The organism is Rahnella variigena (genome assembly GCF_003610915.1).
GTDB lineage: Bacteria > Pseudomonadota > Gammaproteobacteria > Enterobacterales > Enterobacteriaceae > Rahnella > Rahnella variigena.
Genome location: NZ_NSDJ01000001.1, coordinates 3,284,668 through 3,746,040, shown reverse-complemented (window position 1 = coordinate 3,746,040; position 461,373 = coordinate 3,284,668). Strand labels below are relative to the sequence as shown.

404 protein-coding genes, 4 tRNA genes, 1 pseudogene and 1 other annotated feature (2 of these 410 cut by a window edge) are annotated in these 461,373 nt (G+C 52.3%); of the genes and pseudogenes, 223 read left to right on the top strand and 186 right to left on the bottom strand.

What is annotated here, in order from left to right; all coding sequences use genetic code 11:
* Positions 1-310: the 5' portion of a VirK/YbjX family protein gene (locus CKQ54_RS17265; RefSeq protein WP_112287292.1), read on the bottom strand. Its footprint begins 680 nt before the window's first position; 310 of the gene's 990 nt are visible here — the first part of the coding sequence; it begins with the start codon at positions 308-310; its stop codon lies beyond the left edge, outside the window.
* A gap of 294 nt (positions 311-604) precedes the next feature.
* Positions 605-826 carry a cold shock-like protein CspD gene (gene cspD, locus CKQ54_RS17260; protein WP_015696601.1) on the bottom strand — a complete coding sequence of 74 codons (222 nt, stop codon included), beginning with the start codon at positions 824-826 and terminating at the stop codon, positions 605-607.
* A gap of 394 nt (positions 827-1,220) precedes the next feature.
* Here cspD and clpS point away from each other — a divergent pair, with 394 nt between their 5' ends.
* A complete protein-coding gene (gene clpS, locus CKQ54_RS17255; protein WP_013574769.1) occupies positions 1,221-1,541 on the top strand; it encodes an ATP-dependent Clp protease adapter ClpS in 321 nt (106 codons plus the stop codon).
* Positions 1,542-1,568: 27 nt separating this feature from the next.
* Entirely contained in the window at positions 1,569-3,851 is a 2,283-nt protein-coding gene (gene clpA / locus CKQ54_RS17250; RefSeq protein ID WP_112287293.1) for an ATP-dependent Clp protease ATP-binding subunit ClpA, read from the top strand.
* Positions 3,852-4,083: 232 nt separating this feature from the next.
* On the opposite strand, the gene infA is transcribed toward clpA, so the two are convergent.
* From infA to trxB, 5 genes are all read right to left on the bottom strand, one after another.
* Complete coding sequence (infA, locus tag CKQ54_RS17245) at positions 4,084-4,302, bottom strand: translation initiation factor IF-1 (RefSeq protein WP_002211347.1); 219 nt, start codon at positions 4,300-4,302, stop codon at positions 4,084-4,086.
* A gap of 93 nt (positions 4,303-4,395) precedes the next feature.
* Positions 4,396-5,130 (bottom strand): leucyl/phenylalanyl-tRNA--protein transferase, encoded by a 735-nt coding sequence (gene aat, locus CKQ54_RS17240; RefSeq protein ID WP_120161186.1) that lies wholly within the window; start codon positions 5,128-5,130, stop codon positions 4,396-4,398.
* A gap of 53 nt (positions 5,131-5,183) precedes the next feature.
* Positions 5,184-6,905: a heme ABC transporter ATP-binding protein/permease CydC gene (gene cydC / locus CKQ54_RS17235; protein WP_120161187.1), complete on the bottom strand. Its 1,722-nt coding sequence runs from the start codon at positions 6,903-6,905 to the stop codon at positions 5,184-5,186.
* Between the two features lie 2 nt (positions 6,906-6,907).
* Positions 6,908-8,674 carry a heme ABC transporter permease/ATP-binding protein CydD gene (cydD, locus tag CKQ54_RS17230; protein ID WP_120161189.1) on the bottom strand — a complete coding sequence of 589 codons (1,767 nt, stop codon included), beginning with the start codon at positions 8,672-8,674 and terminating at the stop codon, positions 6,908-6,910.
* A gap of 129 nt (positions 8,675-8,803) precedes the next feature.
* Positions 8,804-9,772: a thioredoxin-disulfide reductase gene (gene trxB, locus CKQ54_RS17225; RefSeq protein WP_120161190.1), complete on the bottom strand. Its 969-nt coding sequence runs from the start codon at positions 9,770-9,772 to the stop codon at positions 8,804-8,806.
* A 732-nt stretch (positions 9,773-10,504) separates the two neighbouring features.
* Here trxB and lrp point away from each other — a divergent pair.
* From lrp to CKQ54_RS17165, 12 genes are all read left to right on the top strand, one after another.
* Positions 10,505-10,999: a leucine-responsive transcriptional regulator Lrp gene (lrp, locus tag CKQ54_RS17220; RefSeq protein WP_013574775.1), complete on the top strand. Its 495-nt coding sequence runs from the start codon at positions 10,505-10,507 to the stop codon at positions 10,997-10,999.
* 120 nt (positions 11,000-11,119) lie between these two features.
* The gene (locus CKQ54_RS17215; RefSeq protein ID WP_120161192.1) at positions 11,120-14,644 is read left to right on the top strand and encodes a DNA translocase FtsK 4TM domain-containing protein; all 3,525 of its coding nucleotides are present in this window, start codon (positions 11,120-11,122) and stop codon (positions 14,642-14,644) included.
* Between the two features lie 282 nt (positions 14,645-14,926).
* Positions 14,927-15,538 (top strand): outer membrane lipoprotein periplasmic chaperone LolA, encoded by a 612-nt coding sequence (gene lolA, locus CKQ54_RS17210; protein WP_120161194.1) that lies wholly within the window; start codon positions 14,927-14,929, stop codon positions 15,536-15,538.
* 7 nt (positions 15,539-15,545) lie between these two features.
* Positions 15,546-16,889: a replication-associated recombination protein A gene (locus CKQ54_RS17205; protein ID WP_120161457.1), complete on the top strand. Its 1,344-nt coding sequence runs from the start codon at positions 15,546-15,548 to the stop codon at positions 16,887-16,889.
* Positions 16,890-16,996: 107 nt separating this feature from the next.
* A complete protein-coding gene (gene serS / locus CKQ54_RS17200; protein ID WP_112287299.1) occupies positions 16,997-18,289 on the top strand; it encodes a serine--tRNA ligase in 1,293 nt (430 codons plus the stop codon).
* Positions 18,290-18,490: 201 nt separating this feature from the next.
* Positions 18,491-20,947, top strand: coding sequence for a selenate/tellurate reductase subunit YnfE (ynfE, locus tag CKQ54_RS17195; protein WP_120161196.1), 2,457 nt, complete (start codon positions 18,491-18,493; stop codon positions 20,945-20,947).
* 82 nt (positions 20,948-21,029) lie between these two features.
* Positions 21,030-23,477: a dimethylsulfoxide reductase subunit A gene (dmsA, locus tag CKQ54_RS17190; protein ID WP_120161198.1), complete on the top strand. Its 2,448-nt coding sequence runs from the start codon at positions 21,030-21,032 to the stop codon at positions 23,475-23,477.
* 11 nt (positions 23,478-23,488) lie between these two features.
* On the top strand, positions 23,489-24,106 hold the full coding sequence (locus tag CKQ54_RS17185; protein ID WP_095922658.1) for a DMSO/selenate family reductase complex B subunit: 618 nt from the start codon (positions 23,489-23,491) through the stop codon (positions 24,104-24,106).
* A 1-nt stretch (position 24,107) separates the two neighbouring features.
* Entirely contained in the window at positions 24,108-24,965 is an 858-nt protein-coding gene (locus tag CKQ54_RS17180; protein WP_120161200.1) for a dimethyl sulfoxide reductase anchor subunit family protein, read from the top strand.
* 71 nt (positions 24,966-25,036) lie between these two features.
* The gene (gene dmsD, locus CKQ54_RS17175; protein WP_120161202.1) at positions 25,037-25,645 is read left to right on the top strand and encodes a Tat proofreading chaperone DmsD; all 609 of its coding nucleotides are present in this window, start codon (positions 25,037-25,039) and stop codon (positions 25,643-25,645) included.
* Positions 25,645-26,217 (top strand): 4Fe-4S binding protein, encoded by a 573-nt coding sequence (locus CKQ54_RS17170; protein WP_120161204.1) that lies wholly within the window; start codon positions 25,645-25,647, stop codon positions 26,215-26,217. The genes dmsD and CKQ54_RS17170 overlap by 1 nt, the downstream gene beginning before the upstream one ends.
* 133 nt (positions 26,218-26,350) lie before the next feature.
* On the top strand, positions 26,351-27,496 hold the full coding sequence (locus CKQ54_RS17165; RefSeq protein WP_120161206.1) for an MFS transporter: 1,146 nt from the start codon (positions 26,351-26,353) through the stop codon (positions 27,494-27,496).
* A gap of 169 nt (positions 27,497-27,665) precedes the next feature.
* On the opposite strand, the gene pflA is transcribed toward CKQ54_RS17165, so the two are convergent.
* The 4 genes from pflA to ycaO form a co-directional block, all read right to left on the bottom strand.
* Positions 27,666-28,406 (bottom strand): pyruvate formate lyase 1-activating protein, encoded by a 741-nt coding sequence (gene pflA, locus CKQ54_RS17160; protein ID WP_120161208.1) that lies wholly within the window; start codon positions 28,404-28,406, stop codon positions 27,666-27,668.
* A 270-nt stretch (positions 28,407-28,676) separates the two neighbouring features.
* On the bottom strand, positions 28,677-30,959 hold the full coding sequence (gene pflB / locus CKQ54_RS17155; RefSeq protein ID WP_112287342.1) for a formate C-acetyltransferase: 2,283 nt from the start codon (positions 30,957-30,959) through the stop codon (positions 28,677-28,679).
* A 75-nt stretch (positions 30,960-31,034) separates the two neighbouring features.
* Positions 31,035-31,892 (bottom strand): formate transporter FocA, encoded by an 858-nt coding sequence (gene focA / locus CKQ54_RS17150; protein ID WP_120161210.1) that lies wholly within the window; start codon positions 31,890-31,892, stop codon positions 31,035-31,037.
* 501 nt (positions 31,893-32,393) lie between these two features.
* Entirely contained in the window at positions 32,394-34,157 is a 1,764-nt protein-coding gene (ycaO, locus tag CKQ54_RS17145; RefSeq protein ID WP_120161212.1) for a 30S ribosomal protein S12 methylthiotransferase accessory factor YcaO, read from the bottom strand.
* Between the two features lie 160 nt (positions 34,158-34,317).
* Here ycaO and CKQ54_RS17140 point away from each other — a divergent pair, with 160 nt between their 5' ends.
* From CKQ54_RS17140 to CKQ54_RS17065, 15 genes are all read left to right on the top strand, one after another.
* Positions 34,318-35,007: a DUF421 domain-containing protein gene (locus tag CKQ54_RS17140; RefSeq protein WP_120161214.1), complete on the top strand. Its 690-nt coding sequence runs from the start codon at positions 34,318-34,320 to the stop codon at positions 35,005-35,007.
* Between the two features lie 172 nt (positions 35,008-35,179).
* Positions 35,180-36,265: a 3-phosphoserine/phosphohydroxythreonine transaminase gene (serC, locus tag CKQ54_RS17135; RefSeq protein ID WP_120161216.1), complete on the top strand. Its 1,086-nt coding sequence runs from the start codon at positions 35,180-35,182 to the stop codon at positions 36,263-36,265.
* Positions 36,266-36,369: 104 nt separating this feature from the next.
* On the top strand, positions 36,370-37,653 hold the full coding sequence (gene aroA / locus CKQ54_RS17130) for a 3-phosphoshikimate 1-carboxyvinyltransferase (RefSeq protein WP_120161217.1): 1,284 nt from the start codon (positions 36,370-36,372) through the stop codon (positions 37,651-37,653).
* Between the two features lie 202 nt (positions 37,654-37,855).
* Complete coding sequence (cmk, locus tag CKQ54_RS17125) at positions 37,856-38,554, top strand: (d)CMP kinase (protein ID WP_112287348.1); 699 nt, start codon at positions 37,856-37,858, stop codon at positions 38,552-38,554.
* Between the two features lie 156 nt (positions 38,555-38,710).
* Positions 38,711-40,384, top strand: coding sequence for a 30S ribosomal protein S1 (gene rpsA / locus CKQ54_RS17120; RefSeq protein ID WP_095925166.1), 1,674 nt, complete (start codon positions 38,711-38,713; stop codon positions 40,382-40,384).
* Positions 40,385-40,444: 60 nt separating this feature from the next.
* Entirely contained in the window at positions 40,445-40,729 is a 285-nt protein-coding gene (gene ihfB / locus CKQ54_RS17115; RefSeq protein ID WP_013574835.1) for an integration host factor subunit beta, read from the top strand.
* Positions 40,730-41,011: 282 nt separating this feature from the next.
* Entirely contained in the window at positions 41,012-43,258 is a 2,247-nt protein-coding gene (locus tag CKQ54_RS17105; RefSeq protein WP_120161221.1) for a DNA internalization-related competence protein ComEC/Rec2, read from the top strand.
* Positions 43,259-43,296: 38 nt separating this feature from the next.
* Positions 43,297-45,045, top strand: coding sequence for a lipid A ABC transporter ATP-binding protein/permease MsbA (gene msbA, locus CKQ54_RS17100; RefSeq protein ID WP_120161223.1), 1,749 nt, complete (start codon positions 43,297-43,299; stop codon positions 45,043-45,045).
* On the top strand, positions 45,042-46,031 hold the full coding sequence (gene lpxK, locus CKQ54_RS17095) for a tetraacyldisaccharide 4'-kinase (protein ID WP_120161225.1): 990 nt from the start codon (positions 45,042-45,044) through the stop codon (positions 46,029-46,031). Before msbA ends, lpxK begins: the two co-directional genes overlap by 4 nt.
* 349 nt (positions 46,032-46,380) lie before the next feature.
* Positions 46,381-46,590, top strand: coding sequence for a transcription antiterminator/RNA stability regulator CspE (gene cspE / locus CKQ54_RS17090; RefSeq protein ID WP_013574839.1), 210 nt, complete (start codon positions 46,381-46,383; stop codon positions 46,588-46,590).
* 261 nt (positions 46,591-46,851) lie between these two features.
* Entirely contained in the window at positions 46,852-47,064 is a 213-nt protein-coding gene (locus tag CKQ54_RS17085; RefSeq protein WP_112287352.1) for a cold-shock protein, read from the top strand.
* A 96-nt stretch (positions 47,065-47,160) separates the two neighbouring features.
* Positions 47,161-48,384: a winged helix-turn-helix domain-containing protein gene (locus tag CKQ54_RS17080; RefSeq protein ID WP_120161226.1), complete on the top strand. Its 1,224-nt coding sequence runs from the start codon at positions 47,161-47,163 to the stop codon at positions 48,382-48,384.
* A 396-nt stretch (positions 48,385-48,780) separates the two neighbouring features.
* Positions 48,781-48,963 (top strand): Trm112 family protein, encoded by a 183-nt coding sequence (locus tag CKQ54_RS17075; protein ID WP_056771818.1) that lies wholly within the window; start codon positions 48,781-48,783, stop codon positions 48,961-48,963.
* On the top strand, positions 48,960-49,712 hold the full coding sequence (gene kdsB, locus CKQ54_RS17070; protein WP_112287354.1) for a 3-deoxy-manno-octulosonate cytidylyltransferase: 753 nt from the start codon (positions 48,960-48,962) through the stop codon (positions 49,710-49,712). The genes CKQ54_RS17075 and kdsB overlap by 4 nt, the downstream gene beginning before the upstream one ends.
* Before the next feature lie 193 nt (positions 49,713-49,905).
* Positions 49,906-50,799, top strand: coding sequence for a YcbJ family phosphotransferase (locus CKQ54_RS17065; RefSeq protein WP_120161228.1), 894 nt, complete (start codon positions 49,906-49,908; stop codon positions 50,797-50,799).
* Positions 50,800-50,809: 10 nt separating this feature from the next.
* Here the strand turns inward: CKQ54_RS17065 and elyC are convergent, their stop codons facing one another.
* The gene (gene elyC, locus CKQ54_RS17060) at positions 50,810-51,589 is read right to left on the bottom strand and encodes an envelope biogenesis factor ElyC (protein WP_120161230.1); all 780 of its coding nucleotides are present in this window, start codon (positions 51,587-51,589) and stop codon (positions 50,810-50,812) included.
* Between the two features lie 147 nt (positions 51,590-51,736).
* On the opposite strand from elyC, the gene cmoM reads away from it, so the two are divergent.
* From cmoM to CKQ54_RS17025, 7 genes are all read left to right on the top strand, one after another.
* Positions 51,737-52,522: a tRNA uridine 5-oxyacetic acid(34) methyltransferase CmoM gene (gene cmoM / locus CKQ54_RS17055; RefSeq protein WP_120161232.1), complete on the top strand. Its 786-nt coding sequence runs from the start codon at positions 51,737-51,739 to the stop codon at positions 52,520-52,522.
* On the top strand, positions 52,519-53,841 hold the full coding sequence (mukF, locus tag CKQ54_RS17050) for a chromosome partition protein MukF (protein WP_112287358.1): 1,323 nt from the start codon (positions 52,519-52,521) through the stop codon (positions 53,839-53,841). Before cmoM ends, mukF begins: the two co-directional genes overlap by 4 nt.
* Positions 53,822-54,553, top strand: a complete 732-nt coding sequence (gene mukE / locus CKQ54_RS17045; protein ID WP_112287359.1) for a chromosome partition protein MukE — start codon at positions 53,822-53,824, stop codon at positions 54,551-54,553. The genes mukF and mukE overlap by 20 nt, the downstream gene beginning before the upstream one ends.
* Positions 54,550-58,998: a chromosome partition protein MukB gene (mukB, locus tag CKQ54_RS17040; protein ID WP_120161234.1), complete on the top strand. Its 4,449-nt coding sequence runs from the start codon at positions 54,550-54,552 to the stop codon at positions 58,996-58,998. Before mukE ends, mukB begins: the two co-directional genes overlap by 4 nt.
* 353 nt (positions 58,999-59,351) lie before the next feature.
* Positions 59,352-61,202: a L,D-transpeptidase gene (ldtD, locus tag CKQ54_RS17035; RefSeq protein WP_120161236.1), complete on the top strand. Its 1,851-nt coding sequence runs from the start codon at positions 59,352-59,354 to the stop codon at positions 61,200-61,202.
* A gap of 179 nt (positions 61,203-61,381) precedes the next feature.
* Entirely contained in the window at positions 61,382-61,933 is a 552-nt protein-coding gene (gene mepK, locus CKQ54_RS17030) for a peptidoglycan L,D-endopeptidase MepK (RefSeq protein ID WP_112287402.1), read from the top strand.
* Between the two features lie 49 nt (positions 61,934-61,982).
* A complete protein-coding gene (locus tag CKQ54_RS17025) occupies positions 61,983-62,630 on the top strand; it encodes an MBL fold metallo-hydrolase (protein WP_120161238.1) in 648 nt (215 codons plus the stop codon).
* 75 nt (positions 62,631-62,705) lie between these two features.
* Here CKQ54_RS17025 and CKQ54_RS17020 read toward each other — a convergent pair whose 3' ends face one another.
* The 5 genes from CKQ54_RS17020 to CKQ54_RS17000 form a co-directional block, all read right to left on the bottom strand.
* Complete coding sequence (locus tag CKQ54_RS17020; protein WP_120161240.1) at positions 62,706-63,896, bottom strand: amino acid aminotransferase; 1,191 nt, start codon at positions 63,894-63,896, stop codon at positions 62,706-62,708.
* A gap of 241 nt (positions 63,897-64,137) precedes the next feature.
* On the bottom strand, positions 64,138-65,250 hold the full coding sequence (gene ompC, locus CKQ54_RS17015; protein WP_279630514.1) for a porin OmpC: 1,113 nt from the start codon (positions 65,248-65,250) through the stop codon (positions 64,138-64,140).
* Between the two features lie 299 nt (positions 65,251-65,549).
* Positions 65,550-66,950 (bottom strand): asparagine--tRNA ligase, encoded by a 1,401-nt coding sequence (gene asnS / locus CKQ54_RS17010; RefSeq protein WP_120161242.1) that lies wholly within the window; start codon positions 66,948-66,950, stop codon positions 65,550-65,552.
* 270 nt (positions 66,951-67,220) lie between these two features.
* A complete protein-coding gene (gene pncB / locus CKQ54_RS17005) occupies positions 67,221-68,426 on the bottom strand; it encodes a nicotinate phosphoribosyltransferase (RefSeq protein ID WP_120161244.1) in 1,206 nt (401 codons plus the stop codon).
* A gap of 336 nt (positions 68,427-68,762) precedes the next feature.
* Positions 68,763-70,175 carry an MFS transporter gene (locus CKQ54_RS17000; RefSeq protein ID WP_208644592.1) on the bottom strand — a complete coding sequence of 471 codons (1,413 nt, stop codon included), beginning with the start codon at positions 70,173-70,175 and terminating at the stop codon, positions 68,763-68,765.
* 410 nt (positions 70,176-70,585) lie between these two features.
* Here CKQ54_RS17000 and pepN point away from each other — a divergent pair, with 410 nt between their 5' ends.
* Positions 70,586-73,201, top strand: coding sequence for an aminopeptidase N (gene pepN / locus CKQ54_RS16995; protein ID WP_120161248.1), 2,616 nt, complete (start codon positions 70,586-70,588; stop codon positions 73,199-73,201).
* A gap of 85 nt (positions 73,202-73,286) precedes the next feature.
* Here the strand turns inward: pepN and ssuB are convergent, their stop codons facing one another.
* The 5 genes from ssuB to ssuE are packed head-to-tail and all read right to left on the bottom strand — an operon-like array spanning position 73,287 to position 77,657.
* A complete protein-coding gene (gene ssuB, locus CKQ54_RS16990) occupies positions 73,287-74,069 on the bottom strand; it encodes an aliphatic sulfonates ABC transporter ATP-binding protein (RefSeq protein WP_120161250.1) in 783 nt (260 codons plus the stop codon).
* The gene (gene ssuC / locus CKQ54_RS16985; RefSeq protein ID WP_120161252.1) at positions 74,066-74,857 is read right to left on the bottom strand and encodes an aliphatic sulfonate ABC transporter permease SsuC; all 792 of its coding nucleotides are present in this window, start codon (positions 74,855-74,857) and stop codon (positions 74,066-74,068) included. Before ssuC ends, ssuB begins: the two co-directional genes overlap by 4 nt.
* A gap of 11 nt (positions 74,858-74,868) precedes the next feature.
* The gene (gene ssuD / locus CKQ54_RS16980) at positions 74,869-76,023 is read right to left on the bottom strand and encodes an FMNH2-dependent alkanesulfonate monooxygenase (protein ID WP_120161253.1); all 1,155 of its coding nucleotides are present in this window, start codon (positions 76,021-76,023) and stop codon (positions 74,869-74,871) included.
* 59 nt (positions 76,024-76,082) lie between these two features.
* Positions 76,083-77,057 (bottom strand): sulfonate ABC transporter substrate-binding protein, encoded by a 975-nt coding sequence (locus CKQ54_RS16975; protein WP_120161255.1) that lies wholly within the window; start codon positions 77,055-77,057, stop codon positions 76,083-76,085.
* 18 nt (positions 77,058-77,075) lie between these two features.
* On the bottom strand, positions 77,076-77,657 hold the full coding sequence (gene ssuE / locus CKQ54_RS16970; protein WP_112287372.1) for an NADPH-dependent FMN reductase: 582 nt from the start codon (positions 77,655-77,657) through the stop codon (positions 77,076-77,078).
* A 314-nt stretch (positions 77,658-77,971) separates the two neighbouring features.
* On the opposite strand from ssuE, the gene pyrD reads away from it, so the two are divergent.
* Entirely contained in the window at positions 77,972-78,982 is a 1,011-nt protein-coding gene (pyrD, locus tag CKQ54_RS16965; protein WP_120161257.1) for a quinone-dependent dihydroorotate dehydrogenase, read from the top strand.
* Between the two features lie 184 nt (positions 78,983-79,166).
* The gene (locus tag CKQ54_RS16960; RefSeq protein ID WP_112287374.1) at positions 79,167-79,712 is read left to right on the top strand and encodes a cell division protein ZapC; all 546 of its coding nucleotides are present in this window, start codon (positions 79,167-79,169) and stop codon (positions 79,710-79,712) included.
* 154 nt (positions 79,713-79,866) lie between these two features.
* Here CKQ54_RS16960 and CKQ54_RS16955 read toward each other — a convergent pair whose 3' ends face one another.
* Positions 79,867-80,970, bottom strand: coding sequence for a YcbX family protein (locus tag CKQ54_RS16955; RefSeq protein ID WP_120161259.1), 1,104 nt, complete (start codon positions 80,968-80,970; stop codon positions 79,867-79,869).
* A gap of 110 nt (positions 80,971-81,080) precedes the next feature.
* On the opposite strand from CKQ54_RS16955, the gene rlmKL reads away from it, so the two are divergent.
* From rlmKL to rmf, 6 genes are all read left to right on the top strand, one after another.
* Positions 81,081-83,201, top strand: a complete 2,121-nt coding sequence (gene rlmKL / locus CKQ54_RS16950) for a bifunctional 23S rRNA (guanine(2069)-N(7))-methyltransferase RlmK/23S rRNA (guanine(2445)-N(2))-methyltransferase RlmL (RefSeq protein ID WP_120161261.1) — start codon at positions 81,081-81,083, stop codon at positions 83,199-83,201.
* Between the two features lie 5 nt (positions 83,202-83,206).
* Positions 83,207-85,111 carry an ABC transporter ATP-binding protein gene (locus tag CKQ54_RS16945; protein ID WP_120161263.1) on the top strand — a complete coding sequence of 635 codons (1,905 nt, stop codon included), beginning with the start codon at positions 83,207-83,209 and terminating at the stop codon, positions 85,109-85,111.
* Between the two features lie 47 nt (positions 85,112-85,158).
* Complete coding sequence (gene pqiA / locus CKQ54_RS16940) at positions 85,159-86,460, top strand: membrane integrity-associated transporter subunit PqiA (RefSeq protein ID WP_181955481.1); 1,302 nt, start codon at positions 85,159-85,161, stop codon at positions 86,458-86,460.
* Complete coding sequence (gene pqiB / locus CKQ54_RS16935; RefSeq protein ID WP_120161265.1) at positions 86,447-88,099, top strand: intermembrane transport protein PqiB; 1,653 nt, start codon at positions 86,447-86,449, stop codon at positions 88,097-88,099. Before pqiA ends, pqiB begins: the two co-directional genes overlap by 14 nt.
* On the top strand, positions 88,099-88,668 hold the full coding sequence (gene pqiC / locus CKQ54_RS16930) for a membrane integrity-associated transporter subunit PqiC (protein WP_120161266.1): 570 nt from the start codon (positions 88,099-88,101) through the stop codon (positions 88,666-88,668). Before pqiB ends, pqiC begins: the two co-directional genes overlap by 1 nt.
* Positions 88,669-88,943: 275 nt before the next feature.
* Positions 88,944-89,111: a ribosome modulation factor gene (rmf, locus tag CKQ54_RS16920; protein WP_013574871.1), complete on the top strand. Its 168-nt coding sequence runs from the start codon at positions 88,944-88,946 to the stop codon at positions 89,109-89,111.
* Positions 89,112-89,265: 154 nt separating this feature from the next.
* On the opposite strand, the gene fabA is transcribed toward rmf, so the two are convergent.
* The gene (gene fabA, locus CKQ54_RS16915) at positions 89,266-89,784 is read right to left on the bottom strand and encodes a bifunctional 3-hydroxydecanoyl-ACP dehydratase/trans-2-decenoyl-ACP isomerase (protein ID WP_013574872.1); all 519 of its coding nucleotides are present in this window, start codon (positions 89,782-89,784) and stop codon (positions 89,266-89,268) included.
* A 68-nt stretch (positions 89,785-89,852) separates the two neighbouring features.
* Positions 89,853-91,619 carry an AAA family ATPase gene (locus tag CKQ54_RS16910; protein ID WP_120161268.1) on the bottom strand — a complete coding sequence of 589 codons (1,767 nt, stop codon included), beginning with the start codon at positions 91,617-91,619 and terminating at the stop codon, positions 89,853-89,855.
* A gap of 209 nt (positions 91,620-91,828) precedes the next feature.
* On the opposite strand from CKQ54_RS16910, the gene matP reads away from it, so the two are divergent.
* On the top strand, positions 91,829-92,287 hold the full coding sequence (gene matP / locus CKQ54_RS16905) for a macrodomain Ter protein MatP (protein WP_112287382.1): 459 nt from the start codon (positions 91,829-91,831) through the stop codon (positions 92,285-92,287).
* 137 nt (positions 92,288-92,424) lie between these two features.
* On the opposite strand, the gene ompA is transcribed toward matP, so the two are convergent.
* Both ompA and sulA read right to left on the bottom strand, forming a co-directional pair.
* Complete coding sequence (gene ompA / locus CKQ54_RS16900; RefSeq protein WP_112287383.1) at positions 92,425-93,498, bottom strand: porin OmpA; 1,074 nt, start codon at positions 93,496-93,498, stop codon at positions 92,425-92,427.
* Positions 93,499-93,855: 357 nt separating this feature from the next.
* Positions 93,856-94,362: an SOS-induced cell division inhibitor SulA gene (sulA, locus tag CKQ54_RS16895; RefSeq protein WP_120161270.1), complete on the bottom strand. Its 507-nt coding sequence runs from the start codon at positions 94,360-94,362 to the stop codon at positions 93,856-93,858.
* 216 nt (positions 94,363-94,578) lie between these two features.
* On the opposite strand from sulA, the gene CKQ54_RS16890 reads away from it, so the two are divergent.
* Positions 94,579-95,208, top strand: a complete 630-nt coding sequence (locus CKQ54_RS16890) for a TfoX/Sxy family DNA transformation protein (RefSeq protein ID WP_120161272.1) — start codon at positions 94,579-94,581, stop codon at positions 95,206-95,208.
* A gap of 27 nt (positions 95,209-95,235) precedes the next feature.
* Here CKQ54_RS16890 and yccS read toward each other — a convergent pair whose 3' ends face one another.
* Positions 95,236-97,380 (bottom strand): YccS family putative transporter, encoded by a 2,145-nt coding sequence (yccS, locus tag CKQ54_RS16885; protein ID WP_120161274.1) that lies wholly within the window; start codon positions 97,378-97,380, stop codon positions 95,236-95,238.
* A gap of 37 nt (positions 97,381-97,417) precedes the next feature.
* Complete coding sequence (locus CKQ54_RS16880; protein ID WP_112287387.1) at positions 97,418-97,879, bottom strand: YccF domain-containing protein; 462 nt, start codon at positions 97,877-97,879, stop codon at positions 97,418-97,420.
* Positions 97,880-98,073: 194 nt separating this feature from the next.
* Between CKQ54_RS16880 and helD the strand changes: the two genes are divergently transcribed.
* On the top strand, positions 98,074-100,128 hold the full coding sequence (gene helD / locus CKQ54_RS16875) for a DNA helicase IV (protein WP_120161276.1): 2,055 nt from the start codon (positions 98,074-98,076) through the stop codon (positions 100,126-100,128).
* Positions 100,129-100,198: 70 nt separating this feature from the next.
* Here helD and mgsA read toward each other — a convergent pair whose 3' ends face one another.
* On the bottom strand, positions 100,199-100,660 hold the full coding sequence (gene mgsA / locus CKQ54_RS16870) for a methylglyoxal synthase (protein ID WP_112287389.1): 462 nt from the start codon (positions 100,658-100,660) through the stop codon (positions 100,199-100,201).
* Between the two features lie 118 nt (positions 100,661-100,778).
* Complete coding sequence (locus CKQ54_RS16865) at positions 100,779-101,429, bottom strand: YccT family protein (RefSeq protein WP_120161278.1); 651 nt, start codon at positions 101,427-101,429, stop codon at positions 100,779-100,781.
* A gap of 188 nt (positions 101,430-101,617) precedes the next feature.
* Between CKQ54_RS16865 and CKQ54_RS16860 the strand changes: the two genes are divergently transcribed.
* Positions 101,618-102,031: a CoA-binding protein gene (locus CKQ54_RS16860; RefSeq protein WP_112287391.1), complete on the top strand. Its 414-nt coding sequence runs from the start codon at positions 101,618-101,620 to the stop codon at positions 102,029-102,031.
* A 92-nt stretch (positions 102,032-102,123) separates the two neighbouring features.
* Here CKQ54_RS16860 and hspQ read toward each other — a convergent pair whose 3' ends face one another.
* Both hspQ and rlmI read right to left on the bottom strand, forming a co-directional pair.
* A complete protein-coding gene (hspQ, locus tag CKQ54_RS16855) occupies positions 102,124-102,441 on the bottom strand; it encodes a heat shock protein HspQ (RefSeq protein WP_112287392.1) in 318 nt (105 codons plus the stop codon).
* Between the two features lie 139 nt (positions 102,442-102,580).
* Positions 102,581-103,774, bottom strand: a complete 1,194-nt coding sequence (gene rlmI / locus CKQ54_RS16850) for a 23S rRNA (cytosine(1962)-C(5))-methyltransferase RlmI (protein WP_120161280.1) — start codon at positions 103,772-103,774, stop codon at positions 102,581-102,583.
* A 98-nt stretch (positions 103,775-103,872) separates the two neighbouring features.
* Here rlmI and yccX point away from each other — a divergent pair, with 98 nt between their 5' ends.
* Positions 103,873-104,151, top strand: a complete 279-nt coding sequence (gene yccX, locus CKQ54_RS16845; protein ID WP_112287394.1) for an acylphosphatase — start codon at positions 103,873-103,875, stop codon at positions 104,149-104,151.
* A gap of 6 nt (positions 104,152-104,157) precedes the next feature.
* Here yccX and tusE read toward each other — a convergent pair whose 3' ends face one another.
* Positions 104,158-104,487, bottom strand: a complete 330-nt coding sequence (tusE, locus tag CKQ54_RS16840) for a sulfurtransferase TusE (RefSeq protein ID WP_120161282.1) — start codon at positions 104,485-104,487, stop codon at positions 104,158-104,160.
* Between the two features lie 107 nt (positions 104,488-104,594).
* Positions 104,595-105,260, bottom strand: coding sequence for an FtsH protease modulator YccA (yccA, locus tag CKQ54_RS16835; RefSeq protein ID WP_112287404.1), 666 nt, complete (start codon positions 105,258-105,260; stop codon positions 104,595-104,597).
* Positions 105,261-105,647: 387 nt separating this feature from the next.
* On the opposite strand from yccA, the gene CKQ54_RS16830 reads away from it, so the two are divergent.
* Positions 105,648-105,735, top strand: a tRNA-Ser gene (locus CKQ54_RS16830).
* A gap of 195 nt (positions 105,736-105,930) precedes the next feature.
* Positions 105,931-106,018: transfer RNA gene (locus CKQ54_RS16825), tRNA-Ser, on the top strand.
* Between the two features lie 59 nt (positions 106,019-106,077).
* Here CKQ54_RS16825 and CKQ54_RS16820 read toward each other — a convergent pair.
* Positions 106,078-107,022 carry an AraC family transcriptional regulator gene (locus CKQ54_RS16820; protein ID WP_120161284.1) on the bottom strand — a complete coding sequence of 315 codons (945 nt, stop codon included), beginning with the start codon at positions 107,020-107,022 and terminating at the stop codon, positions 106,078-106,080.
* A 118-nt stretch (positions 107,023-107,140) separates the two neighbouring features.
* Here CKQ54_RS16820 and CKQ54_RS16815 point away from each other — a divergent pair, with 118 nt between their 5' ends.
* The 6 genes from CKQ54_RS16815 (at position 107,141) to CKQ54_RS16790 (ending at position 114,614) form a co-directional block, all read left to right on the top strand.
* Positions 107,141-108,031, top strand: a complete 891-nt coding sequence (locus CKQ54_RS16815; protein ID WP_120161286.1) for an SDR family oxidoreductase — start codon at positions 107,141-107,143, stop codon at positions 108,029-108,031.
* 198 nt (positions 108,032-108,229) lie between these two features.
* A complete protein-coding gene (locus CKQ54_RS16810; protein WP_120161288.1) occupies positions 108,230-109,318 on the top strand; it encodes an ABC transporter substrate-binding protein in 1,089 nt (362 codons plus the stop codon).
* An 87-nt stretch (positions 109,319-109,405) separates the two neighbouring features.
* Positions 109,406-111,175: an ABC transporter permease gene (locus CKQ54_RS16805; protein ID WP_120161290.1), complete on the top strand. Its 1,770-nt coding sequence runs from the start codon at positions 109,406-109,408 to the stop codon at positions 111,173-111,175.
* Positions 111,168-112,235 (top strand): ABC transporter ATP-binding protein, encoded by a 1,068-nt coding sequence (locus CKQ54_RS16800; protein WP_120161291.1) that lies wholly within the window; start codon positions 111,168-111,170, stop codon positions 112,233-112,235. The genes CKQ54_RS16805 and CKQ54_RS16800 overlap by 8 nt, the downstream gene beginning before the upstream one ends.
* Positions 112,236-112,479: 244 nt before the next feature.
* Entirely contained in the window at positions 112,480-114,072 is a 1,593-nt protein-coding gene (locus CKQ54_RS16795; RefSeq protein ID WP_208644633.1) for a methyl-accepting chemotaxis protein, read from the top strand.
* Positions 114,073-114,137: 65 nt separating this feature from the next.
* Entirely contained in the window at positions 114,138-114,614 is a 477-nt protein-coding gene (locus CKQ54_RS16790) for a GNAT family N-acetyltransferase (RefSeq protein ID WP_120161295.1), read from the top strand.
* A 6-nt stretch (positions 114,615-114,620) separates the two neighbouring features.
* Here CKQ54_RS16790 and CKQ54_RS16785 read toward each other — a convergent pair whose 3' ends face one another.
* Positions 114,621-115,220, bottom strand: coding sequence for a cupin (locus CKQ54_RS16785; RefSeq protein ID WP_120161297.1), 600 nt, complete (start codon positions 115,218-115,220; stop codon positions 114,621-114,623).
* Between the two features lie 242 nt (positions 115,221-115,462).
* Between CKQ54_RS16785 and osmE the strand changes: the two genes are divergently transcribed.
* Complete coding sequence (gene osmE / locus CKQ54_RS16780) at positions 115,463-115,795, top strand: osmotically-inducible lipoprotein OsmE (protein ID WP_112291944.1); 333 nt, start codon at positions 115,463-115,465, stop codon at positions 115,793-115,795.
* Positions 115,796-115,840: 45 nt separating this feature from the next.
* Here osmE and CKQ54_RS16775 read toward each other — a convergent pair whose 3' ends face one another.
* On the bottom strand, positions 115,841-117,568 hold the full coding sequence (locus CKQ54_RS16775; protein WP_120161298.1) for a potassium/proton antiporter: 1,728 nt from the start codon (positions 117,566-117,568) through the stop codon (positions 115,841-115,843).
* Positions 117,569-117,762: 194 nt separating this feature from the next.
* Between CKQ54_RS16775 and CKQ54_RS16770 the strand changes: the two genes are divergently transcribed.
* Entirely contained in the window at positions 117,763-117,957 is a 195-nt protein-coding gene (locus CKQ54_RS16770; RefSeq protein WP_112291939.1) for a hypothetical protein, read from the top strand.
* A 40-nt stretch (positions 117,958-117,997) separates the two neighbouring features.
* Here the strand turns inward: CKQ54_RS16770 and CKQ54_RS16765 are convergent, their stop codons facing one another.
* From CKQ54_RS16765 to puuD, 3 genes are read right to left on the bottom strand one after another with little or no spacing between them, the layout of a single operon-like run.
* Positions 117,998-119,311, bottom strand: a complete 1,314-nt coding sequence (locus tag CKQ54_RS16765; protein WP_120161302.1) for an NAD(P)/FAD-dependent oxidoreductase — start codon at positions 119,309-119,311, stop codon at positions 117,998-118,000.
* Between the two features lie 50 nt (positions 119,312-119,361).
* Positions 119,362-119,919: an HTH-type transcriptional regulator PuuR gene (gene puuR / locus CKQ54_RS16760; RefSeq protein ID WP_120161304.1), complete on the bottom strand. Its 558-nt coding sequence runs from the start codon at positions 119,917-119,919 to the stop codon at positions 119,362-119,364.
* 4 nt (positions 119,920-119,923) lie between these two features.
* Complete coding sequence (gene puuD / locus CKQ54_RS16755; protein ID WP_120161306.1) at positions 119,924-120,727, bottom strand: gamma-glutamyl-gamma-aminobutyrate hydrolase; 804 nt, start codon at positions 120,725-120,727, stop codon at positions 119,924-119,926.
* Positions 120,728-121,065: 338 nt separating this feature from the next.
* Between puuD and CKQ54_RS16750 the strand changes: the two genes are divergently transcribed.
* Both CKQ54_RS16750 and CKQ54_RS16740 read left to right on the top strand, forming a co-directional pair.
* Positions 121,066-122,484 carry a glutamine synthetase family protein gene (locus tag CKQ54_RS16750; RefSeq protein ID WP_120161461.1) on the top strand — a complete coding sequence of 473 codons (1,419 nt, stop codon included), beginning with the start codon at positions 121,066-121,068 and terminating at the stop codon, positions 122,482-122,484.
* Between the two features lie 461 nt (positions 122,485-122,945).
* A complete protein-coding gene (locus CKQ54_RS16740; protein WP_120161309.1) occupies positions 122,946-124,322 on the top strand; it encodes an APC family permease in 1,377 nt (458 codons plus the stop codon).
* Between the two features lie 738 nt (positions 124,323-125,060).
* On the opposite strand, the gene sbcB is transcribed toward CKQ54_RS16740, so the two are convergent.
* Both sbcB and CKQ54_RS16730 read right to left on the bottom strand, forming a co-directional pair.
* Entirely contained in the window at positions 125,061-126,488 is a 1,428-nt protein-coding gene (gene sbcB, locus CKQ54_RS16735) for an exodeoxyribonuclease I (RefSeq protein WP_120161311.1), read from the bottom strand.
* 155 nt (positions 126,489-126,643) lie between these two features.
* On the bottom strand, positions 126,644-127,702 hold the full coding sequence (locus CKQ54_RS16730) for a glycosyltransferase family 9 protein (RefSeq protein ID WP_120161313.1): 1,059 nt from the start codon (positions 127,700-127,702) through the stop codon (positions 126,644-126,646).
* A gap of 255 nt (positions 127,703-127,957) precedes the next feature.
* Between CKQ54_RS16730 and CKQ54_RS16725 the strand changes: the two genes are divergently transcribed.
* Positions 127,958-129,055, top strand: coding sequence for an FUSC family protein (locus tag CKQ54_RS16725; RefSeq protein WP_112291615.1), 1,098 nt, complete (start codon positions 127,958-127,960; stop codon positions 129,053-129,055).
* A gap of 157 nt (positions 129,056-129,212) precedes the next feature.
* Entirely contained in the window at positions 129,213-129,545 is a 333-nt protein-coding gene (locus CKQ54_RS16720; protein ID WP_013574907.1) for a DUF496 family protein, read from the top strand.
* Between the two features lie 63 nt (positions 129,546-129,608).
* Here CKQ54_RS16720 and CKQ54_RS16715 read toward each other — a convergent pair whose 3' ends face one another.
* The 3 genes from CKQ54_RS16715 to CKQ54_RS16705 form a co-directional block, all read right to left on the bottom strand.
* Positions 129,609-130,568 carry a D-2-hydroxyacid dehydrogenase family protein gene (locus CKQ54_RS16715; protein ID WP_120161315.1) on the bottom strand — a complete coding sequence of 320 codons (960 nt, stop codon included), beginning with the start codon at positions 130,566-130,568 and terminating at the stop codon, positions 129,609-129,611.
* Between the two features lie 84 nt (positions 130,569-130,652).
* Positions 130,653-132,626, bottom strand: a complete 1,974-nt coding sequence (gene cirA / locus CKQ54_RS16710) for a catecholate siderophore receptor CirA (RefSeq protein WP_120161316.1) — start codon at positions 132,624-132,626, stop codon at positions 130,653-130,655.
* 51 nt (positions 132,627-132,677) lie between these two features.
* Complete coding sequence (locus tag CKQ54_RS16705) at positions 132,678-133,784, bottom strand: ABC transporter substrate-binding protein (RefSeq protein ID WP_120161463.1); 1,107 nt, start codon at positions 133,782-133,784, stop codon at positions 132,678-132,680.
* Positions 133,785-133,814: 30 nt separating this feature from the next.
* Here CKQ54_RS16705 and CKQ54_RS16700 point away from each other — a divergent pair, with 30 nt between their 5' ends.
* The gene (locus CKQ54_RS16700; protein ID WP_120349683.1) at positions 133,815-134,012 is read left to right on the top strand and encodes a hypothetical protein; all 198 of its coding nucleotides are present in this window, start codon (positions 133,815-133,817) and stop codon (positions 134,010-134,012) included.
* Here the strand turns inward: CKQ54_RS16700 and CKQ54_RS16695 are convergent.
* Complete coding sequence (locus CKQ54_RS16695) at positions 133,981-135,084, bottom strand: ABC transporter ATP-binding protein (RefSeq protein WP_120161318.1); 1,104 nt, start codon at positions 135,082-135,084, stop codon at positions 133,981-133,983. The two genes, CKQ54_RS16700 and CKQ54_RS16695, sit on opposite strands and share 32 nt — an antisense overlap.
* Before the next feature lie 276 nt (positions 135,085-135,360).
* Between CKQ54_RS16695 and CKQ54_RS16690 the strand changes: the two genes are divergently transcribed.
* The 6 genes from CKQ54_RS16690 (at position 135,361) to CKQ54_RS16665 (ending at position 142,598) form a co-directional block, all read left to right on the top strand.
* Complete coding sequence (locus CKQ54_RS16690; RefSeq protein WP_120161320.1) at positions 135,361-136,587, top strand: extracellular solute-binding protein; 1,227 nt, start codon at positions 135,361-135,363, stop codon at positions 136,585-136,587.
* A gap of 95 nt (positions 136,588-136,682) precedes the next feature.
* Positions 136,683-137,984, top strand: a complete 1,302-nt coding sequence (locus CKQ54_RS16685; protein WP_120161322.1) for a carbohydrate ABC transporter permease — start codon at positions 136,683-136,685, stop codon at positions 137,982-137,984.
* Positions 137,985-137,997: 13 nt separating this feature from the next.
* Complete coding sequence (locus CKQ54_RS16680) at positions 137,998-138,849, top strand: sugar ABC transporter permease (protein ID WP_013574912.1); 852 nt, start codon at positions 137,998-138,000, stop codon at positions 138,847-138,849.
* 64 nt (positions 138,850-138,913) lie between these two features.
* Positions 138,914-140,065, top strand: a complete 1,152-nt coding sequence (locus CKQ54_RS16675) for a glycoside hydrolase family 53 protein (RefSeq protein ID WP_244220268.1) — start codon at positions 138,914-138,916, stop codon at positions 140,063-140,065.
* Between the two features lie 65 nt (positions 140,066-140,130).
* Complete coding sequence (locus tag CKQ54_RS16670; protein WP_120161326.1) at positions 140,131-142,200, top strand: beta-galactosidase; 2,070 nt, start codon at positions 140,131-140,133, stop codon at positions 142,198-142,200.
* A gap of 80 nt (positions 142,201-142,280) precedes the next feature.
* Positions 142,281-142,598 carry a PTS sugar transporter subunit IIB gene (locus tag CKQ54_RS16665; protein WP_112289867.1) on the top strand — a complete coding sequence of 106 codons (318 nt, stop codon included), beginning with the start codon at positions 142,281-142,283 and terminating at the stop codon, positions 142,596-142,598.
* A 318-nt stretch (positions 142,599-142,916) separates the two neighbouring features.
* Here the strand turns inward: CKQ54_RS16665 and CKQ54_RS16660 are convergent, their stop codons facing one another.
* Positions 142,917-144,173, bottom strand: a complete 1,257-nt coding sequence (locus tag CKQ54_RS16660) for a maltoporin (RefSeq protein WP_120161327.1) — start codon at positions 144,171-144,173, stop codon at positions 142,917-142,919.
* A gap of 278 nt (positions 144,174-144,451) precedes the next feature.
* Between CKQ54_RS16660 and CKQ54_RS16655 the strand changes: the two genes are divergently transcribed.
* Both CKQ54_RS16655 and CKQ54_RS16650 read left to right on the top strand, forming a co-directional pair.
* Entirely contained in the window at positions 144,452-145,522 is a 1,071-nt protein-coding gene (locus tag CKQ54_RS16655; RefSeq protein ID WP_120161329.1) for a LacI family DNA-binding transcriptional regulator, read from the top strand.
* 63 nt (positions 145,523-145,585) lie between these two features.
* Complete coding sequence (locus tag CKQ54_RS16650) at positions 145,586-146,062, top strand: DUF805 domain-containing protein (RefSeq protein ID WP_120161331.1); 477 nt, start codon at positions 145,586-145,588, stop codon at positions 146,060-146,062.
* Between the two features lie 91 nt (positions 146,063-146,153).
* On the opposite strand, the gene citG is transcribed toward CKQ54_RS16650, so the two are convergent.
* Genes citG through CKQ54_RS16610 form a run of 8 tightly spaced genes read right to left on the bottom strand, consistent with a single transcriptional unit; the run spans position 146,154 to position 153,612 of the window.
* Positions 146,154-146,993, bottom strand: a complete 840-nt coding sequence (gene citG / locus CKQ54_RS16645; RefSeq protein ID WP_120161332.1) for a triphosphoribosyl-dephospho-CoA synthase CitG — start codon at positions 146,991-146,993, stop codon at positions 146,154-146,156.
* Entirely contained in the window at positions 146,971-147,510 is a 540-nt protein-coding gene (citX, locus tag CKQ54_RS16640; RefSeq protein ID WP_120161334.1) for a citrate lyase holo-[acyl-carrier protein] synthase, read from the bottom strand. Before citX ends, citG begins: the two co-directional genes overlap by 23 nt.
* Positions 147,510-149,036: a citrate lyase subunit alpha gene (gene citF, locus CKQ54_RS16635; protein ID WP_120161336.1), complete on the bottom strand. Its 1,527-nt coding sequence runs from the start codon at positions 149,034-149,036 to the stop codon at positions 147,510-147,512. The genes citX and citF overlap by 1 nt, the downstream gene beginning before the upstream one ends.
* A 30-nt stretch (positions 149,037-149,066) precedes the next feature.
* The gene (gene citE, locus CKQ54_RS16630; RefSeq protein ID WP_112289880.1) at positions 149,067-149,942 is read right to left on the bottom strand and encodes a citrate (pro-3S)-lyase subunit beta; all 876 of its coding nucleotides are present in this window, start codon (positions 149,940-149,942) and stop codon (positions 149,067-149,069) included.
* A complete protein-coding gene (gene citD / locus CKQ54_RS16625; protein ID WP_112289882.1) occupies positions 149,939-150,229 on the bottom strand; it encodes a citrate lyase acyl carrier protein in 291 nt (96 codons plus the stop codon). Before citD ends, citE begins: the two co-directional genes overlap by 4 nt.
* Positions 150,230-150,244: 15 nt before the next feature.
* Positions 150,245-151,339, bottom strand: a complete 1,095-nt coding sequence (gene citC, locus CKQ54_RS16620; protein ID WP_120161338.1) for a [citrate (pro-3S)-lyase] ligase — start codon at positions 151,337-151,339, stop codon at positions 150,245-150,247.
* Positions 151,326-152,213, bottom strand: coding sequence for a fumarylacetoacetate hydrolase family protein (locus tag CKQ54_RS16615; RefSeq protein WP_120161340.1), 888 nt, complete (start codon positions 152,211-152,213; stop codon positions 151,326-151,328). The genes citC and CKQ54_RS16615 overlap by 14 nt, the downstream gene beginning before the upstream one ends.
* Positions 152,214-152,247: 34 nt before the next feature.
* The gene (locus CKQ54_RS16610) at positions 152,248-153,612 is read right to left on the bottom strand and encodes a 2-hydroxycarboxylate transporter family protein (protein ID WP_120161342.1); all 1,365 of its coding nucleotides are present in this window, start codon (positions 153,610-153,612) and stop codon (positions 152,248-152,250) included.
* A 369-nt stretch (positions 153,613-153,981) separates the two neighbouring features.
* On the opposite strand from CKQ54_RS16610, the gene CKQ54_RS16605 reads away from it, so the two are divergent.
* Together CKQ54_RS16605 and CKQ54_RS16600 are read left to right on the top strand one after the other, a co-directional pair.
* Positions 153,982-155,634, top strand: a complete 1,653-nt coding sequence (locus CKQ54_RS16605; RefSeq protein WP_120161344.1) for an ATP-binding protein — start codon at positions 153,982-153,984, stop codon at positions 155,632-155,634.
* Positions 155,634-156,320 carry a response regulator gene (locus CKQ54_RS16600; RefSeq protein WP_112289895.1) on the top strand — a complete coding sequence of 229 codons (687 nt, stop codon included), beginning with the start codon at positions 155,634-155,636 and terminating at the stop codon, positions 156,318-156,320. Before CKQ54_RS16605 ends, CKQ54_RS16600 begins: the two co-directional genes overlap by 1 nt.
* Before the next feature lie 9 nt (positions 156,321-156,329).
* Here the strand turns inward: CKQ54_RS16600 and CKQ54_RS16595 are convergent, their stop codons facing one another.
* The 8 genes from CKQ54_RS16595 to CKQ54_RS16560 all read right to left on the bottom strand — a co-directional run bounded on the left by CKQ54_RS16595 (position 156,330) and on the right by CKQ54_RS16560 (position 172,549).
* A complete protein-coding gene (locus tag CKQ54_RS16595) occupies positions 156,330-157,760 on the bottom strand; it encodes an EmmdR/YeeO family multidrug/toxin efflux MATE transporter (RefSeq protein WP_120161346.1) in 1,431 nt (476 codons plus the stop codon).
* 233 nt (positions 157,761-157,993) lie between these two features.
* The gene (locus tag CKQ54_RS16590; RefSeq protein ID WP_120161347.1) at positions 157,994-159,442 is read right to left on the bottom strand and encodes an AMP nucleosidase; all 1,449 of its coding nucleotides are present in this window, start codon (positions 159,440-159,442) and stop codon (positions 157,994-157,996) included.
* A 119-nt stretch (positions 159,443-159,561) separates the two neighbouring features.
* A complete protein-coding gene (gene shiA, locus CKQ54_RS16585; RefSeq protein WP_120161349.1) occupies positions 159,562-160,881 on the bottom strand; it encodes a shikimate transporter in 1,320 nt (439 codons plus the stop codon).
* Between the two features lie 233 nt (positions 160,882-161,114).
* Positions 161,115-163,805: an AAA domain-containing protein gene (locus CKQ54_RS16580; RefSeq protein ID WP_120161351.1), complete on the bottom strand. Its 2,691-nt coding sequence runs from the start codon at positions 163,803-163,805 to the stop codon at positions 161,115-161,117.
* Between the two features lie 89 nt (positions 163,806-163,894).
* The gene (locus CKQ54_RS16575; protein WP_120161353.1) at positions 163,895-164,593 is read right to left on the bottom strand and encodes an RluA family pseudouridine synthase; all 699 of its coding nucleotides are present in this window, start codon (positions 164,591-164,593) and stop codon (positions 163,895-163,897) included.
* 175 nt (positions 164,594-164,768) lie between these two features.
* A complete protein-coding gene (locus CKQ54_RS16570; RefSeq protein WP_120161355.1) occupies positions 164,769-170,672 on the bottom strand; it encodes a DUF3320 domain-containing protein in 5,904 nt (1,967 codons plus the stop codon).
* Positions 170,673-171,104: 432 nt separating this feature from the next.
* Positions 171,105-171,180, bottom strand: a tRNA-Asn gene (locus CKQ54_RS16565).
* Positions 171,181-171,340: 160 nt separating this feature from the next.
* Entirely contained in the window at positions 171,341-172,549 is a 1,209-nt protein-coding gene (locus CKQ54_RS16560; RefSeq protein WP_120161356.1) for a pyridoxal phosphate-dependent aminotransferase, read from the bottom strand.
* Between the two features lie 204 nt (positions 172,550-172,753).
* On the opposite strand from CKQ54_RS16560, the gene CKQ54_RS16555 reads away from it, so the two are divergent.
* Positions 172,754-173,956 carry a glutamine amidotransferase-related protein gene (locus tag CKQ54_RS16555; RefSeq protein ID WP_120161358.1) on the top strand — a complete coding sequence of 401 codons (1,203 nt, stop codon included), beginning with the start codon at positions 172,754-172,756 and terminating at the stop codon, positions 173,954-173,956.
* On the opposite strand, the gene vapC is transcribed toward CKQ54_RS16555, so the two are convergent.
* The 9 genes from vapC to CKQ54_RS16510 all read right to left on the bottom strand — a co-directional run bounded on the left by vapC (position 173,942) and on the right by CKQ54_RS16510 (position 181,637).
* A complete protein-coding gene (gene vapC, locus CKQ54_RS16550) occupies positions 173,942-174,361 on the bottom strand; it encodes a type II toxin-antitoxin system tRNA(fMet)-specific endonuclease VapC (protein WP_120161360.1) in 420 nt (139 codons plus the stop codon). The two genes, CKQ54_RS16555 and vapC, sit on opposite strands and share 15 nt — an antisense overlap.
* Positions 174,361-174,594 carry a type II toxin-antitoxin system VapB family antitoxin gene (gene vapB / locus CKQ54_RS16545; RefSeq protein WP_112288802.1) on the bottom strand — a complete coding sequence of 78 codons (234 nt, stop codon included), beginning with the start codon at positions 174,592-174,594 and terminating at the stop codon, positions 174,361-174,363. Before vapB ends, vapC begins: the two co-directional genes overlap by 1 nt.
* Before the next feature lie 204 nt (positions 174,595-174,798).
* Positions 174,799-175,719, bottom strand: a complete 921-nt coding sequence (locus tag CKQ54_RS16540; protein ID WP_120161362.1) for a dihydrodipicolinate synthase family protein — start codon at positions 175,717-175,719, stop codon at positions 174,799-174,801.
* Positions 175,720-175,753: 34 nt separating this feature from the next.
* Positions 175,754-176,938, bottom strand: coding sequence for a M24 family metallopeptidase (locus CKQ54_RS16535; protein ID WP_120161364.1), 1,185 nt, complete (start codon positions 176,936-176,938; stop codon positions 175,754-175,756).
* Entirely contained in the window at positions 176,935-178,032 is a 1,098-nt protein-coding gene (locus CKQ54_RS16530; RefSeq protein WP_120161366.1) for a mandelate racemase/muconate lactonizing enzyme family protein, read from the bottom strand. The genes CKQ54_RS16535 and CKQ54_RS16530 overlap by 4 nt, the downstream gene beginning before the upstream one ends.
* A gap of 10 nt (positions 178,033-178,042) precedes the next feature.
* Positions 178,043-179,206 carry a M20 family metallopeptidase gene (locus CKQ54_RS16525; protein ID WP_120161368.1) on the bottom strand — a complete coding sequence of 388 codons (1,164 nt, stop codon included), beginning with the start codon at positions 179,204-179,206 and terminating at the stop codon, positions 178,043-178,045.
* A 98-nt stretch (positions 179,207-179,304) separates the two neighbouring features.
* Positions 179,305-180,048: an amino acid ABC transporter ATP-binding protein gene (locus tag CKQ54_RS16520; RefSeq protein ID WP_120161370.1), complete on the bottom strand. Its 744-nt coding sequence runs from the start codon at positions 180,046-180,048 to the stop codon at positions 179,305-179,307.
* 10 nt (positions 180,049-180,058) lie between these two features.
* Positions 180,059-180,772 (bottom strand): amino acid ABC transporter permease, encoded by a 714-nt coding sequence (locus CKQ54_RS16515; RefSeq protein WP_095922431.1) that lies wholly within the window; start codon positions 180,770-180,772, stop codon positions 180,059-180,061.
* A 46-nt stretch (positions 180,773-180,818) separates the two neighbouring features.
* Positions 180,819-181,637, bottom strand: coding sequence for an ABC transporter substrate-binding protein (locus tag CKQ54_RS16510; protein WP_120161372.1), 819 nt, complete (start codon positions 181,635-181,637; stop codon positions 180,819-180,821).
* 192 nt (positions 181,638-181,829) lie between these two features.
* On the opposite strand from CKQ54_RS16510, the gene CKQ54_RS16505 reads away from it, so the two are divergent.
* Together CKQ54_RS16505 and nac are read left to right on the top strand one after the other, a co-directional pair.
* Positions 181,830-182,729 (top strand): GntR family transcriptional regulator, encoded by a 900-nt coding sequence (locus tag CKQ54_RS16505; RefSeq protein ID WP_120161373.1) that lies wholly within the window; start codon positions 181,830-181,832, stop codon positions 182,727-182,729.
* A gap of 401 nt (positions 182,730-183,130) precedes the next feature.
* Entirely contained in the window at positions 183,131-184,057 is a 927-nt protein-coding gene (nac, locus tag CKQ54_RS16500; protein ID WP_120161375.1) for a nitrogen assimilation transcriptional regulator NAC, read from the top strand.
* A gap of 40 nt (positions 184,058-184,097) precedes the next feature.
* Here nac and CKQ54_RS16495 read toward each other — a convergent pair whose 3' ends face one another.
* Genes CKQ54_RS16495 through CKQ54_RS16480 form a run of 4 tightly spaced genes read right to left on the bottom strand, consistent with a single transcriptional unit; the run spans position 184,098 to position 188,379 of the window.
* Positions 184,098-185,027 carry an ROK family protein gene (locus CKQ54_RS16495; protein WP_120161376.1) on the bottom strand — a complete coding sequence of 310 codons (930 nt, stop codon included), beginning with the start codon at positions 185,025-185,027 and terminating at the stop codon, positions 184,098-184,100.
* Positions 185,024-185,890 carry an ABC transporter permease gene (locus tag CKQ54_RS16490; protein ID WP_120161378.1) on the bottom strand — a complete coding sequence of 289 codons (867 nt, stop codon included), beginning with the start codon at positions 185,888-185,890 and terminating at the stop codon, positions 185,024-185,026. Before CKQ54_RS16490 ends, CKQ54_RS16495 begins: the two co-directional genes overlap by 4 nt.
* On the bottom strand, positions 185,890-186,810 hold the full coding sequence (locus tag CKQ54_RS16485) for an ABC transporter permease (protein ID WP_120130905.1): 921 nt from the start codon (positions 186,808-186,810) through the stop codon (positions 185,890-185,892). The genes CKQ54_RS16490 and CKQ54_RS16485 overlap by 1 nt, the downstream gene beginning before the upstream one ends.
* Before the next feature lie 24 nt (positions 186,811-186,834).
* Positions 186,835-188,379, bottom strand: a complete 1,545-nt coding sequence (locus CKQ54_RS16480; protein ID WP_120161379.1) for an ABC transporter substrate-binding protein — start codon at positions 188,377-188,379, stop codon at positions 186,835-186,837.
* Between the two features lie 235 nt (positions 188,380-188,614).
* Here CKQ54_RS16480 and CKQ54_RS16475 point away from each other — a divergent pair, with 235 nt between their 5' ends.
* The 3 genes from CKQ54_RS16475 to CKQ54_RS16465 are packed head-to-tail and all read left to right on the top strand — an operon-like array spanning position 188,615 to position 193,049.
* Entirely contained in the window at positions 188,615-189,754 is a 1,140-nt protein-coding gene (locus CKQ54_RS16475) for an ROK family transcriptional regulator (protein WP_120161380.1), read from the top strand.
* Between the two features lie 12 nt (positions 189,755-189,766).
* The gene (locus CKQ54_RS16470; protein ID WP_120161381.1) at positions 189,767-191,200 is read left to right on the top strand and encodes a M81 family metallopeptidase; all 1,434 of its coding nucleotides are present in this window, start codon (positions 189,767-189,769) and stop codon (positions 191,198-191,200) included.
* 16 nt (positions 191,201-191,216) lie between these two features.
* The gene (locus CKQ54_RS16465) at positions 191,217-193,049 is read left to right on the top strand and encodes an ABC transporter ATP-binding protein (protein ID WP_120161382.1); all 1,833 of its coding nucleotides are present in this window, start codon (positions 191,217-191,219) and stop codon (positions 193,047-193,049) included.
* A 53-nt stretch (positions 193,050-193,102) separates the two neighbouring features.
* Here CKQ54_RS16465 and CKQ54_RS16460 read toward each other — a convergent pair.
* From CKQ54_RS16460 to CKQ54_RS16450, 3 genes are all read right to left on the bottom strand, one after another.
* Positions 193,103-193,187: transfer RNA gene (locus CKQ54_RS16460), tRNA-Tyr, on the bottom strand.
* A 211-nt stretch (positions 193,188-193,398) separates the two neighbouring features.
* Positions 193,399-194,247, bottom strand: a complete 849-nt coding sequence (gene purU / locus CKQ54_RS16455) for a formyltetrahydrofolate deformylase (protein ID WP_013575956.1) — start codon at positions 194,245-194,247, stop codon at positions 193,399-193,401.
* A 44-nt stretch (positions 194,248-194,291) separates the two neighbouring features.
* Positions 194,292-194,756 carry a YchJ family protein gene (locus CKQ54_RS16450; protein ID WP_120161383.1) on the bottom strand — a complete coding sequence of 155 codons (465 nt, stop codon included), beginning with the start codon at positions 194,754-194,756 and terminating at the stop codon, positions 194,292-194,294.
* Between the two features lie 149 nt (positions 194,757-194,905).
* Here CKQ54_RS16450 and rssA point away from each other — a divergent pair, with 149 nt between their 5' ends.
* From rssA to CKQ54_RS16430, 4 genes are all read left to right on the top strand, one after another.
* Entirely contained in the window at positions 194,906-195,817 is a 912-nt protein-coding gene (gene rssA / locus CKQ54_RS16445; RefSeq protein WP_112288818.1) for a patatin-like phospholipase RssA, read from the top strand.
* Between the two features lie 96 nt (positions 195,818-195,913).
* On the top strand, positions 195,914-196,927 hold the full coding sequence (rssB, locus tag CKQ54_RS16440) for a two-component system response regulator RssB (RefSeq protein ID WP_120161385.1): 1,014 nt from the start codon (positions 195,914-195,916) through the stop codon (positions 196,925-196,927).
* A 216-nt stretch (positions 196,928-197,143) separates the two neighbouring features.
* On the top strand, positions 197,144-198,487 hold the full coding sequence (locus CKQ54_RS16435; protein WP_120161387.1) for a UDP-glucose dehydrogenase family protein: 1,344 nt from the start codon (positions 197,144-197,146) through the stop codon (positions 198,485-198,487).
* Positions 198,488-198,496: 9 nt separating this feature from the next.
* Positions 198,497-199,504: an NAD-dependent epimerase gene (locus CKQ54_RS16430; protein WP_120161389.1), complete on the top strand. Its 1,008-nt coding sequence runs from the start codon at positions 198,497-198,499 to the stop codon at positions 199,502-199,504.
* 219 nt (positions 199,505-199,723) lie between these two features.
* Here CKQ54_RS16430 and hns read toward each other — a convergent pair whose 3' ends face one another.
* Complete coding sequence (hns, locus tag CKQ54_RS16425; protein WP_013575950.1) at positions 199,724-200,131, bottom strand: histone-like nucleoid-structuring protein H-NS; 408 nt, start codon at positions 200,129-200,131, stop codon at positions 199,724-199,726.
* A gap of 627 nt (positions 200,132-200,758) precedes the next feature.
* On the opposite strand from hns, the gene CKQ54_RS16420 reads away from it, so the two are divergent.
* Entirely contained in the window at positions 200,759-201,367 is a 609-nt protein-coding gene (locus CKQ54_RS16420; RefSeq protein WP_120161390.1) for a thymidine kinase, read from the top strand.
* 145 nt (positions 201,368-201,512) lie between these two features.
* On the opposite strand, the gene adhE is transcribed toward CKQ54_RS16420, so the two are convergent.
* Entirely contained in the window at positions 201,513-204,182 is a 2,670-nt protein-coding gene (adhE, locus tag CKQ54_RS16415; protein ID WP_120161392.1) for a bifunctional acetaldehyde-CoA/alcohol dehydrogenase, read from the bottom strand.
* Positions 204,183-204,715: 533 nt separating this feature from the next.
* On the opposite strand from adhE, the gene CKQ54_RS16410 reads away from it, so the two are divergent.
* From CKQ54_RS16410 to oppF, 6 genes are all read left to right on the top strand, one after another.
* Positions 204,716-205,360 (top strand): YchE family NAAT transporter, encoded by a 645-nt coding sequence (locus CKQ54_RS16410; protein ID WP_112288824.1) that lies wholly within the window; start codon positions 204,716-204,718, stop codon positions 205,358-205,360.
* Positions 205,361-206,538: 1,178 nt separating this feature from the next.
* Entirely contained in the window at positions 206,539-208,179 is a 1,641-nt protein-coding gene (gene oppA, locus CKQ54_RS16405; RefSeq protein ID WP_112288825.1) for an oligopeptide ABC transporter substrate-binding protein OppA, read from the top strand.
* A 187-nt stretch (positions 208,180-208,366) separates the two neighbouring features.
* Complete coding sequence (gene oppB / locus CKQ54_RS16400; protein WP_112288826.1) at positions 208,367-209,287, top strand: oligopeptide ABC transporter permease OppB; 921 nt, start codon at positions 208,367-208,369, stop codon at positions 209,285-209,287.
* A gap of 15 nt (positions 209,288-209,302) precedes the next feature.
* A complete protein-coding gene (gene oppC, locus CKQ54_RS16395; protein ID WP_112288827.1) occupies positions 209,303-210,211 on the top strand; it encodes an oligopeptide ABC transporter permease OppC in 909 nt (302 codons plus the stop codon).
* Positions 210,212-210,222: 11 nt separating this feature from the next.
* The gene (gene oppD / locus CKQ54_RS16390; RefSeq protein WP_232829873.1) at positions 210,223-211,248 is read left to right on the top strand and encodes an ABC transporter ATP-binding protein; all 1,026 of its coding nucleotides are present in this window, start codon (positions 210,223-210,225) and stop codon (positions 211,246-211,248) included.
* 29 nt (positions 211,249-211,277) lie between these two features.
* Positions 211,278-212,282, top strand: a complete 1,005-nt coding sequence (gene oppF, locus CKQ54_RS16385; RefSeq protein ID WP_112288864.1) for a murein tripeptide/oligopeptide ABC transporter ATP binding protein OppF — start codon at positions 211,278-211,280, stop codon at positions 212,280-212,282.
* 77 nt (positions 212,283-212,359) lie between these two features.
* Here the strand turns inward: oppF and CKQ54_RS16380 are convergent, their stop codons facing one another.
* Both CKQ54_RS16380 and cls read right to left on the bottom strand, forming a co-directional pair.
* Positions 212,360-212,683 (bottom strand): HI1450 family dsDNA-mimic protein, encoded by a 324-nt coding sequence (locus tag CKQ54_RS16380; RefSeq protein WP_112288828.1) that lies wholly within the window; start codon positions 212,681-212,683, stop codon positions 212,360-212,362.
* 80 nt (positions 212,684-212,763) lie between these two features.
* Entirely contained in the window at positions 212,764-214,224 is a 1,461-nt protein-coding gene (gene cls / locus CKQ54_RS16375) for a cardiolipin synthase (protein ID WP_120161394.1), read from the bottom strand.
* A 299-nt stretch (positions 214,225-214,523) separates the two neighbouring features.
* On the opposite strand from cls, the gene CKQ54_RS16370 reads away from it, so the two are divergent.
* Positions 214,524-214,706: a YciY family protein gene (locus CKQ54_RS16370; RefSeq protein WP_101076905.1), complete on the top strand. Its 183-nt coding sequence runs from the start codon at positions 214,524-214,526 to the stop codon at positions 214,704-214,706.
* Here CKQ54_RS16370 and CKQ54_RS25805 read toward each other — a convergent pair whose 3' ends face one another.
* From CKQ54_RS25805 to CKQ54_RS16360, 3 genes are all read right to left on the bottom strand, one after another.
* The gene (locus CKQ54_RS25805; protein WP_217150653.1) at positions 214,707-214,868 is read right to left on the bottom strand and encodes a YnfU family zinc-binding protein; all 162 of its coding nucleotides are present in this window, start codon (positions 214,866-214,868) and stop codon (positions 214,707-214,709) included.
* A 125-nt stretch (positions 214,869-214,993) separates the two neighbouring features.
* A complete protein-coding gene (locus tag CKQ54_RS16365; protein ID WP_120161396.1) occupies positions 214,994-215,308 on the bottom strand; it encodes a TFIIB-type zinc ribbon-containing protein in 315 nt (104 codons plus the stop codon).
* A gap of 163 nt (positions 215,309-215,471) precedes the next feature.
* Positions 215,472-215,768, bottom strand: coding sequence for a YciI family protein (locus tag CKQ54_RS16360; protein ID WP_120161397.1), 297 nt, complete (start codon positions 215,766-215,768; stop codon positions 215,472-215,474).
* Between the two features lie 213 nt (positions 215,769-215,981).
* On the opposite strand from CKQ54_RS16360, the gene CKQ54_RS16355 reads away from it, so the two are divergent.
* Complete coding sequence (locus CKQ54_RS16355) at positions 215,982-216,713, top strand: energy transducer TonB (RefSeq protein ID WP_112288832.1); 732 nt, start codon at positions 215,982-215,984, stop codon at positions 216,711-216,713.
* Between the two features lie 88 nt (positions 216,714-216,801).
* Here the strand turns inward: CKQ54_RS16355 and yciA are convergent, their stop codons facing one another.
* The 3 genes from yciA to CKQ54_RS16340 form a co-directional block, all read right to left on the bottom strand.
* Positions 216,802-217,242 (bottom strand): acyl-CoA thioester hydrolase YciA, encoded by a 441-nt coding sequence (yciA, locus tag CKQ54_RS16350; protein WP_013575935.1) that lies wholly within the window; start codon positions 217,240-217,242, stop codon positions 216,802-216,804.
* 64 nt (positions 217,243-217,306) lie between these two features.
* Positions 217,307-217,846 carry a septation protein A gene (locus CKQ54_RS16345; RefSeq protein WP_120161399.1) on the bottom strand — a complete coding sequence of 180 codons (540 nt, stop codon included), beginning with the start codon at positions 217,844-217,846 and terminating at the stop codon, positions 217,307-217,309.
* 99 nt (positions 217,847-217,945) lie between these two features.
* The gene (locus tag CKQ54_RS16340) at positions 217,946-218,701 is read right to left on the bottom strand and encodes a YciC family protein (protein ID WP_120161401.1); all 756 of its coding nucleotides are present in this window, start codon (positions 218,699-218,701) and stop codon (positions 217,946-217,948) included.
* Between the two features lie 435 nt (positions 218,702-219,136).
* Between CKQ54_RS16340 and ompW the strand changes: the two genes are divergently transcribed.
* Positions 219,137-219,769 carry an outer membrane protein OmpW gene (ompW, locus tag CKQ54_RS16335; protein WP_112288835.1) on the top strand — a complete coding sequence of 211 codons (633 nt, stop codon included), beginning with the start codon at positions 219,137-219,139 and terminating at the stop codon, positions 219,767-219,769.
* 89 nt (positions 219,770-219,858) lie between these two features.
* Here the strand turns inward: ompW and CKQ54_RS16330 are convergent, their stop codons facing one another.
* The 6 genes and pseudogenes from CKQ54_RS16330 to CKQ54_RS16300 form a co-directional block, all read right to left on the bottom strand.
* The gene (locus tag CKQ54_RS16330) at positions 219,859-220,173 is read right to left on the bottom strand and encodes a BON domain-containing protein (RefSeq protein ID WP_095921655.1); all 315 of its coding nucleotides are present in this window, start codon (positions 220,171-220,173) and stop codon (positions 219,859-219,861) included.
* 217 nt (positions 220,174-220,390) lie between these two features.
* A complete protein-coding gene (gene trpA, locus CKQ54_RS16325) occupies positions 220,391-221,197 on the bottom strand; it encodes a tryptophan synthase subunit alpha (RefSeq protein ID WP_112288836.1) in 807 nt (268 codons plus the stop codon).
* Positions 221,197-222,387 (bottom strand): tryptophan synthase subunit beta, encoded by a 1,191-nt coding sequence (gene trpB, locus CKQ54_RS16320; protein WP_112288837.1) that lies wholly within the window; start codon positions 222,385-222,387, stop codon positions 221,197-221,199. Before trpB ends, trpA begins: the two co-directional genes overlap by 1 nt.
* Positions 222,388-222,431: 44 nt before the next feature.
* Complete coding sequence (gene trpCF, locus CKQ54_RS16315; protein WP_120161403.1) at positions 222,432-223,796, bottom strand: bifunctional indole-3-glycerol-phosphate synthase TrpC/phosphoribosylanthranilate isomerase TrpF; 1,365 nt, start codon at positions 223,794-223,796, stop codon at positions 222,432-222,434.
* 3 nt (positions 223,797-223,799) lie between these two features.
* Positions 223,800-225,403: pseudogene (gene trpD, locus CKQ54_RS25800) on the bottom strand (bifunctional anthranilate synthase glutamate amidotransferase component TrpG/anthranilate phosphoribosyltransferase TrpD).
* A gap of 1 nt (position 225,404) precedes the next feature.
* Complete coding sequence (locus tag CKQ54_RS16300; RefSeq protein ID WP_120161406.1) at positions 225,405-226,967, bottom strand: anthranilate synthase component 1; 1,563 nt, start codon at positions 226,965-226,967, stop codon at positions 225,405-225,407.
* A 55-nt stretch (positions 226,968-227,022) separates the two neighbouring features.
* Positions 227,023-227,125, bottom strand: a sequence feature (Trp leader region).
* 334 nt (positions 227,126-227,459) lie between these two features.
* Between CKQ54_RS16300 and rnm the strand changes: the two genes are divergently transcribed.
* From rnm to cobT, 7 genes are all read left to right on the top strand, one after another.
* Complete coding sequence (gene rnm, locus CKQ54_RS16295; RefSeq protein ID WP_425272789.1) at positions 227,460-228,389, top strand: RNase RNM; 930 nt, start codon at positions 227,460-227,462, stop codon at positions 228,387-228,389.
* A gap of 34 nt (positions 228,390-228,423) precedes the next feature.
* Positions 228,424-229,044, top strand: a complete 621-nt coding sequence (locus CKQ54_RS16290) for an L-threonylcarbamoyladenylate synthase (protein ID WP_112288841.1) — start codon at positions 228,424-228,426, stop codon at positions 229,042-229,044.
* A gap of 611 nt (positions 229,045-229,655) precedes the next feature.
* The gene (gene rluB / locus CKQ54_RS16285; protein WP_240783389.1) at positions 229,656-230,576 is read left to right on the top strand and encodes a 23S rRNA pseudouridine(2605) synthase RluB; all 921 of its coding nucleotides are present in this window, start codon (positions 229,656-229,658) and stop codon (positions 230,574-230,576) included.
* A 136-nt stretch (positions 230,577-230,712) separates the two neighbouring features.
* Entirely contained in the window at positions 230,713-231,267 is a 555-nt protein-coding gene (gene cobU / locus CKQ54_RS16280; protein ID WP_120161466.1) for a bifunctional adenosylcobinamide kinase/adenosylcobinamide-phosphate guanylyltransferase, read from the top strand.
* Between the two features lie 25 nt (positions 231,268-231,292).
* A complete protein-coding gene (gene cobS, locus CKQ54_RS16275; protein ID WP_120161410.1) occupies positions 231,293-232,045 on the top strand; it encodes an adenosylcobinamide-GDP ribazoletransferase in 753 nt (250 codons plus the stop codon).
* A gap of 16 nt (positions 232,046-232,061) precedes the next feature.
* Positions 232,062-232,658, top strand: coding sequence for an alpha-ribazole phosphatase (gene cobC, locus CKQ54_RS16270; RefSeq protein ID WP_120161412.1), 597 nt, complete (start codon positions 232,062-232,064; stop codon positions 232,656-232,658).
* A 26-nt stretch (positions 232,659-232,684) separates the two neighbouring features.
* Complete coding sequence (gene cobT / locus CKQ54_RS16265) at positions 232,685-233,728, top strand: nicotinate-nucleotide--dimethylbenzimidazole phosphoribosyltransferase (protein WP_120161413.1); 1,044 nt, start codon at positions 232,685-232,687, stop codon at positions 233,726-233,728.
* A gap of 16 nt (positions 233,729-233,744) precedes the next feature.
* Here cobT and cobO read toward each other — a convergent pair whose 3' ends face one another.
* Positions 233,745-234,335, bottom strand: coding sequence for a cob(I)yrinic acid a,c-diamide adenosyltransferase (cobO, locus tag CKQ54_RS16260; protein ID WP_120161415.1), 591 nt, complete (start codon positions 234,333-234,335; stop codon positions 233,745-233,747).
* 14 nt (positions 234,336-234,349) lie between these two features.
* Complete coding sequence (locus CKQ54_RS16255) at positions 234,350-235,111, bottom strand: YciK family oxidoreductase (RefSeq protein WP_120161417.1); 762 nt, start codon at positions 235,109-235,111, stop codon at positions 234,350-234,352.
* A 358-nt stretch (positions 235,112-235,469) separates the two neighbouring features.
* Between CKQ54_RS16255 and sohB the strand changes: the two genes are divergently transcribed.
* Positions 235,470-236,513, top strand: coding sequence for a protease SohB (gene sohB, locus CKQ54_RS16250; protein WP_120161419.1), 1,044 nt, complete (start codon positions 235,470-235,472; stop codon positions 236,511-236,513).
* A gap of 137 nt (positions 236,514-236,650) precedes the next feature.
* On the opposite strand, the gene CKQ54_RS16245 is transcribed toward sohB, so the two are convergent.
* Complete coding sequence (locus tag CKQ54_RS16245) at positions 236,651-236,902, bottom strand: YciN family protein (RefSeq protein ID WP_112288850.1); 252 nt, start codon at positions 236,900-236,902, stop codon at positions 236,651-236,653.
* Positions 236,903-237,364: 462 nt separating this feature from the next.
* Here CKQ54_RS16245 and topA point away from each other — a divergent pair, with 462 nt between their 5' ends.
* The 3 genes from topA (at position 237,365) to acnA (ending at position 244,271) form a co-directional block, all read left to right on the top strand.
* On the top strand, positions 237,365-239,962 hold the full coding sequence (topA, locus tag CKQ54_RS16240) for a type I DNA topoisomerase (protein WP_120161421.1): 2,598 nt from the start codon (positions 237,365-237,367) through the stop codon (positions 239,960-239,962).
* Between the two features lie 474 nt (positions 239,963-240,436).
* Complete coding sequence (gene cysB, locus CKQ54_RS16235) at positions 240,437-241,411, top strand: HTH-type transcriptional regulator CysB (RefSeq protein ID WP_112288851.1); 975 nt, start codon at positions 240,437-240,439, stop codon at positions 241,409-241,411.
* Between the two features lie 187 nt (positions 241,412-241,598).
* A complete protein-coding gene (acnA, locus tag CKQ54_RS16230) occupies positions 241,599-244,271 on the top strand; it encodes an aconitate hydratase AcnA (RefSeq protein WP_120161423.1) in 2,673 nt (890 codons plus the stop codon).
* 73 nt (positions 244,272-244,344) lie between these two features.
* On the opposite strand, the gene ribA is transcribed toward acnA, so the two are convergent.
* Positions 244,345-244,935 carry a GTP cyclohydrolase II gene (ribA, locus tag CKQ54_RS16225; protein ID WP_095921676.1) on the bottom strand — a complete coding sequence of 197 codons (591 nt, stop codon included), beginning with the start codon at positions 244,933-244,935 and terminating at the stop codon, positions 244,345-244,347.
* A gap of 291 nt (positions 244,936-245,226) precedes the next feature.
* On the opposite strand from ribA, the gene pgpB reads away from it, so the two are divergent.
* The 3 genes from pgpB (at position 245,227) to lapB (ending at position 247,742) form a co-directional block, all read left to right on the top strand.
* A complete protein-coding gene (gene pgpB, locus CKQ54_RS16220; RefSeq protein ID WP_120161425.1) occupies positions 245,227-245,982 on the top strand; it encodes a phosphatidylglycerophosphatase B in 756 nt (251 codons plus the stop codon).
* A 272-nt stretch (positions 245,983-246,254) separates the two neighbouring features.
* Positions 246,255-246,566: a LapA family protein gene (locus CKQ54_RS16215; RefSeq protein WP_095925116.1), complete on the top strand. Its 312-nt coding sequence runs from the start codon at positions 246,255-246,257 to the stop codon at positions 246,564-246,566.
* 6 nt (positions 246,567-246,572) lie between these two features.
* Complete coding sequence (lapB, locus tag CKQ54_RS16210; protein ID WP_112288853.1) at positions 246,573-247,742, top strand: lipopolysaccharide assembly protein LapB; 1,170 nt, start codon at positions 246,573-246,575, stop codon at positions 247,740-247,742.
* Between the two features lie 47 nt (positions 247,743-247,789).
* On the opposite strand, the gene CKQ54_RS16205 is transcribed toward lapB, so the two are convergent.
* Entirely contained in the window at positions 247,790-248,077 is a 288-nt protein-coding gene (locus CKQ54_RS16205) for an Arc family DNA-binding protein (protein WP_112288854.1), read from the bottom strand.
* 191 nt (positions 248,078-248,268) lie between these two features.
* On the opposite strand from CKQ54_RS16205, the gene pyrF reads away from it, so the two are divergent.
* Complete coding sequence (pyrF, locus tag CKQ54_RS16200) at positions 248,269-248,997, top strand: orotidine-5'-phosphate decarboxylase (protein ID WP_120161427.1); 729 nt, start codon at positions 248,269-248,271, stop codon at positions 248,995-248,997.
* Positions 248,998-249,008: 11 nt separating this feature from the next.
* Positions 249,009-249,338, top strand: coding sequence for a stress response translation initiation inhibitor YciH (yciH, locus tag CKQ54_RS16195; RefSeq protein ID WP_112288856.1), 330 nt, complete (start codon positions 249,009-249,011; stop codon positions 249,336-249,338).
* Positions 249,339-249,441: 103 nt separating this feature from the next.
* On the opposite strand, the gene osmB is transcribed toward yciH, so the two are convergent.
* Entirely contained in the window at positions 249,442-249,660 is a 219-nt protein-coding gene (gene osmB / locus CKQ54_RS16190) for an osmotically-inducible lipoprotein OsmB (protein WP_056780657.1), read from the bottom strand.
* A gap of 401 nt (positions 249,661-250,061) precedes the next feature.
* Here osmB and araD point away from each other — a divergent pair, with 401 nt between their 5' ends.
* Positions 250,062-250,757, top strand: coding sequence for an L-ribulose-5-phosphate 4-epimerase (gene araD, locus CKQ54_RS16185; protein ID WP_112288857.1), 696 nt, complete (start codon positions 250,062-250,064; stop codon positions 250,755-250,757).
* 32 nt (positions 250,758-250,789) lie between these two features.
* On the opposite strand, the gene CKQ54_RS16180 is transcribed toward araD, so the two are convergent.
* From CKQ54_RS16180 to CKQ54_RS16170, 3 genes are all read right to left on the bottom strand, one after another.
* Positions 250,790-251,533: a DeoR/GlpR family DNA-binding transcription regulator gene (locus tag CKQ54_RS16180; RefSeq protein WP_112288867.1), complete on the bottom strand. Its 744-nt coding sequence runs from the start codon at positions 251,531-251,533 to the stop codon at positions 250,790-250,792.
* Between the two features lie 61 nt (positions 251,534-251,594).
* Positions 251,595-254,027 (bottom strand): formate C-acetyltransferase/glycerol dehydratase family glycyl radical enzyme, encoded by a 2,433-nt coding sequence (locus tag CKQ54_RS16175; RefSeq protein WP_120161428.1) that lies wholly within the window; start codon positions 254,025-254,027, stop codon positions 251,595-251,597.
* A gap of 5 nt (positions 254,028-254,032) precedes the next feature.
* Positions 254,033-254,932 (bottom strand): glycyl-radical enzyme activating protein, encoded by a 900-nt coding sequence (locus CKQ54_RS16170; RefSeq protein ID WP_120161430.1) that lies wholly within the window; start codon positions 254,930-254,932, stop codon positions 254,033-254,035.
* A 145-nt stretch (positions 254,933-255,077) separates the two neighbouring features.
* On the opposite strand from CKQ54_RS16170, the gene fsa reads away from it, so the two are divergent.
* Positions 255,078-255,743 carry a fructose-6-phosphate aldolase gene (fsa, locus tag CKQ54_RS16165; protein WP_120161432.1) on the top strand — a complete coding sequence of 222 codons (666 nt, stop codon included), beginning with the start codon at positions 255,078-255,080 and terminating at the stop codon, positions 255,741-255,743.
* A gap of 260 nt (positions 255,744-256,003) precedes the next feature.
* The gene (gene kdgT / locus CKQ54_RS16160) at positions 256,004-257,002 is read left to right on the top strand and encodes a 2-keto-3-deoxygluconate transporter (RefSeq protein ID WP_120161434.1); all 999 of its coding nucleotides are present in this window, start codon (positions 256,004-256,006) and stop codon (positions 257,000-257,002) included.
* Positions 257,003-257,616: 614 nt separating this feature from the next.
* Here kdgT and lsrK read toward each other — a convergent pair.
* Both lsrK and lsrR read right to left on the bottom strand, forming a co-directional pair.
* A complete protein-coding gene (gene lsrK / locus CKQ54_RS16155) occupies positions 257,617-259,209 on the bottom strand; it encodes an autoinducer-2 kinase (RefSeq protein ID WP_167459644.1) in 1,593 nt (530 codons plus the stop codon).
* A 70-nt stretch (positions 259,210-259,279) separates the two neighbouring features.
* Positions 259,280-260,254, bottom strand: a complete 975-nt coding sequence (gene lsrR, locus CKQ54_RS16150) for a transcriptional regulator LsrR (RefSeq protein WP_112288400.1) — start codon at positions 260,252-260,254, stop codon at positions 259,280-259,282.
* A 231-nt stretch (positions 260,255-260,485) separates the two neighbouring features.
* Between lsrR and lsrA the strand changes: the two genes are divergently transcribed.
* From lsrA to lsrG, 6 genes are read left to right on the top strand one after another with little or no spacing between them, the layout of a single operon-like run.
* Positions 260,486-262,048 (top strand): autoinducer 2 ABC transporter ATP-binding protein LsrA, encoded by a 1,563-nt coding sequence (gene lsrA, locus CKQ54_RS16145; protein WP_120161436.1) that lies wholly within the window; start codon positions 260,486-260,488, stop codon positions 262,046-262,048.
* Positions 262,042-263,118 (top strand): autoinducer 2 ABC transporter permease LsrC, encoded by a 1,077-nt coding sequence (gene lsrC, locus CKQ54_RS16140; RefSeq protein ID WP_120161438.1) that lies wholly within the window; start codon positions 262,042-262,044, stop codon positions 263,116-263,118. Before lsrA ends, lsrC begins: the two co-directional genes overlap by 7 nt.
* A complete protein-coding gene (lsrD, locus tag CKQ54_RS16135) occupies positions 263,118-264,143 on the top strand; it encodes an autoinducer 2 ABC transporter permease LsrD (RefSeq protein WP_120161439.1) in 1,026 nt (341 codons plus the stop codon). The genes lsrC and lsrD overlap by 1 nt, the downstream gene beginning before the upstream one ends.
* Before the next feature lie 28 nt (positions 264,144-264,171).
* Complete coding sequence (lsrB, locus tag CKQ54_RS16130) at positions 264,172-265,173, top strand: autoinducer 2 ABC transporter substrate-binding protein LsrB (protein WP_369964279.1); 1,002 nt, start codon at positions 264,172-264,174, stop codon at positions 265,171-265,173.
* 19 nt (positions 265,174-265,192) lie between these two features.
* Positions 265,193-266,068, top strand: a complete 876-nt coding sequence (gene lsrF, locus CKQ54_RS16125; protein ID WP_120161441.1) for a 3-hydroxy-5-phosphonooxypentane-2,4-dione thiolase — start codon at positions 265,193-265,195, stop codon at positions 266,066-266,068.
* A gap of 3 nt (positions 266,069-266,071) precedes the next feature.
* Positions 266,072-266,362, top strand: a complete 291-nt coding sequence (gene lsrG, locus CKQ54_RS16120) for a (4S)-4-hydroxy-5-phosphonooxypentane-2,3-dione isomerase (RefSeq protein ID WP_112288394.1) — start codon at positions 266,072-266,074, stop codon at positions 266,360-266,362.
* Between the two features lie 686 nt (positions 266,363-267,048).
* On the opposite strand, the gene xylB is transcribed toward lsrG, so the two are convergent.
* Both xylB and xylA read right to left on the bottom strand, forming a co-directional pair.
* Positions 267,049-268,500: a xylulokinase gene (xylB, locus tag CKQ54_RS16115; protein ID WP_120161443.1), complete on the bottom strand. Its 1,452-nt coding sequence runs from the start codon at positions 268,498-268,500 to the stop codon at positions 267,049-267,051.
* 91 nt (positions 268,501-268,591) lie between these two features.
* On the bottom strand, positions 268,592-269,911 hold the full coding sequence (xylA, locus tag CKQ54_RS16110) for a xylose isomerase (protein ID WP_120161445.1): 1,320 nt from the start codon (positions 269,909-269,911) through the stop codon (positions 268,592-268,594).
* A gap of 382 nt (positions 269,912-270,293) precedes the next feature.
* Between xylA and xylF the strand changes: the two genes are divergently transcribed.
* From xylF to xylR, 4 genes are all read left to right on the top strand, one after another.
* On the top strand, positions 270,294-271,286 hold the full coding sequence (gene xylF / locus CKQ54_RS16105) for a D-xylose ABC transporter substrate-binding protein (protein WP_120161446.1): 993 nt from the start codon (positions 270,294-270,296) through the stop codon (positions 271,284-271,286).
* Positions 271,287-271,351: 65 nt separating this feature from the next.
* A complete protein-coding gene (locus tag CKQ54_RS16100; RefSeq protein ID WP_120161448.1) occupies positions 271,352-272,893 on the top strand; it encodes a xylose ABC transporter ATP-binding protein in 1,542 nt (513 codons plus the stop codon).
* On the top strand, positions 272,886-274,085 hold the full coding sequence (gene xylH, locus CKQ54_RS16095) for a xylose ABC transporter permease XylH (RefSeq protein ID WP_120161450.1): 1,200 nt from the start codon (positions 272,886-272,888) through the stop codon (positions 274,083-274,085). The genes CKQ54_RS16100 and xylH overlap by 8 nt, the downstream gene beginning before the upstream one ends.
* 178 nt (positions 274,086-274,263) lie before the next feature.
* On the top strand, positions 274,264-275,451 hold the full coding sequence (gene xylR / locus CKQ54_RS16090) for a D-xylose utilization transcriptional activator XylR (RefSeq protein WP_112289398.1): 1,188 nt from the start codon (positions 274,264-274,266) through the stop codon (positions 275,449-275,451).
* A gap of 59 nt (positions 275,452-275,510) precedes the next feature.
* Here xylR and CKQ54_RS16085 read toward each other — a convergent pair whose 3' ends face one another.
* A complete protein-coding gene (locus CKQ54_RS16085; RefSeq protein ID WP_167459643.1) occupies positions 275,511-276,935 on the bottom strand; it encodes a CBM96 family carbohydrate-binding protein in 1,425 nt (474 codons plus the stop codon).
* Positions 276,936-277,200: 265 nt separating this feature from the next.
* Here CKQ54_RS16085 and CKQ54_RS16080 point away from each other — a divergent pair.
* Positions 277,201-278,564 (top strand): IS3 family transposase gene (locus tag CKQ54_RS16080; RefSeq protein WP_120349682.1). Its coding sequence is split into 2 segments (ribosomal slippage): positions 277,201-277,690 and positions 277,690-278,564, totalling 1,365 coding nucleotides; the frame shifts between segments, so codons are not numbered across the junction.
* Positions 278,565-278,634: 70 nt separating this feature from the next.
* Here the strand turns inward: CKQ54_RS16080 and yicI are convergent.
* From yicI to CKQ54_RS16065, 3 genes are all read right to left on the bottom strand, one after another.
* Complete coding sequence (gene yicI, locus CKQ54_RS16075) at positions 278,635-280,959, bottom strand: alpha-xylosidase (protein WP_120163062.1); 2,325 nt, start codon at positions 280,957-280,959, stop codon at positions 278,635-278,637.
* Between the two features lie 177 nt (positions 280,960-281,136).
* The gene (locus CKQ54_RS16070) at positions 281,137-282,504 is read right to left on the bottom strand and encodes a glycoside-pentoside-hexuronide family transporter (RefSeq protein ID WP_120163061.1); all 1,368 of its coding nucleotides are present in this window, start codon (positions 282,502-282,504) and stop codon (positions 281,137-281,139) included.
* A gap of 201 nt (positions 282,505-282,705) precedes the next feature.
* Positions 282,706-283,779: a sugar ABC transporter substrate-binding protein gene (locus CKQ54_RS16065; RefSeq protein ID WP_120163060.1), complete on the bottom strand. Its 1,074-nt coding sequence runs from the start codon at positions 283,777-283,779 to the stop codon at positions 282,706-282,708.
* Positions 283,780-284,076: 297 nt separating this feature from the next.
* Here CKQ54_RS16065 and CKQ54_RS16060 point away from each other — a divergent pair, with 297 nt between their 5' ends.
* Positions 284,077-285,228 (top strand): PQQ-dependent sugar dehydrogenase, encoded by a 1,152-nt coding sequence (locus tag CKQ54_RS16060; protein ID WP_120163059.1) that lies wholly within the window; start codon positions 284,077-284,079, stop codon positions 285,226-285,228.
* 84 nt (positions 285,229-285,312) lie between these two features.
* On the opposite strand, the gene CKQ54_RS16055 is transcribed toward CKQ54_RS16060, so the two are convergent.
* The 3 genes from CKQ54_RS16055 to CKQ54_RS16045 form a co-directional block, all read right to left on the bottom strand.
* Positions 285,313-285,933: a glutathione S-transferase family protein gene (locus tag CKQ54_RS16055; protein WP_120163058.1), complete on the bottom strand. Its 621-nt coding sequence runs from the start codon at positions 285,931-285,933 to the stop codon at positions 285,313-285,315.
* A gap of 146 nt (positions 285,934-286,079) precedes the next feature.
* Positions 286,080-287,363, bottom strand: coding sequence for an MFS transporter (locus tag CKQ54_RS16050; RefSeq protein WP_120163057.1), 1,284 nt, complete (start codon positions 287,361-287,363; stop codon positions 286,080-286,082).
* The gene (locus tag CKQ54_RS16045; RefSeq protein ID WP_120163056.1) at positions 287,360-288,781 is read right to left on the bottom strand and encodes a M20 family metallopeptidase; all 1,422 of its coding nucleotides are present in this window, start codon (positions 288,779-288,781) and stop codon (positions 287,360-287,362) included. Before CKQ54_RS16045 ends, CKQ54_RS16050 begins: the two co-directional genes overlap by 4 nt.
* Before the next feature lie 156 nt (positions 288,782-288,937).
* Here CKQ54_RS16045 and CKQ54_RS16040 point away from each other — a divergent pair, with 156 nt between their 5' ends.
* On the top strand, positions 288,938-289,861 hold the full coding sequence (locus CKQ54_RS16040) for a LysR family transcriptional regulator (protein WP_120163055.1): 924 nt from the start codon (positions 288,938-288,940) through the stop codon (positions 289,859-289,861).
* Between the two features lie 15 nt (positions 289,862-289,876).
* Here CKQ54_RS16040 and CKQ54_RS16035 read toward each other — a convergent pair whose 3' ends face one another.
* Complete coding sequence (locus CKQ54_RS16035; RefSeq protein ID WP_120163054.1) at positions 289,877-290,590, bottom strand: HAD family hydrolase; 714 nt, start codon at positions 290,588-290,590, stop codon at positions 289,877-289,879.
* A gap of 101 nt (positions 290,591-290,691) precedes the next feature.
* The gene (locus CKQ54_RS16030) at positions 290,692-291,036 is read right to left on the bottom strand and encodes a GlpM family protein (RefSeq protein WP_112289388.1); all 345 of its coding nucleotides are present in this window, start codon (positions 291,034-291,036) and stop codon (positions 290,692-290,694) included.
* Between the two features lie 310 nt (positions 291,037-291,346).
* Between CKQ54_RS16030 and CKQ54_RS16025 the strand changes: the two genes are divergently transcribed.
* A complete protein-coding gene (locus CKQ54_RS16025) occupies positions 291,347-292,558 on the top strand; it encodes a serine hydrolase (RefSeq protein WP_120163053.1) in 1,212 nt (403 codons plus the stop codon).
* Between the two features lie 135 nt (positions 292,559-292,693).
* On the opposite strand, the gene ybjG is transcribed toward CKQ54_RS16025, so the two are convergent.
* Together ybjG and CKQ54_RS16015 are read right to left on the bottom strand one after the other, a co-directional pair.
* Positions 292,694-293,299 carry an undecaprenyl-diphosphate phosphatase gene (gene ybjG / locus CKQ54_RS16020; protein WP_120163052.1) on the bottom strand — a complete coding sequence of 202 codons (606 nt, stop codon included), beginning with the start codon at positions 293,297-293,299 and terminating at the stop codon, positions 292,694-292,696.
* A gap of 294 nt (positions 293,300-293,593) precedes the next feature.
* On the bottom strand, positions 293,594-294,328 hold the full coding sequence (locus CKQ54_RS16015) for a class I SAM-dependent methyltransferase (RefSeq protein ID WP_120163051.1): 735 nt from the start codon (positions 294,326-294,328) through the stop codon (positions 293,594-293,596).
* Positions 294,329-294,599: 271 nt separating this feature from the next.
* On the opposite strand from CKQ54_RS16015, the gene CKQ54_RS16005 reads away from it, so the two are divergent.
* The 4 genes from CKQ54_RS16005 (at position 294,600) to CKQ54_RS15990 (ending at position 298,023) form a co-directional block, all read left to right on the top strand.
* Positions 294,600-294,887, top strand: coding sequence for a hypothetical protein (locus tag CKQ54_RS16005; protein ID WP_112289384.1), 288 nt, complete (start codon positions 294,600-294,602; stop codon positions 294,885-294,887).
* A gap of 448 nt (positions 294,888-295,335) precedes the next feature.
* Entirely contained in the window at positions 295,336-296,445 is a 1,110-nt protein-coding gene (ompC, locus tag CKQ54_RS16000) for a porin OmpC (RefSeq protein WP_120163050.1), read from the top strand.
* 164 nt (positions 296,446-296,609) lie between these two features.
* Positions 296,610-296,987: a bleomycin resistance protein gene (locus tag CKQ54_RS15995; RefSeq protein ID WP_120163049.1), complete on the top strand. Its 378-nt coding sequence runs from the start codon at positions 296,610-296,612 to the stop codon at positions 296,985-296,987.
* A 127-nt stretch (positions 296,988-297,114) separates the two neighbouring features.
* Positions 297,115-298,023, top strand: coding sequence for a glycosyltransferase family 17 protein (locus CKQ54_RS15990; RefSeq protein ID WP_120163048.1), 909 nt, complete (start codon positions 297,115-297,117; stop codon positions 298,021-298,023).
* Between the two features lie 215 nt (positions 298,024-298,238).
* Here CKQ54_RS15990 and CKQ54_RS15985 read toward each other — a convergent pair whose 3' ends face one another.
* On the bottom strand, positions 298,239-299,921 hold the full coding sequence (locus CKQ54_RS15985; RefSeq protein WP_112289380.1) for an aspartate:alanine antiporter: 1,683 nt from the start codon (positions 299,919-299,921) through the stop codon (positions 298,239-298,241).
* A gap of 321 nt (positions 299,922-300,242) precedes the next feature.
* Here CKQ54_RS15985 and ybjM point away from each other — a divergent pair, with 321 nt between their 5' ends.
* Positions 300,243-300,614 (top strand): inner membrane protein YbjM, encoded by a 372-nt coding sequence (gene ybjM / locus CKQ54_RS15980; protein WP_120163047.1) that lies wholly within the window; start codon positions 300,243-300,245, stop codon positions 300,612-300,614.
* Between the two features lie 90 nt (positions 300,615-300,704).
* On the opposite strand, the gene CKQ54_RS15975 is transcribed toward ybjM, so the two are convergent.
* On the bottom strand, positions 300,705-300,971 hold the full coding sequence (locus tag CKQ54_RS15975; RefSeq protein WP_013575818.1) for a GrxA family glutaredoxin: 267 nt from the start codon (positions 300,969-300,971) through the stop codon (positions 300,705-300,707).
* Positions 300,972-301,255: 284 nt separating this feature from the next.
* On the opposite strand from CKQ54_RS15975, the gene nfsA reads away from it, so the two are divergent.
* The 9 genes from nfsA to rlmC all read left to right on the top strand — a co-directional run bounded on the left by nfsA (position 301,256) and on the right by rlmC (position 310,063).
* A complete protein-coding gene (gene nfsA / locus CKQ54_RS15970) occupies positions 301,256-301,978 on the top strand; it encodes an oxygen-insensitive NADPH nitroreductase (protein ID WP_120163046.1) in 723 nt (240 codons plus the stop codon).
* Positions 301,979-301,997: 19 nt separating this feature from the next.
* The gene (gene rimK, locus CKQ54_RS15965; RefSeq protein ID WP_120163045.1) at positions 301,998-302,900 is read left to right on the top strand and encodes a 30S ribosomal protein S6--L-glutamate ligase; all 903 of its coding nucleotides are present in this window, start codon (positions 301,998-302,000) and stop codon (positions 302,898-302,900) included.
* Between the two features lie 147 nt (positions 302,901-303,047).
* Positions 303,048-303,530 carry a type III secretion system chaperone family protein gene (locus CKQ54_RS15960; RefSeq protein WP_112289376.1) on the top strand — a complete coding sequence of 161 codons (483 nt, stop codon included), beginning with the start codon at positions 303,048-303,050 and terminating at the stop codon, positions 303,528-303,530.
* A 460-nt stretch (positions 303,531-303,990) separates the two neighbouring features.
* On the top strand, positions 303,991-305,100 hold the full coding sequence (gene potF / locus CKQ54_RS15955; protein ID WP_112289375.1) for a spermidine/putrescine ABC transporter substrate-binding protein PotF: 1,110 nt from the start codon (positions 303,991-303,993) through the stop codon (positions 305,098-305,100).
* Positions 305,101-305,367: 267 nt separating this feature from the next.
* Positions 305,368-306,501: a putrescine ABC transporter ATP-binding subunit PotG gene (gene potG, locus CKQ54_RS15950; protein WP_120163044.1), complete on the top strand. Its 1,134-nt coding sequence runs from the start codon at positions 305,368-305,370 to the stop codon at positions 306,499-306,501.
* An 11-nt stretch (positions 306,502-306,512) separates the two neighbouring features.
* Positions 306,513-307,466: a putrescine ABC transporter permease PotH gene (gene potH, locus CKQ54_RS15945; RefSeq protein ID WP_112289373.1), complete on the top strand. Its 954-nt coding sequence runs from the start codon at positions 306,513-306,515 to the stop codon at positions 307,464-307,466.
* Positions 307,463-308,308: a putrescine ABC transporter permease PotI gene (gene potI, locus CKQ54_RS15940; RefSeq protein WP_120163043.1), complete on the top strand. Its 846-nt coding sequence runs from the start codon at positions 307,463-307,465 to the stop codon at positions 308,306-308,308. The genes potH and potI overlap by 4 nt, the downstream gene beginning before the upstream one ends.
* A gap of 46 nt (positions 308,309-308,354) precedes the next feature.
* Complete coding sequence (locus CKQ54_RS15935; protein ID WP_232829912.1) at positions 308,355-308,861, top strand: YbjO family protein; 507 nt, start codon at positions 308,355-308,357, stop codon at positions 308,859-308,861.
* 71 nt (positions 308,862-308,932) lie between these two features.
* Positions 308,933-310,063 carry a 23S rRNA (uracil(747)-C(5))-methyltransferase RlmC gene (gene rlmC, locus CKQ54_RS15930; protein ID WP_120163042.1) on the top strand — a complete coding sequence of 377 codons (1,131 nt, stop codon included), beginning with the start codon at positions 308,933-308,935 and terminating at the stop codon, positions 310,061-310,063.
* Positions 310,064-310,068: 5 nt separating this feature from the next.
* On the opposite strand, the gene fliR is transcribed toward rlmC, so the two are convergent.
* The 13 genes from fliR to fliF form a co-directional block, all read right to left on the bottom strand.
* Positions 310,069-310,854 (bottom strand): flagellar biosynthetic protein FliR, encoded by a 786-nt coding sequence (fliR, locus tag CKQ54_RS15925; RefSeq protein ID WP_120163041.1) that lies wholly within the window; start codon positions 310,852-310,854, stop codon positions 310,069-310,071.
* A 3-nt stretch (positions 310,855-310,857) separates the two neighbouring features.
* Positions 310,858-311,127: a flagellar biosynthesis protein FliQ gene (gene fliQ, locus CKQ54_RS15920; RefSeq protein ID WP_104922231.1), complete on the bottom strand. Its 270-nt coding sequence runs from the start codon at positions 311,125-311,127 to the stop codon at positions 310,858-310,860.
* 170 nt (positions 311,128-311,297) lie between these two features.
* On the bottom strand, positions 311,298-312,035 hold the full coding sequence (gene fliP / locus CKQ54_RS15915) for a flagellar type III secretion system pore protein FliP (protein ID WP_120163065.1): 738 nt from the start codon (positions 312,033-312,035) through the stop codon (positions 311,298-311,300).
* Positions 312,036-312,058: 23 nt separating this feature from the next.
* Entirely contained in the window at positions 312,059-312,415 is a 357-nt protein-coding gene (gene fliO, locus CKQ54_RS15910) for a flagellar biosynthetic protein FliO (RefSeq protein ID WP_244220266.1), read from the bottom strand.
* Positions 312,416-312,495: 80 nt separating this feature from the next.
* Positions 312,496-312,912, bottom strand: coding sequence for a flagellar motor switch protein FliN (fliN, locus tag CKQ54_RS15905; RefSeq protein ID WP_112291796.1), 417 nt, complete (start codon positions 312,910-312,912; stop codon positions 312,496-312,498).
* On the bottom strand, positions 312,905-313,921 hold the full coding sequence (gene fliM / locus CKQ54_RS15900; protein WP_120163039.1) for a flagellar motor switch protein FliM: 1,017 nt from the start codon (positions 313,919-313,921) through the stop codon (positions 312,905-312,907). The genes fliN and fliM overlap by 8 nt, the downstream gene beginning before the upstream one ends.
* A gap of 7 nt (positions 313,922-313,928) precedes the next feature.
* Positions 313,929-314,426: a flagellar basal body-associated protein FliL gene (fliL, locus tag CKQ54_RS15895; protein WP_120163038.1), complete on the bottom strand. Its 498-nt coding sequence runs from the start codon at positions 314,424-314,426 to the stop codon at positions 313,929-313,931.
* 185 nt (positions 314,427-314,611) lie between these two features.
* On the bottom strand, positions 314,612-315,994 hold the full coding sequence (locus CKQ54_RS15890; RefSeq protein ID WP_120163037.1) for a flagellar hook-length control protein FliK: 1,383 nt from the start codon (positions 315,992-315,994) through the stop codon (positions 314,612-314,614).
* Positions 315,991-316,437, bottom strand: coding sequence for a flagellar export protein FliJ (gene fliJ, locus CKQ54_RS15885; RefSeq protein ID WP_120163036.1), 447 nt, complete (start codon positions 316,435-316,437; stop codon positions 315,991-315,993). The genes CKQ54_RS15890 and fliJ overlap by 4 nt, the downstream gene beginning before the upstream one ends.
* Before the next feature lie 26 nt (positions 316,438-316,463).
* Complete coding sequence (gene fliI / locus CKQ54_RS15880) at positions 316,464-317,828, bottom strand: flagellar protein export ATPase FliI (protein WP_112291788.1); 1,365 nt, start codon at positions 317,826-317,828, stop codon at positions 316,464-316,466.
* The gene (gene fliH / locus CKQ54_RS15875; protein WP_167459669.1) at positions 317,828-318,583 is read right to left on the bottom strand and encodes a flagellar assembly protein FliH; all 756 of its coding nucleotides are present in this window, start codon (positions 318,581-318,583) and stop codon (positions 317,828-317,830) included. Before fliH ends, fliI begins: the two co-directional genes overlap by 1 nt.
* 7 nt (positions 318,584-318,590) lie before the next feature.
* Positions 318,591-319,583: a flagellar motor switch protein FliG gene (gene fliG / locus CKQ54_RS15870; protein WP_120163034.1), complete on the bottom strand. Its 993-nt coding sequence runs from the start codon at positions 319,581-319,583 to the stop codon at positions 318,591-318,593.
* Positions 319,580-321,289: a flagellar basal-body MS-ring/collar protein FliF gene (fliF, locus tag CKQ54_RS15865; RefSeq protein WP_120163033.1), complete on the bottom strand. Its 1,710-nt coding sequence runs from the start codon at positions 321,287-321,289 to the stop codon at positions 319,580-319,582. Before fliF ends, fliG begins: the two co-directional genes overlap by 4 nt.
* A gap of 283 nt (positions 321,290-321,572) precedes the next feature.
* Between fliF and fliE the strand changes: the two genes are divergently transcribed.
* Positions 321,573-321,887, top strand: coding sequence for a flagellar hook-basal body complex protein FliE (gene fliE / locus CKQ54_RS15860; protein ID WP_120163032.1), 315 nt, complete (start codon positions 321,573-321,575; stop codon positions 321,885-321,887).
* A 402-nt stretch (positions 321,888-322,289) separates the two neighbouring features.
* Here fliE and CKQ54_RS15855 read toward each other — a convergent pair whose 3' ends face one another.
* A complete protein-coding gene (locus tag CKQ54_RS15855) occupies positions 322,290-322,577 on the bottom strand; it encodes a hypothetical protein (RefSeq protein WP_147412495.1) in 288 nt (95 codons plus the stop codon).
* On the opposite strand from CKQ54_RS15855, the gene CKQ54_RS15850 reads away from it, so the two are divergent.
* Positions 322,527-323,432, top strand: coding sequence for a bestrophin family protein (locus CKQ54_RS15850; protein WP_112291802.1), 906 nt, complete (start codon positions 322,527-322,529; stop codon positions 323,430-323,432). The genes CKQ54_RS15855 and CKQ54_RS15850 overlap by 51 nt on opposite strands.
* 145 nt (positions 323,433-323,577) lie before the next feature.
* Positions 323,578-323,817 (top strand): hypothetical protein, encoded by a 240-nt coding sequence (locus tag CKQ54_RS15845; RefSeq protein ID WP_112291778.1) that lies wholly within the window; start codon positions 323,578-323,580, stop codon positions 323,815-323,817.
* A 73-nt stretch (positions 323,818-323,890) separates the two neighbouring features.
* Here the strand turns inward: CKQ54_RS15845 and CKQ54_RS15840 are convergent, their stop codons facing one another.
* Positions 323,891-324,355, bottom strand: coding sequence for a GNAT family N-acetyltransferase (locus tag CKQ54_RS15840; protein WP_112291776.1), 465 nt, complete (start codon positions 324,353-324,355; stop codon positions 323,891-323,893).
* Positions 324,356-324,685: 330 nt separating this feature from the next.
* Between CKQ54_RS15840 and CKQ54_RS25540 the strand changes: the two genes are divergently transcribed.
* Complete coding sequence (locus CKQ54_RS25540) at positions 324,686-324,859, top strand: hypothetical protein (protein WP_165353196.1); 174 nt, start codon at positions 324,686-324,688, stop codon at positions 324,857-324,859.
* A 139-nt stretch (positions 324,860-324,998) separates the two neighbouring features.
* Here CKQ54_RS25540 and CKQ54_RS15835 read toward each other — a convergent pair whose 3' ends face one another.
* Positions 324,999-325,199: a DUF7736 domain-containing protein gene (locus tag CKQ54_RS15835; protein WP_120163030.1), complete on the bottom strand. Its 201-nt coding sequence runs from the start codon at positions 325,197-325,199 to the stop codon at positions 324,999-325,001.
* Positions 325,200-325,328: 129 nt separating this feature from the next.
* On the opposite strand from CKQ54_RS15835, the gene CKQ54_RS15830 reads away from it, so the two are divergent.
* A complete protein-coding gene (locus tag CKQ54_RS15830) occupies positions 325,329-325,598 on the top strand; it encodes a hypothetical protein (RefSeq protein WP_112291772.1) in 270 nt (89 codons plus the stop codon).
* A 118-nt stretch (positions 325,599-325,716) separates the two neighbouring features.
* Here CKQ54_RS15830 and CKQ54_RS15825 read toward each other — a convergent pair whose 3' ends face one another.
* Positions 325,717-325,992 (bottom strand): hypothetical protein, encoded by a 276-nt coding sequence (locus CKQ54_RS15825; RefSeq protein ID WP_112291770.1) that lies wholly within the window; start codon positions 325,990-325,992, stop codon positions 325,717-325,719.
* A gap of 239 nt (positions 325,993-326,231) precedes the next feature.
* Positions 326,232-326,669 carry a DUF4186 domain-containing protein gene (locus CKQ54_RS15820; RefSeq protein ID WP_208644591.1) on the bottom strand — a complete coding sequence of 146 codons (438 nt, stop codon included), beginning with the start codon at positions 326,667-326,669 and terminating at the stop codon, positions 326,232-326,234.
* Between the two features lie 127 nt (positions 326,670-326,796).
* Here CKQ54_RS15820 and CKQ54_RS15815 point away from each other — a divergent pair, with 127 nt between their 5' ends.
* Positions 326,797-327,051, top strand: coding sequence for a hypothetical protein (locus CKQ54_RS15815; protein WP_112291766.1), 255 nt, complete (start codon positions 326,797-326,799; stop codon positions 327,049-327,051).
* A 71-nt stretch (positions 327,052-327,122) separates the two neighbouring features.
* On the top strand, positions 327,123-327,281 hold the full coding sequence (locus CKQ54_RS15810) for a YqaE/Pmp3 family membrane protein (RefSeq protein ID WP_015690040.1): 159 nt from the start codon (positions 327,123-327,125) through the stop codon (positions 327,279-327,281).
* A 130-nt stretch (positions 327,282-327,411) separates the two neighbouring features.
* Here the strand turns inward: CKQ54_RS15810 and CKQ54_RS15805 are convergent, their stop codons facing one another.
* From CKQ54_RS15805 to fliD, 5 genes are all read right to left on the bottom strand, one after another.
* Complete coding sequence (locus CKQ54_RS15805; RefSeq protein ID WP_112291764.1) at positions 327,412-327,588, bottom strand: GhoT/OrtT family toxin; 177 nt, start codon at positions 327,586-327,588, stop codon at positions 327,412-327,414.
* A 119-nt stretch (positions 327,589-327,707) separates the two neighbouring features.
* On the bottom strand, positions 327,708-328,562 hold the full coding sequence (locus CKQ54_RS15800) for a helix-turn-helix transcriptional regulator (protein WP_120163028.1): 855 nt from the start codon (positions 328,560-328,562) through the stop codon (positions 327,708-327,710).
* A gap of 228 nt (positions 328,563-328,790) precedes the next feature.
* Complete coding sequence (gene fliT, locus CKQ54_RS15795; RefSeq protein WP_112291762.1) at positions 328,791-329,153, bottom strand: flagella biosynthesis regulatory protein FliT; 363 nt, start codon at positions 329,151-329,153, stop codon at positions 328,791-328,793.
* Positions 329,128-329,565 carry a flagellar export chaperone FliS gene (gene fliS, locus CKQ54_RS15790; protein ID WP_120163027.1) on the bottom strand — a complete coding sequence of 146 codons (438 nt, stop codon included), beginning with the start codon at positions 329,563-329,565 and terminating at the stop codon, positions 329,128-329,130. The genes fliT and fliS overlap by 26 nt, the downstream gene beginning before the upstream one ends.
* 11 nt (positions 329,566-329,576) lie before the next feature.
* The gene (fliD, locus tag CKQ54_RS15785) at positions 329,577-331,007 is read right to left on the bottom strand and encodes a flagellar filament capping protein FliD (RefSeq protein WP_120163026.1); all 1,431 of its coding nucleotides are present in this window, start codon (positions 331,005-331,007) and stop codon (positions 329,577-329,579) included.
* A 255-nt stretch (positions 331,008-331,262) separates the two neighbouring features.
* On the opposite strand from fliD, the gene CKQ54_RS15780 reads away from it, so the two are divergent.
* The 13 genes from CKQ54_RS15780 to CKQ54_RS15720 all read left to right on the top strand — a co-directional run bounded on the left by CKQ54_RS15780 (position 331,263) and on the right by CKQ54_RS15720 (position 347,454).
* Positions 331,263-332,987, top strand: coding sequence for a FliC/FljB family flagellin (locus CKQ54_RS15780; protein WP_120163025.1), 1,725 nt, complete (start codon positions 331,263-331,265; stop codon positions 332,985-332,987).
* A 306-nt stretch (positions 332,988-333,293) separates the two neighbouring features.
* A complete protein-coding gene (locus CKQ54_RS15775) occupies positions 333,294-334,016 on the top strand; it encodes an RNA polymerase sigma factor FliA (RefSeq protein ID WP_112291754.1) in 723 nt (240 codons plus the stop codon).
* A 54-nt stretch (positions 334,017-334,070) separates the two neighbouring features.
* On the top strand, positions 334,071-334,577 hold the full coding sequence (gene fliZ / locus CKQ54_RS15770; protein ID WP_095922218.1) for a flagella biosynthesis regulatory protein FliZ: 507 nt from the start codon (positions 334,071-334,073) through the stop codon (positions 334,575-334,577).
* 169 nt (positions 334,578-334,746) lie between these two features.
* Positions 334,747-335,757, top strand: a complete 1,011-nt coding sequence (locus CKQ54_RS15765; RefSeq protein WP_120163024.1) for a D-cysteine desulfhydrase — start codon at positions 334,747-334,749, stop codon at positions 335,755-335,757.
* A gap of 135 nt (positions 335,758-335,892) precedes the next feature.
* Positions 335,893-336,693, top strand: coding sequence for a cystine ABC transporter substrate-binding protein (gene tcyJ / locus CKQ54_RS15760; protein ID WP_120163023.1), 801 nt, complete (start codon positions 335,893-335,895; stop codon positions 336,691-336,693).
* Positions 336,694-336,763: 70 nt separating this feature from the next.
* On the top strand, positions 336,764-337,432 hold the full coding sequence (tcyL, locus tag CKQ54_RS15755; protein ID WP_112291747.1) for a cystine ABC transporter permease: 669 nt from the start codon (positions 336,764-336,766) through the stop codon (positions 337,430-337,432).
* The gene (gene tcyN / locus CKQ54_RS15750; protein ID WP_120163022.1) at positions 337,429-338,181 is read left to right on the top strand and encodes an L-cystine ABC transporter ATP-binding protein TcyN; all 753 of its coding nucleotides are present in this window, start codon (positions 337,429-337,431) and stop codon (positions 338,179-338,181) included. The genes tcyL and tcyN overlap by 4 nt, the downstream gene beginning before the upstream one ends.
* A 91-nt stretch (positions 338,182-338,272) precedes the next feature.
* On the top strand, positions 338,273-339,976 hold the full coding sequence (locus CKQ54_RS15745; RefSeq protein WP_120163021.1) for a chloride channel protein: 1,704 nt from the start codon (positions 338,273-338,275) through the stop codon (positions 339,974-339,976).
* A gap of 445 nt (positions 339,977-340,421) precedes the next feature.
* The gene (locus CKQ54_RS15740) at positions 340,422-344,186 is read left to right on the top strand and encodes a nitrate reductase subunit alpha (RefSeq protein ID WP_120163020.1); all 3,765 of its coding nucleotides are present in this window, start codon (positions 340,422-340,424) and stop codon (positions 344,184-344,186) included.
* Positions 344,183-345,718: a nitrate reductase subunit beta gene (gene narH, locus CKQ54_RS15735; protein WP_120163019.1), complete on the top strand. Its 1,536-nt coding sequence runs from the start codon at positions 344,183-344,185 to the stop codon at positions 345,716-345,718. The genes CKQ54_RS15740 and narH overlap by 4 nt, the downstream gene beginning before the upstream one ends.
* Positions 345,718-346,440 carry a nitrate reductase molybdenum cofactor assembly chaperone gene (gene narJ / locus CKQ54_RS15730; RefSeq protein WP_120163018.1) on the top strand — a complete coding sequence of 241 codons (723 nt, stop codon included), beginning with the start codon at positions 345,718-345,720 and terminating at the stop codon, positions 346,438-346,440. Before narH ends, narJ begins: the two co-directional genes overlap by 1 nt.
* On the top strand, positions 346,437-347,117 hold the full coding sequence (gene narI, locus CKQ54_RS15725; protein ID WP_095922190.1) for a respiratory nitrate reductase subunit gamma: 681 nt from the start codon (positions 346,437-346,439) through the stop codon (positions 347,115-347,117). The genes narJ and narI overlap by 4 nt, the downstream gene beginning before the upstream one ends.
* A gap of 97 nt (positions 347,118-347,214) precedes the next feature.
* Entirely contained in the window at positions 347,215-347,454 is a 240-nt protein-coding gene (locus CKQ54_RS15720; RefSeq protein ID WP_112291735.1) for a hypothetical protein, read from the top strand.
* Positions 347,455-348,024: 570 nt separating this feature from the next.
* On the opposite strand, the gene chaA is transcribed toward CKQ54_RS15720, so the two are convergent.
* Positions 348,025-349,125 (bottom strand): sodium-potassium/proton antiporter ChaA, encoded by a 1,101-nt coding sequence (gene chaA / locus CKQ54_RS15715; protein ID WP_120163017.1) that lies wholly within the window; start codon positions 349,123-349,125, stop codon positions 348,025-348,027.
* Between the two features lie 478 nt (positions 349,126-349,603).
* On the opposite strand from chaA, the gene chaB reads away from it, so the two are divergent.
* The 4 genes from chaB to CKQ54_RS15695 all read left to right on the top strand — a co-directional run bounded on the left by chaB (position 349,604) and on the right by CKQ54_RS15695 (position 351,807).
* Positions 349,604-349,837 (top strand): putative cation transport regulator ChaB, encoded by a 234-nt coding sequence (chaB, locus tag CKQ54_RS15710; RefSeq protein WP_112289791.1) that lies wholly within the window; start codon positions 349,604-349,606, stop codon positions 349,835-349,837.
* Between the two features lie 348 nt (positions 349,838-350,185).
* Positions 350,186-350,875, top strand: coding sequence for a gamma-glutamylcyclotransferase (locus CKQ54_RS15705; RefSeq protein WP_112289793.1), 690 nt, complete (start codon positions 350,186-350,188; stop codon positions 350,873-350,875).
* Between the two features lie 276 nt (positions 350,876-351,151).
* Positions 351,152-351,490, top strand: coding sequence for a toxin (locus CKQ54_RS15700; protein ID WP_120163016.1), 339 nt, complete (start codon positions 351,152-351,154; stop codon positions 351,488-351,490).
* Between the two features lie 2 nt (positions 351,491-351,492).
* Complete coding sequence (locus CKQ54_RS15695) at positions 351,493-351,807, top strand: helix-turn-helix domain-containing protein (protein ID WP_425272813.1); 315 nt, start codon at positions 351,493-351,495, stop codon at positions 351,805-351,807.
* Positions 351,808-351,873: 66 nt separating this feature from the next.
* On the opposite strand, the gene CKQ54_RS15690 is transcribed toward CKQ54_RS15695, so the two are convergent.
* The 3 genes from CKQ54_RS15690 to flgA form a co-directional block, all read right to left on the bottom strand.
* Entirely contained in the window at positions 351,874-352,326 is a 453-nt protein-coding gene (locus tag CKQ54_RS15690; protein WP_120163014.1) for a flagella synthesis protein FlgN, read from the bottom strand.
* Positions 352,327-352,375: 49 nt separating this feature from the next.
* Positions 352,376-352,678, bottom strand: coding sequence for a flagellar biosynthesis anti-sigma factor FlgM (gene flgM, locus CKQ54_RS15685; protein ID WP_112289796.1), 303 nt, complete (start codon positions 352,676-352,678; stop codon positions 352,376-352,378).
* A gap of 158 nt (positions 352,679-352,836) precedes the next feature.
* Positions 352,837-353,577, bottom strand: a complete 741-nt coding sequence (gene flgA / locus CKQ54_RS15680) for a flagellar basal body P-ring formation chaperone FlgA (RefSeq protein WP_120163013.1) — start codon at positions 353,575-353,577, stop codon at positions 352,837-352,839.
* Positions 353,578-353,741: 164 nt separating this feature from the next.
* On the opposite strand from flgA, the gene flgB reads away from it, so the two are divergent.
* The 11 genes from flgB (at position 353,742) to flgL (ending at position 363,996) form a co-directional block, all read left to right on the top strand.
* Positions 353,742-354,152 (top strand): flagellar basal body rod protein FlgB, encoded by a 411-nt coding sequence (gene flgB / locus CKQ54_RS15675; RefSeq protein ID WP_120163012.1) that lies wholly within the window; start codon positions 353,742-353,744, stop codon positions 354,150-354,152.
* A 6-nt stretch (positions 354,153-354,158) separates the two neighbouring features.
* Positions 354,159-354,563 carry a flagellar basal body rod protein FlgC gene (gene flgC, locus CKQ54_RS15670; RefSeq protein WP_112289801.1) on the top strand — a complete coding sequence of 135 codons (405 nt, stop codon included), beginning with the start codon at positions 354,159-354,161 and terminating at the stop codon, positions 354,561-354,563.
* Between the two features lie 11 nt (positions 354,564-354,574).
* Entirely contained in the window at positions 354,575-355,279 is a 705-nt protein-coding gene (gene flgD / locus CKQ54_RS15665; protein WP_112289802.1) for a flagellar hook assembly protein FlgD, read from the top strand.
* A gap of 84 nt (positions 355,280-355,363) precedes the next feature.
* The gene (flgE, locus tag CKQ54_RS15660) at positions 355,364-356,608 is read left to right on the top strand and encodes a flagellar hook protein FlgE (RefSeq protein ID WP_112289804.1); all 1,245 of its coding nucleotides are present in this window, start codon (positions 355,364-355,366) and stop codon (positions 356,606-356,608) included.
* Between the two features lie 35 nt (positions 356,609-356,643).
* Complete coding sequence (locus CKQ54_RS15655; RefSeq protein ID WP_112289805.1) at positions 356,644-357,399, top strand: flagellar basal body rod protein FlgF; 756 nt, start codon at positions 356,644-356,646, stop codon at positions 357,397-357,399.
* A 21-nt stretch (positions 357,400-357,420) separates the two neighbouring features.
* Entirely contained in the window at positions 357,421-358,203 is a 783-nt protein-coding gene (gene flgG / locus CKQ54_RS15650; RefSeq protein WP_120163011.1) for a flagellar basal-body rod protein FlgG, read from the top strand.
* A 218-nt stretch (positions 358,204-358,421) separates the two neighbouring features.
* The gene (locus CKQ54_RS15645; protein WP_120163010.1) at positions 358,422-359,126 is read left to right on the top strand and encodes a flagellar basal body L-ring protein FlgH; all 705 of its coding nucleotides are present in this window, start codon (positions 358,422-358,424) and stop codon (positions 359,124-359,126) included.
* Between the two features lie 10 nt (positions 359,127-359,136).
* Complete coding sequence (locus tag CKQ54_RS15640; protein WP_120163009.1) at positions 359,137-360,243, top strand: flagellar basal body P-ring protein FlgI; 1,107 nt, start codon at positions 359,137-359,139, stop codon at positions 360,241-360,243.
* Entirely contained in the window at positions 360,243-361,211 is a 969-nt protein-coding gene (gene flgJ, locus CKQ54_RS15635) for a flagellar assembly peptidoglycan hydrolase FlgJ (RefSeq protein WP_120163008.1), read from the top strand. The genes CKQ54_RS15640 and flgJ overlap by 1 nt, the downstream gene beginning before the upstream one ends.
* Positions 361,212-361,353: 142 nt before the next feature.
* On the top strand, positions 361,354-363,006 hold the full coding sequence (gene flgK, locus CKQ54_RS15630) for a flagellar hook-associated protein FlgK (RefSeq protein ID WP_120163007.1): 1,653 nt from the start codon (positions 361,354-361,356) through the stop codon (positions 363,004-363,006).
* 27 nt (positions 363,007-363,033) lie between these two features.
* A complete protein-coding gene (flgL, locus tag CKQ54_RS15625) occupies positions 363,034-363,996 on the top strand; it encodes a flagellar hook-associated protein FlgL (protein ID WP_120163006.1) in 963 nt (320 codons plus the stop codon).
* Between the two features lie 436 nt (positions 363,997-364,432).
* On the opposite strand, the gene CKQ54_RS15620 is transcribed toward flgL, so the two are convergent.
* Both CKQ54_RS15620 and CKQ54_RS15615 read right to left on the bottom strand, forming a co-directional pair.
* Positions 364,433-365,128 carry a CidB/LrgB family autolysis modulator gene (locus CKQ54_RS15620; RefSeq protein WP_112289818.1) on the bottom strand — a complete coding sequence of 232 codons (696 nt, stop codon included), beginning with the start codon at positions 365,126-365,128 and terminating at the stop codon, positions 364,433-364,435.
* Positions 365,121-365,525, bottom strand: a complete 405-nt coding sequence (locus tag CKQ54_RS15615) for a CidA/LrgA family protein (protein WP_112289820.1) — start codon at positions 365,523-365,525, stop codon at positions 365,121-365,123. The genes CKQ54_RS15620 and CKQ54_RS15615 overlap by 8 nt, the downstream gene beginning before the upstream one ends.
* 372 nt (positions 365,526-365,897) lie before the next feature.
* Here CKQ54_RS15615 and CKQ54_RS15610 point away from each other — a divergent pair, with 372 nt between their 5' ends.
* The 25 genes from CKQ54_RS15610 to CKQ54_RS15485 all read left to right on the top strand — a co-directional run bounded on the left by CKQ54_RS15610 (position 365,898) and on the right by CKQ54_RS15485 (position 395,673).
* The gene (locus CKQ54_RS15610; RefSeq protein WP_120163005.1) at positions 365,898-367,466 is read left to right on the top strand and encodes an ABC transporter substrate-binding protein; all 1,569 of its coding nucleotides are present in this window, start codon (positions 365,898-365,900) and stop codon (positions 367,464-367,466) included.
* Positions 367,466-368,518 carry an ABC transporter permease gene (locus CKQ54_RS15605; RefSeq protein ID WP_112289823.1) on the top strand — a complete coding sequence of 351 codons (1,053 nt, stop codon included), beginning with the start codon at positions 367,466-367,468 and terminating at the stop codon, positions 368,516-368,518. Before CKQ54_RS15610 ends, CKQ54_RS15605 begins: the two co-directional genes overlap by 1 nt.
* Before the next feature lie 21 nt (positions 368,519-368,539).
* Positions 368,540-369,403 (top strand): ABC transporter permease, encoded by an 864-nt coding sequence (locus tag CKQ54_RS15600; RefSeq protein WP_120163064.1) that lies wholly within the window; start codon positions 368,540-368,542, stop codon positions 369,401-369,403.
* Positions 369,393-370,262 (top strand): ABC transporter ATP-binding protein, encoded by an 870-nt coding sequence (locus CKQ54_RS15595; protein ID WP_120163004.1) that lies wholly within the window; start codon positions 369,393-369,395, stop codon positions 370,260-370,262. The genes CKQ54_RS15600 and CKQ54_RS15595 overlap by 11 nt, the downstream gene beginning before the upstream one ends.
* Positions 370,255-370,932 carry an ABC transporter ATP-binding protein gene (locus CKQ54_RS15590; RefSeq protein WP_120163003.1) on the top strand — a complete coding sequence of 226 codons (678 nt, stop codon included), beginning with the start codon at positions 370,255-370,257 and terminating at the stop codon, positions 370,930-370,932. Before CKQ54_RS15595 ends, CKQ54_RS15590 begins: the two co-directional genes overlap by 8 nt.
* Before the next feature lie 342 nt (positions 370,933-371,274).
* The gene (locus CKQ54_RS15585; RefSeq protein WP_120163002.1) at positions 371,275-371,928 is read left to right on the top strand and encodes a helix-turn-helix domain-containing protein; all 654 of its coding nucleotides are present in this window, start codon (positions 371,275-371,277) and stop codon (positions 371,926-371,928) included.
* A gap of 32 nt (positions 371,929-371,960) precedes the next feature.
* Positions 371,961-373,496: an EAL domain-containing protein gene (locus CKQ54_RS15580; RefSeq protein ID WP_120163001.1), complete on the top strand. Its 1,536-nt coding sequence runs from the start codon at positions 371,961-371,963 to the stop codon at positions 373,494-373,496.
* A 655-nt stretch (positions 373,497-374,151) separates the two neighbouring features.
* The gene (locus CKQ54_RS15575) at positions 374,152-374,640 is read left to right on the top strand and encodes a fimbrial protein (RefSeq protein WP_120163063.1); all 489 of its coding nucleotides are present in this window, start codon (positions 374,152-374,154) and stop codon (positions 374,638-374,640) included.
* A 101-nt stretch (positions 374,641-374,741) separates the two neighbouring features.
* Positions 374,742-375,497: a fimbria/pilus periplasmic chaperone gene (locus CKQ54_RS15570; protein WP_167459641.1), complete on the top strand. Its 756-nt coding sequence runs from the start codon at positions 374,742-374,744 to the stop codon at positions 375,495-375,497.
* Positions 375,475-378,036 (top strand): fimbrial outer membrane usher protein, encoded by a 2,562-nt coding sequence (locus CKQ54_RS15565; protein WP_244220220.1) that lies wholly within the window; start codon positions 375,475-375,477, stop codon positions 378,034-378,036. Before CKQ54_RS15570 ends, CKQ54_RS15565 begins: the two co-directional genes overlap by 23 nt.
* A gap of 95 nt (positions 378,037-378,131) precedes the next feature.
* Positions 378,132-379,457 carry a fimbrial usher protein StbD gene (stbD, locus tag CKQ54_RS15560; RefSeq protein ID WP_120162998.1) on the top strand — a complete coding sequence of 442 codons (1,326 nt, stop codon included), beginning with the start codon at positions 378,132-378,134 and terminating at the stop codon, positions 379,455-379,457.
* Positions 379,423-380,160 (top strand): fimbria/pilus periplasmic chaperone, encoded by a 738-nt coding sequence (locus CKQ54_RS15555; RefSeq protein ID WP_120162997.1) that lies wholly within the window; start codon positions 379,423-379,425, stop codon positions 380,158-380,160. The genes stbD and CKQ54_RS15555 overlap by 35 nt, the downstream gene beginning before the upstream one ends.
* A gap of 159 nt (positions 380,161-380,319) precedes the next feature.
* On the top strand, positions 380,320-380,844 hold the full coding sequence (locus CKQ54_RS15550) for a hypothetical protein (protein WP_120162996.1): 525 nt from the start codon (positions 380,320-380,322) through the stop codon (positions 380,842-380,844).
* Positions 380,845-380,858: 14 nt separating this feature from the next.
* Positions 380,859-381,164, top strand: coding sequence for a hypothetical protein (locus tag CKQ54_RS15545; protein WP_120162995.1), 306 nt, complete (start codon positions 380,859-380,861; stop codon positions 381,162-381,164).
* 106 nt (positions 381,165-381,270) lie between these two features.
* Entirely contained in the window at positions 381,271-382,983 is a 1,713-nt protein-coding gene (locus tag CKQ54_RS15540) for an ABC transporter ATP-binding protein (protein ID WP_120162994.1), read from the top strand.
* A gap of 773 nt (positions 382,984-383,756) precedes the next feature.
* Positions 383,757-384,827, top strand: coding sequence for a porin (locus tag CKQ54_RS15530; RefSeq protein WP_120162993.1), 1,071 nt, complete (start codon positions 383,757-383,759; stop codon positions 384,825-384,827).
* Positions 384,828-385,100: 273 nt separating this feature from the next.
* Positions 385,101-386,111, top strand: coding sequence for an N-acetyltransferase DgcN (dgcN, locus tag CKQ54_RS15525; RefSeq protein ID WP_120162992.1), 1,011 nt, complete (start codon positions 385,101-385,103; stop codon positions 386,109-386,111).
* Positions 386,111-387,076, top strand: coding sequence for an N-acetyl-D-Glu racemase DgcA (gene dgcA, locus CKQ54_RS15520; protein WP_120162991.1), 966 nt, complete (start codon positions 386,111-386,113; stop codon positions 387,074-387,076). Before dgcN ends, dgcA begins: the two co-directional genes overlap by 1 nt.
* A 30-nt stretch (positions 387,077-387,106) precedes the next feature.
* On the top strand, positions 387,107-388,975 hold the full coding sequence (locus CKQ54_RS15515; RefSeq protein ID WP_120162990.1) for an ABC transporter ATP-binding protein: 1,869 nt from the start codon (positions 387,107-387,109) through the stop codon (positions 388,973-388,975).
* A 36-nt stretch (positions 388,976-389,011) separates the two neighbouring features.
* Positions 389,012-390,556 (top strand): glutathione ABC transporter substrate-binding protein, encoded by a 1,545-nt coding sequence (locus CKQ54_RS15510; RefSeq protein ID WP_120162989.1) that lies wholly within the window; start codon positions 389,012-389,014, stop codon positions 390,554-390,556.
* 370 nt (positions 390,557-390,926) lie between these two features.
* On the top strand, positions 390,927-391,847 hold the full coding sequence (locus CKQ54_RS15505) for an ABC transporter permease subunit (protein WP_112292023.1): 921 nt from the start codon (positions 390,927-390,929) through the stop codon (positions 391,845-391,847).
* A 9-nt stretch (positions 391,848-391,856) separates the two neighbouring features.
* Entirely contained in the window at positions 391,857-392,768 is a 912-nt protein-coding gene (locus tag CKQ54_RS15500) for an ABC transporter permease subunit (RefSeq protein ID WP_112292021.1), read from the top strand.
* A 30-nt stretch (positions 392,769-392,798) separates the two neighbouring features.
* Positions 392,799-393,863 (top strand): DmpA family aminopeptidase, encoded by a 1,065-nt coding sequence (locus CKQ54_RS15495; RefSeq protein WP_120162988.1) that lies wholly within the window; start codon positions 392,799-392,801, stop codon positions 393,861-393,863.
* 90 nt (positions 393,864-393,953) lie between these two features.
* On the top strand, positions 393,954-394,775 hold the full coding sequence (locus CKQ54_RS15490; RefSeq protein ID WP_120162987.1) for a M55 family metallopeptidase: 822 nt from the start codon (positions 393,954-393,956) through the stop codon (positions 394,773-394,775).
* A 7-nt stretch (positions 394,776-394,782) separates the two neighbouring features.
* Entirely contained in the window at positions 394,783-395,673 is an 891-nt protein-coding gene (locus CKQ54_RS15485; protein WP_120162986.1) for a LysR family transcriptional regulator, read from the top strand.
* Positions 395,674-395,852: 179 nt separating this feature from the next.
* On the opposite strand, the gene CKQ54_RS15480 is transcribed toward CKQ54_RS15485, so the two are convergent.
* From CKQ54_RS15480 to CKQ54_RS15405, 16 genes are all read right to left on the bottom strand, one after another.
* Positions 395,853-396,941 (bottom strand): iron-containing alcohol dehydrogenase family protein, encoded by a 1,089-nt coding sequence (locus tag CKQ54_RS15480; RefSeq protein ID WP_120164048.1) that lies wholly within the window; start codon positions 396,939-396,941, stop codon positions 395,853-395,855.
* 64 nt (positions 396,942-397,005) lie between these two features.
* The gene (locus CKQ54_RS15475) at positions 397,006-397,860 is read right to left on the bottom strand and encodes a MurR/RpiR family transcriptional regulator (protein WP_120164049.1); all 855 of its coding nucleotides are present in this window, start codon (positions 397,858-397,860) and stop codon (positions 397,006-397,008) included.
* Positions 397,861-397,862: 2 nt separating this feature from the next.
* Positions 397,863-399,182, bottom strand: coding sequence for an MFS transporter (locus CKQ54_RS15470; protein WP_120164050.1), 1,320 nt, complete (start codon positions 399,180-399,182; stop codon positions 397,863-397,865).
* A gap of 192 nt (positions 399,183-399,374) precedes the next feature.
* The gene (locus tag CKQ54_RS15465) at positions 399,375-399,713 is read right to left on the bottom strand and encodes a hypothetical protein (RefSeq protein WP_013575718.1); all 339 of its coding nucleotides are present in this window, start codon (positions 399,711-399,713) and stop codon (positions 399,375-399,377) included.
* A 116-nt stretch (positions 399,714-399,829) separates the two neighbouring features.
* Positions 399,830-400,594 carry a siderophore-iron reductase FhuF gene (gene fhuF / locus CKQ54_RS15460; RefSeq protein WP_112291665.1) on the bottom strand — a complete coding sequence of 255 codons (765 nt, stop codon included), beginning with the start codon at positions 400,592-400,594 and terminating at the stop codon, positions 399,830-399,832.
* 130 nt (positions 400,595-400,724) lie between these two features.
* Complete coding sequence (locus CKQ54_RS15455) at positions 400,725-401,639, bottom strand: dihydrodipicolinate synthase family protein (RefSeq protein WP_120164051.1); 915 nt, start codon at positions 401,637-401,639, stop codon at positions 400,725-400,727.
* A 471-nt stretch (positions 401,640-402,110) separates the two neighbouring features.
* Positions 402,111-403,718: a gamma-glutamyltransferase family protein gene (locus tag CKQ54_RS15450; protein ID WP_120164052.1), complete on the bottom strand. Its 1,608-nt coding sequence runs from the start codon at positions 403,716-403,718 to the stop codon at positions 402,111-402,113.
* 29 nt (positions 403,719-403,747) lie between these two features.
* On the bottom strand, positions 403,748-404,623 hold the full coding sequence (locus tag CKQ54_RS15445) for an ABC transporter permease (protein WP_120164053.1): 876 nt from the start codon (positions 404,621-404,623) through the stop codon (positions 403,748-403,750).
* A gap of 1 nt (position 404,624) precedes the next feature.
* Complete coding sequence (locus tag CKQ54_RS15440; protein WP_120164054.1) at positions 404,625-405,569, bottom strand: ABC transporter permease; 945 nt, start codon at positions 405,567-405,569, stop codon at positions 404,625-404,627.
* A 17-nt stretch (positions 405,570-405,586) separates the two neighbouring features.
* Positions 405,587-407,104 carry an ABC transporter substrate-binding protein gene (locus tag CKQ54_RS15435; RefSeq protein ID WP_120164055.1) on the bottom strand — a complete coding sequence of 506 codons (1,518 nt, stop codon included), beginning with the start codon at positions 407,102-407,104 and terminating at the stop codon, positions 405,587-405,589.
* Complete coding sequence (locus tag CKQ54_RS15430) at positions 407,101-408,216, bottom strand: ABC transporter ATP-binding protein (protein ID WP_120164056.1); 1,116 nt, start codon at positions 408,214-408,216, stop codon at positions 407,101-407,103. Before CKQ54_RS15430 ends, CKQ54_RS15435 begins: the two co-directional genes overlap by 4 nt.
* The gene (locus CKQ54_RS15425) at positions 408,213-409,235 is read right to left on the bottom strand and encodes an ABC transporter ATP-binding protein (RefSeq protein ID WP_120164057.1); all 1,023 of its coding nucleotides are present in this window, start codon (positions 409,233-409,235) and stop codon (positions 408,213-408,215) included. The genes CKQ54_RS15430 and CKQ54_RS15425 overlap by 4 nt, the downstream gene beginning before the upstream one ends.
* A complete protein-coding gene (locus tag CKQ54_RS15420; protein WP_120164058.1) occupies positions 409,228-409,962 on the bottom strand; it encodes a FadR/GntR family transcriptional regulator in 735 nt (244 codons plus the stop codon). The genes CKQ54_RS15425 and CKQ54_RS15420 overlap by 8 nt, the downstream gene beginning before the upstream one ends.
* A 722-nt stretch (positions 409,963-410,684) precedes the next feature.
* The gene (locus CKQ54_RS15415) at positions 410,685-412,769 is read right to left on the bottom strand and encodes a putative bifunctional diguanylate cyclase/phosphodiesterase (protein ID WP_120163974.1); all 2,085 of its coding nucleotides are present in this window, start codon (positions 412,767-412,769) and stop codon (positions 410,685-410,687) included.
* A 347-nt stretch (positions 412,770-413,116) separates the two neighbouring features.
* Positions 413,117-413,344 carry a hypothetical protein gene (locus CKQ54_RS15410; protein ID WP_120163975.1) on the bottom strand — a complete coding sequence of 76 codons (228 nt, stop codon included), beginning with the start codon at positions 413,342-413,344 and terminating at the stop codon, positions 413,117-413,119.
* Positions 413,345-413,479: 135 nt separating this feature from the next.
* A complete protein-coding gene (locus CKQ54_RS15405) occupies positions 413,480-414,496 on the bottom strand; it encodes a LacI family DNA-binding transcriptional regulator (RefSeq protein WP_120163976.1) in 1,017 nt (338 codons plus the stop codon).
* Positions 414,497-414,788: 292 nt separating this feature from the next.
* Between CKQ54_RS15405 and ascF the strand changes: the two genes are divergently transcribed.
* From ascF to CKQ54_RS15390, 3 genes are all read left to right on the top strand, one after another.
* Positions 414,789-416,258, top strand: a complete 1,470-nt coding sequence (gene ascF / locus CKQ54_RS15400) for a PTS cellobiose/arbutin/salicin transporter subunit IIBC (protein WP_120163977.1) — start codon at positions 414,789-414,791, stop codon at positions 416,256-416,258.
* A 20-nt stretch (positions 416,259-416,278) separates the two neighbouring features.
* Complete coding sequence (locus CKQ54_RS15395; RefSeq protein ID WP_120163978.1) at positions 416,279-417,709, top strand: 6-phospho-beta-glucosidase; 1,431 nt, start codon at positions 416,279-416,281, stop codon at positions 417,707-417,709.
* 364 nt (positions 417,710-418,073) lie between these two features.
* Positions 418,074-419,153 (top strand): glycoside hydrolase 5 family protein, encoded by a 1,080-nt coding sequence (locus CKQ54_RS15390; protein WP_120163979.1) that lies wholly within the window; start codon positions 418,074-418,076, stop codon positions 419,151-419,153.
* A 319-nt stretch (positions 419,154-419,472) separates the two neighbouring features.
* On the opposite strand, the gene nifJ is transcribed toward CKQ54_RS15390, so the two are convergent.
* Positions 419,473-423,003 carry a pyruvate:ferredoxin (flavodoxin) oxidoreductase gene (gene nifJ, locus CKQ54_RS15385; protein ID WP_120163980.1) on the bottom strand — a complete coding sequence of 1,177 codons (3,531 nt, stop codon included), beginning with the start codon at positions 423,001-423,003 and terminating at the stop codon, positions 419,473-419,475.
* A 241-nt stretch (positions 423,004-423,244) separates the two neighbouring features.
* Positions 423,245-423,901: an MgtC/SapB family protein gene (locus CKQ54_RS15380; protein WP_112287264.1), complete on the bottom strand. Its 657-nt coding sequence runs from the start codon at positions 423,899-423,901 to the stop codon at positions 423,245-423,247.
* A 240-nt stretch (positions 423,902-424,141) separates the two neighbouring features.
* On the opposite strand from CKQ54_RS15380, the gene CKQ54_RS15375 reads away from it, so the two are divergent.
* Positions 424,142-424,423 carry a putative hemolysin gene (locus tag CKQ54_RS15375; RefSeq protein ID WP_112287263.1) on the top strand — a complete coding sequence of 94 codons (282 nt, stop codon included), beginning with the start codon at positions 424,142-424,144 and terminating at the stop codon, positions 424,421-424,423.
* 56 nt (positions 424,424-424,479) lie between these two features.
* On the opposite strand, the gene hslJ is transcribed toward CKQ54_RS15375, so the two are convergent.
* Positions 424,480-424,902: a heat shock protein HslJ gene (gene hslJ, locus CKQ54_RS15370; RefSeq protein ID WP_120163981.1), complete on the bottom strand. Its 423-nt coding sequence runs from the start codon at positions 424,900-424,902 to the stop codon at positions 424,480-424,482.
* Between the two features lie 324 nt (positions 424,903-425,226).
* Here hslJ and CKQ54_RS15365 point away from each other — a divergent pair, with 324 nt between their 5' ends.
* From CKQ54_RS15365 to CKQ54_RS15345, 5 genes are read left to right on the top strand one after another with little or no spacing between them, the layout of a single operon-like run.
* A complete protein-coding gene (locus tag CKQ54_RS15365; protein WP_120163982.1) occupies positions 425,227-426,330 on the top strand; it encodes an ABC transporter ATP-binding protein in 1,104 nt (367 codons plus the stop codon).
* Positions 426,331-426,386: 56 nt separating this feature from the next.
* Positions 426,387-427,667, top strand: coding sequence for an ABC transporter substrate-binding protein (locus CKQ54_RS15360; protein ID WP_120163983.1), 1,281 nt, complete (start codon positions 426,387-426,389; stop codon positions 427,665-427,667).
* An 8-nt stretch (positions 427,668-427,675) separates the two neighbouring features.
* A complete protein-coding gene (locus tag CKQ54_RS15355; protein ID WP_120163984.1) occupies positions 427,676-428,587 on the top strand; it encodes a carbohydrate ABC transporter permease in 912 nt (303 codons plus the stop codon).
* Positions 428,584-429,399 carry a carbohydrate ABC transporter permease gene (locus CKQ54_RS15350; protein ID WP_112287258.1) on the top strand — a complete coding sequence of 272 codons (816 nt, stop codon included), beginning with the start codon at positions 428,584-428,586 and terminating at the stop codon, positions 429,397-429,399. The genes CKQ54_RS15355 and CKQ54_RS15350 overlap by 4 nt, the downstream gene beginning before the upstream one ends.
* 20 nt (positions 429,400-429,419) lie before the next feature.
* Entirely contained in the window at positions 429,420-430,349 is a 930-nt protein-coding gene (locus tag CKQ54_RS15345; protein ID WP_120163985.1) for a metallophosphoesterase, read from the top strand.
* 88 nt (positions 430,350-430,437) lie between these two features.
* On the opposite strand, the gene CKQ54_RS15340 is transcribed toward CKQ54_RS15345, so the two are convergent.
* Positions 430,438-431,430 carry a 2-hydroxyacid dehydrogenase gene (locus CKQ54_RS15340; protein WP_120163986.1) on the bottom strand — a complete coding sequence of 331 codons (993 nt, stop codon included), beginning with the start codon at positions 431,428-431,430 and terminating at the stop codon, positions 430,438-430,440.
* Between the two features lie 254 nt (positions 431,431-431,684).
* Between CKQ54_RS15340 and CKQ54_RS15335 the strand changes: the two genes are divergently transcribed.
* From CKQ54_RS15335 to CKQ54_RS15325, 3 genes are read left to right on the top strand one after another with little or no spacing between them, the layout of a single operon-like run.
* Positions 431,685-434,399, top strand: a complete 2,715-nt coding sequence (locus tag CKQ54_RS15335; RefSeq protein ID WP_425272812.1) for a YdbH family protein — start codon at positions 431,685-431,687, stop codon at positions 434,397-434,399.
* Positions 434,396-434,590 carry a YnbE family lipoprotein gene (locus CKQ54_RS15330; RefSeq protein WP_120163988.1) on the top strand — a complete coding sequence of 65 codons (195 nt, stop codon included), beginning with the start codon at positions 434,396-434,398 and terminating at the stop codon, positions 434,588-434,590. The genes CKQ54_RS15335 and CKQ54_RS15330 overlap by 4 nt, the downstream gene beginning before the upstream one ends.
* A 56-nt stretch (positions 434,591-434,646) precedes the next feature.
* The gene (locus CKQ54_RS15325; protein ID WP_112287266.1) at positions 434,647-434,952 is read left to right on the top strand and encodes a YdbL family probable chaperone protein; all 306 of its coding nucleotides are present in this window, start codon (positions 434,647-434,649) and stop codon (positions 434,950-434,952) included.
* Positions 434,953-435,098: 146 nt separating this feature from the next.
* On the opposite strand, the gene CKQ54_RS15320 is transcribed toward CKQ54_RS15325, so the two are convergent.
* Positions 435,099-435,716, bottom strand: a complete 618-nt coding sequence (locus CKQ54_RS15320; RefSeq protein ID WP_112287253.1) for an FMN-dependent NADH-azoreductase — start codon at positions 435,714-435,716, stop codon at positions 435,099-435,101.
* A gap of 302 nt (positions 435,717-436,018) precedes the next feature.
* Here CKQ54_RS15320 and hrpA point away from each other — a divergent pair, with 302 nt between their 5' ends.
* Positions 436,019-439,894: an ATP-dependent RNA helicase HrpA gene (gene hrpA / locus CKQ54_RS15315; protein WP_120163989.1), complete on the top strand. Its 3,876-nt coding sequence runs from the start codon at positions 436,019-436,021 to the stop codon at positions 439,892-439,894.
* Between the two features lie 77 nt (positions 439,895-439,971).
* Here hrpA and CKQ54_RS15310 read toward each other — a convergent pair whose 3' ends face one another.
* From CKQ54_RS15310 to asr, 3 genes are all read right to left on the bottom strand, one after another.
* Positions 439,972-440,853, bottom strand: a complete 882-nt coding sequence (locus CKQ54_RS15310) for a trypsin-like serine peptidase (protein ID WP_120163990.1) — start codon at positions 440,851-440,853, stop codon at positions 439,972-439,974.
* 138 nt (positions 440,854-440,991) lie between these two features.
* Positions 440,992-441,072 carry a small membrane protein YdgU gene (ydgU, locus tag CKQ54_RS26175; protein ID WP_455567028.1) on the bottom strand — a complete coding sequence of 27 codons (81 nt, stop codon included), beginning with the start codon at positions 441,070-441,072 and terminating at the stop codon, positions 440,992-440,994.
* Positions 441,073-441,191: 119 nt separating this feature from the next.
* A complete protein-coding gene (asr, locus tag CKQ54_RS15305; RefSeq protein WP_120349681.1) occupies positions 441,192-441,665 on the bottom strand; it encodes an acid resistance repetitive basic protein Asr in 474 nt (157 codons plus the stop codon).
* Positions 441,666-442,183: 518 nt separating this feature from the next.
* On the opposite strand from asr, the gene CKQ54_RS15300 reads away from it, so the two are divergent.
* Genes CKQ54_RS15300 through CKQ54_RS15285 form a run of 4 tightly spaced genes read left to right on the top strand, consistent with a single transcriptional unit; the run spans position 442,184 to position 445,318 of the window.
* Positions 442,184-443,011, top strand: coding sequence for an ABC transporter substrate-binding protein (locus CKQ54_RS15300; RefSeq protein ID WP_120162451.1), 828 nt, complete (start codon positions 442,184-442,186; stop codon positions 443,009-443,011).
* A 24-nt stretch (positions 443,012-443,035) separates the two neighbouring features.
* Complete coding sequence (locus tag CKQ54_RS15295; RefSeq protein WP_120162452.1) at positions 443,036-443,866, top strand: amino acid ABC transporter ATP-binding protein; 831 nt, start codon at positions 443,036-443,038, stop codon at positions 443,864-443,866.
* Complete coding sequence (locus tag CKQ54_RS15290; protein WP_120162453.1) at positions 443,863-444,636, top strand: amino acid ABC transporter permease; 774 nt, start codon at positions 443,863-443,865, stop codon at positions 444,634-444,636. The genes CKQ54_RS15295 and CKQ54_RS15290 overlap by 4 nt, the downstream gene beginning before the upstream one ends.
* Positions 444,626-445,318: an amino acid ABC transporter permease gene (locus CKQ54_RS15285; protein ID WP_112288535.1), complete on the top strand. Its 693-nt coding sequence runs from the start codon at positions 444,626-444,628 to the stop codon at positions 445,316-445,318. The genes CKQ54_RS15290 and CKQ54_RS15285 overlap by 11 nt, the downstream gene beginning before the upstream one ends.
* Before the next feature lie 53 nt (positions 445,319-445,371).
* On the opposite strand, the gene CKQ54_RS15280 is transcribed toward CKQ54_RS15285, so the two are convergent.
* The 7 genes from CKQ54_RS15280 to CKQ54_RS15250 form a co-directional block, all read right to left on the bottom strand.
* Complete coding sequence (locus CKQ54_RS15280; RefSeq protein WP_120162454.1) at positions 445,372-446,172, bottom strand: amino acid ABC transporter substrate-binding protein; 801 nt, start codon at positions 446,170-446,172, stop codon at positions 445,372-445,374.
* Positions 446,173-446,187: 15 nt separating this feature from the next.
* Positions 446,188-446,856 (bottom strand): amino acid ABC transporter permease, encoded by a 669-nt coding sequence (locus CKQ54_RS15275; protein WP_112288533.1) that lies wholly within the window; start codon positions 446,854-446,856, stop codon positions 446,188-446,190.
* Positions 446,857-446,880: 24 nt separating this feature from the next.
* Positions 446,881-447,612 carry an amino acid ABC transporter ATP-binding protein gene (locus tag CKQ54_RS15270; protein ID WP_120162455.1) on the bottom strand — a complete coding sequence of 244 codons (732 nt, stop codon included), beginning with the start codon at positions 447,610-447,612 and terminating at the stop codon, positions 446,881-446,883.
* 113 nt (positions 447,613-447,725) lie between these two features.
* Entirely contained in the window at positions 447,726-449,372 is a 1,647-nt protein-coding gene (locus tag CKQ54_RS15265; RefSeq protein ID WP_120162456.1) for a dipeptide ABC transporter ATP-binding protein, read from the bottom strand.
* A complete protein-coding gene (locus tag CKQ54_RS15260; protein ID WP_120162457.1) occupies positions 449,369-450,208 on the bottom strand; it encodes an ABC transporter permease in 840 nt (279 codons plus the stop codon). Before CKQ54_RS15260 ends, CKQ54_RS15265 begins: the two co-directional genes overlap by 4 nt.
* On the bottom strand, positions 450,205-451,200 hold the full coding sequence (locus CKQ54_RS15255; protein ID WP_120162458.1) for an ABC transporter permease: 996 nt from the start codon (positions 451,198-451,200) through the stop codon (positions 450,205-450,207). The genes CKQ54_RS15260 and CKQ54_RS15255 overlap by 4 nt, the downstream gene beginning before the upstream one ends.
* A 21-nt stretch (positions 451,201-451,221) precedes the next feature.
* The gene (locus tag CKQ54_RS15250; protein WP_120162459.1) at positions 451,222-452,844 is read right to left on the bottom strand and encodes an ABC transporter substrate-binding protein; all 1,623 of its coding nucleotides are present in this window, start codon (positions 452,842-452,844) and stop codon (positions 451,222-451,224) included.
* 314 nt (positions 452,845-453,158) lie between these two features.
* On the opposite strand from CKQ54_RS15250, the gene CKQ54_RS15245 reads away from it, so the two are divergent.
* Positions 453,159-454,460: an NtaA/DmoA family FMN-dependent monooxygenase gene (locus CKQ54_RS15245; RefSeq protein WP_208644590.1), complete on the top strand. Its 1,302-nt coding sequence runs from the start codon at positions 453,159-453,161 to the stop codon at positions 454,458-454,460.
* 673 nt (positions 454,461-455,133) lie between these two features.
* Here the strand turns inward: CKQ54_RS15245 and CKQ54_RS15240 are convergent.
* The 4 genes from CKQ54_RS15240 to CKQ54_RS15225 all read right to left on the bottom strand — a co-directional run bounded on the left by CKQ54_RS15240 (position 455,134) and on the right by CKQ54_RS15225 (position 459,258).
* Positions 455,134-456,477 (bottom strand): LLM class flavin-dependent oxidoreductase, encoded by a 1,344-nt coding sequence (locus CKQ54_RS15240; protein ID WP_120162461.1) that lies wholly within the window; start codon positions 456,475-456,477, stop codon positions 455,134-455,136.
* Between the two features lie 35 nt (positions 456,478-456,512).
* Positions 456,513-457,073 carry a GNAT family N-acetyltransferase gene (locus tag CKQ54_RS15235; protein WP_120162462.1) on the bottom strand — a complete coding sequence of 187 codons (561 nt, stop codon included), beginning with the start codon at positions 457,071-457,073 and terminating at the stop codon, positions 456,513-456,515.
* A 9-nt stretch (positions 457,074-457,082) separates the two neighbouring features.
* Complete coding sequence (locus tag CKQ54_RS15230; RefSeq protein WP_120162463.1) at positions 457,083-458,081, bottom strand: LLM class flavin-dependent oxidoreductase; 999 nt, start codon at positions 458,079-458,081, stop codon at positions 457,083-457,085.
* Between the two features lie 235 nt (positions 458,082-458,316).
* Positions 458,317-459,258, bottom strand: coding sequence for a LysR family transcriptional regulator (locus CKQ54_RS15225; RefSeq protein ID WP_120162464.1), 942 nt, complete (start codon positions 459,256-459,258; stop codon positions 458,317-458,319).
* Between the two features lie 487 nt (positions 459,259-459,745).
* On the opposite strand from CKQ54_RS15225, the gene CKQ54_RS15220 reads away from it, so the two are divergent.
* The 3 genes from CKQ54_RS15220 to CKQ54_RS15210 form a co-directional block, all read left to right on the top strand.
* A complete protein-coding gene (locus CKQ54_RS15220) occupies positions 459,746-460,108 on the top strand; it encodes a fimbrial protein (RefSeq protein WP_167459640.1) in 363 nt (120 codons plus the stop codon).
* 100 nt (positions 460,109-460,208) lie between these two features.
* Positions 460,209-460,874, top strand: coding sequence for a fimbrial biogenesis chaperone (locus CKQ54_RS15215; protein WP_120162466.1), 666 nt, complete (start codon positions 460,209-460,211; stop codon positions 460,872-460,874).
* 38 nt (positions 460,875-460,912) lie between these two features.
* Positions 460,913-461,373 carry the start of a FimD/PapC N-terminal domain-containing protein gene (locus CKQ54_RS15210; protein WP_120349680.1) on the top strand. It continues 1,420 nt past the right edge of the window, so only the first 461 of its 1,881 coding nucleotides appear in the window; its start codon is at positions 460,913-460,915; its stop codon lies beyond the right edge, outside the window.

The following is a 461,373-nucleotide window of genomic DNA, read 5'->3' as shown; positions in this document are numbered from 1 at the left end:
CGTAATGATCGGTGATCCGCTTCAGGGCCTGAGCCTGATTGATATTGGCTGCCTGATAGGTGCGATGTAATTTCGCTGGCAGGCCGGGCATTGCCAACAGAATTTCATCACGTTGCGGATGCTGCGCCAGATAATCGAGCAGTGCAAATGTTCTGCGCGGCTGCTTCAGCGTACGGAAAAGGAATTTAAGGCGATAGCGCGGTAATTTCCAGGACGGCCCCGGCGTGATGCGGTTGGTGAGGAGTGCCTTCATCAACTGCAAGCCTGAAAGCGGGGCTTTTTCTACGCCAGGATAATGGAGAGTCGTCATGGTCTTTACCTGTTATTTGCAACCGGGTTTTTGTTACCGATATTTCAACAGGAGATGCATAAACGACTGTGCAACGGGGAAAAGTATGGAGAAATTGAACGTGATTTGTTGAGATTGTGTTTAGATTTGATTTTGTTTATGTCGTGTCTTAGCAATTGGTGTCTAAAAAATGTACTTTATTTTCGTAAAGAGGGCTTGAAGCCTGAGCCATTCTCCCCCATAAATAAAAATGCCAGTCAGTGAGTGACCGGCATTTGCAGTAGACGTGTTATTTGATACGTGATGCTGAACCGGTCAGGCGACCGCTTCACTTTCCACAGGAATAATGAGGCTGGCATGATTCCCCTTTGGGCCTTCATGAACGTCGAAATTGACCTGCTGGCCGGCTTTTAAAGTCCGGTAACCCTCCATCTGTATTGTGGAGTAGTGAGCGAAGATGTCTTCACCTCCATTTTGCGGGCAAATGAAGCCAAAGCCTTTAGCATTATTGAACCATTTAACCGTACCCGTCTGCATGCTTCTACATCCCTCTCATGACTAGTCTGGTAGTAAATAGATAAAGCCAGTTGAGTGAGCACGTAGGCCAGAACGTCGGCGATAAGCGCCTGTTCAGGCCGGTTTAAACCCCGTCCGGCTCACGAATTTACACTCTAGTGGAATAGATAAAGACGTCAAGGAAACGGCATTTGTCCCGGGGGAGCAGATGACCAAAGTTTGAAGCAGGTAACGCTATTGACATATTTTGTTAAATTTTCATCCGCGTTATCTGTTGCACGTAAAACATTTTGTGCAGCGGCAAGGTGAGGCCAGAGATGGTAAAATACGGTAATAACGGCGTGAGGCTCTGCAGAAAGCCTTCATGCTTGTGTATTTGGCTTCCGATACGATCTTCACAGGTGATGAACAGGCAATGGGCAATAATCAAGACTGGCTAAATTTTGAACATTTGGCGGCGGATAAGCAAAAGGATGAGGTAAAACCGCCATCTATGTATAAAGTTATATTAAACAACGACGATTACACTCCAATGGAATTTGTGATTGACGTTCTGCAAAAGTTCTTTTCTTATGATATTGAACGTGCAACGCAACTGATGCTCCAGGTGCACTACAGAGGCAAAGCGATATGCGGTGTTTATACAGCCGAAGTCGCGGAAACCAAGGTCGCACACGTAAATGAGTACGCCAAGGAGAATGAGCATCCGTTGCTGTGTACGCTGGAAAAAGCCTGATTAAGGCAATCTATTTGGGAGGTGCCTATGCTCAATCAAGAACTTGAACTCAGTCTCAACATGGCTTTCGCAAGAGCCCGTGAGCACCGGCATGAGTTTATGACCGTGGAGCACCTGTTGCTGGCGTTGCTCAGCAACCCTGCTGCCCGTGAAGCGCTTGAAGCTTGTACAGTCGATCTGGTGGCATTACGCCAGGAGCTGGAAGCCTTCATCGAGCAAACCACACCCACCTTACCCGCCAGTGAAGAGGAACGTGACACCCAGCCTACGCTGAGTTTCCAGCGCGTTCTGCAACGTGCGGTATTCCACGTGCAATCTTCTGGCCGCAGCGAAGTTTCTGGCGCTAACGTTCTGGTCGCGATTTTCAGCGAACAGGAATCTCAGGCAGCCTATCTCCTGCGCAAACATGACGTCAGCCGCCTTGATGTGGTGAACTTTATTTCGCATGGCACCCGTAAAGATGAATCGGGCAGCCAGGCGCAAAACAATGCGGAAAACCCAGTTAACGAAGAGCAGTCGGCGGGGGAAGATCGTATGGAGAACTTCACCACTAATCTCAACCAGTTAGCGCGTGTAGGTGGTATTGACCCGCTGATTGGCCGTGACAAAGAACTGGAGCGCGCCATTCAGGTGCTCTGCCGTCGCCGTAAGAATAACCCGCTGCTGGTGGGTGAATCCGGCGTGGGTAAAACCGCGATTGCCGAAGGTCTGGCATGGCGAATCGAGCAGGGCGATGTGCCGGAAGTGATGGCCGACTGCACCCTGTATTCTCTGGATATCGGTTCGTTGCTGGCGGGCACTAAATACCGCGGTGATTTCGAAAAACGTTTCAAATCTCTGCTGAAACAGCTGGAGCAGGATAAGAACAGCATCCTGTTTATTGATGAAATTCACACGATCATTGGTGCCGGTGCGGCATCAGGCGGTCAGGTGGATGCCGCAAACCTCATCAAGCCATTGCTTTCCAGCGGGAAAATCCGCGTGATCGGTTCCACCACGTATCAGGAATTCAGCAATATCTTTGAGAAAGACCGTGCTCTGGCACGTCGCTTCCAGAAAATTGATATTACTGAGCCAAGCGTGGAAGAAACGGTTCAGATCATTAACGGCCTGAAAACCAAATACGAAGCGCATCACGATGTGCGTTACACCGCGAAAGCGGTGCGTGCGGCGGTTGAGTTGTCGGTCAAATATATCAATGACCGTCATCTGCCGGACAAAGCCATCGACGTCATCGACGAAGCGGGCGCGCGCAGCCGGTTAATGCCGGTCAGCAAACGCAAGAAAACCGTTAACGTCAGCGATATTGAAAGCGTTGTGGCGCGTATTGCCCGCATTCCGGAAAAAACCGTGTCTGCGACAGACCGCGATGTGCTGAAAAATCTGGGCGACCGTCTGAAAATGCTGGTCTTCGGACAGGATCCTGCGATTGAAGCACTGACTGAGGCGATCAAGATGAGCCGCGCCGGTCTGGGTCAGGATCACAAGCCTGTCGGTTCGTTCCTGTTCGCCGGTCCTACCGGTGTGGGTAAAACAGAAGTCACGGTGCAACTGGCGAAAGCGCTGGATATCGAACTGCTGCGCTTTGATATGTCGGAATACATGGAGCGTCATACGGTCAGTCGTCTGATCGGTGCGCCTCCGGGTTATGTCGGCTTTGACCAGGGCGGTTTGCTGACGGATGCGGTGATTAAACATCCTCACGCCGTGGTGCTGCTCGATGAAATCGAGAAGGCGCATCCGGATGTCTTCAACCTGCTGTTGCAGGTGATGGACAACGGCACGCTGACCGATAACAACGGGCGCAAGGCCGATTTCCGTAACGTGATTTTGGTAATGACCACTAACGCCGGTGTGCGTGAAACGGAACGTAAATCGATTGGTCTGATTCATCAGGACAACAGTCCGGATGCGATGGAAGAGATCAAACGTACCTTTACGCCGGAATTCCGTAACCGTCTCGACAACGTTATCTGGTTCAACCATCTGTCTACGGAAGTTATCCAGCAGGTTGTCGATAAGTTTATCGTTGAACTGCAGGCGCAGCTGGATGCGAAAGGCGTTTCTCTGGAAGTCAGCGATGAAGCTCGCGACTGGCTGACCGTGAAAGGCTACGACCGTGCGATGGGTGCGCGTCCGATGACCCGTACCGTTCAGGAAAACCTGAAGAAACCACTCGCCAACGAACTGCTGTTTGGTTCACTGGTGGATGGTGGTTCCGTCTCTGTGGCTCTGGATAAAGCGGCTGACAAGCTGACTTATCACTTCATGAGTGCGCAGAAGAAAAAACCGGAAGGTGCGGTGCATTAATTTTCATCTGTGATGAGAAAAACAAAAGGCGATGTGAAAACATCGCCTTTTTTCTTTCCGAAATTCTTTATTTAATTGCAGTAATTAGTGAGGGATTTCAGAAAGGATAGTGGAATACATCATGGAACAAATGCCGGATTGCGGATACCACAAAACGCCCTTGCAACAGCAGGAAGGGCGAAAAGGGTATCCTCAGGTATCGCCGGAAAATCAGCGATGAGTGAGCCGCTTATTAACGGCTACGGAAGACAATGCGGCCTTTGCTCAGGTCGTACGGGGTCAGCTCTACAGTGACTTTGTCGCCCGTCAGGATGCGGATGTAGTTCTTACGCATTTTACCGGAGATGTGTGCGGTAACTACGTGTCCGTTTTCTAATTCTACGCGGAACATAGTGTTTGGCAGCGTATCAAGTACGGTGCCTTGCATTTCAATGTTGTCTTCTTTGGCCATCGAATCCTCTAGGTCTAACTACCATAGTTTTTAACCGGCAAGATAATGCCGAAAAACCCACATTATGTAAAGAAGTATGGTCCATGACCGCACCTATTCCCTATCCTTCGGGAACACCGGCAGGTCTTCATCATGTGGGGATAAGTCTTGTGGCAACCAGCAATCCGGCGCTAACGCGCGTTGCGAAAGTTCGGATAACTGCTGCAAAAATTGGCGGCGGGGGATCTCTCTCGCACCCAGCGACGCAGTGTGAGGGTTGAGCACCTGACAGTCAATCAGTTCTCCACCATTGCGGGAAAAATGTTGGCAAAAAACCATCAGCGCGGCTTTTGAAGCGTTTTCACGGCGACTGAACATCGACTCGCCGCAAAATAACCCGCCAACAGAAACACCGTATAATCCCCCAACCAGTTCATTTCCTTCCCAGACTTCAACTGAATGCGCACGTCCGGCTTCATGCAATTCCTGATAACCGCGCTGAACCAGCGGTCCGATCCAGGTACCGTCCTCACGCTGCATGGCACACGCGCGTATGACCTTTTCAAATTGCTGGTTAAGTGTGAAACGAAAAGGCATTTTGCGCATGAAACGTTTCAGACTCCGGCTGACGTGACGTTCATCCGGAACTAAAATTGCACGGGGATCGGGTGACCACCAGAGGATCATCTCTCCCGGTTCAAACCAGGGGAAAACGCCGTACTGATACGCGGAAAGCAGGCGAGGGGCGGTGAGATCACCCCCGATAGCCAGCAGGCCATTCGGCTCCTGCAAGGCAGTTTCAGGATCCGGAAAATTAACCGAATTGGCCTCAAGCTTTACTAACCGCATAGATCTCCTTATCCGGCGACTCACGGGCCGCCGCTAAACTGGCAACTACGACGTCAGGTACGTGACAAAAACCGCGCATACCGGCCCTGTGCAGCAATTAACGACGCATGATCACCTTGCTCCACAATCTGACCTTCTTCCATGACGCAAATCCTGTCGAAAGTTTCCAGACCGTGCAGCCGGTGCGTCACTAAGAGTAGCGTTTTATTCTGACAATGCTTGTGCAGCAGAGCCAAAATATGTTGTTCCGTTTCCGCATCAAGCCCTTCTGTCGGTTCATCAAGCAACCACAGCGGGGCGTCATGCAGCAAAGCACGCGCCAGCCCGATACGACGCTGTTCGCCACCGGAAAGCTGACGCCCGCCTTCACCAAGCCAGGCGTTCAGGCCTTCATTTTTCAGCAACACATCTAAATCAACCTGTCTCAGGGCTTCCGCGATCTGCTCATCGGTGCATTGCGGTGATGCCATACGCAGGTTTTCGCGCAGCGTAGTGTTAAAGACATGTGCGCGCTGACTGACAACGGTGATCATCTTACGCAGCGTTGCTTCATCGTAGCCACCGATAGCATGACCGTTGATTTCAAGCGTGCCGCTGGTGATATCCCAGCCGCGGGTCAGCAATTGCAGCAGGGTAGATTTGCCACACCCGGTCTGGCCGAGCAGGGCAATATGTTCACCGGCACGGACATCCAGCGTGACGTTTTTCAGCACCGGAAGCGGTTGTCCGGGATAGGTGAAGTTCAGATTTTGCAGCGACAGGCTGACGTGTTCAGCGGCAACAGGACCTTGTGTCGGGAAGGTTACGTCTGCGGGCTGGTCAATAATCTGGCTAACGCGCTGAGCCGAAGCGATAACTTGCCCCAGATGCTGGAATGCCGCAGCGACCGGTCCCAGCGCTTCGAAAGCGGCCAGCGGAGTAAATACGAACAAAGCAATCAGTGCGCCGGGTTGCGGGAACTGGCTGATGCCACCCGCGGCCAGCCACAGCATTAGCGTCACGGTCAGACCGGCTGCTGCAATCACCATCGCCTGCGACAAACCGGTCAGTTTTGCCTGCTGCTGCTGGCGCAACATCCAGCGGCGCTCGATATCGTTCAGTTGCTGGCGGAATCGTGGCTGAGCGCCAAAGACCACCAGCTCGGACTGACCCTGTAACCATGACGTCAGCTGCATGCGGTACTCACTGCGCAGCGCCGTCAGTTCGCGGCCAGCCGGTTTACCCGCCCGGTAGAAAATCACCGGAAGAAGCAGCATCAGCACCAGCATGATCGCACCGAGGGTCAGCGCCAGCTTAACATCGAGGAAACTCAGGCCAAACGTCACCAGCAGGATTACCACCAGTGCACTTACCAGCGGAGAAATCACCCGCAGATACAAATGGTCCAGCGTATCGACATCGGCCACCAGCCGGTTCAGTAAATCGGCCTGACGAAAACGGGCAATACCGCCCGGAGACAGCGGCATGATTTTGGTGAAAGTAAACACGCGCAGATGTGCGAGCACACGGAATGTCGCGTCGTGGCTGACCAGACGCTCGGCATAGCGGCCTGCAGTACGAAATATCGCCGCCCCGCGCACACCGGCGGCAGGAAGCATGTAGTTGAAACTGTATAAACCGGCGATACCCGCCACGGCGGAGGCCGCGAGGAACCATCCCGAAAGCGTCAGCAGCCCGATGCTCGCCAGTAAAGTGACGATAGCCAGAATGATGCCCAGAGACAGGCGGAACCAGTGACGTCGATACAGCGCGAGATAAGGCAGAAGAGTTTTCATGATTACAGCTCCTTATTCCGCTGAGAAAGCAGGCTGGCGAATAAACCATCCTGAGCCACCAGTTGCGCGAAGGTGCCGCGCTCGGCGATCAGGCCTTTATCCATCACCCAGATTTCGTCGTACTCCCGGGTGTCTTCCAGCTGATGCGTCACCAGCAGGGAGGTTTGTGCTTTAGACGCGTCGTTCAGCGCGCTCATTACCCGTTTTTCGCTGTGTGCGTCGAGGCTGGCGGTGGGTTCATCAAGCAGTAATAAACTGCACGGCGAGAGCAGGGCGCGGGCTACGGCCACGCGCTGCGCCTGACCGATGGATAAACGCGCCGCGCTGTCGCCCAGTTCGGTTTCCAGTCCCTGCGGTAACAGCGGCAGGAATTCACTCACATACGCACGGTCGATGGCAGACTGAAGCTGTTCATCGCTGACATCCGGCTGATTGAGCAGAATGTTGGCACGCAGGGTTTGTTCGGGCAGATGTGGGTTCTGGCCGACCCAGCTCAGCTGTTTACGCCATTCATCGTTGCGTAATGATTTCAGTTCCATACCGCTGACGGTAACGGAACCCTGATAAGGCAGGAAGCCGAGCAGGGCGTTTAGCAATGAACTTTTACCCGCACCGCTCAGGCCAACGATGGCGATACGTTGTCCTGCCGGAATACTGAAGGTCAGCGGACCGGCCAGCGTTTTACCCTGCGGCGACTGAATAATCAGATCGCGGGCTTCCAGATCAACCGTTTTACCGGCCGGGAAATTCTGATCACCGTCACCCATATCGGCACTTTCAGCGCTAAGGAACGTCACCAGACTTTCTGCTGCGCCGACGGCCTGCGCTTTGGCGTGATAAAACGCGCCCAGATCACGCAGAGGCTGGAAAAACTCCGGGGCAAGTATCAGCACCAGAAAACCGGCGAAAAGGGTCACAGGCGTGCCGTAGCTGCCAAAGTTCAGTTCGCCGAGATAAGAGAAACCGAAATACACCGCGACAACCGCAATGGAGATGGAAGCGAAGAATTCCAGGACTGCGGAAGATAAAAAGGCCAGACGCAGAACGTCCATTGTGCGTGCGCGAAAGTGTTCCGTTGAGCGTTTGATCTGGTCGATTTCTGCCGTCCCGCGGTGGAACAGGCGAAGCGTATCCAGACCGCGCAGACTGTCGAGGAAGTTTCCGCTTAGACGCGCCAGCGCGACAAAGTTGCGGCGGTTAGCATCTGCCGCACCCATTCCAACCAGCGCCATAAACAGCGGGATCAGCGGTGCGGTAACCAGCAGGATCAGCCCTGCGGCCCAGTTAATCGGGAAGACGCTGACTAAAATCAGCAGAGGAATAATACCGGCAAGTGCAATTTGTGGCAGATATCGGGAATAGTAATCCTGCATATCTTCGATTTGTTCAAGAATGATGCTGGCCCAGCTGCCCGCCGGTTTGCCCTGGATCCATGCAGGACCCAGTTTTTCCAGACGATCCAGCACCAGTTTACGCATTTCCTGTCGGATAACGCGTCCGCAGATAAAGCCCACCTGTTCACGTAGCCAGGTCACGACGGCACGCAACACAAAGGTGAGTGCCATTAACAGGAAACTTTGCAGCAGCGCATCACGCGGAGTGTGCTCGATAATCAGGCTGTGCAGTAATCCGGCCATCAGCCAGGCCTGTGCGAGGATCAGTAAACCAGAAAGCAGACCCAGCATCATAGACAGTCGGATCCAGCCTTTGGCGCGGGAGCTTTGTTGTTTTAACCAGCGGGTAAGTTCTTGTTGTCGTGTTTTATTCATCAGGCTTCAGTCTGTGCAGCAATCCGGATGGGAGGGCGCTTATGTTACATGCTCAGACCGCAAACTGAAAATATGAAAAAGGCGGCAATCACGCCGCCTCTTTTTAAGGGCAAACAGAAGGGGAGATGCTTACAAATCCGGTGCTTGCGATAAACCGTCCAGATAGCGTTCGGCATCCAGCGCGGCCATACAACCGGTACCGGCAGACGTAATCGCCTGACGGTAGATATGGTCCATGACATCGCCTGCGGCGAAAACACCCGGAATACTGGTTTGTGTCGCATTGCCGTGGGAACCGGACTGCACTTTGATGTAGCCGTCTTTCAGTTCCAGCTGGCCTTCGAAAATGCCGGTGTTCGGGCTGTGACCGATAGCGATGAATACACCAGCAACATCCACCTGAGATTTCTCGTCAGTGCGCACGTCGAGCAAGCTCGCGCCGGTAACACCCATCTGATCGCCGACCACTTCGTTCAGGGTTTTATGGGTGTGCAGAACAATATTACCGCTGGCCACTTTGTCATTCAGACGGTCAACCAGAATTTTTTCAGCACGGAAACTGTCGCGACGGTGTATCAGGTGTACTTCAGAGGCAATGTTCGCCAGATAAAGCGCTTCTTCAACTGCGGTATTCCCGCCGCCAACCACTGCGACTTTTTGATTACGGTAGAAGAAACCATCACAGGTGGCGCAGGCAGAAACGCCGCGACCTTTGAACGCTTCTTCAGAAGGCAGACCGATATAACGTGCGGATGCGCCGGTGGCGATGATCAGTGCGTCACAGGTGTATTCGCCGCTGTCGCCGGTGAGGCGGAACGGACGGTTCTGCAAATCGACTTTGTTAATGTGGTCGAAAATAATCTCAGTATTAAATTTGGTCGCATGTTCATGCATACGTTCCATCAGGCCCGGACCGGTCAGACCTTCCGGATCGCCCGGCCAGTTTTCGACTTCGGTGGTTGTGGTCAGCTGACCGCCTTTTTCAACACCGGTAATCAACACCGGATTAAGGTTGGCGCGTGCTGCATAAACTGCTGCGGTATAACCCGCCGGACCAGAACCTAAAATCAATAATTTACTGTGTTTAACCGTACTCATGCGTAATTCATCTCCGCGGTAGCGACAAGCGATAGACCGATTGTAGGGAAAACGGCGCAGTAAAAAAAGCAAACTCAGATGTTGTTAACGATTTGTCTGATAGTTTTTACAGAGAAACACGGGTAAAAAGGTTTCCTTTGCTGATTATCAGACACTTAACTGTTTGATGAACAGCGTGAAAAACAACGGCGGTGATGTCAGTCGCTGTGAATGTTGTTTAACAGAGTGCGGTCTTTTAGTCACAATTCACGGCAGGTTGTGGGGTTTTGGCTGAATTATTTCGCGCACTGAGTTGTTATTGTCCAAAGAGAAAAGACAGCTAAAAAGGGGGGATCAGCTTTTCAGGTTGGCACGTTCTTCTGATTTTGCTTCTTTTACTTTGACAATCCGCTGTGCATTTGCGAAAACATCAGGGGAAGAAGAAATTAACTGCCTGTCTGTGACTTGAATTTATGCAATTGGCTGCTACCGGACCCGTTCTGGTCTTGCTTTTTTGCGTTTTTGTTGCAGCAGGGTTTAGTGAATCAGGTTGGCTGTATGCAATCTATTAATTTCGCAGGGTTATTTCTTTTGAGTATCCGTTTTACGGTCGTGTTCCTTTTGACAGGGGATCAACGCGGCTTTGGGATGCGTAAACCTTAATAATCGGGTCTTCGCTTGGGACAACCCTTAGACATTGAAGTTGGCTGGGGTATGGCAGGTGCAGGGAAGGACAGCAGAGAGACAATAATAATGGTAGACAACAAAAAACGTCCGGGAAAAGATCTCGACCGTATTGACCGTAACATCCTCAACGAATTGCAAAAGGATGGCCGGATTTCAAACGTCGAGCTTTCCAAACGTGTGGGATTATCTCCAACTCCATGTCTGGAGCGCGTTCGTCGTCTGGAACGTCAGGGCTTCATCAATGGTTATACCGCATTGCTTAACCCGCATTATCTGGATGCCTCGTTGCTGGTGTTTGTTGAGATTACCCTCAACCGTGGCGCGCCGGATGTGTTTGAGCAATTTAACGCGGCAGTACAAAAACTCGAAGATATTCAGGAGTGTCACTTGGTTTCAGGGGACTTCGACTATTTGTTGAAAACCCGCGTACCTGACATGTCCGCCTACCGTAAGCTGTTAGGTGAGACATTACTTCGTCTTCCAGGTGTTAACGACACCCGAACCTATGTGGTCATGGAAGAAGTAAAACAGACAAATCGCCTGGTCATCAAAACCCGGTAATTGTTCAGGTGCAAAACCTTGTAATTTTAGCTACACTCCTGTGTATCTATACAGCTATGGCGCCGGGGACTCTCGGCGCTGTTGCTTTTTCTCAGTTCACAGGAACCTGGAGAGCCTTTCTTGAGCCAGGAATATACAGAAGATAAAGAAGTTACCCTTAAAAAGCTGAGCAATGGTCGCCGTCTTCTGGAGGCTTTGCTGGTGGTGGTAGCGATTTTTGCTGCTTATTTAATGGCGGCATTGGTGAGTTTTAACCCCTCTGATCCAAGCTGGTCTCAGACCGCATGGCATGGGCCAATTCATAACTGGGGCGGTGGTGTGGGAGCCTGGATGGCTGACACGCTGTTCTTCATCTTTGGCGTATTTGGTTACGCTATTCCCCCTATTATTCTGTGCCTCTGCTGGGCGGCGTTTCGTCAGCGGGATAAACAGGATTTCGTCGATTATTTTGCCCTTTCGCTGCGCCTTATCGGGACGCTGGCGCTCATTGTCACGTCTTGTGGTCTGGCATCAGTCAATATTGATGACCTTTACTACTTCGCTTCCGGTGGTGTCATCGGCAGTTTGTTGAGTACAGCGATGACGCCGTATTTCAACAATGTGGGTGCGACGCTGGTGTTGTTATGTGTGTGGGCAGCCGGACTGACACTGTTTACCGGCTGGTCATGGCTGACCATTGCCGAGAAAATTGGCGGTGCCGTGCTCGGCGTCACCAATATCGTGACCAACCGTTCCCGTCGTGACGATGATTATGACTACGACGAGCACGACGATCCGTTACTCGAAGACGACGAAGCCAAACCGGTAGCTAAAGTTGCTCCTGCCGTCGCAGGTGCAGCGGCAACAGCAGCGATCCCTGCGGCTGCCGCAGTGACTGCTGATACCGATGACGATGACGTCCTGTTCTCTGCGCCTTCAGTTAATGAGCATCCAGCAGCACCAGCACCTTCTGCTCCTGTTTCTTCTGCTGTTCCTGAAACAGCCGCAGCAGTCGCTGAAGCGGCTTCGGTCGTGACACCAGCGCCAGCAGCTGATCCTTATGCTGCAGAACCGCCGGTGGCTGAGATTTCACCTTATCCGTCTACGCCGGTTTCAACCGCGCCGCCGCTCTATAATTTCGAAATTACGGAAGAAACGCCGGTGCCGCGCCATCCGCAGCCGGTACAGCAATCACCTTCTCCTGCGCCGGTTGAGCGCAATCAGGAAGATGGCCCGAGTCTCGGGAACTGGCAAACAGCCGTTGAACCCAGTCGTTCACCGTTTGATTTCAGTTCGCCGGTACCCGATGCCGCGCAGGCCGCCAGCGTTGCCGCTACGGCTGCACTTGCTACGGGTCTGGCTCAGGCAGGGCAGTCTGCGGCATCTTCTGCAACCAATACCTTTATGCCTGCTTTCAGCGCTGTGAGTGATGAAAATCCGCAGGTGAAAAAAGGGTTTGGCCCAGAACTGCCGCGTCCAAATCCGGTGCGTATTCCAACGCGTCGCGAGCTGGCATCGTACGGTATTAAATTGCCGTCTCAGCGTATGGCCGAACAACAGGAAAACGCGCAAGCTGTGGCCCAGCAAAATACCGGGCAGGAAACCTGGCATAACGATCCCCTGGCTCAGGCCGACGAGGAAGCCCGGCAGGAAGCCGCATTGCAGCAGGCGTTTGCCGAACAGCAGCAAGAGCGTTACGGCGATGCGGTGACTGAAAGTGAACCGGACGCTGAAGCCGCCTTGCAGGAAGCTGAATTACGCAATGCTTTCGCTGCGCGAGAGCAGGCGCGTTATCAGCAAGAAGTCGAGCCGCAAAGCGGTCTGGTTCAGCATCATCATTCGCAAAATAATCAGGAAGAAATTTCCCATTCTCCTGCCGATGATTTTGCTGCTGCCGCGATGAAACTCAGTCAGCACGATGCTTTCAGCTTCTCGCCAATGGCTGATCTGGTGGACGATACGCCGTCTGAGCCATTGTTCACGTTGTCAGCGCAAGCGGAAGAAGAACCGCAACCTGCCGCGTTTGCTCAGCAACCTTATCAGCGCGCTGCGGCTTCGGAACCGGTTCAACATGCGCAGGAATATGAAGCGCCACGTCAGTCATCGCCATCGGCGCAGCCTGACATGGACAGCCTGATCCACCCGTTCCTTATGCGTAATGAACAGCCGCTGGTGAAACCGACTACGCCGCTGCCATCACTGGATTTGCTGACATCGCCTCCGGCGGAAGCAGAACCTGTGGACGAGTTCGCTCTGGAACAGATGGGTAACCTTATCGAAGCCCGCCTGAATGATTACCGCATCAAAGCAGACGTCGTCGGCAAATTACCGGGTCCGGTCATTACACGTTTCGAACTGGATCTGGCGCCGGGCGTTAAAGCCGCGCGTATTTCTAACCTTTCGCGTGACCTTGCACGTTCATTGTCTGCCGTTGCGGTGCGTGTCGTGGAAGTTATTCCCGGCAAGCCTTATGTCGGCCTGGAATTGCCAAACAAGAAACGTCAGACCGTTTATCTGCGGGAAGTGCTGGACTGTGCGAAATTTAAAGAAAGTACGTCTCCGCTGACGATTGTGCTGGGTAAAGATATTTCGGGTGAGCCGGTTATCGCCGATTTGGCGAAAATGCCTCACTTGCTGGTGGCCGGTACGACCGGTTCCGGTAAGTCTGTCGGCGTTAACGCCATGATCCTGAGTATGCTTTACAAATCCAAGCCGGAAGATGTGCGCTTCATTATGATCGACCCGAAAATGCTCGAGTTGTCGGTATATGAAGGCATTCCGCATTTGCTGACTGAAGTCGTCACCGATATGAAAGATGCAGCCAATGCGCTGCGCTGGTGTGTCGGCGAGATGGAACGTCGCTATAAACTGATGTCGGCGCTGGGTGTACGTAACCTTGCGGGCTATAACGAACGAATTCTGGAAGCGGAAGCGATGGGACGTCCAATTCCTGATCCATTCTGGAAGCCGGGTGATGGCATGGCTGCTGAGCCGCCATACCTGCAAAAAGAACCGTTTATCGTGGTGATGGTCGATGAGTTTGCCGATCTGATGATGACCGTCGGTAAAAAGGTAGAAGAACTTATCGCGCGTCTGGCCCAGAAAGCCCGTGCCGCAGGTATTCACCTGGTTCTGGCGACGCAGCGACCTTCTGTCGATGTGATCACCGGTCTGATTAAAGCGAACATCCCGACCCGTATTGCCTTTACGGTGTCGAGTAAAATCGACTCCCGTACCATTCTGGATCAGGGCGGTGCTGAATCCCTGTTAGGAATGGGGGACATGTTGTACATGGCGCCAAACTCCTCGATTCCGGTGCGTGTTCACGGTGCGTTCGTCCGTGACCAGGAAGTTCATGCGGTAGTTCAGGACTGGAAAGCCCGCGGTCGTCCGAAATACATCGAAAGCATTGTTTCCGGTGGTGACGATGGTGAAGGTGGCGGTTTAGGTCTGGACGGTGATGAAGAGCTTGATGCTCTGTTTGATCAGGCTGTGGCATTCGTCGTCGACAAACGTCGTGCATCAATTTCAGGCGTTCAGCGTCAGTTCCGTATTGGTTACAACCGCGCGGCACGTATCGTTGAACAAATGGAAGCGCAGGGCATTGTCAGTACGCCGGGTCATAACGGCAACCGTGAAGTACTGGCACCGCCATCGCATGAGTAAATCCTTCCAAAATTAATATCCAAAGTAATTCGGGCTGGTTCAAGGCGGCAACTGACCGAACCCCGGGAGCTTAGCTTACTAAGTGACCGGGGTGATAGAAGGCAGCCAACGCAGAGGCAGTTCGAATGATGAAGGATATTTGCAAAGATGCGTAAAACACATGTTTTTCAGATGATTGAGCTACCACCGGAGCGCTGCCTCGGATAGAGTTCGCACCATACGTCTTTTGCCTGTGTAAAAGGCATCGTCTGAAGTTTATGGATTTCTGAGGTAAGTATAAGAATGAAAAAATTGTTAATGGTAGGGTGTTTACTGACCGCATTTACCTCCGCTTCCGTATTAGCGGACGCCAGCAGTGATCTCAAATCCCGTCTGGGCAAACTCAATACTTTCCACGCCAGCTTCACTCAGACTGTCACAAGCGATGATGGTGCAGCCGTCCAGCAGGGCGAAGGTCAGCTTTGGGTCAAACGTCCGAACCTGTTTAACTGGCATATGACGACGCCAGATGAAAGCATTCTGGTTTCTGACGGCAAAACCTTGTGGTTCTACAACCCGTTCGTTGAGCAGGTCACGGCGACCTGGCTGAAAAACGCGACCGGCAATACGCCGTTCATGCTGATCACCCGTAACGACAGCAGCGACTGGGCTAAATACAACGTGAAGCAGAAAGGCGATGATTTTGAATTAACGCCAAAAGCTTCTACGGGCAATCTGAAGCAATTCGCAATCACAGTCACGCCGACCGGCACCATCAAAAGTTTTACTGCGGTTGAGCAGGACGGCCAAAAAAGTGCTTATACCCTGAAGGGTGAGCAAAATGCGGCTGTAGATGATGCTAAATTTAAATTTACTCCACCTAAGGGTGTGACGGTGGATGACCAGCGTCAGTGAGGTTAGTTTGAGTAATCTGTCACTCGATTTTTCCCAAAACGAATTCCAGCCACTGGCCGCCCGTATGCGGCCAGTAACCCTTGCAGAATATATCGGGCAGCAGCATCTGTTAGCGCCGGGCAAACCTCTGCCGCGGGCGATTGAAGCAGGGCAGCTGCATTCGATGATTTTATGGGGGCCACCGGGTACCGGGAAAACGACGCTGGCAGAACTGATTGGCCGCTATGCTAATGCCGATGTTGAGCGTATTTCGGCGGTCACATCAGGCGTAAAAGATATCCGTGAAGCGATTGAACGTGCCCGGCAGAATCGTGATGCCGGGCGGCGAACGATCTTGTTCGTTGATGAGGTCCATCGTTTCAACAAAAGTCAGCAGGATGCTTTCCTGCCGCACATAGAAGACGGCACCATAACGTTCATTGGTGCGACGACTGAAAACCCTTCGTTCGAACTCAATTCCGCATTGCTTTCCCGCGCACGTGTTTATCTGCTCAAATCACTGACAGCGGAAGATATTGAGAAAGTGATCGATCAGGCACTGACCAACGCTGAGCGCGGTTATGCCAATGAAAAAATCCGTGTCCCGCCAGAAACCCGCCGCATGCTTTCCGAACTGGTGAATGGTGACGCGCGCCGTGCTTTGAACAGTATTGAGATGATGGCCGATATGGCCGAAATTGACGCCAAAGGTTACCGGACGTTAACGCCAGAATTGCTCACGGAAATAGCCGGTGAGCGCAGCGCGCGTTTCGATAATAAAGGCGACCGTTTTTACGATTTAATCTCTGCGTTGCATAAATCAGTCCGTGGCTCCTCGCCTGATGCCGCACTTTACTGGTATGCCAGAATCATCACTGCCGGCGGCGATCCGCTGTATGTGGCGCGCCGTTTGCTGGCGATTGCCTCAGAAGATGTCGGTAATGCGGATCCGCGCGGTATGCAGGTGGCGCTTGCTGCCTGGGATTGCTTCACGCGCGTCGGTCCGGCGGAAGGTGAACGGGCGATTGCTCAGGCGATTGTGTATCTGGCGTGTGCGCCGAAAAGTAATGCGGTTTATACCGCGTTCAAATCGGCGATGCGCGATGCGCGCGAAATGGCAGATTACGATGTACCGGAACATCTGCGTAATGCGCCGACCAAGCTGATGAAAGAAATGGGGTTGGGTGCGGAGTATCGTTATGCACATGATGAACCCAACGCCTACGCAGCGGGCGAAGATTATTTCCCACCTGAAATGGCCCGTACGCAGTATTATTACCCGACGTCACGCGGGCTGGAAGGCAAGATCGGCGAAAAGCTGGCATGGCTTGCCGAGCAAGATCAAAATAGCCCGACAAAACGCTACCGCTAACTTTATCGTTGCGGTAAGGTTACCCGTGATAACTCTTTGACACGCTGCCGTTTCAGTCAGCGTGCATCGTCAAAATAACATTCAATAATGACACGTACAGGATTAGCATGCTCGATCCCAATATGCTGCGTAATGAGCTAGACGCAGTTGCAGAAAAACTCGCTCGCAGAGGTTTTAAACTCGATGTGGAAACGCTGCGTTCTCAGGAAGAACGCCGCAAAGTCTTGCAGGTAGAAACGGAAACTCTCCAGGCTGAACGTAACGCACGATCGAAAACTATCGGTCAGGCAAAAGCCCGTGGCGAAGACATCGAACCTTTGCGTCTGGAAGTGAATACGCTGGGTGAGAAGCTGGATGCCGCGAAGGCTGAACTGGAAGCATTGCAAAATGATATCCGTGATATCGCTTCTGCTATTCCGAACCTGCCTGATGATTCCGTACCTGCTGGTAAAGACGAAAACGACAATCAGGAAGTGAGCCGCTGGGGCACGCCGCGTCAGTACGATTTCACTGTCCGTGATCACGTGTCGCTGGGCGAAATGGCCGGTGGTCTTGATTTTGCCGCGGCTGTTAAGCTGACCGGTGCGCGTTTTGTGGTGATGAAAGGGCAAATCGCCCGTATGCATCGCGCACTGTCCCAGTTCATGCTGGACTTGCACACCGAACAGCACGGTTATCTGGAAACTTACGTTCCATATCTGGTCAACCAGGAAACGTTGTACGGTACTGGCCAGTTGCCGAAATTTGGCGAAGACCTGTTCCATACTAAACCGCTGGGTGAAGAAGCGGGCAGCAGCAACTATGCGCTGATACCGACGGCTGAAGTTCCACTGACCAACCTGACGCGTGATGAAATTCTTGAAGAAGAATCTCTGCCACTGAAAATGACGGCGCACACGCCTTGCTTCCGTTCAGAAGCCGGGTCTTACGGTCGTGATACACGTGGTCTGATCCGTATGCACCAGTTTGACAAGGTCGAGATGGTACAGATCGTTCGTCCGGAAGAATCGATGGATGCTCTGGAAGAACTGACTGGTCATGCAGAAAAAGTGCTTCAGTTGCTGAATCTGCCGTACCGCAAAGTTCTGCTGTGTACCGGCGACATGGGCTTTGGCTCATGCAAAACCTACGATCTGGAAGTCTGGCTGCCAGCGCAGGATACTTATCGCGAAATTTCTTCATGTTCAAACATGGGTGATTTCCAGGCCCGCCGTATGCAGGCGCGCTGCCGCAGCAAAACTGACAAAAAACCACGTCTGGTTCATACCCTGAATGGTTCTGGTCTGGCTGTGGGTCGTACGCTGGTGGCTGTGCTGGAAAACTACCAGCAAGCTGACGGCCGTATTGAAGTGCCGGAAGTATTACGTCCTTACATGGGCGGTTTAGAATATATCGGCTAATGCCGTTATATATGCAGTAATATAGCGAAAAAGCGCCTGAGGGCGCTTTTTTTATGCATAAAATCGTGCGCTGCGTTAAGAATTCCTCATTTCCGCCAACACAACCCTGCCTTTTTTGATAGCAGACAAAGTTTCCTACCTCCTTATTAGTAGTATCCCTGCATTCTGAGTGGGTAACTACTTTATGACCGGAGCAGGAAAATGTCGGTAATCGAACCTGAAGTCATCACGATAAAAAGTGGTATCAGCCGCCGGACGCTGATGAAAACATCAACGCTGGCAGGACTGGCCATTGCCGCGGGCGGCGTATCTCTGCCATTCAGCCGCAAAGCACTAGCACAGGCTGTGAGTGAGGCGAAAAATTCCGCACCTGAAGACAAAGTGGTCTGGGGTGCCTGCTCGGTTAACTGCGGCAGCCGCTGCGCCCTGCGATTACATGTACGTGATGATGAAGTGTACTGGGTTGAAACCGATAATACCGGACATGACATCTACGGTGACCATCAGGTTCGCGCCTGTCTGCGTGGCCGCTCAATCCGCCGGCGAATGAACCATCCGGAGCGTCTGAATTACCCGATGAAGCGCGTCGGTAAACGTGGTGAAGGTAAATTCAGGCGCATCAGCTGGGAAGAAGCCTTTGATGAAATCGCCAATAACCTGAAGCGTATTGTTGCTAAATATGGCAATGAGGCCGTGTACATCAACTACACCTCCGGCGTTGTCGGCGGCAATATCACCCGTTCTTCCCCTTACGCCTCGCTGGTTGCCCGCCTGATGAACTGTTACGGCGGCTTCCTCAGTCATTACGGGACTTACAGTACCGCGCAAATCGCCTGCGCCATGCCATACACTTATGGCAGTAATGATGGCAACAGCACATCAGATATTGAAAACAGTAAGCTGGTGGTGCTTTTCGGTAACAATCCTGCCGAAACACGCATGAGCGGTGGCGGTATCACCTATTACCTGGAGCAGGCGCGTCAGCGTTCCAGTGCCCGTATGATCGTGATCGACCCGCGCTACACCGACACTGCTGCAGGCCGTGAAGATGAGTGGATCCCGATCCGTCCGGGAACCGATGCTGCACTGGTCGCCGGTCTTGCACATGTGCTGATCACCGAAAACATGGTCGATCAGCCTTTCCTCGATGCCTGTTGCGTGGGCTACGACGAAAAAACCTTGCCCGCGGATGCACCCGTAAACAGCCACTACAAAGCGTACATTCTCGGTCAGGGCGAAGATGCGACGGCGAAGACGCCTGAATGGGCATCCCGTATTACCGGCATTCCTGTGGATCGCATCGTTAAACTGGCCCGGGAAATCGGACAAGCCAAACCTGCTTATATTTCTCAGGGCTGGGGCCCGCAGCGTCAGGCCAATGGTGAACTGACGTCCCGGGCTATCGCTATGCTGCCGATTCTGACCGGCAATGTCGGTATCAATGGTGGTAACAGCGGTGCGCGTGAATCAACCTATACCATTACTATCGAAAGAATGCCGGTGCTGGAAAATCCGGTGAAAACACAGATTTCCTGTTTTAGCTGGACCGATGCCATTGCGCGCGGACCTGAAATGACTGCCAAAGCAGATGGCGTGCGCGGTAAAGACAAGCTGGATGTGCCGATCAAATTCATCTGGAACTATGCCGGTAACACCATCACCAACCAGCATTCCGATATCAATAAAACACACGATATTCTGCAGGATGACTCGCAGTGCGAAATGATCGTGGTGCTGGAAAACTTCATGACATCATCGGCGAAGTACGCCGATATCCTGCTGCCGGATCTTATGACCGTCGAACAGGAAGACATTATTCCCAACGATTACGCCGGCAATATGGGATACCTGATTTTCATCCAGCCCGCGACCTCTGCCAAATTCGAGCGCAAAGGAATTTACGAGATGATGAGCGAAGTGGCGCGTCGTCTTGGTCCGGATGTTTACAACAAATTCACCGAAGGCCGCACCCAGCGGGAATGGTTGCAGTATCTGTACACCAAAATGCTGGCGAAAGACCCGGCGTTACCTGCGTATGAAGAATTGCGCGAAATGGGAATTTATAAACGTAAAGACCCAGCCGGGCATTTTGTGGCCTATAAAAAATTCCGTCAGGATCCTGTCGCTAATCCGCTGAAAACACCCTCAGGAAAGATCGAAATTTATTCCTCTGCACTGGCGAAAATTGCCAGCGAATGGGAGCTGCAAAAAGACGAAACAATCAGTCCGCTGCCGGTCTATGCCTCAACCTTTGAAGGCTGGGATGACCCGAAACGCAGCCAGTTCCCGCTACAAATGTTCGGCTTCCACTACAAAGCCCGCACCCATTCCACTTACGGCAATATCGACGTGCTGCAGGCGGCCTGCCGTCAGGAAGTATGGATCAATCCGCTGGATGCCAAAACCCGTGGTATTGAGAACGGTGACAAAGTGAAAGTGTTTAATGACCGTGGCGAAGTGCGTGTGGCAGCCAAAGTAACGCCGCGCATCATGCCCGGCGTTGTTGCTATGGGGCAGGGCGCATGGCATCAGGCCAATATGAATGGTGACCGTATTGACCATGGTGCCTGCATGAATACGCTGACGACTCAACGCCCGTCCCCGCTGGCGAAAGGAAATCCTCAGCATACGAATTTGATTCAAATAGAAAAAGTCTAAAGAAGCTACGGCCCAGGAGCCAGGCTCAATGACATGGTTGTTAAATTTTCGCCCTTCAGATGAGGGCGCAACGGAGTAAGTAATGTCGGATTCAAACAGTAAGAAAACGGGTTCAGGCGGAGGGATCAGTCGCCGTGACCTGGTTAAGGGAACTACGCTCGCCGGCATGGCAGCTGCCGTCGGGGGCATATCACTGCCGTTTAAATCAATACGTGCTGAAACACGTAAGGATTCGGTTAAAACCGCAGACGAGAAAATTGTCTGGAGTGCCTGCACCGTAAACTGCGGCAGCCGCTGTCCGCTAAGAATGCACGTCGTTGATAACGAGATCCGTTATGTCGAAACCGATAATACCGGTGATGATAATTATGAAGGATTGCATCAGGTTCGCGCCTGTCTGCGCGGGCGTTCCATGCGTCGCCGTGTTTATAACCCTGACCGCCTGAAGTATCCGATGAAGCGTGTAGGGAAACGTGGCGAGGGTAAATTCAAGCCAATCAGCTGGGACGAAGCGTTCGATACCCTGGCTGGCAGCCTGAAAGACATAATTAGCCGTTATGGCAATGAGGCCATTTATCTGAATTATGGCACCGGCACGCTGGGTGGCACCATGACCCGTTCATGGCCGCCAGGTAAAACGCTGATTGCCCGTCTGATGAACTGCTGCGGCGGTTATCTGAATCATTATGGTGACTACAGTTCGGCACAAATCGCTGCCGGTTTGAATTATACCTACGGTGGCTGGGCGGATGGCAACAGCCCGTCTGATATCGAAAACAGCAAACTGGTGGTGCTGTTTGGTAATAATCCGGGCGAAACGCGCATGAGCGGCGGCGGGGTGACGTATTACCTCGAACAGGCACGTCAGCGTTCCAACGCCCGCATGATCATTGTCGATCCGCGTTATACCGATACCGGTGCCGGCCGTGAAGACGAATGGGTGCCGATCCGACCGGGTACGGATGGCGCACTGGCTGCGGCGCTTGCGCATGTCATGATCACTGAAAATCTGGTCGATCAGCCTTTCCTCGACAAATATTGCGTCGGTTATGACGAAAAAACATTACCGGCAGGTGTCCCGCAGAATGCACATTATAAAGCGTATATTCTCGGAACCGGCCCCGATGGCGTGGCAAAAACGCCGGAATGGGCATCAAAAATCACCGGTATTTCTGTCGATAAAATCGTCAAGCTGGGGCGCGAAATCGGTCAGGCGAAACCGGCATTTATCACCCAGGGCTGGGGGCCGCAGCGTCATGCAAATGGTGAGATTGCCACCCGTGCGATAGCTATGCTGGCAATTCTGACCGGTAATGTCGGCGTTCATGGCGGCAATTCCGGTGCCCGCGAAGGCTCTTACGAAATTCCGTTTGTTCGTATGCCAACGCTCGAAAACCCGGTTCAGACCAGCATATCCATGTTTATGTGGACGGACGCGATTGTGCGTGGTCCGCAAATGACTGCCACTAAAGATGGCGTACGCGGAAAAGCGAAACTGGATGTGCCGATCAAATTTATCTGGAATTACGCTGGTAACTGCCTGATTAACCAGCATTCTGATATCAACCGCACCCACAATATTCTGCAGGATGACCAGCAATGCGAGATGATTGTGGTGATTGATAACCACATGACGTCTTCGGCGAAATACGCCGACATTATCCTGCCTGACTGTACCGCCTCTGAGCAGATGGATTTCTGCCTCGATGCGTCGTGCGGCAACATGGATTACATCATTTTTGCTGATCAGGCGATCACGCCTCGCTTCCAGTGCAAAAACATTTATGAGATGACCAGCGAGTTGTCCCGCCGTATGGGTGTTGAGCAGCAGTTCACCGAAGGCCGTACGCAGGAGGAGTGGTTGCGTCATTTGTATCAGCAATCCCGTGAAGCATTGCCTGAACTGCCAGATTTCGACACCTTCCGCAAACAGGGCATGTTCAAAAAACGCGATCCTGAACAGCATCACGTCGCTTACAAAGCATTCCGTGAAGATCCGGCGGCCAATCCGCTGAGCACGCCGTCTGGCAAAATCGAAATCTACTCCGCGGAACTGGCGAAAATTGCCTCTGAGTGGGAACTCTCTAAAGACGATGTCATTGATCCGTTGCCGGTCTATGCCGCTGGTTTCGAAAACTATGACGATCCGCTGGCCAGCAAATATCCGTTACAGCTGACCGGTTTTCACTACAAGGCGCGTACGCACTCCACTTACGGCAACGTTGATGTGCTGAAAGCCGCATGCCGTCAGGAAATGTGGATCAACCCGATGGATGCTGCGCAGCGTGGCATCAGCAACGGCGACATGATCCGCATCTTCAACGATCGTGGCGAAGTTCAGATTGCTGCCAAAGTGACGCCGCGCATGATGCCGGGCGTTGTGGCGCTCGGAGAAGGTGCCTGGTATTCCCCTGACAGCAAAAAGATTGACCGTGCGGGTAGCATTAACGTACTGACTTCTCAAAGACCTTCACCGCTGGCGAAAGGTAACCCCTCTCATACCAACCTTGTGCAAGTGGCTAAGGTTTAACGGAGTAAAACATGACAACTCAATATGGTTTTTATATTGACTCAAGCCGCTGCACAGGATGCAAAACCTGCGAACTGGCCTGTAAAGATTTCAAAAACTTAACGCCGGACGTCAGTTTCCGCCGCATCTATGAATATGCCGGTGGCGACTGGCAGAAGGACGGCGATGGCTGGCATCAGAATGTCTTCGCGTATTATCTGTCGATTTCCTGCAACCACTGCGCAGATCCAGCCTGTACCAAAGTGTGTCCGAGTGGCGCGATGCATAAGCGTGAAGATGGGTTCGTGGTGGTGAACGAAGACGTTTGCATCGGTTGCCGTTATTGCCACATGGCGTGTCCGTACGGTGCGCCACAGTACAACGAAGCCAAAGGTCATATGACCAAATGCGACGGCTGCTATGAGCGTATTGCGGAAGGTAAGAAACCGATTTGTGTGGAATCCTGCCCGTTACGTGCGCTGGATATGGCGCCGATTGAAGAGCTGCGTGCAAAATACGGTGATCTGGCTGAAGTGGCTCCGTTGCCGGCTTCACATTTTACACACCCAAATATCGTCATCAAACCCAATGCGAATTGCCGTCCTGTAGGCGATACCACGGGTTATCTGGCTAACCCGAAGGAGGTTTGAGATGGGAAACGGATGGCATGAATGGCCTTTAATGGTCTTTACGGTTCTGGGGCAGTGTGTGGTGGGTGCATTTATTGTGCTGGCTATCGCGCTTCTCACCCAACGCAGTAAAGAAGATGTCCGAAGGATACATCTTTCGATGTTCTTCCTGTGGGCGCTAATGGCGATTGCTTTTATCGCTTCAGTTCTGCATCTGGGCTCACCCCTGCGTGCATTTAACTCGCTGAACCGGCTGGGGGCGTCGCCGCTGAGCAACGAAATCGGTAGCGGATCATTCTTCTTTGCCTTAGGCGGGATTTACTGGCTGCTGGCGATGGTTAATAAGATGCCGCGCGTACTGGGCAAAATCTGGTTGATCGTCACCATGCTGGCCGGTATCGGCTTTGTCTACGCAATGTGCCGCGTTTATGAAATTGATACCGTGCCGACCTGGGATAATGCGTATACCTTCTTCCATTTCGGGCTGACGGTGCTGATCGGTGGTCCGGTTCTGGGTTATCTGCTGCTTCGTGGTGCGAATATCAATGGTTGCGGGCTGCGCCTGTTGCCGGTTATCAGTCTTGCTGCGCTGGTCGTGAGTATGGCAGTCGTTATGCTGCAAAGCGCAAGTCTGGCAGGCATCAACAGTTCTGTTCAGGCGGCTTCTGCCCTGATCCCGCAATATGGTTCGCTGTCAGTCTGGCGGCTGGTGCTGGTAATTCTCGGTCTCGGCTGCTGGTTCTGTCCGCTGATTATGCGCAAACGTCCGGCACTGGCATCAATGATTCTGGCGTTCGTGCTGGTATTTGCCGGTGAGCTGATTGGTCGCGCCATTTTCTATGGTTTGCATATGACTGTGGGAATGGCCGTCAGCGGCTAAATGATCAGTAGTCCGATTTATCAGAGGACACGTCGCTTGCGGTGGCGTGTTCTCTCTAAGCAGAGTGAATTATGTCAGCAGAATCAATCAGTTTAACCGGTAAGATTTTAGGTGCCGTATTATTTTATCCGCCAGATTCCCGCGAGGTTCAGCCATTAATTGCATTACTGGAAAGCAGCGAATGGGCACCCTTGTGGCCCTGTGCCACTGAACATGCCAAAGTTCAGGTGACTGAATATTTCAGCCAGATTGATCAGGCGCAAGAAAGCCTCACGGACGCCTATCAGCGCCTGTTTGTAGGCCCTTACGCGCTGCCAGCACCGCCGTGGGGCTCGGTCTATCTGGACAAAGAGTCTGTCGTGTTTGGCGATTCAACGCTGGTGCTCCGGCAGTGGATGCGCGAAAACGGCATCGAACCGCACCTGACACAGGCAGAACCAGAGGATCATATTGGTTTACTACTGATGATGTCTGCGTGGCTGGCGGAAAACTCTCCGTCATTGTTGAATGAATTTCTGACAATGCATTTGTTGCCGTGGTCAGGGCGTTATCTGGAATTGTTGCGGCAGAAAGCTGATCATCCGTTTTACGTGGGTGTGGCTGTACTGGCGGAATCCACGCTCTTTGGCTGGATCCAGCAGCAGGGTCTGGATGTGAAAACAGCGGATCTGTATTTCTGATGAGCGATCCACGCGACGCTGGTTTTTACCGGACCTGGATGAGCAGCAGAACCGTCAGCCGCCGTGGATTATTCCGCGGTTTGTTGTCACCCGCAAAACAGGCTGTTGAACAAACTGTCAGCCCGGAGAAAGCATTGCTGGTTCGCCAGTGCGCGCGTCCGCCTCAGGCAATAGCAGAGTCGCAGTTTATCCAAAAATGCGATGGCTGTGGTCGCTGTGCAGAGGCTTGCCCGGTGGGTATTTTGAGTATCCGTGAAGGGAAGGCGATACTGGCCATTGAGTATGCGGAATGTGATGCTTGTGGCGCCTGTACGTCATCCTGCGAGAATGGTGCGCTGGATGCCGCTGTCGTGATGGATACTGGTTTGCGTCCGGTGATTTTGCCGCAATGTCTTGGTCGCATGGATGACTTGTGCAGGATGTGCGAAATTGCGTGTCCGCGCACGGCAATATTTTTTAATCAACAAAATCAACCCAGCGTTGATAGCGCAAAATGTAACGGTTGCGGTAAATGCAAACTCGTTTGTTATCATGGTGATATTGACTTGTCATTAAAGCATCATGATTCCTGATACACGCGCTTGATTAACGATTTCAATCATCACTCTGCAGTTTGTGCTCAGGTCAATTTTTGCCAGATTGACTTTTAATCCGTCAGTGGCATGATGCGCGCAATTTCCTCCTGTTTGTGGTCTTCATCGTCCTATGTCCGCCTATTCTCGCCCCGTTTCTCTGCTCTTGTGCGGACTCCTTTTGCTGACGATTTCTATCGCCGTTTTAAACACGCTGGTACCCCTTTGGCTCAGCCATGAACAGCTACCGACCTGGCAGGTCGGGCTGGTCAGTTCATCGTATTTTACCGGTAACCTGCTGGGCACTTTGCTTGCAGGCGGGCTGATAAAACGCATTGGTTTCAACCGAAGCTATTACCTTTCCTGTGTAATATTTGCTGTTGCCACCGCAGGACTGGCGCTATCCATGAGTTTCTGGACGTGGGTTTCGGCCCGTTTCGTCGCGGGGATTGGGTGTGCGCTGATCTGGGTTGTGGTGGAAAGTGCGCTGTTACGAAGCGGAACAGTCAAAAATCGTGGCCAGCTGCTGGCGGCGTATATGATCATGTATTACATCGGAACGGTAGCAGGGCAGTTACTGGTTGGAACCGTACCAACGGCAATCTTCAGCGTTTTACCGTGGGTGACTGCACTGATTGTGATTGCGATGCTGCCTTTGCTGTTAACACATATTGAGGATCAGGACAGTGAACAACCGCGCCATGCGGTGATGCCGATGTTCAGACGGCGTAATGCACGTCTGGGGATAAATGGCTGTATTATTTCCGGTATTGTCCTCGGTTCACTCTACGGACTGATGCCGCTGTTCCTGGCGCATCAGGGAATGAGTGATGCGAACGTAGGTTACTGGATGGCATTGCTGGTCAGCGCGGGGATTATCGGACAGTGGCCGGTAGGACGTCTGGCAGATCGCTATGGTCGCCTGATGGTTTTACGCATCCAGATATTTTGTGTGATCCTCGGCAGTATTGCCATGCTCAGTGGGTATGCGATGGCGCCGACGCTGTTTATCCTCGGATGTGCGGGCTTTACGCTGTATCCAGTCGCGATGTCATGGGCCTGTGAGAAAGTGAGTGCTGATGAGCTGGTGGCGATGAATCAGGCGTTGCTAATGAGTTACACCATCGGCAGCCTTGCGGGACCGACAATGACCGCGATGCTGATGCAGAGTTATTCTGACCGTTTGCTGTTTGTGATGATCGCAGTGGTTTCGCTGGTCTATCTGATGATGCTGATGCGTAAAGCAGATCATACGCATAATCCTGTGGCCGCAGCGTAGTACCCTTCATTCTTGAAGCTGCAACTGCGTTAGCTACGATTCGGGGTCTCCTCACTTGCCGCCTTGGTGCAACTCCAATTATTTTGGATATGGTTTCATTGAGAATCTTATTCTCACAAAGCAAAAAAGACGCCAAATGGCGTCTTTTTAATGGGCTTGATATCTGTGTTTAATAGATAACTTTATGCCCGTAGCTGGCGAGAATGTTTTTCACTCTTTCCATGATTTCTTTGGTCGGCGGATTGACACCGTCCAGTCCGTATTTCTCGCCCATTGCCGTCCATTTATGTTTGCCGAGTTCATGATATGGCAACAGTTCAATCTTCTCGATGTTAGTCATGTCTTTGGTGAACTCGCCGAGTTTATGCGCGGACTCATCATCGTCTGACCAGCCCGGTACCACAACATAACGGATCCAGGTGCGCTGATTACGTTTTGCCAGATAGCGGGCAAAGTCCAGCGTACGGTGGTTGGATACGCCGACCAGATTCTGGTGAATATCGTCGTTCATTTGCTTGAGATCGAGCATAACCAGATCTGAGACATCCAGTAATTCGTCGATCACCGGATCATAACGGCGGACAAAACCGTTGGTGTCCAGACAGGTATTAATCCCTTCTTTCTGGCAGGCGCGGAACCAGTCGCGCACAAATTCTGCCTGAAGGATGGCTTCGCCACCTGACGCCGTCACACCACCGCCGGAAGCATTCATAAAGTGGCGATAGGTCACGACTTCTTTCATTAAATCATCAACATTGATCTCTGTCCCGCCGTGCGTGTCCCAGGTATCGCGGTTATGGCAATACATGCAACGCATCAGGCAGCCCTGAAAGAAAACAATGAAACGGATACCTGGGCCGTCAACGGTGCCACAGGATTCATATGAGTGGATGCGACCTTGAACTGACATTGCGGGTTATTCTCCATATTGACCAATGAATAGCAGTCTACATGTGCGGGTGCTGGCCTGGCAGAGATAAACTGGAAACCACAGGTTTATGATACCAGACAATCAATAAGGTTGATTGTCAGCAATGGTGCTACTGCTTTGCCAGAGGTCCACAACGTATAGCGCTCTGGCAAAACAGACTGTCGTGCAGACAGTGCAGGGCAGGGAGAGATGAAACAAAGGCTCCACATTATGGAGCCTTTTATCAGACCAGATTACAAGGCTGAGTTATTACAGGGACTTGGTGAAAGTACGAGTAATAACGTCTTGTTGCTGTTCTTTAGTCAGTGAGTTGAAACGCACTGCGTAACCAGAAACACGGATGGTCAGCTGAGGATAGTTTTCAGGATGTTCCATCGCATCTAACAGCATTTCGCGGTTCATCACGTTCACGTTCAGGTGTTGACCACCTTCGATGGACGCTTCGTGGTGGAAGTAACCATCCATAAGGCCTGCGAGGTTTGCTTTACGCACATCATCGTCTTTACCCAGCGCATTTGGAACGATAGAGAAGGTATAAGAAATACCATCTTTCGCGTAAGCAAACGGCAGTTTAGCAACAGAAGTCAGAGAGGCAACCGCACCTTTCTGGTCACGACCGTGCATTGGGTTAGCACCTGGACCAAATGGAGCGCCAGCGCGACGACCGTCTGGAGTGTTACCCGTTTTCTTACCATAAACCACGTTAGAGGTGATGGTCAGAACAGACTGAGTTGCTACAGCGCCACGGTAGGTACGCAGTTTCTGAATTTTCTTCATGAAACGTTCTACCAGGTCACAAGCGATGTCATCTACGCGAGAATCGTTGTTACCAAACTGTGGATATTCGCCTTCAATTTTGAAGTCTACAGCCAGGCCGTCTTCGTCACGGATGGTGCTAACTTTTGCGTATTTGATAGCAGACAGGGAGTCAGCAGCAACTGACAGACCTGCGATACCACACGCCATGGTGCGATAAACGTCACGGTCATGCAGAGCCATCAGCGATGCTTCGTAGCTGTATTTGTCGTGCATGTAGTGAATGATGTTCAGCGCAGTCACGTACTGTTTAGCCAACCAGTCCATGAAGTGATCCATGCGGTCCATGACTTTATCAAAGGTCAGGACTTCATCCATCATTGGTGCTTCTTTAGGACCAACCTGGATTTTCATTTTTTCATCAACGCCGCCGTTGATTGCGTACAACATGGTTTTTGCCAGGTTTGCACGAGCGCCGAAGAACTGCATTTGTTTACCCACAACCATCGGGCTCACACAACAAGCGATAGCATAATCATCGTTGTTGAAGTCAGGACGCATCAGGTCATCGTTCTCATACTGTACAGATGAGGTATCGATAGACACTTTCGCTGCGTACTTTTTGAAGTTCATTGGCAGTTTTTCAGACCACAGGATGGTCATGTTCGGCTCAGGTGAAGGCCCCATAGTGTACAGGGTATTCAGGAAGCGGAAGCTGCTTTTGGTAACCAGAGTACGGCCGTCAACGCCCATACCTGCCAGAGATTCAGTTGCCCAGATTGGGTCACCAGAGAACAGTTCATCATACTCAGGTGTACGCAGGAAACGAACCATACGCAGTTTCATGACCAAATGGTCAATCAGTTCCTGAGCTTGTTCTTCTGTCAGTTTGCCTGCTTTGATATCACGTTCGATGAACACGTCAAGGAAAGTAGATACGCGGCCGAAGGACATTGCAGCGCCATTCTGAGATTTAACTGCAGCCAGGTAGCCGAAGTAAGTCCACTGTACAGCTTCCTGTGCGTTAGTCGCAGGACCAGAAATGTCGCAACCGTATTTAGCAGCCATTTCTTTAATCTGGCCCAGTGCACGGTGTTGTTCAGAGATTTCTTCACGCAGCTGGATGGTCATTTCCAGGTTTACGCCATTTTCCAGGTCGTCTTGCAGAGACTGGAATTGTGCGTATTTATCGGCCATCAGGAAGTCGATACCGTACAGTGCAACGCGACGGTAGTCACCGATGATACGGCCACGGCCATACGCATCTGGCAGACCAGTCAGAACACCGGATTTACGGCAGTTCAGGATGTCTTTGGTGTAAACATCAAATACGCCCTGGTTGTGCGTTTTACGATAATCAGTGAAAACTTTTTTCAGCGCTGGATCCAGTTCACGGCCATAAACTTTACATGAACCTTCAACCATTTTGATGCCGCCGAATGGGATCAGAGCACGTTTCAATGGCGCGTCAGTTTGCAGACCAACGATAGTTTCCAGAGATTTATTGATGTAACCGGCATCGTGAGAAGTGATGGTAGAGGCAACGTCAGTATCGAAATCAACAGGAGCCTTAGTGCGGTTCTCCAGTTTGATACCATCCATTACTTTATCCCACAGGGTGGTTGTCGCTTCGGTAGCGCCAGCCAGGAAGGACTCATCACCTTCATACGGTGTGTAGTTCTTCTGAATGAAGTCACGGACGTTTACGCCATTCTGCCATTCACCAGCACTAAAACCTTGCCATGCGTTGGTCAATTTTTCATTGAGCTTGGACATTTTGCACCTACCTTCTAATTTGGATTTCTTTAAAAATCACGAGTAAAACTGTCGTAACAAGACTGCCACGTTGTATCAGTGGTGCTTCTCATCGCGAAGATATATAACCCAGTACGTTAACCCTACCAGCAAACCGCCCCCGATGATGTTACCTATGGTCACAGGGATGAGATTGTCGATGATAAAGTTAGAGATGTTCAGTTCTGCGAATTGTGCCGGTGTTGCCCCGACAGCCTGCCAGAATTCTGGTGTCGCAAAGTTTTTCACTACGATACCTAAAGGGATCATGAACATGTTGGCAATGCTGTGTTCAAAGCCGCTGGCGACGAACATACCCACTGGCAAAATCATGGCGAACATTTTGTCCATCAAGCTACGGCCGGAGTAACTCATCCATACCGCCAGACAAACCATCAGGTTAGCGAGGATCCCAAGACATACGGCTTCGATAAATGTGTGATGCATTTTATGGTCAGCGGTTTGCAAGACATTGAGGCCCCACAAGCCATTATCGACCATGTATTCACCGGAGAACCAAATCAGAGCCACAAAGAACAGGCAGCCAATCAGGTTACCAATATAGACATTGACCCAATTGCACGCCAATTGCCCCCAGGTGATACGACCGCTGGCTTTTGCAATCACGATAAGCACAGTGGAAGTGAACAGGTCAGCGCCACACACTACGACCAGCATCAGACCCAGTGAGAAGCAGATGCCCCCGACGAGTTTTGCAAGACCATAAGGTACGGTTCCGGTGCCTGTGGTGGCGGTGATATAAAAAGCAAAAGCAATAGAAATAAAGACGCCAGCAGTAATGGCTAAAAAGAATGTTTTTAACGGCTGTTTGGTGGCTTTATAAACGCCGGCATCTTCAGCAACTTTTGCTGTAGCGGCGGGTAAAATGAGATCGAAGGGGTTGTCAGCTTTCACATTAACTCTCTTATTCAGGGCTATGCACTGCGCAACGAGATACTAGCAAAGCAGTATAACGTAAAAATTGACGTGGATCATACGAGGCGGTTTTTGGTGGTTTTCGGCGTACTACTGAAGGGGTGGTTTTGGTGTTAACTCATTGAAAATGCTGATATAAAAACATTTTAATTTTTGCAAATAAAGTTGAGGGTGCTCAAAATTATTTTTACTTTCGGGTTAATAATAAGGCTTTAATGTTAATTAATATCACTATTTTTAGTCTGTAAATTTCACTTTGATTTAACCCATAAAAAAATGCATAAAAATAAGTGTCATATTTTTGTCGTAAAAACGCCAAAAGCACATTATTTCGCGCGGAATTACACGTCATTTTAATGGCTGAGTCAAACCTTTGCGGACAAAGAGAGCAGCACATGCGCAGGATCTGCGTTGAATGTATAAATAAAAAAACCAGCAGGAAATCCCGCTGGCTTTAATCAATTCATCATGTCCGTTTGATTACGCTTTCGACCAGTGACGACGTTTTGCGACTTGCAATTTTTCGTATGCGCCAAGCAGCGCCTGGTGGGCTGGCAATGCTTTAAGTTCAGGATCAACTGCAAACAGGCTATGGAAACGAACTTCACCGCTGATAGCTGCAGAAGCATCTTCAACCGCTTTCTGACCGTACATTTTCACGAAGGCGTTGTAGTACTGTGCGGGTTCGCGATCTTCTTCCAGGGACAATTGCAGCAGAGTTTGCAGACAACGGTAATAGTTGTTGCGCTCATCGCTGTAGACGGAAGAGTTGAACTCATGCGCCCATTCAGCCCAGGTCAGCGCCTGATCCAAATCACCACCGGCCAGTGCCAGCATAGATTTCAGCTCACCGACACGCAGCGTGTACCAGCCGTTGTCTTTACCGCTGGCAATGCCCAGCAATTCACGTACGCGGGTGAAGTCATCCAGACCTTCATCATCGAGCTGAGTGATCATCTCAAGATAGGTTTCTTTTGGCAGGTCACTGTCCGGCAACGCCAGCAGTTGGTCACGCAGATGCGCACCCATGCTGTTGTTTGCCAGCAGCAGATCTTCTGCAGGATAGATGTCGGACATGCCCGGAACGATAATGCGGCAGGCATACACGTCCAGATGTTCGTAATCAGCGATATACACTTCAGCATCTTCTTTATCGAAGATAGCCATCAGAGTGGCGAATTCTTCTTCAGTGGTGCCGCTGAAGCTCCAGTCTGCAAACGGATAGTCTGCGTCCTGTTTGAACATATCCCACGAAATCAGACCACTTGAATCGATGAAGTGAGTTTCAAGGTTGGCGTGCTCGGCCACTTCTTCGTCATCGAAGGTCGGTGCAGTGAAGACATCCAGATCTTTCAGGCTGCGGCCCTGCAACAGCTCAGTGACGGTACGTTCCAGTGCCACGCCGAAATCCGGGTGCGCACCAAAGGAAGCGAAACAGGTGCCGTTCGCCGGGTTGAAAAGAACCACACAAATAACCGGATAATTGCCGCCCAGAGAGGCGTCATAAGAAAGAATAGGGAAACCTTCTTCTTCCAGTTTGGCGATGGCTTCAACCACACCCGGATAGCGCGCCAGAACCTCAGCAGGAATTTCTGGCAGGCTGATGGATTCTGCAATGATGCGGTTTTTGACGTAACGCTCGAAGACTTCGGACAGACCCTGAACGCGCGCCTCATTAGCGGTGTTACCCGCGGACATCCCGTTGGAAACGTACAGGTTGCCGATGATGTTCATCGGAATATAAACGGTTTGCAGATCTGACTGACGGGTAAACGGCAGGGCGCAGATACCACGATCAGGATTGCCGGATTGCAGGTCGATCAGATCACTGGCAACCAGTTCTTTCTCAGCGTCATAAAAATCGTGCAGACGTTCATCCAGAATGCCAGCTGGCAGGCTGTCATCTTCCGGCAGCGGGAACCACTTCTCATTCGGATAGTGGACGAAATCGCCATTGGCGATGTCTTTGCCAAGATAGAAATCCGCGAAGAAATAGTTGGTCGACAGACGCTCAAAATATTCACCCAGAGCAGAAGCCAGAGCAGCTTTTTTGCTGGCGCCTTTACCGTTGGTGAAGCACAGCGGGCAGTCGCGGTCGCGAATGTGCACTGACCAGACGTGGGGAACCGGATTCAGCCAAGAAGCTTCTTCGATATTAAAGCCGAGATCGGTGAGTTTTTGTTGGAAGCGGGAAATGGAGTCTTCCAGCGCCGCGTCTTTACCAGGAATAAAAGTTTGCGTCATTGAGTTCACTTTTGAGCGTGCTAAAAACGCGCAATGATACGGGGTTTTGCGTATTAGCTCCATGTATTCGTGTTAAGAATGTAATCGCGTTGTAACGCGCTAAGCTTGTCTGTAAATCCGCGGTCCGTAAGCCGCTGTTTTCACTTCCCGTGAGGCATCTATGCAGGCTTTTGATATCAAACGTATGACACTGGATAAGTTCCCTCTGGAGTATCTGGGAGAGGTAACATTCCGTTGTTTTTTCATCTTTGTAGTGGTGTTTATATTTCTGAAACTCACCGGGCGTCGCGGGGTCAACCAGCTTTCTTTATTCGAAGTGGTGATTATTCTGACGCTGGGCTCTGCGGCCGGTGACGTCACTTTCTATGACGATGTACCTTTGCTGCCGGTGTTTGCGGTCTTCTTCTCCATCCTGCTGCTTTACCGTCTTTCTACCTGGCTGATGGATAAAAGCCGCCATTTTCAGAACTGGATGGAAGGCAAACCGCTGATCATTATTCGCGACGGTATGTTCGAGTGGGAAACCATGGCGAGGGAAAATATTACCAAAGGCGAGTTTTATATGGAGTTGCGCCAAAAAGGTGTCGAACATCTTGGACAGGTCCGGCTGGCTTTTCTGGAAGCCAATGGCGGCCTGAGCGTTTACTTCCGTCAGGAAGACGATGTGGAGCCGGGGTTGCCGGTTTTACCCGAAGATTATATCGATATCGAAACCCTGATGATGACCAGCGGGCTCTATGCCTGCCATCGGTGCAGCCTGATTAAGTCATTCAAAGTAGGTGAAAAAGCCACCTGCCCACGGTGTCAGAATATCACCTGGGTGAGAGCACTGAGCACTGTGCGGGTGTGAACAGATAATCCTGCTAAATCAGCTTTCCAGGGAGTAAATAACCTTGTGACGCAGATCTCAACGCGCTTTATCAGGTCATGAGGAATAACCGTTACAGATGGCTTGTTTCCAATGATAAAACCGGTAAATTAAAGGCAACTATGTGGCTGTCTCAGAGAAGTGGTGAGGGGAAATGACTCAGGTTTATAATTTTAGTGCAGGTCCGGCAATGATCCCGGCTGAAGTGTTGCGTCGTGCAGAACAGGAACTTTGTAACTGGCACGGACTGGGTACCTCGGTGATGGAAATCAGTCACCGCAGTAAGGAGTTTATCCAGGTTGCTGAAGAGTCCGAAAAGGATATCCGTGATCTGCTGAATATTCCCTCGAACTACAAAGTGCTCTTTTGCCACGGCGGCGCACGCGCGCAATTTGCTGCTGTGCCAATGAACCTGCTGGGTGATAAATCCTCAGCCGATTATATTGATGGTGGTTACTGGGCTCACAGCGCAGTCAACGAAGCGAAAAAATATTGCACACCGAATGTTATTGATGTCACGACGACCGTTGACGGTAAACGTGGCATTCTGCCAATGAATGAATGGAAGCTGAATGCAGATTCTGCCTACGTTCATTACTGCCCAAATGAAACTATCGATGGTATCGCTATCGACGAAATGCCTGATTTTGGTGACAAAATCGTCGTTGCGGATTACTCATCCTGCATTCTCTCCCGCCCAATTGATGTCAGCCGTTTTGGTGTGATTTATGCCGGCGCACAGAAAAACATCGGTCCTGCCGGCCTGACACTGGTTATCGTTCGCGAAGACTTGCTGGGTAAAGCGCGCACTGAATTGCCTTCCATTCTTGATTATACCGTGCTGGCTGAGAACGACTCTATGTTCAATACCCCGCCGACCTTCGCGTGGTATTTATCAGGCATGGTATTCAAGTGGCTGAAAGAGCAAGGTGGTCTGCGTGAAATGGAAAAACGCAACCGCGCGAAAGCCGAACTGTTGTATGGTGCTATCGACCGTACCGGTTTCTACCGTAACCCGGTGGCTGCGGAAAACCGTTCGTGGATGAACGTTCCTTTCCAGATGGCTGATGCTTCTCTGGACAAACTTTTCCTGGATCAGGCGCAGGAAGCCGGTCTGCAGGCATTGAAAGGCCACCGTGTGGCTGGTGGTATGCGTGCATCTATTTATAATGCGATGCCGATTGAAGGCGTGAAAGCACTGACCGACTTCATGGCAGAGTTTGAAAAACGCCACGGCTAAGCGTGCTGGCTTTCGGGCCCGCAGAATGCTTAAGTAAGTAGCCTTAAAAATGACCCCGGCTCAATGTCCGGGGTCATTTTATGAAAAGAAGAATTGGAGAAAGAGTGGAATCCCTGACATTACAACCCGTTGCACTGGTTAACGGCAGCATCAATTTACCTGGCTCAAAAAGTGTTTCCAACCGCGCACTTTTACTGGCTGCTTTTGCACAGGGCACTACCCGCCTGACTAACCTGCTCGACAGCGACGATGTTCGCCATATGCTCACCGCACTGACGCAACTGGGCGTTACGCATCGTTTATCGGCGGATCGTACCGAATGCGAAATTGATGGTCTGGGCCACGCTTTTTCCAACGCTAAAGGTCTGGAACTTTTTCTGGGCAATGCGGGCACCGCAATGCGTCCGCTGGCTGCGGCGTTATGTCTGGGCGAACAAGATGTCGTGCTGACCGGCGAGCCGCGCATGAAAGAGCGTCCGATCGGTCATCTGGTGGATGCACTTCGTCAGGGCGGCGCGCAGATTGATTATCTGGAGCAGGAAAATTATCCGCCGCTGCGTCTGCGCGGTGGTTTTAGTGGTGGCGACGTCAGTGTTGATGGCAGCGTTTCCAGCCAGTTCCTGACTGCGCTGTTAATGACAGCTCCGCTGGCAGACAACGACACGACGATTCAGATTAAAGGTGATCTGGTTTCCAAACCTTATATCGACATTACCCTTAACCTGATGAAAACCTTCGGTATTGAAGTGGAAAACCACCAGTATCAGAAACTCAGTATTAAAGGTCGTCAGCAATATGTGTCCCCGGGTTCTTATCTGGTCGAAGGCGATGCGTCTTCCGCGTCCTATTTCCTGGCCGCAGCTGCGATCAAAGGCGGCACGGTTCGCGTGACCGGTATCGGTAAAAACAGTATGCAGGGCGATATCCGTTTTGCAGATGTGCTGGAAAAAATGGGCGCAACCATTCACTGGGCTGATGACTACATTGAATGTACCCGTGGCGAGCTGAAAGGCATCGACATGGACATGAACCATATTCCAGATGCCGCGATGACCATTGCTACCGCCGCATTGTTTGCCGAAGGCCCGACGACGCTGCGTAATATCTATAACTGGCGCGTTAAAGAAACCGATCGTCTGGCGGCAATGGCGACAGAATTGCGTAAAGTCGGTGCGACAGTGGAAGAGGGCGAAGATTATATTCGCGTTGAACCGCCAAAATCACTGAAGTTTGCCGAGATCGGAACCTATAATGATCACCGCATGGCGATGTGTTTCTCGCTGGTGGCGTTATCGGATACGCCGGTGACTATTCTGGACCCGAAATGCACGGCGAAAACATTCCCGGACTATTTTGAACGTCTGGCAGGAATCAGCACTCTGGCATAGTCTTTCACTGTGAATGCCACTGAGCGAACGGACATCAATCACACGATGTCCGTTTTTTTGTTTTCAGGCTCAGAACCGTCCGCTTTTTAGGCAACTGAAAATTGTGGGGTAACAGTTGTCGTAAAGGCAGCGTATAATGCCGCTCCTGAATTAGTCCTGTGAGACTAATGAAGCGGGTATACCCCACCGAAAGGAGACAAAAATGACGGCTTTAGCCCCGGTAATCACCGTTGATGGGCCAAGTGGTGCAGGTAAAGGTACGTTGTGCAAGGCACTGGCCGAAGCCTTTAACTGGCATCTGCTCGATTCCGGCGCGATTTACCGCGTATTAGCGCTGGCGGCTTTGCATCATCAGGTTGATATTGTCTCAGAAGAGGCGCTCGTTCCGCTTGCCGCACATCTCGATGTTCGTTTTGTGGCTCAGGATGGGCAGTTACACGTTATTTTAGAAGGTGAGGATGTTACCAACGAAATCCGCACCGAAACAGTTGGGAATACGGCGTCTCAGGCGGCGGCATTTCCCCGCGTTCGTGAAGCATTATTGCGCCGGCAGCGCGCATTCCGCGATACACCGGGCCTGATTGCCGATGGTCGAGATATGGGCACCGTGGTTTTCCCTGATGCCCCTGTAAAGATATTTCTGGATGCCAGTTCCGAAGAGCGTGCAAACAGAAGAATGCTACAGTTGCAGGAAAAAGGCTTTAGTGTTAACTTTGAACGGCTTTTAGCCGAGATCAAAGAACGCGATGATCGTGATCGTAATAGATCTATTGCGCCTTTAGTGGCTGCTTCCGATGCGTTATTGCTGGATTCAACCAGCATGTCCATCGACGAAGTCATCGAAAAAGCGCTGGCTTATGCCACAGAAATTCTAGGATTGCCGCAAAAACAAACCCGGTAATCGAGCCGTAATCTGGTGCTGAAGAATATTCAGTGCCAGTTTTGGCTATAGTTTTTTTTAACCTCGCCGCAAGGATCTGTAGCGGGGCATTTGAAACAACCCCATCCAGCAGGAAGCCAGATGGACGTTAAACTTAAGAACCTAAAGATTATCAACATGACTGAATCTTTTGCTCAACTCTTTGAAGAATCCTTAAAAACAATCGAAACCCGTCCTGGTTCCATCGTTCGTGGTGTTGTTGTGTCAATCGACAAAGATATCGTACTGGTTGACGCCGGTCTGAAATCTGAGTCTGCAATCCCGGCAGAACAATTCAAAAACGCACAGGGCGAACTGGAAATCCAGGTTGGCGACGAAGTTGATGTTGCGCTGGACGCTGTTGAAGACGGCTTCGGTGAAACTCTGCTGTCCCGTGAAAAAGCTAAACGTCATGAAGCTTGGATCACGCTGGAAAAAGCTTACGAAGAATCTGCAACTGTTACCGGTGTTATCAACGGTAAAGTTAAAGGCGGTTTCACTGTTGAGCTGAACGGTATCCGTGCGTTCCTGCCAGGTTCACTGGTAGACGTTCGTCCTGTTCGCGACACGCTGCATCTCGAAGGCAAAGATCTTGAGTTCAAAGTCATCAAACTGGACCAGAAACGCAACAACGTTGTTGTTTCCCGTCGTGCAGTAATTGAGTCTGAGAACAGCGCAGAGCGCGATCAGCTGCTGGAAAACCTGCAGGAAGGCATGGAAGTTAAAGGTATCGTTAAGAACCTCACTGACTACGGTGCATTCGTTGATCTGGGCGGCGTTGACGGCCTGCTGCACATCACTGACATGGCTTGGAAACGCGTTAAGCACCCAAGCGAAATCGTTAATGTCGGCGATGAAATCACTGTTAAAGTCCTTAAATTCGACCGCGAACGTACCCGTGTGTCACTGGGTCTGAAACAACTGGGCGAAGATCCATGGGTCGCTATCGCTAAACGTTACCCAGAAGGTACTAAACTGACTGGTCGCGTTACCAACCTGACTGATTACGGCTGCTTCGTAGAAATCGAAGAAGGCGTTGAAGGTCTGGTTCACGTTTCTGAAATGGATTGGACTAACAAAAACATCCACCCATCTAAAGTTGTTAACGTGGGCGATGTTGTTGAAGTTATGGTTCTGGATATCGACGAAGAACGTCGTCGTATCTCCCTGGGCCTGAAACAATGCAAAAACAACCCATGGCAGCAATTCGCAGAGACCCACAACAAGAACGACCGTGTTGAAGGTAAAATCAAGTCAATCACTGACTTCGGTATCTTCATTGGTCTGGACGGCGGCATCGACGGCCTGGTTCACCTGTCTGACATCTCCTGGAACGTTGCAGGCGAAGAAGCAGTACGTGAATACAAAAAAGGCGACGAAATCGCAGCTGTGGTCCTGCAAGTTGACGCAGAACGTGAACGTATCTCCCTGGGCGTGAAGCAACTGGCTGAAGATCCATTCAATAACTACCTGTCTGTTAACAAGAAAGGTACTATTGTTACTGGTAAAGTCACAGCAGTTGACGCCAAAGGTGCTACAGTTGAATTAGCTGGTGGCGTAGAAGGTTACCTGCGCGCTTCAGAAGCTTCTCGCGACCGTATTGAAGACGCAACTCTGGTTCTGAGCGTTGGTGATGAAGTTGAAGCTAAATTCACCGGTGTTGATCGTAAGAACCGCGTAGTAAGCCTGTCCGTCCGTGCTAAGGACGAAGCAGACGAGAAAGATGCAATCGCTGTTGTTAACAACAAACCAGACGAAAGCAACTTCTCTAACGCTATGGCTGAAGCGTTCAAAGCGGCAAAAGGCGAGTAATGACGGGGGGCAACTCTGTTGCCCCGAAACGGTAGTTTAGCTGCAAAGCTTGGAGGTACTATGACCAAGTCTGAACTTATTGAAAGACTTGCTGGCCAGCACTCTCATATCCCGGCGAAAGCTGTTGAGGATGCAGTGAAAGAGATGCTTGAGCATATGGCTGCAACCTTGGCTGATGGTGAACGCATCGAAATCCGTGGGTTTGGCAGTTTTTCTCTTCACTACCGTGCTCCGCGTGTTGGGCGCAACCCTAAAACGGGTGATAAAGTTGAGCTGGACGGCAAGTATGTTCCTCACTTTAAACCAGGCAAAGAGTTGCGTGATCGCGCGAATATTTATGGTTAAGGCTTTGGCCTGAACATAAATGTCTGCCTATAGCGAACGTAAACGGTACCCTTCGGGGTGCCGTTTTTTTTGCTTTTATTACTGATAATTAACCCTTCATAACCCGTCTCCCTTCGATATTTTGCGTAATGTCCCGCATTGATACTGTCTTCTGCTTGTCCATCATTCGCCTGAAAATCATACTCCGGCACGGAAAGCCACCGAAGGTATTGGTGGTTAAACGGAAGGGTGTGAAAAATAAAAATCTCAACGGATGAGGCCGCGGCAGCCGTCATAACCGGCATGTTGCCACTGATATTTCTCCCACAAATACCTTCTGCGGGTGTTCTGACGGCTTTATGTGGTCTCGCCTGGTATTTAGCCGGAGGAAAGCAAAAAGTATTAAGGATATCTGCGATCGCATTGCTCAGTTTCAGCTGGGGGGCTTTTCAGGGAGGACTTCAGATACAGCAGATAAATGCATTTCAGGGAGCGTCCAGAAACGTGACAGCAACTCTGCAAACCATCAATCTTGGGAATGCCAGTGAACAATCTCAGTATCTCAAAATTGAAAAATTTGAAGGCCGGAGAATCTTCCCACCTCTTATGTTCAGGACAAAGTGGCGTGAGGAAGCGGAAAGTCTGCAGGCCGGTCAGCGCTGGCAGCTGAAGGTCAGCTTGCGTCCTGTTCATAGCCTGCTCAACGAAGGCGGTTTTGACGCTCAACGTTGGGCCCTTTCTCAGCATGCTCCTATGACCGCGACAATCCGCAGTGCAGTGTTGCTTGATAATAACAGCACCCTTCGTCAGCAATTTATCAGGCGGGTACAGCTGGGGATGCCGCAGCTGGAAAATACGCCAGTGTTAGTGGCATTGGCTTTTGGGGAGAAAGGGCTGATTCAGGGACCGGAAAAACTTTTGTTGCAGAGAACCGGGATCGCGCATCTGGTGGCTATATCAGGGCTGCATATTGGTATTGCCGCCTTGTTTGGCTGGTGGCTGGCGCGTGGTCTGCAATTTTATCTGCCGGTAAGAATGATTGACTATCGCTTCCCGTTAATAGTGAGTGGGGCATTTATGCTGACCTATGCCTGGCTGTCGGGTGGGAATGCACCGGCTATGCGAGCTGCGCTGGCGGTATCAATGTGGCCGACACTTCGTTTTTTTCGCATCCGTTGTCATCCATGGCAGATTTGGCTGTGGGGAGTGGCTCTGCTACTGCTTTTAGACCCCATGAATCTTCTGTCAGACAGCTTTTGGTTATCCTGTTTTGCAGTGGCCTCGCTGGTGTTTTGGTTCCAGTGGGCGCCACTTCCAGCACGTTTCCAGCATGCCTGGTATTGGTCATTCTTGCGTTGGGGTCACTTACAGACGGGCATGACACTTCTTCTTTTACCGATACAAATTGCTATTTTTCAGGGAGTTAATGCTTATTCTTTTTTGGCTAATATGTGGGCGGTGCCGGTTGTTTCACTGATCACCGTGCCTTTAGTTTTGTTGTCCTTACTCACAAATTTGCTGCCAGCGGGCTGGCTGATTAATGCGAAAATTATTGTCTGGCAACTCGCTGATTCATCGCTGAGTCTGGCCATGTGGGGGGTAAAACCTTTTGCCGCGGGCTGGACTCCGCTTGGTGAGTCGTTTCTGGTGTTTAGCCTTTTGGGGTGGCTAATAATTATTTGCTGGCGCCTCATTCCTGTTAAACACTCTTTTTCACTTGTACTTTCTTTGCTCGCTCTTTCGGTGACCTGGTTTCTCAGGTTCCCGCCGGAAAGATGGCGGATCGATATGCTGGATGTCGGTCATGGTCTTTCAGTCCTCATCAGCAGAAACGGAAAAGGGATTCTGTATGACACTGGTAACAGATGGGAAGGGGGTTCAGCTGCTGAGCAGAATATTATTCCGTTCCTGAACCGACGAAATATTCAGCTTGAGCAGATAATTATCAGTCACAACGACATGGATCACCGTGGCGGACTGGAGTCATTACAAACCCGGTATCCCGATGCCCGGCTTCGGGAAAACTCAATATCGGGGCACAGCCATTTGCAATGCATTGCTGGTGAGCAATGGCGCTGGCAAGGGCTGATGTTCAACGTGCTGTGGCCTGAGCGGCAGGTCGCTGATGCGGGAAACAACGAAAGTTGCGTCATTCGCGTCAGTGAAGGGGCATTTAGTTTGCTGCTGACGGGAGATATTGAAGCGGAAACAGAAAAGGCTCTCATCATGAAATGGCGTCAGGGTTTACAGGCGACAGTGCTACAGGTACCCCACCATGGAAGCAATACATCGTCGACTCCGCCCTTCCTGAGAACGGTTAAACCTGTTACTTCACTCGCTTCTGCTTCCCGTTTCAATAAATGGCATCTGCCTGCGCATAAAGTTGTTAGCAGATACAACAAAGCGCGCTATGACTGGCATTCGACGTCTGAATCAGGCCAGTTGAGCCTGTTCATTTATGATGATTATTGGACAATTAAAGGCTTACGCGAGCAATTAATCCCACGTTGGTATCACCGTCAGTTTGGAGTATCAGTAGATAATGAGTAGAATAGACCGCTATTTCTTTCGATGCTGGTTGATATTGCATGATGAACGATAAAGATCTCTCCACATGGCAGACATTCCGCCGCTTGTGGCCGATGATCACACCTTTTAAAGCCGGGCTTATCGCTGCGGCTGTTGCTCTGGTCGCTAACGCCGCCAGTGATACTTTCATGCTGTCCTTGCTCAAGCCGCTGCTGGATGACGGTTTTGGTAAAGCTGACCGCTCAATTCTTCTCTGGATGCCACTGGTTGTTATCGGCCTGATGGTCGTTCGTGGTATCAGTGGCTACATTTCCAGCTACTGCATTTCATGGGTGTCGGGCAAAGTAGTGATGCATATGCGCCGCCGTCTGTTCGGCCATATGATGAGAATGCCGGTCGCTTTCTTTGACCAGCAATCTACCGGTACCTTGCTTTCGCGCATTACCTATGATTCAGAACAGGTCGCATCCTCCTCCTCCAGTGCGCTGGTGACAGTCGTACGTGAAGGCGCGTCGATCATTGGTCTGTTTATCATGATGTTCTATTACAGCTGGCAGCTGTCGGTGATCCTGTTAGTGATTGCGCCGATTGTTTCTGTTGTTATTCGTGTGGTGTCTAAGCGCTTCCGTAATATCAGTAAGACGATGCAAAACACCATGGGGCAGGTAACAACCAGTGCCGAGCAGATGCTTAAAGGCCATAAAGAAGTGTTGATCTTCGGTGGTCAGAAAGTTGAAACCGCGCGTTTTGATAAAGTCAGTAACCGCATGCGTCAGCAAGGTATGCGTATGGTTTCTGCTTCCTCAATTTCCGACCCGATTATTCAGCTGATCGCTTCTCTGGCTCTGGCATTTGTATTGTATGCGGCGAGCTTCCCGTCTGTTATGGAAACGCTCAGCGCTGGTACCATCACTGTCGTGTTTTCTTCCATGATTGCCCTGATGCGTCCGCTAAAATCTCTGACTAACGTCAACTCTCAGTTCCAGCGCGGTATGGCTGCCTGCCAGACTCTGTTCTCCATTCTGGATATGGAACAGGAAAAAGACGAAGGTAAACTGGAAGTTAAACGCGTTAAAGGTGACGTGGAATTCAAAAATGTGACTTTCACTTATCCTGGGCGTGATATTCCCGCACTGCGTAATATCTCCTTCGACTTGCCAGAAGGTAAAACCGTTGCACTGGTGGGACGTTCCGGTTCCGGTAAATCGACCATCGCGAATTTGCTGACACGCTTCTATGACATTCAGGAAGGTAAAATCCTGATGGATGGACATGATTTGCGTGAATATACCCTGTCGTCATTGCGCGATCAGGTGGCACTGGTTTCCCAGAACGTCCATTTGTTCAACGACACCATTGCCAACAATATCGCCTACGCCCGAACTGATATGTATTCCCGCGAAGAAATCGAGAAAGCGGCCACCATGGCGTATGCGATGGACTTTATCAGTAAAATGGACAAAGGGCTGGATACGGTCATTGGAGAGAATGGCGTTCTGCTTTCAGGCGGTCAGCGTCAGCGTATTGCTATTGCACGTGCCTTGTTACGTGACTCGCCAGTTCTGATCCTCGATGAAGCAACCTCTGCGCTGGATACTGAGTCTGAGCGCGCAATTCAGGCTGCGCTGGATGAATTGCAGAAAAACCGTACCTCACTGGTTATCGCTCACCGTTTATCGACTATCGAGAAAGCGGATGAAATCCTGGTTATTGAGGATGGGTGTATCGTGGAACGTGGTTCACACGCGAAACTTCTCGAAGAACGTGGTGTTTACTCACAACTCTACCGGATGCAATTCGGGCAATGATTGATCGCATCTGGTCAGGGAAATCACCGTTATATTTGTTACTCCTTCCGCTGGCCTGGCTTTACGGATTGATCTCAACTCTGATCCGTTTTAGCTATAAAGCGGGGCTGAAAAAAAGCTGGCGGGCTCCGGTGCCCGTCGTGGTGGTCGGGAATCTGACTGCCGGGGGTAACGGCAAAACGCCGGTGGTCATCTGGCTGGTTGAAACGCTGCAACAGCATGGTTTTCGTGTCGGTGTGGTTTCACGCGGGTATGGCGGAAAAGCGGAAAACTATCCGCTGCTGCTATGCGAAGAAACTTCAACGGCACAAGCGGGCGATGAGCCAGTGCTGATTTTTCAGAGAACGGGGGCACCGGTTGCGGTGTCTCCTGTTCGCTCTGATGCAGTAAAAGCACTCCTTGTGTCACATGAACTGGACGTGATTATTACCGACGACGGTTTGCAACATTATGCTCTTGCGCGTGATGTTGAAATTGTAGTGGTTGATGGCATAAGACGCTTCGGCAACGGGCACTGGTTACCGGCGGGACCGATGCGGGAGCGTCGTTCACGGTTGCGCTCAGTTGATGCTGTGATCACTAACGGTGGCACAGCACAATCAGGTGAGTTAGCAATGATCCTGCAGCCTGGAAAAGCCATCAATCTGCTGACCGGTGAGCAGCGTGATCCGACCTCACTACAGAATGTTGTCGCAATGGCTGGCATCGGGCATCCGCCACGTTTTTTTGCGACGCTGAAACAGTTGAACGTGAACGTGCAAAAAGAAGTCGCATTTTCTGATCATCAATCCTATACGCTGGATAAGCTTTCAGGCGTTGCACAATCCGGGCAAGCTCTTCTGATGACGGAAAAAGACGCGGTAAAATGTCGCTCATTTGCTCAGCCCGACTGGTGGTATCTGCCGGTTGACGCAAAGATTGAAGGAGTTCTGGCCGAGAAATTACTGCAAAAAATCAGCGATCTGATACTGAAAAACATCCGCTGAACGCGGAATTTTCATTAAAATTCACATTATGATTTAAAATTTACGTAAATATATAATCTCAAAGTGACTGATTTTAAAGGTTTATATTTAAAATTACTGTTTTCCTGAAAATAATTACGTTAGGTGTCTTGCTATCAGGCAGCACTTATGAGTAAATGCACACAGCCTGTGTTGCAGCGCTATTTATGTATGAGTGTAGAGTAAAGCAGTTCCTCCCAGACGTTATCTCTTTCCCGATGATTCCGCTTCCAAGACGAACCTTCTAAGTCCTCCCCATAAGTAATTGTCTGAACTATTGGCCAACATTGCCGAATGGCAGGATTTTATATTTAGTAAAAAGGTTTTAAATATGTCTAAGAAAAATGGTCAGGTTAAGTGGTTCAATGAAAGCAAAGGTTTTGGTTTTATTGAGCAAGCTGATGGCGGCAAAGATGTATTCGTACATTTTTCTGCAATCGCAACTGATGGTTTCAAAACTCTGGCTGAAGGCCAGCGTGTAGAATACACCATTCAGGACAGCCCGCGCGGTCCGGCTGCTGCCAACGTTATTGCTCTCTGATAAGAGGCTGGCGTGGTGATATAAAACAACGTGAATCGTGATTTATATCAGCAGAATAAAGCCCGCCCCATGGCGGGTTTTTAGTGCGAAGAAGTCAGTTAGGTTTCAATACCTAACAAAAAAATATAACAGTAAAAATAATCGTTAAATAATTCGCTCATTAGAGGTTTTTTATAAAAAAATAACTTAGAAATGGGCAAACGCATCCGAACAATAATAAAAAAGTGTGTTCATGGATGCCCAAAATAAAGGATAGAAATTATGATGTTACAAATGGGTTTAGTTAAATGGTACAACCAGGCTAAAGGCTACGGTTTTATTTGTCCGCTTGATGGTTCTTCTGAAATTTATGTTCAGCGTACTTCCATCGCGAATACCGGAAATAAATCCCTCAGCGCTGGCCAGAAGGTCGAATTCACCACTTATCGCAGCGTAGCACATGGCCCTTCCGCGGCTGATGTTATTGCGTTCTGAGTCTGGTTTTTGTTGTTCCCCGTTGAGCTGAATTTTACGCTCCGGTAAAAATATGCTATCGGTATCCACAGTCTACTTGCTGCCCTGGATACCGATATGTCTCACCCGGTTATATCTCTCGCTTCAGCCCGCACCCTGCATTTATCTGCGCAAAACCTCCTAAAACCCGTTACCCGCAAACCGTCTGCTGCTGATGTTGTGCAGGCCATCCGTGATATGGGATTGCTGCAAATCGACACTATCAGTGTGGTGGCACGTAGCCCTTATTTGGTTCTCTTCAGTCGCTTAGGTCACTATTCTCCGCAATGGCTGGAAGAAGCGCTTTTCGGCGGAAAAATCTTTGAATATTGGGCGCATGAAGCCTGTTTTATTCCCAGCGAAGATTACGGATTATTACGTCACCGTATGCTGAATCCGCAGGGAATGGGCTGGAAGTTTTCTCAGGCCTGGTTTGATGAACATCAGTCAGATATACAGGCATTGCTGGGACATATTGCTGAAAACGGTCCCGTACGCTCGGCAGATTTTACCGCAGATAAAAAATCAGCCAGTGGCTGGTGGGACTGGAAGCCTCACAAAAAGCATCTGGAAACGTTGTTCACCTCGGGAAAACTGATGGTATCTGAACGGCGTAACTTCCACCGGGTTTACGACCTGGCCGAACGCGTAATGCCTGACTGGGATGATGCCAGCCAGACCCTTGATCAGGGCGTAGCGGAATATCAGATGCTGCGTCGCTCGGCGCAATATCTCGGCATCTTCAAACCGGAATGGCTGGCGGACTACTACCGTCTTAAGCGTGTGAATACCAAAGCCGTTATTGCACAATTGCTGGCTGATGAGGAAATCACACCCGTTGAAGTGACAGGGCTTGAGGGTATTTTTTACGTTCATCAGCAACAGTTTTCTTTGTTACAGCAAGCGACTGAATCACGAATTTGCTCAACCGTCACTACACTGCTTTCACCATTTGATCCGGTGGTGTGGGATCGCAAACGTGCATCGGTGCTGTTTAATTTTGAATACCGGATTGAGTGCTATACGCCGGAGGCAAAACGTCAGTATGGCTATTTCACGCTGCCAATATTACAGCGAGGCGACCTGATTGGACGTGTGGATGCCAAGATGCATCGTAAAGAAAAAATTCTGGAAGTGAAAAGTCTGCATCTTGAACCGCAGAGCACAATGACAGCCCGACGTGCGCAGGATGTTCACGGTGCAATTACGCGATTTGCGCAGTGGCAGGGAGCTGAAAGGGTGTTGACTGGAAATGTGCCGGAGACACTGATGGCGTTTTGGAGTACTGACTGGCAGGTTTAATTCGCATAAAAGTCATCCCGCAAAATGAAACGGCTGCGTCAAGGCAGCCGTTATTTCACGATGATTGCAGGTGTTACTACAGTCTTATTGACTGAAGTTAGCGAACATTGCGATGATTTTGTTAATGGTTTTCATTTTCGAGCTCTTATTGTGGGGTTGATAGTGTGACTTGCATCACAAAAAAATTGTACTCCCACAAAATCTGCAACGCAATCGCTCCATGATGAAATTTTTCATTCACATTGAATTAACTTTTAAGAAATTCCTGCGGGCGAACTGAGGATTAACGGGTAGCGGGGGTTATGCTATCCTCTGGGACCGCTGTCTTATGTATTCCAATGTTTTTTGCGTTACACCTTGCCGAAAATGCAGTGTATTCGCCTCCGGGAGGAACTTATGGATCATCGTTTACTTGAAATCGTTGCGTGCCCTGTCTGCAACGGCAAGCTCTACTTTAATAAAGAATCACAGGAACTGGTATGTAAGGCAGACAGTCTGGCTTATCCGGTCCGTGACGGTATCCCTGTATTATTAGAAAATGAAGCCCGTCCGCTATCTGTTGATGAGACGCATCCATGAGTTTTATTGCCATTATTCCGGCCCGTTTTGGGTCAAGCCGTTTGCCGGGTAAGCCGCTGGCGGATATCAACGGTAAACCGATGGTTGTGCATGTGATGGAGCGCGCCCTCGAGTCCGGGGCGAAAAGAGTGATTGTTGCGACCGATCACCCCGATGTAGCGAAAGCCGTCGAAGCGGCAGGTGGTGAAGTCTGCCTGACCCGTCCTGACCATGAGTCCGGTACTGAACGTCTGGCTGAAGTGATTGAGTTATGTCAGTTTGCTGATGATGAAATCATCGTTAACGTGCAGGGTGACGAGCCCCTGATCCCGCCGGTGATCATCCGTCAGGTGGCCGATAATCTGGCGAAAAGTGAAGCCGGTATGGCGACACTGGCCGTGCCTATCGAAACCGCGGAAGAGGCGTTCAACCCGAATGCTGTGAAAGTCGTTCGCGATGCACGCGGCTATGCGCTGTATTTCTCACGTGCAACTATTCCGTGGGAACGTGAGCGTTTTGCCGTTTCTAAGGAAACTGTCGGGGATACTTTCCTTCGCCACATTGGCATTTATGCTTACCGCGCAGGGTTTATCCGCCAGTATGTAAAATGGGAACCGAGCCAGCTTGAGCATATCGAACTGCTCGAACAGCTGCGGGTACTGTGGTACGGTGAAAAAATCCACGTTGATGTGGCGAAAGCCATTCCGTCGGTGGGTGTGGACACGGCAGAAGATTTAGAACGCGTGCGCGCAATCCTGGGTCATAAATAAAACCTACGCGCCAGCAATAATAAGACGGAATGTCCCGGCATTCCGTTTCTACATTTCTACCTTTCCCTGCGTTTTGCGCGACATCTTCCTTTTTCTGCCCTCATTATCCGGTTTTTGTTTGATCTGAAACGGGGTAATCCATCACTGAAGCTTTCATCATAAACGTTAACTTTTTCGTCACTGCGAACATGTTATGGAACAGCTAAAAGCCGAATTGAGCATCGTGTTGGGCGAGCGTTTGTCCCGACTGGAATGTGTGAGTGAGCAGCCTTATGCCCATCTTTTTTCCCTTTATGATGAGCAGGGTTACGCCATGCCTTTGCTGGCGAAAAGTTTTGTTTGTCAGGGTATCGCCGGACAGGAAGCCTATAAATTGTCGATGCTGGCGAGAGAAGGTGTGGTACGGGTTCCGACGGTCTACGGCATGGTCACCACGCACCAGAAACCTTATCAGGAAATCCTGCTAATTGAGCGCCTGCGCGGCGTTTCAGCGGAAGCCCCGACACGTACGCCGGAACGCTGGAAAATATTACAGGAGCAAATTGTCGAAGCTATGCTGGCCTGGCACCGAATCGACAGTCACGGCTGCGTCGGTTCTGTTGACAGCACGCAGGAAAATCGTTGGGAAAACTGGTATCCGCAAAGAATAGAAGTGCTGTGGGCAACGTTAACGAATTTGCAGGCACCTGATCTGACGCCGGAAGACCGCACGCTGCTGTTTCGTTCCCGTGCCTGTATCCCCGCGCTGTTTGAAGATTTTGACGACACGCCGGTGCTGGTTCACGGCAATCTGTCGTTACGCAGTATGCTAAAAGACCCGCGCAGCGATCAGTTGCTGGCGATGATCAATCCCGGACCAGTGCTGTGGGCACCACGTGAGTTTGATTTGTTCCGCCTGTGGGAAAAAGGGATGAGCGAGCAGTTGCTGTTCGGCTATCTGCATAAAGCGCCGGTTTCTGAAAGCTTCCTTGCCCGCCGCTGGATGTATCTGGTGTGGGAGTCTGTTGCGCACATGATCCACACCGGCAAACTTGATCGCCGCCAGTTTGATTTTGCACGGCAACAACTGCTGCCGTGGCTTAACTGAGCTGACTTAACTATTTCGTTACGGGCGCGGGTGATGTCATCCATTGCCATAAGCGCCCCAGCGTTTCGTACCATGCCCGCTCGCTGTGCGATAAGAACAAGGCCTGTGGCAGCGCACGTTCCCACGGATTAAGCGGGGAATCGATCGCCAGCTGATTCGCCGGTGCGGGGATCGGATGCAATCCCTGCTGCCGGAAAAACACCATCGCCCGAGGCAAATGATTTGCTGACGTCACCAGCACGAAAGGCTGGTCAGCTATCAGTGCTTTCACTTCCAGTGCTTCCTGATGCGTATCTCTGGGTTTATCGAGCAGGATAATATCGCTATCAGGCACTCCTAAACTTTGCGCCACTTTTCCGGCCACGGCGGCACTGCTGACCGGATTTGTCATCGCCTGCGCACCGGTAAAAATCATTTTTGAACCCGGATTTGCGCGGTAAATACGGATACCTTCCGTCACACGTGGCAGACTGTTGCTGATGAGATTAGAACTCGGTGCCCAGTCCGGGTTGTAGGTATAACCGCCACCGAGAACTACCACAAATTTAACCGGCGTATGCCCCGTGACCTGATAAGTCGGATACCCGGTTTCAATCGGGCGCAGAAGACTGTCCGCGACCGGCTGTATACTCAGCAGCAGTAAAAGCAGCCAACTCAGTAAAAAAAACACTTTCCCTGTTTTTTGCCAGCGGGTCATCCACAACAAAACCAGTGCAACCGCCATGATGACCAGAATAAAGGGCAGCGGCAATAACAGGCCACCGAAGGTTTTTTTTAGGATAAATAACATCAGAAACCGGTCCTTTTGGGTGAAAAAACGACATCCGGGCATGAATCCGCGTCAGGATGATTTATTCTATGCCAGCCTGTGCCAAAATAGCAGGTCGCGCAGATAAACCCTTTAACAGAATGCACCATCAGGAACAGGTATCTCTTCATGCAGGATCGTAACTTCGACGATATGGCGGAAAAGTTTTCGCGCAATATCTACGGCACAACTAAGGGACGTATCCGTCAGGCTGTGCTGGGTCAGGATCTGCAAGAATTGCTACAAACGCTGCCTCAGCGACCATTGCGTATTCTTGATGCGGGCGGCGGTGAAGGGCAAATGGCCTGTGAACTTGCTGCTTTAGGACATCAGGTCTTGTTGTGCGATCTCTCCGGTGAGATGATCCGACGCGCCGAGGCCGCGGCGCTGGAAAAAGGTGTGAGCGGGAACATGCAATTTGTACAATGTCCGGCTCAGCACATTGCTGAACATTTGGAACAGCCGGTTGATCTGATATTGTTCCATGCGGTCATTGAATGGCTGGCAGAACCGCGTCAGGCACTGGCCGCGCTGGTCGATTGTCTGGCACCGGGTGGCGCATTATCGTTGATGTTTTACAATATCCACGGTCTGGTCATGCGGCATATGATCCTCGGCAACTTTGGTCATGTCGAGGCCGGTGTGCCTAAAATCAAAAAAAGCTCCCTGTTACCCGATCATCCGCTGGAACCTGCGCAGGTTTATCAGTGGCTGGAAGAACTTGGAATGCAGATAAGCGGCAAGACCGGTGTTAGAGTGTTCCACGATTATTTGCGAAACAGACAACAACATAAGCAGGATTTTGACGAGCTTTTGGCGCTGGAGCAGCGTTATTGCCGTCAGGAACCTTTTGTTAGTTTGGGACGCTACATCCATGTGATGGCGCACAAACCCATTCTGAAGGACGAATTATGAGTGAATTTTCCCAGACTGTACCCGAACTGGTCGCCTGGGCACGGAAAAATGATTTCTCAATTTCGCTGCCAACGGAGCGGCTGGCTTTTCTTCTGGCGATTGCCACGTTAAACAGCGAGCGCCTTGACGGGGAAATGAGTGAGGGTGAACTGGTCGATGCGTTTCGTCATGTCAGTAAAGGATTTGAGCAGACAAACGAAACCATTACCGTACGTGCCAATAACGCCATCAATGACATGGTGCGTCAGCGCTTGCTCAACCGTTTTGTCAGTGAAATGGCGGATGGCAATGCCATTTATCGCCTGACACCGCTGGCGATCGGCATTTCAGATTATTACATCCGCCAGCGTGAATTTTCCACGTTGCGGTTATCAATGCAGTTATCGATTGTTGCGCAGGAACTCAAACGCGCTGCTGATGCGGCCGAAGAGGGCGGCGATGATTTCCACTGGCATCGCAATGTCTATGCACCGCTGAAATATTCCGTAGCTGAGATTTTTGACAGCATCGACATGACCCAGCGCATCATGGACGAACAGCAGCAGGGCGTAAAAGACGATATTGCTGCACTGCTGAATAAAGACTGGCGTGCGGCCATTTCAAGCTGTGAAATCCTTCTGTCAGAAACCTCAGGCACGCTGCGTGAATTACAGGATACGCTTGAAGCTGCTGGTAACCTGTTGCAGGCGCATCTGATGCGCATTCAGGACGCCACCATGGTCGAACTTGATTTGAGTTTCGTCGACAAACTGGTGTTCGACTTACAGAACAAACTCGATCGTATTACCAGCTGGGGTCAGCAGGCCATTGACCTGTGGATTGGTTATGACCGCCATGTGCATAAATTTATCCGTACTGCGATCGACATGGATAAGAACCGGGTATTTGCTCAACGTCTGCGTCAGTCGGTGCAAAACTACTTTGACCAGCCGTGGACGCTCACCTTTGCCAATGCCGATCGTCTGCTGGATATGCGTGACGAAGAGCTGGCACTGCGCAGCGAAGAAGTGACCGGTGAACTTCCGCCAGATCTCGAGTTTGAAGAATTTAACGAAATCCGCGAACAACTTGCGGCATTGATTGAACAGGCATTACAGGTTTATCAGCAACAAAAAACGCCGCTCAATCTGGGCATGGTAATGCGCGAATACCTCAAGCAGTATCCGCGTGCCCGACACTTTGATGTCGCGCGAATTGTGGTCGACCAGGCGGTACGCCTTGGTGTGGCTGAAGCAGATTTTTCAGGGTTGCATGCCGAATGGCAGGCAATCAATGATTACGGAGCCAAGGTGCAGGCCCATGTCATCGACAAATATTGAACACATAATGCCAGCTAAGCTGGCGCAGGCACTGGCAAATTCAGTGTTTCCTGCTCTCGACAGCCAGCTGCGTTCTGGCCGTCATATCGGCATTGACGAACTGGATAACCACGCTTTCCTGATGGACTATCAGGAAGAAATGGAACTGTTTTACAGCCGCTATAGCGTGGAATTAATCCGGGCCCCGGAAGGTTTCTTCTATCTGCGTCCGCGCTCCACCACGCTTATCCCGCGTTCCGTGCTCTCTGAACTGGATATGATGGTCGGAAAAATTCTCTGCTATTTGTATCTCAGCCCGGAACGTCTGGCGCATGAGGGGATTTTTACCCAGCAGGAACTTTATGACGAATTACTGAGTCTGGCTGACGAAAGCAAATTGCTGAAATACGTCAACCAGCGCTCAACCGGCTCTGACCTGGATCGCCAGAAGTTGCAGGATAAAGTCCGCACGTCACTGAACCGCCTGCGTCGTCTGGGCATGGTGTATTTCATGGGCGTCGACAGCACTAAATTCCGTATTACAGAAGCAGTATTTCGCTTTGGTGCGGATGTCCGCAGCGGCGATGACGCGCGCGAAGCTCAGTTGCGGATGATCCGCGACGGCGAAGCGATGCCAGTCGACAGCGCGTTGTCCTTGAACGACGAAAATGAAGACGGCGAACCGCTGGCAGGGCAGCAAGGGCATGAAAGCGCAGAGGATGAACAGGAATGATTGAACGCGGTAAATTTCGCTCACTGACGCTGGTTAACTGGAACGGCTTTTTCGCCCGGACATTTGACCTCGATTCACTGGTCACCACGCTTTCCGGTGGTAACGGTGCGGGTAAATCCACCACCATGGCCGCTTTTGTCACGGCGCTGATCCCCGATCTGACATTGCTGCATTTTCGTAATACCACCGAAGCGGGTGCGACTTCCGGATCACGTGATAAAGGTCTGCACGGTAAATTACGCGCCGGTGTCTGTTATTCCGTTCTGGATGTGGTGAACTCGCGGCATCAGCGCATTGTCGTGGGCGTTCGTCTGCAACAGGTTGCGGGGCGTGACCGTAAAGTCGATATCAAACCTTTCACCATTCAGGGCTTGCCGGTTGCGGTGAACCCGACAGAAATGCTGACGGAAACCGTTGGCGAACGTCAGGCGCGCGTGTTGCCTTTGCATGAACTGAAAGAGCGCGTTGAAGCAATGGAAGGCGTGCAGTTCAAGCAGTTCAACTCGATTACCGATTACCATGCGCTGATGTTTGACCTGGGTGTGATCCCGCGTCGTCTGCGTTCAGCGTCTGATCGCAGTAAATTCTATCGCCTGATCGAAGCGTCACTTTACGGCGGTATCTCCAGCGCCATTACCCGCTCCCTGCGCGACTACCTGTTGCCGGAAAACAGCGGTGTGCGTAAAGCCTTCCAGGATATGGAAGCCGCGCTGCGTGAAAACCGCATGACGCTGGAAGCGATCCGCGTTACACAATCTGACCGTGACCTGTTCAAGCATCTGATTTCGGAAGCGACGTCGTACGTAGCCGCCGACTATATGCGTCATGCCAATGAACGCCGCATTCATCTCGATGGCGCGCTGGTACTGCGTAATGATTTGCTGACCAGCCGTAAACAGCTTTCCAGTGAACAATATCGTCATGTTGAAATGGCGCGTGAGCTGGCTGAGCAGAGCGGTTCGCAGAGCGATCTGGAAACCGATTATCAGGCTGCGAGCGATCATTTGAGTCTGGTTCAGACCGCAATGCGTCAGCAGGAAAAAATCGAGCGTTATGAAAGTGACCTCGAAGAGCTGACTTACCGTCTGGAAGAGCAGAACGAAGTTGTCGCAGAAGCCAGCGAACTGCACGCAGAGCACGAAGCACGTGCGGAAGCGGCTGAGCTGGAAGTGGACGAACTGAAAAGTCAGCTGGCCGATTACCAGCAGGCGCTGGATGTTCAGCAAACCCGTGCGATCCAATATCAGCAAGCCTTACAGGCCATTGAGCGTGCGCGCGACCTTTGTCAGATCCCTGATCTGAGTATTCAGAACAGTGAAGAATGGCTGGAAACATTCCAGAGTAAAGAACAGGAAGCCACTGAAATCCTGCTGATGCTGGAACAGAAAATGAGCGTGGCGTCTGCCGCCCATAATCAGTTCGAAAATGCCTATCAGCTGGTGGTGAAAATCGCCGGTGAAGTGAGCCGCAGCGAAGCCTGGCAGACCGCGCGTGAATTGCTGCGCGACTGGTCTTCACAGCAACATCAGGCGGAACGCGTAGAACCGCTGCGGATGCGTTTGTCCGAGCTGGAAGGCCGTCTGCGTGAACAGCAGGATGCTGAGCGTCAGTTGCAGGAATTCTGTAAACGCACCGGTCAGGATGTGCATCCGGAAGATCTGGACGAAATGCAGCGTGAGCTGGAAGTACAGATCGAAGAATTGCAGGGTGTTGTCTCGCAGGCCGGTGAACGTCGTATGCAAATGCGTCAGGAACTCGAGCAGGTTCAGTCGCGTATTCGCGAGCTGACCGCCCGTGCCCCGGTCTGGCTGGCCGCACAGGAAGCCCTCAGCCAGCTGAGTGAACAAAGTAAAGAACCGCTGGAAAGCAGCCAGCAGGTGACCGAATACATGCAGCAGTTGCTGGAAACGGAACGCGAAACCACGGTTGAGCGTGACGAAGTAGCTGCCCGCAAACGTCGCATTGAAGGCCAGATAACGCGCCTCAGTCAGCCAAGCGGTGCAGAAGATTCCCGCATGATCGCGCTGGCAGAACGCTTTGGTGGCGTACTGTTATCTGAAATTTATGATGACGTTACCATCGATGATGCGCCTTACTTCTCCGCGTTGTATGGTCCGTCACGCCACGCGATTGTCGTGCCAGATTTGTCGCTGATCCGCGATCAGTTAGACGGTCTGGACGATTGTCCTGAAGATCTCTATCTGATCGAAGGGGATCCGCAGTCATTCGATGACAACGTGTTTGAAGTAGAAGAAATGCAGGGCGCGGTGCTGGTGAAAACCGGTGACCGCCAGTGGCGTTATTCTCACTTCCCGCAGGTACCGTTGTTTGGTCGTGCGGCGCGTGAAAACCGTCTCGAAACTCTGCATAAAGAACGCGAAAATCTTTCTGAGCGTTATGCGACCTTGTCGTTTGACGTGCAGAAAATCCAGCGTGCGCATCAGGCATTCAGCCGTTTCATCGGCAGCCATCTGGCCGTTGCGTTTGATGCCGATCCGGAAGCAGAAATCCGCACCCTGAGCGGACGTCGTGGTGAACTGGAACGTGCCATCAATGCACATGAAGGCCAGAATCAGCAGCAGCGTCAGCAATACGAGCAGGCGAAAGACGCTATCGGTATGCTCAATAAATTGCAGCCGCGCGTAGGCTTACTGTGCGATGAAACGCTGATCGACCGTGTGGAAGAAATCCGCGAAGAAATGGAAGAGGCGCAGGATGCTGCCCGTTTCATTCAGCAACACGGTGTTTCGCTGGCTAAGCTGGAACCGCTGGTGTCAGTGCTGCAAAGTGACCCGGAACAGCATGAGCAACTGAAAGAAGATTACGCACAGGCGCAGCATTCACAGCGTCTGGCGAAGCAGCAGGCCTTTGCGCTGACCGAAGTCGTTCAGCGTCGTGCGCACTTCAGCTATACCGATTCTGCCGGCATGCTGAATGAAAACAGCGACCTGAACGACAAACTACGTCAGCGTCTGGAACATGCGGAAGCGGAACGTACGCGTGCCCGCGAGCAGATGCGTCAGCATCAGACTCAGCTGACTCAGTACAGTCAGGTTCTGGCCTCGCTGAAAAGTTCGTTCGATGCCAAACGCGATATGCTCAAAGAGCTGAGCCAGGAATTGCAGGATATCGGCGTTCAGGCCGATCCGAATGCCGAAGCACGAGCCAAAACCCGTCGTGATGAGCTGCATACTGCACTGAGCACTAACCGTGCCCGTTGCAACCAGCTGGAAAAACAGATCACCTTCTGCGAAGCAGAAATGGACAATCTGCAGAAAAAACTGCGCAAACTTGAGCGCGATTATCACCAGAGCCGTGAGCAGGTCGTGTCCTCGAAAGCGGGCTGGTGTGCGGTCATGCGTCTGGTAAAAGATAACGGCGTTGAGCGTCGTCTGCACCGTCGTGAGCTGGCTTATATGGATGGCGACGAACTGCGTTCGATGTCGGATAAAGCATTGGGTGCGCTGCGCCTGGCGGTGTCTGATAACGAACATTTGCGCGACGTGCTGCGTCTTTCAGAAGATCCGAAACGTCCGGAACGCAAAATCCAGTTCTACATTGCCGTGTATCAGCATCTGCGTGAACGTATTCGTCAGGATATTATCCGCACCGACGATCCGGTCGAAGCCATTGAGCAGATGGAAATCGAGCTGGGACGTCTGACTGAAGAACTGACCGCCCGCGAACAGCAACTGGCCATCAGTTCGAAAAGTGTGGCGAACATTATCCGCAAAACCATTCAGCGCGAGCAGAACCGTATCCGCCAGCTGAACCAGGGGCTGCAGGCCGTGGCGTTTGGTCAGGTGAAAAGTGTGCGTCTGAACGTGAATGTGCGTGAAGCACATGCGGGCCTGCTGGATGTTCTTTCTGAACAGCAGGAACAGCATCAGGATCTGTTCAGCAGTAACCGTCTGACCTTCTCGGAAGCGCTGGCCAAACTGTATCAGCGTCTGAATCCGCAGATTGATATGGGTCAGCGTACGCCACAAACCATCGGCGAAGAACTTCTGGATTACCGCAACTACCTGGAAATGGAAGTGGAAGTTAACCGTGGTTCAGACGGCTGGCTGCGTGCGGAAAGTGGCGCGCTGTCTACTGGTGAAGCGATCGGTACCGGTATGTCGATTCTGGTGATGGTGGTTCAGAGCTGGGAAGATGAGTCGAGCCGTATGCGTGGCAAAGATATTTCGCCATGTCGTCTGCTGTTCCTTGATGAAGCCGCGCGTCTGGATGCGAAATCCATCGCCACGCTGTTCGAGCTTTGCGACCGTCTCGAAATGCAGCTGATTATCGCTGCGCCAGAAAACATCAGCCCGGAAAAAGGGACGACGTATAAACTGGTGCGAAAAGTATTTGGCAATAATGAACATGTACATGTGGTGGGTTTACGCGGTTTTGCCGCAGAACTTCCTGCACTGGCCAACACGGAAGCTGACGTTTCCTGATTATTTTCAGAATATGATCATGCCCTGGCTTATGTCGGGGCTTTTTTTTTGCCTTAGCGCTAATTGATTAATTAATCAGATATTTCTATGAAAATTTATCCCCTGATTAATCAGAGGATAAAGATATTCTTAATCACTGGATGAAATCTGAGCTGATGGATTGTCATTGAATGGAAAGTACCCAATCAAACCTTTATTTCGTCTGACGGCTGGCTTAGAGTCTTCAGGTACACGCGGACTGCATTTCATTGAGCTACCGCGCAAAAAAAGAATTCTGTTTATATACTTAAACCAGACATTGCTGGCTTAATTTTGGGGAATGAATTGGGCACTTTACCGGGAGGCAAGGGAAGATGTTAATGAATCAAAGGTCTCTCAAGTTTTTAGTCGCCAGCTGTTTGCTGGCGAGCGGTCTGTCTCCGTGGTTTGCTGCCTGGGCGGCAGTTCCCACTATGCCGGTCGGAAAGACCACGTTATCCAGCGTGCAAAGCATGAGCCAGCTGCAGGCAGAATTAATGCCAAGGGGCATCCGGCCTCTCTATCTGTCATCTCTCTCGTCGCTTTACGCCGCTAATCATATGCAGCCGATGTGGAAAGATCGTGAAACGATACAAATATTTCAGCAGCAGTTAGCTGAGCTGGCTATTTCCGGTATTCAGCCGCAGTTTACCCAATGGGTGAAATGGCTGACTGACCCGGAAGTGACCGGTATGGCACGCGACGTTGTGCTTTCTGATGCGATGCTGGGCTATCTCCAATTTACCAGCAGCGTGGAAGCCAACGGGGATAAGTGGCTTTACGGTACGACGCCGTACAAGATGACCACACCTTCGCTGACAGTGATTAATCAGTGGCAACTGGCGGTGCGGCAGGGTGATACCGCGCACTATATGTCGACACTGACGCCACAGCACCCTTATTACGCCAAAATGCATGACGCGTTGAAAACGATGCTGGCGGACAACCGTCCGTGGCCTGCGATGCGCGGTTCAGCAAGCTTGCGACCTGATCAAATCAGTGATGATGTTCCGGCGCTGCGTGAGATCCTCACCAGAACGGGCATGATGGTTGCCTCGCCGCAGGAAACCAGTGCGCCTAAACCGACAGATGAAACCATCGCCCCGAATACGCCGGGGAGCGCGGCGAATGATGATTTGTCTGTGGATGAAACCGCAGACAAAGCGCAGCCAGCCACCCCAGCGGTGAGTCCTTCAGCGACGTCGGTCCAGGATGTTCTGCCTTCGGTTCAGTCTACTGAAGCGCCGGCACCGGCTGCTGCTGTAGCTGTAGCCAATAATCAGTACACGCCAGATTTAGTGGAAGCAGTAAAACGTTTTCAGAAATGGCAGGGACTTGAGGCGGATGGGATTATCGGCGGGCGTACACGCCAGTGGTTGAATGCTTCACCACAGCTGAGGGCGACTTTACTGGCGCTGAATATTCAGCGATTGCGAATTCTGCCAGGGAATGTGAATACCGGAATTATGGTCAACATTCCAAACTATCAGCTTACCTATTACCTTAACGGCAGTGAGGTGCTGTCGTCGCGGGTGATTGTCGGGCGGCCCAGCCGGAAAACGCCTCTGATGAGCAGTGCGCTCAATAATGTGGTGGTGAATCCACCGTGGAATGTGCCGACAACATTAGTACGTGAAGATATTGTGCCGAAAGCCATGAATAATCCGGGCTACTTCCAGCAGCATGGTTATCAGGTATTGTCAGGCTGGAGCAATGACGCGGAAGTCATCGATCCTTCCATGATCGACTGGGCAATGGTGTCCCCTAATCACTTCCCTTACCGTATCCGTCAGGCTCCTGGAGTCAGCAACTCGCTTGGCCGGTATAAATTTAATATGCCGAGTTCTGATGCAATTTATCTGCATGACACGCCAAACCATAACCTGTTCAGCAAAGACATTCGTGCGCTGAGTTCAGGGTGCGTGAGGGTCAATAAAGCGTCTGAACTGGCGAATATGTTGTTACAGGATGCCGGCTGGAATGACACTCGTATCTCTTCTGCTTTGCAGGGCGGTAACACCACTTACGTGGCAATACGACATCACATACCGGTAAAACTGTTTTATCTGACGGCGTGGGTTGCAGATGATGGTAAACCGCAGTTCCGCACAGATATTTACAATTATGATTCCACAGTGAGATCCGGAGCACAAATTTTGCCTCAGGCAGAAATTTTGCTTCAATAAATGCAGTAAAACTAATCTGATAAGGGTCAGAGTATTTGGCCATACAACGAGCGTGAGCCACTGGCACGCTCGTTTTGCGTTTCAGGGTCGCTTGACTCGCTGATATTTGGCGGTTAAGGTTCGAAACGGTGCAAAAATCGCACTTCTTTTTGACTCTCTTATCGGATAGTAAACTGTTCATGAATGAAATCGACAAACATCGCCGTAAATGGCTGGCACTGGGCAGTGCCGCTATGGGGATTGCATTCCTTCCGGGTCGTGCATTCGCCACTCTTTCCACTCCTCGTCCGCGTATTTTAGTCGTTAATAACTTAAATACCGGCGAAACCCTCAAAACAGAGTTTTTTGATGGAAAGCGTTACAACAAGGATGAGTTGGCTCGGTTGAATCATCTGTTCAGAGACTATCGGGCGGAAAAAGTTAAAGCCATCGATCCCGCCTTATTCGATCATCTTTATCGTCTGCAAGTTATGCTCGGCGGCACCAATAAACCTGTTCAGTTAATTTCTGGTTACCGCTCTCTGGCGACCAACAACAGCATGCGTGAACCAGGCAGTGGCGTAGCAAAACACAGTTACCACACGCTCGGACAGGCGATGGATTTCCATATTCAGGGAATCGAATTGAGCAATATCCGCAAAGCAGCGTTAAAAATGCGGATGGGTGGTGTAGGATATTATCCACGAAGTAACTTTGTGCACATCGATACCGGCCCCGCACGGACCTGGTGATGTGTGTAATTAATGGCCTGCCGATGTGCAGGCCATTTTGTGGAGCCCTATGAAAATCCATCTTATTACCGTCACGGCCTTCAGCCAGAACTGCTCTCTGATTTGGTGTACGAAGACCAATCAGGCCGCCATTGTCGATCCCGGCGGTGAAGCCCCGCGTATCATTCAGGAAGTGTCTGCCAAAGGCGTTCTGGTTACTCAAATTTTGCTCACGCACGGTCATCTTGATCACGTAGGTGCCGCCGCTGAACTGGCTGCTCATTATCAGGTGCCCGTTATTGGCCCGCAGAAGGAAGATCAGTTCCTGCTTGATGCTTTGCCAACTCAGAGCCAGATGTTTGGCCTTGACCATTGTGACCCGCTGACGCCTGATACCTGGCTCGAGGAAGGTGACACCGTGAGTGTGGGCGAAGAAACCTTATCTGTATTACATTGCCCGGGTCATACGCCGGGGCATATTGTTTTCATCAATGATGAAGCGCGTATTGCCATTTCCGGTGACGTGATTTTCAAAGGCGGCGTAGGGCGAAGTGATTTCCCGCGCGGTGATCATCAGGCGCTGATCCACTCGATTAAAACCAAGCTGTTGCCTCTGGGTGATGACATGGTCTTTATTCCAGGTCATGGCCCGATGTCTGACTTTGGTTACGAGCGTAAAAATAATCCTTTCCTGCAGGATGAAATGCCGGTCTGGTAATTATTGATTGCCTGAATACAAAAAGCCCGTCAGTGTCCTGACGGGCTTTTTTAATCGAGAAGCAGTGCTTAACGATTACAGTACGGCGACAATGGCTTCACACAGTGGTGCCATATTGTCGAGTGTGATACCCGCAACGTTGATACGTCCTGAATTCACCGCGTATACACCGAATTCATCCCGTAAACGCAATACCTGATCTTTGGTCAGGCCGCTGAAAGAGAACATCCCGTTCTGATTGATAATAAAGCTGAAATCCTGCTGCGCCCCTTTTTCCTGCAAGGTGCTGACAAACAACTGACGCATACGGTGGATACGCTGACGCATATCGCTCAGTTCCTGCTCCCACAGCGTGCGCAAGGCTTCGTTACCCAGAATGGTAGCTACAACCGCTGCGCCGTGTGCTGGCGGGTTAGAGTAGTTTGCACGGATAACCGATTTCATCTGACTGAACGCGCGATCGGCGGTTTCAGCGTCAGCGGCGACTAAAGTACAGGCGCCGACACGTTCATTATACAGGCCGAAGTTTTTCGAGTAAGAACTGGCGACCAGTAACTCTTTATGGCTGGCAACAAACAGGCGCAGACCCGCGGCATCTTCTTCCAGACCCTTAGCAAAACCCTGATAAGCGAAATCGAACAGCGGTAACCAGCCGTTTGCCACAGACAATTCAGCCAGCTTCGCCCATTGTTCTTCAGTCGGGTCGATACCCGTCGGGTTGTGGCAGCAACCGTGGAACAACACTACGTCACCGGCTTTCGCTTCGCTCAGGCTTTTCAGCATGCCGTCGAAATCAAGACTGTGATTGGCTGCGTCGTAATAGTTGTACTCTGCAACTTCCAGGCCTGAAGCGGAAAATACGCCTTTATGGTTCGGCCAGCTTGGATTGCTGACCCACACGCGTTTGGCGCTGGTTTGTGTCGCAATAAAATCTGCTGCAATGCGCAGGGCACCGGTACCGCCAGGCGTTTGTGCCGTGCGCGCACGCTTGTCTGCAATCACAGTGCTGCCTTTACCGAACAGCAGTTCCTGCGTGCAATGTGCAAAATCAGGCAATCCGTCGATGCTCAGATAGGTTTTCGTGGTTTCATTTTCCAACAGGAACTGTTCGGCTTTTTTCACGCTGGCCAAAACCGGCGTTTTACCCGTTTCATCTTTATAAACACCAATCCCAAGATTGATTTTATTCGAGCGATCATCAGCGCGGAAAAGATCGGTAAGACCCAGAATTGGGTCAGCAGGTGCTGCAGTGATTTTTTCAAACATGTCGGAAAATTCCATAGCCTGATATGACGAAAGAGGGCATCAGGGTACCGCCAGCGCTGTCGTTTGCCAACCGTTTGCGGCAAAAAGAAAGCAGAGTTGTGAGAAGGCGTGTGAGATTAAAATTTTTTATGGAAGAGGGTAGCAAAGTTCGTTTTTTGAATTGATTAAATGCAAAAGGCAGAGCCGAAGCTCTGCCTTGATATCCACTTTGATGCGCCCGAAAGCGCATCGTTAAGCGATATTAGAACTGGTATTGCAGACCAACACCAACGATGTCGTCTGTGCTACGGCCAGATGCTTTGGTGTAGCTGTTGTCGTCCAGCAGGTTGATTTTGTAGTCAACATAGGTAGACATGTTTTTGTTGAAGTAGTAGTAAGTACCTACTTCTACGTATTTAACCAGGTCAGCATCGCCGCCGCCGTAGGTAGAACCATTTTTGGTGAAGCCGTTCAGGTCCTTACCTTTAGACTGCAGGTAGGCGATAGATGGGCGCAGACCGAAATCGAACTGGTACTGAGCAACAACTTCGAAGTTCTGAGTTTTGTTAGCGATAGAATCCGGGTTGCCGTAATCAGTGGTGTTACGTGATTCACCGTAGAAGGTCGCCAGGTACAGGTTGTTAGCGTCGTATTTCGCGCCGAATGCGTATGCGTCAGCTTTATCACCAGCACCATCTTGCTTCTGCAGAGAGGTACGGTTAGAAGAGAAGTAAGCACCTGTCAGGCTAACACCGGAGTCGCCGATAGCATAAGCGGCAGAAGTACCCCAGCCGTCGCCATTGGAATCAACTGCGCCACGATCGTCACGACCTTCGTCGTTTTTACCCTGGTACTGTACAGCGAAGCTCAGGCCGTCAACCAGACCGAAGAAGTTGCTGTTACGGTAAGTTGCCATGCCATTACCACGACCAACCATGAAGTTGTCGTTGTTCTGGTACATGGTGTCATCGCCAAAGATTGGCAATTGGTCGGTGTAGGACATTACGTCGTAGATTACGCCGTAGTTACGACCGTAGTCGAAAGAACCTGCATCGCCAAATTTCAGACCAGCGAAGCCCAGACGAGTTTTGTTGCCTTCGTCGCCAGCGCTTTCTGCGTGGTTAGCCTGAACGTTGTATTCCCACTGGCCGTAACCGGTCAGTTGGTCAGTAATTTGAGTTTCGCCTTTGAAGCCGAAACGGACATAGGTCTGGTCGCCATCGTCGCCAGCGTTGTCAGAGAAGGTGTGACGCGCGTCAACTTTACCGTACAGATCCAGTTTGTTGCCGTCTTTGTTATAGATCTCAGCTGCGTTAGCTGCACCAGCAACTAACAGAGCAGGGATTACCACTGCAAGAATATTGCGCTTCATCATTATTATTACCCTCATTGGTTTTATTTGGACACCTGCCACTGCCTAAATAATTCTTTACGGAACTATTCACGAAAGTTTGGTGTCTCCTGTGTCTGAACGCACTATTCCATCCGTAGTAAGCTTAATCCATAGCGAAAATGCTACTAAATTACTAAATATGTTTCATTCAGAAAAAATGTATTACAAAATGTGTATTTTACGGAACTTTGTGACAGGGATCTATCTTTCAAAATGACTAAGGCCAGCATTGCCGGCCTTAGTTTTGTAACTATTTTGTTAATTAGAAATAGTTTAATTAATTAGAAGGTTGCACTACGTGGTGTACGTGGGAACGGGATCACGTCACGAACGTTTTGAACACCGGTCACATAAGCAACTAAACGCTCAAAACCTAACCCGAAGCCGGAATGCGGGACAGTGCCATAACGGCGAAGATCGCGATACCACCAATAATCTTCTTTATTCAGACCCATTTCAGCCATTCGCGCGTCCAATACATCCAGACGTTCTTCACGCTGAGAACCGCCGATAATCTCACCAATACCTGGCGCAAGAACGTCCATTGCGGCAACAGTTTTGCCATCATCGTTCATACGCATGTAGAAGGCTTTGATATCTTTAGGGTAGTTTTTGACCACAACGGGCGCTTTGAAATGCTGCTCAGCCAGGTAACGTTCGTGTTCAGAAGAAAGATCTACACCCCAGGAAACCGGGTTTTCAAATTTCTGGCCACAATTCATTAGGATTTCTACAGCATCGGTGTAATCCACTTGCGCGAAATCGGATGTTACAAATCGCTCAAGGCGCGCAACAGCATCTTTGTCTATGCGATCGGCAAAAAAGGCCATATCGTCTACACGTTCGTCTAAAACGGCTTTGAAAACATATTTAAGCATGTTTTCAGCCAGTGACGCGATGTCATCCAGCGTAGCAAAAGCCACTTCCGGTTCAACCATCCAGAACTCAGCAAGGTGGCGGCTGGTGTTTGAGTTTTCTGCGCGGAAGGTCGGGCCGAAGGTATAAACCTTGGACAGCGCACATGCATAGGTTTCACCGTTAAGCTGACCGGAAACGGTAAGGAACGCTTCTTTACCGAAGAAGTCTTCGCTGAAGTCGATTTCGCCTTTATCGGTACGCGGCAGGTTTTGCAGATCCAGCGTAGAAACGCGGAACATTTCACCCGCACCTTCGGTATCGGAAGCAGTAATCAGCGGAGTGGACACCCAGAAGTAGCCGTTTTCATGATAGAAACGGTGAATCGCCTGAGACAGGGTGTTGCGCACACGGGCAACTGCGCCAATCAGGTTGGTGCGCGGGCGAAGGTGAGCCACCTCACGCAGGTATTCGATACTGTGGCGTTTTGCCGCCATCGGGTAGGTATCAGGGTCATCCACCCAGCCAACAACTTTAACAGCGGTTGCCTGCAGTTCGAAACTCTGGCCTTCGCCAGGAGATGCGACAACAGTACCGGTCACTTCTACTGAACAACCCGTCGTCAGACGCAGGACGTCTTCCTGATAATTGGGCAGAGAATTATTGATGACGGCCTGTAAAGGATTAAAGCAGGAGCCGTCATAAACGGCGACGAATGAGATACCAGCTTTAGAATCTCTCCGGGTACGTACCCAACCGCGTACGGTGACTTCACTGTCAACCGCAGCACGGCCTTGCAGTACGTCGACTACAGGCACAACGCTCATAGATTTCTCTCTTTCTTTATATATGTTGGCTAAGAAATATTGGACACCCTGTAAATAGGGATTTTGCTATGTTACTTAGCCTTTCTCAGGACACAAGCAGAAATCACCGTTGGTGAAGAAGAATTAAGGGACAATTGACAGGAATAACAGGAAATATTGATATAACGAATAAAAGCCGAGCGGAATGAAATTACAGCTATATAAAGGAAAGAAAGTTAGGAGCAAAATTCCGATGAAGCGCCGGAATGACTCCCGGCGCTTCATTGACACTCAGGACGCTTTTTTAACCAGCGGTAAATCAAAGGCTTTCCGAAGCGCTTTCACAAAGGCTTTGTCCTGACAAATGGTTTTGCCCGGACTGTCAGACAACTTAGCGACCGGTTTACCGTTGCACTGAACCAATTTAATTACAATATTCAGAGGCTTAACGCCGGGAATATTACAAGTCAGACGCGTTCCAATCCCAAACACCAGATTGATGCGCTGATGGAAATGGCGATAAAGGTGCAGCGCTTTATCCAGATCCAGATTATCTGAAAACACCAGCGTTTTGGTCATCGGATCGATTCCCAGCGCCTGATAGTGCGCAATGGCTTTTTCGCCCCATTCAAACGGATCGCCGGAGTCATGGCGTAGCCCCTGATAGGCATTGGCGAATTTGCTGCCGAAATCACGCAGGAACGCATCCATCGTAATGCAGTCGGTCAGTGCAATGCCAAGCTGGTCAGGATATTCATCCAGCCAGGCCTGTAACGCAGCACGCTGGCTGTTTGCCAGAACCGGACTGATTTGCTGATGCGCCTGGAACCATTCATGAGCCTGAGTCCCGACCGGTGTCAGCTGCAATTTATGTGCTAAATCGTAATTGCTGGTGCCGACCAGATAAGGGAATTCATTTTTCACCGTACTGACAATGGCTTCCTGAACTTCGCCCGAGAAACGACGGCGTGTGCCGAAATCCATCAGACGGAAAGCTGAGAGGTCGATATCTGCGGCCTGCTCTTTAAAACTGGCAAGATTTTTACGCAGCTGATCTACGGCCATTTGCGCAGTGACTTGCGGCGAACGGTGACGATGCACCACTTCGCTGATCACCGCCAGCAGCGGTACTTCCCACATAATCACTTCACGCCACGGACCTTCAATACGCACGTGCAAATGCCCGTTGCGATCGGAAACGGTGACGTGTTCTGGATTGTAGCGGAACGCTTTCAGCCAGTTCAGATAGTCGTGCGTGAAGAAGGGCAGACCGGAAAGATAAGCGAACTCGTCATCTGTCAGTCCCAGCTGGCTCATCATCTGGATTTGCTCGCGAATTTCGCTGGCATATTCACCCAGCAACTCATCGCCGCGGCAACGGAACTCGGCTACCACGCTAATATTGCGATAGCGATGATAAACCGCTTGCTGCATATGAAGCTTGTAGGCATCGGTATCTAACAGCGAAGTCAAAATCGGGGAGGCGTATGGAGTCATAGCGCGCTTACAGCATCCTCGTCAGAAACTGAGTGTTTGAACACAAACAACCGTTCCGTAAAAAAAACGTTCTGGATAAAACAGCAAAGTCTGTGAAGTATACCGTATTATCCTTTCAAAGAACCCTCATCACATCATAATTGTCTGCGGGTGGTCGAGGCTTAATTGTGCTTAAACATAGGAAATATGGGCAAACAGGCGATTTTTCGGTTTAAAAAAAGCACAAATTGATTACATAAATTTAATCAACCTGACATTCATAAAAGAAAAATCGGGGCGTTTTTACCCCGATTTTTGTGTGTTCATTACGCTTCGTTTGTTCACGATAGTAAACGATCAGATGTTTTCTAAATTAATGCCCCGCGTTTTAGGTCCGAAAATGCCGATAACCAGCATCACGATGATCATGCTAACGACAATGAACGCTATCACGCCCTGCGTTCCGGCATATTGCAGGATCAGGCCGATCAAAATGCTGCTGAAAACGGTCGACAGGCGGCTGAAAGAATAACAAAAGCCAACGGCGCGAGCCCGGATATGTGTCGGGAACACTTCTGTCTGATACGCGTGATAGCTAAAGGTCAGCCAGGCGTTGGAATAAGTGATCAGGAAGCCGCAAATCACCAACATCACCGGATGGGTCTGCAGAGCGAATAAGGTGCCGAAAACCACTGTCATCAATGACGAGAGAACAATTTGCCATTTGTTTTCAATTTTATCCGCATACCGGCTGCAAATAAGTGAGCCGAGAGGATACGCTAGCGTGATAAAGAAGGCGTACAGCAAACTGTGGGTGACGGTCGTGCCTTTGCCGGAAAGCAGGGCGGGCAGCCAGTTGCCAAAGCCGAAGAAACCAATCGCCTGGAAAAAGTTCATGACTGTCAGCATGAGCGTCCGTTTGCGGTATTCAGGTGACCAGATTTCCCTGAACGTGCCTTTTCGCGGCAATTCAGCGGGGCTTTCTTCTGCGATGTACGCCGGACTATTGCTTACGCCGCAGCGTTTTTCCATCGCGCTCACGACATTATGTGCGTCTTCGTGACGTCCCTGTTGCGCCAGCCAGCGGGCGGACTCCGGCAGGTTTTTACGCACAATCCACACAACCAGCGAGCACAACGCACCCGCAATCACCACGTAACGCCAGCCTGTCAGCCCGAAAAAGGTTTGCGGTACCAGCCACCATGACATCAGCGCGACAGCCGGTACAGAAAGAAACTGAATAAAGAAGGCGAACGCAAAAGCGCGGCTGCGCATATGACTCGGCACCCATTCGGTGAGATACGTATCGATAGTCACCAGCTCAAGGCCCAGGCCAACACCGACCAGAAAACGACAAAGGATGATGCCTTCAGCGGTGTTCTGGAACGACATCAGCAACGAAAAACAGCCGTACCACGCCAGCGCAAACATGAATGTCATGCGTCGGCCGAAGCGGTCAGCATTGGGTGCCAGAAGACTCGCGCCAAAAAAAAGACCTAAAAATGTGGAAGAAGCGAAGGCAGCCTGATCGGATATACCAAATACTCCCGCAGTGCCGATATGAAATATGTTCTCTGCCAGTAAACCCGAACTAATGTATCCAGTTTCGAAAAGGTCGTAGAGTTCGAAGAATCCACCCAGTGACAGCAATATGATGAAGCGCCAGAGTCCGGCGGAGGCAGGAAGCGCGTCAATGCGGGCTGATAATGTCTTGTTATTTAATGTTTTTTGTTTTGGTATCCCCATAACGGGAGCGCAGGTGTCACTCATTTTATTATTAGCCTTAGTGATTCATCGTATTCATGATCATGCTAATGACTCCCGTTCGGATTTAAATATTGAATTTTTATAACGAATAAGAAAATAGAGCATAAAAAACTGCGCAAAAACACATTGCGAAAAGTACAGTTTTATCGGTTCAGAATGTGATGCAGATCGGACTTCCACTTTTGACCGCCCAAAGGTCCTGTAAGACAAATTTCTGTGTTTTGGTTGAAAGGTGCGCATACGCACTCACAAACTGGCAACAATCTGGGATTTTCTGATGCCTGTGTTAGAGTTTAAAGAGAAAAGAATGAAGGCCGGCAGGGCTCTGCGCAGCGATTCGCTGATGAAAAGCACCCGCTTAGATGCCATGAATCGTCATCACCATAAACAATGAAAACGCCAAAAGGTTTTTTATGACTCAACTGCCACAAGCCAAGTTCCGCCATGACTATCGTGCGCCGGACTATACCATCACGGATATCGACCTTAATTTTGAGCTTGATGCACAGAAAACCATCGTGACTGCTGTCAGTCAGATTAAACGACAGGGTGCCGAAGGCGCGCCGCTGGTGCTCAACGGTGAAGATCTGACGCTGATCAGTCTGAAAATTAACGGTCAGGACTGGCCGAAATATCAGTTAAAAGAAGGCGTGCTTGAAGTTACCGGCCTGCCGGAAGCGTTTGAACTGGCGATTGTTAACGAAATTCATCCGGCGAAAAATACCGCACTGGAAGGGCTGTACCTTTCCGGTGAAGCGCTGTGTACCCAGTGCGAAGCAGAAGGTTTCCGCCACATTACCTATTATCTGGATCGCCCGGACGTTCTGGCGCGTTTCACCACCCGCATCGTGGCGGACAAAGCCCGTTATCCTTATTTGCTGTCCAACGGTAACCGTATTGATCAGGGTGAACTGGAAGGCGGTAAGCACTGGATCAAATGGGAAGACCCGTTCCCGAAACCTTGCTACCTGTTTGCGCTGGTCGCTGGTGATTTCGATGTCCTGCGTGATTCCTTCAAAACCCGCTCGGGTCGTGATGTAGCGCTGGAACTGTTCGTCGACCGTGGCAATCTGGATCGCGCCGGCTGGGCGATGGAATCCCTGAAGCAATCCATGAAATGGGACGAAACCCGTTTCAATCTGGAATACGACCTCGACATCTTTATGATTGTTGCCGTTGATTTCTTCAACATGGGCGCAATGGAAAACAAAGGCCTGAACGTCTTTAACTCCAAATACGTGCTGGCGAAAGCCGAAACCGCCACAGACAAAGATTATCTCGGTATCGAAGCAGTGATCGGCCACGAATACTTCCATAACTGGACCGGTAACCGCGTGACCTGCCGCGACTGGTTCCAGCTGAGCCTGAAAGAAGGCCTGACCGTTTTCCGTGATCAGGAATTTAGTTCTGATCTGGGATCGCGCTCAGTCAACCGTATCGATAACGTCCGTGTGATGCGTGGCGCGCAGTTCTCTGAAGATGCCAGCCCGATGGCGCACCCGATCCGCCCTGAAAAAGTCATTGAGATGAACAACTTCTACACCCTGACGGTGTATGAGAAAGGTTCAGAAGTCATCCGTATGCTGCACACTTTGCTCGGTGAAGAGAAATTCCAGGCCGGGATGCAGCTGTACTTTGAGCGTCATGACGGCAGCGCCGCGACCTGTGACGACTTTGTGCAGGCGATGGAAGACGCGTCAAACGTGGATCTGTCACTGTTCCGCCGCTGGTACAGCCAGTCCGGTACGCCGGTGCTGACCGTGCGCGATGACTATGATGTGGAAAAACAGCAATACACTCTGACTGTCAGCCAGAAAACACCGGCGACGCCTGATCAGACTGAAAAGCTGCCACTTCACATTCCGCTGGATATCGAACTGTATGACCCGCAGGGCAACGTGATTGCGCTGAAACAAAACGGTCAGACAGTCAGCAACGTGCTTAACGTGACCGAAGCTGAGCAAACGTTCGTATTTGACGACGTGGAATATCAGCCGGTGCCTTCTTTATTACGTGAATTCTCCGCACCGGTGAAACTCGATTACAAATGGGGCGATCATCAGCTGACTTTCCTGATGAAATACGCGCGTAACGATTTCGCCCGCTGGGATGCGGCGCAAAGTTTGCTGGCAATTTACATCAAGCTGAACGTGGCGCGTCATCAGCAGAAACAACCGCTGTCTCTGCCGCTGCATGTGGCGGATGCGTTCCGGGCGGTATTGCTGGATGAGAATATCGATCCGGCACTGGCGGCGCAGATCCTGACTCTGCCATCTGAGAACGAAATCGCTGAACTGTTCGAAATTATCGATCCGGAAGCGATCAGTGCGGTTCACGATGCGATTACCCGTTGTCTGGCGACCGAAATGGCCGATGAATTCCTGGCGGTTTACAACGCTAACCGTCTGCCAGCGTACCGTGTAGTGCATGAAGATATCGGTAAACGTTCGCTGCGTAACACCTGCCTGCATTATCTGGCTTTTGCCGATGTGACGCTGGCTGATCAGCTTGTTAAGGCACAATTTGAACAGGCAGATAACATGACGGATTCTCTGGCAGCGATGTCTGCGGCGGTTTCCGCGCAGCTGCCTTGCCGTGAATCGCTGATGGCGGCCTATGACGAACGCTGGCATCACGACGGTCTGGTCATGGATAAATGGTTTATCCAGCAGGCGACCAGCCCGGCAGCCGATGTGTTGCAGAAAGTCCGTTCACTGCTGAACCACCGTTCATTCAGCATGGGCAACCCGAACCGCGTCCGTTCATTAGTCGGTGCATTTGCCTCTGCCAATCCTTCTGCATTCCACGCGGCAGACGGCAGCGGTTATCAGTTCCTGACTGAAATGCTGACAGATCTCAACACCCGTAACCCGCAGGTTGCAGCGCGCATGATTGAGCCGCTGATCCGCCTGAAACGCTATGACCAGAACCGTCAGGCGCTGATGCGTCAGGCGCTGGAACAGCTGAAAGGGCTGGAAAATCTGTCCGGTGATTTGTTCGAGAAAATTACCAAAGCGTTAGATGCGTAATCGCTTGTAACAGCAAATAGCGGCAATAAAAAAGGGCGATGGAGACATCGCCCTTTTTACGTTTTTAATTCTCTGAAAGATGAAATTAGTTTTGTGCGCGCTTCGCTTCCTGAGCCACATTTTGCAACGGCTGCGGCGTCAGTACACGTTCCAGCACTTCAGCTTCCAGCTCCGCCAGTCGCGCAGAACCTTTACGGCGCGGACGCGGCAGGTCAACCGTCAAATCCATACCAATCTGCCCCTGATCAATCAGGATCACCCGGTCAGCCACGGTCACGGCTTCGCTGACATCATGCGTCACCAGCAAAACCGTGAAATCATGTTGCTGCCACAAACGCTCGATCAGGCTTTGCATCTCGATGCGCGTCAGGGCATCCAGCGCGCCCAGCGGTTCATCAAGCAATAACAGACGCGGGCGATGAATTAATGCACGTGCCAGTGCCACGCGTTGTTTCTGTCCGCCGGATAATGCAGAAGGCCAGTCATCGGCACGATCCGCCAGGCCGACTTCTTCCAGCGCAGCCAGTGCGGCTTCACGCCATTTGCCTTTCAGACCCAGACCGACGTTATCAATCACCTTTTTCCATGGCAGCAGGCGGTCATCCTGAAACATAAGGCGCGTGTCATCGCGTACCTGACTTAGCGGCGCGCTGGCGCTGAGCAACTCGCCCTGCGTGGTTTTCTCCAGCCCGGCCAGTAAACGCAGCAGGGTGCTTTTGCCACAACCGCTGCGACCGACTACTGCCACAAACTGGCCGGGCGGAATGCGCAGATTAATATCGTTGAGCACGGCGCGGTTGCCGTATTTTTTCGTGATACCGGAGAGAGTCACCGGCGTGCCTTGCGGAATGCGTGCGGGGGCGCTCATGCGGCATCTCCTTGTTTTTTCTGATAAGCAGGGTGCCAGCGCAGCCAGACACTTTCCAGCAGGCGGGCAAGAACATCGGCCAGTTTGCCAAGAATGGCGTACAGCACGATGGCGACAACCACGACGTCAGTTTGTAAAAACTCGCGGGCGTTCATCGCCAGATAACCAATCCCGGAGTTGGCGGAGATGGTTTCCGCCACAATCAGCGTCAGCCACATGAACCCCAGCGCAAAGCGCACGCCGACCATAATCGAAGGCAACGCGCCCGGTAACACCACCTGAATAAACAGCGGGAAACCGGAAAGTCCGTAACTGCGCGACATCTCCAGCAGACCGCGGTCAATGTTGCGAATTCCGTGATAAGTATTGAGATAAATCGGGAACAACGTTCCCAGTGCCACCAGGAAAATCTTGGCAGATTCGTCAATGCCAAACCACAGAATCACCAGCGGGATCAGCGCCAGATGCGGAATGTTACGCAGCATTTGCAGCGAACTGTCCAGCAGACGCTCGCCCCAGCGGGAAAGCCCGGTGATAAAACCGAGCAGCAACCCGAGACTGCCGCCGATAGCGAAGCCAATCAATGCGCGGAAGGAACTGATTTTCAGGTTTTGCCACAGGTCACCGCTTTTCGCCAGTGTCCAGAAGGCTTCTACCACGGCGCTCGGTGCCGGCAGAATACGGTTGGATAGCCAGCCGGCTTCCACCGCCAGCTGCCAGCCGCCGATGAGTACCACCGGCACAATCCACGGAGCCACGCGGTTCAGCCAGCGTTGTGTCGTTGTCATCTGCGTTCTCCTTAATGCTGGCTGGCAGTGCGTTTGTTCGCAAAGTCATGAGCGACCAGTTCACCGCGCGGCAAAATGGCTTTCTTCACAGTGTTGTCATCTTCCGGTTTGGCCAGATCCAGATGCGGGAACAGTAATTCGCTGACGCGGTACGCTTCTTCCAGATGCGGATAACCGGAGAAAATGAAGGTGTCGATGCCCAGATCCGCATATTCCTGCATACGCGCAGCGACAGTCGGGCCATCGCCGACCAGTGCTGTTCCTGCGCCGGTGCGCACCAGACCGATACCTGCCCAGAGATTCGGATAGATTTCCAGCTTGTTGCGGTCGCCGCCGTGCAACGCTGCCATGCGGTGCTGACCGACGGAATCGGTTTTGGCGAAAGCGGCCTGTGCGCGCTGAATAGTTTCGTCATCCACGTTGGCGATCAGTTTGTCGGCGGCGCGCCAGGCTTCTTCGTTGGTTTCACGCACAATCACGTGCAGACGAATACCGAAACGCACTGTGCGGCCTTTTGCGGCAGCTTTGGCACGCACTTGCTCAATTTTCTCTTTCACTAACGCCGGAGGTTCGCCCCAGGTCAGATACAGTTCCACCTGCTCGGCGGCCAGATCCTGCGCTTCGTCGGAAGACCCGCCGAAATAGAGCGGCGGGCGAGGGTACTGAACCGGCGGATGCATCAGGCTCGCGCCTTTTACCTGAATATGTTTACCTTCGTAATCAACCGTTTCGCCTTCAAGTACGCGGCGCCAGATACGGGTAAATTCTGCTGAAGCTTCATACCGTTCTTTATGATTGAGATGTAAACCTTCCGCTGCCAGTTCAGACGGATCACCGCCGGTCACCAGATTAAACAACGCACGACCGCCGGAAAGCCGGTCGAGTGTCGCCGCCTGACGGGCGGCCAGTGTCGGGGAGATAATCCCCGGGCGCAGCGCCACCAGGAATTTCAGGCGTTGCGTGACAGAAATCAGAGAAGCCGCGACGAGCCATGAGTCTTCACATGAACGGCCGGTCGGCAGCAGTACACCGCCGAAACCTAAGCGGTCCGCGGCCTGAGCAATCTGCTGGAGATAACCGTGGTCTACCACACGGGCACCTTCTTCAGTTCCTAAATAACGACCATCGCCATGGGTGGGTAAAAACCAGAATACGTTCAGACTCATAGTATGTTCCTCTCAAAGTTTTTTGATTCATGACCGCTCAGCGGCGGCTAAATTAGGGTTCAGTTGGCCTGTACAGCCGGTTTCCAGATGCGGTCTTTGATTTCAACCGGCTTTGGCAAAATGTGGTTCTGATAAAACAGGTCGGCGGTTTGCTGCTGGCGCTTTTCCGTCTCGGCATTGACCGGAGTGATTGGCATATCCGGCAAATGATCCAGATAAGAGGCGACCACTTTTTCCGGTAATCCCATCGACTGAGAAAGCAGTTTGATACTTTGTTCGCGGTCAGTTTTGGTCAGCGCATTCGCCTGCGTTAACACATCCAGTACCTGACTGATGAACTGAGGATTGGCCTCGGTATATTTTTTCGGCGCAAGATAGAAGGAACCGGTCTGATGCAGCGTCGAGCCGTCGGTCAGCACGCGAACATCGCCCTGAACTTCTGCGGCGGAGTAGTAAGGATCCCAGATAGCCCAGGCATCGACGTCATGCTGCTGAAACGCGGCGCGCGCGTCGGCAGGTGTCAGATAGACCGGCTGGATATCACTGAATTTAAGACCTGCCTGTTGCAGGGCACGAAGCAATAAGTTGTGTGAACTGGAGCCTTTCTGGAATGCGACTTTATGGCCTTTGAGATCTGCCACGGTTTTGATCGGACTGTTACTGTCGACCAGAATCACTTCCGCTTTTGGTTTCGGCGGTTCTGAACCGATATAAAGAAGATCCGCCCCGGCCGCTTGTGCAAATAGTGGCGGTAAATCGCCTGTACCGCCCAAATCAATACTGCCGACGTTCAGAGCTTCAAGGATCTGCGGACCAGCGGGAAATTCCACCCAGCTGATTTTGGTGTCCGGGAAACGTTTTTCCAGCAGCTGATGAGATTTGGCCAGCACCAGTCCGACGGATCCTTTCTGATAAGCGATGCGTAATTGCGCAGGATCCTTTTCCTGTGCTGAGGCTGTTGCGGCGAATATCAGGCTGGTGACCAGTCCGGCGATGACGGGCAACCGACGTAATAAAGAGAAAGACGAAGGCATGATTAATTCCTTTTAATTTCAGACGCGCAGAGCTTGCGCGGAAAGGGAAGTGACAGACGGAATTTGCGGACGGCGGCGGCTCAGTGCCAGATAGAAGTTTTCCAGCGATTCGGTCAGACGCTCTTCCAGCGCCGGATCCAGCCTGGCCGGGAACGTCTGATAATCAGTGATCAGACTGTCATCGGCGAAAACACCCTGTAAAACTTCCTGCGCTTTCAGCGAGGCCAGCACAGGTTTCAGCGCATAATCGACGGCCAGCATGTGGCCGATCGATCCGGCCGTCGCCAGTGGCAAAACGACTTTATGGTCGAGTGCGCGCTCGGGCAGTAAATCCAGCAGAGTTTTCAGCGCACCTGAAAAAGACGCCTTGTACACCGGCGTGGCGACAATCAGGCCATCTGCGCTCGCCAGTTCAGCATTCAGTTGCTTCAACTGAGGGCTGGCAAAATTGGCAAATAACAAATCATCAGCCGAAAAATCCTGAATATTGTAGGTAAAGACTTCGACGCCCCGGCTCGCCAGCCACTGATGGCTGAGCGCCAGCAGGGAAGAGGAGCGGGAAGGTTGTCGTGGGCTGCCGGCCAGTGTGATTACGCGCATTCACTTATTCCTTATAACAATCTGTTATAGAACTATCATTTTTATTAACGAAGTGAAGTAAACCTAGCAGGGGAAGGCGGCAGAGCGGAAATCTCAATTTTGGCTATGGAAAGTTTCAAATCACATAAAGCGCTTTAAATGGCGTGTTGACGCGGAGACAGGTTAAGAAGGAAAAGTGAATTAAAGGTAACTAAAAAGTAATCGTTTGCGTAGCGAAGCAATTATTTGGTCAATATGCCGGTTATCATTTCCAATTGTCCCGCGCTTAGTCAATAATACCGCCCCGTCTAGCCACCGGGAATCCAGGAGTTTCCATGTATTATCCTCTTGTCAGGAAAGCACTGTTTCAGCTCGATCCAGAGCGCGCCCACGAGTTAACCTTTCGTCAGTTGAGCCGCATTTCCGGCACCCCTTTTGAATTCCTGATCCGCCAGTCAGTGCCAACCAAACCGGTAAACTGCATGGGATTATCCTTTAAGAACCCTTTGGGACTGGCCGCAGGCCTGGATAAAGACGGCGAATGTATTGATGCACTCGGCGCAATGGGCTTTGGATTTATTGAAGTCGGCACGGTGACACCGCGTGCGCAGGCGGGTAATGATAAGCCGCGTTTATTCCGCATCGTTGAAGCTGAAGGCCTGATTAACCGCATGGGCTTTAATAACCATGGCGTGGATAATCTGGTGAATAATGTCAAAAAATCACATTTTGGCGGCATTCTGGGGATTAATATTGGCAAGAATAAAGACACGCCTGTTGAGCACGGCGCAGACGATTATCTGACCTGTATGGATAAGGTATATCCGTATGCCGGTTATATCGCGGTGAATATTTCATCGCCAAATACTCCTGGCTTACGTTCACTGCAATACGGTGAGGCGCTGGATGATTTACTGGCGGCGATCAAGAATAAGCAGCTCGAACTTCAGCAGCGTTACCAGAAATATGTGCCGGTAGCCGTGAAGATCGCGCCGGATCTTTCTGAAGAAGAATTGATCCAAATAGCGGACAGTCTGGTACGTCATAATATGGACGGCGTTATCGCCACCAATACCACGCTCGATCGTAAACTGGTTCAGGGGCTGAATTATTGTGAGCAGGTGGGTGGACTGAGCGGGCGTCCGGTGCAGCTGCGCAGTACAGAAATTATCCGTATGTTGTCGAATGAATTGCAGGGACGTCTGCCTATTATTGGCGTCGGCGGGATTGATTCATTAACTGCCGCACGTGAAAAAATGGCGGCCGGTGCGTCATTAATTCAAATCTATTCCGGCTTTATCTTCAAAGGCCCGGGTTTAATCAAAGATATTGTTACCCACATCTAATATTTTTCATCCTTTAGGCGAGTCAGGGGTTTATTTATCAACCCGGCTCGTCTATATTTTGTCCACTGACCGTAATTCAGGCTCAGGATTTGTCTGATATCACTTCATCGCAAAAAAATCTATTCTCACAGATTAGCCGGAAATGAAGTCAGGCAGAGGGCATGAGGGCAAACAGGATGACGAAATGAAAATCAAACCAGATGATAATTGGCGTTGGTACTTCGATGCAGAGCATGATCGGCTTATGTTGGATCTCGCCAATGGCATGATTTTCCGTTCCCGTTTCCCGGCTAAAATGTTAACTCCTGATGCATTTGGAAATATGTCATTCTGTGTCGATGATGCGGCTTTGTATTTCGATTATGAAGAACAGTGCAAACATATTCGTCTGGCCGCTGAACAACGTGCGGAATTAGTTTTAAATGCCTTAGTCGCTTTCCGTTTTTTAAAACCGCTGATGCCAAAGAGCTGGCATTTCAGTCAGCAGATGCGTCCTTTCCAGCCAGAGAATGGTCAGCTTGCTCAGGTGCAGGTGATGGACAGTGGCGAACAGGCGACATTGCTGGTGGTAGAATCCGGTGATAACGCCAGCCTGTGCCTGCTGGCGCAGGAGCGGCTGACAGTGGCAGGGCGCGGTATGGTGCTCGGTGATGCCATTAAAGTGATGCATGACCGGTTAATGCCAGCGGCGTTCAGAGTCGACAGCGATGTCTACGATCAGGCAGTGTAAATTACCCTTCATATTTCAAGTTGCAGATGCGTTGGCTGCGCTCAGTCACCCGAATCACTTACCTGTGTAAGCTCATCGGGATCCCTTCTCTTGCCGCCTTTTTGCAACCCGAACTATTTTGGGTAATTGCGGATTTGGGTAATTGCGGAATATTTTAGCCGAGCACGATATCCGTTGCCGGTATGCAACTGCACGACAGAATCGTTCCGTCTTTCCCCACAGCACTTTCTTTCAGTGGCGCAACATTTCCTTCTTTTAATGTCATTCTGCACGCACCGCAAATTCCCGCACGGCAGGAATAGGGGATACGTAATCCCTGTAACTCCAGTTGTTCGAGCAAAATCTGCTGATTGTTGCCGGTAAACTCCGTGCCCTGATAATTAATGCGGACTTCCTGAGCGGTACTTTTTGGCGCGTCGACATTTTCAACGACGTCGCCTGCGCTGTAAGGGCGGGGTGGTTTGGTCGCCAGCACCTGAACGTTGTCACCCGCGCGGATCACACCGTTGTTACGGGCAATCATGTTCTGACCGAAATCGACGTCGCCATCGCTGGCAGTACGGTAACCTTGCAACGTTTTCAGAGGTTCGCCACGCGGATGCTTGCGGCCTTTTTCGATGCTGACCGTAGTAAAAATGCAGCGGCTGCACGGCTTCACCAGATCGAAAATGACTTCTCCGATGCGGATGGTCTGCCAGCTGTCTTCTGTGTAAGCCTCGGCACCACTGACCACAATATTGGGCCGGAACTGTTCAACCCTGACACCGCCCGGACAGCGGCGCTGCAAATCCTGCATTGACGCTTCGTTAATCAGCAGGTACGGGAACCCGTCGGCGAACGACAGCGGCACTTCGGGATGCTTCTTCACCCGGCGGGTGGGTTCGTCACCGACCCAGCGCAACTGTACATCACGTTTTAAATAACCACTTAACCAGCGATTTACCGGTTCCGGCGCGATGAGTGAGGTAAACTGATTGCCCCAGACTTCCGTCGGCGAGTTAACGCCTGCGAAATCACGAAATCTGACGCTGATACTTTCGCCTTCCGGCGCACTCAGCATCAGACCATCAGGTAACAAAACCGGGGTGAACAGGACGAGGTTCGGATACTGGCGGGCAGTAATAAACATGCCTTGCGGGTCGGTTATCATGAACTGACGGTCGAAAGCCAGTCCTGTTGGCGTGACCAGCGAGTGTGAAACTTGCAGGCCGCGCATCGATTTAACCGGATGAACAAATAAACGTGAAAGAATGGGCACTGAACACTGCCTCTCAGAGTATAAAGTCTTAAGAATAACCAGAGACTTTATGACAAGCGGCAGGGATTAGCTATAATGCGCAACAATTTTATTTTTGGTGATATGTCGATATGAACTCTTTGTTTGCCAGCACGGCGCGTGGACTGGAAGAACTGTTAAAAAGCGAACTGGAAACGCTGGGTGCGCAAGCCTGCAAAGTTGTGCAGGGAGGGGTGCATTTTGAAGGTGACGATCGCCTGCTGTACCGTAGCTTATTGTGGAGCCGTCTGGCTTCGCGCATCCTGTTGCCGCTGAACGAATTCAAAGTTCACAGCGATCTGGATCTTTATCTCGGCGTGATGGCGATTGACTGGCCGTCCGTTTTTGGCGTGGAAAAAACGTTCGCCGTGCATTTCAGCGGCCTGAATGACGAAATCCGTAACAGCCAGTACGGCGCGCTGAAAGTGAAAGACGCCATTGTCGACAGCTTTACCCGCAAAATGGATGAGCGTCCGAATGTGGCGAAACAGCAGCCCGATATTCGTGTAAACGTCTTCCTGCAACGTGATACCGCCAGCGTCGCGTTGGATCTCAGCGGCGAAGGCCTGCATCAGCGTGGCTACCGTGATCTGACCGGTCAGGCACCGCTGAAAGAAAATCTGGCTGCGGCTATCGTGATGCGTTCAGGCTGGGAAGCGGGCACGCCGATGGTCGATCCGATGTGTGGTTCCGGTACCTTGCTGATTGAAGCGGCAATGATCGCCGCCGATCGCGCGCCGGGCTTACATCGCCAGCACTGGGGCTTTACCGGCTGGAACAAATTTGACGCCGAACTGTGGCGCGAACTGACCGCCGAAGCACAGGTTCGTACCCGCCGTGCAGTGCAGGAAACCACGTCCCGTTTCTTCGGTTCTGATATTGACCGCCGCGTCATTGAGATGGCGCGTGCCAACGCCCGTCGCGCCGGTGTGGCGGAGCTGATTAGCTTTGAAGCCGCTGAAGTCGGTAAACTGGTGAATCCGTTGCCGGAAGGTCCGGTGGGTACGGTCATCAGTAACCCGCCATACGGTGAACGTCTGGAAAGCGAACCGGCGCTGATTGCGCTGCACAACATGCTTGGTCGCATCATGAAGACTAAGTTTGGTGGCTGGCAGTTGTCGCTGTTCAGTGCGTCGCCGGAATTGCTGAGTTGCCTGCAATTGCGTGCTGAGCGCCAGTTCAAAGCTAAAAACGGTCCGCTGGAATGTGTGCAGAAAAACTACCAGCTGGCTGAAAACCCGACCGGTGCTGCCGGGACGCAAATGGCGGAAGATTATGCAAACCGCCTGCGTAAGAACGTCAAAAAACTGGAGAAATGGGCTAAACAGCAGGGCATTGAATGCTACCGCTTGTATGACGCCGATTTGCCGGATTACAACGTGGCGGTTGACCGCTACGGCAGCAAAGTGGTGGTGCAGGAATATGCGCCGCCAAAAACTGTGGATGCACAAAAAGCCCGTCAGCGCTTGTTTGACGTGATCAATGCCACCCTGTCAGTGCTGGATATTTCATCCAGCCAGTTGATCCTGAAAACCCGTGAACGCCAGAAAGGTACCAGTCAGTACGAGAAACTTGCGCAAAAAGGCGAGTTCCTGCTGGTTGAAGAGTTCAACGCGAAGCTGTGGGTCAATCTGACGGATTATCTTGATACCGGTTTGTTCCTTGACCACCGTATCGCCCGTAAAATGCTCGGTGAAATGAGTAAAGGTAAGGACTTCCTCAACCTGTTTGCTTACACCGGCACCGCCAGTGTTCATGCAGGTCTGGGCGGCGCGCGCAGCACGACTACGGTAGATATGTCCCGCACCTATCTGGAATGGGCGGAAAAGAACCTGCGCGCTAACGGTCTGACCGGCCGTCAGCATCGCCTGATCCAGGCAGATTGTCTGTCTTATCTGGGGATGTGCGATGAACAATTCGATGTGATCTTTATCGATCCGCCGACGTTCTCCAACTCTAAACGTATGGCCGAAAGTTTTGACGTACAGCGTGATCATCTGGCTCTGATGAAAGATCTGAAACGCATTTTACGTCGCAACGGCACCATTATGTTCTCCAACAACAAGCGCGGCTTCCAGATGGACCTCGAAGGATTGAGCAAGCTGGGGCTGAGCGCGAAAGAAATCACCAGCCAAACCCTGTCACAGGATTTCGCCCGTAATCGTCAGATTCATAACTGCTGGCTGCTGTCCCATGCCGGCGAGGAAAAATAAAGTTTATGTCGTTAATTAGTATGTCAGGTGCCTGGCTGTCATTCAGTGACTCGCCGCTGTTGGATAACACCGAATTACACATCGAGCCAAATGAGCGCGTCTGTCTTGTTGGCCGTAACGGCGCCGGTAAATCGACGCTGATGAAAATCCTGAACCGCGAAGTGCCGCTTGATGACGGCCGTATCGTGTATGAGCAGGATTTGATTGTCGCGCGTCTGCAACAGGATCCGCCGCGCAACGTCGAAGGTACAGTGTTCGATTTCGTCTCCGAAGGCGTATTCGAGCAGGCTGAACACCTGAAAGCGTATCACGCGATTTCGCATCTGGTTGAAACCGACCCGAGCGAAAAGAACATGAACAAACTGGCTCAGGTGATGGAAATTCTCGATCATCAGGGCCTGTGGCAGCTCGACAGCCGTATCAATGAAGTATTACTGAAACTGGGTCTGGATGCCGATACAGAGCTGAAATCCCTGTCTGGTGGCTGGCTGCGTAAAGCGGCGCTCGGACGTGCTTTGGTCAGCGCGCCGCACATTCTGCTGCTCGACGAACCGACCAACCACCTGGATATCGAAAGTATCGCGTGGCTGGAAGATTTCCTGAAAGAATTCCAGGGCAGCATTATCTTCATTTCCCATGACCGTTCTTTCATCCGCAATATGGCGACCCGCATTGTCGATCTTGATCGCGGCAAACTGGTGTCCTATCCGGGTAATTACGAAGCGTATTTGCTGGCAAAAGAAGAAGCGTTGCGCGTTGAAGAACTGCAAAACGCTGAGTTCGATAAAAAACTGGCGCAGGAAGAAGTGTGGATCCGTCAGGGTATCAAAGCCCGCCGTACCCGTAACGAAGGCCGCGTACGCGCCCTGAAAGCCCTGCGTAAAGAACGTTCCGATCGCCGTGAAGTGATGGGCACCGCCAAAATGCAGGTGGTTGAAGCGGCAAGCTCCGGCAAGATTGTCTTTGAAATGGAAGACGTTAACTACAGCATCGCCGGTAAACAACTGGTCAGCAATTTCTCTTCGCAGGTTATGCGTGGCGACAAAATTGCACTGATAGGCCCGAACGGCTGCGGTAAAACGACGTTACTGAAACTGATGTTGAGTCAGATTAAGGCAGACAGCGGCCGCGTTCACTGCGGTACCAAACTGGAAGTCGCCTATTTCGACCAGCACCGTGCTGAGCTGGATCCTGAACGTACCGTGATGGATAACCTCGCTGAAGGTAAGCAGGAAGTGATGGTTAACGGTCGTGCCCGTCACGTGCTGGGCTACCTGCAGGACTTCCTGTTTCATCCAAAACGTGCAATGACGCCGGTAAAAGCGCTGTCAGGCGGCGAACGTAACCGTCTGCTGCTGGCAAAACTGTTCCTGCGTCCCAGCAACCTGCTGATCCTCGATGAACCGACCAACGACCTGGATGTGGAAACACTCGAGCTGCTGGAAGAGATGATCGACAGCTATCAGGGCACGGTAATGCTGGTGAGCCATGACCGTGAATTTGTTGATAACTCAGCAACCGAATGCTGGATTTATGAAGGCAACGGCGTGATCAACAGTTATGTTGGCGGTTACCATGACGCACAGCATCAGCGCCGTAACCAGAAGCCAATCCGTCAGGCGGTAGTCATCGAAAATAAACCGGCTGCTCAACCTAAAGCAGAACCAGTAAAACGCACGGCGAATAAGCTCAGCTATAATCAACAACGCGAGCTTGAACAATTGCCTGCGCAAATCAGCACGCTGGAAGAAAGAATTGAAGCGCTGCAACAGCAAATGAGTGATGCGAATTTCTTCACACTTCCTCATGAAGAAACTCAGCAGGTTATCACCGCTTTAGCCGCCGCAGAGCAGGAGTTAGAGCAGGCGTTTGAACGTTGGGAAGCGCTGGAAGCGCAGAAAAACGGCTAACACTGCCCCGTCATGTGCCGCGGAATGAAGGATTGTTCCTGCGGCACATGCTATTGCACGTTCCGCAATTGAGGAGTTGGCTTGTGTGTTCTCATGTCCACGATCCGCACATTTTATGTCCCCAATGCGATTTGCTGGTGGCAATCCCTGAGATTGCTGTCGGGCAAAAAGCAAAATGCCCGCGTTGCCATACGACGCTGACGTCGCGCTGGAAAGAGCCGCGTCGCCGCCCTATTGCCTATGCTGTCAGCGCATTATTCATGCTGCTGTTGTCTAACCTTTTCCCTTTCGTGAACATGAAAGTTGCCGGCCTGGGAAGCGAAGTTACACTGATTCAAATTCCCCAGGTTTTAGTTTCTGACGACTACGCCAGCATGGCGTCGCTGTTTATGATTCTGGTTCAACTGATGCCTGCGTTAGGCATGATTTTCATCATCATTCTTTGCCAGGGGACATCGATACCCAGTCACTGGCAGATCAGCATTGCCCGTAACTATTTTCGCCTGAAGGCCTGGTGCATGGTCGAGATTTTCCTGGCGGGTGTCCTGGTCAGTTTCGTGAAGCTGATGGCTTATGGTGATGTCGGCGTCGGCACCAGTTTCTATCCCTTTGTGCTGTTTTGTATTTTACAGCTCAGGGCTTTTCAGTGTACTGACCGTTACTGGATCTGGCAGCAGGTTGCTCCTGCACCGAAGCTGGAAATGCCGCTTCGTGTCGGTGAGAGCGGACTGTCACAGGGATTACGTTCATGCCATTGTTGTATGGCTATTTTGCCGGTTGATCAAAAACAGTGCGGGCGTTGTGATACATCCGGCCATGCGCGCCGCAAAAACAGTTTGCAATGGACGATGGCACTTCTCATTACGTCTATTTTTTTGTATATCCCCGCCAATCTGCTGCCGATCATGATAACCCAGGTGCTCGGCACTCCGATGCCATCCACCATTATGGCTGGCGTGGTGTTGCTGTGGAGTGAAGGTTCTTATCCTGTGGCTATGGTGATTTTGATTGCCAGTATCATGGTGCCGACGCTGAAAATGATTGCGATTGGTTGGTTATGCTGGGATGCAAACAGTAATAAGGAAATTGACAGGGAAAGATTGCACGTGATTTATGAAGTCGTGGAATTTGTTGGCCGCTGGTCAATGATTGACGTGTTCGTTATTGCGGTGCTTTCAGCTCTGGTAAGGATGGGACAACTGATGAGTATTTATCCGGACATTGGCGCACTGCTTTTTGCCAGTGTTGTCATTCTCACTATGTTCGCTGCAATGACGTTTGACCCAAGGCTCATTTGGGATCGCGCTGTAATGAAGTCTGCAAAGGAGCCACAAGATGGCGGGAAATAATATGGCAGAGCACGATGGAACTGCCAAAGTAGAAAAGATTAAACGCTGGTCGCCGGTGTGGATTGTGCCGATTGTTACGGCACTGATCGGCGCCTGGATACTGTTCTACCACTACAGCCATCAGGGCCCGGAAGTGACATTGATCACCACCACGGCTGAAGGCATTGAGGGCGGAAAGACCACCATCAAAAGCCGTAACGTTGATGTCGGTAAAGTGGAAAGCGTGACCCTGAGTGAAGATCTGCAACAGGTCATTATTAAAGCGCGCCTGAATACCGGCATGGAAAAAATGCTCCGTGACGACTCTGTATTCTGGGTGGTAAAACCGCAAATCGGACGTGAAGGTATTTCCGGTTTGGGCACATTATTGTCGGGTGCGTATATTCAGTTGCAGCCGGGCAATAAAGGCGGTGAAAAATCAGAATATAAACTGGATGATTCACCTCCGCTGGCTTCCCCTGATGCCAAAGGTATCCGCGTGAGTCTGGAAAGTGAACGTTCAGGCCAGCTGAATCCGGGAGATCCGGTGCTGTTCAGAGGTTTCCAGGTCGGTACAGTGGAAACCAGTCACTTTGATCCGAAAGCGCGCAATATCAAATATCAGCTGTTTATCCGGGCACCTTACGACACGTTGGTGACTGACAACGTTCGTTTCTGGAAAGACAGCGGCGTGAACTTCGATATGTCTGCCGCCGGTATGCGTGTCGAAATGGGTTCACTGACCACGTTATTTAGCGGTGGTGTCAGCTTTGACATTCCGAATGGCTGGATGCAGGGCAACGAAGCCAAAGATGGTGACAGTTATAAGCTTTTCGACGATCAGAAAAGCATTCAGGAATCGCTTTATACCCGTCACATGGATTACGTCATGTTCTTCTCGGATTCTATTCGCGGCCTGCAACCTGGCGCGCCTGTTGAATTCCGTGGCATCCGTCTGGGGACTGTGGCCGAAGTGCCATATCCGATGAATGTGGTGAAACAGCAGATGTCGGATGATTATCGTATTCCGGTGCTGATCCGCATTGAACCAGACCGCTTCGCTCAGTTGCTGGGCAGTAACTTTAATATCGAAGAGCATATCCGTGACGGTATCGCTCATGGTCTGCGTGCTTCGATGAAATCAGCCAACCTGCTAACGGGGGCGATGTATATTGATCTGGATTTCTATCCGAATGAGAAACCGTGGAAAGGGCCGCTGGAAATAGACGGGCAAAAACTGTTGCCGACGGTGAGCGGCGGGTTTGCGCAGATCCAACAGAAACTGATGACCACGCTCGATAAGATCAACAATCTGCCGATCGAACCGATGATGCGTGAAGCCACCAGCACACTGGCGGAAAGTCAGAGGACGATGAAAGCGACGCAGAGGACCATAGAGTCCCTGAATGCCATTGTCAGCAGCAAGGAAATGAAAAACCTGCCACAGGATATGCAGCAGACGTTGATTCAGCTTAACCGCAGCCTGAAAGGCTTCCAGCCTGGTTCTCCGGCATACGGACATATGGTGAATGACATGCAAAGTCTGGATAAGACCCTGCGTGAACTGCAACCGGTATTGAAAACGCTTAACCAGAAAAGTAATGCACTGATTTTCGCCGCCCCAGGGCAAGATGATCCTCAGCCGAAGAAGGCCAAATAATGATGAAATGGATACCTGTCGTCTTAGCATTATTCCTGACTGCCTGTAGCAGCAGTGATCAGAAAACTTACTACCAGTTGCCGGTGCTCAACAGCGCCCCGGCAACGGGCAGCGCAATGTCATCAGGCATGACTACCCAACGCCATCTGTGGGTGGAAAGGGTTAGTGTGGCTGATTACTTGTCAGGTAACGGACTGGTTTATCAGACCAATGATGTGCAGTACACGCTGACCCAGAATAATCTCTGGGCCAGCCCGCTGGATCAGCAACTTCAACAATCACTGGTGACATACCTGCGCCGTGACTTGCCGGGGTATCTGGTTTCCACCCAGGCTGTCAGTTCGGATGATCAGGATGTGCTGAACGTGAATGTGACCGCATTCCACGGCCGTTATGATGGCACGGTGGTTATCAGCGGGAGCTGGACGCTGAGCCGCAGCGGGCAGATGATCCAGCGCGACTTTACGTTAAACCTGAAACAGAACGAAGATGGTTATGATGCGCTGGTGAAAACGCTGGCTGCCGGATGGCAGCAAGAAGCAGGCCAGATTGCCTCACAAATAAGATGACTATTTTTTAAGCTTAATATTTTTTAAGTAAAACGTAAAAAATCCCGGCTTCTGACTTTTCAGACACCGGGATTTTTTTATGGTGATCAGCCAGATGAGGATTTTATTAGCACTATTATCTCGCGCCCAATCTAATAATATAACTCACAAATATGACATTGGCGTGAATTTTGCGCATTGACCTCTCTGCCGATAGCAGCTATTTGTTAGGTGTGGACGCAGAAGCGGGCCACTGTTTTCTTTCCACCTGACCTGAATAATGAGGGATATAAGGCATGAAGAGACAAAAACGCGATCGCCTGGAACGGGCACAATCACGTGGATATCAAGCAGGTATTGGCGGACGCTCAAAAGAGATTTGTCCGTACCAATCATTAGATGCCCGATCACACTGGCTCGGGGGTTGGCGACAAGCCATGGAGGACAGGGCCGTTACCGCTTAAGCGGCTCCCCTGTCAGAATAAGGAACAACCTCCGCTGCGCGCGGAGGTTTTTGTTTGTAATAAACATCATTAATATCATCTGCGCTGAAAAATGCGCATAAAAAACGGCGAGCCATCAGGCTCACCGTTTTATCAGACTCAGCAATGCGCTTTCTTAGAAAGCAGCGGCGTCTTTGAACAGACCAACTTTCAGGTCAGTTGCGGTGTAAATCACCACACCATCAACCAGAACTTCACCATCAGCGACGCCCATGATCAGTTTACGGTTGATAACACGTTTGAAATTCAGGCGGTAGGTAACCAGTTTTGCAGTTGGCAACACCTGACCGGTGAATTTAACTTCACCTACACCCAGTGCGCGGCCTTTGCCTTCGCCACCGAGCCAGCCCAGATAGAAACCGACTAACTGCCACATTGCGTCCAGACCCAGACAGCCTGGCATAACCGGATCACCAATAAAGTGACAGCCGAAGAACCACAGGTCAGGATTGATATCTAACTCAGCTTCAACATAACCTTTGCCATGGGTGCCGCCATCTTCTTGCATCTTAACGATGCGATCCATCATCAGCATATTGCCTGATGGTAATGGAGGACCGCCAGCGCCAAACAGTTCACTGCGGCCAGAAGCTACGAGGTCTTCTTTCGTATAGGAATCGCGTTTATCTACCATGTTCTATGTAAGCCTTATTTTAATGAAGGGCGAAGCTTAGCTTACAGCTGTAAGCTGAACAACTCCGATCAGCTGCGGCTGAACCAGTTCAACCAGCGAAGAGGCCACGGGTAGCGCGGGCCACCTTGCGATGTGACCAGCGCAATACGCTGCTGAATCAATCCCAGCAGGCTCGGACGCTCTTCTTCAGCTTCTTCTTCGTTTGTGTAAATCAGTCCGGTCAGGATAGGCAGCGCTTCGGCTGCGTTATCAACTGCCCATAAGTGAAACTGGCCTTCGCGAACGGCGTCTACAACCTGCGGATGCAGGCAAAGATTACGCACGTTGCTGGTTGGCAGAATGACCCCTTGCTTACCGGTCAAACCGCGACGCTGACAAACTTCGAAGAAACCTTCGATTTTCTCATTCACGCCACCAATGGGTTGCACATTCCCAAACTGATCGACAGAGCCGGTGACCGCAATTTGCTGGTTAATCGGCTGCATCGACAACGCACTGATGAGTGCGCAGAGTTCAGCGAGGGATGCGCTGTCGCCGTCCACTTCTCCGTAAGACTGCTCAAACACAATCGAAGCGGAGAAGGGCAGAGGCTGGTCGAGTTCTAACTCGGAAATCAAAAAGGCCTGCATAATCATCATGCCTTTGGCATGCAGATTACCGCCTAATTCAGCTTTGCGTTCAACGTCGGTAAATTCGCCGTCGCCGGTGTGTACGACACAACTAATACGTGAAGGTTCACCTAAAGCGCACGGATGACCCGGATATTCCAGAACGGAAAGGCCGTTAATCTGCCCGACGACTTCACCTTCTGTTTCAATACGGATTTGCCCAAGCTCAATTTCGTCCTGCATACGTTCCTGCAGGTAGCTTTCGCGCCATGCACGTGCATTCGCGGCCGCTTCAAGAGATTTGGCACTGAGCAACTCGTCTTCATTGTAAAGCGCGGCTTCACTGAGCTGAGTATTCAGCCAGACCGGATCGAGAGTCAGGCTTCCCTGATCGGTGCTGTGGCGAATGGCAATTTTCAGAAACTCAGGCCAGGCATCGGCAGCAAGACGCGGGATCTCAAGCTCATCGGCCAGCGTGTTAACGTAACCACACCAGGTTTCCATGTCACTTTCTTCGGTCAGTGGCAGGTCCGCTTCAAATTCGCCATAGATGGCAGAATCAATCAGCTCCGGTTCCATATCGCTGAGGTCGCCCAGCGACAAGCGATCGCCCACCAGAATAAGACGCAGATCCAGAGGCATCGGAGGCACCGTCACTGGCAACGGTTTTGTCTCATCCGGAGATACCCAGTGATACTGGCCTTCAGTGATCATTTGCTTAAGTCGCAACCACATCAGTGGCTGAGCGATGAGTGTGCGGATAGACAGCACTAAAACACCGCCATTGACCTGATGAACCAGACCCGGTTCGAGTTGAATCTGGTCTTTAAACAGGCGAACACAGCCAAACAATTGTTCCGGCTCAATCCATTCGCGGTACTGGCAGGTAAAGCTTGCAGCAAAGGTATCTTCTGAAGATTTAGCCGCCAGCAGCGTCACCTTATTACCGTCAATATGATAGCGGTTGCCAATAACTTCAGTTTGTTCCGGCAGCAGGCTGCTGACCACATCAGCGATGCGTGACAAGTACTCGCGATTTTCCTGCGCTTTGAGCGTCATAAAACGCGCACGGGAACGGGGATGACAAAACAGCGTTAAACCATTTTCCAGCCGGGGCTGAGTGCCTGCGAAATCGACAGGGGCTAACTGGGAAGCCGTTGCAAAAATTGCCTCGTAAGGCGCGGTATCGGGCAGTAAAAGCTGCCAGTCAAGTCGGTTATTGGTCAATGTGTTAGCTGTTTTCTATAAAAGGGAAAGAGCGATTATACAAGAATAAATCCGGCTGCATACAATCAGAGTCGCAGCACAATTGGTCTTAGTGCACATTGCTGAACGGGTGCTTAAAAAACAGGCAAAATAAGCGGGTTTATTTGGGGTGAAAATTGAATTAAAGCTGTTATGCTTAGTAAAGTTACGTGGTCACCGAAGAGTTCACGATGAAATATCAGCAACTGGAAAATCTCGAAAGCGGTTGGAAATGGAAGTATCTGGTGAAAAAACACCGGGAAGGTGAGCGGATTACTCGTCATTTGGAAAACAGCGCTGCTGAAGAATCCGTGAATCAACTTCTCAGGCTGGAAAACGAACCTGTTAAGGTGACGGATTGGATTGTTAATAATATGAATCCGTCTCTGGAGAATCGGCTAAAACAAACCATCCGTGCCCGCCGTAAGCGTCATTTTAATGCTGAACATCAGCATACGCGTAAGAAGTCCATTGACCTGGAATTTCTTGTCTGGCAGCGACTGGCTGGACTGGCGCAAAGGCGCGGAGCAACATTGTCTGATACGATCATTCAGTTGCTTGAAGATGCGGAACGTAAAGAGAAGTACGCAAATCAGATGTCTTCTCTTAAAGAAGATCTGGAACAAATCCTCGGTAAAAAAGAGAGCTGAGTCTCTCTTCTTCCTTCCCCGAATTCTTCACAGACTTTCTCATCAGAAGGCATTTCCCTGACTTTTCATAAGAAGACATAAAAAAACCCCGCCGAGGCGGGGTTTTTGATATCTGTAGCAAAAGCTAAAGAGTGTTATTAAGCCTGTGGCTGAGTAACAGTATCTTTGTAGCCTTTAACTTCGATTTCTACACGACGGTCTGGTGCCAGGCAGTCGATCAGAGCAGCACGGCCTTTAACGGAGTCACAGGTAGAACCGGTAACTGGGTTAGATTTACCCTGGCCTTGTGCAGAGATCTTGTTAGCAGGGATACCTTTAGATACCAGGTAATCTACTACGCTCTGAGCACGTTGCTCAGACAGTTTCTGGTTGTATTGTTCTGAACCGATACGGTCGGTGTAACCCAGAACGATAACAGAACCGTCTTTAGGATCGATTGAGCTCAACTGGCTGTACAGCTGATCCAGAGCCTGTTGGCCTTCTGGTTTCAGAGTTGCTTTGTTGAAGTTGAAGAGAACGTCAGATTTCAGAGTGAATTTCTTAGTCTCAACAACTGGAGCTGGTGCTGGTGCTGGAGCAACAACTGGAGCAGCTTCTTCTTGACCGAAACGGTAAGAAACACCCACAGCCAGCATGCCGTTATCAGGACGTGCGCCAACAGTAGCAGCGTCACCGATGTTGTTAACCCACTGGTAATCCAGACGGGTAGCCCAGTTTTTGGTCACTGCGTATTCAAGACCAACGGCTGCCAGTGGAGAAACACCGGTGTCGTGATCGCTTACGCGGCCAGCTGCGCCATTGTCGAAGTTACCTTTAGCGTCTGCACGCCAAACCATACCACCCAGACGGGTATAGATGTCCAGATCGTCAGTCAGTGGGTAGCTCAGTTTAGCAGCCAGCTGAACGCCTTGTGCTTTGAACGCGCCATTGTTTACGCTGCCTTTGTAAGGCATACGGCCAAGCCAGTCATATCCCATTTCAAAGCCCAGGTATTGGTTCGCTTGGTAACCCAAGAACGCACCTGCACCCAGTTGGCTCTCGTGGGTAGGGCCGTTGCCGATACCTTCGTAAGCATTTGCGAAACCAGTGTCATGGTATTGGGACCAGCCCAATTTACCACCGGTATACCAGGTGTTATCTTTAGGGGCGGCTTGCGCTACGGTAGCGAAACCTGCCAGTGCCACTGCTAATGCGATAGCTGTCTTTTTCATTTTGCGCCTCGTTATCATCCAAATAGGCAATTGAGCTTTAAGCTTTTTAAGCCCTTGGTTAAAATCCTTACGCCAAGATTATTGCTTCATTTCAGAACTTGCCACTTTACGTTGGCATTATTGAGCAACCTTGGCGTTGTAAAGTCTACAACGTGGCGCGAAACTTACAAGCTTGATGTGTTAACACCGTGGAAAAAAAGGGAAAAACGTACACATTTCTTAACGGCTTTGACCAATTACTGACAATTTTCGAAGACAATCTACATTCAGGAAGCCCGTTTTTACTGGGTTCCGGAGCTTTCGCAGCACAAATCACTAAGTTCCCCATTATTTTCGTAGGAACATTCCTATTTTGAACTAATGGTACACAGAAGAGTGAATTTTTACTGTTGAGTGATGTCCACTAGCTGAATTCTGTTCATTTGTTGGCTTCATGATGAAGCCGTAAGCTCCCCCCTGACGGGCAGCAATTTGTAATCTTTCCCTCTCTGCATCATTCAAATCTGGCAACCATCCAAGCACGACACTGTAGTTACCCGTTTGCAATGCTTTTTCCATGGCATCGACAGTAGACATCGCAGTGATCTGATTCACCTGCACCATTTTATCCACCGGTAGCCCGGACTCTGATAACCAGTGGCGGCTCAATTTTTGTTGTGGTGTCAGCCACAACAACCAGCGTGATTGCATGCCGAGATGTTGCAGCAGGGGCAGCAGTAACTGAGCAAAAGCAGGTTGGCTCGCACTATAGACGAACTCAGTGATCAGACCATTATTCAAGGATGCAGACGTATTTACCTGTGCACGGGAAACGGGCAAAGCAAGCTGACTAAAATGATGATTTGTATGGTGTTGAGTTCGCATAGAGATGTACCCCAGTGAGTTACTGTATGGATGTACAGTACTCTGGCGATGAGCAAAGATCAACCCAATTTTTCCAAGACATCTCGCAAATATTGAAGGCAATACACTGCAACTGCATTTTATGTTTGTTGCCACTCACGACATTGCGTATTTTGCATTTAGCGGTTCTGGTAATTCAAATTGGAAGTCAGGAATGAATGTGAAAAGGATAACGCAATGATAAATAAATCAAAAAAAAGAGTACTTGAATGTCTGGAACTGTTTGCCCCACTGGGCAATATACGATCGCGAACGCAGTTTGGCGGATTCAGTTTATCGGCCGATCGAGCCATGTTTGGTCTGGTGTCTGACGGAGAATTATTCCTGAGGGCGAATGATGATACAGAAGGTCATTTTTGTCGGAAAAAAATGGAACGTCTGATCTACCGCAAGCGCGGGATGGATGTGCATTTACGCTATTTCAAAGTCAGTCATGAGCAGTGGAGTGATCCCCACATTTTGCTGAGACTGGCGAGAGTTTCAATCAAAGGGATGCGTCGTGAAATTGAAGCAAAGAAAAACAGTGAAGCATCACGTTTGAAAGACTTACCTAATCTCTCGCTGGCTCTTGAGCGGATGCTGTGGCAAGTCGGTATCGAGAATTCGGGGGACCTTCGGATGCAAGGTGCGTGCGGGGCATACCTGAAATTGTGTGCAATAAAAAAAAAGAATTTGGGCATTAATTTGCTGATGGCACTGGAAGGCGCAATTTTAGGTTTTCATGAAGCGGCCTTGCCGACGGCGTCGAGAGAGTTTTTAACTCACTGGTTCAACCATCAGCAAGAAAAGTATCCGATGACGCACTAACCCGCAGCACATGATGGCTGCGGGTTGTCAGACCGGGTTATGAGCAGGCAAGATTTTACTGTTAAGACTGGTGAGTTCAGGTAAATGAGCCACCAGTAATCCAATTTGTTGCAATACCAGCTGTTCTTTACTGTCCGAATCCGGGGTTCTCATCTGAATGCGGGCACTGAGATTTTCAAGAGCCTGCTGAATACGCCCGGATTCAGCAGGCAGATGGTGCAGAGCCCCGTCCACGCAGCACACTGCATCATCCAGCAAGCTCAGGGTTTCAGCATCTTCGAGTTTTTCACGATGTGCCCCGAGCGCAGAAATATAGCTCAGCATCGTATGGTTGAGGCACAGCAAGCGGAATGCGGCATCCAGAGTCGTTGTGTCGTTATTTTTCTCCGAACTCATATTCGAGACTACTGACGCCAGTTCCGCATCACAGTTATGCGCATCACGGCGTGCCAGACGATAATCGAGACTGTTGTCTTTTCCCTGATGGTATTGCACCAAAATAGCGTCAAGGTAGCGGCAGTTGGCATCGAAAGTTTTGCTGACAACGCGGTCGATTTGCCTGAATTTCCAGTCCGGCCAGATAAATGTCACTGCAGCCCAGGCAATACCACACCCAATCAGCGTATCGATGACGCGGGGTATGGCGATTTCAAAACCCTCTCCCAGCAAGTTGAAACACAACAACACCAGCAGGGTAATAAACATCGTTGCCTGCGCATATTGCACCGTGCGAAAGGCGAAGAATAATAAACCGCTGATAACGATCAGGATCATTTGCCCGTCAATAGAAGGCACGAAGTACAGTATCGGAATACCCAGCGCGATACCGGCAAGAGTGCCGATAATCCTTAACGCCAGCCTGCGGCGTGTGGCGCTATAGTTCGGCTGACAGACAAACAAACTGGTGAGCAATATCCAGTAGCCATGATGTAAACCACTGACCTGAAGAAACACGTAACCGACAAACAGAACGACTGACATACGCACCGCATGGCGGAATAATACTGACTGCGGCGTGAAGTGCCGCGATATACGCAGCCAGATATCATCAACTCCCGTCAGGCGATCTTCGGCAAACGTGTTTTTCCCGGTTTCATTATTCTCAGGCAGTGACTGTTCGGATTCAATATTGGCCAGTTGTGCATCAATGGCGTGCAGATTGCGTAAAAGATGGCGTAACGCCTGCAACATTTCACGATGCTCGCCCTGAGATTCCAGGCGTTTCAATGCTTCTTCCAGCCGCGCAAACGCCCGCTCAAATTGGGTGTTATGCTGATATTTCTGACGATATAAAATGCATTGTGACAGCTGCAAACAGGCCCGGGCTTGCATACTCATCAGCCGCTGGAAACGGAACAGAATGTCACTGTGATGGAATTGTTCACTCAGCTTTAGATACTTCACATGCGACGAACTCGCGCGTTCGTGAATATCCTGCACCACGAAATAATAATGCAAAGTCCTGCGCGTTCCTTTCTGACCGCGGTCACCTTTCAGACGGGTTTGCAGCGTATTTTTAGTCTGATTAAGCGTGGAAACCAGCTGTCCGTTAGCCATCGCCAGCTCAACCAGTTGCTGATTATTGTCTTCCTGATCGGGGTCGAACAAGGTCGCTTTGGCTTCCAGATACGCCGCGAGTTGTGTGAAGCAGCGTGAAATCTGATCCTGTAGTGGCCGGATAGGAAAGATAATATGCCCGGCCAGCGTCAGCAGGTTATACCAGATGGCACCGGCCAGCAGGAGCAGTGGTTGCTGATACCAGATGTGATACATGCTCGTACCAAGCATGGTATAGATGGCGATCAGCAGCGCGCCAAAAGCAATAGTGGCATAACGCTGGCCGAGTGCGCCGAGCAGAATAAACCCGCAGGTGGAAAGCATCAGTCCCGGCGCAAATAGCCAGGGATAGGGGAAAAGTAATTCGATTGACGCTGAAGCGATGAAAAAGCATACCAGCGTAATCAGCAAATTGCGCAGCCTGCCGGCTAGACGATCGTCAAGATCAGCCAGCGCGGCGGCGACGACACCGAGCGTCAGCGGGATAGTCAGCGTAATCTCACCCAGCCACCATGGAACGGCGGCCGCGCCTGCCAGAGCAATGAAAATCCTGATGTGATAAAGAACATTGCTGTTATAGGCATAACGCCTTAAGCCCGGTGCAATCGAAAGCACTAAAAAACCCCACCTTAAAAATCAAAAATGATGAAAATCAGCGAATGCGTCCATCTTTCATCAGACGGCTGGCATTCGCTTCACGAACTTGTCTGGCGAGCTCGACGGAAACCACCCGGCGTCCGACCGGCCACAGTGCGATAACGGCGATTTTAAAATTCGCGATGCCCACCGGAATGCCGATAATACTGATACATTGAGCGATACCCGCCATGATGTGGGACAAGCATAACCACCAGCCGAAGAAAATAAACCAGAATATATTCAACAGAGTACCACCGCCGGACATCAGCGCATTGCGTTTTTCAGGATACAATTCATCAACATGTACGGCTTCGTTGCCAAATGGCATCAAAGACAGACGGGTGATCTCCCAGCAAGAGCGGGTGAGGGGCAGGGTAAAGATCAGTACGATGCTCACCAGCGTGGCAAATAGCCAGGCGAGAGTGGTAAAGAAACCACCTAAAACAAAGTTGAGAATATTGAGAACTGTGCGCATGTCTGCTCTTCCCGAAGATATGAAAAGTTAAAGGAATTCATGTTTCCCAAAAGGAAACATACTTCTTATTCTACCCTGTTTTGGAACGTGGATCGCCTGCGCTTATCAAAGGTAAACTCTTAAATACACTTGCATGTAAAATTATAAACATTACCTTTCCGTCAGGAATTTTAGAGAAAATACGGTGTGATGATATGGAATTGAAATCGACCTCATTCGGGAAACATCTGGCGCAGCATCCGTACAACCGGGTGCGTCTGCTTAATGCGGGCGTTGAAGTCAGTGGCGATAAACATCACTACCTGATCCCTTTTAATCAGCTCATCCAGATCCGCTGTAAGCGCGGCATTGTCTGGGGTGAGCTGGAATTTGAATTGCCGGAACAGAAAGTCGTCCGTCTTCATGGTACCGAATGGCAAGAAACTCAGCGGTTTTATCAGTACCTCCTTAATATCTGGCAGACCTGGAGTCAGGAAATGAGTGGTGTCAGCGCGGGGGTATTGCACGGACAAATCGAAAAAATCACGCAGATTGAGCAGCAGGATAAATGGTTCAAACGGGCTGATTTAGCCGATGTACAAAAAGATATTCAGGAAGCTTTTTCTGCGGTTCCGGTGCCCGTAGAACGCCTTAATGATTTTGACAATTGCCGTGATGATTACCAGACCTGCCTGCGCTGGCTGGAGCAGGGGAAGCGCAGTGTCACACAACGTAATCTGGCCTGGACCGAACGGGTCATTGCGGATAATCGCGATTTTTTCGATACCGTTGAGGTTTCGCCTCTTAACGAAAGTCAGTGTCGCGCCGTGGTCAATGGTGAGGACTCCGTTCTGGTGCTGGCCGGTGCCGGTAGCGGTAAAACATCCGTGCTGGTGGCGCGTGCTGGCTGGTTGTTGCGTCGTCAGGAAGCACTTCCCGAGCAAATTCTTCTGCTGGCTTTCGGGCGTCAGGCTGCGGATGAAATGAATACCCGTATTAAACAACGGCTGCACACTGACGGGATTAAAGCCAAAACCTTCCATGCGCTGGCGTTACAAATTATTCAGGAAGGGAGCAAAAAAGCGCCGAAGATAAGCAAACTCGAAACGGATGCTAAAGCGCGTCGCTCGCTGCTGATCAAAACCTGGCAGCAACAGTGTGCGGAGAAAAAAGTCCAGGCCAGCGGCTGGCGGCAGTGGATGACCGACGAGCTGGAATGGACGGTTCCTGACGGTGATTACTGGAAAAATAAATCCCTGGCAGAACGTCTCGGAAGCCGTCTCGAACGCTGGCTCAGCCTGATGCGTATGCACGGCGGCAGTCAGGCAGAAATGATTGAAAGTGCGCCGGAAGAAGTCAGAGACCTGTTCACGAAACGCATTCGCCTGATGGCGCCGCTGATGAAAGCCTGGAAAACCGCGCTCAAAGATGAGGGCGCGGTAGATTTCTCTGGGCTCATCCATCAGGCGGTGAATATTCTGGAAAAAGGCCGCTTTGTCAGCCCGTGGAAGCATATTCTGGTGGATGAATTTCAGGATATTTCGCCACAGCGCGCATTGCTGCTTTCTGCCTTACGTAAGCTCAACAAACACACCAGTTTATTTGCGGTCGGGGATGACTGGCAGGCGATTTACCGTTTCAGTGGCGCCGAGCTTTCGCTTACCACCGCCTTTGCCACAAACTTTGGCGAAGGCGCGCAATGTGCGCTGGATACCACGTACCGGTTCAACGATCGTATCGGCGAGATTGCTAATAAGTTCGTCCAGCAAAACCCTCATCAGCTGAAAAAACCGCTGAACAGTCTGACCAAAGGTAACAAGAAGAATGTCGTGATCCTGCCTGAGGACCAGATGGAAAAACTGCTGGATAAGCTCAGCGGATACGTCACGGCCGACGAGCGGATTTTGGTGCTGTCGCGCTATCACCATCTGCGTCCGCAAATTCTCGAGAAGGCGGCAACGCGCTGGCCAAAACTCAATCTGGAATTTATGACCATTCACGCCAGCAAAGGGCAACAGGCAGAATATGTGATTATTGTCGGGCTGCATGAAGGGAACGACGGTTTCCCGGCGGCGGCGCGCGAATCCCTTCTGGAAGAAGTCCTGCTTCCGAAACCTGAAGACTTTATGGATGCTGAAGAGCGGCGTTTATTGTATGTGGCCATGACGCGGGCGAAGCATCAGGTCTGGCTGATGCAGGATAAACAGCGTCCGTCGGTATTTGTAGAACAGCTGGAAGATATCGGCGTTCCGGTGCAGCGTAAACCCTGAAATGACAGACCCGGCAATCGCCGGGTTTTCTTTTTAACTTTGATGACTTTTATCAGTGCGAGCTTTCACATCACTCTTTCAGGCGCGACCATAAATAGCGTTGATAGTCGGGAATCACAATATCGACTTCAGACTGGAATAACGGGGAATTGATGAGGAAATCCGCGGTCGCCACATTGGTCGCTACCGGAATATTCCACACAGTTGCGAGACGCAGCAGGGCTTTCACATCGGGGTCATGCGGAACCGCATTCAGCGGATCCCACAGAAAAATCAGCAAATCGATTTTGCCTTCGGCAATCATCGCGCCAACCTGCTGATCGCCACCCATCGGGCCGCTCAGCATACTTTTTACATTGATGCCGGTATTACGCTGCACCAGATTACCGGTGGTGCCGGTTGCGTAGAGAACATGTTTGGAAAGTTCGGCGACGTTTTTGTCCACCCATTTCATCAGGGTGTTTTTACAGTGGTCATGCGCGACCAGAGCAATGTGTTTTTGTTTTGCGATCGTACGGGTCGTGTATTCCATCAAATTCCCTTCAACGCGAAAGTAAGAGTGGATCACAGAATACTGAAAGTCCGTTTTACTGCAAAGGGCGGGGGCGATAATTCAGTGTTTACAGAAAGATTGCGTGATGCAGGTTAAGTTACGATGTCCGTTCCTGTTCACCTGGCAGCTTAAACCAGAGCAATAATTGTTCGAAGCTGGCGTTGGCAGCCAGTCGTGTCCATAGCGGATGGAGATAAGTAATTGAAATTTTCGACGGTGTTTCCTGAGCCAGTGCCGTTTTTTTATCCGTGAATCCTTTCGCAAACAAAGGAACAGCTGCACGTGCGCCGGACAAATTGTAGGTAATCATCAATTTTTCAGCGTCCGCAGTGTGGCCGGGATTAAACATATTCAGCACATCACGTTGGGTCGGTATTTGCCGACCCTGATCATCAACCAGCTGATAATTCATCTGCTTGTTAAATTGCGCCGCCTCAGTTTCGTTGCTCAGTTTTGGCAAAACGAAAGAAACGGAACGACTGCTTTTGGCGTTGAACGTCACAATAAGCGCAGGGGAGTGATACATCGGCATCAAGCCGGCGCGAAGATTTTTGCTGACCTGAAACAGTATCTGATGCTGACCGCCGTCGAGTTCCAGACTGTCCGCACCTTTCAGAATAGCGCCAGACATTTGTTTGCCGTCGATCACCAGAACGTCAACATCCGGAGACAATTTGAGTGAGGTCGCCGAAGCTGACGCCATCAGGCTGAGACTCGCTAATGCGACCAGCGCATGACAGACTTTCATTCTTCTCTCCCCAAATACCAAATTGCTCATCGTCTATTATTCAGCAATGGCGATAATGTGTCAAAGTTTTACAAAATGTTTTTAATTAACACGAGCAAGGTGAGGCAAGTCGCCTTTTTGAACCACGGGCTGTCGGAATAGCCAGCCTGCGTTACACTTAACGAATACAGGTAAAAGGAGATAATCCCGTGCAAGATAATGATATTCGCAAGATTCTTGAAGAAGTGAAAACTATCGCACTGGTCGGTGCCAGTGACAATCCGGGGCGTCCAAGCTATGGCGTGATGGCGTATCTGCTTTCTCAGGGCTATGAGGTGATTCCGGTCAGCCCGAAACTGGCAGGCAAGGAGTTACTGGGGCAAAAAGCCTACGGATCTCTGGCAGAAATTCCGCATCCGGTGGATATGGTGGATGTATTTCGTAATGTCGAAGCCGCGTATGGCGTGGCGCAGGAAGCGATTGCCATTAAGGCCAAAGTGCTGTGGCTTCAGTTAGACATAATCAATGAACAGGCTGCCGTGCTGGCAAAAGAGGCCGGATTAAAAGTCGTGATGGATCGTTGTCCGAAAATCGAAATTCCGCGTCTGGGGATGGAAAAGTAACCGCCATCTCTAATCAGCAAAGAAATGTAGCAATAAAAAAACCGGCCATCGAAGCCGGTTTTTAATTTTAAGAGCGTGCCGCAGGAGCAGACTTAGTTACGCAGGCGTGGCGCCATAAGCTGTCTGCGGACTGATTCAGCCAGGTCATCCAGAGACGTTTGCTCCGGATGAGAACGCGCGGCTTCGTGATCAATCTGAATCTCCGCCAGATAGGTATGAACCGGCTGGCCTTCTTCATCTTCCATCACCACGTGATACCAGGGAGCGGTGCGCATGGAATCGTCAGCGGCGACATCGTCGACACCGGGCTTTTCGAGCGAATACTCTGCATCGACATCAATCACCACACCTAAGTAACCTAACAGTCTGTGGCGAACCTGCTGGCCGATACCGAATTTACTGGCAATCATAAGTCACCTCCCAAAATAATACATTGATCTCTATATGGAGATAAAACGCGCTATTTCAAGTTATGACCGCTCATTCTGCTAAAAATTCGACGGCGTGTCGTCAGTACAGCACGCCGTGCTTAGTCTGTCAGACCCTTTTTTAGTTCATCACCAGGCAGGCGAAACCTTTCAGATACAGGCCTTCCGGATAGGCGCCGGTCACCGGATGATCGGCGGCCTGACGGAATTGCTCAACGAACTGAATTTCGCGTCCCGCATCGAGTGCGGCATCGGCTAGAATTTTCTGGAACAAATCTGTTGGCAGCAAGCCGGAACAGGAGAAGCTCAGCAGGATACCGCCCGGACGAAGCAGTTGCAGCGCCAGCATATTGATATCTTTGTAGCCACGACAGGCGCTCGCCAGCTGGTTTTTGTTCTCAACGAATTTCGGCGGATCCATCACAATCATGTCGAACTGCTGGCCTTCGGTCCGATATTTGCGCAGCAGCTGGAATACGTCTTCACGCACGAATTCAGCTTTCGACAGATCCAGCTTGTTCAGCTCCACGTTCTGACGTGCCACGTCAAGCGCTGCCTGAGAGGTATCCACGTTAGTGACTTTCGTACAGCCGCCCATCAGCGCCGATACCGCAAACGCCCCGGTGTAAGAGAAACAGTTCAGAACGTTGCGGCCTGCAGCATAGTTACGTGCGGCAAGACGGCTGTCGCGCTGATCGAGGTAGAAGCCGGTTTTGTGGCCTTCCTTGATATCCACCAGCAGGCTCATGCCGTGTTCCTGAATCGGCAGCAGGGCAGGCGGCTCATCGCCGACCACATGTCCCTGAGTCAGTTCCAGGCCTTCTTTTTTACGCACGGCGACGTCTGAGCGGTCCCAGATTGCGCATTCAGGATAGCAATGTTGCAGTGCAGCAATCAGCGGCGCACGCTGGTATTCGGCACCCGCTGACAGCAGTTGCAGCACCAGGAAATTCTGGAAGCGATCGATGGTGATGCCCGGCAGACAGTCGGATTCACCAGCAATCAGGCGGTAACCGTCCAGTCCGTCACGCTTAGCGATATAATCGCGCCAGTTTTGCGCTTGTTGCAGACGGCGGATAAAGAATTCAATGTCGATATCTTCGTCTTGCTTGAACGTCCAGACACGCGCACGGATCTGAGAAGACGGTGAATAGGCACCGCGTGCCAGCCATTTTCCCTGACTGTCTACAATATCTATAGTCTCGCCGGAATTGGCTTTGCCTTCGACACGGTGTACCGCGCCGGAAAATACCCACGGATGGCGGCGGAGAAGTGATTTTTCACGGCCTTTGGCCAGAATTAAACGTGCAGTCATAAAATTAGGTTCTGTCGGTTCGGAGACAAAAAAGAGCGACATTGTCCGGTCATGCAGGTGAAATTGCAACGAACCATACCGCTAACGGAGAGAAAATTATGGCAACAGTCAGTATAGCCGCCTATGTGTACGGCATGGTGCAGGGCGTGGGTTTTCGTTTTGCGACCCAACATCAGGCCACCGGTTTAGGTCTGACCGGTTATGCAAAAAATCTTGAGGATGGCAGCGTCGAAGTGGTGGCGTGCGGCGAACAGGAAAAGGTGGAACAGCTGCTGGCCTGGTTAAAGCAGGGCGGGCCGAAGCATGCACGGGTAGATCGTGTGCTCAGCGAGCCGACCGCACCCGGCCATTACAGCGATTTCAAAATCAAATACTGAAGTCTTTTACAGGCACTTCACCGGCTTGGGCAGACCGGCAATTTTGGTCGCCTGTTTAGCCGGGCCTTTCGGGAACAGCCGGAACAGATAGCGGCTGTTGCCTTTCTCTTCGCCATATTTCTGCGCCATCGCTTTCACCAGCATGCGTACGGCAGGCGACGTATTGAATTCGAGATAAAACTCGCGTACGAAACGCACGACTTCCCAGTGGGCGTCGGTAAGCGCGATCCCTTCTTCTTCCGCCAGCAGGGGTGCCATGCCTTCCTGCCAGTCCTGACTGTTTTTCAGGTAACCCTGAGCGTCGGTTTCAATAATCTGACCTTCAAACTGCAGCATACAACCTCAAACCCGTAAAAATGCGGCGGTCAGTTTATCAAAAACGCCGGTCAGACAAAATAAAAAGCCCCGCGCAAGGGCGGGGCTTAGAGGACCATCCGATATCATCAGTTACGCGATGACAGACCCAGGATGCTCAGCAGGCTGACAAAGATGTTGTACAGCGAGACATACAGGCTCACGGTCGCGCGAATATAGTTGGTTTCGCCGCCATGAATGATGTTGCTGGTTTCCCACAAAATCGCGCCCGCAGAGAACAAAATAAACAGGCAACTGATTGCCAGCGACAGCGCCGGAATTTGCAGGAACAGGTTAGCGATCACCGCCACCAGCAGCACAACAAAACCCGCCATCATCATGCCGGAAAGGAACGACATGTCTTTGCGCGTGGTCAGCACGTAGGCTGAACAGCAGAAGAACACCAGTGCGGTACCGCCCAGTGCCAGCATAATAATGTCACCGGCACCGACCGAAAGCAGCGAGCTCAGCAACGGGCCGAGCGTATAACCCATAAAGCCGGTCAGCGCGAAAGCGGACAAAATACCCGCCGGGCTATTTGCTGTGCGGTAAGTCAGGAACATCAGGCCATAGAAGCCAACAAGCGTCAGCAGAAAACCGGGGGACGGCAATCTTAGAACCGTACTTGCCGTCGCAGTAATTGCGGAAACGCCCAAAGTCAGCGCCAGCAGAAAATAAGTATTACGCAGCACCCGGTGCGTGCTTAGCAACGAGCCAGCGCGTGATGATGACGAAGATGCAACGATACGATCCATGCGGTTCATAATAAAATTCTCACTTAAGCCCTTCATACTTTGTGTCGCAGATGCGTTGGCTTCGCCCGGTCACCGGAATCACTTACCTGTGTAAGCTCATCGGGACTCCCTCTCTTGCCGCCTTCCTGCGACCCAAATTATTTTGGGTATCTAATTGGAGTCGGTGAAAATACAAACAGGTTGCAGTGTAAGTAGTTGCGGAGCGTCATTAAAGACGTTTTACCCTTCTTTACCTGCTCAGGGCGGGCAGGGCGCGGTTTCCTGGCTTCAAAATCGCCGAAATGATGCTTAAATCACCGCTTGCAAGCCGAATGCCTGTTTTTCAGGCAAACGAACAGAATCAGACTTTACAAGAGGATCGGCACTGTTTATAGTTCGCTTCGTTGCGGAGGGGTGGCCGAGCGGCTGAAGGCACCGGTCTTGAAAACCGGCGATGGGAAACCATTCAAGAGTTCGAATCTCTTCTCCTCCGCCATAAACAACACAAGAAAGCTGCTAAGCAATTAGCGGCTTTTTTTGTATCTGCGATTTATGCGCGACTTTATGAAGACAATTTAAATGCTCATAAAATCAACAAACTAGACTGAAAATAATGATTGCATCTTTTCCTCGGTCTTGTATACTACGCCCCGTACTGAACGACTGATGTCGCGAAGTGCTTGTTGTTTACGGAGGGGTGGCCGAGCGGCTGAAGGCACCGGTCTTGAAAACCGGCGATGGGAAACCATTCGAGAGTTCGAATCTCTCCTCCTCCGCCATAAACAACACATTAAAGCTGCTAAGCAATTAGCGGCTTTTTTTGTGTCTGAAATTCGACTCACTCCGCACTTGCTGTATTTTCTACGTCCGTTTGATCTTTCTGCCCGTACTGCCTCGGGGAACACCCCAATGTGCGTTTGAACGCCGTACTGAACGCGCTCTCTGATTCGTACCCGAGCGAAAACGCCACTGCTGATACCGGTTCTTTACCGTTCGCCAGCCGGTCTCCGGCCAGCAACATCCGCCAGCGCGTCAGGTATTCAAGCGGCGCACTGCCGACGGCCTGCTTAAATTTCTGCGAAAACACCGAACGTGACATACCCGCCCGTTCAGCCAGCGTCTGCACCGTCCAGCGGTTTGCGGGATCCTCATGCATTGCATTCAGTGCCCTGGAAAGTTGCTTATCCGCCAGCGCAGCAAACCAGCCGCTGTTTTCACCTGCCGGTGAATTATCGACGTGCATCCGCAGCGCCTGCACCAGCATCATGTGCGCCATATGCTGCGCGATCAGCAATCCGCCAGGCCGCTCATCGCGCAGTTCCTGCATCATACATTCCACTGCCCAGCGCAAACTTTGCCTGTCGGATTCTTTCGAGATATGCACCACTGGCGGCAACATTGCCAGCAGGGTTGAGGCGTTTGCGCCGCTGACTGCAAACCGGCTTCCGGTGAGAAAGAAATCTTTGCCGCCGTTGCAGGAAACAGTCCCGCCATCCTGCGCCTGCTGGAAAATCGGCCCGGCGTCGACAGGCGGAAGATTCAGATCGCTCGCCAGCCTGAACGGGCGTCCGCCCGGTAACACAAAACAATCACCAGCTTTGAGATGGACTGCGGCGGGCACGCCATCAACTGCCAGCCAGCATTCACCCGTAATGATGGCGTTGCATTTAATTGACTGATAATGGTCAGGGAATTGCACCGACCATTTGCCACCGGCTTCAAAACCTTTGGACATATAACTGCGCGGCTTCAGCAGTGACAACACATCTGAAAGAGGATCCATCAGTGACTCCGGACGATTGCAAAGATAATACGGACATTAGCGCATAGATCGTCTTTTCTCCAGCGCCTATATTCTGTTACGAAAGCAGCAAATTGAATCAACAACAGAGGAATTCGCAATGCGTGTATTCGTGACAGGTGCGACAGGATTTGTCGGTTCTGCGGTGGTGCAGGAATTACTGCGCGCAGGCCATCAGGTGCTCGGTTTAGCGCGTTCTGATGCTTCGGCGCAGGCGCTGACCGACGTGGGTGCCGATGTGCATCGAGGCAGTATTGAAGATCTGCACAGTCTGACGTCCGGCGCGGCGCAGGCCGACGGTGTGATCCACACCGCGTTTATTCATGACTTTTCGACGTTTCTGGAAAACTGTGAAAAAGACCGGCTGGCGATTGGTGCTTTAGGCGCAGCGTTAAAAGGCACAAAAAAACCACTGATCGTGACCTCCGGCACAGCGCTGGTGAATACCGGACGGCTGGCGACAGAAAATGATTTACCCGATCCGCAGGGACAAAATCCGCGCGTGGCGTCTGATCTTGCCGTTGCTAAGCTGGCAGAGGAGGGCGTGCGGGTTTCACTGGTGCGTCTGCCGCCCTCGGTGCATGGTGCGGGTGATCACGGATTTGTGCCGCTGATTATTGCGACGGCCCGCGAAAAAGGCGAATCCGCATATCCGGGCGATGGCAAAAATCTCTGGCCCGGGGTGAACCGTTTTGATGCCGCGCGTTTGTTTGTGCTGGCGCTGGAGAAGGGTGCGCAGAATGCGATATATCATGCGAACTCAGAGGAAGGCGTACCATTTCGCGACATTGCCACGCTGATTGGTAAGCACCTGAATCTGCCAGTGGTCAGTAAAGACGGGCAGGATCTGGCGGCGCACTTTGGCTGGTTCACGCATTTTGCTTCGCTGAATAACCCGACGTCTAGTCAGTTCACCCGCGATATTTTGGGCTGGAAACCGGTACATCCTGATTTACTGACCGATCTTGATACCGCCGGATATTTTGAATAACTCCCGTTTTCTGACACTCAAAACAGGCCATTCAGGTGGCCTGTTTTGCATTTTTTGCCGTGGTTTTAATGGTGTTAATTGCCTAAAAAACGCCCCGAATCACAAATCGTGAAGATAAAAACGTTACCCTATTGCCAGTCCGATGTTATGGGTTATGTTGATTTTTAGTTTCCCAAATGTAACTAGAGGTTAACAATAATGTCGAATAAATTACGTATCTCTCTGATTGCTGTGGCTGTAATGATGTCTTTCTCTGCAATGTCTGCATTACCTCAGGGCTATCCGGCCGACTATCAAAAAATCGTCGATGCGGCGACCAAAGAAGGCAAAGTTGTGGTGTATTCCACTACCGACACCAAAGCCGCAGGCCCGCTGATCCAGGGCTTCGAGGCGACTTATCCGGGTATCAAAGTCGAATATAACGACATGAACAGCACCGAACTGTACAACCGTTATATCAGTGAGCAGGCGGCGGGCGGCACCAGCGGCGATGTCGTCTGGAGTTCTTCCATGGATACCGCGCTGAAACTGGCGACAGACTACGCGCAGGAATATAAATCCCCTGAACAGGGTCAGTTACCAAAATGGGCGGTGTGGAAAGACAAAGCCTACGGCACGACCTATGAGCCGGTGGTGTTTATCTACAATAAGCGTCTGATCCCGGCCGGTGATGTGCCTGATTCACATGCAGCGCTGGCAAAACTGATCGCCAGCCAGACCGAAAAATTCAACAAAAAAGTCACCACGTACGATATCGAGAAATCCGGTCTCGGCTTCATGTTGTCGGTACAAGATTTCAAAGCCGATCCGAATTATTTCAAAACGCTGGCTGACGTCGCCAAAGGCGGCTTAGCGGTGCAGTCTTCCACCGGCACCATGATGGAACGCGTTTCTTCCGGCGAAAACCTGATCGGCTTCAACATCCTGGGATCGTACGCAGAAGCCCGCGCCAAAACGGATCCGTCGCTGGGGATTTCCTATCCGAAGGATTACACCCTGGTACTTTCCCGCGTGTCTTTCATCAGCCAGGAATCGAAAAACAGCAATGCTGCCAAACTGTGGCTGGACTACGTCTTGTCAGAGAAAGGGCAGAGCATTCTGGCCAATCAGGCTGACATTCCGTCCATCCGCAACGATATCGAAGGCAAAAACGACATCGACGGCATGACCAAAATGTTAGGCAATGCGCTCAAGCCAATCCCGGTCGATGAAACCTTGCTGGAATACCTGCAACAGAAAAAACGCCTGGATTACATCAAACAATGGCGTACCGCTGCTGCCAAGTAGTGGCATAACGAAGCGCGTCACTTTTTGTCGCGCTTCCTTTTTCCTGCCTGATTTCGCTCTCCTTGTTTCTAACCGAAGGGAAGTAACATGAATGCATTGCGCAGAAAGTGGCAGAGCCTGCCGCGCGGCATTGTGGTGTTGATAACGGCGCTGGTTATCTACATCCCGTTGTCGTTCATCGTGATACAAAGTTTCCTCTCCGCACCGTTCTTTTCCCCGTCAAAAGAATGGAGCTTCGAATCTTTTGGATTCATCTTTACCGATCCGGATTTCTACAAGGCACTGAAAAGCGGTTTTATTCTGGCTTTCGGGCTGGTGGTGATCGCGATTCCGCTCGGCGGTATTCTGGCGTTCCTGATGGTGCGTACGGATTTACCGGGCAGACGCATGATTGAACCGCTGATCCTGGTGCCGATTTTCGTCTCGCCGATGGTATTAGGTTTCGGCTACGTGGTGGCTGCCGGTCCGGTCGGGTTCTTCTCGCTGTGGGCGCAGGCTATTCTTGGGTTCGTCCCGTGGAACATTTACGACATGTCGAGCATCGTGGTGATCGCCGGTCTGACGCACGTTCCGCACGCGTACCTGTATATCTCCTCGGCGCTGCGCAGCGTCGGGTCGGATGTTGAAGAAGCCGCGCGAACCGCCGGTGCTTCGCCGTTGCAGGTGATGACTGCGGTCAGTCTGCCGATGGTGCGCCCGTCGATTCTGTACGCCACCGTGTTGCTGTTCTTCCTCGGGCTGGAAGTGTTCGGTCTGATGCTGGTGCTCGGCGACCCGGAAGGCAACATGGTGCTGGCGACCTATCTGTATCAGCTGACCAACAAACTCGGCACGCCGTCTTATCATCTGATGGCTGCCGTCGCCGTGGTGCTAATTTGTATCACTATTCCGCTGGTCATGTTGCAGCGCCGCCTGATGCGTACCGCCAACCGTTTCGTCACGGTCAAAGGAAAAGCGTCGCAGGCGCGTGCCTTGCCGCTCGGCAAATGGCGCTGGGTGGCCGGTGCCGTAGTGGCGTTCTGGCTGACTGTCACTATCGGTGTTCCGCTGATTGGCGTGATGCTGCGGGCGTTTATTTCCAACTGGGGCGTCGGTGTCTCTATCTGGGACGAACTGTCGCTCAATACTTTCCGCACCATCTGGGAACAGCCGAACCTGCTGCGTGCGATCGTCAACTCCATGGCTATTGGTGTTATCGGCGGCGCGCTGGCGGTGGCCTGTTATCTGTTTATCGGCATTGCGATGCACCGTAAGCCGGACGGCGTCACCCGTTTCCTCGATTACAGCGTGCTGGTGCCGCGTGCGGTGCCGGGGCTGCTGGCCGGTCTGGCCTTTCTGTGGGTGTTCCTGTTCCTGCCGATGTGGCTGGATAACGCGCTCAAATCCGGCTGGCTTTCGGGTATGCCATGGTCGCAGTGGCTGCGCGATAACCTGGTGGTCTGGCTGCGATCGCTGCGCAGCACGATTTTTAGCGTCTGGCTGGCGTATACCGTGGTGTGGATGGCGTATGGGCTGCGGCTGATTTCCTCGACGCTGTTGCAGGTCGGACCGGAACTGGAAGAAGCGGCGCGCAGTACCGGTGCAACCCGCGGGCAGATCACCCGTCACGTCACCATTCCGCTGTCGCGTTACGGTCTGATTGGCTCGTGGCTGCTGATGTTCCTGATTTTCGAGCGCGAATATTCCACCGGTGTGTATCTGCTTTCGCCGGGTACGGAAACCATCGGCTCGATGCTGGTTTCCCTGTGGGCGGCGGGTGCCATTGATATCGTGGCCGCGCTCTCCTTTATTAACATCCTGCTGGTGGTGTTAGGTCTGGGTATTGCCCTTCGTTTTGGAGTCAAATTACATGATTGAATTATCGGTCGACAATCTGCACTTAACCTACGGCGACAATCCGGTGTTAAAAGGTGTTTCGATGGATCTGAAACGTGGCGAAGTGGTGTCACTGCTCGGGCCTTCCGGCAGCGGAAAAACCACTTTATTGCGTGCGGTCGCAGGACTGGAAAAACCGGTCAAAGGCACCATCGTTATCGGCAAAAATAAGGTTTACGACGGCACACCGCGCAGCGAAATTCCGGCCGAAGAGCGCAACCTCGGGCTGGTGTTCCAGTCTTACGCCCTGTGGCCGCACAAAACAGTATTCGAGAACGTGGCATATCCGCTGAAACTGCGCAAAGTTTCTGCCGGCGAAATCACCCGGCGTGTGCAGGATGTTCTCAACCAGCTCGGCCTCGGACATCTGGGCAAACGCCATCCGCATCAGCTTTCCGGTGGTCAGCAACAGCGCGTGGCGATTGGCCGTGCGCTGGTGTACAACCCGCCGGTAATTTTGCTTGATGAGCCGCTCTCGAACCTCGACGCCAAATTGCGTGAAGAAGCGCGCGTGTTCCTGCGCGAACTGATCATCAAACTGGGGCTGTCGGCGCTGATGGTGACGCACGACCAGAACGAAGCGATGGCGATTTCAGACCGCATTCTGCTGCTCAATAACGGCAAAATCGAACAACAGGGGACGCCGCAGGAAATGTACGGCTCGCCGAAAACGCTGTTTACCGCAGAGTTTATGGGCAGCAACAACCGTCTGCACGGCAAAGTCACCGAAGTACGCGACGGCAAAGCGCGCATCGAAGGCAGCGGCTGGGTGCTGTGGGGACAGGCGGGAGAGGGCGTGCAGGCCGGGCAGGAGGGCACGGCAGTGATCCGCGTTGAACGCGTGGTGCTGGCTGACGGACCGGGCGAGAATCAGCTGGAATTACCGTTGCTGACCAGCATGTATCTCGGTGACCGCTGGGAATATCTGTTCCGTACGGCGGGCGATGATTTTGTCATTCGTGCGTATGGCACCGATGTGCGAGATCCGCAGCACTGCCACCTGAAGCTACCTGAACAGCATGTCTGGATCTTTCCCAAATAATACCCGTCATACTTAAAGCTGCAGGTGCGTTGGCTACGCTCAGGGACCCGAATCACTTACTTATGTAAGCTCATCGGGATCCCATCGCTTGCCGCCTTCCTGCAGCTTCAATTATTTAGGGTATCACCGGAAGTCGGACAATTTATTGAAATATTTCTGTCATTTCCCGCGCGTAAAATTCTGCTTCCTGTTTAAATAATGCAGAATAATCATGATTTTAACCACTCGTTCACTTACTGGTAAGATGCCATTCAACAGATTGTTTCGATCTGCTTTCTACAGACGTCCACGGGGAATACTTTTTGGGGTAATTTGTGTTATCGCCCTGTTTTCTGCTTTGCAGATTTTCTCCACTGTCGTGCTCACCAAAATCCTTCAGGATGCGCGAAACAACGTGATCGCTACTGAAAGTTTGCGTCAGCAACAAGCCGTGATGGATAAAGCCCGCATGGAATTGCTGATGGCCAGTGACAAACTCAACCGTGCTGGCATTTATTACATGCAGGATAAAGAAACCGGCTCGGTCGGCAGCTGGAACAGCCTGATGGAAGAATCGCTCGGCTCATTGACCGCATCGCAGAAAGCCTTCACGCAGTTTCAGGAGATGACCAAAGACGGCAATCAGGCCGCGACGGAGCTTAAAGCCAGCTACCAGATGTTTTATGACGGTCTGCGCGAACAGGCTGGTGGCCTGCAAAAGAACAACAATATCGATTCCTTCTTTGAAGTGCCGATTCAGGCGTTTCAGGATGACTTCAGCCAGAAATATTATGCTTATCTGGACGTTAACGAGCACACGGCGGTGTCGCTCAGCGACAGATTGCTGAATGCGTTGTCACAGGCGAAAACCCTGTTTATGGGCGCGCTGGTGATTCTGGCGGTGATCGCGGTGCTGGTCTGGCGCGGTGTGTCTGCGTGGATTATCCGTCCGCTGCAACGCATGATCGGGCACATCAGCGTGCTGGCTGCCGGGGATTTATCGCGGGATGTCGAAGACGATAATGCGCGGGTGATCGAAGTCCGTGAGCTGGGCGTCAGCCTGCGCAATATGCAGCGCGGCCTGCAAAAACTGGTCAGCGAAGTCCGTGACGCCTCAGCGCATATCATGCTGAACATTGATCAGATGGCAAAAGGCAACGAGGAATTGTCGGCGCAGGCGGCGATTCAAAGCGAGGAACTGCGAGCTGCCACCGAACACATCACTCACCTCAATGAGCGCGTGAAAGAAAATGCCGCCCATGCCCGGCAGGCCACCCGACAGGCCGAACAGGCGAAAGGCGTAGCGACCCGCGGCGGCGAAGTGATGGGGCAGGTGGACACGGCGATGAAGGAGATTGTCAGCCAGTCCTCGGAAATGAGCAGTATTGTTTCTATGATTGACAGCGTGGCGTTCCAGACCAATATTCTGGCGCTGAATGCGGCGATTGAAGCGGCGCACGCCGGTCAGCACGGACGCGGCTTTGCGGTGGTGGCGAAAGAAATCGGCCTGCTGGCGCAAAAGAGCAGCCACTCAACGCGGGGTATCCATCAGCTGATTGATGATTCCGTGCAGCAGATTGGCCGTGGTTCGGCATCTGTGACGGTGCTCAGTCAGAGCCTGGAGGAGATTATCCATATCTTCAACGGCCTGAGTGCGCTGGTCAGTGAGATTTCAGAGGCGACGTTGTATCAGGGGCAAAGTGTTCACGATGTCTCCGAACGCATCACCGCACTTAATCATGTGACGCTGCAAAACGGCAAACTGGCCGATTATGCGGCGGCGTCTTCCCAGCAGTTACTGGATCAGTCGCAGCGTCTGGAAAAGGCCGTCGCGCGGTTTGCCCTGACAGCGGCCTGAGGCTTGACAGACACGCTGCCGCCAGACAAATTGTGACATCACATCAGTCACCTGGAAGATTTTGAATGGTCATCAACGGGCTGGAGATTTGTTCGCTGGCAGAAAATACGGAGCATATTCCCGCGATTTCGCAACTGCTTAACGAAGAATGGTCGTCGTTCGATCACTGGGCGGAACCGGCGCGGATCAGTCAGCGGTTACAGGCGCGTATCAGCGCCGGTCACCATGAGTTCACCCTGGTGGCGCTGGCGGATAAACAAGGGATTGCGGGTACCGCCAGTGTGATCCGTTATGAACTGGCCGATCGTGCGGAACGGGAATATTGGCTGGGCGAAGTCTTTACCTGTGCGCCTGTGCGCGGAAAAGGCATCGGCAGCGCGCTGGTGCGAGCCTGTGTGGAAAAAGCCCGCGCCGCAGGCATTGAGGCACTGTGGCTGTATACGCCGGATCAGCAGGCATTGTATGCCCGTCTGGGCTGGCAGGAAACCGAACAACGCGAGCAGGCGGGGGAACAGGTCACGGTGATGATGCTGCCGCTGTGACCGGTTTTACTCTTTATGCCACACCAGCATGCTGCCTTCAGTGTGTCCGGTCACCGGATCCGTGGCGGGCAGCGGCACGGCATTGACCGCCTTGGTGCGTGCTGCCAGTTGTGGCAGTTCGTCATGACAAAGGTCAGCTTTCATATCCGGCGGATACGCGCCGACCAGCATGAAATCTTCATCGGCTGAAATTTGTTTATGGCCGATCCCGGCCGGAAGCAACAACACATCCCCGACGTTTACCTCAATAATTTTTCCGTGCTCGCCGCCGAGTTGCAGCTTTGCGCTACCGGCATAAACGCCCAGCACTTCATGAGTGTTGGAGTGAAAATGCGTAAAGGTATACACCGGATAACGCCACTGCGGCGGCCAGCCGTTGGTGCGGAAAAGGTGTTCGAGGTATTCCGCACTATCAGCGGTATCGGGCGGAATGACGCGGTGATAAATCAGCACCGGCAATGCGTTATTCGGCACACCGCCGTCGGGTTTATTAATCAGCAGTGTATCCATAGCAACCTCTCGGGCAGTCGCGAAGGCCATACGTGGCATCGGTATCAGGGCGAGCACGCCCAGCAAAGTAACAAACCGGCGTCGATCCAACAGCATCAGGCAGGGCTCCTTATCGCGCAATCAATGGCTTACCTCATTCATGTATAGAACAAAAGAACCTGAAAATCCTCTTTTTGGAAACATAAAAAGATTTGAGAGAAAAGGGTTGCGGGAGGGAGACGGTTATCAGAAAAAACTTAAAATCTGTAGCAATCAACATATAAAAGTCATATTGGCTGGCGAAATCCTTTATGTCCTCTATGCTTAACAATACAAAAAGTACTCAGGAGGAGAAGTTTATGAATAAGAAAATGTTACTTGTGGTTGCTACAGCTGTTTCTGTATTGGCAGGGTGTCAGACTTACGATCGCGCAGCAAGCTACGTTAAAGAGCCTGTCGTCAGCGACGTTAAAGTCGGTATGACCAAATCTCAGGTTCGTGCAATTGCAGGGCCACCATCGACTGAAGCCACGCTTATCCATGCTAAAGGGACTTGCCAGACTTATGCGGTTGCTCCGCGTGATGGTAAAGCTCAGACCTACTTCGTTAGCTATAACGACACCGGTCATGTCATGAATAAGGGTTATCAGTCCTGTTCAGACTACGATAAAGACCCGCAGGCTGGTCAGTAATTCAATTAACGCCTTCCCCTCGTGAGAGGGGAAGGCGTTAAATCATCAAGCCTTCTGCGTCACAATCCTCACGCCGACTTTACTCACCTGATTCCCGTCCATTTCTGCGATCGTCCACGTCAGCCCGTCCCATTCGATATGGTCACCGATAACCGGTTCACCACCGAGCAGCCTGATCACAAAATGTCCCAGCGTTTGCGACTGATCCACCGTCTCTTCCAGATTCAGACCATAAAGCTGTGAAATCGCATCCAGCGGCGCATCTGCCTGCAAGATAAAGTCACCGAAGAAGCGGTCATCGAGCACCACTTTATTGCTGTCGCTGAACAGTTTACCGAGTTCCGGCAGATCCTTTTCCTGGCCGATCACACACAGAATATCGCCTTCTTTGAGCCGCGTACTGCCGGTCGGATGCAGCATTTCTTTGCCACGGAACAATGCCGCAATCCGCGTCGCTTTTGGCATTTGCAGGTCACGCAGCGCCGCCCCGACGCACCATTTGTCGGAGCCCAGCTGATAGATAAATTGCTCCCAGTCGTTATACACGTCGATATCCAGCCCGACGCGGGAAACCGGCGTCGGCTGCGGTGGCACCAGTACTTTGGCTTTCTTCGCCGCAAAGCCCAGCGACGTACCCTGAAGCAGCAGGGAAACCAGCACGATAAAGAACGCGACGTTGAAATACAGCGTGGCGTTAGGCAGTCCGGCCATCATCGGGAACACCGCCAGAATGATAGGCACCGCGCCACGCAGGCCGACCCACGAAATAAAGACGCGTTCGCGCAGGGTAAAGTTTTTGAACGGGATCAGGCTGACAAACACCGACAGCGGACGTGCCAGCAGGATCATCCACAACGAGAGCGCCAGCGCCGCGATAGCAATCGGCAGCAGATCGCTCGGCGTCAGCAGCAGACCGAGCACCAGGAACATGCCAATCTGGCTGAGCCACGCCAGTCCGTCGAAGGTCTGCAAAATGCCGTGACGGTTGCGGATCGGCATATTGCCGAGCATCAGGCCGCACAGATACACCGCCAGAATGCCGCTGCCTTCCAGCGCCATGGTGGCGGCGTAAACCAGCAAGCCGCCGCTGAATGCCAGTAACGGATACAGGCCGGCCGCCAGCGTAATCTTATTAATCAGCTTGTGCAGCAACCAGCCACCGCCGACACCAAACACAATGCCGAGGCCGAACTGGCGCACTACATCCACCACAAACATCAGGCTCAGGCCGTGTTGGCCTTTGGAAATCATGTCGATCAGGGTGATGGTCAGGAATACCGCCATCGGGTCGTTGCTGCCGGATTCAATTTCCAGCGTGGCGCTGACACGTTCGTTCAGGCCTTTACCGCCGATCAGTGAGAACACCGCCGCCGCATCGGTTGAGCCGATAATCGCGCCAATCAGCAAACCCTGCATCAGGTTGATATTGAACAGCCACGCGGCAGCCAGCCCGGTCAGACCGGCTGTAATCAGGACACCGACGGTCGCCAGCGACAGTGCGGGCCACAGCGCAACGCGAAAGGAAGAGGCGCGGGTACGCATCCCGCCGTCGAGCAAAATGACGGCCAGCGCCAGGTTACTGACCAGATAGGCGGCGGGGTAATTATCAAACGCAATGCCGCCAATTCCATCTACGCCCGCCAGCATACCGATGGCGAGGAAAATGACCAAAATAGGGATGCCAAGCTTAGAAGAGAACGAACTGAGCAAAATGCTCGCTGCGACTAACAGGGCGCCAATAAAGAAAAGAGTATTAATCGTGTTGGCGTCCAAGAGCGTTCTCCTTGTAAGGCATGAGTGGTGCGGGGGCGTGCGGTGTCGTCATCAGTGACAATCCCCCTAATTTATCAGGAAAATGAGCGCGTTGCTGGGCTCATTTAAGATTTTTATTAGTTGCAGTTAAGAATAAAAAACTATGCTTAAAGATGAGCTATATCTATGCGCAGTTCATAAAAAAGGAAACCACAATGAGTGAATATACCGGTGTACACCGCGAGGTGATGAAAGACGGGGCGATCAAACATGTGCTGATCCGCGATGCGGCGGGCAATGAGCAGTCGATAGCCGCAAAAGATTACATTTCGCAGGGGATCGAGCCAGATCTGAATGAGTTGCCCGAAGTGGGCACTGACAGTGACTTTCCGGTCGCGGGCAAAGGCTGAATATTCGCTGTTCCCCGCAGGTAATCTGCGGGGAACAGGGTTACACGCCTAAACGATCGCGCAGCGAATAGTACGCCGCGCCGAGCATGGTAAACGGCACCTGGAAGTTGCGGCCACCGAAGAACGGCATGTGTGGCAGACGGGCGAACGCATCGAAACGTTCGGCGTCGCCGCGCAGCATTTCGGTGATCAGCTTCCCGGCCAGATGGGTCAGCGTCACACCGTGCCCGCTGTCTCCCTGCATGTAATAGATGTTGTTTTCCAGCCGGCCAAACTGCGGCAGGCGCGATAACGTCAGCAGGAAATTGCCGCCCCAGCGGTAATCTATCTTCACGCCTTTCAGCTGCGGGAACGTGCGGTTGAGCTTGGGCAAGATCACCGAATCGATATTCGGCGGATTTTTGCCGCCGTAGGTCACGCCGCCGCCGTACAACATGCGGTTGTCCGCGGTCAGGCGAAAATAATCGAGCAGGTAATTACAGTCTTCCACGCAGTAATTATTTGGCAACAGCGAAAGCGCCATGTCATCCGACAGCGGTTCCGTCGCCACAATCTGCGAACCGCACGGCATGCTGAGGCGCGTGAGGCGCGGCGCCAGCTGCTGACTGAGATAGGCATTTCCTGCCAGAATCACATATTTGGCTTTTACCTGACCTTTCGCGGTATGCACTAATGCCGGTTCGCCGTGGTCAATACGTGTCACTGCCGAGCCTTCAAAAATACGCCCGCCATGACGGCGCACCGCTTCGGCCTCGCCCAGCACCAGATTCAGCGGGTGAAGATGACCGCCGTTTTTATCCAGCAGCCCGCCGACATAACGATCGGTGGCGATCTCGCCGCGCACGGCAGTTTCATCCAGCAGCCGCAGTTCGGTATGACCATAGCGATTCCACAACTTTTGCTGGTCGCGCAGTTTTGCCAGCTGGCGCGCACTGAGCGCGGCGAAAATGCAGCCGGGGCGATAGTCGCAGTCGATGGCGTACTGGTCGATGCGCTGACGGATAATATTCGCGCCTTCAAACATCATGCTGCCGAGCATATCGGCGGTCTGACGTCCGTAACGTTCTTCAATCACATCTATATCGCGGCTGTAGGAATTAACGACCTGTCCGCCGTTTCGCCCGCTGGCACCCCAGCCGACGCGGGCGGCTTCGAGCACCACGACGTCGTAACCGGCTTCGCACAGATATAAAGCGGAAGAAATGCCGGTATAACCGGCACCGACAATACAGACATCGCACTCAATATTGTCAGTCAGTTCCGGCCACGGCGCATGGTTGTTGGCGGAGCTGGCGTAATAGCTGTCGGTGTGGGGCACACCGGCAGCGCGGGGACTTCCTGTTTGAGCACTCATGGTGACATCCTTCTTTGGGTTCCCGTTGCCTCGCCCGGAGTCGATGACAACTAGAAGGTATTAGGGGTATGTGCGCTAACAATCCTGCAAATCCGCGTCGAAATATTACTAAAGCTGTGAGGGTTCGCGGTGTTAATGGCATAACTTTGCCCCGCACGCAGCGGGTAACTCTGACCGTTGACGGTTAAGATGATTTCTCCTTCTAACAGGGTGCCGACTTCCTCGCCCTGATGTTTGATCTTATCGCCGGTTGTGCTGCCGGGCTGATAGGTTTCCAGCAACATGGCGACGGTATGGTTCGGTGTGCCGTTATGGACCATGCGCATGGACACGCCGCGGCTGCCGATTTCGATTAAATCCGCCGCATTAATCACGATCCGCGGCTCGCTGCTCTTATGTTCCTCGGCGAAAAATTCTGAAAGTGACAGCCCGTAAACCCGCAATAACTTTTGCAACGTACTGACGGCGGGGCTGACTTTATCCTGTTCGATGGTGCTGATGGCGCTGTGGGTCAGGCCAGACAACTCGGCGGCTTTGCGTTGGGACATACCGAGTTGCTGGCGAATTTCAGAAAGCCGGCGACCAGGCGCCAGACTGACTTCGCTCATCCGTTTATTCCTCTCGTGCGCTCCGGGCCTGATGGCCTTTGCGACAGGCAGCGATAAAAGCCTCAAACAGCTGGCGGGATACGGGATCCGTCAGACTGTGCCATTCCGGATGCCACTGCACACCAAGGGCAAACGGATGATTGCGGACACTCACGGCTTCCACCAGATTGTCCGGTGCGCGTGCTTCCACGGTCAGTACGTCGCCCAGACGGTTGGCTCCCTGGCCGTGAAGGGAGTTCACCTGAAACTGCTGATAATCGGGTAACAATTCCGAAAGTAAGCCGCCGGGTTCGATATGCACCGGATGCACCAGCGCGTACTGCTCGTCGTGCGGCAAAGAGGTGTCTTCGCGGTGATCCATATAGCCCGGCACGTCCTGCACTTTACGGTGCAAACTGCCGCCGGTAGCAACCACCAGTTCCTGCAATCCCCGACAGGCGGCGAACAGCGGGATTTTCTTCTCCAGCGTCGCACGGATTAACTGCAAACTCAGGCGGTCGCGGCCGGGATCGGCCAGCTCCTCGACACCTTCTTCACCGTACTGATGGGGCTCAATATTGCTGGGGCTGCCGGTGAGGAAGATGCCGTCCAGACCGCGCAGAATCTGGTCTATCGCGCCTTCGCGTGCTGCCAGTTCATGCGGAAGACAGACGGGAAGGGCATCGGCATTAAAGATGGCGTCCAGATATTTTTCATGGACAGTCAGGGCCGGGTTTTCATCGACAGTGTTCTCACACATAACTACCCCAATGACCGGTCTGTAGCGCGTCTCTTTTCCCGTGGATGTCGTGGAAAATATATTGCCCATAATACCGCCTCGTTGAGTAGATGAATTTGCTGACAGCACGCGCCTCCCCGCACGAAACTGCTCAGAATATTGACCTGTTATTGACCAATTTAGCAGCGCTACGGTCGCTTTTCAAACGGATATGTTGCGAGAATGTAGGTGTTGCAAATAATTAATGTTAAGGCTAGGGTTATTCATATGGCCGTTATTTTGAGCACATTCGAGAGGATCGCGACAACATGAGAGCACTGCGTTGAACAGGGTAATGACCCGGTAAAGATAACCGGCTGGCATCATGGTGGTGCCTGATATGCCGGAAACCAGCAAATGGCGGAAAACCTATGCAAGCGACTGAACTGATGAACGAAATCAAGAAAGAGATTAGCGAACCCCTCGCTAAGCACGCTGAAGAGCGAAGTAGCGCGTTCCAGGATGAAGTAACTCAGTACCTGGAGCGTCACCCGCAAACCCTTCACGTCGACGTCCTGCTCACCGATCTCAATGGCTCCTTCCGCGGTAAACGCATTCCCGTCTCAGCACTCCGTAAACTCGAAAAAGGCTGTTATTTCCCGGCATCGGTTTTCGCCATGGACATTCTCGGTAATGTCGTGGAAGAAGCCGGATTAGGCCAGGAGCTGGGCGAACCCGACCGCACCTGTATCCCGGTTCCCGGCACCTTAACGCCCTCGGCTTCCGACCCTGAACATATCGGCCAGTTGCTTCTGACCATGCTTGACGAAGATGGCACTCCCTTTGACGTTGAACCACGCAATGTGCTGAACCATATCTGGCAAACATTGCGCCAGCGGGGCTTGTTCCCGGTGGTAGCGGTAGAGCTGGAGTTCTATCTGCTCGACAGGCAGCGCGATGCGGAAGGTTATATTCAGCCGCCGTGTACGCCGGGGACGCAGGAACGCAGCATGCATACTCAGGTTTATTCCGTCGATAATCTGGATCACTTTGCCGATGTGCTCAGTGACATTGACCGTCTGGCGCACATTCAGGGATTACCTGCGGATGGCGCGGTGGCGGAATCTTCTCCCGGCCAGTTCGAAATCAATCTGCACCACAGCGAAAATATTCTGCGCGCCTGCGATTACGCCCTGATGCTCAAACGTCTGGTGCGGCTGGTCGCGGAAAATCACGATATGGACGCCACTTTTATGGCGAAACCGTATGACGAATATGCGGGCAGCGGGATGCATATCCATCTCAGCGTGCTAGACGACAACGGCAAGAACCTGTTTGCCGGTGCCGGTGGCGAAGATTCTGAGCTGATGAAACGCTCTCTCGCCGGAATGATTGCTTTAATGCCAGCCTCGATGGCGGTATTAGCGCCCAACGTCAATGCTTTCCGCCGCTTCCAGCCGGGCATGTATGTGCCGACGCAGGCGTCGTGGGGCCATAATAACCGTACCGTTGCACTGCGTGTCCCTTGCGGCGGAACTGCCGATCACCGTGTCGAATACCGCGTGGCCGGTGCTGATGCCAACCCGTATTTAGTGGTCGCCACCGTGCTGGCGGGCATGTTGCATGGACTGGATAACGACTTGCCGTTGCCGGAACCGGTGACCGGTAACGGTCTGGAACAGGAAGGTATTCCGCTGCCAATCCGCCAGAGCGATGCACTGTATGATTTTGACGATCAGCCGGCGCTGAAAAAAATCCTCGGCGAGCGTTTCTCGCACGTTTATCACACCTGTAAATCGAACGAGTTGTTGCAGTTTGAGCGAAGGGTGACGGAAACGGAGATAGACTGGATGTTACGTAACGCTTAATACAGTTAACGAATCCGCGCATCATGTTCATTGCTGGAAAAGAATTTGTAACTCAACGCCTCTGAATGTTGTCATTTATGCGTGATTTGTGCAAAATACGCCGCACTGCAGATAACCGACGCTTAAAGGCGCCGGTTATTTTTTTTATATATGCAGTACCCAAACTAATTCAACAGAGGCCGGACCCAGATCCGGATAGATAACAAGGTTCGTGTGCGATCCCAAATTAAAAACGGTCGCCACTATGAGGAAATGTAATATGGGGCAATACTTCAAACCTGTACCGGTGCCCGCCGGTACTACTTTCAGCTGCGGCCACATTCGCACAGCCTTCACCTCCGCGTTCAGCGACGTGAAGATCACTCCCCCGTTTACTGGTAATAACTCACGAAGTTTTCCCTGTACGTTGCTTTCAGAGGCGTTTAAGCGCCCGGTGTCTGCAATGCAGGGAGGGCTGAACCATGTCTGCTAATGCATCTGCCGCTCCGGCCACTCAGCGTGTACAACTGCGTAAAACCCTGACTCTGGTTCAGGTTGTGATGATGGGTCTTGCCTATCTGCAACCGATGACCATTTTCGATACGTTCGGCATTGTGTCCGGCCTGACCGATGGTCACGTCGCGACCGCGTATATTTTCGCGCTGATCGCCGTTCTGTTTACTGCCGTGAGCTACGGCAAACTGGTGCAACGTTTCCCGTCTGCCGGTTCTGCTTATACTTACGCGCAAAAAGCCATCAGCCCGCACGTCGGTTTTATGGTCGGCTGGTCATCACTGCTGGACTACCTGTTCATGCCGATGATCAACATCCTGCTGGCGAAGATCTACCTGGAAGCCATCTTCCCGGGCGTACCGTCATGGATATTCGTGGTGGCGCTGGTCGGCATGATGACCGCGTTCAACCTGCGCGGTATCAAGGTCGTTGCTAACCTGAACAGCATCATTGTTGTGGTGCAGGTGGCGATCATGGTGGTGTTCCTGGGTCTGTTAGTCCGTGGCGTTTACATGGGCGAGGGCATGGGCACGCTGGCGACCACCAAGCCATTCTTCAGTGAGAATGCGCACGTGGTGCCGATGATCACCGGGGCGACCATTCTGTGCTTCTCGTTCCTGGGCTTCGACGGTATCAGTTCGTTGTCAGAAGAAACGCCAAACGCGGGCAAAGTCATTCCGAAAGCGATTTTCCTGACCGCGCTGATTGGCGGCATCATCTTCGTGGTGGTGTCTTACTTCCTGCAACTGTACTTCCCGGACATCTCACGCTTTAAAGATCCGGACGCGTCACAGCCTGAAATCATGCTGTATGTGGCAGGTAAGTTCTTCCAGTCCGTCATTTTGTGCTTCAGCTGTGTGACCGTTCTGGCATCGGGTATGGCGGCGCACGCCGGTGTTTCCCGTCTGCTGTACGTGATGGGCCGTGATGGTGTGTTCCCGGAAAAACTGTTCGGTTATGTGCATCCGAAATGGCGTACCCCGACGTTCAACGTCCTGCTGGTCGGCGCTGTGGCGATGTCTGCGGTGACCTTTGATCTGGTGACGGCGACTGCGCTGATTAACTTTGGTGCGCTGGTGGCGTTCACCTTCGTGAACCTGTCGGTGATTTCACAGTTCTACATCCGTGAAAAACGTAACCGTACGCTGAAAGATCACATCAACTATCTGGTCTTACCGGTGATTGGTGCGCTGACCGTCGGTGCGCTGTGGCTGAACCTGGAATCGAGTTCGATGACATTAGGCTTAGTCTGGGGCGCGATTGGCTTTGGGTATCTGGCGTTTATCACTAATGCGTTTCGCAAGCAGCCACCGCAGATGAGCGGGGAGATTGCGCCGGAAGCTTGATTTTTGCCCTTTGAAAAGGGCAGGAAACTTTCTTTGTATAAAGGCCGCTGCAATGGCGGCTCTACTGTGCAGCAAGCCTCTGCAAAAGAGGCTTTTAAAGTAGCTTAGTGAAAGTTTCGGTTTTTCAACAACGGTTGTCATACAGCTTTTCGCGCCGAAACCGACGAGAGAGGAAAGTGCTTTTCCTCTCTCGACTCTCCTCGCTTTTTTCACTGCGCGCTTCGCTTGTTACAATGTTTCAGGTGCTATTGCGACAGGCTGGAAATCTTGCCGCTGCGCGGTACCTTCTCTCGGTCTTCGAGCCAAAGGTCTCGAAGCCGCTCCGTTCAGCAAAATTTCTGAACAGCCCGCACGATCTTAAATTCATAGGCAAACGGTTTTTATCTTTTAGAAATGTTGATTGGCGCGATCAAAAATGGCACCGAATGAACGGTTCGAGACCAGAGGCTCGAATCCTGAAGTTCGGGAATCGCGTAGCGATGACATTTTGCGCCATTCACTATTGCCACAGGATATGTCCGTCGTGCCAGCGATAGCGCGCAGTAAAAAAGCGGGGAGGAATCCAAAGGAGGGAAAGCACTTCCCTCCTTTGGGCGGTTTCGGCGCAACGAATTAAGTGATCACTGCACGTGAGAAACCGAAATTTACTCGGTCAGTTTTTAACGACGGGTGCTCACTGCTTTTGAAAAACCGAAATTTTCACTATTCCGGAAGGGGTTGTTCGGGAATCCCCAAAAATTAACCCACCAGTTTCTTCCCATATTCAAACAGCGCCTTGAGAAGCGCCATCTTCTCAACATCCCCCTCATGCAAGTTATACAGCGCCTCAAGCTCTAACGCATAATTCTGAAAACGTTCATCAGTGAGCTTCGTCTGCCGGTGCGCCATCCATCGCTTTTGCTCGGCATCCGTCAGCGTGGCAGGGTAGTTGCGCGCACGGAAACGGAACAACAGCGGCTCGATGCGGGAATCGTTAAAGGTCAGATCCAGTGCCGGAAGATTCTCCGGGCGGGTTTCCAGAATGATGCGCATCGCGGCGCGGTCGGCATCGCTGAAGAAACCATCATACAAACGGGCATCCACATCGTCAGACGGCGAAAATGGTTCGGCTTCGGCAAACATCGTGACCAATTTTTCGCGTACCTGCGGGTTCTGACGCAGCAGTTGCAGATTCTCGAGACAGCGCTGACGATCAATGCCCAGACGTTCGGCATTTTCCGGCAACAGCGTTTTTGCCGGTGCCAGCACCGGACATTTATTGATATGTACCAGCTTAATCGGCAGCGGAGATTGCCCGGCCTGTAACGCGTCGCGGCGGCTGTACAAACGCTCGCACATTTCATCAGGATTGAGATCTAACAGCGTCGACATATCACCGGCCAGATCGCACATGATCACAGCGTTCTTGTTTTCGGGATGCCACGCCAGCGGCGCGACCCACGCAGTATTACCGCGCGCGGCACCAAACATACCGGAAACATGCACCAGCGGTGCCATCGAGGGAATGTCGATCAGCGTATTCAGCTTATGCTTGCTGCGGTGTTCCAGCAGAAAACTGAACAAACGGGGCTGCGCCTGTTTCACCAGCTTCGCCATCGCAATCGTGGCGTACACGTCGGCCATCGCGTCGTGCGCATTCTCGTGTTCAATGCCGTTGGCTTTGGTCAGATGTTCGAGGCGGAAACTCGGGAAACCGTCATCATTTTCCGGCCAGTTGATGCCTTCGGGGCGCAGCGCATAACAGGCGCGCATCACGTCCAGCAAATCCCAGCGGGAATTGCCGTTCTGCCAGCTGTAGGCATACGGGTCGTAAAAGTTGCGATAAAGGATATTACGGCTGACTTCATCGTCGAAACGGATGTTGTTATATCCGACAATGCAGGTGCCCGGTACGCTGAAGGCTTTATGAATCTGCGCTGTGAACTCGGCTTCGATCACGCCGCGTTCCAGCGCGATTTGCGGGGTAATACCCGTGATCATCACCGCTTCCGGTTCCGGCAAATAATCATCAGAAGGGCGGCAATAAATGACCAGCGGTTCTTCAATGATATTGAAATCTTCATCGGTTCTGACACCGGCAAACTGCGCCGGTCTGTCCAGCGCCGGATTCTTACCGAAAGTCTCATAGTCATGAAAATAGAAGGTTTTTTGCGGTTTATCTGACATTAGTTAAGCAGGCCTTATTCAGTCGAAGGCACTTTACGCCAGCGTGATATTTCTGCGAGTCACGCGTGCAAAGCAAAGAGGAAATCACTGCCACAGAGAATACCATGGCTGAGGAAGATACTGAATGTTGGCAGGTAACACGCGGTTCAGGAACCTCAGTAGCCCGACGTTTCCAGCGCTGTGATGAGGGTTTCCGTGGTTATCTGATCAACGCGCTTGCCCGGTGACAAAATCTGGGTGGCTTTGTCATAATCCGGCCCCCACACAATATTGTTCTGATATCCCTGACCATACACTTTGTTGTTGTATAAACAGATAAGATTTTTATTATAAACCTTACACAAATGCACCACGGACGTGTCCGGGGAAATAACTAAGTCTGCGGCTTTAATCAGCGCGGCAGCATGCAGGAAAGAAGGGGACGAGAATTTAATTCCTGAAGCATTATCTATTTTTTCCAGCTGAGCCGGGGTGCCGATATACACCACCGTATTTTGAGCGTCTTTCGCCAGATAAGTTGTTATTTCTGCCAGTTGAGCCGGTGACATATCGCGGGCTTGTTCGGTGGAGTATGGATTAATGACCACTAATTTTCCCGGGCTCAGCGTGCTTAAAAATTGTGCGGTTGTGGCTTCAATCTCTGCCGGAATAGTCAGTGCATATTGCCACACGGAATCCGTGTAGCCCAGCGTATTAAGAACGGCTCTGTGACGCCAGCTGGTATGTTTATGCGGCTGATGGTAATCGATTGATATATCGTAAATTTTGTATTGGTTCTGGTTCAGCGTCAGTGCAATTTTCGGATTCAGCGCTTTAATGATTTTAAATCTGAGCGGGCTTAAATGGTTTTTATCATTGATATCAATCAGCAGGTCATAGGATTTAACCGGCATCTTTTTCAGGTCACTGGTTTTTTCAAAAACAATCACATTGTCGACCAGCGGGGAATGCTCGAAAATAAATGCCGTTCTTTTTTCGCACAGCATAGTGATGTTGTGCCCCTGCTGATGTAAGGCATTGACCAGGCCGCTCATGACAATCGCATCGCCAATACCAAACGCATTGCAGAGCATGACGATATTCATCTTCTCTGAGAAGGGTGCCGGTTCGCGACGTTTTATTTTATCGAGGAATAATAACTGGGCGTCGAGTTTGACTTTTTTCAGGAAAATATTCTTTTTCCTGTTTAAATGCCTGAGTTTTTTAAACGCCATTCCTTGAATTTCCTAATTTAAGCCAGATGAAAACATTTCATAACATATTATAACTGTCAGAATTATTTTCTGATTTTACCTAGGCGCAATCCGCCAAGTCAATCTTACCCCCAGGGCCTTTCACGTTTAACAGCATTCCCTTCCTCATTTTCCACTATCAATCGGCCAAAACCCTGACATAACCGGGGTGAATGCCTGTGGTAACTCGGCTAAACTACTGCCTACTTTGAATTCAAGCCTTACGGCAGGCCTAACGTGCGTCTCGACAAGAAAATTTCTCCGCTGGATAACGTCATTTACCGTAATTACCGCATTACTCACGGGCTGCGTATCGCCGTGGCGTTTTTGCTGACTTTTGTCATCGTGCGTCTGACTGAAATCCCCGAGGGCACCTGGCCGCTGATCACCATGGTCGTGGTGATGGGGCCGATTTCGTTTTGGGGAAACGTCGTTCAGCGCGTGCTTGAGCGTATCAGCGGAACCGTTCTAGGCTCGGCTTCAGGGCTGATTGCCTTATGGCTCGAACTGTATTCCTTTCCGCTGATGATGGTGTGGTGCGCTGTGGTGATGTTTGTCAGCGGCTATCTGACCCTCGGTAAACGACCTTATATGGCGCTGCTGATTGGTATTACGCTGGCGGTGGTCTGTGGCGCAGGGCCGGGTGATATGAATACCGCGCTGTGGCGTTCGGGCGATGTGATTTTCGGATCCCTGCTGGCGCTGCTTTTCGCCAGTATTTATCCGCAGCGTGCGTTTATTCACTGGCGTATACAGATGGCCGATTACCTGATGTCGCTGAATAAACTCTACAGCGCGTGGTTGTCGCCAAACATGCTCGAACGTCCGCATCTGCACGGTAAAATGAAAACGTCTATGAGCCAGATGATCAAGATGCGTTCACTGTTCGCGCCTGCCAGCAAAGAATCACATATTCCGCGCGAAGTGTTTGACGCGATCCAGACGCTGAGTCGCAATCTGCTGTGTACGCTGGAACTGCTGGCCGACGCTTACTGGAGTTCACGCGAAAGCCACTTCCTGATGCTCAACGCCCGCACCTTGCGAAGTGCGCAGTTGCTGATGCTCAGCACGCTGGAAAAACTCAGTCTGATGCTGATGAACGGTACGAAAGGTGATGAACTGACCATCAATCATCAGCTCAATGAATCTGCTGAAGAACTGAAAGCGCTGATGGCAGAAATGAATGCGGCAAATCATCTGGAAGCGCAGGTCTACGGTTATGTATGGCTGAGCGCGCAGGTGGCGGAACAACTGAAGTCTATGGGCGACCTCATCACCATGACGATGCAGAAAGAAGAAGCTCAAATAAACAGCGTTAAAACAACGAAAGCATGAAGGGATTTTTGTCTGTGGCCTAAAACGGGTAAGATGAAGCCATTGGACGATTATCTGAGCTCGCAGGCCAGTGTTTGCTACGCTACTCTTCAGGTGGCAAAAACGGGTTGCGACAAGTCAGTCACTGAATCTGTGTAACTTAATCGAAGGTGTTAAAATGGACAATATCAATAAGCCGAGTTTCCAGGACGTTCTGGAGTTTGTGCGCATTTTCCGTCGTAAAAACAAATTACAACGCGAAATTGCTGACAACGAGAAGAAAATCCGTGACAACCAGAAACGTGTTCTGCTGCTCGACAACCTGAGCGATTACATCAAGCCAGGGATGAGCATCGACGAAATCCAGGCAATCATTGCCAGCATGCGCGGCGACTATGAAGATCGTGTAGATGATTACATCATCCGTAATGCAGACCTGTCGAAAGAACGTCGTGAAATGTCCAAAAAGCTGAAAGCGATGGGCGAAATCAAAGCCAACGAAACCAAGTAATTTCGTCGCTTCTCAAAGCAAAAACCGGGTTGATACCCGGTTTTTTTACGCCTGTGATTCAGGCTATTCTAAAACGCGCACCGGTTTACCGGCCAGAAACGCCTGAATATCTTCCACGGCTTCGGTGAAATACACCTGATAATTGCCATCGGAAACGTAGCCCAGATGCGGCGTCGCCAGCACGTTGGGTTGTGTTCTGAAAGGGTGGTCAGCGGGCAGCGGTTCGACATCAAACACATCCAGCCCGGCACCGGCAATCACACTGTTTTGCAACGCATCAAGCAGGGCGGGCTGATCAACAATCGCGGCGCGTGAGGTATTGATCAGCAGAGCGGAGGCTTTCATCTGCGCCAGTTCCTGCGCACCCAGCAAGTTGCGCGTGCGGTCGCCGAGCACCAGATGAATGGACACCACGTCGCTGGTTCGCAGCAACTCTTCTTTCGATGCGCATAACGCCACGCCATGTTCTGCGGCGCGTTCTGCCGTCAGGTTCTGGCTCCAGGCACAGACGTCCATGCCAAACGCTTTCGCTATCTGCGCCACTTTCTGACCAATTTTACCCAGCCCCAGCAGACCCAGTCGCTTGCCGCTCAGGCCAAAACCGACCGTACTTTGCCACGGACCGTTCTGGCGCAGCGCATTATTTTCTGTGACCAGATGCCGCGCCAGCCCGAGGATCAGTGCCCAGGTCAGCTCAACCGGCGCGGCCTGTCCGCTGCCGGTACCGCAAACGGTCACGCCATGCTTTTTTGCCGCTGCCAGATCTATGGAAGCATTGCGCATACCCGAGGTAATCAGGAGTTTCAGTTTGGGCAGACGGGCAAACAACGCCGCGGTGAACGGCGTCCTTTCACGCATTATCACCACAATCTCAGCGTCTTTCAGCGATTCTGCCAGCGCGTTTTCATCAGTAATATGTTCTGTCAGTGCGCGGCATTCCACCTGCGGCGTCAGTGAGTGCCAGTCAGCCAGCGAAAGGGAAACGTTCTGGTAATCATCAAGAATGAGGCATTGCAGTGGCATGAAAATCCCTTATCTGAAAATAATGATAAAGAGATATAGCACTGAAACAGCCGGGACGTGAAGTGTCCCGGCCGGAGGTTATTGTCAGAAACTGTAATCGACAGCAGCGAAATATCTGCGGCCATCTTCGTTATAACTGTAGTCGTCGCGGTTGAGATCTTTATCGGTCAGATTCAGCACCCCGGCGCGTATTTTCACTGCTTTATTCACCGCATACGATCCGCCGGTGTTCCAGATGGTGTATCCGCCAGGCGTGGCGTTGCCGTCAGTGACGGTGCGGCTTTTGCCTTTATAGTTGGCGGAAAGATAGAAGCTCCAGGCATCCAGCGGTTTCCAGTCGAGCGTCGCATTGCTGGTATGGAATGGCAGTTCGGACAACGGTTTGTTGCCGCCGTTACTCAGGTCGCGGGCGTCGTTGTAGGTGTAATTCAGCTTGAGGTTCAGCTGGTCGGTTAGCGGTAAACCAAGCTCGGTTTCCAGTCCGCGGATCCTTGCTTTATTCACGTTGTAATACTGGAAGATCGGATTGCCGCTGGCGTCGAAACCCACAAAGTTCTGATAGGTCGGTGCCAGACTGCGGTTGGCGGTACGGATAACCGTGATCATGTCGTCGATGTCATTCTGGAACACCGTCGCACTGGCGGTCACGTCTTCCAGCAAACCTTCCTGACCGGCGTAATACAGGCCGAATTCCACGCTTTCGCTGGTTTCTGCTTTCAGATCCTTACTGCCGACCACGTTACAACTTCCGCGGCAGGAGGCGCTTTGCCAGTCCGGGCTGAGCTGTAACAGAGAGGGCGCTTTGAAGGCCGATGCCCAGCCACCTTTCATCGTCACGGTGTCGGTGGCGTTATAGACCAGATAGGCACGCGGGCTCCAGTTGACGCCGTAGTTTTCATGGTCATCCATGCGCACGCCGCCGGTCAGCGCCAGATTTTCGAACATCCGCCACTCATCTTCCAGGAACAGCGCGTACTGATTAGCCTGCGTGCTGCCGCCATTTTTCATGTTCACGCCGTCTTCCAGTTTGTCGTTGCGGTATTCGCCGCCAAACGTCAGGAACTGGTTGTAATCGCCGAGGGGGATCACTACTTTGCCGTCGAGGGAGTTGTTTTTCGAGGTGATGGTTTCGGCGTTTTTGTTCTCAATGTTTTCACCGTAGAAACGCAGTTCGGTATTCGCTAAGCCCCAGCGACCATTATGGCCGAGCGAGTAGTTTTCGCGTTCGATTCGGTTTTTATCCAGCGTGTCTGAATCGCGGTCCTGACGGTCCATCCCGTAACCGAAGGTGATGTCCTGATCTTCATCCGGCGTCAGCGAGAATTCAACGTTGGCGTTGCGCGACGTGTAACCTTCGATACGCGGCTGACCGGTGCTGCCGCTGGCAGAACTGGCCTGATCTTTCTCACGTTTACCGAGCGCGCCGTAAACTTTCACGCCCAGTAAATCGTCAACCAGCGGGCCGCTGGCGAAGAAGTTACCGTTACCGCTGTCGCCGCGATCGCGGTGTTCCTGAACGGTGGTGTCGGCGCTCAGCGTGCCGTGCCACTTTGTGCCGACTTTGCGGGTGATGATGTTGACCACGCCGCCGAGTGCGTCAGAGCCATATAAGGAAGACATCGGCCCGCGCACCACTTCGATGCGTTCAATAGATTCAGCGGGGATCCAGCTCAGATCGAAATCGTTATGGCGGAAAACCGCGTTGCGCGAGTTGACTCGTTTGCCATCAACCAGAATCAGGGTATAGCCGCTGCCCAGCCCGCGGATGCTGACGCCCTGACGGTTATCACTTTCATTAGTGATTTGCACACCGGGAACATCTTTCAGCACGTCTTTGAGGTTTTGTACCGGTTTCTTTTGCAGATCTTCGCGGGTAATCACGCTGATACTGGCGGGGGCATCTTTAAGATTTTGTTCGATGGAGGAGGCTGTCACCACCATCTGATCTTCTTTTTCTTTCACTTCGCTGGCGTCTTCCGCCATCACCGGCATCGCGGCAGCAATCAGTTGTGCGAGCAGCCCGGCTTTAACCGCCGGTGTAAATTTAACCTTAGCCATTTCTTCTCTCCGTGAGATAAAAAGCCCCGGCAGCCCGGGGCAGCGTCCCTTTTACTCTGTCCAGTAAGTGCCGGTCGGTTCGACGGCGAGGAACTGTTTATAAAGTTGTTTTTGAGTTTGCTGCGGGTTGAGATCGGCAAACTTCTGCGGGTAAAACGCTTTGGCGAAGACCTGCACGGCCAGCACGTTATACGGGGAATTGTAATAGTTGTGCCAGATGCCAAAACTGCGGCCATCTTCGACAGCTTTCAGGGTACTGATGCCTTTACGCGCCAGCAGTGGTTTCAGACTGGCGCTCGCCTGTTCCGGCGTGGTCTGCGCGCCCAGCACTAAACCGGCGGGTTGCGGATCGCCAGCTTTTGCTGGTTTACCGCCACCGCTGACCAGATACACATCAGGCTGCGAAGCGATGACTTTTTCCAGATTCACCTGACCGAGAGGACCCGGCAGCAGAGGTTTGGCGATATTCACGCCGCCCGCCTGATCGATAAAATCACCCATATTTCCGTTACCGGCTGAGCGGCAGCATTCATCTGCCGTCGAAGCGCGCAGTTCGATAAACACCTTGGGTTTATCCTGCTCAGGAATGTCTTTGGTCACATCGGTGACGCGTTTGATGTTGTCCTGATAGAAACGGATATAGTCCTGCGCCTGTTGCTCGCGGTTCAGCACTTTGCCCAGCAGTTCCATACTCGGCAGGGTGTTTTTCAGCGGAGAGGTACGGAAATCCACAAACACTACCGGCACACCGGCTTTCTGAAGCTGGTTCACCAGCTCACTTTCTTTGCCCGGTCCATGGCCTGATAAACCAAAGATCGCCAGCTGCGGATTCAGCGTCAGCACTTTTTCCGGACTGATGCTGTCAGCGCTGGTATTACCAATCAGCGGAATTTTGTCGATTTGCGGGAATTTCGCCTGATAGGTGGCGTAGGTTTGCGGGTCAAGCTTACGGAAATCTCCCTGCCAGCCGACAATGCGGTCGAAAGGTTTCTGGCCTTCGAGCAGGGAAAGGGCGAAGAACAACCGGCCTTCTCCGAGCACAACGCGCTGAACATCATCCGGCACAGTCACTGTGCGCCCGGCAATATCTGTCACGGTGACAGCCTGCGCCGTAACGCTTATCACACCGAGCGTAAGCCCGGCTAATCCACCCGCCATTCGTTTACCGCACAGCGTAGTGAAAAGATTATGCTGAAAATTCATCTTCTTCCGATTCCTTTACGTTTCCCTGAAGAGGCGCTAACAATAAAAGAAACGATAACGATTATCAATGCGGTTTACATTTGGAAGGGGGAAGAGCAAAACCGCCCGGCAGGGGCGGTCCTGAGCTTCCTGAAACGTGGAATGAAAAAAATTAATGCAGATGTGAAAGGCTGGGCGCGCTGATGCGCAGACCGTCTTCGCTGAAGACCATGCAACGTTTGGCATCAAACCAGGTGGTCAGACTCTGATAAGGATTAAACGCCATGTCGCCCGGCAGCAGCATTTTAAAACCGTCGGTGCCGTAACACTGACCGAACAGATAGGTGCTGTTGCCCAACCGCTCAACCACTTCGCAGTTAAATTCCAGCATGTTTTCCGTTTCCTGCGACAGCAGATGTTCAGGACGAATGCCGAGCGTGACTTTATCGCCTGCGGCCAGTTCACGGGTGCTCAGCGCCAGTGACAGGGTTTTCTCCGGCGTCAGTCGCACGTCAAGCCGCTCCGGCTGCCAGCTGATGACTTCGGCTGGCAGGAAATTCATCTTCGGTGAGCCGATAAATCCGGCCACAAACTGATTTACCGGGTTGTAGTAAAGATCCATCGGTGCGCCCATCTGTTCGACTTTGCCGTAGTTCATCACCACTATTTTATCGGCCAGCGTCATGGCTTCGGTCTGATCGTGCGTCACGTAGACCATGGTGGTTTTCAGTTCCTGATGCAGCTTGGATATGTGTAAACGCATATCCACACGCAGTTCGGCATCGAGGTTAGACAACGGTTCATCGAACATGAACACCTGAGGATTACGCACGATAGCCCGACCGATGGCGGTGCGCTGGCGCTGACCACCGGAAAGCTGTTTCGGTTTTCTGTCCAGCAGATGAGAAAGCTGCAAGGTTTTGGCGACCATCTCAACCTGATGGCGGATTTCGTCTTTCGGCACACCGTTCACTTTCAGGCCGTAACCCATGTTTTCAGCAATCGTCATGTGCGGATACAGCGCGTAGGACTGAAACACCATCGCCACGCCGCGCCGTGAAGGATCGACGTCATTGACCCGCTGCTCACCAATGTAAACGTCTCCTTCCGTAATATCTTCCAGTCCGGCAATCATGCGCAGCAGGGTGGATTTCCCGCACCCCGACGGCCCGACGAAAACGGTGAATTCGCCGTCCTCAATATCAATGTTGATGCCATGCAACGTCACTGTTTTATCGAAACGTTTGACCACATTTTTAAGTCTGATGCTGGACATGTTTGACCTCATAAAGAATTCATACCGCTGATGTTTCGGACTATAACCACCTTGTGTAAACGTTTGCACAAGCGGGTTCGAATTTTGGAGAGAAGATCACACAATGCGCATCTTTTTGTAGTGATTTATGGCTTGTAAGTTTAACGTATAACATAGTTTTTATGACGGCGTTAATCATCAATAAATCAGGTTATAGCGGGCTTTTAATGTTGATGATGGATTTGATGCCGCTGCGTATCCTACAAAAATGTTATACCTTCACATTCAGGAGCAACAATGAAAATTACACACCTTACTGCCCTGGTACTGATGTCATTTAGTCTCAGCAGTCAGGCCGTCCGGGCAGCAGAGGGACAGTTACTTGTCTGGGAAGATATTAAGAAATCTTCCGGTATTTCCGACGCGGTGAAAGATTTTGAAAAAGAGAACAACGTCAAAGTCGTTGTGCAGGAAACGCCTTATGCACAACAAACGGAGAAATTACGTCTGGATGGTCCGGCGGGAATTGGCCCCGACGTGGTGGTCATTCCCAATGACCAGTTAGGCACGGCGGTGGTGCAGGGATTACTGGCACCACTGACCCTTGATAAAGCGTTTACCGACAGCTTTACGCCATCGGCGATTAACGCATTTCAGCTGAAAGGCCAGACCTACGGCGTGCCGAAAGCGGTGGAAACCCTGGTGCTGATTTACAACAAAGATTTGCTGCCACAGGCTCCGGCAACGCTCGACGAGTATTACACCTTCTCCAAAGAAGAGCGGGCGAAAGGCAAATACGGCCTGCTGGCCAAGTTTGACGAAGTGTATTACGCCTATGGCGCAATGGCTTCCATGGGCGGCTATATCTTCGGTAAGGATGCCAAAGGCGAAATCAACGTTGAAGATATCGGCCTGAACAAGCCGGGCAGTGTCGAAGCCATTACCTACCTGAAAAAATTCTATGCCGACGGATTATTCCCGGCGGGGATTGTCGGCGATAACGGGCTGAACGCCATCGATTCTCTGTTTACTGAGAAGAAAGCGGCGGCGGTGATCACCGGCCCGTGGGCATTCCAGCCGTATGAAGCGGCGGGCATTAACTACGGCGTGAAAGCGCTGCCGCTGTTGCCGAATGGCAAACCGATGAGTTCATTCCTCGGCGTGAAAGGTTATGCGGTTTCGACCTACAGCAAGCAAAAACCGCTGGCCGAGAAATTCATCACCTTCATCAACCAGCCGAAGTACGCCAAGGTGCGTTACGAAGTGACCAAGGAAATCCCGGCACTGACGGCGCTGGTTAACGATCCGATGATTAAAAACGATGAAAAAGCCAACGCGGTAGCCGAGCAGTCAACCCGCGCCACGGCGATGCCGGGTGTACCCGAAATGCAGGAAGTCTGGGGCCCTGCTAACAACGGTATCCAGCTGGGAGTGACCGGCAAACAACCGGTTGACGCCGCCCTGAACGACGCGGTGAAAAATATCCAGATGCAAATCGAGGCAGCGAAAGCCAGCAACGAGTAATCCGTTAAACGCAATTATTTCGGTTAAACACCCGTACTTCTGAAAGGAGGGCGTGAATTCACGCCCTCACCAGTGAAAGGAACATCTTTGTGTCTATGCGTCTTCATGAGGAAAACCAGGCGCCACTCTCCGCCAGTCACCATGCACCGGTGGCGCTGGCTGTGGCGCTGATCCCCGGTTTTGGGCAGTTCTATAACCGGCAATGGGCCAAGGGAATACTGTTTTTTATCATTCTTATTTGTTTCGCCGGCGTGTTCTATGATTTCCTGCGTCAGGGATTATGGGGTTTATATACGCTGGGCGAAGAAGTGCCGCGTGATAACTCGATATTCCTGTTAGCCAAAGGCATTATCAGCGTATTGATTGGTGCGTTCGGCGTGGGCTTTTATTACTGGAGCCTGCGCGATGCCTGGGCAAACGGTAAACGTCGAGATCAGGGGATGGAATTACCCAGCGTGCGTAAACAATATCATTTACTGCTGCGTGAAGGTTTTCCGTATTTAATGATTACGCCGGGCTTTATTTTGCTGGTGTTTGTGGTGGTCTTCCCGATTATATTCGGTTTCTCGATTGCGTTTACCAATTACAATTTGTATCACACGCCACCGGCTAAATTAGTCGACTGGGTGGGGTTCAAAAACTTTATTAATATCTTCACGCTGAATATCTGGCGCTCGACATTGCTGGACGTCTTGCAATGGACGGTGGTCTGGACGGTGCTGGCGACCACGTTGCAATGTACGGTTGGCGTGATGCTGGCAATTCTGGTCAATCAGAAAGATTTGCGTTTCAAGGCGCTGATCCGCACCGTACTGATTTTGCCGTGGGCGGTACCGGGCTTTGTCACTATTCTGGTGTTTGCCGGTATGTTCAATGACTCGTTTGGTGTGATTAACAACGGCATTCTGGCCGCTTTAGGTATTGAGCCGAAAGCCTGGCTGACGGATCCGTTCTGGACCAAAACCGCGCTGATCATGATGCAGACCTGGCTGGGTTTCCCGTTTGTATTTGCGATGACCACCGGCGTATTGCAGGCCATTCCCAACGATTTATATGAAGCGGCGACCATGGACGGGGCAAGTACCTGGAAGAAACTGAAAACCATTACGCTGCCGCTGGTCTTATATTCCATTGCGCCGATCATTATCACGCAATACACCTTCAACTTTAATAACTTCAATATTATCTATCTGTTTAATAACGGTGGCCCGGCAGTGGCCGGTTCTAATGCAGGCGGAACGGATATTCTGGTGTCCTGGATATATAAACTCACCATGTCATCTTCACAATATGCCATAGCCGCGACCATTACGATTTTGCTGTCGATATTTGTGGTCGGTATTGCGTTGTGGCAATTCCGCTCAACCAATTCCTTTAAACAAGATGATATGGCGTAACCGGGAGAAGGGCATGAGTAAGAACAGCAGTATTAAAAGAAACCGGTTTATTCGCCTGGGGCTGAGTTATTTCCTGTTGCTGATTGTGGCGGTGATCATCATTTATCCGCTGATCTGGACCGTCGGCGCCTCGCTGAATGCCGGTAACAGTCTGCTCAGCACATCAATTATTCCGGAGAACGTTTCTTTCCAGCATTACAAAGACCTGTTTAACGGCGAAGTGAATTACGTTGGCTGGTACTGGAACTCGATGAAAATCAGCTTCCTGACCATGATCCTGACGCTGATTTGCGTCAGCTTCACCGCCTATTCCTTCTCGCGCTTTCGCTTTAAAGGCCGTAAAGACGGGCTGATGCTGTTCCTGTTATTGCAGATGATCCCGCAGTTTTCGGCGCTGATCGCCATCTTTGTGCTGGCACAGTTGCTCGGTCTGATTAACAGCCATCTGGCGCTGGTACTGATTTACGTCGGCGGCATGATCCCGATGAACACCTATCTGATGAAAGGCTATCTGGACGCGATTCCGAAAGATCTGGATGAATCAGCGCGGATGGACGGCGCGGGTAATTTCCGCATTTTCATAGAAATCATCATGCCGTTATCAAAACCGATACTGGCGGTGATCGCGCTGTTCTCCTTCACCGGGCCGCTGGGGGATTTCATTCTTTCCAGCACCATTTTACGCACACCGGATAAGTACACCTTACCGATTGGCCTGTACAACCTGGTCGCGCAAAAAATGGGTGCCAACTACACCATGTACGCCGCGGGTGCGGTGCTGATCGCCGTGCCGGTCGCCATTTTCTATCTCGCCTTACAAAAATACTTCGTTTCCGGCCTGACGGCTGGCAGTACAAAAGGATAATCCGATGACTTTCTTTTCTGAGAAGATTTTCAAAAAAAGCGCAATGGCCTGCGTGCTGCTGGCGATGTCATTTTCAACGGTGGCACAGGATGTGGTGATTAAAAAAGTCGCCAACGTCCCAGCGGATTTTATCAAAGGCGCTGATATCTCGACGCTGATTGATGTGGAAAAACACGGGGGTAAGTTCTTCGATCAGAATCATAAACAGACCGATGCGATGGTGATCCTCAGACAAAACGGGTTCAACTACGTGCGCCTGCGCTTGTGGGTGGATCCACAAGACGCGCAGGGGCATCCGTACGGCGGCGGCAATAACGATCTGGCCACCACGCTGGAGCTGGCAAAACGTGCCAAAGCGCAGGGCTTTAAAATCCTGCTCGATTTCCATTACAGCGATTTCTGGACCGATCCTGGTAAGCAGTTCAAGCCGAAAAGCTGGGAGGAAATGGATTATCCGCAGCTGAAAACGGCCATTCACGATTACAGCCGTGAGGTGATTGCTAAATTCCGCAAGCAGGGCACCGTGCCGGATATGGTGCAGGTCGGCAATGAAATGAACGGCGGGATTTTATGGCCGGAAGGCAAAAGCTGGGGCGCGGGCGGCGGCGAGTTTGACCGTCTGGCCGGACTGCTGAACGCCGCGATTGCCGGTGTCCGCGCTGATGAAAAAAATCCTTCTGATATCAAAATCATGCTGCATCTGGCTGAAGGCACCAAGAACGATACTTTTCGCTGGTGGTTCGATGAAATCAATCAGCGCAAGGTGCCTTATGACGTCATCGGCCTGTCGTTTTACACCTACTGGAATGGCCCGATTTCCGCCTTACAGGCCAACATGGATGACATCAGCAAACGCTACAACAAAGACGTAATCGTCGTCGAAGTGGCCTACGGTTACACCACCAAAAACTGCGACGCCGCTGAAAACAGCTTCACCGAAAAAGAAGCTAAAGACGGCGGCTATCCTGCCACGGTTCAGGGGCAGGCCGATTTCCTCAGCGACATGATCAAAAGCCTGGTCGCCGTGCCGGATCATCGCGGCAAAGGGTTGTTCTACTGGGAACCGACCTGGATCGCCGTTGACGGCGCAGGCTGGGCGACACCTGCCGGTATGACCTATATCAACGACCACTGGAAAGAGGGCAATGCCCGCGAAAATCAGGCGTTGTTCAGCTGTGACGGTCAGGTTCTTCCTTCCATCAACGTCTTCCATTAATCCCTTTTTCCCCGGCTTCATTGGCCGGGGAGTTTAACTTTCTTAAAGTTCCTAAGGACCCAAGCATGACGAAATTTCCTCTTCTGAGCAGTAAGATTTCCGGGCTGTTGCATGGCGCGGATTACAACCCGGAACAGTGGCTGGAAAGCCCTGATGTCCTGATCCGCGATGTCGAAATGATGAAAGAGGCTCGCTGTAATGTCATGTCTGTCGGGATTTTCAGCTGGTCGGCGCTGGAACCTGAAGAAGGCCATTTCACCTTTGGCTGGATGGATCAGGTGCTGGACAGGTTGCATGAAAACGGTATCTCGGTATTTCTCGCCACGCCAAGCGGTGCGCGGCCTGCATGGATGTCGCAAAAATACCCTGAAGTCCTGCGCGTGGGACGCGACCGCGTAAAAGCACTGCACGGCGGACGTCACAATCACTGCATGAGTTCGCCGGTGTATGCCGAAAAAGTGCAGCTGATGAACAGCGCGCTGGCGAAGCGTTACGCCCATCATCCGGCGGTGATCGGCTGGCATATTTCCAACGAATACGGCGGCGAGTGTCATTGCAACCACTGTCAGGGACGTTTTCGTGACTGGCTGAAAGCCCGTTACGTCACGCTCGATGCGCTGAATAAAGCCTGGTGGAGCACCTTCTGGAGCCACACCTATACCGACTGGGCGCAGATTGAATCGCCGTCGCCGCAGGGCGAAAGCGGCGTTCACGGCCTGAATCTCGACTGGCGCCGTTTTAACACCGATCAGGTCACGCGTTTTTGCAGCGAGGAAATCCGCCCGCTGAAAGCGGAGAACCCCGCGTTACCGGCAACCACTAATTTCATGGAATATTTCTACGATTACGATTACTGGAAACTTGCCAGCGTGCTGGATTTCATCTCGTGGGACAGCTATCCGATGTGGCACACCCGCAAAGACGATATCGGTCTGGCGGCGTATACCGCGATGTATCACGACCTGATGCGCACGCTGAAACAGGGTCAGCCGTTTGTACTGATGGAATCCACGCCGAGCTTCACCAACTGGCAGCCGGTCAGCAAACTGAAAAAGCCGGGTATGCATATTCTGTCTTCTTTGCAGGCGGTCGCTCACGGTTCGGATTCGGTGCAGTATTTCCAGTGGCGTAAAAGCCGCGGTTCTTCTGAGAAATTCCACGGCGCGGTTGTCGATCACGTCGGACACATTAATACCCGCGTTGGGCGCGAAGTGTCGGAACTGGGCGGAATTTTATCCGCGCTGGCACCGGTAGCGGGCAGCCGCGTGGAAGCGAAAGTAGCGATTATTTTCGACTGGGAAAGCCGCTGGGCGATGGACGATTCCCTCGGTCCGCGCAATCAGGGGCTGGAATATGAAAACACTGTCGCCGGACATTATCGTGCGCTGTGGGCGCAGGGCATTGCGGTGGATGTGATCAACGCCGACTGCGAATTAAGTGGCTACGACCTGGTGATCGCGCCGATGCTGTATATGGTGCGTGCAGGCGTCGGCGAGCGGATCACCGCATTCGTGCAGGCCGGTGGACGCTTCGTCGCGACCTACTGGAGCGGCATCGTTAACGAAAGCGATTTGTGTTTCCTCAGCGGATTCCCGGGGCCATTGCGTCCGGTGCTCGGTATCTGGTCGGAAGAAATCGACAGCCTGACCGACGACCAGCACAACAGTGTCAGCGGCGTCGAAGGCAATGCGCTCGGGTTAAACGGTCCTTACCGCGCCAGCGAACTGTGTGAAGTGATCCACCTGGAGGGCGCGGCTACGCTGGCGACTTACGGTGATGATTTCTATGCCGGCACGCCAGCCGTGACGGTCAATTTGTTTGGCAAAGGGCAGGCATATTATCTGGCCTCCCGAAACGATCAGACATTCCACGCAGATTTTTACACCGCGCTGGCGCAGGAAATGCAGCTGCCACGGGCGCTGGAGGCAACGCTGCCGGAAGGGATGACGGCGGCGCGACGCACTGACGGTGAAAGTGAATTTATCTTCCTGCAAAACTATGCGGCGCAGAGTCAGACAATCACGTTAACCGCGGATTACAGCGACATGATTCACGGTGGCACTTTACCGCGCAAACTGACGCTTCCGGCATTTGGTTATCAGATCCTGACGCGCCGTTTACCAGCCATTTCTTAACCCGTTATTTTTAATACCGACGTGCAATCAGGTTTCCCGGTTGCACGTTTTTTTTTCATTCCTGAAAGAGAGTGTTGATCATGGTAAATATTAAAGACTTTATGCATGTATTCTCTGCGAAGAATAAAACCCCGGAAAATGAAGTGCCGCCATCCACTGACGTAGCGTTATTAATTGATGCACTCGGCGGTCGCGATAATATCGTTAATGTTGATGCCTGTATTACCCGCCTGCGCGTAACGGTAAAGGAACTCAAGCGCGTAAATTCCGGTGCTATCCAGCAAACCGGCGCGATTGGCGTGGTGATTATCGGTCAGGAAGTACATGCGATATTTGGCAAACAGTCCGACAGCCTGAAAAAATTAATGACTGAGAAGTTTGGCTTAAAAAGTAATTAACTCTGTTATTTAAATAACGCCAAAAATAAAGGCAGCCCGACACAAGGCTGCCTTTATTGTTTCTGCTTTTTATAAAATATAATAATGATGCTGCTGTGCGGAGAAAAAACGTAACGATCCCCTACAAGAGAAATTAAGTTTTTATCTGTCGCTTTATCACAATGAGGATATTTCTTTAATAACTAACACCTGTTTTTTCAAAGTCATTGGAGTTGCAGCAAGGCAGCAAGTGAGCGAGTCCCGATGAGCTGACTCATGTCAGTGATTCGGGTGAGTAAACGCAGCCAACGCAGCAACAGCTTCAAGAATGAAGGAAATTTACCACCAGGCTTCCACCTGGACTCCAAAGTTCCACGTATCCGCTTTGGTATGGTCGTCAAACGTATCGCCATGCTCAGAATCATTCAGATAAGACGCGAACACGCGCAGTTCAGGGCGTGACATAAACTCCGGACCGGCCGCCAGGCCCATTGCCAGCGTATATTTCTGACCGCCTTGTTTGTAATTCGAACCGTTCTTGTAATCATCTTTCTGGTAGAAGGTACCGACTTCGCCGATGGTACGCACATAATCGGTCCACTGGTATTGCGCACGACCCACAAGAGAAACCAGCTCAGTGGTGTCGGTGTAATCGGTGATGTTTTCGGCATGGCCATACGTCAGCACGTGGTTGAGACTGAACTTGCTGGTGATCGGAATAAGGCCGGTGATGATGCCGCGATAACCGGTGGCGTCATTAGTGTAGTTCCACATATCGTACCAGCCGCCGCCCTGCGAAATCATGTTCTGCGCCAGACCTTTGTTGGCGTACTGCAACACCAGTTTGTTATAGCCGCCCCACATGTCCTGACTGATTTCGCCGGTCAGCATCACGCCGTTATCCGCGTCGTAAAGGCCGCCGTACTCTTTCTGATCATGCGACAGGTTTGGCATGGCGTAGTCGGCACCGACTTCCATCCACGCGCCGCTCCACGGTTTGATGCCGGCATAGCGTACGTCGATGTAGTTGATGTTCACGTCATTATTGCCATCCACGCGGTAATCCACGTCATTGGCATCGCCGCGGATCCACGCCAGAGACAGCGTGCCTTCGCCCATTTTCAGGTTTTCAATACCGGCACCGGCACCGGAAATGTTCCAGTATTTGGTATCAATGATGTGCAAATCGTGGCGCTGGTAATAACGTTTACCGCCCCAGATCACCGCATCTTTATCCCACGGCACCAGCCCTTTGATTTGCAGATTTAGCTGACGCAGACCGAACTGTGCATCGTCATCGACGGTGCTTTCATCATCATTCGAACCGTCCGACACCATGCTGACCATCGAATCGACATAAAAACTCACATCGTCTTTTTTATAGACTTCGCTGCCCAGTTCTACTTCGCCGTATGTGTCGTTTTCGTTGCCCAGACGCCCGACCTTGTTTTTCTGGAATTGCTCCAGACTGCCACCGCCAGAAACCCCCAGCCCCGAACGCAGATATCCATGAAAATCAATATCATTAGCCATTGCAGGGCCTGCTGTGATGGCGAGCGAAACCGCCACAGCCAGAGTGCGTAAGTTGTGTTTCATTTTTTTTCCTTATGATTGTATGACGTTCACATTTACGAAATGTATAAGATACCCAGAAACAATAATGATCAATTTTACATATTGTGAAATGTGATATATGTCTACAACTTATGCGTTAAATATAAAGTTGAAGTGATGTAAATCACGATTGTATGCAATGTTAACGTATAACTTATGCAACGGGAGGGTGTCCGGATTGAACTTTTAAATGAGATCCCGTACTTTGGCTCGATTATCATAGAATTATGCAAAATCACGGGTTGCGGTCTGGGGAAAGAATGAAATCAAAAAGTTCGACATTAGAAGATGTTGCCCGCTATGCCGGTGTTTCGTATCAGACGGTGTCGCGAGTTTTAAACAAGTCGGCCAATGTTTCAGACGCCACGCGTCTGAAGGTCGAACAGGCCATTGAAGTATTGCGCTACGTGCCAAACCGGCTGGCGCAGCAATTGGTTGGAAAACAGAGCTTTACCATCGGACTGGTGACGACATCGCTGGCATTGCACGCGCCGTCACAGATTGCCGCTTCTGTGAAGAAATATGCTCATCAGGCCGGGTATCAGGTGCTGATTTCCATGATTGATGAAGACGTCAATCAGAGCATTCAGGACTCCATTAACGAGCTGAAATCACAGCGCGTCGAAAAGGTCATCATTAATATCCCGCTGGAAAGTGCCGAGGCGGAGCGAATTTATGAAAATAACCGCGACATTCTTTGTCTGTTTCTGGATGTCGATCCGACCAGTCCGGTATTCAATGTCTGCTTCAATCCGGCGGACGGCTCACGGGCCAGCGTGGAATATTTGCTGAATCTGGGACACAGGGAATTTGCCTTACTGGCGGGACCGGATGATTCGGTTTCCTCACGTTTGCGGCTGCAAAGCTGGCAGGAAACGCTGGCAGAAAAGGGCATTGTGCCGGTGACGGTGATCCACGGTGACTGGAGCGCAAAAAGTGGTTATTACAGCGCATTACAGATGCTGCGCGAAACGCCGCAGTTTACCGCCATACTTGTCGGGAATGACCAGATGGCGCTGGGCGTGATCAGCGCGCTGCATCAGCACAATGTGGCTATCCCGCAGCAGGTTTCTATTGTGGGTTATGACGATACGTATGACAGTGCATTTTTCCATCCGGCGCTGACCACGGTATCGCTGGATCTCGATTTGCAAAGTAAAGAAGCGGTTGAACATCTGCTGGCTGATAACAATGACGGGATGCCTTCCAAAATACTGCCCGCCAGACTGGTGGTAAGAAACTCTGCCAGTGCGCCGGGTGTGCAGGATAAGGATCTTAATCAGATAGCCGACCAGCTCGATATTCTGGCCAGGCAGTTGCGCGGCCAGTGATAAACCGGTTAAATCCCCGGACTATGTTAAGCAGACGACTGAACAGCAAAAGGAAGTGAAGCAATGACGTTATGGCAGAGTTATGTGCAGGGCTGGAAAAAATATGTGGATTTCCGGGGACGTGCGAGCCGCAAGGAGTTCTGGACCTTTGCGCTGGGCAATTTGCTGATAATTATTTTGCTGACAATGGGTGTGTCATTGGGGTTCACGCTGGTGGGAAATCCTTACAGCGTTTTCTACGCGGGCGTCGCTTATACCCTTTTTGCACTGGCGACGGCATTACCGCTGCTGGCGGTCGGCGTCAGGCGCATGCATGACATTAACCGCTCCGGCTGGTGGTTTGGCGGTGTTTACCTGGCAGGCATTGTCTCGCGTCTGCTGAATTCCATCCTGATGGAATACGCATCACCGGAAACGTATGTCTGGATGAAAATCACGCTGGGCATTGTGCTGGGCTGGATCCCGCTGCTGGTGATGGTTTTTCTGTGTTGCCAAAAATCTCGGCCTGCACCGGCAACCCAAACCCGCATTGTTGAGTAACGCTACACCGGATGTCCTGTTCCGCAGTGAATAAGAACGGTTTGCCGCCAGTTGCGCGGCAAACGTCTCAGGTTTATTTCTGGCATCGCGTTCATGGCGGAAAAGCCATCAGCACGGTGGCAATCGCCAGTAAATCAGCACTGCCGCCGGGGCTGAGATGGCGGGCAATCAGCTGCCTGTCCATCTCCTGCAAATCCTCTTTCTGCCAGCCTTTTTTCAGCAACCGGCGGGCATAATCCTGCACGAAATGCAGTCCGTTCAGACCACCGCGCGACACCAGATTAGTGTCAGGGTTATACGCCATCAGACGCAGCAGGGCATTCAGGCTGCGGCGCTCAGGATTATTTTCCTGATACCAGTAAGGTAAAACGTGACGGCGCAGGGTGAGGAATCCGCTCTGCACTTCGCCGCGTGCTCCGGTCATGCCGTGTGCCACAAACAGCCGTTCACCCGCCGTCACCGGCTGGCGACAGCTTTGCAGTTCACGCTCAATCAGCCCTTGTGTCATGGCAGCCACTTCGCGACATATCCCGCGACGGGTCATTAGCTGGCGATGCGCGCTGATCCTGCCAGCCGCTGTACATAACAGTCCCAGCGAAAAAATACCGCCTTTGTGCGTATTCACGCCCTGTGTGGCACCGAACATGGCCTGTTCACAGGCAATCCCGGTCGGACGGATGCGCATCAGCATTGACTGCGCAGGTTGCAAAAAATCCTGCTGACCGAGAGCGTAAAACTGATACAGCCACGGCGTGATGGCGTCGATGCTGCGTAAAAAAAGCGGCAAATCCATGTCACAGTGCGAGCCATTATTGATGCTGTCCACCAGCCCTGGTTTCGGTGTCAGCCAGACTTCGCTGCGCAGGGCGTCAGCCGCCAGCGTCGCAATGCAGGCAGCAGAAAGGAGCTCAGAGTGTGCGATGCCAGCCATCAATCAGCGCCTCCACTTTTAGCATCACTTCAGATAGCGGATGTTTACGCGAGCGGGCGCATGCGTGGGCGGGGCCATCGCAAACCAGACAGCGGCGGCTGGCATTATCCAGCGAACGGCGTCCAACAACGCCTGCCTGCGGACAGATAACATCGAAATCCCATAAACGCCCGAGTGCGTGAGAATGTTCCAGTTCAACCGTGGCCGCTTTCACTTCTGGCGCATAATGCTCCACACACCAGAACGCTTCCGCGCCTGTCGGGAGCCAGAAAACCTGATGTTTAAGCACCGGCCAGCCATGTTGAAGCAACATGACCTCGGCCTGTTGCAGCGCCGCGCGCATGACCTGGCGCCAGGCAACAGAATCTTTCACCGGCCCCGGCGTCACCAGCGTGAGTGAAATCAGCGGTTGTGTGAATTGTGTCAGCCAGTCGGTTTGCCGTCTGGCGCGCAGTTCCTTTGCGGCCAGCAAATCCTCCAGACTGACGCCTGCTGGTGCAGGCGTCACAGTAGTCATTATGCGTCCTCTCTGACCTGATGAACGACGTCGATCACGCTGCCGTCGCGATAGCGGATCACGCCGACGACGCGGTCGGTGAATTCAATCGGTTTCGGCTCACCGCTCAGAGAAATGGCGCGCTGGTATAACGCTTCGATATCCATCACTTTCATCCCTGCGTCTTCCAGCCGCTGGCGGATCTCCGGTCGCGCAGGATTCACGGCGATACCATGATCGGTCACCAGCACATCAATGCTTTCCCCCGGTGTCACGCGGGTCGTGACCCGACGGACGACCGTCGGAATGCGGCTGCGCAGCAACGGCGCGACGACAATGGTCAGATTGGCGGCACTGGCCACATCGCAATGACCGCCGGAAGCACCGCGCATCACGCCGTCGGAACCGGTGATCACGTTGACATTGAAACCGGTGTCGATTTCAAGTGCGCTCAGAATAACGATATCCAGCTGATCGCAACTCGCCGCCTTGGCTCCCGGATTGGCATAGACGTTGGTAGAAATCTCGATGTGTTGCGGATTACGGCTGAGCGATGCCGCCGCCTGACCGTCAAAACATTGTGTATCGAGCAACGTTTCAATCAGCCCTTTTTCATGTAAATCCACCAGGCTGCCGGTGATACCGCCTAGGGCAAAACGGGCGGTTATCTGGTGGCGTTCCATTTTTTCTTCCATGAAACGGGTGCAGGCTGTGGCCGCTGCGCCGGATCCGGTTTGCATCGAAAATCCGGGTTTGAAATAGCCTGAAAATTCAATGACTTCAGCGGCTGTGCGGGCAATCATCAGCTCCCGCGGGTTGCTGGTGACACGGGCGGCACCGACGCTGATTTTGGCCGGGTCACCGACCTGATCGACTTTGACGATGTAATCCACCTGATCCTGTAGCAGGCTGGCGGGCATATTAGGGAAGGGCACCAGTTCTTCTGTCAGCAGCACCACAGTTTTAGCGAATTGTGCATCGACCATCGCGTAGCCCAGCGAACCGCAGCAGGATTTTCCGTGTGTGCCGTTGGCGTTACCGAATTCGTCGCTGCACGGCACGCCGAGAAATGCGACATCGATGTTCAGTTCGCCATCCTGTAGTAATTTTACCCGCCCGCCGTGCGAGTGAATTTGTACCGGTTCTTCCATCAGTCCGTGAGAAATAGCGTCAGCCAGTTTGCCGCGCATTCCGGAGGTGTAAATACGGCTGATGACGCCGCTGCGGATATGTTCGATCAGCGCATCATTGCAGGACATCAGCGAACTGGACGCCAGCGTGAGATTTTTAAAGCCGAGTTTTGAAAGCATAGCGACTACGTTATTAATGACCTGATCGCCTTCACGAAACGCGTGGTGGAAGGAAATGGTCATACCGTCTTTCACGCCGCTGCGGGCAATCGCCTGTTCCAGTGAAGTGCAAAGTTTACGGTGCTGACGGGCATCGGGATCAGAAAGATAAGGTGTCGTCCGGTGCGCACCGTCAAAGGCAACCAGGTGTTTTAACTGCGGATATTCGCTGTGCAACATTTCAGTGAAATGACTCATTGTATTGATATTCCTGTGCAAATTTGAGGGCTAGCGGCGGACGCCAGACGCACTGGCGCGTTCCAGCACTACCTGCGCGTGATTAATGATCGGCCCATCGATCATCTTGCCGTTGAGCGAGATCACCCCCAGCCCTTTGCGTTCACCTTCTTCGGCGGCGGCAATCACCCGTTTCGCGTAATCCACGTCTTCCGGGGTCGGCGCGTAAGCGTTATGCAGCAACTCAATCTGACGCGGGTTGATCAGGGATTTTCCGTTGAAGCCCATTTTGCGGATCAGTTCGACTTCGCGCAGGAAACCGGCTTCATCGTTGATGTCGGAATACACCACATCGAAGGCATCAATGCCCGCTGCACGGGCCGCGTGCAGCACGGCGCAACGGGCATAAAACAGCTCTGTGCCGTCGCCGCGTTCTGTCTGCATATCCATCACATAATCGAAAGCTGCCAGTGCGATGCCGATCAGGCGCGGTGAACAGCGGGCGATCGCCACGGCATTGATCACGCCAATGGCCGATTCAATGGCGGCCATAATTTTGGTGGAGCCGGCTTCGCGACCACACTCTTTTTCGATGCGCTCTATATGTGCTTCCAGCTCAAAGATATCTTCCGGCGTATCGGTTTTCGGCAAACGCACGACATCCACGCCCGCGCGTACTACGGCCTCTAAATCTTTAAGGCCAAATGGTGTGCTGAGCTGATTAATGCGCACTACGGTTTCAATATCGCGATACATCGGGTGTTGCAGCGCATGAAATACCAGAATGCGTGCGGTATCTTTTTCGCGCAGGGAAACAGCATCTTCGAGATCAAACATGATGGAGTCCGGGCGATAGATAAACGCGGTGGAGAGCATGGCGGCGCTGGCTCCGGGCAGGAACAGCATACTGCGGCGCAGTTTCTTCATCTTAATGTCTCCCAGTTAATCTCTTCGGCTTGTGCAGCACGCATTACCGCACTTTGAACGCGCGCGCGGATCACACAATCAAGCGCGCCCTTGTCGTCGATAATCAGCAAACCTTCCGTGACCGCGAGGGCGCTGAGTGTTTCATTGACGACGCTGCGGATTTGGTCGCCAAACTGTTTGATGACTTCACTGTTGATGATCACCGTCAGCTCACTGGCCGGGGCGATTTTTACCAGCAAATCGCTGGATTCAACCGTTCCTGCCAGCGCCTCCTTCATAATTTTCATTGGTTTTTCCTGCAGTTAACAAAGTGAGGGTGAAATAGTGAGTGAGTCGTCGTGCGTCGTTTCAACCGCCGCCGTGACGCAATAATGCTGTTTCAGGTGCGCATAAGTGCCGGGCGGAACGATGTCGCGTATACGCGCCAGCTGCTGCGTTTTGAGCAATGCGCGCACTTCGGATGCGGAAATGGCTCTGCCGCTGGCATGGCGTTTCCGTGGCAATTCGATAACGCTCAGTGGCGGTGAGGCAGAGCGGCCCGGCGTTTCCAGCCAGTCATGCATGTCGCAGTTGTACTGATGGGTGACCGGACAAAAAGGCTCGCTGCCGATAAACCGATGGGTAATGCCCAATGCCGGAGCGATGTACTGACGAAAAATCAGCAAATCCATCACGCTCCATGCCTGATTGACCAGCCCGGCATCCTTGAGGAAATAACCGGGGAAGGTCGCGCGCGAAATCAGATATTCCGAACCGGCATGTACGGTCACGTTAGGCAAATCCGCGACGCCCTGACGCACCATTTCAAGCCGTTCCTGAAACGGGAAATACGACACGTCTTCGCTGACCACAAACACATGCAGCCAGTCACAAGTGGCGGCCGCCTGTTCTGCCAGATAACGGTGACCGAGGGTAAACGGATTAGCATTCATCACCACCGCACCGATACGCTGACCGTGGTGAAGGTGACGTTGCAGCGAACGACAGTAATGGCTGATACCCACCGGTGTGTTTTCCATCAGTACGGCCACATCATCCCACTGCACCAGCGGATAAAATCCGCAGCCGCGAAAACGCGCCAGATTGGCAGGGCGGGTATAGAGAAACAGATGGAAATTACCGCGCTGAACCGCCAGGTTCTCAACTTCACTGAGCAATCTGGCGCTGAGATTTTCACCGCGCCAGCCGGACGCGACGGCGACGCATTTAATAGTGTTACTGACCAGACCTGCGCAGCCGACTACATGGTGGCCTGAACAGGCCACCACAAACTGTTCAATGTCATCATCCATGCCCAGCTGACTTTGCTGAAGCAGGGCACGAATGTCCTCAAGCATGCCTTTTGGTGGCTTGCTGACAGAGATGACGTGAAAGTCAGGCGTATTACGACTGAACATAAGCCGGGCTCGCGTGACGATGGGGGGCAACCTTTATGTCTGCGGCGACAATCACATTGCTCAGATGACCAATCTTTTCGATTTCCACTTCAATGCGGTCGCCGGGTTTCATAAACAGCGGCGGCACACGTTTTTTGCCCACACCGCCGGGTGAACCTGTGATGATCACGTCACCGGCATGAAGCGAGGTAAAGGTGCTGATGTATTCAATCAGTTCAGCCACTTTGTGGATCATGCTGCAGGTGTTGTCGTCCTGCACCATATTGCCGTTGAGCCAGGTACGGATTGCCAGCGTATGCGGATCGGGGATTTCATCGGCGGTGGTCATCCACGGTCCAAATGCCCCGGTCTGACGCCAGTTTTTACCGGCGGTAAACCACGTGTGCTGCCAGTCGCGGGCGGAACCGTCCATGTAACAGCTGTATCCGGCGACATGCGACAGGGCGTCTTCACGTGCGATATTTTCCCCCGCAGAACCGATAATCACCGCCAGTTCACCTTCATAGTCAAACTCAACGGAACGGCTCGGTTTGATGATGGGGGATGCATGACCTGTCTGAGAGTCAGCGAAACGCACAAACAGCGTCGGTGCCGGATTATGCTGATCAAACTCTTTGCGCTTTTCGGCGTAGTTCATGCCGACGCAGAGAATTTTCTCCGGATTCTGAATCACCGGCAGAAATGTAATGTCGGCGAAGTCCAGATCAGCGGGCAGGGCGGCGAGTTCCTGAGCCTGCGACAGCGCATTGCCCGCCAGCAGGGCTTTGAGATCCGGATAACGCTTTCCGAGATGACGACCAAGGTCAATGATGCCTTTGTCGGTCGCGATGCCGTAGGACTTGCGCCCCTGATAGATATAGCTTGCCAGTTTCATATTAGGTCCTGATTTAAAGAGATTTCACACAGTCTCAGACGAGGAAGTTGCCGAGCACCAGCAGCGACACGGAGACATTGATCGCGCCGCCGATGCGGGTGGCGATTTGCGCAAATGGCATGAGTTGCATACGGTTACCGGCGGTCAGGATCGCGACATCACCGGTTCCGCCCTGACCGCTCTGGCAGCAGGAGACAATGGCAACATCAATCGGGTGCATACCAATTTTCTTGCCGACGAAGAAACCGGTCGCAACCAGCGCCGCAACGGTGCTGACGATGACCAAAAGATTAGAAAGGGTGAATGCGGCGACCAGTTCATTCCACGGTGTGATTGCCACACCCACGGCGAACAGAATCGGATAGGTAACAGATGTCTGGAAGAATTTGTAAACCACCTGAGAACCTTCCAGCAGGCGTGGTGAAACGCCGTGCGCCAGTTTCAGCGCAACCGCTGCAAACAGCATGCCGACAGGTGCAGGAAGACCAATCAGTTTGTGTAACAGCATGCCCACCATATAAAGCAGAACGGCCAGTAACGCGCCTGCGGCAATGGTGGTGACATCAACTTTACCGCCGGTGCTGCTCAGTTTGCTGCTGTCAGCGGTGGCATTTTTGGATGTCGGCATCAGCTGGCCTTCGCCGGTCAGATGCGGATAGCGTTTACCTAACTGATTGAGTGAGCCGGAAATAACGATAGCGGTCAGACCACCCAGCATGACGATTGGCAGAATGCGACCCAGCGCCACACCCTGATCCATATGCAGTAATGCCGCGTAACCGATGGAAAGCGGGATAGCCCCTTCACCGACGCCACCGGCCATAATCGGCAGGATCAGGAAGAAGAAAATCTGGAAGGGTTCCATGCCCAGCGCCAGGCCAACGCCCATGCCGGTTAACATGCCGACCACTTCACCGCACAGCATCGGGAAGAAGATGCGCATGAAACCCTGGATCAGCACTTTGCGATCCATGCTCATAATGCTGCCGACGATAATGCAGCAGATATAGAGGTAAAGAATGTTGGTGCTTTTATAGAACTTAGTGGTGGATTCCACCACAACGTCCGGCAGCAGGCCGTAATAGACCAGTGCGGAAGGGATAAAGGTGGCGCAAATCGCCGCCGCGCCCATCTTGCCGATGAAAGGCAGACGCTTACCGAACTCACCGCAGGCGAAACCAAAGAACGCTAAAGTAGCGACCATCACCACAATATCGCTGGGCAGTTTTCCATCAAGGCAATCAATGGCGATCAGCACGCCAGCCATGACAAATAAAGGCAGTGGAATAATACCGATCTTCCAGGTGTCGAGAATATGCCACCATTTTTCTTTTAATGAGAGCTGTTTTGCGGGTGAAGATCCCGCGGGAACAGAATAGGTGTCGTCGGTTGTACTCATGATGAATCCCCTGTGTCAATTTGTGCAGGGAGTGTAAGAGAGATAATGCCCGCTAATATGTGAGGTGCCGCAAATTAGAAACGGTATTTTAAAGGAGTGAAAGGTTTTTATGGTTTTAATTAAATTCATAAAGTGGCTGAGTTTATTTTTTCGTGGTTTTTATGGTGTTATTTGTAATTATAATATTGCTGTTAATTTATGGTGAAATAACTGTTGTGAATTATGTATCTCGCCACCCGCGGCTTGCTTTGGCGGGCGATGTTCTGCGGCACGCCTCGCAACTTTTATTCTCCACTCTGACTGGAATACCGCCCGGTGATAATATCCCTGCACTGTTATTTATATCACTGTTTGTTTACAGGTTGCCTGATGCGGTTTCGGCCTTCTTTTCAGATAAAACTTTTTACTTATCTTGTTATGTTATTTATGGCGCTGTTTTCGATAGTGGGTATTTATTACTATCAGGATATTCAGAGACAGTTGTATGAAGATATGGGTATTCGTGCAAAAGTTCAGGCAGACGAAATTGCACTTATTCCCTCATTAATAAACGCAGTTGAAAATAAGGATATTTCAGCAATTAACCATTTAATGAGGAATGTCTCTGCACACAGTGATGCCAGTTATATGGTGATCGGCGACGGGAAAGCGATGCATCTGTTTCACTCCATCGATGCCGACAGGCTGGGGTCAACGCTGATCGGCGGGGATAACAAAGAGGTGCTGGCCGGTAAAAGTACCACCACTATCAGGCTGGGAGGCGCCGGATTGTCATTGCGCAGCAAAGCACCCATCCGCAATGCTGAAAATCAGGTGATAGGTATCGTCTCGGTCGGGTATCTGACCAGCCACATTAATAGCCTGACGCTCGAGAAAGTGATCAGCATTTTACTGGCGGCGGTCACTTTGCTGGTGGCATTGTTTACCTTCTCCTGGTTTTTCTCCCGCTCGATCAAAAAGCAGATGTTCTCGCTGGAACCGCGCGACATCGGTCTGCTGGTGCGTCAGCAAAAAGCCCTGATGGAGTCTATCTACGAAGGCGTGATCGCCATTGATGACCAGTTTCGCGTGGCTGTGATCAACCAGGCAGCCAAAAAATTACTCAATCTTGAGGCGCCGTCGCGTGAATTGCGCGGTCTCCCGCTTCAGCAGGTCATCGTTCCGGTCGGCTTTTTCACTCCGCAGGTGATGCTGGAAAAAGATATTCACGATGAAATTTGCCTGTTCAATAACCTGACGGTGATCGCCAGCCGGGTGCGGATCATGCTGGAAAATCAGCTGCAGGGTTGGGTAATTACTTTCCGCGATTGCAGCGATATCGACCGGCTCAGCATCCAGCTCAGTCAGGTGCAACGTTATGCCGATAACCTGCGCATCATGCGCCATGAACAGCTTAACTGGACGGCGACGCTCGCGGGTTTGTTGCATATGGGGCGTTACGATGAGGCCATACGCTACATCGAGGCGCAATCAGAAAATGCACAGGAAATACTGGATTTTGTCTCGGCGCGTTTTTGCTCACCCAGACTGTGCGGATTACTTCTGGGCAAATATGCCCGTGCCCGGGAAAAAGGCGTCGTGCTGGAGTTTGACCCGGCCTGTGAGATAACCCGGTTGCCGGCAGCACTGAGTGAAACTGAGCTGATGTCAGTTATCGGAAATCTGCTGGATAACGCCATTGAAGCTACGTTGCTGCGCGGTAGCGAGGCAGGGCCGGTCGAGGTGTATATCGTTTGCAGCAAAGATGAACTGGTGATCGAAGTGGCAGATCACGGAGTGGGTATTACGCAGGAACGGCGGGAAGACATATTTTCGATGGGGGTGACTTCAAAGCCGGAAGGGGATCACGGCCTGGGGCTGCATCTGGTCGCCAGCTATGTCAGCCATGCTGGTGGCAGTATTGAGGTTTCCGACAATCCGCCAACCGGTGCTGTTTTCTCTGTTTTTATCCCCAACGGTAACGGAGTTCCAGGTCATACAGCAGAGTACCTTCAACCGGAAAATACGGAAGTGAGTAAATGATGCAAGCTGAAATAATTGACGTAATGATTGTGGAAGATGAAAACCGGCTGGCACAGCTTTATGCCGAACTTATAGACAATCATCCCTGGCTGAGACTGGCGGGTGTAGCAACAACGTTGCGGGAAGCCAGAGAGCTTATAGAAGCAAAACGACCGCAGCTTCTGCTGCTGGATAACTATTTACCTGACGGTCAGGGCATTTCATTAATTGAAAATGACCTGCTTAAAAAGACCCACTGTTCGGTAATCTTTATTACTGCGGCCAGTGACATGAACACATGCAGTCAGGCGATCCGCTGCGGGGCTTTTGATTATATTTTAAAGCCTGTGTCGTGGAACCGGCTGCAACAATCGCTGGAGCGTTTTATTCAGTTCAGCCAGACACAGCGTGCCTGGAAAGTGGTGGATCAGCAAAACGTCGACAGTCTTTATCAGCTACAGGCAAAGGATTTTACACAGAAAGCAGGCAATAAAGGCATCGAGGAAAATACGCTGAATCTGGTTGAAGGCATCTTTATCCAGGAGGGCGGGCGTTGCTATTCAGTGGATGAAGTGGTCAGTGAAACCGGTTTGAGTAAAACCACCGCCCGGCGCTATCTTGAACATTGTGTGCAGAAAGGGGATTTGAAAGTCGAAATGCTGTACGGGAAAATTGGCCATCCCCGCCGGATGTACCGGCGGGCGTAGCAGTCAAAACTATTCGGTTCTTTTCGTTTTCGGATATTTCCACAGCCAGCGACCGCTCGCCATGCGCCAGTAAAAGAATATCCCGCGCACGATCCAGTCGAGGAACATCCCCAGCCAGATACCGACCACGCCAAAACCAAGAACAATACCGAGGAAATAGCCCACCACAATACGACAACCCCACATGCCGAGCATCGATACGTACATGGTAAAACGTGCGTCGCGTGCGCCTTTTAGTCCTGCAGGTAATACCCAGGAAGCGGCCCAGAAAGGCATAAAGGCGGCGTTGAGCCAGATGAGGATTTTTACGACGTCGATAACGTCTTGTTCATTGGTGTAAAACCGCGCCAGCAAACCGGCAAACGGCACGGAAAGGAACGCCAGCACGCAAAGCCCGAAAGTGGATAACCAGAAAATGTGGCGCAACTGGCGCTCGGATTGGGCAATTTGCCCTTTACCCAGGCGCGTACCAACGATGATGGTAGAAGCTGACCCCAGCGCATTCCCCGGCAGGTTGATCAGTGCGGCAATCGAGAAGGCAATAAAGTTACCGGCAATGACATTGGTGCCCATGCCCGCCACAAAAACCTGTGTCAGTAATTTACCACCGTTAAACAGCACGGATTCAATACTGGCCGGGATACCGATGCCCAGCACTTCACGCAAAATATTGGTATTGAGTGGCAGGAAATAGCTTTTCAGGGAGATTTTCAGCGAAGGGTTGAAACCGACCATCAGCACAACAATGACCGCAATCGCACCGATATAACGGGCGATAGTCAGCCCCAGACCGGCACCAATAAAGCCCAGACCGTGCCAGCCAAAACAGCCGTAAATCAGCACGCTGCTGATCACCAGATTGAGGATGTTCATCCCGCCATTCAGTAACATCGGGATTTTGGTGTTGCCCGCACCCCGCAGCGCACCGGAACCTATCAGCGCGATGGCCGCCGCCGGATAACTCCAGCTACTCATTTGCAGATAAGACAGCGCCAGTTCTTTGACTTCCGGCTCCGCATTTCCGGCGATCATGTCGATAATCACATGCCCGGAAAATTGCAAAAGTATGGCCAGAAGCACCGCGAAAACGGTCATGATGGCCAGCGACTGACGGGCAGCAGCGCGGGCGCGTTCATGGTCGAGTTTTCCCAGGCTGAAGGCAACGACAACGGTCGTCCCCAGATCGACCGCCGCGAAGAATGAAATCACCACCATGTTAAAACTGTCGGCCAGCCCAACGCCCGCCATCGCTTCCTTACCCAGCCAGCTGACCAGAAAAGTACTCAGTACGCCCATCAGCAGCACGCAGGCATTCTCAAAAAAGATCGGGACAGCGAGGGGCGTTATTTCGCGCCAGAACAACGTGCGGTAAGAACGCCGTTTCGGATACCAGGGCGTGCGCTCGATGGCTTTGCGCAAAGAGACGATGACGTTTTGCAAGAGAGTTCCAGTGTGGAAGAAAGTAGAACAGCGTTTTAATTTATGATGGTAAAAGACTCCGCAATATGCAAAGTCTTTTTAAGGAAATCCTTAATTCCCCGTCATATTTCGTGCCGCAGATGCGCTGACTGCGTTTAACAACCCGAATCACTGACTTAATGTCAGCTCATCGGGATTATCAAACTTGCCGCCTGCCTGCAACCTGAACTATTCAGGGGCGTTCAGGGTGATTATCAGCGGAAAGGCGGCTCATTAAACGTGCGCAATTTGCGTGAATGCAGATGATCGCCTTCGGCGCGCAGCAGGTCGATAGCGCAGATGCCAATTTGCAGATGTTCTGAAATGGCGCCTTCGTAGAATTTGTTCGCCTGGCCCGGCAGTTTGATTTCACCGTGCAATGGCTTATCCGATACGCACAGCAACGTGCCGTAAGGCACACGGAAACGGTAACCTTGCGCGGCAATTGTCGCACTTTCCATATCGACGGCTACGGCGCGGCTGAGATTAAAGCGCAGTGCCGACGCGGCGTAACGTAATTCCCAGTTACGGTCATCGGTGGTCACAACCGTACCCGTGCGCAGCCGTTGCTTCACTTCCTCACCCGGCATTCCGCTCATCTTTTTCGTTGCGTCGTAAAGTGCGCGCTGTACTTCAGCGATGCTTGGGATAGGAATATCTGGCGGCAGAACGGCATCCAGAACGTGATCGTCACGCAGATAAGCGTGTGCCAGAACATAATCCCCAATCGACTGCGTTTCACGTAATCCACCGCAGTGACCAATCATCAGCCACACGTGTGGCCGTAAGACGGCAAGGTGATCGCAAATGGTTTTGGCGTTCGCCGGGCCCACGCCGATATTCACCAGAGTAATACCTGAGCCGTCGCGAGCAATCAGGTGATAGGCAGGCATCTGATGCTTTTTCCAGGCCAGATCTGACACTGCCTGTTCCGGATTCTGCGTCTCTGCGGTAATGAACACACTGCCCGCGCAGGCCAGCGCCTCGTAAGGACTTTCAGGATCGGCAATCTGCGCGCACGCCCAGCTGACGAATTCATCCACGTAGCGGGTGTAGTTGGTGAAAAGTACATACGGCTGGAAGTGTTCGATCAGTGTGCCGGTGTAATGACGCAGGCGCGCCAGCGAGAAGTCTGCCCGCAGGGCATTAAAATGCGACAGCGGGAAGATATCGCCGGGATAGCTGAGACCATCTGCGGTTTCATCGCCAATTTGCGACAGTTCAGTGGTCGGGAAATGCTTCGCCAGACCTGCGCTCATTGAGCGGTCAAGCATCAGATCTGAGCCGTCAATCACGTAGGAATATGGGATTTCCTGCTGGGAAGGGACGACTTCAATTACCGCTTCATATTCTTCTTCCAGCAGGGACAGCTGCTCGAGCAGATAGTGACGGAACAATTCAGGGTGCGTGATGGTGTTGGCATAACGGCCGGGATGGGAAAAACGACCATAGGCGCGGGTCGGGTTTTTAGCGGGCGTTACGCCGTCCCAGGTGACACGTAATTCCGGGTAAACAAACAGCCCGGCGGCACGCGCACTGATGTCAGGCAGTGTCCCCTCAACGATGAAGTCTTTAATCGCCACCCGCAATGCGGCCACAGAGCTGTTATACATCTCTTCGAGCTTCTCAATCGCCTGTGAAGCGGTGAGGGACTTGTTATCCATACGTTTTCCTTTATGCTTCGTTCGTCATCATTCACTTTAAATATGGCTTGTCTGCGCGGTGCCGCCAATGTTTTATTCGCGCAACTGTTCCGGATGATGCTTTTTTAACAGGTGGCGGTTCAGTGCGGCTGAGACGTTTTCATAAACATCGCCGTGAGGGCCGAGAGTACACAACCGGCCATCAGATAGATGGCGACAGAATGCCATTCTCCTCCGGAGAAATTCAGCAACGCAGCGGCAATAAACGGCGTAAATCCACCGCCCACCACGCTGGCGACCTGATAACCCACACCCGCACCGCTGTAGCGGTAACCTGCGCCGAACATTTCCGTGAACATCGGTTGCTGGACGCAGACCACCATATCGTGGGCGATATTTGCCAGCAGCAACGAGAAGATCACTACGCCGATAATGGAGCGGGCGTCCAGCGCCATAAAGAACGGGAAGGCGCTCAGTGCGCCAACGAGTGCGCCGGTAATGTAAATGCGGCGACGCCCGTAACGGTCTGCAAGCCAGGCAAACAGAGGAATTGTCAGGCAACTGATACCGCCGACCAGCAGTCCGATATTCAGAAACAGTTCACGCGACATCCCAAGGTTGTGCGTCGAATAGTTAAGTGCGAACGCGGTGACAATGTACATCGTCAGCAATTCACACAGGCGCAGGAGGATGATTTTCAGAAATGCGCCGGGATGGCGAAACAGTGCTTCGAATACCGGTAAGCGTTTTTTTGCTTCTTTTGGCTGCTCTTCCTGAGCGCGTTCAAACTCGACCGACTCTTCCATACCGTTACGTACCCACAGCGCGCCGAGTACCAGCACAACACTGAACAGGAACGGCAAACGCCAGCCCCAGCTCATGAACTGCGCATCCGTTGTCAGGCTGCTTATCAAAGACACCAGACCGGTTGCGAGTAACAGGCCGACGCCATACCCCATCTGAATACCGCTGCTGTAGAAGGCTTTTTTCCCGGCAGGCGCACTTTCGACGGCCAGTAACGCTGCGCCGCCCCATTCACCCCCGACGGCAAACCCCTGAATAGCGCGCAGCGTGACCAGCAGCGCCGGAGCCCACCAGCCAATCGTCGCAAAAGAGGGGAGAATACCGATGCACGCGGTGGCGATGCCCATGATCCAGACGGTCATCATCAGCATCCGTTTGCGGCCCAGACGATCGCCGAAATGGCCGAAGACAATGCCGCCGAGCGGGCGAAAGAGAAAGCCGACGCCGAAAGTAGCAAATGCGGCGAGCGTGCCCATTGCCGGGTCGATTTGCGGGAAGAACTCGCTGTTAAACACCAGCGCTGCGGTGATGCCGTAAAGCAGAAAATCGAACCAGTCTACGACTGCGCCAACGAAGCTGCCCCAGGCAGCACGGCGGGCACGGTTATGTGAAATTATCTCCTCATCGGGGCGGGGGGCGGTGAGCATGGAGTCCATAATTGTCCTGTCTGTTCCTCAGATTTCTAAACTTTTAGTTATTAGCGTTTTTGTTTATTAAAACAGTTAAGCGGGTTCCATCTGGCGCACAGCTAAATAAAACCGCTACTGAGACTACAGCCTCAACCGTCAGGTTAAAAACGCTTTTGCAAAGTGAAGGGTAATTTAATGCGGGGAGCGGTAATTTACGAATGGTTGGTGTGGGGCGAAATCGCCCGGACCAACCGGACGTATTAACCTGCCAGCTGTACGCTATTTTCCTGCATGCTTGCCAGGATAAACGCGGCAATTTTTGCCTCAATCTGGCTGTCGACAGTTCTGAGTCTCAGCAAAGTGATGCCGCTCTTATCCAGAATCGTTGCTTTTAAGGCATCACGTTCACTTTGTTCAGGCGTTTCGTGATAATGACCATCAACTTCAATGACTGCGAAAGGCTGTTTTCCAACACGGAAATAAAAAACGAAATCACAGCTTGCACCTTGTGCCATAAATTCTTTCTGGCGTGGGTCAAAACGGTCATCGAAATTTGTGACCAGTTGCCTCAGCAGGATCTGCTTGTGGACAACAATCGCGCGGTAAGTCTCGTGCTTAAGTATATCTTTAATGAGTCTCATGGCGATTTGCTCAGAGCGATAAGTTGAATCCTCCGGGTCAAGTCTGGTATTTAAATTTTCTAAAGAATGGTCGTACTCTTCATAAAGTAAATCAAAGGCGCTCACGACCGGGCTGTGATGAATATTGGGTTCATTGGCGTAGTAGGTCATATAACGCACGAGCGCAGCGATATGCTTATTATTGCCCGCAAAGACATTCTCACCGGTGACTAAGGTGAAATGCTTTTGCGCCCGTGAGACAGCGACATTAATTAAATGCGGATCATCAACAAAATCGAGTGATCTGGTATCAGCCTTCTTGTCAATTACGGTCGAAAAAACAATCTGTTCGCATTCACGTCCCTGAAACTTATGTACTGTCGAGGTAATAAATTCAGCGGGCAGGAGGCGCTCAGACAGTGAGACTTGTGCGTTATAAGGCGCAATAAAACCGCGGTTAGCCGCGTCAGCACTCTCCATTGACAGGAAGGACTCCACTTCACGCAGATTGCTGTTATGCCGTTCATGATTACCTCTGGCGGTCACGATCAAAGAGAGTGCCGCTTCACCTTTGTCTCTTGTCATCACCACAAGCTGATTGTCATAAAATTGCTTATTACAGAAATGAATAATCTTGGGGTGGCATCGGTAATGTTCTTTTAGCAATGTCACGGGCAAATTATCGCCATAGAGTCCGAAAAGTGAGTCAAGCAAGCTCTGACTACCACAATCATAATGAGGCGCAGGGGCAAGGATATCTGTCTCTTCCGGGACGTGCGGAAGCTGTTTTCGATCCCCAACAACAATCACATTTCGGGCACAGGCAAAGGCAAGAATGCCGGGAATGATATCTTGCTGAGACGCTTCATCGATGATTATGTAATCAAGTAACGTTCCGGGAGCCAGGGAATTGATGACGGAGTGCGTGCTGCTGCCAATAATGGGATAGCGTTGGATAAAATCGTTGAATTGGTTGCGGTAGTTTCTCACTGTAAAGTCAGCGTTTTCGCCAATAGAATGGTCGAGATGCTGCTTTAAAAAAGACATCGAATCGGATGTAACACTTTTTAGCAACGCTTCGACATTATTAGCCTTAATGATTTCCTCTTTTTCGGCCAGGTTTGCACGAGACAGCTGTAAACGTGTTGAATAATAATGATGCTGAAGAGCAAAAAAGAGGATTTGCCGGTTCGCGGCAGACTTCAGTACGTTGGTTTTGAAAATGCCAAATTTGAACAGCAGGGAGAGACGGTTGCGCCAGCCGGGCTTCCCTTGCGGCAGGGAGCGAAGAAATGCCATCAGGTCGGTAATCTTCCCTGGTTTTAGCCGGTAGCGTTTTATATCTGGCAGAACACCGAACCCCTGAGTCTGAAGCCAGCGGTTCAGGTAATTCTCTTCGATGTTTAATTCATCAATCTCGGCGCGCAGTTTTGCCACTTCATTTTGCATACTTAAATGATTTTTAAGACGCAATGTTTGTTCTGTGAGAACGGCTTTTTCTGGAGCAGGATCGGTCTGAGCTGCTGGTCTGGAAGGCTGTGCATCGAAAAATTGCTCGCGCTTCTCTGTACTGCCGAGCTTTGCCACCACATAGTCCAGCTCCACTTTAGCGAGCTTTTCATACACATTTGCTACTGCAGTATTGTTATTCGAGACAATAGCCACGCGCCCATTTTGCAGCAAAATATTCGCCAGGATATTAAGAATAGTTTGGGTTTTTCCTGTCCCCGGCGGCCCTTCAATAACCGATATTTGTGAACTAAACGCTTTTTCAACAGCCTGCATCTGGCTTTCGTTCAGCCCAAAAGGATAAATGAGGTTTTCAGGGGCACGACGTGGCGCATTTTCACCACAGCAATAAGACTCCAGCACGGTATCAGGATGGGCGATGATTTTATCTAATTGCCTGACAGTGTTTTGCGGGATATTTTCTTTGCCGGAGCTGGCCTGTCGCGAACGTTGTTCGGCCACGTCACGCAAGTATTTGAAGACGTTACCTTGTTTCAATGGGGACTCGTTGAGTAGTTCAACATCTGCACATTTATAAATCCAGGGACGTGCTGAATCAGCGTAGGTAATCAGCGCATATTTATTGCCAATGATTTGCGCACTCACGATACGCTGCGCATTTGGCTGTCCCCGTTTTACCAATATTTTACCACTTGCATCGACAGTCGGTTCAATGTGAGAGGCACTTAGCGGGCGTGTATATTTTTTTCCAGAAGGGAAATGGCAGGTGAGCTGAATGCAGTCGTATTTATCTGAATAAAAAAGTGTCCAGTCGACTATTTTTGCTGTTTTATCTTCCCCATCCACTATGACCGTTACCATTTCTCTCTCCCTGAGTTTTGCGAGAAAATACTATACACCCCAATGAGATAGGGGTGAAGTCAGCAATTTTCAGAGGGGAGTATTCTCATTCAGAACGGGCTGGCATTGCGGGCTTCTATCCGCTCCAGGCTGACAGGGTGTACAAAGTGCAGTTCGCTGGCGTGCAGCATCAGCCGCGGAGTCTGTTCTGTGCCGGGCAGCAGGCGGCCGCCATACAGGTCACAGCCCAAAATAGGATGACCCATCTGCTGGCAGTGGATGCGAAGCTGGTGAGTGCGCCCGGTTTCCGGCATCAGCTGAACCCGTGTTAACGGCAGCGACGTTCCGTCCTCCAGCTCATGATAAAAGCGCTCAACCACCTGATAGCCGGAGCGGGCAGGCTTACCGTTGACTGCACAAATCGACATCAGCGGGAACAGCGCCGGGTCTTTGGCAATCGGTGCGTCTATCACCCCTTCATCATCTTGCAAATGCCCGCAGAGCAGTGCGCTGTAGATTTTAGTCACGGCGCGCTGGCTGAACTGCTGGCAGAGGGCAGCATTTATTGCTTTATTACGGGCGAGCACCATCAGACCAGAAGTGCCGAAATCCAGACGATGGATCAGGGTGCAACCGGGGAATAGCCTGACCAGCCGGTGATGAACAGAATCCAGATTTTGCGGATTTTTCCCCGAGAGGCTAAGTAGTCCGGAGGGTTTATTGATAAGCACCAGATGCTCGTCCTGAAAGAGGATCTCAATCGTTTCATGGCACGGCGGGGCAATAAAGGTATCAATAATCGCAGACATCAGACTAACCGGCGGAAGAGTGGGAGCGGATGATAACGAATTTTAAAGCAGGTGGCGACCTGTCGGGCAGGTGAAGAGTGAAACACACCAAAGCAAAACGCCCGCTTAAGTTTCCTTAAGCGGGCGTTTCTGGTCGGGCTCAGTCAGTAATTAACCCTGAGAATCCAGTAAATTATCAGAGTAAAGATTCAAGCTTTTGTCTTGCCTGAGTCGTCAGACGTTTAATGCCGAGTGATTTAGCCATTTCAGCAATCTTGTTCTCTCCACTGGTGTCCAGCGCCAGCGCGCATAGTTCTTCGCTGGGAATGGCATCAACCAGCCGGATATCATGTTCCGTTGCTGGCAAGCGATAGCTATTCCAGTCGGCACGCTGGCCGGCAGATAGCCAGACAAAATTCTCGCCATAGTGATCGGTAGCAATATGATAGTGCTTATCGACGACTTCCATTACACGTTCCCGGATCAATCTGCCGGCCCGGTTAAAACCGTGAACCCTGGAAATCCGTTGTATTAACGTGGTTTCAAGAACAGGTGATTCCGTTGTCACTACGGCTTCAATGAGATCATTGAGCGTTTCATTGTATTCAGGGTCATAAAATTTCTCGGCATTAGTTTTGCTGCTCCATTCCTGCAAATCATTGATCTTGTACTTACCCGCAGGGGAGATTTTCGCAATATCCGGGACGACAGAAGAGGCATATTTTATGGCAGGCACCGGGCTGCCAATATCGTCATTTTCCGCCTCCTTTTGCCTGACACTCTCAATGGGTGCTGCAATTTCTTCATCATTTGCCACAGGTGAAATCAAACTTGCGACAGGAGTTTCTTCTTTGGAGGCTGCATCTTGACTGATTTGAATCTTGAGTTGGATCTCTTCTTCCAATTTCACCGCTGCTTCGACTTCAGCGATCCGAACTGCTTCGTCTGCTCTGGACACCTCCAGCAGTGTGTTAATGGCTAAATCAAGTCTCTCAAGTGCGCCTTCTTTATCAATCCACCATTCAGTCGACCAAAGACGAAGTAATTTCCAGCCAAGATCCTGAAGAATTGCGCTGCGAACTTTATCGCGATCACGTGCTGTCGCTGCACTGTGGTAAGTTGCGCCGTCGCATTCCACGCCCACGAGATAATCACCGGGCTTATCCGGGTGAACAATCCCTAAATCAATTCTGAACCTGGACACGCCAATCTGCGGAACGACCTGCCAGCCTTTTCGTCTCAAACCGTTAGCGACAGCTTCCTCAAACGGTGAATCATAGCCGCCAACGGAACCCCGTACAGCCTGTGCCAGTGCAACAGGGCCGCGGTGGGCAAATTCAATAAAGTGTTTGAGATCTGCCACTGCTCGTGCACTGGTTCGGTTGAGATCGATAAGAGAAGGATCGAAGGAGCTGAATACCATCATTTCCTGACGCGCGCGGGTGACGGCAACGTTGAGCCTGCGCCAGCCACCATCGCGGTTTAATGGGCCAAAATTCATTGACATCGTATTGGCACCGGGCTCGGTTGGACCATATCCGATGCCTAACATAATTAAGTCGCGTTCATCACCTTGAACGGTTTCGAGATTTTTAACCACCACTGGCTCTTCTCGTTCCGGCTGGAAGAAAGGCTCAATTTGAGGATGTATTTGCCGGGCACGGTCAAGCAGGTCACTGATGAGTTTTTGCTGTTCAGTGTTCAGGGTGATAATACCAATCGATCTGCCTGACGAAATGAAGCTTTTATCTGTCAGTCGTTTTACAGTTTCTGCGACAATCGCTTCTGCTTCAGCCTGATTATGGCGGCCTTTCCCTTTGGAATAGACGCCTTCAACTTTTTGCCAGCGTACTGCGCTTTGCCTGGTTTCGGACGCGGGGAATGTAATCAGATTACTGTCGTAATAACGATGGTTGGAGAACGTGATGAGGCTTTCGTGGCGACTGCGATAGTGCCAGTTAAGTTTGTGGTTGAAGAGACCCGCAGCCAGACACTCATCCAGAATGCTTTCCATGTCTTCTTCAGTATTATCATCTGTTTCATTTGCTGCGCGGTTGAAAAAACTGGTCGGTGGCATCTGTCGTGGATCGCCGGCGATGACCACTTGTTTTCCACGAGCCATTGCACCGATAGCATCCCACGGAGATATCTGCGATGCCTCATCAAAAATAACCAGATCAAACAGCGCCTGATCTGAAGGTAAGAATTGAGCGACAGATAGGGGGCTCATCAGCATACACGGAGCTAGCTTTGACATCGCATCACCCATTTCAGCTGCCATTTGTCGCACCGGTTTATGACGACGCGATTTTTGCAGTTCATGTTTGAGCAGGCCAAATCCCCCATGTTTTGCTATCTCATTTTTAGCGGGGATCACACCACAAAGACGAGCGCGGATATAGCGCACAGTTAATCTGGCAAGGTGATCAATATGATGACGATAAGTCTCAATGTCGCTCATATGTTCAGCGGGTACAAAATTATGCAGTGTCGGCTCTGAATCTATCATCCAGGAAGCAAACCACCGGCAGTAAGCCGTTTCAAAAATCTCCGTCGCGCTGATATCTGAAGTGTCGAGATAGATGAGTGAGTTAAGCATCGGCGATAAGCCCTGAGAAATAGCTTCCTCACGGACACGGCTCCAGTCGCTCCATGCTTTCAGTCCTGTCTGGTGCTGAGAGACGCCTAATGCACAATCCCGCAGCTGTGAGAGTGACAGGTTTTCTTCTGATGGTTTTATTAGCTGGCAGAATCGTACCTTTGCCTCATTTAGCTCAAATAACGCTGTACGAAGGTTTTGGGTTAACGCGGCAACTATGCCCTGCGGACCAAGCAGGTCATTGGCATCAATGAGCAGTGTTTTAATCGCTTCTCGAATCTCTGCAAGCTGTTGAGGAGTAGATGCAAAGGTTCCCAGTTTATTGCGAATATCTTCAGCTATTGCCAATGTGCTTTGTAATCTTATGACATCCGTGTTTATCCCATCCCATCCTGGCAAGGCTGTCGTCATAGCATTTAAGTCGCTAAGGCGTTGCAATAAAGACTGCAGCATAACGATGACCGGCAGGTCCGTTGACAAATTAGGGGTGGAGTTAAGTGAGTGTTGTGTAATAACGCCTGCAATTACTTGCTTACGCGCACGGGTAGCTAAGAACCAGAATTTCTTTTCAGCGAGCTCAAGGGCATTTCTGATTTGCTGAACGTCAACGTATTGCCAGCCATCGCCCGGATAATCGACGGATAACCGAGCTTTTACTGTCTCCAACTCCCTTAGTATACTGAATGCAGTGTGAGCGGATTCAACAAGGTCAGTGGCATTTGGAGCGAACATAAAGCTGAGATTCATACCACCAGCTTTAGACAGTAATTCGCAGAAAGAGGTCAGTTGCTTGAGTTTGGTTGGTTCTTTCGAACCTAGCATTATTCCCGTTGCCTGAAACAGTTCATCGGCAGCATGCTCAAGTTCATCGATAGAACCGGGCAGAGTTTTTGCCTCTGCGACAAGTGATGATTGCCATGCATTTGTCCAGTCTGTTTGTGCAATCAGAGCAAAGTGATCACCGTGCTGTTTACTTGCATTACGGTTCAGTTCCAGACGTTTAGCAATCTGCCTGAACTGTTCCATTTGCTCTAAGGAATGGAGTGTATTTGCTGGCCACGTGAAATGCGGGGTTGCCTCAGTGGCGTCTTTGATGACCCGACCCATAGCCTGATGCAATGAGAAGCCATTTGGCCAGCGCAAATGGAGCAGGCGGACGACTTCGTTGAGTTTGTCCCTAAGGTTTTGAACCTTACTTGTCTCTTCTTGCCATTCGCCGGCTGTAAGCATATCGCGCGTATCCCAGGCGCGTTCAAGCTGTTTAAGAAAATCCATCTTCGAAGTTTTGCTTGAATGTAGTTCAAGACAAAACTCACCCAGCCCTTGTGATTCCAGCCGGCGATAAACCACGTCCAACGCTGCTTTTTTCTCAGCAACAAACAATACACGTCTGCCAAGCGCGAGATTGTGCGCAATCATATTGGCTATCGTTTGCGATTTACCGGTTCCGGGAGGCCCGTCTAGGACAAAGTCACGCCCTTTGGCTGAGGCGACAACGGCGGCTATTTGCGATGAGTCTGCTGGCAATGGAAGGAAGAGGTCTTGCGTATTGACTGCGTTATCCAACTGCTCGACGCTGATAACTTCTCCGCTCTTCTCAAGAACAACGTTTTCTTTGCCACGTTCGATGAGATATTTAACCAGCGGGCTTTCCATCAACTGAGGCGAGCGGTCAACGAGATCTTTCCACATCAGATATTTAGCAAATGAAAAGGTACCAATGACGACGTCCCGGCTGACTTCGAATCCAGGAATATCACGCACTGCACGGCGTACTAAGTTCCAAATTCCATCTACATCAATACCACTTTCGTCGGTTGGCAATTCTCCATCCAGCCCGTTAATTGTCAGGGCGAAATCATTTCGAAGTAACTCAAGTAATGTCAGATTGAAGCGGGGCTCTTCTTCCAGCAATCGCATGGTAACGCCTGAAAGGGCGCTTCTGCGATCAAGCTGAATAGGCAGTAAAATGAGTGGTGCAGAATAACTTTTAGGGTCATCTGCTGATTTTTTCCATTTCAGAAACCCGACTGCCAGAAACAGCGTATTAGCTCCACCTTCTTCCAAATCGCTTTTTGATTTGCGATATAGATCAATCAGAGATGATTCAAGGCGTTCTTTATCAAGTGGTGAGACCACTTCGCCGCGTTCAAGTGCTTGCTCGACGAACTCATCCTGTAGGTTTTCATGGGTCTGCTGCTGATATAATTCAGCGTCACGGATGCCCATTTCAAGATCTGGCAAAGATACAATTCTAAGGCGTTTACCTTCCGCAAGTTTATCTTCGAGATAACCCGGATCAGCGCATACAAGTTTTATCGCTTTGGCACTCTCGGGTAAATGCAGAAGGCGGTTGCGTGTTGTTAAATCTAAAAGTTTACGTTGCCATTGAACCAGACGGCCGACTGATTCTTTATCTTCAGATGTGTCGACATCAATATCAAACGAAGGCAAGAACGGCGCATCTTCAAAACCGTGGGAGATGATTTGTTCAGAGTCGCTATGGTCTGGGGATGTGCTCGTACCGAGTGCAAGCGGGCGAATTTTTTGCATCCGCGCACGGCGTGTATCTATTGCTGCGTGGAATTTATCCTCAGTAAAATGCTGCAATGCTTCATCAGAAGTCTGAGTAAAAGAAGCCGGTTGGGCTTTGGTGGCCAGTGTTGTTTCAAATACAACCATCTCTTTCAGGTCGATGCGTTTTCTTACTGCGGAGACATCTTCAGTCACTAACTGCGCAAATTCTTGCGGTTGCAACCATAAGCCGGCAAAGGCGTGGCCTTCGGTGAGAAATACAAGTGAATTGAGGCCTAACTGCTCTAATGCGGATGCGAATAATAACGTGGTATCCAAACACGTTGCGACTTTGCCTTCGATAATGGCACCTGGCGTACGAATTTTCTGACCGTTACGCTCAAAGCTTGCCGGTGGAAGGGCGTAGCTGATATTCAGATTACAGATTGCAGTCCAGAGCGCAGATGCAATTTCCCAGACACGAGTTCTGGATTTACTTTCGTAACCATCCAACCCTTCATTTTTACCTGCACTTCGCAGAACATCGGATGTCGCTTTGAGAATCCGGTCCACGGCGGGATCGTTTGGCATAATAAAAGAGGGCAGCAATTCCACCATTGCCTCTCCACCCCATTCATTTTTTGCCAATGCTTCAAGTGGATAGCATTCAGTAAAAAGTTCTTCGTCGCCATGACGCAAACATAGTGTGACTTCACAAACGACACTTTCCGTTAATTCGGAGAGCCATTCTGCATTGAGCTTAACGTCCCGTTCCCGGATATCAACCGAGGAGTTTGGAAGTAAACGGTCAATTTTCCATTGTTTTGCTTCCAATACTGCAGGCGATGTTTGCAGATGTAATGTCAAATCCTGAAATGCTTGCTCCGATTCATTATGCAAGACAAGTTCACGTAATAGAGGAACCGCATTTTGATGTGATGTGAATCCCAGCTTACGTGCGACACTAACTTGTGCCTTAATACTCATATAAATGCTTCTCCAATGAGGATTATCACTAAAGCATTTAAATAAGATCAGCGCCTAGTGATTAAGATATCAGGTTTAGAAAGGGCGTTGATTAGGCTAAAAAGTAAAGAAAGGCAACAGTAATTTATTCTGCAGAACATTTGCCTGATGTGTGAAAGAAAGTCAGCAAACGCAGGTACAGCATGCCATGTCTATCCGAAGGCCATACGCACTTATGAACAATCTGAGTTTCCCGTTACAGTAGAGTATTAAGCAACGCTAATCTATAGGCTTGTGAAATCCGCCCATTATTGTTTTCAATCTCATTAATAGAGATCAATTTTCTTAGGGCTACCTCTCCATAAGCCTTTTCTCATGCAGAGATGATACCGGCATAAGAAAACACAAAAGCAAAACGCCCGCTTAAGTTTCCTTAAGCGGGCGTTTCTAATATGGCTCCTCTGACTGGACTCGAACCAGTGACATACGGATTAACAGTCCGCCGTTCTACCGACTGAACTACAGAGGAATCGTTGGAACGGGGCGAATAATAGCGACTGCCCCGTGGCATGTCAAAGGGGAAACTCTATAAATGCGTTCGTTTGCTGATACTTTGGTCAAGTTGTTGACAATAGAGTCAAAAAGGAACCCGAAAGGCCTGTTTCTGCACTCTGTTAGCCTTTTTTCGGTTAGCGCAATTCGCCGCAGGCGCGGGTGATCCGGTCACAGGCTTCCTGTAAACGCTTGTCATCAATGGCATAAGCGATGCGTAAATAACCTGGTACGCCGAAAGCTGAACCCTGAAGCGTTGCCACGTGGGCAAATTTCAGCAGATAAGCCGCAAAATCTTCATCTGTATTGAGGGACTCACCCGAAGGCGTTGTTTTACCCAGCATTTTCTGGCAATTAGCGAAAACGTAAAATGCTCCTGGCGGCACCTCTGCACTCAGGCCGTCAATGGTGTTGATGCAGTTCATGATCAGGGTGCGGCGGCGTGACAGTATTTCAATCCACTCTGTGATGAATTTGCTGCCGTGTTCCAGTGCGACAACGGTCGCAGCCTGTGAGATTGAGCTTGGATTTGACGTGCTTTGGGACTGCAAGATTTGCATCGCAGAAATCAGCCAGGCCGGGCCTCCGGCATAACCCAGTCGCCAGCCGGTCATTGAATAGCCCTTTGAAACACCGTTGACCGTGAGGATACGATTCTTCAGGCGCGGTTCAACCTGCGCCAGCGTGGCGAATTCGCCGGAGGTAAAACAAATTTGCTCATAAATATCATCCGCCATGACAAGCAACTGCGGATGTTCCAGCACAACGGCAGCCAGCGCCTTTAATTCTTTCGCAGAATACACCGCGCCGGTTGGGTTATTCGGAGAGTTTAGGATAACCCAGCGGGTTTGCGGGGTAATCGCGGCCGCCAGATCTTCCGGCTGTAACTTCCAGCCATGGCTTTCCAGGCAAGTTACTATCTTCGGCTCTCCTTCTGCCAGCGCCACCATATCCGGGTAAGAAACCCAATAGGGCGCAGGAATCAGGACCTGATCACCGGCAGAAACCGTGGCCAGAAGTGCATTGAAGATCAGTTGCTTGGCTCCGCTACCTGCAATCACTTCTTCCGGACGGTAGCTGATCCCATTTTCGCGATTAAACTTAGTAATGATGGCTTGTTTCAGCGCGGCGGTACCGGCCACCGCGGTGTATTTTGTGTCACCTTGTACAATCGCATCGATGCCTGCCTGCCTGATATGTGCGGGAGTATCGAAATCGAGTTCGCCTTCGCCGAGGTTGATAACATCAAAGCCAGACGCAATAAATGCGCGCACCTGGTCGGAAATCGCCGCTGTCGGCGAAGGGCGCACACGACGTAAACGAGGTGCAAGAAATTCGGCAGACATTGTTTCCCCTGTTTGAGCAATAACAAAATTGTATTATGTGAATCATTAAAACCAATTTAAACTTACCATTCTTCTTTTTGCTTTGCTCATAATTTCTTCGTGCTGAGCAGCATTTTACCGGCGGAAATGGCACGGCAACTCGTTTGGCTGACTCCGGAGTCTGCGGATTGCCGTCACTTTCCTTTTATATTTCAAGGTTGTCTTATGTCTTTTATTTTTGTTGCACATGACACACCTGAGCCATCGCTGTACGGGGCGATGGCGGCAATACTGGCAGCACAAAAACATTTACCGCTAGCTCATCTGCCGGTGAGCTGGGATATCGCCCGTTATCCGGATGCCTGTCAGCATGTCATCGGCGAAGGACAGCTGATGACCAGCGGTTTGCTGTGGACTGAGCGAATGAATCCGCAAAGCGCCGGAAAAGTTATGAAGCTGGAAGCGCTGCTCAATACTTACGGTACGCGGGATGTGGTGGTTCCGCTGGGGCCGATGCAAATTATTCAGTTCACGCAAATCGCCAGACAGGTGCGGGATAGCGCGCTGGATTACGAACTGGTTACGGTTGAGCGTGCCAATCAGGGGTATGTATTCAGGCGTCACGGTCAGACAGATGAAGCGTCAGGATGCTGGTGGCGAGACCGCTACGGGCGCTGGATCAATCAGAACATGCCACCGCACACCGGCCCGTCATTGCGCATTGCGCTGGTCGGATCCCAGTCGGATCAATGCAGTATTTACCCTGCCACTCTGGCTGCTCTGGGGGACGCGGCAGATGCGCTGTCGTTATCACTGGACATGGTGTACGCAGCACCGCAGGCACTGGAAGATCACCTGCATGAAGTGATGGAAAATGTCGATGGTATATTGCTGCCCGGAGGCTCAGCGATGTGTAATGTGACCGGACAAATTTGCGCGGCGCATTACGCGCTGAACCGTAATATTCCCATTCTCGGGCTTTGTCTGGGTATGCAAACCATGACCACGGCCATCGTGCAGAAAATGCTTGGTTCCACGAAAGCCAATCTTGCCGAAGCCGATCCTGATGCCCAAATTAAAACCTTTATCCCGCTGACGGATACGCTGACGTTTCCGGTGCATCGTCTTGGGGATTATCAGATGCATTGCCGTCCTGGCAGCAGATTAAATGACATCCTCGGCGATGAATTTACCGTGCGCTATAACCACCGCTTTCATCTTGAACCTGAGCTGAAGCCCGATCTGGAGAAGTTCGGGCTGCATATCAGCGGGACTGACGCTACGGGGAAAATTGCTGACGGTATTGAGTTCACTCATCATCCTTTTTATCTCGGAGTACAAGGGCATCCGGAGCTGTCGTCACTGCGCGTGAAACCGCATCCCCTGCTGACCGCGTTTTTAAAAGCGGCGGGTTTAAAGCGCAGTTAAGGAAGGACCCACCCAGTTCTCAGTCAGGAGCCCGTCAACGCGGGTGAACTCATTCATATTATTGGTCACCATCACCATACCTGCGCTGCGTGCCTGGGCGGCAATATGAATATCGTTCACTCCAATCAGGTTGCCGCATTTTTCGAGGCAGGCACGGATATGTCCGTAATGCGCGGCAGCTTTCTGGTCATAGTCCACGATACGTAAATGAGAAACGAATTCCTCCACCGCCAGTTTGTTTTTGGTCGGACTGGTGCTTTTCGCAATGCCATGCAGTAGTTCAGCATAAGTGATCATTGAAATCGCCAGCTGGTCAGCGTGCTGGTTGAATTTTGCCAGCACGCTCATCGGCCTGCGTTTGAGTATATAAATGACAATATTGGTGTCCAGCAGATAGGTCAGCATTAAAATGTATCCCGCTCAGACTGATCTTGTGAGGCGCGTTCTTCCATAAAATCATCCGTCACGCGCAGTTCGCTGTGGAAAAAATTATCCCATGTGTTATCCACTGGCGTTAAAACCAGTGAACTCCCTACTTTTCTTATCGTCACGATTTTTACCTCGTCTGGAAAACGGCACTCTGCCGGGATACGTACGCTTTGCGTCCTGTTATTCAAAAATACGGTGCCTTTAGGCATGGCGTTATTCCTCAGTAAGTTGTTTAAGCCGGAGATCTGCTCAAATACTACTCGCCTGAAAAATATAGTGCAAAGGTATATACGTTGAAAGGCGATGGCAAGGACATAAAAAATGTCATTGCTGAATTTGCGGGATGTCCCGGAAAAGCGGATGTAACGAGAGGAAATTCCCGCCTGCTCAGACGGGAGTTTTAGCAAAGCGGATTACTTCAGGGTGACGCCGGAACGCCGATCCGCAGCCAGACGCTGGAGTTCCTGCTCCACCAGCCCGATAACGTCAGGCTCCAGATCAATCAGTGGTGCGCGCACATGGTGACCGTCGAAGCCGCGCAGGTTCATGGCCGCTTTCACCAGTTGCGGCTGACCATAGCGGCGGGCGAGGGCGCGGTACGGATACCAAAGGCGGTGCAGTTCGCGCGCGGTGTTCGCATCGCCATTTTCCAGCGCACGATATGTCGCCAGAATGATTTCCGGCAACGCGCCGCTGTTAGTGGTGCTGATGCCATCAAAACCGCACATCATCGGACCTAAAAATGCCAGGTCAGAAGCGCAGAACAGGCGCAGACGTCCGCCCAGCCGGTTGGCAATCTGGTCAATGGCCGTCGGGTTGAGGTCACCTTGTTTAATGCCCACAACGCCTTCGATATCGGCCAGTTGCTCCAGCACCACAGGCGGTAACGTAATGCCGATGCCCGGCGCGTTGTACACCAGAATACCGGTGCGTGATAGCGGCGCCATCTGTTTGAAAAAACTGATGATTTGCGCTTCCGTCACTTCCGAAACAAACGGTGGTGTCACCATTGGGAGCCCGCCCAGATCACCCGCCAGTTGGGTTAAATCGCGCACGACGCGGGCATCGGAGCCGGCGCTGCATAACATTACCGGTACGCGGTTACCGACCACTTCCATGACATAACGAAACAGCGTGGCGCGCTCATCTGCGGTCATTGCCGGGAATTCGCCGTAGGTGCCGCCAATCAAAATGCCGTCATAACCGAGGCTGATGACGCGCTCGATATTGCGCGACAGCCCCGCGAAATCAAACTCGCCGCTGGCGGTAAAAGGCGTGACGGTAATATTAAAAATACCTTTCAGGCGCGCCTGGCTTTCACTGATGTCTTTCATTTATTCACTTCCCATCATCTTGTTAAACGCTAAATCAAAGTAAGGTCAGCGGACGATCCACCGTGCCGAGTGCGCGGTAGCCGGTTTCGGTCACCACAATGGTTTCACTGACACCGACGGTGAATTCGCCGTAAATGCGCAGTGCCGGTGGAATGTGGAAGGTCATGCCCGGCTGTAATTCAGTCGTGATGCCGCTGTAAAGGCTGAGGATCGCGCCTTCGCCCCAGTCCGGTGCAAATGAGATCCCAATCGAATAACCAGTGCGTTTTTTGAAGTTGTCGGTGTAACCGGCGCGGTCAATGACGGCCTGACACGCCAGATGCGGTGCTTCGCAGGTGGCGCCCGGACGAATGGCATCCAGTGCAGCCTGCAACGCTTCCTGACACACTTTTTCCATTTCCAGCGCCACCGCAGGTGGTTTTCCAAGCCAGGCGGAGCGCATCAGGGCAGCGTGATAACGGTCATGCGTGGCGGCCATTTCCAGGAAAATCGGGTCGCCATCGAGAATTTTACGGCGTCGCCAGGTGCCGTGCGGTACGCCGGTGCGCGGACCGCTGGAAACCAGTGGTTCCATGCCCATGTATTCGGATCCGGCGGCAATGGCGGCGCCCATCATGGCGGAAACCAGATCGTTTTCAGTGGCACCGGCGGCAATCGCCGCGCGACCTGCCAGCATACCGGCATCAACGTAACGCGCTGCGTGGGCCATTTTTTCCAGTTCTGCGGCAGATTTCACCGCCCGCAGTTGTTCGATAACGCCGGCCGCGTCGTGAATAGTGCCGATTTCAGCCTGCAACGCTTCGTATACCGCCACGGGCAGGAACCAGCCGCGTTTGTCGATACCGATCCGGCTTTTCATCCAGCCGCGCGCTTTCAGCACATCGAGCAGGAAATTCACCGGATTATCGCCATCGGTATAAATCGCGGCGTCGCGGATAAAGGTGTTGGAGATAAAGTTGAAATACTCCAGCTGACGGATCACAAAAACCGGATCGCCTTCCACTGGCAACACCAGCGTCTGGAAGGTGTAGTAGCCCGGCGTTTGCTGGCCGGTCAGATAAAAGATATTTTCCGGACCGGTGATGACTATGACGTCCAGACCGGCTTTGACCAGCAGCTGACGCGCTTTCGCCATGCGCTGCGCATATTCTGCTTCACGAAAGGCGGATTCTGCGCCGGGCACGACGCGGCCCAGATCGGGCAATGATGTTGCTGTCATTGTTCAAACTCCTGAATAAATTCTGCCTGAGAAGGGGTAAAGCGGATGCCAAGCCCCGCGCCCGGCTGGCTGCTGAGTAAACCCTGATGATAGGAAAGGCCGTGAACTGGGTCGTTGCCCAGCCCGTCGGCACCGTAAAGTTCTGCATAAGCCGGCTGACTGGCGCGGGCGACGTGCAGCGCGGCGGCGGTAGCGGCACCGCCTTCATTCATCTGGCCGATCATAAACGGCACACCCGCCGCGGTCAGGCGTCGTGCGGCCGCTATTGTCGGCGCAATGCCTCCCATTTTGACCAGCTTGAGATGCGCCATGACCTTGCCTTTGAGCTGCACAATACGTTCTAAATCCGCCTCGCTGCTCATGCTTTCATCAAGCATCAGCGGCAGCGGACTGACTTCGGCGAGCGTCGGGTAATAGTGCGCATTGGCGTCGGAAACCGGCTGTTCGAGATAACTCATTTCAAATTTCGCCAGCGACAGTAAATGACTGCGGGCTTCTTCCGGCTGCCATTGTCCGTTGGCATCGGCGGACAAACTGATCTCGTGTCCGAAACGGCGGCGCAGGGCGCTAAGCCGTGCTTCGTCTTCAGCAAATGACGCCACGCCGACGCGCAGTTTCAGCTGAGTAAAACCGCGTTCCACATAGGCTGTGGCCTGTTCCAGCATCTGTTCCATCGGCGTCCAGAACAGCGTCTGGTTGGTGTGATAACTCACCGTTTGGCTGTTTTCTGCCCCGGCAAGTTCTGCCACGCTGATGCCTTCCTGACGGGCAATCAGATCATGCAATGCGATATCCAGCAGCATGCGTGTCGGTGCCAGAAAATCTCCCATCCGTTGCGGCAGGTTGAGCAAAAGCGTGCTGGCAGGCTGGCTGAGATCCAGTTGCTGCAACGCACGGATCACATCACTCAACACCCTTTCGGCGCTGTAGCCATTGAGATAAGCGATGTTGATACGCACTTCGCCCAGCCCGTTGACGTTTTTGTCTTCCAGCAGCAGATACAACGTGTCCAGCCCTGGCACACTGCCCGAAGAGGCGGTGTAAAGTTGCAGATGCGGATACCGCAGGTCGGCGCGATACAACGTAGCTTTCACCGGCTCCTCCTCAGCGTTTGAGCATTTTCAGCGCGACATCGCAGTAGATTTTGCTGCCTGCGATGAATTCGTCGATCGAGATAAATTCATCAGGCTTATGCGCGACCGCCAGCGAACCGGGGCCGATGATGACGCCTTTGGTTCCCAGACTGCGAAAATGCACCAGATCGCAACCGCCCTGAAAACCAAACGGACCCGGTTCCGGATTGCCTTGTGCCGCGCAGGCTTCAACGCCGGCCAGCACAATCGGATCGTCAGAGTCGGTTTCGGTTGCACCGCCAGTGGTCGGTTTGAAGGTAATGATTTCGCTGCGTACACCGAATTTGTCATGGGCGAGTTGCAGTAAATCCTGAATCTCCTGTTTCACTGCGTCTTCGTCTTCGCCCGGCACCATGCGACGATCGAGCAGTAATTCGCAGACACCCGGCAACACGTTATCGGCATGACCGCCGTTAATGCGGGTGACCGTCAGGCTGGCATTCCCGACCAGCGGATGACAGCGGCAGCGCACGGTGTGCTGGTGGGTTTCTTCCACCAGATCGAGCAGTTGTGCGGCGCGGAAAATAGCATTCTCACCCAGTTCCGGTGTGCCGGAGTGAGCGGTGACGCCGTGAACGCGGACCAGCGGGCGCAAACTGCCTTTATGTGCCGAGTACGTGGTGTTAGAGGTCGGTTCGCCGATCACCACGAAGTCGATATGTGCCGGGGCTTCGCGCACGTAAAACTTCGCACCTTCGCTGGCGACTTCTTCGTCGGCGACAAAAATCGCCATCAGCGTGCCGCTCCAGTCGTTGCGGTTGGCCGCCAGCCAGCGCATGGCTTCGATCATGGCGATCAGCGGCCCTTTGGCGTCGCAGGCACCGCGACCATATAACCGGCCGTCGCGTTCGGTGAGGGTAAACGGATCCTGCTGCCAGCCTTCACCAGCGGGCACCACGTCGATGTGGGTATTAAAAGCAAAGCACGGGCCAGCGCCATTTTCGAGGCGGCCAATCACGTTGGTGCGTCCCGGCGCGTATTCGCTGAGTGTCATGTCGAAGCCGATTTCGCTGAGCATGGCGCTGATAAGTTCAGCGGCTTCGCGTTCGCGTCCCGGCGGATTTTCAGTATTGATCGCGACCAGTGCGGCAAGGTCACGTTTCATTCTGCTGATATCGGGCGATGAAAGGCTCATCGGTGTCTCCTGAAATACAGTATTTGAAATACAGTTTTGTGGCAAAAGTCAGGCCCCTGGTGAGAGCGCAGTGTGTGATTCAGTGGTGCTAAAAGTGATTAATGTAAGATTTGATCTAAGAAACGTTGCGCCCGCAGGCTGACGTCGCCGCCGAAGAATTTTTCGCCGGTCGCGTTTTCGATAATTTCGCCGTTTTCCATAAAGACGATCTGATTGGCTGCGCGTTTCGCAAAGCCCATTTCGTGCGTGACCACAATGCTGGTCATGCCTTCGGCGCTGAGATCGGCCATCACGTCGAGCACTTCGCGGATCATCTCCGGATCCAGGGCTGAAGTCGGTTCATCAAACAGCATCAGTTTTGGTTTCATCGCCAGCGCGCGGGCAATGGCAACGCGCTGCTGCTGTCCACCGGAAAGCTCATCAGGGAACGAATCCGCCTTGTCGGGAATACGCACTTTGCCAAGCAGTTCCAGTGCCTGCGCTTCGGCTTCACTGCGGCTGATGCCCAGCACGGTCATGGGGGCCAGCATGATGTTTTCTGCGGCAGTCAGATGCGAAAACAGCTCGTAGTTCTGAAACACCATGCCGATGTCCTGACGCAGTTTGTGTGGCTCCATGCTGGCGTGGGTGATGTCCTGATTACGAAAGAAGATCGCGCCGCCCTGAATCGGTTCCAGCAAATTAATGCAACGCAGTAAGGTGGATTTGCCTGAGCCGGACGGGCCGATCAGCACCACGGTTTCGCCCTGAGCCACATTCAGGGAGCAGTTTTTCAGAACATGTTGTGCGCCAAAATGTTTATCGACGCCGATGATTTCCAGAACCGGTTTGGATTTATTCACGGGCTTCTCCTCAGTTTGGCGTGCTGCTGCGCAGCAGGCGTTCGGTCAAGGACAGCGCGGGTTTCTTACGCTTTTTTGGATCAAGAGAGCGTTCCAGCCATGCCTGTCCGACCATAAAGATCGACGTCAGCACCAGGTAGTAAATCCCGGCGGCGCACAAGGCTTCGAAATAACGGAAGCTTGCGCTGGCGGTCTGGTTGGCGATAAGCAGAAGTTCCTGCACCGCAATCACTGACACCAGTGCGCTGGATTTGAGCATGCTGATCATCTGATTGCCCATCGGCGGCAGCACAATCCGCGCGGCCTGTGGCAAAACTATCTTGCGCATGATCTGGCTTTGGGTCATACCAAGCGCCATCCCGGCGGTACGCTGACCGCTGCGTACGGCCTGCAAACCGGATCGCAGAATTTCGGCCATATAGGCGCCCTCATTTAAGGACAGCGCCATCACCGCGCAGGTAAAAGCGGAGAATCGCAGGCCAAAGGTCGGCAGAACGTTGTAAACGAAAATAATCTGGAACAGCACCGGTGTGCCGCGAAACAACCACAGATAAAAGAAAGCCAGAACGGAACCCGCCCGGAAGCGGGATTCCTGCAGCAGGGCCAGCACCAGCCCGGCAATAATGCCGAAGAACAACGAGCACACCGTTAACAACAAGGTCATTAATGCGCCCTGAAAGAACGCCGGTGAGAACAGGTATTGCCAAACAAGATCAAGTGACATGAACTTTCCTCAACGTCAGGGCAAATCTTTTCTTAACTTCGCGGTTTCAGAAAATGGACACTGAAGCCGGGAACTGCCATTTGCTGATGATTTTCTGATACGTGCCGTCTTTCACGACATCCTGAAGGCCTTTTTCCAGCAGCGATTTCATTTCGGTATCGCCTTTACGCACGGCAAAACCGATGTGCGTGTCAGCTTCAAATTCAGCACCGACGGCTTCGAAGGTGTCACCTTTTTCGCTCAGCAGCGCTACCGCGCCCGGTGTTGACAGGAATTCCGCATCGGCACGTTTTTGGGCGACCGCAACGGCGGAATCGGTGGCTGCCGGGAAGGTCAGCACGGTCAGTGCCGGTTTTTTGGCATCGAGACATTTCTGGTTATCCGCACGGGCCTGGCTTTCTTCGATACCGCCCAGCGTCACGGCAATGTTTTTGCCGCACAGGGACAAATCACGGCCGGTGATTTTTTCCGGATTTCCTTTTGCCACAATCACGCGGCTGCCGATTTTCAGGTATGGCACGAAATCGACCTGCTCAGAACGGGTCGGGTTGATGTACATTGCGGAGTTAATGATATCGAGACGTTTGCCCTGCAATGCCGGGATCAGCCCTTTGAATTCCATCGACATCGGCGCCGGTTTCAGCGCCAGTTTTTCAGACATGGCGGTGATCAGGTCGATATCGAATCCGGTCAGCTTGCCGTCTTTGGTAAATTCAAATGGCATGAACGTGGCGGCGGTGCCGTACGTCAGCTGACCTTTGCTGACCAGAGCAGGCGCGGCGGCCTGGCTGAACAGCGGGGCACTCAGGCAAATAGCGGCCAGAGAGACGGCGGCATATCGACGCAAAAAAGATTTTTTTGACATGACAGACTCCTGTTTCCCATGAGCAAGATTGCTCTTTGTGTCTCATTAAATACAATTAAGCTTGTGAGTCAAGGCTCTTTTTTGGTGCGTTAATTGCACGATTTGGGGGCTTTATCACCAGGCTTCACCCTCCTCAAGGCTTGTGATATTGTACAAACCTAAACAATAAATACTTTCAGGTGCTGCTATTCCATGACCCAAACTACGACAGCCAGCGGAAGGCGTCTGGCAAACCAAATCCTTGACCTGATACGTGAAGCAAAATTTGAGCCAGGTCACCATCTCAGGGAGCAACAGCTGGCTGATATGCTCGGCGTTTCCCGCACGCCCGTGCGTACCGCCCTGAAATTGCTGTGTGAATTAGGGATTATCGAAGCGCGTCGTAATCAGGGTTTTTTCCTGCTGAAAGCTTTCGATGAACTCCAGCGCATCAGCATCGATATCCCCGCCAGCAGCGATCAGGATTTATACGAGCAGTTGGTGAAAGATCGCATCGCCGGAAAGTTGCCGGATTCCCTGACGCAAACTGAAATCGCTCAGCGCTATGATGCCGATCGCGGCGTGCTGGCGCGCACTCTGTTGCGGCTGGCCGAGGACGGCCTGATCGCCCGCAATAAGGGGCATGGCTGGTCGTTTTTACCGACGCTCAATACCGATGTGGCGCTGAGTAACGGTTACGGTTTCCGGCTGATGATTGAGCCGGGTGCAATGCTGGCAGCGGGTTTTCATGCCGATAAAAGCGCGCTGCGCCGCCTGCGGATGCAGCATATTTATCTGATAACGCATCCGGATATTCTGGCTGTGGATGGCCGTCAGATTTTCGAAACGGATGCGACTTTCCACGAGATGCTGGCGGAATTCAGCGGCAACATTTTTGTTTTACAGGCGATCCAGCAGCAAAACCGGCTGCGTCGTTTGCTTGAGTTTGGCAGTTACACCAACAAACAACGGGTGCGCGAATGGTGCGAGGAGCATGTCGCCATCATCGACGCCGTGTTGGAAGGACGAATGGAGGCGGCGGCGGAAATGATGCGCAGTCACCTGCAATCGGCTTATCAGATGGTGCTCAATAAAGTCAGTAAAGTTGGGTAACTCATTGATGAAAAATTGATTATTTTCGCAATACGTTAACCAGAGCAAAAAGTGATGGATTTTGGTATTCAGGGCCGCGTGTCAGATGGCGGCCCTTGCGGTGGCTGCCCTCTGTTATTAACCCTGCTAATTTATAAGGATGACCTATAAGAATGCATGATATTGGTGCATTCTTCCTTTGCAGCGCATTTCATTCCCTTCTTTTTTTTCATCGTCGCCCGTTTTCTGCTCATCGTGCGTAATCGTTTTCTCTTATATTTTGCGGTATTAGCTTACTGAACGGGCGTTTTTTACCTGCGCGCCGGAGATTGGCGTAAATCTTGCTTTTATTAGTCCAGCTTATTATTCGCATCATTAACGACCGCCCGGGGTTACCCCTTTCGCGCAAGATGGAGACAGAGATGAATCTCAGACGTCTGAAGTACTTTGTGAAAATCGTCGATATCGGCAGTCTGACGCAGGCTGCTGATGTTCTGCATATCGCCCAACCGGCACTGAGCCAGCAACTGGCGACACTGGAAGGAGAATTGCAGCAACAATTGCTGATTCGCACCAAGCGCGGCGTCACTCCTACCGAAGCCGGTAATATTCTTTATTCCCATGCGCAGGCGATTTTGCGCCAGTGCGACCAGATCCACAGCGCGGTCAATAATGCCGGTCAGTCGCTGAACGGGCAGGTTTCCGTTGGCCTTGCGCCGGGCACGGCGGCTTCTCAGCTGGCGGTGCCGCTGTTACAGGCGGTGCGTAAACAACATCCGGGTATTTTGTTATATCTGAATGAAAATTTCGGCACGGCGCTGGGTGATTTGGTTCTCAACGGTCGCATGAATATGGCGGTATTTTATGGCACCAGTATGGCCGCCGGACTGAGCAGCCAGCCGCTGATGAAAGAGGATTTGTATCTCGTCGGGGCGCACTCTGTGCTGAATCCGGGGAAATATGTCGAACTGAGCGATGTGGCGAAAATGAATTTGTTCATGCCGCGCTCGCACAACGTGACCCGCCGTCTGGTGGATGACGCTATGGCGCTGCGCCGCCTGAGCGCAAATATCATCGGGGAAATTGAATCTGCCGCCACGCTGACTGCTGCCGTTGCCAGCGGTCTGGGCGTCACCATTTTGCCTGAATCTGCTGCCCGTGCCATGACCGGTCCGGCGAAAGCCTGGATGTCATGCATCAGCAGTCCGTCGATTCAGGTTCCGCTTTCACTGTGTGTTTCTGAAACGCTGGCGTTATCGCAGGAAGCGATGGCGGTGAAGAAAATTCTGCTGTCACTGGTCTTCGAGCAAACCGCACCGGTTCTGGAACCGATGCTGGTCGCGAGCTGAAATCAGACGTTGCCCTCATCCCGCAGGAGAGGGCAGCTCCTTAACTTTCCAGTCTTCCCATCACCGATGCGCCGACCAGGCCGCCGTCGGTCAGGAATTTCCCCGGCACCAGCAGCGTTTGTTGATAGTTGTGCAGAACGCCGCTGCGTACTTTCACATCCAGCGCGGCGATCAGTTCACTGGCAGAAGCCAGTCCGCCACCGGCGACAATCCGCGAAGGGCCAAGAATATTGACCAGTAAGGCCAGCGGTTCGGCGACCAGTTCCAGCCAGGCGTTAACAGTGAGAGACGCGCTGGCATCGCCGTTCAGCCAGCCGGTCACGATCTCCAGACTGGTGCAGTCTTGATGATGAAAATGCTGATGTAAGCGTTCCATTCCGCGAGCGCCACCCAGCATGTCGAGGCAACCGGTCTGACCGCAACCACATTTAAGGCGCGGAACGGCGTAGTTTTCGCCATTTATCACCAGTTCAGTGCGGGTGATGGCGCCGTGACCCCATTCGCCAGTGACGCCGCCGTGACCGCGCACCAGCTGACCGTTGATCACCAGTCCGCCACCGACGCCGGTGCCCAGAATAATGGCGACCACCACCGGCTGGTGTTGCGAGTTACCGGCATGGGCTTCGGCGAGCGCAAAACAGTCCGCGTCATTCGCCGCCGTTACCGGGCGGGCGAGCGCAACGCTGAGATCTTTCGCCAGCGAATGTCCGGTAAATGCCGGAATATTGGTTGCCAGCATTTCGCCGGTTTGTGGCGAAACCAGTCCGGCTGTAGAAATCGCCAGCGGTGTACCGGCGGGTAAATCTGCGCCAAATTTTTCGATCAGATTGTGCATCGCCTGCACAAAATCGTCCCATGAAGAAACCGGTGTCGGGACTTTGCCGCATTCTTCCATTTCGCCGGGATGGCGCGAAACACCAAACTTAATAAATGAACCGCCGATATCGGCGCAAAAAACAGCTGAGGTCATGAGCGTGTGTCCAGTAAATCTCGCAGCCCGTCGCCCAGTACGTTAAAACCAAGCACGGTCAGCATAATGGCCAGACCCGGGAACAGCGAAAGGTAAATATTAATGCCGAGGAAGTTGCGTCCATCGCTCATCATGGTACCCCATTCCGGCATCGGCGGCTGCACGCCAAGCCCCAGAAATGAGAGGCTGGCCGCGGCAAGAATGACCGTGCCGGCGGTCAGCGTCGATTGCACGATAATCGGCCCGATGGCATTGCGCAAAATGTAATGCACGATGATCCGGTAATTAGACAAACCCAGCGCCTGCGCCGCTTCGACATATTCCATCTGCTTTAAACCGAGCGTCAGGTTACGGCTCAGACGTGCGTACACCGGAATGGCGAACAGCGAAATGGCGATCAACAGATTTACCAGACCGCCGCCGAGAATACTGACCACCAGAATCGCCAGCACGATGCCCGGAAACGCGAACAGCATATCCATAAACCACATGATGATCATGTCGGTATAACGACCGGCCATACCGGCAATAATGCCCAGCGGAATACCGATAATCATCGCCAGACCAACACTCAGCACCACTTCAATAATGGAAATGCGTGCCCCGTAAATAACGCGGGCGAAGATATCGCGCCCGTAATCGTCAGTGCCAAACCAGTGATCGGCACCGGGGGAAAGCAGGGTATCAATCAGATCCTGGGCGTAAGGATCGTGACGGGCAATTAAGGGTGCGAACACTCCCATCAGCACAATCAGACTGACGATAAAGCCGCCGATGGACACTGCCGGATGTCGCCACAACCAGCGGAAAAACCGCAGCGTGCGCGGTTTGCGACGGGGTAATTGCGTGATAATGGCAGACATTAATCGAACCTTATTTTTGGATTCAGGAAAGCGATCAGTAATTCACCGAGCAGATTCATCACCACCACACCGCAGACAGCGACCAGCGCAACGCCCTGAATCACCGGATAATCGCGATAACGCACGGAATCTACCAGCAAGCGGCCAATGCCCGGCCAGTTAAAGACAGATTCGGTCACCACTGCGCCGCCAATCAGACTGCCGAAATTGAGCGCCACAATGGTGACAATCGGGATCAGCGCGTTACGAAAAGCATGGCTGCAATACACGGTCGTTGCCGACAACCCCTTGGCGCGGGCGGTGCGGATATAATCTTCCGAGAGCACATCCAGCATGCTGGATCGCGTCATGCGCGCCATCACCGCCATCGGCAAAACGGCCAGCGTCACGGAAGGCAGAATGTAGCTTTTCCATGACGTTGCGCCGAGCAACGGCAGCCAGCCGAGATTGACCGAAAAGGTGTTCATGGCCATCAGCCCCAGCCAGAAGTTGGCAATTGAAGCACCGGCGATAGCCAGTAACATCACGCCAAAATCCGGCCAGCGGTTGCGATACACCGCGCCTATCATGCCCGCCGGAACACCAATCGCCACTGCCAGAAAATACGACAGTACTGCCAGCATCAGCGTGTAAGGCATGCGTTCCCCGATTTCCTGCGTCACCGGCTGCTGCGACTGCAACGAGACGCCGAGATTGCCGTGCAGAACGTCACCGGCAAAATGCAGATACTGCGTTACCAGCGGCTGATCAAGCCCGAGGCGAACGCGCATGGCATCAACGGCTTCCTGCGTGGCTTCAGGCCCGGCCATCAGGCGTGCCGGATCGCCCGGCAGCGCGCGGATGGACACAAAAATCAGCATCGAAACCCCGATCAGGATGATCGGAAAGGCGATGAGTTTTTTTGCAAGATAGGCTTTCATGGCTATTTCCCACTGTGAATGCGGTTATTTTTTCTGTGCATCTTTCACCACAATTTGCCCGCCCGGGATCATCGTGACGCCTGAGATGTTTTTGCCGGTGGCATACAAGTCATTCTGGTAATACAACAGCACCTGCGGCGCCTGCTGGTTAATCTCTTTCTGAGCATCGACATAAATCTCGTTGCGGGTATTTTCATCCAGCGTCGATGCGGCCTTGTCTAACATTTCATCCAGTTTCGGGTCACTGAAGAAGCCCAGATTCGCACCGCCCGGAGCAAAACTTTTGCTGTAGTACAGCGGACGAAGTTGCAGATCGGCGCCGTTCGCGCCGGAAGACCAGGACGCCAGCACCGCGCCGGTGTTATCGGCTTTTTTACCGGCCTGATCGGCAAATGCCGCTTTGGTCCATACGCCGCTTTCCATGATTTTCACGTCCAGCTTCACGCCAATTTTCGCCCACATGCTTTGCAGCACCTGACCGATACGTGCGTCCTGACCCTGCACTGCAATCGACATAGTGAATCCGTCAGCCACACCGGCTTCTTTGAGCAGGGCTTTGGCTTTCGCCAGATCCAGCGGATACGGGTTCAGGGTTTTGTCATAACCGGCGGTGACCGGTGCCAGCGGCGAGTTCGCCGGTTGCGCGAAGCCGGACATGATGGCGCGCACCAGACCGTTACGGTCGGTGGCGTAGTTCAGTGCCTGACGCACACGGACGTCGCTGAGCGGTTTGAGATCGGTATTCAGCGCCACCCAGAATACGGAGGCACCCGGGCTTTCATGCAGGTCGAACTTCGGATTGTTTTTCAGCACGCGTGCAAACTGCGGCGGCACCGGGTTAATTACGTCAGTTTCGCCCGCCTGCAACGCCATATTCATGACCGAAGGCTCGGCGCTCCACGTCCATTTAATGTCATCCGGCCCGGCGGCTTTATCGCCCCAGTAGCCCGGATATTTTTCTTCCAGCACGAATTCACCGGTTTTGTATTGCACCATTTTGTACGGGCCGGTACCGACGGCTTTGCTGTCGAGCGTGCCGGTTTTATCGGCCGCCGGGCTGACCATCAGACAGGCGCCAGTGGTCAGTAAATTCAGGAACGCCGGATACGGTTTTTTTAGTTTGAAGATGACGGTGGAATCGTCGGTTTTGGTCACGCTGTCGAGGAAGGTGCGCAGACGTCCGCTGGCCGCCAGACCGCGTTTTGTGTCGAGATGGCGGGCAAAGTTGGCGACCACTGCATCGGCGTTAAACGGTGTGCCGTCATGGAAAGTAACGCCGCTGCGCAGTTTGAATGTCCACACCAGCCCGCTTTCATCACTGCTCCACGAAGTCGCCAGCGCGGCTTCAGGTTTCAGCTGCGGCGACATGCGCAGCAGGCCTTCATACATCGGATCCAGCACGGTACCGGTAAAGGTCGCGGTCTGGTTGCCCGGATCCATACTGCGCGGTGCTTCGTTTTGCATCACGTTCAGTGTGGCGGCGTAAACCGGCAGCGAAAACGCCGCCAGAAGAGCGCTGCTCAGCAACGTTAACTGCACGGGACGCCGGATGTAACGGGTAATCTTCATGTTCTGCCCTCTGCGTGAAAAATCGGATTAAGTGGCTCTGGCTACGTCTGCCGGTTTGGTAAAACGCCGGTTTTAATGACAGTTTGTTTTAACAAAGAGATTTAACAAATAGTTCATATGAAATACTTATATGCCAACATTTAGTTTATTTTGTGAACTAATTGGCATTGATATATCCATTTCCAGCGTTTAATGTCAATGCAGATGACCGAAAACTGAGAGCGCCGAAACGAATATGCTAACAACTTTGCAACGTCAGATATTGGGTGCGGTCAATGCATCCGGCGGTCTGAGCCGTACCGAACTGGCGCAGCTTTCAGGAATGAGCAAAGCGGCGATTGGCGGCGTGGTGCGTGAAATGATCGACGCCGGTTTCCTGCACGAAGCGGAAACCGTGCCGGGGAACGGGCAGGGCAGACCTTCGGTGCGGCTGGTCGTTCATCCGGATGGCGCGTGGTTCGCCGGCGTTTCCTTGCTGCAAAATCCGGCGCAGATGGCGCTGATTAATCTGCATGGCGAAATCCTTTCACGGGTATCGTTCGAGGCCGGTGCCAGTCCGCAGCGTCTGGCAGAAAACATCGCCAGCGCGTTACCGGCACTGCTTGAACCGCATCCCGAAGCGGCAAAAAAACTGGTCGGGCTGGGGGTGACGTTATCCGGCCTTATTGATGAACATCAGTCCACCTGCGTACAGTCGGCGCTGCTTGGCTGGCGCGATGTGCCGCTGGCCAGCCTGATTTCACAGGCCACCGGCATGGACGTGGCCATCGAAAATGACGCCAAAGCTCTGGCGGTGAGTGAGAAAAGTTTCGGACAGGCGCGGGATCTGAGCAGCTTTACGCTGGTCAGTCATGGCGCGGGGATCGGCAGCGCGCATTTTGTCGCCGGTCAGTTGCATCGCGGCCTGCATGGCGGCGCAGGGGAAATCGCCCACTGCACGCTGGAACTGAACGGTTTGCCCTGCCGCTGCGGCAAGCGCGGTTGTCTCGATACGCTGGCGTCTCTGAATGCTATTGCCGAAATGGCCAGAGACGGCGGGCTGGAAGCGACCACCATTGGCGGCCTGGAAAAGCTGGCGATGCAGGGCGTCAGCGAAGCGGTGCGTATTCTGCACCGTGCTGGTTCCGCGCTCGGTTTAGCGATATCCCATCTGATTCAAATTAATGACCCGGACCTGATCCTGATAGCTCATCAGGACGCAGATTTCTCCGGGCTGTTCGGCACGGTTGTGCATCAGTCTATCGAAGCCAACGTTTTGCCGGGAAATGCCGGGAAAACGCCGGTTCGCACTTTTACCCTAAATGACGACACCTGGGCGCGCGCGGCGGCAAGTATTGCTGCACATCGCTTTCTGGTCGGTCTGAAGCCTGTCTGAGGAATCATCAACATGCGTATAGCTGTCAGCGGTATCCACATTGAATGCAGCACTTACAATCCGGTGCTGAATGAGGAAAAGGATTTCACCGTCGTGCGTGACGGCCAGTTACTGGCGTCACCGCGGTTTCGTTTTTTGCAGGATTACCCGGCGACGTTTTTACCGACCATCCATGCCCGCGCTATTGCCGGTGGTCCGGTAGCGCGCGCGACGTACGACAAATTCAAAGCAGAAATGCTGGCGGGACTGGAAGCGCAAAAACCGTTTGATGGCTTATATCTGGCGATGCACGGCGCGATGTATGTCGAAGGGCTGGAGGATGCGGAAGGCGACTGGATTGCTGCGGCGCGTAAAGCCGTCGGGCCGGACTGTCCGATCAGCGTCAGTTATGACCTGCACGGCAATGTCTCGCAGCGGATAATTGATGCCATTGATATGTTTTCGACTTACCGCACTGCCCCGCATATCGATGTGGAGGAAACCATGCGCCGTTCGGTCGCCATGTTGGTGAAACATCTGCAAACCGGTATAAAACCGACGCTGCTGTGGGTGCCGGTGCCGGTGGTATTACCGGGTGAACGTACCAGTACGGAAGATGAACCGGCGAAAAGTTTGTACGCCCGTCTGCCAGAAATGGATGAAGTGGATGGCGTGTGGGACAGCTCGCTGATGGTTGGTTATGTATGGGCAGATGAGCCACGAGCGACAGCCGCAGTGATCATGACCGGCACCGACCGGACGGCGCTGGAACAACAGGGCACGCAACTGGCGCAGGCTTACTGGGACGCGCGCGAAGATTTTGTGTTTGGCTGTGAAACGGACACCGTTGAGGCCTGCGTGAAAAAGGCGATTGCCTGTGAAACTCGTCCGGTGGTGCTGGCCGATTCCGGCGATAACCCGACCGGCGGCGGCGTGGGCGATCGTGCAGATGTGTTGCAGGAACTTATCAAACAGTATGCGCAAAATACGATCGTGGCAGGTATTGCCGATGCACCGGCAACGGACGCGGCATTTAACGCTGGCGTGGGATCAGTGCTGACGCTGACGTTGGGGGCTTCGCTGGATCATTCCAGCCCGCAGGTGAAAGGTGATTTTGAGGTGGTTTTCCTGCTCGATGCACTGACACCTTCTGACCGTCAGGCGGTTCTGCGCATTGGCGGAATTGACCTCGTGGTGTCGGCGCGTCGTCGTCCGTATCACAACATCAGCGATTTCACTGTGCTGGAACTGGATCCGCATACCGTCGATATCGTGGTGGTGAAATCCGGTTATCTGTCACCCGAGCTTGCGCCGATTGCGAGTCCGAATCTGATGGCGCTGTCTAACGGTGTGGTGGATCAGTTTGTAGAGCGCCTGCCGCGCAACCGCAAAGCACGCAAAACCTTCCCGTTTGACCGGGATTTCAGCTATTCGCCGCAGGTGCAGATTTCCGCGCGCAGCAAATAATTCAGGAGCCAATAAGATGAATCAGACTGCCGGACAGCAGGAAAAACGTCAGCCCGTGCTGAGCGTGAAGCATCTGACCACTTCATTTCTCGGCGAAGACGACTGGCTGCCGGTAGTGCGTGATTTGTCGTTTGACGTCTATGCCGGAGAAACGCTGGCGATTGTCGGTGAATCCGGTTCCGGCAAGAGCGTGACGTCGTTATCGGTGATGCGTTTACTCAAAGCGCAAAGCAGCCGGATTGAGGGCGAGGTCTGGCTCAATCAGCGTAATGTGTTGCGGCTCTCGGACAAACAGATGCGCGATATCCGCGGCAATGAGATGGCGATGATCTTTCAGGAGCCGATGACGTCGCTTAATCCAACGTTCAGCATCGGACGGCAGATTGCCGAAAGCCTGAAGCGGCATCGCGGCATGTCATCGGCACAAGCGCGGGCTGAAACCCTGCGGCTACTGGAAAAAGTGCGTATTCCGAATGCTAACGCGCGTTTTGATGAATATCCGCATCAGTTTTCCGGCGGCATGCGTCAGCGTGTGATGATCGCCATGGCGCTGGCGCTGAAACCGAAATTACTCATCGCGGATGAACCCACGACCGCGCTGGATGTGACGATTCAGGGACAGATTCTGGATTTGATCAAGACGTTGCAGGAAGAAGAAGGGATGGCGGTGCTGTTCATCACGCATGATATGGGCGTGGTGGCGGAGATTGCCGACCGGACGCTGGTGATGTATCGCGGAGAAGCGGTGGAAAGCGGGGCGACGGAAGACATTTTCCACCGGCCTCAGCACCCGTATACCCGTGCATTACTTGCGGCGGTGCCAAAATTAGGGTCGATGCAGGGGTGCGACTGGCCGCTGCGTTTTCCGCAAATCAACCTGCAAACCGGTGAAGCCAGTGTGCCGCAGGAAGTGGCGGGAACCATAGATTCGGTGCTGACGCCGTTGTTATCGGTCAAAAACCTCAGCGCGCGTTTTCCGGTGTATGGCGGTATTTTCAGCCGTCAGGTAGGCGCGGTGCATGCGGTGGAAAATATCAGCTTTGATTTATTTCAGGGCGAAACGCTTTCGCTGGTCGGCGAGTCCGGTTGCGGGAAATCCACGACGGGTCGTGCTGTGACCCGTCTGCTGAAACCGCACAGCGGCGCGATTGATTTCGACGGTTTCGATGTCACGAATCTGGGTAAGCGCGACATTTTGCAAATGCGTCAGCGCATCCAGATGATATTTCAGGATCCTTTCGCCAGTCTTAACCCACGTATGCGCATTGGCGACGCACTGATCGAACCGATGCTGCAACATAAACTGCATAACCGCAGCGATGCGAAAGAGAAGGCGGCGTCGCTGCTGCAAAGGGTCGGGTTGTCGCCGGATATGCTGCGCCGTTTTCCGCATGAGTTTTCCGGCGGTCAGCGTCAGCGAATTTGCATCGCGCGTGCCCTGACGCTCGATCCCAAAGTGATTGTCGCTGATGAATCGGTTTCGGCGCTGGATGTGTCAGTGAAAGCGCAGGTCGTGAATTTGCTGCTCGATTTGCAGGAAAGCATGAATCTTTCCTATCTGTTTATTTCGCATGACATGGCGGTGGTTGAGCGGGTGAGTCATCGCGTGGCGGTGATGTATCTGGGGGAAATCGTGGAGATCGGGCCACGTGCGGCAATATTTGATAATCCCCAACATGCGTATACCAAAAAACTGATGGCATCTGTGCCGGTGCCGGATCCCTCCCGCAGAATGCTCAAACGGCAAATGCAGGTGGATGAGCTGAAGAGCCCGGTGCGCGATAACGGCTATGTTCCGCCGCAAAGGCAATATCAGGAAATATCAGCAGGACATTTTGTTCAGGTCTGACGGGGCATACAGGAAAGTTTACTAAGAAGTGACTCAGGGATGAGTCTGGAAGATGGTGGTGGGGGAAGGATTCGAACCTTCGAAGTCGATGACGGCAGATTTACAGTCTGCTCCCTTTGGCCGCTCGGGAACCCCACCACAATTTTTTGTGGCATTTACTACTTACTTCTGGCCTTAAATCATCATGCGCTACATGGATGATTTATCGTTACAGCGGTTAGCTGCGAACGGGGCGCATAATACCAAATGATTCGAAGGTGTAAAGTGCTGAAAGCGATAAAAAAGTTCGTTTGCGGTTTTTTTGTTCTTAACGGTGCTTCTCTGAACGAAAAGCACCGTCAGAATGGGTTTACAGAATAACCGTGCGATTTCCGTAAACAAATACACGCTGCGCCAGCACGCGGTATAACGCCCGGCTGAGGACGTTTTTCTCAACGTCACGGCCTGCACGCATCATATCTTCAGCGGTATAAGTGTGATCGACGTTGATGACGTCCTGCATAATGATCGGGCCTTCATCCAGATTATCATTCACGTAGTGAGCCGTAGCACCGATCAGTTTCACGCCGCGCTCGTATGCCTGATGGTACGGACGGGCGCCGATGAATGCCGGCAGGAACGAGTGGTGAATGTTGATCACCTGATGCGGATAATGCTGCACAAAGCCCGGCGTCAGTACGCGCATGTATTTCGCGAGCACCACATAATCAGGCTGGTACTGATCGATTTGCGCAATCATCGCGCTGTCGTGCTGTTCGCGGGTCAGACCGTCATGGCTGACCAGATGGAACGGAATATCGAAACGCTCAACCAGCGTCTGCAAAGTATCGTGGTTGCCAATGACCGCAGCAATCTCGACATCCAGACCACCGTAAGCGGCTTTCATCAGTAAGTCACCCAGGCAATGCGCCTCTTTGGTGACCAGAATAACGATGCGGCGACGTCCGGTGCTGTTCAGCTCACGTACAGAACCGGCAGGCAGCGCGCTGTCGAGATCGGCCAGCAGGGTGGTGTCGTTGAAAATCCCTTCCAGCTCAGTACGCATAAAGAAGCGGCCGGTACGGTGATCAACAAATTCGTTGTTCTGCACGATATTGAGTTCGTGCTTATAGCAAATGTTGGTAATTTTGGCGATCAGACCTTTTGCGTCAGGGCAAATGGTGCGTAACACCTTGGTTTGTACGTTCTGTTGCGGCATGAGGGTGTGGATCCTGTCCAAGACTTATCAATATTACGGTTGAATTATTTACCGCAGCACTTCTTATATTTTTTGCCGGAACCGCACGGGCAAGCATCGTTTCGGCCTGTCTGCGGTTTAATTCCATTAATATAGTACCAGCGTTCTTTTAAACGAAGAAATCGCGAGCGTTCATGGATGAGGTGAATGTATTCATCACCGGTTTCTGTGAATCGCGCAGCAAACTCGACAAAGCCTTCATTGTTGTCGCGCCCGTCTGTTTCGCGGATAACCTCAAGTCCTTGCCAGTGCGTGCTGGTAAAGCCTTCCTGTAAACTGTCACGCCATTGCTCGGGTTGACAGTCCGGGTGCCAGGAGGCGATCAGATAACTCGCATTTTTCAAAACATAGGCTGTATAGCGCGAGCGCATCAAAGCTGCCGGAGAAGGCGCCACTTTATTCTCAGTAATGTAGGGCTGGCAGCATTCTTCATAAGAAAGGCTGCTGCCGCAAGGGCATATTTCAGACACACAAACTCCTGAACAGGCAGAGTATCAACATCCGGTGCGCGGTCTGCGCTATTGAATGCACCAAAATGATATGTTACCTAACAAACTCGCCGGGTGACAACGCGCTTCCCGGCCCATTCTCAAGATATGCGAAATATTAAGGTCATCAGATGAGCAGAAAAGTCACCATCGGTCTTGCCCTGGGGTCGGGAGCGGCAAAAGGGTGGGCTCACATTGGCGTGATCAATGCCCTGAAAGAAATGGATATCGAAGTCGATGTGGTGGCGGGTTGTTCGGTGGGTGCGCTGGTCGGTGCGGCGTATGTGAGCAACAGATTACCGGCGATTGAAAGCTGGGTACGTTCGTTTAGCTACTGGGATGTGCTGCGGCTGATGGATTTTTCATGGCGACGCGGCGGATTACTGCGCGGAGAGCGGGTTTTCAATGCGGTCGGTCAGTTGATCCGCATCGATGAGTTTGAAAAATGCTCGAAGAAGTTTGGTGCAGTCGCGACTAACCTGAGTACCGGACGAGAATTGTGGCTGACTAAAGGCGATTTGCATCAGGCTATTCGCGCCTCATGCAGTATGCCGGGCCTGCTGGCGCCGGTCTGGCATAACGGTTACTGGCTGGTTGACGGCGCAGTGGTCAATCCTGTGCCGGTGTCGCTGACCCGTGCTCTGGGGGCCGATATCGTGATTGCTGTCGACCTTCAGCATGACGCACATCTGATGCAGCAAGATTTGCTTACCGTACAACCGACCGGAGAAGCACTAAATACTGAGAAAGAAGTCAGCTGGCGTGACAGAATCCGCCAGCGCTTAACTCGTCCAAACGCCAGAAAGCCGAATGTCAGCCCTTCGGCGATGGAGATCATGTCGACCTCTATTCAGGTGCTGGAGAACCGGCTTAAGCGTAACCGTATGGCAGGTGACCCGCCGGATGTGTTGATCCAGCCATATTGTCCGCAGATTTCGACGCTGGATTTTCATCGGGCGGAAGAAGCGATTGAGGCGGGCAGGCTTGCGGTTGAGAAGCAAAGAGAACAGTTGTTGCCCCTGATAAAAAATAGACAGTTCTGAATGGCTTAAAACGTCTTTGGTCGAATCTGACAATTCTGCCAAGCAAAAACAGGCTTTATGAGCCACTATTAGAATAAGAAATTCTGGGGGACCCTGATGGACAAGCCACTTACAAGCAAGCATATTCTCATCGTTGAAGACGAAGCCGTTTTCCGATCTATCCTTGCTGGCTATGTAAGTTCCCTGGGTGCCACCTTTACCGAAGCTGAGAATGGTCTTGAAGCGTTATCCCTGCTTGAAGACTACCCGCCTGACCTGATCCTCTGTGACTTAGCGATGCCAGAAATGGGCGGGATGGAGTTTGTCGAAAATCTGAGATTGCAGGGCAACAAAATCCCGGTGCTGGTGATTTCAGCCACTGATAAAATGACCGATGTCGCTTCTATGTTGCGGCTTGGCGTGGAAGATGTTCTGCTTAAACCTCTTAACGATTTGCAGCGTTTACGTGAGGCGTTGCTTACGTCATTGTACCCAAAGCTTTTTTCCTCACAGGCGATGGAAGAAAGTTCACTGGTTCAGGACTGGGAAGCGCTGTGCCGCAATCCGAATGAAGCCCAGCGGTTATTGCAGGAGTTGCAACCGCCTGTGCAGCAGACGCTGGCGAGTTGCCGCATTAACTACCGGCAGCTGACAACAGCGGACCGTCCGGGGCTGGTGCTCGATATTGCGGCGCTTTCATCCAAAGATCTCGGGTTTTATTGTCTTGACGTCACCCGCGCCAATGAAAATGGCGTTCTGGCAGCCTTATTATTGCGGGCCATTTTTAACAGCTTATTACGTGAGCATTTGAGTAATCAGCAACAGCGGTTACCGCAAATGTCAACGTTGCTCAAACAAGTCAATCATTTATTCAGACAGGCTAATCTTGAAGGGCAATTCCCTTTGTTACTGGGCTATTATCATGCCGGTTTTAAGAATCTCATTCTGGTTTCTGCGGGATTACATGCCAACGTCAATACCGGCACCAATATGATCCAGCTCAGTAACGGTGTCCCGCTGGGGACGACGGGTGCAACATATTCCAATCAAATCAGTCAGAAATGCGATGCGTGGCAGTGTCAGGTATGGGGAGCGGGTGGACGTCTGAGATTAATGCTGTCCACAGAGTGAACTCACTTAATGTCACTGATAATAATGCCTTAATAACATTGAGCATTTTTTCGGCGTGTTATTACCTATCTTCGTTTTAATCCATTCTGCTAAGACCTATCTTATGCAAAATATGCCTTTGCAGGCGAACTTGCGGCTGAAACTGGTATAATGCGTTCCGGAATTTTTGGCTGTCTGTTTCACGTTGTTTAAAAAATAACAAATAGGAATTCGCTGATGAAAGTAACAGTTTTTGGTATCGGTTACGTCGGACTTGTTCAGGCGGCGGTTCTTGCTGAAGTCGGGCACGAAGTTTTGTGCATCGATGTTGATGCAAAGAAAGTGGAAAACCTGAAGAACGGGCAGATCCCAATTTTTGAACCAGGTCTAACCCCTCTGGTTCAACGTAATTACGAAGCAGGGCGTTTGCTGTTCAGCACCAATGCGGCTGAAGGTGTTGCCCATGCTACCGTCCAGTTTATCGCTGTCGGTACTCCGCCAGATGAAGATGGTTCTGCGGATCTTAAATATGTGACTGCTGTGGCGCGCACTATTGCCGAGCATATGACTGGACCTAAAGTAGTCATCGATAAGTCTACCGTGCCGGTGGGTACCGCCGATAAAGTGCGTGCGGTAATGAGTGAAAAACTCAAAGAACGCGGCGTGGATATCACTTTTGATGTCGTATCCAATCCTGAATTCCTGAAAGAAGGTGCTGCGGTTGCTGACTGTATGCGTCCTGAGCGTATCGTCATCGGTACAGATAATCCTGATGCCATCGATCCTATCCGTGAGCTTTACGAACCGTTTAACCGTAATCACGATCGTATGATCCTGATGGATATCCGCAGTGCTGAACTGACCAAATATGCGGCCAACTGTATGCTGGCAACCAAAATCAGCTTCATGAACGAAATGTCCAATCTGGCAGAAATGCTGGGTGCTGATATCGAAAAAGTGCGTCAGGGGATTGGTTCTGACTCCCGTATCGGTTACCACTTTATCTATCCAGGTTGCGGTTATGGCGGTTCTTGTTTCCCTAAAGATGTTCAGGCATTAATCCGTACCGCAGAGCACATCGGTTATCAGCCAAAACTTTTGCAGGCGGTGGAACAGGTCAATTATCAGCAAAAATATAAATTGCCTGCTTTCATTCAGCGCCACTTCGGTGACGACCTGAAAGGCAAAACCTTTGCGCTTTGGGGGCTGTCCTTCAAACCTAATACCGATGACATGCGTGAAGCCTCAAGCCGTGTATTAATGGAACAGCTCTGGGCTGCGGGTGCAAAAATCAAAGCTTATGATCCTGAAGCCATGAATGAGACACAGCGTATTTATGGTCATCGCGAAGATTTAGAATTAATGGGTACTAAAGAATCCGCATTGCACAATGCTGATGCGCTGATTATTTGCACTGAATGGCAGAACTTCCGTGCCCCTGATTTTGATGTGATCAAAAAAGCATTAAAAGAGCCGGTTATCTTTGATGGTCGAAACTTATTCGATCCTGAACGTTTGGAGAAACGCGGGTTTACTTACTACGGCATTGGCCGCGGTGCTTCAATCAATCCGGTTCTGTAAGGAGTTTTCATGAAATATCTGGTTACCGGCGCAGCGGGCTTTATTGGCTTCTATGTGTCGCAACGTTTGTTAGCAGCAGGTCATTCGGTTGTCGGGATCGATAATCTGAATGATTATTATGATGTCAGCCTGAAACTGGCGCGGCTTGCTCAGCTGGAGAATAAAGACGGCTTCGAGTTTATTAAGCTGGATTTAGCCGATCGTGAAGGCATGGCCGCATTGTTTGCCGGACAGCGTTTCGAACGAGTGATCCATTTGGCCGCGCAGGCTGGTGTCCGATATTCAATCGAAAACCCTCTGGCTTATGCTGATTCTAACCTGGTTGGGTTTGTAAACATTCTGGAAGGTTGCCGCCATAATAAAGTCGGGCATTTGCTTTATGCTTCTTCCAGCTCAGTTTATGGTTTGAACAAAAAGCAACCTTTCTCAACCGATGATTCTGTTGACCATCCTGTTTCATTGTATGCGGCGACGAAAAAAGCCAATGAATTAATGGCTCATACCTATTCACATCTTTATGGATTACCAACGACCGGATTACGTTTCTTTACCGTATATGGTCCCTGGGGACGTCCTGATATGGCATTGTTTAAGTTTACTAAAGCAATGCTGGCGGGACAGAGTATTGATGTTTATAACCACGGTGAAATGCGTCGAGACTTTACTTATATCGATGATATTGCAGAAGCCATTGTTCGTTTACAGGATGTCATTCCGCAATCTGATCCTAACTGGACTGTGGAACAGGGATCTCCGGCAAGCAGTTCCGCGCCTTATTGCGTTTATAATATCGGCAATAACAACCCGGTAAAACTCATGGCCTATATCAGTGCGCTGGAGAAGGCATTAGGCATGGAGGCTGTTAAGAATATGCTGCCAATGCAACCGGGCGATGTACACGAGACAAGCGCGGATACGCAGCCGTTGTCGCAGGCCATTGGCTTTGCGCCTGAAACCAGCGTTGAGCAGGGCGTGCAGAAGTTTGTTGACTGGTATCGGGATTTTTATCAGGTCTGAAATTCAGGATAAAAATTCTGTTACGTTAAAGGCTGCTCAGGCAGCCTTTTTTATGGAATCAGTTAAGTCCTATAGCAGTCTGAATGTAATCCATTTTTAAGATGCACTTGTTTGGTTTTTGTATTAGTAACAAGAAGCATTTATCTGCGGGATTAGAAAACGAAAAGCCCATCATAAAGATGGGCTTTTTTGTATTAACATTTATGTTAATAAGGGCAATTACAGCAGGAAATCGTCCAGTGATTTACCTTGCTCTTCGATTGCTTTCTTGATTACAGCTGGAGTACGGCCCTGGCCAGTCCAGGTTTTGTTTTCGCCGTTTTCGTCAACGTATTTGTATTTAGCAGGACGCGCTGCACGTTTTGCTTTACCGGTAGCCTTAGTAGCAGCCATGGTTTGCAGCAATTCGTTAGGATCAATGCCATCAGCAATCAGCATTTCACGGTATTGTTGCAGTTTGCGGGTGCGCTCTTCAATCTCAGCAGCTGCCTGAGAATCTTCTTCGCGACGCTCGTTCACAACAACTTCTAATTTTTCCAGCATCTCTTCCAGAGTTTCCAGAGTGCATTCTCTTGCTTGCGCGCGCAGAGTACGGATGTTGTTCAGAATCTTTAATGCTTCGCTCATTATACTAGTCTCAAATTATATTGGTGGGGGGCGTTTGGCTAATAATAGAATGCTCTTCAGTATTCTGCAATAGCCAATTTGTATACCTGACCTTAATTTACGCATTTAATGCAAATGGTGAATGTGTCCTGCAAAATATAGGCAGGACAGTTCACACTATTTATCTGAGGTCTATAACCCTAATTTCAATACACGCTTATGCGCTATTGTTGCAATGCGTAAGTCGTTTTATAAGCATGCGATTGTTCACACAATTAAAGAGGATGTGAAGATAACTAATGTAAGGACAAGGGGAAATTGAGGAGGCAGTATCGCAACAGCATACTAAATTTTTTACTTTTAAGTGCTTCTATCCTGTCAGATATTGTATAGACAAACCCATAATGCGACCCTCTGGTATATAAGATGAGCCATGTCAGGGAGTATTGTCGTCTAACGATTACGGATTATCGGCTATTGCATTTATAAATTTTGATTGTAAGTTTCTGTGATTTTTTCAAATGTAATGATTCTTTGAACCGTACCCGATAACTGCGCCAGACAGGCGTGGTTATAGATTGTCAGGCTTGTGGTACAATCCACGCCGAAAATTTATGCCATCCATTTACATTATGGGGTCACTCCTTCATGGCTCAGCTTTATTTCTATTACTCGGCAATGAATGCCGGTAAGTCCACTTCGCTATTGCAATCTTCATATAATTATCAAGAACGTGGTATGCGCACGCTGGTGTTAACAGCAGAATTAGATCATCGTTTCGGTGTCGGTAAAGTCAGCTCCCGAATCGGTTTATCCTCGCCGGCAGAGCTCTACAATAAGGACACTGAACTTTTCAATCTAATAGCCCAGGAGAATCGCTCTCAGCGTCTGAGCTGCGTTTTGATAGATGAATGCCAGTTCCTCACTAAGGCGCAGGTATCCCAGCTCACTGACGTTGTGGACGATCTGGATGTGCCGGTACTTTGTTATGGCCTGCGGACCGATTTTCGTGGTGAACTTTTTGAGGGCAGTGAATATTTGCTGGCATGGGCGGATAAACTGGTTGAGCTGAAAACCATCTGTCACTGCGGACGTAAGGCTAACCGTAACCTGAGGCTGGATGAGAAGGGTAACGCCCTGCATGATGGCGCACAGGTCGTTATAGGCGGTGACGAAAGCTATGTATCTGTCTGCCGTAAGCACTACAAAGAAGCCATGGCGGCGTTTGATACCACGGTCGAAGTTAAACCAGAGTAAATTTGCAAAGTATTTACGGAGGTTTTTTTGGCTTTTATCTTCAAAGCCATTCTCAAATTTTCCCTCATTTATCCTGAATCCATAAAAAAACCCGCTTTTCAGCGGGTTTTTACTTTCTGATTTGAGCTATCAGAAACTCAGCAGATTATTTTTTGCTGGTTTTCTTTTCAGCTTTAGGAGCAGCAACAACAACTTCTGCTGCTTCTTCTTCGCTGAATTCGCGGCCGTAGAAAGTATCCATCAGAATCTGTTTCAGTTCAGAGATCAGCGGGTAACGTGGGTTAGCACCGGTACACTGGTCATCGAACGCATCTTCAGACAGTTTGTCTACTTTCGCCAGGAAGTCAGCTTCCTGAACGCCTGCTTCACGGATAGAGGTTGGGATACCCAGCTCCGCTTTGATTTCATCCAACCAGGTCAGCAGTTTCTGAATTTTCTGTGCAGTACGGTCACCGGCAGCGCTCAGACCTAAATGGTCAGCCACTTCTGCGTAGCGACGACGCGCTTGTGGGCGGTCATACTGACTGAAAGCAGTCTGTTTAGTTGGGTTGTCATTGGCGTTGTAGCGGATGACGTTAGAAATCAGCATTGCGTTAGCCAGACCGTGTGGAATATGGAACTCTGAACCCAGTTTATGGGCCATTGAGTGACAAACCCCAAGGAAGGCGTTAGCGAACGCGATACCCGCGATAGTTGCCGCATTGTGAACACGCTCACGTGCTACCGGATTTTTAGCCCCTTCGTTGTAGCTGGCTGGCAGGTTTTCTTTAAGCAGTTTCAGTGCCTGCAGAGCCTGACCGTCGGAATATTCGTTAGCCAGTACAGAAACGTAAGCTTCCAGTGCGTGAGTCACCGCATCCAGACCACCGAAAGCACACAGTGATTTAGGCATGTTCATCACCAGATTAGCATCAACGATAGCCATATCAGGTGTCAGCGCATAGTCAGCCAGTGGATATTTCTGACCAGTTGCATCATCGGTAACAACCGCAAACGGAGTCACTTCAGAACCGGTACCGGAAGTGGTAGTGACGGCGATCATTTTCGCTTTCACGCCCATTTTCGGGAATTTGTAGATACGTTTACGGATATCCATAAAGCGCAGCGCCAAATCTTCGAACTGAGTGTCCGGGTGTTCGTACAGAACCCACATGATTTTCGCGGCGTCCATCGGTGAACCACCACCCAGCGCGATAATGACGTCTGGTTTGAAGGAGTTCATTTGCTCAGCACCTTTACGAACAATGCTCAGCGTTGGGTCAGCCTCTACTTCGAAGAACACCTCTGTTTCAATACCGTGGCTTTTCAGAACGCTGGTAATCTGATCTGCATAGCCGTTATTGAACAGGAAACGGTCAGTGACGATGAATGCGCGTTTTGCTCCATCAGTAGCCACTTCTTCCAGTGCGATTGGCAGTGAGCCACGACGGAAGTAAATAGATTTTGGAAGTTTATGCCACAACATGTTTTCTGCTCGCTTCGCTACAGTTTTCTTGTTGATCAAGTGTTTAGGACCGACGTTTTCAGAGATGGAGTTACCACCCCATGAACCGCAACCCAGCGTCAGAGAAGGAGCAAGTTTGAAGTTGTACAGGTCACCGATACCACCCTGAGAAGCCGGGGTGTTAATCAGGATACGTGCGGTTTTCATTTTGTTGCCAAAATAGTTCACACGTTCTGGTTGGTTGTCCTGGTCTGTATACAGGCAAGAGGTATGGCCGATACCGCCCATTTCTACCAGTTTCTCAGCTTTAGCAACCGCGTCTTCGAAGTTCTTAGCACGGTACATCGCGAGGGTAGGGGACAGTTTTTCGTGTGCAAATGGTTCTGATTCGTCAACAACGCTGACTTCACCAATTAACACTTTAGTATGAGCTGGCACTTTGATGCCGGCCATTTCAGCAATTTTAGTCGCTGGCTGGCCTACGATAGCCGCGTTCAGGCCACCATTTTTCAGAATGATATCTGAAACAGCCTTCAGCTCTTTGCCTTGCAGCATGTAGCCGCCGTGAGATGCGAAACGTTCACGAACTGCGTTATAAGCAGAATCAACCACGATGATGGACTGTTCAGACGCACAGATTACGCCATTATCGAAGGTTTTGGACATCAGCACGGAAGCAACAACACGTTTGATATCTGCAGTTTCATCAACAACGACCGGGGTATTACCTGCACCCACGCCGATTGCTGGCTTACCGGAGCTGTAGGCTGCTTTAACCATGCCCGGACCACCGGTTGCCAGAATCAGGTTCAGATCCGGGTGGTGCATAAGTTGGTTAGAAAGTTCTACACTTGGTTCATCAATCCAGCCAATGATGTCTTTTGGCGCACCGGCAGCGATAGCAGCCTGCAGAACGATGTCTGCCGCTTTGTTAGTCGCGTTTTTAGCACGTGGGTGTGGAGAGAAGATTATACCGTTACGTGTTTTCAGGCTGATAAGCGCTTTGAAAATCGCAGTGGAAGTGGGGTTGGTAGTTGGGACGATACCGCAAATCAGGCCGATGGGTTCAGCGATAGTGATGGTACCGAAAGTGTCATCCTGACCCAGGATGCCACAGGTTTTTTCGTCTTTGTAAGCATTGTAGATATATTCGGAGGCGAAGTGGTTTTTGATCACTTTGTCTTCGACAATACCCATTCCGGATTCTTCAACGGCCAGTTTGGCGAGCAGAATACGAGAATCGGCAGCAGCCAGAGCGGCGGCAGCGAAAATCTTATCTACTTGTTCCTGACTGAAGTTGGCATATTCGCGCTGTGCCTTTTTGACTCGCGCAACGAGTGCGTTTAGTTCAGCGACATTTGTTACAGCCATGATGCTCTCCTGATAAAGTTAAACTCTTTTAGTAAATAACTTGCCAAAGACTAGTATAGACCTGCTATCAGTCACCGTGAGAAACTAATTAACTCTATGATTCTCAAGGTGTTGTCTTTGTCTCTTTATTTGCTTAAAGAGCTTCCAGTAGTGAAGCACGTAAGGTAGTAGATAACTCCTCATTCAACGTGGCTTGACGAATATTTGTTCTGCAAACTACCGTTGAGTGACTATGCACAAAGCTTACCTATTTGTAGGCAGACGTAATTTGATCTGGATCACTAAACACCTAAGCTGACACCTTTCAGCAGTGGTTTATTGAGAATAATTATCAAATTCGTCCATGGATAATACAGTTTTGTATCTAAAGTTATCAATAAAAAAACTGATTTTTAACAAAAGTCTTATCCACTGCCTTTATTTGTAAATCTGGTGATAAAAACTATGAAACGGCGTGGCGCCTTTACTGCGATTCCAGTACATTAGCGCCCATCAAAACCTTCATCTACTGGCGTAACTGTGCGGAGTTCTGCGTGAGCCAATCTTTATTAGATTTTTCTGGTTATATCAAATTCTTTGTCGGGCTGTTTGCACTGGTCAACCCGGTGGGGATCTTGCCAGTGTTTATCAGTATGACCAGCTATCAGGCGGCGGCAGGGCGTAACAAAACCAATATGACGGCCAACCTTTCTGTTGCCATTATATTGTCGACCGCGCTGTTCCTCGGCGATGCGATTCTGCACCTGTTCGGCATTTCCATTGATTCGTTCCGTATTGCTGGCGGGATCCTGGTGGTCACTATCGCCATGTCGATGATCAGCGGAAAGCTCGGGGAAGATAAACAGAACAAGCAGGAAAAGTCAGAAACAGCGATCCGCGAAAACGTCGGTGTAGTTCCGCTGGCATTGCCTTTAATGGCAGGACCCGGTGCAATCAGTTCAACAATCGTCTGGAGTTCGCGTTATCACAGCTGGCCAAACCTGCTGGGTCTGACCGTTGCGATCATGTTCTTCGCCTTCTGCTGCTGGCTGCTGTTCAGGGCGGCACCTTTACTGGTGCGTCTGCTGGGGCAAACCGGCATTAACGTCATCACCCGTATTATGGGATTGCTGCTGATGTCACTGGGCATTGAATTTATTGTGACAGGTATAAAAGCGATTTTCCCGGGCCTTCTTTAATCAATTAGCGGCCGAATTATCACGAAAATACCCAGGTGTTTTCGTGATAATTATCACTTCCACTTATAATCTAATGCCTTATTATAGTGCAGCTAATGGCTTAATTCAGAGCAATTGCACCCTAATGTAGCGCAAACCCTTGTCTCACTCCTCTTTTCAATCCAAGTCCTCATTTCTTTAAATAAACTTAGCTAATTATTGGCTAATTACGGGCGTTTATTGCCCGTATTGACGCTAATTTACTCACATCATTCTGTAAGGCTTGTGCAGGCTGTATCGAGATGTTATTAGTGTTAACACAGCAGTTAACAGGTGTTTATTCTTATAAATCTAACAATGTTAACTGATTGTGTCAGGCGAGTTCTTGAACAGTCTCCGGTAGGACTTTGATGAGTAATTTCGCCATAAAGATATATTAAATCAGTGGGTTAAAACTGTTTTCTGCTCTCTGCCTGACTGACCTGTTGTAAAGACTGTTATGAGTAAAAGAGAATTACGTAACAAATTTGCAAAATTTATTGGCGCGCGTAACAGGGTTCTGATAATTTTCAAATCGCCTTCAAAAATGGATTTTTGTTTAGAGCAATGCTCCTGGTGAGCACGATTCTTGCTAGTGCGAAAAAGATTGAAGCCATTTTATTTGTTTTTGGAGAGTGTCGTGTCGCAATGCTTACTGCAAATTTATCCTCATGTGTTTTCTGCAAAAAGAAAACCGGGCATAACGTTGACGACATCAAACCGCCTTATGCTGAATTTTCATGATCAGCTAAACAAATCTTCAGATCTTCTTCTTATTAATTTGATGGCTCGCATTTAACCGCGAAGGATTTTCTATCGCCCTAAGTCGGGTTAATAAGAAAATAATATTGTTAAGTGCAGGAATAACAGTATGTGATTGCCTGGTTCGCCACAGAATTCTTTTTGTCGCGCACGGGGTGAATCAAATGGAGCGAGATCATCCTTAACGATCTCAGAAACCGCAAGGCGATTAACAGCCAGAGGTTTAACGGACTTACCAGGTAACACATGCAGTAGTAGGGGACAGCCATCTGCGGGTGGTAACTACATGGGGCTTTTCATGAGCAATTCGTTCCTGCTCTTGAAATCCGTTGACCCAGCAAGGGTTTATCTTGCACCCAGGCGTGCAAGTTCATAATAAAAACTGGAGTTGAATAAAAATGACCAACATCACAAAAAAAAATCTGCTGGCTGCCTGCATTATGGCTGCGGTTGGCGCGGTGTCAGTGAATAATGCATTTGCAGCCAATGTGCCGGCAGGTGTCACTCTGGCAGCCAAACAAGAACTGGTTCGTAACAACGGTTCAGAAGTTCAGTCTCTCGACCCGCATAAAGTTGAAGGCGTACCAGAATCCAACGTTATCCGTGACTTGCTTGAAGGCCTGGTGAATACCGACAGTAAAGACGGCAGCGTTATTCCTGGCGTAGCAACCAGCTGGGAAAACAAAGATTTTAAAGTCTGGACCTTCCACCTGCGTCCGGAAGCTAAATGGTCCAACGGTGACCCTGTGACCGCCGCTGATTTCGTTTACAGCTGGCAGCGTCTGGCAGATCCTAAAACCGCATCTCCTTACGAAAGCTACCTGCAATACGGTCATATCGAAAACATTGATGACATCATTAGTGGTAAGAAAAGCCCTGATACTCTGGGTGTGAAAGCCATCGACGACCATACCCTGCAAGTAACGCTGACCGAACCTGTTCCGTATTTCGTAAAAATGCTGTCTCACACCGCGATGAAGCCGGTAAACAAAAGTGTTGTTGAGAAGTTTGGCGACAAATGGACCCAACCAGAAAACTACGTGAGCAACGGCGCATACAAACTGAAAGCCTGGACCGTCAACGAACGTATTGTCCTGGAACGCAGCCCGACTTACTGGGATAACGCAAAAACTGTGATCAACCAGGTAACTTACCTGCCAATTTCTTCGGAAGTAACTGACGTTAACCGCTACCGCAGCGGCGAAATCGACATGACTTACAACAACATGCCGATCGAACTGTTCCAGAAACTGAAGAAAGAAATCCCAACCGAAGTTCACGTTGACCCGTACCTGTGTACTTATTACTACGAAATCAACAACCAGAAAGCGCCGTTTACCGATTCTCGCGTTCGTGAAGCACTGAAACTGGGCCTGGACCGCGATATCATCGTGAACAAAGTAAAAGCACAGGGCGACCTGCCAGCTTACGGTTACACCCCTCCTTATACCGATGGTGCGAAATTGACTCCGCCAGCCTGGTTCAAAGAGACTCAGGAACAACGTAACGAGCAGGCTAAAAAACTGCTGGCCGAAGCAGGTTACACCTCTGCTAAACCTCTGACTTTCGATCTGTTGTACAACACGTCGGATCTGCACAAGAAACTGGCTATCGCTGCCGCCGCTATCTGGAAGAAAAACCTGGGTGTTGACGTGAAACTCGTTAACCAGGAATGGAAAACCTTCCTGGACAGCCGTCATCAGGGCAACTTTGATGTGGCACGTGCGGGCTGGTGTTCTGACTATAACGAACCTTCTTCCTTCCTGAACACCATGCTGTCTGACAGCAGCAACAACACCGCTCACTATAAGAGCCCGGCGTTTGATAAAGACATCGCGGACACTCTGACAGTGAAAACTGATGAAGAGCGTGCGGCGCTGTATCAGAAAGCAGAAACCCAGCTGGATAAAGACTCTGCCATTGTTCCTGTTTATTACTACGTGAACGCGCGTCTGGTGAAACCATACGTTGGCGGTTACACCGGTAAAGATCCGCAGGACAACGTCTACGTGAAAGACTTGTACATCATCAAACACTAAGTCACGGATATCAGAGCAAGGCATCCCCGAGCTGCCTTGCTCATCCTATTTTGATGAAGGTAATGTTTTTCATTCCGGATTTCGGGATGAAAACAAAGAGCCACCACGGCGACGATCAGTTGATGGTCGTCGTGAACAAGCCAAAACTATAAAGCTGTAGTGACAGGCTTAGAAACAGGTACGGGCAATGTTAAAGTTTATTTTACGCCGCTGTCTGGAAGCGATTCCGACGCTATTCATTCTGATCACCATTTCATTTTTTATGATGCGTCTCGCACCGGGCAGCCCTTTTACGGGTGAGCGTAATCTCCCGCCAGAAGTGATGGCAAACATTGAGGCCAAATATCACCTCAATGACCCTATGTATAAGCAGTACTTCCACTATTTAGAACAGCTGGCGAAAGGCGATTTCGGCCCGTCGTTCAAATATAAAGACTATACCGTTAATGATCTGGTTGCGGCCTCGTTCCCGGTTTCAGCGAAACTCGGTCTGGCGGCATTTATCATGGCGATTGTGTTTGGTGTGAGTGCGGGCGTTATTGCCGCCCTGAACCAAAATACCAAATGGGATTACACGGTAATGGGCATAGCGATGACCGGGGTGGTTATACCCAGTTTCGTGGTGGCGCCGTTACTGGTGCTGATATTTGCGATTACGCTGAAATGGCTGCCTGGTGGTGGCTGGAACGGCGGTGGCGCAAAATATATGATCTTGCCAATGGTGGCGCTGTCTCTGGCGTATATCGCCAGTATCGCGCGTATCACACGTGGCTCAATGATCGAAATTCTGCATTCCAACTTTATCCGTACAGCACGTGCTAAAGGTTTGCCATTGCGCCGCATCATTTTGCGTCACGCACTGAAACCCGCGCTGCTGCCGGTATTGTCCTACATGGGACCGGCCTTCGTGGGTATCATCACCGGTTCGATGGTCATCGAGAGCATTTTCGGATTGCCAGGTATTGGCCAGCTGTTTGTTAACGGTGCATTAAACCGTGACTATTCACTGGTTCTGAGCCTGACCATTTTAGTGGGCGCATTGACTATTTTGTTCAATGCGATCGTCGACGTGCTTTATGCCGTCATCGACCCGAAAATCCGTTATTAATGCCGGAGTACGTCAATGATGTTAAGTAAGAAAAATAGCGACGTCGTCGAAAACTTCAGCGAGAAACTGGAAGTTGAAGGCCGCAGTTTGTGGCAGGATGCGCGACGCCGCTTTATGCACAACCGCGCCGCGGTGACCAGCCTGATCGTCCTCGCGTTCATCGCCTTATTTGTGACTTTCGCGCCAATGTTGTCGCAGTTTGCCTACGATGATACTGACTGGAATATGATGTCAGCCGCCCCTGATATGGCTTCCCATCACTTCTTCGGGACAGATTCTTCAGGCCGTGATTTGCTGGTGCGTGTGGCGATCGGCGGGCGTATTTCCCTGATGGTTGGCGTGGCGGCAGCGCTGGTTGCGGTGATCCTCGGTACGCTTTACGGGTCATTGTCCGGTTATCTGGGCGGTAAAATTGACTCCGCGATGATGCGTCTGCTGGAAATTCTCAACTCCTTCCCGTTCATGTTCTTCGTCATTCTGCTGGTGACCTTCTTCGGACAAAACATCCTGCTGATCTTCGTGGCGATCGGGATGGTGTCCTGGCTGGACATGGCACGTATCGTGCGTGGTCAGACCCTTAGTCTGAAACGTAAAGAATTCATCGAAGCGGCGCTGGTGAGCGGTGTGAATACGCGCAATATCGTGTTGCGTCACATTGTTCCGAACGTACTGGGTGTCGTAGTGGTGTATGCATCGCTGCTGGTACCCAGCATGATCCTGTTCGAATCCTTCCTGAGCTTCCTCGGCTTAGGGACGCAGGAGCCGCTGAGCAGTTGGGGCGCGTTGTTAAGTGATGGCGCCAACTCGATGGAAGTTTCACCTTGGTTACTGCTGTTCCCGGCAGGCTTCCTGGTTGTAACTCTGTTTTGTTTCAATTTTATCGGCGATGGCTTGCGTGATGCCCTCGACCCGAAAGATCGTTAAGGAGTGCAACCATGAGCACCATTGAACACTCCACTTTTGCATCACCCGCTGCGGTTGACGGCAAAGCACCTCCGATCCTGCTGGATGTGCAAGACCTGCGCGTGACTTTCGAGACGCCCGACGGTGACGTGACCGCGGTAAATGACCTGAACTTTGACTTACGTGCCGGTGAAACGCTGGGCATTGTGGGCGAATCAGGTTCCGGTAAATCACAGACTGCATTTGCCCTGATGGGCTTGCTGGCCAGCAACGGTCGCATTGGCGGTTCTGCGAAATTTAATGGCCGCGAAATTCTGAACCTGCCGCAACAGCAGCTCAACAAGCTTCGTGCAGAACAGATATCGATGATTTTCCAGGATCCGATGACCTCTCTCAACCCGTACATGCGTGTGGGTGAGCAGCTGATGGAAGTCCTGATCCTGCATAAAAAAATGAGCAGTCGTGAAGCGTTTGAAGAATCTGTACGCATGCTGGACGCGGTGAAAATGCCGGAAGCCCGCAAGCGTATGAAAATGTTCCCGCACGAATTTTCCGGCGGTATGCGCCAGCGCGTAATGATCGCGATGGCCTTATTGTGCCGACCAAAATTGCTGATTGCTGATGAACCCACGACCGCACTGGACGTTACTGTTCAGGCGCAGATCATGACGTTACTTAATGAGCTGAAAGCCGAGTTCAACACCGCCATCATCATGATTACCCATGATCTGGGCGTTGTGGCCGGTATCTGCGATAAAGTGCTGGTGATGTATGCTGGCCGTACCATGGAATATGGTCGTGCGCGCGATGTGTTCTACGATCCGTGTCATCCGTATTCTATCGGCCTGCTGAACGCGGTTCCGCGTCTGGATGCCGAGGGCGGGGCGATGCTCACGATTCCCGGCAATCCGCCAAACTTGTTGCGCCTGCCAAAAGGTTGTCCTTTCCAGCCTCGCTGCCCGCATGCGATGGATATCTGCTCCTCGGCTCCGCCGCTTGAGCGTTTCGGTGATGGTCGCCTGCGTGCCTGCTATAAGCCGCTGGAGGAACTGGTATGACTGACAATACAGTAATGAACAGCGCGGCAATGAACACAAATGCACCTGAGAAAAAAGTCCTGCTTGAAGTGGCGGATCTCAAAGTCCATTTCGATATCAAAGACGGCAAACAGTGGTTCTGGCAGCCATCAAAAACCCTGAAAGCGGTTGATGGTGTCACGCTGCGCCTGTATGAAGGTGAAACTCTGGGTGTTGTAGGTGAATCCGGTTGCGGTAAATCGACTTTCGCCCGTGCGCTGATCGGTCTGGTAAAAGCGACCGATGGCCGCGTAGCCTGGTTAGGCAAAGATCTGCTCAATATGTCTGATAATGAGTGGCGCCAGACCCGCAGCGACATCCAGATGATTTTCCAGGATCCGCTGGCGTCTCTGAACCCGCGTATGACTATCGGCGAAATTATTGCCGAGCCGCTGAAAACCTATAATCCGAAAATGCCTCGTGCTGAGGTCAAAGAGAAAGTGAAGGCAATGATGTTAAAGGTCGGGCTGCTGCCTAACCTGATTAACCGTTACCCGCACGAATTCTCCGGCGGTCAGTGTCAGCGTATCGGTATTGCCCGCGCCCTGATCCTTGAACCGAAACTGATTATCTGTGATGAACCGGTTTCTGCTCTGGATGTTTCTATTCAGGCGCAGGTTGTTAACCTGTTGCAACAGTTGCAGCGCGAAATGGGCTTGTCGCTGATTTTCATCGCGCACGATCTGGCAGTGGTGAAGCACATTTCTGACCGTGTCTTGGTGATGTATCTGGGACATGCGGTCGAACTGGGAACTTATGATGAGGTGTACAACAATCCTCAGCATCCGTATACCCGTGCCCTGATGTCTGCGGTGCCCGTGCCGGATCCGGATAAAGAGCGCAACAAGACCATTCAGTTGCTGGAAGGGGAGTTACCTTCGCCGATCAATCCGCCATCAGGCTGCGTATTCCGTACCCGCTGCCCGATAGCCGGACCTGAATGTGCGATCACCCGTCCGTTGCTGGAAGGCAGCTTCCGTCATGCGGTATCCTGCCTGAAAGTTGATCCGCTCTGATAAATACTCTCAGACGGAAAGCATAAAAAAACCTGCCATTGGCAGGTTTTTCTTTTCTGTTAAGCGCCTCTCCTAAATCACTCCTTCCAGAGGATATGACAGAGCTTATGATCTTTCTCGCGGCACAACAGGACACGGGCAAAGATATCATTAATCGGCTGATCTTCAGCGTCAGCCAGACCAATCACCACTTCCGCGAAGAAGTCAGGATTCAGATCGTAATCCACATGCTCAACCCAGTCTTCTGCGGGATCATATAATTCAGCGCCGCCGCGTTCTTCAAATTGCAGATTGAAGATCAGGATATCCGCTGGATCCAGATTATCTCCGGCCAGTTCCAGAAAGATGTCGTAGGCTTGTTCAAGCGTTTCGTCTTCGGTCAGGCGATTATTCAGGTCCATATCATTCTCGTTTACAAATAAGTGTGTTCAGGCTGAAACCAGCCGGTACTGAGCGTATTACATCATGCCCGACGCGGCTTTTACAGCAGCGGACTGAAAAAGTAGAACAAACGTTCAACGATGCGATGCCAGAAAGGCCGCTTAAGCCAGGCTTCGACATCCAGCAGATGCGAACGGGCAAGGTAATCATCCTGCACACGACCCAGATCGTCACCGAATCCGGCGTCATCAATGACCAGTGTTATTTCAAAATTCAGCCAGAGGCTGCGCATATCGAGATTCACGGTACCAACCAGACTGAGCTGACCGTCGACCAGAATACTTTTGGTATGCAGCAGGCCATCTTCGAACTGATAAATCTTTACACCCGCTTCCAGCAACTCGCCAAAGAAGGCTTTACTGGCCCAGTCGACCATCATTGAATCGTTCTTCATTGGCAAAATGATACTGACATCGACTCCGCGCTGAGCTGCCGTACAAATGGCATGCAGCAGGTCATCACTTGGCACCAGATAAGGTGTCGTCATCACCAACTGTTCGCGGGCGGAATACGTTGCGGTCAGCAGCGCCTGGTGGATCATATCTTCCGGGAAGCCCGGACCGGAGGCGATCACCTGAATGGTATGGCCGCTTTCCTGCTCGAACGGCATCTGATTCAGATCCGGTTCCGGTGGCAGAATGCGTTTGCCGGTCTCAATCTCCCAGTCGCAGGAATACACAATGCCCATGGTCGTGGCGACCGGGCCTTCCATACGCGCCATCAGGTCCACCCACTGACCGACGCCAGCATCCTGCTTGAAGAAGCGCGGATCGACCATATTCATGCTGCCGGTATAAGCGACATAGTTGTCGATCAGCACGACTTTACGGTGCTGGCGCAAATCCATACGGCGCAGGAATACACGGAATAAATTCACCTGTAACGCTTCGACCACTTCGATACCGGCGTTGCGCATCATGGCCGGATAAGGGCTGCGGAAGAAGGCCACGCTGCCTGCGGAGTCGAGCATCAGACGGCAATGAATACCACGGCGTGACGCGGCCATCAGGGACTCAGCGACCTGATCCACCAGACCGCCAGGCTGCCAGATATAGAACACCATTTCGATGTTGCTGCGGGCCAGTTCAATATCGCGCATCATGGCTTTCAGCACGTCGTCACTGGTGGTCAGCAGTTGCAGCTGGTTGCCTTTGACGCCCGCAATGCCCTGACGGCGTTCACAAAGCTGGAAAAGAGACGCCGCAATTTCACTGTTTTCTGTCGCGAAAATACGTTTGCAGTCTTTGAGATCATTCAGCCAGCGCGCCGTGGAAGGCCACATGGCTTTAGCACGCTCTGCACGTCGTTTGCCTAAATGCAATTCACCAAACGAAAGATAAGCAATGATGCCGACCAGAGGAATGATGTAGATGATCAGCAGCCATGCCATTGCGGAAGGAACCGCCCGGCGTTTCATCAGAATACGCAGGGTGACGCCGGCAATCAGTAACCAGTAGCCGAAAACCAGAAGTCCGCTGATTACCGTATAAAATGTTGTCATAAAGGCGAAAAATCCTGTTCGCAAGCCATCGGCGTGAGTGTACGTGAAAGGGGCATTCTTTTAACTAACTTTATCCCAGCAATCAATCAGCTACCTCTTAAATCTGTATCCGCTTAATAAAAATGTCACTGCTCTGACATCAAGGTTAGACGATAACGGGGAAGAAGGAAAAAACAAGACTTGGATCACAACGTCATCGGCCTATAATGACCTCCGCAGTTTTATCCGTTTAAGGCACTTTCTGTAAAAGAAACTCTTCCGTTAAAGAAGCAGTGACGGGCATCACGGGACACAAGTGAATGAAACGCAGTAAAAATGAAGTTGGCCGGTGGCGTATGCTACGCCAGACTCAGCGCCGCAGAAGCCGCTGGCTGGAAGGTCAGTCAAGACGCTATCGTCACATCTACCGCATTCGCCAGATCCACCATCAGCAGCACCAGCGTTTGTCATTATATGCCGTAAATTACGAATGGAATTCCTGATTAGCGGGATTTAGGCTGAAACAGCGCGCCACATTTTTTGCAAACCAGCGTCGAGTTTTTGCGTACTTTTGCAGTCATCTGTTCTGAAACGTAACCACATTCAGGGCATGTGACCTTCGTGGTCGTACTGGTTAGAAACTTCAATCCGTCGAAGAATGACATAGGACGTACCTCGTGGGCAGGGGTAGGCATCCTAACACAGAAGCGATGAAAGCAATGTGACGACATTCGGGGAAATCGCGCCATAACGTTCTGGTCATGGCGCGTGAGTTTTTAGCGGGCAGAAATCAGTCGAACAACTCAGAAAGAAAACTCTTCTTTTTATACGGCTTATGCGACGAGTAATGACCCCGGTTATCGTAATTGCCATGATGGCGATTGTCGTCCCGGCGGTCGCGCTCGTCATAACGTACTGGCTGAGGCCGTTGCTCCTGAGGAGCTTGTACCTGTGCCGTCTGTTGTAGCGCGGCGGACTTCTCGATGATTTTATCCAGCTCTCCGCGATCTAACCAGACGCCGCGACAGTCCGGGCAATAGTCGATCTCGATCCCCTGACGTTCAGACATCACCAGCTGGCTTTCTTTGCATACAGGACATTGCATATCCGGTTCTCCATTCGCTTTTGATAAAAATTACGCAGGTAAATTATTGGCTATCCGGAAAGTTAGACAATCAACTGGCGTAAGCAAAAGTAAAGTTGATTAAAGCAGGAGAGAGGACAGGGCACAGGAAACGACGGGCAGCCCGAAGACTGCCCGAAAAATATCAGAATACGCGTTTGAACGGTTTGACGATGACTGATTTATAGACACCAGCGGCGACATAAGGGTCAGCATCGGCCCACACTTTGGCGTCTTCGAGCGTTTCAAATTCAACAATCAGTACGGAGCCGGTCATACCGGCAGCGCCCGGATCTTCACTGTCGATGGCCGGAGTCGGGCCGCCGATCAATACGCGGCCTTGTTCCTGCAATTTTTTCAGGCGTTCGATGTGCGCAGGGCGGGCAGCGGCACGTTTCTCCAGTGAATCCGAAACATCTTCAGAATAAATAACGTAAAGCATGAGTCACCTTTAATTGGGTTTTATAGAGCGATTTGCAGCGTTCAGGTGCTGCCAGAGCGTTTTGCAGAATTAACATAGCTAAACCTGAAGTCCGGGGAAAGTGCTTTGCGTAGGATCAAAGCAAAGGTTATTTGAGAATAGTTGTCATCTCGGTGTTGAATATGATTGCTATTTACATTTAAACTTGCGGCTTCACGGGGAAAATGAATCATTATGCCGCTAAAAAAGTTTAGATTTATCCGCAAGGTTACGATTCCGGTTGCGCTTGCTGTCAGTTTGCATGTCGCTGTTATCGCCGGCGTTTTGTATATGACAGTCGGTGAGTCGATCAAATTGCCGACGCAGGAACAAAAGGTGATGAGCGTGACGATGGTTAATCCCGCTGATTTTGCGCCACCTCCGCCGCCGCCTCAGGCTGAACCGACGCCACCTGAACCCGAGCCTGAGCCGGAAGTGGTGCCTGAACCGCCACCTCCGCCAGAAGCCGTGGTGATCCCTGAACCACCGAAACCCAAACCGAAACCGGTTAAAAAACCCGTGGTGAAACCAAAGGTTAAGCCTGTTGAACGTCCGGTAGAAAAACCGACGCAAACAGTCCAAACCGCGCCGGTGACCAGCAATCAGCCGGTAAACAAACCGTTCAGTCAGCCGCCAGCGTCAACCAATGCAAAAAGTGACAGCGGGCCACGTCCGCTGCAACGCGGGCAGCCTGGTTACCCGGCACGTGCTTTGGCTCTGCGTATCGAAGGCCGTGTACGTGTGCAGTTTGATGTAGACAGTGACGGTCGCGTGCAGAATATCCGCGTGTTGTCAGCCGAACCGCGCAACATGTTTGAGCGTGAAGTGAAGCAGGCGATGAACAAATGGCGTTATGAGCCTAAAGCGGCGAGCAACCTGATTGTTAATCTGGTGTTCAAAATCAAAGGCGGCAGCAGCGTGGAGTAACACCTGCTGCGGATTCTGACGTTCAGAACAATAAAAAAGGTCGCCCCTCAAGGCGACCTTTTCGTTTTTCAGCATTTCAGGAAATCACTCAGTCCTGAGAAACACCGTCTGAATCAACGCTGAAATTACTGCGTCCATCCGGCAACTGACGCGATTTGCCTTCGTCATCCACGGCGACATAGGTAAAGACCGCTTCAGTGGCTCTGTAACGCTGTCCGATAGGTTCAGAAGAGACTTTCTTCACCCAGACTTCAACATTTATGGTAATCGAGCTGTTGCCGGTACGGATACAACGGGCATAACAGCACACCACATCACCGACCGCGACCGGCTTGAGGAATGTCATGCCATCAACGCGAACCGTCACGACGCGACCTTTAGCGATTTCCTTCGCCTGGATCGCACCGCCCATGTCCATCTGTGACATCAGCCAGCCGCCAAAAATATCACCGTTTGCATTGGTGTCAGCGGGCATCGCCAGCGTACGCAACACCATTTCACCATTGGGTAAGCTATGTTTTTCGTTCATGTATTGGGCTTCACACTGTCAAAAGATTAAGGCCTTTCAAAGAAAGGCCCGTGCAAAAAAATGCTTATTTTTTTTCATCATCCGGCATATGCCGGTAAATATAGATACCACTTAACAGCGTAAATACCAGTGTCAGGGCTGTCAGGCCAAAGACCTTAAAGTTGACCCAAATATTCTGTGGCAACCAGAAGGCGACATAGATGTTCGCCAGGCCGCACAGCAGGAAAAAGATCGCCCAGCTGATGTTCAGTTTATTCCACACGTGATCCGGCAATGTCAGCTCTTTACCCAACATACGCTGGATTAACGGCTTTTTCAGCACCAGCTGACTGATCAGCAATGCGCCGGAGAACAGGACGTAAATCACGGTCACTTTCCATTTAATGAATTCATCATTATGGAAAACCAGGGTCAGGGTGCCGAAAACCGCCACCATCGCGAAGGTGATTAACGTCATCTTCTCGATTTTACGGTACAGAACCCAGGTGATCACTAATGCTAACGCGGTGGCAGCGATTAACGCGCCTGATGCGACAAAGATGTCGTAAAGCTTATAAACCACAAAAAAGACAATCAGGGGGAGAAAATCGAGGAGCTGCTTCATACTTCATTCCATGTTTTATGTATGGGATGACTATACCGGATTCATTTCACGGACAAAAGAAAAGGGCGCCGGAGCGCCCCTTAAAAACGTATGTCTATATTATGCATGTAATTTCATGTAAAGACGGAACAGATAAATCAGCATAAATGCACTGATTATATTGCTGACTGCGCCGAGAATAACGGCGCCAATCATCGGATTGAGTGCGCTCAGAACGCCGACAAACAGCATCAGAACCACTTGTGCCACAATCCACAACATCACAGCCGGTGCCACAAGACGTACATTTGAGAAGGCCAGACGTGTACTCAGGCGCATCGCTTTGAAGGCACCCGTGTTCTCTTTGCACGCGATAACCGGGGATAACGCCCATGCAATCGCAATCAGGAAAGCAGGAACAAACAGCAGTGCCAGCCCGATACGGAACATCACGCTGTAAATGAAGAGCAAAATAGCCAGACGCGGCAGAACCGGCAGTGAAGCAGTCATCACCTGAACGACACTGGCGCGTACGCCCTGAGAAACCAGCTGAATAAGCGTTAATACGCCGCCGACCAGAATGACGTTGCCGGCCAGAGTGGAAAACAGTGCTGCCAGGCTATAGCGGAAAATAGCGCTTTGCTGCTCCGGAGTAATTTGCTGTTCGATATAACCCATCATATCGCCGACGCTCATGCCGGTCATGTTGCTCATCAGTTGGCCGATAGCATCGATCTGCTTAGCGGAAGGACTTAAAACCCAGCTCAATATGACGGTAATTAATGCGGCCAGAACCGAGAGCGCCAAAACGCTACTCATCTGATTACGCATAAAATTATAACTGTCACGGTACAACGTACTGGCCGTGATAGACATGGACGCTCCTTGGCAAAAAGCAAAAATCAATAAGGCGGGGATTGTACCCTTTAAATATACTCCGCCGATAGTTTTGCGCTGATTTCCTGTCAGTCTGCCTGATGAATCTCTGCGTAAACGTCGCTGAGGTGACTGAGAACAATCGCCAGTAAATTCGTATTCAACCCACGGCACCATTTTAAAACCAACTTGTGTATGCAAATTACGCAACGCTATTTTTTTAGCAACTGAGATTACACCTGTTAACAAATCTACAAAACCCCCTCATTTTTGATGCAGATCAATTCCTTTGTTTTTATAGATTTAGATCGCTTTGCGGAAGATGCATTTTCTTACTTTTTGTTTTAAAGATGTGATCTCGCATTGATCAAACCATACCAAAGAGTAGGTATCATTCGCGCGGTTGATAAATAATCCACACAAAGGGAAGGGACAATGAAAGCAGCATATTGGGCATTAGTCGCAGCAGCGGCATTTCCGGCAGTCGCGAGCGCACATCAGGCAGGGGATGTGATTTTTCGCGTAGGCACCGCCACGGTACGTCCGACAGAAGGTTCGGATAACGTGCTGGGTCTGGGGTCATTTAATATCAACAACAATACCCAGATGGGCTTAACGCTGGGCTACATGTTCACCGACAACATCGGCATGGAGTTGCTGGCCGCGACGCCGTTCCAGCACAAAGTCGGTTTGCAAAGTACCGGGACAATCGCAGAAGTGAAGCAGTTGCCGCCTTCATTGATGGCGCAGTATTACTTCGGTGACAGACAGGACAAATTGCGTCCTTACCTCGGTGTGGGTATCAACTACACCACGTTCTATGACACGGATTTCAACCAGACCGGGCGTGATGCCGGGCTGTCTGATTTAAGCGTCAAAGATTCATGGGGCGTGGCAACGCAGGCGGGTCTGGATTACAACCTGGACGACAACTGGTTAATCAACATGTCTGTGTGGTGGATGGATATTGATACGGAAGTTAAATTCAAAGCCGGTGGTGAGCAGCAAAACATCAACACCCGGATCGATCCGTGGGTCTTTATGTTTGGCGTCGGCTATCGTTTCTGATTTTAAAGAACAAAACACAAAAAAAAGAGGCGCTTCGGCGCCTCTTCGCTTTTCAGTTTACCGCATTTGCGTATACCGCATTCGCGGGCTTATTTCACCCGCATATCATTTTCAATCGAACGTACACCTGCAACGCCACGCGTCACTTCTACCGCACGGTTTGCATCCGCTGTTGACGTCACAAAACCACTTAACTGCACGCGGCCTTTAAAGGTCTCGACGCTAATCTCAGTGGATTTAATCGTTTTATCGGCCAGCAGGGCTGATTTTACTTTTGTTGTGACAACAGTGTCATCGATGTAACCACCGGTTCCTTCTGATTTTTTAGTCGGTGCACACGCGGCAACGGCCATGACCACAACGGCTGCCATGCAGAATGCGGACAATGTTTTGAATAGCTTCATAAAATAACTCTCCATGATTTGTTATAAAACCAAAAGAAACAAACGTTTAACTGAGCAGATGATATCTCTCTCACGTACAGTATCATTGATCTGCTGAGTAATTTTAGTTTGGATTATTGAAATGGGTAATACAAATTAAGCGGGGTAAAAAAAAGTAAGAAATTAAAAGAAACAGAACCTTAGTCACTGTATGACTGAGGTTCTGTTTTAGAGAAGGTTATGCGCGGGTTGCGGCCTTCATTTCACTGACAAAGCGGGAAAGCTGAGCCAGCATTTCAGAAGGCTGATGCTGGTTGTTTTCGATGATACGCACTGTCGCTGAACCGGAAATCGCACCGGCTGCGCCTGCGGCCAGCGTTTCTTTCACCTGTGAAGGTTCAGAAATACCAAAGCCCTGCAATGGTGGCGCGGCATTGTATTCCCGCAACTTATCAACCATGTGATTTAACGGCGTCAGCGCGCGCTTCTCCGTACCGGTAACGCCAGCGCGGGACAGCAAATAGGTGTAGCCGCGACCATGAGAAGAAATCTCACGCAGCAAGTCATCCGACGCATTTGGCGGGCAGATGAAAATTGGCGCAATACCGTGGCGCAATGCAGCGGCGCGGAACGGCGTGGATTCTTCAAACGGCACATCGGCCACCAGCACAGAATCGACGCCCACTTCAGCGCAACGCTGATAGAAGGTTTCGATACCGTTGTGGAACACCAGATTGGCGTACATCAGCAGGCCAATCGGAATGTCCGGATGCTTTTCACGAATGCGTGCGAGCATATTGAAACACTGCGTCGGTGTCACACCCGCTGCGAAAGCGCGCAGGTTAGCATTCTGAATCGTCGGGCCGTCAGCCAGCGGGTCAGAGAACGGGATCCCCAGTTCCAGCGCATCCGCACCGGCTTCAATCAGCGTGTCGATGATGGACAGGGAAAGCTCAACGCCCGGATCGCCCAGCGTAACGAAAGGAACAAACGCGCCTTCTTTTTTGCTTTCCAGACGCTTGAATAATTGCTGATAACGTTCCATTAAATTTCTCCCCGGGCAGTCAGGATGTCGTGTACGGTGAAAATGTCTTTGTCGCCGCGACCTGACAAATTCACGACCAGGATTTGTTCTTTCTCTGGCGTTTCCTTGATCAGTTTCAACGCATAAGCCAGCGCATGTGAGGATTCCAGCGCAGGAATAATCCCTTCATGACGGGACAATTCTTTAAAGGCATCCAGCGCTTCATCATCGGTAATCGACACATATTCTGCACGGCCGATACTGTTGAGGAAGGCGTGTTGCGGGCCGACAGACGGGAAATCCAGACCGGCTGAAATCGAGTAGGACTCTTCAATCTGACCTTCAGACGTCTGCATCATTGGCGCTTTCATGCCGAAATAAATGCCGACGTGACCGTGTTTAAGCGGCGCGCCGTGTTGTCCGGTTTCGATACCCAGACCGCCCGGTTCAACACCAATCAGTTTCACGCTGGTGTCGTCGATGAAATCTGCAAACATGCCAATGGCATTGGAACCGCCACCGACGCAGGCAATCACCGCATCCGGCAGACAGCCTTCGCGTTCCTGCATCTGGGATTTGGTTTCTTCGCCGATCATGCGCTGGAATTCGCGCACGATAGTCGGATACGGATGCGGGCCTGCTGCGGTGCCCAGCATGTAGTGGGCTGTTTCATAGCTGCCGGACCAGTCACGCAGTGCCTCGTTACAGGCATCTTTCAGCGTGGATGAACCGCTGTGTACCGGGATCACTTCCGCACCCATCAGGCGCATACGGAACACATTTGGCGACTGACGCTCAATGTCTTTGGCACCCATATAAATCCGGCATTTCAGACCGAGCAGGGCGCAGGCCAGAGCCGATGCCACACCGTGCTGGCCGGCACCGGTTTCAGCAATAATTTCTGTTTTGCCCATGCGTTTTGCCAGCAATGCCTGACCCAACACCTGGTTAGTCTTATGCGCGCCGCCGTGCAGCAAATCTTCACGCTTAAGATACAGCTTGGTTTTAGTACCGGCGGTGAGGTTTTTGCACAGTGTCAGCGCCGTCGGGCGACCTGCGTAGTTTTTCAGCAAATCAATAAATTCAGCCTGAAACTCAGGGTCGCGCTGTGCGCTGACAAAGGCTTCTTCCAGCTGAACCAGCGCAGGCATCAGAATTTGCGGAACATACTGGCCGCCAAATTCGCCGAAGTAGGGATTAAGTAAAGTCATGTTATTCCGTCCTGTCTGTCAATTTTTGCGTCATTGCGTGCGGCTTAGTACGCCCGCAATGTCTGGAATACGGCGGTAATTTTTTCGGCATCTTTGATGCCCGGCTCGCTTTCAACACCGGAGTTGAAATCCAGACCTGCACAACCGAGCTGTGCGGCTTCAACACAGTTATCAGCGCTCAGGCCACCGGCGAGTAACGTATTGCTCAGATCGTGACCGGCCAGTTTACTCCAGTCGAAACGATAACCGGTGCCGCCTTTGCCGTTGTCGAGCACGTAACGATCCACGTGGTTCAGGTCGCGCGCGGGCAATGTTTCTTTGACGCTCAGCGCTTTCCAGATCTGCACGGCTTCCGGCAGCGCTGCGCGCAGTTCATCGATATAGGCCTGGCTCTCATCGCCGTGAAGTTGCACGGCGGTCAGTTTCAGAATCTCTGCGGTTTGTACCACTGTGCTGACGGTTTCATCGCGGAACACGCCGACATATTTCAGCGGCGCGCCGTTCTGCACTTCTTTCGCCAGCGTTTGTGTGACGAAACGCGGTGAGGTTTCGACAAAAATCAGTCCGCCATAAATGGCACCGGCGTCGTACGCCGCTTTGGCGTCCTCAGCGCGGGTCAGGCCGCAGACTTTATTATCACCGAGCAGCACACGACGCACGGCAGCGGACAAATCTTGTTCTGACATCAGCGCGCTGCCAATCAGGAAACCATTGGCGAAGCGGCTGAGCTCACGAATTTGCCCGTAAGTATTAATGCCGGATTCACTGATGACCGTCACGCCGTGCGGAACGCGCGGTGCCAGTTCACGGGTGCGGTTCAGGTCGATGGATAAATCGCGCAGGTCGCGGTTATTGATACCGACCACTTTCGCTTTCAGCTTAACGGCGCGATCCAGTTCTTCTTCATTACTCGCTTCGGTCAGTACGCCCATATTCAGGCTGTGAGCGACGGCGGCGAGCTGAACGTACTGGTCATCATCCAGCACTGACAGCATCAGCAAAATCGCATCGGCCTGATAAAAGCGGGCCAGGTGGATCTGATACGGGTCGATAATAAAATCTTTGCACAGCACCGGCTGTGTGACGGTTTTGCTGACCAGCGGCAGGAAATCAAAACTGCCCTGGAAGTATTTCTCATCGGTTAATACTGAAATGGCGGACGCATGGTCTTTATAAACACTGGCGATTTCTACCGGATCGAAGTTTTCGCGGATCTTCCCTTTCGACGGAGAGGCTTGTTTACACTCCAGAATAAAGGCCGTTCTTGCACCTTGCAGGGCATGGTAGAAACTGCGCTGGCTCTGAGTTATTTCGTTCTGAAAGCTGGCCAGCGGTTGTTGTTCTTTGCGTGCCGCGACCCAAATTTCCTTGTCGCGAACAATTTTGTGGAGCACGGTTTCCTGCTGCATCACTTATCCTCTTGCTGCCAATGCCAGCACGCGCTGGTAAGGTTCACCGCTGCGCATGACGGCCAAAGCCTGTTGTGCGTTTTGCTTTAAGTCTTCCTGACCGAACAGACGCAGTAACATCGCCACATTGACGGCTACCGCGGCTTCATGGGCCGGATCTCCTTTACCTTGTAATAAGCGTGCCAGAATGTCACGGTTTTCTTCCGGCTCGCCGCCCAGCAAGGATTCAATCGGATAATTATCCAGACCGAAGTCCTGCGGCGTCAGTTCATAAGTGGTGATTTTACCGTCTTTCAGCTCGGCAACCTGTGTGGCTGCGTGGATAGCAACCTCATCCATTCCGCCGCCGTGAACCACTGCCGCACGCTCATATCCCAGCGCACGCAATGTTTCGGCAATCGGCTGCACCAGCTCCGGGCTGTACACGCCAATCAGCGCCAGCGGCGGACGTGCCGGATTAATCAGCGGACCCAGCACGTTAAACAGCGTGCGGGTTTTCAGTGCTTTGCGCACCGGCATCGCATGGCGAAAACCAGTGTGATATTGCGGTGCGAACAGGAAACACACGTTCAGGTCATCCAGCGCGGCGCGGGATTCTTCCGCTGGCATATCCAGACGGATACCAAACGCCGCCAGTAAATCCGACGAGCCCGAACGGCTGGACACGCTGCGGTTGCCGTGTTTCGCCACGCGAGCGCCACACGCCGCGGCCACAAAGGCGCTGGCGGTAGAAATGTTGATGCTGTTGGTGCCATCGCCGCCGGTGCCGACAATGTCTGCGAACTGATAATCAGGACGCGGGAACGGTTCCGCGTGTGCCAGCAACGCTTTGGCGGCACCGGCGATTTCAGCCGGTTGTTCGCCACGCACTTTCATGCTGATTAATGCACCGGCCAGCTGCGCCGGTTCCAGTTCGCCATTCACGATGGCGGTAAATAACTGCTGGCTTTCTTCCTGCGTCATTGTCTGAGCGCGAAACAGATTTTCGAGAATGCCGGGAATAGTTTGCGTTTTCATGACAGTTCTCCTTACGCCAAAGCCCAGGCCAGTGTCTGCTCAAGCAGACGGGCGCCCTGTGAAGTTAAGATGGATTCCGGATGGAACTGGAAACCGCAAACGCGATCTTCTTCGTGACGCACTGCCATCACCATGTCGCCGAAACGGGCGTTAACGGTCAGACCGTCGGGGATCTGGCTGCCGACCAGCGAGTGATAACGTGCTACCGGCAGCGGGTTGTTCATACCGGCAAACATCGCTTCGTTGTCATGCGTAACAGAAGACGCTTTACCGTGCAGAATTTCACCCGCCTGACCTACAAATCCGCCGTAGGTTTCGACAATCGCCTGATGACCCAGGCAGATACCGATAATCGGTAACTGACCGCGCAGACGTTTCAGCAGTTCCGGCATACAGCCCGCTTCGGAAGGCGTACCCGGACCCGGAGAAAGCACCAGCACGGGTTTTTCCAGCTGGCTGAGTTTTTCAATAATCACGTCAGCCGGGATCTGATTGCGGTAAATCACCACGTTATGACCACTTGAACGCAGCTGATCGACGAGGTTGTAAGTAAAGGAATCGATGTTATCGATGAGTAAGATATCGGCCATCTTAAAATACCTCTTTCGCATTGTGGGCGGTGGCGATGGCGCGCAGGACTGCACGGGCTTTATTACGGGTTTCGTCGGCTTCAGCTTGCGGGACGGAATCCAGCACCACGCCGCCGCCTGCCTGCACGGTGGCAATGCCGTCTTCGACATAGGCTGAGCGGATCACGATGCAGGTATCTAAATCACCGTGAGCGGTGAAGTAGCCAACCGCGCCGCCGTAACTGCCGCGACGTGTCTGCTCGGAAGCGGAAATCAGCTGCATAGCGCGAACTTTCGGTGCGCCGGTCAGCGTGCCCATATTCATGACGGCCTGATAAGCATGCAGCACGTCCAGGTCATGACGCAGTGTGCCGACCACGCGGGACACCAGATGCATCACGAAAGAATAACGGTCAACTTTGGTCAGGTCGGCGACGTAACGGCTGCCAGGTTCACAGATACGCGCCAGGTCGTTACGCGCTAAATCCACCAGCATCAGATGCTCGGCCAGTTCTTTATGATCGGTACGCATTTCCAGTTCGATGCGGCTGTCGAGATCTAAATCCAGTGAACCGTCAGCACGGCGACCGCGCGGGCGTGTGCCTGCAATCGGATAGATTTCGATCTGGCGATTCGTCGCGTCATATTTCAGCGCGCTCTCTGGCGATGCGCCGAACAACGTGAAATCGTTGTCCTGCATGAAAAACATGTACGGGCTCGGGTTGTTGTTTTTCAGCGTTTCATAAGCGGCCAGCGGAGCAGGGCACGGCAGTGAGAAACGACGTGAAGGCACGACCTGGAAAATTTCACCGGCGCGGATCGCCACTTTCATTTTTTCAACAACGGCACCGAACACCTCGTCACTCTGGTTCACGCTCAGTTGCATTTCCGGCACGCTCTGATGCGCAATGGCGTGCGCCGGTAATTGCAGCTGATGTTGCAACTGTTCCAGACGCTCGTGCAGGCGCTGTTTCTCTTCAGCTGAAGGTGTAAACAAGCTGGCCTGCAGACGGCAGGAGCGGTTCTGATGGTCAAGCACCAGCAGGGTTTCTGCCAGATAGAAACAGAAATCCGGGCAGCGCTGATCAGAAGGCAGTTGCGGTAAATCTTCGAAACCGGCGACCAGGTCATAAGCAAACAGACCGCCGAGGAACATCGCCTCGCGTTCATCAGCAGGCGTTTCAACTGAGGTCAGAATGCTACGCAGTGCGTCAAATACGGAACGTGAACGCAGACGGGCATCTTCGTCCTGCATCTGGTCAATCACCGGGAAGCTCAGTTCGCGACCGTTCGGACGAACATCATTGCGGATTTCAGCCGGTAATGCGGCGTCAATCAGTGACAGTAAAGCCGCGCCGTTGGGGGTCAGTGCCTGAATGGAAACCCGGGAACCCAGCGCGGTGATGCGCAGGGCGCTGTCAACAATCAACAGGCTCTTCAGGTTTTCTTTGCTGGTCACTTCTGAGGATTCAAGCAGCAGCGTAGCCGGGCGTGCGCCACAAAGCTGGTGGAAAATGGCCGTCGGGTCGCTGCGATAACATCCTTCTGCGGTCAGCAATTCTAATCGTGGTTTCTGAATAGTCATTTTGCTTCCTGAAATTTTTTAACGTTTCTGTAAAACAGATTTCAAATAGACGGCCACAAAAAAGCCCGCATTATGCGGGCTTCGGAAATCTTGCAGCGTCTGATGACAGCTATGCGTGATTATTCCGCCCGCCAAAGGGAAGTACGCCACCAGCTGAGAACCGCCATCATGTGAGTTTTCATCATCAGACACTCTTGTTTGTTTATGAAGCTAACGTCTTTAAAACGTAAGCTTTCTGAATCGGTTTGTCACGCTGTTCATTTCTGAACTGTCCCGTGAACTTGCGTACTAGTAAACTAGTTCAGCGATGTAAAGTCAACCCTCTTTTTCATGCACTTCCCCGCTTTAGTGCGGCCGTGGTGCGGCTGTATTGTGCAAAAAGTGTTATCGCACCGTTGCAGTGCATCACGTTCAGGTGAAAATCATCCCTAACGTGAAAAGCCCTAACGCGTTATGATGGGCGCTGCATTCAGAAACAGGTTAATTCCCCACGTGACGACGACTTTACCCGTAAACACTTCATCTTCAGCAGACGATCAGACCCCCAGCACTGCATTCACGATCTACGATCTTCACAGCCATACCACGGCGTCGGACGGCTATCTAACGCCTGAAGCACTGGTCGCGCGTGCGGTGGAAATGCGGGTGGGCGTTCTGGCGATCACCGATCACGACAGCACGGAAGGGCTGGCGCGGGCGGCACAAGCCATTGCTGAAAATCAGCTGCCGTTGCAACTGGTGAACGGTGTTGAAATTTCTACATTGTGGGAAAACCATGAAATTCACATCGTCGGGCTGGGCATCGACCCTTTGCATCCGGCGATGATCGAACTGCTGAAAGTGCAGGCCGATTTACGTCAGCAACGTGCGCAGGAAATGGGCCGTCGTCTGGCGAAAGCGCGTATCGAAGGTGCATGGGAAGGCGCGTTGCGTCTGGCCGATGGTGGTGCCGTCACCCGGGCACACTTTGCCCGCTATCTGGTGGAATTCGGTGCGGCTGATAATATCGCCCAGGTGTTCAAAAAATTCCTCGCCAAAGGCAAGACCGGCTATGTTCCGCCACAGTGGTGTACAATAGAACAAGCGATTGATGCGATTCATCAGTCTGGCGGACAGGCCGTGGTCGCCCATCCGGGGCGTTATGACTTGTCCACAAAATGGCTGAAACGCCTGCTCGCGTTCTTTGCGGAACAGGGCGGCGATGCGATGGAAGTCGCGCAGTGTCAGCAGGCACCCAATGAGCGTGCGCAACTGGCGGCTTACGCCCGTGACTATAATTTGCTCGCCTCGCAGGGGTCTGATTTTCATCAGCCCTGTTCGTGGATTGAGCTGGGGCGCAAACTTTGGCTTCCCGCAGGCGTTGAACCGGTATGGCAACACTGGCCGGTCGCCGGGAAACAGCCTGAAATTGAACTGGTCTGAAGCCCGACCGCAGAAGAAGAATTAAGAGGGAACAATGAGTCAATATTTTTATATTCACCCTGAAAATCCGCAGCCACGTCTGATTAATCAGGCGGTTGAATTGCTGCGCAAGGGCAATGTGATCGTTTATCCGACGGACTCAGGCTATGCGCTGGGTTGTCGTCTGGAAGAAAAGAACGCGATGGAGCGCATTTGCCGCATCCGTCAGTTAGACGGAAACCACAACTTTACTCTGATGTGCCGTGATCTCTCTGAGCTGTCCACTTACGCTTACGTGGATAATTCGGCATTTCGTCTGATCAAAAATAACACGCCAGGTAACTACACGTTCATTCTGAAAGCGACCAAAGAAGTGCCGCGTCGCCTGATGAGTGAGAAGCGTAAAACCATTGGTCTGCGCGTGCCATCAAACCCGATTGCTGTCGCATTACTCGATGCACTAGGTGAGCCGCTGATGTCCACCACGCTGATGCTGCCGGGCAATGACTTTGCAGAATCTGATCCGGAAGACATCAAGGATAATTTAGGCAAGCTGGTTGATCTGGTGATTGACGGCGGATCCCTCGGTCAGCAACCGACGACGGTGATTGACCTGACCGAAGCGTCACCGGAAGTGATACGTGAAGGCGCGGGCGATCCGGCACCTTTCCGCTGATCTTCCCGTGAGCCATTTTTTACATTTTGTTTGAAAAATAATCAGCCCGTAACGTCCTTAGCGGGATACAAATTACTGATAAATGTGTATAATGGCGGGCTGACTTTTTTGTAAGTCGTTGTATCACTACGCAATAACTGAATTTTGGCGGGCAGATGGCGAATCACGTCATGCTGCCGGCTCCCCCCGACGCCTGTGAAGGCGACAAATGAGGCTGCTCAATGAGCGAGAAGTATAATTCCCAGAAGCACACCAGCGATAAAGCCAAACCGGCACGTCCATCTGGTGACAAGCCAAAAAGTGGCAGAAATTCCGGCGCAGCTAAAAGCCGTCCGGAACCGTCACGGGCTGAAAAGCGCGGCGAAAAGCCACGTACTGACAAACCACGTACAGATAAACCACGCAGCGACAAGCCGCGTTCAGACAAACCACGTTCTGACGCAGGCCGCGGCGATTCACGCACCGAAAACTCCCGTATTGAAAAACCACGTACAGGCAAACCGGGTCGTCCGGAAAATGCCCGTGGTGAAAAACCTCGCGCGCCGCTAAAACCGCGTGGTACCAAACCTAAAGCTGAAGCGCTGTTTGATGAAAACGGCGAAGAAGAAGAAGTGAAATACCAGAAGCCGAAGAACGCACTGGACAGCACCGAAGGCCAAAGCGAAAAGCTGCAAAAAGTCCTGGCGCGTGCAGGCCACGGTTCACGTCGTGAAGTTGAAGCGATGATCCAGGCTGGCCGCGTCAGCGTTGACGGTAAAATTTCTACGCTGGGCGACCGCGTGGAAGTTACCGGCGGCACCAAAATTCGTCTTGATGGCCACGTTCTGTCAGTGATGGAATCTCAGGACACTGTCTGCCGCGTGCTGGCGTACTACAAGCCGGAAGGCGAGTTGTGTACGCGCAGTGATCCGGAAGGCCGTCCGACCGTCTTTGACCGTCTGCCAAAAATGCGCGGTTCACGCTGGATTGCGGTAGGTCGTCTGGACGTTAACACCTCCGGCCTGCTGTTATTCACCACCGACGGTGAACTGGCTAACCGCCTGATGCACCCGAGCCGTGAAGTTGAACGCGAATATGCCGTACGTGTGTTCGGTCAGGTTGATGATGAAAAAATCAAACAACTGAGCCGTGGCGTGCAGCTGGAAGACGGTCCTGCGGCATTCCGCTCGATCAAATTCCAGGGCGGCGAAGGCCTGAACCAGTGGTACAACGTGACCCTGACAGAAGGGCGTAACCGCGAAGTTCGTCGTCTGTGGGAAGCCGTTGGCGTGCAGGTCAGTCGCCTGATCCGCGTGCGTTATGGTGACCTGAACCTGCCTAAAGGCCTGCCTCGTGGCGGCTATAAAGAGCTGGATCTGCCAGACATCAACTATCTGCGCACACTGGTCGATATGACCGAAGAAACCGTCAGCAAACTGCCGGTTGAACGTGACCGTCGTCGTGTGAAAGCTAACCAGATCCGTCGTGCTGTTAAGCGCCACACTCAGGTTGCACCGGCACGTCGCGCAACCGGACCGGCAAAACGGGGTTAATCGCTGACAAGCGATGCACTTACGTCTATGCTCATAAACCGCAGTCAGTGACTGCGGTTTTTTTTGCTCAAAATTCAGGGCATAACGTCATTTCTGACGAATGTTGAATTAACCAACAGAAAGCATGGAGCCGATTATGATGCTGATCACCGGCGGTGCCCGCAGCGGTAAAAGCCGTTTTGCCGAGCAGGTGGCTGAAAAACGTGGCGGCGAGGTGCTGTATATCGCCACCTCAGTCGTGACCGATGCAGAAATGGCGGAGCGCATCCGTTATCACCAGCAACAACGTCCGGCTCACTGGCATACTTTTGAAAGTTATCGTGACCTGGGTAGTGTTGTGCGTGCGCATCAGGCGCAGTTCCCGACCATTATTATCGAGTGCATCACGACGCTTATCACCAATCTTCTGTTTGATATTGCCGGTGAAGCACCGCCGGAAGAGATGGATTTTGACGCGATAGAACAGCACATTTTTTCGCAAGTTGCACAGCTGATGGAAGCTGCGCAACATCCTGAATCCGAAGTGATTATCGTCACCAACGAAGTGGGCATGGGTATCGTGCCGGACAACCTGCTGGCGCGGCGTTTTCGTGATATCGCCGGGCGGGTAAATCAGCAACTGGCCGCCGCAGCGGACGACGTTTACCTGATTGTCTCCGGCATTCCGCTACCGGTAAAAACATCGGAATAAAACCACTCAGAAAAGGGAATTTATTATGGCTTTTTGGCGGCAGTTTCTGGCGATGTTGCAGTTCCTTACCCGCATTCCGGTGAAGGAACGAGGGTGCGACGGCGTTGAACTGAAAGAGTATTCCCGCGGGATTGTCTGTTTTCCGCTGGTCGGACTGGTGATGGGTTTACTGACCGCGCTGGTATGGTGGATTGTCATGCCGCATGTCGGCGCGCTTGTCGCAGCAATCGCCGTTGTCATCGCGCACATTATGCTGACCGGCGGTCTGCATCTCGACGGATTAGCTGACAGTTGCGACGGTTTGTTTTCGGTGCGCAGCCGCGAGCGGATCCTTGAAATCATGCGCGACAGCCGCATCGGCACTAATGGCGCGCTGGCGCTGATTGTGGCCGTTGTACTGCGGACAGCGCTGATTTATCAGATGAGTGCTGACGGATTGCCGGTGCTGGCGCTTCTTATCGTCACACCGGTTGTCGGGCGTGGCATGATGGCGGTGATGATGTACCGTCAGGTTTATGCCCGCGAATCGGGAATGGGCAATTTATTTATCGGTAAAATCAGTGAAGGGCGCTTCGGTGTCACATTGCTGCTGATGGCGGCGCTCGTGTTGTTCATCGGCGGATTATCATCCCTGTTTGCATTGCTGGTGACGCTGCTGTTTGTCTTCGGTTTCCGGGGTTTCGTTGCCAGCCGCATTGGCGGTCAGACCGGTGATACCCTGGGTGCAGCATGCGAATTAAGCGAACTGGTCTTCCTGTTTTTCCTGCTATGGCACTGAGATAAAGGACAAAAAGATGAAACTGTATCTGATACGGCACGGACAAACTCAGGCTAACGTAAGCGGCGTTTTTTGCGGCAGCAGCGACATTGCGCTGACTGCTGAAGGTGAGCGGCAGGCGCAGCACGTCGGCCGCCAGCTGGCGTCTGTGCCGCTCGATGCGCTGATCCACACAGATATGCGCCGCAGCCGAGATACGGCGGCTATTATTGCTCACGGGCGCGAGCTGACGATGGAAACTCAGCCGCTGTTGCAGGAGATGGCGTTTGGCGACTGGGAAATGCGCCATCACAAGGAACTGGAAGCCTCGCAGGCTGAAGGTTATCAGGCATGGTGTCAGGACTGGCAAAAGGCCGACGTCCCGCAGGGCGAGTCTTTTACAGATTTCACCCAGCGTATCCGTCAGGCTTTGCAGCAGCTGCATTTGCGCCCACAGGAAAGCCGGTTAGCGATCGTCGCGCATCAGGGTTCACTCAGCCTGTTGCTGGCGATGATGCTCAAACTGGCACCCTCCGACATGTGGCGCTTCCCGTTTAAGCAGGGCTGTCTGTGTGAAATCTATCTCAGTCATGGCGCTTGTGTGATCCAGCGTTTTAACGACAGCGGTATTTAACTTTTCAAACTCGTAAGGACAACCCGATGGCTTCGCTGGCAAATATCCTCCGTCAGATTGCTGAACCTGATACACAGGCCGCGCAGAAGGCGGCAGAACGGCTCGACAGTCTGGTTAAACCGCTGGGCAGCCTTGGCCGCCTGGAACAACTGGCGATCCAGCTGGCCTCTATTCGTGGCAATCAGCCGTTGCATTTTCCGAGCAAAGAAGTGCTGGTGATGGCTGCCGATCACGGTGTGTGGCAGGAAGGTGTCACGCCGTCTCCGCAGGTTGTAACTGCCATTCAGGCGGTGAATATTGTGCAGGGAAAAGCCGGGGTTTCCGTGCTGGCGAGAGCGGCCGGTGCGCAGGTTACGCTGATTGATTGCGGGATCATTGGCCCGGATATTCCCGGCACGCTCAACCATAAAATCGCGCAGGGAACGGGAAATATTGCCACCGGCCCGGCGATGACGCGCGAACAGGCTGAGTCATTGCTGATCTGGAGTGCAGAACGGGTGATCGCTAAAGCTGAAAGCGGTTTATCGCTGCTGGCTGTCGGCGAACTCGGTATGGCAAACACCACGCCCGCAGCGGCGATGGTGGCGGTGCTGACCGGTGCTCAGCCTGCGCAAACCGTCGGACTGGGTGCGAATCTGTCACCGGACAGACTGGCACATAAAATCAGCGTGGTGGAAAAAGCCATTGCGGTCAATCAGCCTGACCCGTCAGATGCGCTGGATGTGATGGCGAAAGTGGGGGGCTTTGAACTGGTGGCGATGGCGGGTGCCATGATTGGAGCGGCAGCTGCTGGTATTCCGCTGGTACTGGATGGTTTTCTTTCTTACGCATCAGCGCTGGCGGCATGCCAGATTGCGCCTGCGCTGAAACCCTATCTCATTCCTTCTCATCTTTCGGCAGAGCAGGGCGCGACGCTGGCGCTGGAAGCACTGGGCCTGACACCATATTTTGATCTGAACCTGCGGCTGGGCGAAGGCAGCGGCGCGGCGCTCGCGTTACCGCTGATTGATGCCGCCTGCGCGATTCATAACGAAATGGCGACGCTGGCAGAATGTCAGATTGAGCTTTAACCGGTGAAACAGGGCGTCACCAGTCGATGCCCTGTTGCGCCATAATACCGGCGTCAAAGGCATGTTTTACCGGCCGCAGTTCGCTGACGGTATCGGCCATTTCCAGCAAATCACGATGACAACCACGTCCGGTAATAATCACCGTCTGGTGCGCCGGACGGGCATTTAGCGCGTCCACCACATCCTGTAAATCCAGATAGCCGAAACTGATCATGTAGGTCAGTTCATCGAGCACCACCAGATCCAACGCGGCATCGGCCAGCATGCGTTTTCCGTGCTGCCAGACGGCCTGACAGGCTTCGGTATCGGTTTCTTTATTCTGCGTTTCCCAGGTAAAACCGGTCGCCATCACCTGAAATTCCACGCCGTGCGGCTCGAGCAGATTCTTCTCGCCGTTCGGCCATTCACCCTTGATAAACTGGATCACTGCCGCACGCATACCATGCCCGACGGCGCGGGTGACGGTACCAAAGGCCGCCGTGGTTTTGCCCTTACCGTTGCCGGTAAACACAATCAGAATGCCGCGTTGTTCTTTGGCAGCATCAATACGTGCATCAACCTGTTCTTTCAGCTTTTGCTGGCGCTGCTTGTGGCGATCTTCGGTCATCAGTGACTCCGTGATTATTCTGCCGGACCGGCTTTACGCCCCGGCTGGGCATCAAAACTGATACCGGTTTTACGGCGGCTGTCATCGCCCATCAGGTAAAGATACAACGGCATGATGTCGGCCGGTGTTTTGAGTTTATCTTTGTTTTCATCAGGGAACGCCGAGGCACGCATGCTGGTGCGCGTACCGCCCGGATTGATGCAGTTGACGCGCAAACCGGTATGCTTATGCTCTTCAGCCAGCACCTGCATCATGCCTTCGGTAGCGAATTTGGACACGGCATAGGCACCCCAGCCGCTGCGGCCTTCGCGTCCCACGCTGGAGGTGGTGAAGACCAGCGAAGAACTGGCGGATTTCAGCATCAGCGGCAGTAACGCCTGCGTCAGCATAAAGGTCGCATTCACGTTAACCTGCATCACGTTCATCCAGTCCTGCAGCTGAATTTCGGCCATCGGCGTAATCTCAGTCAGCAGGCCTGCATTGTGCAAAACGCCGTCGAGATGCGGTACCCATTGCGCGATTTGATCGGCAACGCGCTGGCAATCCTGCTGGCTGGCGGTCAGTAAATCCAGTGCATAAATAAAAGCCGGGCGCAGGTTTCTTGCCGCAATTTCCTGCTGCACGCTGGCCAGCTTGCTCTCAGTGCGACCCAGCAAAATCAGCTGCGCGCCGAAGCGGGCGTAGGTCAGGGCGGCTTCGCGACCAATGCCGTCGCCAGCGCCGGTAATGAGAATAATGCGGTTATTGAGCAAATCAGATTTAGGATGGTAATGCACAGTCAGTCCTCTTAAACGGGGTGCGATGTGGCGGCAAATGGCCGTCATCACATCTGGCGCACTTAATATCAAAAATGCCGGGAACGGGAGAAATTGCGCTCAACCGGGATCCGACATTTGGCGAAAATTTGGGGTGTTTTGGCAGTGATCACCGCTTGTATGCCTCAAATGAGCATGAGTTTCAATGATTAACCTAAAAACGGACAGTTCTTTTGTAACAAAATTGGAACACTGGCGCACTCAGTTTTACGTACGATTGACAATGTCATATTCAAACAAGACGCCGCAGCGACGATTGTCTAGAATGTTCAACATCTTTCTGACCACGGTTTTATGACCACATAGATAAGGCGGTTTTGTGGATTTACTTTCTCTTTATGGGCTGTTTTTGGCCAAAGTTGTGACTGTAGTGATCGCCATCGGCGCTCTGATAATTCTGGTGATTGGCCTTCGTCACCGTAAATCTCACAGCAAAGGTGAGTTACAGCTGATCGACTTAGGCGAACAATACCGCGAAATGCAACGTGAAATGCGCAGTGCGCGTATGAATCCTGCCGAGCTGAAAATTCGCAGCAAGGAACTGAAGAAAAAAGACAAAGCGGAAGCCAAACAGAAAAAACTGCAGGCAAAAACCGGTGGCTCGAAAAGCAAACCATGCCTGTATGTGCTCGATTTTAAAGGCAGTATGGACGCCCACGAAGTCACGTCGCTGCGTGAAGAAATTTCGGCGGTTCTGGCGGTGGCGACACCGGAAGACGAAGTGCTGCTGCGCCTCGAAAGTCCGGGCGGGGTGGTACACGGCTATGGCCTTGCGGCCTCACAACTTGTTCGCCTGCGTCAAAGCGGGATCCGCCTGACCGTTGCCGTGGATAAAGTGGCGGCCAGCGGCGGTTATATGATGGCGTGCGTGGCGGACAGAATCGTTGCCGCGCCGTTTGCCATCATCGGTTCCATCGGTGTTGTGGCGCAAATCCCTAACTTCAACCGTTTGCTGAAAAAGAACGACATTGATATTGAGTTGCATACGGCGGGTGAGTTCAAACGGACGCTGACGTTGCTGGGTGAAAACACCGAGGAAGGGCGCGAGAAATTCCGTGAAGACCTGAACGAAACGCATGTGTTGTTCAAGGAGTTTGTACATCAAAACCGTCCTTCACTCGATATTAATGCGGTAGCCACCGGCGAACACTGGTTCGGTACACAGGCACGAGAAAATGGTCTGATTGATGCGATCGGTACAAGTGATGATTTGCTGATTGCCGAAATGAAAAATCATGAAGTGATCGCTGTGCGTTACAGCCGTCGCAAACGCATGATGGACCGGTTTACCGGCAGTGCAGCAGAAAGCGCGGATCGTCTGTTCCTGCGCTGGTTGCAGCGCAGTCAGAAGCCGTTATTGTAACGCCTGATCTGGCGGGGCATAAATCGTTCTGGCTGAGCATTAAGAGTAAAAAGGGACTTTATTGTCCCTTTTTTATTGTCCCGATTTACTGCAAGAGTTAATCGGTAACGTTAACCTTTATTAGTCTTTTTTTACGCTTAATCGACGAGATGGTATTTTTCTGAAAAAAGATGCGCCAGGTGTTTAAACATATTAAATACTGCCGTGGTTTTTCTGGTCGGTAAACCGTCGTCATCCATGAAAAACTCCCCGCGGAAAACCAGCACATTGCCTTTCTGCTCAACGTCTGTCGCCAGCATTCCGTGCATGTAATCTTCGTGCTCACGGATAACCTTATTCGCCTCGACCAGTAAAGCTTCGCGACTAATTGCCGATGTATTTTCGTGCATGATATTTACTCCCCACTATAATTGCTGACGTTATTGTAATCCCGCGACGGAGAAAACCGCAAATCTGCTGTGGGTAATCCACCTGAACGGTTGATTGTTATTTGAACTAAACAGTCAAGAGTTTGCACGGATTGGCGAAAAGAGCGTTTACGTGTTAATTAGTTTGCGTGACGATTTTAATCAGGTAGAGTGTGGGATTTTGTGGCTTCAGGTGGAATGTTTTGTTTACGCTTGGTCATTATTTGACATGAAAATGGGCGCATTCTGCTGAGCCCTGTCTGGTTAATCCCTTGCAGAATCAGTGTTTTGAACCTCTGGAAGTCAGTTCGCTCCTTCTTTTAAAGAAATGAGTTGACGTTCTGACTCACTGCCGCAATATAAAAAAAGACGTGATATTGTGCCGCGGCATAACTAGACAAAATCTTCTTCAGTTGATGAAGAATCATTCAGGTAAAGGTAATTATGGGCAAAGCTCTCGTAATAGTTGAGTCCCCGGCAAAAGCCAAAACGATTAATAAATATTTAGGAAATGACTACGTGGTTAAGTCCAGCGTCGGTCATATCCGTGATTTACCGACCAGTGGATCCGCTGCTAAAAAAACCGCCGTCTCAACCGAAGAAAAAACAAAGAAAAAAGTAAAAAAGGATGAGAAAACTGCGCTGGTTAATCGCATGGGCGTCGATCCGTTTCATGGCTGGGCTGCTCAATACGAAATACTTCCCGGTAAAGAAAAGGTTGTTGCTGAGTTAAAAGCGTTAGCGGAAAAAGCTGACCACATCTATCTCGCAACCGACCTTGACCGCGAAGGAGAGGCGATTGCCTGGCATTTGCGGGAAGTGATTGGCGGTGATGACAAACGTTTCAGCCGTGTGGTATTTAACGAAATTACCAAAAACGCGATTCAGAATGCCTTTAAAGAACCCGGCGAACTGAATATTGATCGTGTTAACGCTCAGCAGGCGCGTCGCTTTATGGACCGCGTGGTGGGTTACATGGTGTCCCCGCTGCTGTGGAAGAAAATTGCCCGTGGTTTATCCGCTGGCCGTGTTCAGTCCGTGGCAGTGCGTCTGGTGGTGGAACGCGAGAAAGAAATCAAAGCGTTCGTGCCGGAAGAATACTGGGAATTGCATGCAGATTTACTGGCGAAGAAAGAAACCGCCCTGCAAATGGAAGTTACGCATCACCTGGAAAAACCGTTCAAGCCGGTGAATAAAGAACAGACTCACGCAGCCGTTTCGCTGCTTGAGAAAGCGCGTTACACCGTGGTTGACCGTGAAGACAAACCGACCAGCAGCAAACCGGGTGCGCCGTTCATTACTTCTACGTTGCAACAGGCGGCCAGTACGCGTCTGAGCTTTGGTGTGAAGAAAACCATGATGATGGCCCAGCGTCTGTACGAAGCCGGTCACATTACCTATATGCGTACTGACTCCACCAACCTGAGCCAGGACGCGGTGGAAATGGTACGCGGCTATATTGGCGAGAATTTCGGCGATAAATACCTGCCGAAAGCCCCGCTGCAGTACAGCAACAAAGAGAACTCTCAGGAAGCGCACGAAGCGATTCGTCCTTCTGATGTGGCCGTTGTTTCCGAACAGCTGAAAGATATGGAAGCGGATGCACAGCGTCTGTATCAGCTGATCTGGCGCCAGTTTGTGGCGTGTCAGATGACACCAGCTCAGTACGATTCCACCACACTGACGGTTAAAGCCGGTGATTATTCCCTGCGTGCCAAAGGCCGTACGCTGCGTTTTGATGGCTGGACCAAAGTGATGCCTGCGTTGCGTAAAGGCGACGAAGACAGAACCTTACCGGCGATTGAAGTGGGTACTGAACTGGAGCTGCAACAACTGCTGCCAACTCAGCACTTCACCAAACCGCCTGCGCGTTTCAGCGAAGCATCACTGGTTAAAGAGCTGGAAAAACGTGGCATTGGCCGTCCGTCTACTTATGCGTCGATCATTTCGACCATTCAGGATCGCGGTTACGTACACGTTGAAAACCGTCGTTTCTATGCCGAGAAAATGGGCGAAATCGTCACCGATCGTCTGGAAGAAAACTTCCGCGAACTGATGAACTACGATTTCACCGCACGCATGGAAGACGGGCTGGATCAGGTCGCTAATAACAAGGCGGAATGGAAAGCGGTTCTCGATGAATTCTTCAGTGAATTCAGCCAGCAGTTAGAAACCGCCGAGAAAGATCCTGAGGAAGGCGGTATGCGCCCGAATCAGATGGTACTGACCAGCATCGAATGCCCGACCTGTGGCCGTCCGATGGGGATCCGCACCGCCAGCACCGGCGTGTTCCTGGGTTGTTCCGGTTATGCGTTGCCGCCGAAAGAGCGCTGCAAAACCACCATCAACCTGATTGCTGATGCCGAAGTGCTCAACATTCTGGAAGGCGACGAAGCCGAAGCCAATGCGCTGCGTGCGAAACGTCGTTGCGGCAAATGCGGCACGGCGATGGACAGCTATCTCATCGACAATCAGCGTAAATTGCATGTCTGCGGTAATAACCCGGAATGTGATGGCTACGAAATCGAGCAGGGCGAGTTCCGCATCAAGGGCTATGACGGCCCGATCGTTGAGTGCGAGAAATGTGGTTCTGAGATGCACCTGAAAATGGGGCGTTTCGGTAAGTACATGGGCTGTACCAACGACGAGTGTAAAAACACCCGTAAGATCTTACGTAACGGTGACGTTGCACCGCCGAAAGAAGATCCGGTTCCATTGCCAGAATTGCCGTGTGAGAAATCAGACGCCTATTTCGTTCTGCGTGATGGTGCGGCTGGTGTCTTCCTTGCGGCCAATACTTTCCCTAAATCGCGCGAAACCCGTGCGCCGCTGGTGGAAGAACTGAAACGCTTTAAAGATCGTCTGCCGGAAAAACTGAGCTATCTGGCCGATGCGCCAGTCGCTGACCCGGAAGGCAATAAATCGATGGTACGTTTCAGCCGTAAGACCAAGCAGCAGTACGTTTCCTCTGAGAAAGACGGTAAAGCCACTGGCTGGACGGCGTTCTTTGTTGATGGTAAATGGGTCGAAGGCAAAAAATAATTATCGCCGTCATACTTCAACTTGCCGATGCGTTGGCTGCGCTCAGTCACCCCGGTCACAGGGTTTGCCCTGTGACCGGGGATGCCAGAGTTTGCCGCCTTCCTGAATTTTGAATTATTTAGGCGATAACCGAATGACTGCATCCTGTTGCGCAGTTGTAAAAAACCAGTCCTCCGGGCTGGTTTTTTTATTGCATTAAGATCTATCATCGCTGAGTTCTGCGTGTTTTTATTATCAGTCTGCGACAGACCGCGATTATCGTTATGTTCTTCGGGTATACATGACGTTAATAATTGATATAATTATTATATAAAATTTATTCTTATGCACTTAAGTAATAAGTTAATGCGTCTGGGGCATAAAAACGGTGCGTTCACAGACTTCCGGTAGTCGATAAAAAAATCATTTCCAGACTGTTCAGCCAACGGATGAACAGGGATGGCGACAGGGTTTGAAACCAGGGTGGTATGAGATATGAAATTGCAGCAACTGCGCTACATCGTAGAGGTTGTTAATCACAATCTGAACGTCAGTTCGACGGCAGAAGGCCTGTACACGTCGCAGCCGGGTATCAGTAAACAGGTTCGCATGCTGGAAGATGAACTGGGGATCCAGATTTTTTCGCGCAGTGGCAAGCATCTCACGCAGGTGACTCCCGCCGGGCAGGAAATTATCCGTATTGCCCGTGAAGTCTTGTCTAAAGTGGATGCCATCAAAGCCGTGGCTGGCGAGCACACTTATCCGGACAAAGGGTCGTTGTATGTGGCGACCACGCACACGCAGGCACGTTATGCCCTGCCGAACGTGATTAAAGGCTTTATCGAGCGTTACCCGCGCGTTTCGCTGCATATGCATCAGGGTTCTCCGACTCAGATTGCTGAAGCCGTTTCCAAAGGGAATGCGGATTTCGCTATCGCCACCGAAGCCCTGCATCTTTACGATGACCTGGTGATGTTGCCTTGTTACCACTGGAACCGTGCGGTCGTGGTTCAGCCGGATCATCCGCTGGCGGGCAAAGAGAAAGTCACCATCGAAGAACTGGCCGCTTACCCTATCGTCACGTATACCTTTGGCTTTACCGGCCGCTCAGAGCTTGATACGGCGTTCAACCGTGCCGGTCTGACGCCACGCATTGTTTTCACCGCCACCGATGCCGACGTGATCAAAACTTATGTACGTCTGGGGCTCGGCGTCGGAGTAATCGCCAGTATGGCGGTGGATCCGGTGCAAGATCCGGATCTGGTCACCGTCGATGCGCGCGATATCTTCACCTACAGCACCACTAAAATCGGTTTCCGCCGCAGTACGTTCCTGCGCAGTTACATGTACGATTTTATCCAGCGCTTTGCGCCGCATCTGACGCGCGATGTGGTGGATTCCGCCATTTCCCTGCGATCTAACGAAGATATCGAAGAGATGTTTAAAGACATCAAACTGCCGGTGAAATAAACCGCAACATTTTCTTTGCTGACCGCCAGTCCCGCCGCCTCTGATGATGCCGCGGGATTTTTTTTTGCCTGTTGAACACTTTGAGCTGTTATCGGAATGTTAACAATTATTTGTGTTATCTTTAACTATGCACTTATAAGCCAGCGGGTTATTCCTTAAGGCCACGCTGAGCGCTAAAGGAGAAGCTATGTCGTCTATTCGCAAGAACAGTCTGGATAAGCTGGCGGTCCAGAACAAGGAGTTCCACTACTACAGCCTGCCACTCGCAGCCAAAACGCTGGGTGATATCCAGCGCCTGCCTAAATCCCTCAAAGTGTTACTCGAAAATCTGCTGCGCCATGTCGATGGCGACACGGTCACGGAAAGTGATTTACAGGAACTGGTCAGCTGGCAGAAAACCGGCCATGCGGACAGGGAAATTGCTTACCGCCCGGCGCGGGTTCTGATGCAGGACTTCACCGGTGTTCCCGCCGTGGTCGATCTGGCGGCGATGCGTCAGGCGGTCAAACGGCTTGGCGGTAACGTCGAACAGGTAAACCCGTTATCGCCTGTAGATCTGGTTATCGACCACTCCGTAACGGTCGATGAATTTGGTGATGATCAGGCCTTTGATGAAAACGTCCGCCTTGAAATGGAGCGTAATAACGAGCGCTACCAGTTCCTGCGCTGGGGACAAAAAGCCTTCAACCGTTTCCGCGTGGTTCCGCCCGGCACCGGTATCTGTCATCAGGTCAACCTTGAGTACCTCGGGCAAACCGTCTGGTATGAAGAACAGGATGGCAAAACGGTCGCCTATCCCGACACACTGGTTGGCACCGATTCGCACACCACCATGATCAACGGTTTGGGCATTTTAGGCTGGGGCTGCGGCGGTATCGAAGCCGAAGCGGCCATGCTCGGACAACCCGTTTCCATGCTGATCCCGGATGTTGTGGGGTTCAAACTCACCGGTAAATTACGCGAAGGTATCACCGCGACTGACCTGGTGTTAACGGTCACGCAGATGCTGCGCAAACACGGGGTGGTGGGAAAATTTGTCGAATTCTACGGTGACGGACTGGCTGACTTACCGCTGGCCGACCGCGCCACCATTGCCAATATGTCGCCTGAATTCGGTGCCACCTGCGGATTCTTCCCGGTGGATGACGTCACCCTGAGTTACATGAAACTCAGTGGCCGCAGCGACGAGCAAATCGAACTGGTGAAAGCCTATTCTCAGGTTCAGGGCTTGTGGCGTAATGCCGGTGATGAGCCGGTGTTTACCAGTACGCTGGCGCTGGATATGGGGGAAGTCGAGCCAAGTCTGGCCGGGCCTAAACGCCCGCAGGATCGCGTGGCACTGCCCAACGTTCCCAAAGCGTTTAAAGCGGCGACGGAACTTGAACTGGGCAACAGCAAAGCGGGGCGCAGCGATAAAGAGACGTTCACGCTCGACGGCCAGCATTATGCCCTGACCACCGGCGCGGTGGTGATTGCCGCCATCACCTCTTGTACCAACACCTCGAACCCGAGCGTGCTGATGGCGGCCGGTTTGCTGGCCAAAAATGCCGCAGAAAAAGGTCTCACCAGCAAGCCGTGGGTGAAAACCTCGCTGGCGCCGGGTTCTAAAGTGGTGACCGATTATCTTAATGCCGCCGGTCTGATGCCGTATCTGGAACAACTCGGATTTAATCTGGTGGGTTACGGCTGTACAACCTGTATCGGTAACTCCGGGCCGTTGCCAGAACCGGTTGAATCGGCGATTAAAGCCGGTGATCTGACGGTCGGTGCGGTGCTTTCCGGTAACCGTAACTTCGAAGGACGTATTCATCCGCTGATTAAAACCAACTGGCTGGCATCACCTCCGCTGGTGGTGGCTTACGCGCTGGCGGGGAATATGAATGTCGATCTGACGACCGATGCGCTCGGCGAGGACAAAGACGGCAAGCCGGTGTACCTGAAAGATATCTGGCCTTCTGCTAATGACATTGCCAATGCGGTCGGGCAGGTGACGACGGAAATGTTCCACAAAGAATATGCCGAAGTCTTCAACGGTGACGCCAGCTGGCAGGCGATTCAGGTTGACGGCACGCCGACCTACACCTGGCAGGAAGATTCCACTTACATCCGCCATCCGCCGTTCTTCAGTGATATGAAAGCCGAGCCGGATGCGCTCGAAGACATCAAAGATGCCCGTATTCTGGCGATTCTGGCGGACTCCGTCACTACCGACCACATTTCACCAGCCGGTAATATTAAGGCGGAAAGCCCGGCGGGGCTGTATCTCAAACAGCATGGTGTCGAACCAAAAGCCTTTAACTCTTATGGTTCACGCCGTGGTAACCATGAAGTCATGATGCGCGGTACATTCGCCAACATCCGTATCAAAAACGAAATGGTGCCGGGTGTGGAGGGCGGTTATACCCGTCATATTCCTTCGCAGGATCAGCTGGCGATTTACGATGCCGCGATGCGTTATCAGCATGAAAGTGTGCCGACGGCGGTGATTGCGGGTAAAGAATACGGTTCGGGTTCAAGCCGTGACTGGGCAGCAAAGGGACCGCGTCTTCTTGGCGTGCGTGTCGTTATCGCCGAATCTTTCGAACGTATTCACCGTTCGAATCTGATCGGGATGGGGATTTTGCCGCTCGAATTCCCGCAGGGTGTGACCCGTAAAACGCTGAAACTGACCGGCGACGAGCAGATCAGTGTCAGCGGATTACAAACCCTGACCCCGGGGCAGGACGTCGCGGTGCATATCGTTTATGCAGACGGGCATAAAGAAACGGTCAATGCCCGCTGTCGTATCGACACCGGCAATGAGCTGACGTACTTCCAGAACGGCGGCATTCTGCATTATGTGATCCGCAAAATGCTGTAATACCTGACCTTCTGCCATAAAAAAGGGCACCTTCTTAAGGTGCCCTTAATATTTTCATCGGACTATAGAGCCGTTACTTATCGAGCAGATGACCCATTTTGGCCGCTTTGGTCGACAGGTAGCGCTCGTTTTCCGGATTACGGCCCACGATCAACGGGACGCGTTCGGTAATATGGATCCCGGCTTCTGTCAGGATTTCGACTTTCTTCGGATTGTTGGTCAGCAGGCGAACGGAATCCACGCCGAGCAGTTTGAACATGTCCGCACACAGCGTGAAGTCACGCTCGTCAGCGGCAAACCCGAGCTGGTGGTTGGCTTCGACGGTGTCGTAGCCTTTGTCCTGCAGCGCATAAGCACGGATTTTATTGAGCAAGCCGATGTTACGGCCTTCCTGACGGTGATACATCAGGATACCGCGGCCTTCCTCAGCAATGTGATTCAGTGCTGCTTCGAGCTGAAAACCACAGTCACAGCGCAGGCTGAATAAAGCATCACCGGTCAGACATTCAGAGTGAACTCGCGCAAGAACGGGTGTTTCACCGCTGATGTCACCAAAAACTAACGCCAGGTGGTCGTGCCCGGTGGCCAATTCTTCAAAACCCACCATCAGGAAATCGCCCCAAGGTGTTGGCAGATTGGCTTCTGCCACCCGTTTCAGCTGCATTTTACGCTCCAAAAAAACCACAAATAGTCTTGATTCACAGTGAGTATTTTACTTGTTGATGCGCATCCTACGTTCAGATGCGGCCTGTGGATAAGGAATCGGTGCCTTTCCATCATGACAGGGCACCATTTTGCCACAGTTTGCTGTTCATTTTAGCGGGAATATTTGAACGATTAGTTAATAAGTTATGAATTATAACTGCATCCTCAACAATTGAAGCGTTGAGAATGTGATGCAGTGACAACGTTGCTACACTCCAATTCTTTTTTACGACTGACGGAAAGGACAACTATGTTTGATATCGCCAAACGCACCGCTCTCGGGGCTGTAATTTTAATGCTGATGCCCGCAGCGGTATGGATAAGCGGCTGGCTCTGGGTGCCGGGAGGAAATCCGGCCGTGTTGCGCCCGTTGTATTGGGTCACTGAAACCGTGAGTCAGCCGTGGGGAATTATCACCACAGTGATCCTTTGTGGTTGGTTTTTGTGGTGTCTGCGTTTTCGGCTTAAACCCGCCATCGGACTGGGCCTGATTATCATCGCCTCTCTGCTGGTCGGGCAGTATGCGAAAGATTACATCAAGGGGGAAGTCCGTGAGCCGAGGCCCTATGTGGCGTGGCTGGGCACTGACCATCATATGGACGTTGAGGATTTTTACGCCCAGAAAAGGAAAGTGCGCAGCGCTCAGGTGAAAGAAGTGTTGGGTGATAACGTGCAAATCCCGCACTGGCTGAACAAAAGCTGGCAGAACGATACCGGATACGCATTTCCTTCCGGTCATACCATGTTTGCGGCTACCTGGGCTTTGTTAGGTATCGGGCTGTTATGGCGCCGTAAGCACTACAAAACGGTCACGGTGCTGATGGTGTGGGCAGTGGTGGTTATGGGCAGCCGCCTGATGCTGGGTATGCACTGGCCGCGTGACCTGCTGGCATCCGTGGGGATCAGCTGGATACTGGTGACGGTGGCCTGCTGGCTGACCGAACGTTACGTCGGCCCGCTGACGCCACCGCCGGCAGAAAATCAGGAAATTCGTGAGCGCGAATGACCGGAAAAACAGATAAGTGTTTGACACCAAAAGGGGCGCTCGCCGCGCCCCTTTAATTCCCCGTACTGAATCCCCATATACTTCTTATTGGCCTGATTGCAGTGATATGCGTAACTTCGGATATAGTCTTTAAAATTGGTCGAAGTTGATACAGACTGCATTTAAAGCCGCTGCAATATTTCCCAGCTTTGTTCGGAAATGCTAACTTATTAGGTCGGGACGAGAGTTTTTGGCATAATTCATCCGGAACATCCGGCATTACAGGAACGAATGTGAAATATCTGCTGATTTTTTTATTTTTGCTGGTCATCGTTGTGATTTCTATCACTCTGGGTGCCCATAACGATCAGACTGTGACCTTTAACTATTTGCTGGCGCAGGGTGACTATCGCGTTTCCACACTACTTGCCGTGCTGTTTGCCACCGGTTTTATCCTCGGCTGGGTCATTTGCGGGTTGTTCTATCTTCGCGTCCGTCTGTCACTTGGGCGCGCGCAACGTAAAATCAAACGTCTTGAACAACAAATTGAGCCTGCGGCTGTCGTTACGCCGCCAGCAGCATCTTATGATGTCAGCAAGGAATAATCCTCTATGTTAGAACTGCTGTTTCTGTTGTTGCCCGTTGCGGCCGCCTATGGCTGGTACATGGGGCGCAGAAGTTCTCAGCAGGATAAACAGGAAAATGCTAACCGCCTGTCGCGTGAATACGTAGCGGGGGTTAACTTCCTGCTTTCCAATCAGCAGGACAAAGCGGTCGACCTGTTCCTTGAGATGTTAAAAGAGGACAGCAGCACAGTCGAAGCGCACCTGACTCTGGGTAACCTGTTCCGCTCCCGTGGCGAAGTGGATCGCGCAATCCGCATCCACCAGTCACTGATGGAAAGCGCCTCACTGACCTTCGAACAACGCCTGCTTGCCGTCCAGCAACTGGGACGTGACTACATGGCTGCCGGTTTTTATGACCGCGCCGAAGACATGTTCAATCAGCTGGTTAAAGAGCAGGATTTCCAGCTGTTTGCACTTGAGCAACTGTTGATCATCCATCAGGCGACCAGCGACTGGCAAAATGCCATCGACGTGGCTGAGCGACTGGTCAAACTGGGTAAAGAAAATCGCCGTAAAGAAATCGCGCATTTCTGGTGCGAACTGGCCTTGCAGGCGATCGTTGCCGATGATTTTGATAAAGCGATGGGGCTGCTGAAAAAAGCGGCTGCTGCGGATAAACTCTGCGCCCGCGTCTCTATCATGCAAGGGCGAATTTTGCTGGCGCAGGGTGAATACCGCAAAGCGACAGAAGCCTTGCAGCGCGTGCTGGAGCAGGATAAAGAGCTGGTCAGTGAAGCGTTGCCGATGCTCCAGGAATGCTATCAGCACCTGAAAGATACTCTCGGTTGGGCTGAGTTCCTCAAACGTTGTGTGGATGAAAATACCGGTGCGGCTGCGGAGCTGATGCTGGCGGAAATCATTCATAATGAGGAAGGGCGTGAGACGGCGCAGAACTACATTAACCGTCAGCTGCAACGCCATCCGACGATGCGCGTGTTTCATCATCTGATGGATTACCATCTGGCGGATGCAGAAGAGGGTCGTGCGAAGGAAAGTCTGGTCTTACTGCGCGATATGGTAGGCGAGCAAATCCGTACCAAGCCGCGTTACCGTTGCCACAAATGCGGCTTTACCGCGCATTCATTGTACTGGCATTGCCCGTCATGCCGGGGCTGGGCGACGATCAAGCCTATAAGAGGACTGGACGGACAGTGATCTTTTGACTCGCTGTCCCTCCGGCTGTCTCGTTCTGATTCTCAGTGTTACTTTTTCTTGGTGCTCGTCTTACGCGTGCTCAGTAAGGTACGCAATTTCTTGATTTCTTTGGCGGTGAGGGCAGGTTCGCTTTCTTCCGCCAGATGCTGGTTATCAATCTCGTGTTCGGTCGCTTTGGCGGCCTTTTTGCTTTTTGGCGCAGCAGGATTAAAACTCTGTTCCAGGCGTGCTGCCACTTCTGCGCTTAATGAATGTTCTGCGTCAGCGGCGGCGTTTTTAATCAGTTCTTTTAATTCAACCGGGATTTTGACAGTCAGGGTTGTTATCTCACTCATTTTTCAGCCTTTCCTTAGAGTAAAAGTAACAAGCTATGCCAGCCTTGTTGCATCGTCTAGTGATTCACAAAAATTTAATAAATCTGTCACATTATGTGTAGCTGTGAATTCAGCGTCTTGCCATGTAAAATGCGGGCGGCAAAAAAATTATTTCCCCTTACTGATTTGAATTCACACAAGAGGCTGACGATATGAAGTCTGAAAATAACACTAACAACAACGACTTAAATACATCACCTATTGTTGTCGCACTTGACTATGCCGACAAATCCTCTGCGCTGGCGTTTGCCGATAAGATTGATCCCCGCGATTGCCGCCTGAAAGTGGGCAAAGAGATGTTCACGCATTTTGGTCCGCAGATGGTCAAAGATTTGCAAAGCCGCGGTTTTGACGTTTTTCTGGATTTGAAATTCCACGACATTCCTAACACTACCGCACGTGCCGTTGCCGCTGCGGCGGATCTGGGCGTGTGGATGGTGAATGTTCACGCCAGCGGCGGTGCGCGCATGATGACCGCAGCCAGAGAAGCACTGGCACCCTTTGGTAAAGATGCACCGCTGCTGATTGCAGTGACCGTGCTGACCAGCATGGAAGGCAGTGACCTGGCGGATTTGGGCATTACACTTTCACCAGCGGATTACGCCGAGCGTCTGGCGCGTCTGACCCGCGATTGTGGCCTGGACGGCGTGGTGTGTTCTGCTCAGGAAGCGACGCGCTTTAAATCTGCGCTGGGGCAGGCATTCCAGCTGGTGACACCGGGCATTCGTCCGGCGGGCAGTAAAGCTGACGACCAGCGTCGCGTCATGACCCCGCAGGAAGCGCTGGCAGCCGGTGTGGATTACATGGTGATTGGCCGTCCGATTACGCAGTCCGCCGATCCGGCGCAGACCCTGCGTGATATCCGCGCATCACTGCGTTAAGAGGGAGTCGTATGAGCAATGACAACAACAGCCGTCTGGTCTATTCAACCGACAGCGGCAGGATTGATGAGCCGAAAGCCGTCGTCGCGCGCCCGAAAGGTGACGGTATTGTGCGTATTCAGCGCCAGACCAGCGGTCGTAAAGGCAAAGGCGTGTGTCTGATCACCGGCGTTGATCTTGATGATGCAGCACTGGAAAAACTCGCGGCAGAACTGAAAAAGAAGTGTGGATGCGGCGGGGCGGTGAAAGAGGGCGTGATTGAGATCCAGGGCGATAAACGTGACCTGCTGAAACAGTTGCTGGAAGCGAAAGGAATGAAAGTGAAGCTGGCTGGCGGCTGATGTACTTAAGCTAATGTACTTGAGCTGATGTAAAGAAGGCTGATATAAACAAGAAGCTGCGCCGTTCGACAGCGCAGCGTCTTTCTGTTTTTTGATTCTGTTTTTATTTGCTGACCTGATGACCCACAATACCACCGACTGCTGCGCCACCTAATGTACCTAAAGTACTGCCATCAGTCAGAACCGCACCACCCAGTGCACCGGCACCGGCACCAATTGCCGTGTTACGGTCACGTTTAGACCAGTTACCGCAGGCGGTAACAGACATCGCAAGAGTCAGAACCAGTGCAATACTGGCAACGCGTTTATTTACGAGCATCATAGTTATCTTCCTCAAAGGATTAACGTTCAGCATCATTTATAAGTATAGGTAAGTTGCAGCGTTATCACCGAAATTCACCTTGTGATCCTTCACACTACTAATAAATTTTTTGGCTGTTCCGAACCTTTATTTATATTTCGTATCATCCGGACGCACTTTTGCATCCGTTGAATTAAAATAGTGAAACCACCATTCATTCACTAGGTGAATAATCTTAATTCACCAGCGCAAAGCGTCACCGGAGCACAAAAGACTAAAGCTGGCGACATTTCATCCCTCATCTCGCACGGCTGGCACTTTTGCGTTTGCAGCAGATCTGTACGCACTCTTTAGCGATTTGCCCCATACCTGCACACCCCCGCGACTCAGACAATAAAGCATCGCAATATGAGGGAACCAAGATGCTGAAACAACTTAAAGAGCAGGTATTAGAGGCCAATCTGGCACTTCCGCGCCACAATCTGGTGACCTTTACCTGGGGGAATGTCAGCGCTGTTGACCGTGCGCTCGGGCTGGTCGTGATTAAACCTTCGGGCGTGGAATACGACCACATGGGCGCGGACGACATGGTGGTGGTGGAACTGGAAACCGGCAAAATCGTAGAAGGCAGCAAAAAGCCGTCTTCGGATACCGATACCCATCGGGTGCTGTACCTCAATTTTCCGCAAGCGGGCGGTATTGTTCATACGCATTCGCGCCACGCGACCATCTGGTCGCAGGCTGGTCTGGACATTCCGGCCTGGGGCACCACTCATGCGGATTATTTCTACGGCAATATTCCCTGCACCCGCCGGATGACGGAAGAGGAGATTGCAGGGCGTTACGAATGGGAAACCGGTGAAGTGATCGTCAAAACCTTTGCGGAAAGAAACCTGTCACCGGCGGATATCCCGGCGGTTCTGGTGCATTCACACGGACCGTTTACCTGGGGAACCGACGCAGATAACGCCGTACATAACGCCGTCGTACTTGAAGAAATCGCGTATATGGGGATTTTCTCACGTCAGTTATCGCCGCAGCTGCCGGATATGCAGCCGCAACTTTTAGATAAGCACTATCTTCGCAAGCATGGAAAAAACGCTTATTACGGGCAGTAAACTACGGGCAGTAAACCTTTTGATGCCAAAGGTCAGCCCACAAGGCTGACCTGAATGCCAGCCGCAGAGAGCAGTTGCTGATACTCGGGTGACAATTTATCGTCAGTGATCACCCTGCTGAATGCGCTGACAGGGCCGAGCGGATTGAGATTGATCTGGCCGAATTTAGAGGAATCGGTCAGGACGATATTTTCCGCCCCTTTCTCCACCACCGCATTCACTACATCGGCGCGCAGCATATCGCGACCGGTAAAACCTGTTGCCTCTGTGAAACCGTCAATCCCCATAAACGCCTTGCTGAAATTCATTTGTTGCAGGCACAGTCTGGTCAGCGGGCCAACCACGGTCTGACTGGTTTTCTGATACATTCCGCCCAGCAGAACCACGTCACACGGCATACTTTTCAATAATGACGCCACATAACTGCTGACGGTAATCACGGTCAGATTCTTTTTGTCAGCCAGATATTGCGCCAGCAGGGCGATACTGCTGCCGCTTTCGAAAAACACAGTTTCTCCGTCCTGAATCAATGATGCAGCAAATCTCGCCAGTTTCTGTTTCTGTGCGAAATTCGACATCATGCGGGTATCCACGTCGTCAGTCTGGATCGCGACGGCAAAACCGTGGGCACGGCGCAGATAATGGCGCTGCTCCAGCTGGGTCAGATCATGGCGGATCGTGACTTCGGATACCTGACAAATCTGTGATAACTCAGAGACGCTGATACGTTGTTTGTCATTTACCCATTGCAGAATAATTTGTTGTCTGTCGTTCATAATCGCCCGAAAGTAAGGGCGGCCGGAACCGCCCAAAAAAAAGAAATATCAGTTGAGAACATTAAAGTGAGTGTTCAGTACGGGCGATAATATCATCCTGAGCCTCCGGCGATAAGGCCGTAAAGAACGCGGAATATCCGGCCACGCGAACCACAAGGTCACGATAGTTCTGCGGCTCTTCACGGGCTTTCAGTAACGTCTCGCGGGAAACAATATTGTACTGAACATGCCAGCCGTGATGTTCCTCGAAGAAAGTCCGCAGCATCAGCATTAACGTCTGGCGGTCATTTTCGTTTTCCAGTGATGCCGGATTGAGCTTCTGGTTCAGCAATACACCACCAAGAATTGCTTCGGTCGGCAATTTACCCAGCGAGTTAAATACGGCGGTCGGACCAAGATGATCGGTACCCGATGCCGGACTTGCGCCTTCGGCCAGCGGGGTAAAGGCTTTGCGACCATCCGGCGTTGCTGTGGTGGCTGCCCCGAAAGGCACATTGGCGGAAATTGACGATGTGCCCGCATAATACGTGCCGCCAATCGGGCCGCGTCCGAAGCGGGTATTGTGATAATTCGACAGTTCGTCGATATAACACTGATAAGCGCGTACCAGCAGATTATCTACGCCGTCATGATCGTTGCCATATTTCTCTGCGCCGTTAATCAGGCGTTGACGAAGACGCTCGCCATCCAGCCCTTCATAATCGGAAGCCAGCGCTTCAGCCAGTTCCTGCTGACCGATAGTTCCCTGTTCGAAGACCAGCTTTTTCACCGCCGCCAGACTGTTACCCAGATTGGCGATACCGACCTGCAAACCGGAAACCCAGTCATATTTCGCGCCGCCTTGCTTGATGGTTTTGCCGCGTTCAATGCAGTCATCGACCAGTGCGGAACATAAAATATCCTGCGCGTTTTCTTCCAGCACCGTATCGACCACGCATTCAATCTCGATTGATTTGCGGGTGTAATAACGGATCTGTTCATCCCACTGTGCAAAGACCTGTTCGAAGTTATCGAAATTACCCTGCGACAGACCGCGTTCCTGAGCCAGGAAGCGAGTATGGCTTTTCGCGTCTTTGCCTTGTTCCAGCGCCGCCAGCATGACACGAGCAAAGTTGATGAAACTCATGCCGGTGCAGCGGTATCCCCATTTGCCGCCGACCGCGGTTTCGATACAACCAATGGCTGCATAATCATAAGCATCTTGCTTTTCGACGCCCAGCTTAATGAATTCAGGTATGACGATTTCATCGTTGTTGAACGCAGGCATCCCAAAGCCGCAGCGGATCACCTGTACGCAGGCATCAAGGAAATCATTACTCATACCGGCGTGATAACGCACACTGAGGTTCGGCTGGGTAGAACGCAGTTGTCCGCAGGATTCCAGCACCGCGTAAGACAGTGGATTGACCGCATCCGCCGCCACGCCGTGATGCAACGTCTGGCCGCCGATGGTGACGTTCTGATAAAGCGGGCTGCCTGCCGACGCTTTTGAGTGCGTGCCGGAGCGAATTTTGTTTACTTCAAGCAGTTTCAGCCAGCAGCTTTGCAGCAGCTCAATCGCCTGGCCGCGTTCCAGCGTTTGTTCCAGTTCCACATCACGGCGGTAGAATGGATACAGATACTGATCCATACGCCCGAACGAAACGGAATGTCCGTTGGATTCAATCTGCAGAATCAGCTGAATGAAATAGCATAACTGCAACGCCTGCCAGAAATTCTCGGGTGGCCGGTGGGCAATCACTTCGCAATTCGCTGCCATGGTCAGTAATTCCGCACGGCGGTTTTCGCGGGTTTCAGAAATTGCCATTTCACGCGCCAGCTCAGCGAAGCGCATAATATGATGGCTGACGGCAGTCAGGGTGATATCAATGGCCTTCAGCAGCTGTTCTTTATGCAGATCTTCCCAGTCTGTCAGCTGAATGCGGCTGCGACGTTCGTCCACTTTATGACATAAACCGTCAAGCCCGAGTTCCAGCAGCAGCGGGAAATTCACCGCCAGATGCGCGTCTCCTGACGTCATATTCCCTTCAGCTTTCACGATCCCGCTTTCGAGCAGCGCTTTCTGTTCGTCGGTAAACATCCCGTAGCAACGGTCCTGAACCGTCTGACCACGCCACCACGGGCAGATTTCATGCAGAACTTTTTTGTTGGCTTCACTGACGGCAAAACCCGCGCCCGGCCGGTCCGCCAGCGCATCGATTTCACTTTCGATCCAGCCGACGGTATATTCCGGGAAAATCGGCGCGGCACGGACTTCACTGGCCTGGTTCCCGACGATCAGTTCATCATGCTTGATCCAGATAGTTCGCTGGCGCAAATGTTCAGCCAGCGCCAGGGCGCGACGCACCGCCAGCGGCTTGTCGGCATGTTGCTGATAAATCTGCGTGTAATGCTGCGCGCGTTCAGTACAGACCGGCGGTTTTACTATATGGATCAGCGCATCTTTGTGTGAGCGGATCCGGGCGGAAAGGGTATTCAGATTCAGCTGGGTCATTATTCTTATCCTCTTAACTGTGAACATAGCCCTTTTTGTGCGGCGTATTCTTCGGCAAACGTCAGCAGGTCAGGGTCATTTAACGGCTGGCGCGGAGCCAGATATGGTTGCCCGAGCAGGGCGTATTTATTGATGCCAAGTGTGTGATACGGCAAAAAGTGAATGGCTTCGCAGCCGGTTTCTTCAGCGGCAAAATCCACAATCTGCCGGACGGACGCACGGTCAGCATTGAAATCGGGAATTAGCGGAACGCGTACGATAAGCCGTTGTCCGGCAGCGGCCAGACGGCGAAAATTATCCATCACGCGTTTTACCGAGCCGCCGGTCAGGCGTCTGAAGGGTTCATCCCCGACATGTTTTAAATCGGCCAGCATCAGATCGAGCGCACCGAGTGAGGGTTCAATGTATTTCCACGGCACATGCAGACAGCTTTCCACCGCGGTGTGCAAACCTTCGTGTTTGCAGCGTTGCAGTAACGTTTGTGCCATCTGCGGCTGCATAAAAGGTTCGCCACCGGAAAGCGTGATGCCGCCACCCGTACGCTGATAAAAAGGTTTATCACGCAAAATTTGCTGCATCAGTTCATCGACATCTGCCTCACTTCCGCACACGCTCAGCGCGCCGGAAGGGCAGGTTTGTTCTATTTGACATAAATCTGCCGCAGTAAAATTTTCCTGCCGGACGCGGATCCTGCCATCCTCAACACTGACTGCATGTGGGAAGACCTGCGCGCAATAGTCACAGCCAGTGCTGCACAGGCGGGTATCGAACAAAATATCGTGGCTGGCGGAGCGACTTTCCGGATTCTGACACCAGGTGCATCCCAGCGAACAGCCTTTAAGGAAAACGACTGTGCGGATCCCGGGGCCATCATGTGTGGAATAACGCTGCACATTGAAAATCATCTCGACACTCCTTTGTGTTTTTTTCTTCTTACGTAATTTACATGCTTTCATTCGAAAGTGATTTTGATGATGATCAACAAATCTTCTGCTTGCAGGCGTACACTCACTGAACTTTGCATTTGCTCACATGTTTAAGGAGAGGGTTATGGAGTTGTATCTCGATACTGCTGATGTGGCTGCGGTCAAACGTCTTTCACGCATATTGCCGTTGCAGGGGGTGACGACAAATCCCAGCATTGTGGCGAAAGAAGGTAAATCGCTGTGGGAAGTGTTGCCTGCGTTGCGGGATGCGCTGGGCGGTAATGGCAAATTATTCGCGCAGGTGATGGCGTCTGATGCTGAACAGATGGTGGCCGAAGCGTTGTTACTGACGCAGCGCGTATCTGGTTTAGTGGTAAAAGTCCCCGTAACCCGTGAAGGTCTGGCCGCGATTAAAAAACTGAAAGGGATGAATATCCCGACCCTCGGCACCGCCGTTTACGGGGCGGGCCAGGGGTTATTATCGGCCCTGGCAGGGGCTGAATATGTCGCGCCTTACGTCAACCGTCTGGACGCGCAGGGCGGTGATGGTATTGCGGTAGTGAAGGAGTTGCAGACCCTGCTGAATCTTCATGCGCCACATGCAAAAGTGCTGGCGGCCAGTTTCAGAACGCCCCGCCAGGCGATGGATTGTCTGCTGGCCGGTTGTCAGTCAATCACTCTGCCGGTCGATGTTGCTGAGCAACTGCTCGATACACCGGCAGTGCAGGCGGCCGTCGAAAAATTTGATGCCGACTGGCGCCAGGCTTTCGGAACAACGTCAATCAGTTGATTTTCATTCCCGCCATACCGAACCCGCACAGGCGACTGCTGCGGGTTTTTTGTTTTCTGACAGACACCTTCTGAATAATAAAAATCTGAAAATGTGATTGCGCTCCGAAATTAAATATTGACGGAATAAATTAATAAAACTACCGATCTAAAAAATAGAAACATCGTTTCAATTTATGAGGCGAGTCACTTTTATACACCTGATAAATGGATAACGTAGCGGCATTCAGTGGTCCGTTACTTCTAATCAGGTGAAAAAATATGCACATTAAACGAGCGATAGAAAAAATTCCTGGCGGAATGATGTTAGTGCCTCTCTTTCTTGGTGCGTTGTGCCATACCTTCGCGCCTGATTCGGGCAAATATTTTGGCTCTTTCACTAACGGACTGATGACCGGCACCGTACCGATTCTGGCGGTGTGGTTCTTCTGCATGGGAGCCTCGATCAAACTGAGCGCAACCGGAACCGTGTTGCGTAAGTCAGGCACGCTGGTGGTCACGAAAATCGCGGTCGCCTGGGTTGTGGCGGCGATAGCATCACGGTTTATGCCGGAAAATGGCGTGGAGTTTGGTTTCTTCGCCGGGCTTTCGGTACTGGCGCTGGTCGCCGCAATGGACATGACCAACGGCGGCCTGTATGCCTCAGTAATGCAGCAATACGGCACCAAAGAAGAGGCGGGGGCTTTCGTCCTGATGTCTCTGGAGTCCGGCCCGCTGATGACGATGGTCATCCTGGGCACAGCTGGGATTGCGTCCTTTGAACCTCATGTTTTCGTTGGCGCGGTGCTGCCATTCCTGGTCGGTTTTGGCTTAGGCAATCTGGATCCTGAACTGCGTGAATTCTTCAGCAAAGCGGTACAAACGCTGATCCCGTTCTTCGCTTTCGCCCTCGGTAACACCATCAACCTGAGCGTCATTGCACAAACCGGTCTGTTAGGCATATTGCTGGGTGTGTCAGTCATTGTGATTACCGGTATCCCGCTGATCCTCGCCGACAAATTTATCGGCGGCGGTGATGGCACCGCAGGTATCGCCGCGTCCAGTTCCGCGGGTGCTGCCGTAGCGACGCCGGTACTGATTGCCGAAATGGTACCGCAGTTCAAACCTATCGCCCCGGCCGCCACGGCGCTGGTCGCCACCTCGGTTATCGTCACCTCAATACTGGTGCCGATCTTGACAGCGATGTGGTCAAGAAGAGTGAAAAACAAAGCAGTGAAAGGCAAAGTGGCGATGGATCCGCCGATGGCAAGTGTCAAATAACTGGGCGTTATGGCCTCTTAGTTATGGACTGTGATAGTTTCGGTTTTTTAGCACCGGTTATCATGCGGCTTTTCGCGCCGAAACCGACCAAGAGGGGTCATGACGGGCCCCTCTTGGATCTCCCACGTCTCTTAACTGCGCGCTATCGCAGGCACAACGGACATGTTCTGGTGAATTAGTAGGTGGCGCAAATCCAGGTGCTTCGCACTGCCTTCTCTCGGTCTTCGAGCCAATGGTCTCGAAGCCGCTCCGTTCAGCTGAATTTTGAGCACGCCAATAAACTCTTTTAAATGATAAAAGACAATCTGCCGTTGATTTTAAGATCGTGCGGGCGATTCAGAAAACTTGCTGAACGGAGCGGGTTCGAGACGTAGAGCTCGAACACCGGGAGAAGGGACCGCGTAGCGGCAAGCTTTCCAGCCTGTCACTGTAGTAACTGAAACATAGTATCTAGCGATAGCGCGTAGTGAAAGAGCCGGAGATTCTTAAGAGGCGCGGCGATAGGCGCCTCTTAAGGCCAGTTTGGGTGGCAGCCCAAGGTGTTGACCTTAAAGCTAGTGTGGGCGGCGAGCCCACGACCTTGACCTCAGGCAGCCAGTTTGGGTGGCTAACCCTCACAATCCTGGTGCTTTCCACATCGACGTCGTCAGCTGCCTGTCCACCAGCCCAAGCTGATCCGCATACACTTCCTGCCAGTTGGCTTTCTGCACCAGATATTTTGCGTGATTCGCCACATCCGGCTGATATTCCCGTTCCCAGCGCACCAGCGCTTCACCGGTGTCGGCGAGCGATGAATACACGCCTGCCGCGACACCCGCTGCAATCGCACAACCCAGCGCGGTGGCTTCTTTCACCACCGGCACATTCACCGGCACGCCGGTCACATCACTTAAAATCTGACACCATAATTTGCCCTTCGAACCGCCGCCGGAGAACACCAGCGATTTGGCGCGTACGCCGGAGAATGCGGCGATCATATCCAGATTGCAGGCTGAGACGATGGCAGCGTTCTCTTCCAATGCTCGGAACAGCACCGGTTTGTTGCACTTTTCAGGATCGATGGAAAGATTGATGAACGACGGGGCGGCGTGATACCAGTTCTTGAAATGCATCGCATCCGAGAATACTGGCGTCACGCCCCAGGCACCGACGGGTACCCGCGCCGCCATGTCTTCCAGCAAACTGTAGGCATCCACGCCAAGACGATGCGCCATGGTTTTTTCTTCCGTACAAAAAGCATCGCGGAACCAGCGCATGGTCAGGCCGGTGAAGAAACTGATGGATTCAGCCTGCGCCATGCCGGGAATGACGTGCGGATTGACGCGGATATTCATCTCCGGATCGGTGACCGCTTGCGGCAGATTGACGATTTGCTGCCAGAATGTACCACCGAGAACCGCCGTCTGACCGGGACGCACCAGCCCGAGGCCGAGTGTGCCAAGTTGCGCATCGCCACCGCCCATGCCGACCGGCGTACCGGCTTTCAGGCCGCAGGCATCCGCGGCGCGGGACGTCACATAGCCGAGGCGGGTACCGGTTTCTGCCACCGGCGAAAGCATATCGGCGCGAAGCCCCGCCATATCCAGCAGCTCAGGCCGCCAGTTGCGGGTAGCTAAATCCAGCATACCGGTGGTGCCGGCGTTGGACGGGTCTACTGCCAGCTCGCCGCTGAGCATATACGCCAGCCAGTCGCTGATCATCGTGATGGTGGCTGCCTGCCGGTAAATGTCAGGCCGGTGATGCGCCAGCCACAGCAGACGCGGCATTGCGCTCAGTGCCAGCGTCTGGCCGGAGCATTCATAGACTTCGCGTTCAAATTCGAAATCATGGATTTCTTTTAATTCGGAGACTTCACGGCTGGCGCGGGCATCGACGTTGGCACACGCCCAGACAGGCTCGCCGGATTTGTCGTACAGCACGATGCCCTCGCGCATAGAACAGGCGGCAACGGCACGGATAGCGGAAGCAGGAAGATGCGCCTCATGCAGTGCCTGGCGAATACACTGGCAGGCCAGCTGCCAGTTTTTTTGCAGATCAAACTCCATCGACCCGGGAACATCCGGCACGGCCAGATGGATCCACTCAGCTTGTCCGGCGGCAATCTGCTCACCTTCAAGATTGAAAATTACCGCCCGGATGCTGCCGGTACCGGCATCCAGCGCCATCAGATAGCTACGATCGTCGTCAGAACTCAGGGTAGGGGTCATCGTGATGTTCTCTCGTGCCAGTTTATCGGGCACCGGTTACCTGACCGCCACGCCCCTCACTCCCTGCGGGTCAGCCGAGCAGCGCCAGCATGGCTCTTGCTGTGCTCTCTTCAGTCACCAGTGCGTTAATTCGTTTGCCTTTCAGTGCGGCGACAATTGCTTCGGCCTTCTCGACTCCGCCCGCCACGCCTAATACGGTCGGAATGCTGGCCAGTTCGTCCGGTGCGACGGCAATCAGTTCGTCGTGGATCGCCATGTTTTCCGCCAGCTCCCCATTGCGCTGCATAAAGAACCCGAGAATGTCGCCTACTGCACCTTTACGGCCAAATAAAAGCTGTTCGCCTTCGCTGATATAACCGGAGCGCAAAATGGTCGCCTCCTGTTTCTGGTTCAGCGAACCGATGCCGACGACGGCGATATCCGCAGCGCAGGCCGCCAGCATCACATCGTGAACGTTACGTTCCTGACGGAAAATAGTCGCCACGCTGGCTGATGATGCCCGCAACGGCGCGGGAATAATGCTAACGCCACAGGCTGCATCAAGCTGCCCGATGCCGGTCATATACGGACCGACTCCGCCGGAAAGCGTCACCATACGGATCTGCTGAGAGGCGATAAACCCGCTCAGATGCTGCAAGGTGCTCATGGCGGTTTCGCCAAATCCCACGGCCAGCAATTGCTCTGGTTTTAACATCGTCATCAGCATATGCGCCGCGCCGACGCCCAGTCGTGCGCTCAGCGAACCGTCGGCAAGCTGGGGCAACACACGAACCTGCTGCAAACCAAAGCGCTCAAGCAGCGTGTTTTCCAGCGACAAACAGCCCTCAAAACGCGAGTTGATTTGTACGCGGATCACCCCGGATTGCCGGCCTTTTTCCAGCAGGCGCGACACTTTAAGCCGCGTCAGCCCGAGCCGTTCACCAATCTCATTCTGGGTCAGGCCGTCGTGGTAATAGAACCACGCGGTGCGCGCCAGCAGTTCCTCTTCACCCATGCTGAATTCCGGATGGTTAGTCAAATCGGAAAGCGTTGTTTTGTCATTCATAGTGAACACTTATCAAAATGTAGATCAATTGTTCGTTAACGAAATGTTGTTAACTGTGATGTGTTTGGCAAATTTCAAATGATTAATGCCTGAATCATAACGCAGAGTATATGAGTTGAACAAACTGTGATCAGCGCAAAAGTTTTCCGCGGCATCACAGACTAGCTTTATGAACATTGTTAAACAATAAATACATTTGTTCAATTGGTGTATCTCACCTGAGGCCAGCGTATGCAGTCCAGCGAAAACTCATCAGCAGACGCACCATCCCCGGACCTGCTGTTGCAGGTCAGCGGTGTCAGTAAAAGCTTTTCCGGTGTTGCGGTGCTGAAAGATATCGATTTCAGCCTGCAACGCGGTGAGGTACATGCACTGCTGGGCGGGAATGGCGCGGGAAAATCGACGCTGATGAAAATCATCGCCGGTGTCGAGATTGCCGACCGGGGCGAAATGCGACTTGGCGGCGCGCCGCTGGTGGCGCTGACACCCGCCAAAGCACATCAGGCAGGTATCTATCTGGTGCCGCAGGAACCGATGCTGTTTCCGAGCCTCAGCGTGCGCGAAAACATTCTTTTCCGTCTTCCCGCACACCAGGCCAGCGAGAAAAAACTGCAACAGTCGCTGACTGAACTGGGCTGCAATCTGCCGCTCGGTTCCCTGGCCGGAACGCTGGAAGTGGCGGATCAGCAACTGGTGGAAATTCTGCGCGGGCTGATGCGTGATGCGCGTTTGCTGATCCTTGATGAACCGACGGCTTCGCTGACTCCCGCGGAATCCGCCCGCCTGTTTACGCAGGTTAGACACCTGACGGCGCAGGGCGTCGGCGTGGTGTTCATCTCGCACAAATTGCCGGAAATACGCGCCATTGCCGACCGGGTGAGCGTGATGCGCGACGGTAAAATTGCGCTCAGCGGCGCGCTTTCTGAGCTGGATAACGATGCGCTGATTGCGGCTATCACACCGCAAACGCAGGCCGCGGCGCTGCCCGCAGAACAAAAGCTGTGGCTGGATTTACCGGGATCACGGCGTAATTCGTCGGGAAACCAGCCGGTCTTGCAGGTGCAAAATCTGACCGGTGAAGGGTTTATCAATATTTCATTCAGCGCCCGCGCCGGGGAAATCGTCGGGCTGGCAGGCGTTGTCGGCGCTGGGCGCACCGAACTGGCCGAAACCCTGTATGGCCTGCGGGATGCACAAAGCGGTCAGGTGCTTTTGTTGCAACAGGACATCAGCGGGTTTAGCACCTTACAACGTCTTAGAAAAGGGCTGGTGTATTTGCCGGAAGACCGGCAGGCGTCCGGCCTTTATCTGGATGCGCCATTGAGCTGGAACACCACATCGCTCACCTTCAACCGTCAGAGCTGGTGGCTGAATATCAAACGTGAGGCGGCAGTGCTGGAGCGTTATCACCGTGCGCTGGGTATCAAATATCGCGACGGGTCGCAAACTGCCCGCACACTTTCCGGCGGCAATCAGCAGAAATTGCTGATTGCGAAATGTCTGGAAGCCCAGCCTGCGGTGCTGATCGTCGATGAACCAACGCGCGGAGTCGATGTTTCTGCGCGGGCGGATATTTATCAGCTGCTGCGCAATGTCGTTGAACAGAACGTGGCGGTGATCCTGATTTCTTCTGATCTGGATGAAATTGAAGGGCTGGCCGACCGGGTCTTTGTCATGCATCAGGGCGAAATGAGTGGCGAGTTGCAGGGCAGCGACATCAACGTCAGCAACATTATGCACATCGCGTTTGGTAATCACGCCAAAACCCCCGCCACCGGAGGATCCTCATGCTGAAGCGGATACAAAACAACCGTGAACTGACCGCGCTGATGGCGATCATCGCCTTGTTTGCCTTACTCGGCGCAATGGACAGGCAGTCGTTCAGCTTTCAGACGCTGAGCATGATTTTCGGCAGCGCGCAAATTTTGATGTTGCTGGCGATGGGCGCGACGGTGGTGATGCTGACCCGCAATATCGACGTGTCGGTCGGTTCCATTACCGGCCTCTGCGCCGTGACGCTGGGGGTTTTGCTCAACGGCGGCATGAACCTGCCGCTGGCCTGTGTGGTAACTCTCGGCACCGGTTTGCTGGCGGGATTATTCAACGGCGTGCTGGTGGCCTGGCTGCGCATTCCGGCGATTGTCGCCACTTTAGGCACGCTGGGTTTATACCGCGGGCTGATGTTGCTGATGACCGGCGGCAAATGGATTGAAGGCTTACCTGCCGGACTGAAATCGTTATCCGAACCGGTGTTTCTCAGCGTTTCATCGCTGGGCTGGCTGGTGATGGTTTTACTGGTGGCGATGTTCTGGATGCTCAGCCGTACCGTATTTGGCCGCAGTTTTTACGCGGTGGGCGATAACTTACAAGGTGCGCGGCAACTGGGTGTCGCTGTGAACCGCGTACGCATTCTGGCGTTCGGCATCAACGGCATGATGGCGGCCATCGCCGGTATTGTCTTCGCCTCGCAAATCGGTTTTGTGCCTAACCAGACCGGAAGCGGACTGGAAATGAAAGCCATTGCCGCCTGCGTACTGGGTGGTATCAGCCTGCTCGGCGGCACCGGATCTATACTCGGCGCGGTGCTCGGCGCGTATTTCCTGACACAAATCGACAGCGTGCTGGTGCTGTTGCGTCTTCCTGCCTGGTGGAACGATTTTATCGCCGGACTGGTGCTGCTGGCGGTGCTGGTATTCGACGGCAGATTGCGGCAGGCGCTGGAGAAAAACCTGCGGCGTCAGAAGTATTCACGCTTCCTGACGGCCAGTCCGCCGCTTCAGAAGAAAACTGCTGAACGTAAATCTCAGCCATCAAAAAATACCAGCCGCCGGTTAAGTACCGGCAAAAAGAGCGGGGTGATGTGATGAATAAACTCCAACAATATGGCTGGGAAATCGCGCTGCTGGCGTTACTGGTCATCGAAATCTTACTGTTCGGTTTCGCCAATCCGCGCATGCTGGATGCAAATACGCTGCTGTTCAGCACCAGCGATTTCATCACCATCGGAATTGTGGCATTGCCGCTGACCCTGGTGATTGTCAGCGGCGGCATCGACATTTCCTTCGGTTCGACCATCGGCCTGTGCGCCATCGCGCTCGGCGTACTTTGTCAGGCTGGTGTGCCGCTGGCACTGGCGATCATCATGACGCTGGCGCTTGGCGCGGCCTGTGGTTTGCTGAATGCGGCTCTGATCCTTTATACCGGCGTTAACCCGCTGGTCATCACGCTTGGCACGCTTTATCTGTTCGGCGGCAGTGCCTTACTGCTTTCCGGGCTGGCGGGCGCGACGGGTTTCGAGGGTATCGGTAATTTCCCTGATGCGTTCACCAACTTTGCTAATCAGGTGGTGCTGGGTCTGCCGATGCCGCTGGTGATCTTCCTGCTGGCGACGCTGTTTTTCTGGTTGCTGATGCACCGCAGTCGCACCGGTCGCAATGTCTTCCTCATCGGACAGAATGCCCGCGTGGCGCGCTATGGCGCATTGCCTGTCAGCCGCACGGTGTTTGCCCTTTACGGGATGACCGGCCTGGCCTCCGCGGTCGCCGCCATCCTGATGACATCCTATTTCGGCTCTGCCCGTTCTGATCTCGGCAACGCTTTGCTGATGCCTGCTATCACGGCGGTCGTGCTTGGCGGCGCCAATATCTACGGCGGTTCAGGTTCCATTCTCGGCACGGCGCTGGCGACGCTGCTGATCGGGTATCTCCAGCAGGGCTTGCAGATGGTCGGCGTCTCCAGTCAGGTTTCCAGTGCGCTGTCCGGCGCGCTATTGATCCTGGTGGTCATCGGTCGTTCCGCCAGCCTCAACCGTGGTCTTATCCGCAGTGTTTTCCAGCGTTATCGCCAGCGCTGGTCTGCGCCTTCTCCTTCCTTGACGTCTTCTAAATAAGCCGGGGTTAATGATGAAAGCCAACACAATGAAAACCTTACTGATTGCCAGTGCCGTAAGCCTCGCCTGCGTGAGTGCGCAGGCGGCAGAACGTATCGCCTTTATCCCAAAACTCGTGGGCGTCGGCTATTTCACCAGCGGCGGCAATGGCGCGACGGCGGCGGGGAAAGAACTGGGTGTGGACGTCACGTATGACGGCCCGACCGAACCGAGCGTTTCCGGTCAGGTACAAATGATCAACAACTTCGTCAATCAGGGATACAACGCGATTGTGGTCGCGGCGGTATCACCGGATGGCCTGTGTCCGGCACTTAAACGCGCCATGCAACGCGGCGTGAAAGTGCTGACCTGGGATTCTGACACCAAACCAGAATGTCGCTCGATTTACATCAATCAGGGCACTCCGCAACAGCTCGGCTCGATGCTGGTGGACATGACGTCCAGCCAGGTAAAGAAAGAAAAAGCCAAAGTGGCATTTTTCTACTCCAGCCCGACGGTGACCGACCAGAACCAGTGGGTAAAAGAGGCGAAAGCCAAAATTGCCAAAGAGCATCCGGGCTGGGAAATCGTGACCACGCAATACGGCTATAACGATGCCACCAAATCGCTGCAAACCGCCGAAGGGATTTTGAAATCATACGGTGATCTCGACGCGATTATTGCACCAGACGCCAATGCATTACCGGCAGCCGCACAGGCGGCGGAAAACCTCAAACGCACCAACGTGACCATCGTCGGCTTTAGTACGCCAAACGTCATGCGTCCGTATGTTGAACGTGGGACGGTGAAACAGTTCGGCCTGTGGGACGTGGTCAGTCAGGGCAAGATTTCGGTTTACGTCGCCGATCAGTTACTGAAAAAAGGCGAACTCAATGTAGGTGACAAACTGGATGTGCCAAACGTCGGATCGGTAGAAGTCGTGCCGAACAGCGTGCAGGGCTACCAGTATGAGGCCAAAGGCAACGGCATCGTGTTACTGCCGGAACGCGTGGTCTTCACTAAAGACAACATCGGCAAATACGACTTCTGACGATTAAGGAGAAATGAACATGGCAGATCTGGACGATATCAGAGACGGCAAGAACTTCGGCATCGGCACGCCGCAGGACAATCATGCGTTTTTCCTCAAAGGCAGCGGTCAGCTGGACTGGGGAATGCAGTCGCGGCTGGCGCGTATTTTCAATCCGGAGTCCGGGCGTACAGTGATGCTGGCGTTCGACCACGGCTATTTTCAGGGCCCGACGACCGGCCTTGAGCGTATCGATATCAATATTGCACCGCTGTTTGCGCATACCGATGTACTGATGTGTACCCGTGGCGTGCTGCGCAGTGTGGTTCCGGCGGCGGTCAATAAGCCAGTGGTAATGCGCGCTTCCGGCGGTAACTCGATTCTGACTGAGCTTTCCAATGAAACCGTAGCCGTAGCGATAGAGGACGCGCTGCGCCTGAACGTCGCGGCGATGGCGGCGCAGGTGTATATCGGCAGTGAATATGAGCATCAGTCGATTAAAAATATCATTCAGTTAGTCGATCAGGGGATGCGCTACGGCATGCCGACCATGGCGGTGACCGGCGTCGGCAAAGACATGGCGCGTGATCAGCGTTACTTCTCGCTGGCAACCCGTATTGCGGCTGAAATGGGCGCGAACATTATTAAAACCTATTACGTCGATGAAGGTTTCGAACGCGTCGCGGCGGGCTGTCCGGTGCCGATCGTGATTGCAGGCGGTAAAAAGCTGCCGGAACGCGAGGCGCTGGAAATGTGTTTCAACGCTATAGACCAGGGCGCATCCGGTGTGGATATGGGGCGTAACATTTTCCAGTCAGAATCGCCAATCGCCATGCTGAAAGCTGTGAAAGCGGTGGTGCATGAAAACGCCAGCGTGGCGCACGCATACGAACTGTTCCTGAGCGAAAAGGGGTGAATCATGGAAGTGACACTGGTCGAAATTAATGTTCAGCCGGAAAAGGTGGATGAGTTTCTGGAAGTGTTTCACGCCAATCATTCAGGTGCGGTGAAAGAACCGGGTAACCTGAGGTTTGATGTGTTGCAGGACGAAAATGTACCGACGCGATTCTTTATCTACGAAGCCTATCAGGATAATGATGCTGTGCTGGCGCACAAGAAAACCCCCCATTATCTGAAATGCGTTGAAGCGCTTGAGGGGATTATGTCGGAGCCGAGGAAGAAGACAACTTTCAAGGGGATTTACCCTTGACCTGTAATTTCTAACCGCAACTGCAACTGCAACTTCAAAACCGTGGGCGTCGGCCCACACCGACAAAACCTTGGGTTGCCACCCAAACTGGCCTTAAGGTCAAGGTCAAGGTCGTGGGCGTCGGCCCACACCGACTTGGGGGGCGGCCTATCGCCGCCACCCCCCAAGACCCCCCGGGCTCTTTCACTGCGCGCTTCGCTCGCTGACTATGTTTCATCAGCCGCAGTGATAGCCGCAAAACCCCGCCGCTGCGCGGTTCCCTTCGTTCGGGTTACAACCCGCGTAAAAGACACGCGGTTTTCCACCTCTCCCTCCGGCGGTATTTTGGAACCGGCCTCAGGCTTCTACTTCGCAACCTTACTGATTTTGATATGAAAAGCGGATTGGTTTTGACTTTAAGATCGCGCGGGCGATTCAGAAATCTTGCTGAGCGGAGCGGCCTGGAGACCAGAGGCTCCAGGACCGAGAGAAGGCACCGCAACGCGGCAAGATTTCCAGCTTGTCACTGCGGTATCTGAAACATAGCCAGCGCGCGGATCACGTGTTTGAAAAAGCGAGGGGAGTTCAGAGGGGAAAAGCCTTTCCCCTCTGGTCGGTTTCGGCACTGTGCGTCAGGTGACCGCTGCACTTGAGAAACCGAAACCTTCTCGATCTAATGTTGATTAAATCTCCCTTGTAATGGCCAATTACATCAACCCTTCAAGCCTCACATATAACTCCCTGAACACTTTCCTCCGCTCCGCATATGCCGTGTGCTTAACACTGTCTGGTTCATGCACTTGCTCAAGTGCCAGCTCCGGCAGGAACTGTTCCAGCGGTTTACCCGCATTCATCGCAATTTGCGCCAGACGCGCTGCGCCCAATGCCGGACCGACATCGCCGCCGGTGCGGTATTCCAGCGTCTTACCGCTGATATCCGCCAGCATTTGCCGCCAGTAAGGGCTCCGGGCACCGCCACCAATCAGCGTGATGCTGTGCGGTTTCAGACCGGTTGCGTGCAAAACGTCCATTCCGTCTGCCAGGGCGAATCCCACACCTTCAAGTACCGCGCGGGCAATATCAGCAGGGCCGTGCTGATGTGTCAGGCCAAACAACGTTCCTTTGGCATTCGGATTATTGTGCGGCGTGCGTTCACCGGAGAGATACGGCAGGAACCAGACAGGAGAGTCGGCGGGTTGAGTTTTCTGAGCCAGAGTGATCAGTTCACCCACTGAGGCGGTGCCGGTCAGATTCGCGGCCCAGTCCAGACAGGATGCGGCACTGAGCATAACCGACATCAGATGCCAGGTGTCCGGCAGCGCGTGACAGAAACTGTGTACCGCCTGTTGCGGATTACTCAGAAATCCGTCGCTGACCGCGAAATACACGCCGGACGTGCCAAGAGAAAGCATCGCCTGACCCGTCTTGTATAACCCGACACCTACCGCTCCAGCAGCATTATCACCGCCACCGGCGATGACTGGCACACAATCCATTCCCCAGCGGGAGGCGAGTTCTGGCAGTAACTGACCGGTAATCTGATTGCCTTCGAAAAGCTCCGGCATGTGTTTACGCGTCAGGCCGGTTGCGCTGAGCATTTTGTCACTCCAGTCGCGTTTCGCCACGTCGAGCCACATCGTGCCTGCGGCGTCAGACATATCGGAAGCAAAAACGCCGGTCATCAGCCAGCGAAGATAATCTTTGGGCAGCAATACTTTGTCTATTTTCGCGAACAAGTCAGGTTCGTTTTCGCGCAGCCAGAGGAGTTTTGGTGCCGTAAAGCCGGGCATCATCAGGTTGCCGGTTATCTGGCGGGAGTCCGGGAGATCCGCTTCCAGTTTCCCGCACTGGCTGAAACTGCGGCCATCGTTCCATAAAATTGCCGGGCGCAGAACCTGATGCTTTGCATCAAGAACCGTGGCGCCATGCATCTGACCCGTCAGGCCGACCGCTTTTACGCTTTGCAGGGCATGTTGCTTAGATAACGCAGACACCGCGCGGTCTGTTGCTGTCCACCAGTCGGCCGGATTTTGCTCAGACCACAAAGGATGGGGACGGGAAAGGGTTAACGCCTCACTGTGGCTGGCGACCACCCGACCTTCTTCGCTGAGCAAAATGGCTTTGACGCCAGACGTGCCGAGATCTATTCCGAGATACATATTTTTCCCTTATCTGTTAACCCGTTTCCAGAACGATTTACGCCCTGCGATTCCGCACAAAGCGGGCAGGGCGTGAGCTTATTTTACAAGATTAACCAAAGAGATAACGGTTAACCAGATTCTCCAGACGTTCTTGCTGGCCGCTCTGGTGCTGAGGTGCCAGCGCGTTTTGTTGCGCATAGTTGCTCAGGGATTCCAGAGACATTTTGCCTTGCAGGATCTGCTGACCCAGTTCTGTATTCCAGCCGGCGTAACGCTGTGCAACGTGTTTATCCAGCTCACGGCTTTCAATCATACGGGCCGCCACTTTCAACGCCAGCGCCATGGTATCCATGCCACCAATATGGCCGTAGAACAGATCATATTTGTCGGTGCTCTGACGACGCACCTTAGAGTCGAAGTTCAGACCGCCGGTGGTGAAACCGCCGGCTTTGATGATTTCATACATCACCAGCGCGTTTTCTTCCACGCTGTTCGGGAACTGGTCAGTGTCCCAGCCACACTGCGGGTCACCGCGGTTCGCATCGACGGAACCGAAGATCCCAAGGGCAATGGCGTTGGCAATTTCATGATGGAAAGAGTGACCAGCCAGCGTCGCGTGGTTCGCCTCGATATTTACTTTGATCTCTTTTTCCAGACCAAACTGTTTAAGGAACCCGTAAACGGACGCCACGTCATAATCATACTGATGCTTGGTCGGCTCCTGCGGTTTTGGCTCAATCAGCAGGGTGCCCTGGAAACCAATTTTGTGTTTGTGCTCAACCACCATCTGCATGAAGCGACCCAGTTGTTCACGCTCCTGACGCAGGTCGGTATTGAGCAGCGTTTCATAACCTTCGCGGCCACCCCACAACACATAGTTTTCACCGCCGAGCTGTTTAGTGGCGTTCATCGCATGAACAACCTGCGTCGCTGCCCAGGTATAGATTTCAGGATTTGGATTGGTTGCTGCACCCGCGCCGTAACGTGGATTGGTAAAGCAGTTCGCGGTGCCCCACAGCAGTTTAACGCCGCTGGCTTCCTGTTTTTGCGCCAGAACATCGGTCATTACGGCAAAATTATTGATGTATTCTTTAATCGTCGCGCCTTCCGGCGAGACGTCAACATCGTGGAAGCAGTAGTAAGGCACATTGAGTTTCTGGAAGAACTCGAATGCCACCTCTGCTTTACGTTTCGCCAGCTCCAGCGCATCGCCGGGTTGTTGCCACGGACGATCAAATGCGCCCACGCCGAACATATCATTGCCGTTCCAGCAGAATGTGTGCCAGTAGCAGGCTGCGAAACGCAGATGCTCAGCCATCGTTTTGCCGAGGATGACTTCTTCAGGATTGTAATGACGGAATGCCAGCGGGTTAGTGCTGTTAGCACCTTCGTAGCGAACGGCGTCAAGCTTGTCGAAATATGCGTGCATTGAAAACTCCTTGAAAACGGGCCCAGCGGGACTGGGAAGCTGAGGCTCTATCTTCGGAGGAGATGTTAAATCCCACAATTACGTTATTTCACACTCAATTTAATAGAATTATTAAGTGTGCGGCAGATCGCATAAATAAGCAGTTTTCTTCATGATTTTTATTAAACTTCCACGATGTCACGACAATAAAAAGTCTTATCGTGCGTGTATTACAGGCAAACCATGATCCCCATCATAATTCCTGAAATAAACAAAAAATCGTAATGCAGTGATTAAAATCTGCAATTGCCGATTAATTACCCAGCGACAACAATCCTTGTGTCATTGCTGTACGAACTCTTCTGTATCTGCCTCTACTTATTCTTATAAAAGGTCTGACATGATGAAAATGAATAAAATAATTCTTTCTGCCTGTGCCGCATTAGTGCTTTTCAGCCAGTCAGGGTTGGCGAAAGAAATTAAAATTGGTATGGCTATTGATGACTTACGTTTAGAACGCTGGCAAAAAGACCGTGATATTTTTGTGGCTAAAGCCAAAACGCTCGGTGCGGATGTTTTTGTTCAGTCTGCGAATGGTAATGAAGAAACCCAAATGGCGCAGATTGAAAATATGATCAACCGTGGCGTCGATGTGCTGGTGATCATTCCTTATAACGGACAAGTGCTGAGTAATGTTATTGCCGAAGCCAAACAGGAAGGCATAAAAGTGCTGGCGTATGACCGCATGATTAACAACGCCGACATTGATTTTTATATCTCTTTTGATAATGAAAAGGTGGGCGAACTTCAGGCGCAAAGCCTGGTTGAACGCGTCCCACAAGGCAATTATTTCCTGATGGGCGGCTCGCCAGTGGATAACAACGCCAAGCTTTTCCGCGCCGGTCAGATGAAAGTGCTCAACCCGTTAATCAAAGACGGCAAGATAAAAGTGGTGGGTGATCAATGGGCTGATGGCTGGTTGCCTGAAAATGCCCTGAAGATTATGGAAAACGCGCTGACCGCCAACAACAACAAAATCGATGCCGTCGTCGCCTCCAACGATGCGACCGCCGGTGGTGCGGTGCAGGCGTTATCTGCACAGGGTCTGGCGGGTAAAGTCGCAATCTCCGGTCAGGATGCTGATCTTGCGGCGATCAAACGTATCGAAGCGGGTACGCAGACCATGACGGTTTACAAACCCATCACCAAACTGGCCAATGATGCTGCCGAAATTGCCGTGCAGTTAGGTAAAGGTGAAACGCCAAAATCTAATGCGACATTAAATAACGGTAAAAAAGAAGTGCCTTCGTATTTATTAACACCGATTCAGGTGGATAAAAATAATATTGATAGCACCGTGGTGGCTGACGGTTTCCATAAGAAATCAGATCTCTAATTTTTCAATATTTTTCTACGAAAACAACACTTCTTTTTGACGTGTTGTTTTTGCTGGAGGTAAACATGCCAGATCAATATGAAAAATTACCCCTGCTGGACATGCGAAATATCACCAAGAAATTTGGTGCGGTAAAAGCGGTTGATAATATTAGTCTGACGCTGGCCGCAGGCGAAGTGTTATCCCTGTGCGGCGAGAACGGGTCCGGAAAATCGACATTAATGAAAGTGTTGTGCGCAATTTATCCGCACGGAACTTTTGAGGGGGAAATTTATTTTTCAGGTGAACGACTTACTGCAAAAGGTATTCGTGATACTGAACAAAAAGGGATTGCGATAATTCATCAGGAGCTGGCGCTGGTAAAACAACTGAGCGTGCTGGAAAACATGTTTTTGGGCAATGAGTGGGGCAGCTTTGGCCTGCTCGATACCGATAAAATGTATCTGCGTTGTCAGCGTATGCTGGCGCAGGTCAAACTCGATATTGATCCGCATACGCTGGTGGGCGAACTGGGATTAGGACAGCGGCAGCTGGTTGAAATTGCTAAAGCCCTCAACAAGCAGGTGCGTTTGCTGGTGCTTGACGAACCCACGGCGTCTCTCACTGAAAGTGAAACCGCGATTTTGCTCGATATTATCCGCGATTTGCGCCATCACGATATCGCCTGCATTTACATTTCCCACAAACTGAACGAAGTGAAAGCTATCTCCGACAAACTTTGCGTCATCCGTGATGGACGTCATATCGCCACCTGCAATGCGGCCGGAACGTCGGAAAAGGACATCATCGCTATGATGGTGGGCCGCGAACTCACTGAGTTATTCCCCCCGCGTGAGCGGCAGATGGGTAATGAAATTTTGCGCATTGAAAACCTCACTGCGTGGCATCCGGTGAATCGCCACATAAAGCGGGTGGATAATGCCGGTTTTACGCTGCGTCAGGGCGAAGTGCTGGGCGTCGCAGGCCTGGTCGGTGCAGGCAGAACAGAAATGATGGAGTGCCTTTTCGGTGTTTATCCGGGGCGCTGGTCAGGAGATGTCTGGCTCGAAGGTCATAAAGTGCAGATTACCGATTGCCGTGATGCCATGCGCCGTGGCCTGGCGATGGTGCCCGAAGACCGCAAACGCGACGGCATCGTGCCGGTGATGGCGGTGGGCAGCAATATCACGCTGGCAGCACTGAGCCAGTTCAGCGGTGGCGGTGTTCTGCGTGAAGCGCAGGAACAGCACACCATCAGCGAATCGGTGAAACAACTCAAAATTAAAACATCTTCTCCCGAGCTGGCAATCGGAAGGCTCAGCGGCGGCAATCAACAAAAAGCCATTCTGGCGCGTTGTCTGCTGCTGAAACCCAAAATCTTAATTCTTGATGAACCTACACGCGGAATCGATGTGGGAGCAAAACATGAAATCTACAAACTGATCGGCCAGCTTGCGGCACAGGGAATGGCAATCATCGTTATCTCATCAGAGTTACCCGAAGTGCTTGGACTGAGTGACCGCGTCGTGGTGATGCATCTCGGGCAGGTGAAAGCCTGCCTGGAAAATAACAATTTAAGTCAGGAGCAGGTCATGGAAGCCGCATTGAGGAGTGAAGCTTATGTCTAAATTTCCCCAGCCAGGAACCCCTTCCGCCGCCGTCAACGAGAGCGGTTCAGAGGCCGTGCTATCGGTCAAAAAACTGAAAAGTATCAACCTGCAAGTTTTTGTCATGCTGGCGGCCATTGCGGTGATTATCGTGTTTTTCAGCGTGACCACCGACGGCGCGTATATCAGCGCGCGTAACGTTTCTAATTTGCTGCGCCAGACCGCCATTACCGGCATTCTGGCCGTCGGCATGGTGTTCGTGATTATTTCTGCGGAAATCGACCTGTCCGTCGGCTCGATGATGGGTTTACTCGGCGGCGTGGCGGCGATTTTTGACGTCTGGCTCGGCTGGCCGTTGCCACTGACTATCGTGGTGACGCTGGCGCTTGGATTGTTGCTTGGCGCATGGAACGGCTGGTGGGTGGCTTACCGTAAGGTACCATCATTTATCGTCACGCTGGCAGGGATGCTGGCGTTTCGCGGCATTCTGATAGGTATCACCAGCGGCACCACGGTGTCGCCGACGACGCCTGCGATGTCGCTGATTGGTCAAAGCTACCTGCCAGATACCTTAGGTTTTGGTATCGGGGCGGTGGCTCTGGCGTTGTTTATCGGCTGGCAATGGCACCGGCGTAAACAGCGTGCAGCTCTCGGATTGCCGGTGAGCGCGGCTAAAAACGATGTCACCCGTCAGGCACTGACGGCCATCATTGCGCTGGGTGCGATATATCTGCTCAACGACTATCGCGGCGTGCCGACGCCGGTGCTGATTCTGGTCGCGCTGATGCTGGGCGGCATGTTTATGGCGTCCCGCACCTCATTTGGTCGTCGTATTTATGCCATTGGTGGCAACATCGAAGCGGCGCGGTTATCCGGCGTGAACGTTGAACGCAGCAAGCTGGCGGTATTTGCGATTAACGGACTGATGGTCGCTATCGCCGGTCTGATCCTCAGTTCACGTTTGGGCGCGGGTTCGCCATCGGCGGGTAATATTGCCGAACTGGATGCCATTGCCGCCTGCGTTATTGGCGGAACCAGCCTGGCGGGCGGGGTGGGGAGTGTTGCGGGTGCCGTAATGGGCGCTTTCATCATGGCATCTCTGGATAACGGCATGAGTATGCTGGACGTGCCAACGTTCTGGCAGTACATCGTCAAAGGCGCGATCCTGCTGCTGGCGGTCTGGATGGATTCGGCCACCAAGAGACGCGCATAAATCCTCCGCTGTGGCGGTGATTATGCGAGGCAATGCAGGAAAACCTGAGGAACCTCACATAATCACTATGCCAAATCAACCTAAGCCATTGCGCTGTGCTATTGACCAACGCAATCAGCCTCATTCAGTTAGCGCAATGAATGAGGCTTAGTCTATTAGAAACCGGTGAGAGACAGGCATGTTTGAGAAACGTTATCGGATCACTCTGTTATTTAACGCTAACAAAGTTTACGACCGTCAGGTAGTAGAAGGCGTGGGTGAGTATTTGCAGGCCTCACAAAGCGACTGGGATATCTTCATTGAAGAGGATTTCCGCTGCCGTATAGATAATATTAAAGACTGGCTCGGCGATGGCGTCATTGCTGATTTTGACGACAGAGAAATCGAGACGTTGCTCAAGGATCTAAATGTTCCGATAGTGGGCGTCGGCGGTTCTTATCATCAGGAAGACGATTATCCGCCAGTGCATTACATCGCCACCGACAACTACGCGCTGGTTGAAGCGGCCTTTATGCACCTCAAAGAGAAAGGTATCAACCGTTTCGCATTTTATGGTTTACCTGATGCGGGGGGGAAACGCTGGGCACAGGAGCGCGAACACGCTTTCAAAAAACTGGTATCGGCTGAGCAATATCAGGGGGTGGTGTATCAGGGGATGGAAACCGCGCCGGAAAACTGGCAGCACGCGCAGAACCGGCTGGCCGACTGGATCCAGACCTTGCCGCAGCAAACTGGCATTATTGCCGTCACCGATGCCCGGGCACGCCATCTGTTGCAGGTCTGCGAGCATCTGAATATTCCGGTGCCGGAAAAGCTCAGTGTGATCGGCATTGATAACGAAGAACTGACACGATATTTGTCACGCGTGGCGCTGTCTTCCGTGGTGCAAGGCACGCGGCAGATGGGATACCGGGCGGCAAAGCTCCTGCATCAGTTGCTGGATCAGCGCGATTTACCGTTACAGCGCATTCTTGTGCCACCGGTGAAAGTGGTTGAGCGCCGTTCAACTGATTTCCGTTCTTTGCGTGATCCGGCGGTTATCCAGGCCATGCACTACATCCGTTATCACGCCTGTAAAGGGATTAAGGTAGAGCAGGTTCTTGATGCCATCGGGATGTCGCGTTCGAATCTGGAAAAACGCTTTAAAGATGAAACCGGGCAAACAATCCACGGGGTGATCCACGAAGAGAAACTCGACCGGGCGCGCAATCTGCTGGCGGCGACGTCGATTTCAATTAATGAGATCTCGCAGATGTGCGGCTATCCGTCGCTGCAATACTTCTATTCGGTATTCAAAAAAGGCTACGAAATGACGCCGAAAGAGTACCGGAGTATTCACGGCGAAAGTGTCTATCAGGACGTTTAGAAACCACATAAAAAAAGCCCCGTTGTGAGGGCAACGGGGCAAGGCAGACCTTCCGCTTTTTAAGGTTCGACGACTTTTTGATAACCGGCCAGCATCAGAACCGGCGGCTTACCGCTTTCTTTTGCTTCGACACTGATGATGCGGCCGGTGCGTTCGCCGCCTATGTAATACGCCACTTCGGTTTGCCCTGCAGCAATAGCTGCACGGACGGCTTTATCGACATCGACATAGCGGAATTGCTGAACGTTATCCATATACAAACTGGCATCCGCAGTATATTTGAATGACGGTTTGTTATTCCAGTTCACTGTATTTTCATCCCAGCCATCAGGTGTGGTGGGGTAGAAGAAAATAGTAAAGGCACTGGTGTCAGAGATATTTCCATTATAGATGCGGATTTTATATTTAAAGCTTACGCCGGGGTAATCATCCACATTTGGCGGTAAAGCGGGGATTTTGAATTTAATTAATGCCAGCATTTGTTTATGATAATCGCGGCTGGAGTTTCTCCAGTCATCCTGCACTAATAATGTCGGGACACTGCCATAATTGTTTTCGGCATCGGTTTGATTGCTGACATAGGTATCAGCTTCTGCATCGGTATAGCTGTAAGGGATATTCGTCGAGCATTCCATAGAATAATTCATACAACGGTCAGCCATGAATTTGGTTGCATCTTCTGTCCACCCATTCATGAAATCACCATGTGCGGTATAAATACTGCCCCAGAGTGGTGTCAGCTGACCGTCAATCATCTGAGGATCCAGTGATAACTTGATTTTACTGACATCCAGCGATTGGATCTGAGGAAGGACATACGCAATGTTCATATTCACTGAGGCAATTTTGACAGGATGATCGGCCGGACACTTCCCTGAATTGTCGCTGTAGACGGCATTTTTCGTGCCCTTGGCTTTCAGGTTGACACCATCCCAGCAGTTAGGGAACATCACAGCAATATTGAACTGCACGGCGTCGCCAGCGGAGCGCAGGCCGCAGGTCTGGTCGGCGGTGTGGGTGTAACCATTGCCATTTGCGCATAAGAAATTAACCTGAGGATTCGGCCCCGAGCCCCGGTGATCACCCGCCAGTAACTGCAAACCGTGTGGATAAGCGGTAATAGGGTACTGTGCAACATTATTTGCCTGATAATAAATTTTGATGTAGGCCGGGTTCACCACCTGACCATCAGGTAACATCATGGTCGGCGCCCAATAACCGGTGCTGTCCGCCGCGTTATTACAGGTTGTACCAGAATGCAGGAGAAGGCTTTCTGCCGTAGAGAAGGCATCGGTGGAGCGGTTGCCCACAAAATCATGGGACATTGCCATGCCTGGCATTCCGGGCATTAATATGGCGTCATCCGGTTTCATATGACTGAAACTACACACCACATTAGCCTGTCCGTCAGCAGCCTGAACGGACGGTACCGATATTCCTGCACAACAGGCCAGCAGCAAAGAAAAATAAAATCTATATTTCATATTGGCATCCTTAACGGCGCGGCAAGGGTATTTAAATATTGAGTCGTGTTTAAAAAAGAAAGGATTTCCGCTGGAGTAACCGAGATGTTTTATTATTTCATTGCCAGTGAAACGTGCACGTAAAATAAGATGAAGAAGAAAAGAATGATTTGTTTTATAACGATGAGCCGAAATGAGTGACGGGTAGAATTGACGGGAATAAAAAGCCCCGTAATGGACTGCACCCCAAAAGTTGGACACCCAACTGAGTAAGGTGCAGTTTTTTATGGCGAAGCCAAAATATACCCTCGAAACCAGAATGGCTGTGGTCAGCCATTACCTCTACGGCAATGACGGGACACAACGGACCGCAGAACGTTTTGGTGTCGAAAGAACATCCGTTCGTCGCTGGGTCAGAGCCTGGCAATTACACGGTATTGATGGCATTACCTGGAAAAATGACCGCCATTCTCCGGCATTCCGGATTGCTGTTGTCCGGACTGTTCTCGGTGAAGAACTTTCAATGCGCGAAGCTGCCGCACGGTTTAATATCTCAAACGAGACCGTCGTCCGGCACTGGGTTAATGTCTACAAAGACGCTGGTGAGAATGGACTTCTGAGCATAAAACCCGGCCGGAGCAAAGGCATGACAAAACCCAAAAAAGCATCCCCACTTACCGATGAGGCGCTGGAAAAGTTATCTCCCGAAGAGCTGCGGGCTGAGCTCCGTTACCTGCGTGCAGAGAATGCCTACCTAAAAAAGCTAAAGGCCTTAGTTCAAAGCGAGAAAAACGGCAAAAAGCCGCAATAATCAGTGAGCTAAGGCGTAATTATGCGCTTAGTGACCTTCTGCGTGCAGCGGGGATGTCCCGCAGTACGTGGTATCACAATATGAACGCGCTGAAGCGAGTGGACAGGCATGCCGGACTGAAAGACAAAATCAGAGAGATATACCACCATCATAAAGGGCGTTATGGTTACCGCAGGATCACGCTCTCACTGAGAAAGCAGGGGCTGCTGGTGAACCATAAAACAGTACAGCGGCTGATGGCAGAGGTGTCGCTCCGGTCGCTTATCAGGGTGAAGAAATATCGCGCCTGGAAAGGGGAAGCGGGCAAGGCAGCCTCCAACCTCCTGAGTCGGGACTTCAGTGCATCAAAAGCCAACGAAAAGTGGGTTACGGATGTTACAGAGTTCTCGATACAGGGTAAAAAGTTGTACCTGTCACCGGTTCTCGATCTTTTTAACCGGGAAATCATCTCATACAGCCTGTCGGAAAGACCGGTGATGGAAATGGTGAATACCATGCTGCGTGATGCGTTCGCAAAGCTCAGTCCAGAAGATGCCCCGTTGTTGCACTCGGATCAGGGTTGGCAGTATCGAATGGCAGCCTATCAGGCAAAATTAAAGGCAGAGGGCATAACGCAAAGTATGTCGCGTAAAGGAAACTGCCTGGATAATGCTGTAATGGAGAACTTCTTCGGTACGCTGAAATCGGAGTGTTTTTACCTGAGCCAGTTCGGGAGTCTCAGGGAACTGAGGGAGGCGATAGAGGGGTATATCCATTACTACAACAACGAAAGAATAAGCCTGAAATTAAAAGGCCTGAGTCCGGTAGAATACCGAACCCAGGCCCTGAAAGCCGCTTAACATGAACTGTCCAACTTTATGGGGTCAGTCCATAACTCAAGAGAGTCGCGGGGCTGTGAAATGATAAAATTTATAAAGTAATCACCAATTCCCGACAGTCCGAGGTGGGTGTCAGCACGACTCCTTGTGAACCCGCTTTCTGATGTGCGCCGCTGATTTCACCCACGGTGCTCAGGTTACGCAGACACAGTGTCCATCCTGCAGCCTGGCCCTCCTGGGTCACTGTAATCACGCCATCCCGCCGTTCGGCTTTCAGGTTGAAAACAGTTTTCCCGTTCAGATCCGTGATGGCACTTTCCGCTACCGCACCGTCTTCCAGTTCAAACAGATGGAATTCGGTTTGCTGGCTGTAATCGTAATCCGGCTTCTGGTCGTTACTGCCGAGTGCCAGCAACGTGTTCGGGCGGACATACAGCGGCAGGCTGTCAAAGCCGTGCTGCTGACGATGCCAGCGTGAACCTTCTGCGACTTCGTTACTCAGAAGGTGCGTCCAGCGACCCTGCGGCAGATAGAAATCGACGTCGCCTTCTTCGCTGAAGACCGGAGCAACCAGCAAATCATCGCCCAACATATACTGGCGGTCGAGATAATCGCAGGGCGGATCTTCCGGGAATTCCAGCATCATGGCGCGCATGACTGGCGTTCCGTGGCTGGCTGCCTGTGAAGACGCAGGATACAGATACGGCATCAGGCGGCATTTAAGTTGCGTAAACTGGCGCACGACATCACAGGCTTCATCGTCATAGACCCACGGCACACGATAGGATTTGCTGCCATGCAGACGGCTGTGACTTGATAGCAGGCCGAAAGCGCACCAGCGTTTGTAGATGTGCGCCGGAGCGGTATTTTCGAATCCACCGATATCGTGGCTCCAGAAACCGAAGCCAGACAATCCGATAGATAACCCACCGCGCAGGCTTTCCGCCATGGATTCGTAGGTAGCGTAACAGTCACCGCCCCAGTGAACCGGGAATTGCTGGGCACCGACCGATGCTGAACGGGCGAACAGCACGGCTTCAGATGCGCCGAGTTTGTCCTGCAATGTTTCGTACACCAGTTTGTTGTATACGAATGCGTAGTGATTGTGCATTTTCTGCGGATCGCAGCCATCATGCCAGACCACGTCGGTCGGGATGCGCTCGCCGAAATCGGTTTTGAAACAGTCCACCCCCATATCCACCAGACGTTTCAGATGTCCTGCATACCATTCGCAGGCCTGCGGATTAGTGAAATCCACAATTCCCATTCCGGCCTGCCATTTGTCCCATTGCCACACGCGACCGTCCGGACGTTTTAGCAGATAACCTTTTTCTTTGCCTTCATGGAACAGCGGTGATTTCTGACCAATATACGGGTTGATCCACACACAGATTTTCAGACCGCGCGCTTTCAGGCGCTGCAACATGCCCTGTGGATCCGGGAAAGTTTGAGGATCCCACTCGAAATCACACCACTGGAAGGCTTTCATCCAGAAGCAGTCGAAGTGGAAAACGTGCAACGGCAGCTGGCGTTCAGCCATGCCATCGATAAAGCTGTTCACCGTGGCTTCATCGTAATTAGTGGTGAAAGAGGTCGTCAGCCACAGACCAAATGACCAGGCAGGCGGCAGCGCAGGGCGGCCGGTCAGACGGGTATAGCGGTCGAGCACTTTTTTCGGCGTCGGGCCATCAATGACGAAATATTCCAGATACTCGCCTTCGACGCTGAACTGCACTTTAGAGACTTTCTCCGAGCCCACTTCAAAAGATACACATTCAGGATGATTCACCAGCACGCCGTAGCCGCGGTTGGTGAGATAGAACGGAATGTTTTTGTAAGATTGCTCCGTGCTGGTGCCGCCATCGCGGTTCCAGGTTTCAACAGTCTGGCCGTTTTTAACCAGTGCGGTGAAACGCTCGCCGAGGCCGTAGACCGTTTCGCCGACGCCGAGATCCAGACGCTCCATCATGTAGGTTTTCTGCGAGTTCGCGTCCTGCACGTAGCCATTAGATTTGGCGACGCTGCCGGTTATCCGGCGGCCATTGCGCAGGAAATCCAGCGTCCAGTTATTGCCTTTGGTCACACGCACACAGAGGTCACCGCTGTGCAAAGCAGCGAATTCCTCGTTATCTTCAAACCGCAATTCCGGTGTGTCGGATTGCAGCAGCGGATAGTGCGGGCCTTTATCGGTTTCGCCGTCAAAGTGGGTAATGCGCACACCAATAACACCGGTTTGCGGCGAGAAAAATCGCAGCGTAAACAGCGGTGAATCCAGCTGACTGGCACGCTCTGACGCATCTTTCGGCGCGGCATAAATCACCATGTCGTTGCCTGAGCGCTGCACTTCAAACACCTGTAGCGGATGTGTCAGCAACAAACCCTCTTGTATCAACCAGTTACCGTCACTGATTTTCATAATGAATTCCTCCTTTAGCCCTTCATCCTTCGCGCTGACTCTGCGTTGGCTGCCTTCACCAACCCCGGTCACATACCTGTGTATGCTCCCGGGGATTTACTCAGTTGCCGCTTTGATTCAGCACGAATGATTTTGGGCATGTTCAGTTAAATCAATTTCAGTTTTTCAAAAACAAATTCATTTCATAAATTCTTGCTGATTACGGCGGATGCCCTGAGCCACTTCATCAAGAATGCGGCGCAGCAGCGGGGTGCGCAGAATGTAATAGCGTTTGCATATGATGGCGCTCAGCAGATAACAGACTGCCGGAACCAGAGTGAATAACGCGATAATGCTGGTCATGGTGGCCGCATTTTGAGTAGTGGCACCAGACTGATAACCGGAACCTGCCAGCATCCAGCCGATCATCGCGCCGGCCAGTGCCAGACCGAGTTTCAGCACAAACAGGGTACCGGCGAAACTGATACCCGTCAGACGCTTGCCGTCATTCCATTCGCCGTAATCGACGGTGTCGGACATCATCACCCACTGGATTGGCGTCACGAGCTGGTGCAGAACACCGATGACGAAGATGAAGATAAACATCAGTACGCTGCCGTTCACCGGCAGGAAGAACATGCCGATGCTCAGCACCGCCAGAATAGCGTTGGTCCACCAGAACACGCTGACTTTGCATTTCCAGTCAGTCAGCGGCTTAGCCAGTGCGCTGCCGAACAGGTTACCGACCGAATACACGCCGAGGAACCAGGCGAACAGCACCGGATTGCCGAGAATATAAGTGACGTAATACATCATGGCGCCGCCGCGAACCGCGACCGCCATAATATTGAGGATGGTCAGCAGGCCGACAATGCGCCACTGATCGTTGTGCCAGATATCACGCAAATCTTCGCGCATGGTGCCGGTAGGTTTGCCCGGATCGACACGCTCTTTGGTGGTCGCAAAACAGATCGCCAGCATGATGGCAGCGACAATTGCCAGTACCGCGATCCCCCCCTGATAGCCGAGCGCTTTATCTTCACCGCCGATGTAATTCACCAGCGGCATCATCAGCACCGTACTCAGCATCCCGCCGGCGGTGGCCAGCACGAAGCGATACGATTGCAACGAAATACGCTGTGTCGGGTCAGAGGTGATCACACCACCCAGCGCGCAATAAGGGATATTCACGACGGTGTACATCAGCGTCAGCAGCGTATAAGTGATGGCGGCGTAGATCATTTTGCCGGTCATGCTGAGCTCAGGCGTGGTGTAGGTAAAGACGCAGACGATACCGAACGGGATAGCACCGAACAGTACGTAAGGACGGAATTTCCCCCAGCGGGTGCGGGTGCGGTCGGCCAGTAATCCCATGCAGGGATCAGAAATTGCGTCCAGCGCGCGGGCGAGCAGGAACATGGTACCGACATAACCGGCCGGAATGCCGAAGATATCGGTATAAAAGAACATCATGTAAAGCATGACGTTATCGAAAATTATGTGACTGGCCGCATCGCCTAATCCATATCCAATCTTTTCCTTGACCGAAAGGATCTCAGTACTCATTGCTTCAATGTCCGTATGAAATGGGAGAGTAGGAGTTTTAACGTTTACAAGGCGCTGAGGCTATTGAGATTTTTGTTTCTGAAATTATGTTTCTTTATTTCTGTGATCGCGCGGGGCAAACGGGGAAAAGTTGAGCGGAACAAACGGGTGAAGTACTGAACAGCGGAGGAAAACCTCCCGTTTCCGGGAGGTCTGAGGCGGTTACTTTTTGTATTTTGCTTCCAGCGTCGCAAACCACGGCGCAGTGAAATCTTCAGATTTTCCCCAGCCCGGAATGATTTTACTCAGGCCGGTCACGTTGATGCCATCCGGCTGGCTGAGCAACAGGGATTGAGGAATGGTTTGTGCCGGGAATTCATAAGTGGCAGGCGTTTTCTCACCGGCAATTTTCAGGGCCACGATACGCAGGTTCACGGCGCCGATCAGCTGAGTATCGACAGCGGCGGTCATCTGCCATGGGCTGCCTTTTTCGCGCATCAGCTGAAGATCCTGATTCGACACGTCGATGCTGTAGAGTTTGATTTCAGTACGGCCATTCTCTTTCAGGGCCTTATATGCGCCCTGGCTGAAGGCATCCCATGCACCCCAGATTGCATCAATCTGACCTTTCGGGTATTTCGCCAGTATCGCGCCGACTTTGTTCGCCGTATCGCCCTGGACGTCAGATGACACCGCGCCGATAGACTCCAGCTGATGAATACCCGGATTCTCTTTCAGAATGGCTTCGTAGGTTTTCTGGCGACGTTCCATTGGCGGGAAACCGGCTACCCACAATTTAACGATATTGGCTTTACCGTTGAAATCTTTCACCAGCTGACCCACAGACGCTTTTGCCAGCGAAGCATCGTCCTGACGAGTCACCGTGACGCCTGGAATATTCTCCGGCACTTCGGTATCAAAGGCAGACACCGCAATACCGGCAGCGGCGATGCGTTTCACCAGCGCTTCAGAGTAAGGTCCGCGACCTTGCGAAAGGATGATGCCGTCGTATTTCTGGCTGATGGCCTGATTGACGAAATCCTGGAATTTGGCGTCATCGCCGTTGCTCAGGAAGGTATCGACTTTAAACCCAAGCGCGCGGCCTTGTTTGATGGCACCGGCAAGAAACTGGGTGGTGTTGTCGTCGGAGCCGAGATTACGGATAACCGCGATGCGGACAGGACCGTTGTGCTGGGCAATGGCCGCCGGAACGGGCGCTGGCGTTTCAGCGGCAGCGAAGGCGGGTACAGATGAAAACAGGCTCAATGCCAGCAGGGATGCGGATATTTTTCTCATTATTCTGTTCTCATTATATTGCTCTTATTATTAAAGATGTCCGTCGGACGCGGTTTTTCTGGTGTCATTTTCAAGTGAGGATGTACAGAAGTCTGTCTGTCCAGACGTCTATTCTGTTGGGGCAGTTTACCGGTATGTTAAGAAAGAGGGAATGCCTTGTTGTTATTATATTTCGGCCAGGTGTTATTCCTGCTGGTTATAGGGAGCGAACCGTCGCGCAGCAAAATCAGTCACATGGCCTAAACTGAAACTTCACCTCTGAATTTCATTCTCAACAATGCCTCCGGGAGAAGCCTTATGTCCTTTTCTTTCCGCGACACATTATTGCCTGTTTTTACCCTTGTCCTGATATCCGCTCACGCCGGTGCCGCGCCGAAATCCCCTGTTCCGCCGTCACAGGCTGGCGCACAAGTGACGGAACTGGCGAATGGCTTAGATCATCCCTGGTCGCTGGCTTTTTTGCCGGATAATCAGGGCGCGCTGATCACCGAACGTAGCGGACAGCTTCGTTTATGGAAGCCGGACGGCGGGCTTTCTTCGCCGCTGAAGGGCGTGCCGCGCGTCTGGGGCAGCGGACAGGCCGGTTTGTGGGATGTGCGTTTATCGCCGGATTTTGCCAGCAATCGTCGGGTGTATCTGACCTTCTCGCAGCCGGGTGAAAAGGGCGAACCTCATGCTGCGCTCGGCTACGGCACATTGTCGGCGGATAATAAAACGTTGAGCAATTTTAAAGTGATCTTCATTCAGCAACCGGCCCTGCAAAGCGGTATCAATCTTGGCGGTCGCATGGCGTTTGATGATAAGGGCAATATTTATCTGTCCACCGGCGATAACAATCAGCGCATTAATGCCCAGCATCTGAATCAGTTACAGGGCAAGATTTTGCGTCTCACGCCGGAAGGTGGCATACCGCAGGACAATCCGTTTGTGCACGACAAGAATGCGAAGCCTGAAATCTGGACGTACGGCAACCGCAATCCGCAGGGGCTGGCCATCAATCCGTGGAGCGGGGCGCTGTGGGAAACCGAACACGGGCCGCGCGGTGGCGATGAAGTGAATTTACCGCAGCCGGGGAAAAACTACGGCTGGCCGCTGGCGACGTTTGGGATTAACTATTCCGGTCAGCCGATCCCTGAAGCGAAAGGGACGACGCTGGCGGGCGCGGAAGATCCGATTTACTACTGGGAGGTATCGCCTGCGCTGAGCGGAATGGCGTTCTATAACGCGCAGACATTCCCGCAGTGGAAAAACTCGCTTTTCGTCGGGGCGCTGGCGGGTGAATCACTGATCCGCCTGACGCTTGACGGCGATACAGTCACTCATGAGGAACGGCTGCTTAGCGATCGCAAAGAGCGTATCCGCGAAGTGCAGATCGGCAGCGACGGGTTTGTGTATGTGCTGACGGATGAGAGCGATGGCAAGTTACTGAAAATTGCACCGCAAAGCTGAGGTTATTTGATGAGAAAAGGCGGTGAGAAATGACCGCCTTTTGCAGGTTAAATCGAAACCAGGATCAACCGACGCGAAGACCGGTCAGCTCAGGGGCAGCATCACGCGCTTACAGAAAGCCGGACGCTGCTGAAGTTGCTGATACCAGCGTTCCAGATTCGGATGCGGCTGACGTTCAATATCAAGACGGAACCAGGTATCGGCGTAGCAGGCAACCGGAATATCACCGATGCCGAACTGCTCACCGGAGAACCATTTTTGCTTCGCCAGCACGGCGTCGGCAATCGCCCAGTATTTTTCAAATGCGGCCATCCCCGCCGCGACTACCGACATATCGCGTTCTGCTTCCGGCGTGCGCACCAGCGTCAGGAACACCTGACGAAAAGGTACGGTCAGCGAGTTACTGCACCAGTCCAGCCATTTATCCGCCGCTGCCCGTTGTTGCAGATTGTCCGGCCAGAAGGCTTCTTCGCCGGAACGTTCTGCCAGATAGCGCAGAATGGCATTGGATTCCCACAACACGAAATCGTCGTCCTGCAGACAAGGCACCAGCCCGTTCGGGTTTAGCGACAGATAAAGCGGTTCATTGTTTTTGCCATACACGCCGCCGGCATTGATGTGCTGAAAGGTCACATTCAGTTCATCGAGCAGCCACAGCACTTTTTTGACATTGCTTGAATTTGCGCGGCCCCATAGAGTGAGCATCCGGAACTCCTTGTTTTTAATAGGGGAAAACAGAAGATGTACATCTTTCTGGCTAAGACTATAGGCCACGCTCAGTGATTAAGCGACGTGAAAAAAGTAACACTCAGCAACAGGATATCCCGCCGCTGAGTGCTGCTGAGGCGAAATCAGCGCTGAGTTTTTTGTGCTTTAAATAGTGACCAGACGCTGAGCAGGGCGACAACCATCAGATAGTAACCCGGTGCCAGACTGCTGCCGGTGGCGGAGATCAGCAGCGTACAGATGAACGGTGCAAAACCACCGAAAACAGTCACCGCAACGTTGTAGCTGATCGCCATGCCGCTGGCGCGGGTGGTTATCGGGAACAAATCCGCCATCATCGAAGGCACGGTAGAGAAATACACCGATTTCAGCAGTGCCAGCCAGCTAATCAGCAGCAGCAATGACATCGCCGACGTGTATTGCAGCATCAGCCAGAACGCCGGATAAATGGTCAGCAGCAACAGAATCAATGAGCCCCACATCAGCGGCAGGCGACCAATTTTCTCTGCCCACAACCCCATAAACGGCGTGACTACCGTCAGAATAATTCCGGCGGCCAGCGTGGCGCTGAATCCGGCGGAAGCAGGCAGATGCAGCGTTTTGGTCGCGTATGTCGGCACGTAGTTCAGCATGTAGTTAATGGCGGTAGACACCACCATCAGACCGATGGCTGTAAAGAACAGACCTTTCTGTGAACGCACGATTTCTTTGAGCGGAGAGGCCGTCTTTTCGGCTTTACTGAAGCTTTCCGATTCTTTGATATGGCGGCGGATATACAACCCGACCGGCCCGATCAGCAGACCGAAAATAAACGGAATACGCCATCCCCAGTCCTGTAACTGCGTTTCGCTCAGGACGGCGGATAAACCCAGCCCGAAAGCCGAGGCCAGCAGTGTGCTGGCACCCTGCGTGGCGAACTGCCAGCTGGCGATAAACGCTTTACGCTCCGGAAAATGTTCGACCAGAAACGCCGTCGAACTGCCGAATTCCCCGCCTGCGGAAAACCCCTGAATCAGCCTGGCGGCCAGTATCAGCAGCGGTGCCGCCATGCCGATAGTGGCGTAAGAAGGCGTGATAACGATAATCAGCCCGCCGATCATCATCAGACTGATGGACATCAGCAACGAGGCTTTGCGACCGTGTTTATCGGCGTAAGCGCCCAGAACAATGGCACCCAAAGGGCGGATCAAAAATGAAACGCCGAAACTGCCAAATGCCAGCAGCAGGGAGACTGTCGGGTCGGACGTCGGGAAATACGCATGGGCGATATAGCTGGCGAAAAAGCCGTAAATGGCGATATCAAACCATTCCAGTGCGTTACCGATACAGGTCGCGAACAAAGTTTTCATCAGGCTGGGCTTTTCTGCCGTTGAGCCTGCATGTTGAGAAGTGGCGCTTAACTGGCTCATTTGGCGCCTCCGGCGTGGGCAAGATGCTGTTCAAGCAGGCGGGGACCGCGCTCACCGAGGTCCCACAAAAGATGAGTCATGATGGCCAGCCCCTCGCGGGCCACGGAAATCAGCATATGTTCGTTAACGCCATGCTGGCCGCAGGCCGGATAAGAGTGCGGAACCCAAAGCGTCGGCAAACCGAGAATGTCGGCAAAGACATCATTAGGCAGCGAACCGCCCAGATTTGGCAGCAGTGCCGGTTTTTTGCCGGTTGTGTGTTGCATGATATCCAGCGCCCAGCCGACCAGCGGATCGGTTGGATCAAAACGGGTGGCCGGTGAGCCGCGTACAAATTCCACATCGACCTGCGGGAAACCGTGAGCATCCAGATGTGCGCGTACGTGCTGCGCCAGATTCTGCCAGTCGGTGCCGACCACAAACCGCAGCTGACAAACTGCTGTAGCGTTGCCCGGAATCGCGTTCATCGGGCGCTGCGGATTGCCGGTCAGGAACGACAGCACTTCCAGCGTATTCCACGCGTACAAACGCTCGGTTGGCGTCAGACCCGCCTCGCCCCAGTTCGGGTCGATTTGCGGATCGCTGGCACCACCACCCACATCGACATCACTGAGGATCTCACGGATAGCCTCGCTGACCGCCGGTGGTTTCAGAGCCGCAATCTGCAACTGACCGTGCTGATTCACCAGCGACGCCAGCGCATTCGCCAGTTGCGTACCCGGATTGGTGAGCAGACCGCCCCAGTTTCCGGAGTGATAGGCATTGTCGCGTGCGTTAATCGTCAGACGGAAGTTCACCGCGCCCCGTGAGCCGAGGAATAATGTCGGGCGTTCTGCGCTCAGACGCGGACCGTCCGAGGCCAGAAAAATATCGGCGCTCAGTTCTTCATGATAATCACGGCAAAGTTCAGCCAGCCCCGGAGAGCTGATTTCTTCGCCCATTTCAAACAGCAGTTTGCAGTTGAATCCCAGGCGGCCGCCGCGGGCTTTGAAAATCTGCTCCAGCGCGGCAATGTTGACGCTGTGCTGGCCTTTATTGTCGGCGCTGCCGCGTCCGTACCAGCGGTCACCTTCCTCTTTAAGCTCCCAGGGCGATAAATCCTGCCGCCAGTTTTCATCGTCGCCAAACACCACATCACCATGGCCGTAACTCAGTACGGTTGGCAGTTTGCTGTCTTCAATGCGCGTGGCAATCAAAAAAGGACGGTGTGCGGCATGAGGATTTTCCACGCTGAGCAGGCTGAAACCCATCGCGGAAAGTGCCGGTTTGATCTCTTCATCGAGATAGCGTGCCAGTTCTGCGTCGCGCTGATTACTCTGGCTTTCAGTCGCAATAGCGACCCTGCGTGCCAGAGTTCGTTTGTATTCACCCTGATCGAACCAGGCCAGCGCCTGTTCAACGATATTTTCCGCTGTCATATGAAACCTGCTTGTAATTGTTTTGAGGATTTATTGTTGGTTTTTTTAGCAGTTTCACTCTAAGCGCTGCGCAAGCGTTGCCACAATAATAATAATTGCAACTTAGCATTGCTTTTATTGTAATGCTCATCTGCACAGTTATGAGGCAATAAGGTCATGCAAAGTTCGGAGATCCGCTATTTTCTGGCGGTAGCAAATACGGGGTCACTGAGCGGGGCGAGTAAGCAATTATTCGTCGCCGTATCTGCCATCAGCCGCCAGATCCAGCGGCTGGAAGAGCGCATCGGTGCGCCGCTTTTTGAACGTCATGCCCGCGGGATGGTGCTTAATGATGCCGGGCAGATCCTCGAAAACCACGTGCGTAAAAGCATGATGGATATGGAACATGCGATAGCGGAAATTCAGGGGTTGAATGCGGTACGCCGCACGGTGATCCGCATGGCCTGTACCGACGGGCTGGCGTTTGATCTGCTCCCGCAGTTGTTTTCACAGTTCAGACACGATCATCCCGGCGTGATGTTTTACCTCAATGTCGGTACGGCGGTGGAAGTGTCGGAAATGATCCATAAGGGGGAAGTGGACTTCGCCTTGCAGTTCAGTCTGGTGGCCGAGCGCGGCGTGGATATTATGGCCTCTTTTCCCGCACCGGTGAGGATGGTAATGCGACCGGATCATCCGCTGGCTGCAAAGGATGTGCAACTGACGGACTTACATCCGTATCCGCTGGCGATGAACGAGCAGGGCAGCACCATCCGTCAGCTGTTTGATTTGTCATGCCGGATGAGCGGCGTTTTTCTCGAACCGGCGGTGAGCTGTAACCGTTTCTCTGTGTTATACGATTTTATGGTGCATACGCCCGGCGCAATTGCGGCATGCAGCCATTTTTCCATTATGTATAAAGCGCGCCGCGACAATCTGCGCGTCAAACCGGTAAACATTGAACAGCTAAATCAGCGGACGTTGCAGTTGCAGTCACCAGCTGGAAAACGGCGTTCCGCTGCGCTGACCCAATTCATCGAGTTTGTCCGCGATGAGATAGCGCGGGAAAGCGAAGCGTTTATCCGTGATTATGGTCTGTAGATAAAACATCTTGCTTCAGCAGGCGGTCTGTTGCAGATGTGGATAGCGCGGCCAGTGCTGAGAATGCCAGCCCTTTTCGGCCGCGATATTTTGCAGCGCCTCGCCGGGATTAATCACCGTCGACACGTCGGCAAATTCCAGCAAAGGCTGATCGTATAACGTGTGGCTGTAGGCAAATATTTGCTGATAAGCATCGGGCTTGCAGGTTTCCAGCCAGAGTTTCAGCCGGTCGAGGCGACCCTGATGAAACATCAGATGGCCTTCCACCACACCGCTGAACCGCTGATTGCTGACGCCCGCCTTTAACCCGATACCCGCCTGTGCGCCAAGACGTCTCGCCACCGGTTTCACCAGATGTTCGCCGGAGGCCGAGACAATCAGGATTTCATCCCCGCGCGCCCGGTGCCACTCCAGCTTTTCACGTGCCTGCGGATACACACGCGGCATGATATCGCGGTGAATAAACCGCTGAACCCAGTTTGCTACGGTCGGACAACTCAGACCGCTCATCGGGACAAAGGCACGGGCAAGATAATCACTGTAATGGGCGGCAGATTGCGGGGAAAACTGTCCTCCGGCGACTGAATTTTGTGCAGGCAAGGCATGCAGACGGTAATGACTGAGTTCATCCGAAGAGGCATAACCCTGAGAAATCAGCCAGTGCAGCCACAGGTTGTGGCTGTCATCACAAATCAGGGTATGGTCGAGCTCAAAAATGGCGAGATCCATGGTGCGGATTCCCTCAGCTGACAGTCTTCATTCAGCGTAGCGCAATTTTGGCGTTTGAGTGTTTTGTGAACGATATTGCCACGTAATCTTAATAAACCGATTTACCCGGCGTGAAAACGAGTCCACAGGCTGATCAGTGCCCAGGCGGCCAGCGACCAGCAGGCGACGGCGGCAATGAGAGCGTAAGGTAATTTCATCGAACCGATGAAAAAATATAAGGAAAGCAGATACACCATGTACGGGATGACGGCCCACAGGCCGAAAATGATGGTGGTGCGCAGTGCCTCGATATTGCGTTCAGTGCCGACTATATAATGGGCGATCAGAGCGAAAGTCGGGAACAACGGCACCAGCCCGGCAATGTAATAGTTACGTGTTTTAGAGAGTATTCCGATCAGGATCACGACCAGTGCGCCGATCAGCGCTTTAAAGACCAAACCTGCCATTTCTGCCCCTGCCGTCAGTTCATCAACGTTGGCGTCATGTTGTGAATAAGCCGTTTATTGTTATAGATATTTTGTATGTGTTTGTATGCCAAATTGCCGCACATGTTTGAAATGGTCAAGCACTGACTGCTGTTTTTATCGCCAGTTGAATCTGCGCAAGCAGCGGAAAACTCTACTATTCTTAAGATCTTTACACTATTTAGGTTTATTCCCGACCCGGAAAGCAGTAGGTTTTACACCTGACAGAGTTGCACAATCTGATTGAAAGATAAGATAAATTTCAGTTACCCGGACAAAAGCGCTGATACCTATGACAATTTCTTCCCCATTCAAACGGACTTTCATTTACGCGCTGGGCAGTGGAATACTCCTGCTGGCGCTTCCCGCCGCTCAGGCGGATACCGGCCCCGTCGCCCCTCAGATTAATGCCAAATCCTGGGTGTTAATGGATTACAACAGCGGGAAAATCATCACCGAATCTAACCCTGATGCCCGTCTTGACCCGGCCAGCCTGAGTAAAATCATGGTCAGCTATGTGGTCGGACAGGCAATCAAATCTGGCAAAATCAAATCCGATGATCTGGTTTCTGTCGGCAACGATGCCTGGGCAACCGGAAATCCGGTATTACGCGGCTCCTCGCTGATGTTCCTTAAACCTGGCGACCGCGTGCCGGTGTCCGAACTCAATAAAGGCATCGTCATTCAGTCGGGTAACGATGCCAGTATCGCGCTGGCCGATTACGTCGCGGGTAGTCAGGATTCATTCGTCAATCTGATGAACCGTTACGCAGAACAATTGAAACTGCAAAATACGCATTTCAAAACAGTTCACGGGCTTGATGCGGATGGTCAGTACACCTCCGCCACCGATATGGCGCTGCTTTCACAGGCCTTGATCCGCGATACGCCGGATGAATATGCGCTGCACAAAGAGAAAGAATTCACCTTCAACCACATCAAACAGATCAACCGTAACCGCCTGTTGTGGAGCTCAAACCTGAACGTTGACGGGATTAAAACCGGCTACACGTCAGGCGCGGGTTATAACTTAGTCTCCTCGGCCAGCGATTCAACCGGCATGCGCCTGATTGCCGTGGTGATGGGCGCGCCAAGCGACCGTATCCGTTTCAGTGAAAGCGAAAGCCTGCTGACCTGGGGTTTCCGTTTTTACGAAACCCTGACGCCGATAAAAGCCGGTGATGCATTTACCAGTCAGCGCGTCTGGTTTGGAGACGAAAAAATGGTACCGCTGGGTGTCGCTGAAAATGCGTCGCTGACGATGCCGAAAGGGCAGCTGAAGAATCTTAAAGCCAGCTTTAATCTGACCAATAAGCAACTTGAAGCGCCGCTGGCGAAAAATCAGGTGGTGGGTACGGTCGATTTCAGTCTGGACGGCAAAGTGATTGAACAGCGTCCGTTGGTCGCATTGCAGGAAGTGAAGGAAACCGGCTTTATTGGTCGTATCTGGGACTTCGTGATGATGAAAATCAGCGGTCTGTGGGCAAGTATTTTTGGGAAATAAAACCCCGCCATCCTTCAGGCTGCCTCTGCGGTAGCTGCGTTTGTTCACCCCGGTCACTTACTGATGTAAGCTCCGGGGTTTCACACACTTGCCGCCCAGATGCAACTCGAATGATTAAGGGGGTTGTTTCAGTTGTTAGTTCTGTACCCAGCCTTTCTTAATCGGGATGGCAAATCCGAAACGGTAAACCTTGCACATCATCGCGTTAATCTGCTCACCGAACAGGTTCCACACCAGTTGTGCGAACAGGCAGCCGAGCATCCCCACCAGTAAACCGCCGACCATATCCAGCGGCCAGTGAACCCCCAGATAGACGCGTGACCAGGCGATACCCACGGCGGTCACCATCAGTATTGCGCCGGACCACAGGCGGTGCCAGAACAGGAACGACAGGGCGAAGGTGAAGATGGCGGTGCCATGATCGCTAGGGAATGAACTGTCAGGGGCGTGCTGGAGGAAGGTATGTCCGAAACCCTCCACAAAAGGGCGTGCATGAGGGAATAACAGCGATAACGACTTAGCAGTCGCCATCGCAAAAAGAAGGGCAATGGCTGTTTTGCTGACCAGAACGCGTTGCTGGCCAATGTTCTCGCGCTGTCCCCAAAGCCATAGACCAACAATCAGCAGGGGGACAATGATGATCAGGTCATTGGCCAGAAATGAGGCAAACTTGATCAGCATTTCCGGCGAGGCCGGCGTCGCATTAATCCAGAGAAAAACCAGATGGTTCAGCTGTTCCATTAAACTACCCTCGAATAAACAGGCCAAAATAGCCTTCAAAAAATTGCGATCAATCAGTCACAAAACCTTCATAAACGCCGGATACGTTAATTGGCGTGGTCACAGAGGTAAAGGGGACATCGTCTGAATATCCGCAGTCATTGAGCAACGGTATAGTTTCGCGATGAAATGAAGTGTAAACAGAAGAACTTAAGGAAGCCTTAAGCAGGCGGGAGGACGAGCCTCCCGGCGGTGATGCCTGACTGGATAAATGAAAGAAAAGATTTCAGAAAGAGGGGGGATCAGGGGGAACGATTAACGCGGTTTTTGCACTGACATCAGGAACAGCATTGGTCGTTCGGCTTCCTCAGCAAGATCCGGATAAGCGGCAATCTGCTCAGCAGAAGGGCCCCATTCATCCAGATGACAGATAACGAATCCTGCTTCAATCAACAAATTGATATAAGTGCCGAGCTTCCGGTGCTGCTTAATAACGCCTTCTGCAAACCAGTCAGTGACGCGCTGGCCTTCACGCTGATAACCTTCCACCGGCCAGGTTTTATGACCTTGCCCGTTGAGCTTCCAGCCCGGCTCTGAAGGCGCGGTATATACCGGATGCTCGGCGGAGAAGACGAAATGGCCCCCTGCCTTCAGCGCCTGAAAAACAGTACGGAACAGCGCGGGCAGTGCGTCGATGTAATGCAGAGTCAGGGAACTGTAGGCAAGGTTGAAAGAAGCCTGGGGTAAGGTTAGCGTCTCCAGGTCGCGTCTTTCATAGCGGATAACCGTATCCGGGGTCATGGAACGGGCCTTATCCAGCATTTTTTCTGAGACATCCAGGCCGAGAACGTCACCTGCGCCCATTTCACGTGCAGCCCGGCAAAACCAGCCGTAGCCACAACCCAGATCGACCACGCGCGCGTTTTTCATGTCTGGCAGCAATGCTTTCAGGGAAGGCCATTCCGGTGCGCCTTCCAGCCCGAACTGCGAGCGTCCGAGTTGGGCATAGCCATCGAAAAAGGCCTGATCATCGTAAATATTTTGCGTCATGAGAATGACTCCTATAAAAATAGTCTTCACTGCCAATTCATTTTGGCCTGAATAGTGTAGTGAAAAATTTTATAAGAGAGCAATGAAATGGAGATTCGTGAGGCCGTTTTTGCTGATTTAAGTGTATTACAACGTCTCGGGCGGGAGACCTGTCGCCATTATTTTGGTAGTTTGTGGCAAAATAGTGACGGGCTGGATGCATCGGAAGGCTGAGACTGCCTGTGTGACGGCCACACAGACGACTGAACTGTGGAATGAAAAAAGGATATCAATGATTAAAATACGCCTGGGCGGCCTGTTTATTACACTGGAAGCGGGAGAAGATATTCCTTACGCGCCGGAATATTGTGAACATTACACTTACCTTTTTCATCCGGTAGAAGGCGGCTATGAAATTTTGCGTTACGACGCATATTCTGGCTGGCATAAACGTCCGGACCAGTTATTTGAAGACGGACATCAGGCATTTGTATTTGCTTATCAGGCGTACCAAAATGAATGGAATCAGACCGACGGGCGGTTAGGCGGTAAAGATCAACATCTCGAACGTATTATGTAATAAACATGTGTACAAATAGATCCATCAGCCTCCCATCCCGGAGGCTTTTTTGTGGATGAAATTGCAACCCTGCCACCGAAGATATACAAAACATTACATTAGGCTTTTCAATATCCAGATTATGTTTTCATGCCATAGTTCCGCAGTGAAATGATTATTATCATCAGGCATCACTGCAAAGATAATAGTAATTACTGGGTGGGATAATCGTAGTCAAGATTATGTTTTATATGGTTTTATTATTATGAGTTGATGATTTTTTAAACTTAAACCAATGCCAAACGAAAACAACTTCAAATTTTTTTCGGTTGCAACGGAACTTATCCTCGATTATTTTGACGGCCATCAGTTCCAGACCCTAAAGAAGAAATATAACTTCACGGTGGGCTGAGAATTAACTTGCCGGATGGCAATGTAGATAGCTTCCAAATAATCAAGGATATTGATGATGAAATTACGCGCACTTTCTCTGGTAATTCCTGCTCTGATGATGGCCGGCACCGCTGGCGCTGCCGAAATTTATAACAAAGACGGCAACAAACTTGATCTGTTCGGTAAAGTCGACGGCTTACATTATTTTTCCAGCGATGACAGCACTGACGGCGACCAGTCATATATGCGTTTGGGTTTCCGCGGTGAAACCCAAATTAATAGCGAACTGACCGGTTACGGTGAGTGGGAATATCAGGCAGCTCTGAATTCTCCGGAAAACGCTGATAACCACAACTTTACCCGTGTTGGTTTTGCAGGTCTGAAATTCGGCCAGTGGGGTTCACTGGATTACGGCCGTAACTATGGCGTGATGTACGACGTCGCGGCATGGACCGACGTATTGCCTGAATTCGGCGGCGATACTTACGGCGCAGACAACTTCATGTTCCAGCGTGCTAACGGCGTGCTGACCTACCGTAACAAAGATTTCTTCGGTGTTGTTGATGGCCTGGACGTTGCTGTTCAGTATCAGGGCAAAAACGGCAGCGCGACCGAATCTAACAACGGCCGTGACGTACTGGCTCAAAACGGCGACGGCTACGGCATGTCCCTGTCTTATGACCTGGGCGAAGGCTTCAGCGCGGCAGCAGCCATGATGGCTTCAGACCGTACCGCCGAGCAAAATGGCCGTAACAATCCGGCAATCATCGGTAACGGCGACAAAGCGACTGCTTACAGCGGTGGTCTGAAATACGATGCGAACAACATCTATCTGGCCGCGATGTACACCCAGAGCTACAACGCAAACCGCTTCGGTAAAGCAGGCAGCACCGCTTACGGCTACGCGGACAAAGCGCAGAACTTTGAAGCGGTAGCGCAATACCAGTTCGACTTCGGTCTGCGCCCGTCTATCGCATATGTTCAGTCCCACGCACGTAATATCCCAGGTTACAGTAACCAGAACCTGACCAAATATGTTGATGTTGGCGCGTCTTACTTCTTCAACAAAAACATGCTCACTTACGTTGATTACAAAATCAACCTGATGGACGACACCCGTCTGACCCGCGACGCCGGCATCAACACCGATGACGTTGTGGCTGTTGGTCTGGTTTATCAGTTCTGATAAACCGACGCTGCCCTTATTGGTGAGGGCGCCTGCGTCTCATGTGTCTGGAACCCTGCCGAAAGGTGGGGGATTTTCGTTTACATTCAACCTTTCTTCACATTGATGGCTCAGGCATGATGGCGTGAACGTTTAACGACATCTTCCGACGACAGAGAGCCGCTATGACCGATTTCGCTACACCTAATCTCCCTTCCCGAAACTTCAGCGCGACACAAGATTTCTATGGCAGTTTTGGCTTCACCACGACCTATGTCGATGACGGCTGGCTGATCATGACCCGCGGAACCCTCACGCTGGAATTCTTCCTGCACACAGATCTTGATCCGCTCACAAGCTGGTTCAGTTGCTGTTTACGCGTCGATGACGCCGATGCCATGTTTGCTGCTTTTAAAGCCGCAGGTATCGGCGAGGAGCCTCATTCACGTCCCTGCGTTCATCTGCCTCAAATCCAGTCAGGGATGAAAATGGGCGTCATGATTGATATCGATGGGACATTGGTGCGGGTGATCGAGAATGACTCACAGCAGAACGGGAGATAGTTAAAGGAGCAAAAGAAATAATTTGTGGCAGGCTGAGATATCACCAGGGAAGAAATGGAAATTTATTGATATCATTACGCACAAATTATTTCTATTTCCTTACAGTTTACCAACAGGATGTTGGCACATGATTTACGATTGCTTTTTGTTTTATGACGAGGATATGTTGTTAGATATCCGTCTTAACACACTCTATCCGCATGTTGACTGGTTTGTCATCGTTGAGTCGCGGTACACATTTACGGGCAAGAAGCGGGAGAAACTCCATTTCGATATCAGCAAATATGAGAAATTCAAAGACAAGATTATTTATGTAATCAATGAAGCTGTCCCCGTCATTCATGATAAATCCTTTAAGTCTAATTGCTCAGTCGTTGAAGCTGGACAATCTGATCCCTGGGAAAATGAGACTGTGGCACGCAATTCCATCATGTTGGGACTTAAAAATGCGCAGGATGATGACATCATCATCGTTTCTGACGTTGATGAAATAATAAACCCGGAAAGTATTTCACAGTTCAGCCATTTCCATCTTTGCACCATCCTGCATCAGAATTTCTACAACTATAAATTTAATATTCAGGTACTGAACAACGACGGATCGGCGCGCAAATGTAAGTTGCCGAAGATGGTTAAGTTCAAAGTGCTGAAGAAATTCTTTTTATCCCAACCTGATTTGCTAAGAAATGTGAAGCGAAGGGGATCTGTCATCAGGGAGAGCTGGCTGCGCTGGAACTGGCTGAAGTACAGAACCAAAACGGTGAATAACGGGGGATGGCATTTCTCGTGGGTTATGACCGATGAGCGGATCTCAGAGAAAATGTCTACCATCTCTCACACAGAACATAACACCCCGGAATTCAACAACCCTGATCATATCCGCCGCTGCGTTGAAAATAATCAGGATTTATGGAACCGGCAAAGAGTCATGAAAGTGATCCCGGTGACCAAAGAGTTCTTCCCAGATTATCTGGTAAACAAAAAAGATGAACTGGCAGCGTTTATCCGTCAGGAAGAATCGATCACAGATAATTGATTTGATTTTAAAGGGATTCCGAAGCAGAAAAGAAAAAACCCGGCAATCTTGAACCTAACGAGGCGGGATTGACGGGCTCTCCAAATTTGGGGACTTCAAAGAAAAGCAGTGGCACTAATTAAGACTACAGGTAACTTTAAAAGTTCGTTCCATGTGGCAAAAATTTAAAAAAATTATTGATTTTTTTTTGCCACATTACGGTTCAATGAGTTACGTCATGCCCCGGGCCAGATGATGACAATCAATGTCCCGGCGAGTGTCAGCAATACGTTAGCAATCGCATAGGTTCCTGCATAACCGAGTGCCGGAATGTTGCTGCGCGCAGTATCACTGATGATTTCCATCGCAGGGGCGCAGGTACGCGCACCCATGATGGCGCCGAACAACAGCGCGCGGTTCATGCGTAAGACATATGCCCCGAAGATAAAGCAGATCACCACCGGTACCAGGCTGACGATCAGGCCGGAAAGCAACATCTGGCCGCCAACCGCACCAAGCCCGTTATTGATTCCTGCACCGGCACTCAGGCCGACGCCCGCCATAAACACCATCAGGCCAAACTCTTTCACCATATTCAGCGCACCCTGCGGGATATAACCGAAAGTAGGGTGGTTTGCCCGCAGGAAGCCCAGCATGATCCCGGCGAACAGCAGGCCTGCTGCATTGCCGATACCAAAGCTGAAGTTTTTAAACTGGAAGGTGATAAGACCAATCATCAGGCCGACGATAAAGAAGGCGCAGAAGGCCAGCAAATCGGTGAGCTGGCTGTGTACGGAGATAAACCCGATACGCTCTGCCACGCTTTTCACACGTTTCGCATCGCCGCTGACCTGCAAGACATCACCTTTATTCAGTACGATGCTGTCGTCGATCGGCATTTCAATCTGGCTGCGGATCACGCGGTTCAGGAAACATCCCTGATCGGTCAGGTTGAGCTGGCTCAGACGTTTACCGACGGCATGGTTATTTTTGACCACCACTTCCTCGGTCACAATGCGCATGTCGAGCAGGTCGCGGTCGAAGACTTCCTTACCGTTTCGGAAACTCGGATCAAGACGCGAATGCGCATCCGGATAACCCACCAGCGAGATTTCATCGCCGACCTGCAACACCGCATCACCGTCTGGCGTCGCCAGAATGCCATTACGGCGGATACGTTCGATATAGCATCCGGTCTGACGATAAATGCCCAGTTCGCGCAGGTTTTTGCCATCCGCCCAGGCCACCAGTTCCTGTCCGACGCGATAGGCGCGGATCACCGGAAGATAGACTTTGCGTTTGCTGTCGGTATCAAGACCTCGTTCGCGCGCTATTTGCTGGGCGCTGGTCGGTAAATCCTGATGTTGTAGCTTCGGCAGATAACGCGCGCCGAAAATCAGGCTGACCAGTCCGATCAGATAGGTCAGGGCGTAACCTAAACTCAGATTATCCAGCTCAGAACCGAGAAGATTATTGCCGCCCATGGTGTTGCGCAGGGTATCCCCTGCGCCGACCAGAACCGGCGTCGAGGTCATGGAACCGGCGAGCATACCGGCGGTAAGGCCGATATCCCAGCCGAACAATCGTCCGAGCCCGAGAGCCAGCAACATGGCGCTGCCGACCATCACCAGTGCAAGCATGAAATAATTTTTGCCGTCGCGGAAGAAAATCGAAAAAAAGTTCGGTCCGGCTTCGACGCCAACACAGAAAATAAACAGCATAAAGCCGAGGTTCAGGGCTTCGGTATTAATGCTGAAATGCTGCTGACCTAAAAGCAGCGAAACCACTAATACGCCAATAGAATTTCCGAGCTGGACAGAACCCAGACGAATTTTTCCGAGACACAAACCGAGTGCCAGAACCACAAATAATAACAGGATGTAATTCCCGTTTAACAAACTAGCGACGTTTATATTCACAAGGATAACTTATTGTTTACCAACAAATTCTTGATATAGGAGAATGTAAAGGATAAATTCAGAAACGGAAAATTCCTACTCAGCGGGCACTGTCTTAACAGCCCTGTGAAGTGGAAATCGGGTTTCGGGCGTCATTTTAGTCACAGAACGCCAGTTCAGCCAGAGAAATGCCCGTATAAATGTTCCGAAAGCTTTTTTTGTGTTTCGCGGGATTGCGTGACACTTCAGGGAAATGAGCCAGAAGGCTCTGACAGGTAACAACGTACACATTTATGCTGCAGATAACCTGTGAAATCTCGCCAACTTTAAGGAGGAAGTAAAATGGCAATTTGGCGAAAAGTGGTAGCGCCTTTAATTTGTTGCATAATGTTCTTAATTATATTTCTTTTATTAAAGAATGGTTGGATTATTGTTAGAAGCGTTACGCCGGGACCAGAATATGGTCTGCTGTTATTTATCATTCCGGGTGTGATTACGTCCCTGATATCGCGGGATTCGGCGATATCTTCTTCCTTTATCGGTGGTTTCGCTGCTATTCCGGTTTGTTATTTATTGCGTATGGCATTTTATCCGCGCGTCCGGCCGTTAGTTCAGGAACTCGCGTATGCCACCAGCGCAATATTCTGGTGTGTTCTGGGCGCCATGTTGGTTCATTTACTGGTGATTGCGTACCGGCAGTTCCGGCGGGGTTAAACCCGATGCTTGCGGATAAAGTTCTATCCAATAAAAAAGGCGCTCATTGAGCGCCTTTTTGCTGTGTGTATGTCTTTATTTTTTTGCGGATCAGTTGCTGAACAACGCCAGATGCTCTTTGGCATAGGCTTCAAAATCAGTGCAACCGCCGATGTGTTTCTGATCGAGGAAAATCTGTGGAACCGTTTCAACCGGTTTGCCCACGGTTTTTTCCAGGTCGGCTTTAGTGATGCCTTCCGCGTGGATGTCGATGTAACGGAAGTTGAAATCATCACGTTCTTCAGTCAGTTTTTCAGCCAACTCTTTAGCGCGCACGCAATAAGGACAGCCAGGACGCCCGAAAATTACTGCAAACATGGAGACTCCTTTGTTAATACCAGCAAGATAAAATGAAAGGGGAGTGACTATTTTTGTTATCCACATCACCTTTTTGATGTCGCTACTATGCCTGTTGCAAACCATAAAAAAAAGCAGGAATTACCTGTCAGTCCGATACCTTTGACCTATCCAAATGAACCTGCTGCTGTTTTTAGCTGCCACACATTGTTGCACCAATTGATGCCGCAAACCTTGCAAACGGTGCTCACAGCATGAATGATTGATACAGATTTCTCCTTACTTACACCATTCAGGAATTTTTCATGACGCCGACTATCGACCTTTTGCGCTCTCACCGTTCAATTCGCGCCTTCACCGACCAGCCGGTATCCGAAGACCAACGCGAAGCCATTATTAGCGCTGCGCAATCAGCATCGACTTCCAGTTTCCTGCAATGTTCTTCTATTATTCGCGTTACCGATCCCGCGTTACGCGAAACGCTTGTGCAGTACACCGGCGGCCAGAAATATGTCGCCAGTGCGGCAGAATTTTGGGTTTTCTGCGCCGATTTCAACCGTAATTTGCAGATCAATCCGGAAGCAGAACTTGGCCTTGCCGAACAGTTGCTGCTGGGTTGCGTGGATACCGCGCTGATGGCGCAAAATGCCATGACGGCGGCAGAATCGCTCGGTCTGGGCGGGGTATTTATCGGCGGGATCCGTAATCAGGTCGAAGATGTTGTCACGCTGCTAAAATTGCCAAAATTTGTCATGCCGTTGTTTGGTTTTTGCATTGGTACGCCAGCACAGGATCATCAGGTGAAACCGCGTATGCCACAGTCCATGCTGGTTCACGAAAACAGCTATCAGCCATTGGATAAAGCGGTACTGGCAGAGTACGACGAACAATTAAGCGAGTATTATCTGCAACGGGACAGCAATGCGCGTCGCGATACCTGGAGCGACCTGATTATGCGCACGCTGAAAAAGGAACAGCGTCCGTTTATGCTGGACGCTTTGCACAAGCAAGGTTGGGCAACCCGCTAAAACGGCGACGGAGTGTCGGATGAAAATTGCAATTCTCTCCCGTGACGGGTCTTTGTATTCGTGTAAGCGGCTGAAGGAAGCAGCAGAATCCCGCGGGCATGAGATTGACATTATTGACCCGCTTTCCTGCTATATGAATATCAATCCGGCCGCGCCCAGTGTGCATTACCGCGGACGTCAGCTCGATATTTATCAGGCGGTGATCCCGCGTATCGGTTCTGCCATCACTTTTTATGGCACCGCGGTTTTACGCCAGTTTGAAATGCTGGGCAGTTTTCCGCTCAATGAATCGGTGGCCATTACCCGCGCGCGCGATAAATTGCGCTCTATGCAGATTCTGGCTCGCGAGTGCATCGATTTGCCGATCACCGGTTTTGCCAATGCTCCGGATGATACGTCGGATTTGATTGCACTGGTGGGCGGTGCGCCGCTGGTGGTGAAACTGGTGGAAGGCACGCAGGGCATCGGCGTTGTGCTGGCGGAAACCCGTCAGGCGGCGGAAAGCGTGATTGACGCATTTCGCGGCCTGAACGCGCATATTCTGGTGCAGGAATATATTCGTGAAGCGCAGGGGCGTGATATCCGCTGTCTGGTCGTCGGTAAGAAAGTGGTGGCGGCCATAGAGCGTCAGGCCAAACCGGGTGATTTTCGATCCAACCTTCATCGCGGCGGCACGGCGGCTAAGGTCAACATTACGTCACAAGAGAAAGAGATTGCAGTGAAAGCCGCGATGACGCTGGGGCTGGACGTCGCCGGTGTGGATATTCTGCGGGCAAACCGTGGCCCGCTGGTGATGGAAGTCAACGCGTCTCCAGGGCTGGAAGGTATCGAAACGACGACCGGGCTGGATATCGCCGGTATGATGATCGACTACATTGAGCAACGGGCTCGCCCCGGATTTCGTCTGAAATCCGGGGGCTAATTCTTATTTAGCCGCGCTAATGTCCATCAATCCGGTATTGATCGTAGCGCTTACCGGCATAATTCCGTAAGCTATGACCCCTTCGTAATGCCGATAGCGTTACGAAGGGTTTGTTTTTTCCGTTGTGTTGAACTCGTGAGGCATTCTATGGATTCGCTCATCGTCCCTGATTTAGCGCTGCTTCGGCGCTGGCTGGATCAGCTGGGCATCTCTTTTTTCGAGTGTGATTCCTGTCAGGCTCTCCATTTGCCGCATATGCAGAATTTTGATGGCATTTTTGATGCCAAACTCGATATCGTAGATAACGTTATTTTGTTCTCTGCGCTGGCCGAAGTAAAACCGACGGCGCTCATCCCGCTGGTCGCTGACCTGAGCTCAATTAATGCCAGCTCGCTGACCATCAAAGCGTTTGTCGATATTCAGGATGATAATCTGCCGAAACTGATTGTCTGCCAGTCGCTGACTATCGCGGTAGGCGTGACTGAAGAGCAGTTTGCTTTCTTCCTGCAACAGGCTGAGGAGCAGATGTCGATGATTATTCTCGAAGCGCACGCCAATGACTTGCTGTTTTTGGGTGATGAAGAAGAAGGTACGCCGGTCACATCCGTGAATTTACCTTTGCTGCACTGATTTTTGTGTCATCTGCCATTTCCCTGATGGCGGTTATTTCTGTAAAGACCTTTTCCCCTTTGAAGATCCTTTTCTGCGAGCCGTGTTTATTGCGGCTCCGCTGCCTTTATTCGCTTTCGCCATAAGTTATGCTGGTATTGTGCCATTGTTGCCAGATATTTCACTTTGTTAAAAGGCAAAATGCCAGACGGTATAGACTAAATCTGCATAATTAATCGATAAACGCCGGTTTTGCCTCGCGAGGCTGGTGTGCGGGGGTTGCAGGCGCTATGCTTCTGACTCTGCATCACGCGTGATTACGTCGTAAAACCAAACGGTTAATTCGCAGGCAGCGTATGCGTCAACGTTGAATGCCTATGCACATTCGTGGACGGCAGTTGGCCTTAGTGTGAAAGGTTTTGTATCTGTTCCAGTGATACAAATTCAATTTTATATTCCCCTGTCTTGGAGGTAGTAACGGATGTTCACCCTGCGTAAAAAGTGGTTATCGGGTGTTGTCGCCGGCCTGGTTATGGCTGCGTCCGTCACAGCGTCTGCGGAAGAAAAAACGCTGCATATCTATAACTGGTCTGATTATATCGCGCCAAATACCGTGCCTGATTTCCAGAAGGAAACCGGCATTAAAGTGGTTTACGACGTGTTTGATTCCAACGAAGTACTGGAAGGCAAACTCATGGCAGGCAGCACCGGTTTCGATCTGGTGGTGCCATCGGCCAGTTTCCTTGAGCGTCAGCTGGCGGCAGGCGTCTTCCAGCCACTCGACAAGAGCAAACTGCCTAATTACAAAAATATGGATCCTGATCTGCTGAAGATGGTGGCGCAGCACGATCCGGGGAACAAATACGCAATCCCTTATCTGTGGGCGACCACCGGCATTGGTTACAACGTCGATAAAGTGAAAGCGGTTCTGGGTAAAGATGCGCCGGTCGACAGCTGGGATTTAGTACTCAAGCCTGAAAACCTCGAGAAACTGAAAAGCTGCGGCGTTTCCTTCCTCGACGCGCCTGCGGAAATTTACGCTACCGTGCTTAATTACCTGCATCTGGATCCGAACAGCACCAAAGCCTCTGATTACACCGGTGCGGCCAACGATCTGCTGCTGAAACTGCGTCCGAACATCCGTTATTTCCATTCTTCCCAGTACATCAACGACCTGGCGAATGGTGATATCTGCGTCGCTATCGGCTGGGCAGGGGATGTGATGCAGGCGTCTAACCGCGCGAAAGAAGCGAAAAATGGCGTGAACGTGGCGTACAGCATTCCGAAAGAAGGGGCGCTGGCCTTCTTCGACGTGTTTGCTATTCCTGCAGATGCCAAAAATCTCGATGAAGCCTATCAGTTCCTGAATTACCTGATGGAACCGAAAGTTATCGCGCAAATCAGTAACACGGTTTACTACGCCAGCGGCAACAAAGCCGCGACGCCACTGGTGAACGAAGATGTGCGTAACAACCCGGGCATTTATCCACCGGCAGACGTTCAGGCGAAGCTGTTCACCCTGAAAGTTCAGGATCCGAAAATCGACCGGGTTATCACCCGTTCGTGGACCAAGGTCAAAACCGGCAAGTAATACTCTTCATCCTTCAGGCTGCTTCTGTGTTGGCTGCGTGAACGCGCCCCGGTCACTGACTTGTGTCAGCTCCCGGGGACTTGCTCACTTGCCGCCTTGATGCAACCAGAATGATTTTGGGTATCGTTAACGCGGCTCCGCTTATTGATGGCGGGGCCGCTGACGTTTTGCTTCCGGCTGTATTTTGGGCATACGGATCAGGCACTTTTCCCCCTGACTGTTATGCTTATTTGAATTGCTTCATTTTGATACCGGAGATTTCTCTGAGTGAACGACGCTATCCCCCGCCCGCAGCCTAAGTCCCAGAAGGGTTTCACGCCTTTGCTGGAAATCCGCAATCTGACCAAATCTTTTGATGGCCAGGCCGCCGTTGATGACGTGAGCCTGACCATTTATAAAGGCGAGATTTTCGCACTGCTCGGCGCGTCCGGCTGTGGGAAATCGACCCTGTTGCGTATGCTGGCCGGTTTCGAGCAGCCTACGCAGGGCCAAATCGTCCTGGATGGCGTAGATCTTTCGCAGGTGCCGCCGTATCAGCGTCCGATCAACATGATGTTTCAGTCTTACGCCTTGTTCCCGCACATGACGGTCGAACAAAATATCGCGTTCGGCCTTAAGCAGGACAAACTGCCGTCGGCAGAAATCAAAAGCCGCGTAGCGGAAATGCTGACGCTGGTTCACATGCAGGAATTCGCCAAACGTAAGCCGCATCAGCTTTCCGGCGGTCAGCGTCAGCGTGTGGCGTTAGCCCGCAGTCTGGCGAAACGGCCAAAGTTATTGCTGCTCGACGAACCGATGGGCGCACTGGATAAAAAGCTGCGTGACCGCATGCAGCTTGAAGTGGTGGATATTCTTGAGCGCGTCGGCGCGACCTGCGTTATGGTCACGCACGATCAGGAAGAAGCGATGACCATGGCCGGGCGTATCGCCATCATGAACCGCGGTAAGTTCGTGCAAATCGGTGAGCCTGAAGAAATTTACGAGCATCCGACCAGCCGCTTCAGCGCCGAATTTATCGGCTCTGTGAATGTGTTCGAGGGCGTGCTGAAAGAGCGTCTGGATGATGCGCTGGTACTGACGTCGCCGGGGCTTAAACACCCGCTGAAAGTGGATCCGGATGTCTCCGTGGTCGACGGTGTACCGGTGTTTGTCGCACTGCGTCCGGAAAAAATCATGTTGTGCGAGGAAGTGCCGGAAGATGGTTGCAACTTTGCGGTCGGTGAAGTGGTAAACATTGCCTATCTCGGCGACCTGTCGATTTACCATGTCCGGCTGCACAGCGGACAAATGATCACCGCGCAATTGCAGAACGGTCATCGTTTCCGCAAAGGCATGCCAACCTGGGGCGACGAAGTGCGCCTGTGCTGGGAAGCCGACAGCTGTGTCGTGCTGACTGTTTAGGGGGGATGAAAATGTCTGTAATCTCCGAAGCGCCGGCCAGTAAACCTCCGGGCGGATTTAAAGCTTTCACGGGTCGTTTGCAACAACGCCATGGCCGCAAACTGGTTATCTTGCTGCCGCTGGTGTGGTTCCTGCTGCTGTTTTTACTGCCTTTCCTGATTGTCTTCAAAATCAGTTTTGCAGAAATGGCGCGGGCTATTCCACCGTATACCGATCTGGTCTCCTGGTCAGACGGTATGCTGGATATCGCGCTTAACATCGCCAACTACATCGGCCTGACGCAGGATCCGCTGTATATCGATGCCTATCTGCAATCACTGCAAGTGGCGGCCATATCGACGCTGCTTTGTCTGCTGATCGGTTATCCGCTGGCGTGGGCGGTGGCGCACAGCCGTACCTCGACGCGCAATATCCTGCTGTTGCTGGTGATTTTACCTTCGTGGACCTCGTTCCTGATCCGCGTCTATGCCTGGATTGGCATTCTCAAAGACAACGGTGTGCTGAATAACGTGCTGCTGTGGCTGCATGTTATCGATCAGCCGCTGGTGATTTTGCATACCAATCTGGCGGTTTACATCGGCATTGTGTATTCGTATCTGCCGTTTATGGTGTTGCCTATTTACACCGCGCTGACCCGCATGGATTACTCGCTGGTGGAAGCGGCGCAGGATCTGGGCGCACGTCCGATGAAAACCTTCTTCAAAGTGATTATGCCGCTGACCAAAGGCGGGATTATTGCCGGTTCGATGCTGGTCTTCATTCCGGCGGTAGGGGAATACGTGATCCCGGAACTGCTCGGCGGGCCGGACAGCAATATGATTGGTCGTGTTCTGTGGCAGGAATTCTTCAACAACCGCGACTGGCCGGTGGCTTCCGCTGTCGCAGTGGTCATGCTGTTGCTGTTGATCATGCCCATCTTGTGGTTCCAGAAATACCAAAATAAAGAGCTGGGAGACAAAGAATGAATCAGTTACCGGTTGTCCGTTCGCCGTGGCGAATTCTTATTCTGGTGCTCGGCTTTACGTTTTTGTATGCCCCGATGCTGATGCTGGTTATTTACTCGTTTAACAGCTCCAAGCTGGTAACGGTCTGGGCGGGTTGGTCTACCCGCTGGTATACTCAGCTTTTCCACGATTCCGCGATGATAAGTGCAGTCGGGACCAGTCTGACCATTGCCACCGCTGCCGCCACAATGGCGGTGATTGTTGGGACGCTGGCCGCGGTGGTGATGGTGCGTTTTCAGCGGTTTCGTGGTTCAACCGGTTTTGCCTTTATGCTGACCGCGCCGCTGGTCATGCCGGATGTCATTACCGGCCTGGCGTTGTTGTTGCTGTTTGTAGCGATGGGCCACGCGTTTGGCTGGCCTGCGGAGCGCGGCATGTTTACCATCTGGCTGGCGCACGTGACGTTTTGTAGCGCGTACGTAGCCGTGGTGGTCTCTGCGCGTTTACGTGAACTGGACCGTTCGATTGAAGAAGCGGCAATGGATTTAGGTGCAGCGCCGCTGAAAGTGTTCTTTATTATCACGCTGCCGATGATTTTACCGGCACTGATTTCCGGCTGGTTGCTGGCGTTTACGTTGTCGCTCGACGATCTGGTTATTGCCAGTTTTGTCGCCGGACCGGGTTCGACCACGTTACCGATGCTGGTCTTTGCCAGCGTGCGTATGGGCGTCAACCCTGAAATAAACGCGCTGGCGACGTTGATCCTGCTGGTGGTTGGGATCATCGGCATGGTTGCCTGGTGGTTTATGGCGCGTGCCGAGAAACAACGGCGTAAAGAAATACAGCGCGCTCAACGAGCCTAAATTTTAAGATAATTTTCAGGGCGGATGTATTCCGCCCTGAACGTAAATGGAGAGCCCAAACGGATTTATGAAACTGGCATTTATCCCTGTTCCCGTGATGATAGGTGCGTCGGCAATTGTCGCGACGCGCTTACTCGAATTCATTTTACTGTTCGATGCCATGGGCTTTTCAGGGCTGATGAGTTTTATCGAAGTCAGTGCAGAGTCCTGGCTGAACTGTTTCATCATGCTGGCCAGCTTGCTGATTGTTCTGGTCGAATGCCGTGCTGCCTATGCCATGATGCGCGGCCGTCGCTGGGGGCGCCGGGCATTTATCGGTTGTCAGGTGATTGTGGTCGGATACATGCTGCTGGCCTCATTCGACTGGTTCGGGCCGCGTATCTTTCGCTTTAACGTCGAAACTCAGGGCGAATTTCTCTATGCGCTGCTGATGCAAAAAATACCCGATATGGTGGTGCTTTTCCTGTTGTATGCGCCTGCCAGCAGTCGCAGATACTTCTCGCGTAAAAAGTCGAACGAAAAAAGCAGCCCGTCACAAATAGCCAAAGCGTAAGTGAGCCTTTCCCGTCGCGCAGTGGTAAACTGCGCGCCAGTTTTTTCCGCATTCTCTTACCGGACTTTTTCATGCATTGCGCACTTTACACCGCAGGAACCTGCCGTTCCTGCCAGTGGCTCGACAAACCTTATTCACAACAGTTAGCCGACAAGCAGCAGGATCTCAGTGATTTGCTGTCAGATTTGCCGGTGGGTGAATGGTGTGAACCGGTCACCGGCGCGGAAAGTGCCTTTCGCAATAAAGCCAAAATGGTGGTCAGCGGCAGCGTGGAGCGTCCTTTACTTGGGATGTTGCACCGCGACGGCACGCCGGTCGATTTGTGTGAATGTCCTCTTTATCCGGCCAGTTTCCCCGCAGTATTTTCAGTCCTGAAAACCTTTATCGCCCGCGCCGGACTGACGCCTTATAACGTGGCGCGAAAACGCGGTGAGCTGAAATTCCTGTTACTGACTGAAAGCCAGAAAGACGGCGGCATGATGCTGCGTTTCGTATTGCGTTCGGAAACAAAACTGGCGCAACTGCGCGCCGCGCTGCCGTGGTTGCAACAACAGTTGCCGCAGCTCAGGGTGATTTCCGCCAATATACAGCCGGTACATATGGCGATCCTCGAAGGCGATACCGAAATCCCGCTGACGGACGTGCAGCGTCTGGAAGAAGACTTTAACCATGTGCCGCTGTTTATCCGTCCGCAGAGTTTCTTCCAGACCAACCCGGTGGTGGCTGAAAAACTCTACGCTACGGCGCGTGACTGGGTGAGGGCGCGGGGTGATATTCAAAGCATGTGGGATTTGTTCTGCGGCGTCGGCGGTTTTGGTCTGCACTGTGCAACGCCGCAGATGAAACTGACCGGTATCGAAATCAGCGCGGAAGCTATTTCCTGTGCAAAAGAATCGGCGGCGCGTCTGGGGTTGCAAAACGTCGAGTTTCAGGCGCTGGATTCGACCGGTTTCGCGACCGGCAAAGGCGAGGTGCCGGATCTGGTGCTGGTGAATCCGCCACGTCGCGGCATCGGCAAAGCGTTGTGTGAGTACCTGAGCCACATGGCGCCCGACACCATTCTCTATTCAAGCTGTAACGCTAAAACCATGGCGCAGGATCTGGCGCTACTGCCGGATTATCACATTCTGCGTGTCCAGCTTTTCGACATGTTCCCGCATACCGCGCATTACGAAGTGATGGCGCTGCTGACACGGCGTTAAGTTACTTAATCCATCGCCAGCTGATTCATGATCAGCACGATCTTATCCAGGATCTCACTGAACAGATGCTCGCTGAACGGGGCGAGCATCGGCATCATCAGGCCTATCGCCAGAATACCGATGCTGAGCGTCAGCGGGAAACCGATAACGAAAACGGAAAGCTGTGGCGTAACACGGTTTAACAGGCCGAGCGCCATGTTCAGCGTCAGCAGCAATGTCACAATCGGTAATGCCAGCATCATTCCGCCGCTGAACACGATACTGCCCGCTTTGGCGACCGCCATAAACCCTTCGGCATTGACCGGATTATGGCTGATAGGCAGGGTGTGGAAGCTGTCAGCCAGCAGGGAAATCAGCCACAGATGCGCGTTAAACGTCAGGAACAACAGCACCGCCAGCAGGTTTAAAAACTGCGCCAGCAGCGGAGTGTTCAGGCGATTGCTCGGGTCATAAAACGTGGCAAAAGAAATCCCCATCTGCAAACCCATAATCTCACCCGCCATACGAATCGCCGCAAACGCCAGTTGCATGGTGATGCCTAACGCGGTGCCAATCATGATTTGCTGCATCGCCAGCCACAGCGCGGGGGTGGAGAAAATCGGCGTGTCCACCGGTGGCAGAGAGGGGGCAATCAGGAAGGTAATCATCATCCCCAGACCGAGTTTCACCCGGTTAGGGACTGACTTTTCACTGGTGATCGGCGCAGTGCTGATCAGCGCCAGAATTCGCAGCAGAGGCCAGAAATACATGCTCAGCCATCCGGCGAGCTGGGTGCTGTCGAAGGAAACCATAGATTACCCGATGATGTACGGCAGGTTGGAAAACAACGTGCGCATGTAATCAAGCAGCAGATTTAGCATCCACGGACCGGCGATAACGATAGTCGCTACCACGGCCAGGATCTTAGGGATGAATGACAGCGTTTGTTCGTTGATCTGTGTCGCCGCCTGCAACAGGCTGACGATAAGCCCGGTGACCAGCGCGGCCAGCAACAAAGGCGCAGCAACGGCTAATGCCACTTTCATCGCCTCGTTACCCAGTGCCATTACCGATTCAGGAGTCATTACTCAATTCTCACAAAAGAAGACGGGCGACTCCCTCCCCTGCGAAGGGGAGGGTTGGGGTGGGGTATGAATAGCAGCTCAGAATTTGAAGTTGCCTGTAAAACCCCCTCCCGGCCTCCCCCTTCGCAGGGGGAGGAGCAAAAAACGCCCATTAAGTTTGGCGTTTTGAATTAACTGTAAAAACTCTGCGCCAGGGAACCGAGTAACAGTTGCCAGCCATCGACCAGGACGAACAGCATCAGCTTGAACGGCAGCGAGATGGTGGCAGGTGGCACCATCATCATCCCGAGGGCCATCAGTACGCTGGCGACCACCAGGTCGATAATCATGAACGGAATGAATACGGTGAAGCCAATCTGGAACGCCGTTTTCAGTTCGCTGGTCACGTAGGCCGGCAGCAAAATACGCATCGGCACCGCTTCCGGGCCCGCCAGCGGAGGGATGTTCGCCAGTCGCGCATACAGCGCAAGGTCGCTTTCACGGGTCTGGCGCAGCATAAACTGGCGTAAAGGCTGAGCGCCTTTGTCCATTGCTTCCTGCATGGTGATTTTGTTTTCAGTAAACGGCTGATAGGCATCGCTGTAAATTTTGTCGAATACCGGCGCCATGACGAAAAAGGTCAGAAACAAACCCAGCCCCAGCAATACCTGGTTTGGCGGCGCAGATGGCGTACCCAGCGCATTTCGCAGCAGGCCGAGCACGATAATGATGCGGGTGAAACTGGTGCACATCAGCAGCATTGCCGGTAACAGCGTCAGCGTGGTGATAAACACCAGCGTCTGGATCGGCAGTGACCAGTTTTGTGCGCCGTTGGACATCTGCTGGCTGATGATCCCCGGCAGTTGCGCGAACGCCGACGGGCTGATTAACAGCAGCAGCGGCAGGCAAAAGGTAAGGGGGGATTTCATTATTTTCTTCACGACGGACAGAGTCATGCCTGCTTTCCCGGACGTTTCAACATTTTCTGCATCAGCTGACGGAAATCAGCGGGCGCGTTATTGGGATGACTTGAATCCGGCATCTGTTCAACCGGCGGCGCGCTCAGGGTATGCAGCGGGGTGATGTTTTGCGCGGTCACGCCCAGCACCAGCCAGGTGTTATCGACTTCAACAATCACCACTTTCTCACTGCGTCCGACCTGTACGCTGGCAGTCACTTTCAGCAGCTTGTTATTTTTAGACTGCGGCGCGAAACCGGCGCGCTTCACCACCCAGCCGATAAACAAGATCAGCAACAGAATGCCGCCAAGCACGGAACTGACCTGCGTCAGCACCGAACCGGCGGGCATTGCCTGAGGCGTTGCCTGCGTGGTGGCATGGTTTACCGGGCCGGAAATGTACGGAGAATCCGTCGCGGTATTCTGGCTCATCAGCGGCTCAGACGACGCATACGTTCGGATGGCGTGATGATGTCGGTGATGCGCACGCCGTATTTATCGGCGACGACAACCACTTCACCCTGGGCAATCAGATAGCCGTTGATCAGGATATCCAGCGGCTCCCCGGCAAGACCGTCGAGTGCAACCACCGAACCCTGCGAAAGTCGCAGCAGTTCTTTGATGGTCATTTTGGTGCGACCTAGTTCCACGGTCAGTTTCACCGGAATATCGAGGATCATGTCGATATCTTGCAAACTGCCGGTTCCGTCCTGGGCACCCAGCGCGGCGAAAACACCGTCAGTTGACGCTTTCGCGCCGCCCGCAGACTGTTGTTCGTTAAACGCATCAGCCCATAAATCGTCAACGTTATCCGATCCGGCGTCAGACGGTTTATTGGTGTCACTCATGGGGCTGTTCCTCATCTAGAGAATTTAAAATTGGGTTGATCAAATGTTCAACGCGCAGGGCGTATTGTTCGTTTAAAGTGCCATATTGGCTGGTCAGCACGGGCACACCATCGACATGGGCAATCAGACGATCCGGTTTTTCAATCGGCAGAACATCGCCCGGTTGAAGCTTGAGGATCTGCGACAGGCGCAGCGGAATTTCGACGAAATTCGCCACCAGTTCCAGCTCGGACTGCTGAACCTGAGTGACCAGATTTTCGCGCCACTGACTTTCTTCATTACGTGAGTTTTCGACCGGCGGATTGGTCAGTAACTCACGCAAAGGTTCGATCATGCTGAACGGAATACAGATGTTGAAATCACCGCTCAGCGCACCGATCTCCACGTGGAACGGCGTGGTCACCACGATATCGTTCGGGGAAGAGGTGATGTTGGTGAATTTGATCTGCAATTCCGCACGGACATATTCCACGCTCAGCTTGTAAACGCCGCTCCAGGCATCTTCGTAGGCATCGAGTGCCAGTGTGAGCATGCGTTTGATGACCCGCTGTTCGGTGTGGGTGAACTCGCGCCCTTCGACTTTGGTCGGAAAACGGCCATCGCCACCGAACAGGTTATCCACCGCGATAAACACCAGGCTTGGCGCAAACACAAACAGAGCGGTGCCACGTAAGGGTTTCAGGTGGATCAGGTTGAGGTTAGTCGGTACCGGCAGGTTGCGTGCAAACTCGTGGTAAGGCTGGATTTTGATCGGCCCTACGGTGATGTCCGGGCTACGGCGTAAAAGGTTAAACAGCCCCATACGGAAATGACGGGCAAATCGCTCGTTAATGATTTCCAGCGCCTGCAACCGCTCACGAACAACGCGGCGTTGCGTCGTGGGGTCAAAAGGTTTTACACCGTCATCAGACGCGGCGGCCTGTGCGGTTGCCGTATTATCGGGTGCGCTGTCACTGTCACCATTGAGCAGCGCGTCGATCTCGGCCTGTGAAAGAATGCTGTCGCCCATAATTTGTTTATCGCAGTATGAAAGCAGTGAAAAGCACGTCGTTGATCACCTGAGGGGGCTGACCTTTGACCAGTGGCGCATCCAGAACCTGTTTGATGTCCTGAACCAGCTGTTGTTTACCGGCTTCGCTGACTAAATCAGACGTTTTCTGACGTGACAGAAGCAACAACAGGCGGCTGCGGACTTCAGGCAGATATTCATTAAGCGTAGCGCGGTTCTTTTCATCCGGCAGACGCAGGGTCAGGCCGATATACAGCACGCGATCCGGGTCGTTATCCGGCGTTTGCAGGTTAACGGTGAAGGTGTCGAGCGCCAGGAAAATAGGGGCCGCAGGCGGTTCATTCTTCTTCGCTTCCGCAGCCTGCGCTGCAGTTACGGGCTGTTTATGCAACATCCACCAGGCGTAACCGGCTGCACCACAGGCTCCGATGGCAATCAGTAACAGCAGAATCATCATTAACGGGCGCTTTTTCTTACGCGACGCCGAGAGAGCAGAGTCAGACATGGATGGGGCGATTTCCTGTAAGTATGAGCAGAGTTGCGAGGGAACCGCGAAGCTGCTGAGTCAATTCTGACAATGATTATCCCGCTTATCCTGTTGTTCAATAGTCAGAATAGGCGGGAAAAATAAGGTCAGCTCTGCCGTTTGAATTAAGGTCGCACAGGCAGGGCTGAAACATCAGGTAACGATTATGCGAAGATATCCACGCTATTGTTGCCGCCGATCCGCTGGGCGATAGACGCCGGAACCGGCAGGGCATCGCTGGCAGATGTCGTGCTGCCGCCATTAAATGCTGCCCAGCTGGCCGCATTCCCCTGTTGTGAACCGGACTGACCGCTTTGCTGCTGCGCCTGTTGCCACTGCGAACTGTCGCTGCCGACGCTGCTCTGACCGAGGCTGATGCCGTTGTCGGCCAGTGCTGTTTTCAGATCCGGTAACGCGGCTTCTATGGCAGAGCGCACGCCGCTGTGGCCGGAGACAAAGTGCAGCTGCGCCTGATTGTTTTCAATCTTCATGCTGATTTGTATCGAACCCAAATCTTCAGGATGCAGACGAAGTTCTGCGGTTTGTTGTCCCTGACGGTTAAACATCATCACCTGCTGACCGAGCTGCTGCTGCCATTCAGGCGTACCGAGCTGTGCGTTGAGCAGCGGGGTAGACGGGGCGGTAACCGCGGTGGTGGTGGTCGGCGTGGTGGAAACCGGCGCAGAAGAAACGGCAACCGCCGCGGTGTTCAGCTGATTCAGTGACTGCATGCTGTTATCCAGCGTGCTGCTGTCGTTCTGCTGTAACGCTGCGGCATTGCCGCTGGCGGCGCTCATTGAAGCCAGCGCACTGCTGAAATCAGGTGTATTTGCGGTCGTGGCTTTACTGGCGGCATGTTGTGATGACGCGGTCGTCGTATTCGCCGCAGTGGCAGCTTTCGGATCGGTATCGGTGACGGCAGTTTTACCTTCACCGGTCAGTAAAGAAGACGCGGTCAGACCGGAAAGCAGCGAGCTTTTTTTGTCTGCACTGGTGGCGTCATCGCTGGGGGTCTGCGTTACCACCGCACTGGCGGTTTGCACCTGTTGTGCCGGTTGCTGCTGCGCGGCTAACTGCGCGAACAGCGCCTGCAACGGCAAGGTATTGGCATCGTCAGTTTTGCTGTCTTTGTCTTTATCGCTCAGCCCGGCGTTTTTTACCGCCGATGCGTCGCTGCCTTTCAGGCTGCCATTCGGCAATACCTGAATGGCGGCGATCATTTTGCTTAAATCACTTTCATCAAGCATCAGACTGCCGTCGTTTTCGCCGGTGGTCACCGCCTGAGTCAGTGTGGCTTTATCGACGGTTTCGCCTTTGGCTGAAATCTGCTGACCGAGTTTGGCTAACGTGCTGGTCAGTTTAGGGTCGAGTTTCGAGCCGAGCTGGGCTTCCAGCTGGCTGGCGAAATCGGCCGGTGAAGTCGCCGTGCTATCGCTGATCGCTGATGCGTCAGCCGCAGAAGCGGTTGCTGATGATGAACTGCCGGACGCCGCGCTCGCGGTGGTCTTTGCCGTGGTCACGGCAGCAGGCAAAATATTCAGATTCATGATTGTTTCTTCCTGTGTGCGCTGCGCTGGGCGAACTCATCGTTTTGCTTTTGATCGAGCTTGTTTTCCAGAGAACGCTGTTGCTCACTGGCGCGGGATTGCAACGTCTGGTAAGCATTGAGCCGTTGCTGCTTGTCCTGCCACTGGTTTACGGCGGCGTTAAGCCGCTGATCCCACTGTTGTAATTGTTTGCGGTGCTGATCAATCGCCACTTCCAGCGTGCCGATAAACTGCTGGTAGTTCTGCCAGGTATTCGCCGCAATCCCGCCGGTCATGGTGGTATTGAGCTTTTCCCGGTACTCACGCTGATAGTTGAGCAGCATGGTGAGCTGTTCTTGAGCCTGATGATGTGACTGCCTGATTTGCCCCAGATGACTGGTGGCCTGATCCAGCGCTTTTTGCGCCAGAGAACAAAGGGTGATCAATGGTGATGCGTTTTCCATCTGATTTACCTTTATCGGTTAAAAAGTTAGCCCGGGAACAACATATTCAGTTCCAGACAGGCGTCTTCGTAGGTACTGCGTTCCATGATGTCCTGCTGGAGGAAGTTCTCCATTTGCGGATACAGTTTTATCGCGCGGTCAAGCATCGGATCGCTGCCTGCGGCGTAAGCGCCGACGCTAACCAAATCGCGGTTGCGCTGATAGCTGGACAACAGTTGTTTGAAATTACGCACACGGCCGTACTGGGCGTCATCAATCAGCGATGTCATGGCACGGCTGATAGACGCTTCGATATCAATCGCCGGGTAATGTCCCGATTCCGCCAGACGGCGTGATAACACGATGTGCCCGTCAAGAATGGCGCGGGCAGAGTCAGCAATCGGATCCTGCTGGTCGTCGCCTTCGGTCAGTACGGTATAAAACGCGGTGATCGAACCACCGCCGCTGATGCCATTACCGGCGCGTTCAACCAGCGCAGGCAGTTTGGCAAACACGGAAGGCGGATAGCCTTTGGTGGCCGGAGGTTCACCGATAGCCAGCGCGATTTCACGTTGCGCCATCGCATAACGGGTCAGGGAATCCATGATCAGCAACACATGCTGACCGCGGTCACGGAAATCTTCGGCGATGCGCGTGGCATACGCCGCACCCTGCATACGCAGAAGAGGGGAAACGTCAGCCGGTGCGGCGATAACCACCGAACGGGCGCGACCTTCGTCACCTAAAATGTTTTCGATAAAATCTTTGACTTCACGGCCACGTTCGCCAATCAGCCCGACCACGATCACGTCGGCTTTGGTGTAGCGCGCCATCATGCCGAGCAGCACGGATTTACCGACGCCGGAACCGGCGAACAGCCCCATACGCTGACCGCGACCGACGGTGAGCAGGGCGTTAATGGCGCGGACGCCGACGTCCAGCACATCGGTGATCGGTGTACGTTGCAGCGGGTTAAACGGTGGCGTGATCAGAGCGGCGCGATAACCGGTATCCGGCGGCGGCAAACTATCGAGCGGTTTGGCGCTGCCATCCAGCACGCGGCCCAGCAACTGCGGCCCCAGCGGCAGTTGTTTGCCTGCGCTCTGACCATCCGCGGCGATACGGGCATAAACCCGCGCACCTGGCAAAATCCCTTCGACTTCTTCCAGGGGCATCAGGAACAGACTTTGTCCGTTAAAGCCGACCACTTCACTTTCGACTTCCTGCACTGCTGGCCCGTCGTGGCGCTCAATCAGACACGTTGCGCCCAAAGGTAACTGCAGGCCGGTGGCTTCAAGGACCAGACCCGTTGCCCGCGTCAGACGGCCATAACGGCGAACCGACGGCGTGCGGGCCATGCGTTTTTCCGCGTCATCAAGCGTTTTCAGCAGGCGGCTCAGGCGGGCGGTCATCAGAGATCTCCCGGTGCCGCAAGACGGCACAGTTCATGCCAGCGGGTAGCCAGTGACGCGTCCATATCGCCATCTTCTGCGCTGACTTTGCAGCCACCGCTGTGGATCTGGCTGTCGGCCAGCAAACGCCAGCCGTTCATGCTCAGGCTGGCACCAAGCTGTTGCTCGACGCGCTCGAAATCGGCCGGATTGACACGCAGCTGCGGTTTGCCTTTAAACATCGGCTCCTGCTGGATCAGCTGTTGAATCTGATTAAGCAGGGCAGAACCGTCACAAATCGGTGCCTGACCAATAATCTGTTTGGCAGCGGTCAGCGCCATCTGCATCAGACGTGAAGCGATCACGCTGTCCAGTGCATCCAGCGTTTGCTGGAAATCCGACACCATATGCTGCCAGTGCTCAGTCAGTACGGCCTGTTGTTGCTGGCCTTCCTGCAAACCCTGTTGCTGTCCGGCTTCCTGACCTTGCTGGAAACCGGCGGTATAGCCTTGTTTCTGACCGGCTTCCAGACCCTGCTGGAAACCCTGCTGTTCAGCGCGACGTTGCAGATTCAGCAATTCATTCTGATCGACCTGAAGTTTGGGCTGTCCGTCGTCCGGCTCCTCTTCGCCGTCAGCCAGCAAAGGTTCATCAGGTTTGCTGAAAACAGGGACTGCGAGGTCGCCCGGTCTCCACGGCTGCCACGGCAAGGCATTAATACGTTCGGCGTTGCGCTCTTCAGCGGTTTTCTTTTCCGGCGCAGGTTTGTCGGACATCGGGTTATCAGACATAGGAGTCCTCGCCGCCGCCAACCATCATTTCGCCGGATTCTGCCAGACGACGCACCGTCTGCAGGATAGCTTTCTGTTCGTTTTCGACCAGAGACATACGCATCGGACCGCGGTTCGCCAGGTCGTCGCGCAGGATATCGGCCGCACGCTGGGACATGTTGCGCAGGAACTTGTCGCGCAACGGCTGTTCCGCCCCTTTCAGTGCCACCAGTAACGATTCGCCTTCGACTTCCTGCAACAGGCGCTGGATACTGCGGTCGTCCACATCCACCAGGTTTTCGAACAGGAACATCTCGTCGATAATTTTCTGTGCCAGCTCGCCGTCGTAACCACGAACCGCTTCGATAACTGCTTCTTCCTGCTGCGTTTTCATCAGGTTGATGATTTCTGCCGCAGTACGAATACCCCCCATCTTCGAACGTTTGAGGTTCTGGCCGTCGAGCAGGTTGTTCAGCACTTCGGTCAGTTCCGCCAGCGCCGCTGGCTGGACACCGCCGAAAGTGGCGATACGCAGCATGACGTCGTTACGCAGACGCTCGTCGAACAGCGCCAGAATATCTGCCGCCTGACCCCGTTTGAGGTGGACAAGGATGGTGGCGATAATCTGCGGATGCTCGTCGCGGATAAGATCGGCTGCCATCAGCGGTTCCATGAAGTTCAGTGTCTCCATGCCGCTGGTGGTTTCGCGCGATTCCAGAATGTCTTCCAGCAGGCTCGACGCACGTTCTTCGCCGAGCGCTTTGGTCAGAACCGCACGCAGGTATTCGCTGGTGTTCACGCTCAGCGCCGCGTACTGCTCGGATTCGTCTTCAAACTCGTTAAGGACTTCCGCCAGTTGCTTGTTAGAAATCTGATGGATGTTGGCCATCGCGGCACTGATTTGCTGGACTTCGCGAGGGGAGAGGTGCTTGAACACCTCCACCGCGCGGTCTTCGCCCAGGGTTATCATCAAAATGGCGCTTTTTTCGGTTCCGGTCATAGTCATGGTTGTTCGGTACTCATCCATTGGCGGATAACCAGGGCGACGATACGAGGATCCTTATCGGCCAGCTCCTGAACACGTTGAGTCTGCACTTCGACGCTGACGCGTTGCTGTGAACGCTTACGTTTCTCCAGCTCGTCGTTGCTGAGTTTGACCGGCTTGCTGCCTTCAGGCTGCGGCAGGGACGCGGCGAGAGCGGCTGCCGCTGCGGCATCTTTCTCTGCCTGCTGTTTGCGCAGCATCGGACGAACCATCTTGCGCCACAGCAGCCAGGCCACAATCAGCACCAGTAACCAGCGACCGGCATTGAGTAACTGATCGAAGAACGCCTGTTGTTTCCAGAACGGCAATTCACCGGTGTCGTCGGCCGCTTCGTTGAACGGTGTGTTCACCACGTTCAGCGTATCGCCGCGCTCCTGCGAGAAGCCCATCGCTTCACGCACCAGATCATCAATTTTCTTCAACTGATCGTCAGTCAGCGGTTTGGCTTTGCCGTCCGTACCAACCTGATAGTTAACGACGACTGCCGCAGACAGGCGCTGAACGGCACCGGCGCTGTGCTGGGTATGAGTGATGGTGCGATCCACTTCATAGTTGGTGGTTTCATCACGACGACGGTTAGACGGACCGGAAGAACTGGTATTGCTGGCAGTGTTCTGCGCGTTATTACCGGCCTGATTCTGTGCGCCGTTAGCATTGTTAGCCGCTGGCGGATTGGTCACCGGCGCGGTTGCAGCCGGTGCTGGCTGATTGCTCAGCGCGCCCGGCACGCCACCAACAGCAGTTGCGCCAGTCTGATCACTGGTACTTAACTGACGTGAACGCACTGCTGCTTTATCCGGCGAGCCGTTCGGCTGGTAATTTTCATCCGTCTGTTCGCGGCTGGCGTAATCAATCTGAGCGGTGATTTGTGCGTGAACGTTACCGTTACCGACCACCGGTTGCAGGATGGATTCGATACGACGTTGCAGGCGGCCTTCCACTTCGTTGGCGTATTTCAGCTGGGAAGCATTAAGGTCGCGGCCATTGTTATCGGATTGCGTCAGAAGGTGACCGCTCTGGTCTACCACGGTGACGTTAGCCGGAGGCAATCCTGAAACGCTGCTCGACACCATATAAACGATGGCATTGATCTGACCGTCATCCAGCGCGCGACCCGGTTGCAGGTTCAGCGTTACGGAAGCGGAAGGATTTTTTTGTTCGCGGACAAACAGGGAAGGCTTAGGAATAGCTAAATGCACACGGGCGCTGGACACCGGACCGAGAGTTTCGATGGTGCGGGAGAGTTCACCTTCCAGCGCGCGTTGATAATTAATCTGCTCGCTGAACTGACTGATACCAAACTTTTCCTGATCCATCAGTTCAAAACCAACAGCGCCACCTTTCGGCAAACCGGCAGCCGCCAGTTTCAGACGCGTTTCATACACTTTATCAGCAGGAATAAGCAGTGCGCCGCCATTATCAGAAAACTGATAAGGGATATTCATCTGAGTCAGCTGAGTGACGATGGCACCGCCATCCTGGTCACCGAGGTTGCTAAACAACACCTTATAAGTAGGCTGTTTGGCCCACAGCATCATAACAACAACAATAGCCACGGCGGCCGCAGCAGCGATGGCGATAGGAATTTTTGGGTTGGCGCGCAGGCGATTAAGCAACGCAGTAAAACCGCTTCGAGGGGGTTCTGCGCCGGCTATTGCGGAACTCATACAAGATCCCTATTTAGCTGTTGGATGGTGGTGTTCATATTGTCTCTTAACAAAACAGACTCCCAGGTGGCGCAATCGTTGAAGCGTGACATTTTTCAGTCCTCCGTAAAGGCAGGCCTATTTTCTAGGTGAGCCATTATTTGCCCCTCAAGGCAAAGTTAATGGCCCGATAAGCCATGGTTTTTAGGTTCAATTACCGCGTTTAGGAAAAAACTGATGTGATAGGGTGTCATTCCATGAAATAGGCCATTTGTACCGTGACACCCCGACAGACGGAGAAAACATGTCAATTCAAGGCATTGAGAGCGTTTTACAGCAGATGCAGGCCACTGCCATCCAGGCAGGCGCGGCACCGCAGACCGATACTGCATCAGAAGCGGGTTTCGCCAGCGAATTAAAAGCGGCATTAGGCAAGATCAGCGAAACGCAGAACAACGCGAAACTGGAATCTGAAAAGCTCGAGATGGGCGTTCCCGGCGTCAGCCTGAACGATGTGATGGTCGATCTGCAAAAATCGTCAATTTCACTGCAACTGGGGGTTCAGGTCAGAAACAAACTGGTGGCGGCGTATCAGGATGTGATGAATATGTCGGTGTAAGTAAGCCGGTTTTCAAATTTCACAATGAAATCAATTAAATTGTACCTGTAATCCGAAGGGGTTAGCGGGGGCAGTTTATTTGTGTTTGGGAATGAAAAGGATTTATTTTCACACATTTTTGTATTTTTGATTTTTAAAAACAAATGTCTGAAAAACGGTATTAGAAAAACAAGGCGGTAAAACGATTAATAATTGTCCTCAGCGTCTTTAGCCGCTGATTTCATTACTCTCCATACCACCAGCGCTGCCAGCAGAATAAAGATAACCAGAGAAATAAGTAAAATTGTCAAAGCCCTAATCCTTCAATGTATTTGGAAGGTCGCCGTGGACTGTCGCCATATACTGAAGCGGATGTTCAAACTATAGCGGCAGTTGAAGCACTGCGGCGAAAATGAACATCATTCAGTGAATACAAGAATTGCGGCTCAATACTATTATCGGCACGAAGTAACCACAACGTGAGGGGCAGAGGAGAATTGTTGCAAATTGTTTAGTTACGTTATTATTACAGTGTAATGGGTTGTTAGTGCTTTCAAGAAAAAATGTTACCGATGTCACAAAATTGTCCTTTGCATGTGCAGGTTTATTTGCAAGAATCGCAAAAAAAATCGCTTCACCTGCATAAAGCACCTGCTCAAAATGATAATCCGTCCTCCCCGTCACTGGTTCTTGCGTTTGTTCGCCTGGCATGGCTCAGTCCTGCCCAGTATTTTGTTCCGTCTGAGTCTCAATCTGCTGATGTCACTGGCTGCCATCCTCAGTCTGCCCTGGTACGAGACGCTGGGGGTTAAGCTCACGCTGGCGCCTTTCAGCCTGCTCGGGGTGTCCATCGCAATCTTCCTCGGCTTTCGAAACAGCGTGGCTTATTCACGCTATACAGAAGCCCGGCAACTGTGGGGCGGATTGCTGATTGCCTGCCGTACGTTGCAAAGTCAGGTGATGGCGGTGTGTCCGGGTGAGGCGCAGCGTGTGACAGCACTGTTGCTGGCATTTTGTTACAGTCTTAAACATCAGTTGCGCCACAGCGATCCGCGTCCTGATTTGGAGCGTTTGCTGGGTGAGGATGCGGAAGACATTCTGTCGCGCCGCGCACAAACCAACATGGTGCAGCTGCGGCTGTCGCAATGGCTGGCCGAACGTCGCCGGACCGGCGAGCTGTCAGATGTGGTGTATGCACACATGGATACCACGCTTTTACAGCTTTCTCAGGTGGTCGGCGGGTGCGAGCGCATCGTCAGCATGCCGATTCCGTTTGCTTACGGTCTGTTGCTGCACCGCACGGTCTATTTATTCTGTAGTCTTTTGCCATTCGCACTGGTCGTTGATCTGCATTACATGACGTTGCTGGTGTCGGGCTTTATTTCCTACACCTTCCTGTCGCTGGACACGCTGGCGGAAGAGCTGGAAATGCCATTTGCTTATGCCAATAACCACCTGCCGATGGATGCCATGTGTACCAATATCGAGATTAACTTGCGTGAGATGAACAACCAGACGCAGCTGCCGGACACGCCAGTGCCGGACAAACATTTTCGTCTTAGCTAGATGTGACGGATTGCACGAAATGAACATTATTTGTTCGGTGAATGGACAAAATTCTTAAGATTCACAAGGCTGTCATAATTGCGAAACAAAAGTGAAATAACCTATTGGGGCAAACACAAATCCAATCCGTTCTCACGAGGTATTTATGTCAGTCATTCAGGCCAAATCATTGCACGAAGCCGAAGACCTGCTTAATTCCGGTATAGTGAAAAAAGTCGAACTGGCTTTTAATATTAACAGTGATGAGTTTTTTAAACTCGCGCTGGAATGCGGTGACCGGGGTGCGAAAATCACTAAGGGCAAAGAACACTTTGTTATCACCTTCAAAAAGTGGGTTATTCCTTCCAATGATCTCACGGCAACGAAAAGCAACGTTTTGATGTAATGGCTTTTCGCGTCTCCATAACACTGTCAGAAGGCAGCGTTATGGAGATATTTGTTTTCCTGCCTGTAACGCTTTATGCCACCGCTTTCATCATATAAACACTGAGCGGATCCGGTGCCTGCTGATAATCCCCAAACGCCTGCGTCCGTGAATAACCCAGTTTCTCGTACAGGGTAATGGCCTTTTCCTGAAACACGCCCGTTTCCAGAAACAGCTCCCGGTGTCCCAGCGCTTTCAGTTTCTTTTCCATTGCGGCGATCAGCAGCGATGCGATACCTTGCCCGCGAAACAAAGGATTTACATAAACCCGTTTCATCTCAGCCAGCCCCTGTCGGGTAATGTACAGGCAGGCGCAACCGGCCCAGTCGTCATCTACCTTCGCCATGAAACAGGTAATTTCACCTTCATCAAGCTCAGTGATGTTAATCCCCTGAAAAGATTCAGGCGGATAAAGCGGGTATTGATACGCGTCCAGCTCTGCAATAAGCCGGGTTAAATGCGGGTGGGTGGCATCGGTTTCAAAAATCTGGGCACTCACAGCGTGGGCTCTCATTGCAACAAAATGGACAAGTATTCTTAACCGGAATTACACCAAAAACAAGGGAGCAAATAAGGGAACTGTGGGCTGAAAGCCGTGCAGATGCAGGAAGAGTGTAAAATTTAATGATGATCTGGAAACGTCTGTCAGAGTTGTCTGATTTTCAACCACTGCGTTCTTTTTATAGGTTATACCTAATTCATTTCAGTAACATTTATCCAACGTGATTAATGTATACAATGAAATAACTCTGTGTGATTAATAGAAGGCGCATGATCACTCAGGGTGCAAAGAAGTAAAATATAAGAAATTGATTCTAAGGATAAAAATATGGCTGTCTATCCTGTTGGCGTTTTTGTCACGCTTACTTTTACACCAGGTTTGTTTGAAGTTGTCGCTGTGCTGGATGAGCTTACGCCAGTGCAATACCAGGTCATGAATGTGGAGACCGGAAATGTGATCCGGGTGAATGAAAACTTCATCCGGGGGATTATAAAACCCTAAACTTCAACGCATTAAGCTTAAGAGATCAGAGGCCGGACAGGCAAACTGTCCGGCCTTTCTTATTCATCAGGAAACACGTTTATCAGGAAATACGTCTATCTTGAAACGAGTTACCAGGAAACACGGACCCGCGATCAGGTTAATCAGGCATCAGGTTGTTAAAATCTTCTTCATACAGGCCACGGCACTCTTGCATAAATTCCGGGTAGCCCAGTTCAGACGTCTGAACTTCGCGGCCCAGACGTTTTTCCAAATCCTCGTGAAACCACTCAAATTCGCCATGCAGAATGCCGGTAAAACCGGTCAGGATGATGCATTGCTCTGGCGTTAATTTTTTCACGGCCAATCCTTATGATGTTTTGAGCACAATAAATGCTGAAAGAGAGAAGTGCTTCACGCCGGTATCCGGCAGGACGCGGTGACATATTCTATCCTTTAATTAATCTCACTGGAAAACAAGGAGTCACATATGGATCAGGATCTGTTTGAACAGGCACCGTTGCCGTTGCTTACACGTTTTCAGGTAGGCGACCGGGTAAAATTACTCACGTTTCCGGTGGGTGTTCATCCGGCCAGTTATCAGCTTGATGTCGTGATCACCAGCATTCAGGACGGCGAATTTGAGGGGGAAATCCTGCGCATCGCCCCCCTCGGGCGGCTGGGACACCATGAAGCGCACTTTACGCTGGGCGGTCACGTCGCTTTCTTTGCCAGGAACATTCAGGGGATGGCGGCGTAAACCATAATGGCCTTTTGCAAAAAATACGTCTGGCGGCCATAAAAGTTCTGGCGGCCATAAAAGCAAAAACCCCGCGAAACGGGCGGGGTTCAATGACTTCATCATAATGTAGTGCGGATTACATCAGGGGCTTAACGTGCTTGGTCAGCGCCTGGTTACTTAATTCATCAGCCTTGATTTTCGAACAATTTCCGCAATAGCCAACGAGATACCAGTTCCCGTCTGCCCCTTTTTCCGGATTCACTTTGTAGCGCTCATTTTGTTTACCGTAAAATTCGCGCTCTGCGTGCTTTGATGCATCTTCCCAGAAGCACAACGAAAACTGATGGCATTTATCGACATGCCGTTGTCCGTTGCGACTTCCTCCAACCAGTAAATAATGATACTCAGACATGCATGCTCCTTTTCCCAATGTGGGCAATTATCCTGACAACAAGTTTCGAACTCGTTTCACCTGGAAAAACCATCTTAAAGACTGCACAAGAAGCACTGCTAAAAGGGGGCGCTCAGGGCTACCCATGACACTTTTTTAAATTCCTTAAAATTATAGAGCACGATGGGGGACTGGCTGGTGAAAGCTAAAAATATGTGATGAAAGTCACTTTTTATTTTTCTCTGAGTGTGACATTCCTCTTACAACAAATTGAGTTGTTGTGCTTCATCGCCGTTATCGGGCTTTTTCTGCTTAGGTTTTCGCGGCTTAGCGACGGGAACAGGGCGCTGCATTTCAGTATTCAGCCAGTGCATGATTATCGTAACGGTATAATCTTGCTGGACTTTTGACATTTCGGTATGCGCGGGAATGCCATGCCATTTTTCCAGACATCCCCGGCAGCAGGTGGCGGTCGCGTGTTGCGCGATAAATACCGGATGGCCGCGCATAGGAGTCTGTTTCCCATCATTTTGCGGTTCGGATGGCGCAAGACGGCTGGCAACAAAATCTGCAGCGTGGCGGCTGATACCTGCCGCGCCTTTATCCTGACAATAAGAATACTCTTTCGGGCCAAGATGGAAGCGCTGGCGGAAGGGAGAAGCCGCCAGGCGCTGAAAAACAGCTTCAGTGGAAAACATTGTCATTTGTCCGTTTAAAATCTACACGCTGAAATAGCGGGTCAAACCCTATCAGCTCAGCCTTTCGCATTGATGCCCACGTGCTAGGCTGGCCTGACTGATTCACTAAACCCGGCAGGCTCCCGCGATGGCAGAAAAACATGTTATAGATTTGGTCATGACGGTCAACAAACACGCCGAAGAAACTGCCATGCAACAAATGATGTTGCGCAATTTTATCATCGTGATGTGCCGCAGCATGACCGAAGAGCAAAAAAATCAGGTGAGATGGCAGATGCGTCAGATTCATCAGGTCACAGATGCGGAGTACCGTGACGGGGATGTGCAGTTACTGGAAAAAGCCCGCCGTGACGTAGAAATCATGCTCGAACTGATCAATTAGGTTTCATCTGATGTCCGGGGCACAGGTCGATGGTCTATCATTAAGTTAATGATAACCAAAGGGAGATAAGTATGGGATTTTGGAGAGTGTTAATCACTATTCTGGTGCCGCCGCTGGGCGTGCTGATAGGTAATGGTTTTGGCGGTGCGTTTCTGCTGAACATCATTCTGACACTGTGTGGTTATCTGCCGGGCTTGATCCACGGCTTCTGGGTTCAGACACGTAAGTAATCGGCAGAACCCTAAAGATACAGCGTTTTGAACATAACCCGGTTTTGACCCTTACAGGTCAGGCCGGGTTTTCTTTTGGCCAATATCTAGAGGCACTATTCATCAGGCACTATGCATCAGGCACTATGCATCAGAACAGAGAGAACAACATCACCACGGGCAGGCTCATAGGCCAGGTGAAACCGATAATGCCGGAGGTTAACAATCTTATTTTAATCGTGTCACGGCTCACCAGAAGGGTAAACAATACCGCAATACCCAGTCCGCCCCAGTAAATCGTCTTAATAACTTCCCACCAAACGTGCACTACTGACCCCTGAATATGGATAAAAATGACGGCGGGTATGATATTCCGTTAACATCTGGTAATCAATTATTGTGTGATGTTACTCAAGGTTTTGTTGTGTGGCGCTTTGGTGTGAATTGTTATATTTCTTCGGTTGTGCCTTGCGTCTGCGCCGAAAGAGGGCGCAAATGTCCGCGAATGGCGGTCGGGGCGAAGCCAAAACGTTTACGAAAACGCTCCGCAAAACGTGAAGCACTTTCATAGCCGACCTGATGGGCAATATTCGAAATCGCCAGATCTGTACATTGCAAAAGCCGCAGGGCATGGGTCATGCGTACATCAATCATCAGATTTCTCAGGACACAATCTTCTGCCGCCAGACGTCTTCGCAGCATCACCTCGTTCATCATCAGATTTTCGGCCACTTCTGCCGCCGTAAATGATTTATGCAGATTATTGATCAGCAGTTCGCGCACCTGTTCTGTGACGGTTTCAGGGTGTTGCAGCGAATAACGCACGCCGAGCTGTGATAACCATAAGAGTTGTTCGATCATGCGGTGGCGGGTAATGGCTGCGGGCAGGCCGTGGTGCCAGAGAATGGCGCTGTGCGTGTCGGTAAAACTTTGTTTAAAGGCGGTGGGAATATGCGGAATAACCTGTAAGTTTTCGACAGAGATAAGCGGCGGACTAAAGCCGGTGGCATGCAGCCCGGCATCGGTGAGTAACTGATGATCCCACGCCATAATGGCGCTGCTGAACGGGCCGTTATCGGAAAGATGGTGTGTCAGGCTCAGGGTTTGTCCGCTGTTAAGAACCAGCATTTCGCCGGATTGCAGCGTAACCTGTTGTTCCTGATAGTTTATTGAAAGACTGCCATTCTGAACAAGGATCAACTGTGGCTTATTAATATAAACATCATGAATAAAAAGTTCACTGTGCTGAATAAGCAGTGAAATAGTTCCTATCCCTGGTGTCACTTTTATTTTACGAACCATGTTGATGATGCCCGAAAAAAGACGACCGCAATTTGTTGCTTGCTGCCTGATATAAAGTCCCGCTCATGCTGATACAACAAACAGGCTGCCGGATGGTACGGGTTTCACAAGAGAAGACCAGAGAGTGCCAGCCCTGGCAGCCAGGCGCTCTCTGCCTCTGAAAACTTTTGTACAAGAAATATTGAAAAGTAAAACCAACTTAACTTTAAATTTTTCAGGGATCAATAATTACTGGCGATCGCCAAATGCGATCGAACGGAGATCAATCTTTCCGTAAGTCATATTTACTTGTTGTTGTTTTGACGACTGCCCGATCAGCTCGGTGAGTTTTTTCATCCGCGCTTGTAATAACGTTTTAACCGTATTTTCATTATCCAGAATGATACGCAAATAACGGCGGATATCATTCTGAACCATGATCGATGTCTGTTCTGACATCGGTAATTTCGTCGTTGCTTCTACTGCTTTAACGTAACCGACTTCGAGCTCGACCAGCTCATCCCATTTCTCTTCATTCGCCAGCCGCAACATCTGCTCGCTTAAAGACAGGATCAGTTGATATTCATTAACCAGATACTGATGTTGATCCATTATATTGGTCCTGCGACGGGTGGTAGTTTGGGCCGATTTGCCGCCAGGCATCGGCGATGTTTTCAAGCAAGGCCAGCACTTCCGTGATGGCCTCTTGATCGTTGTGTAAATTGGCATGTAATAAACGACGGACCATATAGGAATAAAGCGCTTCCAGGTTATCCACTAATTCAGGATCGCCTTTCTCGCGACTTAATCCGGCTTTTAATCCGCTGTCGATAATGTTGATCGCCATAGACAGTGATTTGCCTTTTTCGGCAATGCTGTCTTGTTGCATAAAGATGCGTGCACGGATCAGGGCGCTGCGCGCCCCGTCGAATAACATCGTCACCAGCTGATAAGGTGTGGCGCTCATTACGCCACTTTCGAGGCCTACCTGAGCGTAGGCCTGAGTTCCTTTAGCGTTATACATAATCTGTTTCCTTACGAGCTTGAACTTGATGAGGACATGGCTTCGAACTGCTGCGTCAGATAAGTCGCGGTGCTGTTGAGCTTCTGAATCGAGACATCAAGCGCAGTGAATTGCGTTTTATAACGGGCGATGGTGTCGTTGATGCTGTCATTAACCGAGTTGTATTGCTTGGTCAGTTGTTTAAGGGTGTTATTTACAGAAGTTGAAGCATTAGCAATCGTGCCGGTGTTTGCATTCAGGAAATTGGCATTGAGATTACTGATGTTGGTCATGATGCCAGTTGTTTTTCCATCGCCCACCATCATAGTTTGGACGGCGCTGGTAGTGCTGGTGAGTGCAGTACTCAATTTTGTGCTGTCTATAACCAGCTTGCCGGTTGTCGGATCGCTGGTTATCCCAATACTTGCCAGAGTGTTGACAGAGTTAGAACCACTGGAAACGCCAATTGCTGATTTCAATTGTGTTTGAATTGAACGCAATGTGCTGTCGCCCAACAGAACACCATTCGAAGTATCTTGAGCATCCGAATTGACAGTAGTCGCGGTGTACTTCGTCAGGTTACTGAACGTATCTTGCAAGGAGTTATACGCATTAACAAAAGTGGTTATTGCCGTCGATGCTGTGCTGGTATCTTTCGCGATGGTCAGTGTTGCATCAGCGGTGGTAGTGCTGGCCAGATTCAGAGTAATGCCGTCTTGTATATCGCTTATGGTATTACTTTGGCGCTCCAAAGATATTCCATTAAACGTTAACTGCGCGTTAGCTGCCGGAGTGTTTTCGGTCATTGCACCTGTGTCATTGGAAGAGTCATAACCAATAATATTATTCAGCTGGTCATCACCCGTAACACTTAAAGTCATCTTTGAATCTGTACCGGTATTGTTAGCGCTTAGCACCAGCTTATAGCTGCTGTCAGAGACTTTTACGATACTGGCAGTGACGCCTCCGCCCGCTTTATTTATTGCGTCTCGTACGCCGGTCAAAGATGTCTGGCTGTCAGTAAGGCTGATGCTCAGTGGTTTACTTCCGTCACCCTGACTGATGGTCAGGGTCCTGGCGTTACCAGAAGTAGTACTGCCTAGCGCTGCAGTGTTACTTGTTTGTGAAGCAGAAATCAGAGACTGTGATGCAGCAAGCTGACCGACCGAAATAGTATATTTACCTGCGGCTGCACCGGTGGTGGTGGTTGCACTCAATGCAGTGGTATTGCTGGAGGTCGCTGTTGTAGTTCCATAAGTCTTGGCCGAACCTAATGCAGTTGCAGCATCTGCAAAGGTCTGTAGTGCGCTTTGCATTGTGCCGTAAGCCGTTAACTGGGCACTGTACTTTGTCTGAGCTGTGGTGATTGGCGTAAGACGCGCCTTTTCTGCGGTGGTCAGGTTATCCAGCAACGTGGACAGGTCCAAGCCTGAGCCGATACCTAATGAAGAGACAGTGGCCATATGTATCCTTTACTTGTGTTGTATAAGAGTCTTTAAGCCCTATCGGCACGACGGAGAAAAAGTTTAATGGAATGCAACAAAAAGTAATGGCGTGAATAGAAGGTATAAGGAAGGGTAATTCTCAAAGTAAGAAATCAGGATTTTTTGAGAAATAATTCTAAAGGTTGCGGGTGAAGCGCCGATACAAGTTTGGACGGTGATGAACGCCGTGGGCAATAAGCCCGAACCCTTAACCAGATTTGAAGGAATACACTCATGGCTCAAGTTATCAATACCAACACGCTGTCTCTGATGACTCAGAACAACATGAACAAATCCCAGTCCGCACTGAGCACCGCTATCGAGCGTCTGTCCTCCGGTCTGCGTATCAATAGCGCAAAAGACGATGCTGCTGGTCAGGCGATTGCTAACCGTTTCACTTCTAACATCAATGGCCTGACTCAGGCTTCACGTAACGCCAACGACGGTATCTCCGTTGCGCAGACCACTGAAGGTTCACTGAGCGAAATCAACAACAACTTACAACGTATCCGTGAGCTGTCTGTTCAGGCTGCTAACGGCACCAACTCTGCATCTGACCTGAGCTCAATCCAGGACGAAATCAGTTCCCGTCTGTCTGAAATCGACCGCGTATCTGGCCAGACTCAGTTCAACGGCGTGAACGTACTGGCTTCTGACCAGACCATGAAAATTCAGGTTGGCGCTAACGATGGCCAGACTATCTCCATCGACCTGCAGAAAATTGACTCTACGACTCTGGGTCTGAACGGTTTCAACGTTAACGGTTCTGGTACTATCGCTAACAAAGCAGCAACTGTGAGTGATATCAATGCTGCAGGGACAACGACCCCATCAGCAGACGGTACTTACGCGGTAACTACCAAGTTTGCCGCATTGTCTTCTAGCCAGGCTTTCGCCAAATTGAACACAGGTGATACCGTTGCAACAACAACTGCTGCCGGCACAACCACCTATACGTATGATGCAACTAAGGGTAATTTCACAACCACTGCAAATGTCGCTACTGCTGATGTGGGTACTTTTGCTGATACGCTGAAGCCAGTAACGGGCAGTACTGCCAATGGTACATACACTTCGGGTACTGGTTCTGTTGATTTCGTTGCTGATGCTAATGGTAACCTCACAGTTGGCGGTAAAGCAGCATATATTACTGCTGATGGCAGCCTGACTACTAACAACACCGGTACCGGTACCCCAACTCAAGCGACTCTTAATGCTCTCTATACAGCTGCTGATGCGAACACAACAAACGCTAGTTCAGTGAAGTTAGGTGACACGACCTATAACTTCGCAGGTAGTGCAGCAGGTCTTTCTTATACTAAAACCGTTAGTGCTGATTCTGTATTGTCTGATGTGAGTGGCGCTAACGCTGCTGGCACAGTTACAAACGCTAAGATCACCTACAACTCCGGTGTGCAGACTTATAGTGCCAACTTCGGTGGCGGTACCACAACTGCAGCAGATGCTGGCAAGTCAGCTGACACCTATGTTGATGGCGATGGCGATATGACAACAACTGCTGCTGTAACTGTTAATTACGCAGTTGATAAAGACACTGGGGCTGTGACCGTTGCTTCAAATGGTACTGGTGCTACCGGTAAATACGCGGAAACTGTGGGTTCAACTGCTTACGTTAGCAGCACCGGTAAACTGACTACCAATACCACCAGCACTGGCACTGCAACTGCAGATCCACTGGCCGCTCTGGATGCTGCAATCGCTAAAGTTGACAAATTCCGTTCATCTCTGGGTGCGGTTCAGAACCGTTTCGATTCTGCCATCACCAACCTGGCTAACACTACAACTAACCTGTCTTCTGCACAGAGCCGTATTCAGGATGCTGACTACGCAACTGAAGTTTCAGCAATGTCTAAAGCACAGATCCTGCAGCAGGCGGGTACTTCAGTATTGGCGAAAGCTAACCAGGTTCCTCAGTCTGTACTGTCCCTGCTGCAATAATTGTCTTCGCAGACAAATTACGCAGTCCGGTCATAAACAGCTTAAACCCCGCTTCGGCGGGGTTTTTTTTAACCAAAATTTACGATTCAGTGGGTTAAATGAAAACCATTCGCTGGTATAATTTAGGATAATCTTTATGTTGTGATGGTTTTTTATACCATCGTTCGCGCGTCGTGATGGGCAGTCAAAAACAGAATGTGCGAGACATAATCAAAATAACCGCGCTTTTCTGGCCTTATTCAGCCGATTGAACAGCAAATAGCACTGGCACAATGATACTGACCCTCAATTTGCCAGGTTACGACAGTGAGCGATCTGTATACCGCCGACGGCGTGATAGACAAAAATTCTTTGTGGCAGCGCTATGTTCCGCTCGTGCGCCATGAAGCCCTGCGTTTGCAGGTGCGGCTTCCCGCCAGCGTAGAGCTTGATGATCTACTGCAAGCGGGAGGGATCGGCCTGTTAAATGCGGTTGAGCGTTTTGATGCGATGCAGGGAACGGCGTTTACTACGTATGCCGTCCAGCGTATCCGCGGTGCAATGCTTGATGAGTTGCGCAGCCGCGACTGGGTACCACGCAGCGTCAGACGTAACGCGCGCGAAGTGTCTCAGGCGATGCATAGCGCAGAACAAAAATTAGGGCGACCACCGAGTGAAGGAGAGGTGGCGCAGACGCTGGATATTCCCATTGAGGAATACCGGCAAATATTAATGGACACGAACAGCAGCCAGTTGTTTTCATATGACGAGTGGCGTGAAGAGCACGGCGATACTGCCGAGGCATTGATGGAAGGGCACGAAGAGGCCAACCCGTTACATCATCTGTTGGAGGGCAATTTGCGCCACCGGGTGATGGAAGCTATCGATGCGTTACCAGAACGGGAAAAGATGGTACTTACGCTTTACTACCAGGAAGAGTTGAATTTAAAAGAGATCGGGGCGGTGCTGGATGTCGGGGAATCCCGGGTAAGCCAGCTCCACAGTCAGGCGATTAAGCGCTTGCGCACACGTCTGGCAAACGACCACTGATCCGCTTTTTCCTGGCCGGTTATACATTTTATATCCCTTATCAGGAATAAATTTATGCCAGCGGGAATCAAAACAAGGCCTTTAAGCCGTTATCTTAAAGATTTTAAACACAGTCAGACTCACTGCTCACAGTGTGCAAAAGAACTCGACAGGATGGCCTTGGTGTTTCGCGGGCAAATCATCAATAAAGAGGCCATCGCCAAGATGGATCAGCCTATTGATGATGACGTGTGGCACAACCTGTCGCAGGAACTGACCGCACTGTGTCGTTTTTGCAGTGAGATAAGCTGTAACAGCCATTCGTCTTATTTCGACATTATGGCGTTTAAGCAATATCTGTTCGAACAGACTGAGATGAATCACAGCACGGTGCGCGAGTACGTTGTCCGCCTCCGCCGTCTGGATGAAATCCTCTCTGCCAATAACTATCCTCTGGATAAACTTTCCGGGGATAGCATCCACCAGCGGATCATCAGTGATTTGCCGGTGGCGGGACACGATAACTACCGTATTGCCCTGCGCAAATACGACCAGTATCTGGCCTGGCAGAAATCTGCATAACGCAACACACAAACAGGCTCCTGCGGGGGCCTGTTTTTTTGTCTTGCATCCCGCTCTGCGCAAAGTATAAATTCTTCATATACTGACTTTATTACCATTCTCCAGACTCTACCCAACTTCGACTATAACGACTTCGCACGGCGACACGTCTGTGCGTCAGGGGAACATTGTGCCTGCTAAAATTTCTTTGCTTAAAACCCGGCTGGAAGCCTTTGACCGTCTCGAACTCTTAAGCAGCCCGACGCCGCTGGAGAAACTTCATCGTCTCTCGGAATTCACCGGACGCGATATTTACATTAAGCGCGACGACATCACGCCGCTGGCGCTGGGCGGCAACAAGCTGCGTAAGCTGGAATATCTGGCCGCCGCTGCGCTGGCAGAAGGCGCAGATACGCTGGTGACCGCCGGGGCCATTCAGTCTAACCATGTGCGTCAGACAGCGGCCGTTGCCGCCAAGCTGGGTCTGAAATGCGTGGCGCTGCTGGAAAACCCCATCGGCACCACAGAAGCCAATTATCTGACTAACGGTAACCGTCTGCTGCTGGATTTATTTAATGTGGAAGTGGTGATGTGCGACGCGCTGCATGATCCGATGGCGCAGCTGGCAGAACAGGCTGAACGTCTGGAAGCGCAGGGGTTCCGTCCGTACGTTGTGCCGGTCGGCGGCTCGAATGCGCTCGGTGCGCTGGGCTATGTGCAGTGCGCACTGGAAATCGCCGAGCAGTCTTCGGCCAATTTTGTTGATTTCAGCGCCGTCGTGGTGGCTTCCGGCAGTGCGGGAACTCACGCCGGGCTGGCGGTCGCACTGCATCATTTAATGCCTGACACGCAACTGATTGGCGTGACAGTGTCACGCAGTGCGCAGGATCAGCGTCCGAAAGTGGAAGCCATTGCCCGTGAACTGGCAACATCGCTTCAGTTTGATGACAATGCGCCGCCGGTTATTTTGTGGGATGAGTATTTTGCTCCGCGCTACGGTGAGCCGAACGAAGCCGGAATGGCAGCAGTAAAACTGCTTGCAGAGCAGGAAGCCATGCTGCTGGATCCGGTGTATACCGGCAAAGCGATGGCCGGATTGCTCGACGGCATCGAGCGTGGTTTGTTCCCGGATGAAGGCCCGATCCTGTTCATTCACACGGGTGGCGCACCGGCACTGTTTGCGTATCATCCGCAAGTTTGATCGCCTAAAATGCGCTTATGCTTTTTTGAGCTAAGATTATAGAATTATATTCCTGATAACTGATGCGACCGGTGCTACTGTGCGCAAATCAGTAAGGCATATAACTTTTTATAATGAACAATAATTGAGGTGAATATGGGTTTTTCAGCGTTACGTCGTCGTTTAGTCCTCGGGGCAGTGGCCGTGACATTATCCACCGGGCTTATCAGCAACAGCTTTGCGGATGAAGGTTTACTGAAGAAAGTCAAAGATCGCGGCACATTGATTGTCGGTCTTGAAGGTACGTATCCTCCGTTCAGTTTCCAGGGTGAAGACGGCAAACTGACCGGTTTTGAAGTGGATTTCGCTGATGCGCTGGCACAGCACATGGGCGTGAAAGCTAAACTGCAACCGACCAAATGGGACGGTATGCTGGCTTCACTGGAATCCAAGCGTATTGATGTGGTTATCAACCAGGTGACCATTTCTCCTGAGCGCCAGAAAAAATACGATTTCTCTACGCCATACACCGTGTCCGGTATTCAGGCGCTGGTGAAGAAGGGCGCAGAAAGCTCGATTACCAAACCTGAAGATCTGAAAGGCAAAAAAGTCGGCGTGGGTCTGGGTACTAACTACGAACAATGGCTGCGTGCAAACGTGCCAGGTGTTGATGTCCGTACTTATGATGATGACCCGACCAAATATCAGGATCTGCGCGTAGGCCGTATCAATGCGATTCTGGTTGACCGTCTGGCGGCACTGGATCTGGTGAAGAAAACCGGTGATACCCTGGCTGTTGCAGGCGCACCGTTCTCCCGTCAGGAATCCGGCGTAGCAATCCGTAAGGACAACCCTGAACTGCTGGCGGCAATCAACACGGCGATTGCTGAAATGCAGAAAGACGGCTCACTCGCGAAGATCTCTGAAAAGTGGTTTGGTGCTGACGTGACGAAGTAATATTCGTAAAACCGGAGCGTCAGACTGGCGTTCCGGCTCATTACGAACTGATCCATAAGGTTCTTACCTGATGCAAGAAAGTATTCAACTGGTGCTGGATTCAGCACCATTTTTATTGAAAGGTACCCTGTTTACCCTTCAGCTCAGTCTGGGCGGAATGGTCTTCGGGTTGATTCTGGGCTTCATCCTGGCGCTGATGCGCCTTTCGCATTTCTGGCCGCTGTCGTGGATATCGCGTTTTTACGTGTCCGTATTCCGTGGCACGCCGCTGATTGCTCAGCTGTTCATGATTTATTACGGCCTGCCGCAGTTCGGCATCGAGCTGGATCCTATTCCGGCGGCGATGATTGGCCTGTCTTTAAACACCGCGGCTTACACCTCTGAAACCCTGCGTGCGGCGATTTCGTCGATTGAAAAAGGGCAGTGGGAAGCGGCGGCAAGTATTGGTATGAGTCCGTGGCAGACGCTGCGCCGCGTGATTTTACCGCAGGCCGCGCGCACGGCACTTCCGCCGCTCGGCAACAGCTTTATCGGTCTGGTGAAAGATACTTCGCTTGCCGCCACCATTCAGGTACCGGAACTGTTCCGTCAGGCGCAGCTGGTTACTTCGCGCACGCTGGAAGTGTTCACCATGTATCTGGCCGCCTCCGTTATCTACTGGGTGCTGGCGACCGTTTTATCCTTCCTGCAAAACCGTCTGGAAGACCGGGTTAACCGTCAGGATCAGGAGCCTTCATGAGTACTATCGACGTAAAGCAACTGACTAAAAAGTTCAACAAGCAGACGGTGTTACACGGTATTGATTTGCAGGTGAATGCCGGAGAAGTGGTGGCGATTATCGGGCCGAGCGGTTCCGGTAAAACCACGTTACTGCGCAGTATTAATCTGCTGGAAGAGCCGGATGGCGGCACCATCAAAGTCGGCAATATTGAAATTGATGCCAGTAAGCCGATCAGCAAGCAAAAAGATAAAGTGCGTGAACTGCGCAAACAGGTCGGTTTTGTCTTCCAGAACTTCAATCTGTTCCCGCACCGCTCTGTGCTGGAAAACATTATTGAAGGGCCGGTGATTGTGAAGGGCGAGCCGAAAGAAAAGGCCATTGCTACCGCGCGTCAGTTACTGGAAAAGGTCGGATTAAATGGCAAAGAAAACGCCTATCCGCGACGCCTTTCCGGCGGTCAGCAGCAGCGTGTGGCTATTGCCCGCGCACTGGCGATGAACCCGGAAGTGATTTTGTTCGATGAACCGACCTCAGCGCTGGATCCGGAGCTGGTCGGCGAAGTGCTTAACACTATCCGCGCGCTGGCGCTCGAGCACCGCACCATGGTGATCGTGACCCATGAAATGAGCTTCGCCCGCGATGTCGCGGACCGGGCGATCTTTATGGATCAGGGCCGGATCGTGGAGCAGGGACCCGCGAAAGAGCTGTTCTCTAATCCGCAACACGCCCGCACAAAACAGTTCCTCGAGAAGTTTTTGGCTCACTAAAAAGCCTGGTCTGCTCCTTCCCCTGCGAAGGGGAGGAGTACGGCAAACCCAAAAGAGTTATTCGTTCCCCTTGTTCTCACGATGAGATCTTATGACGCTGAAAGCCCTTAATCCTGAATACCTGCAAAAGAGCGATCTGATAAATCTGCTGATTGCCATTCCTGCCGGGATTGTCGCTGCGCTGGTGACGATTGCGTTTCGCGGGGCCATTTCGGGTGTCAACGGCCTGATGTTCACGGACGGCAGTGACATCACCAAAGCTTTCAATGAATACCCGAAACTCATCTGGCCGCTGATCACCACCGCCGGTGGCGTGATTGCCGGTTTCATCCTGATCCTGGCGCTGCGTTATGAAAACAAACACGGCAAGATGCCCGATTATCTGGATGTGATTGATCAGCGTTTGCCGGGCATTCCGGTGGTCAGCACCGTGCTGCGCGGATTGTCGTCACTGGCCAGTATTGCCAGCGGCGGTTCTATCGGGCGGGAAGGGGCGATGGTGCAGCTTTCGGCGCTGAGCGGCAGTCTGCTCGGGCGTTTTTCGCGTTTTAAAGGCGTCCATCAGTCGGATATTATCGCGATGGCCGCAGCGGGCGGACTGGCGGCGGTGTATCACGCCCCGTTTGCCGGTGCGCTGTTTGTGGCAGAAATCGCCTTCGGCGTGACCGCCGTGCAGCGGCTGATCCCGCTGTTCATTTCGGCCTCGGTCGCAGTGCTTACCGTGAGGTCGCTGACGGATTACGCGCCGCTTTATCTTTATTCCTCGGTCTCTTTCAGCCCGTCTTTGGGCGCGATTTTCACCGTGCTGATTATCGGTGTCGCGACGGGGATCCTCGGGCCATTATTCATTTCGTCTATTGATAAAGTCCGTCAGTGGATGAAACCCATTTCTCATCCCGCGCTGCGTCTCGGGCTGGGCGGACTGGGCGTCGGGCTGGTGGCAATGATTTCGCCGCTGGTGCTTGGTAACGGTTTTGAAGTCATCGATTTAATTCTCAACGATGGCGATTTACAGACGTCGTTGCTGGTGCTGCTGATCCTGAAAATTCTCGCGACGGCGATCACCATCGGTTCCGGTGCGGTGGGCGGATTGTTTACGCCATCGTTACTGATTGGTGCGGCGGGCGGGGCGCTGGTCTGTACTTTCCTGCAATGGCTGGGATTTGATCCCGGTCCGGTCGGGCTTTACGCCGCCATTGGCATGAGTGCGCTGCTGGCGGCGACCAGTCACGCGCCGCTGATGTCGATCATGATGGCGTTCGAAATGACCCTCAACAGTTCGCTGCTGTTCCCGCTGATGCTGGCGACGGCGATCTCTTATGTGGTTGCCTCACGTCTTAAAGTCGGCGGAACCTATCCGGTGCTGACACGGCATAATGCGCGGTTTGCGGCGAAAAATGCCTTTGAATACAGCACGGTGGCCTCGCTGATTTCACCGTGTTCGAAAATGTACGTTGATGCCTCGCTGTCTGAAGTGGTCAGCGAAGGGCTGAAACAGCGCACGCGTTATGTGTACGTGGTGGATCGGGAAGAGCGTTTTCTCGGCGTGGTGCCGACTAACGTGGTGGCGGCTGGTCTTATTGATGGCAGCGTGAAATCCGACAGCCCGATGGACTCTTTTATCGAGCAGGAGTTCACCACAATTTTCCAGCAGGCCAGCTACGAGCAGGCGTGGGCGATGTTCAGCAACTCGCCGCTCGAACGTCTTCCGGTGCTGGAAGATGCCGAATCGCGGCGGTTACTGGGCGTGATCACCAAAGCCTCATTGCTGAATAAAGCCAAAGATTTCCTCTGATTAATAGCCGGTTTGCTCAATGGAAACCGGCTGCTTTCTGAAATACCCCTCATTTTCCATATCCTTTCTCCCTGCGTTAAACGCCTTACCCGTTTTAAAATTAAATATTGTAAATCAATAAGATGGCGACTCCATTGCTAATACCTCTTTGGGGGTATTTATCGTTATGTAAAAAAATACACGACGAAGCGGCCTTGATCGCAATCAAGTAGGGCGTTCCCGCGCGTGCATACCCTGAGGCCAATTTCCCCTTTGTACTTGAAATAGCAGCAGCGTTAGCAGCACTCAGTCACCCGAATCACTGACTTGTGTCAGCTCATCGGGATCCCTTCGTTTGCTGCCTTGCTGCAATTCCAATTACTTCGGGCACGAGCAATGAAGTTGTATTCCCCGCCATTCACATAATGACAAAGCGCAAATAAGCCTTTGCACAGGAGAGTTCCGGATGAGCAAGTTTCTTGACCGGTTTCGCTATTTCAAACAGCTAGCTGAACCTTTCGCTGACGGCCACGGCCAGACGCTGGATACCAATCGTGACTGGGAAGACGGCTACCGCAGCCGCTGGCAGCACGACAAAGTGGTGCGTTCCACACACGGTGTGAACTGCACCGGTTCATGCAGCTGGAAGATTTACGTTAAAAACGGTCTGGTCACCTGGGAAACCCAGCAGACTGACTATCCGCGCACCCGTCCGGATCTGCCGAACCACGAACCGCGTGGCTGCCCGCGTGGTGCCAGCTATTCCTGGTATCTCTACAGCGCAAACCGCCTGAAATATCCACTGATGCGCAAAAAGCTGATCCAGTTATGGCGTGAAGCCAAACTGAAACACAGCGATCCGGTGGATGCCTGGGGCTCGATCATTAATCAGCCGGAAAAAGCCAAAGAATATAAAGCCGCACGCGGACGCGGTGGGTTTGTGCGTTCAAGCTGGCAGGAAGTGAATGAGCTGATTGCAGCCTCCAACGTGTATACCGCCAAAACTTTTGGCCCGGACCGCATTATCGGTTTCTCGCCAATTCCGGCGATGTCGATGGTGTCTTACGCATCCGGCGCTCGTTATCTGTCGCTGATCGGCGGCGTGTGTCTGAGCTTCTACGACTGGTACTGCGATTTGCCACCGGCTTCTCCGCAAACCTGGGGCGAGCAGACCGACGTGCCGGAATCGGCTGACTGGTACAACTCTTCATATATTATCGCCTGGGGTTCTAACGTTCCGCAGACCCGTACGCCGGATGCTCACTTCTTTACCGAAGTGCGTTACAAAGGCACCAAAACGGTGGCCATTACGCCGGATTACGCTGAAATCGCTAAGATTTGCGACCAGTGGCTGGCACCGAAACAAGGCACCGACAGCGCGCTGGCGCTGGCAATGGGTCATGTGATCCTTAAATCCTTCCATATTGATAATCCAAGTCAGTACTTCACTGATTACGTGCGTCGCTATACCGACATGCCGATGCTGGTGATGCTGGAACCACGTGAAGACGGTTCCTATGCCGCAGGCCGTATGCTGCGTGCGTCCGATCTGGTGGACAATCTCGGTCAGGAAAATAACCCGCAGTGGAAAACCATCGCCTTTGACGAAAACACCGGCGAGCTGGTTTCACCGTTAGGTTCTATCGGTTACCGCTGGGGTGAAAAAGGCCAGTGGAATCTGGAATCCCGCGAAGGGAAAGAACATAAAGACGTCAGCCTGAAGCTGAGCCTGCTCGACGATCACGACGAAGTGGTCAGCGTGGGTTATCCGTACTTCGGCGGCGCGGTCAGCGAGCATTTCAACAGCGTCGCGCTTGATGAAATCCTGATGCACAAACTGCCGGTCAAACGCCTGCAACTGGCAGACGGCAGCACCGGTCTGGTGGCAAGCGTTTACGACCTGACGCTGGCGAACTATGGCATTGAACGCGGCCTGAACGATGAAAACTGCGCGCAAAGCTATGACGAAATCAAAGCCTACACGCCAGCCTGGGCCGAGAAAATTACCGGTGTTTCTCAGCAGAACATCGAGCGCATCGCCCATGAATTTGCCGATAACGCCAACAAAACCCACGGTCGTTCGATGATCATCGTCGGTGCCGGGATGAACCACTGGTATCACCTCGACATGAACTACCGCGGTTTGATCAACATGCTGATCTTCTGCGGTTGTGTTGGTCAGAGCGGTGGCGGCTGGGCACACTACGTCGGACAGGAAAAACTGCGTCCGCAAACCGGCTGGCAGCCACTGGCGTTTGGCCTCGACTGGCAGCGTCCGCCACGCCAGATGAACAGCACGTCGTTCTTCTATAACCATTCCAGCCAGTGGCGTTACGAAACCGTCGCGCCGCAGGAACTGTTGTCCCCGCTGGCAGATAAATCCAAATTTACCGGCAGCATGATCGACTATAACGTGCGCGCCGAGCGTATGGGCTGGTTGCCGTCTGCGCCACAGCTGAGCGTTAACCCGCTGCGCATCGCGGAACAGGCGAAAGCCGCCGGTTTATCGCCGGCTGATTTCACCGTGGCAGCGCTGAAAGAAGGCAGCGTACGCTTTGCTTCTGAACAGCCGGACAATCCGCAGAACTTCCCGCGCAACCTGTTCGTCTGGCGCTCCAACCTGCTGGGTTCTTCCGGTAAAGGCCACGAGTACATGCTGAAATATCTGCTGGGTACTGAACACGGTATTCAGGGTGATGATTTAGGCATTCAGGGCGGTGTGATGCCGGAAGAAGTCGAATGGCAGGCGCAGGGCGGCGAAGGCAAACTGGATCTGGTGGTGACGCTTGATTTCCGTATGTCCAGCACTTGCCTGTATTCAGACATCGTTCTGCCAACCGCGACCTGGTATGAAAAAGACGACATGAATACGTCGGATATGCATCCGTTTATTCATCCGCTGTCAGCGGCTGTGGATCCTGCCTGGGATTCGAAAAGCGACTGGGAAATCTACAAAGGCATCGCCAAAGAATTCTCCCGCGTCTGTGTCGGCCATCTGGGTGTGGAAACCGATGTGGTGACGTTGCCTATCCAGCACGATTCCGCCGCTGAACTGGCGCAGCCGTTCGGTGTGGAAGACTGGAAAAAAGGGGAATGTGACCTGATCCCGGGGCGTACCGCACCGCATCTGATGGCCGTTGAACGCGATTATCCAAATACTTATGAGCGCTTCACGTCGGTCGGTCCGTTGCTGGAAAAACTCGGTAACGGCGGTAAAGGCATCAGCTGGAATACTGACAGCGAAGTCGATTTACTGAAAAAACTGAATTACACCAAAGCGGATGGCACCGCCAAAGGCCAGCCGATGATTAACTCCGCGATAGATGCGGCAGAAGTCATCCTGACGCTGGCACCGGAAACCAACGGTCAGGTGGCAGTGAAAGCCTGGGCGGCGCTGAGCGAAAATACCGGCCGCGACCATACGCATCTGGCGCTGAATAAAGAAGACGAGAAAATCCGCTTCCGCGATATTCAGGCGCAGCCGCGCAAAATCATCTCGAGTCCGACGTGGTCGGGTCTGGAAGATGAACACGTTTCTTACAACGCCTGTTACACCAACGTGCATGAGCTGATCCCATGGCGCACGCTGTCCGGCCGTCAGCAGATTTATCAGGATCACGCGTGGATGCGTGCGTTCGGTGAAAGCCTGCTGGTGTACCGTCCGCCAATCGACACCCGCGCGGCGCAGCCGTTGCTGAATGCGAAGCCGAATGGTAATCCGGAAATGGCGCTGAACTTCCTGACGCCGCACCAGAAATGGGGCATTCACTCCACCTACAGCGACAACCTGCTGATGCTGACCTTAGGTCGCGGCGGCCCGATTGTCTGGCTGAGTGAAGACGATGCGACAAAACTGGGTATCGAAGATAACGACTGGATCGAAGCGTTCAACGCCAATGGTTCACTGAGCGCCCGTGCGGTGGTCAGCCAGCGCGTACCGGCGGGGATGACCATGATGTATCACGCGCAGGAACGCATCGTGAATATTCCGGGCTCTGAAATCAGCCAGCAGCGCGGCGGTATTCACAACTCCGTTACCCGCGTTTGCCCGAAACCGACTCACATGATCGGCGGCTATGCGCAGCTGGCATACGGTTTCAACTACTACGGCACGGTCGGTTCTAACCGCGATGAATTCGTGATTGTGCGCAAAATGAACCGCATCGACTGGTTAGACGATGAAGGCAATGACTACGTGCAGGACGCCGTGCAACAGGAGAAAGCCAAATGAAAATTCGTTCACAAGTCGGCATGGTGCTGAATCTCGACAAATGCATTGGCTGCCACACCTGTTCCGTGACCTGTAAAAACGTCTGGACCAGCCGTGAAGGGATGGAATACGCGTGGTTCAATAACGTGGAAACCAAACCGGGTCTGGGTTATCCGCACGACTGGGAAAACCAGGAAAAATGGAAGGGCGGCTGGATCCGCAAAATCAACGGCAAACTGCAGCCGCGTATGGGCAACAAAGCCAACCTGCTGCATAAAATCTTCGCCAACCCGCATATGCCGGAAATCGATGATTATTACGAGCCGTTTGATTTTGATTATCAGCATCTGCACACCGCAAAAGACAGTAAACATCAGCCGGTAGCCCGTCCGCGTTCACTGCTGACCGGCAAACGCATGAAGAAAATTACCGGCGGCCCGAACTGGGAAGACGATCTGGGCACCGAGTTCAGCAAACGTTCTGCCGATCAGAACTTCGCCAATATGCAGAAAGAAATGTACGGCGAGTTCGAAAATACCTTTATGGCGTACCTGCCGCGTCTGTGCGAACACTGCCTGAACCCGGCGTGTGTGGCGACCTGTCCGAGCGGTGCGATTTATAAGCGCGGCGAAGACGGCATCGTGCTGATCGACCAGGACAAATGCCGCGGCTGGCGCATGTGCCTGACCGGCTGTCCGTACAAAAAAATCTACTTCAACTGGAAAAGCGGCAAGTCAGAAAAATGTATTTTCTGTTATCCGCGCATCGAAGCGGGCCAGCCAACGGTCTGTTCCGAAACCTGCGTCGGCCGTATCCGCTATCTCGGCGTGGTGTTGTATGACGCCGACCGTATTGCCGAAGCCGCGTCAGTTGAGAACGATAAAGATCTCTACGAAAGCCAGATGAGCATCTTCCTCGATCCGAACGATCCTGAAGTGATCGCTCAGGCTGAAAAAGACGGCATTCCGATTTCTGTGATGGACGCTGCGCGCCAGTCGCCGGTCTATAAAATGGCGATTGAATGGAAGCTGGCACTGCCGCTGCATCCGGAATACCGCACATTGCCGATGGTCTGGTACGTGCCGCCGCTGTCTCCGATCCAGTCCGCTGCCGACGCCGGTGCTTTACCGCACAGCGGCGTGCTGCCGGACGTCGAAAGTCTGCGTATTCCTGTGCAATATCTGGCGAACCTGCTGACGGCGGGCGACACCGCACCGGTGCTGCGTGCGCTGAAACGTATGCTGGCGATGCGTCACTTCAAACGTGCTGAAACGGTTGACGGCATCACGGATACCAGCGCGCTGGAGCAGGTCGGATTGTCTGCGGCGCAGGCGGAAGAGATGTACCGCTATCTGGCGATTGCCAACTACGAAGACCGTTTCGTGGTGCCATCCAGCCATCGTGAACAGGCGCGGGAAGCCTTCCCGGAAGCCAAGGGTTGTGGTTTCAGCTTCGGTGACGGTTGTCACGGCAGCGACAGCAAATTCAACCTGTTCAACAGCAAACGCATTGATGCCATCGACATCGGCGCGAAAACTGAAAGGAAGGGCTAATGAACAGTTTACGCATCATCGGCCTGCTGCTGGATTATCCGTCCGAAGACTTGTGGGAACACAAGATGGAGCTTCTCGAGGCGGTCACCCAGTCAGCTGAACTGAACGCAGAACAGCGTCTGGATCTGGCGCTGTACATCACAGATTTCTGTAAAAGGGATCTGCTGGATGCGCAGTCGGCGTATACCGGTTTGTTCGATCGCGGCCGCGCCACATCGTTACTGTTGTTTGAGCACGTGCATGGTGAATCCCGTGACCGCGGTCAGGCAATGGTTGATCTGATGGCGCAATATCGCGAAGCCGGGCTGGAAATTGACAGCCGTGAGCTGCCCGATTATCTGCCGCTGTACCTGGAATATCTCACCACGCGTGACGAACAACAGGCCCGCTACGGCCTGCGCGATATCGCGCCAATCCTGGCCTTGCTGAGTGCCCGTTTGCAGGAGCGTGACAGCCATTACGCCGAACTGTTTGATTTACTGCTGGCGATGTCCGGCAGTGATATCGCCACCGCAACGGTGCGCGAAGGAATTAAACAGGAAGCCCGTGATGACACGCCTGCTGCGCTGGACGCGGTATGGGAAGAGGAGCAAATCAAGTTCCTCGGTGAGCAAAGTTGTGCGTCGGGTGAAGAAGCCGCGCACCAGAAACGCTTTGCCGGTGCGGTCGCACCACAGTATCTGAACCTTGATGAAATGCCTGCGGGGGAACCACGCAAATGACCGACTTCCTCAACAACTTCTTTTTCAATATCTATCCGTATCTGTGCGGCACGGTATTTCTGGTCGGCAGCTGGCTGCGTTATGACTACGGTCAGTACAGCTGGCGTGCGGGCTCCAGCCAGTTGCTGGAGAAGAAAACGCTGCGCATCGCTTCGCCGTTGTTCCACGTCGGTATTCTCGGCATTATCGCCGGTCATGCCTTCGGGATGCTGACGCCGCACTGGATGTATGAATCCTTCCTGCCGGTGCCGGTGAAACAGCAAATGGCGATGTGGGCGGGTGGCGCGTGTGGTGTGATGACCCTGATCGGCGGCGGTATGCTGGTGTGGCGTCGTCTGAGCAACGAGCGTGTGCGTGCGACGTCCAGCTTTGGTGACATCATGATCATCATTCTGCTGGTGGTGCAATGTGCGCTGGGTCTGAGCACCATTCCGTTCTCTGCACAGCATATGGACGGCAGCGAAATGATGAAACTGGTCGGCTGGGCGCAGTCGGTCGTGACATTCCGTGGCGGTGCGGCCGCGCATCTGGACGGCGTAGCATTTATCTTCCGCGTGCATCTGGTGCTGGGGATGACCTTATTCCTGCTGTTCCCGTTCTGCCGTCTGGTGCATATCTGGAGCGCGCCGGTGGAATATCTGACCCGTCGTTATCAGCTGGTACGTAATCGTCGCTGATTGACCTTCACGGATTGTGAAATGACGGTTTTGACATAAAAACGAAGGGCGCTATGATGCGCCCTTATCTTTTTTTTATTGCTCAAGGACGCATCTGATGGCCACCCCAAGACAACCCATGACCGTAGCCCGCCGTTTACTTCGCAACAGCCTGATTTTGCTGGTGATCGGCATTGTTGCCACTATCCACGGTTTAGTGGTCGGCAGCCCTGAAACCCCGCCGGGAGAAATGGCACCCCAACTGATGCTGGGCATCTGGTTTATCTTTATCGGCTGCGTGATGGCGTTGATTAGCTGGCTGGTGATCAGGAACAAGAAGAAAAAAGGGGAGATCTGAGGGCGAGGTTGAATAACCTTAAATTCAACTTCAACTTCAACTTCAAATTCAAGGTCGTGGGCGTCGGCCCACACCGACCAGAGACCCGGTAACGCGCGGGCCTCTGGACTCCGCGCTTTTTTCACTGCGCGCTGTCGCGGGTATGACGGACATGTTCTGGTGCATTCGTGAGTGGCGCAAATCCAGGTGCTTCGCACTGCCTTCTCTCGGTCTTCGAGCCTCTGGTCTCGAAGCCGCTCCGTTCAGCTGAATTTTGAGCACGCCAGTCAACTTATCTAAAAGATAAATCCTTGGGTTTTGAATTTAAGATCGTGCGGGCGATTCAGAAATCTTGCTGAATGAGAGGTTGCAGACCCAAGGCTGCAATCCCGAAATGAAGGAACCGCGCAGCGGCAAGATTTCCAGCCTGTCGCTGCGATACCTGAAACATAGCCAGCGAGCGGAGCGCGCAGTGAAAGAGCCGGAGATTCCTAAGAGGCGCGGCGACAGGCGCCTCTTAGGGCCAGTTTGGGTGGCAACCCAAGGTGTTGACCTTAAAGCCAGTTTGGGTGGCAACCCAAGGTCTTGTTGTTACAGCATTATCAGCATCATATACGCACAGAACAACGCCAGATGCGCAGTACCATTAAGCACATTGGTTCGCCCGGTCGAGAACGATATCTGGCACAGGATCATAACCGCCAGCATCACCACAATGTTGGCTGGCGCCAGGCTGAAAATCAGTTCCTGACCGGTCAGGGTGGCAATCACGGTGACCGCAGGAACGGTCAGTGAGATCGTTGCCAGCACGGAACCGAAGAATAAATTCATGGCACGCTGTACCTGATTCTTCAGTACCGCTTTCAGGGCACCCAGACCTTCAGGAGAAAGAATAAGCAACGCGACCAGGAAGCCGGTGAACTGCGCAGGGGCGTTCAGTTCGGTCAGCAGACTTTCCAGCGGGTTAGCATTGAATTTGGTAACAGCAATGACCAGCACCAGATGGACAATCAGCCACAGTGTGTGCGTCAGATTACTCTTTGAAGACGGTTTTCCGTGTCCATCTTCTTCGCCTTCATCTTCATGCTCGTAAATAAACAGACTCTGGTGAGTTTTGGTCTGAATAAGCAGAAAAACGCCGTACATCGCCGCTGAAATTACCGCAACGAACAACGCCTGTGGCGTGGAGAAGTTGCCAGCGGGCAGGGCGGCAGGCAGAACGAGAACGATCACCGCCAGCGGGAAAATCGCCATCAGATACTGTTTGATACCACCGAGATTGACATACTGGGTGGCAAATTTACGGCCACCGAGCAGCAGGGCAACGCCGACCAGACCGGCAGTAACAATCATGATGATCGAGAATAAGGTGTCACGCATCAGCGCCGGAGCGGCATCGCCTGTCGCCATCAGGGCCGAAATCAGACTGACTTCGAGGATGACCACTGAAAGGCTGAGGATGAGTGAGCCGTAAGGTTCGCCCAGACGGTGTGCCAGGACATCGGCGTGACGTACTACGCTGAAGGCGCTGGCGAGAATACCGATCAGCGCGATTAAATTGATGCCGACGACTGAGGCAAAGTTACTGCTGTTGCCCCAGAAGACGAGAACGATAAGGGCAGCAATAGGGAAAATCAGGGAGTATTCCTGATGGCGGGTTTTTACTTTTGGATGTTCCTGTGAAGACACCATGATGATTATTCTCCTTATAAACACTCACGAATTTACAACCGCCTGTCTGTCGGTTGTAAGCAAAATGCATAGCAGCATAAAATTGTAACTCGTTAAGTATAGTAGATAAATTAATCTGTTAACAGTTTATTATCATGACTCATCTATAAAAACTGTTATGACAGCTATTTTTTGTTGCATGAATCAAATAAATGTCAGTTTAATCTCAAGTTAATTTTCATTGTTAATTATTTAAATACAATAAAAACAATGGCTTGATTTTTAATAATGGGTTTATGCGGGTAATGCGTCAATTTTTGTAAATCATCCCTATACCCACATGAAAAATCGGAGAAATATGGCGTTTTTTAGCCCGCAGGCTGAGATTTGGAATAATCTGGCTGAGTCACCTGAGGTTAGCAGCTAGACTTACCCCTGAGTGCCTGAACCGCACACATTAAATGTAACGATCATGAACGCCATGAAAAAGGAGCAAGTTATGCCTTATCAGAACCGCTCAGCGTTGCCTGACTCTGTTCGTCATGTTCTTCCGGCACATGCGCAGGATATCTATAAAGAAGCCTTTAACAGCGCGTGGGATGAGTATGCAAAGCCAAAAGATCGTCAGGGTGATGATTCCCGGGAAGAGACCGCGCACAAAGTCGCGTGGGCCGCAGTAAAACACAGCTATAAAAAAGGCGATGACGACAAATGGCATCCTAAAAAATCCTGATGTCCGGCGGCGGGTCGGGGAATGCCTGACCCGTTATCTCTCACATTCCCGCCTGTATCCTGCCTGTTTTGCTGTCATTTCCCTCTTAAATGTCAACCTTCTTACAATGTTCACAAAATAATCATTTTATTTTCGTTTTGTGATCGCTCTCAATCTTGATTGCAACGAAAGAAACGAATAAGGTTTCATCAGACAGGGTGATAATAAAATTCCGAATCAACCCTGTCAGCGCCTCAAGTTAAGGCGAAAACTTTCCGATAACCTGATCAGTCCACAACCACGATAGCGGAGAACACAGCGTCAACAGCATGGCATGTTCAAAAGTAAGTCGTACCAAAGGGGGAATGAATGTTAACTCGAGATTTCCTGCGTAACGCAGATTGTAAAACAGCATTCGGCAGCATTGACGAATCAATGCTCCTGACCCCTGAACAACGTGCCGCCTCACTGAGCTGCACACTGGCGCGTCGCCCCGATAACAGCCCCGTCTGGATTTTTGGCTACGGTTCGCTGATGTGGAATCCGGTTTTCGATTCCGAAGAGGCGCGGCCTGCGATTTTGCGCGGCTATCACCGTGCCTTCTGCTTACGTCTGACTTCAGGGCGCGGAACCCATGCGCAACCGGGCCGCATGCTGGCACTGCGTGATGGCGGGCAGACCACCGGGCTGGCATTCCGTCTGCCGGAAGACAAACTGCACGAAGAACTCGAATTGCTGTGGAAGCGTGAAATGCTGACCGGCTGCTATCGTCCGACCTGGTGCGAGTTAGAACTCGATGATGGCCGCACGGTGACAGCGCTGGTGTTTATCATGGACTCCTCACACCCGCAGTACGAAGCGGATACCGATTATCAGGTTATCGCGCCCCTGATTGCGCAGGCCAGTGGTCCGCTTGGCACCAACGCACAGTATTTGTTTGCACTGGAAAAAGAGCTCAACAATTACGGCATGCGTGATGACTGCATGAGCGAACTGGTAAAACAGGTGCGGATGCTGCTGTCGGTCACGCCCGGCTTTGATGTGCCCGGCCTGAGTTAAAGCCTTTCCCCCTTCAAACTGCGCGGGCCCTCCGCGCAATCTTATATCCCCCCAGCAATTTTGCTGCCTGACGTTTTTTTCTGTGAAGAAGCGCAAGGCGACTGCAACGACTGAAACTTCAAAAATCCTTCTGGAAGCAGTATCCCGTCTCTGGCTATTGGTAGTTAGCAGCCATTAAGCATTCCGCTATTGTTGCGCCTGTTGTCACTCAACGCCTTCAACTGTCCTTTACATGGGGACAGTTATGGCACAGTATAGGGAAGCTCAGGGGCATGGATGAAAGCTATATTTGTTGAATTACCCGCTTTTGAAGCAAACCGTTCGGCGTATATGTCCGACGATGAATATCGGATCCTGCAAAATGCGTTATTGCTTTTCCCCACTTGCGGGGATGTGATTATGCATACCGGGGGATTACGCAAACTTCGGTTTCTTGATCGTCAGAGGAATAAAGGCCAGCGGGGTGGTACGAGGATTATTTATTACTGGTGGGTCGCAAAATCGCATTTTCTTCTCATTACTGTGTATGGAAAAAGCGAAGTGAATGACCTGACATTCGCGCAAAAAAAGATGTTAGGACTGCTGTTGAAACAGCATAAGGCGAAACAAGAATGACAATGAAACGGGATCTGTTTGCTGAGATTGCGGATGGCCTGAATGCATGGGGTGAAGCCGGTCAGGGTAAGCGTACGCTTAAAACGGTGGAAAGAACTGTCGATCGTGAAGTGAGACTGAGCGCGGTGGAATTAAAAGAGATTCGGGAGAACCTGAATATTTCGCAGGCGGTATTTGCCTATTACCTGCAAACCGCGCTGACAACCTATCAGAACTGGGAACAGGGCAGAGCGAAACCTAACCGTCAGGCCATTTTGCTGATAAAGCTGGTCGAAAAAGACCCGGCGACATTAGAGCAGCTGGCGGGTTTGGTATAAATTTCGTGGAAATGAATTGGCGAACGGGAGACGTGCTGAGGGGAAAGTGTTTCCCCCCGTCTGGCTCTACACAGAGATCTTGCGTACGGTTTGCCCCGACACGGTTTCCTGCCCGTTCGGTCCGTAGAATTTCTGCGTCTGGCTGGCATTGAGAATAGCCAGCGCCTCGGTGTTATAGGCAATCTGTTTGCCCAGTAACATGCCGTTATGGCGATTGATCTGACTCAGTTTAGTGGTCAGCTGCACGACTTCTTCCCACATTGCCGTAATTTCCGGCTGATGCTGCCCTTGTGGATCTAAGTAGGGTGCATTTTGTTTCAGGCGCTCGTCATGCTGACGACGCTGCTTATCAAGATAGTCTACCGTAGCTAACAGTGAGCTTTTCTGCTCGGTGATATGTTGCAGGGCAGCACCATTAACGCGGCCCGAGCAAAGTATCGTTTGTTCGTGATTAATCACTTGATCCAGAGCTTGCAACGTTTCAACCAAGGTAGTCATGGTCTTGATAAAGTTCTTCATCGGGCCTTAATACCTTCCAACTATTCGTCTTTAATCCTGAAGCCTCAGTTTAAAGACCTTTGAGATAATCCTGCGTGTCCTGCAACAAAGCATCGGCAATTTTGCCGGTATCCATGGTCAGTTTGCCATCACGGATAGCTTGTTTCAGTTCGTCGACACGTGCCGTGTTGATGTCCTGAGCACTGGACTGAGTCAGAGACGCTTGCGCTGAACTCAGGGTCACCGCCGTACCGCTGGTGGTGGTGCCAGAAACGGTGCCTTCTTTGCGCGCAGTCTGAACAGAAGCTTCAGAAGGGTCGCGCTGCTGGATCGAAGTTAAAGGTGAAACACCTTGCGTGCGATCGATAGCCATAATCTTTTCTCCGGTTAGGGTATTCAGGGCTGTTAATTAACACAAAAACCCTAAAAATGCCGTCGTGAGACGACTCTGATACGTTTGTTATCGACATGTGGCGAAATAACTTTAGCCTTTATTGCAATTTTTTGTCCAAAAATGGTTGCAATACAGGGCTAAATCTCCACTGTCACAGAGCCGTCCGGGCCGACCATCCCGTTCACAATCACGCCTGACGGCATTCTGATCCGCACCGAGTCATTCGCTGCTGCATTATTCATCGCCTTTCCGGCACTCGACACATTAAATCCACTGCCTGTTGCCTGAACCTGCACTTCCTGTCCTGCATGCACCATCCACGGACGTCGTAACATCGAAAGCGTTAACGGCTGACCAATGCTGATATTGCGCAATGTAATACCGTTAATCGCCTGCTTGCTGTCGAGAATCGCCTTTGGTGGCAATAAATCTAAACGGCCTGTTTTTTGCTGCAAATCCGTTTCTGCCAGATGCGCGCCCGACGGCACATTTTTCGCCGCGACCCAGTATGTGCCGCTGACCTGTACCTTGGTCTGCACATAACTCTTTTGCCCGTTACAGTTCACCGCTACTGACACATTGCCCCAGGTACGGCTGTTGGGCGAAAGCATAAATTGTGGTGATAAACACTGGGGCTGACGCGCCGCGGGTGTGGTGACCAGCACCGTCACCTGCATTCCGCTTTGCGCATATTGCTGGCGGAAGAACTGCTGGATTTGCGAGGACAGCAGTGTATCGCCGTTCGCCGAAGCTGGCACGCTTTTGACCTGCTCGTTTTTCACGGGCACAGACTGTGCATAACTCGCCGCACCGGATGTCGCACCCAGAACGATGCAGCCCAGTGTGATACCGAAACGACGGATTCTCTGCCTGTTCATACGCAATTCACCTTTGTGCCAACTTACTACTGGCGACAAGTCTACGCGCACTTTTCAATTCCTAAAGGAACAAATAGCGGACGATTTTGCGCTTATTCAGACGATAGGCAGTTGACACTCGCATTTATGCTGTCGACTCCAAAATCTCACTTTGCGGAGGGCGCATGCTCGACAAATTGAACGCCGCACTACAGTTCCAACAGGAAGCGCTCAACCTGCGTGCCCAGCGGCAAGAAATACTTTCAGCCAATATTGCCAACGCCGACACCCCGGGGTATCAGGCGCGCGATATCGATTTCGCCAGTCAGTTGCAGAAGGTGATGGAGCAGGGGCGCGCGAATGGCAGCGGTATGTCTTTAGCATTGACATCCGATCGCCATATTCCGGCGTCGAACGTCCAGCCTGCAGATATGGATCTGATGTATCGGATCCCTGACCAGCCGTCAGCCGACGGTAACACGGTCGATATGGACCGTGAACGTACTAATTTCGCGGATAACAGCGTGCGCTATCAGACCGATTTGACCGTCCTCGGCGGCCAGATCAAAGGGATGATGTCGGTGCTGCAAGGATAATAACCCATGTCAATGCTCGGTATTTTTGATATCGCCGGTTCTGCGCTTGCTGCGCAGTCTCAGCGCCTTAACGTCAGCGCCAGTAACATGGCCAACGCCGACAGTGTGACCGGCCCTGATGGCCAGCCGTACAAAGCGAAGCAGGTTGTTTTTCAGGTGGATGCGGCGCCGGGTCAGGAAACGGGCGGCGTGAAAGTGGCGCAGGTCGTTGATGATCCGTCTCCGGACCGCCTGGTCTTCCAGCCGGGCAATCCGATGGCGGATGCCAAGGGCTATGTGAAGATGCCAAACGTAGATGTGGTCAGCGAAATGGTGAACACCATCTCCGCTTCCCGCAGTTATCAGGCCAACGTCGAAGTGCTTAACACCACCAAGTCGTTGATGATGAAAACCCTCACTCTGGGGCAATAGCGGAGCGAAACATGGCCATTACCACGTCGATTAATGACACCACAGACAACACCACGATCACCAGCACCAGTTCTGGCGGTTCGTCCACTACGGGCGCCAGTTCTGCCGATGATTTATCCAGCAGTTTTCTGACGCTGTTAGTCGCACAGCTGAAAAACCAGGATCCGACCAACCCGATGGATAACAGTCAGCTGACCAGTCAGCTGGCACAGATCAGCACCGTGAGCGGGATTGAAAAACTCAACACCACACTCGGCAGCATTTCGGGACAAATCACCAGCGGTTCTTCCGTACAGGCCAGCTCATTGATTGGTCATGGCGTCATGGTATCCGGCAGCGCCATTCTGGTTGGCAGCGATACTGACGGCACCGTCAGCACTACGCCATTCGGTTTTGAGCTGGAAACAGCGTCCGATACCACCACGGCCACCGTCAGCGATTCCACCGGCAAAGTGGTGAAAACCATCTCGCTGGGCGGTCAGACCGCCGGTGTTCACAGTTATACCTGGGACGGCACGCAGGACGATGGCACCAAAGCACCGGATGGCGGCTACACCTTCAGCATCAATGCCCTGAATAACGGACAGCAAATGGTCGCGACACCGCTTAACTATGCGCTGGTCAATGGTGTCACCACCAGTTCATCAGGCACCACAGCGCTGGATCTCGGGGTGCGGGGAACCGCTTCCGTCGATTCAGTTCGTCAGATTTTATAAGCCGTTGGCTCACTTCCTTTGCAGGAAGAAGAGCTGAAATCCTTAACTTCATGCAGCAACTACACACAGAAAAATGGAGCTAACATGAGCTTTTCCCAAGCAGTCAGCGGCCTGAGCGCGGCATCCACCGACCTGGACGTGATCGGTAACAACATCGCCAACTCCGCCACCGTGGGTTTCAAAACAGCGACCGCTTCTTTCGCCGATATGTTTGCCGGTTCTCAGGCAGGCATGGGCGTTAAAGTCGCGGCTGTTACGCAGAACTTTAACGATGGCACCACGACCAACACCTCACGTGGCCTGGACGTGGCGCTGAGCGGCAACGGTTTCTTCCGTCTGGCCGACAGCAGCGGCACGGTTTATTACTCGCGTAACGGCCAGTTCTCCCTTGATGCTAACCGCAATCTGGTGAACTCGCAGGGTCTGAGCGTGACAGGCTATCCGGCAACGGGTACGCCACCGACCATCGCCGCCGGTGCGCAGCCTACCGCGCTGAGCGTTCCGACCACCATGATGAGTGCGAAAGCCACTACCGCAGCCACCATGGTCGCTAATCTGAACTCTACTGACACGGCTATTCCGGCAGCGAAGACGTTCAATGCTAACGACGACACCACGTACAACTACGTCAACAGCATCACCACCTATGACTCTCAGGGTAACGCGCACGATAACAACGTGTACTTCGTGAAAACCGCGTCTAACAACTGGGATTTGTACTCACTCGACAGCAGTGTGGCCGGTTCTGCCGCCACCAAAATGGGTACGCTGCAATTTGATACCAGCGGCGCACTCGCCAGCGCAACCCAGGCTGACGGCACTGTCAATGCTGACGGTTCCCTGCCGATCGTGATGAATACCTCCACCAACGGCACCGTGACGCCGCAGTCTGTTGGCCTGAACTTCACCGGCAGTATCCAGCAGAGCACCGGCAGCGACAGCATCGGTTCCCTGACGCAGGACGGTTACGCCGCGGGTCAGATGACCGGCTACACCATCAATGATGACGGCACCATCACCGGGACTTACTCCAACCAGAAAACGCAGCTGCTGGGACAGATTGTCCTGAGTTCCTTCTCTAACCCGGAAGGCCTGCAATCTGAAGGGAACAACGTGTGGACGGCAACGTCTTCTTCCGGTCAGGCCGTTAACGGTGTGGCAGGCGCGGGTGGTTTTGCCAGCATGACCAGTGGGGCGCTGGAATCTTCCAACGTCGATCTGAGTGCTGAACTGGTGAACATGATCGTTGCTCAGCGTAACTATCAGTCGAACGCGCAAACCATCAAAACTCAGGACTCCATCCTGAACACGCTGGTTAACCTGCGTTAAGACGCTCTTTTTTACTTTGAGAACAGGGCAGCACTATGGATCACGCTATCTACACCGCGAGCGGCGCAGCGAGCCAGACACTGGTTCAGCAGTCGGTCACGTCAAGCAACCTTGCTAACGCCAATACACCCGGCTTTCGCTCGCAACTTTTAGCCATGCGCGCGGTGCCGGTGGAAGGTCAAAGCCTGCCGACCCGTACGCTGGTCACGGCGTCCACGCCGGGCGCAGACATGACGCAAGGCAAACTTAACTACACCGGCCGTCCGCTGGATGTGGCTTTACAGCAGGACGGTTTCCTTGCGGTGCAGATGCCTGATGGCACTGAAGCTTATACCCGTAACGGCGACATGCAGGTGTCACCGACTAACCAGCTGACCGTACAAGGTCATCCGGTGATGGGGGATAACGGCCCGATCGAGGTTCCGCCGAACTCACAGCTGACGATTTCTGCGGACGGCACTATCGCCGTGCTCGAAGCCGGCGCTGACCCGAACACCATGGGGCAGCTCGGTAAGCTCAAGCTGGTGAAAGCCGCAAACAGCGAAGTGACCCGTGGCGACGACGGCATGTTCCGTCCGACCCCGGCCACGGCGCTGGCGCGGGGTGCCGCTCTACAGGCCGACCCGACGATTCACGTGATGCCGGGAACACTTGAAGGCAGCAACGCGGATCCGGTCTCGACCATGGTTGACATGATTGCCAACGCCCGCCGCTTTGAGATGCAAATGAAAGTCATCCACAGCGTCGATGAAAATGAACAGAGTGCCAACAATCTGCTGTCAATGAGCTGATGATGGCAGAGGAGTAATGACATGATCCCATCGCTGTATATTGCGAAAACCGGTCTGGATGCCCAGCAGACCAACATGGACGTTATCGCCAACAACCTGGCGAACGTCAGCACCAACGGCTTTAAACGCCAGCGTGCGGTATTTGAAGACCTGCTTTATCAGACAGTCCGCCAGCCAGGTGCGCAGTCTTCTGAGCAGACCAACCTGCCATCTGGTTTGCAGATTGGTACCGGTGTGCGTCCGGTGTCGACTGAACGTCTGTTCTCGCAGGGCAACCTGTCGCAGACCAGCAACAGTAAAGACATCGCCATCAAAGGCGAAGGTTTCTTCCAGGTCCAGCTGCCGGACGGCACCACCGCGTATACCCGCGACGGTTCTTTCCAGGTGGATCAGAATGGTCAGCTGGTGACGTCGAGCGGCTATCAGGTGATCCCGGCCATCACTATTCCGACCAATGCGCTGAGCATGACGGTCGGTCGTGACGGTATCGTCAGCGTGACCCAGCAGGGGCAGACGGCGGCACAACAAGTCGGCCAGCTGACGCTGAGCACCTTCATCAACAACAGCGGTCTGGAATCCATGGGTGAAAACCTTTATCAGGAAACCCAGAGTTCCGGCGCGCCAACCGAAAGTACTCCGGGACTTAACGGTGCCGGCCTGTTGTATCAGGGTTATGTCGAAACCTCGAACGTCAACGTGGCGGAAGAGCTGGTCAACATGATCCAGACGCAGCGCGCTTACGAAATCAACAGTAAAGCCGTGTCGACCTCGGATGAAATGCTGCAGAAACTTTCGCAGCTGTAAGTTTTCAGTTCGTCATAACTTTTAGTACGTAACAACTTTTTGTACGTCATTACTTTTAGTACGTAACAACAAAGTGAAAGTGGCTGTCGCGGGTTCGGGCAGCCACAAAAAACAAGAGGACTGGGGCCTGACGGCATCAGTCCTGAACCGGTTCAGATCCCTACCAGGTCGATTTTTTTAAGGCGATAACTGTGGTGAGCAAAAAAATAACGTCGGTAATGACTTCTTATACAGACCGACCAGGCAAGCTGGTGCTGCCGCTGTTAATCACGTTACTGGCGAACGGCTGCGCGTATATGCCGCATACCCCGCTGGTACCCGGAACCACCACAGCGACCCCTGCGCCCGCCGCACCGCCGGTACCTAACGGTTCGATTTTCCAATCCGTTCAGCCGATGAACTATGGGTATCAGCCTCTGTTTGAAGACCGCCGTCCACGTAACATCGGGGATACTCTGACCATTGTCTTGCAGGAAAACGTCAGTGCGAGCAAAAGCTCCTCGGCGAACGCCAGCCGCAACGGGTCAACCACCTTTGGCGCCGCCACCACGCCGCGCTACCTGGAAGGGCTGTTCGGTAATGCCCGCGCCGATCTGGATATGTCCGGTGCCAATACCTTCGCCGGTAAAGGCGGCGCAGCAGCCAATAACACCTTCAGCGGCACCCTGACCGTGACGGTCGCGGAAGTGCTGGCTAACGGCAACCTGAAAGTTGTCGGTGAAAAACAAATCGAAATTAATCAGGGAACCGAATTCATCCGGTTCTCCGGTGTGGTCAACCCGCGCACCATCAGTGGTGCAAACGCCGTTATCTCCACGCAGGTGGCAGATGCGCGCATCGAATACGTGGGTAACGGCTACATCAATGAAGCGCAGAACATGGGCTGGTTGCAGCGGTTCTTCCTAAACTTATCGCCGTTATAACGAGGCAATCATGCGAAAACTACTTTCCGGTGTTATCTGTCTGGCGATGTCCGCCCTGGTGGCACTGCCTGCATCCGCCGACCGTATTCGTGATCTGACGACGGTACAAGGCGTGCGTGATAACGCCCTGATCGGCTACGGCCTGGTCGTCGGCCTCGACGGAACCGGTGACCAGACCACGCAAACCCCGTTCACCACCCAAACGCTGACCAACATGTTGTCTCAGTTAGGGATAACCGTTCCGGCCGGTACCAACATGCAGCTGAAAAACGTGGCCGCCGTGATGGTGACTGCCAAAATGCCAGCGTTCTCGCGTGCCGGACAGGCGATTGACGTCGTGGTTTCCTCTATGGGTAACGCCAAAAGTATTCGCGGCGGCACCTTGCTGATGACGCCGATGAAAGGCGTGGATAATCAGGTTTACGCACTGGCACAGGGTAACGTGCTGGTTGGCGGAGCGGGCGCGTCTGCCGGTGGCAGCAGCGTGACGGTCAACCAGGTTTCAGGCGGTCGTATTACCGGCGGCGCAACCATCGAACGTGAATTGCCAAGCACCTTCGGCACCGAAGGCGTGATCAACCTGCAACTTAATGATGAAGATTTCAATCTGGCGCAGCAGGTCAGCGACGCCATTAACCGTCAGGGGATGGGCACCGCCTCGGCGCTGGATTCCCGCAATATTCAGGTCATCGTGCCGCGCGGCAACACCTCGCAGGTGCGCATTCTGGCGCAGATTCAGAATATTGAAGTGAATGTCGGGCCGATGGACGCGAAAGTGATTATCAACTCCCGTACCGGTTCGGTGGTGATGAACCGCGATGTGACGCTGGATAATTGTGCGGTCGCACAGGGCAATCTTTCTGTGGTGGTCGATCGTCAGAACGATGTCAGCCAGCCAAACACGCCGTTCGGCGGCGGTCAGACCGTGGTGACGCCAAACACCAATATTTCCGTGCGTCAGTCCGGCGGTTCTATTCAGCAGGTGCGATCCAGTGCCAGCCTGAATAACGTGGTCCGTACCCTGAACGCGTTAGGCGCGACGCCTATCGACCTGATGTCCATTTTGCAGGCCATGAAAACAGCCGGCTGCCTGCGCGCTGATTTGGAAATTATCTGATGAGCGATCTGATGTCGATGTCCGGTGCTTTCGACCCGCAAGGGGCGGCGTACGATGCGAATTCCCTCAACAAACTGAAGCGGGATGTCGGACAAAATCCGCAGGCGCATCTCAAAGAAGTAGCGAAACAGTTTGAAGGCGTCTTTGTCCAGATGATGCTGAAAAGTATGCGTCAGGCATTGCCGCAGGGGGGCATTCTCGATAACCAGTCCACCAAACTTTATACATCGATGTACGATCAGCAAATTGCACAGGACATGTCCGACAAAGGGTTGGGCATGGCCGATATGATGGTGGAACAGCTGACCGGCGGCTCTAAACAGCCTTCGGAGCTGTCCGGTACGGTGCCAATGGCGCTTGACGGTGAAGTGCTGAAAAGTATGCCGGTGCAGGCGATGGAACAGTATCTGCGTAAAGTCATTCCGACCGCCCCGGACCGCACCACCGGTGGCGCGCCGCTGCCGGCTGACAGTGGACAGTTTGTGTCCAGCCTGAGCATTCCGGCGCAGGTGGCGAGTAAAGACAGCGGGATTTCGCATCAGCTGATCATGGCGCAGGCCGCGCTGGAATCCGGCTGGGGACAACGCGAAATTCCGACCGCCGATGGCAAACGCAGCTTCAACCTGTTTGGTATCAAAGCGGGCAGCAGCTGGGATGGCCCGACCACCAATATCACGACTACCGAATACACCAACGGCGTGGCGAAAAAAGTCCAGGCCAGTTTCCGCGTTTACGGCTCTTACGTGGAAGCCATCAGCGATTACATCAAACTGCTGACCAGCAACCCGCGTTACGCCCAGGTCGCCTCCGCCAATACCCCTGAACAAGCCGCGCATGAACTGCAACGTGCAGGCTATGCCACCGACCCGAATTATGCCGACAAACTGGTCAGCGTTATTCAGAAAATTAAAGGGGCAGGCGAGCAGGCGGTTAAGGCTTATGGCCATGATTTAAAAGATATCTTTTAGATCCCCAAATCCTCGTTTTTTTTCTCAAGTTTTGGCGGTGCAGGCCGATAACCAGATCAGAATGGGAAAAGGGGAAAGCCCCGATTCAGTTCCCTTAATTACACGGTGGTAAAAAAGGTCACCGGCAGACAAAAGGTCACTCATGTCCAGTAGCTTAATTAATACCGCAATGAGCGGACTGAACGCAGCGCAGGCCGCGCTCAGTACCACCGGGAACAACATCGCTAACGTCAGTGTGGCCGGTTATAACCGTCAGACGGCGATCATCACCCAGAGCAACGGCAACTCCACCTCCGCCGGTTACATCGGTAACGGTGTGACCGTGACCGGCGTGAACCGTGAATACAATTCCTTTGTAGTGACCCAGTTGCTTGGCGCCAGCGCCACCGGCAGCGCGCTCTCAACGCAGCTGGATCAGGCAAGCTCAATTGATGACCTGCTGGGCGACAGCTCAACCGGCATCGACGCCACCATGTCCACCTTTTTCAAAGGCCTGCAAACCCTGACCAGCAATGCCAGCGACAGCTCGGCACGTCAGGCGGTTCTCGGCGAAGCGCAGGGCTTAACCGCGCAGTTCAACAGTTCAGCGAAATACCTGAACGACATGAATACTGCGGTGAATCAGCAGATCACGCAGAACGTCGACCAGATCAACACCTTTGCGGCGCAGATTGCCAAACTGAACACGCAGATCACGGCAACCCGTGGCAGCACCGGTCAGGAACCTAACGCACTGCTCGATCAGCGTGACCAGCTGGTCAGCCAGCTGAACGACATTACCGGTGTGACCGTGACACAGCAGGACGGCGATACTTATAACGTCTCCTTTGCTAACGGCACGCCACTGGTGAGCGGCGGCAACTCTAAAACGGTGGTGGCGGTGGCTTCCAGCGCGGATCCGTCCAAACTGACCGTCGGTATGACTCAGCCGGACGGCACTGTTTCTGAAATTCAGGAAAGTCGTCTGACCACCGGATCTCTCGGCGGCACACTGGCGTTTCGTAAAGACAACCTCGAGCCGGCCATTAATCAGCTCGGGCAACTGGCACTGACCTTCTCTGATGCGTTCAACAGCACCAACAAAGCCGGTTTTGATCTCAACGGTGACGCAGGGACAGATTTCTTCTCTTATACCGGCGCAACGACCGTAGGTAACACCAAAAACACCGGCACTGCCGATGTCAGCGTGGCGTACAAAGACACCACCGCGGTGAAAGCCAGTGATTACACCATGGCCTATAACGGCACCAGCTGGGATGTGACCCGCGTTTCCGACGGCGCAAAAATCACGCCAACGGCAGGCACCGACAGCAGCGGCAATCCGACCATGGAATTCGACGGATTATCGGTTTCTGTTTCCGGCACGCCATCGACCAATGACAGCTTCACCATCAAAACCGTCAGCAACGTGGCGGGAAGCATGGGTGTGGCGATCACCGATTCTTCACTGATTGCCGCTGCCAGCGCAGCCGACAGCGGTGTGAGTGATAACACCAACGCGCAAAAATTACTGAACTTGCAGACCGCCAAACTGGTGGAAGGCAAGTCTACGCTGTCCGGCGCTTACGCCAGCCTGGTGAGCAACGTCGGGAACCAGGTGGCGACACTGACCACCACCAGCACCGCGCAAAGCAATATCGTGACGCAGCTGACGACGCAACAGCAGTCGATCTCCGGGGTTAACCTCGATGAGGAATACGGCGATCTGCAACGTTATCAGCAATATTATCTGGCTAATGCCCAGGTTGTGCAGACGGCGTCGACGATATTCGACGCCATTATAAATCTCCGCTGATCCCAGAACTGATAAGGAACTGATGCCATGCGCCTTAGTACCAATATAATTTACCAACAAAACATGGATGCGGTACTGGATGGGCAGAACCGTTTCCAGGCGACCGGTTTACAGCTGTCTACCGGCTCGAAAGTCAGTAAGCCTTCTGATGATCCGCTGGCGGCTTCACAGGCCGTGCTGGTGCGACAGGCGCAGTCTGAAAACAGCCAGTTCTCTGTTGCGCGTACTTTTGCTAACCAGAGCATGAGTCAGGAAGAATCGATTCTTTCGAGCGTGACGTCCACCATTCAGGATGCACAGACGCTGATCGTGCAGGCCGGTGATGGCTCGCTGAGTGACGATGACCGTTCTTCTCTGGCCACCAAGCTGGAAAGTCTGAAATCGCAGTTAGTGAATATGGCGAACAGTACCGACGGTAACGGGCGCTATATTTTCGCCGGTTACAAAAGTGATACCGCGCCCTACACGCAGGATCCGACCACCGGTGCGGTGACGTATTCCGGCGGCGATACGGCGATCACCCAGCAGGTTGATGCCAGCCGTACCATGACCATCAACCACACGGGTAATCAGATTTTCAACTCCCTGACCGGTGATGCGAAGAAAGAGCCAGACGGCACGACCGGCGAATCCGATATCTTCAAGACGATCGACGGCGCGCTGACCGCACTGAAAACGCCTTCAGCGGATTACACCTCGGATACTGAATATTCCGACGCGATCGATAAAGCCAACCGTGGCCTGAGCAACTCACTTAATAACGTATTGTCCGTGCGTTCCGAGCTCGGTACGCAAATGAGTGAGCTCGACAGCCTCGATACGCTCGGTGATAACCGCGACGTGACCAACTCCACCAAGCTCAGCAATCTGGTTGATACCGAGTGGACCTCAGCGATTTCCACCTACACGCTGCAACAGGTTGCACTTCAGGCGTCGTACAAGACCTACAGCTCCATGCAAGGTATGTCGCTGTTCCAGATGAACTCGTAATCCCTCCGGCGCGCCAGCACCGTGCGCCCGTTTTATCCTCTTCCTCATCTGCTGCCAGTCCGCAAAATGCGGGCCGGCAGGCATTTTTCTGACTGTACTTAAACCGGGTACTTTCAGCTTTGTATGTCGTCTTTCTAAGGTTTGGCGACATACATCTTTTTCCTCGTCCTGCTTCGAATCGTCTCAGCGTTGGCTGCGTTTGCTCGCCCGAATCACTGACTTATTGTCAGCTCACCGGGACTCACAGACTTGCCGCCTTGATACAATCCGAAACAGTCAGAGGAATCTTTACTCGTCCTGCTTCAAATCGTCTCAGCGTTGGCTGCGCCTGCTCGCCCGAATCACTGACTTATTGTCAGCTCATCGGGACTCACAGACTTGCAGCCTTGATCCAATCCGAACTATTTTGAGGGGCGTAGAGTGAGGTGATTATTCGTTAATGACCAAACATGGCGAGTAATACCGGGAACAGGAACGGGGCGAGGAGGGAGGTGATGATCCCGCAGATGACCAGCGCCAGGGAGCTGAAGGCGCCTTCCTGATAATCCATTTCTGCGCAACGGGCGGTGCCGAGGGCGTGTGAGGCGGTGCCCATTGCCAGTCCGCGTGACGCTTTGGTGGTGATCTTTAATATGTTCAGGATCGTATGACCAAATACGGCGCCAAGGATCCCGACGAAAATCACACAGACCGCGCTGATGGCCGGAATGCCGTTAATGGACTGTGCCGTCGCCATCGCAATCGGTGTGGTGACGGATTTCGGTAACACCGAGGCAGCAATCTGTGGTGTCGCACCCATCCATAATGCAATGGCGGTGCCGGTGGTCATCGCCACGACGCTGCCGATAAAGCAGATGCTGATAATGGATTTCCAGCGGGCGCGGATCTGATGCAGCTGTTCGTACAGCGGAAACGCCAGTGCCACTACAGCCGGTTGCAGCAAATCATTGAGGATTTTACTGCCGGCGAAATAGCGGGCGTAAGGAATATGGGTCACCAGCAGTAACGGGATAATCACCACCATCGACATCAGTAAGGGATTCAGCAGCGGCATTTTGAGTTTGATAGCCAGTTTGCGGGTGGCGAAAAAGACCAGCAGGGTCAGCGGGAGCGACCACAAAATATCAATCATTTTCTTTCTCCGCTTTGTCTGTCACCACGCCGCGTTCACCGTGGATATAGTGGGAACAATACGCGACAACCAGTAACACGATAATCGTACTGACCAGACACGACACCACCAGCGGGCCGAACTGCGTGCGCAGCTGCTCGTAATAGTTCATCACCCCGACGCCGATCGGCACAAACAACAGCGCCATGTAGCGGATCAGAATGTTGCAGCCGGGTTTGACCCATTTAAACGGCAGAATTTGTGTGGAAAGCAGGGCGAATAAGATCAACATACCGATAATGCTGCCCGGAATCGTCAGCGGCAGAAGAGATGAAATGGCATTCCCGGCGAATAAACACAGATAAATCAGAATAAATGCCCGGATATATTGGAATGCCAGAGAAGTTGCATTGCTCATGGTGTTTCACCCAGTTGAATGATGCATTCATCATACAATTAAGATGTGATCTGCGCCACATAACTCAGTATGAAATTTAGGAATGAAGTGTATGCCAAAACCGCAGGGTTTGGCTGCTGAAATGACTCATATCCCCCGTATAATCAGCCGCCGATGGCCCTTGTAATAGTGTCTGTCGCTTTGCCTGAACTCGTCCCCGTTTGTACAGTAACAATGCCCCGCCAGAGCCCGTCCTGCGGCTTTAATAACCAATCAGATAACGTTATTCAAAATTAGCATAACGATAGTATTTATCAGACTTTCTGGCACTCATAAGAAACTTTACACTCAACAAAACTTTAGCAATTTCGCTACTTTGGAGAGTCTGACCTGATGAAAGCTTTATTACCGTCCGTCCTGTTTACGGCTATTGCGGCTACTTTCGCGGTTCAGGCCGCCACACCGCCGGACACGCTGGTCATCGCCCAGTCCATTGATGACACTTCCAGCTTTGACCCGGCGCAGGGCTTTGAGCTGACCACGGTTCAGGCTTTCAACAACATTTATCAGCGTCTGGTACAGTCAGATCCTAATAACCCGATTGATCTGAAACCCACGCTGGCGAGTTCCTGGGAAGCGGGCAAAGATAACCGCAGCCTGACGTTTACCCTGTCGCCGAAAGCCGTGTTTGCCAGCGGTAATCCGCTGACCGCCGATGATGTGATTTTCTCGCTGTCGCGCGTGGTGAAACTTAATCTCGAACCTTCTTTCATTTTGACTCAGCTGGGCTGGACTGATAAAAACGTCGATACCTTCCTGACGAAGGTGGATGATCAGCATGTGAAAGTCAGCTGGACTGCTGATGTCAGCCCGTCTTTCGTGCTGAGCCTGCTGTCTGCGCCGGTATCCTCGATTGTCGACAGCAAACTGGTGAAAGCTAACGCGACGGCTGACGACCTCGGTCATCAGTGGCTGAGCAACCATTCTGCCGGTTCCGGTCCGTATCAGATCCGTAACTACATTCCGCATGAAGTGGTGATCCTCTCCGCCAACCCGACGTCTCCTGAAGGCGCGCCGAAGCTGAAAACTATCCTGATTAAAAACGTACCGGATCCGGCTGCTCGCCGTCTGCTGATTGAGCAGGGCGATGCGGATATGGCACGTAACCTCGGTTCGGATCAGATGGCGGCGCTCGAAGGCAAAAAAGGCGTAAAACCGCTGGCCGTGCCATATGCGTCACTGTACTTCATGCAGTTCAACGCCAAAGCGTCTCCGGCGCTGGGCAATCCGGCCTTCTGGGAAGCGGCGCGTTACCTGTTCGACTACAACCACATCGCGCATGACCTGATGAAAAACCAGTTCCAGGTGCATCAGGCCTTCCTGCCGGAAGGTTATCTGGGGGCGCTGAACGATACGCCATACACTTACGATCCGGCCAAAGCCAAAGCGATTCTGGCGAAAGCCGGGCTGACCAACGTCAGCTTTACTTTGTCTACCGCCAACCAGCCGCCGTATCTGGATATCGCTCAGGCGCTACAGGCCAGCTTCGCGCAGGGCGGCGTGACCGTTAAACTCGATCCGGGTTTAAGCTCGCAAATTTCCACCAAAGTGAAATCACACGATTACGACGCCTATATGTCTTCATGGGGCCCGGACTATTTTGACCCGAACACCAATGCTTCCGCGTTTGCTTTCAATCCGGAAGATGGCAGCAAAACGCTGGCATGGCGCGCCAACTGGTCGATTCCTGCGCTCAATAAACTGACGCTGGCGGCGATTGCTGAGCCGGATCAGGCTAAACGCGTGGCGGATTACCGTCAGCTGCAACTGGAAGTGCAGAAAAACTCTCCGTTTGTCATCGGCTTACAGGCTAAAAGCCTGATCGCCGTGCGTGACAACATTAAGGGCTACGTGCAGGGCATCAACCCTGACATGGTCTTCTACAGCAAGGTCACCAAGTAATGACAGACAGTTCAACGCCCGCCGGATTCGTCCGGCAGGGTTGGCGCTGGTCAGGCCGTCTGCTGACCGGCGTGATTTCGCTGGCGCTGACGTTGCTCGGCCTGCTGGCGTTCACCTTTACGCTTTCCCATCTTGCCCCGATTGACCCGACACTTCAGGTGGCGGGCGATCACGCCAGCGAAGCCACCTATGCGCAGGTGCGTCGTGATTTAGGTCTCGACCAGTCGGTACCGGTGCAGTTCGCCCGTTATCTGGATCATCTGGCGCACGGCGATATGGGGATTTCCCGCATTACCGCGCAGCCGGTCGCCAGCGATTTAATGCGTACTTTCCCGGCGACCGTCGAACTGGCCACCTGTGCCATTTTGCTTGGCGGATCGCTCGGCATTTTGCTGGCGCTGCTGGCGGTCTGGAAACCAGGCAGCTGGCTGGATAACGTCGCCAGAATGGTGTCGCTGCTCGGGTATTCCGTGCCGATATTCTGGCTGAGCCTGCTCGGTCTTTTGCTGTTTTACGCGGTGCTGCACTGGGCGGGCGGTCCGGGACGACTGGACGACTTGTATATGTACACCATGACGCCGCGCACCGGATTTGTGCTGATTGATACCTGGCTTTCCGGCGACCGCGACATGTTCTATAACGCCATCAGCCATTTGTGGCTGCCGGTAACCGTGCTGGCGATGTTGTCGATGGCGGGCATTACCCGTCTTCTGCGCGCCTCGATGCTCGGTGAAATGAACAAAGAATACGTGATTCTGGCGCGTTCCAAAGGCGCGGGCAGGGCGAGGGTTTTACTCTGCCACGTCTTCCCGAATGTGCTCGGAACACTGATCACCGTGCTTTCGCTTTCCTACGCCAGCCTGCTCGAAGGCGCAGTACTGACCGAAACCGTATTCGCCTGGCCGGGCGTCGGACGTTATCTGACTACCGCGCTGTTCGCGGCAGATACCCCAGCTATCCTTGGCGCGACGCTGCTGATCGGTACCTGTTTCGTGCTGCTGAACGCACTGGCTGACGCCCTTACTTATTTGCTCGATCCGCGGACCCGGTAGTTTTCGCTTATGACACAACAAATGATCCCTGAACAACCTGCGCAGGTCGAAGTCGAGACTAACGTCTGGAAGCCTGCGCGACGCATTACCACGCTGAGCGTCGGTCTGGTGCTGGTCGCCATTCTGGTGCTTACCGCGCTGCTCGCACCTTTACTGGCACCGTTTGATCCGAACATTCAGCACATCGAACTGCGCTTACTGCCGCCTTCACATCAGCACTGGCTGGGCACCGACGGTTTTGGCCGCGACCTGCTGTCCCGTGTGATCTACGGCGCGCGTCCGACGCTGCTGCTGGTGTCACTGATCCTGGTGCTGACCATTCCGGTCGGCCTGCTGATCGGCATCAGCGCCGGTTATATCGGTGGCTGGTTCGAGCGCATTCTGATGCGTCTGACCGACATCGTGATGTCATTGCCAAGTCTGGTGATGGCGCTGGCACTGGTGGCTATTCTCGGTCCAGGCCTGATGAACGGGGCGCTGGCGCTGGCCTTTACCAGCTGGCCGCCGTTTGCCCGTCAGGCAAGGGCGGAAACCCTGGCACTGCGCCGCAGCGATTATCTGGCCGCCGCGCGTATGCAGGGCATCGGCGGATTGCGCCTGATGTTTGGCCACATCCTCCCGCTGTGTTTACCGAGCGCCGTGGTGCGGGCCGCACTCAGCCTCGGCGGCATTATTCTGGCATCCGCCGGTCTGGGCTTTCTGGGCATGGGTATTCAGCCGCCGACAGCGGAATGGGGCTCGATGGTTGCTGAAGGCAGTAAAGTAATTTTCGACCAGTGGTGGGTCGCCGCTGCACCGGGCGGGGCGATTCTGTTTGCCAGCCTGGCTTTCAACCTGCTGGGCGATGGCCTGCGTGACAAAATGGATCCACGACATGGCAACTGATTCCTTAAATACCGACAAACTTGTCGCGAAAGATCTCACCATTTATCTGCCGGGCGAACGTCCGCTGGAACTGGTGAAATCCCTTTCACTCAGCGTCGGGCAGGAACGCGTGGCGCTGGTTGGCGAATCCGGTTCCGGTAAATCCCTGACCGCCCGTGCGCTGATGGGGCTGCTGCCGCATCCGTGTCAGCTGCGTGCTTCGCAAGTGACGCTGGGCGATAACGACCTGACGACGTTAAAGGAACGCGAATGGAACAAACTTCGCGGCAACCGTGTTTCGATGGTGATGCAGGATCCGAAACATGCGCTGAATCCGACGCAAAAAATCGGCAAACAGGTCGAAGAACCGCTGCGTTTGCATACGCGTCTCGGGCGTAAAGAGCGTCAGGAAAAAGTAGCCGACATGTTGAATGCCGTCGGTTTGCCCAATCCGGCTTTTCTGCAACAGCAATATCCGCATCAGCTTTCCGGCGGGATGGGCCAGCGCGTGATGCTGGCGATTGCGCTGATCAACGATCCGCAGTGGCTGATTGCTGACGAACCGACGTCAGCGCTGGATTTTGACATGCGCGAACAGGTGCTGGGCTTAATCGAGCGTCTGGTCGAAAAGCGCAACATGGGGCTGATCCTGATCAGCCACGACCTGCAACAGGTGGCGCACTACTGCGAGCGCGTACTGGTGATGTACAAAGGCGAACTGCTCGATGAATTGCCTGCGGATCAGCTGGCACATGCCACGCATCCGTATACCCACACGTTATGGTCGTGCAGACCGAGCAAATTTACCCACGGCGAACGCCTGCCGGTGCTGGATCGTGCGCTGCTGGCCTCTTTAAAACAGGAGCCGAATCATGAGTGAGGCAATTGCTGAGCTGCACCAGCTGAGCGTGTCCCACCGTCAGGGCGTTGAAGTCCGCACCGTGGTACATAACGTTAATCTGACGATTAATAAAGGTGAGTGCTTCGGGCTGGTCGGGCCGTCCGGTTGCGGTAAATCTTCTCTTTTGTGGGTACTGGCAGGGCTGAACGGTCACTGGGACGGCGGCCTGACGCTGCTCGATCACCAATTGAAACCCGGCAAGCCGTTCACCGGCAGTCTGCGGCGTGACGTACAGATGGTGTTTCAGGATCCGTATGCCTCGCTGCACCCGAAACACAAGTTGCTGCGCACGCTGGCTGAACCGTTAAAAATCCTTAAAGAGCAGGATATCGAACAAAAGATTGCTGAAGGATTCCGTCAGGTCGGGCTGGATCCGGCGCTGATGCACCGTTATCCGCATCAGCTTTCCGGCGGCCAGCGCCAGCGCGTGGCGATTGTGCGCGCGCTGTTGCTTAAGCCTAAGCTGTTATTGCTCGATGAACCCACGTCTGCGCTCGATATGTCAGTGCAGGCGGAAATCCTTAACCTGCTCAACGATCTTAAAGCCAGCAGTGACCTGACCATGATTCTGGTGAGCCACGATGCGGACGTGATTGACCATATGTGCGACAGAGCCGTACATATGGCAAAAGGAGTTGTTCTGAGTTAATTCGCTGAGGGGCCAGCCGGGCTGCTCACTGTCAAAATTCACACCCAAACTGGCCTGCTGAGGCCAGCTTTGGCAGCAAAAAAAATTCCACCCGGTTTAATTTCAATAAGAATATTCCTAGTTGCCATTCTATTACGATCTTGTTTAAACTTTGTTTAGTCAGGACCCCGGCAGATTTTTATCCTGAAATAATACAAACATCTGACATTATTTGGGATATTGCCCACGCTCGCTGGTTTTTTCGAAATTATTAACCTAATCTTAAAATTTATTCCCAGATCAAAATTCCAAAATTGGCTTGATAAAATAAAGCGAGGATTTAATCAAAGTAAGGAATAATTAATGGCGTGGAAAAGAAGAGAGAAAGTGGCAATTATGGAACCACTTTCGATGGTCAGTGATGTAATGTCGCAGATCCTGAGAGAAGAGAGTGACATTATTATTGAAGGCACACTTTCTAATTTCATATCCCTCAAGTCTTTGCTGGAATTGCGAAAATTGGATGTGGTTTTCAGTGAGGTTTATGATGCCAATACGTCTATTATTGAAGGCCTGGATTTCTTAAGAAAACTAAAAGCGCAATTCCCCGCCATTGATATGATTATTCATACTGAAATTGAAATTCCTGCTTTACTGATTCAAAGTAATGCAGATGCTATCTATATGAAACAATTAGGCGTTGAGGGCTGCCGCGCTTCCGCAGCGCAAATCCTTAATGCAACGAGCATGGTGAGCGTACTCTTTTACGAAGACAGAAAACTTCGTTACGATTTCGAAATGCTGAGCGACTATGAATGGGAAGTGCTGATTATGTTCAGCCAGCAAATGAGCATTACTGAAATTGCCACGAAAATGAAAACCCAATATCGACGCATCAGCCGGGTGAAGCACATCATTATGGATAAACTTAAAGTGAGTAATAATGTGGCATTCAGTCAGTTCATGGCACTTGCCGGAAGCAAGTTTGGCGAGTATCCGCCGGTTTCTTTAAAATAATATTGCATCAATACTTTCATTTCAGGCACACCATGAAAACCGCAAAATCTGTTGGCCGGCCTTTATTATTTCTGTCAGGTACCTTGCTGGTAGCCACATTTATCCTGATTGTCACACATCTCGTCATCGCGACGTATGATCGCGACTATCTGGCTTCCTATGCCCGACACATCATGACGCGCGGACTGGAAGTTGCTGATGAGTCCGGTAAAATCGTCAGTAAAGTGAATGCCATACGCGATGAAACATGCAGTGATAAATTTCTCGATGAAATTCGTTATCTCTCATTTACCTCGGTATTTATCTCAGACATTGGCTACATCCGTGATCACCAGCTGAAATGTACGGCGATGCGCGGCCGTTTACCGGAGCCGGTGACGATGTCGGTGCCCGATGCCATCACCCGTTATGGTCAGCGCATATGGACATCCTTCAGCGGCATTGTAGACCCGCGGATCACCGCCGATATGATGGAATCGAAGAACGTTCTGCTTTTCCCGACACCGGCCGCATTTCGTGACATTTATGTTCCGTATAACGGCTTCGGTGCCGTGCTGATCAACCACCGGCACGACCATGTTTTCAGGCTGTTTGGCGACACCGCCGGACTGGTGCGGGATGTTAACGAAATGCAAGGTTTTGCGTGGTGGCACAAAGCCCGGTTCACGGAATGCAGTAAACGATATGATATTTGCGTGATGGCCAGAAACACTCAGATCGGACTTTTTTCCCTTTCAGCCACGGCGACAGTCTTTATTATTCTGGCAGCATTAGCAGCCGGTGGAATGTTTACTTTCGCACTCCTGCAATACATCAGTAATACCCGTTCATTACAGAATAAACTCAGGATGGCGATCAGCCGGGATGACATTTATATCAACTATCAACCCTTTGTGGATATTGATACCGGCAGGGTGATTGGGTACGAAGCGCTGGCCCGCTGGAAAGAGGTAAACGGCGACAATATACCACCGGATGTATTTATCAAACTGGCTGAGTCGACACATCAGATTAAGGCGCTCACCCGGTCTGTCGTCAAGCGGACGCTGACAGAAATCGCACCACTCTTGCGGGAGAATAACGCTCTATTTGTGAGTATTAACATCACTACCGCGGATGTGACTGAGGCGGATTTCAGGGTGTTTCTCGAAGAAGAGGTCGATAAAAGCAGGCTTCATCGGAAGCAAATCGTCTTAGAAATCACGGAACGTTCGACGGCAGACCATCGGCTGCTCAAAGAGTCATTAGCCCGGCTGAGAGATTACGGCTACCGCATTGCGCTGGATGATTTCGGTACCGGTTATTCAAATCTGGATTATCTGAGCAAGTTATCGTTTGATTTTATTAAGATTGACAAGATCTTCACCGATTCTGTTGGCAGTCAGTCAGTCAGTTTCAAAATGCTGAAAATGATGCTGGAAATGCTCGCCCAGACCGGTGCGACCATTATTGTGGAAGGAATAGAAGAACAGCATCAGGCGGACTTCTTCCTGAAAGAATATCCACGCATTGTCGGACAGGGCTGGTTTTACGGCAGGCCGGTGGATATTGATAAAATCACTTCCTGAGCGTGTCAGATAGGGGCCTTGTGCCCCTTTTATCTTTGTACCTCCATCATCGGGTCAATCCGCTTTATTTTCACCTCTCATGATTTCCATCTTCTATCTCGCATCTGCTTGTCTAAAGCACATCAATGTCGCCATGGTTTTCCCTTTTGAACGTTTTTGGTGATTCTTGAGCGACATCAATATTTACTCAGTCCTGACATAAACATCATTCTGAAAATATTCAATCTGGTTGTAATTGATATCTTCCGGTTAAATAACACGCCGAATGATTATTTTGCGAGTTGTTAATCATCTTAATGACGCAGTTTATAGGCAATCGTTTAATTATTTTTAGAATATTCCTAGTTAAGAAATCGTAAGGAAGGAATATGTTTTCGAGATGTTAATTAAAATTGCAGATTATTTCTCTGGCAGGAAAACGGATCTACATCAATTTAGTGGATTAGTGTATGAAATAACTCATGCCAGAAGAATAATTCACTAATTTATGCGTTTTTGACGAGATTGATTGCCGAAAAAGGTCGTGACTTTATAGTGACTAGCACTGGCAGCGTACCCGGCGAAGGGACCTGCCAGAAGGAAATTAATCTAACGGAGAAAAGACGTGAATAAGAAATTTTTAGTGGCTTGTGGTTTACTGGTAGCGGGTTATTCAATGACGGCATCTGCCGTATCTGATAACACTATTTCGTTTCAGGGCGAAGTAGCGGATCAGACTTGTGAAGTGTCGGTAAACAGCGATTCTGCCCCGGTTGTTTTATTACCTACTGCAGCCGTAAGTTCTTTAACGACTGCGGGTAATGTTGCCGGAACTACTTCTTTTGAAATTGCGCTGTCTGGTTGTGAAGAGGCAGCAGCTGCGACAACGATTAATACTGTTTTCTCAGGAAACCTGGTGGATACAGCAAATAAAGGCACACTGAAAAATACCGGCACAGCAACCAATGTCAATCTGCAATTACTGGATACGACTAATGATGAGATTGATTTAAGTTCCACCTGGACCAGTACTAAGAATGAACTTGGTTTAGCTGTAGGGGATGAAAGCGCCAGTGCAACATTCTATGTGCAGTATTATGCAACAGGCCAGGCCACTGCAGGTACTGTAGCAGGTTCTATTGAATATGCGGTGAGCTATTTGTAAGTCTGGCTTTATTTAAAAGATGGCAGGCATTCTGCCATCTTTCTTTCATATTACTTATTAGCGTTAATTAAATTAAAGTGTCAATGACAAGAGCAATACCAATGTTATTCAATTCTACAATCAGTAATAAAATATTTAATGCAATGCTGTTGCTGTCATTTGGCTTTTCTGCAACAAGTTATGCCAGCGTGATCATGACAGGCAACCGGATTGTTTATCCATCTGATAATCAATCAGTCAATGTCGAGTTCAGTAACAAAGATATTATCCCATACGCCGTACAAACCTGGCTGGATGATGGAGATGTAAACTCGACTGCGTTGACGGCGAAGGCACCTTTTATCGCATCGCCATCATTGTTTAAAATCGCCTCTAACAGCGGCCAGGTATTACGGATTTCCTTTACGGGTAGTAAAAAATTACCACAGGATCGCGAGTCTGTTTTTTATTTTAACTTTCTGCAAATCCCCCCCTTCAATGCAGGTGGCGAGGAGACCCGGAATAAAAATAAAATGCTGGTGATGCTTAAAAACCGGGTAAAAGTATTCTACCGACCTGCAGCTATAGCCAGTCGTATTGGAAATCTTCCTGATCAAATAAAACTGATTTCTACAGCGCAGTCTGGCGGAACTTCTTTACAGTTAAAAAACGATTCACCCTTTTTTGTTTCTATTGCCAGTATAAAGATAAAACAGGGAGCTAAACTTTATACCCAGTCTGCGGACATGCTTCCACCCTTTTCTCAACAAAGTGTGACGTTCAAAAAACTCCAATTACAGAAAAATGACACGGCGGTCATTGATTATATTAACGATCAGGGAGCAAGAGTGAGTCATGAGTATGAAATCAATCCATAATAAGAAAATATCGTCCTCACTTTCATTATTAACTGTTGGTATTTTGGCCTGCCACCAACCCAACGTTAAGGCTGAAGATTTTTATTTCGATCCCAGTCTGCTGGAAGGTTCCGGTGTTGCTGTGAATCTCGAAAAATTAAATCAAAAAGTGATCAGGATTGAATCCGGAAAATATTATGTTGATCTTTACGTTAACAATAAGCTGGTGAAGGAAAATGCTGAGATTACATTTAGCAGTGATGAAAAAGGTGAAGCGGCTCAACCCTGCCTGAAAGCTGATGATATTAAACTTATTCAGCTAAAAGTGGATGTTGTCTCCCTGCTACCGGTCGCAGATCAATGCGTCAGTTTCTCTGCACTTTCTAAAGGGGCATCCTGGGAGTTTGATCAACCGACTCAACAATTAAAATTACTGATCCCTCAGGCCTCGTTGTATCGCCAGCCGCGTGGTTATATTCCTGTTTCACGGTGGGACAGCGGGAGCCTGGGCTTATTCGTAAAGCATAATACCAACTATTATGAAACGAAGAATACCGGAGGATCTACCACTAAGAACCTTTGGAGTGGCCTTAATAGTGGCACTAATATCGGTTTATGGCAGCTGAGAAATCAGTCAAATTTCAGTTACAACGAAACGGACGGACGTACACGTCAAAAGTGGACCAGCGTACGTACAAACGCACAACGGCCATTGCCGTCGATCAATTCTTTAATCACGATCGGTGACAGCTATACCAACAGCAGTCTTTTCGGCAGCCTGTCTTTCAACGGTGTCAAACTCGCCAGTGATACGCGGATGATGCCTCAGGGCAAACGCGGTTATGCGCCAGAAGTTCGCGGTGTCGCCAGTACGACAGCCCGTGTGGTGGTCAGCCAGCTGGGGAAAACAATTTATGAAACCGTCGTTTCACCGGGGCCTTTCGTCATTGACGATTTGAACAATACCCGAGGACAGGGCGATTTACAGGTCCAGGTCATTGAAGCCAACGGGCAAACGTCATCCTTCACTGTGCCGTATTCGGCCGTACCGGATTCTATACGTCCCGGGATGTGGAATTATGAAGTCGCACTCGGCAGGGTGCGTAATTATTACAACGTCGATAACGAGTTCGTGGAAGGCGTAATTCAGCGCGGGATCAGTAACCGTTTTACCGGCAACGCCGGTCTACGTCTGGCAAAAGACTATGAGGCTTATTTGCTCGGCGGTGTCATGGCGACGCCATTAGGGGCTATCGGCCTTAACACGACTTATTCACATGCCGTGGCTGAAAATAATAAAACCCAGTCAGGCTGGCGGGCGGAAGCCAGTTACAGCAAGACTTTTACTACCGGCACTAATCTGACACTGGCGGCATACCGCTACTCGACTAAAGGTTTCCGGGATTTGCAGGATGTGCTGGGTGTAAGGCGAGCCGCTGAAAATACCACCACTTACTATTCGGATACGTTGAATCAGAAAAATCAGTTCAGCGCGACCATCGCCCAAAGTTTTAATACGTTCGGGTCACTTTCCCTGAATGCCAGTACGTCAGATTATTACAGTAATAATTCACGTATTACTCAGATGCAGCTGGGTTACAGCAATAGCTATAAAAAGATCAGCTATAACATCAACGTTGGCAGACAGCGCACCAGTTACAGTACCCGCAGCAACTACTACAGCGACGCGGATAACAGTGATAATCGTCAGAAATATACAGAGAACACCATTTCAATAGGTTTCTCAATGCCGCTGGACTGGACAGACTCAAGATCCAATGTTTCGTTTAACCTGGCGAAAAATAAAACATCAGAGTCAGCGACGACCAGTCTTTCTGGCTCGGTAGGCGAGAAAAGTAACTTGTCCTATTCCCTCTACAGCGGCGTAGAGAACTATCAGAGTAGCGGCAACGAAATGACCTGGGGCGGTTCACTTCAGCAGAATACGTCGAAAGGCGCATTCCGCGGTTCTTATTCTCAGGGTAGCGGCTATAAGCAGTTTGGATTGGGTACCTCTGGCACCTTATTGATCCATCCCGGGGGTGTGACCTACGGACCTTATGTCAGTGATACCTTTGCGTTGGTCAAAGCCAAAGGGGCAAAAGGGGCGGAAATTAAAAACGGTCAGGGCGCAAAAATAGACAGCTTCGGTTATGCCATTATGCCTTCGTTATCGCCTTATCAATATAATACCGTCAGCCTTGACCCCAGAGGACTAAATTCCAGTGTGGATATTCAGGGTGGAAGTCAGCAGGTCGTGCCTTATTCCGGTGCCATTGTTCAGGTTAATTTTGAAACTGTCTCGGGTAAACAGGTATTAATTAACACTACGCTCGATGGCGATCAGATGATTCCGATGGGCGCAGACGTTACCGATAAAGACGGAAATAATATAGGCATGGTCGGTCAGGCCGGGCAGATCTATGCACGCATTAATGATCGTTCCGGCGTGCTATTTGTTTCATGGGGTAAGGAAAAGTCAGAGCAGTGCCGAATTAATTATCAGTTACCTGCGAGTGATGATAATTATTTTTTACAGATGACGCTACCTTGTAAATAAACCCCCAAAAAAAATGCATAGCAAAAAAATCAAAAATATTTTTAGATGCTGTTAAGTAATACATATTACGTACCTAATGATAGGTGGGATTTTGAATGGTAAAAAAATTATTTTATTTAATAAGTTTTCTCGGGTTGGTAATTCCTGGTATTTCACAGGCGACGTGCTCGATAGTGGATGGAACCGGCTATCTGACTACTGCACTAATTGAAGCTGGTTATACTGCAAAAAGTTGGGGTGGAGGTTGTGATACTTGCAATGGTAATATAGGGCTTCCTCCAGTAGTCTCTATAAGTACCAATTCAAGTTTTATGCCATCAGGAACATTACTTGCCAGTTCAACAGCTGACTTTTTCCAGGCATCATCTTCAACGCCTTACGGTCAGAATCAGATACTTTTCAGATGTGCGCTAGCCGATGCCGATTCTATCTATGAGATGTATGCTACGAATGGTGATAATGCATATACTGGTCAGTATGCAACTGATGAAGTTGATAATGCCTATTACAGCCCAGTAATGAATGTTGCTTACAGATTAACCAACACCAGTACGGGAGAGTATTACTCGCGATATTGGAAAGCACGAAAGTTAGTTGCAGATAACTGGGTTCAGGATGAAAATTATATTTATATACCTGCAAGTATATTCAGCGGCGTCACCATAGAGCTTTTTAAAATAGATTCCACGACTTATTATACAAATAGTAGCACAACCTGGCTTATGAGTTATTCTCAGCCTTATGGTTATATAGCCTTTAAAGGGCCGGGTTTATCAACAAATGTTACTGATGGTGCAGATTCATACTCTAATTCTAATGGTTGGCATAGCGCCTGGCCAGCGGCCTATGGTTTGTACAACAATGTCACCTTTGTGCGTGGCGCTATGTGTTTGGTAAAAGATTACCCTTCAGTCGTATTATTACCGACGATGAGTATTTCATCTTTAAATAGTGGGGAAACCAGCCAGAGTTCATTTTCAATTAGCCTGAAATGTGAAGATGCTGCTGTCTCCAGTGTTGGTACAACTGCAGCATCAACCGCTGTTGCAATGGGTTTTCTGGTCAACCAGCCCACGGCTGTCACAGCAGCAACTAACCTCGGGCTGACGACAAGCTCCGGAGGGCTTACACATTTGCTGGACACTAATTACGGGAGCAGTGGATCGGCATCCGGCGTGGGGATCAAAATCTATAATGAAAGCGGCGCAGCCCTTACTTTACTGCCCAGCAGAACAACCAGAACAGGCAATTTGGGCGGCTGGTACGCCTATAAAGATCTGACCACCAGTCAGGGCGATTCTACGGACGGTGTCACAACGTACACCGGAAATTTTACGGCGTCTCTGGAGGCAATCAGTGGCGAAACAGTGACAGCGGGGAGCGTTAATGCGCAGTTACAAGTGGTGGTCAGTTTTCAATAAAGTTACCGTTGCGGCGGGGATTATGCTCTGTTGCACGGCGTTTCACGCCAGCGCGGTGGTTAATGCGGAAAAGACCCGCGTGGTGTTCAACTCGGGAAGTATCGCGGAATCACTGTCATTAGTGAATTCCGAGAAAGAACCGGTAGTGGTGCAGGTCTGGACAGATAACGGAGACCCGACGGTGAGCCCGGATAAGGTCCATACGCCGATTGTGATCAATCCGCCGGTATTTAAAATGAAACCGGGGGAAATGCGCAATATCCGGCTGTTGATGGTTTCAGCCGGAAGTCTGCCACAGGATCGCGAAAGTGTTTACTGGTTGAATATCTTTCAAATTCCGCCAAATACCGAAACACAGCATAAAGATGAAAAACGCGTCGTGCTGCCGTTAAAAATCCGCATGAAGGTGTTTTTCAGGCCGGAAAAAGTAGGGGAGCTTAAGGAAAGTGATGCACAGAAATTGCAGTTCAGCATCGACCGTGAGGCGGGCAGTAAAACACTCTTGATACAAAATCCGACGCCGTGGCACCTGACGCTTTCTTCACTTCGTTCGGGAGAGACGGAGTTACCCGGTGTGATGGTGGCGCCTTTCACTTCAGAGCGGGTGGAAATTCCGGCAGGGAAAAACCTGTCAGATAAAGTGGAATACGACGTTATCAATGATAATGGTACGCGATGGCAAGCCAGCCAGAAATTAAAATAATCATCCACAGGTTTTTTATTTTAATGATAAAAATGACTTTAGCATTTGATTGGAAATGATTAACTGACCGGTTGCGCCGGTCTTCTCTTGTGACTAATTTTTGATGGCGAGGACAATGGAATAATGTCCACCTTCGGAATCAGTCACAGGAGAGGCATTTTGAAATCAATAATGAAAGCCGGAATCGCGATTTTTATTGTCGTAATGACGATGGCCGGTTGTTCCACGCACCAGTATGACCCTGCTTTAGATAAACAAATTACTGACTTCCAGAGCAAAGCCGACCGTCAATTTGTGGCCTGGACTGCGCAGGCAATGACTGACAATACGCAACCCGCCTCGCCGGTTGTCGCCTGCCATGCGGCGTCCGTGGTCGCAGGGCAACCGCTTTTGCTGATTTCCCACCTTTCTGAACCCGACAGTGCGTTCTTTAATTCCGCTGAAACGGATTTAGCACTGATTGAATCCCGCACCAAAATCTTAAATAACAATCCTGCAATTGAACAGCAGATGTTTGGCCTGAGAAATATCTTCTATCAGATTAAATATAAAAGGCAGCATTGTTCGCAACAGGATTCTCCGGCGTATATCACTCTTCAGCGTAAACAGGTTGCTGTGATTATGCAGTCGATGCTGACGTATGAGCTGGTATTAAAAAATGGTACAGAAGCAGTCAATAAATAATAAAGGTGAATACGATGAGTGATATTTTTGATGTTAAAGACAGGGCTATTGCGGCGGCAAAAGCTTCACTGGGGACAAACTGGAATACGGTGGCAAACAGTGCCGTCCCGCAGATTGAAGCCTTACTTCAGCTGACCTGGGAGATTGAAAAAGGTAAAGGCAGTTTCCGGTCGGGAGAATATGAATCTTTGCTGGCGACACAGAAATCCACCTTTGTGGCGGTGCTGGCGACCTATGAAGCAATCAGCGAGGAGATTGCCTGGCAGGCACTGAATGCGGCCTTTGCCGTGATTTTAAGCGGTGTGCGCAAACTTCTGTGAAAACGGTCTTCCGGCGGGGCGGGTCTAAAATTATCTTTATCGATAACCATTTTCATTTAGACTGACGGACTTGCCCGCCTTCGGGTCGTTTCTATGAGGATGCCTGATGCTCCGCCGTTTCTTCTCTTATTACGTTCCTTATAAAAAGCTGTTCTTCCTGGATTTCGGATGCGCCATTCTGGCCGGGTTACTGGAACTGGGTTTCCCGATGGCGATCAAAACCTTTATTGATAAGTTGCTGCCCGCACATGACTGGGTGCTGATCATTGGCGCGACCGTCGGTTTGCTGCTGATTTATGTGATCAACACCTTACTGATGGCGATTGTGAACTACTGGGGACACGCGCTGGGCGTCGGGATTGAAACTGACATGCGTGCTCAGGCGTTCAGCCATTTACAGAAACTGTCTTTCCGTTATTACGACAACACCAAAACCGGTCACATCATTACCCACGTCACCAAAGATCTGGAAGAAGTGGGGGAGATTGCGCATCACGGCCCGGAAGATGTGTTCATTGCAGTAATGACCTTCATCGGTGCGTTTATCCTGATGGCGACGGTACATGTCCAGCTGGCGCTGATGACCATCATTATTGTTCCGGCAATGACCTGGATGGTCAGCCGTTATGGCGCGCAGATGACCGACACCTGGCGACGCCTGTTCGGGATGGTGGGTAATTTCAACGCACGTATAGAAGAAAGCATCGGTGGTATTCGCGTGGTGAAAGCCTTTGCCAACGAAGATCATGAGCAAAAGCTGTTTGCGTCGGATAACAATAACTACCGCATCACTAAGCTGAAAGCCTACAAAATCATGACCGCAAGTCTGACGCTGAGTTACCTCAGTACCCGTCTGGTGCAGATCATCGTGATGATCGCCGGAACCTGGTATGTGATTAATGACCAGCTGACGTATGGCGGATTTGTCGGTTTCCTGTTGCTGGTGGAAGTGTTTTTCCGGCCAGTGGCGAAAATCAGCTCGGTACTGGAAAGCTATCCGAAAGGGATTGCCGGTTTTAAACGCTTCACGCAGCTTATCGATACCTCACCGGATATCACTGACCGGCCGGGCGCACAGGTGGTCAGTCACTTACGCGGTGACATTCATTACGACAATGTCGTCTTCGGCTACACGCCGGTGAGCAAAATTCTCAACGGCATCACGCTTTCTATTAATGCCGGAGAAACGCTGGCGTTCGTCGGGCCTTCCGGTGCGGGAAAAACCACCTTGTGTTCGCTGCTGCCTCGTTTTTATGAGCTGGACAGCGGCAGCATTTCCATCGATGGCATTGATATCCGCGACATGACCCAGACTTCGCTGCGTCATAACATCGGCATCGTGCAGCAGGATGTTTTCCTGTTTGGGGGGACAATCCGCGAGAACATTGCTTACGGTAAGCTCGATGCCAGCGAAGCGGAAATTCGCCTGGCCGCCAGTCGCGCACGCCTTGATGACGTGATTGACGCTTTGCCGCTGGGCATGGACACCGTAATTGGTGAGCGGGGCGTGAAGCTTTCCGGCGGTCAGAAACAGCGTTTGTCGATCGCGCGGATATTCCTCAAAAACCCGCCGATCCTGATCCTCGATGAAGCGACGTCCGCACTGGATACGGCGACCGAACAGGCCATCCAGCAGTCACTGGCGGAACTTTCTGAAGGCCGCACCACGCTGGTGATTGCTCATCGTCTGGCAACTATTCAGAATGCCGACCGCATTATCGTGGTCGATAAAGAAGGTATTGTTGAGCAGGGCACGCATGAGTCTCTGCTTGCTCAACAGGGTCGTTACGCACAACTTCACGCCGCGCAGTTCCGCTAATCTTCAGCGTCCTCCCTGGTAACGGGGAGGGCCGTCTTACGGATTTCCCGCCACTCAACAGCAAAATGTTCCCCGAAAATTTCCTGATCCGCCTGAGATATGCTCTTTCTTTTAATATGCCCGTTGTAAACAAAAGCCCGTTTTGAATAAAAATAACCCAATATGGGCAACGGGAAATATTCAACTTCGTTCAATTTAATCACTCAGGTAATTATTGCCACTCTGAATTTGGCTTTATTTTGTTCAGCATCCTTATTAAAAATCCTAATCGGCAAAAAATTGCGTAGTACAAAAATCTTATGGCTGCTTTTTCTATTAATTAGATAATGAAGTTCACATCAAAATGATTACCATGCTATGCACTATTTAAATGCAACGCCTTTTCAGATAGCACTAATTCCTTAACGATTGTTAACAGAAAAAAACCTTTTGATAAAGGTGATCCCGCTTGCAACTACTTTACAAATTTACAAACTATTTGCACGCCAATGGTGCAATGCACTGTGATGGTGCAAATTGTTATGCGAAAACCGCATATAATCAGGGGCTTAGCGCCTTATGGTAGAAACATGATGTTACAACTCTTTACTCAAAAAAGACTTATCGAGGCGAACTTTTCCATTTTAACTTTTCGTGCTCAGTGTTAAGGTTCAAATCGTTTTACAGACAGACGTATTTTAAAACATGTACAAATACTCACAGCCCGATATTTCAGTCCTATAAAAGAACGGGCATGAGAAATCCTTTATAAAAAAATCAAGGAAACTTAAATAATGATGAAGCGCAGTGTGTTGGCCTTAGCGGTCTCTTTAATTGCAGTGGGTTCTACCGCGAATGCAGCTGAGATTTATAATAAAGACGGTAACAAACTGGACCTCTACGGTCGCGTAACCGCTAAGCATTATTTCTCCGATGACAAAAGTTCTGACGGCGACATGACTTATGCGCGTCTGGGCTTTAAAGGCGAAACTCAAATTAACGACACACTGACCGGTTATGGCCAGTGGGAATATAACATTCAGGCTAACCACGCAGAATCTCAGGGCGACCTGGGTAACAAAACCCGTCTGGGCTTTGCTGGCCTGAAAGTGAAAGATTTCGGTTCTTTCGACTACGGCCGTAACTACGGTGTTGTTTACGACGCACTGGGCTTCACCGATATGCTGCCAGAGTTTGGTGGTGATACCGCTAACTCCGATAACTACATGGTAGGTCGTTCAGGCGGCCTGGCCACTTACCGTAACCAGGACTTCTTCGGTCTGGTCACTGGCCTGAACATTGCCCTGCAATACCAGGGTAAAAACGAAGGCGACGGTCGTGCATCTACTAAAGCGAACGGCGACGGTTACGGCGCATCCATCGATTATGAAGATATCGCAGGTTCCGGCATCGGTGCTGTTATCGCAGGTTCTTCATCTGACCGTACTAACGCACAAAGTGACTCCGCTATCGGCGGCGGTGATAAAGCGTCTGCATGGGCAACGGCTCTGAAATACGACGCTAACCAGATTTATCTGTCTGCAATGTATAACGAAACCCGTAACCTGGCACCAATCCCAGGCGGCTACGCGAACAAAACTCAGGGTTATGAGTTAGTGGCACAGTACCAGTTCGAAAACGGTCTGCGTCCGTCAATCGGTTACGTGCAGTCTAAAGCGAAAGATGTTGAAAACGGTATCGGCGATGTAGACCTGGTTAAATACTTCGAAATCGGTGCGACTTACTACTTCAACAAAAACATGTACACCTATGTTGACTACATGATCAACCAGATCGATGACAACAACAAACTGGGCGTAAGCTCTGATGACATCGTTGCTGTAGCACTGACTTACCGCTTCTAAGTTAGTGAACTAAATTATTACCCCATTCTGTGTCTGAAAAAGGTAATCGCAAAGGCAGAGTTTCATTGGCTCTGCCTTTTTTTGTGCCTGTCATTTCTCCCTCCCTGACCGCGTTCCTCATTTTCAAATAACCATAATAAATTCATGCAGCTAAACCTATAGCCGCAGGTTATACCCCAAAGCCAAACAAGTATTCGTCAGCCGCTTTCTCCCGTGGAATATTGACCGGGTCTTTTTAAAACCCATTAAAAAAAGAATCCCGGAGAAACTGACATGCAGCAAATTCCAAAGCCGTATCTTTTATTCCTTGGTGATGTGATGGATCCGCTGGCCGCGAAAACCGCGCGCGGCATTCACGTCTGGCGTCCTGAAGCCTGCGTCGGGCAAATTCGTCTGGCGACGGATTCGGTGTCACTGGGATTGCCCGAACTCGACATCGAAACGGCCAAAGCGCAGGGCGCGAAAACCATGGTGCTGGGCACCGCGAACTCTGGCGGTAAATTACCGACACACTGGCTGGATTCGATCAAAGCGGCGATCCGCGCCGGGCTTAACGTCGCTAACGGCCTGCATCAGGGGCTGAACGACATTCCTGAACTGGTCGAGCTGGCTAAAGAGCATCACGTAGCGCTGTTTGACGTGCGTCACATGCAACCGGAACTCGATACCGGCACCGGCAGAAAACGCAGCGGCAAACGCATTCTCACCGTCGGCACCGACTGCTCAGTCGGCAAAATGTACACCTCGCTGGCGCTGGAAGCGGCCATGCGTGAACTGGATTTAAAAGCCGATTTCCGCGCAACCGGTCAGACCGGTGTGCTGGTGGCGGGGGCGGGCATTGCGATTGATGCGGTGATTGCCGATTTTATTTCCGGCGCGGTTGAAGCGCTGTCTCCGGCCAATGACGACGATCACTGGGACATCATCGAAGGTCAGGGCTCGCTGTATCACCCGTCTTTTGCCGGTGTCAGTATGGGGCTTATCCACGGCGCGCAGGCGCATTTATTGGTGATGTGTCATGAGCTTGGTCGCCCGCATATGCGTCATCTGCCACACCAGTTTATGCCAACGCTGCGTCAGTGCCTTGATACCAATCTGGCGGCTGCCAGGCTCACCAGCCCGGATGTCAAAATCGCCGGTTTCTCGCTGAATACGTCGGCGGTCAGTGAAGAAGAAGCGAAAATCGCGCTGGCTGAAATCAGCGAAGAATTCGGCGTGCCTGCCACTGACCCGGTGCGTTTTGGCATCAAAAATATCGCGCAATGGATTAAGGACAACGGCTGATGACTCAGATGACTTTCCAGTCCGTCGAACTGCCGCTGGCAAAGCCGTTTGCGATTTCCCGTGGTACACGCACCGCTGTCACGGTGGTGCGCGTTTCCCTGACCGACGGCGAATTTACCGCCGTCGGAGAATGCACGCCGACCGCCCGTTATCAGGAATCGCCACAAAGCGTGTGCGAACAACTTGAGCTTATCCGCCCGCAGGTGGAACAGGGACTGAGCCGCGACGCATTACAGCAGGCGTTGCCAATGGGATCGGCGCGTAATGCCCTCGATTGTGCAATGTGGCGTCTTGATGCGGCAAAACAGGGCAAAGACCTGTGGCAACTGCTTGATATGCCGAAGCCTGTTTCCGTGATTACCGCGGAAACGCTGAGCCTGGATCTGCTGGAAAACATGGCGAAAGCGGCAGAAGTGGCCGTTGCCGGTGGCGCGCAGTTGCTGAAAATCAAACTCGACCGCGAGCAGATAATAGAGAAAGTGGCGGCAATCCGCGCCGCTGCGCCACACGCCACGCTGGTGGTAGACGCGAATGAGGCCTGGTCGGGTTTAGATCTCGGCAGTGTGTTTGAGGCGCTGCATGAATTGAACGTGGCGATGATCGAACAGCCACTTCCTGCCGGTAATGACCACGATCTGGTGCGTTGTTTGCATCCCATTCCTGTCTGCGCCGACGAAAGCTGTCATGAGCGTGCCGATATTGAAGGGCTGCGCGACCGCTACGAGATGATCAACATCAAGCTCGACAAGTGCGGTGGCCTGACAGAAGCGCTGGCGATGACCGGCGTGGCGCGGCAGTTCGGTTTGCGGATTATGGTCGGTTGCATGCTCGGTTCTTCCATCGCCATGGAAGCCGCGCTGCCGGTGGCGGTGCAGGCGGAACGTGTCGATCTCGACGGGCCAATCTGGCTGTCGCAGGATGCCGAACCGGCATTACGTTATGAAAACGGTGAAGTCTGGCTTTAACAGTTCAGCCTATAAAGGAGGCGTTTATTGATGACAGTGCCCATTTTGCAGATTAACGATTTGTCGGTGACGTTTTCCGGCCGGCAAGGCAAAACGCAGGCGCTGAAAGGCGTTTCCTTCTCGGTGAATAAAGGTGAAGTGGTGGCGGTGGTCGGCGAAAGCGGATCAGGTAAGTCCGTCACCTCACTGAGCGTCATGGGGCTGCTGCCGGATTCGGCGCACATTGACGCGGGCAGTATCGAATTTTTTGGCCGTAACGGCACGCGTCATGCGCTGACGTCGATGTCCGCAGAATCACGCCGGAAGCTGCGCGGCCAGGAAATGTCGATGATCTTTCAGGAGCCGATGACCTCGCTCAATCCGGTGCTGCGCGTTGGCGATCAGCTGACCGAAGGGCTGCTGGATCATGGCATCGCCAGTAAAGCCACGGCGCTGAATAAAGCCCGTGAATTGCTGAAACAGGTTCGTATTCCTGACGTCGAACGCATCCTCAGATGTTATCCGCATGAACTCTCCGGCGGCATGCGTCAGCGGGTGATGATTGCGCAGGCGCTGGCCTGTGATCCGGCATTGCTGATTGCCGACGAACCGACAACCGCGCTGGATGTCACGGTGCAGGCGCGCATTCTGCAAATTCTGCGCGACCTGCAACAGGGCACCGAGATGTCGGTTCTGTTCATTACGCATGACATGGGCGTGGTGGCGGAAATCGCCGATCGTGTGGTGGTGATGTATCAGGGCAAAGTGGTGGAGCAGGGCAGCGTGACCGAGATTTTCGCCAACGCCCAGCATCCGTATACCCGCGCATTGCTGGCCGCCGTACCGAAACTGGGTGATATGCAGGGGCTGAAATGGCCGCGTCGCTTCCCGCTGTTAGCCGCCAAAACCGGTCAAAATATTTCGCCCGAAAAGCAATCGGTTGCAGGTGATCTGCCTCACATTTCGCCAGCGGAAGACGACCAGAAAACCGCTAATTACGCTGCGCCACCGCTGCTCGACGTGCGCGGGTTGCTCGTCTGCTATCCGATCCGTTCCGGCGTATTGTCACGCGTGACCAAAGAAGTCCATGCCGTTGAGCAAATTGATTTCTCCATCTGGCCGGGCGAAACGCTGGCGCTGGTGGGCGAGAGTGGCTGCGGTAAATCCACCACAGGCCGCGCAATCTTACGGCTGGTGGGCAGCGAATCCGAAAGTATTCATCTTGAAGGCAAAGAAATTACCCTGATGCGCGACACGCCGTTTCAGGCGGTGCGCCGTCAGATCCAGATGGTGTTTCAGGATCCCTACGCTTCACTCAATCCGCGTCTGACCGTCGGCTTTTCCATTGCCGAACCCTTGTTACTGCACGGCCTGAAAAAATCACTGGCTGATGCCACGCCGGTAGTGAATCAGTTACTGAAAAGCGTCGGTCTTGAACCTTCCCATGCGCGGCGTTATCCGCACGAATTCTCCGGCGGACAGCGTCAGCGTATCGCCATTGCCCGCGCGATGGCGTTGCAGCCGCAGGTGATTATTGCTGACGAAGCGGTGTCGGCGCTGGATGTGTCGATTCAGGCGCAGGTAGTCAACCTGATGATGGATTTACAGCGCGATACCGGCGTGGCGTGGTTGTTTATTTCCCACGACATGGCCGTCGTGGAGCGTATCGCCAACCGCGTAGCGGTGATGTACAGCGGGCAGATTGTGGAGATTGGTCCCCGTGACTCTGTATTTAGCAACCCTCAACATCCCTATACCCGACGCCTGCTCAGTTCGGTGCCGGTGGCGGATCCGACGCAGCGTGCGTTGCGTCAGTTCGATGATGTGGAAGTGAAATCGCCGGTGCATCCGGCGGGTGTACAGATAGAAAAACTCAAATATTCCCGCGTCAGTGAACATCACTGGGTCGCACAGGGATAACTCAACTTTCTTTTTTGGGACACACAGGAGAACACCATGCATTCGACTTTACTGCGTAAGAGCCTGCTTGCCGCCGGACTGGCGCTTTGCTTTGCGGCGTCTGCTCAGGCCAAAGATTTGCGTATTTCCATGTATGCGGACGCGACTGGTTTCGACCCGCACGACACCACCGATACGCTGAGTTATTCCATTCAGAGCGGCATCTTTGAACGCCTGTTCCAGTTCGACAGCAAGATGGCCGTCGTGCCGGTGCTGGCGACCGATTACACCAGCAACAGTGATGCCACCGAATTCACCATCAATCTGCGCCACGACGTGACCTTCCAGGACGGTAAGCTCTTCAACGCCGACGCGGTCAAAGCTAACCTTGATCGTCTGGCTAATCCGGCCAGTCACCTGAAACGTAACTCGCTGTTCAGCATGATTAAATCCGTTGAAGCCGTCAGCCCGTACCAGGTGAAAATCACCCTCAACAAACCGTTCGGCGCGATGATCAACACCCTCGCGCATCCTTCAGCGGTCATGCACAGCCCGGCATCCCTGAAACAATATCCGAATGAGCAGGATCTGAGTGTGCATCCGGTCGGCACCGGCCCGTTCAAGTTTGTGGAATGGCAGCAGGGTAAAGACGTCAAGCTGGTGAAATATGACAACTACTGGCAGAAAGGCTGGCCGAAAGTGGATTCCGTCACGCTGTATCCGACGCCGGAAGATTCCACACAGGTGGCAAAACTGAAATCTGGCGGCGTGGATGCGGTCTATCCGTTGCCATCCGATCTGGTGGATACGGTGAAAAGCGATCCGAAGCTGGATATCGCGCAGGATCCGGGCATCTATCTGTATTACATCGCCTTTAATACGCAGAAAAAAGAGTTCTCGGATGTGCGCGTCCGTCAGGCGATTAACTACGCCATCGACCGCAATCTGTGGCTGAAAGTCGGTTTCGCCGGTCTGGGATCGCCGTCCACTTCGCCGCTGCCGAAAAATGTCCAGTTCTATCAGAAACAAACCACGCCGGATTACAGCTATAACATTGCCAAAGCCAAAGCGCTGATGAAAGAAGCCGGATATGAAAAGGGCTTTGACGTTGAAATGTGGAGCTCGAACAAGACCGACCGTATCCGCAGCGCGCAGTTCCTGAAACAACAGCTTTCCCTGATTGGCGTGCGCGTGAAACTGGTGCCGATGGATTCCGGTACGCTGACTCAGCGTCTGTGGAGCACGCCGAAACCGGCAGAGGCGAAAGTAGAAATGTATTACGGCGCCTGGTCGGCCTCGACAGGTGATGCAGACTGGGCGTTGCGTCCGCTGTTCGCCACCGAATCCTGGATCCCGTCGGCCTATAACGTCTCTTATTACAGTAACAAACAGGTGGATGCGGCGATCACCGCTGGTCTGCAAACCGCTGACGTCGAAAAACGCAAGGCGGCGTATGCCGATGCCCAAAAATTGTTGTGGGCGGATGCACCGGTGGCCTATCTCGGTGTACCGGACAATCTGGTTGGCAAAAGCAAAGACCTTTCCGGCGTCTACATGCTGGCCGACGGCTCGCTGATTTTTAATCAGGCACAGTTTAAATAATTTTTTGCTCCCGGAGCTTAAGCAGATTTTGGTCAACTCCCTCCCCTGCGAAGGGGAGGGCTGGGGTGGGGTATTAAGGTCAAAAACTGATGTTAAGGTTTGTTTAAACAGGGTGTTAGCCTTTAAAACCCCCTCCCAACCTCCCCCTTCGCAGGGGGAGGAGCAAAGGGCAAAGCCAATGCATGTTCCGGTCTGCTTCCCCCTTCGCAGGGGGAGGAGCAAAGGGCAAAGCCAATGTATGTTCCGGTCTGCTTCCCCCTTCGCAGGGGGAGGAGCAAAGGGCAAAACCAATGCGTGTTCCGGTCTTCTTCCCCCTTAGCAGGGGAAAGAGCACACCACCATCAATATTCAGGTTCAGGGAAACACTTTTATGCTGACCTATTTTATCCGCCGGATACTGGAAATGATCCCCGTTTTACTGGTGGTATCGTTGCTGGTTTTCGGCTTTATCAAGCTGCTGCCGGGTGACCCTGCGCGTATTTACGCCGGACAGGATGCGCCGATTGAGGCGGTTGAGTCAGCACGGCAACTGCTTGGCCTTAACGATCCGCTGCCCGCGCAGTACTGGCACTGGCTAAACGGTATGGTTCACGGCGATCTGGGCACGACGTATCGCACGCGTCAGCCGGTGTTAAGTGTGATTGAAAGCGGTTTTATGCCAACGCTGTTGCTGGCGCTGGCGGGCTTTGCGTGGTCGGTGGTGCTCGGCCTGGTGATTGGCGTGGTGTCAGCGCTCAAACGCGGAAAATGGCAGGACTGGACACTGATGAGCATGGCGGTCGGTGGAATTTCCATGCCGCCGTTCTGGCTCGGGTTATTGCTGATCCAGTTTGTCGCCATGCCGTTCGGGATCTTCGCCGTCAGCGGCTTTAATTCGCCCGCTGACATTATCTTACCGGCGATCACCCTCGGTTCCTCGGTGGCGGCAGTGATGGCGCGCTTCACCCGCTCGGCCTTTCTCGACGTGGCGCAGGAAGATTACGTGCGCACCGCCAACGCCAAAGGATTACGTGCGCGGCTGGTGACGTGGAAACACATCATGCGTAATGCGTTGATCCCGATTATCACCATGCTTGGCTTGCAGTTTGGTTTTTTGCTCGGTGGCTCAATTATCGTCGAAAGTGTGTTCAGCTGGCCGGGGCTCGGCTGGCTACTGATTGAATCCATCAAGACGCAGGATCAGCCGGTCATTCAGGCGCTGGTGATGCTGTTCGTGTTTGAATTTATTCTGATAAATCTGCTGGTTGACCTGCTTTATGCGGTGGTCAATCCGGCAATCCGTCTGCGTTAGGAGCTGCTCATGACCGATCCTGTCTCTGTGCTGGAAGAAACCACACCGGCTGCGGTAGCCTCGCAAAACGATGATATCCGTTCGCCGTGGTACGACTTTTTCCACACGTTTCTTCGCCATCCGATGGCGCTGGTGTCCGGCGGATTTATCCTGCTGCTGGTGCTTGTGGCGATATTCGCGCCGTGGCTGGCACCTTTTGACCCGATGACGCCGGACTGGATGGCGCTGGGTGTCGGCCCCACGCCGGAGCACTGGTTTGGCACCGACGATTTGGGACGAGATGTTCTCAGCCGCATCATCTATGGCGCGCGCATATCCCTTTATGTTGGCATTTTCTCCGTGACGCTCGGCATGATCGCCGGTGTATTGCTCGGACTGCTGGCCGGATATTATGGCCGCTGGCTCGACATGCTGATCATGCGCGGTTCCGACGTCTTGTTCGCTTTTCCGGGCATGTTGCTGGCAATCGCCGTCGTGGCTATTCTTGGTCCGGGGCTGAACAACGTGATCATCGCGGTCGCGGTATTCAGCGTGCCGGTATTTGCCCGCATCGTGCGCGCCGCCACGTTATCGATCAAACAAAGTGCCTATGTCGAAGCGGTTCGCTGCGTCGGCGCGCCGGACAGGGTGGTGATTTTACGCCATATCCTGCCGGGTACGCTGTCGAACGTGATCGTCTATTTCACCATGCGTATCGGTACCAGTATTCTGACAGCCGCCAGCCTGAGTTTTATCGGTCTGGGGCCGGAACCGGACGTGCCGGAGTGGGGCAATATTCTGGCGATGAGCCGCAATATGATGATGGCGGGCAAATGGAACGTCAGCGTGTTCCCGGGGCTGGCGATATTCCTCACGGTTCTGGCATTTAATCTGCTCGGCGACGCGCTGCGGGATACGCTGGATCCTAAACTGAAAAAGTAATAGCCACTGAACAGCTGAAACGGAAAACTGATGCCTCCGCAACAACATGAAGATGAATTTCAGCAGCAGGCGCTGTCTGCTTTGCTGCAACGCTGGCGCACGTCGCGCCAGATTTTTCGCCCGCGTTTCCCGTGCGGAGCCACCAACTCTCTGACTGATGTGTCCGGCGTGACTGTCGGACACAGCACGCTGGCCGCCGGAGATGTGCAGACCGGCGTCACCGCCATCGTGCCGCCGGGCGATAATCTGTATGAAAAACCGCTGCCGTGCGGCGTGGCGGTGTTAAACGGTTTCGGTAAACCGATGGGGCTGATTCAGGTGATGGAACTGGGCGAACTGCAAACGCCGGTGCTGCTCAGCAATACCTTCGCCACTGGCACATTATTCAACGCGATGGTGAAACGCAGCTGCCAGCAATTCCCGCAAATTGGCCGCCCGGACTCCACCATCAATCCGGTCATCCTTGAGTGCAACGATTTCTATTTAAACGATATTCAGGCGATGGCTGTCAGTGAAGACGATGCGCTGACCGCACTCGACGGCGCGACAAAAACCTTCGCCCGTGGCAGCGTGGGTGCCGGACGGGGCATGAGTTGTTTCGGGTTAAAAGGTGGCATCGGTACGGCCTCACGCTGGTGCGAAACGCTAAACGCGACATTAGGCGTACTGGTGCTGGCGAACTTTGGCAAACTCTCTGAACTGACCCTCGACGGCGTACGTGCCGGAGATGCCATCGCCCAAATCCAGACGCAACTGGCCCCGCAGGTAGATGCGGGTTCGATCATTATTGTGATGGCCTGCGACCGTTATCTCGACAGCCGCCAGCTCGGACGCATCGCTAAACGCGCCGGTGCCGGGTTAGGCCGTCTCGGCAGTTACTGGGGCCACGGTTCAGGGGATATCGCGCTGGCGTTTTCCACCCAACGTGACGGTGTCACATTACCGGATGCCGAACTTGAGCCTTTGCTGGCGCTGGCGGCAGATGCTACAGAACACGCTATTATTGATGCCTTACTGAGTGCAGAAACCGTCTGCGGATTCGACGGACATTACCGGCTGGGGTTGAGTGAAGTATTAGATAATCTGGCGAACTAGCCTGGCTCCTTCCCCTCTCACGAGGGGAAGGCTGGGATGGGGGGTGGGTTTTGCCTCCGTCTGGTAACCAAACCAAGAAGGGAACGACTGATGAAAGTGTTTATCTCTGCGGATATTGAAGGTATTGCAGGCGTAATGCGCCCGGAACAATGCAGCCCGGGCAACGCCGATTACGACGCTGCCCGTGCGCTGATGGAAGGGGAAGTCAACGCCGCCATCGACGGCGCATTTGCCGGTGGCGCGATGGAAGTCACCGTTGCCGACAGCCACGCGATGATGCAAAACCTGCGTGCCGATAAAATCGACCCGCGTGCCCGTCTGGTACAGGGCAAACCGCGCGGTTTGTCGATGGTCGAAGGGTTGCAGCAACAGCAATACGACGGCCTGATGTTTGTCGGCTATCACACTGCCGCGGGCGAAAACGGCGTACTGGCGCATACCATCAATGGCCGCGCCTTTTACCGCGTTAAACTCAACGGCAACGTGGTCGGCGAAAGCGACTTATATGCCGCTGCCGGTGCGGAACTTAACGTTCCATTGTGGCTGGTCACCGGCGACGATCACCTCGAAACCTGGATCCGCCGTTATTACCCTGAATCGCAATATGTCTGCGTCAAACGGGCGATTTCCGCCAATGCGGCCGAGTCCGACAGCCCGTCTATCGCCTGTGCAAAAATCCGCAAACAGGCGACGATTGCGGTCAGCAAACCTGCACCGCTCACCGCCGCAAGATTCAGCGCGCCTTATCATCTTGAGCTGATGACCGCCAAACCGGTACTGGCAGATTTATTCTGTCTGATCCCGGGCGTTGAGCGTCTTGATGCGGTCACTGTCGGTTATCACAGCCCGACCGTCGCCAACATTATCAGCCTGTTAAGTGCCTTCTCGTACTTAGCGACCACGCAGAAATAGGGCAGGAATGCGTTTACGCCACATCGAAGTGTTTCAGGCGGTCTTACAGGCGGGCAGCGTCAGCGGCGCGGCGCGTTTGCTCAACGTGTCGCAACCCAACGTCAGCCGCGTACTGAATCACGCTGAGCAGCAACTGGGTTTTACCTTGTTCGACCGAACGCCGCAGGGATTAATCGTGACGCCGGAAGGTCGGCGGTTAATGCCGGAAGTCGAGGCGCTGTTCAGCCATATCCAGGCCATCGGCGAGCTGGCAGAACAGCTGCGACAAGGCGAAGGGCAGCATGTACGCATCGGTTCTGCGCACGCGCTGGGGCATAGCGTGATGGCACCGGTGCTGGTGGATTTCCGCCGTCAGACGCCCGGCGGCAGCGTCGAACTGGTGACCGGACATTTCAACACCCTGAGTCAGGACCTGCTGCAATACAAAATGGATTTCGCGCTGGCGTTCGGCGAGCAGGCCACACAGGAACTGGTCGCCGAGTCGATTTATCAGGGCAATATGGTAGCGCTGCTGCCAAAAGATTCGGACGTCGAAGGGCCGGTATCGCTCGCCTGGCTGTGTGAAAACGATCTGCTGATGTTGCAGCAGCAGGATCCGCTGGGTCAGGTGCTCAACCGCGTCCTGCGGGAAAACGGTCTGATGCCGCATTCTGCGCTGTTCATCAAAACCTACTCGGTGATCGCTGACATGGTGCTGGCTGGCGGCGGTGTCGGCGTGGTCGATACCTTTACCGCCCGGCGGTATGTCGATCAGCTGAAGATTGTGCCGGTGGTGGAACCGCTGCCGTTTGAGGTGATTCTGCTTAGCAGGCGGGACCAGCCGGCATCGCAGGCATCGAACCGGCTGAAACAACTGATACGTAGTAAGCTGTGGGATCTCAGAATTCAGGGAGTCTGAGCCTTACTCCCTCCCCTGCGAAGGGGAGGGTTGGGGTGGGGTATTAAAGTAAAATCAAAGAGTTGATGTTAGCTTTACTCTGGTGTTAGCCCTTAAAACCCCCTCCCAACCTCCCCCTTCGCAGGGGGAGGAGCAGAGTCATGGCCGCTTTAGCCCTATCGCTACGGGCATCCCAAAAACTAATTAATTTTTGCCCCGAGCACCTCAACCCTCTCAATCCCCCTCCTGACATCTTCAAATGTAATATCGCCTGGCATGTTCGCCATATCAGGCGTGCTCAGGCTCCGGTCGATAATCACCGCCAGATCCTGCTCAGTCAGCCCTGTCGCGATATGCGCTAACTGCGTCGGAACGGCGCTGGCGCGGGCGAGGGCGATAGCGGTCAGCAACTCCTCGTCGCTGCGGTTTTCCAGTGCCAGCAGGCACAGATTGCCGTAACCCACCAGCAGGCCATGGGCGATGTGGCGGGTTTTCGGGCAGGCGGTGAAACCTTCATATAATGCGTGGGAAGCGCCAGTGTGTGCGCCGTTGCTCATGATGGAAGTCAGTCCGGCGTAGAGGAAAATGGCGTCGAGCACCTGTTCGAGAGCGTTGTTGGCTTTGCCGTCTTGTACGGCGAAACAGGCGTCAGCGGCGAAGTGTTCGATAAGCGTATAGCAGAGTTCACTGTTGGTTCGGGCGACACCCGCCAGGCCGGTAAGCTGACTGAGGTCGCTGATGGCGCGGTATTCATACCATTTTGCCAGCGTATCGCCGATCCCCGCCGACAGCCATTGCAGCGGGGCGGTCGCCAGCAAATCAGCGTCGATGACCGCTGCGGCGGGGCCGCAGGGTAATGGCATCATGTCGCGGAACTCGCCGTCCTGATGATAACGGAACGCCAGCGACGTCACCGCTGAACAGGTGCCCGCAATGCTCGGTAAGGTTACTACCGGAATATTACAGGCCACGCCAGCCGCTTTGGCGGTGTCCAGTGCTTTGCCGCCGCCGGTGGCGATAATCACTTCCACGCCTTGCGTGCGGAACACGTCGGCCAGCCGGTTGATTTCCTCCTGACAACAGACGCCGCCGAAGATTTCACTGCCCAGATAACTGACCATCTGCTGCTCGAGCTGATCGGCGACTTTCGCCTCGACGCTGGCAATGGCGCGTTGGCCGCCCACTAACATTGCCCGCTGGCCTAAACGTCCGCACATCGCGCCCAGATGTTTAATGGCGCCGCGTCCGCGCAGGACGCTGGCAGGAAATACCAAACGATGGGTGAACATGCATGCCCTCATAAACCGGAGTGTTTTATGAAGTATAGAAGGCGCGCCGTGTAACGGAGGAATATCAGCGGCGGTGCTGTTGTACCGCCTCGTGAGTTTTGCGCAATGCCTCACGTGCGCCCGGCAGACGCTGCGCCACGCCCATATACAGGCAGTCAATAATCAGCAACTGGCTGGTGCGGCTGGCCATAGCAGCGGCACGAAAACCCATTTCGCGATTGCTGGTTCTCAACACAACATCCGCTTTGCGGGCGACGGCGGCGCGGCCATTGGCGGTGATCGCCAGTGTCGTTGCGCCGGCGGCTTTAGCCTGCGACAGGGCTTCCACCACTCCGGCGGTTTTACCGGAGTGAGAAATTGCCAGCGCGACATCCCCGGCAGCAAGCTGACAGGCGCTCACCAGACTTTCATCGGTGCTGCCGTAAGTCTGGGCGACAACGCCGATACGCCGCAGTTTCTGGCAGAAATCCTGCGCGACCAGCGCCGACGCACCGGCACCGTAAATATCAATCCGCCGGGCCTGCGAAAGAAACGCCACTGCTTGTTCGAGCATCGCCGCGCTCAGTAACTGCGTGGTTTCATTCGCCCCTTTAACTTCAAATTCCAGCAGCTTTTGCAGGATTTGCTTAGGCGAATCGTTCTCGCCGATATTCGCGGCCAGCGGCATATCGACAGGCATCGGGCTGGAGGACTCTGCCGCTAACGCCAGCCGCAGCGCCGGATAGCCACTGAAACCGAGCCGTTTGCTGGTGCGTACCACCGTGGCGGTGCTGGTTTGCGCGGACTTTGCCAGCTCCATCACACCCATATTGGCGACGCCCGGCGGATCGAGCCGGATCATCGTGATGATGCGCGTTTCCGCCGGAGAAAAGCTGCCCTGTAATGCGTTCAGTCGCGCCTGCAAATGGGTGTCACTCATGGCTATTCGTCCAGATCGCGTAAATGGTCGTCTTTGCGCAACGACATCAGCGCAAACAGGCTGACCACGCAGGTGGCGACCACGTAATACGCCGGAATATCGAGATTGCCGGTTTCTTTAATCAGGCCGGTGATGATCAGTCCCGCACAGCCGGAGAACACGGCGTTCGACAATGAATAGGATAATCCCAGACCGGTATAACGCACGCGGGTCGGAAACATTTCCGCCAGCATCGCCGGACCCGGACCGGCAATCATCCCGATCGTCGCACCGGCAATCAGCACCGCAATGCCTTTCGCCAGCAGGCTGCTTTCAGGATTTTGCAGCAGATGCAGCAGCGGGAAACTCAGCACAATCACCGCGAATACGGCAATCATCATCACTTTCTTGCGACCGATTTTATCGCTCAGCCAGCCGGAGGGCAGAATAGCCAGTGCGAAACCGACGTTTGCCAGTACGGTTGCTACCAGCGCCTGTAAAAATGTGGCGTGCAGCGAGGTTTGCAGATAAGAGGGCATGACCACCAGGAAAGTATAACCGCCCGCAGACCAGCCCATCATGCGCCCAATCCCCAGCGCGATGGCCTTAGCGGTGGCAATGGCAGAGGCTTTTTCTGCCGCCGTTTTCTGCACTTTCGGCCCGGCTTTTTTACTGGCGACAAAGTTTGGCGTTTCATCGAGTTTCAGGCGCAGATACAGCGCCACCAGCCCCATCGGCAGCGCCAGCAGGAAAGGAACACGCCATCCCCAGTCTTTCATCTGCGCTTCAGGCAACGTCTGAACCAGCAACGCCACCAGCGCTACGCCGGTCAGCAAGCCCAGCGACACGGTAAACGACTGCCACGCGCCATAAATGCCACGTTTACCTTTCGGTGCAAATTCGGTCATCAGCGACACCGCTCCGCCAAATTCACCGCCCGCAAACAAGCCCTGGAACATGCGCATCAGCGTCAGCAACAGCGGGGCGGCCACACCAATCTGCGCGTACGTCGGCAGCAAACCAATGATCGCCGTGGCGAGTGTCATCAGCAGAACGACGGCAATCAGTGTCGGCTTGCGGCCAATGCGGTCACCGATGCGACCAAAAATGATCGCGCCAACCGGACGGCAGAAAAATGCCAGCGCGAACGACGCATACGTCAGGAGTAAACCGGTCATGCCGGTCTGGCCTTCCAGCGTGAAAAAGTTACCGGCGATGATCGTCGCCAGATAGCCGTAGACACCGAATTCATACCATTCAATAAAGTTGCCGACAGAACCGGCGACGAGTGCGCGACGTGACTGGCTGGCGCTGGCGACTGCGGGAGAAACCTGGCGGGTCATCATAAACCTCACAAGAAAAAGAAAATGGCGGGCGAATTAAGATGTAAATAATTTTCTAAATTTCGGTGATTATTATGTCAATAATTTTCATGTATTGAACAAAATAAAAGCGGGAAGTGTGGGGTCAGGCAGGTTTTTTGGCATAAAAAAAGGCTGCGCCTCGAAAGGAGCAGCCTGTTTAACGCGGTGCGATTACAGCGTGTGGATGTCGATGCCGTCACCGATATTGCTTTTCTGGTAGTAAGCCCGCGGGACTTCTACCTGGTACTGTTTGTCAGCGTAAGCGACTTCCAGAATAAAACGTTCGTTCTCATAAGATTCCACCGGAATAAATCCGAAGAACCCTTCCGTGACGCTGATCGTCCGGGAAGACGGAATCGCGTAACGATGAACAATCCTTGCTCTGAGCGGTTCTTGCTTGCCAGTTAACGTATTCCATACGCGGTTAACGGGTTGCGCCAGAGAATCAATCACCTCTGAGGCCAGCGAGTTAAGAGCGGAGGGCCAGCTCTTCGGTGTTTTCATAGTCATGATAAATACCTCGTTGGTCTATATAACCCAATTCTTATAATTATCCGCTGCTAAGATCCAATCATTTTTTACGCTAAGTTTATTCAGGTTTTGTAAGTGGCTGGCAGATCTGCAAATTACTCCGCAAGAGTTTTACGTCTTTTGCCAGATTTTCGCTCTGCTAGCAATAACGGGCAGGAAGGACACATGGCGTGATCGGCCAGATCGTAGCGCAGACAACATTGCTTGCGGTATTGCGGGCTGTCAGGGTCGGAGGGATCTTCCGCACGCAGCGGCTGGAATAACGGATTTTTGCCGCCATAACGCAGCTCCCGCGACGCCATCAGTTGCATACCGTCAGAGATATCGGCATTGACCAGCTCCGCCTGTTTGACGCCCCAGCCGACGCGTATTGCGGCATTGCTCCAGTAAATGCCCGGTTTCAGACCGGAGAATTCGGCCAGCGCTTCGCAAACAGGGCGTAATTGCTGCTCGATCATCACATCGAAACGCGCCATAGGCTCGGCGGACGTCAGCGCTTCGCCTTCGCCATCCAGATAAATCTGCGCCGGTAAGCCTTCTTCCTGCATACACAGATAGACATTTTCAGCAGCGATTGGCAGCTGCCAGCCATGGCGCAAGGAGACGATCACCCAGCTTGGCAGCAGCGTGGCGAAATACCATTGTGACCACATCGAGATCCGCGCCCGGCGTGTATCGCACTTCGCGGCATCGGCCGCATTGGCGTCCAGATAGCGTTTGAGCACGCTGGCACAACCTTCCGCCGTCGTAAGATGCGACATCGGCACGGCGTTAGTCACCAGCGGCGACATCGGTTTGAAAGTGTCGGCGACCCAGCTCACAGGCGTTTCGCGGAAACTGTCGAGGAGTGTTTGCATCATTGCGTTATGAAGTCATTCGGCTTGGTAAATCATGGGAATAGAGTAACGAATATTAAAGCGGAATAGTAATGATTTCGATTTAGATTGAGGGTTTTTGCCTCCCGCAGTTCAGGGGAGGCCGGGAGGGGGTTTAGCAGACGACGCTGACGCCAGCTTGTTTCAAAATCTCACGCACAATTTTCTGTTTGTCATTGCTCAGCGGCAGCGCCGGTTTGAGTGAATGCACCGGCATTCCACTGATGACCTGTGAAATGGCGTATTTAATGACGTTGTAAATTGGCGTATCCAGCGTGTAAAGCGGCGGCAGAAATGACAACCGTTGTTGCAGTGCGACGGCGGTGGCGAAATCTTTCTCTTTAAAGGCGCGGTAAATTCCACAGGTCAGCTGCGGGGCGAAATTGGCGCTGGCGGGGATTGCACCATCGCCGCCGAGGATCAGCGTACCGAACAGATATTCATCGTACCCGGAGAACACCGCGAAATCAGGGCGCTCAGGTTTCACGGCCTGTATCGTTTCGCGGATGTGGTTCAGGCTGTCGACGGTGTCTTTCAGGCCGACAATGTTCGGGCATTCCAGTGCCAGACGTTTGATCAGACTGACGGGCAACGGCTGCCCGGTCAGCCCCGGATAGTTGTACATAATCACCGGTAAACCCGCGTTTTCAGCAATCGTGCGGTAATGCAGATACAGCGCTTCTTCAGTCACCGGATTGTAATAAGGATTCACCACCACCACGCCATCCGCACCGACGCTTTTCGCATGCTGCGCGAACGCCAGTGTTTCTGCTGTGCCAGGATGCGCTGCGCCAATCAGGACGGGAACGCGTCCGGCAACGTGCTGAGTACAGAACTCCGCCACTTCGTGACGCAGCGCCTGCGACATATGCGCAAATTCCCCGGCACTGCCGAGAAAAAACAGGCCGTTTACGCCGCCTGCAATCGTAAAATCAATCAGACGCGCCATCCCCTGACGGTCAAGCTGCTCGTTCTCATTCAGGATTGTCGCGACAGGTGGGATCACGCCATGAAACAGTGGACTGGTCATACATTCGTTCTCCATATGAAAGTGCAAAGTACTCAACACTCCATTTATAGAACGCTGTTTCAAATTTTTATAGCGATGGGATCGAATTACAGTGATTTAGCTAATATTTGGGAGGGAAGTCACAAAGGCGGGGGTAACTCCCTCCCCTGCGAAGGGGAGGGTTAGGGTGGGGTATTAAGGTCAAAAACTGATGTTAAGGTTTGTTTAAACAGGGTGTTAGCCCTTAAAACCCCTTCCCGTCCTCCCCCTTCGCAGGGGGAGGAGCAGGGCAAAACCCGCTCGCGGTGCAAAGTGAAACACTGTCAACTCCCTCCCCTGCGAAGGGGAGGGCTGGGGAGGGGTATTAAGGTCAAAAACTGATGTTAAGGTTTGTTTAAACAGGATGTTAGCCCTTAAAACCCCCTCCCGTCCTCCCCCTTCGCAGGGGGAGGAGCAGGGCAAAACCCATTCACGATGGAAGGAAAACCAAAACTACATCACCAGCGCCTGTCCGTCTTTGCGCGATTCAGTGCCCGCCAGATAACCGCCTGCCGGATTAGTGACAATCACCTGCGCGCCGCCGAACGAATGGCCGCCGAGCGGGTCTTCGACGATCAGCTCATGACCCATCGCGCGCAGTGCAGCCAGCGTGTTGTGATTGAAGGTCGATTCGATCGCCACCTGACGCCCGCCGTTAATCCGCCAGCGTGGCGCATCTATCGCGGCCTGCGGATTTTGTTTATACAGCATCACGCGCAGCGCCAGTTGCAGATGTCCCTGTGCCTGCATCGGACCGCCCATCAGGCCAAATGACATCAGCGGTTTACCTGCGGCGTCCTGGGCAAAGGCCGGAATGATCGTATGCAGCGTGCGTTTGTTCGGCGCGACACAGTTGGCGTGTGCCGCATCGAGAGTAAATCCACAGCCACGGTTTTGCATGCTGAGACCGGTGCCCGGCACCACGACGCCGGAACCAAAGCCCATGTAATTCGACTGAATGAAAGAGACCATCATGCCGCTGGAATCGGCCGCTGTCAGATACACTGTGCCGCCCGGACGCGGTGCGCCGTAGGTCACGTCGCTGGCTTTGCTGCGGTCGATCAGTTTCGCGCGTTGTGCCAGATAATCGTCGTTAAGAAACAGTTGCGGATCGAAGAACATATGCTCGCTGTCGGTGACGTGCTGATCCAAATCCGCCAGCGCCAGTTTCATCGCTTCAATGCACAGGTGCGTGGTTTCGACCGAGTCAACCGGCTGGCTGCCGATATCCAGTTTGTCGAGAATGCCCAGTGCGATCAGCGTGGCGATACCCTGACCATTCGGTGGCAGTTCATGAACCGAACCGCCCGCGAAAGACTGCTGCATGGTTTCCACCCAGTCGGCTTTGTGATTCGCCAGGTCGTCCAGCGTCAGCGCGCCGCCGTGGGCCTGACTGTGCGCCACCATTTTTTCTGCCAGTTCACCGCGATAAAACGCTTCGCCTTCAGTTTTGGCGATCAGTTCCAGTGAATCCGCCAGTGCGGGATTACGGAAAATTTCACCGATTTTCGGCGCACGACCTTCGGGCGCGAAACACTCCATAAAGCCCGGCTGGTTATGCAGTTTTTTGACCGCGATTTCCCACAGGCGGCCAATCAGCGGCGATACCGGAAAACCGTTACGGGCATAATCAATCGCCGGTTGTGCCAGCGTGGTCAGCGGCAGGGTACCGAAGCGTTTTGCCAGCGCCACCCAGCCGGAGACTGCGCCCGGTACGGTGACGGCATCCCAGCCGTAGGTCGGCACGGCGTCCAGACCTTTAGCGGCGAAATATTCCGGTGTCCACGCGGCGGGTGAACGGCCTGAAGCATTCAGTCCGTGGGCTTTTTTGCCGTCCCAGATAATAGCGAACGCGTCGCTGCCTGCGCCGTTGCCGCTTGGTTCAAGCACGGTCAGGGCGATAGCGGTGGCGATGGCCGCATCGGCGGCATTTCCGCCCAGCATCAGCATTTTCATACCGGCCTGTGCGGCCAGCGGTTGTGACGCGCAGACCGCATTAGCCCCCATCATCGAGGGACGCAGGGTCGGATAAGCTACGTTAAAATCGTAATTCTCAGACATGTTTCTTCCTTAAAAAAGCGGCAAACGGTTTATTCAGAACGCGGGTCGAGCGCATCACGCAGCCCGTCACCCAGCAAATTGAAACCCTGTACGGTCAGGAAAATCGCCAGACCGGGAAAAATCGACATCCACGGCGACTGCTCCAGGAAACTGCGCGCAGTATTAAGCATCGCACCCCATGAGGCGTCCGGCGGTTGCTGGCCGAGGCCGAGAAACGACAGGCTGGCTTCGGTGATGATCGCCGAGGCAATGGCCAGCGTCGCCTGCACCAGAATCGGCGACAGCACGTTCGGCAGCACATAGCGCCAGAGGATCCAGCGGTCGGGCAGACCAATCGCCCGCGCGCCTTCAATGTATTCCTCGTTGCGGATACTCATCACCTGCGCTCGCGTCAGGCGGGCGAAAATCGGCATGGCGGAAAGCCCGATAGCGATCATCGCATTGCCCAGACTCGGACCGAGGAACGCGCCCAGCGCAATCGCCAGCACCAGAAACGGACACGACAGCAGCGCCTCAACCACGCGGGAAATCACGCTGTCCAGCCAGCCTTGCCAGAAACCGGCGATAAGGCCGAGCGGCACGCCAATCACAATCGCGATAATCACCGACACACAACCGGCCATCAGCGAGGTGCGTGCCCCCCAGAACAGGCGCGATAAAATGTCGCGGCCCAGCTCATCGGTACCCAGCCAGTGCAGGGCAGAAGGCGCTTTACGCACTGCCATGAAATCAGCTTTGATCGGATCAAACGGTGAAATCCACGGCGCAAGTAAAGCCAGCAGGGCGAAGGTGACGACCAGTACTGCGCCAATCACCGCGCTTTTATTACGCAAAAATTTGCGCAGCACACGATTAGGTTCGCGGACAGGGAGTGACGTTGTCACGGAAATCACAGATACGCTCATCTCAGGCTCTCCGCATACGTGGGTTGACCAGCACATACAACACGTCGGCCAGCAGGTTCATCAGCAGAAAACCGACCGCGACCACCATTACCACGCCCTGAACTACGGCGTAATCACGGTTAAACACTGAATCGACGATCATTTTGCCAAAGCCCGGAATGGTGAATACCTGCTCGCTGAGCACCGCGCCGCCCAGAAGTTCGCCGAACAGCAAGGTGGTCAGCGTGATGATCGGCACCAGCGCATTGCGAAGCGCGTGTTTCATGATCACCATTTTTGGCAGCAGCCCTTTGGCACGGGCGGTACGGATGTAATCGGCTTTCAGCACCGCAATCATCGCCGCACGCGTATGGCGCATCAGCGTGGCGGAAAGGCCGGTGCCGAGCACCGCCGCAGGCAGCAACATGGTTTTCAGGTTTTGCAGCGGATCTTCTGAGAACGGCACGTAACCGGACGCCGGAAGCCAGTGCAGTTTCACCGAGAACAGCATAATCAGCAGCACACCCAGCCAGAAATGGGGGATTGAAATCCCCGACAGCGCCAGAAAATTGGTGCCGTTATCTATCCAGGTGCCTTTGTTCACCGCCGCCAGCACGCCCATGGTGATGCCGATGATCAGCGCCACAATCATCGCCAGCAGCGAAAGTTCGAGCGTCACCGGCAGTTTGCTGGCGATCAGCTGTAACACCGGTTCCTGAGTGCGCAGCGAGGTGCCGAAATCACCGCGCAGCGCGTTGCCGACCCAGTGGAAATACTGGCTGGGGATCGGATCATTCAGATGGTATTGCTCGCGTAACTGCGCAATGACTGCCGGATCCCGTTCCTCGCCAGCCATCGCGGTGATCGGGTCGCCCGGCAGCAATTTCTGCAACGAGAACACCATCAGCGTGACCAGAAACAACGTCGGTATGGCTGAAATCAGCCGTTTCACCACCAGTTCTAACATTGTCTTTCCTCAGGCAATTACTTGTTCAGCGCCAGACCCTGCAAACGGATCAGCCCGTCGGCGTAAGGCACGAAACCGGTCACTTTCTTGTTGATACCGAAAATGCGCGGTTCGAAGTACAGATACACCAGCGGATCGTCGAGGTTTTCCTGTACAACGACCTGTTTGTAGAGAGCTTTACGCTTCTCCACATCGCTGGTCAGACGGGCTTCCTGCAACCACTGGTCAACCTGTGGATTGCTGTATTTGCCATCGTTCAGGCCGCCTTTGGTATTGAGGAACGAGAAGATATTACCGTCGGGATCCGGGCGTCCTGACCAGCCGGACATGCTCATTTTGAATTCACCGCTTTGCTGGCGATCCAGCAGCGTGGCGTATTCGGTCATTTGCAGATTCAGGTTGATGCCCGCTTCGCTGACCATCGCCTGAAGCACCTGCGCTACCTGCTGGGACGTCGGGTTGTTGGCGACCAGGAAATCAATGGTCAGCGGCGTTTTCACACCGGCTTCCGCCAGCAGCGCTTTGGCTTTTTCGATATCGCGTTTTGGCACCGGAATGTCGGCGTGATACGGGCTGGCAGGCGAGAAGGCCTGATTCGCCGGCGTGTACTGCCCCTGGAACACCACCTGATTCAATGCGTCGCGGTCAATCGCCAGCGATAATGCCTGACGTACACGGGCATCTTTCGCCAGCGGTGTATTGGTGTTGGCGGTGCCGTTGGCGAGATTAATTGTCAGCCCCATATACCCCAGGCCGGTGGTGCTGGCCAGTTGCAGATTGCTGTCGGCTTTCACCGTGGCGGTGTCGCTGGCGGCAATACCTTCGGTGATATCCAGATCACCCGCACGCAGGTTAGCCAGGCGCACGGACGCATCCGGGATCGGCAGGAACACCACTTTATCGAAGTGATATGCTCCTTTGTTCCAGTAATTTTCAAACCGTTTCAGCACGATGCGATCCTGCTGAACGCGGCTGACAAACTCATACGGGCCGGAACAGACCGGATGTGCCGCCACGTTGCCTTTGGCCGTTGCCTCTGGCGCCATCATGGTGCCCGCGCGGTCAGTCAGTTGCATCAGCAGCGCGGCATCCGCCGTTTTCAGATGGAAAACCACGGTGTATGGCGCGGTGACTTCCACGGATTCAACCGAGGACAGCTCACTTTTACGCAAAGAACCCGGCAGCGTCAGATAACGTTCGATGTTGTATTTCACTGACTGCGCATCGAATTTTTCGCCGTCCTGGAAAGTCACGCCTTCGCGCAAATTCAGGGTGAGCGTTTTGCCATCCTCGCTGTACGCCCAGTCTTTCGCCAGACCCGGTACGATTTGCAGATGTTGATCGACATCGACCAGCCTTTCGCACATGGCGCTGAACACGAAACGCCCGTAATAGGTGCGCGCCGTGGCCGGATCCAGCATGTCAGGATCGCTGCCAAGGCCGATACGCAGGGTGCTTTCCGCATGGGCGAGGCCCGCAGACGTCAGCAACATGAAGGCCGGAATGCAGGCAGTTAAGCGGGGTGCAAATTTCATGGTCGGGTTCCCAGAGTTGATGTCGGAGTGGAAAGTGAAAGCCGGTTCTGGCTCGCTTGTTCAAACAGCGCACGCCGTAAGGTGAAAGCGGCGGACGGCGGCGGAACCAGCACCGAAGTGCGATCCCGTTGCAGTTCGCTCCAGCGGTGGCAGGCCACCATGCGGTTGTCACTGACGGTTTCAAGTTGCGGCTCCACCAGACGACATTCGTCGGTGGCGTAGGCGCAGCGGGTATGGAAACGGCAGCCGGTCGGCATATTGGCCGGATTGGGCATATCGCCCTGCAGCAGCGGCACCGGACGTTTCACCCCCGGTGCGAGCTGTGGCGCGGAAGCGATCAGCGCCTGGGTATACGGATGCAGCGGCTGGTCAAAAATGTCATCGGTGCTGGCGAGTTCGACGATTTGCCCGAGGTACATCACCGCCACGCGGTCGCTCATGTGGCGGATCACCGCCAGACCGTGCGCGACGACGATCATCGTCAGGCCAAACTGCTGTTTAAGATTTTCCAGCAAATTGACTACCTGCGCCTGTACCGACACATCCAGCGCCGACACCGGCTCATCACCCAGCAGCAGTTTTGGCGATGACGCCAGTGCACGCGCAATGCCGATACGCTGGCGCTGACCGCCGGAAAACTCATGCGGATAACGGTTACTGAATGCGGCGGGCAGGCCGACGGTAGTCAGCAGTTCGCGCACTTTGGCCTGCCTGTCCGCTTTGCCGCTGACGATGTTGTGCAACCACAGGGGTTCGCCAACGATTTCTTCTACCGTCATGCGCGGGTTGAGCGAGGCAAACGGATCCTGAAAAATGATTTGCAGGTCGCGGCGCAGCTTTTTCATCTGCTCAGCAGAAAACTGTTTGAGGTTTTCGCCTTCATAAAACACGTCGCCGTCGGTGGCGCTGAGCAATTGCAATAAAAGACGTCCAAGGGTCGATTTTCCCGAGCCGGATTCGCCGACAATCGCCAGCGTTTCGCCATGCCAGACGCGCAGCGAAATGCGATCCACCGCCTGCACGATTTTGGGTTTCGTGAACAGCGTTGAAGGGCCTTTGAAGACTTTGGTCAGCCCGGCGGCTTCCAGAATGGGGCGGGGTGCGAGACTCATGCGCAGGCTCCTTCAGCGGACAGGGCAAAAAAATTTTCCAGCGGCGCATAAAAACAGGCGACGTGGTGCGAAGACTGATGCAGCGGATGCAACGCCGGACGTTCCTGATGGCAGCGCGCATCGGCAAACGGACAGCGCGTCGAAAACCGGCAGCCTTTCGGCATGTCTTTCGGCAGCGGTACGGCACCGGGAATGGTGGAAAGTGCGCCCTGACGCGAGGCCAGCGACGGCATCGACCCCATCAGCCCGATGGTGTACGGATGCTGCGGATTATTGAAAATATCGGCCACCAGACCCTGTTCGACGATTTGTCCGGCATACATCACCGCCACGCTGTCAGCGACTTCCGCCACCACGCCGAGGTCATGGGTGATCAGCAACAATGCGCTGCCGGTTTCCTGCTGAATGCGGTTGAGCAGGGCGAGGATCTGCGCCTGAATGGTGACGTCCAGCGCGGTAGTCGGTTCGTCGGCAATCAGCAATTGCGGACGGTTGATCAGCGCCATCGCAATCATCACCCGCTGGCGCATACCGCCGGAAAGCTGATGCGGATAAGCGTCCATCCGCAATTCCGGCGCAGGAATTTGCACCTTTTTCAGGATTTCCAGCGCCTGCATTCGTGCCTGTTTTTTATCCGCACCCTGATGGCGCATTACGGCTTCAGCCAGCTGATCGCCGAGTGTCAGCGCCGGATTGAGTGAGGTCATCGGTTCCTGAAAAATCATCGCCAGCTCCTGACCGCGCAGGTCTGCGTACTGGCGTTCAGAAAGTCCGAGCAGCGAGGTGTCATTCAGGCGGATATCGCCCTGCAACACATTGGCGCTGGCAGGTAACAGCCCCATCAGCGCCAGCGATGTCACGCTTTTGCCGCAACCGGATTCCCCGACCAGCGCCAGCGTTTTTCCGGCTTCCAGCTGCAAGGAAATGCCGTCGAGCACGGTCGCGGGGGAGCCGGAAAACTGCACCCGCAGGTCGCTGATATGTAAAAGCGGCGTGACGGGTTCGGCCGGGTCAGTCATCAGTAAAATCCTCGTCATCATCATTCAGGGTGGAAAGAAACGCCTGTTGCAACGCCAGAAGGTGCTCGCGCATGACTCTGGCGGCCTCTTTGGGCTGGCGTGCGGCGATGTGTTCTACGATGCGCTCATGGTGATCGTCGTAACGGTTCAGGCGCTCCTGATTTCGTGCGGCGTTACGCACCGCCAGCCAGCTTGGATCACGGCGGATGGCATCGACGGCATCGAACAATCCAAGCAACAACCGGTTACCGGCGGCATCGGCAATTGCGCGGTGAAATGCGCTGTCCCACAGTTCAATCTGATCCGGATCGCCGCGTGACATGGTTTTCACCTTGTCGAGCAGACGGCGCATCAGCTGTATCTGTTCCGGCGTGGCGCGCAGTGCGGCGTATTTCGCCAGCCCCGGTTCGATCTGCAAACGCGCTTCCATCACTTCCTGCAAGTTCGATTGCTTCGGTAACGTCTGCAAACTCAGCGGCTGCGCAGGACCGTTCGGCCCGATGAACGTGCCTTTCCCCTGTTTGCGCCACACGCGGCCTTCTTCTGCCAGCACATCCAGCGCCCGGCGGATTTCACGGCGGCCGACGTCAAACATCTGCATCAGATCGCGTTCCGCCGGTAACGGCTGAGTCTGATCCGGATGCTGCTGTATCAGCTGACGCAGCTGTTCCAGTGCTGAGTTCGAGGTCCCGTTAGAAGGGGACAGCGCCCCGGAATTCGTTGGCATATTTCAGTTTCCCGCTGGGAATTAAATCGTTAATCAGTCTTTTGCATTTTCTGAACCAATTTTGTAATGGTTCATGAGAAAGTTAGGCAAAACGGCAAATTTGTTTTTAATTTCAAACGACTAAAAATTACACGCTTTAATCGGAAGATCGGTTTCAGTATTTCTAAGATGTTGATATCTGGCTGATATGCACGCGTGTGGTGCGTTAAATTAATGTTAACGGATCGTAATGGTGCGTGGTGTGGCGGTATGAGAAGTAGATCAAATAAGCGTAATAAGTTGGCTAATGGTTCGCTATATCGTTGCTTCACCAAAGAAGGAAAGGGTTGGGCGGGGTAATAAGGAATAATTCGCAAGTCGTAGCGGACACGGGCAGTGGTTTCGTCTGCAAGTTTGTGAGGACTGGTCAGGTTTTCGCAGAGTAGCCAGGGAATTCAGTTCAGCTCCCTCCCCTGCGAAGGGGAGGGTTGGGGTGGGGTATTAAAGTAAAATCAATAAGTTGGAGTATACTTTGACCGGGTATTAGCCCTTAAAACCCCCTCCCAACCTCCCCCTTCGCAGGGGGAGGTGCAGGGCAACAGCCACTTATGGTGTGGAGGGAAACACGGTCAGCTCGCTTCCTTTCGCAGGGGGTGGTGCAAAAACAATCGTCAGAAATAACAGCCATATATACCGCTGTTCCCCCAATCACTCCCGACAAAACCCGTGTCTAATACCTATCATCAGAGGGGTGCAAACCCAACCAGTCTTGACTCTGAGGGCTGAGGCCGTCCGAAGAAATATCCCTGGAACAACGTACAACCTTCTTCTTTCAGACGGCGGAACTGCTCGTCGGTTTCCACACCTTCCGCTGTGGTCTGAATGTCCAGACTGCGGCTCATGCCAGTAATGGCGCGGATGATCGCCAGAGCCTCGCGGCTGTCCTGCATGTCATTGATGAACGACCGGTCGATTTTGATTTTGTCGAACGGGAAGGAGCGCAGATAACTCAGCGACGAATAACCGGTGCCGAAATCATCCAGCGCAATGCGCACGCCGAGCGCCTTCAGTTTGCGCAGGATGCTGATGTTTCCCAGTGTGTTATCGAGCAATACCGATTCGGTGATTTCAACTTCCAGACGTGACGGATCCAGCCCCGAAGCTTCCAGCGCAGATTCCACCACAGACACCAGCCCGCTGTTTTTAAACTGGATCGGTGAAAGGTTTACCGCAACCGTCTGATTGCCTTTCCAGGTGGTCGCTTCACGGCAGGCTTCGTGCAAAGCAAATGAGCCAAGACTGTGGATCAGTCCTGTTTCTTCGGCAATCGGAATGAAATCGATCGGCATAATCAGTCCGTTTTCCGGATGCTGCCAGCGCATCAGCGCTTCATATCCAATGACTGCATCATGACGTGCATCGGTGATCGGCTGATAGTAAAGACGCAGCTGATTACAAGTGATTGCATCACGTAAATCCATTTCCACCACGCGGCGTTTGCGGGCGGCGGCATCCATTTCGATGCGGAAATCTTCGTAGCGGTTACGGCCATTACGTTTGGCTTCGTACAGCGCCATATCCGCACAACGCAGTAGCTGATCCGGGGTATTTTCTGCCGAATCTGCCAGCGCAATACCAATGCTCAGACCGACAGACAGCGAATGGCCGTCGATGATCACTGGCGGGCGCACTGATTCAATCAGTCGTTTAGAAATCTGATGTGCCGCTGAAATGTCTTTCAGCCCCGGCAGCACCACGGCAAATTCATCGCCGCCAATGCGCGCCAGCGTATCGTCATCACGAAGCGTCATGCGCAGACGTTTGGAAATCGCACGCAGCAGTTCATCACCAATCTGATGGCCCAGTGCGTCGTTGACGTTTTTGAAGTTATCGAGATCCAGACACAGCGTGGCGGTGTGGCTGTGGCTATAACTGTCACGCTGCAACGCCTCGCTGAGACGCTGGCTGAACAGAATGCGGTTCGGCAGGCTGGTCAGATTATCGTGGTGCGCCATGTGATGAATCCGGGCATGTGCGGCCTGTTGATCCGTCACGTCGTCGGCGATCATCATCACGTAACTGGTCTGCGGATCGTTGCCGCGGATCACCGAACTGGTGGTCTGCAACGTGCGGTCGCCGATGGCGGTCAGCAATTGCTGTTCACTGCGGTGAACCCCTTCAGCGCGCAGACACTCGTCCGACTGCTTATTGATAAAGGTGCTCAGCCCTGAACCCATGCAATCCTGCGGACGTTTACCGAGCATTTTTTCACGTGAAATGCCCAGTAAACGTTCTGCCTGACGGTTAACCAGTAAGATCTCGCGGGAAACCGCATTCTCAACAATCACGGATGACGGGATATTGGCGATGACCGTATTCAGAAACTGCGAAAGGGAAGCGAGTTGCTCACTGTTAGATTCAGCCAGTTCTTTGGCCTGTAACAATGCCTGTTCGGCTTCACGACGTTCTGTCACATCGCGGGTGATTTTGGCAAAACCTATGATTTCCCCGGCTTCACGCAACGCTTCAATAATGATGTGCGCCCAGAAGAGAGTGCCATCTTTGCGCTGTCGCCAGCCCTCGGATTCATAGCGGCCGGTTTCGCGCGCTGTTTCCAGGCCGTGCTGTGGCCAGCCGCTTTTGCGGTCTTCTTCGGTGTAAAAACACGAAAAATGCTTTCCGACCACTTCCTCGGGCGTATAACCCTTTGCCCGCTGCGCACCGGCATTCCAGTTCGCAATAATGCCATCGGGTTTAAGCATGTAAATCGCGTAGTCTTCTACGCGCTGAACCAGCAACCGATACAATACATCAGAATCTTCGCTCATTTTATTTTGCCTGCTAGCCTGCCGCCTTTACGGGGATCCTTCCGTACTAAAGTCCGGCTAAATAGTGCGCCTGTCCCGACGCATTTTTGCTGTGATGTGCGGATGAAACGTTAGCATAAGATAATTCTTACTTCGCCAAATTTTGCTTCTAACGTGCTTAAATTTAAGCGTATTTAGCAAAAAGATCGGCCTTAAGTGAAATTCACTCTTTGGGTTTTAAATAGCACGGAAGTTATCGGCAGGCGGGGAAGTAACTTTAATAAAAAGGCACACAACGTTCAGGTGTTACACGTGTTTAATCAGCATGCAAAAAAGCCGCAACAGTGTGCGGCTTGTCATGAAATTGTTTAGCCGCGATGTTCGGGCTTATTCATCTCCGGCTTTGGTTTCACCTTGTGATGAACCGGCACCGGTTTAGCTTTGTGATGCGCAGGCTGATGATGAACAACCGGCTTGTGCGTTTTATGTACCGGTTGCGGTTCTTTAACCGGCGGCTGATGCGGGCCTTCAGCAAAGACGCTGACACTCGCAACCAGCAGCGCTGCGCAAAGAACAACCATTCCAGATTTTTTCATTTTTGTTTCCTGTGTCCCGTCATGACGGTGGATCATGTTCACGCGCACAATGCAGGGCAAAGGGATAAACGACAATTCGGAAAAGGCTTAATCGGTGGTGTTTAACGGATAATTTAAACCGCGTTTACGGAAAGCTTAAGGAAGATCCGGTCCGCTCGTCACCGACTCCCGCAAAATAAGTTCCGATACAAACTTATTCTGCTCGGACAAATAACCGCCATCGAGCATGGAAATAATCTGGCTGATGACTTCGCTGACCATATCGCTGACCGGATCTTTCACGCTCGACAGCGCCGGAATAAGAAACGGCGCAGTCGGGATATTATCAAACCCGATCACCGAAACATCGGCGGGGACAGCGATTCCGGCATCATTCAGTTTCTTCATCGCGCCGATCGCCATTTCGTCGTTACTGGCAAGAATGGCGCTGAACGTCTGACCGGCGGCGAGCAGGGCTTCCACGGCGGCGGCACCGCTGGCTGCTGACCATTTGCCGGAGATAATCAATGCATCATTTATTGGTAAACCAACTGCCGTCAGCGCCTCTTTATAACCTGACAGGCGTTCAATCGCGGTCGGGGAATCCATCGAGCCGGTGATAAAAGCAATATTGCGATGGCCGCGCTCAATCAGCGCATTGGTGGCCTGGAGACCTGAACCTTTGTGATCGCAATAAATACAATGGCTCTGATGTTTTCGTAATTTACGGTTCACTACCATCACCGGCTTATTATATTTATCGATGATGTCATCCATTTCATCGACGGATAAAAAGCGCGGATAAATAATAATGCCGTCGCAACGCAAATCATGCAGAAACTGAATGGCTTCACGTTCTTCTTCGGCGCTGTGTTTGCCATCGACCAGGATCAGCTGACGTCCGTTGGCATCGAGTTTTTTGGCGGCCTGTGAGATTAACTCGCTGAAATAATTGCCGTTATACAGGGTATTGGTAACCACCAGTCCGATGCACATTGACTTGCTGGTCGCCAGATTCCGTGCCAGCAGATTCGGCCGGTAGCCCGCTTCCTCAATTGCTTTAAACACCTGATCTTTGGTTTCCTGGCTCACATATCCCTTGCCGGAAAGCACTCGGGAAACGGTGGCTTTGGAAACTCCCGCTTTATTAGCCACTTCCTGCATTGTTGACATCTGCCGCACCCAAAAAAGAAAAATTATCCGTCATTCTACACATTCCCCGCGTATTGCGATGATTTCAGCCCGGCTGAAGGCCAGCGGGAGATCGGTGTCACAAAAATAAAACAGCGTTGCAGATTTTTATTGAAGTCAGGAATAGAACTGCACATTCTCGTATGAAACCGGTTACCTATCGTTTCACAGCCTTTCATAAAAGAACCAGTACGTTGCATAAAAAGCGGTTTCACAGAAGCCAGGGCTTCTGAAGAACATTCATAACCCTATGAATCCGAGAGAGTTGTTACTCATGTCTAAAAATTTTGCAGCAATATCACAGTCGGTTGTCGCGGCAATCGGTGGTGCGGAGAATGTGGCAGCAGTGACGCACTGCATGACACGCCTGCGCTTCGTGCTGAATGACGAGTCTGCCGTCGATACCGCCACGCTGAAAGCCATTACCGGCGTGATGGGTGTGGTGCGCAATGAAAAACATTGTCAGGTAATCATCGGTAACAACGTTTCTCAGGCCTACGCTGAAGTGCTGAAACTGCTGCCGGAAGGCTTTGCTGCGGCCAGTGAGGACGCTCCGGCTAAAAGCAAAATCACGCTCAAACGCATTGGATCCGGCATTCTGGATGCGCTGATCGGCACCATGTCACCGCTGATCCCGGCGATTATCGGTGGCTCGATGGTGAAACTGCTGGCGATGATCCTGGATATGACCGGTGTTTTCGACAAGGGGGCGTCGACGCTGATTATCCTCAACACCATCGGTGACGGCGCGTTCTTCTTCCTGCCGGTGATGGTGGCAGCGTCGGCGGCAGTGAAATTCAAAACCAATATGTCGCTGGCGATTGCCATTGCCGGGATTCTGGTGCATCCGGCATTTATCGATTTAATGGCGAAAGCGGCGCAGGGGCAAAAAGTCGAATTTATTGGTATTTCGGTGACGGCGGTGAAATACACCTACACCGTCATTCCGGCGCTATGTATGACCTGGTTGCTGTCTTACATCGAAAAATGGGTCGATCGTATTACACCGGTAGTGACCAAAAACTTCCTCAAACCGATGCTGATCATGCTGATTGCGGCACCGATCGCCATCATGCTGATTGGCCCGCTGGGTATCTGGATCGGTACCGGGATTTCGGCGGTGGTGTACACCGTTCACAGTTATCTCGGCTGGCTTTCGGTCGCCATTATGGGCGCGGCCTGGCCGTTGCTGGTGATGACCGGCATGCACCGCGTGTTCACGCCAACCATTATTCAGACCATCGCCGAAACCGGCAAAGAAGGGATGGTGATGCCGTCGGAAATTGGCGCGAACCTGTCGCTGGGCGGTTCTTCGCTGGCGGTGGCATGGCGTACCAAAAACCCGGAGCTGCGTCAGACAGCGCTGGCGGCGGCGGCATCGGCGATTGTCGCCGGGATTTCCGAACCCGCGCTCTACGGCGTGGCGCTGCGCCTGAAACGTCCGCTGATCGCCTGTTTAATCAGTGGTTTCATCTGCGGTGGCGTGGCCGGATTAGGCGGACTTGCCAGCCATTCGATGGCGTCACCGGGGCTGTTTACCAGCGTGCAGTTCTTTGACCCGTCAAACCCGATGAGCATTGTCTGGGGCGCGGGCGTAATGATCCTCGCGGTGGTGATTTCCTTCTTCACCACGCTGTTACTCGGATTTGAAGATATTCCGGTGGAAACCGTGGCGCCAAAAAATACAGCGCCGGAATCAACGGTTCCCGCCGCCTTTGCGGTTTCGCAGAGCGCAGTTAAATAAATTAAAGGAGAGGATTTCTCATGGCAGCATCAGCATTTCCTGAAGGTTTTTTATGGGGCGGCGCGATTGCCGCAAATCAGGCTGAGGGCGGCAGTTTTGAAGGCGGAAAAGGCCTGACCACGGTTGATATGATCCCGCACGGCGCGCACCGTCTGGCGGTTAAAACCGGTCAGGAAAAACGTTTCTCACTGAAAGAAGACGAGTTTTATCCGGCGCATCAGGCGATTGATTTCTATCACCGTTATAAAGAAGACATCGCGCTGATGGCTGAAATGGGCTTTACGGTGTTCCGCACGTCAATTGCCTGGAGCCGGATTTATCCCAACGGCGATGAACTGACGCCGAACGCGGAGGGGATCGCGTTTTACCGTGACGTGTTTGCCGAATGCAAAAAGTACGGCATCGAACCGCTGGTCACGCTGTGCCATTTCGATGTGCCGATGCATCTGGTGATCGAATACGGGTCGTGGCGTAACCGTAAAATGGTCGAGTTTTTTGCGCGTTATGCGCGTACCTGTTTTGAAGCGTTCGACGGACTGGTGAAATACTGGCTGACGTTTAACGAGATTAATATTCTGCTGCACAGCCCGTTCTCCGGCGCGGGTCTGGTCTTCGAAGAAGGTGAAAATCAGGAGCAGGTAAAATATCAGGCCGCGCATCATGAGCTGGTTGCCAGTGCTTTAGCGACCAAAATCGCCCATGAAGTGAATCCGCAAAATCAGGTCGGTTGTATGCTGGCGGGCGGGAATTTTTATCCGCAAACCTGCAAGCCTGCGGATGTCTGGGCAGCGTTGCAGAAAGACCGCGAAAACCTGTTCTTCATCGACGTTCAGGCGCGTGGGGAATATCCGACGTACACCCGGCGGGTCTTTGCAGACAAGGGCGTGAACGTGGTGACGGAACCGGGCGACGCAGAGATCCTGAAAAACACCGTCGATTTTGTCTCGTTCAGTTACTACGCGTCACGCTGCGCATCGGCAGACATGAACGACAACAACAGCAGCGCGGCCAACATCGTCAAATCGCTGAAAAACCCCTACATCGACGCCAGCGAATGGGGCTGGGGCATCGATCCGCTTGGCCTGCGCATCACCATGAACATGATGTACGACCGCTATCAGAAACCACTTTTCCTGGTGGAAAACGGCCTCGGCGCGAAAGATGAAATCAACGCGCAAGGTGAAATCAACGACGACTACCGCATCAGCTATCTGCGCGAGCATATTCACGCGATGGGCGAGGCGATCACCGACGGCGTGCCGCTGATCGGCTACACCTCTTGGGGTTGTATCGATCTGGTTTCCGCTTCGACCGGCGAAATGAGTAAACGCTACGGCTTTGTTTACGTCGACCGTGATGATGCCGGAAATGGCACGCTGGAAAGAAAGAGAAAAAAATCGTTTTACTGGTATAAGAAAGTGATCGCCAGCAACGGCGTGGATCTGGACTGATTCTGCAAAGGGGAATATCTGCAAATCAGATATTCCCTTTAACCGGAAAGCATTAATCATTCATTTCATTTACTGACGTTATTTCCGCCATTATTTATGGTGATTAATATTATTATCCGTAACAAACGTGCAATATAATTATCTCATTGTATCCAATAGAATTTTATACTCCGGCTTATCCCTTCGCTCTATTTTAATTTCACACTCTGTCACCGCATTAAAATTCCCTGATGGCTGAGCGAATCAGGTGAAAAGAGTGTGATCTTAACTCCATAACCTGAGCAATTAATTTGCAGCCATTCTCTGCAGAGAATAAAAGACAGCTAATAATGTCAGTTAATGCATTTAACTTCAGGAGCGATGAATGAAACAGCAGTGGAGCAGGGAGCAGGCATCCGTGTGGAGCCAGCAACAAGGCTGGATTTGTGGATTTAACTATCTGCCACGCACGGCGGTGAACTGGACGGAAATGTGGCAGCGCGAGACTTTTGATGCGCCAACTATCGATCAGGAACTCGGCTGGGCGCATGAGGCGGGTTACAACCAGCTGCGCATCAATCTGCCGTTTATTGTCTGGCAGGATGACCGCGACGGTTTGCTGGCGCGTATTGACGCGTTTCTGGCGATTGCTGCCCGTCATCAGATTAAAGTGATGCTGACGCTGATGGATGACTGCGGGTTCTCCGGCGACGAGCCGTTCCTCGGGCCGCAAAAAGCGCCGGAACCGGGTAAACATAACAGCCAGGCGGCAGCCAGTCCGGGGCGCGATGTGGTGTGTAACCGCGATATGTGGCCGGAAGTGGAGCGTTATGTGCGCGATATTGTCCGTTATTACCGCACCGATGAACGTATCGCTATCTGGGATTTGTATAACGAGCCGGGCAACCGTGGCACTTTTGCCAGCGGGCTTGAGGAAGTGTCATACGATGAAAAACTCGAAGTCTTTGCGCTGGAACTGATGCAAAAGGCGTTTGTCTGGGCGCGGGATGAAGATCCGCTTCAGCCGCTGACTGTCTGCGCATGGCATTTCTCGCAGGATCCGGATGAGCCGGAAAACGAATTCTTCACCCATCCCATTGATGTCGAAGCGGCAAAACTTTCCGATATCATCAGTTTCCACGCCTACGTCGCCACGCCGAAGCTTTTGCAGGCGTTGCGTTTCTGGCAGAAATTTGATCGTCCGGTGTTATGTACCGAATGGCTGGCGCGCCACGTCGGTAGCGTGTTCGAGGAACAACTGCCGCTGTTCAGCGCATTCAATGCGGGCTGTTATCAGTGGGGATTAGTGCGCGGTAAAACGCAAACTACGCTGCCGTGGCCCTCGGTGCGTAAGGGCAACCATGATTATGCGCATTTGTGGTTTCACGATGTGCTGGATGAATACGGCATTCCGTTCCGTCGCGCAGAAATGGACCTGGTTCGCCGTTTAACACGAATGAAATAACGCGCAGGGAGTGATTTATTCAATGCGTCAGGTTTTTCGGCAGGCGATATGCGTCTCATATCTGTCCTGAACATTGATATCGCCTGATGCAGAAATTATAAAAAAAAAGCCTTCGCGAGCGAAGGCCAGTGAATGATCACTAAAATTTAGTTTTGGAACGAGAGACGTGCTCCCGGAACGATGTTAGTACCCTTTAGAAATTTGGCCTGAGAAATCGCGTTAAGTAATTAAAGAAACTTCACCTGTGATTTCCGCAAAATTCGAGCAGGGTGATTATCGATGAAAAAAGCCGCCCGGGAAGGGCGGCAACACTTCAGTTTTAAGACTCCGGTTCCGCCTTTTTCCCGGCCAGCATGGCTAGGAAGTCATATTTCTGCTGCAACTCTTTCTCTGCCGCCGCATACAACATTTCTGCCACTTCCGGCTGCTGGGAATTCAGTCGACGGAAGCGTTGCTCGTTGTTGAGCGTATCGGTCAGTCCGCTGGAAGGTGGCCTTGAATCCAGTGCCAGTGCCGGTTTACCTTCTTCCACGCGGCGCGGATCGAAGCGGTACAACGGCCAGAAACCGGTGGTGGTCAGCTGTTTCATCTGGTCATGGCTGAGTGCCAGATCGTAACCGTGTTCTTCGCACGGACTGTACGCGATAATCAGCGACGGCCCCGGATACGCTTCGGCTTCCTGAATGGCTTTCACCGTCTGGTTCAGCTGCGCACCGAGCGAAATTTGCGCCACATACACATGACCGTACATCATCATGCTGACGCCCAGATCCTTACGCGATTTCCGTTTGCCCTGTTCGGCAAATTTCGTCACCGCGCCAAGCGGCGTTGCCTTCGACTGCTGGCCGCCGGTGTTGGAATAACACTGGGTATCGAGCACCAGCACGTTGACGTTTTCCGTCAGGCTCAGCACGTGATCCAGTCCGCCGAAACCGATGTCATACGCCCAGCCGTCGCCGCCAATCAGCCAGATAGATTTATCCACCAGATAATCGGCGTCGGTCGCCAGCTGACGCGCATCCGGCGTATCAATGTCTGCCAGAATTTTCCGCAGCGCCGTGACATGTTCACGTTTCACTTCCGGCGTGGACGTCTCATCGCGCAGGCCGCCTAACAGCTCTGCGGGAATATGTTCTTCCAGCGAGGCGACTAAACGCAGCACGCGACGGCGATGCTGATCGACAGTCAGACGGAAGCCCAGCCCGAATTCGGCGTTATCTTCAAACAGCGAGTTTGCCCAGGCCGGACCGCGGCCATCGGCGTTGGTGGTGTACGGCGTTGAAGGCAGGTTGCCGCCATAAATCGATGAACAGCCGGTGGCGTTGGCAATCAGCAAACGATCGCCGTACAGCTGGGTCAGTAGTTTGATGTAAGGTGTTTCGCCACAACCGGAGCAGGCACCGGAATATTCGAACAGCGGCGTGATCAGCTGCGACGTGCGGATGTCGATACGTTCCAGCGTGGTTTTATCAATTTCCGGCAGTTTGAGGAAGAAGTCATAGTTGGCGCGTTCTTCTTCCAGATGTTCAATGCGGTCGGCCATATTAATGGCTTTGATGGACGGATCCTGACGGTCTTTCGCAGGGCACACTTCCACGCACAGATTACAGCCGGTGCAGTCTTCAGGCGCAACCTGCAATACGTATTTCTGGCCGCGCATGTCGCGGGATTTCACATCCAGAGATTGCAGTGCAGACGGCGCGTCTTCCATAAACTCCGGCTGTACCACTTTGGCGCGGATGGCGGAATGCGGACAGGCCGCGACACAGTGGTTGCACTGAGTACACAAATCCGGCTTCCAGATCGGCACTTCTTCGGCAATGTTGCGTTTTTCCCATTGCGTGGTGCCTGTCGGCCAGGTGCCGTCCGGCGGGAAAGCCGAAACCGGCAGGGCATCGCCAAGACCGGCCAGCATGGTGGCAGTGACGGTTTTGACGAAATCCGGCGCAGCGTCGGACACAATCGGCGGGCGTTTGCGTGGATTTTCCGGAATCGCCTGTAACGGAACAGAAACCAGTTCTTCCAGCGTGGCCGCCAGCGCCATCCAGTTGCGGGTGACGATTTCCTCCCCTTTGCTGCTGTAGCTGCGGGCAATTGCGCCCTGCAATTCGGCGAGCGCCTGTTCGCCCGGCAGGATCTGCGTCAGGTGGAAGAACGCCATCTGCATGACGGTGTTAATGCGCGCGCCGAGTTTGCATTCACGGGCAATTTTGGCGGCGTTAATCACATAAAAACGGGCTTCACGCTGGATAAGCGTCGCCTGAACTTCCAGCGGTAAACGTGCCCAGACTTCATCAGCGCTGAACGGCGTATTGAGCAGGAAAATACCGCCCGGACGCAGACGTTCTGCCATCTGATACAGATCGATAAACTGCCACTGATGACAGGCGACGAAATGCGCCTGGCTGACCAGATACGCGGATTTGATCGGCTTTTCGCTGACGCGCAGATGCGACACCGTCAGACCACCGGCCTTTTTGGAGTCGTAAACGAAATACCCCTGCGCATACATCGGTGTGCTGTTGCCGATAATCTTGATGTTGTTCTTGGTGGCAGATACCGAACCGTCACTGCCCAGCCCGTAGAACAAGGCTTCAAGGGAGGCGTGCTGCGGTAAATCTTCTTCCACCATTGGCAGGGAAAGGCCTGTCACGTCGTCATAAATGCCGACGGTAAAGCGCGGACGTGGCTGACTGAGTGACAGCTCGCGGAATATCGACATCACGCAGTCGGGGCCGAACTCTTTCGAGGAAAGCCCGTAACGTCCGCCGGTCACTTTTGGCAGCGAATCCCGTTCGCCACGGCTATACGCTTCTGCCAGTGCGGTCATCACGTCGAGGTATAACGGCTCAGCCAGCGCGCCCGGCTCTTTGGTGCGATCGAGCACAGCAATGCTTTTAACCGTCTGCGGCAGCACGGATAGCATATGTTCGGCGCTGAACGGACGGTACAGACGCACTTTCAGCACGCCGACTTTCTCACCGCGCGCATTCAGGGTTTCAATCACTTCTTCGGCGGTGCCGATCCCGGAACCCATCAGCACAATCACCCGTTCTGCCTGCGGATCGCCGACATATTCGAACGGCTTATATTCGCGGCCGGTGAGGGCGGCAAACGCATTCATGGCGTCGATAACGTGCTGACAGGTCGCGTCGTAATACGGATTGGTGGCTTCGCGTGACTGGAAATAGGTGTCCGGGTTAGCAGACGTCCCGCGGATCACCGGATGATCCGGCGAAAGGGCGCGTGCGCGGTGTGCGTCAATCTGCGCCTGCGGCAGCATCTGCTGGAGCGTGTCATCGCTCAGCGGGGCAATTTTGTTGATTTCGTGCGAGGTACGGAAGCCATCAAAAAAATGAATAAACGGCACGCGGCTGTTGAGGCTGGCGACCTGAGAAATCAGCGCGAAGTCTTGTGCTTCCTGCACGCTGGCAGCAGAGAGCAGGGCGCAACCGGTCTGGCGCACGGCCATCACATCGGAATGATCGCCAAAAATCGACAGCGCGTGGGTGGCGACGGTGCGCGCCGCGACGTGCAGCACGAACGGCGTCAGCTCACCGGCCAGTTTGTAGAGCGTCGGGATCATCAGTAACAGACCCTGCGACGAAGTGAAGGAGGTCGACAGCGCACCGGTCTGCAATGCGCCGTGAACCGTAGAAATTGCCCCGGCTTCGGACTGCATTTCCATTACTGCCGGGACATCGCCCCACAGATTTTGCTTTCCTTCGCCTGACCATGCACCGGCAATTTCGGCCATGGTGGAACTTGGTGTGATCGGGTAGATGGCAATCACTTCGTTAGTGCGATAAGCCACGGAAGCGACTGCGTTATTACCGTCAGTGGTGATCATGGAATACCCTTTTGCGTTGCTCACAATTGCGGCCAGCAGGAAATTCGTTTTGCTGGCAAGAATGATAAAAGCTTAGCAGAGGGCGGATTAATCGATTTATCCTGATTGTGTGCAGGGCTATTTCGTCTGATTTTTTAACCGGTTACGCAATGAACCGTGGTGTAAGGATTTTTATTAGCCGCTGGCGGAAAACACAAACTCAGCAGCGGCTAAATAGGGAAATGAGGAAATGAAACGGCGATTAATTAATATCGATGCGTTTTATTCCTTTCACCGACATCAGCGCCTCGTACAATTTATCCACGCTTTGTTTCGGACGCAGGATCACATCCAGAACCAGTTCACATTTACTTTCATCTTCGTCGCGCTGATTCACTTTGATATGACCCGGACGTATACGCATTTTCTGTAACGATAATAACACCGCAGGCACGCTTTCCGGCATCAGGCGTATTTCGATTAAATGGTGATGGCCGACCCAGTGATTGCTGATCTGGCGAAAGACTTCCAGCACAATTAAGGTCATGAAAGCGCCATATATACCGATTTCGTACAACCCGCTACCAATCACCAGACCAATGGCGGCGGTCACCCACAAACCGGCGGCGGTGGTTAAGCCTTTCACAATCTGTTTTTGAATAATGATGGTCCCGGCGCCGAGGAAACCCATCCCGCTGACGACCTGTGCGGCGACACGGCTGGGGTCGAAACTGACGTGGGTTTGCATCAGGATATCGGCGAAACCGTATTTCGACACAATCATAAACATCGCGCTGCCGATACCCACCAGAATATGGGTGCGTAATCCGGCTTCTTTCGCGCGCAGCTGACGCTCAATACCGATTAAGCCACCCAGGGCTCCGGCGAGGGCAATACGCAGGAGAAAATCTGTCAGCATAAAAAGGCTCCTTGTTGATTATATTTTCCAGTGTATGTAGACGGAAAAGAGGTTAATAACTGTTAATTTTATTAGCAGAAGAAATAACCAGGCGAAATAAAATGTGTCTGAGTGTTTAAATACGCCCTTTTTTTAGGAAAAAGTTGATGTTATTTCTCCGGAGGGCTCGACGGCGATGAAAAACGTCGGATATGATGGCGATTCGAAAAAAATTCCCCGTCATATTCAGGAGCAGGACAGATGATCACTGCGTTTCGCGTGTTACTGGCCGCGGGTGTGTTGGTGTTAGCCGCATGCAGCAGCCACGACGATTCGGCTGATGTTGTGCAAAAAGGCAACAGCGTTAATATCGGACAGCGCACCGTTAATATAGACAGCCCGGCTTATGCAGCCTGTTCCATGGCGGGAGGCCAGTTACGAATGGCGCCGCAGCTTGATGGCAGCCGTGTCGGCATGTGTTCGATGGCGAATGGCCGTCAGTGCTCTGAAGGCGCGCTGATGCAGGGACTCTGTAAAGCCTGATAAAACGCCAAACTGATGTTTGGCGTTTTTGCATTCGTGCTACGACATACCTGCTTTTACATACGGTCTTTCAGACGATATACCAGCTGGTGTTTGCCCTGCGTCAGGGTCAGTTTGTGATCCTGCAGGGTCACTGCCGCGCCGTTATTCAGAACGTCGCTGATCACGTGATCCCACTTATTCAGATTTTCATCCGGGCACAGCATCATGGTGGACGCCAGGCCTTTCACGGTCAGCACGTTGTTTTGCAGCTTGCCCTGACCCATGAAGTTGTTACACATTTTGCCGGAAACATGCATGTTTGAGCCGAATTCGATTTCCGGAATACGCCCCTGCGCCGCAGGAACCGTCTGACCATCCACACTCAGCAGTTCAAAGCGGTGATGCTGCAGGTCGTTTTGTTTCACAGTAGTGTCTTGATTCATGCTGCAGGCACCCAGAGTCATCGCGGCGGCCAGAATAAACAGTGACTTTTTCATCTTCTCTCCTGAGAAATATTCCTTTAGCACTCGCCATGTCGATACATTCAACTGACTTATGCAATATTTGTCGGAGTATTATAACGTGAATGGATGGGGATTTTAAGCCCTTAACTCCCTCCCCTGCGAAGGGGAGGGTTGGGGTGGGGTATTAATGACAACTCAGAATTTGACGTTGCCTGTAAAACCCCCTCCCGGCCTCCCCCTTCGCTGGGGGAGGAGCTTAAAACCTTGTCCGTCTTTATCCCGTCATATCCCCATCATAAAAGCGTCATTTTAGCCCGATAGGTTATGCCCATCACGAGTCAGAGAGACACCGGCGGCATGAGCTATTTATCACTTCACCACATCCGAAAATCCTGGGGCAACAAAGTAGCACTTAACGACATCAGCTTTGATGTGGAAGAGGGCGATTTCATTGCGTTGCTGGGGCCTTCCGGCTGCGGGAAATCCACCATGCTGCGCACGATTGCCGGCCTGGAATCCGCGGACAGCGGCGCGATTTATTTCCAGCACACAGACGTGACAGCGCTCACACCGTCACAGCGCAAGCTTTCTATGGTGTTCCAGTCCTACGCACTCTTTCCGCACATGAACGTTCGCGAAAACCTGTTATTCGGATTGCGGGCGCGCGGCGAGGATAAACGTCATTTCGCTTCGCGGTTACAGGAAGTCAGCAAACTGATGGAGCTGGAACCCTTGCTCGACCGGCTTCCGGCGCAGCTTTCCGGCGGACAGCAGCAGCGTGTAGCGCTGGGCCGGGCGGTGATTGCCAATAACAAGCTGTGTCTGATGGATGAACCGCTTTCCAACCTGGACGCCAAGCTGCGTCAGAGTATGCGTCGTGAGATCCGTGCGATTCAGAAAAAGCTCGGTCTGACGATGGTGTACGTCACCCACGATCAGACCGAAGCGATGAGCATGGCGGACAAAATCATTCTGCTCAACGACGGGTGTATCGAACAGCACGACACGCCGGACAATCTCTATAACAACCCCACCAGCATTTTTACCGCGCAATTCATCGGTGCGCCGCCGATGAACATTCTGCCGCTCGAACGCCGGGGTCATCACCATTATCTGGCCACCATGTCCTTGCCGGTGGTGGAAAATTTCCATCAGGACGCGATCAGTCTGGGGCTGCGCGCAGAAGATATTCAGCTGATTGCCGCCGAAAACGCCAGCCTGACCGCGCAGGTGATAAGCCACGAATACATGGGCGCAGATACGCTGATAGCCTGCGCCTTAGCCGGATATGCGCAACCGCTGACGGTCAAAGTCGCCGGGATGAAACGCTACGCCGAAGGCCAGTCCGTCGGGTTGCAGTGGGCGACGGGCGCACAATATTTTTTCTTCACAGCGGACGGAAAACGCTGTTATCAGGCGGAACAAGCCTGCCAGCCTTCAGATAACCGCGTCGCCGTGTAGCACGTTTTTTTTGAGTCACTTTTATTCTTACAACGACTATTACCGAAGGGAACATCATGTCTATTGCGCACCGTCTCTCACGTCTGACCGCAGCGATGCTTTTAATCACCGGAACCTCGGCTTTTGCGGCGGATCCTGTGAAATTACAAATGTATTACCCGATCGCCGTGGGCGGAAAAATCAGCCATACCGTGGATACGCTGGTGGAAGATTTCCAAAAAACACATCCGGATATCAGCATTCAGCCGGTGTATACCGGGGATTACGCCACCACAGTCACCAAAGCGCTGACCGCGTTCCGTGGTGGCAATGCCCCGCAGATTGCGGTGATTGGCGACATTGAAGCCTATTCGCTGATCGACGCGGGCGCGATTTTGCCGGTCAGTGACCTGGCAAATGACGCAGACGGCAAAAAGTGGATCGACGGTTTTTATCCGGCCTTTATCCGCCATATTCAGGACAAGGTCTGGGGAATTCCGTTCCAGCGTTCAACCGTGGTGATGTACTGGAACAAACAGGCGTTTGAGAAAGCCGGGCTGAATGGCGATACGCCGCCCGCAAACTGGCAGCAGGTGGTGGATTTCGGCAAAAAACTGGTGATGCGTGACGGCAATGAAGTGAAGCAGTGGGGTATCGAAATTCCTTCAACGCCAAACGGTTACTGGAACTTCCAGGGGATTGCCGCCACCAACGGCAGCCATCTGGATAACGGCAAAGGCACGGCGGTCACGTTTGATACGCCGGCTAACGTCGAAACGCTGCAATGGCTGACTGATTTGTCGCAAAAAGAGGGCGTATCACCAAAAGGCACTATTGCGTGGGGCACCACGCCGCAGGACTTTATCGACGGTAAAACGGCGATGATGGTGACCACGACCGGCAACCTGACTACCGTGCGTGAAAACGCAAAATTCCCGTTCGGTGTGGCAATGTTGCCGGAGAAAACCCGGCGCGGCAGCCCGACCGGCGGCGGCAACCTGTACGTTTTCAAAAATACCACACCGGAACAGCAAAAAGCCGCCATGGCGTTTATCCGCTGGGTTTCTGCGCCTGACCAGGCCGCCCGCTGGAGCATCGCGACGGGGTACGTCGCGACATCACCCGCCGCATGGGAAACCCCGGTCATGCAGGATTACGTGAAACAGGTGCCGCAGGCGCTGGTGGCGCGTGAGCAGCTTAAATATTCACAGCCGGAGCTCTCGACGTATAACAGCGTGCAGATCCAGGAACTGCTGAACCACGCGATTGAAGCCGCCGTGACGCAGGCCAAAACGCCGGCAGACGCGCTGAGTTCGGCGCAGAAACAGGCCGACCGCCTGCTGAAACCTTATCAGTAAGGACCGGCATGAGCATCCTGCACACTGTTGCACCGGCCGCCCGCACTCGCGGGCTGTCTTTACAGCTTTATGGTTATCTGCTGCTGTTGCCCGCGCTCTGTTTTTTGCTGCTGTTTACCCATTATCCGGCGCTGGCGACGGTGTGGGAAAGCCTGTTCAGCGCAGCGCGCAGCGGGCATTCCGCGCAGTTTGTCGGTCTGGACAATTACCGCGCACTGCTCGACGACGACATCTTTATGCTGTCGCTGCGCAATAACCTGCTTTATGCCGTGATCACCATCCCGCTGTCGGTCATTCTTGCGCTGATGATGGCGCTGGCCGTGAACCGTCGTCTGCGCGGTAACGCCATCACCCGCGCGGCGTTTTTCATTCCTTCGCTGCTGCCGATGGTGGCGATTGCCAACCTGTGGCTGTTTTTCTATACGCCGCAACTCGGCTTGCTTAACAAGCTGCTGGCGCTGTGTTCGCTGCCGGCGGTCAACTGGCTCGGCGAACCCGGCACGGCGCTTTACAGCCTGATGGCGGTTTCCGTGTGGCGTGAAGCCGGATTCTTTATGATTTTTTATCTGGCGGCGTTGCAGCAAATCGATCCGCGTCTTGCCGAAGCTGCTGAAATTGAGGGAGCGTCGCGGCGCTATTTCTTCTTTCGCGTGCAGTGGCCGTTACTGATGCCGACCACGCTGTTCATCCTGATCAATGCCTCGATGAATGCTTTCAGGATTGTCGATCAGGTGATTGCCATGACCAACGGCGGCCCAAATAACAGCACCAGTTTGTTGCTCTTTTACATCTACCGCACAGCGTTCAGTTACTGGGATTTACCGGCCGCGTCAGCCATGACGGTCGTCTTGCTGGTGATCCTCGCCGCTATTGCGCTGATCAAATTTAATCTGCTGGATAAAAGGGCGCACTATCAGTGAATCGTTTTTCTCTCAGCCGTTTTTCCCTGAATCTTGCCATCTGGCTGGCTGCTTTGTTGTGGTTTTTGCCGGTGCTGGTGGCAGTCTGGGTATCCATTCATCCGGCCTCGGCGCAGGGCAGTTTTTCACTGTTTGCGCCGCTGACCTTGCAGAATTTTATCAATGCCTGGAATGCGGCTCCGTTCGCCCGTTACTTTCTCAACACCACGTTGCTGGTGCTGATGATTGTGGTCTGCCAGCTGATACTGGCGACGCTGGCGGCTTACGCACTGGTGCGGTTTAAACTCAAAGCCGGCGGATTTATCTTCGCGCTGATTTTGCTGCAACTGATGATAAGTCCCGATGTTCTGATCCTGAACAACTACAAAACCATTGGTGCGCTGGGGCTGCGTGACACGCTGGCCGGTATTGCGCTGCCGTATTTTGCCTCGGCGTTTGCCATCTTCCTGCTGCGCCAGACGTTTAAAAGCATTCCGCTGGTGCTGGAAGAAGCCGCCATCGTGGAAGGCGCCAGCCGGTTCTATATCCTGCGCAAAATCTACATCCCGCTGGCGAAACCGATTTACGTCGCCTTTGCGCTGGTTTCCATCAGTTTCCACTGGAATGATTTTCTCTGGCCGCTGGTCATTACCGATTCGGTGAAAGTGCGGCCAGTTACCGTCGGACTTCAGCTGTTTTCCGCGCCGGAACAGGGCGTGCAATGGGCGCTGATCAGCGCCGCGACGCTGATGACCGTGCTGCCATTACTGGTGCTGTTTCTTATCTTTCAGCGCCAGTTCGTTCAATCTTTTATGCGGGCAGGGATCCGATAAGCACCTGACAGGAGAATATTATGACCGTCAAGACTTCATCCCCTTTGTTATCTGAGCGGCAGGCACAGGCGCTGGGCAATGTCAGTTCACTGTACGAACCGCCGGAGGTGCATGATGCGCTGGTAAACGGCGCTCGACTGCGGTTCGGGCTGATTGCGGATCCACAATATGCAGATGCCGATCCGCATAACATCCGTTATTACCGCAACAGCCTGAATAAACTGGCTACGGCTATCAATGAGCTGAATGACTTAAAACTGGATTTTGTCGTCACATTGGGTGACCTGGTGGACAGAGACTGGACCAGTTTTAAGGCGGTTCTTGACCGTTATGACGCGCTGCGCCATCCGCATGCGGTGCTGATCGGCAACCACGATGCGCAGGTGATTTCTGAACATCTCGGTGCGCAGAAACCGGCAATGGGTCTGCCGAAAAGTTACTATTCGTTCAGTCTGCCGGGCTATCGTTTTCTGGTTGTCGACGGCAATGACGTCAGCTTGTACTGCAATCATGCCAACGGTGACGACCATCAGCTGGCTGAATATATGCTGGAAGAACTGACCGAATGCCAGCAGTCGCAGGCGCAGCCGTGGAACGGTGCGGTCGGTCGCAAACAGCTGGAATGGATTGAACAGAATTTGCGCGAAGCCCGCGAGCGGCGTGAGGTGGTGCTGGTTTTCGGGCACTACCCGCTGACGCCGGTAAACAGCCATAATCTGTGGAACTGTGAGACGCTGGTCGAACTGCTGTGCCGTTATGACGTGCGCGCCTATTTCGCCGGCCACGACCATCGCGGAGGCTACGATCGTGTCGGAAATACCGATTTTATAACGCTCAAGGGAATGGTGGATGGCGAAAATAGCCTGCCGTTTTCCTCGGTGACGCTGGCCGATGACGTGCTGACCATCACCGGTTATGGCACGGAAATCAGCCGCGTACTTAGTCGCTGACAACTTAGTCGCTGACAACTTAGCCGCTGACAGCGACAGCAGAAATAAAAAAGGCTCACCGGAGTGAGCCTTATCATTCTTACGTTATTTAAGCGGTCAGCAGATTCGGGCAGTGAACGCCTTTCGACAGCTGATCAATATTCATCAGCGTGGTTTCTGAAATACTGGTCAGCGCATCGCTGGTCAGAAACGCCTGATGGCCGGTGAACAGCACGTTGTGACATGATGACAGGCGGCGGAATACGTCGTCGAGGATCACTTCGTTGGAGTTATCTTCGAAGAACAGATCGCGTTCGTTTTCGTAAACGTCCATGCCCAGCGCGCCGATTTTTTGTTTTTTCAGCGCATCAATCGCGGCGGTGGCATCCAGCAGTGCGCCACGGCTGGTGTTGACGATCATTACGCCATCTTTCATCTTGGCAAACGCACCGGCATTCAGCATATGGTGGTTTTCCGGCGTCAGCGGACAGTGCAGTGAAATCACATCGGATTCAGCATACAGCGTATCCAGATCGACATATTCAGCGCCGAGTTCCAGCGCCAGCGGGCTTGGGTACGGATCGTAAGCCATAATGCGCATACCAAAACCTTTGAGAATACGCATGGCGGCCACGCCGATTTTACCGGTCCCGATAATGCCGGCGGTGCGCTGATACATGTTAAAACCGATCAGGCCTTCCAGTGAGAAGTTGGCTTCACGGGTGCGCTGATAGGCGCGATGAATGTGACGGTTCAGACACATCATCATACCTACTGCATGTTCGGCCACCGCTTCCGGCGAATAGGCCGGTACGCGCACCACCGAAATCCCTAGCTCTTTCGCTGCATCTAAATCGACATTGTTAAAACCGGCACAACGCAGGGCGAGGGTTTTAATGCCAAGGGTTGCCAGTTCCTGTAACACGTCGCGGCAACCATCGTCGTTAACAAAAATACAGACTGCATCAGAACCTATCGCTGTTTTCGCCGTTTGCGGGGTCAGCAGAAAATCGAAAAATTCCAGCTCATAGCCATAGTGTTGATTGACCAGTTCCAGATATTTCCGGTCGTAATTTTTAGTACTGTAGACAGCCACTTTCATGGTGTTTCTCCGCAGTGAGTTTGAATCTCTGGCGAAACGGTTTCCGACTGTTTTATAAGGAATAAAGAGTTTCAGAAACAATTCGCAATATGCTACCAAACTAGCAGAGCGCAGGGGCGCAGACAATTTTTCCCGTGCTATTTGGCTCAGGTGTTCTGGCAATCCGGCCATCAGTTGTTACGCTAATTATGATATCTTGCGGGCGGTTAGGTCATTTAGTGAAGTATAAGACAAGGCAAGTCATGAGGAACGGACTGAAGAGAAGCGCGCAGATACTCCTGAGTATAGTGGTGATTATCGCATTGCTGATGTGGGTGTTATGGAAAACCGTGCCGCGCTGGTTGCCCGTTGTGGCCGGGCACTGGCTCCCCGCAGGCACGCAACTGACGCTCAAAGGCGCGCCGCGCTGGGCTGACGGTGTACTTCAGTTGCCGGGCGTGGGTTATTCCGCCGGTGACTGCCAGCTTGCCACCGCGCGCAATGCCCGCCTCAGCCGTCATGACGGTCAATGGGCGCTGAAACTGGACGCCCTGAGCGTAGACACCGCCTGTCTGGCTAAAATGCCGAAAAGCGACAGCCAGCAGACGCTTTCGCTGGCTGATATTCAGCAGATGTTGCCGCCAGGCGATATCAGCATTGATCATCTTTCTGTCACGCCCTGGCAGCGCTATGCCGGTCAGTTGCAGATCAGTAATGCTGGCGGCACGCAGCATCTTTCCTTTAATGGCGAATCGCTGAAACTCGACGCGGTGCTGGACGGCAACCGTCAGCTGGCGATCCATTCCTTCAGCCTGACACCACCGGGCAGCGACCAGCCTGTCACGCTGAGCGGCAAATTGCTGCTGCCTGCGACGTTAGACACTCTCCCGGAATCCGGCGAACTGCACGCCGAAATGCAAACTGCGCAGGTGCCCAACCCGCTGGATATTCAGCTCAGCTGGCAGGCGACTGAAGGCGTGCTGACGTTAACAGAAAAAGACAGCCAGCAGCCGTTACTGATGCTGCCGTGGAAACTGAGCAATAACGTTTTAGACATCACGCATGGGCAGTGGCGCTGGCCGTATGCCGCGCAACCGCTGGCGGGTGGCGTAAACCTGACCCTCAGTGACTGGACGCCGACGTTCGATCAAACCAATATCACGGCGCGCCTGAACGTGCTGACGCAGGGGCACAATGGTAAGGCGAACGTGGTGCTGACCATGGGGCCGGGGCGCGTCGGGCTGCTCGACAGTAATCTCGGTTTCAGCCTCACCGGACAAGCCAATTTGCAGGCAACTTCTCTGAGTGCGTCGCTTCCCGGCCAGCTCAGCGGTTCGGTTCTGAATCCGACGCTGTCACTGCGCAGCGGTTCACTGCTGCGTGCGTGGGGGAAACCGACGCCGGAGCTGACGATCAGCGATGCGCGCTGGCCGCTGGCGGGGGTAAAAGTGTCGGCTGAAGGTGTCAGCGGGCCACTTCAGGCCATTCTTAAAGCACGCCACAGCTTCTGGGGCGCGTTTGATTTACATCTCAGTGGCAAAGCCCTGACGTTCTGGCCAGATATCGGCCAGTGGAATTTCAACTACTGGGGCAACGGTCATCTGCCGCCGCTTAACGGTCGCTGGGATATGTCCGGCAAAGGCCAGTGGCATGACAATCTCATCAGCATTAATTCGCTTTCAACCGGTTTTGACCGGCTGCATTACGGCCTCGTCGATGTCGATGCGCCGCGTCTGACACTGGAACATCCTCTGCAATGGAAACGTCCCCCGTCTTCCCGATTTAAACCGCAGTACCCTGATTTACCGGCAGAATTTAAAGGTGATATCAAACTGGTGGCGAAAAAAATTGCGCTGGAGAACGGCGGATATCTGCCCCCGGCAACGCTGGCGTTACAGCTCAGCGGCGACAGCCCCGACAGTTTCACGATGCGAGGAATGCTTGATGCTAAACCGATTGGGCCGATCCGGCTTAACGGGCGCTGGGACGGCGAACGTCTGCGCGGTGAAGGCTGGTGGCCTAAACAACAACTCACCGCGTTCCAGACACTGCTGACGCCGGATCTGAACATCAAATTACGTGCAGGATCGTTCTATGCGCAGTCGGCATTCTCGGCGGCGCGCGGGCAGGGATTTGTCGCGGGCGGCCACTGGGTAGTGAAAAACGGCGGCTTCTGGATGAAGGACGGCGACCTGAGCGGGCTGGATTTCAGTCTGCCTTATCGCCTGAAAGATCAGGTCTGGCAGCTCGGCGTGAAAAAACCGGTGACGCTGCGCATCGGCGAAGTGAACAATCTGGTCAAAATGCAGAATGTGACTGCTGATTTGCAAGGTCATTATCCGTGGAGTGAAGAGATGCCGCTGACCCTGAGCAATCTGGGTGTCGATATGCTGCGCGGGCATCTCAGCCTCTCGGCGCTGCGTATGCCGCAGCATGATGCGGCGGTGCTGAAGTTCGACAAGATCAATCTCAGCGAACTCTTCACGGCGCTGAAACCGAAACAACTGGCGATGTCGGGCGTCGTGTACGGTGAACTGCCGCTGTACGTGGAAAATCCGCAGTGGATCATCCATAACGGCTGGATCAGAAATGACGGCGGCCTGACGCTGCGCCTCGATCCGCAATTCGCGGACGCGATGGCCAGCGGGAATTTCGCCAATAATATGGTGATTGGCCTGCTGCGCTATCTGGAAATCAGCCGTTCTGATGCGCTGGTCAGCCTGGATAATCTTGGCGTGCTGTCCATGAAAGCGAAAGTGGACGGGGTGAACTACACCGACACGACGCACGGCGGTGACAAAGAAAAACGTGAAATCGTCCTCAACTATTCCCACGAGGAGAACATCTACCAGCTCTGGCGCAGCTTGCGCTTTGGCGACAATCTTCAGGAATGGCTGCAACAGCAGATGTCTTTGCCTGCGAATGCGCTGTCAAAAGGCTCCGCTGCGGCCGGGCAGAAAAAGGATCCAACAGTGAGGAAGGAACAATGAAACTGCAATTTGCAGGACCGTGCGTGGCGCTTTGCGCAGTAATGCTCAGCGGATGCGTACCGCGCATCGAACTGGCTGCGCCGAAAGAGCCGATCACTATCAATATGAACGTGAAAATTGAACACGAAATTCATATCAAAGTGGATAAAGACGTGGAAGATCTGCTGAAAAATCAGAGCGATTTATTCTAGGAGCCACTATGTCCGCGATAATTTTCAATAAAAATGGCCTCAAAAGAATCAGCCTGATGTTGCTGGCCGGTGGTTTGCTGTTTTGCAGTCAGGCGTTCGCATTAACGCTCAATGAAGCCAAACAACAGGGGCGCGTGGGCGAAACGTTGTCCGGGTACCTGGCACCGCTAAAACAAGACGCGGAAAGTGTCGCGCTGGCGTCAAAAATCAACGAGGCGCGCAAACAGCAATACCAGCAGGTGGCGCAGGAAAATAACGTCAGTACCGATGATGTGGCAAAACTGGCCGGACAGAAACTGGTCGCCAGAGCCGGGAAGGGTGAATACGTGCGGGGCATTAACGGACAGTGGTTGCAGAAATAGGGTTTACTGAAGAGAGCGGGTGATTTTGGGAAAAAAACGGCAAAAAAAAGCGTGCCTCTCGGCACGCAATAGCGTTATCACAACAACATCTGAGCGGAACGGACAGATTCTTAAGTGAATGGGTGCTCAGATTGTGATAAGGGTGATTATGCCGCAGCCAGTTCTTTGATGGCCGCATCGATGGCTGCTTTCGCATCAGTCTGTGCTTTAGTCGCCACTTCAGGACCGTATGCAATGCCTTCAGCGTAAACGAATTCTACGTCGCTCATTCCCAGGAAGCCCAGGAACAGGGACAGATAAGGTGCTACCAGGTCGCTTGGGGTGTCTTTATGGATGCCACCGCGGCTGGTCAGAACAATCACGCGTTTGCCTTTCACCAGACCTTCAGGGCCTTTCTCGGTGTATTTGAACGTCACGCCAGCACGGGCAACCAGGTCGAAATAGGTTTTCAGCTGAGTCGGGATGTTGAAGTTGTACATTGGTGCAGCGATAACGATCACGTCATGCGCCTGCAGTTCGTCGATCAGGGTGTTAGACAGCGCCAGTGCTTCTTCCTGACGTGGTGTCAGCGGAGCATCGGAAGGACGCAGTGCGCCAACCAGTTCGCCATCTAATACAGGGATTGGGTTAGCCGCCAGGTCACGAACTGTCACGGTAGAACCGCTGTTTGCAGACTGATACTGTGCAACCAGGTAATCGGCCAGTTGGTTTGACTGAGAGAAGTTAGCCAGAATGCTTGATTTCAGAACGAGTACTTTGCTCATTAGTGAGTTCCTTAACTGTGTGGTACATAGGGTGTTGGTTTTTATAACCAGAACGTTCCCCGAATGGAACTTACTTTATTCAGAAAGCTTATGCAGTGATAGCGCAATATTTAGAGACCTATCATCGATTTTTTTGAACAACTTCAACTCCGGTCGCAAAATCACCCGTTTTCAGCATCTTCAATACCTTGTGTTAACATAGACACAAGCAGGCAAGGCGTGAACCTTCCTCATCCCCCATTCAGATTCAGCTGGCGCAGATGATTTGCTCTCCGGCTGACATGTAACAAGGAATTCCGATCGTGAAATCACCGCTCGCGGCATTATCAGCGCAGTTAGACGGGCTGATGCTACGTGACCGGCAACGCCTGCAACGTCGTTTGCAGGGTGCCAGAAAGATTGATAAACCCGAAGCACTCGACGCGTTAAGTGCTGAAATCCAGACCGCTATCAACGAGAGCCTGAAGAAAGTCAGCGCCCGTGAAGCGTCACGGCCAAAAATCAGCTATCCGGAAAACCTGCCGGTCAGCCAGAAAAAAGAAGACATTTATAACGCTATCCGCGACCACCAGGTGGTGATTGTGGCGGGCGAAACCGGCTCCGGTAAAACTACGCAGATCCCGAAAATCTGTATGGAACTCGGTCGCGGGATCAAAGGCGTGATCGGTCATACCCAGCCGCGTCGTCTGGCGGCGCGTACCGTGGCCAACCGTATTGCCGATGAGCTGGATACTACGCTCGGTAACACGGTCGGCTATAAAGTTCGCTTTAACGATCAGGTCAGCGAAAACACGCTGGTTAAACTGATGACCGACGGTATTCTGCTGGCGGAAATCCAGCAGGATCGTATGCTGATGCAGTACGACACGCTGATCATCGATGAAGCGCATGAACGCAGCCTGAACATCGACTTTATCCTCGGTTACCTGCGTCAGTTGCTGCCAAAGCGTCCGGATCTCAAAGTCATTATTACCTCGGCGACCATTGACCCGCAGCGTTTCTCGCGCCATTTCAACAATGCGCCGATCATTGAAGTGTCTGGCCGGACGTATCCGGTCGACGTGCGCTATCGCCCGATTGTTGATGATGCCGACGATGTGGATCGTGACCAGTTGCAGGCGATTTTCGATGCGGTCGATGAACTCGGTCGCGAAAGCATGGGCGACATCCTGATTTTCATGAGCGGTGAACGTGAAATTCGTGATACTGCTGATGCGCTGAACCGTCTGGATCTGCCGCACACCGAGATTTTGCCGCTGTATGCGCGACTGTCGAACAGTGAACAGAACCGCGTGTTCCAGTCGCATTCCGGTCGCCGTATTGTGCTGGCGACCAACGTCGCCGAAACCTCGCTGACCGTGCCGGGCATTAAATATGTGATTGACCCCGGTACCGCGCGTATCAGCCGTTACAGCTTCCGCACCAAAGTGCAGCGTCTGCCGATTGAGCCGGTGTCTCAGGCGTCCGCTAACCAGCGTAAAGGACGTTGCGGACGTGTGTCCGAAGGTATCTGTATCCGTCTTTATTCGGAGCAGGATTTCCTGTCGCGTCCGGAGTTTACCGACCCCGAAATTCTGCGCACCAACCTGGCGTCCGTTATTTTGCAAATGACGTCGCTGGGGCTGGGCGATATTGGCGCATTCCCGTTCGTGGAAGCACCGGACAAACGTAATATTCAGGATGGCGTGCGTCTGCTCGAAGAGCTGAACGCCATCAATAATGCTGTTGACGGGCGTTATACACTGACCCCGCTGGGCCGCCAGCTGGCGCAGTTGCCGGTGGATCCGCGTCTGGCGCGCATGGTGCTGGAAGCTCAGAAAAACGGTTGTATGCGCGAGGTGATGATTATCACGTCCGCGCTGTCGATTCAGGATCCGCGTGAACGTCCGACGGACAAACAGCAGGCGTCCGATGAAAAACATCGCCGTTTTGCTGACAAAGATTCAGATTTCCTGGCGTTCGTGAACCTGTGGGATCACCTGAAAGTACAGCAGAAAGAGCTGTCTTCGGCGCAGTTCCGCAAGTTATGCCGCAGCGATTACCTCAACTATCTGCGCGTGCGTGAATGGCAGGATATCTATACCCAGCTGCGTCAGGTGGTGAAAGAACTTGGCCTGCCGGTGAACAGCGAACCGGCTGAATATCGCGAAGTTCACTGCTCGCTGCTGACCGGCTTGCTGTCGCATATCGGTCAGAAAGATGCGGATAAACAGGAGTATACCGGCGCGCGCAACGCACGTTTTGCCGTCTTCCCGGGATCCGGATTATTCAAAAAGCCTCCTAAATGGGTGATGGTTGCTGAACTGGTGGAAACCAGCCGTCTGTGGGGGCGCATTGCCGCGCGTATCGAACCGGAATGGATCGAGCCGCTGGCGCAGCATCTGGCGAAAAGCAGTTACAGCGAACCGCACTGGGAAAAAGCGCAGGGCGCGGTCATGGCGACGGAAAAAGTCACGCTGTACGGCCTGCCGATTGTGGCGGCGCGTCGTGTGAACTATGGCACGATTGATCCGGTGGTTTCCCGCGAGCTGTTTATTCGTCACGCGCTGGTGGAAGGCGACTGGCAGACGCGTCACGCGTTCTTCCGCGCTAACCTGCGTCTGCGTACCGAAGTCGAAGAGCTGGAACACAAATCCCGTCGCCGCGATATTCTGGTCGATGACGAAACCTTGTTCCTGTTCTATGAGCAGCGCATCGGGCAGGAAGTCGTGTCTGCACGTCACTTTGATACCTGGTGGAAAAAACAGCCGCAGGACAGCCTGAACTTTGAAAAAAGCATGCTGATCAAAGAGGGCGCAGGCAATATCAGTGCCCACGATTACCCGAACTTCTGGCATCAGGGCAATCTCAAACTGCGCGTCACTTATCAGTTTGAACCGGGTACGGATGCCGACGGCGTGACGGTACACATTCCGTTGCCGCTGCTCAATCAGGTGACGGAAGAAGGTTTCGACTGGCAGATCCCTGGCATTCGCCGCGACCTGATTATGGCGCTGATTAAATCGCTGCCAAAACCGGTTCGCCGCAATTTTGTGCCGGCACCGAATTACGCCGACGCTTTGCTCGGACGGATCAAACCGTTCGAAATGCCATTACTCGATGCGATGGAAAAAGAGTTGCGTAAGATGAGCGGCGTGACGGTGTCACGTGAAGACTGGCAGCTGGATCAGGTGCCCGATCATCTCAAAATGACCTTCCGCATTGTTGATGACAAAAACAAAACGCTGCGTGAGGGCAAAGACCTGCTGGCACTGAAATCCGGTCTGAAAGAGCAGGTTCAGCAAACGCTGTCTGCGGTGGCGGATGACGGCATCGAACAGCGCGATCTGCATGTCTGGAGTTTCGGTACATTGCCGGAGCGCTACGAACAAAAACGCGGCGGCTATGAAGTGAAAGCCTATCCGGCGATTGTGGATGAGAAAGACAGCGTGGCGATCCGTTTGTTTGACAGCGAGCTGGAACAGCAGCAGGCGATGCTCAGCGGTATGAGGCGTTTGCTGTTGCTGAACATTCCTTCTCCGGTCAAATACCTGCACGAGAAGTTGCCGAACAAAGCCAAACTGGGGCTGTACTTTAACCCGTACGGTAAAGTGCTGGATCTGATCGACGACTGTATTTCCTGCGGTATCGACAAACTGATTGCTGAATCCGGCGGCCTGGTGTGGCGCGAGGAAGATTTTGCGAAACTGCATGAGCACGTACGCGCCAACCTGAATGAGACGGTGGTACAGATTGCGATTCAGGTGGAGCAAATCCTGACCACTGTGTTCAGCATCAACAAGCGGCTGAAAGGGCGGATTGATATCACCATGGCGCTGGCGCTTTCAGATATTAAAGCGCAAATGTCCGGGCTGATTTATCGCGGATTCGTGACGCAAAACGGCTGGAAGCGTCTGCCGGATACGCTGCGTTATTTGCAGGCGATTGAACGCCGGATGGACAAACTGGCGATGGATCCGCACCGCGACCGTGCACAGATGTTAAAAGTGGAAAACATCCAGCAGCAATGGCAGCAGTGGTTCAACAAACTGCCGCCGGTGCGTCAGCAAAGTGAGGATGTAAAAGAAGTGCGCTGGATGATTGAAGAGCTGCGCGTCAGCTACTTCGCTCAGCAACTGGGCACGCCGTATCCGATATCGGATAAACGTATTTTACAGACCATGGAACAGCTGGTTTAACCGGTTCTCTAAACTAAAAAACCGCCTTAGTGACTCAAGGCGGTTTTTTTTATGCTCTGCAACGGTGATTCGGACGTTTACTGAACGGGCGCCGTCGCCGGTGTGCTGGCGCTGATGACGCCGGAAGACAGCGTGTTCAGTGCGTCGCGGATGGCCGGAACGGCCAGCGCACGGTTGTCTGCCAGATAGCGGTCCTGCGCGGCAGGTGCGGAACTTTGAATCGCGACCAGAGACCAGCCCTCAGCATTTTTCAGTAACAACGGCGAACCGCTGTCGCCCGGCAGCGTGTCGCAGCGATGCGATAACACGCCCGGTTGCGCCCAGCCTGTCACCAGACAATCCTGATGCACGTATAAATCATCCAGATGATCTTCCGGATAGCCTGCCTGTGTCACTTTTCTGCCTTCCTGCTTGAGCAGCGCAGTCAGATCATCGCGTGAACCTTCCCACAACGGCAGGGGTTTGATCGGCAACGCCAGCTTTTCATCCGTCAGACGGACCAGCGCGAAATCGAATGGTGCCGCTTTTGGCGGAACGATCCAGCCATCGCCATCGGCTTTCAGTTTCTTACCGAGCTTAGGATCCACCAGGGTTTGCAGTGCCGTTATCTGATAACGCCATTTCTGATTGTGAGAAATAAAACGCAGGGCAATGACTTTGTCGATCTTACCCGGAGGCGCGAGAACGCAGTGACCGGCGGTGAGGACCAGATGTTTGGAAATCAGGGTGGCGGTACATAAATTACCGCTTTCGGTTTCAATCTGTCCGATGGCCTGCCACGGCCAGTGCGCCGCCGCAGAAACCTGAGTTCGCTGATCGTGACCGAAGAACAGGGCCGTTTTTTCTTTTAAGCTGATTGAAGGTGCGTCGCTGTCTGCGTCATCCGGAGAATCTGCATGAACAAGAGGACTGGCGGTAAAACAGAAAAAGCACAAAAAAAGCGGTAACGCGATGCGCATAACATTCTGACCTTGAAAACAGGGAGAACCCGATAACCAGTTATTATGGAACGATTATAGACGGTTATCTTTCGTGTTGGATAGATTTGTCTGATAACTCAATCTTTTGAGAAGATGACGGACGTCATCCGGGATACTTCAGAAGTAGAAGAACAGGGTGATCAGACCGCAGAGGATCAGAGAGCACAGGGTGATTTCGAACAGGTAGCGGCGCAGCATCTTCCATCAGTACCTCAAGATAAAGAACCGGAGAAAAAAACACCCGGCGAACCGGGTGTTAAATCATCAGTCTTGATAGTGGTGAGTAGATACGCTCACAAAGACTTCTTACTGACTACTTATGCTGCTGGCGTTGCTTTTGCAGCTGGTGCAGCTTTCTTAGCATGTTTCACGTGTTTTTTAGCAGCCTGGGCTTTCTGAGCTACAGGAGCCGCTTTCTTAGCGTGTTTCACGTGTTTTTTAGCAGCCTGGGCTTTCTGAGCTACTGGTGCAGTTTTTTTAGCGTGTTTCACGTGTTTTTTAGCAGCCTGAGCTTTCTGAGCTACCGGAGCCGCTTTTTTAGCGTGTTTTACGTGTTTTTTAGCGGCCTGAGCTTTCTGAGCTACTGGTGCTTTCTTGGCTGCTTTTTTGTGTTTCTTGGCAGCCTGAGCTTTCTGCACAGGTTTTTTATGTGCTTTATGCTTAGTCGCATGAGCCGGAGCCGCGGTAGTTGCTGTTGCAGCGGGTGCTGGCGTTGCAGTGGTTTCAGCAGCGAAAGCAACTGAAGACAGGCCCATTGCAGCGGCTACAACCAGAGCTAATACTTTTTTCATGTGTAATTCCTTAAGAATTTTAGTTTAAGTGTCCACCCCACTGCGGGGCCGGTGAAAGAATAATAGGCATGTGGATCGCTGCTGTCCGTGAGTGATTGGTATCGGCGTGTAACGGAATGTACAAAGAGGGGGATTTTAAGAAAATCAGGGGATTATATTGTATTGGCGGGAGTCAGATGTGTTGTTTTGCTCCTCCCCCTGCGAAGGGGGAGGCTGGGAGGGGGTTTTGCAGACAAAACCGTGGCTAATGCACACATTAATTTTTGTTTTTGACCTTTATACCCCACCCCAACCCTCCCCTTCGCAGGGGAGGGAGCAAACGGAATTCCCCCAAACCCAACATCTCCTCTCCTTATGCCTAAATCACCCATCTATATCCCTTTTTGTTAGTGGCACCGCCTTAATCCCTTGTGCAATTCTCTGACTTACAAAAGAAAAACAGGTCTGTATTTGTTCTGAATACTCCACTTTGAAAAATTGGGGCGTAAGCCCTCTGAAGACTATCATAAGGAAAAGCGATGGCTGTCATTGACGTAAATAAAACCAAGATTGCTGCCGGATTGTTTCTGGCGCTCAGCACGATTTCTTCTTTTGCCGCGCACGCAGATCAGCTGGCGGACATCAAGAAAGCCGGTGTGGTGAAGGTCGCGACCTTCGATTCCAATCCGCCGTTTGGGTCTGTGGATGCCAAAACGCATGACATCGTGGGTTATGACGTAGATTTCGCAAAAGCGCTGGCGAAAACGCTGGGCGTGAAATTGCAACTGGTACCGACCAATCCGGCGAACCGCATTCCTTTGTTACAGTCCGGTAAAGCGGATCTGATTGTGGCTGATATCACCATCACGCCGGAACGCGCGAAAGTGATCGACTTCTCCGTGCCGTATTTCGTCACCGGCCAGCAGTTCCTGGTGCCGGCAAATTCGCCGGATAAACTGGATGCGTATGCCACGGCGCGTATCGGCGCGGTGAAAGGCACCACCGGCGAGCAGGAATTGCATAACCGCTTCCCGCAGTCCCGCGTGCTGTCTTATGACGATATTCCGCTGGCACTTTCTGCGCTGCGTAACGGCAACGTGCAGGCCATTACTCAGGACAGCACCATTCTGGCCGGTTTGCTGGATGGCGCGCCGGATAAAGCGAAATACAAAGTGCTGCCTGAATTACTGAGCAAAGAAGAGATTGGCGTGGGTGTCAAAAAAGGCGAGACCAGCTTGCTGAAAGTGGTCAATGACGAGCTGCTGAATCTGGAGAAAAACGGTCAGGCGGTCAGCATTTATAACGTCTGGTTCGGTCCGCAGACTAAATCACCTCAGCCGCGTCTGTTCAAAATCGAAGCCAAATAATCTGTTTTATGCAAGGTAAGACACATGCAGCAAGACACTCTCTCAACCGCAGCGACGTCTGCGGTTTTTTCACATTCATCCGCCGGAAAAACGGCGGCCGTTGAATTCCGCCAGGTCCGTAAATCTTTCGGTCCGCATGAGGTGATCCGTAACGTGGATTTGCGTGTGGACAGCGGCGAAGTGGTGGCAGTTTGCGGGCCCTCCGGTTCGGGAAAATCCACGCTGATCCGGCTGATTAATCAGCTGGAATCGGTCAGCAGCGGTGAAATCCTTATTGCCGACCAGCCGACGCGCAATCTCAAAGGTGTCGCATTACGCCGGTTGCGCACGCACATCGGATTTGTATTTCAGCAGTTCAACCTTTATGCCCATCTCACCGCCGAAGACAACGTCAGTCTGGCGCTGATCAAAGTGCATGGCTGGAAGAAAACTCAGGCCCGCGAAAAGGCACGTGCATTGCTGACGCGCGTCGGGCTGGGCGATAAAGCGCAGCATTATCCTGAGCAGCTTTCCGGCGGTCAGCAGCAGCGCGTGGCGATTGCCAGGGCGCTGGTCACGGATCCGGGCATTATTTTATTTGATGAACCAACGTCGGCGCTGGATCCGGAAATGATCGGTGAAGTATTACTGGTCATGCAGGAGCTGGCGAAAAGCGGCATCACCATGATTGTGGTGACGCACGAGATGAGTTTTGCCCGTGAAATCGCTGACCGGGTGATTTTCATGGACGGTGGTGAAATTCTTGAACAGGCGCAGCCGGAAGATTTCTTCCTCCGTCCGCAACATCCGCGTGCGCAGCGGTTTCTGCAAAAAGTCCTGTTCCCGCTGCATCCGCAGAGCGGAGCCGCGCTATGAACTGGCATCCCGACTGGGCTGGCGTGCTGACCGGCCAGCCTCTGCAATGGATAATATCCGGCTTCCTCACCACGCTGTATGTCAGCATTGTTGGCAGCCTGCTCGCCACGTTACTGACTGTGTTGCTGCTGGCGCTGCGCATGAGTTCGTCGCGTCTGGCACGCGGTGCGGTGGCGGCGTTTGTCTCTGCTTTTCGCAACACGCCGCTGCTGGTACAACTGCTGTTCTGGTATTTCGCGGCATACGGCGCGCTGCCGCAAAGCTGGCGTTTTTATATCGGCGACAATCATCCGTGGGCGTCGTTTCCGGGCAACATTGCGTGGCTGACCCCGGAATTTCTGTGTGCGGCCTGGGGGCTGGCGCTGTTCACGGCGGCGTTTCTGGTGGAAGAAGTGCAGGCCGGACTGAATTCTGTGCCCAAAGGCCAGACCGAAGCGGCGATTTCTCAGGGTTTCAGCCGTAAAACGCTGCTGCTTTCGATTCTCCTGCCGCAGGCGCTGATCAACGCGTGGCAGCCGATCACCGGCCAGTATCTCAACCTGATGAAGCTTTCCTCGCTGGCGACAGGTATTGGTTTTTCGGAACTGACGTATCAGGTCAGCCAGATTGAAAGCTATAACGCGCACGCCTTTGAAGGTTTCGCCGTCGGGACGCTGCTTTATCTGGCACTCGGACTGATCCTCGGCTGGCTGATGACGGCGTTTGGCCCGAAACGACCGCAGCACAGGCCGCAGGTGGTACTGAAGGAGGAAACCCGCGATGGAGTTTGACTGGTCTGTTATACACGATAATTTCACTTATCTGCTGTGGGGAAGGCTGGCGGATGGCGAGCCGGGCGGAGTATTGCTGACGCTAATCATGGCGGCATCGGCGGGCGTTCTGGCGTTAGTGTTCGGTGTGCTGATGGCGGCGCTGGCGTGGCGTTTCGGCGGCTGGACGCGGAAAATCCTGTTTATCTGGGCGTCGTTTATCCGCGGCATTCCGCTGATATTTGTGATTTTCTGGCTGTATTTCCTGCTGCCGGTGGTATTTGGCGGGTCGATCCCTGGGCCGATGACGGTGATTCTGGCGCTGGCCTGGTTTACCTCGGCGGCGGTGATGCATTCGACGCTGGCCGGTCTGGAAGCCTTGCCGCGCGGGCAAACTGAAGCGGGAATTGCGTCCGGCATGAGTGACGGCAAAGTGCTGTTGTTCGTGCTGTTACCGCAGGCGTGGCCGAATTTGCTGCCGTCGTATCTCGGGCTGCTGATCTCTCTGGTGAAAGACACGTCGCTGGCGTTTATCGTCAACGTGCCGGAACTGACCACCGTTGCCGGACAAGTGAATAACCGGGTACAAATTTACCCGGCAGAAATCTTCCTGCTGGTCGGGCTGATGTATTACCTGCTGTGCGCCTCGCTGGCGTATCTGGCCGGTAAATCGATAAAACGTCGTCAGGGGTTGCGGACGTAAAAGAAAACCCCGCCTGGTGCCGGCGGGGTTTTCAGACTGGAGAGATGGCAGGTTTATTGTCTTTTGCTGACTGACGTTAATTCCGTATCCACACTCAGATCCCGGTCGAACCATTTTTCAGAAATCTTCTTCAATGTCCCGTCTGCCCGTAATTCTCCCAGTGCGACATCCACTTTCTGTTTCAGTGCTTCTCCGCGCGCATCTTTCCTGAACGGCAGGGCGACCTGTTTCAGGCCAAACGGTTCACCGACAACTTTCAGTGGCAGATTTTTATGCTTGATCTGCCCGAGCAGGATCACCTGGCCGGAAACATAGGCATCCACTTTTCCCTGCGCCACGCTGTTAACCACCACATCCATGCCCTCGAAGGTCACCAGTTTGATTTCATTTTTCGGGTCAAATTCTTTCAGGACTTTGGCATAGTTCGAACCGAGATCGGCGGCGACGGTTTTGCCTTTCATGTCCTGCAATCCGTGAATGGTGGTGTTGTTTTTACTCACCGCTAACTGCGCCGCTGAGTAATAGTAGGGCGCCGAATAATCATATTTTTTGCGCCGCTCCGGCGTGTCGGCGAAATTGCCTACGGTATCCACTTTGCCGGTTTCGAGAGAGCCCAGCACGCCCACCCAGTCGGACGTTACCCATTCAACTTTATAGTGAATCTTACCGGCAACGGCGTTGAGAATGTCCGCGCTGAAACCTTTGATGGTGTCGCCCTCTTTGAAATAGTGCGGATAACCGTCGGGTATCGCACCCACCCGCAGAACCGGTTCGTCATCCGCTTTTTCGGCGGGTTTATCACATGCGGTCAGCAGAAGAGGGAGCGAACAAATCGCCAGTGTTAACAATCGCATAACATAATTTCCTGTTTAACCGGCATAAGGTTTGCCGAGATGTTTTTCGAGGCGACGCTGTAACTCACTGAAAATGATGGTCAGCGCCCAGTAGACCAGCGCCACGGCGAAATACGCTTCGAAGAATTTCAGCGATTCTGTAGCCACCATTTTTCCGGCTGCCAGCAGTTCGCTAACGCCTAAAGTGAACGCCAGCGAAGAGTTCTTGATCAGGCCGATATACACGTTGCCGGTCGCCGGAATGGCATTGCGGCAGGCTTGCGGAAACAGGATGCGGCTGGAGGCTTTAAACATGCTCAGTCCGGAGGCCAGAGAGGCTTCCAGCTGCCCTTTATCAACAGAGTCGATGGCGGCACGGAAGATTTCCGCCAGATAAGCGGACGTGTTTAAGCTTAAACCGAGGATCACCGCATTCATGGCGCTCAGTGAATTCATCGAAGGAATAATTTGCGGCAAACCAAAATAAATAATCAGTAACTGCACCAGAACCGGCGTGCCGCGAAAGAAGGAAATATAAAGGTGGGCGAAAGCCGCGGGTATTTTACCGGCCCTGAGTAACAGGGCGAAAATAATACCCAGAACGGTAGCCAGCAAAATGGAAAGCAATGAAATCAGCAAGGTCACGGGAAGATAAACGAGGATCTGCGGAATAACGCCGAGCATATAAGGAAAATCAAAATTCATTGTGCAAAGTTCCGTGTACGGCCATCAGGCAAAATCGTGTAAGAAAGAACGGGTGCGGTTCGAAGAGCCGGTCTGGAAGATTTTGGCCGGTTCGCCTTGTTCGATAATATGACCGTGCTCCATGAAAAATATCCGGTCAGAGACATCCCGTGCAAAGCCCATCTCATGCGTCACGATCATCATGGTTAAGTCGCGCCCGGCCAGCCCTTCAATCAGGTTCAGCACTTCACGGCGCATTTCAGGATCCAGGGAAGACGTGGGCTCATCGAATAAAATGACCTGCGGATCAACGGCCATGGCGCGGGCGATGCCGACGCGCTGCTGCTGTCCGCCGGAGAGTGTGCCGGGATAAGCCGCCGCTTTGTGCGCCAGACCCACCTGCGCAAGCAATTCTTCACCCCGTTCGCGCGCCTGCGCTTTGTTCAGTTTTTGGGTAAAACGTAAGATCTCAGTGATGTTTTCCAGTGCGGTTTTATTTTTAAACAAATTGTAGTGCTGAAAAACCATCGAAGTCTGGCGGCGAAAATCGGCTGTTTGTCTGCGGGTGAGTGTGTCCGCATTAATGTGTTTATCTCCAATCTGGATCTGGCCGGAATCCGGCCTGACGAGCAAATTCAGCGAACGTAACAGAGTGGATTTCCCGGAACCTGAGGGGCCAATAATCGACACCACTTCACCTTTATTCACGGTGAAATTAATATCCGACAGGGCAGGGAATTGGTTAAATGTTTTATTCAATCCGCTGACAGTGATCATGCAAACTCCCGCTGGTTAATATAAATAACGCGCATATTTCCTTAAAAGAATATTAACTTTTCGGTTGCCTGCGACAAATGCTTTAAATCGCTAACGATATGCGGGGCGTAATATTATGGATGATGCCTGAGCGGATAATCTTTATTGTGCTGGTTTGAACTGACAACCGGCAGCGCATCAATCAGCTTTTTCGTCCACGGATGCGCCGGGTGGTGGAACACATCATCGACTTTTCCGTGCTCCACTACGCTGCCGTCTTTCATTACCATCACCCGGTCAGCCAGATGATGCACCACGCCTAAATCATGCGAGATAAACAACAGCGCGGTGCGGTGCTCGGCCTGCATTTTTGCCAGCAAATCCAGTACCTGCGCCTGAATCGAAACATCCAGCGCGCTGACCGGTTCATCGGCCACCAGCAGCGCAGGATTCGGCGCAAAAGCACGGGCAATCGCCACTCGCTGACGCTGTCCGCCGGACAATTCACGCGGATAACGGTGCAGAAAACTGTCGCCAAGCTGCACTTCATCCAGCAACTGACGGACGCGGTTGCGCCGTTCCTCACCAAAAATGCCCACGCTGTCGAGGCTTTCGCCGATGATTTTTTCAACGTTATAGCGCGGATCAAATGAACTCAGCGGATCCTGCGCAATCAGCTGGATACCACGTCGTTGCAGTCTGCGCTGCGCTTCCGGAACCTGGCTCCAGCGTTGCCCCTGAATTTCTATCGTGCCGGATACCGGTTCGGTCAGCCCGAGGATCATCCGCGCCAGGGTAGTTTTCCCTGAGCCAGACTCCCCGACAATGCCCAGCGTTTCACCGGCAAACAGTTGCAGACTGACGTGACTGACCACGGTTTTACCGGCGTAGGCTTTGCTGAGATGACGGGTTTCCAGCACCGGATTAGAAACGGAAATATTGCGTGCAGGCAGCGGTTCACCACGTTTGCCGGAAAGCTTAAACCCGCGCGTCGCCGGGCTGGGAACCGCCGCCAGTAGCTGTTGCGTATAGGGATGGTCGGGCGCGGACAGCAGCTTTTCGCCGCGACCTTCCTCAACCACTTTGCCCTGATGCATCACCAGAATACGGTCGGCCAGTTGCCCGACGACCGACAAATCGTGGCTGATCAGCAGCAGGCTTTCGCCTTTATCGCGCCGCTGTTGCAGCAAATCCAGGATCTGTTTTTGCACCGTCATGTCCAGCGCGGTGGTCGGTTCATCGGCAATCAGTAAACCGGGATTTCCGGCCAGCGCGGTGGCAATCAACACGCGCTGACGCAACCCGCCGGAAAGCTGATGCGGATAGGCACTGAGGCGGTTTTGCGCATCGGGAAATCCGACCGATTTCAGTGAGGTGATCACCTGCTCGCTGAGCAACTTCGGATCGGTTTTGCGGCTGGCGGTCAGCGCATCGTGAAGCTGCCGCCCGACCTGCCGTAAGGGATCGAGCGACACCAGCGCGTCCTGCAATACATAGCCAATCTGGCTGCCGCGAATTTTACGCCAGCGCCGCTGGCTGGCGCCAAGCATGTCTTCACCGCCAATCACAAAACGATCGGCAGTAATACGCGCTTTGCCATCCTGTAAGCCGAGCAGGCTGCGGGCTGTCACGGTTTTCCCTGAGCCGGATTCTCCGACAAATGCCACGGATTCGCCGCGACGCAGTTGCAGATTCAGCCCGCTGACGGCGGCTTTTTCACCGCCTGCAGTCGGGAAGAAAATCGACAGGTTTTGGATATCAATTAACAGTTCGTCGCTCATGGACGTTTTCCTTCAAAAGTGGCCTGCCAGTAACGCCCGAGTGTGTTGACTGAAATCACGGTCAGGGTGATTGCCACGCCCGGCCAGACGCCAATCCACCAGGCATTACGCAGATAATTACGGCCCTCGGCCAGCATCAGCCCCCATTCGGCGGTCGGCGGTTGCGGGCCCATACCGAGAAAACTCAGCCCGGCGGTGCCGATAATCGCCGTGCCCAGCCCGAGGGTCGCCAGCGCCGGAACGTGCGCAATGGCGTGCGGCAACACATGCCGCCAGACCAAAACGTGACGCTTCAGTCCCAGCGTGCGCGCCTGTTCGACATAGCCGGAAGACATCACCAGAAAGGTTTGTGCCCGCACTACGCGGGTGAAGCGGGGCACTGACGCCACGCCGAGTGCGAAAATCAGATTGGTGGTGCCGGGACCGGTAAAGGCAATAAGCATCAGCGCCAGCAGCAAATCCGGAAAGGCTGAAACCACGTCCACCGCGCGGCTGATCAGCTCATCCAGCGGCCCTTTGAATAAACCCGCCAGCAGGCCAAGCAGGGTGCCGATGCTGACCGCGACAACCATCGCCGCCAGGCTAATCAGCAGGGAATAACGGCTGCCATAAATGATACGCGCCAGTACGTCGCGGCCTAACTGATCGGTGCCCAGCCAGTGACTGGCGGAAGGCGCAAGCTGTGCGTTAACCGGATCGGCATTGAGCGGATCGTAATGCGTGAGCAACGCGGGGAAGACAACCGCCAGCAGTACCAGAAATATAAAACTGGCTGCCAGCAAAACACCGGCAGAGAAACGGCGCGTAATGCGCCCGGAAAGCAGAATCTGACTCATGCGTTTTCCTCCCCGGCAGCGGGCGCGTCGCGCAAGCGCGGATCGATAAACAGGTACAAAATATCCACCAGCGTACTGAGCACCACGTACACCAGCGCCGAGAAAATCGCTACCGCCAGCACCACCGGCAAATCCTTACCCAGCACGGCATCGACGGTGATTTTGCCCAGCCCCGGACGGCCAAATACCTGTTCGGTGATCACCGCACCGCTGAGCAGACCGCCAATCAGCCAGCCGGTGAGGGTGACGGCAGGCAGCGCGGCGTGGCGCAGCGCATGGCGTAAACGGATGACAGTGTTGCCCAGTCCCCAGGCGCGCAGCGTCAGAACAAAGGGTTCATCAAGCGCATCTTCCAGCCCGCGTCGCAGCACCTGCGACACCACCGCGCCCTGCGCCAGTCCGAGGGAGAACGCCGGTAACACCAGCGACGAAAAACTGCGGTCACCGGCGACCGGAAACCAGCGCAAGGTAAAGCTGAAGATAAACAGCAGCACGATGCCAAGCCAGAAAGAGGGCGTGGACGCCAGAACCAGTTCTATGGAACCGGCGATGCGTTGCCCCCAGCGCCGGTGCGCGGTCGTGACCGCCATCAGCACGGCAAACACCAGGCTGACCACCAGCGCCAGACCGGTGAGTTTCAGCGTCGGCCACAACTGCGATAACACCAGCGAACTGACGTCGGTATTGAGCATGTACGAACGGCCAAAATCCCCGTGCAATACGCGCCACAGGTAATGCAGATATTGCAGATACAACGGCTGATCCAGACCCCATTCGGCGCGGATCGCCGCCTCAATCGCCGGTGTATGCACCTGTTCGCCCATCAGTAAACTGACGATATCGCCGGGCGCGAGGTAAACGCTGATAAACGACAGCGTAACCGCTGCCCACAGCACCAAAACGCCGGTGACTATCCGCCGGATGATCCGCCCGCGCCACGACGGTCTGGCCTGAGGGCGACGGGGAGAAATAAATGCAGTTTCAGCCGACATATTCTGATTCCTTACTTCTGATTAATGCTTGCTCAGCCAGACGTCATAGGCGTTTTCAGGCATCTGTTTGAAAGGCCTGAAGCCGACACCGTGAACGTAAGACGCTGCCGCAATCTGGTCTTCCGGCTCGTAAAGCGGGATCGCCAGTGCCTGTTGCAACACGGCAAAGTTTTGCAACTGACCGTAGAAGGTTTTGCGCTGTGCGTTATCCAGCGTCAGCGACGCGCCTTTGAGCAGCGGAATAATTTCCGGCGCATCGGTGCGGCTGTAGTTGATCGCACCGCCGCCATTGACGGGCAGATAGTGATTTTCGATATCAATGCCGTCAGTGTCGGTATTGGAGTTGGCAATCGATCCGAACTGGCCGGTTTTACGCACTTCGGTATAGGTGCCGGAATCGACATAACGGATCTTCAGATCCACGCCCATCCGCTGCCGAGCCTGCGCCTGTATCGCCTGCAACAGCACATCGCGCTGGTCGCGCACGGTCGCCTGCGCCTGAATAATTTCAATGCTCAGCGGCTGGCCGTTTTTGGTGCGGATGCCGCCAGCGCCTTTGTTTTTCCAGCCTGCTTCATCAAGCAACTGGTTTGCGAGCGTCGGGTTATTGCCGTATTTACCGCTCAGGCTGGCGTCATACAACGGATCGACCGGCGACGTAATGCCCCAGACACGCGTGCGTTCGCCGCGATAGATCGACTGCAAAATCGGTGAAATATCCAGACCCTGTAATATCGCCTGACGGACTTTGACGTCCTGCGTCGGGCCATATTTCACATTCAGGAACAACGAGTAAGGTGTGCCGGTATTGAGTGCGTGCTGGTAAGAGAAATCAGGATTGTCTTTGAATTCACCGGCATCGTTACCGGAAACGCCTTCAATCACATCTACCTGACCGGACAGCAGCGCGCCGGTGCGCACGGAAGATTCCGGCAGGAAACGGTAAGTAATCCCTTCGAGATATGCCGGACCCTGATGTTTCGCATTCGCCGACGCCCAGCGGTAATCCGGGTTGCGCACATATTCAATCTGCTGACCTTTCTCATAGCGTTTGAGAATAAATGGCCCGGTACCCGCGATGTCTGTACCACCGGATTTCAGCTGCGGTGAAGTCCATGAAGAAGGCGATATCAGCTTCAGGCCGGAAGCAAACGAAAGGAACGGGCTGTAAACGTCTTTCAGCGTAATGCTGACGGTGTGTTCATCCGGCGTGGCGACACTGGCAATTCGCCCAGCGAGCGCGCAAATACTCGACCCTGCGCAATACGCCGGATCCTGTGCATGACGGAAATTTTCGGCGACGGCAGCGGCATTAAATTTCTCGCCATTAGAGAATTTCACGTCATCGCGCAGCGTAAACGTGTAGGTTTTGCCATCGTCAGACACCTGATAACCGGTTGCCAGCCACGGAATGTAAGAGCCGTCCGGCTTGCGTGCTAACAGCGATTCATAGGCAACACGCAGGATCAGTTCCGCTTTTGACTGGCCGTTTAACTGTGGATTGAGCGTATTGGGTTCGGTTTCCACGCCCCACGTCAGATTCCCGCCTTGTTGCGGTTGTTCTGCGGCATACAGTGACTGACCGGAAGAGAGCACTAACAGCGCAAGCGCAGTGAGAGAACGAACGTTAACAGAGGATTTCATACATTTCCCGTCAGGTAATAAGTCATGAATTATTCGAATGAACTCAATAAATAACGCCGCTTTATTCCGCGCAGCTGAAGGGATTATTAATGTCAGGTTGCTAAGTTGTAAAATCACAATATTTGCTTACCAGCCTCAATAAATGACTATGTAAATCTCTGCGGTTTAAAGAAGGGGGTAATTACCGGCTTATCTCAATTGAGGGTAATAAAATGCTTTTTTCTTCGTGGTGTAATTAGCGGTGGTCTCTATTTTTAACGCAGACGCTTTTTAACACAGACAGTACTGTGCTTATGCAGATAAAGGAGATCATCTTGACGAATACATCCCGCAGACGTTTAAAAACCCTGGTCGGGGCAGGGAGCGTGATCCACGCATCGAACGACACCCGCCGCCAGACCGGTATTTCGCGTGCTATCACACTGGCAAATATCGCGGAAAGAGAGAAAATCACCGGGCTGTTTACCGCCGATTTATTGCAGGCAGATCCCGACGGGCTTTCCGGTTCGACCGGCAGTCAGGATCCGCTGATAACGCTGGCGGCGCTGAGTCAGGTTACATCTCAGATTGGCCTGATTGCCACAGTGTCCACTACCTATCAGCACCCGTATAACCTGGCGCGACTGATCGGCACGCTCGATCACGTCAGCGGCGGTCGGGCGGGCTGGAATGCGGTAACGTCTTCTGTCGGCGAAGAGAATTTCGGTGACATACAATTGCCTGCGCCCGAAGTGCGTTACGCCAGAGCGACTGAGTTTATCGAAGTGATTAATGCCTTATTCGATGCCAATCAGCCTGATTCGGTGGTACGCAACAAAAACGGCGGCGTAAGTATTGATCCGCGCAAACTGCATCCGATCAATCATCACGGCGACTTTTTCCGTGTTCAGGGGCCGCTGAACGTTCCGCCGCCGCCTCAGCACCGTCCGGTACAGTTTCAGGCCGGGCAGTCAGAAGAGGGGCTGAAGCTCGGCGCGAAATATGCGGAAGTGATTTACACCTCCCAGCCGACACTGGATGACGCGAAAGCGTTTGTTGAACGTGTTCATCAACATGCCGATGCTATTGGCCGCCATGAAAGCCGGCCGTTAATCATGAACTCTTTTCATTCAATCATCGGAGAAAGTCCGTCAGATGTGGCACGCCGGTTGTTTGAAAAACACGAGCGGATTGATTATCAGCAGGGGCGTCTCAGGGTGGCGGATATGCTCGGCGGCGACATTGACTTACGCGACGCCGCGCTGGATCAGCCCATCCCGTTACGGTTACTGCCGGACATCGAGCAGATTAACCGCCGTCGCGGCCGTGCGGAAATTTTTAAGCGTTTCGCCTTACAGGGGCTGACGCTGCGCGAACTGATCGTGCAGGCTCAGGAAACCGGCCACTGGTTTGTCGCCGGTACGCCGGAACAGCTGGCCGATGCTATCGAAGAGCGCTACCGCGCCGGTGTGCTGGACGTGATTTCCCTTCACGGACTGGGTCAGGCAGATCAGGAAGATTTGCTGATCAACGGTTTGCTGCCTGAGTTGCGGAAACGGAACCTGATTGATACAGAGTATCTGGGGGAGGATTTCAGGGGAAATCTTGGATTAGCATCCAAACTGCCAGGGCGTTAATTTCACGAACTTGGGTTGCCAACCACACTGGCCTTCAGGTCAAGGTCAAGGTCAAGGTCAAGGTCAAGGTCAAGGTCGTGGGCGTCGGCCCACACCGACCAGAGACCCGGTAACGCGCGGGCCTCTGGACTCCGCGCTTTTTTCACTGCGCGCTATCGCGGGTATGACGGACATGTTCCGGCGCATTAGCGGGTGGCGCAAAATGTCATCGCTGCGCGATCCCCGAATTTCAGGTGTCGAGCCATAGGTCTCGAACCGTTCATTCGGTGCCATTTTTAATCACGCCAATCCACTTTTCTAAAAGATAAACATCAGTTTGATGTTGAATTTAAGATCGTGCGGGCGATTCAGAAATCTTGCTGAACGGAGCGGCTTCGAGACCTATGGCTCGAAGACCGAGAGAAGGTACCGCGCAGCGGCAAGATTTCCAGCCTGTCGCTGCGATACCTGAAACATAGCCAGCGAGCGGAGCGCGCAGTGAAAGAGCCGGAGATTCCTAAGAGGCGCGGCGATAGGCGCCTCTTAGGGCCGGTTTGGGTGGCAACCCAAGGTCTTGACCTTAAAGCCAGTTTGGGTGGCAACCCAAGGTCTGGTCGGTGTGGGCCGACGCCCACGACCTTGACCTTGACCTTGACCTGAAGGCCAGCTTGGTCGGCAACCCAAGGTGTTGACCTTAAACCGTCAGTGCATCGGAATGCACACTCTTAGCAGTGAATTGATTCTCCGGCTCACTTAACCCCAGATTCCCCCGCAGGGTCTGCGCCTCATAGTCCGTCCGGTATAACCCGCGTGCCTGCAAAATTGGGATTACGCTGTCGATGAAATCATCGAACGCCGTCGGGGTGCCGCCACGAACGATAAAACCGTCGGTTGCGCCTGAGGTGAACCAGTGTTCCAGACCGTCGGCGACGTCTTCGGCAGTGCCAGAGAAGGTCGGGCGCGGTGTGGCGGCTTCCAGAGCGGCCTGTCGTAGTGTCAGCCCGTGTTCATGAGCGTTGCGTTTGATTTCATCTGTCGTGCTGCGGAAACTGTTTTGCCCTAAATCACCGATGTCCGGGAAGGGAGCATCCGGAGCGTATTGCGCAAAATCGTGATGCTCAAAGTAGCGGCCGAGGTAATCCAGCGCGCTTTCCAGCGTCACCAATTGCGCGGTTTCCTGGTACTTGCGTTCGGCATCGGCAGGCGAGTCGCCGATAATCACGCTGATACCCTGGAATACGCGGATGTCCTCAGCGTCACGGCCGTTTTCTGCTAACTGGCGCTGGACGTCGAGGCGGAATTCACGTGCCAGTTCTGGGGTTTCCTGACGGGTGTAAATAGCGTCGGCAGCTTCGGCGGCAAAGGCTTTGCCCTGTTCTGATGCTCCGGCCTGAAAGACAACCGGACGGCCTTGTGGCGAGCGTCCGACGTTCAGCGGCCCCTGCACCGAGAAGTATTTACCGTGGTGATTGAGCGTGTGCAGTTTCTGTGGCGCAAAGAACTGGCCGGTGCTTTTGTTGCGCACAAACGCGTCTTCTTCCCACGAGTCCCACAGGCCTTTCACCACGCTGACGTATTCGCTGGCAATGCGGTAACGCTCGTCATGTTCCGGATGTTTATCGCGGGAGAAGTTTTTCGCCGAACCTTCCAGCGGCGAGGTCACTACGTTCCAGCCCGCACGGCCACCGCTCAGATGATCGAGGCTGGCGAACTGGCGTGCGACGGTAAACGGTTCGCTGTAAGAGGTCGATAATGTCGCCACCAGACCGATTTTTTGAGTCACCAGCGACAGCGCTGAAAGCAGGGTAATCGGCTCAAAACGGTTGAGAAAATGCGGAATAGATTTCTCGGTAATATAAAGTCCGTCAGCGACAAATAAGAAATCAAACTTAGCCTGTTCGGCTCGTTGCGCTAATTGCTGGCAGAACTGAATATTAATACTGGCATCGGCGACGGCATCCGGATGACGCCATGCGGACATATTTCCCGACGCACCCTGAATAATGGCACCCAGACGTAACTGTTTTTTCTGACTCATTGATTCATCCTTAAGATTATATTATTCAGCCGCCGTTAAGCCAGCGTGCGTAATTCAGCGACAGAGCGAACCAGCAGCGCCTGCTCCTGGGCATCGAATGCCTGCTGATTGAGGATTTTGCGCAGATACACCAGTTCGACGCCCAGCGGATTGGTCGCCCGATGAAACGGCTCGTAACCGCGTCGCTGATACAATGCGGTCAGCCACGGATGGTTTACCGCCGTCGCCAGATACACCGCCGGTGATTTCAGCGTGTCGCGTAAGAATGTTTCTTCGACGTAGCGGATAATTTCATTGCCAAAACCCTGACCCTTGGCGTGTTCCGCCACCGCAAACCAGTGAACAAACGGCCACGGCGCAAGATGATTTTTCGCAGGCGTCCACAAAAAACGCGTGGTCAGCGTCGCCGTCAGTACGCCGTCTTTTTCCAGCACATACGTGGTTTCATTGCGGATAACATCCCGCACATCCTCAACGCTGGCGCGGGTGATGGTGAAATGAATGCCATGTTCCAGCAGCGGCGCGTAAGCTTTTTGCAAAAGGCTGTGCAGCGCAGCCGCTTCTGATTCCTGAGCAAGGCGGATCACGTGGCTCATAGTGTGTCCTTAAGCCAGCGCAACGCTGGACGTGGCTAACAGTTCGAGGGAACGCAGGCGCGCATGAGGCTGAGAAACCGGCGTATCAATGATAAATTCTTCCACACCGTACCTTGCCTGCAATGTTTCCAGTTGCTGATGAACATCCTCACCGGTGCCGTACAACACTTCGGACTGACGTTCTTCAATACGATGAGATTTTGCTTTTGACTGACGCAGATACGCCTCAACTTGTTCATGGCTGCCGACGTTGACGCTTTGCCCGTCGCTGGCGATAACGCGATACCGCTGCGTTTTATCCACCAGCCGTGCAGCCTGTTCGGTGGTATCAGCGACAATTACCGGCACAGCCAGAAGCGCCCGCTTACCGTGACTGTCGTGCGAATAAGCGGAAAGGGCGCTGGAAATATCGCGCTCGTCGGCATTCAGGTGCGCAGCAAAGACGAAATTCCAGCCGAGACTGGCGGCCAGACGGGCGCTTTGTTCGCTGGCACCTAATAAGAAACGTGAGGCTGACTGCGGCGGCTGTGGGGTAGCAGAAAGCGCATCGGCGTCTTTGCCTCTGACGGGCACTGAAAGCCAGTCGTCGAGCTGACTCAATTGTTCCGCGAAATCGCCCTTACGTGCCGGATCCACCGCGTGTTGCAGCGCATGGGTCGAAAGCGGTAATCCGCCCGGCGCTTTGCCAATGCCGATATCTACACGGCCGGGGGCAAGTGATGCCAGCTGATTAAAATTTTCCGCCACTTTATACGGACTGTAATGTTGCAGCATGACCCCACCGGAACCTACCCGCAGGTGCTGCGTATGCGCGAGGATCCAGGCGATCACGATTTCCGGCGAAGAGATCGCGAGTTTGTCAGTATTATGATGCTCCGCCAGCCAGAACCGGTGATAGCCCCAGCGCTCTGCATTTTTGGCGAGTTCCAGCGTCCTGCGTAATGCCCCTGCGGCATCTTCATGCTCATCCAGCGGACTTTTTTCAAGCAAACTTAAACGGTATCCCATCGTTTTTCCCTTTATTCGCAACACGTCGTTAACAGGGATTATTAAAGTCAGGGACAAAAGATGTAAAACAACAATAGTTGCTATGGAGTTGCGGGAGATGAGAATGGATGTGGGCTGGCGGGCGACATGTGCGCGGATCTTAGCCGGGAAAGATAAACCGGGTGCTTGAAAAACATAAAAGGCGACTTATGTCGCCTTTAGAATGCTATAGCGGCATAGGTTATTTATCCTTCAGCTATGCAGGGATGGGAGGGAACATTTCCTCTAGCGCTCTTATCACTTTACAGAAGAACTGATTATTTAAAGACGTTTTGTTGTAAACCATATAGACCGGTATGCTTGGCAGATTCATATCCACATTAACCGCACAAATATCATACTGTTTTTTATATTCTTCATATGCCTTGAGCGGCACAAATGCCAGTGTGTCTGTGGCTTCAACGACCGGCATTGCGGCACCGATATAACCTACATAATAACGAATTTTCCTTTTAACACTTATTCTTTTCTCAAGTTGTTGAGCGAGGTTAATTCGTAGCAAGCTGTCATTGCTGATAAACGTGAACTCTTCCTTCATAACATCTTCTGGCGAGGCTTTATCTTTAATTCTTGGATGGTTTTTTGCACGTATCACTACCAGAGGTTCCTCATACAGTAAAAAAGTATTACGAGATAGATTCTTATGTGGGTTGATATCAAACACGATGTCAGTTTTACGAAAAGTCAGTAAATCATCTATTGCCTGGGAAGAATTTCCTACCACAGTGTGAGTTACTTTGCAGCCTGGTGCTATTTTGTCGATAGCCCTGACTAAGGGGCCGAGTATGGTGAGAGAAAAATAGGGTGGACAATTAATCACTATATTTGAAATGGCAAGTGGGTGATCTATTTCCTGAAACCTGGCCAATAAATTATCATAGGACTCAAAGAGTTTTTCATGTATTCCTGTCGCCGTTTTGGTTGGGGAAAGGTTTTTCCCCTGCCGGACGAAGAGGGGATCAGAAAAGTGATCTCGTAAACGCCCAATAGCCTGGCTGACGGCGGAAGGCGTCAGTCCCAATATACCGGCAGCTTTGGTGATGCTGCCATGGATATAAACAGATTCAAACATGGTTAACAAGTTAAGATCAAAACCCTTAATAGCATTAAGACGTTCCGTGTTGTGATTGAGTTTCATTTTTTCTCACTTGGTTTTTTCAGAAATGATGGTTTGGTCAGCCTGTAAATTCATCTCCACAGGCGTTGATTGAGATTTGTGTGATATTTTAAAGAAATTAAAAATTCAAACTACGCACAAATCTACCATGCTTATTTTAAATGGATTATAAAGAAAGCGTACCTGGATTTGTTTTTTTCATAATATATGTGGTTGTGTCGCAGTTTCCAAGTGCCTGGGTGAATGTGGGTTTTATTAATTTGCAATTAGGATTTTTTTTATCATGTAATTATATGTAATAGAACAAATAATTATAAACTCTTTAATAAAATGAATGAATGTTTAAGTTCACTGTGTTTATTTCCACAGCGACAATGTGAATAATGCCTCTCCCCTGCAAATGCCTCTCCCCTGCATATGGATTCAGGGTTCAACTAACAAAATTGAAATGGAGAGATAATTTTGAAACTTAATACATTCATTTAAAATGAGCGTACTGGCTGCCGGCATGGTTGCTGCAATGGGTGCATACGCAGAAGACACCGGTACCGTTTCGATTTCCGGCACTTTTATTATTAAGCTGAACAGTTGCCCTGCAGATCTTTCCGCACAAGTTCAATTTAACGGGCAAACTTCTTCTTATGAAAATCTTGTTGTCGTAGGCTCTAGCATGACAAGTAACTCAGGTATGATTATTAAAGATCAGGCTGGTGTTGTGCTTACCCCTAACGCAATGGATACTTCTGAAAGCCAGGCATTAATTTCAGACAACAATGAGTTGAAATATACTGTAGGTCTGACTAAGACTAAAAACAACGTTGTTGCGGGTCCATTTAGTAACTCCGTTACTTACGTTATCAGCTACCAGTAATCGTTAATTAAGTAAAAATAATTTCTGAAGTGATTTCAATATATAGTTGTTCTGGTTAATCCCAGAGCCACTTTCTTTTAAATTCACAGGTTCAATATAAATGTTCAAATATTTATTACTCCCAATGTTAGTCATCATGTCCAGCAATTCCTTTGCTGGATTATCGGTAGGTGCCACCCGCGTTATTTATAATGGCAATATGAAAGAGGCTTCGCTTTCCATAAAGAACACAGAAGACTCGAGTGTTTACCTAATTCGTTCCTGGATAAGTTCTGACAATGCGGGCGAGAAGATACCCTTTGTTATCACTCCGCCATTGTTCCGCATCGAGCCTGGCCAGGATAACACCGTCCGTATTACCCAGACTTCGTCATCATTAGCGCAGGATAAAGAGTCTGTTTATTGGCTTAATACGTTGGCTATTCCCCCTGCTACAAAAGAAAAGAATTCCCTGCAGTTCTCGATTAACACACGTATCAAACTGATCTACCGACCGACAACACTGAATAACAAAGAGGCGATTGCCAAAGCGTATCAGCAGATCACCATCACCCGCTCAGGTAGTACCTTAACCGCCAACAATCCTACACCGTATTATGTCAACATGACAAAAGTCAGCGTGAACGGTAAAGAGCTGAAGGCAGGATATATGGTTCCGCCAAAATCTTCGTTGGAGATTAGTAATGCTCCGGCGGGGAATAGCATCAACTGGCAAGCGATTAATGATTTCGGCGGATTAACAGAAAAAGTCAACGCATCAATTTAATTAAGTTGAAAAATTAAAATCGGGAATGTCTGTTTATTATGGATAATAACAATATTAAAAATCGTCAGGACAAAGACAACACCAGAAGAAAAGGTGATAAAAGAAAGAGCGGCGCACTAAACAGTAAAGCTGCTGCCCGCTCTTTTTTATTAAAACCCTTATCCTTTTTCATATTGTTATCTCTTCCCGGATTGGCTTTCTCCGCTGAAACGTTTAACGCGGAAATGCTTAAGGCCGTCGGTGATGGCGGCGATATGAAAAACGTCAATCTGGATTATTTCGCCGAAAAGGGCGGGCAGATGCCCGGCACTTATCAGGTGGATATCTATCTGAATAACCAGCAGGTCGACTCACGCAACGTCGAGTTTGTCAGCCTGCCGGATGCGCCAGGTAAACTCTACGGGGCAGTCACCCCGGCGGAGATGGCAGAGTACGGCGTCAAGCTGGACGCATTTCCGGATCTGAAAGCCGTTGCACCTGATGCACAGCTGACAAAGCC

Bases quoted from the DNA above. Each gene is read 5' to 3' on its own strand.
- nfsA (WP_120163046.1), top strand. From the start codon at position 301,256: ATGACGCCGACTATCGACCTTTTGCGCTCTCACCGTTCAATTCGCGCC.
- narH (WP_120163019.1), top strand. From the start codon at position 344,183: ATGAAAATTCGTTCACAAGTCGGCATGGTGCTGAATCTCGACAAATGC.
- CKQ54_RS16605 (WP_120161344.1), top strand. From the start codon at position 153,982: ATGCGGTTTCGGCCTTCTTTTCAGATAAAACTTTTTACTTATCTTGTT.
- hns (WP_013575950.1), bottom strand. From the start codon at position 200,131: ATGAGCGAAGCATTAAAGATTCTGAACAACATCCGTACTCTGCGCGCG.
- CKQ54_RS16660 (WP_120161327.1), bottom strand. From the start codon at position 144,173: ATGAAACACAACTTACGCACTCTGGCTGTGGCGGTTTCGCTCGCCATC.
- CKQ54_RS15395 (WP_120163978.1), top strand. From the start codon at position 416,279: ATGGCAGCATCAGCATTTCCTGAAGGTTTTTTATGGGGCGGCGCGATT.
- yicI (WP_120163062.1), bottom strand. From the start codon at position 280,959: ATGAAAATCAGTGACGGTAACTGGTTGATACAAGAGGGTTTGTTGCTG.
- rlmC (WP_120163042.1), top strand. From the start codon at position 308,933: ATGCATTGCGCACTTTACACCGCAGGAACCTGCCGTTCCTGCCAGTGG.
- cmoM (WP_120161232.1), top strand. From the start codon at position 51,737: ATGCAGGATCGTAACTTCGACGATATGGCGGAAAAGTTTTCGCGCAAT.
- tusE (WP_120161282.1), bottom strand. From the start codon at position 104,487: ATGCTGCAGTTTGAAGGTCAGATTATTGAAACCGACGCTCAGGGTTAC.
- rssB (WP_120161385.1), top strand. From the start codon at position 195,914: ATGGACAAGCCACTTACAAGCAAGCATATTCTCATCGTTGAAGACGAA.
- xylB (WP_120161443.1), bottom strand. From the start codon at position 268,500: ATGTATCTCGGAATAGATCTCGGCACGTCTGGCGTCAAAGCCATTTTG.
- CKQ54_RS16100 (WP_120161448.1), top strand. From the start codon at position 271,352: ATGCCAGATCAATATGAAAAATTACCCCTGCTGGACATGCGAAATATC.
- vapC (WP_120161360.1), bottom strand. From the start codon at position 174,361: ATGCTGACCTATCTGCTGGACACCAATATTGTCATTTATATACTCAAA.
- CKQ54_RS15310 (WP_120163990.1), bottom strand. From the start codon at position 440,853: ATGCGCATCGCGTTACCGCTTTTTTTGTGCTTTTTCTGTTTTACCGCC.
- cirA (WP_120161316.1), bottom strand. From the start codon at position 132,626: ATGGCTAAGGTTAAATTTACACCGGCGGTTAAAGCCGGGCTGCTCGCA.
- CKQ54_RS16290 (WP_112288841.1), top strand. From the start codon at position 228,424: ATGAGTCAATATTTTTATATTCACCCTGAAAATCCGCAGCCACGTCTG.
- CKQ54_RS15590 (WP_120163003.1), top strand. From the start codon at position 370,255: ATGAGTGAGGCAATTGCTGAGCTGCACCAGCTGAGCGTGTCCCACCGT.
- CKQ54_RS15405 (WP_120163976.1), bottom strand. From the start codon at position 414,496: ATGTCAACAATGCAGGAAGTGGCTAATAAAGCGGGAGTTTCCAAAGCC.
- lrp (WP_013574775.1), top strand. From the start codon at position 10,505: ATGGTAGACAACAAAAAACGTCCGGGAAAAGATCTCGACCGTATTGAC.
- CKQ54_RS17085 (WP_112287352.1), top strand. From the start codon at position 46,852: ATGATGTTACAAATGGGTTTAGTTAAATGGTACAACCAGGCTAAAGGC.
- ompC (WP_120163050.1), top strand. From the start codon at position 295,336: ATGAAATTACGCGCACTTTCTCTGGTAATTCCTGCTCTGATGATGGCC.
- CKQ54_RS15695 (WP_425272813.1), top strand. From the start codon at position 351,493: ATGAAACGGGATCTGTTTGCTGAGATTGCGGATGGCCTGAATGCATGG.
- CKQ54_RS16085 (WP_167459643.1), bottom strand. From the start codon at position 276,935: ATGAAATATAGATTTTATTTTTCTTTGCTGCTGGCCTGTTGTGCAGGA.
- oppF (WP_112288864.1), top strand. From the start codon at position 211,278: ATGAACACAAATGCACCTGAGAAAAAAGTCCTGCTTGAAGTGGCGGAT.
- serS (WP_112287299.1), top strand. From the start codon at position 16,997: ATGCTCGATCCCAATATGCTGCGTAATGAGCTAGACGCAGTTGCAGAA.
- CKQ54_RS16505 (WP_120161373.1), top strand. From the start codon at position 181,830: ATGACCCAAACTACGACAGCCAGCGGAAGGCGTCTGGCAAACCAAATC.
- trpCF (WP_120161403.1), bottom strand. From the start codon at position 223,796: ATGCAGCAGGAAACCGTGCTCCACAAAATTGTTCGCGACAAGGAAATT.
- CKQ54_RS16795 (WP_208644633.1), top strand. From the start codon at position 112,480: ATGCCATTCAACAGATTGTTTCGATCTGCTTTCTACAGACGTCCACGG.
- CKQ54_RS15475 (WP_120164049.1), bottom strand. From the start codon at position 397,860: ATGAGTGACACCCATTTGCAGGCGCGACTGAACGCATTACAGGGCAGC.
- osmE (WP_112291944.1), top strand. From the start codon at position 115,463: ATGAATAAGAAAATGTTACTTGTGGTTGCTACAGCTGTTTCTGTATTG.
- clpA (WP_112287293.1), top strand. From the start codon at position 1,569: ATGCTCAATCAAGAACTTGAACTCAGTCTCAACATGGCTTTCGCAAGA.
- pflB (WP_112287342.1), bottom strand. From the start codon at position 30,959: ATGTCCAAGCTCAATGAAAAATTGACCAACGCATGGCAAGGTTTTAGT.
- ssuE (WP_112287372.1), bottom strand. From the start codon at position 77,657: ATGCGCGTAATCACACTGGCCGGCAGCCCACGACAACCTTCCCGCTCC.
- cysB (WP_112288851.1), top strand. From the start codon at position 240,437: ATGAAATTGCAGCAACTGCGCTACATCGTAGAGGTTGTTAATCACAAT.
- CKQ54_RS16330 (WP_095921655.1), bottom strand. From the start codon at position 220,173: ATGAAGCTATTCAAAACATTGTCCGCATTCTGCATGGCAGCCGTTGTG.
- CKQ54_RS15355 (WP_120163984.1), top strand. From the start codon at position 427,676: ATGAGCATCCTGCACACTGTTGCACCGGCCGCCCGCACTCGCGGGCTG.
- fliJ (WP_120163036.1), bottom strand. From the start codon at position 316,437: ATGGAAAACGCATCACCATTGATCACCCTTTGTTCTCTGGCGCAAAAA.
- lsrC (WP_120161438.1), top strand. From the start codon at position 262,042: ATGCTGAAGCGGATACAAAACAACCGTGAACTGACCGCGCTGATGGCG.
- oppB (WP_112288826.1), top strand. From the start codon at position 208,367: ATGTTAAAGTTTATTTTACGCCGCTGTCTGGAAGCGATTCCGACGCTA.
- topA (WP_120161421.1), top strand. From the start codon at position 237,365: ATGGGCAAAGCTCTCGTAATAGTTGAGTCCCCGGCAAAAGCCAAAACG.
- fliN (WP_112291796.1), bottom strand. From the start codon at position 312,912: ATGAGTGACACCAATAAACCGTCTGACGCCGGATCGGATAACGTTGAC.
- CKQ54_RS15820 (WP_208644591.1), bottom strand. From the start codon at position 326,669: ATGTTTTCCACTGAAGCTGTTTTTCAGCGCCTGGCGGCTTCTCCCTTC.
- narJ (WP_120163018.1), top strand. From the start codon at position 345,718: ATGAACAGTTTACGCATCATCGGCCTGCTGCTGGATTATCCGTCCGAA.
- ldtD (WP_120161236.1), top strand. From the start codon at position 59,352: ATGTTAATGAATCAAAGGTCTCTCAAGTTTTTAGTCGCCAGCTGTTTG.
- CKQ54_RS17065 (WP_120161228.1), top strand. From the start codon at position 49,906: ATGGAACAGCTAAAAGCCGAATTGAGCATCGTGTTGGGCGAGCGTTTG.
- cydD (WP_120161189.1), bottom strand. From the start codon at position 8,674: ATGAATAAAACACGACAACAAGAACTTACCCGCTGGTTAAAACAACAA.
- CKQ54_RS16355 (WP_112288832.1), top strand. From the start codon at position 215,982: ATGCCGCTAAAAAAGTTTAGATTTATCCGCAAGGTTACGATTCCGGTT.
- CKQ54_RS15700 (WP_120163016.1), top strand. From the start codon at position 351,152: ATGAAAGCTATATTTGTTGAATTACCCGCTTTTGAAGCAAACCGTTCG.
- CKQ54_RS16245 (WP_112288850.1), bottom strand. From the start codon at position 236,902: ATGCACGAAAATACATCGGCAATTAGTCGCGAAGCTTTACTGGTCGAG.
- flgD (WP_112289802.1), top strand. From the start codon at position 354,575: ATGGCCATTACCACGTCGATTAATGACACCACAGACAACACCACGATC.
- CKQ54_RS15380 (WP_112287264.1), bottom strand. From the start codon at position 423,901: ATGCTGACAGATTTTCTCCTGCGTATTGCCCTCGCCGGAGCCCTGGGT.
- CKQ54_RS15240 (WP_120162461.1), bottom strand. From the start codon at position 456,477: ATGAGTCAGAAAAAACAGTTACGTCTGGGTGCCATTATTCAGGGTGCG.
- CKQ54_RS15740 (WP_120163020.1), top strand. From the start codon at position 340,422: ATGAGCAAGTTTCTTGACCGGTTTCGCTATTTCAAACAGCTAGCTGAA.
- CKQ54_RS15830 (WP_112291772.1), top strand. From the start codon at position 325,329: ATGGATCAGGATCTGTTTGAACAGGCACCGTTGCCGTTGCTTACACGT.
- infA (WP_002211347.1), bottom strand. From the start codon at position 4,302: ATGGCCAAAGAAGACAACATTGAAATGCAAGGCACCGTACTTGATACG.
- CKQ54_RS15435 (WP_120164055.1), bottom strand. From the start codon at position 407,104: ATGAAATTTGCACCCCGCTTAACTGCCTGCATTCCGGCCTTCATGTTG.
- CKQ54_RS16700 (WP_120349683.1), top strand. From the start codon at position 133,815: ATGCTGAAAATTCATCTTCTTCCGATTCCTTTACGTTTCCCTGAAGAG.
- CKQ54_RS16975 (WP_120161255.1), bottom strand. From the start codon at position 77,057: ATGCCTTCGTCTTTCTCTTTATTACGTCGGTTGCCCGTCATCGCCGGA.
- CKQ54_RS16720 (WP_013574907.1), top strand. From the start codon at position 129,213: ATGGACAATATCAATAAGCCGAGTTTCCAGGACGTTCTGGAGTTTGTG.
- cobT (WP_120161413.1), top strand. From the start codon at position 232,685: ATGGCTTCGCTGGCAAATATCCTCCGTCAGATTGCTGAACCTGATACA.
- CKQ54_RS16685 (WP_120161322.1), top strand. From the start codon at position 136,683: ATGCGTCTTCATGAGGAAAACCAGGCGCCACTCTCCGCCAGTCACCAT.
- fliP (WP_120163065.1), bottom strand. From the start codon at position 312,035: ATGAAATCCCCCCTTACCTTTTGCCTGCCGCTGCTGCTGTTAATCAGC.
- CKQ54_RS15445 (WP_120164053.1), bottom strand. From the start codon at position 404,623: ATGAGCGTATCTGTGATTTCCGTGACAACGTCACTCCCTGTCCGCGAA.
- CKQ54_RS15480 (WP_120164048.1), bottom strand. From the start codon at position 396,941: ATGTTCACCCATCGTTTGGTATTTCCTGCCAGCGTCCTGCGCGGACGC.
- CKQ54_RS16570 (WP_120161355.1), bottom strand. From the start codon at position 170,672: ATGAGTATTAAGGCACAAGTTAGTGTCGCACGTAAGCTGGGATTCACA.
- CKQ54_RS15580 (WP_120163001.1), top strand. From the start codon at position 371,961: ATGAAAACCGCAAAATCTGTTGGCCGGCCTTTATTATTTCTGTCAGGT.
- CKQ54_RS15655 (WP_112289805.1), top strand. From the start codon at position 356,644: ATGGATCACGCTATCTACACCGCGAGCGGCGCAGCGAGCCAGACACTG.
- tcyN (WP_120163022.1), top strand. From the start codon at position 337,429: ATGAGTACTATCGACGTAAAGCAACTGACTAAAAAGTTCAACAAGCAG.
- flgC (WP_112289801.1), top strand. From the start codon at position 354,159: ATGTCAATGCTCGGTATTTTTGATATCGCCGGTTCTGCGCTTGCTGCG.
- trpB (WP_112288837.1), bottom strand. From the start codon at position 222,387: ATGACTTTACTTAATCCCTACTTCGGCGAATTTGGCGGCCAGTATGTT.
- CKQ54_RS15990 (WP_120163048.1), top strand. From the start codon at position 297,115: ATGATTTACGATTGCTTTTTGTTTTATGACGAGGATATGTTGTTAGAT.
- CKQ54_RS15960 (WP_112289376.1), top strand. From the start codon at position 303,048: ATGGATTCGCTCATCGTCCCTGATTTAGCGCTGCTTCGGCGCTGGCTG.
- CKQ54_RS15595 (WP_120163004.1), top strand. From the start codon at position 369,393: ATGGCAACTGATTCCTTAAATACCGACAAACTTGTCGCGAAAGATCTC.
- CKQ54_RS16650 (WP_120161331.1), top strand. From the start codon at position 145,586: ATGACGTTATGGCAGAGTTATGTGCAGGGCTGGAAAAAATATGTGGAT.
- CKQ54_RS15260 (WP_120162457.1), bottom strand. From the start codon at position 450,208: ATGAGTCAGATTCTGCTTTCCGGGCGCATTACGCGCCGTTTCTCTGCC.
- CKQ54_RS15340 (WP_120163986.1), bottom strand. From the start codon at position 431,430: ATGAAAGTGGCTGTCTACAGTACTAAAAATTACGACCGGAAATATCTG.
- CKQ54_RS15330 (WP_120163988.1), top strand. From the start codon at position 434,396: ATGAAACTGCAATTTGCAGGACCGTGCGTGGCGCTTTGCGCAGTAATG.
- cmk (WP_112287348.1), top strand. From the start codon at position 37,856: ATGACGGCTTTAGCCCCGGTAATCACCGTTGATGGGCCAAGTGGTGCA.
- CKQ54_RS16540 (WP_120161362.1), bottom strand. From the start codon at position 175,719: ATGAAAGACATCAGTGAAAGCCAGGCGCGCCTGAAAGGTATTTTTAAT.
- CKQ54_RS16680 (WP_013574912.1), top strand. From the start codon at position 137,998: ATGAGTAAGAACAGCAGTATTAAAAGAAACCGGTTTATTCGCCTGGGG.
- CKQ54_RS15235 (WP_120162462.1), bottom strand. From the start codon at position 457,073: ATGAGCCACGTGATCCGCCTTGCTCAGGAATCAGAAGCGGCTGCGCTG.
- CKQ54_RS15610 (WP_120163005.1), top strand. From the start codon at position 365,898: ATGAAAGCTTTATTACCGTCCGTCCTGTTTACGGCTATTGCGGCTACT.
- CKQ54_RS16690 (WP_120161320.1), top strand. From the start codon at position 135,361: ATGAAAATTACACACCTTACTGCCCTGGTACTGATGTCATTTAGTCTC.
- cydC (WP_120161187.1), bottom strand. From the start codon at position 6,905: ATGAAAACTCTTCTGCCTTATCTCGCGCTGTATCGACGTCACTGGTTC.
- CKQ54_RS16360 (WP_120161397.1), bottom strand. From the start codon at position 215,768: ATGCTTTACGTTATTTATTCTGAAGATGTTTCGGATTCACTGGAGAAA.
- nac (WP_120161375.1), top strand. From the start codon at position 183,131: ATGAATCTCAGACGTCTGAAGTACTTTGTGAAAATCGTCGATATCGGC.
- CKQ54_RS16525 (WP_120161368.1), bottom strand. From the start codon at position 179,206: ATGAGCCTTTCATCGCCCGATATCAGCAGAATGAAACGTGACCTTGCC.
- CKQ54_RS15935 (WP_232829912.1), top strand. From the start codon at position 308,355: ATGGAGAGCCCAAACGGATTTATGAAACTGGCATTTATCCCTGTTCCC.
- lsrR (WP_112288400.1), bottom strand. From the start codon at position 260,254: ATGAATGACAAAACAACGCTTTCCGATTTGACTAACCATCCGGAATTC.
- flgA (WP_120163013.1), bottom strand. From the start codon at position 353,577: ATGAACAGGCAGAGAATCCGTCGTTTCGGTATCACACTGGGCTGCATC.
- CKQ54_RS15280 (WP_120162454.1), bottom strand. From the start codon at position 446,172: ATGCGATTGTTAACACTGGCGATTTGTTCGCTCCCTCTTCTGCTGACC.
- helD (WP_120161276.1), top strand. From the start codon at position 98,074: ATGGAATTGAAATCGACCTCATTCGGGAAACATCTGGCGCAGCATCCG.
- CKQ54_RS15780 (WP_120163025.1), top strand. From the start codon at position 331,263: ATGGCTCAAGTTATCAATACCAACACGCTGTCTCTGATGACTCAGAAC.
- mukF (WP_112287358.1), top strand. From the start codon at position 52,519: ATGAGTGAATTTTCCCAGACTGTACCCGAACTGGTCGCCTGGGCACGG.
- CKQ54_RS16575 (WP_120161353.1), bottom strand. From the start codon at position 164,593: ATGTCTGCGATTATTGATACCTTTATTGCCCCGCCGTGCCATGAAACG.
- CKQ54_RS15255 (WP_120162458.1), bottom strand. From the start codon at position 451,200: ATGTCGGCTGAAACTGCATTTATTTCTCCCCGTCGCCCTCAGGCCAGA.
- CKQ54_RS15690 (WP_120163014.1), bottom strand. From the start codon at position 352,326: ATGAAGAACTTTATCAAGACCATGACTACCTTGGTTGAAACGTTGCAA.
- stbD (WP_120162998.1), top strand. From the start codon at position 378,132: ATGGTAAAAAAATTATTTTATTTAATAAGTTTTCTCGGGTTGGTAATT.
- sulA (WP_120161270.1), bottom strand. From the start codon at position 94,362: ATGCGAACTCAACACCATACAAATCATCATTTTAGTCAGCTTGCTTTG.
- CKQ54_RS16810 (WP_120161288.1), top strand. From the start codon at position 108,230: ATGTCGAATAAATTACGTATCTCTCTGATTGCTGTGGCTGTAATGATG.
- trxB (WP_120161190.1), bottom strand. From the start codon at position 9,772: ATGAGTACGGTTAAACACAGTAAATTATTGATTTTAGGTTCTGGTCCG.
- CKQ54_RS16380 (WP_112288828.1), bottom strand. From the start codon at position 212,683: ATGGACCTGAATAATCGCCTGACCGAAGACGAAACGCTTGAACAAGCC.
- CKQ54_RS16430 (WP_120161389.1), top strand. From the start codon at position 198,497: ATGAAATATCTGGTTACCGGCGCAGCGGGCTTTATTGGCTTCTATGTG.
- CKQ54_RS15410 (WP_120163975.1), bottom strand. From the start codon at position 413,344: ATGAAAAAATCTGGAATGGTTGTTCTTTGCGCAGCGCTGCTGGTTGCG.
- CKQ54_RS17185 (WP_095922658.1), top strand. From the start codon at position 23,489: ATGACAACTCAATATGGTTTTTATATTGACTCAAGCCGCTGCACAGGA.
- dgcN (WP_120162992.1), top strand. From the start codon at position 385,101: ATGCAGCAAATTCCAAAGCCGTATCTTTTATTCCTTGGTGATGTGATG.
- pflA (WP_120161208.1), bottom strand. From the start codon at position 28,406: ATGTCAGTTCAAGGTCGCATCCACTCATATGAATCCTGTGGCACCGTT.
- ssuC (WP_120161252.1), bottom strand. From the start codon at position 74,857: ATGACAACGACACAACGCTGGCTGAACCGCGTGGCTCCGTGGATTGTG.
- CKQ54_RS15745 (WP_120163021.1), top strand. From the start codon at position 338,273: ATGACGCTGAAAGCCCTTAATCCTGAATACCTGCAAAAGAGCGATCTG.
- puuD (WP_120161306.1), bottom strand. From the start codon at position 120,727: ATGGGCAATATATTTTCCACGACATCCACGGGAAAAGAGACGCGCTAC.
- CKQ54_RS16015 (WP_120163051.1), bottom strand. From the start codon at position 294,328: ATGACGCAAAATATTTACGATGATCAGGCCTTTTTCGATGGCTATGCC.
- CKQ54_RS15470 (WP_120164050.1), bottom strand. From the start codon at position 399,182: ATGACCCGCCAGGTTTCTCCCGCAGTCGCCAGCGCCAGCCAGTCACGT.
- CKQ54_RS15585 (WP_120163002.1), top strand. From the start codon at position 371,275: ATGGCGTGGAAAAGAAGAGAGAAAGTGGCAATTATGGAACCACTTTCG.
- CKQ54_RS17025 (WP_120161238.1), top strand. From the start codon at position 61,983: ATGAAAATCCATCTTATTACCGTCACGGCCTTCAGCCAGAACTGCTCT.
- CKQ54_RS16615 (WP_120161340.1), bottom strand. From the start codon at position 152,213: ATGAAACTGGCAAGCTATATCTATCAGGGGCGCAAGTCCTACGGCATC.
- CKQ54_RS16470 (WP_120161381.1), top strand. From the start codon at position 189,767: ATGCGTATAGCTGTCAGCGGTATCCACATTGAATGCAGCACTTACAAT.
- CKQ54_RS15615 (WP_112289820.1), bottom strand. From the start codon at position 365,525: ATGAGCAATGCAACTTCTCTGGCATTCCAATATATCCGGGCATTTATT.
- CKQ54_RS15995 (WP_120163049.1), top strand. From the start codon at position 296,610: ATGACCGATTTCGCTACACCTAATCTCCCTTCCCGAAACTTCAGCGCG.
- fabA (WP_013574872.1), bottom strand. From the start codon at position 89,784: ATGGTAGATAAACGCGATTCCTATACGAAAGAAGACCTCGTAGCTTCT.
- CKQ54_RS15800 (WP_120163028.1), bottom strand. From the start codon at position 328,562: ATGGTTCGTAAAATAAAAGTGACACCAGGGATAGGAACTATTTCACTG.
- ydgU (WP_455567028.1), bottom strand. From the start codon at position 441,072: ATGCTGCGCCGCTACCTGTTCGAAATCACCCTGTGCTCTCTGATCCTC.
- CKQ54_RS15705 (WP_112289793.1), top strand. From the start codon at position 350,186: ATGTTAACTCGAGATTTCCTGCGTAACGCAGATTGTAAAACAGCATTC.
- CKQ54_RS15505 (WP_112292023.1), top strand. From the start codon at position 390,927: ATGCTGACCTATTTTATCCGCCGGATACTGGAAATGATCCCCGTTTTA.
- CKQ54_RS16435 (WP_120161387.1), top strand. From the start codon at position 197,144: ATGAAAGTAACAGTTTTTGGTATCGGTTACGTCGGACTTGTTCAGGCG.
- CKQ54_RS15295 (WP_120162452.1), top strand. From the start codon at position 443,036: ATGCAGCAAGACACTCTCTCAACCGCAGCGACGTCTGCGGTTTTTTCA.
- CKQ54_RS16070 (WP_120163061.1), bottom strand. From the start codon at position 282,504: ATGAGTACTGAGATCCTTTCGGTCAAGGAAAAGATTGGATATGGATTA.
- cobU (WP_120161466.1), top strand. From the start codon at position 230,713: ATGATGCTGATCACCGGCGGTGCCCGCAGCGGTAAAAGCCGTTTTGCC.
- CKQ54_RS15250 (WP_120162459.1), bottom strand. From the start codon at position 452,844: ATGAAATCCTCTGTTAACGTTCGTTCTCTCACTGCGCTTGCGCTGTTA.
- CKQ54_RS15300 (WP_120162451.1), top strand. From the start codon at position 442,184: ATGGCTGTCATTGACGTAAATAAAACCAAGATTGCTGCCGGATTGTTT.
- ssuB (WP_120161250.1), bottom strand. From the start codon at position 74,069: ATGAGCGCCCCCGCACGCATTCCGCAAGGCACGCCGGTGACTCTCTCC.
- narI (WP_095922190.1), top strand. From the start codon at position 346,437: ATGACCGACTTCCTCAACAACTTCTTTTTCAATATCTATCCGTATCTG.
- CKQ54_RS16060 (WP_120163059.1), top strand. From the start codon at position 284,077: ATGTCCTTTTCTTTCCGCGACACATTATTGCCTGTTTTTACCCTTGTC.
- flgG (WP_120163011.1), top strand. From the start codon at position 357,421: ATGATCCCATCGCTGTATATTGCGAAAACCGGTCTGGATGCCCAGCAG.
- elyC (WP_120161230.1), bottom strand. From the start codon at position 51,589: ATGTTATTTATCCTAAAAAAAACCTTCGGTGGCCTGTTATTGCCGCTG.
- fliE (WP_120163032.1), top strand. From the start codon at position 321,573: ATGTCAATTCAAGGCATTGAGAGCGTTTTACAGCAGATGCAGGCCACT.
- CKQ54_RS15390 (WP_120163979.1), top strand. From the start codon at position 418,074: ATGAAACAGCAGTGGAGCAGGGAGCAGGCATCCGTGTGGAGCCAGCAA.
- fsa (WP_120161432.1), top strand. From the start codon at position 255,078: ATGGAGTTGTATCTCGATACTGCTGATGTGGCTGCGGTCAAACGTCTT.
- flgB (WP_120163012.1), top strand. From the start codon at position 353,742: ATGCTCGACAAATTGAACGCCGCACTACAGTTCCAACAGGAAGCGCTC.
- pqiB (WP_120161265.1), top strand. From the start codon at position 86,447: ATGGCGGGAAATAATATGGCAGAGCACGATGGAACTGCCAAAGTAGAA.
- CKQ54_RS16790 (WP_120161295.1), top strand. From the start codon at position 114,138: ATGGTCATCAACGGGCTGGAGATTTGTTCGCTGGCAGAAAATACGGAG.
- rpsA (WP_095925166.1), top strand. From the start codon at position 38,711: ATGACTGAATCTTTTGCTCAACTCTTTGAAGAATCCTTAAAAACAATC.
- CKQ54_RS15230 (WP_120162463.1), bottom strand. From the start codon at position 458,081: ATGGGATACCGTTTAAGTTTGCTTGAAAAAAGTCCGCTGGATGAGCAT.
- fliS (WP_120163027.1), bottom strand. From the start codon at position 329,565: ATGTATAACGCTAAAGGAACTCAGGCCTACGCTCAGGTAGGCCTCGAA.
- clpS (WP_013574769.1), top strand. From the start codon at position 1,221: ATGGGCAATAATCAAGACTGGCTAAATTTTGAACATTTGGCGGCGGAT.
- CKQ54_RS15430 (WP_120164056.1), bottom strand. From the start codon at position 408,216: ATGAGTCTCGCACCCCGCCCCATTCTGGAAGCCGCCGGGCTGACCAAA.
- dmsD (WP_120161202.1), top strand. From the start codon at position 25,037: ATGTCAGCAGAATCAATCAGTTTAACCGGTAAGATTTTAGGTGCCGTA.
- fliZ (WP_095922218.1), top strand. From the start codon at position 334,071: ATGCCAGCGGGAATCAAAACAAGGCCTTTAAGCCGTTATCTTAAAGAT.
- araD (WP_112288857.1), top strand. From the start codon at position 250,062: ATGCTGAAACAACTTAAAGAGCAGGTATTAGAGGCCAATCTGGCACTT.
- CKQ54_RS15640 (WP_120163009.1), top strand. From the start codon at position 359,137: ATGCGAAAACTACTTTCCGGTGTTATCTGTCTGGCGATGTCCGCCCTG.
- rlmI (WP_120161280.1), bottom strand. From the start codon at position 103,774: ATGACTGCACGTTTAATTCTGGCCAAAGGCCGTGAAAAATCACTTCTC.
- pgpB (WP_120161425.1), top strand. From the start codon at position 245,227: ATGTTTGATATCGCCAAACGCACCGCTCTCGGGGCTGTAATTTTAATG.
- cspE (WP_013574839.1), top strand. From the start codon at position 46,381: ATGTCTAAGAAAAATGGTCAGGTTAAGTGGTTCAATGAAAGCAAAGGT.
- pyrF (WP_120161427.1), top strand. From the start codon at position 248,269: ATGAAGTCTGAAAATAACACTAACAACAACGACTTAAATACATCACCT.
- aat (WP_120161186.1), bottom strand. From the start codon at position 5,130: ATGCGGTTAGTAAAGCTTGAGGCCAATTCGGTTAATTTTCCGGATCCT.
- CKQ54_RS15215 (WP_120162466.1), top strand. From the start codon at position 460,209: ATGTTCAAATATTTATTACTCCCAATGTTAGTCATCATGTCCAGCAAT.
- CKQ54_RS16480 (WP_120161379.1), bottom strand. From the start codon at position 188,379: ATGAAGATTACCCGTTACATCCGGCGTCCCGTGCAGTTAACGTTGCTG.
- fliT (WP_112291762.1), bottom strand. From the start codon at position 329,153: ATGGATCAACATCAGTATCTGGTTAATGAATATCAACTGATCCTGTCT.
- CKQ54_RS16770 (WP_112291939.1), top strand. From the start codon at position 117,763: ATGAGTGAATATACCGGTGTACACCGCGAGGTGATGAAAGACGGGGCG.
- CKQ54_RS15450 (WP_120164052.1), bottom strand. From the start codon at position 403,718: ATGTCTGAGAATTACGATTTTAACGTAGCTTATCCGACCCTGCGTCCC.
- dgcA (WP_120162991.1), top strand. From the start codon at position 386,111: ATGACTCAGATGACTTTCCAGTCCGTCGAACTGCCGCTGGCAAAGCCG.
- CKQ54_RS15540 (WP_120162994.1), top strand. From the start codon at position 381,271: ATGCTCCGCCGTTTCTTCTCTTATTACGTTCCTTATAAAAAGCTGTTC.
- CKQ54_RS16960 (WP_112287374.1), top strand. From the start codon at position 79,167: ATGAAAATCAAACCAGATGATAATTGGCGTTGGTACTTCGATGCAGAG.
- asnS (WP_120161242.1), bottom strand. From the start codon at position 66,950: ATGAGCGTTGTGCCTGTAGTCGACGTACTGCAAGGCCGTGCTGCGGTT.
- potF (WP_112289375.1), top strand. From the start codon at position 303,991: ATGTTCACCCTGCGTAAAAAGTGGTTATCGGGTGTTGTCGCCGGCCTG.
- CKQ54_RS25805 (WP_217150653.1), bottom strand. From the start codon at position 214,868: ATGTCATTCTTCGACGGATTGAAGTTTCTAACCAGTACGACCACGAAG.
- CKQ54_RS16670 (WP_120161326.1), top strand. From the start codon at position 140,131: ATGACGAAATTTCCTCTTCTGAGCAGTAAGATTTCCGGGCTGTTGCAT.
- CKQ54_RS16300 (WP_120161406.1), bottom strand. From the start codon at position 226,967: ATGACTATTCAGAAACCACGATTAGAATTGCTGACCGCAGAAGGATGT.
- CKQ54_RS16695 (WP_120161318.1), bottom strand. From the start codon at position 135,084: ATGTCCAGCATCAGACTTAAAAATGTGGTCAAACGTTTCGATAAAACA.
- fliR (WP_120163041.1), bottom strand. From the start codon at position 310,854: ATGGTTTCCTTCGACAGCACCCAGCTCGCCGGATGGCTGAGCATGTAT.
- oppC (WP_112288827.1), top strand. From the start codon at position 209,303: ATGATGTTAAGTAAGAAAAATAGCGACGTCGTCGAAAACTTCAGCGAG.
- CKQ54_RS15290 (WP_120162453.1), top strand. From the start codon at position 443,863: ATGAACTGGCATCCCGACTGGGCTGGCGTGCTGACCGGCCAGCCTCTG.
- ynfE (WP_120161196.1), top strand. From the start codon at position 18,491: ATGTCGGTAATCGAACCTGAAGTCATCACGATAAAAAGTGGTATCAGC.
- CKQ54_RS15490 (WP_120162987.1), top strand. From the start codon at position 393,954: ATGAAAGTGTTTATCTCTGCGGATATTGAAGGTATTGCAGGCGTAATG.
- CKQ54_RS16560 (WP_120161356.1), bottom strand. From the start codon at position 172,549: ATGTCTGCCGAATTTCTTGCACCTCGTTTACGTCGTGTGCGCCCTTCG.
- mukB (WP_120161234.1), top strand. From the start codon at position 54,550: ATGATTGAACGCGGTAAATTTCGCTCACTGACGCTGGTTAACTGGAAC.
- cobO (WP_120161415.1), bottom strand. From the start codon at position 234,335: ATGACCGAAGATCGCCACAAGCAGCGCCAGCAAAAGCTGAAAGAACAG.
- rlmKL (WP_120161261.1), top strand. From the start codon at position 81,081: ATGAACTCTTTGTTTGCCAGCACGGCGCGTGGACTGGAAGAACTGTTA.
- CKQ54_RS16340 (WP_120161401.1), bottom strand. From the start codon at position 218,701: ATGTCTATCACGGCCAGTACGTTGTACCGTGACAGTTATAATTTTATG.
- oppA (WP_112288825.1), top strand. From the start codon at position 206,539: ATGACCAACATCACAAAAAAAAATCTGCTGGCTGCCTGCATTATGGCT.
- CKQ54_RS15975 (WP_013575818.1), bottom strand. From the start codon at position 300,971: ATGTTTGCAGTAATTTTCGGGCGTCCTGGCTGTCCTTATTGCGTGCGC.
- CKQ54_RS16655 (WP_120161329.1), top strand. From the start codon at position 144,452: ATGAAATCAAAAAGTTCGACATTAGAAGATGTTGCCCGCTATGCCGGT.
- CKQ54_RS16535 (WP_120161364.1), bottom strand. From the start codon at position 176,938: ATGACAGCAACATCATTGCCCGATCTGGGCCGCGTCGTGCCCGGCGCA.
- hslJ (WP_120163981.1), bottom strand. From the start codon at position 424,902: ATGAAAAAGTCACTGTTTATTCTGGCCGCCGCGATGACTCTGGGTGCC.
- CKQ54_RS15530 (WP_120162993.1), top strand. From the start codon at position 383,757: ATGATGAAGCGCAGTGTGTTGGCCTTAGCGGTCTCTTTAATTGCAGTG.
- CKQ54_RS16865 (WP_120161278.1), bottom strand. From the start codon at position 101,429: ATGAAAGTCTGTCATGCGCTGGTCGCATTAGCGAGTCTCAGCCTGATG.
- CKQ54_RS16665 (WP_112289867.1), top strand. From the start codon at position 142,281: ATGGTAAATATTAAAGACTTTATGCATGTATTCTCTGCGAAGAATAAA.
- CKQ54_RS16515 (WP_095922431.1), bottom strand. From the start codon at position 180,772: ATGTCACTTGATCTTGTTTGGCAATACCTGTTCTCACCGGCGTTCTTT.
- CKQ54_RS15455 (WP_120164051.1), bottom strand. From the start codon at position 401,639: ATGACCAGTCCACTGTTTCATGGCGTGATCCCACCTGTCGCGACAATC.
- cspD (WP_015696601.1), bottom strand. From the start codon at position 826: ATGCAGACGGGTACGGTTAAATGGTTCAATAATGCTAAAGGCTTTGGC.
- CKQ54_RS15325 (WP_112287266.1), top strand. From the start codon at position 434,647: ATGTTGCTGGCCGGTGGTTTGCTGTTTTGCAGTCAGGCGTTCGCATTA.
- CKQ54_RS16490 (WP_120161378.1), bottom strand. From the start codon at position 185,890: ATGTCTGCCATTATCACGCAATTACCCCGTCGCAAACCGCGCACGCTG.
- pncB (WP_120161244.1), bottom strand. From the start codon at position 68,426: ATGACTCCATACGCCTCCCCGATTTTGACTTCGCTGTTAGATACCGAT.
- CKQ54_RS16800 (WP_120161291.1), top strand. From the start codon at position 111,168: ATGATTGAATTATCGGTCGACAATCTGCACTTAACCTACGGCGACAAT.
- CKQ54_RS16345 (WP_120161399.1), bottom strand. From the start codon at position 217,846: ATGAAGCAGCTCCTCGATTTTCTCCCCCTGATTGTCTTTTTTGTGGTT.
- lsrB (WP_369964279.1), top strand. From the start codon at position 264,172: ATGAAAACCTTACTGATTGCCAGTGCCGTAAGCCTCGCCTGCGTGAGT.
- CKQ54_RS15465 (WP_013575718.1), bottom strand. From the start codon at position 399,713: ATGACTATGAAAACACCGAAGAGCTGGCCCTCCGCTCTTAACTCGCTG.
- CKQ54_RS16785 (WP_120161297.1), bottom strand. From the start codon at position 115,220: ATGCTGTTGGATCGACGCCGGTTTGTTACTTTGCTGGGCGTGCTCGCC.
- ascF (WP_120163977.1), top strand. From the start codon at position 414,789: ATGTCTAAAAATTTTGCAGCAATATCACAGTCGGTTGTCGCGGCAATC.
- CKQ54_RS16675 (WP_244220268.1), top strand. From the start codon at position 138,914: ATGTCATTTTCAACGGTGGCACAGGATGTGGTGATTAAAAAAGTCGCC.
- CKQ54_RS16555 (WP_120161358.1), top strand. From the start codon at position 172,754: ATGTCTTTTATTTTTGTTGCACATGACACACCTGAGCCATCGCTGTAC.
- CKQ54_RS16945 (WP_120161263.1), top strand. From the start codon at position 83,207: ATGTCGTTAATTAGTATGTCAGGTGCCTGGCTGTCATTCAGTGACTCG.
- CKQ54_RS15890 (WP_120163037.1), bottom strand. From the start codon at position 315,994: ATGAATCTGAATATTTTGCCTGCTGCCGTGACCACGGCAAAGACCACC.
- kdsB (WP_112287354.1), top strand. From the start codon at position 48,960: ATGAGTTTTATTGCCATTATTCCGGCCCGTTTTGGGTCAAGCCGTTTG.
- CKQ54_RS16170 (WP_120161430.1), bottom strand. From the start codon at position 254,932: ATGATTTTCAATGTGCAGCGTTATTCCACACATGATGGCCCCGGGATC.
- CKQ54_RS17080 (WP_120161226.1), top strand. From the start codon at position 47,161: ATGTCTCACCCGGTTATATCTCTCGCTTCAGCCCGCACCCTGCATTTA.
- shiA (WP_120161349.1), bottom strand. From the start codon at position 160,881: ATGGACTCCATGCTCACCGCCCCCCGCCCCGATGAGGAGATAATTTCA.
- flgM (WP_112289796.1), bottom strand. From the start codon at position 352,678: ATGGCTATCGATCGCACGCAAGGTGTTTCACCTTTAACTTCGATCCAG.
- CKQ54_RS16205 (WP_112288854.1), bottom strand. From the start codon at position 248,077: ATGAGTGAGATAACAACCCTGACTGTCAAAATCCCGGTTGAATTAAAA.
- CKQ54_RS15605 (WP_112289823.1), top strand. From the start codon at position 367,466: ATGACAGACAGTTCAACGCCCGCCGGATTCGTCCGGCAGGGTTGGCGC.
- CKQ54_RS15265 (WP_120162456.1), bottom strand. From the start codon at position 449,372: ATGAGCGACGAACTGTTAATTGATATCCAAAACCTGTCGATTTTCTTC.
- CKQ54_RS15415 (WP_120163974.1), bottom strand. From the start codon at position 412,769: ATGAGCGAAGATTCTGATGTATTGTATCGGTTGCTGGTTCAGCGCGTA.
- CKQ54_RS16025 (WP_120163053.1), top strand. From the start codon at position 291,347: ATGACAATTTCTTCCCCATTCAAACGGACTTTCATTTACGCGCTGGGC.
- CKQ54_RS16815 (WP_120161286.1), top strand. From the start codon at position 107,141: ATGCGTGTATTCGTGACAGGTGCGACAGGATTTGTCGGTTCTGCGGTG.
- cobC (WP_120161412.1), top strand. From the start codon at position 232,062: ATGAAACTGTATCTGATACGGCACGGACAAACTCAGGCTAACGTAAGC.
- yciA (WP_013575935.1), bottom strand. From the start codon at position 217,242: ATGAACGAAAAACATAGCTTACCCAATGGTGAAATGGTGTTGCGTACG.
- yciH (WP_112288856.1), top strand. From the start codon at position 249,009: ATGAGCAATGACAACAACAGCCGTCTGGTCTATTCAACCGACAGCGGC.
- adhE (WP_120161392.1), bottom strand. From the start codon at position 204,182: ATGGCTGTAACAAATGTCGCTGAACTAAACGCACTCGTTGCGCGAGTC.
- lpxK (WP_120161225.1), top strand. From the start codon at position 45,042: ATGATTGATCGCATCTGGTCAGGGAAATCACCGTTATATTTGTTACTC.
- CKQ54_RS15365 (WP_120163982.1), top strand. From the start codon at position 425,227: ATGAGCTATTTATCACTTCACCACATCCGAAAATCCTGGGGCAACAAA.
- flgL (WP_120163006.1), top strand. From the start codon at position 363,034: ATGCGCCTTAGTACCAATATAATTTACCAACAAAACATGGATGCGGTA.
- CKQ54_RS17000 (WP_208644592.1), bottom strand. From the start codon at position 70,175: ATGAGTGACACCTGCGCTCCCGTTATGGGGATACCAAAACAAAAAACA.
- CKQ54_RS15375 (WP_112287263.1), top strand. From the start codon at position 424,142: ATGATCACTGCGTTTCGCGTGTTACTGGCCGCGGGTGTGTTGGTGTTA.
- flgE (WP_112289804.1), top strand. From the start codon at position 355,364: ATGAGCTTTTCCCAAGCAGTCAGCGGCCTGAGCGCGGCATCCACCGAC.
- lsrK (WP_167459644.1), bottom strand. From the start codon at position 259,209: ATGACCCCTACCCTGAGTTCTGACGACGATCGTAGCTATCTGATGGCG.
- pyrD (WP_120161257.1), top strand. From the start codon at position 77,972: ATGTATTATCCTCTTGTCAGGAAAGCACTGTTTCAGCTCGATCCAGAG.
- CKQ54_RS16610 (WP_120161342.1), bottom strand. From the start codon at position 153,612: ATGAGTACAACCGACGACACCTATTCTGTTCCCGCGGGATCTTCACCC.
- lsrF (WP_120161441.1), top strand. From the start codon at position 265,193: ATGGCAGATCTGGACGATATCAGAGACGGCAAGAACTTCGGCATCGGC.
- potH (WP_112289373.1), top strand. From the start codon at position 306,513: ATGTCTGTAATCTCCGAAGCGCCGGCCAGTAAACCTCCGGGCGGATTT.
- CKQ54_RS16175 (WP_120161428.1), bottom strand. From the start codon at position 254,027: ATGACCCAGCTGAATCTGAATACCCTTTCCGCCCGGATCCGCTCACAC.
- citC (WP_120161338.1), bottom strand. From the start codon at position 151,339: ATGTTCAGTCGTAATACGCCTGACTTTCACGTCATCTCTGTCAGCAAG.
- CKQ54_RS15345 (WP_120163985.1), top strand. From the start codon at position 429,420: ATGACCGTCAAGACTTCATCCCCTTTGTTATCTGAGCGGCAGGCACAG.
- CKQ54_RS15600 (WP_120163064.1), top strand. From the start codon at position 368,540: ATGATCCCTGAACAACCTGCGCAGGTCGAAGTCGAGACTAACGTCTGG.
- ribA (WP_095921676.1), bottom strand. From the start codon at position 244,935: ATGCAGCTGAAACGGGTGGCAGAAGCCAATCTGCCAACACCTTGGGGC.
- yccA (WP_112287404.1), bottom strand. From the start codon at position 105,260: ATGGATCGTATCGTTGCATCTTCGTCATCATCACGCGCTGGCTCGTTG.
- CKQ54_RS16370 (WP_101076905.1), top strand. From the start codon at position 214,524: ATGAAACGCAGTAAAAATGAAGTTGGCCGGTGGCGTATGCTACGCCAG.
- tcyL (WP_112291747.1), top strand. From the start codon at position 336,764: ATGCAAGAAAGTATTCAACTGGTGCTGGATTCAGCACCATTTTTATTG.
- CKQ54_RS17140 (WP_120161214.1), top strand. From the start codon at position 34,318: ATGCAGGCTTTTGATATCAAACGTATGACACTGGATAAGTTCCCTCTG.
- CKQ54_RS16590 (WP_120161347.1), bottom strand. From the start codon at position 159,442: ATGGATAACAAGTCCCTCACCGCTTCACAGGCGATTGAGAAGCTCGAA.
- CKQ54_RS16750 (WP_120161461.1), top strand. From the start codon at position 121,066: ATGAACGAAATCAAGAAAGAGATTAGCGAACCCCTCGCTAAGCACGCT.
- lsrA (WP_120161436.1), top strand. From the start codon at position 260,486: ATGCAGTCCAGCGAAAACTCATCAGCAGACGCACCATCCCCGGACCTG.
- citD (WP_112289882.1), bottom strand. From the start codon at position 150,229: ATGAAAATTATGAAGGAGGCGCTGGCAGGAACGGTTGAATCCAGCGAT.
- chaB (WP_112289791.1), top strand. From the start codon at position 349,604: ATGCCTTATCAGAACCGCTCAGCGTTGCCTGACTCTGTTCGTCATGTT.
- CKQ54_RS16715 (WP_120161315.1), bottom strand. From the start codon at position 130,568: ATGCCACTGCAATGCCTCATTCTTGATGATTACCAGAACGTTTCCCTT.
- cobS (WP_120161410.1), top strand. From the start codon at position 231,293: ATGGCTTTTTGGCGGCAGTTTCTGGCGATGTTGCAGTTCCTTACCCGC.
- acnA (WP_120161423.1), top strand. From the start codon at position 241,599: ATGTCGTCTATTCGCAAGAACAGTCTGGATAAGCTGGCGGTCCAGAAC.
- CKQ54_RS15220 (WP_167459640.1), top strand. From the start codon at position 459,746: ATGGTTGCTGCAATGGGTGCATACGCAGAAGACACCGGTACCGTTTCG.
- msbA (WP_120161223.1), top strand. From the start codon at position 43,297: ATGATGAACGATAAAGATCTCTCCACATGGCAGACATTCCGCCGCTTG.
- tcyJ (WP_120163023.1), top strand. From the start codon at position 335,893: ATGGGTTTTTCAGCGTTACGTCGTCGTTTAGTCCTCGGGGCAGTGGCC.
- CKQ54_RS16465 (WP_120161382.1), top strand. From the start codon at position 191,217: ATGAATCAGACTGCCGGACAGCAGGAAAAACGTCAGCCCGTGCTGAGC.
- CKQ54_RS16180 (WP_112288867.1), bottom strand. From the start codon at position 251,533: ATGAACGACAGACAACAAATTATTCTGCAATGGGTAAATGACAAACAA.
- asr (WP_120349681.1), bottom strand. From the start codon at position 441,665: ATGAAAAAAGTATTAGCTCTGGTTGTAGCCGCTGCAATGGGCCTGTCT.
- yccX (WP_112287394.1), top strand. From the start codon at position 103,873: ATGGCAACAGTCAGTATAGCCGCCTATGTGTACGGCATGGTGCAGGGC.
- CKQ54_RS16045 (WP_120163056.1), bottom strand. From the start codon at position 288,781: ATGACAGCGGAAAATATCGTTGAACAGGCGCTGGCCTGGTTCGATCAG.
- CKQ54_RS15485 (WP_120162986.1), top strand. From the start codon at position 394,783: ATGCGTTTACGCCACATCGAAGTGTTTCAGGCGGTCTTACAGGCGGGC.
- CKQ54_RS16805 (WP_120161290.1), top strand. From the start codon at position 109,406: ATGAATGCATTGCGCAGAAAGTGGCAGAGCCTGCCGCGCGGCATTGTG.
- flgK (WP_120163007.1), top strand. From the start codon at position 361,354: ATGTCCAGTAGCTTAATTAATACCGCAATGAGCGGACTGAACGCAGCG.
- CKQ54_RS15320 (WP_112287253.1), bottom strand. From the start codon at position 435,716: ATGAGCAAAGTACTCGTTCTGAAATCAAGCATTCTGGCTAACTTCTCT.
- CKQ54_RS15440 (WP_120164054.1), bottom strand. From the start codon at position 405,569: ATGTTAGAACTGGTGGTGAAACGGCTGATTTCAGCCATACCGACGTTG.
- rimK (WP_120163045.1), top strand. From the start codon at position 301,998: ATGAAAATTGCAATTCTCTCCCGTGACGGGTCTTTGTATTCGTGTAAG.
- potI (WP_120163043.1), top strand. From the start codon at position 307,463: ATGAATCAGTTACCGGTTGTCCGTTCGCCGTGGCGAATTCTTATTCTG.
- CKQ54_RS16420 (WP_120161390.1), top strand. From the start codon at position 200,759: ATGGCTCAGCTTTATTTCTATTACTCGGCAATGAATGCCGGTAAGTCC.
- CKQ54_RS17170 (WP_120161204.1), top strand. From the start codon at position 25,645: ATGAGCGATCCACGCGACGCTGGTTTTTACCGGACCTGGATGAGCAGC.
- CKQ54_RS15620 (WP_112289818.1), bottom strand. From the start codon at position 365,128: ATGATTGATATTTTGTGGTCGCTCCCGCTGACCCTGCTGGTCTTTTTC.
- xylA (WP_120161445.1), bottom strand. From the start codon at position 269,911: ATGCACGCATATTTCGACAAGCTTGACGCCGTTCGCTACGAAGGTGCT.
- fliQ (WP_104922231.1), bottom strand. From the start codon at position 311,127: ATGACTCCTGAATCGGTAATGGCACTGGGTAACGAGGCGATGAAAGTG.
- ybjG (WP_120163052.1), bottom strand. From the start codon at position 293,299: ATGGAACAGCTGAACCATCTGGTTTTTCTCTGGATTAATGCGACGCCG.
- CKQ54_RS17165 (WP_120161206.1), top strand. From the start codon at position 26,351: ATGTCCGCCTATTCTCGCCCCGTTTCTCTGCTCTTGTGCGGACTCCTT.
- nifJ (WP_120163980.1), bottom strand. From the start codon at position 423,003: ATGATCACCACTGACGGTAATAACGCAGTCGCTTCCGTGGCTTATCGC.
- mukE (WP_112287359.1), top strand. From the start codon at position 53,822: ATGTCATCGACAAATATTGAACACATAATGCCAGCTAAGCTGGCGCAG.
- hspQ (WP_112287392.1), bottom strand. From the start codon at position 102,441: ATGATTGCCAGTAAATTCGGTATCGGCCAGCAGGTTCGCCACAGACTG.
- flgJ (WP_120163008.1), top strand. From the start codon at position 360,243: ATGAGCGATCTGATGTCGATGTCCGGTGCTTTCGACCCGCAAGGGGCG.
- CKQ54_RS16740 (WP_120161309.1), top strand. From the start codon at position 122,946: ATGTCTGCTAATGCATCTGCCGCTCCGGCCACTCAGCGTGTACAACTG.
- pqiC (WP_120161266.1), top strand. From the start codon at position 88,099: ATGATGAAATGGATACCTGTCGTCTTAGCATTATTCCTGACTGCCTGT.
- CKQ54_RS15225 (WP_120162464.1), bottom strand. From the start codon at position 459,258: ATGAAACTCAATCACAACACGGAACGTCTTAATGCTATTAAGGGTTTT.
- kdgT (WP_120161434.1), top strand. From the start codon at position 256,004: ATGCACATTAAACGAGCGATAGAAAAAATTCCTGGCGGAATGATGTTA.
- CKQ54_RS15810 (WP_015690040.1), top strand. From the start codon at position 327,123: ATGGGATTTTGGAGAGTGTTAATCACTATTCTGGTGCCGCCGCTGGGC.
- CKQ54_RS16005 (WP_112289384.1), top strand. From the start codon at position 294,600: ATGATTAAAATACGCCTGGGCGGCCTGTTTATTACACTGGAAGCGGGA.
- citX (WP_120161334.1), bottom strand. From the start codon at position 147,510: ATGACTACTGTGACGCCTGCACCAGCAGGCGTCAGTCTGGAGGATTTG.
- lsrD (WP_120161439.1), top strand. From the start codon at position 263,118: ATGAATAAACTCCAACAATATGGCTGGGAAATCGCGCTGCTGGCGTTA.
- ybjM (WP_120163047.1), top strand. From the start codon at position 300,243: ATGGCAATTTGGCGAAAAGTGGTAGCGCCTTTAATTTGTTGCATAATG.
- fhuF (WP_112291665.1), bottom strand. From the start codon at position 400,594: ATGATGCAAACACTCCTCGACAGTTTCCGCGAAACGCCTGTGAGCTGG.
- CKQ54_RS16510 (WP_120161372.1), bottom strand. From the start codon at position 181,637: ATGTCAAAAAAATCTTTTTTGCGTCGATATGCCGCCGTCTCTCTGGCC.
- CKQ54_RS15360 (WP_120163983.1), top strand. From the start codon at position 426,387: ATGTCTATTGCGCACCGTCTCTCACGTCTGACCGCAGCGATGCTTTTA.
- CKQ54_RS15565 (WP_244220220.1), top strand. From the start codon at position 375,475: ATGAGTATGAAATCAATCCATAATAAGAAAATATCGTCCTCACTTTCA.
- ssuD (WP_120161253.1), bottom strand. From the start codon at position 76,023: ATGAGTCTGAACGTATTCTGGTTTTTACCCACCCATGGCGATGGTCGT.
- xylH (WP_120161450.1), top strand. From the start codon at position 272,886: ATGTCTAAATTTCCCCAGCCAGGAACCCCTTCCGCCGCCGTCAACGAG.
- serC (WP_120161216.1), top strand. From the start codon at position 35,180: ATGACTCAGGTTTATAATTTTAGTGCAGGTCCGGCAATGATCCCGGCT.
- CKQ54_RS16040 (WP_120163055.1), top strand. From the start codon at position 288,938: ATGCAAAGTTCGGAGATCCGCTATTTTCTGGCGGTAGCAAATACGGGG.
- CKQ54_RS16730 (WP_120161313.1), bottom strand. From the start codon at position 127,702: ATGGCGTTTAAAAAACTCAGGCATTTAAACAGGAAAAAGAATATTTTC.
- CKQ54_RS17180 (WP_120161200.1), top strand. From the start codon at position 24,108: ATGGGAAACGGATGGCATGAATGGCCTTTAATGGTCTTTACGGTTCTG.
- ihfB (WP_013574835.1), top strand. From the start codon at position 40,445: ATGACCAAGTCTGAACTTATTGAAAGACTTGCTGGCCAGCACTCTCAT.
- CKQ54_RS17020 (WP_120161240.1), bottom strand. From the start codon at position 63,896: ATGTTTGAAAAAATCACTGCAGCACCTGCTGACCCAATTCTGGGTCTT.
- fliM (WP_120163039.1), bottom strand. From the start codon at position 313,921: ATGGGCGACAGCATTCTTTCACAGGCCGAGATCGACGCGCTGCTCAAT.
- vapB (WP_112288802.1), bottom strand. From the start codon at position 174,594: ATGCCTAAAGGCACCGTATTTTTGAATAACAGGACGCAAAGCGTACGT.
- CKQ54_RS16065 (WP_120163060.1), bottom strand. From the start codon at position 283,779: ATGAGAAAAATATCCGCATCCCTGCTGGCATTGAGCCTGTTTTCATCT.
- CKQ54_RS16055 (WP_120163058.1), bottom strand. From the start codon at position 285,933: ATGCTCACTCTATGGGGCCGCGCAAATTCAAGCAATGTCAAAAAAGTG.
- fliL (WP_120163038.1), bottom strand. From the start codon at position 314,426: ATGTCTGACTCTGCTCTCTCGGCGTCGCGTAAGAAAAAGCGCCCGTTA.
- CKQ54_RS16580 (WP_120161351.1), bottom strand. From the start codon at position 163,805: ATGGTAACGGTCATAGTGGATGGGGAAGATAAAACAGCAAAAATAGTC.
- CKQ54_RS15495 (WP_120162988.1), top strand. From the start codon at position 392,799: ATGCCTCCGCAACAACATGAAGATGAATTTCAGCAGCAGGCGCTGTCT.
- pepN (WP_120161248.1), top strand. From the start codon at position 70,586: ATGACTCAACTGCCACAAGCCAAGTTCCGCCATGACTATCGTGCGCCG.
- chaA (WP_120163017.1), bottom strand. From the start codon at position 349,125: ATGGTGTCTTCACAGGAACATCCAAAAGTAAAAACCCGCCATCAGGAA.
- citG (WP_120161332.1), bottom strand. From the start codon at position 146,993: ATGGCTGGCATCGCACACTCTGAGCTCCTTTCTGCTGCCTGCATTGCG.
- CKQ54_RS15420 (WP_120164058.1), bottom strand. From the start codon at position 409,962: ATGCCAACGAATTCCGGGGCGCTGTCCCCTTCTAACGGGACCTCGAAC.
- dmsA (WP_120161198.1), top strand. From the start codon at position 21,030: ATGTCGGATTCAAACAGTAAGAAAACGGGTTCAGGCGGAGGGATCAGT.
- CKQ54_RS15545 (WP_120162995.1), top strand. From the start codon at position 380,859: ATGAGTGATATTTTTGATGTTAAAGACAGGGCTATTGCGGCGGCAAAA.
- CKQ54_RS15850 (WP_112291802.1), top strand. From the start codon at position 322,527: ATGATAATCCGTCCTCCCCGTCACTGGTTCTTGCGTTTGTTCGCCTGG.
- matP (WP_112287382.1), top strand. From the start codon at position 91,829: ATGAAATATCAGCAACTGGAAAATCTCGAAAGCGGTTGGAAATGGAAG.
- lolA (WP_120161194.1), top strand. From the start codon at position 14,927: ATGAAAAAATTGTTAATGGTAGGGTGTTTACTGACCGCATTTACCTCC.
- CKQ54_RS16765 (WP_120161302.1), bottom strand. From the start codon at position 119,311: ATGAGTGCTCAAACAGGAAGTCCCCGCGCTGCCGGTGTGCCCCACACC.
- CKQ54_RS16705 (WP_120161463.1), bottom strand. From the start codon at position 133,784: ATGGCGGGTGGATTAGCCGGGCTTACGCTCGGTGTGATAAGCGTTACG.
- CKQ54_RS15845 (WP_112291778.1), top strand. From the start codon at position 323,578: ATGTCAGTCATTCAGGCCAAATCATTGCACGAAGCCGAAGACCTGCTT.
- citE (WP_112289880.1), bottom strand. From the start codon at position 149,942: ATGAAGAAACTGCGCCGCAGTATGCTGTTCCTGCCCGGAGCCAGCGCC.
- pqiA (WP_181955481.1), top strand. From the start codon at position 85,159: ATGCTATTGCACGTTCCGCAATTGAGGAGTTGGCTTGTGTGTTCTCAT.
- CKQ54_RS16030 (WP_112289388.1), bottom strand. From the start codon at position 291,036: ATGGCAGGTTTGGTCTTTAAAGCGCTGATCGGCGCACTGGTCGTGATC.
- CKQ54_RS16880 (WP_112287387.1), bottom strand. From the start codon at position 97,879: ATGCGCACAGTTCTCAATATTCTCAACTTTGTTTTAGGTGGTTTCTTT.
- fliH (WP_167459669.1), bottom strand. From the start codon at position 318,583: ATGTCCGACAAACCTGCGCCGGAAAAGAAAACCGCTGAAGAGCGCAAC.
- CKQ54_RS16050 (WP_120163057.1), bottom strand. From the start codon at position 287,363: ATGAGCCAGTTAAGCGCCACTTCTCAACATGCAGGCTCAACGGCAGAA.
- CKQ54_RS16820 (WP_120161284.1), bottom strand. From the start codon at position 107,022: ATGGATCCTCTTTCAGATGTGTTGTCACTGCTGAAGCCGCGCAGTTAT.
- CKQ54_RS15575 (WP_120163063.1), top strand. From the start codon at position 374,152: ATGACGGCATCTGCCGTATCTGATAACACTATTTCGTTTCAGGGCGAA.
- mgsA (WP_112287389.1), bottom strand. From the start codon at position 100,660: ATGGAATACACGACCCGTACGATCGCAAAACAAAAACACATTGCTCTG.
- fliF (WP_120163033.1), bottom strand. From the start codon at position 321,289: ATGAGTTCCGCAATAGCCGGCGCAGAACCCCCTCGAAGCGGTTTTACT.
- cls (WP_120161394.1), bottom strand. From the start codon at position 214,224: ATGACAACATTTTATACGGTAATCAGCGGACTTCTGGTTTTCGGCTAC.
- lapB (WP_112288853.1), top strand. From the start codon at position 246,573: ATGTTAGAACTGCTGTTTCTGTTGTTGCCCGTTGCGGCCGCCTATGGC.
- CKQ54_RS15515 (WP_120162990.1), top strand. From the start codon at position 387,107: ATGACAGTGCCCATTTTGCAGATTAACGATTTGTCGGTGACGTTTTCC.
- ompC (WP_279630514.1), bottom strand. From the start codon at position 65,250: ATGATGAAGCGCAATATTCTTGCAGTGGTAATCCCTGCTCTGTTAGTT.
- CKQ54_RS15425 (WP_120164057.1), bottom strand. From the start codon at position 409,235: ATGACTGACCCGGCCGAACCCGTCACGCCGCTTTTACATATCAGCGAC.
- fliO (WP_244220266.1), bottom strand. From the start codon at position 312,415: ATGCCCGCCGGTTCGGTGCTGACGCAGGTCAGTTCCGTGCTTGGCGGC.
- CKQ54_RS16365 (WP_120161396.1), bottom strand. From the start codon at position 215,308: ATGCAATGTCCTGTATGCAAAGAAAGCCAGCTGGTGATGTCTGAACGT.
- CKQ54_RS15720 (WP_112291735.1), top strand. From the start codon at position 347,215: ATGGCCACCCCAAGACAACCCATGACCGTAGCCCGCCGTTTACTTCGC.
- CKQ54_RS15270 (WP_120162455.1), bottom strand. From the start codon at position 447,612: ATGATCACTGTCAGCGGATTGAATAAAACATTTAACCAATTCCCTGCC.
- CKQ54_RS16485 (WP_120130905.1), bottom strand. From the start codon at position 186,810: ATGAAAGCCTATCTTGCAAAAAAACTCATCGCCTTTCCGATCATCCTG.
- osmB (WP_056780657.1), bottom strand. From the start codon at position 249,660: ATGATGCTCGTAAATAAACGCGTTGCCAGTATTGCACTGGTTCTGACT.
- mepK (WP_112287402.1), top strand. From the start codon at position 61,382: ATGAATGAAATCGACAAACATCGCCGTAAATGGCTGGCACTGGGCAGT.
- CKQ54_RS15855 (WP_147412495.1), bottom strand. From the start codon at position 322,577: ATGCCAGGCGAACAAACGCAAGAACCAGTGACGGGGAGGACGGATTAT.
- rssA (WP_112288818.1), top strand. From the start codon at position 194,906: ATGAGCAGAAAAGTCACCATCGGTCTTGCCCTGGGGTCGGGAGCGGCA.
- CKQ54_RS17105 (WP_120161221.1), top strand. From the start codon at position 41,012: ATGTTGCCACTGATATTTCTCCCACAAATACCTTCTGCGGGTGTTCTG.
- CKQ54_RS16495 (WP_120161376.1), bottom strand. From the start codon at position 185,027: ATGACCTCAGCTGTTTTTTGCGCCGATATCGGCGGTTCATTTATTAAG.
- sbcB (WP_120161311.1), bottom strand. From the start codon at position 126,488: ATGTCAGATAAACCGCAAAAAACCTTCTATTTTCATGACTATGAGACT.
- lsrG (WP_112288394.1), top strand. From the start codon at position 266,072: ATGGAAGTGACACTGGTCGAAATTAATGTTCAGCCGGAAAAGGTGGAT.
- CKQ54_RS15275 (WP_112288533.1), bottom strand. From the start codon at position 446,856: ATGAATTTTGATTTTCCTTATATGCTCGGCGTTATTCCGCAGATCCTC.
- CKQ54_RS15825 (WP_112291770.1), bottom strand. From the start codon at position 325,992: ATGTCTGAGTATCATTATTTACTGGTTGGAGGAAGTCGCAACGGACAA.
- xylF (WP_120161446.1), top strand. From the start codon at position 270,294: ATGAAAATGAATAAAATAATTCTTTCTGCCTGTGCCGCATTAGTGCTT.
- CKQ54_RS15510 (WP_120162989.1), top strand. From the start codon at position 389,012: ATGCATTCGACTTTACTGCGTAAGAGCCTGCTTGCCGCCGGACTGGCG.
- purU (WP_013575956.1), bottom strand. From the start codon at position 194,247: ATGCCGCAACAGAACGTACAAACCAAGGTGTTACGCACCATTTGCCCT.
- CKQ54_RS25540 (WP_165353196.1), top strand. From the start codon at position 324,686: ATGGCTGTCTATCCTGTTGGCGTTTTTGTCACGCTTACTTTTACACCA.
- oppD (WP_232829873.1), top strand. From the start codon at position 210,223: ATGAGCACCATTGAACACTCCACTTTTGCATCACCCGCTGCGGTTGAC.
- CKQ54_RS16475 (WP_120161380.1), top strand. From the start codon at position 188,615: ATGCTAACAACTTTGCAACGTCAGATATTGGGTGCGGTCAATGCATCC.
- fliG (WP_120163034.1), bottom strand. From the start codon at position 319,583: ATGACTATGACCGGAACCGAAAAAAGCGCCATTTTGATGATAACCCTG.
- fliI (WP_112291788.1), bottom strand. From the start codon at position 317,828: ATGACCGCCCGCCTGAGCCGCCTGCTGAAAACGCTTGATGACGCGGAA.
- CKQ54_RS15285 (WP_112288535.1), top strand. From the start codon at position 444,626: ATGGAGTTTGACTGGTCTGTTATACACGATAATTTCACTTATCTGCTG.
- fliD (WP_120163026.1), bottom strand. From the start codon at position 331,007: ATGGCCACTGTCTCTTCATTAGGTATCGGCTCAGGCTTGGACCTGTCC.
- xylR (WP_112289398.1), top strand. From the start codon at position 274,264: ATGTTTGAGAAACGTTATCGGATCACTCTGTTATTTAACGCTAACAAA.
- trpA (WP_112288836.1), bottom strand. From the start codon at position 221,197: ATGGAACGTTATCAGCAATTATTCAAGCGTCTGGAAAGCAAAAAAGAA.
- rmf (WP_013574871.1), top strand. From the start codon at position 88,944: ATGAAGAGACAAAAACGCGATCGCCTGGAACGGGCACAATCACGTGGA.
- citF (WP_120161336.1), bottom strand. From the start codon at position 149,036: ATGAGTCATTTCACTGAAATGTTGCACAGCGAATATCCGCAGTTAAAA.
- CKQ54_RS15570 (WP_167459641.1), top strand. From the start codon at position 374,742: ATGTTATTCAATTCTACAATCAGTAATAAAATATTTAATGCAATGCTG.
- CKQ54_RS16890 (WP_120161272.1), top strand. From the start codon at position 94,579: ATGATAAATAAATCAAAAAAAAGAGTACTTGAATGTCTGGAACTGTTT.
- CKQ54_RS15645 (WP_120163010.1), top strand. From the start codon at position 358,422: ATGACTTCTTATACAGACCGACCAGGCAAGCTGGTGCTGCCGCTGTTA.
- puuR (WP_120161304.1), bottom strand. From the start codon at position 119,919: ATGAGCGAAGTCAGTCTGGCGCCTGGTCGCCGGCTTTCTGAAATTCGC.
- CKQ54_RS16035 (WP_120163054.1), bottom strand. From the start codon at position 290,590: ATGGATCTCGCCATTTTTGAGCTCGACCATACCCTGATTTGTGATGAC.
- CKQ54_RS15555 (WP_120162997.1), top strand. From the start codon at position 379,423: ATGCGCAGTTACAAGTGGTGGTCAGTTTTCAATAAAGTTACCGTTGCG.
- ycaO (WP_120161212.1), bottom strand. From the start codon at position 34,157: ATGACGCAAACTTTTATTCCTGGTAAAGACGCGGCGCTGGAAGACTCC.
- CKQ54_RS15815 (WP_112291766.1), top strand. From the start codon at position 326,797: ATGGCAGAAAAACATGTTATAGATTTGGTCATGACGGTCAACAAACAC.
- CKQ54_RS17075 (WP_056771818.1), top strand. From the start codon at position 48,781: ATGGATCATCGTTTACTTGAAATCGTTGCGTGCCCTGTCTGCAACGGC.
- ompA (WP_112287383.1), bottom strand. From the start codon at position 93,498: ATGAAAAAGACAGCTATCGCATTAGCAGTGGCACTGGCAGGTTTCGCT.
- ompW (WP_112288835.1), top strand. From the start codon at position 219,137: ATGAAAGCAGCATATTGGGCATTAGTCGCAGCAGCGGCATTTCCGGCA.
- CKQ54_RS15500 (WP_112292021.1), top strand. From the start codon at position 391,857: ATGACCGATCCTGTCTCTGTGCTGGAAGAAACCACACCGGCTGCGGTA.
- CKQ54_RS16600 (WP_112289895.1), top strand. From the start codon at position 155,634: ATGCAAGCTGAAATAATTGACGTAATGATTGTGGAAGATGAAAACCGG.